Raw genomic sequence first — 460,210 nt, forward strand, 5'->3', positions numbered from 1 at the left:
CGACCATGACGCCCGTCAGCAGCGCCGTGACAACAAACAGCATGAAGCGGAATTGCGAGACGGCAATGCCGAGCGTCGCTGCCGTCTCATCGCCCATGGCAAGCGCGTTGAGCTCCCGTGATTTCAGCATCAGCACGGCAAGGCAGACAAGCAGCACGCCGGCCGGATAGATCAGATGCTGCCACTGCGCCAGCCCCAAACCACCGAGCATCCAGAAGACAACGGTATTGGCCGCCCTGGGGTCGCCGAGAAAAATCAGGAGATTGCCGAGCGCGGTAAAGACAAAGGCGACGGCGACGCCAGACAGCATCAGCCGGTCGGCTGATTGCGAGCGCGTCAGCCGGGTCACCAGCGCTACGGCGGCGATCGCGAGTAGCGCGCCGGCGAAGGAGAATAAGGGTACGGTCAGTAGCCCAAGGATGAGCCCGGTGTGCAGTAGCGCCAGGATAGCACCGAAAGCGGCACCTGAGGAAACGCCGAGAAGATGCGGATCGGCCAGCGGATTTCGCGTCAAAGCCTGCAGCACAGCTCCGGTGACCGCAAGCCCGGCACCCACGAGCAACGCGAGAATGACGCGCGGAAAACGGACGTCCCAAACGATGCTTTCCTGTCCGCCCGACCAGGTGATTGGAAACAAGCTGGCATGCAGCTTGTTGCCGACGATCGACCAGACGGTCGCAAACGGGATCGGTGCCGCACCGAAGGAAACGCCCGCCGTGATCGACATGGCGAGGAGAGCGACCAGGAGAGGGATTAGAATGGGAAGGCCAATACGCATGCGAAAATCCAGGAAGCGATCCGATCCGCTCAGTGATCGACTGGACGGATCGGCATTGTCGTTCGTTACATCGCTTCCGGGTGGAAAGCCTTCGCCAGCGTTGCGATCGCCTCGATATTGCGCGGTCCCGGCGTGGCCTCGACATAGGGAAGCACGACGAAACGGTCGTTCTTCACCGCGTCGATGGTCTTGAAAGCCGGATTGTTCTTCAGAAATGCGATCTTCTGGGCCGCCGTGACTTCGCCGTAGTCAACGATGACGATGACCTCGGGGTTTTTCTCGATCACAGGCTCCCAGGAGACCTCCGTCCAGCTCTTTTCGACATTGTCCATGACGTTGGTGCCGCCGGCCGCTTCGATCATTGCCGTCGGGATGCCATAGCGGCCCGAGGTGAAGGGCTTTTCCTCACCGGAATCATAGACGAAAACACGGGTCGGCTTCTCGGCACGGCTGATCTTCGCCTGGATACCGCCAAGCTGCTTGCGATAATCCGCCACTAGGGCCTCCGCCCTATCCTCGACACGGAAAATCCTGCCGAGATTGAGCAGGTCGACGAACATGTCGTCCATGGTCGGCTTGTTCTTCTGCATGACGAAGATGCAGGATTCGGTGAGCTCATAGACCTTGATGCCGAAGGGCGCCAAAGTCTCCGGCGTCACTTCGCCGCCCACTTTCATGCCGTAGTTCCAGCCGGCGAAATAAAAGTCGGCATTGGCTCCGAGCAACACTTCCTTGGTTGGATATTTCGGCGACAGCTCCGGCATTTCCTTGATGCCGTCCCGCAGCTTCTCATCCAGCGTCTTCCAGCCGGAAACCCCGGTGTAGCCGACCATGCGATCCCTTAGCTTCAGCGCCAGCATCATTTCCGTGAGGTTGACATCGTTGGAAACGGCGCGCTCCGGCGCCTTGTCGAAAGTGACATCGCGATTGCAGCTACGCACGGTGACGGGCTCGGCCAAAGCACCGCCGGCAAAGAACGTGCCGAGCAGCAAGGCGGTAGCGGACAAGGACATGCGGAAAGACATGGATGGCTCCAAATTATCGAAGAGAAAACGTAAAACGATGGGATGTGTCGCCCACGACCTGACGGCTCGCTTCGACACGGAATGCGGATGAGATGCGCTCGGCGGTCAGAACCTCGATTGCCAAGCCATGGCCGCTCAGACGGCCGAAATCGAGCACTGCGACATGCGTGGCGAAATCGGCGGCGAGATTGATGTCGTGCAAGGTCGTGATGATCGTCCGACCAAGGCCTTTCAGCAGCTCCAGTATTTCGAGCTGATGGCGGATATCGAGATGGTTGGTTGGCTCGTCGAGGATAATCAGCTCCGGCTCTTGCGCCAGCGCGCGGGCAATCAATACCCGCTGCTTTTCGCCGCCCGAAAGCGACGCGAATTGCCGGAGCGCCAGATCCTTGAGCTCCAGGCGGACAAGTGCTGCCGCGGTCGCCGCATGATCCTCCTCGCTCCAACGCGCCATGCCCTTGCGATGGGGAATGCGGCCCATCATCACCACATCGCGGACGCTAAAGGGAAAATCGCCCGGCGTCTCCTGCAGGACGACGGCGATACGCTGCGCCGCCTCGCGCGGGCCGATCGACCAGAGATCGATGCCGTCGAGACGCACGCAACCCCGTTGCGGCCGGATACCACGATAGAGGCAGCGCAGCAGGGTCGATTTACCCGCCCCGTTCGGGCCGATGATTGCCAGCCGATCACCAGCTTTGACGGACAGGCTGATGTCCCGGATGATCGGTTTACCCTTATGCGGGCCCCAGGTGACGCCGTCAGCTTCCAGTCGCAAGCATTTTTCCAGCATGACCCCGCTCCTACTGCAAGAGCGTTGCTTGGCGTTCGGCCGAAACGATCGCAGCCGGAATGCGCGCCAATGTCTTGCCGCCCAGCATTTTCGGGCGTTCGCCTTCCCGTGTCAGGCCATCGGGCCGATCGCGGTAAAGCTCGGCGAAGGAGACGAGTGCCCCGATATCCGCCTCGCCCGCGATGTCGCCGAAGAGGTAGGTCGCCTTTGCCGTTGCCTGGAAGGCGACGGTGCATGGCCGATCGCAGCCGGCCATGCAAACGCTGCCCTCCAGACTGAAATCGTCGGAAAGTGCCGCGCCAGCCTGGGTAATGGCGGCCTGTAGATGCTTCAGCAAATCAAGACCGGGACGGCATGGCGCGCCGACGTGACGGCAATTCGTGCATACGGTGATCCGATGCGTCTGCTCTCTCGCTGTATCCATGAAAAGCCTCCCGGAGATCTCGCCGGAGGCAAAGTCAAGATAGGGCCTGCGGACACAAACGCGCCCTCGCCCAACCACTGAATTTCCATCGGAACACCCCGTCCGTTGCGGTTGACGTCATCGATGGCAGGTCTCCTGGCTCGCGGGTCACAGCCCGTTCGCACCTTCCCGGCATGAAGCCAGTGGCATGTCGCGAACGCGCTCTCCGCTTACAGTTGCGGGGGCAGCCACGGTTTTGGCCCCTGATGGGTAATCCGCACCGTGTTCCCTTTTCAGCCGCCCTCCGGATGATTCCGGCGGCAGCACCATCGGTATGGTTCATCTCACAGAAAATCGAAGCGAGCAATGGTAGTGTCATTGAGGTCTGCACTTGTCCCCGAATTCCGGCTGGCGTGAATGGCAAGCGCATTTGTTATGTTATTACGTTACTAATTTCAATCAAAAAATAAGGCATGGCGATGAGGCCGAAGCTCGTATTCATAAGGGCTGTTGAACATGGCAAATGACCTCGCCTCCGAGTTTAGGCGAGCGACAAAAATCCCAATCACACCGCCTTGCACTGCGGATAGAACCGGGCCGCCACGCCTTCGGCGGCCGCATAGGCCTGCGTGACGATCTCGGGCACGAGATCGATGTCCGGCAGGCTGCCGAGCCCCAGCGGGCCGATGGCGAAAAGTCCCTCGATTATGCGGCCATCTGTGGAAAGCGCGCCCGTTGCTTCGACAGCAAGGCCAAGACCGAGTTCATCCTGTGTGGCGAGGCCCGCGTTGATCAGGCTCCGCATCAATGGCGTATCGAGATCGGGCTCCCGGCAGCGGCAATCGATCACCTCGTCGGCATAGATCTGCTCCACGCCCTGCTGACCGGCCGGCTTCAGCATCAATCCGGTCGGCGTGCGCCGTAGAAATTGCCCGCAACGCGACAGCGTATTACCCTCCGCCAGCTCCTGCCTCAGCCGGACATACAGAGCCTCCGGCAGACGGTTTCTATGGCTGTCGTAAAGGGCGCGCAGATGGCGGTTGAATTGCTGCTTCTGTCCGGCCGGCAGCGAGCGCCAAAGGGAGCGCGCATGTTTGCGCAGGCCGTTCATGACGGATTGCCAGCTTTGCCCGCTCGCCTCCGCATTCTCGCAAGCCCGCCGAATAAAACGCACAATCTCGCTGAGACTGCCGGGCATTGCTTCTGCAGGAAAGACCGGATCGGCATTGCTGCGGGTGTGGCTCTGCGGCAGAAAGCCGTGTCTCGAAACGATGGTGATCTGCCCATCATAGCCGTTGTCGCGCATCTGCAGCAGCCGGTCCACGACGCGCAGACCGCTACCGAGCAAGACCGTATGCGGGCGCGACACTAGGCGGCGGGCGCGGACCGTCGTCGGCGTCGCCACCGGTTCGCCGCTCTGCGGCTCGTGATCGGCAATGCCGTAACCAGTCGCCAGGACCACGGTGTCGAACGGGGGATAGACGGCGCCGGCGCTCTCCACCAAAAAGCGGTCGCCATGGCTGCGGCGAAGGCCGATCACCGTCTCGCCGCTGACCTGCACCGCAATATCCCGCCGCGAGGACAATGCCTCGGAAAAGCGCTGGTACACATAGTCGCTGAAAATGCTTTTGGGGACGAATATCTGCAAAAAGCCCGGTATGGCCGCCGGCACGGCACTGCGGAACGCGGCATTGCTACAGAGCCAATCGTTGAAATCATCGGGATCGCCAGCGGAAACCGAGAGATCGCGCACACGGCTGTTCAGGATTTCGCTGCTATGGCCGGAAGCCAACGCCTGACCGCCGCTGACGCTGGAATTGGGGTCGAAGAGCTGCAGATGAAAAGGCGTCCGCACCGTCTTCATCAAGGCGATCGCCGTCATCATGCCGGAAAAGCCGCGGCCGATGACAGCGATGCGCGGCATCGCATAGGCCTGCGCCGAGGCATTTGCCCTGGCAGAAAAAAGTCCCTGAACCGTCATATCAACTCCTGGGGCAAGAGGTGGTCGATCATGCTTTTCTGAGGGCACGCTGATACTTTGCCTGTGACCCGCACACAGCTCGCGGCCATCAAACGCTCGGCCGCTAGAGCGCCGCGCGTCGTAAACGCATTGGACGCTCTGGTTCTTGAATCCAGGGCATCCCTCTACCTGACGGGATGCTCTGGGCGGGCTCCCATTCAAGCTAGGAAGCCCGTTGCCTTCGTCAACCTGGACACACATCGAGCCATTGACGGCTCGACAAATGTCATTGTCGCTATTGTCTACTTATTTAGTCGTATATGAAAGCGCGAAAATGCGCCGGTAGCAAGCGCTTTCTTGCGACCGCATTTTTCATGGAAGACGACGCTTATGGCATGGCCCCGCACAGGACGTCGTGCAACGGTGGTCTTGCCCGCCTGAATTGCCGATCCTCGACCCCCTTCGTGAACGCGGAAAAGAGTTGGAAGCCCTGCTCCCATCGGCCAAAACCGCTGGCGATATTGATGTGGCCGGCATGGCCGAGATCATGAAGCTCACTATCCCATCGCGCGGCATGATGCCGAAGCTCGACGAAATCCATGTACGGATCATCGCGGCTGCCAACGACAAAGCTCGGAAATGGCAGAGCTTTAGTCGGCATTGTGCCGAAATCGATGGCGCCGGGATGCAGCCTCTCCGTCCGGTCGAGATCACAGGGAGCCACAAGAAAAGCGCCTTTCACATGCCGGGCGGCGGGGCGATCTGCGAGATTTGCGGCAAGCAGGCATCCGAGACTATGCGTGACGAGCCAGGCTTCTTCCACCCGCTCCAACTCTCTCTCCAGCGCCGCCAACCAGTGTTCCAGCACCGGCCTCGACCATGAAGCCTGACGGACGATGGCCGCAGAGGTCTTATCACGCGCCCAATGGCGCTGCCAATGCCCCTCGGCGGAGCCGTTTAAACCCGGAAGAATCAGTGTCGCGACCACGGCGCTCTCCTGGATGCGAGCGATGGCTGCATTGAGCCGCCCGCTTACAATTTCTCCATTCGGTGCCTATTATGGCGGATAGCGAAATCTGCATAAGCAAAGAAAATCTATTGTATAGTAGATCTATAGAAATTACGATCATAGCGCTTTCGCATAGCTAAGTCACTGATATGCCATCGTTGATGGGGTTATGAATGGGAACTGTTTCACAGTTGCACGAGCGCACCAGACCGCTCGCACACCGCATTCAAAGCGACGAGGAAGCGCTGGAAATCGCGCGATCGCTGGCCATCCAATTTGCACGGCAGGCAAGCGACCGCGACATCAACCGGGTGTTGCCCTACGAGGAGCTGGAGGCCCTGTCGCAATCCGGCCTGCTCGGCATCACCACTCCGTCCGAATATGACGGCATCGATATTTCCAACTCCGTTCTTGCCGAAATCATAGCCATTCTGGCCGAAGCCGATCCTTCGATCGCCCAGATTCCGCAGAGCCATTTCTACATTCTGGAAGCGCTTCGCGTCGATGGCAGCGAGGAACAGAAGAATTTCTTCTTTACCAGGGCGCTGGCCGGTGACCGCTTCGGCAATGCATTTTCCGAAGTCGGCACCGGAACGGCCGGTCAATACAACACGCGCCTGACATCGGACGGGTTGGGCTATCGCGTCAACGGCCGCAAATTCTATTCCACCGGCGTACTTTTCGCCGACTGGATCGGTATTTTTGCGCTGAACGCAGACGACGAACTCACCCTGGCACTTGTCCCGCGTGGCGCTGAAGGCATCCAGATCATGGATGATTGGGACGGTTTCGGTCAGCGCACATCCGGCAGCGGCACCACCATTCTGCATAATGTCTACGTTAACGCCGACGCTGTCGTCGCGCATCACAAGGGCTTCGAGCGGGCGACGACCATCGGTTCGGTCGGCCAAATTATCCATGCCGGCATCGATCTCGGCATTGCCCGCGCCGCTTTCACCGAGACCGTGGAGTTTGTGAAAACGCACGCACGCCCCTGGATGGACAGCGGCGTCGAGCGAGCGGCCGATGATCCGCTGACCATCGCCAGGATCGGCCAGATCGCCATTCGCATCGAGGCAGCCGCAGCCATGCTAGAACGCGCCGGCAGGAAGATCGATGTTGCTCAGATCAATCCAACGGAAGATGATGTGATCGAGGCCACACTTGCTGTGGCTGCCGCGAAAACCCTGACGACGGAAATAGCCATCGAAGCCTCGAATACACTGTTTGAGCTCGCTGGCACCTCTTCGACCCGCATCGGCCTCAATCTCGACCGTCATTGGCGCAACGCCCGCACCCACACGCTGCACGACCCGGTTCGCTGGAAATATCACATCGTCGGCAACTATCATCTCAACGGCGTAACACCGCCGAAGAACTGGACGCTCTGACGAATTTTGTATCGGAAGGTGGAGAGAGACCGTGACTGCAAATCGCCGTGCCAGTTTGGAAGAGATACGGGCCTTTCACGCGAAAATGATGGCTGCCGCCAGCAATTCCCATGATGAAAGGCTTGAGCGGATTTTCGAGCTTGTACCGCGCGAAGCGTTCCTGGGTCCTGGGCCTTGGCAGATAAAGGTCAATCGGCGCTACATTGAAACGCCCGGCGCCGATCCCTCCATTCTTTATCAGAATGCGCTCGTCGCTTTGGACAGAACCAAAGGCATCAATAATGGGGAGCCGTTCCTGCATGCGGCCTGGATCGGGGTTGCCGCCCCGAAGTCCGGCGACACCGTAATCCATATTGGCGCGGGGACGGGGTACTATACGGCGCTCCTGTCGATGCTGGTGCTGCCAAATGGCCATGTTCATGCGTTCGAAATCGAAGAGGATTTGGCCAACCGTGCACGCGCAAATCTGGAGCCATTCGAGGGAATTTCCCTCGTCCATGGCGATGCGACCACTCTGGCGCTGCCGAATGCCGATCTCATCTACGTAAATGCCGGCGTAATCGCCCCACCGGCATCGTGGCTTAAAGCATTGCGGCCCGCAGGCCGGATCATCTTTCCGTGGCAAGCCAGCAAGAAGGCAGGGCTTGCTGTCCTGATCACCCGCACGGAAACTGGCTACGCAGCGCGGCCTTTGATGCCGTCATGGTTCATTCCCTGCGTCGGCGCCTCGGATGTGGACCAATGCAGCAAGTCTCCGAGCCGTGACGACGCCTGGTCGATCCGGAAGGTTTGGCTGACCGAGGATCGCGCGCCCGATGAATCCGCCGCCGCGATCTACAGGGATCTTTGGTTCTCAAAAGCCGGTGACGGCGAACAATAAGCTTGTTCGGGAACCCAATGGGTTAGCCGATATTCGAAGCGCGATAATCTTCCTGCTCTTCGATTTCGATTCCAGGCCCGCCGCCGGCGACGAACTGTTCGAGCGTCATATTGTCGAGAATCGCCGCGATCGCGTCGCGGACTTCCGTCATGGAACGGCGCACATGACAGCGCTCCGGATCGGCGCAATCGTCGCAGGCTTCATAGGCCGTGCGGCTGGCGCAGCGGATCGGCGCGAGCGGACCGTCGAGCGTGCGGATGACATGGCCGATGCGGATATCGGAGGCAGGGCGCGATAGCGAATAGCCGCCGCCTGGCCCCTTCTTCGAGCGCAGCACGCCGGCATTGCGCAGTTCCAACAGGATGGTGTCAAGGAATTTCTTCGGGATATTATTGCGGGACGCGATGTCGTTGATAAACGCAGTTTCGCCCGGCCCGAGGCGTGCCAGGTCCACCAGCGCCTTCAACCCGTATTTTCCTTTTTTCGTGAGCATCGCTATCCACTTACTGCAAAGTCGATTGTTGTAAGCCCGGCACGATTCGATCGAGACTCAACCGGCTTGTCCTGTTCGTCATTGACCTCGGAAGTAACGCCGCCGCCCCGTGCGAACAAGATAATAACTCACAAATTGTATAGTTTATATGAGTAAATTTGGGCAAATGTATCGCTCAAGCAACGTTTTTGCACTTTTTTCTACCTTTACGCGGCGCTGCTATCGACTTTTGGCTTGTTATGCTTGCGCTGGGTGTGTTCGGGGGCATTTTGGGCAATCGCCGACGCCACCTGTTCGGCGACAAAAACGGCATGCTCGACCACTTCGGGCAGGCCCATAAGTTCGCCGAAAGTGCCCCGCGCCAAAGGTCCGGAAATGAGCAGCGACGGTGCCGTCTTACCATCAGCGCCGAGCGCCAGCGATGCCGTATTGCAGGCAAGGCCGAGCCCTGTGGCATCGATGGCGAGATAGCCCGCATCCGCAAGGGCGCCGATCCAGCCTTGCGAGCCCAGAATGCCGCGATGGCCCGGCCCGGTCGTCACGACGACCGCATCGAATTGGCGATCGAGGCTCCTGCCCGAGCGGCTGAGCCGAAGCGTACAGTCGATCACCTCGCCCTTCGCCTCTACGGACGCGACGGAAGCCGCGAGTACATCGAGCCTGCCGGTGCTGATCGCCTCCTCACTGACGGCCTCGACCTGCGGCGCGACACGGAAGCGATGCACATCCCAAAAGGGCCGCAAATGCCGCACCACACGACGACGCTCGCTGAGCGGCATTGCCTGCCATAAATCTCCTCCCTGCGCGCGCACCTGATCGATCACCGCATGCCAAGTCCATCCCTCGCCTTCTGCCTTACGAATAGCGGCGCGCACGCGCCTCAGAAGATCAAGCGCTGTCCGTGACGGCTGACTGACGAAATCGCCGAACAACTCCTGCTTCACCGGCGCATGCCCGCGCGATCGCAGCCCGCGTCGGGAAATTGCGGTGATCGGTCCTTTATGACCACGCAGCTCCAGCGAGGCGATGACGTCGGCGGAGGTCAGGCCGTTACCGACCACCAACACCCGATCGCCGGGGCGGATGGCATCGAGCGCATCCGGCCGCGTCGGGTCCGCGACGAAACGCGGATGACCGGCAAGCGCATTTTGCAATGACCGCGGCGGCAGAGGCGACGGATGGCTTGTGGCGATGACGAGAATATCCGCCTCCAAGCGCCGCCCTGCCTCGCCCGTGATCACCCATCGGTCATCCAGCCGCCGGACATCCGCAACCCTTTCCGCGACATGGGTGATGGCACCGCCATCGATAAAAGGCTGCACCATGGCATTGATATAACGACCAAAAAGCCCGCGCCGCGGAAACAGGCTGCCATTCGCCGCGACCGCCGTCTGGTCGCCTTCCAGCGCATTATTCTCTTGAAGCCAGCGCTGGAAATGTTCGAGATCGTCAGGAAACAGGCTCATCTTAGCTGCCGGCACATTGATGCGATGCGCGGGGTCGCGGGTATCATAGGCAAGCCCCGCCCCGAGCCTGGCGCGCGGTTCGAAAATGAAGAGTTGACCGGGCTGCAGCGCTTCCGATTGCAGCAAGTGAAAAGCAACCGCCGCCCCCGAAATGCCGCCGCCGATGATTGCGATGACGGGCCGATCACGCGATTGATCGTCAGAACAAGTGGTCATCGCCAAATCCTTCCAGATCGATCGATTGCGCCGAACACTTCGCCGGCGGCAACCGAAAATGCCTACGGCATAGGAATATACTCTATAAATTTTATTGACAATAGAATGCCGATGGCAGCGCGATGGTTCCAACCGGCTGCTGACCATCCGTGACCGCCGACACATCCATGCAAATAAGGACTTCTTTGTGCCTCGCACAACAGCGTTATCGCACCGCAGGATGTGAAAACCTTGGCATACACGGAACAAAGGCACATACTACCGATTGTTCTAATACATGTTCTCTGGGAGGAGAAACATCATGGAACTGCTGCACCTGCTCACCCCCTTCGACTATATGCTGGTTCTGGTTCTCGCAGCCATTTTCGTATTCAGCGTTATGGAAGGCGGCGGGCATAAGAGGCATTAGTTTGCCCCGGCCGAATAGCAGAATTTCTCCAAAGCCCAGCAGTGGCGAATTGAAGGTTTGGCGTGTGTTTTCGCCGTCTATCCTTCTGCAAAATTTATGATTTTGATCCCGCTTCGAATGAAAGCGATCTGTAGATCGCGTCAGGAGTAGAACGCGGTCGAAGGAACAGTTCCGTTTTTCCGCAGTTACCTTTTTGTAAAAGGAGAACGCGATGCCAAAATTGAATGCAGGTTTCACGGGAACGCCGGTCGAGCAGCCCGAAGGAGTGAAAAGGGCGGTAAAGTCGGCAACATCCATGGCCAAGCGCGAGGCGCAAGCCGTTGCTATAGGCGCTCAGGAACACCAAACAACGACCGCAACGATCGTCGCAATTGGCGCAATTATTTTTGGATTGGGCTACCTGATGGGAAGAAACGCCGCGGAAAGCGAGCGCTCACATCACTGGTGGTAATCCCCAAATGCTGCCGCAGTCGTCAGGACGGCATTTCTTGAGTCATTCGGCAGCAGGCAAAGCGAGATCACAGTAAATTCCAATCATGGGAACTTACCTGAACGCCAACGGTTAGATTCAGAGAACTTTGGGTTTGGCATGGCCATGCAAAGTCACCTTGCGTTCATTCTTTATGCAGGCACCGTAGTCGCGATGGGATGCATCCTGATTCTCGCAACGCTGATTGCGCCGGATCCCGATTACTCGAACCGCCTTCCCGCATCACCTTATGCAATCAATCATGCGCAATGAAGTCGCGCGCCCATGTCGCCGCATGATGCGTGCATAGCGACCTTGTGGCCACACTGGCCACGCCGGGCTCTGGAAACAGAAAACCGCAACAACCTTTATTTTCAAGGCTTTGCGGTAATTCTCAGAAGAAATTTTGGTGGGTGATGTAGGGCTCGAACCTACGACCCGCTGATTAAGAGTCAGCAGGTCTCGCATTTCTCATTGTCCATGATTTCATGCGTTGTCAACAAAGTCGGCGGATCAAGGCCTTAGAAACAAGGATAAATTTGTTGACGGCCGCTCAGTCCACCTATTTTGCGTCAATATTCTTTGATGTGATTTGGCGCCGTGTTTCCAAACCACAGGTGATTTGGCTGCTGACATGTCCTGCTTTTGGGTCTAGCTCTTGCCAAGCGATTCCTCCCGGGTCACCATTTCCATCAAACAGAGAGAAAGAGACCCATCGGATGCCATCAGAACACTTTTCAGGTCACACGCTTACGAAGGTCAAAAACCAGATTAAGAAGGGCGTATCCGCGGCGGTGGTCTATCGAGACCAGGACACCACTGGTCTCGCGATAAAGATCACGAAGACTGGCGCGAGCTGGTACTACAGCACGCGCGACACGAACCTTCAGATCGCTCCCTTCTCACATTTCGGCCTAGACGATCTTCCGATGCTTCGAGAGCTGGTCGTAAAGATTAAGAAAGCCGCCAAGGCGGGGCAGCCGATCGAGATACTGGTGAAGTCGTTTGCAGCCGGACACTCCGTTCAGGACGCTAAGCACTTGCATGATGTCGCGACTGGGCAGGGCGTGACGTGGGAGGTCGGCCGCGATCTGTATCTTGAATGGTGTGGACGAAACCGGAACCCCGACACCGCCCGGGGCTATAAGTCGGCTCTTGGAGCAACGCCTGGCTTGCACGACGACTTTGCCCCGATTCACGGAAAGCCGCTTGCGGCGATCCTGACGCGAGACCTCGCGCAGGTGCGCGACAACATCGTCTCCCGATGCACGGAAAGAGCCATCGAGCAGCATCAAGCTCGGGACACCAGCAGGAAGGATGTCGTCAGCGGGATCCGTCAGGCCGACCTGACGGTGTCTGCGTTGAAGGCCGCATTCAAGCACTTCGTGAACAAGAAGCAATTCAACCTCGATCGCAACCCTGCGGCCGATCTCTCGAAATGCTTGGAGCGACCAACCGAGATCGCAGGGAAGGATAAGTTCCGTGCGCTCACACAGATCGAAATCGGGGCATTGTGGGAAGCTCTGGAAGCATGCCCGAATGAGACGGTGCGTGGAGTGCTCAAGCTTCAGCTTCTAACCGGACAGCGCCGAACGACGCCTACGATTGCACTGCAGTCTGCATTCCAGTTCGACTCTGGCGCTTACGACTGCATCTGGGGTCTGGAAGACAAAAGCCACCACTGGCGGAAACTCGCGTTGCCGCCCCTCGCCGCGAACATCGTCAGGCATGCCCTTCGTATGGCGACCAACAATCCTGACTCAAATCATCTGTTTCCGAAGCAGCGACCGAAGAAACAGGGCGACACGATGGAAGGGCACATCAACGTCCGCACAGTTTCAGACGGCATTGAGGACATGAGAAAACCCGGAGGCGTCTTCGAGCTGATGCCATTCAATGTGTCGACGCACGATCTCCGCAAGGCGTTCGTCTCCATTGCCGGACCTAAGATGTCGCAGTTCATCCTTCGTGGTCGTCCGATGGACGCTGAAGAAGTTGAAATGATCACCCACAAAAACGAGGGTCGCGAGAGCGTCGCACAGCTCGTCTACGACAAAAACAGTTATCTCGACGTGAAGCTTGAAATTCTGACATGGTGGCAAGAATACGTGCTCGAGGGTCACCGTATGTACGTTGCATCGCTGAAGATGAAGGAGGTGGCCTGATAGTCGCCCTCTTGTCACCATCTGGTGATCCTTACGCTATGCCAGTGCCCGAGGAACTGAATCAGTTAGGCACCGGGCTTCAGTGTCAGATTTCCACGACCAGCTCGGGATCGAAATCAGGGTTTTCGTTCTCGTAGCCTTTGGGATTGGCGATGATCCGCATCCGGCCGACCATGTAGTCAAACGACGAATGGACATGGCCGTGGATCCAGAGAGCCGGCTGGTGCCTCTCGATCAGGTCGCTCAGATCCGAGACGAATGCCGCCGTCAGGATGTCGCCTGCATAACGCGGATGGATCGATCCCTTGTGCGGGCCGTGATGCGTGACCACGACCGTCTTGCCGTCGAACGGCTCCGACAGGGCTTTATCGAGGAAGACCTTCGAGGCCGCATGTATATTCGAGAGATGGTTCGGCCGAAGCGGAACAGGCTCCCAATGTCGACCGGGCGTTCCCATCGCATAGCGAATAAGGTTGAAGTCGTTCATCCGTCGCCAAGCAATCTCTTTTGCGCCCTCTACAGTGTCCTCACCGTAGAGCGCGTAATCGGTCCAGAGCGTGCAGCCGATGAAGCGAACGCCGCCGATAGTAACAGTGCTGTCTTCGAGCAGATGGACGTTCTCATGCTTTGCATCCTCGGCCGCGCCTTGATTCCGCCACGTGGTGTAGGTGCCGCGATAGTACTCGTGGTTCCCGGCGACGTAGATCGACGGATACGGAACCTGGTCGGCCAGCCATCTGATGCCCGCGGCAGGCTCACGCATAAGGTCGCCCGCGCAAACGAAGACGTCCGCCTCGAGCGGCGAGATCGTCTTCGGGGCGCCATAGATTTCGTAATGCTGGGCAGACTGAATCCAAAGCTTCATTGCCACCGCGTGCTCCTTAGTGACCGTCATCGCATATCCCCGGATGCGATCCAGATATGCGCCGCGTAGCCACTCTTGTCTTGCGTGATCGATTATGTTGCAAACCTCCTGCCCAACTTCATCCATCCCCTATCGGTGAACGCCATCCTCTTCTCGCGGTGCAGGTAAAGAAGCTTGAACCACTCGGTGATGCAGTCCCATTTGGGATGATACACGATGCCAGAGAGCTGCCATTCCGCCGGCCGCTCGCCGGACTGGAATAGGACGAGGCTCCACGGCTGCAGCATAGGGGCGTGATATTCCTCTTCGAGCGTCGGCTCCTTCTCTCGGCACATCTGGAATTCGAGCGGCGGCATGAGATAGCCATCGGGTGATGTAAGTTCGAGAAGCCGTCGTCCGAGCTGGAAATCGATACCCGGAAACTTGACGAGCAGCCACCCGACGCGACGGCAGGTCTGATCGTCAGTCATCCAATCCGTCGGGATCATACCCTCGAGCTCCGAACACCGGTGGATCGCTTCGACGATGAGGGTTTCCCGATCCATGGCCTGGATATTGATCGATCCCCAACGACGGCGCCGGAATGCATGCTGCATTGCTGTCAGTCCCATTTGGGCGCCTCACATGCTACAAAACAATCAAGGTCAGGGTCATATCGGCGCCAGCTTTTGCCCCCGTTCGCGCCGATAAAGAGATCTGCAGGCGGATCGAGCGGCACCGCCATCCGGCCTTCGTAGAGCGCATGCTCTTCGCATGTTGTCGTGTAGTAGCCCTGACGGGTTCCGAAGGATGCCGGGCTGACCGCAATGCTCACATGTGTAAAGCGATCTCGCTTCGGCCAACTCGCGCGCGTCTTCAATGACTTTTCCGATCTCCGAAGCGGCACCGCTCACGCTGTCGTAGATGCGCAAGGTGCCCATCTTTTCTTTGATCTGCCGGACCTCATACGTGCCGTTGGGCGGCAGGATATGATCGATGACGGCAAAGTATGCGTCGAGGATGTCTGCCCACCCATCACGATGCTCAAACCATGCGCTGCGCAGCAGGCGGGCATATTTCGACTTCAACTCATCCAACGTCATCAATCTCTCCATCGCGCAGGCGGCTCGCGCGGTACCATCGCGTCCGATCGGTTACCCAGTCTTCCACGTCCATCTCCTTAGACTGCCAACGAGAGCTGGACAGGGCGGTTGTGTCTGTTGACCGCATCGGTCACGTATTCGCCGGACAGCTCTCCCTTGTCGGCCAGTTCCCCCGCGAGACGCTCGAACAGATCGCGATGCTGCTCCACGATCTGCGAAGCCCTCAGGAACTGCTCGTGGAGGATGTCATCGATCTCGCGGTCGATGCCATAGTTCCGGGCACGCTGATACACGAGATCCGCCCTCGGTCCTTCGGACGACAAAGAGCGTCCCATGCCAGCCACCGCAGTCATGTGCGTTGCGGCATTGGTCGCCTGCTGAAGGTCATGAGACACGCCGTCGGCATGAGCGCCGTATACCATGGTCTCTGCTGCGACAGACCCTACCAGGACGCAGATCTCGCGCTTCCACCAGTCGCTGTCCTTCGTCGCGAAGATGTCGATCGACAGGCGAGTGTAACCGCCCGACTGAATCATCGCCGTCGGGAACATCGCACTGTTGACAACGACCTTCTCCAGAACAGTGTGGCGCAGAGCTACAGCGACGACAGCGTGTCCAAGTTCGTGGATCGCAATCCGCTTCCTCCTCTCGAAGCTGATCGGAACCATCTCGGGCAGCGCGTCGACGACCATTTCGAGAGTGACCACGCCTCCGTTGCGCCGTGCCGCACGGCGGGCATCCTTGGCGACACCCTCAAGATCGGCACCCGACATACCTTCGGTCCGGCCGATGATCGGCGATACATCAAGATTGCTCTGCAGGTGGTACTGCAGGATTTTCTTGCGGGCCCCCGCATCCGGCAGGGGGATCTCGATGTGTCGATTCAGACGGCCCGGGCGACGGATCGCGGAGTCGATATTGGTGGCGTCGTTGGTAGCTCCGACGACAATGACACCCTCGCGCTCGACCGCGCCGTCGAGGCATTCGAGCAGCCCATTGACAACGCCACGATTCCAGTCGTCGCCGCGCCCGCCGTCGATGGAGCCGCGCTGCGGGAAATTGTCGATCTCATCAATCAACAGGACGGCCGGCGCATTCTTGCGGGCATCGTCGAAAGCGCGCCGCATCGCTTTGAGCATCGTGCCCTGGTGGCCTTCGCCCTGGCCGAGCCAGACAGAGTACGAACCGACGACAAGCTGCGCGCCGAGAGACTTCGCCAGTGCGGCCGCGAAGGTTGTCTTCCCGCAGCCGGGAGGGCCGCTCAGGAGAACGCCGTTGTCGACATCGGCCCACGGGATCCGGCCAGCCTCATAGTCCGCCATGTCGCGCTGCAACTCCATGGCCCATTCCATGGCCGGGCCGTAGCCGTGCAGTTCTTCCAGACGCGGGCCGTCATCGGACTTCCGCGGCGGAGCGTCGACCTCCTCGGGCTTGACGGCGGCGAATTCGCGGATGCGCTGCAGCACAGACTGGATACCGCGCCCGGTCTTACGCAAAGACGTGCGGATGTCAGGCGGTAGCGTCAGGAGTTCAGCGGCTTCTTCGCGGGTGATATCCGAATCCGTCGCGTCCTTTACGGCTCTCTGCACGAGAGCAAGGTCAAATTCTCGGATGTCGGCTACCACATCGGCGAGAGCGGATGTCCTCGATTCGAGCACCGCCTGGGCATCCGGGCGCTTGCAGATGAGCACGGTGCGTTTGTTGCCGAAGGAGACGGTCAGCCAGGGATCTTTTGCCTTTTTCTTGTCGTCCTTATCGACGCCGAAGGTGTCAGCGGCGAAATCGCCGCGGACGGCAGCTCGCCAGTTATATTCCTCGTCCTCTCCGCTCTTTTCGATATCGGCCACGGGCATATGCTTCAACAGCTCGTAGGCAGCAGTCTGCCAATAGCTTGCGCCGTCGTCATTGGGAAGGATGACGACCATGACAAGAGCAGTCGCCCGCTCGCGATACGGCCGCAGTTCACGGATCAGATGCATCCGTGCGATCTGTGCGTCGATAGTGGTTTCTTTGTCAGACATGTGACCCCGCATTGAAGAAATGGAAAATCGGTTTCGCGGGTCAGGTGGTCAGTTGTTGGAGTCGATCCGTTGGCGGCAGTAATCGCAGATCGGGAAGACGTGGTCGGGCCTCCTTTCGGCATGATGGCGGCAGCACTCGGCACAGATATTCAATGACATCGACGAGTATCCTTCGCCAAGCTTGAGCGCGCGCCAGTGCTGCTCGACGCTGACACTGTGCTTGTCGATCTCGACATTCAGCCAGCCGCCAGGATGCGCGGAGATATCCACGAAGACGAGACTGCGGAATTCACTGGCCGCCCGCTGCTTCAGATCGTCGACGAGCGGCAGCCAGCCTGCGGGAATCGGGAGTTTGTTAGTCATCGCGCGCTCCAGGACTCGTAGCACTCACGGCACAGGAAGCGATCGCCAAGGATCGCATTAGGGTCATCAAGCAGTGCCTCCATGCCAGTCTTCGCGACGACCTCACCGTATCGGCCGCAATGCTCGCAAGCTTCGATAAGTCTGCCCCGTGTCCCTTCGAGTGCGAAATCGGCAGCGTCGCGGAAGATCCCGACAAGCTCGGGCTTGTAGCGAGCGTCGATGAGTGTGAACCCGGCATTGCGCGTCTTGATACCGAGGATATCGACGGACCGGAGAACACCGAGATCGGAGAGCTGCGTGAACAGGTCATAGACGATAGGCTGCAGCCCGCGCCGGAACTGAAGCCGCTCGATGGATGGCACGGCGTCGCGGAAACGGTGGGCAAGGTCGCGGTACCAATTCTCGTCCGGGCGCAGGGGAAAGGATTCAGACATCACTTCATCATCTCCGTCAGTTCCGAAAAAGTGCATGGCGTGTAGCGGACATCGGGCATATCGACACCGACATCGCGGCTCCCGCCGATGCCGAGCAAGCGGCCGTGTGAGTGGCCGTAGAAATGGTAGCCGCCCTTGTGCATCCACTGCCACTCGCGCTGCGCGTAGTGCGCCAGGACCAGCTTGTTGTCTTCGTCCTCAGCGAAACTGAATCCTTCGGGGCGCGCGGCCCAAGGAAGTCCGGCGATCGTGGGATGGAGTTCGCCGTGGCGCAAATCATGGTTGCCGATAACGAGGTACTTCCGGCCGTTCAATCGGCTGAAAATCCATCGGATCTTGTCGGCACATTCGTTCAAGCCAAATGCAAAATCGCCGAGATGGTAGATTGTGTCGGTGGGGCCGACGACGGCGTTCCACTGCTGAATGAGATGCTCGTCATGCTCCTCAATCGTGCGGAACGGTCGGCGAGAAAGCGAGAGGATGTTGCTGTGCAGGAAGTGAGTGTCAGCGACATAGAACTTGCGGATGAAAGACATGAGAAGACTCCGTAAATAGACAATCGAAAGCGGCTCCGCGGGGTGCGGGTCAGGCTATTCGTGCTATTCGGAGTGCCTTCGTCATGGGTGAGTGTTCCTTCGTTCTCGGCTTGTCGTAGCAGGACCCGGGAAGGTTGTGAGCCCCCGACCGAAACAATATTCCCGGGAGCGTAAATTTAGTGCGATCGTGCCGCGGCGGCATCTCGGCGTCGATGCCGAAGAACATCTCGTCTGGTCTCCTCCGCTCTAATCAGCTCCAGAACCGTCGTCTTCCTCGGCCGCCAGGCGACCTTCTTTCTCTCCTTCCCGACCTCATCATCCTTTGCCGTCGCGCCAACTGTATCCACGAATGGAGAGCCACTCCGTCTGCAATCGTCGGAACTGGCCCATACAGCGCGATCGGGCCCCTCACCGGTGTTTGGACTCGTTGCAATAACGAAGACACGCTCATTGGCCACATCAGGCGTATTTTCTAGCGAGGCCACCAGCGAGCTTGCTTTGAAAGTACCCCCGCGCGCCGGGTTCGCGCCCTCCGGTTTACGTCTCAATCGGTCAAAGCGACGGTTTGATCTCGCGGTCTTCACTCCGACCACTGAATGACTAGGTGTTGTGTCGGCGTTTCCTTCCAAGTCGACGGCTTGACGAACCGGTTCACGATCCTTCGGGCGGTTCCGGAGGGATTCAGCGTTTGCCGAATCTCCGCGGCGAGAGGCAGGCAGTGCGGAGGGCAGGATAGATCCCTTATGTAGCGGACTCTGAACAGATTCCTTTGATTTTACACACGAATCCAGGATGCGCGATACGCCATCTATGTGATCGTTGTAGTGACGCTCCATAGCGTCGACGATCATCTCCTTGTAACTGTTCTGGACGATGAATGAGTCGTGTACCGAGAGCACGGTGATGCCCTTCTTGACCGTCAACTCATTCAGGATGCCGGTGCAGATCGAACTGTCGATGCGCTGCAGGCGGATACCAGCATCGCTGTGGAAGTAGTGCGCGATCCCCCGATGCTTCTCGCGGATTGCCTCAATCATGTCGTCGGCTTCGAAGTATCCTCCGCTAACGTGCTCAGTTAGCGCATGGACGGCATCGGAACGGCTGTTGGCGTTGATCAGGATGTTCAGACCACGCTTGCATGCCTCGCGCTGGTCCCGATAGCCAGGAATGTCGTACGCGTCGCCATCGAGGCGTAGTCCGGCGGCACGGTAGAGCATTCTCGGGTGCAACGTTGCATAGTCTGCCTCGAACACTGCCTCGCCGTTGATGACAATCTGCTGGCGGGCATCCTTGCCGAGTGCCTGCCATGCTGCGCCGTAGTAGCGACCGCCCAGTGTCCACACATCCGAGAATACGCGGTGGCATGCCCTGTTTGACAGGTCCACGCCATATTCGTGGCCGCGCTTCGAGACGTGAAAAACGATCTCTCCGTCACGGCGGCCGCCACGGAATTCGATGTCAGCCTCGGCATAGTGAGCGTTTAGCTTCGTTAGCATGCCGCGCATGCGACCGATGTTTTCCGTCTCCGTGTAAGCAACGAGACGCTTGTCGTCACGGCGGCGCAGGCGGATGCTCTGTGCAAGTTCCTTGCCCATCTTCGGGAGAGTGATCTTCGATGCGCCGGCGGCCGGCAGGATCCTCGACTGAAGTGTCAGTCCGTTTACGTCTCTCCGAAGATGGTCACCAGGGCGCGCCTTAATGTGACCCTCAATCAAAGGGCCGTCCGACAACCTTTCAATAGCACCAACGACCGTGCTGTAACCAAAAGCGTCACCGTAATACATCTCCTGCCCTGGGTACCATGACTCCGAGCGGCTGTAAGACATCCACCTACCCGGCCTCGTCCGCGCGGATGAAATGATCCCGGATGCGATCGATGCAATGGCTTGGCGATCGCGCTTGGTCCTGCCGGCGGGCAACGGAACGCCTGCTTCGATCATGCGCTCATAATCGGCATGCATATGCCATTGGAGAGCAAGATCTCTCTCTACCTCTATGCTGCTTGCTATGCGCATTCTGTCGTCCCGGATTGTCTGAAAATCATCGATCAGGGATCGTTCGCCGGTCCCCTGGGATCGATGGTTTGGGACATCCGGGCGTACCGCAAGCGGCAACCGGCAGTCAGGACGAGCAAGAAAGTGGACGCGCGGAACAATCCGCTGATGGTGTCAACAAACTTTTTTTGCGCATAGCGTCAGTGCACCACGAAGCATACGGCACCGGCAGTTAAGTTAAAAAGAGATGGTCACTCCGAGGGTATCAAGTCCTACGTTGCCCCCCTTTTGCGTCTACCCAATCCTCCGCCCCTATCGGTGGTTCGGAAGGCAGAATGTCATCGTCATCATAATAGCTCCCGAGGGTCGCTGCGTTGAGATTCACCAAAACAGATTTCCCGGAAGCGCGGCTTCGATCGCGCGGTTTAAGCAGCAGGTCGCTGTAGGACCAGCGCCGCGATGAGCGGCTATTCATTCGGCGAAGTTGAGACCAACGCTGTCGAGGACTTAATTGCTTGGCTTCAGGTTGACTTTCAGCCGGAGCAGTGAAACCCCCTCGATTTTTCTCCAGGAACGTTGCGTAGTCCATCAAAGCATTGCGGAGTTCGCTTCGCGTGTTTGGAGGCAGGTTCTGATATGCATCATTCTTCTCGAGAGCCGCCACCTCATCTTGTCCCGTTGGGAAAGTGCGTCCGCCAAGAAGTTCTCTGGCGCGGTTGACCCGCGATACAATATTGTTGGCGCTCGCCTGCTCTATACCTCGATGGCGCTTTATCCATTTTTTGAACTCGTCGGGTAGCTTCGGGATATTCCTGCCCTCATGGCGATCAATAATCGCCTTGCCCACATTATAGGCCAGCGCCGGAGGCACCTCCGATACAATAACGCGCCCGAGCTCGTTCTCATCGATCCAGAAGTCAAAATCGAACAATTCCGTCCAATTGAAATCCCTGGGGAACGATTGAAGCAACGAAAGGTGATGAAGCTCCAGGCCCGCCTCGCTGACGTCTGCCGGTGCCTTCCAAATGCTTTCGTAGAGGTCGGGGGCGGGACGACGGATCTTGTGTGTGGTGTGATCGTCGCTGTTCCATGGCCTTATATAGTACGAATTGCGCTCGATCAGATTGGCATCTTTCGGATCGTGAGGATCCAAGACTGCACTGACGAGCTTCTGTTTCGGAGACGCTCGGCGGTCGATCGACTGTTCAAGAAACCCGTCCCTCTCGCCGATCCTCCCGATGACCATCAGGCGTCTCCGCTGCTGCGCAACACCGTACAAAGATGCATCGAGAAGCAGTTCCGTCAGGCCATATCCATATCTTTTCCAGAGCAACCGAGCGTCCTGGTAAGCCTGAGAAGATCGTGCGTTTTCGAAACCCTCGTAAAGGAACCATTCTGGTCGAACGGCGCCGACCAGCAACGTAAATGACAAAGTGAGATCCGCACGTTCCCGGTCCCCTTCCGATCCATTCTCAAGAAAATGCCGAGTGTAGGGCGCACCCGCTATGAGATCGACGCCGGCACGCACGAAATGCGCCGGCAATCTGTTCAAGTCTGTCGGATCCCAGGAATATCCGTATAGCCGGTTCGCCGACCTGATCGCTTGGATAAGTTGCGACGTCGCATGGCCGGTGACGACATCCATACCTGCCGCCGCGAGGCCGATCGAGAGGCCTCCTACCCCGGCGTAAACTTCGACGGCCCTCATTTTACCCATCGCACACCTCGATTTGGACTGAAGGCGAGAAAATAGCGGGACGATATTGACCAGTCGTGAATCTGCTCACCCGCTTCCCAGGAAATTCGGGCGATGATCAGTCGCCGTGATGGTTTCCATGGCCCCAACAAGTTCCAATTTTCGATAAGCTCCGCATCGCGGTTAAGCCGCACCGACGAGCATGCCCCACCCGCATGAATAACCGATAATTCAGTGATAAAAATAACTGGATTTTCAGTTATAATTACTCACTGATTTTCCCGTGATTTTAACACCAATTTATTGATTTTTCACGTTTTTTCTGTTGATTACCATTCCAACAATGTGATTACATTTCGCCGCATCCAACGCCAAAGAGGTTACGAGTATGGCGACCACCACCTTCACATCCAATGCATGGAAGCGGCACTCCCGCTTCCTGCGCTCCGCGCTTGAAATTGCCCACAGCGCAGCCGAGCAGACCGCTGAATTGGCCTTCCATCTGGAGGCCAAGTACGATCCCAAATTCATGCTCCCCGACGATCTCGCGCTCGTTTATCATTGCGTCGTGTCCGACGTCGCTGTCGAAGCGCACCTGTTTCTCGATGTTGGCCAGAAACCCGGAGGCCTGCTCGGGGTATGGAGACCGTTCAACGGGTCGCCTCAGTGGGACGGCACGGTGAAGAGCACGATTGCGGTGCTCCGCAGCGACGACGTGTCGGACATTGTCTGCAATGTGCAATTGGCGCACTTCATCTCACAGGCTGCCATCCTTGTCGGCAATACCTCCCTGCAGGGAGACGCAGCATGATCATGCTCTCTCGCAACGCACCCTATCCGTTTCCCTTTCATGCAAAGGATGGGGCAACCGCGAACTTCCTGACCTTATCCGGACATACTCTCCAAATCACCATGGCGAACGCCGCCCGATCAGAAATCATGTCCGTCCGCAACGATCCGGTGAAGGCAGGCTTCATCCACGACGGATCGCTGATCCTGTGGGTGTTCGTCATCGGCCCCCTGATCTTCGACTGCCCATTCGACGCGCGCCTCATTCGGCCGAATATCCGGGACCTTCCCAACATCGAGAACGACCGGCAAAGGCTTGGCATCGACATACACCTGGTGGACACAGCCACGACGATGCTCAAGGCAATCCGGTTCATCACGCTTTCACCCTCACTGACCCAGCACTTCCTCACAGCCGCACAGGACCAGCTTGCAGATCCCCGCAACATGTCCGCGTACCTGGCGAAGTACAACCGCGTCCCGATTACAGGCATGCCCCACCTCGCCAACGTCGAACCGTGCGGCCGCTGAGAGGACGAATGGCTCACCTCATCCCCGACTGCGAGCCGGGGGATATGGGACGGCATTTCACCCGGTATCGCGAATGACGGGCGAGCCCCAATGTACCGATCATCTGACCTTTGTTTGGAGTAGTCATGCAGAAATTCCCCCCTCGCCTTCTTACGAAGCGCATCAAGAACGAGATTCTGGCACATGCCGCGAAACTCTCCGATCAGACGCTTCCGGACACCCTTCCGCCCGAGGAAGCGTTGCGCCCTCTCCCGCGCGGAAGAATGCTGGCGCTCAGATTTGCCCCTCAGATCAAAGGGCAGGACCGGATGCGCGTCGCATTCGAGGATCGGAGCGAGCCTCTGGCCGATTCCACGTTCAGGATCGGTTATGATGCCGCGAGCTGCATGTTGCCCGTGACACCACTCGTGCTGGCCTATTCCATCTCGCCGCGAATTAGTCCCCAGTTCGGGGCCATGGTGAAATCCGGTCTTCGCCAGAAAGAGATGGAGCTCTGGTGCCTTCAGGTCGCGAAGCTCGCCGACTATTGTCAGACTTCCGGCCTTCGCTTTTTGACTCTGGTGCAAAACGAGAATTCGGCTGAGGCTCTGTTTGCCGAATTTGCCCGTTTCACGATGCACTGAGGCCGGCCGCATATGACGATCATGCGAAAGAAAGAGGAGCTCGCGGACCCGATCGTGTCCGGCGTGTCTAAAATCCGCTACTCGGCAAGACTCGGCACACACAACAGCTTCGGCAGCTCCCCTCCTGAGCGCGTTTTCTTGTCCGCGTTCCTCACCGGCAAACCTCATGGCTGGCGTTCCCCGAACATCCCTCCGGCTGACACGCCTCAATCGCCTACCACTTCGTAAGCGAGGATCGATCACACGAGCTGACGCACCTAATCGCGTCCTCACCCACAATCTGTAGATGTTTTTATCACGGCAACAATCGGAGACTGAAGATGCCTCTATGGCTTGAGGAAACGATCAAACGTTACCATTCCAACGTCGATTTGAAGCACGTACCGTTCAAGGAACGGATGGCTCTGCTCAAGAAGGGCCGTAACGCCGAGCAGGTGAAACGCGAATTGCTCGAGCGGATGTTTCGCAAGGACGCCGCCTGCGAGAACTGGATCGAACCTCACCGCGATTTCTCGCCTCCGGAGTTTGAGGCAGGTGTAGCCGACCTTCGCCGACGCATGGCGCCGTTCATTCTGCCGGAACTGGCGCATCTCCCCATCGCGTTCGACGTCGACCAGATGACGGTTCGCGAATTCGCCGGCGCGGAGATCAAGCCGTCGGTGACGGACTTTTCCCAGACGCTGCTGCGCGAGTGGCGCTCTACCTATCTCGACTTTCCGCACGCCGCGGCGAGGCTGGATGACGGCTGGTACACGCGCGCGGTCTTTGTCACGCAAGAAACGTCCGACACGACGAAATGGTCGGCCATTCTGGAGGACGGTCGTGACCACCCGTCGATGATCCTCACCTGGTACGTACGGGAGAACGTCGGATTCTTTCCGGGCAGCCTTCTTGGATGTGATGACGATTTTTCGCTCTTCTCATCCTGTGGCCAATGGTCGGTATTCATTGCCAACCTGGTATATCTCTGTGTCGCCTGGTTCGGCACTATGAACGTACCGGACAAAAGCCGCCGTTCACCGGACGAGCAACGCGATGCTCTTCTCGAACAGGATCGGCTGGCCACCATTTCCGCGCCGGCCGATCCCTCTCGCTTCCGCCTCGTAAAGCTCACGCCACCTCGCGCGCAACGCTCGTGGCTGGCATGTGATGAGCCGAACGCGGCCACGCGTTCCAGGCACATCATGGTCAGGGGGCATTTCAAGCTCGTCCGCTACGGCGAACGGTGGCGGTACGCCCGCCTGAAATGGGTCAGATCCTACGAGAGAGGCCCCAAGGACAAACCACTGGAGACACGCGTCGCGCTCTTCGAGATTGAAACCAGCGAGAAAGAAAGGAACCAGGATCATGGTAATGGATATCTGGCTTAGGATGCCAGTGAAAGAATGGCTGCCGACCTGCTGGTATGGCGGCTATCTGGAGCAACTTCCCGACTTGTTGGTCGGGAAGTTTCCTGCCGCGATGGGTCTCTCCGGCATCGACCGGTGGAAGGTTTGGATCGTCGAAACCCCGGCCGAAAGAGTGGCCTTGCTCAATGCTCTCTCAAAGCCTGTTCCGATGCGCGGCAATATGTTGGATTTCGCGTCGGGACCTGATGCAGCGGCCAGTAAGATCGACAGGAGCAAGCACTATGGAGCTCCGGTTGCCGCGCTCTACGAACCGCCGGAACCGGACTGGCCGTGGATCACCCTCTTCAAGCTGCCGTCAGTGGCCACCGCAGGACCGCTTTCCCGGGAACTCGGTCGCGGTGTCTACTCGTATGAGGTCGATCCGAACGAGGCGGCCGCACACGAACGCCTCGCCCAGATGGGAGCCATCATGGCCATAACAGGAAACTATCCCGAAATGATTATCCGGACCGGCGGAGCGCGTCATGAAGAGACGTGTGAGGCCAGGCGGCCAACCTGAAGCTCACCCCTTCCCCGAACAATCCCAGACCAGACCCAGGAAAACCCCATGGTACAAACCCGCATCGAACGACTTGCCCGTTTCTTTTCTTATGCATCTGATCCGTCGAAGATCGACCTCACCGACGACCTGGCTCTCGACCAGGCCTACGAGGTTGCTCTTGATCAGTTCCGCGCTTTCGCGCGGAAGGGCGCCGGCTTGCAGGAGCTGATCGCTATGGAAAAGCTGATTAGCGAGCTTGCCGACCTGCTGCAGAAGGCATCGGGCGAGAAGGTCGAGCATGCCGGGCGCGTTGATCGCGCATTGTCAGGAACAAGATTCGGATATGCCAACGGGCGGCTGGGACCGCGACGGGAAAACGGTTTCGCCTGGATTTTCTCGATGCACCGACCTGCAAAGTAGCAGCGTTCGGTAGGCGGTTGCCGGTCGTGGTCGGATATGAGCGGTAACGCGACCTAAATCGTCAGCGCAAGCCAGAGAGCAACATCCGCGAGAAGATCGGAATCGTCCTCGCCGGGTCGTGCTGGACGCTGGATGGTGACACGCCGATTTGCCTGCAATCCTCAGCCGCCCGATAGCCAGGCACACACTGTCTATTCGTTCGGGAACCGCATAGCGGACGGCATCGAGCTTCAACTCAAAAGACTGGAAATGAAAATGACAAATTTCTTTTTCGCCATCGTGGACGCCGACGGCAACTACCTCGAACGCGGCCTTGAATACCGCCAAGCAGCGGAAAGGCTGCTCAGGTTAGACGACAACAGCTTCCGTTTCGAGAGCCAGCCCGACGGCTTGATTGAGCTGCAATGGGGTAAATGGGGCCAGGAGCGTCCAACGGGAATTCAGGGCGGCACCGAATCTGATATTTTCTGGCAAGTTATATCCCGAGACGAGCCGTGGTGTGGTCGACAAGCCTTCATGGAGCAGTTCGGTGACGAGTCATGGTGGCGCATAGCACAGCCTGGTAGGCCACCATTTTACGGCTACGGGAGCGCAGCGGAGGCCTATGCCTACTGCAACTATCTGAATCAGGGTCATAGAAGTTGTGAGAAAAAAAGGCTTGCCTTCCAGGTCCATCACCCGGATTCACGAGACGTTTTCGAAGGAGGATATCGCAGCGGCTCGGGAAACGTGAAGCTGGCCGATGCTCTGCGCGAGTTTCGGAGCGTTTTTGCCATCGACCGTCTCCTCCCGGTGGTGCTTCGCGATCTGCACTACCCCGACCGCCTGTTCGAACTGACATCGAAGATCTTCGTGCGCCTGAAACTCAGGACGGAAAACGGGCTGGTTTCAGGAAGTGCACACCTGCGTGTCCATATTGGCGAGACCTACATCGGGTGGGACGAAGAGGATTGGCGCGCAGTCATCGAATCCGCGCTCCGCCGCACAGAGGACACTGATCTGGGCTGGCACTTCGATCTGGCGAATCCGGCCACCGCCATTGAAGTCTCACTCGGTACCACGTGGGGACAGGATATCCTGCTTTACCGGCGGAAGTCGGGCGCCGTCCAGGATATTCCGGCGATCGACCTGAACCGCCTGCGGGGGGAAATCTATCACAAGATCGCATCCGTGCCGGACTCGGGACGAACAGACATCTGCCGCCAAGCTGCCCTTTCCGCCGATGGCAAAGTCGAAATCAAATGCAAAAGGCGAGGACTCCATTTGCTTTCGCGGCGCGATTCTTCGCAGCACTGATCCCGTTGTGGCGCTTCCGCGAAGGTTCATGCGACCGGGAGCGGCTTCCCTCGCCATGTCGCAGGATCGCCGAAGCGGCCGACGATCCTGTTTCCAATCCGCCTGACGGCGCGGTCCTCATCATCGTTCAGGAGCGGCTCCGGCCCGTGTTTGGGAGGCCAGCCGTCGCAGAGCGAACCCCGGAACGCACCGAAACGATCATTCCGCGCCATCATCAGCAATTCCCGGCAGCCGGCCGTGAGGCTCCTCAACAGCGACGCATCCAGAAAAACGCCGGTTTCCGGAATTCCGTCCAGGACAATCTGGCCGATACAGGCGGCGGGCAACCGCCCCTGCCGGTGCAGCACGAGATCCGACAGCAGGTACAGCGCGTCGGCATTATCGAAAAGCTCGATCCGCCGGAAGCGATCGAACGCGATCAATATGGGCCGCCACTCCGAGGCTTTCCCGATATACCGACGACCGGAAACAGTCCCATAGGCCAGATGCGGATCGTATAAGGGGCGTTTGCTATCATCCGTCATGTCTGGCTTCAGCTCCGCTTCCATCATCAGGAGAATGATCTGGTCGCCGGCTGCACGGAACAAGCCCGCAAATACGGGAAACTGCCCAGCTCCGGTTTTTGAAGGGAACAGCAGCATCCTTTCCCGCTTATGGATCCGGGCAATGATGACACCATTATCGTGGTCTGCCTGCCAGGCCCAGCCTAGACATCGCACAAAGCATCGCGCCAGAAGCCATGACCGACCGCTGCAGCCTGCGCCGCACCGGAAACCTGCTCGATATGCGCAAGATCCGAACGCCGGGTCAGCCTCCTCTCGAGCTCGGATCGGACCTCAAATCGATCGAATCCTTTGCTCAGCAGGATACGTTCTGCCCCGAGCACAATCATATCGATATCGGCCGGCCGGTCATCTGCATCGAGGCCCGAATTGAAGAAGGCGGCGACGGATGCCGCGATAGCCCGATCGACCGCGGACGATTCCGGCCGTCCCCGGCGATGTCTCTCGTTGCGCCACGTCTCGGTGCGGCGGCGGGTGTTTTCGTTAGTCAGATTGCGTTGGCGCGGCATAACTATCTCCTCTGGACCACGAGAATTTCGCGTAGTGATGCAAGCGACAATCACAACGAGAGCGTCACTACCCGAAAAAACGTGAAACAAATCACCGGCAACTTTTCTTGCGTTGCGGATCACAGCAGCTCGAGCTGTTTTGGCGCCAATGCCTGTCGCCGATATTTTGCAGCCATTTTCAGCACGTCGGACAACAGCGTGGGGTCACGCAACGCTGCGTCTATCGACAGCTTAGCCAGCAGGTGTCCGCGGCGGCTGTCGGCCCTGGAAAAACCCTCGCCGTTCCGCTTGCGAGCATGATCAGCATCCCGGGAGGCAACGATGCCAAGGATTTCGAGGGCGGCCCGCCCCTCCTCACGCCTCGGATCCAGTCTTGGCGAGATGCGAAATGGAAACCGGAAACGAAGTGCGGGACCGGCACAGCCTTCACTATGTGAAACCTTGGAGTTCCGATTCTTTTCAGGGAAGTAACGGGGGGAGCTTCGTGAGCCTGTTGAGGTCATGAGGATGGTCCTGAGCGCTTCCGCGTGGCGGCGTCCAGCGGCTCCAGATCGTCACGATACAGCAGACGCGACATGAGCTTCCTCACGGCCTCGTTCGGCGCGTAACCGGCATCAATCAGGAGCGCCTTCGAATCCGCGATGATGGTCTCCAAAGCGGCACTCCGCTCTCCCGTGCCACGCACCCGGGCAAGGGCGACCGCGAACGCGGCGGCAACCGCGCCGTCGACGCGTGGCGCCTCGGGCCGGCGGATATCACGCAGCCGTGCGCGATACCGCTCCTGCGCAGCTCGTTGTTTCTCGTTCACTGGATTTCGCCGCCTGGGCATCGTCGTCGTCCCTTTACTTTCATCACTACGAGATGGCGAAACCGCATCCGCCATCACTACGCGATGCAAATCTTCGCCGCCGGCGCGCAACACACAAAGCCTTTGAAAAATAAAGCTTGTTGACGTGAGAAGGGCTGTCTCGGCCCGTCATACTTGTCGTTTCCGCCATCGCACGGCTGCTTTGCTCTCGCCAACGCATTCAATGATGCGATCTCGACATGCAAGACGCTCCAGGGCGCGCGAAGTGTACTTCGCGATTATTCCGCGTTGAGCTACGGTCGGCCCATGCCTGACCAGACTTCGTTCGCATCACTATGCGGCAACGGTTGGATGAACGTCAGCTCTATCGGCGCCTGGCAACTTCGACGCCTCTGACAATGATTTGACCATCGCGAGAACGGATTGCCTGATGGCCGGATCAACAATCTTCATGAAGGCCTTGTTCAGGCTTGCGCCTTCCGTCGACATCAGAAATGCCGAGAGGTCTTCAAGATCGGGGATAGCGACGGCGTTCTCGGCTGGCTGCGCCCGAGTGCTTCCGTCCAGGAAGAAGTAGGCGACCGGAACTGCCAGAGCATCTGCAATCATCTGCAGGCGGCTTGACCCGATCCTGTTCGCGCCAGTTTCATACTTCTGAACCTGTTGGAAAGTGACACCGATCCGCTGCGCCAAACGCTGTTGACTCCAACCTAGCATCAGTCGCTGCAACCGTACGCGGGCACCAACACTCGCATCTACAGGATTTACGTGTTTCTTCATTCTGCCCTCAATCGGATCCGGCCGCCAACCGAACTACCTCTGCCAGATTGCCAGTCCGCGGACAAGTTGCGCCATCGGCTCAGGTGGCCCGCCATGCGGTGGGATGGGAGGGACTGGCCATGCCGTTCACGGAACGCGTCTAAGGCCTCCAGGAATTGCTTAGCGGTCATTTCTGCTTCCATCCAACCAGCCTCGCACAATTTGTGGTTGGTGACCCGAATAAACAAAAGAAGTAAAAAGGCCTGTCGGCGAATCCTGAAGACAATATCCGGTCGAGCGGTGGTTATCAGGATTTAAATCCGAGCGCCGTGAAAAGGCGGAACATCCGGGAGGAGCGGTCCTTCGCGCTTGTACCAGGAGTCCTTGCGGCCGGCCATTCGACGATCGTCGATCCCGACCGCAACGTAGCCGGTGATGTTTAAGAGCGCGATTGCCTCAGGACTGACCCAGCGGATCAAGGTAGTCAAGGTTCTCGAAGAATTTCGCCGCCTGCTTGTCCATGATCGCATTTTCAAGAGTCTTCGCGATCTCCTCGAACAAACCGCCAAGCTTCTCCAGATAGTCACGCGTGATGTCGGTGTGCGCGATGCCGTTTTTATCGGCGCCGTTCCGATGGACGCAGTCGTGCCTCTTATCTACGGACTTAATGACTAACGTTCTGTCGTCTTTGTCACGTGACAAAATCGGCTTCCCAAATGCGGACTCGCACACACCGTTGATCGGCCCCAGCTTGTGGTACGACAACCCTTGAAGCGTGGTCTTCACCATCTCTCTAACAATATCCGGCCGATCGAGGATCGTTTCCAAACTGATCTGCTTGTCCTTCAGCCCCTCCAACTTCAGCATCTTCCGCTGCACTCCCACGTCGTCCATCGCCGCTCCGATGATCGCGTCTGATAGGTACGCTTCGAGAATCGAATACAGCATGACGAACAGCAATCGGTTCTTGCTGCCCGCGCCGCCCACCGTGCTCAGCTCGCTGACGTTAGCTTTCCAGTCCTGCATTGCCCCGACACAGCAATCGGTTCTTGCTGCCCGCGCCGCCCACCGTGCTCAGCTCGCTGACGTTAGCTTTCCAGTCCTGCATTGCCCCGACAAAGATACCGTAAGCACCAGGTTCCGGCTCCGGATCGTCCCAATCATCATAGGTGTCATCGACCTTGATCGTGACATCGACGTCCGAGGCGTCTTCAAGCTCTGCCGACCAGCCGTTCTCGTCATGACGAATGATGACAGTCCAGCCTTCTTCGTCATCGTCGAACAGGCAGGGGACTTCCTCGAAATGCTCTTCTTGGTCTCCCGGGACTTTGAGCCACGCAGCCGTCGGGTTTTTACAGTGAGGACACGTGAAGCTGACTTCGACGTCGACCTGCGACCAGACTTCATGCAGGTATTCCTTGACCGAACTCATGTGCACTCTTCCTGCCGGGTCAATGGCTCTGCGTTCTTCTCGAAGTTGCACTCATAGCACTCGGCCCGAATATTCGAAATGTCGTCCGTCCCGCCGTGATAGATCGGGATCTTGTGACCCTTGGTCCAGACATGCTTGTAGCGGGGATCTGGCCGCTTCGGAATCACATCCCAAGGACGTCCGCATTCTACGCAGGTCGGGCTGGCGGCTAGAAGCGCTCTCCATTCAGCGGCGGTGTGCTTCCCGCCGTTCGCCTTCATCCTCGCCTGACGTAAACGGCCGCGGGCGTTCCGGCAGTCCATGCAGCGATCCCAAGAGTTGAAGCGGGTGCCGCCGCACTTGGTGCACATCCTGCTGGTTATCACGTCCATTCCTGCCTCACCGAATCATAGAGACCGAAAGCATACGATTTCTGCCGGCGTTTGCGTCAGGCACATCGGCCGCACAGCATGATTCTGCAACCGCACGAGGGTTTCGTGCTTGGACTGATGACCGAACTCAAAGCCAACGAGCTGCTCGTCAACTCACTTTTTTCGAGAAGTCCGCCGGCGGATGGAGCAGTTGTCCGTTTCGACCGACGGCAGCACGCTCGTTTTCGGAAACGAAAGGAGATGGATATGCTGAAATTTTTCAATCCGTTATGGTGGCTCGAGGGCCTCACAAGCATCCTTCACGAATTCTTCGGACCTATCCTGCGTGCGCTGGGCTTAATGAAGTCTCCGCCGCCCATTCCACACGACAACGCGCAGATCGAAGATGTTCGAGACGCGGCACGACTGGCTGAACAGCAGCAGGCGGCAGTCGAGGCGCTGCAGGCAAAAATGTCAGCGGCGGAAGTCGTTCGTGCCTATGCGCGGGCGACCGAGGACACCCGCAAGGCTATGGATCTGGTCGCTCTCAGCGAAGAGCAGCAAGACTGGCTCCTTCGGCTCAGCGATGTCGACCTGATTTTCCTTGGAAATGAGTCCGTGGCCGGGTGCGAGCGCAGCCTGAATGCCTTGCAGGTGTTCCGTTTCAAGGCTCGTCGTCAAGCGCAGGAGCCGGAACGCTCTCCGATCCTGTCGACGTCGTGCATGACGGAAGAAGAGAAGCGCGCCTTCATCAAGGCGCGCTACGCCGAACTTTACTTACCGGACGGAAGTGCCAATCCGGAGCCGAAATACAGAGGGTGACCGATCAACCGATACCCTGTCAGCCTTCATCCTGAAACCGCCCGAGGTAACGTGCGGGCGGTTTTTGATTTCAAAAAGCCGCAGTGCTTCATACAACTCCGGCATTTCGTTCATCACATCCCCGAAACGCGCGACGAGGGCTTTGTCAGAGAGTTCCATAGTGCCGTCCACGCTACGAATTACGCACGCGATCGATGAATGCCTGCCGCTGATCGAGAGCCTTCCTCAGACTCCGGACTTCCGCTTCCAGTGCGGCAATGCGCTGCGCGCCTACGATGGCAATACGTCCGAGATCATCCGCGCGGCCACGCGCCTCCGCGAGTTTGTCGGCGTGGCGGCGGCGGACGTCTGCTTCACGAACACGATCGGCGTTCGCGAGGCCGCGGCGAAGGCCATCGTGAAGCGCCACGGATCCGACCGCCGTCAGGATGCCAAGTTCCAGGCCTGCCCGCATTGCCGGATCGCGGGAGTCAAAAAGAGAAAGGCTCATGACTGCATCTCCGTTATCAATTGGAGGCCGACCCTAGATGGACCCGGAGTCGCTGAGAGCCCCGCGTTCTCAAAAATCTGAAGCCACGGTAAAGGAACTACGATCGAACCCACGGACTTCTCCGTTATCGCCCGAGCTTTCGCCGTCGTACAGGTGTTGTTGCCTCTGTTTCCGTACGACGTACAGCGCAATCTCGACATCAGCGCTGCGATGAGCGCGTGCTTACCACTGCCATCAACGAAACGGGTAGTTTCCCCCTGCGATTTTGCCGTGTTCGTTAACCCTGCCACCGCATGTTCGGGCGGCGGGGTTGCCGCATCCGGTACATGACGATGCCGATTCAAACCGATCCATTTTCAACGGTATGGTCATGACGGGCATTTTGACAAATACAAGTGCGATGTCTGCGGCCGCGCTCATGAAGACGTTGAGCAACGATCTGACGCGCTACCAGAACCAGGCATCCAGCGGGCTGCGCATCGGCTCCGCCTCCGACAACGCCGCCTACTGGTCCATCTCGACGACGATGAGGTCGGACGCCATGGCGGTTAACGCCGCAAAGGATGGCATGGCACTCGGCGCCGCGAAGACTGACACGGCCTATGACGGGATCGAATCGGCAATTTCCGTCGTCAACCAGTTCAAGGCCAAGCTCGTGGCGGCCATGGAGAAGGGCGTCGACAAGACCAAGATCCAGGACGAACTCGAACAGCTCAAGCAGCAGGCCGTCTCTATCTCCAGCTCGGCAAGCTTCAACGGCCAGAACTTGCTATCGACCAACATCGAGGACATCTACGACTCCTCACAGAATACAGCGAGCCTCACATCGGGCTTCGTGCGCACAGGTTCGGGCGTGCAGGTGACGACCACCCCGGTCGATCTCTCGAAGATTTCTCTCTTCAACACGACTGGCGGCGGCATTCTGCAGAAGGATGACCGGAGCACGGGCACCATCGGCGGACTGCGCAACACCGACACGTTCACGCATGGCGGCGGCGCGATCCAAATGTTCACCTTCAATGGACCGCTGGTCTTCACCGACGACACGACGGCGATCACCTTCGACATGGTGCTCGACGCCGACGATCCGTCCAACACGGCGTCTCCCGGACCTGGAACGTCAGTCAGCGTCACGATCAATCGCTCTCTGGTCGATCAGGTCTACCCGACGCTGAACGGTGTCATCTCGACCCGTGACCAGTTCGCGTGGGTGATGCGGAAGGCACTCACCCCGGTTGGCGCACAGTTCTCAACGGTGAGCGGCACGACGAACGGATACGCTCTTCTTTCGGCCGAGACTTCGGGCCTCTCAGGATCGTCGATCCAGGTCACAAGCGTGAATTCGCCTCTCGCAAGCGGGAGTACGGGCGGTCTCACCACGACCGGAACTGACTACGGTAGCCGACCACAGCTCGTCAGCTTCTTCGACGGCCCCTTCAACGTCCACAGCTCGGCCGTTCTCTATCTTCCGATCAGCGTCGACGGAACGACGACGACAGTCTCAATCAACCGCCAGGACGTCGACAATGCGCTCGGAACCAGCGATGGCGCCATCTCATCGGCCGACGATCTCGTGACGGTGCTGAATGCCGCAATGACCGCTCAGAACGTCGGCGTGAAAGCCTCGAACCAGGGAACCTACATTCTCTACAAGATCGATGACACCGTTCACCCTGCGTCGGGCAGCAAGACATCCTTCGGCATCGGCCCGGCATCCGACAATTTGGGCAACTTGCCCGACTTCAATCTTGTCGACGTCGACATCACCTCGGGTTCCGCAAACCTCAGCAACTATCTGAGTGGCATCGAGGCGATGCTGCACAAGCTGACTGCCGCAGGATCCACGCTAGGATCGCTTCAGAAGCGCAATAGTCTTCAGAGCGAATTCGCCACAAAGCTGTCCGACAGCATTTCCTCGGGGGTTTCGAAACTTGTCGACGCCGACATGGAAGAGGTGTCGGCAAAGCTCGCGGCCGAGCAGACGCAGCAGCAGCTTGTCATCCAGAGTTTGCAGATCGCCAATTCCGAGCCACAAACCATCCTCAGCCTGTTCCGGTAGATTCGCACCAAGAACCCGCCATCATGCTGGCTCTATCTTATCCGACGCATGCGTCGTTCGGCCAGCACCTGTGATCAAGATGGCCAACTACAACTGCGCCGGCAACTTGCCGCAAACCCGCATGATGCAGCGCCTCAGCGTTCGCGGGTGAACATTGAAATATGATGCCACGTCAGCCCATGGTTTGCCGCCACCAATGTCTTTAAAAGCCTCAATGCATTGTTGGTCGGTCAACGATCTTTTTCGACCGTGTTGTTGTCCCCTCGCCCGCGCCGCGGCGATGCCGGCGAGTGTCCGCTCACGAATAATCGACCGCTCGAATTCCGCCATCGCGGCGAGAACATGAAAAACCATCCTTCCGCCGGCTGACTCTGTTTCGATATTCTCGGTCAAGGACTGAAAACCGATCCTCCGCTTCTGCAGCCGAGTGATCAGATCAACGAGATGACCGACCGAACGGCCCAATCGGTCGAGCCGCCAGACGACGAGCACGTCCCCTTTTCGGAGCGCCCTCAATACAGAGGACAGCCCACACCTCTTGCTCTTTGCGCCGGAGACGCCGTGATCCTCGAATATGCGGGTGCATCCTGCCGCGCGGAGGGCGTCTCTTTGCAGATCAAGATGCTGGTCTGTCGTCGAAACCCGTGCATATCCAATTCTCGCCATGCTGTCGCCTCTCCAGTCTCAGCCCGCGCGTCCGAGTGCCTTGACAGAAAGGAAGGTTTTCGCTGGCAGGGGTCTTGGCTACGCGTCGAATTCATTAGCGCAATGATGGCAAGGCCTTAAGCAAGGGACAAAAGTGTGGAAGACGTGGTGACAAAAACCTTCGTTTCGGTCTTTTGATTCCGACTGCGCTTGCGCATGCATCGGACGTCGGGAATGAAACAGCCGGCGACATTCAATCAGATTTCCCAGTTGCTCATGGATGCCTGGATTTCCAGTCCCGACGACCTCGGCAGCCCGGAGGACATCTACGGCGCGGTTCACGGGATGCTGCGGCCAAGCATGATCCTTGTCGCGGTGGACGCAAGTTCAAGGGATACTTGGGACTTCCGCATCGACTTCGTCCAAAGCTACCGGCTGCCCTCCGGGTTCGCCGACATCGGGCTTTTGCAGCAGTCCAGTTCCTTCGCCGATTTTCCGGATCAGAAATATCTCCACGAAGTCGTGGGCTCCGACCTATGTCACCGCCGTCGAGCGACAACGCCCGGCCATGGGACATGTCGTGGCTCGAATCCTCGGCATGCATGCAGCCTATGAGCGGATCATCCTGCCGCAGAAGAACTCGTCGGGTCGGAGTGCATGGTGCATCGGACTGCTGGACGTACACTTCTTGTTGCGGGCAGGACCACGGGCCGCGGGAACGGACGATACAGACCTCGGCATCCTTCAATTGCTGGCCGAAGGGGCGTCCACGAGGGAAATCGCCGATGCCGTGAGCTTGTCGCCGCGCACGGTCGAGCACAGAATCGAACGGTTGAAGTCAGCCTTCGGCGCCAGGAATATCGCCCACCTCGTCGCATTGTCGATCGGGTCGGGCATCGCTGGTGTCAGCAGGCGGGATGATCGACCCCAGCAGCAGACTACTTCAGATCATTCCGAAAACGATATAAGCAATGGAGAGGATTGATCCGACCGCCACGTAGAGGAGTGGCACAACTACCGTGGCCACCAAGGCGGCACCGACAACAAGGTTGATGGCCCTCTTTCTTTTGTGAGATGCCTCGTCGATACGCATCAGAACACCTTCATTTCCCGGCTGTTGTACATTTCCTCACCGATCGTCGTGTTCTTCAGCGTCTTATGAATCAACTGCGTCGAGCTGCGAACACGGCCGGGGCTGGACATGCTGAATACACCGATGGCCGTCAGAACAGCGGGGATTAGCGCGATCTTCGCGCATGCCCAGAACGGATAATGCGTCCAAATGAGCGGCGACGCGAGTGTCGCGGTCACGAAGCTGACGACATAAGCCGCCCCAATTGCAAAAAGACGATACAGGTTCACGAAGGCGGACATGGTGAACGACAGCGGCGAGTACGTGTGTGTTCCGCGAGCCTGACTTTGCGTTGCCACCAAGAAGTTGTCGTTGCCAGAGCCATTCCATCGCGAAACGAAGAAGAACTTGCATCTGTTACCGATTGTAATCTCGGAACGAACTGCATCGTTCGTTACGACATGCTCCACCTTGAAGATGTCCTTGTCCGTCTCGATGATGATGTATGCGTATTTTACGAGATTTTCGTGTTTCTCGCTCGGCCCCTGCACTGCTGGGGTTCCGGTTTCCTTGAGCGTTCCCTCAACGATCCGGACATTCTCCGGGAAATCCTCGGGCTTCGACGGAGCTTCTCGTCCCGAGGGAGCTTTTGAAGCGAGCCTGAGTCTGTCCGAATCCTCCTTGAACTTCCTAAGGTTCATTGCGCTCTCCGTCAGATAGGACGTCGGCGCTGGCTTCATTCCGCGGTAGCCAGGACGTTCCGGCCGACCATGAATTCCAATCGTGTTGAATAGGCATTTTACCCCCTGCTGTTCTGCAGAGGGACGCTGGCATCAGCCGGTTAATAGGAGCGTCAATATCGCAAGGGGAAACTACCCTATTTCGAATAGCGCATGCAGATTTTGACCCGTGCCGCCGCATCCATCAGCGGTGCCGATATTGCAATGGCGGCGTGGTCTCCTTCATATCCCCTGCATCCGCGATAATTTGGTCAAGGTAGTCGAGTGAAGCACGGTCGCATTTAAAAGGCCCCTGCCCGCACGCATGACAACGATCCGCTCCCGCGTTCTCCAGTCTGGACGTTCGATCACAACATGTCGATTAAACCGGCGGCTAATCACTTCGTAGCACTCCGATAATGAACAATCGCTAGTTGCGCCATCCAGGGCGATGACATAACTTGATGACAATTTCTCCTGGCAATAAGCATAAAATGTCTCCCACTCACTGCGGTGACGGCAGACAGATCAGTTCTTGCGAAGAACTGGACCAGACGACGGCCGAGCCTCAAGCCGCAGTCTGATCTCCATCGTATTAACACAACACACTTCGGCGGATCGGGAACGCGCCATGAAAAAAATCGCCTTGCTTACGCTGTTGTGCTCGGGTGTCACCGCGTGTACGCACGATCAAGCTGGAAAAGGAGCGCCCGGAGATATCGGCTCTACAATAACGACGTTGGGATATCAAACGGTCCTGCTGCCATCGACGGCCTACGGCCCCGGAGCGCTAGTGACCACCGTAAAAGGCTCTGGCTTCTCCTCCCCTCTGAACTTAACATATCTGTGTCGGCCGGACTTCGCGCACGCACCGGCCCCAATTCTCGACGTGGCACAGACTAGGATCGCGTCACAGTCATTGGACAGCTCGTTCAAGCTTGATCCCGCCTCTCTGACACGCATCGGACTTGGTGCCAACCTCAGTCACATCCAATCAGTTTCGTTAAAGCTCACGAATGTCAGCGTAGAACAACTGGGCTTCGATGACCTTGAGCAAGTCCGGTCGAGTCTCGGTCCCGTCTGCAAACGGATTATCGACACATTTTCCAAGGATGCGCTCGCCTACCAGACAAAGCAGGCCATCCGCGCCGATGTCGAGTATTCGTTCGAGCTGAAGCAAGGCGCCTCGGCGGATGTCAAAGGCGCCGTAATCAAGGCTCTGGTGGCAGCCTTCGGTGGATCGGTCAAGACGGACAACGGCCTGACCGCGAGCGGCAAGGGGCTGTATTACGGTTTGATCCTAACGAAGGTGTAGTTTGTGGCCGGGACGTCAGAATTCATTGAGTTCAAGCCCTTTTATATTCATTTTAACTAAATGACTCTTTGGTTGCATTTCCATGGATTTCCGTTATCGTCATGATGGTTGGGGAAATCACTCTTTAGGTTGTAGCGAAGCTCGCATTCAAAGTGGGAGATTCTTGATGCGTATGCCGATCTATATGGCTGCCGTAGTCGCTTTCGTTTCCGTTGCGAACGCCCATGCCCAGGAAGCGACTGAAGAGAAGCTTAGCATCGACTGGGACTCGGCCAAGGCTGCGGCCGTTGCCGACGCACAAAGAGACCAATCCGGCGTCGAGAAGTTCCGTGCCGCTGTTCCGTCAGGTCTCGAGAAGGTTCGAGTTCCCGTGTTGGTCACCGGTACGGGCCCCGTGCGTGCGGCACCTCAAGTGAAAGCCCAGGATACGTCATATGCAGCGATATACCTATTGGACCGGGACGCCACTTTGAGCATCATGGGTACTGCTCTTAGCATCGTCGTCACAGGCGGCGATGCAACGCCCGCCGACGTGCCCGACTACCAGGCTGGAGATTTCACTATCCTTGATGATGACGCGGACGCAAAAAGCGCTTCGCAACCGATGGAGGCGGACTATAGCTTCTTCAAATTCGGTGCTGCTTACACGCTCCGGCTGAGCTGCAAACAACAAGGCGATAAGCGGTGTCTGGAACCCGATTTCGCCAAAAGCGTCGCTAGTAGTCTTGTCCAGGTCGGAGGATCACCGGAATGATACGCGCCTTTGTGCATGGGCTGTATTTGACAGCGTTGTTAATGGGCATCGCGAATGCGGGGAACTACAGCGACCCTGGTGATCTTGAGCCCAACAGCGGCCAAGGTTACAAGAGCAAGCTTATCTTTCGGCCTGGCATGCGCTTTCCGATCGAGGACGGACTTGGATTTGCGAACTCGCAGGTCTATCGGCCAGGCGGGATGTACGGACCGGCCGGCGATCAGTGCGATAAACAGAACTACAGTTATCCCTGGCGCGACACGTTCTGTGAGAAGAGAAGCCGGCCTACGCCGATGTGCCCGACTGGTCAGGGCCACCAGGGCCAGGACATCCGGCCCGGGACATGTCGGGCCGGACTGCATTGGGCGGTGGCCGCCGAGGACGGCGTGGTAACCAACATTGGGAGCTACAGCGTTACCCTACAAGGCAAGAGCGGAGCGATCTTCAGATACCTGCACATCGACATGACGAACCTGCGAGTCAAAACGCTCGATTCGGTCAAGCGCGGCGCTCGAATTGGAGAGGTTTCGAATTTCTTTGGCGGCACACCGACGACGATCCATCTCCATTTCGAAATCAAGCAGGCCGTCGTCATCAACGGCAAGAAGTTAGTTACGTTCGTCCCCCCCTACTCAAGCCTAGTCGCGGCCCAGATTGCGTACATAGCCGGAAATCCATAGGTTAACCATGTCTGCAGCACGCCCCGTTATCTATCTCGTCCTTTTGTTGTTTTGCTGCGGTGATGCGTTCTGCTCACCCACGAACGTTCCATCCGACAAGGGGCCGTATCTGATGTATTCGGACAGTCGTGCCCTGGTCATAGGTGCGGCACATTATGCCTATGGTGCAGCGTGGCCTGCGCTCGAGAAAGTTGACGCGCAGGTCGACAAGGTGACGGCTGTTTTGCAGCAGCAGGGGTTCACAGTTAAGACCCTCTTGGATCCCAAATACGATGACTTGACGCGTGCGATCAAAACTTTTCTCCTACAGAAACTCGATCCCAACGCGAGGCTGGTCATATACTACGCCGGTCACGGTTACTCCGACGATGGTTTGATGGGCTACATAGTCCCGACCGACGCGCTCCCGCCAACTCAAGACGATTTCATCCCCTCGCTAGTTAGTATGGATGAAATTGTGGGATGGGGCCGTGGATCGTCTGCGAAACATGTACTTGTTGTCTTCGATAGCTGTTTTTCCGGGTCTGTCTTTCTTGTTAGAAAGAATCTCACCGCCTCGACATCCGCAATCTATCTTAACGATATCGACAGGAAGGGTCGGGAATATCTCACTGCGGGGGGCTACCGGGAAAGCGTCCCGGATGGCGATGACTTTTCAACCGCGTTCATGACAGGTCTAGGCGGAGATGCCGACTACAACCATGATGGCCTCGTCACGGCGAGTGAGCTCGGGTCATTTATCCGCGATTCGCTAATACCCTTGGGAATTCAGCATCCCCAGTTTGGCACAGATCCCCGGTTTGATATGAAGTTAGGAGACATGGTGTTCGTTCCCACACGCACCGATATCAAAATTGCGCTCGCCTCGGAGTCGCCGGGGCCACGGAATTCCGCTCTACGGGGGCTTGGAGATCCTCGCTCCGATACCTCGGACATCTTCAGGGGAGTCGAGGTCCTGTACTATCAAAAAACACAGGACGGCAAGACCGTCACAAAGCCTCTTGATGAGCAGAAGATCCCGTACGTGGTAACAAGAGCCCAGCTTCCGGAGACTTTCACCGTCAATACAATCGCGTGTGCTCCAGACGTGCCAATCGAGGCGTTGAAGAAGACAACGCTGGCGCTCATCGACAGTGGCGTGGCGGTTCGCCGGATCACCACTTTTCTTAAGCCTGCAGAGAAGCCTCATCGAATTGAGATACTTTCGATGACGAAGGACGCTGCGGGCAAGACGCCGCTCGACACACCTCCAGTTACCAGGGCACAGGTAGAGCAATTGACTGCATGTCCGCATTTACTGGAAAATACTCTCTGATAGGGTGATAGCAGATAATGCCCGATCAAAATCCGCACGAAAACGAAACTTAGGTTCAGTTTTGTAGCGCGGTAGCCGAGCCGTGGTTATGCTTAACACTAGCTGGCTCATGAGCCCGGTCGATGTGGTTTCGCATCTGCTCGACGTCGTTAGTCGTCGGTGAAGTACGCGTAACGTATTGAATCGGCGTTCTTATCCAGAGTTTTGAAGTATTGGTCTTTGCAAGTTTGGACGGTTCTCGTTTGGAGAAACTTGCAAATTGCGCTGCAAGAAAAAACGTGATTCTCTCTGTTGAGAGGGTGATTTCATGGAGCGTTGGAATGCTTCCGAAGGAGCGGCGGGACAGCGGGCAGAATGATCTTTTCCGGGCAAGGCTCGATCAGATCGTCGATTTGAAACACGCACTGGCGCGGCTCGGTCGGGCGATCGATTGGCGGTTTTTGGAAGAGCGCTGCGGGGCGGTCTATACAGATGCCCCCGGCCATCCACCGCTGTCCGACGAGGCCTTGTGCGAGCGGTGGGTGGAAAATCCCTATTACCAACTGTTCTGCGGCGAGGAGTTCTTCCGTCATGACTTGCCGTTCGACCGTTCGTCGATGACGCGTTGGCGGCAAAGGATGGGCGAGGAGAAACTGAACGCCTTGCTTCAGGAAAGTCTTGCCTCGGCAGTTCGCACAGGCGCGGCCAAGCCCGTAGACTTCACGTCGGCGATTGTCGATACGACCGTGCAGCCAAAGGCCGTGGCCTATCCGACCGATGCCCGGTTGATGCATCGCTCGCGCGAGCGGCTGGTGCGGTTGGCCAACACGCTTGGGATCGAACTTCGCCAATCCTATGCACGGGTCGGTAAGATCGCCCTCATCAAACACCAGAGATACGCGCATGCCAAGCAGTTCAAGCGGGCAGGTAAAGCGCTGAGAACGCTCAAGACCTATCTCGGCCGGGTCATTCGCGATATGGTGCGCAAGGCAAAGGGCGACGCAGAACTTGAGGCGGCGGTTGCCCACGAACTGATGCTGGCCAGACGGGTCCATGCTGGAAACCGCAATCTCAACCGCGTCAAGGGCCTGCCCAAGGACGCCGATCTTCGCGTCTTCAGCCTGCACGCCCCCGAGGTCGAATGCATTGGCAAGGGTAAGGCCCACAAGCCTTACGAGTTCGGCGTCACGGTCTCCGTCGCAACGACAATCAACCGATCGAAAGGCGGCCAGTTCGTCACTCACATTCAGGCGCTGCCCGGCAAACCCTACGACGGCCACACGCTCGAAACCGTCATACCGGCGATCGAGGCCCAGGTCGGCGCAACGCTTTCCCGCATCATCGCCGATGCCGGTTACAAAGGCCACAACGCTCCGCAGACCCACCGCTTCAAGGTTTATACCGCAGGCCAAAAACGCGGGATGACCGAACACATCAAGCGCCAGATGCGAAGACGTTCCGCCATCGAACCCGTCATTGGACACTTAAAGGAAGACCACCGCATGGGCCGCAATCATCTCGCTGGAATCACCGGCGACGCCGTCAACGCCGTCCTTGCAGCCGTGGGCTATAACTTCCGCCGCATCCTCGCATGGATCAGGTTTTGCGTGGCTATCATCTGGGCAGCTCTGGCTCTATCCAAACGGTTAGACCCAATATTCGAAGCTTCAAACTGTTGATTTGCACTGAGAAGTGACCCGGCATTACCGGATATTGTCATCGAGAATTGACCCATGTTTTGAACCTTGCTCCGCGTGTTTTCAGCGGGAGCTATGGAGTGATCGACATGGCGTTATTGAGCGTGATCCGACGCTGGCATTTTAGAGAGCATTTATCGATCCGGGAGATATGCCGCAGGACTGGCCTGTCCCGGAATACCATTCGCAAGTACCTGCGGTTGGGTGGCGTCGAGCCGAAGTTCAAGGTTCCGGAGCGGCCGAGCAAGCTTGACCCTTTTGCCGACCGGCTATCGGCCTGGCTGAAGACGGAGGCCAACAAATCCCGCAAGCAGAAGCGGACCCTTAAACAACTCCATGCCGACCTGCTGAGCTTGGGCTACGAGGGTTCCTATTGCCGTGTCGCCGCTTTCGCTCGAGAGTGGAGAGCCGATCGACAGAGAGAGCTTCAGACGTCGGGACGCGGAACATTCGTGCCTTTGGCATTCGAGCCCGGTGAAGCATTCCAGTTCGACTGGTCGGAAGACTGGGCGATCATCGGCAATGAGCGCACCAAGCTACAGGTTGCCCATACGAAGCTGAGCTATTCCAGGGCCTTTTTCGTTCGGGCCTATCTCCTCCAGACACACGAGATGTTGTTCGACGCCCACAATCACGCATTCCGCGTCTTCGGTGGCATTCCCCGGCGCGGCATCTACGACAACATGAAGACGGCGATCGACAAGGTCGGCCGCGGTAAGGAGCGCGACGTGAATGTTCGCTTCCTGGCGATGGCCAGCCACTACCTGTTCGAACCGGAGTTCTGCAATCCGGCGTCCGGTTGGGAAAAGGGTCAGGTCGAGAAGAACGTCCAGGACGCGCGTCATCGGCTATGGCAACCCATGCCACGCTTTCCATCTCTGGAGGCCCTCAACGAGTGGCTAGAGCAACGCTGCAAAGAGTTTTGGGCACAGACGTCTCACGGCCAGATGCGCGGCACCATCGCCGATATCTGGGCGGAGGAAGCACGGGCTCTTATGCCGGTTTCCCGTCCGTTCGATGGTTTTGTCGAATACACCAAGCGGGTCTCTCCCACCTGCCTCGTGCATCTGGAGCGCAACCGCTACAGCGTTCCGGCATCCTTCGCCAATCGACCGGTGAGCCTGCGGGTCTATCCGGATCGTGTCGTTGTCGCCGCCGAAGGCCTGATCATCTGCGAGCACCAGCGCATTATCGACCGTTCCCATGATCGGCCGGGACAGACGGTTTATGACTGGCGGCACTATCTCGCGGTCGTGCAACGCAAACCCGGCGCTCTCCGCAACGGTGCTCCATTCACCGAGCTTCCCGAGGCCTTCAAAGCCTTGCAACAACACCTGCTCAAGAAACCTGGCGGAGACCGCGAGATGGTCGATATCCTGGCGCTCGTCCTGCAGCACGATGAACAGGCCGTGCTATCGGCCGTCGACATGGCGCTGAAGTCCGGCGTTCCGACCAAGACGCATGTGTTGAACCTGCTGCATCGCCTCGTCGATGGCAAATCCTTCACGCCGCCGACGATAGATGCGCCCCAGGCACTGACACTCACCAATGAACCAAAGGCCAACGTCGAACGCTACGACACCCTGAGAAAGACGGAGATTCGCCATGCGTCATAACCCAGCAAGCGGCGCGATCGTGATCATGCTGCGGCAATTGAAGATGCACGGTATGGCCCAAGCCGTCGGTGAACTGACCGAACAGGGAGCGCCGGCGTTCGAGGCCGCCATTCCGATCCTGTCGCAGCTCCTCAAAGCGGAGACGGCGGAACGGGAGGTGCGATCGACAGCCTATCAGCTCAAGACGGCACGCTTTCCCGCTTACCGTGATCTGAACGGCTTCGACTTCGCAAGCAGCGAGATCAACGAGGCGCTCGTGCGTCAGCTTCATCGCTGCGACTTCCTCGACGAGGCCAACAACATCGTCCTGGTCGGCGGGCCCGGCACAGGCAAAACGCATGTCGCCACGGCAATCGGTGTTCAAGCCATCGAGCATCATCATAAGCGGGTTCGCTTCTTCTCGACCGTCGAACTGGTCAACGCTCTCGAGCAGGAGAAAGCTCAAGGACGGTCCGGTCAGATCGCCAACCGGCTCATACACTCCGATCTCGTTATCCTTGACGAGCTTGGATACCTGCCATTCAGCGCATCAGGCGGTGCACTGCTCTTCCATCTGCTGAGCAAACTATACGAGCGGACCAGCGTCATCATCACCACCAACCTGAGCTTCAGCGAATGGGCCAGCGTCTTCGGCGACGCCAAGATGACCACCGCATTGCTCGACCGGCTTACCCATCACTGCCACATCCTCGAAACCGGAAACGACAGCTTCCGGTTCAAGAACAGCTCAGCGCATGAACCCAAAACAGCAAAGGAGAAAAGTAGGAACTTGACCACCACCACCGACCCGAAACATACCTAAGAGGCGGGTCAATTCTCGGCGCAAATGCCGGGTCACTTCTCAGTGCAAATCAACACTTCAAACCCAACTCCGGCATTCGGCTAATCGTTGTTCTTCACGGGCGACTCGTTACCTAGATCGGCAGCCTCTGCGGTGGACAGCCAGCGCTGAGGCAAGGAATGAAATTCGCCCGATCAGGCTACCGCTAACGCCGGCCGCGGCAGAAGCAAGGACCTCGACCGCCATTGACCCGCCACTGAACTTTCATCCGACGGCGATTAGAGCCGCTCACAAGCCGCTGCGAGACAGAGGAGCTTTTGTTGAGTAAGCGACCCGTCGACTTATCGCCCCTCCAGTCGCAAGAGTTCACCACTCGCGCCCTTGTATTCCATAAAGGTGGTCGGGCAGGACAAGAGGGCAGCGTTGAACTTCTGGCGTGCGTCATCGGTCTCTTTGCGCAAATAGTGCCATTCGCCAATGTAGAAGATTGCCTCACAGAGGCTATCGCCGGTGGTCGCCTTGGCAGCAACTTCGCTGGGGGTCAGTTGCCCAAGGAAAAGCTCATAGACCGGATAAGGCCATTGGGCTCGATCCAGATTGCTCGCGGCAGCCCGAAGGTCAGCTTCAGCCCGGTCGTCGTTACCACGCGATTGAGCGATGAACCGCCACAGGTAATAATAGGGAGCAGCATGTTCATCCAGCTTTGCCTTCTCAGCGAAGTCCTCCCCTGCCTTTTGGTACTGCCCCTGAAAATATTGCACGAACGGGTTGGCTAAGTAACTGGCCCGAAGCTCACCGATACGCCAGATTGAACCAGCGGCGACGGCTGCAAACGCAATGCCGCCGATAAGCGCCGCAACCTCAAAGCGAGGATGGATCTGCTTACTTGACCAGGCCTTCAATAAGACAAAAGAGAGCGCAGCCCCAGCGATTGCACCACCCAGATGAGCTGCATAGTCGATATGGACCCCGTCGGCTGTGCGACCGACAAGCGGAAGCACCGACGGAACAAGGATTTGAATTGCTCCCATTCTCAATAGTTGTGGCAATGGACCAGATGGAAAGTGAAAGCTGGCGACTATAACCGCGGCAAACAGGCCAATAATGCCGCCGGATGCTCCAACTCCAACCATATTGGCTGGGTTCATCAATAGAGATCCAACAGAGCCACCGAGCGCACTAATGCAAAAGATGGCGGCAAACCAGCGCCAGCCAATCAATCGCTCCAGCAGTATACCGGCCCGCCATAGAGCGAGGCAATTGAACGTGAGGTGGATGACACTGCCATGCAGCATGGCGGCTGTCACAAGCCGCCACCATTCTCCGTCGGACAATATCCTTTCACGGAAGATTCCGCCGAGCACCAATAAGGTCTGCGTGCTTGGTGTGTAGTCCTTCGCGGGAACAACCCCGAAATTTAGCTCCCCGATGTAGATGGCTATCAGAATCGCGATGAGCGCGTAGCTAAAGATCGGATGCCCCTTGATGTTGAAGACCGGATCGGCACTAACTTCGTTCTGGTCGGCTAGGATCAGCCCACCAGTTGTCAAAGTTTGCTCTCGATCTTTTGCGAGAAATTCCAAGCATTGATCGTATATCCAGCCGTATCTTCTCGCCCGCGGAGAGGCCTCGGCATCCAGCCCGTGAGGCCTCGTCTGGTAAATGTTCGCGCCACCATCGGATCCAAATCGACGTTCATCAGGTCAACATTTCTGCGATGATATCTGCGAACGCCCCGAACAGCTCGCCAGGGTATCGTTTCGTCGAAGTAGCTCTCAATGTGGATGCCAGCTTGCGATATGATAAGGCCTGGTTTTCCCTTGAAGATCTTGAGCAACAAGCTGGCCGCGAGAAGCACAATAAGGAAAGCGAAGGGCCAACATACTGCTGCGTTCAGATGAGGGTGCCCTGGTCTATCAGGAAGAAACGGGCCGCCGGCAACGGCCGCCGCGATGACTGTCACTAAAAAGGAGAGCCACAGAGTTCTGCCCTTGTCATAAGTGAATTCAATTCTGTGCGGAACCTTTAAATCCATAGACAAACTCTAAAATGATATTCGGTTTTGGTTCATAGCTCTGGCAGAATTGCCCTTTTCTTCCGACCGTGTGCATCTCGGATGAAAATCGCGATAGCAACGGTCGGAAGAAATGCGTGCCTCTCTGGACTAACCGACACGGGCCACCGCATCTTACTTGACGACTTTGATACTGATCCGGGTGATCTTGGAGCCAAGACGAAGTGTCACGTGATCCGCGCCGATAAAACCTGGATCAGAGCGATAGTAGACGAAGGCAACTCCGCCCCTTTGCCGCTGCAAGCACGACGTGGGCCATCCTTAATCGGCCCAACTATTACGTCCTTCCATTCGAAACTCACTTGGCCATGTTTCGGATAATCGATGGTGTCGGGATAGATGCTCAAGATTTCTCTGCATCCTGGCGTGATGGCACTTATGGTTCCCAGCTCGGTCCTGAGCCCTGACTTCACGGTGCTGGCTTCTGGCTTTTGATCAGCCACGCTCGTACAGCCCGAAAGCGTCACTGCGAGCGCCGACAGAAATCCAATACATCGAAGACGCCATCCGATTGTCATACTTAAACATCCTTCTTGAATTGGTTCTCGGACTGCCAGGCGATCATTTACCTGTTTCACCGCTCCTGCATGGCCTCTGACGCCACCTCCGCCAGCGGCGAGAACAGATACTCAAGGATTCGCCGTTTGCCCGTCTTGATCTCGACCGTCGCCGCCATACCCGGTGACAGCGGCTGCATCACACCGTCGACATTGATCACGTCGGTGTCCGGTCTGACGGTGACCGGGAAAACCAGGTTCTGCACCCGCTGCACGTTGCCAATCGGAATGAGGCTCTGAAGCTGCTTGGCCGGCTCGCCCTCCATCTGCTGCGCATCCGGCTCCGGAACAGCGTCGGTGGCGACGGATGTCACATGGCCGTGGACCACGCCGTAGCGCGTGAACGGGAAGGCCTGCACTTTGATCACCGCTTCCTGCCCGGCGGCGACGAAGCCGATGTCGCTGTTCGGCAGGAAGGCTTCGATTTCGAGTGCGGTGTCCGCCGGCACGACGCGCATCAGTTCAGAACCGGGATTGACCACCTGACCGATGGTGGTGATAGCAGAGGCGGTGACGACGCCATCGATCGGACTTTCGATGGTCATCGACTGGCGGCGCGTCTGCGCCTTGATGAGTTGCTTATCCAGCTCGTCCGCCTGCTTTGAGGCATCGCCCAGTTTCTCGGCGTTGTCGGCGATGAAGGCGCGCAGTGCCTTTTCGCCTTCGCTCGTCGCAACAGCCAGCGCGGCTCTGGCTTCAGCGAGTTGCCCGACCTCTTCGGCGAGATCGGTTTCCTCCTTCTGCTGTATCTCCAGCGCGTCGATAACGCCGGATTTCGAGCCGGCCGCCTCATCGACCAGTGTAGAGCGCATCGCAACCCTTTCTGCCAGGGTTCCGATCAATCGCTTGTGGGCATCGATCTTGGCGCTCAGCCGCTCGATCGTCGCCTGCTGCTGGGTGCGCTGGGCAGCGAGATTGTCGAGATTGGCATCGAGTTGCGCTAGATCGGCCGCGAAGATCGTCTGCTCGCGCGTGCGAATATTGTCGGGCGTGTCGGCAGGAAGGGACAACAGGGTTGCAGGTATGGTGCGATCGCAGGTCCAAATGTCTCCTGCAAGCCAGCTTCTCACCAGTGCCAGGGCGATGTTGCGCCGGGCGATCTCAGCGCGCAAGGCATGCAGATTGACGGTCAGTGCTTCTTCATCAGATTTGAGTTCGGTGTCGTCGAGCTCAACGACGACGTCGCCGGCTTTCACCTTCGAGCCGTTGACCACCGGAATGGACCGCGTCTTGCCGACCTCCAGGGACTGGATCACCTTGACGCGGCCCGTTGGCTGCAGCTTTCCCTGCGCCGTCGAGACGATGTCGAAGGTGCCAAGATAGCTCCACAGTAGGGTGCTGCCGACAACGACAGCGATGAACCAGATGAAGACGGTGCGGATCGGAGACGCAGGCGTCTCGAGAATCTCCAGCGCTGCCGGCAGAAACTCGTTTTCGATCCTGGTGCGGCGTGGCCGCCTTGGCCGCTTGGGGGGCTTGATGAACTGGTTCATGCCTGATTGAGCCCCGTCTGCAACTGCCAGAGATGGGCATAGAGACCATTAGGTTTGTTCAACAGGCTATCGTGGTTGCCTTCCTCGACGATGCGCCCATCCTTCATGCCGATGATGCGGTCGCAATGCCGGACGGTCGCCAGGCGATGGGCGATGATGATCACCGTCCTGCCTTTGACGATCTCGCGCATGTTGGCGAGGATGATGCGCTCACTCTCATAATCGAGCGCGCTGGTCGCCTCATCGAGAATGAGGATGGGTGGATTGGTCGCCAGTGCTCGCGCGATCGCCAGCCGCTGCCGCTGGCCTCCGGAAAGATTGGCACCGCGTTCCTCGATCAAGGTGTCGTAGCCCTTCGGCAGCTTTGCAATGAACTCGTCGGCACCCGACAGGCGCGCCATCTGCATTGCCGCTGCCCGCGACATCGAAGGATTCACCAGACAGATGTTGTCATGGATCGTCCGGTTGAACAGCATGTTCTCCTGCAGAACGACGCCGATGTTCGAGCGCAGCCACGCGGGGTCGACCTGGGCGATGTCCTGGCCGTCGACGAAGACCTGACCGCGGTTTGGGATATAGAAGCGCTGCACCAGCTTGGTGAGCGTCGACTTGCCGGATCCGGACGGACCGACGATGCCGATCACTTCGCCAGGTCGCACCGCAAAGGTGATGTCTTTCAGAACATCCTGGCCATCGGCGGAGTAACGGAAGTTTACGCCCTTGAAGGCGATTGCCCCTCTCGGCTTCGGAAGGCTAACGGAAACCTCCGGCCGCGGCTCCGGCGGCGCATTGAGGATGTCGGCGAGTCTTGCCACCGATACCTGCACCTGCTGGAAATCCTGCCAGAGCTGCGACAGACGCAGGATCGGCTGCGAGACCTGCCCGGCAATCATGTTGAACGCCACCAGTCCACCGACCGTCAACTCGCCATTGATGACCGCCTGCGCCCCGAACAACAAGAGCGCAGCAGAAGTGATCTTGTTGACGTATTGGATGGCGTTCTGGCCCTTGGCGGCCAGCATCGTTGTTCCGAACGACGACTGGACGTAGCCGGCAAGCCGCTCTTCCCATTGCGCCGAAACCACGGGCTCGACGGCGGCTGCCTTCAAGGTCTGCACGCCGACGACCGTCTCGACGAGAAGCTGCTGGCTATAGGCGCCGCGCTCGAACTTCTCGTCGATCTTCTCCTTCAAGAACGGCCGCACAAGGAAGCCGATCGCCAGATAGAAGGGGATTGAGGCAATAACGATCCAGGCAAGCTTGGACGAATAGGAAAACAGCACGAAGATGAAGACGACGGTGAAGATCAGGTCGAGGCCGGAGAACAGCCCCTGCCCGGTCAGGAAATTCCGGATCGTCTCCAGCTCCCGGACACGCGCGATCGTCTGGCCGGTCGCCCGTGTCTCGAAATAGGAGAGCGGCAGGTTCAATAGATGCCGGAACAAGCGGCGGCCAAGTTCGACGTCGATGCGATTGGTCGTATGTGAGAGCGCATAGGTTCGAAGATACTGCAGGACGACGTCGAACAACCCAACCGCCGCCAAGCCGACGACGAGCACGATCAGCGTCGAATAGCTGCGATGAGCAAGGACCTTGTCAACGACCACTTGAAAGAACAGGGGCGTCACGAGCGCGAAGATCTGCACGATCAGCGAGGCCAGCAGGACATGGCCGAAGGCATGGCGGTAGCGCCAGATCGACGGCAGAAACCAGCGGAACCCGAAATTGCCGCGCGAAGACCCTGGCCCGGCCAAGCGCCGCTGCAGCAGGATGAAATGCCCGGCTGTCTCGGCCAAGACTTCGTGCGATCCGAGATTGCGACTGGAAAAATCGACGGGATCGATGATCCGATAGGTGCCGTCCGGCGTTACACCGCCGAAGACACCAAAGCGGCCGTCGGTCAGACAGACGATGGCAGGCGTCGGAAGGGTGCCAAGGCGGGCATCCGTGTGGATCTCGACATGCTTTGCCTTCAGACCGACCAGCTTTGCGGCACGCAGAAGATCGCTCCGTGCGGCCGCACTCGACAGCGCCAGGTCACGTGCGAGGACATTGGGGTTGGAGGCGATGCGATAATAGCCGGCGATCGCCGCAATAGCCGCTAGGCCACTGTCGGGGCGTTCTTTCTCGGCGGGACTTGCCGGAGCCTGTTCCGGCTCGGCGAGGGTAGTGTTATCCATTGGGAACAGTGCTCACGCAATACTGGAGAAGATGCCGGGCGGTTGAGCGGCCCGGCATCTCGTTCTAGTGATTGATCCTCAGGCGGCGTTCTGCAGCGGAATTGTCGCTTGGTAGGCAAGCGTCGCATCGCCGACCAGATAGCGCGTCGTGCCATCGGCGGTCTGGTAGGAGCTCGTGCCAGTGATCGCCGATCCGTCGGAGAACGACTGGCTACCATCGGTCGTCGGCAGAAGATTGATGAGCTTGATGCCGGCGTCCGACATGGTCAACAATTCGCCGTCATCGGCAACACCATTCTGGTTGGCATCACGCCAAACGCGGAACTCGCTCCAGCGATCGTCGTTCGCATCGAGAACATTGTCGTGGTTGGTATCGAAGACCAGGCGCAGGCCGTCGAGGTCCGACACCGATCCACCATTGGCCGCAACCTGATCATCGCTGGCCCACGCCGAGAAGGAGAGTTCTTTCGCCTGGTCGATGACACCATCCGGACCAGCTTGTCCGTCTTCCCCGAGGTCGACGGCCAGGAAGCCGTCATGAGGTCCGACCCACGCCGTTCCATCGCGCGCGCCGTCGGCGTTCCAGTCGTAGGTGACGGCCGCGCCGGTGGCTAGAGCGTCGGTGTCGAGTGGCCGCAAGTCGATATGGTCCTCGCCCACTGTGTCTTGGAAATCTCCAAGCAATATGACCGGCGCGGATGAGCGTACAGTAGCCGCTGTCGCAGTCTGGAGCAGTGCGTTAGTCACCGTAGATCCGATGTCATTACGACCGATGGAGGATCCATCTGCGAATTCAATCTCCTCGATGCCGAAGCCTGCATCCGGGTTGAGGAATTGATTGTCGATGGTGATGATGTCACCGGTGGAGTTGATCGTGACCTTGAGATTGTCGCCGTCGCGCTGCAGCCTAATGTCGGACTGGTTGAGATCGGTCAGCTTCAGGACATCAACATTGCCGTCGTCGAGGAAGCCGACATCGTCGTCGATCTCGTCGGAACCATCACCGGAGGCATAGAGATAGGTGTCGCTACCGGCGGTACCGTCGAGGAAGTCGTTGCCCTTGCCGCCGTCAAAGATCTCGGCCGAACCCCACATCGGGCTGGTGAAATGATCGTCGCCAGCCGTGCCGTTAATCTGCCAGACGACATTGCCATGTTTGAGGTCCATCGTGATGCCATTGGCAAACAGGATCTTCTCCAGACCCCAGCCGGCTGAGGCATCCAGAAATTGCCAATAAATCGAAACGACATCGCCCGTCGGATTGATCGTGGCCACCAGGTCGTTCTGCGAAAGTGAGAAATTCACGTCGGCGAAGTTGATGTCAACAAACTTCAGCGTATCGACGTTCGTCGTCGAGGCCGACTGGTCGCCGATCCCGTCCGAGCCGTCACCCAGGCGATAGAGATAGGTGTCGCTTCCATCCCCGCCATTCATGGAGTCGTTACCGAGGCCACCGTCGAAGATGTCGTCACCGGACGTGCCCGTCAGATCGTCGCCACCAGATGTACCCGTGATGGTCTGCCCACCGGAATTGCCCGGATCGCCAGAATTGCCGCCATCGCCAACGCTCGCCAAAATATCCGCCCTACCGATCGACGACCCGTCGGAGAAATCAATCTCTTCGATACCGAAGCCGGCATCGGGGTTGAGAAATTGATTGTCGATGGTGATGACGTTACCGGTGGTGGCAATCGTGACCCTCAGGTTGCTGCCGTCCCGTGAGAGAGCGATGTCTGAACGGTTGAGGTCGGTCAGCTTCAGGACATCGACATTGCCGTCGTCGAGGAAGCCGACATCGTCATTGATCTCGTCGGAACCATCACCGGAGGCATAAAGATAGGTATCGCTGCCGGCGGTACCGTCGAGGAAGTCGTTACCCTTGCCGCCGTTAAACACCTCGGCGGAGCCCCACATCGGGCTGGTGATGTGATCGTCGCCAGCCGTGCCGTTAATCTGCCAGACGACATTGCCATGCTTGAGGTCCATCGTGATGCCGTCGGCAAACAGCATCTTCTCCAGGCCCCAGCCGGCTGAGGCATCCAGAAATTGCCAATAAATCGAAACGACATCGCCCGTCGGATTGATCGTGGCCACCAGGTCGTTCTGCGAAAGTGAGAAATTCACGTCGGCGAAGTTGATGTCAACAAACTTCAGCGTATCGACGTTCGTCGTCGAGGCCGACTGGTCGCCGATCCCGTCCGAGCCGTCACCCAGGCGATAGAGATAGGTGTCGCTTCCATCCCCGCCATTCATGGAGTCGTTACCGAGGCCACCGTCGAAGATGTCGTCACCGGACGTGCCCGCCAGATCGTCGTCACCAGATGTGCCGGTGATGATCTGACCACCCGAATTGCTATCATCGCTGACGCTTGCAAGGATGTTGGCCCTATTTATCGATGCCCCATCTGCAAACGTGATGGTTTCGATGCCGAAGCCGGCATCGGGGTTGAGGAACTGGTTGTCGATGGTAATGACGGCGCCGGTGGAATTGATCGTGACCTTCAGATTGTCGCCGTCGCGCGAAAGCGCAACATCGGAACGGCTGAGATTGGTCAGCTTCAGCACGTCGACATTACCCGCGTCGAGGAAGCTGACATCGTCGTCGATCACGTCGGAACCGTCGCCCGAGGCATAGAGATAGGTGTCGCTGCCCACGCCCCCTTTGAGATCGTCGTTGCCTAGTCCGCCATCAATTAGGTCATCGCCGGAGCCCGCATCGACTGTATCGCCTCCGTCAGAAGCAAAGATCGCGTCCGCTCCCGTGCTTCCAACCAAAACGTCGGTGCCTGCGCTTCCCTCAATCAGGTTTTTGCCTTCGCTCGCCAGAAGGTGATCAACATTCACCAAACCGATCTGCGTGCCCGATTCATCCTCGAACCTGATCCATTCTACGTTGGTCGCAATGATCGATGTCCCAGCCTGATTTTCGATTGAAATCAACTGATCCGTCTCTGCGCTGAGGGTATAATCGCTGCGAGCCCCGGACACCACAAGGACGTCGTCACCAGCGCCACCATCAACTATTTGCTCGCCCACGGCGGTATAGATCGTGTCATTCCCTGCACCTCCGTCAAGGTAATCGTTACCCCCGCCGCTTCGGATTTCATCGTCGCCTCCGCCACCACTCAGAGAATTGTCGCTGCTGTTGCCGATAATAATATCGGCAAACTGCGACCCGGAGGCGTTTTCGATTGAGACAAAGGTATCGCCTTCTGCGGAGGCGCCGGACCCCGTGCTCGATGCCAAGTCGATTCGAACCGAGCCACTCGAACTCGAATAGTCGACAGAATCGTTGCCGGCGCCCCCAGTGAAAAGTTCCGACGAAGATGATCCTTGAAAATTCCGATCCTGCACGTCCGAACCGATAGACGGCCGCGCGCGGACGTAATTTTCCAGGTTGATGCCAAAATCGCCTTGGTAAAAATTCTTGACGGCTAAGACCGGGCTCTGCGGATAACCACCCATAACAAACAGATAAGGAACGGACGATCCGTCGATGTTCACGTTACGAACCGCTACGACTTTTGGAACTGAAGGATCGGAATAAAATGAAGTTCCAAACTCGTCCGTATATCGGAACTCGTAGTTCCCTGCTGGGTCCAATGCTGTATATTGCTGATCCGGATCAGCAGAGGGGTCGTATTGTTGTATGCGGATTGTGCCGACGCCGTCTCCGTCGGTCTCATCCACGGTATCGATAATTTTAAGAAGGGAGCCCATCTTTACGTCATTGATATCGTAAAGCCCTGCCCAATCCCATGTGTCACCGACTGTCGTAGATGATAGATAGGTGTCATTCCCCATCCCGCCGTCCAGAATATCTCCAGCGTGATCATTCCAATCCCTGTGATCGGCAGTAAGATCGATCGTATCACCAATGGCGATGTTTGACTCGTTTCCGCCAACTAGGATGTCATTTCCAGCGCCGCCAAAGATGTGATCGATTTCAGCTCCTCCGATGACGACATCATTGCCAAGCCCGCCGATGAGCGTGTCAGGGCTAGTGTTGCCGGCAATCTCATCATCACCCGCACCGCCATTGATGAACCATGCTTCGCCGTCGTCGTCGGCACCTAAGTTGTCTTGCCCGACATTTGTACCCAATTTGACCGTATATTCCGAGACGATCGTCGCCGCGTACGAACCTGTTTCCTTTTTTATCAGAAGGTCAGATTCATGCATGTCCTTCAAAACGAGTGATGTAGTACCGAGAAGCCCCAGCCCGTTGGTTTGCATCGTTTTGATCACGTTTACCGCCAAATCACTCAGGCTTTTCACCGGACCTAACGCGTCAATGCTGCTTTTCACAAAGGTCATAAAGTCATAGCTGTCACCAGCCAGTGGATCATTCTGATTGGTTAGATGAAGAATGGTGTTGCGGTAGAAGGAATCGTCACCAAGAAAGAGGAAGAGTGGATTGCCTGACCAGCCACTCTGATCGCCATTGAAATATTGCGAGATGGAAGCACTTGCGTCTTCAACGCCAATTGTATGGAGATCCGGCATCTTCTCTGTTGCAAGGATCGTATCCGCCACCGCCTTCGCGACACCGTCCGACACGCTTTGGAGGCTGGTCTGCGATGGCGTTCCAAAACGATATTCATACTGCGCCGAAGAATAGGTTCGGATGAACGCCGAATAGTCTCCTGAGCCGACATTGACAGCGTACGCCCCGTTCACCCAAACCCACGCCGCCGGATCAACCCCCGCTTTAGGTTCGCCGCCGTCCGTGATGGCGGACGCGATGGTCGCGTAGACCGTGGCCCACGTTCCCGCTCCGGTCGTTGCGTTGTCATAAGCCGTCTTGATTGCGAAAAGTTCGGATGAAGAAAACTCATACGCCATGTAAATTCCTCTACGTCATCGTTCTATTGAGGGACTGATATGTAAAATTTGACTATATCTGGAGCAACCTTGCGAAACGTCGATAGTTCATCCTCGTTCCGGTAACGCTCATGAATAATGAATTCAGCGACAACCTTGCTGTCGATCGAAAGTCTGTATTTGCAATTCCGTGGGAAAATTTCGTTTAAGCAATATACTTCCTCGCCCTTGGAGTTGCTTAGTGCGTAAAGCCTAAATTTATCGGAAATTAGCTCGTCGGTTTCACGCCTATGCGCGAACCAGTCCAGAACTGACGAACGCTCCATAGCGCCTTCGCTCCGATATGTAACAGGGGCGAAAATATGAAGTTTGTCGACGAAGATGCTTGGCTGATAGCCAACCATAGAGAATGCACACCAGGGATAGTGGTTGTCGGGTCGCGACTGGCAGTCAGATGCGATTTCAAAGATGATATTGTCGAGTTCGACGGATCCCCTGCTGGAGGCCAGAAGATCGCGTGCAGCTTTTGCGTCCCGATCATTCGCCGCACGACCGGCGAATAACTCAAAGGACTGTGGATTCCCGCGGTCGGCACGCGACAGAAGAAGTGTGCCGTCCGCTCTGAAGCGCAACGTCAGTCCATTGATTGTGGCGTCCAAGAAGGACTTGCCGAGAACTTTGAGCGTATCGGCCGCGGCGTCCAAGGAATAAACGCTCACAACTGTCGCAATTGCCGCCGCCACAATTTGCGGAATGAAATAGCGTGTTTTTGACATTTCAATACAGTTGTTTGGGTTGCGGTGAGGTGGACGCCCATCCGGCAATGCAGAAGTTTGCCACCGCCAAGTCAGCCGAAATTCATCTTATGCGTGCACTGAACCAATAATCGAGAATAATTCAACTCTGCTTTTTCAGGGGGATTCGAAATAATGAAAGCCGCTGCCTAACTTGGTTATCGGCTTGGAAGTCAGAAGATGCCGGGCGGTTGAACGGCTCGGCATCTCGAAAACGAATGCTCTATCCTCAGGCGGCGTTTTGCTGCGGGATCGCAGCCTGATAGGCAAGCGTCGCATCGCCGACGAGATAGCGTGACGCGCCATCAGTCGTCTGGTACGAGCTCGTGCCAGTGATCGCGGATCCGTCGGAGAACGACTGACTGCCGTCGGTGGTCGGTAGAAGATTGATCAGCTTGATCCCGGCGTCCGACATGGTCAGCAACTCGCCGTCATCGGCAACGCCGTTCTGGTTGGCATCGCGCCAGACTCGGAACTCGCTCCAGCGATCGTCGTTGGCGTCGAGGACATTGTCGTGGTTGCTGTCGAAGACCAACCTTAGGCCTTCTAGGTCGGAGACCGATCCGCCGTTGGCCGCGACCTGGTCGTCGCTTGCCCACGCAGAGAAGGAGAGTTCCTTCGCCTGGTCGATGACTCCGTCCGGACCAGCCTGGCCGCCCTCGCCGAGATCGATCGCTAGGAAACCGTCCTGGGGACCAACCCATGCGGTTCCATCACGTGCGCCATCGGCATTCCAGTCGAAGGTGACGGAGGAACCGGTGGCAAGCGCGTCGGTGTCGAGCGGCCGCAGGTCGATGTGGCCGTCGCCGTTGAGGTCAAGCAACACCGGCCGGTTGCCACCGGAGCTCGGCTGGGGCCATTGATCAATCATCTTCCAACCAGTGCTACCGCCACCGCCGCCGCCGCTCACATAGGCATAGCGCTGCCACCCGGTCAGCACGTGCGAGGCGTTGTATTGGTAGTTAGTGTAGCTGCCATCGTCGTTGTAGGTCGTGGCAGTACGCTCAACGTTGTTGATGATGTTTTGAACCAACCGCGTCCAGGGTTGATTGCCGTATACGTCGTAATTCGTCGCCGTAATTGAACCTGGCGTATCGCTATAGACATTGTCGGCGATCAACTGACCGCTCGGCACATAGACATCCGCGATATAAGACCAGCCTTGCGAGTTGGCGACGTCATACGCGTATAGAACCTTGCTTCCGTCATCATTGTTGACGTTCTGGTTCGTCATTTGCCCGGCAGTGTTAAATGCCTGATTGATCGTTGACCACCCTTGCGTGTTTGCCAAGTCCCAGAAGTTCACAGCTCGGGTACCATTGTCCCAGTAGATCGTTTGGGAGCCAACCTGACCGCTCGGTGCGTCAATATTGTTATCGATCCGACTCCACGACTGTGAATTGGTCACGTCGAAATCGATGGTGCCGGTGCGCTGCCCCGCAGTATTGTAGTAGTCGATGTGCTGCTGCGCCGCTGTCGGCGTGTAAAACCAAGTGATCGATTTGGTGCCGTCGTCGTTGTCCTGTTCGGCCTCGGTACGCTGGCCGGCTCCGTTGAATATCTGAATGTAGCGCGACCATCCTTGAGTGTTTGCGACATCCCAGTCGTTGACACCGCTGGTTCCGTCATCCATGTAGTCGACCTCGTGGGTCAATCGGCCGGCGGCATCGAAGTGATGGGTCACTTGCGACCATGGCTGTGAATTGGTTGGGTCAAAGACGGCCTCGTCGCGCGAGCCATCGTCATTGTATTGTTCCTGCGTTGTCAATTGCCCGGCGGCATTGAAGGATTGCTCTATCCGTGCCCAGGGCTGCGCGTTGACTGGACCATCGTTGGTGACACGCAGTGTCAAACCGCCTACAGCCGAGACAGTATCGACGACGGTCTGGGTGACCGCACCGCTTGCATTAAGGTCGATCTTTGTCAGCGTTATCGAGCCGTCATTGTGGGTAACCGAGGTTTCCGTGTGATCGATGACGCCGTCGTTGTTGGAATCCTTGCTTAGAACCGAGATCAGGCCGTCCGCGGTGGTCGTGATCGTGCCCTTGGCGGCAACGGCACCGCTGGTATTGGTCTCGGTTACTGTTGCGACCGTGGAGCCATCGACCTGAAGTTGCGACTGCATGACGACCTCGAAGGTGCCATTGCCGTCATAGTCGTATTGGACCGTCTTCGTGTGCCCATCTGCGGAACCGTCAGTTTCCGCCTTAGCTGCGATTGCCTGTTTCCAGTAGACCTTGCCAGCCAGGAGATAGTCCGTCTTCTGTGCCGTGGCATTGTTCGTGGTAATCGAGACGGTGGCGCCTGTCGTGTTGGCTGTCAGTGTTTCCACCTGGTCGACCGCGCCGTCGCCGTCGACATCCTTAGAGGTCGTGCGCACCATGCCGTCAGACGATTGTTGGATCGTCGTCTTCGTCGCCAGCTTGCCGGTCGTCAGATCAGTGTCAGAGATGACAGTCGTTTTGCTACCGTCGGCATTGTTCGTGTCTATTGCTACCCTCTGGCGATCATTCGTACCGTTGCCATCGAGATCCCAGTTGATCGTGGTCTGCAAGCCATTCGCCGTTGTTGAGCTGACCGAACCATCCGTCTTGACTCCAGCGGCCTTGTAGTCCGTCACGCTCGACGTAACGACACCGGTATCTGCAGTTACCGACTGCTGATGCTGATCGATGACACCATCGCCATTGGGATCGCGGTCGATCGTCACAGTTTTCTTGTCGGTGCTAGTCAGCGTGATCGTCTTGTCGATCAGTTTGCCGGACGCGTCGGTGGTCGCGACCGTCTCGCGCGTTGCGCCATCGGCAAGGACCTCGATCGTGTCGCTGACGGTCTGGGTCGCAAACCCCGAGCGTTGCTCGTTGGTCGATACGATCTCACCATTGGCATTGGTGGTAGTGACGAACTTGGAGATCAGCGAACCGTCGGCCTTGGTGCTGGACACGGTACGCGTCTTGGTGCCATCGGCGTTGATTGCCGTGACATCGGTCGAGGTCTGGCCATAGGTGCCCGAGCCCGTCAGATCCGATTGCGTCGTGACCGACAGACCGTTGGCGCTGGTGGTCGCCAGATAGCGGCTGGTGAGCGCCGTGCCAGTGAAATAGCTGACCGTCTCGGTGCGGGAGCCGTCGGCATTGAGGACCGTCACATCGGTCCGGCTCTTAGTGAAGGTACCGGAACCGGTCTGATCCCATTTCGTGGTGACGGTCAGGCCATCGGCGGACGTATCGGTCTGCGTGACGGCGCTCAGTACCAACGTGCCGCTGCTGTTGACGGTGTAGGTCTTTTCCGTCGTCGTCTTGCTACCGTTGGCGTTCAGCGTCGTCACATCGGTTACGCTCTTATTGGCAACGCCGTTGCCATCCGTGTCGTAGCTGACCGTCTGGGTCAGGCCATCGGCACTGGTGGTGATTGTCTTGGTATGCGCAGTTGCGCCTGCCGAGGTCAGGTCGGACAGCGTCTGCATGACGCTGCCATCGGCGTTCTTCGTGGTCACGGACTTCTGGTCGACGACGCCATTGCCATCGATGTCATAGGTAACCGTAACCGTTTTGCCGTCGGCGCTTATCGTGGTCGTCGTCTTATTCGCAACGAGCCCGGTATTGGTGACCACCTCGGTCGTCGATCCGTCTGAGTTGAGTGTCGTGACATCCGTCGTGGTGCGGACCGCGGACAGCACGACGGCCGGATTGTTGAGTGCCCAAGCTTGGGCACCAGCCGCCGTGTGCGCTTGTCCTTCGGCAGAATCAGCAATCTGCTGGGCAACGGACGCGCGCGAGGTTCCAGCATTGAGTGTGCTGACCCAGCCATTGAGACCTGCCGCCTCCGGCGCCCGTCCCAAGGCATTTTGATAGAGCATTGTCACGAACTGCGTATTGTCGAGCGTGCCAATTCTTTGCGCGTACTCGGCGGAGTTGAGCATGACACCAGCAAGCTGAACCGCCGTAGTGCCCGAATTATAGGCCACCGCGAAGTCGGATATGCCACCGGCATCGGGATCACGGCCCAAAACCGCATGATAGAGACGATACATCTCGTTGCGCGCCGTCATTCCCACCACGTCATTCGACACGACTGTCGTCTTGCTCAGGCCATTGGCGGACGTCGTCACACGCTTTAGCTCAATCGGGATCGTATTGCTCTCGCGCGCGAAAGCCTCCGTGCGCGAGCCATCGGCGTTCAGCGTCGTAACATCACTGAGGACTTGCTCGAAAGTACCGTCACCGTCCAAATCGGATTTGGTCGTCACGGACAGTCCGTTGGCGGAGGTCATCGTGACCGCGCGGCTGCTGAGCGTCGTCGTGCCAGTCTTGTAGGTCTCGACCGTCTTCGTGGTCAGGCCGGTGGCATCAATAACGGCAGTTGTCTTCACATCGATCTTGCCGTCGCCATCGAGGTCGACCTGGCTGGTAACGGTTTTGCCATCCGACGTCGCCGTGTTCGTCGTCTTCGCCAGAAGCGTGCCGCTCACGGTGGTAATGGCATCGACCAGCGAGGTCGAGCCGTCGGCATTCAAGGTCTTGGTGGCAGTATCGGTGCGATCGACCGTGGCGTTGCCGTCGTAGTTATAGTCGGTCTTCGTCACCAGGCCATTGGCGCTGGTCGTCACCTTCGCCTGGTCAATCAAGGAGGTGCCTGCATAATCCGAGGTCGTAGTTGCCTTCGATCCATCGCTGTTGAGCACGGTCGCAGCAACCGTCTTGGCGTCGATAACGCCATCACCGTTGACATCCTTCTGGACAGTGATCGTCAGGCCGTTGCCGGAGGTTGTCGTCGTTACCTTGTCGAGGAGCACCCCGGTGTTGCTCTTGTTGGTCACCGTTTCGGTGCGGCTGCCATCGGCTTTGATGACCGTCTGATCGACCGTCGTTAGATCAGTTGTGCTGTCGCCGTTCGCGTCCGTGACGGTGGTGATGGTCAGGCCATCGGCACTGACTGTTACCGTGCTCCTGCCATGGAGCGCACCATCGGCGCTCGTAATGGTCGTTGTCGTGGTCTGGCTGCCGTCGGTCGCGATAGTCTGGGTTGAGGTGCTGTCGACATGACCGTCGCCGTCGACGTCCTTGGTTACCGAGTTTGTCTTACGGTCGGCGCTAACGGTTGTCACCATCTGGCTCAGCAGTGTGCCATTACCGCTCTTTGCCGCAACCGTTTCCGTACGGGCGCCGGCGTTCAAGACGATCACGTCGGAAACCGTCTCGTCGAACGTGCCGTCGCCGTTGACATCGGATTGCATGGTTTGCATCAAGCTGTCAGCCGACGTCGTCGTCACTGTCTTGGCGGTGACCGTGGCGTTCGCACTCTTCATCGTTACCGTCTCGACGCGCGCACCGCCGGTGCCGGCCGAGATCACGTCCGTCGTCACTGCGTCGTATGTGCCGTCCCCGTTGGCGTCCGTACTCATGGTCTTCGACAGGCCATCGGCACTCGTGGTCGTCAGCACCCTGGCGACGAGCGTTCCATTTGGATTGAGGGAACTGTCGGTTTCGGTGATGGTCCCATCGCTCGCCACCGTGATGACGGTGGTGGTATCGGCTGCTCCATCGCCGTTGGCATCGACTGAGATGTTCTTGCTCTTGCCATCCGCGCTGGTCGTCGTAACGCTGCTCGACAGCAGGACACCGCTGGCGCTCTTGACCTGCACGGTTTCCGTGCGCGAGCTATCGGAGGCGACGGTCGTCACGTCCGAATGAACGAGATCGGCAACGCCATCACCGGTGATATCGGTCGATACCGTGGAGGAAAGACCATTCGCGGCGGCGACCGTCGTCACCTTGCCTCTGGCCGAATTGTCGCCATTCGTGGTCGTCACCACGGTGGTCACGTCGCCATTCGAGACGATCGTGGTTTGGGTTAAGTCGTGCTCATCGACCGTGCCATTGCCGTCGAGATCGCTTGTGACGGTCTTCGTATGCCGGTCGGCGCTGGTGACAGTCGTGACGCTCGACAACAACGTGCCGTTGGTGCTGCTATCATTCACCGTACGAGTGCGCGAGCCATCGCTGGCAACAACCGTGATGTCGGACACGACATCGTCGTAGGTACCGTCACCGTTGACATCCGTCTTCGTTGTCTCGGTCAGACCATCGGAGCTCGACTGCACCAGCACCTGCTGCAATGTCGCTCCGGACACGCTCAACGTCTTGGTCGTGGTCGTTGTCGAGCCGTCAGCATTGGTGACAAATGTCTGGCTCTGGTCTGGCTTTCCGTCGCCATCCTGATCGAGGGTGGTCGTGATCGTCGTGTGATCGGCGCTGGTGACTGTCGTCGTGCTGTCGACGACCGAGCCATCCGCATTGAAGTCCGTCACCACTCGCGTACGCACGCCGGAAGCAACCGTAGTGACATCGGTCTGCGAGCGGTCGTAAGTGCCGTTGCCGTCATCGTCGAACTTGGTTGACACGCTATTGCCGTCGACGCTGGTGGTCACCACATCCTGGAAAGCCAAACTGCCATCGGCATTATAGGCCTGGATGGTGTTCGTCTTAGGCTGGTCGGCATTGGTGACAACAGTCGATTTGACGATGTAACCATTGGAATCGCTGGCAAGAGCGGCGTCGCCCACCGTCCCAGTCGAGCCGTCGGATTTGGTATAGGTGGTGGTACCGGTGATTGCCGAGCCATCGCTGAAGGTCTGGCCACTGCCCTTCGGGGTCAGGTCGATCGAGGTGATGCCAAGCGAGGACAGCGTGACTAGCTGACCATTGACCATGACCTTGAACTTCGACCATTGGGCATCGCCGGCATCGAGCTTACCGTTTCCGTTGGTATCAAATACGTCCTTGATTGCCTCGAGATCGCCTGTTGCCGTCGGATCCCACTGCGTGAACTCGAATTCCTTTGAGCTACTGATTTTGCCATCACCATCGGCGTCAAGCACGAGCACGCCAGTACCACTGCCCGCCCAAGCCATGCGATGTTGATAGCCGTCACCGTTCACATTCACGAACTGCGATGACGTCCCGAGCATGTTCACATTGAGTCCATTACCGGAAAGATCGAGTAGAACCGGTACACCGGCACTATTGCCCTCGTTGTCGTCTTCGGATTTGCCCGCATGATCTTCGGTTGCGCTATGGGATGACGAATAGCCCCCGATGTTGTCATCCGCGGACTTGCCCGCATGATCTTCAGTCGCGCTGTGGGATGACGAATAGCCCCCGATGTTGTCATCCGCGGACTTGCCCGCATGATCTTCAGTTGCACTATGGGATGAAGAATAACCTCCGATGTGATCATCCGCTGACTTACCCGCGTGATCTTCGGTCGCACTGTGGGAAAGACCGCCATCAGACGAACCGTTATACCCACGGTCGCCAAGAAGTCCCCCCCAAAATGGCTCAAAGTTCATTGTCGATGGCGGCGTGGGCGCAACCGGAGCGTCCGGAACGTTCGCCATGAACCCGAAATTCCATGATGCACCATCGACCGGCGTCACCGGCGTCGGCGCAACGGGAGCAGCTGGAGTAAACGAGATAGCGCTAATATTATCCGGTGTCGGGGGAGTGATCGCCAAATCGAGATTGAAGGGACCAGAGTAAGACAGCGACGGGGTGACAGACGTAGAATCAACTTCCATCGCAAAACCGGGCGGCGTGTCCAGGGGTGGCGAAATCGCCGTTGGCGTTGGATCTGGCTCGTAGCTTGCAAGCGTCACAGCGGGTGATGGCTGATCGATTTCTGAAAGAGGAATACTGGGCTGCGGCGAGGGGGTGTCAAAAACGGAACCTAGAAGGTTGCCGAATCCGTATCCCATAACGTCGCCGTAGTAGGCGCCAAATGCTGCCCCGGCAGCTGCGCCAGGAACATTACCTAAGAGTCCCCCTCCTATCCCGCCGAGGAAGCCTCCGACACCCGCTCCGACCAACCCACCCCAATATCCTCCTTCTTTTGCATCAGGCCCCTGTCCATACAAACTCCCACGATCGTCCTGCAATGATTGATTTGCGCGATCTCCCAGAGCTGTGCCCGCAATCCCCCCACCCAATCCGGCGGCGCCGCCTGGCGTTATACTATAGTCACTCATATTGAATCCTTTAACTATCTTGCGTAGAGATCGAAATATGTATTCACTATTTGTCTTTGATGCGCTTATACATCTCGTAGAAAATTAGTATATATATCCCAACAAACGCCAATCTTATTACTTCACTCGCTATATATCCGCTTAATAGTATAACATATGAGCCAGCTATAGCTGACACTACAGCACATATGAATAATATCACCAATTTAGTGTTTGTTTCCATTTAAATATCTCATTTTACAGTATAAAATCGATTGTGGTCTTGGACCAAGGGAGGATAAGCCAAGGCCCCCTTGACGGGTTGACGCCACGGCGCGACTGAACTGTTGATCGCGTCGTCACCTTCCGCGTCGAACATCACTTCGCCAACGCCGCCCCTCAGAACCCATGAGATCTTTGGTCGCCGGCCAAGATCTAGCATCGCCACTTCAGGATTCTTATTACCTTGAGCTTTCCGCATATACCTGCCACAAAATGGAACTAATCCCACCCCCGGGGAACGGCACCGAACAATCAATACACGCGTTTCATGACGATTAATACGCGCATCTCGCGCATTTGCAATAAGAGGCACCTGAATTGTGAGCGAAATATGCAAAAACTATGGATCGGCATTCGAGACCCGCATAGACGGCACTGACGGAGAAGCCGCTCTCGCCGCACAATGCATTGCGGCGCTGCTTACGCGGCATGATATTCCGAAGTATCGTTTTGCCGTCACCATTTCCGAAATCCTCGGGCTTTCCTATTCCGCTGGAAATCGCCGCCTGACAACGAACGCCTCATGGTCGTTGGAAGAGCTTAAGCGCGTGGCCGAACATTTCGGCGAGACGCTGCAAGAGCTCGTCACACTCGACAAGTCGGATGCCTTGCTGGAAGCATCGATTGTCATCAACAACCACATCGTGCCCTGCCGGATTCGATTGGGCAATGTCGTTGGACAGGTGTCACCGGGAACATTAATTGCCGCGGAGATCGATGGCTCCTGGCGCGTCATGCCTGCGGATGCCAGATCGATCATACCGGCACACGCTGTCACGCGACTATTGATCGAACCGACCGCTTCTCGGCGCCGGGTCGCCATTCTCGATGACCACGCCGACACCGCGCAAACGATCGTTCACTACATGGAAATGGCAGGCCTTGAGGCCATAGCCTTTAACGATCCCCAAGCCCTTTATGATCAGGCCGACTTCGACGCCTATGTGCTCGATTGGATCATAGAGCGTGATGCGCGGCGCCAGACCGCACTGGAGTTGGTCGAGAACATTCGTGCGCGCAATGCGCTTTGCCCGATCATCATCTTGACCGGACAAATCAGGACGGGCAATGCGGATGAGGAGAATATCGCAGCGGCTCTGGCGCGGCACAATTTGAAGTTCTTCACGAAGCCGGCGAGCATGCCAATCCTTATTGCCGCTTTGAACGCGAGTTTCAAAACTGCATGATCGTTCGCAGTTGCTGCTGGCGTATCGGCTTGCTCAGCGTCGCGTCGAAGGATGACAAGTCGTGCCTGGCTCCATAATTGGCGGCTGACAGCGCGACAAGTTTTGGCTTGTAGCCCAATTCCGTCTTGCGGATCTGCGCTGCCAGCTCAGGCCCCGTCATGATCGGCATGTCGAGATCAATGAAGATCACCGAATAGGTATGTGCGGCCGCGTAGTTCAGCGCCGCCATGCCGGAGGGCGCAAGGTCGGTCGCGAAGCCAAGCTCTCCGATCACCGCGGAGAAACCTTTCAGAAGATCAGGATGATCGTCGACGACAAGCACCCGCTTCTGAGCATCGTTCGCCCCGTGTGAGGGTCCCTCCGCAAGGACGGCGGGGATCGCAAGGTCAAAGACGCTGCCACCATCGGACGGCCTGCTGACGGTCATGCGCGCACCGAGCTGCCGTATCAGGGATTGGACGACCGACAAACCAATGCCTCGTCCACTGCCAAGGCTGAGCAGTCCCGTCGCATCGGCGCTGCTTTCAAGGATCCGCGGCGGCAAGCCAGGCCCGGTGTCCACCACCCGTAGAACCAATTCGCTCGCCTTCTCATCAAACGGCGCAAGATCAACCTGAACACAGCCGTGCGGCGTATATTTAATCGCATTCGAAACGAGATTGTGCAGAAGTTGCGCGATACGCTCACCATCCGCGACCAGGAAAACGGCCTCATCGGGACCTGTGTGCCGCAGCTCCAAATGCTTGGCGTCCGCGGCGGCTCTATAATTTCCCACCACTTCTCGAACCAGTTCCCCTGCCTCGAACACACCGGGTTGTAGCTCGATATACCCGCTTTGCGCTCGAGCTAGGGTCAGCATATCGCGAAGCTGGACGGCCAGGCTGTTAGCCGCCCGGCGGATGCGTGCGGTCAACTCATTCCGGGTCCCCACGTCTTGAGGACGCTCCAGAATATCCAGCGCCGAAACGATGACCTGAAGCGGCGTCCGCAGTTCATGGCTGACCATGGCGAGGAAACTGATCTTGTCCGCAACGGCCGCTTCTGCAGCAGCTACGGCGCGCGTTCTCGCCGCCATAGCCCACCAATAAAATATTGAAATGATGACAAAGGATATTATCGCGCAAATCAGCAGTCCTGCGATCACAAGAATGATGACGTGCCCTGCCTGGATGGTTTCAAAGGACTTTTCCTTTAGGCTACTATCCTGATCCATGGCGGCTTTGGATATTCTGTCCAGTGCAAAGGACATATCTTCAAACTGAGGCAATAGCGCCTGAGCATCGGCCGACGAGATATCCGGTTTGATTTCCGGTAGGACATCCGCCGCGAATTTGGCCAAAGCGGCCCCATCCTCCGAAAAGCCGGGAAGCGTCCTGTAGCCGTCATTCAGCTCCGAGGGCCGCACGATAATATTGATGCCGGATATCAAGACATCGATGTGAAACGAAAGCGTATCCGGCTCGACCGCAGATCCGTCGGCAATGGTCTTCAAATCCAATCTGACGGTCTCGAGCTCTCTAAGCACCTGCGCGGTCGGCCAGTAGAAATAGGATGGATTCCGGCCGTTGGCGGAATCCCAAAGGACATATTCCGCTCTTATGGCAGCCCAATTATACACGACGACGCCAAGGCATATCGCGACGATTGCTGCGGGAATGCAGAACCATGCAAGATGGAATAACCTCATTCCACCTCGATCCCGCATAGCTGCCAAACGAGATATGACGCTGCCGCTGGAGTGTCCAATTCGTTTTTGAAGCTGTCTCGAGGATACATGACAAAGACCGGTCCAAAATCTCTGATCGTCAGCCGGATCCCGCTTTTGCTGGTCGCAAGAATGGTGCCGTACTTCTCAAGATAGTCGGCGTCCACCTTTACGCTAAAGTCATCGAGTGCAACAAGACGCAGCTTCTTGCCTTTCGCATCAACTTCGCCCAGCACTCTACTCAGCAATGGACCAACGAAGTCGCTTCTAGGAGTCCATGGCGTGGATGTCGTCACCGTGGATGTCGGCAAAGCGAGAAATTCGCGTTCAGACATCTCATAGGCGTTTTTGGCACCGTTCGTCGTCTTACCAATGTTGCCAGAAATCGTCAGAAAAACATTCTGCCTACATCCATTCGGAATGCGCGTAGCTGCGTCCGCCACGACCCCGTTGAAGAAAATGCTAACTAATGGCAACCCAAGTGCCAGCATTCTACTTTTGAACATGCTAATCGATCCCCCAATCATTTGCAGTCACGCGTACTTTAAAATTGTTTCGAAAGAAATTCACGCTTACGTTGCTGTATTGGTGAAACACAAAGTAGACTGGAGTGAGGAAGGCAACGCCACTTCCTCGGATCAAGGTAAGGGCAGCTCATCCCCTGGAACGAGGGACTCAGAGCCGCAAGCGATCATCCAATGATGCCCGCACCTGCGATGGTCTTGCCCCTCCCTCAGGAGGGACCGTCCCTAAGACGGCTGGCGAACAGGGCATTTGAAGACTCCGCGAAGCTCTTTTCAACCAAGATCGATATGATTGTGTCCTATGATCGACAGGGCACCAAAATTTCGATGCGGCCGATGACTCCTGCAATAATGATCCCATATCCTCTACCAATCGGCGAATCTTCTTCGACGATGCAGATTTATCAATCGAGGCTGGTAGAAGGTGACTTCCGTTTTTTGTGTCCTGCGATCCGGCGGCGAATACAGGGCCGACCATGTACGACGATTGCGTACTCAGGTGATGCATCATCTGCCCAACGCTGACTTTTGGTGCCTTTCCGATATTGAAGCCGACAACGTCCGGACTCGGCCGTTGATGTATGACTGGCCGGGGTGGTGGTCGAAGATGGAGCTTTTTCGGCCGGGGATATCTGGTGACATTCTCTTCATGGATCTCGACACCTCGATTGTCGGAAGCCTTGCCGATATCGCATCCGTCAAACAACTCGCCCTGATGCGCGACATCTATCGCCCCGAAGGCTTGCAATCATCGATCATGTATCTGCCGGAAGCGGTTCGGGAGCAGATCTGGGCCGAATGGATTGAGCAGCCACAGCACTGGATGGACATCTATCACAAGGGCGGCGACCAGGCCTTTCTGGAGCACTTCTGGCTTGAGCGCGCCAGCAGATGGCAGAACTTATTGCCTGGCCAGATTGTCTCCTGGAAGTCCCATGTGCGCCAAGCGCTCCATGACGATGAAAGTGGAAACGGCTCAATTCCGCCCGGCGCCCGCGTGGTGATCTTTCATGGCAAGCCTCGGCCCTGGGATATCGGTTGGTAAGCCTCGAATTCCGGTTAACGGCTAACGCACGTTCGCTGGTTGATCAAATATCGACCAGATCTGCCGCGACCAAATCCGGGTCCGATGCCAGTTCGTCGCAGACCGACGAGCGAGCTCTCTTCCATGACTTCATCAGGCTGGTCAAACATCGATCCGATAGACCGCCGCATTGTCCTGCTTTTCCCGCAAGCCTTTATAGGACGAATGCCGCAGCTTTCCGTCGTCCGTCCAACCGCGATTTTCGATCTCGGCGATAAGCGTCGGTTGTACCCATATAGTGCCCTTCCGCTTCAGGGCCACTGCGGGTTTTGACGTCTTGAGAGTGTCGAGATCCTTACGCAGCTTCGTGGCCTCGTGCCGCTTGAATCCGGTCCCTACCCCGCCGACATAAACAAGGCCCTCGCCTTTGCGCGCCGCCAATAGAAGTCGACCGATACCACCGAGCGCGGCCGTCGACGGCTCGTATCCGATGATGAAAAAGCTCTCGCTCTGAACACATTTGATCTTGACCCAATCACCGCGGCGATCCGAATGATATGGCGCATCCAGCTTTTTGGCGATGAGGCCTTCAAGACCATGTTCGCAAGCGGCGGCAAAGAGCACGTCGCCATCGCCTTCGATCGCCTGTAATAGCCGAATAGCGCCGAAAGCGTCGACCGGAATGATGCTCCCGAGCATCTGCCGACGTTCAGCGAGAGCCATTCCCCGGAGATCATGCCCATCGAGGTACAGCAGATCGAAGGCAAGGAAAATCGCTTCACTGGCACTTCGCTTACCGCCGCGGCCTCCGAGCGCCTGCTGCAAGGCGCCGAAATCGGCGCGGCCCTGTTCATCGAGCACGACGGCTTCGCCATCGAGGATCATTGTGCCGCCGAGCCATGACGCTGCCTGTGCGATCGAAGGGAACCGATGCGTCCAATCGTGGCCGCCTCGCGTGATGACGCGAATCCTCGTCGGCTCGATGTGGAGTGCTAGGCGATATCCGTCCCATTTGATTTCAAAAAGCCAGTTGTCACCCTTCGGCGGCTTGGGAACGAGCTGCGCCAGGCAGGGCTCGATGCGTTCCGGCATGGGATCAAATGGAAGGCGTGGCTGCTCAGGATCACGCGGCTTGCGTGGCCTGCTGCGAAGTGGTGGCTCTGTCTCGCGAAGAAGCGGGCGAGATGGCTTACGAGGAGCCTTTGTCATGCCCGATAGTCCAGCAGACAAAGCCGGAAGAGTCGAGTCATCCCGATGGAGTAGCAAGAGGGCGCTCCCTTGACGCAGACGGAAATAATCACGACATTCCAGCAATGACTGATATTCAACCTCCCCGCTGTGACAATCCCGATCCGGATCGGCATCTTTGGTGTCAATACGCGATGCATTTGTCCTTCGCTGAACTTGTCAGCAAGGCGGTCGACGCTGGCTGGGGCGAACGGGAGGTTGCGGCGGCCCTCGTCGACCTGGCCGATCACCACATGCTCGGCCTCATTACATCCGGTGAAATCGACGAAGTGCTCGGCGCCATCAAAAAGCGTTCTTGACTTATCTCGAATGTAGGAACATAACAGGAACACATTGACGGCGGAATGACCCGCCCACCCTTGATGTCCTGATTATGATGAGACTCCCTGGCGACAGTGGAGAGGGTGTTGATTTGCACTGAGAAGTGACCCGGCATTTGCGCCGAGAATTGACCCGCCTCTTAGGTATGTTTCGGGTCGGTGGTGGTGGTCAAGTTCCTACTTTTCTCCTTTGCTGTTTTGGGTTCATGCGCTGAGCTGTTCTTGAACCGGAAGCTGTCGTTTCCGGTTTCGAGGATGTGGCAGTGATGGGTAAGCCGGTCGAGCAATGCGGTGGTCATCTTGGCGTCGCCGAAGACGCTGGCCCATTCGCTGAAGCTCAGGTTGGTGGTGATGATGACGCTGGTCCGCTCGTATAGTTTGCTCAGCAGATGGAAGAGCAGTGCACCGCCTGATGCGCTGAATGGCAGGTATCCAAGCTCGTCAAGGATAACGAGATCGGAGTGTATGAGCCGGTTGGCGATCTGACCGGACCGTCCTTGAGCTTTCTCCTGCTCGAGAGCGTTGACCAGTTCGACGGTCGAGAAGAAGCGAACCCGCTTATGATGATGCTCGATGGCTTGAACACCGATTGCCGTGGCGACATGCGTTTTGCCTGTGCCGGGCCCGCCGACCAGGACGATGTTGTTGGCCTCGTCGAGGAAGTCGCAGCGATGAAGCTGACGCACGAGCGCCTCGTTGATCTCGCTGCTTGCGAAGTCGAAGCCGTTCAGATCACGGTAAGCGGGAAAGCGTGCCGTCTTGAGCTGATAGGCTGTCGATCGAACCTCCCGTTCCGCCGTCTCCGCTTTGAGGAGCTGCGACAGGATCGGAATGGCGGCCTCGAACGCCGGCGCTCCCTGTTCGGTCAGTTCACCGACGGCTTGGGCCATACCGTGCATCTTCAATTGCCGCAGCATGATCACGATCGCGCCGCTTGCTGGGTTATGACGCATGGCGAATCTCCGTCTTTCTCAGGGTGTCGTAGCGTTCGACGTTGGCCTTTGGTTCATTGGTGAGTGTCAGTGCCTGGGGGCGCATCTATCGTCGGCGGCGTGAAGGATTTGCCATCGACGAGGCGATGCAGCAGGTTCAACACATGCGTCTTGGTCGGAACGCCGGACTTCAGCGCCATGTCGACGGCCGATAGCACGGCCTGTTCATCGTGCTGCAGGACGAGCGCCAGGATATCGACCATCTCGCGGTCTCCGCCAGGTTTCTTGAGCAGGTGTTGTTGCAAGGCTTTGAAGGCCTCGGGAAGCTCGGTGAATGGAGCACCGTTGCGGAGAGCGCCGGGTTTGCGTTGCACGACCGCGAGATAGTGCCGCCAGTCATAAACCGTCTGTCCCGGCCGATCATGGGAACGGTCGATAATGCGCTGGTGCTCGCAGATGATCAAGCCTTCGGCGGCGACAACGACACGATCCGGATAATCGCTCTTCGCGATCCGTGGCAGGCATCTCGATGTCGAACTTGCTGCTCGCGGCGGCGATCTGAACCGGAATAAACGCAGATGTCGAAGACGGCGATAATGGATGGGCCTGTGTGTGTTTCCTGATCCATTTCCAAACGAGGTTCGCGTTGACCCCGTGTTCTCGCGCAAGTTTCGATACCGATGCGCCGGGTTCAAGGCAGGCCGCAACAAGGCGATCTTTCGAACTTTGATCGAAACGGCGTCGCCCATTCCGACCAACCAGCCGCACGGCAAGTTTTTGACCTTCATCCATGATTTGGTGTCCACCTCTTTTAGGTGGACACCTCATGCCAAAGCTCACTCAACTAAAGAAGGTGCGGAGAAATTCGCGCTTACGATCTGCCCGTCTCCCGCTTGCACGAACTGCTCCCATGGGAGTGGAAAAGGCTGCGCCAGGCCGAAAAAGCCTCTGCTCAGATCATCGCCTGAATCTTATCCGCAGCATACATCAGCAATGACGTATCCATCCGAGGTAGGCCGCAGGGATCTTTGGGGTCGCGCGTGGTAAGCTTGCGGAATGGAGATCGACGAGGACAAAATTGACGACGCGGTGCTGGCGTTGCTATGGCTGACGCTTCACAACGAGCGTTGCGCCTGGAAGGGGTTTGAGTGGGCGACGACTGATCGCTTGTATCAGAAAGGCCTGATCGGCGATCCGGTGAACAAGTCGAAGTCACTGGTGCTGACGGACGAGGGTCTGCGCCGGTCGGAAGAGCTGTTTCGGAAACTGTTTACGCGGCAGCCGGGATTTCCATCGCCTTGATCACCTTCCACTCCCAAGGCAAGAGCTCATGCAGGCGGGAGACGGGAAGCTCGGCGATGCGGGCCAGCACGTCGGCAAGCCAGACCTTTGGATCGATGTCGTTGAGGCGAGCCGTCGTAATCAGGGTCAGCATGATGGCGGCCCGGTCGGCGCCGCGATCGGAACCGGCGAAGCTCCAATTTTTTCTGCCGCAAGCCACGCCGCGCAGGGCTCTTTCCGCCGCGTTATTCGTCATGCAAATCCTGCCGTCATCGGCGTATCTGGCAAAATCGACCCAGCGCGACAGCATGTAGTTGATCGGTTCGATGACCGGTGAGGAGCGTGAGAGGCCCTCCTGTTCCTGGCGCAACCAGGCCTCCAACTCGATGAGCAGCGGCTTGCTCTTTTCCTGGCGCACGGCAAGCCGCTCCTCGGCGCTTGTGCCGTTGATATCGCGCTCGATGGCAAACAACGCGTCGATGCGTTTAACCGCTTCCAACGCCGTCGCCGAGACAGGCCGTGCGCCTTTACCGCGGCGCGCACTGCGAGAGACGTCGGCCAGCTCGAAGAACTTCCGGCGCGCGTGGGCAAAACAGAAAGCCGGCGTCACCGGTATTTGTTTCTTCGTACGATCAAAGAGCGGATTGAAGCCATTATAGCAGTCAGCTTGCAGAATGCCTTTGAACTCGGCCAGATGTCGTTGTGGATGTTCGCCACGCCGGTCGCTGGAGGCGTAGAAGACGGCGGCCGGTGGCGACTGTCCCCCAAAGGGCCTATCGTCGCAAACGTAGGTCCAGATCCGGCCGGTGATGCACTGCCCTTTGGCGAGAATCGGGATAGTGGTGTCGTCGCCATGCAATCGCTCGGCCGCAAACACGTGCGTCTCGATGAGATCGAAGAGCGGCTTGACGGCGGCGCTGACGTAGCCAACCTGGTCGGCAAGCGTCTGGGTGGACAGATCAATTCCCTCGCTGCGGAAACGCCGGCTCTGGCGGTTGAGCGGCTGATGCTCGGAGAATTTGTCGAAGACTATAGTGGCGAGAAGGTTGGGGCCGAGAAAGCCGCGCGGTGTGGCATGGAACGGCGCCGGCGCCTGGCTGATGCAGCCGCACTCCCGGCAAGTAAACTTATCCCGGACGGTCTCGACCACCTTGAAGCGGCGTGGGATCTCCTCCAGCGTCTCGGTAGTATCCTCGCCCAGCTTCGACAGCCGTTCGCTACCGCAATGGATGCAGGCGCCAGGAGCTTCGATGACGACACGTTCCCGCTCGATATTGTCCGGCCAGGGTTTGCGCACCGGCCGCTTGCGAGTGAAGGCCCGAACGGTCTGGCTTTTGGCAGAGGCCGCTTCGGACGCAAGCTCGTCCTCGGTCGCGTCGGCGACCAGCTCTTCGAGCTGCAATTCCATCTGGTCGATCAGCCGCTGGGTGCGCTCCCGGCTCGGACCGTGTTTGTCGCGTTCCAACTTGGCGATCAGCAATTGCAGATGGGCGTTGAGCGCCTCGATGCTGGAAAGCTCTGCCTTGGCTTTGGTCGCTTCGGCCTCCGCCTGCAACCGCGCCTCGCGTTCCGCCAGCAGCGCGGCGTGGGCGCTGGCAAGATCGTCCGGAAGGGAAAGCGGTGGCAATGACATGCAAATTTTAGAGCATATTTCCTGAACAAATTCAATGAAGAAGGCGCTCAAACCCGTGTCGGACGCCAGGTTTCCTGCGGCGCCCGCCAGTCAATTCCCGACAGCAAATAAGAAAGCTGTGCGGCCGAGATCGCGACGGCGCCGCCTTCAACATTGGGCCAGATAAACCGCCCGCGCTCCAATTTTTTCGTGAACAGGCAGGCGCCTTGGCCGTCATGCCAAATTAATTTTACCAGATCACCTCGTCGACCCCTGAAGCAGAACAGATGACCGCCCAGAGGGTCATGTTTCAACACCTCCTGCACCCGAAGGGCCAGCGAAGGAAAGCCGCACCGCATGTCTGTATGTCCCGTCGCCAGCCACACCTTGACCCCCGTTCCCATCGGAAACGGGTTCATCGCAACGTCTCCAGACCACAAATGAGCCGCAGCAGGACGTCCACGTCGACATCCCGACCGACGATCACACGCCGGCCGTTCGCACTCACCACCTCCATGCGACCGGGCGCGGTGACAGAAGGCGGCACAGCGACAGTCGCCGCAGGTGGCGTATTCGCAACATTAGGCTCGGTAACAACGATCGCTGGAACAAATCCGTTCGCCGAGCGGGGGACAAGCCGTCCTTCCCGCGCGGCCCTGCGCCAGGCATTCAACTGCCAGCGCGTGATCCCATGACGCTGCGCCGTGGCCGTCACCTGTCGCGGGCCGTTATAACTCTCAGCCACGATCGCCAGCTTCGCTTCATCCGTGAAACGCCGGCGACGCCCGCTATCGACAATCTCCATCCGGCTGAAATGCCCGGTGAGATCATTCCTCAAGTCCATGTGTGAAGCACCGTCTATATTGCCGTCTATATAGACAGAGCATCCACACTCTCACTCACTGCACAATGCGGCCCAACTCGGATGCGTACGCAATGACCCGCGCACACGACCCAGTTCCGCGGTTCCTGGCGTATGGATACAGTCGAATGGTGGACGTTTAAAGAAAGCGGCGATAGTTGCCCTGGCGCGCAAGCTCCTTATCGCGCTGTGGAAGTTTGTCACTGCGGGTGTTGTCATCGAAGGGGCTGTTATGAAGACCGCCTGACGACCGTAAAATGGCCGAACACACAAATCTTCCAGGACTGATCAATCCTGGCGGATCCAGGTGAACGAACCGCCTCTAAGTCGGGCTTCAAATGCCGCGCTTTAGATTGGTCCCGTTCTCCTGAGCCTTGCCGCAACGCAAGCGGGATAGTGGTGCTGCCGGACAAAACGGCGACCGTATGTGAGTTTGAACCGGCGACGGAAATGTGCCGCGTCATGCAAGGTGGCTCAGCCATGGATTCGATACAAATCGAAAGGAGCACGCTGTGAAACAGTGATTGATCTTGACGGCGAAATCCTCATGTGAGCTTGGAGTTACTACTTCTGTCCTTACCCGCGAACGGTTGAGTAAAGCCAGCCTATGGAACGGTCCGCCACAAAGGTTCATTTTCAACATACACATTCACGATGGCGTCCCCTCCGTAATGTATTCTCTGAGCCTCGAGAAACGGACCAAGGGTCATGAACGTACCCTCCTCACCATTCTCACTATAACGTTCGGCTTTAAGTTCTTTCACGTCCTGCCGCCAAACCGCATCGCATTCCAAGCAAAACTGAATAATTTGGCCAGTCTTCATCACTTTGACTGGTACAACCCAACCTTGGTCACATCGCGGGCACCATTTCTTATGTAACAAGTCTCTTCTCCGTTATGGAACCGGGTACGCGGTTATGATCTCGTTGCTGCCTGGTGACTTTACCACAATCTTAATGCTCGTCTCACCTGCTGTACCCACAACTTTCTGTCCCATGGGAACCACGAAACTTTGCGGGTCATTTGCTAATGGCGATCCGCGTTGCGTCCAGGCTTGATCAACGAGCGTTAGAGCGTCTTCGCCCTGGACGTTGAATACCGAATGAACCTGCTTGGTAGGATCAGCTTGAGTGTGAGCCAGAACATGATCAATTCTATTAACGAACTTCGGGTCGGTTCCGTAAACAAGCCCCGCCGGTGATACATGAACAATGTCGCCATCGGACGTTATATATGTGGCGAACCCTCGAGGTGTACTAACTTGAGATCCCACACCGCTGACCCGTCGCCAATCGCTCGGGATGGTGCTTGCGCTCGCCGTACCATCGGCCGACGTAGCACTTCCTGTATCGATGTCCTTGGCAGTGATATTGACTTTTTCGCCGCTCGATTTCAGCGCGTCGACTTTAGCGACCATCGCCGCCAAGAAAACGTCAAGCTTGGGGGCATAGATGCCATTACCGAGATATTGAGCCATCAATTGAGCAATGTCGCCGGCGGACTTTTGGCCAGACGTGTACTGCTCAATCATAATTTCTTTGGCGGCCATAAAGGCATAGAGGTTGTAGAACTCGGTGCCCGAGCCAGTGTCTATTTTCGCTCCATCCCAAAAGACACTGTCGAAAATGTCAGCGGCGTTGGAGGTGGGGTCGAGAGAAAGCAAAGCATCATCTCTAATGCCCGCGGTGTTGTCCGAATTGACCGCCTTCATAACAGCCGCGAGATCGCGGCGGTTAATTGCGTCCAGAAGGTCTTTGTTATTCTGATTGCTCAGAGCCCTGTATTGCTCGCCAACACTTTCTTCGCACGCCGCTTTGCCATTGCAATCCTTCAAATCGGACGCAAACTTCTTAAGTTCCGGATGCGTTAGGTAGTTGTGTTGATATTCAGCAACTGCATAAGCGACGGCATCAACGCCACCGACGGCGCCGCTGACAGCCGCCGTAAGAGCTGAGCCAAGCAGTGCGGCGACTTGTGCACCTTTTTCGGTGCCGTCGAGGCTGGTTCCTTTCAACATGCCTTTGACGAGCTGTTCGATGGCAGGTGCAATCATAGCAGAAGTTGCGCCGCCGAGCGCACCCTTGAGCGCTCCCTCCCAACCATTGACACCGCCGAGCAGGCCCCCGCCTATCGCGTGGAGCAAGGCACGTCCGGCCCCTCCCGGAGCCCAGAATTTCGCATCGTTAAGATCACGATCGGCAAGTGCTTTTTCTGCAAGCCTGTCCGCGATGTCGCCAACCAGCGTAGCCATGGTCTTCTGCGCTTCCTGCAGATCGGCCTGGGTCTTATACTGGTCGCGCAGAGTATTCTGCAGGTCTGGCAAATTGGGCAACGACGTATTGGTATTTTCCGTATCGCGCCGGATCGTGGCGATATCCTGCGTTTGGTGTGCCGGATCGGTGATCGTGATGCCAATATTGCCACCGATGGCCGAAAGCGCCTTGCCGGTCTCGCTCTCACTCGCTTTGACTGGAGCAAAGGTTAGACCACTGGTTCCGATGGAACCGCCATAGGTGTCGGCTTTCCAGGTCGAATGCGTATCGATATTGGCGACCGCCAGGGTACCAGTGGAGAAACTATTGAGCTCCGCGCCAGCCTCACTGGTGATCAGGCCACCGACAAGGCTGGTCTGGCCGCTGATATTGATATCGAGGCCACCAGTCCCCGCATGGATGCCAGACTGTTCGGTGACGAGCGCCGCATCGCCCTTGGCGTTCTGGGTGACGCCGGAAACACTGGTGGAGCCGAAGCCGGTCTGGACTGAGAGGCTCAGCTGGTCAGCCTTGGCCTTGGCCGTATCCACCTGACTTTCGATCGTCAGTGAGCGGGCGTCAACCGAGACCGAGTTTCCGGTGACAGTGGCACCGCGCAACGCCAGATCGTTGGTGACTATGGTGATACTGCCGGTGCCGTTGACATGGGTGTTGGTATGGGTGAGGCTTTCCGTATCAGAGCTTCCCTTGCCATAGCTGGCATTGGCGACCAGCCCTAGATCTGCGGTGCCCTTGCCCCCGCCCCCAAAGGTCGCGCCGACACCGACACCAACGCTCCAGGAGGAGTTGGCGCTGGTCGAGTCCGAGGTGCCGGTGGCGGCGTTCAGGTTGATATTGCCGCTCTCAGCTGACAGAAAGATGCGGCCGGTCAACGGATCGGGTGAGAGAACAGGCAGGCCGAACTTGTCATAGCCGGCTAGGATTTGCGCACCATCGCTGGTGATGGAACCATTCTCCGCCTCCATGGAAATGGAGCGGCCAGCGCGGATATCGGTGACCACCGGGGTCGAGGACGAGGAGGACCAGCTATCTTCCTGGTGGCTGGCGCCGACCGTCAGAGAGACGTTGACACCGATATCGCCGGACTTCTGGTATTGCTGGTAGACGTTATTCAGGTCCTTGTAGGCCTGATAGAATCCGAGACCGGCAATCGCCGTATTGGTGACGGCATTGACCCCGCCGCTGTCCGACAGGCGTTCGGCCGAGTTCATGATGCTCTCGGCCGCCTTGCCGACCTGGCTCGACACGGTGAGCGTCACGCCAGCAAAGCTCTTCTCATGGGCCTCCTGATAATTGGTGACATCATTGGCCGAGAGAAGATTGATATCGTTCTTGGCAAAGAGATTGACATCACGCTCGGCGGACGCGCTAGTCGCCTGCAGGTTGACGTCATGACCCGCCGAGATGTTGAGATCACGTCCAGCCGAAAGCGTCGATATGGCATTGGTGTCGGACTGCTGCGCCTTGCTGTCCTTTGTGGACTGTGCGCCAATGCCGATCGAGAAGCCGCCACCGCCTGTGGACAAGGCCAGACCAAAGCCCGACTTCTTCCGCGTCTCTGATTCCGACGAGCTTTCCGCACCCGGCGTAACATTGACGTCACGCGCCGCCGACAGGTTGATGTCCTGATCGGCGCTGATCGACGAGCCCATGATATTCACGTCGGTTGCTTTTGCCGTCAGGTTGACATCCTGACCGGCCGAAAGCGTCGACCCGACATTGTCTGTGGAGGATTGCTGGCCCTGCTTTTCGTTCTTACCGTAGAGCGAGATGAAGCCGCCGCCGGAGCCGACGAAGAGGCCTGAATCCTTGCGCTGGGTGTCAAATTGGTGGTTCTCCTGCGCGCCGATGATCGAGACGCTTTCGCCGGAGACATTTACCGAACCATCGGCATTGACCTTCGAGCCGACGATGGCCGCTGCCTTGCCGGCATCGAGATTGACATCGCGAGACGCGGAAAGCCGCGAACCGACCGTCGTTTCATTGTAGGCGTCATAACTTGAGCTGCCGCTACGCAGGAAACCCTTGCGCTTTGATTTGTCGTGTTCGGTCTCGGTGTCCTTGCCAGCGGTGACGATCAGATTGCCGCCGGTCTGGATATTGAGATCGGATGTGTGCGTCGCGTCACCCGCCGCCACCTTGGAGGCCGAGATGGTGGTGTCGCCCCCCGAAATGATGGTGACATCGCCCTTGCCAGAAACAGACGATCCAACGGCGGTGGTGGTTTCGAGATGGCCGGAGGCGTTTTCCTTGGTCGAGCCGAAGAATCCACTCTTCTTGCTGGAACTCTTGACGTCGAGCGTGGCACTGTCGGTCGCCTCGGCAATGGTGAGGTTTTTATCGGCCTGCAGGCCGAGCTTCCCGTCGGCCGCCATGGTCGAGCCGATGACGTTGATGTCGTTGTTGGACTTGGCAACCAGATCGCCGCCGGCCGTGATGGTGGAGCCATTATGGGTGAGCGACGAGGAGGAATTCTTGCCGAAGGTCGAGCTGGACTGGTTCTGCGACGTTGTGACGTTGATGTCGCCGTTCGCAGCCAGGCCGACGTCGCCCTTGGCGGACAGATCCGAACCGGAGATCAGGACGCCAGTATTGGCAGTGATCTGCAGATGGCCGCCCGCCGTTAGCTGGGAAGCCTGCTGGTCGGTGCCGGCCGTCTTGGTGTAGCCGTCATTCGTGCGGCGCGCGACATCGGTCGAAACGACATTAACCGCACCGTTGGTGGCCGTGAGGTTGAGATTGCCACCGGCCTTGGCGGAAGAGCCGATGACATTGACATCGTTGTTGGCGGTGATGCTGAGATTGCCGCCGGCGGTGACACGCGCACCCGTGGCATTCTGCTGGCCGCCATTGTCAACCGTGACCGCACTGAGGTTGACATTATTGCCCGACAGTTGGGCCGCGCCGCCCGCCTTGACGCTGGCACCCTGGAGATTGAGATCGCTGCCATTGGCGGCGAGCACGACATTGCCGCCGGCCGACACGCCCGAATTCGGGTTGACGACGTTCTGACCGCCGATGGTCATCGTCTGGGCAGCGAGCGTAATGCCGTTCGAGGCGGTGAGGTTCAGGTTGCCGCCGGCATAGAAAGTGCCGGTCGACTTGATCGTACTTGCAGCCACGTTGATACCGCCGGCCGCTGCGACTGCGCCGGAATTGTTCAGGTTTCCGACATTGAGATCGACCGTGTTGCCAGCCAGCATCGCGCCGGCCGATGTCCCCGCCTTGGCGCGGTCGGCGGCCGACAGGTAGACGACTGGTGCCATCACCTGCACGCCGTTGATGGTCTGGGCCTGGTAGATGACCATCGACTGCTTGAGATTGGCCACCTGTTCAGGCGTCGGCGCCTCGCCGAAGGCAAGGCCGTTGGCTTCTGCGTAAGCAGCGCCATTATCGAGCAGGGTCTTCATCTGTTCGATGGCACTGTTGCCGGGAATGAAGGAGCCTTTTCCGAGCCCGTCGCCGACCAGTTGCCGCAGTTGCGTGTCGACCAACTGGTTGTCGAAATAGGCATCGCCGAGGAACGGAATATTCGTCTCGGGGTCGTAGCCGGCACGATTCAGGAAATAGGCCGAGCCGTAGAACTTCGAGACGTCGAGGAAGGCGGCACGGGTCTCGAAGATAAAGGCCTGGCCCGGAATGGTGCCACCGACACCGCCGGACTGCGGTTTGGCGAGTGCCGCCAGTTGCGCGACGTTCGCCGCGGAGATCTGGGTAAGATTGCCGAGCGCAGCGGTCAGACCGCCGCTTGTGGTTAGTGCGCTATTACCGGCCACGCTGCTGAGTGCGCTGTTGACCGTGAACAAGGCACCGCCCGCGGTCATGCCGCTCAGGGCCGACAGCGGATTGCTCGATGTCGACGCAGCACTGACTGCTGCGCCGCCACTGGTTGTTCCGAGAGACGAGTTGTTGACCGTGCCAAAGTTGAGGGTCAATGCGCCGGCCGCCTTGAGGGTACCGGCCGCGCCGCCGATCGCCTGCGTTCCCGAGACGATCGACGTGCCATTGGCGATATCGCGCGACGGATCGGCCGTGCCATCCGCATTAAAGGCCGTGCAGGCACCCTGGGCATTACAGGTCAGCGTCGTGGTGCGGTTAAGGACGACACCCTGGTTGGTAAGCGTCGATCCGCTGAGCGTCGCATTGCCGCCCGCTTCGATCCGGCTATAGGAGTTGGTGAGATTGGTGGCATCGACGGTGAGATTGCCGCCGGCGCGGATCACTGCTTCCGGGCTCAACGCACTGGTGAACTGGTCCTCGTAGATCGACTGCCTGATATTGGCGCTGCCGTCCCAGGTGTAGGTCGTGCTGGTATCGGAGCCGCCGTTGATCACTTCGTCGACAATGAAGTATCGGGATGGATTGTTCGCATCGAGGACAGGATTGCCATTGGCATCCTTCGGCACTCTTGCCAGGATCCAATTATAGATCGGCCCAACTTCCGTTGGCCCGTTGCCGGAGATCCAGGTCCAGGCGTGATAGCTCGTGCCGTCAGCGAGCGTTGCCTGCGACCAGAGTAGCGGCTGGTAATCGGAAAACAGTCCCGGATCGATCCCAGCGTAAAGCTGGAACATATTCTGGTCGGTCGATTCCAGATAGGCGAAGGGCTGGCCAGCGACGGCCGGATTAAGGACGAAGGTACCGACAACGGAACCGGACGAGACGAGTACGCCCGTCGTCCAGGTCGGCGTGGTCAGCCGCTGGTTGGTCAGATTGGATGTCAGGATCGACATGTCGCCGCCAGCCTGGATCAGGCCGGAGATGTTGGTCGTCGCGCCGTTGCGTTGGCTGAGTGTGCTGCCCGCGATCGTCAGGTCATTGCCGGCGAGAATGGCGCCCTGGTTGTTGGTCAGCGTTCCGGCGACCAGCAGGGACGCGTCGTTCCCGGCATAGAGAAGACCAGTCGCCGTATTGGTGAGATCGCCGCTGGTATTGATGGTCAGGTTGTTTGCGGCGGCAATCTGCCCGCTGTTGGAGAGCGTCGTCGCGACAATCGCAGGCGATTGCGCTGACAGGGTCAGCGTCAGGTCATGGGCGGCCAGCAGCGTCGTGGCACTGCTTGTGGTCAGGCCGCCTGCGGCAATCGCGATATCGCCGGAGCCACCGGCATTCGTGACCGTATTCACCTCAGCGCCGGTCAGATCGGCCTGACCGCTGAGATCGAGCGTCAAGCCGCCAAGGACCAGGCTGCTTCCGGCTAGGTTCGCGGACGTCGCCGTGACGGCCAGGGTGCCGCCGACAGCGAGATTGGCGCCGCGCGTCCCGGAGAGATCGATCGTGCCGGTATCGATCGTCAGATTGCCGGTGACATTGCTGTTGTTGGTATAGCTGATGCTGCCCGGCGCGGTCAGCGAGGCGTTGGCAAGGCTCTGCAGCAATGCGTAGCTGATGCCGCCGCTTGCCGTGGCGGTGAGATCGCCACTGGATAGCAGTGCATTGCTGGCGGCGACATCGCCATTCGTCGCGGTGAGCGTCATGGTGCCGGACTGGCTGCTGCCCTGCGCGAGCATCAGCGCCCCGCTCGTCGATGCACTGGTGGCGGTGAAATCGACACCAGACACCAGGCTTGCGACTGAGATCGACTGGCCCTGCAGGGTGACATTGCCCGCCGCCATCGACTGGCCGGCAAGGGCAATCGTACCGCCAGCCGTCATCGTCAGGTTTTGGTGCGCAACTGCATTCGTGGCGACGCTATTGCCGATGCTGCCGCTGGCGGTCAGCGTGATACCTTCGGCCGAGAGCAGGCTGGCGGCATTGATATTGCCGGCCGTCGCGTTGAGCGTCAGCGCGCCGGCCGAGCCAAGCACAACGCTACCGCTCGGATCGGCACTGGTGGCGGCGAAGTCGACGCCGGAGACGAGCGTGTCTGCGGTAATGCTCGCGCCGGTGATATCGACATTGCCGGCGGCTAGGAGCGTACCGGTAATGGTCGCAGCGGCGTTGACCGTGACATCGCCGTGATCCGTAACTTCCGAGGCTGTGAACGAACCACCTGTCACGTCGAGATCGCCAGCAACAAGTAGTGGTCCTGTGCTTGCACTCGTGGCGTTGATGACCAGGTCACCAGCCGAGCCGATGACGATAGCGCCAGTCGAGGATTGCGCCATGGCGGCAAAATCAACACCAGTCACCACCTCGCCGGTCGTGACCGTGCCGCCTGAAAGGTTGATGCTGGTGGCACCAAGGATCTGACCGGTCGCTGTCAGGCTGGAGCTGCCGGTAAGGGCGACAGACGTGTGGCCGGTGACGCTGCCAAGAGTGAGATCTGCGGCGGTGGCGGTGATGGTGCCGGCTGCAATCAGGGCATTGGCCGTGAGACTGCCGGAGGCTTGCAGCGTCAGATCACCGGTATTGCCAAGAACAATGCCGCCGCTACTGGCTTCGGTTGCCGCAAAGTCGAGACCGCCGACAATCTCATTGGCCGTAACCGTGCCGCCCGTGAGCGAGACATTGCCCGCCCCGAGAACCTGGCCGGTCGCGGTCAGGCTCGAACTGCCGGAGAGCGCGATGGCCTGATGGCCGGTCACATCGCCGACGCTGAGGTCGGCTGCCGTGGCGGAAATGGTTCCGGCTGCAAGCAGCGTATTGGCCGCCAGGCTGCCGGAGGCTTGCAGGGTCATGTCACCAGCATTGCCAAGAACGAGGCTGCCACCGTTCGCGGCTGTTTGCGCAAAGTCGACGCCTGAGACAATGGCGTCGGCATCAATCGCTGCACCTGAAATCAAGACGTTGCCCGCGCCAAGGATCTGGCCAGATACATTCGTGGCGGCCTCGATGTTTAGCGCGCCATGAGCGGTAACGCCGCTGGCTGTCAGCGACGTTGCGGTCACCGTCAAATCGGCATTAGACTGGATGCTTCCAGCGGTCATGTTGCCGGTCGCCGCGCTCGTGAGAGCGCCGGCCGACAGCAGATTGCCCGTGGTGACGTTGCCGCCGGTTGCCGTCAGGCTGAGATCGCCGGCGGAGCCGAGCACCACATTGCCACTTGGATCAGCGCTGGTAGCGGCAATATCGATGCCCGAAACGACCAAGCCGGCGGAGATTGACCGGCCCGTGGCGGTGACGTTGCCCTGCGCCAGCACGTTGCCAGCAACGGCAATGTCGAGACCGGCGTTCAGCGCGATATTCTGGTTGCTCAGCAGCGAAGCAGCCGAGATCGAACCGGCCGTCGCCGTAAGATTGAGGTCACCGGCACTGTTGGCGGCACCGGCAATCATCACATCCCCGGATGTCGCCGAAAGGATTGCGCCACCACCCGCCGTCACACTGCCAGCGGCAATACCGCCGTCCGAGGTCATCTGCACGGTGGTGCCGCTGTTTACGTCGCCGGAAACGCTGAGCAGGCCCGTGCCGCTCGACAGCACGATATCGCTGTCGGCCGCCACCGACTGCAGCGTGATGCCCTGGTCGGCCTGGACCGCGACCTTCTGCTGCGACGTAACCTTGGCCGCCGTCACCTTGTTCTTCGAAGTGATGGAGACACCCTGGCTGCCCGAGGCATTGCCGATCGAGATCTTGCCATCGGCCGACAGCGACAACTCACCGGCATTGGCGGCCATGTCGCCACTCATGTTGACGCCGGCGCCCTTCTCGGTGACGACGATTTTGATGCGGTCGGCCTGCATGGCGCCAAGCGCGGTGCCGTCGATGGAGTATTCCGGTGTGCCGGAGGTGGCCGTCAGCGCCGTCGCCTCACCGGTCGCATAGTTGTACTGACTGGCGCCGCCCGTCAGCCGGACGGTCTTGCCATAGATCGGCGCATTGACGTGGATGTTGCGCGCAACGACATCGAACAGGTCGACGGAACCGGGGCTGGCTGCGAAGTTGCCCCCTGCCCCTTCGAAGGTGACATCGCCGCCGTTGACGGTGAAGCCGGTCAGGCTGCCGTCGGCACCGATATTCGGAACCCCAGTGGTCAGTGTGGCATGTGGCGTGTTGATGAAACCGCAGCCCGCGCACGAGATTCCGTTAGGGTTTGCTACTATGACGTCAGCTTTTGTACCGAACACTTCCACCGGACCATTCAGCGCCGAACGATTGCTGCTGGTTACCTCATTCAAAATGACCGAGGCCGGGCCGGAAGTCTTCAGATTGGGGTTACCGGGGGTGACACCGCCGAGATTTGATGTACCGACTTCGCCATTGAAATTGTTCAGGATCAGGCCCGGCGTGCCGACGTTAAAGTCAGAAAATTTGTTATGAGACAGGCCCGTGCCGTTCGGCGTGACAATATCGATGAGGGGCACGCCATTGGGCGCAGCGCCGACGCTCGGCTGATTGGCCGCTGGTGCCGTCGTACTGGCGGAGACGGACTGGGCATTCGCCAGCATTGGCTGGAAGACAAGCAGGCTGCTCAGCATAAGGGCGAGCGATTGCCGGGCGATCTGATCCAAATGCCGCAAAGCGGTGACCGAAGACTTTGATTTTGCCGACATGCCGATGCGATTTCTCATGATCACCATCTCACTGATGTGCTGACAAACAGAAGCCCGGTATCGCGCCGGCTGACCGTGCCGCCGAGGACATCCGAATAGCCCATGTCGAAATTGACGTGACCGCCGGCGAGCTTGGCGCCCGCCGTCCAGCCGAACATGTCGCCGCCCTCGATGTGATAGCGGGCCTGCGAGGCGATGCGCCCGTAGTCGAGACCGACATAGGGCCGGAACTCTCCGAGAATCTTGGCAAGTTCGCCATTGCCGGCGAAAGGCTGCGTACGCCAGACCAGATCGTTGCGGACAAAGAAACCGTTGTTGCCGAACAGCATGGTTTCTCTCGTGCCACGCACGGTGGAATAGCCGCCGACCGAAATCTGCTCCGCCCCGAACAGGTTGTCGGGGGAATATTGGCCGGTCACGAGCGAATCGATCTCGAAGTGCTGACCAGCCACTTCGATGGGCTTCGTCGCGGTAATCGTGCCGGTAAACTTCGAAAAGCGAGGATCGGCATTGCCGGCTCCGGCATCACCGGGGTCGACGGCGTCGAAGAGGTTCAGTCCCTGGCTATAGGAAAGATCGAAGACCCAGAGCCCGCCGAGCATGCGGCGCGAATGCGAGATGCCGAGATCGCCCACCGTATATTTGCGGCTGCCAACCTCGATCTTGCTGCCGAGCAGGAAATTGTTGGTTTCCTTATAGGTCAGACCGCTGTTGAAAGTGGTGATCGAATCCTTGTCGCGGAAGATGACGCGGTCGGCACCGACGCCGAGTTGCTTGCTATCGCCCGATGTCTGCAGCGTGCCGAAATTCCCTGGTACGGAGCTATTGTATTCATACCAGGAGCCGTTGACCGAAAACGTCCAGTAGCCATAGGGCACGCTGGCATTGCCGGAATAGCTGTTGCTCCTTCCCTGGCCATCGTCTCGCCATGGGTAGTCCGGCCCGGTTCGCTCGTAGGCCAAGTTCCATTGATCGTTGATGCCGAAGAGGTCGTCATAGCCGACCGAGGCCGCACTCTTGGAATATCCCGTCTGTGCCTCGCCGAGATTGCTGTTGCCGACCGAGAGGTGCCAGGGATGATCCGGCTTGTTCTCGATATTGAGGATCGACGTTCCATCCGTCTTGCCCGGCAGCATGGCCGTCTTGGCATTGTTGGAGGTCAGACGATTGATCTGGTCGAGACCCTGCTCGATGTCGCGCAGATTGACGATATGGTCCTTCAGTCTAGGGAAGGCCGTGGCAATCACGCCGGAACCCGGCGCCGGCTTGCCGTTGATGTAGATGTCGGCAAGCGTGCCTTCGACAGCGACCAGGCGCAGCAGCCTCGTTCCGGCAATATCCTGCGCCGGCACGTAGACGCGCGAACTCACGAACCCCTTGTCGAGATAGAGATGCGTCAGGTCGCGCAGCAGCCCGTTGATCTCACTGACGCCGACGCAGCGATTTGTATAGGGCGCAGTGACCTTGTCGATGGCGCTCGCCGGGAATTGCTTGACGCCTTCGACCTCGACATGAGTGATTTGGAAACAGGGACCGGCCTTCTTGCCACCGGCCGCTGCGGGCTGCTGGGCTTCGGCTGGAGTTGGTTTTGGCGTCATCTCGCCAAGGGCCTTCAGCCGCCGCTGCTCGGCTTCCTGCGCCTGTCGGCGGGCAAAGTCGTCATTGGGTGTCTGGGCCTTAACGGGCGAGACAGCAAAACTTGCCGCCAGCAAGGCGCTGGCGGTCAAAGCGAGACTGTACCGAGCGGAAGCGGGTCGCCGGGTTGCCTTCATAAGTGCGTCTACCCGGTCAGTTGGAAGCGGCCTTCTGCAACGCATCGAGCGCCGCCGGCAATCCCTTCAGCGAGAACTTGATGTTGACCTTCTGGCCATTCATCATCTGTACGTGGCCGGTGCCATCGGAAACCTTGGTCAGCGCCGCAACCATCTTGCCGTCCAGTTTCTGCTGCGACCAGCAGCCGGCCTGATTGCAGTTGCGGTAGGCGAGCTGCACGACGGGCTTATCACCAGCATCAATGCCAAGGCCCGCAGGGATGTACATGTTGAGCGGCACGAGCGCCGTCAGCACGAGATCGCCCGCCGGCAGCTTCGTGCTCTGCTGCTTCGGCGCATCGGGAGCATCTGCCTTGGCGATGGCGAGCGTCAGGATATTGACGTCCTGATCGCCCTGCTTGACCGTGGCGATCTGCGCAACTTCGCAATGCGTGGCCGCCGAGCCATCGGCAGCCTTGCCATCGACGCAGCGGTAGTACCAGTCGTCGAACTTCTGCACCCGCGCCTGCGGAGCCGGCTGCTGCGAGTTGTTTGCAGCTTCGGCGGGCTTCTGCTGGGCATCCGTAGGGGCGGCCGTCGGCTGCTCCTGAGCAAGACCGGACGACGCGCAAAACACCGAGACGAAAAGCGCCGATGCGAGGATTTTGACGGAAAATGTCTGAGCCAAAGCCGAAATCGTCATGCAAACCTTCCTGAAAGCAATAATTCCAAACAGGCAAGGAAGACCCTGCCCTTCGATCGGTCATCAAATTTTTGAAACAGCACTCAATACTCTGTGCGGCTGATCATCAGCTTGGCCGGTGAATAGCAGAATTCTAAATCTATGCATCAGGAAGTAGTTGGCGCAGCGCAGCAATTCGCGCTCGTTTTCGGCGAGGCGTGCTGATCATGCAACAGTATGAGTTGCTATTCGCGAGCGCCGTGTAGATTTGCGGCGGAATATCTACAACCAGTTCGCGATTTTCGATTGCAAGCCACGCGGCTCGTCGACAACATCGATGACCTCGTTAGGTTCTCCAGAAGGGGAGTCTTTCGACTTCATTCTTGCTAACTTTGAAGCCCATTAGGACGCCTTCTCGCGCCCCCTTTCATCTTCGATCCAAAGCTCCAGGCGTCGGAATTCGTCCTTCGCCCAGACGGCGAGCGGCCGCACCGGATGTTCGAACCATGATCGTAGCGGCCCGAGATAGACTTCGAGGTACCGCACGATCGATCCGGACCACGAATTGGGCCGCATCCGACGGGACAGCGCCGTCCTAAACGATTTGGACTTGCCATATCTTTTCGCGATCTCCTCGAACGCCGAATGCCAGACGAATCCTTGCTCTTCTTCCTGCAGCAGCGGGAAGAAGTCGAGCGGGACATCGTGACGCTCTTCGGAGCCGTCCGCCCATCCGAGGACGAGATCGGTTGGCCCTCCAAACAGCGGGCCGACGACCGACGTCGCTTCGCCGTCGAAGCGTTCCGCTGGTCCGATGATCCTTTTGAGACGTCCCCGCTCGATCGGAGTTGCGATCTCGAAGAACCGAGAGACATGCGACCAGAGATTCTCGGGCGCATCCGTGCGGAGCATGGCAACAAGATTGCGCATTGCCTCGTTGAGCGTCGTCAATATCCCGTAGCCCTGGCACTGCGCGAGGCGTATGACCTGCGCCGCCAGGCCATCGGCAATCCTCGCGTCGAAGCCAATCGCCCTGCGAGCGAGATCATCGAGAAGATGGGCGTCCCGCGCTCGGATCGCGTGACCGGAGAACAGCTCGGAGGATATCGGTGAGCCGCGACCGCCCTTCGTGACATCGATCCCTTTGCGGCGCCTCTTGGCGTTCGCATTTTGTTCTTACCGAGGGAGGAGCCAAGAGAGTAGCAGCCCCGTCTCATCATTGGTCACAGCGAGTCATTCAGCTGCGACTAGGTTCTCAACTGAACGCAGTTCTTGCGCCTTTAAGGCTGCCATAAGACGGTGACCCACCCACTCGGCGACTGGTGGAGTTACCGAGTTTCCAACCGCATGGTAGCGCAGACTATCGATCTTATCGGCCTGCCGCTCATCGAAATGTCGTGGGCGTGTCCATTCGGGGGGAAAACCCTGAGCAAGCTCGGTTTCAACTGGCAGGAACCGACGTACCCTGCCTTCCGGATACCAGACGTAATTGCGCGACCAATCCGTCCCAGTATGTCGAGCAGATTCGGCATAGATGCAGTGAGCGATTGACTTTACGAGGGGTCCCCGCTCAGAATCTCCAATGATCGTCTGAAAGAGGGAGGGAGATTTCTTCCCATCCGATCGACCCGTCGGAGTATCCCCGTCGCTGCGTTCTGGCTCAAAAAGTATTTCTCCGGGACTTCCCCAGCCTCGATGGACCCCAACAATGTAGACTCGACGACGTTGTTGGGGGACTCCGAAATATTTAGAGTCAAGCACACGCCACGCGACGTCATACCCGCACTCGTCCAGCGCCTGGAGAACGATTGCGAAGTCTCTACCTCCGTGGGAACTAAGAAGGCCGTGGACGTTTTCGAGGATAATTGCCCTTGGCTTACGCGCTCGAACGAGGCGCATAAAGTCGTGAAAGAGTCCAGATTGGGCCCCTCGAAGCCCAGACCTTGGCCCCATTCGCGCAAGGCTGAGGTCCTGGCAGGGGAATCCTGCTGCCCAGATATCAGATTCAGGGATTTTTGCGTCATCGAGAACTCTAATGTCTTTATCGAGGGGGAGGCCAGGCCAGTGCTGCTCGAGAATCTCTCGGCAGAACGGTTTCACTTCACACTGGAAAACCACCTTGAAGCCCGCTCGCTCCAGGCCGAGGTCCAAGCCCCCGATTCCGCTGAAGAATGACGCGACTTTATAGCTCAAGGAAGCACTCCAAGGTGTAGAACATTCCGGGAACCTTTAGAGGTTTCGCTTGATTCCGTCAACCACGTGATAAGACACGTAAAATGTGGCAGTGTCCATGTTCGCTAGGCGAATCAGGTGGGGAGAAGTGCAATCAATGGCGACGTGTTCGGTGACATGGCGTCCCTCTGGCGGCGATTCCAAAACGGGTGGTCGCGGCGAGTTCGAATACGTCCCAGCGAGTAGCCTCGAAGGTCGTCAGATCAACGTCTTTATCGAAGACCTGAACTTGACCATTCCGGCTGAGGTGTACGGTGCCAGGAGAAACGGAAAGCCGCGGCTTCGAAAGGTCGAAAGCAACAACAGGCGAAAGCTCCATCTTCCTGGTCTCGTGATGGCGGCTGCCCGTCTTCCTCTTCCGGCAAGAGAAGACCTCACCCACACCGTGACGTTCCCACTTCGATCCGGTTCGTTCGTTATGGACAGCATGGATTTCGATATCATCGACGATGACGGCGACATTGCGACGTTGGCACCGCTACGGGTATCGATCAGAAACCATCCGACGTACCAAATCGATCTCCAAGATCGGTTTGCGGCGATAGCGTCCGACTTGGCCAGCATCTCGGATATTCGTTCGAACCATCCCGATCTCGCAGCCGCCATAGAGCGGCACTGGAAAGCCTTGGTAGCAGAAGAAAACTCAGCGGAAATGCAGCGCGCATCTGACGAAGTAAATCAGATACAAGAGCGTATTTTCGGCCTTACGAATGCGGCGTCGGCGACGAAGCTGGAAGAGGCTGAAGCCAAGCCACCTGTCGAGGAGGAAGAAATCTTCGGTGTAGAAGGCCGGCTTTTGGCGCGCATTCACGTCTATAAGGAGCGTGACAAGGGACTTCCGGCGCGGGTGAAGAGCTTCTACAAGACCAAGAATAAGGGCAAGTTAGTGTGCGAAGCCTGCGACCTCGATCCCGTGGCACTTTACGGCGCGAATGGCGAACGCTGCTTGGAAGCCCATCACCGTATTCCAATCGAACAGCTACAGCCGGACAGTATCACCCGGGTAGAAGAGATGGCGGTCGTGTGCGCGTCGTGCCATCGTATCATCCATTCGCAGAAACCATGCATCCCAGTTGAGGATTTGGCTTCCGCCTTGAAATCGGTCACAAAGGCATCTTGAACGGGCGTCTCGAATTTCGGAGTAAGATTGCATCTATTCATCCCAGGAATTGGCGAATCTTCGTTTCAATTGCCGCAGCGTCCTTCAGTTCGCATTCCCACAAAACCATGACCTCGAAGCCGAGGTTCTGTAGTTCGCGGAGATTGCGTTCGTCGCGGGCGACGTTCCGCTCCAGCTTCGGCCCCCAGTAATGGTTGTTCGATTTGGGTGGACGCCCGCGCTTGCATGCGGGATCATATCGAAGATGGGCGTGCCAGTAGCACCCGCGTACCTCGATAACTTTCTTTCTCGGACCGAATACCAGGTCAGGTTTGCCCGGCAGGTCTCTCCCGTGGAGGCGATATCGATAGCCCATGGAATGAACCAGCCGTCGGACGGTCATCTCGGGACCGGTGTCCGTTGAACGAACGCGAGACATATTCCAGCTACGGTGTTCAGGTCCTTTGTCCATCAGGGGCCGTCACCCGCCGTTGGCTCTGAAGGTCGCCACATCGTTGGATCATTTTGCCTGATTACAGTGAACGACTTGAAAGCGAGTCTGGCCTTGATCATCTCGATCTTTCCGAGGCCGTCTCCAATCACTGCGTGCAGTTCCTCTTTGCCAAGCTGACACCTCGCTCCGACGATAACCTCCTTGAGCTTTATGTGGTCGGTGAAAGGCTGGAAATACAGGATTTGCGGGACTTCTTTGATGACGGCTTCTTCTGGCTGCGCTTCGGCGAGCTTGATGATCAGGCGGCGTTCCCGCTCGTATTTCCAGTCTGTCGACTTTACAAACCCCATCTCCATCCGCTGCTTGTCGGTCATCTCCTCGAGGGATGAATAGCCTAGAGCGGTTGGATCGGGCAGATCACGGATATATCTTATTGCCGTCGGCTGCGCAGCATCTGCGATTTCGAACCCGAGGCAGATGCCGCGGTGGCGGTCAGCATAGTGCGACCACATCAAAGGGTCGCACCAGCGATCTGAAAAGCAAATGATGCCGTAGTTCTGATCAATCTCGTCCCGGCGACGTCGTAGCGCCTGACGTTGCACTTTGGCTCCCAGTTTTAGCGCAATGAACTCGAAAGGGTCGTTGAGGTCGAGGATGCGCGCCACCTTCAGTCGCCGCTTCTCGAGGTTCTGAAGCCCGTATTCCTTCGTGGTGAAGTAGTAGAGCCTCATTAGTCGTTCCACTCTGCAAGAAAGTTCACGTCGGGCCGATATCCGAAGTTGGCGGTATCGCAAGAGCAATCTTTCAATGGCAGGATTGAGGCTTCCTCGATCTGGATCGTCTTGCCGTCGCGCTGCCCGCAAACTGGGCAATTCATATTAAGAACATCGTATTTGACGCCTTTGAATATCTTCGGCCCCACCAAATCCGATGCCTTGAACGACTGTAGTGCCCTGTAGCGGTTACATGAACCGAGGCTGGGCGGTCACTTTAGCGGTCGGCGGTAAAGGAGCGCCAATAGCATTTCGGGCAAGCTTACCGATTGCGATTGCCTCCCCTTCAGAGGCCGCCAGCACAAGTGAATGCCAAATGGGCCTCTCGCCCTGCCCATTCCAGTTCCCGTGAAATAGATCGATCGTCACTGTATATTCCGAGTGTATGGCGATTCCTCTTTCTGCAACCTAACTGAGCTGGTGACGGCGAACCCAAAAAACAAGTGTCACGCTACCTTTCACGCGACATCCTGCTCTCGCTACGGTAGGCAGCTCCAAAAATTCGGTTTGAGGAGCGATATAATGTCGACTTCGGTTTTGACTGCTTTGACCGTGTGCTCAGGCGCAATCGCGCTGGCGCTTATGGCGGTTGCTTCATTGACATGGCCGTCCTGCAACACCCGCATTCCTGTAACCGATAGGCGAATTCTCGCCCTCGACATTCGCGGACATCTTGAGATGATGTCCTCAAATTGGAGGGCATCATGGTAAGCCTAAAGGACATTTTTGAAAGACCATTTGCTGGGCCTGAGACAAAGGTCGCCTACGAAGCTGCGCTTGGGAAATTTCTGGTCACATTCAACAGCGTTGAAAACTATATGCGTTGGATCGTGGAACTGGCTCTGAAGGAGCATGGGCGAGAAGATCTTTGGAAAATGATCAGTGAAGACATGTTCGATCGGCAGATCAAAAACCTACGGCTGGTCAGTGTGTCTGTTCCAAACGTCTCAGAGATTCCATTCGATCGACTAGCCGCCCTTAACAAGCTCCGCAACAAATTCGCCCATGGCCACTATGACCAGGACCTGTTCAGCGACGAGTTTCGCTTGGTTGGAAAGAAGGAGGTCGGCATAAAAACCACCCTTGAAGAAGTGCGAGCCGCGACCAACGAGGCCGACGATCTGTGGCAGGAGCTAACCTCCGTTATTTCACATCTGCTTCCTCCCGAGGAAGACGATCTCAAATAACTGTTGCCCACCGACGACAGCCGCAAAAGCTATCTCCGTAAATAACTGCATGGCAACGGCACAAGAGGAGCCAAATGAAAGCCTTTACAAATACCGCTCTTCACAAATGGGGTGTGCAATAAGGATGACGCGCCCAACAGGATCCAAGACACCGAAAGCGCGCGGCAAACCTCACAAAAAGAACGCGGTACGCCAAGCACCGATCACCTGGATAGATTTCTTTCCACTTATTGTTGCGGGCATGGTGGCATTATTCGTAATTCAAAGCGATTGGGCACGTAATCAGTCTTTACCCTGGGTGATCGGCCCCGCAGCCTGGTTGGCGACCATCATAGGAACAATTGCCTTCCTGCGCGCACTACGTACGAGCTCTATTGGGAGGGCGATATGCTGTGGCTCGGCCCCACGCTCGTCGCCTTTTTTGTATGGCTCTTTTTCATCGCCTCGAATGCGATAAAGTTGCGTTGGCGGCGGATGTTGTCAGTTCTGGTCGCGCCATTTCTTGGCGCTATGCCAGTAATCGCTTTTGCTTATCTTGGCGTCACCCCTGACCGCCTACGCTTTGAATATCACAAGTCCGATTTTCTTAAGGATGTAGAAGACAGCGCTGCCGCTCACGGCCATCCAGTGCTTATCAACTGGAGCTGGGGAGAAATTGCCGGCGGCTTCGGTGGATCAACCTTGGGATTCGACTTGATCTACGATGAGACTGATCAGATTGCGTCCCCGCCAACGACTTGGTCCGCGTCATTCCGAAGCCGATCGTTCAATCGGCAACCGCGTGAGCCCGGAAAGGGCTACGGTCAAGGCAGTAGTCTGTTTCCGAGCGATGAGAACATCTCGGAGCCGACCATCGAGAGCATGGGCGGCCACTTCTATCTCGCATCGCAGTTGTTCGAGTAGATTGCCTCCGTCGGGCTTATCTGCCGGTGCGGGAACGGACGGGGACGTGGGCGGGAACGCCTAGACGCGCAGATCATCAGCCAGCGGAACATCGCAACGCCCCAACGCTTCGATCATTGCCGACAGAACCTGAGCATCTTCAAGCTCAAGCTGCACACCGTTCGGTAGCCTCGCCTTCAACCGCACCCCTGTCGATGTCGGACGAGCCGCCGCGGCCCGACAGCGGCCTCGCAGTCGGCGCTGCCGCAATCACCGGAACGAAGGCCGACGGTGCGTAAGGCATAACCGTCAACGCTCTCTTCGCCTGCCGGCGCTGACGCAGCTTGATCCAGTTGCGCAACTGATTGCTTTCACCCGGTACTTCAGCGCAAGCCCTGCAACCGATACCCCGGCTCAAGGCATGCGTCGATCAAGCGCTCCTGCTCGACCGGATCAAACCGCCGTTTGCCGCTGCGAAGAACCTTGACGACCAGACGCTCTCCTGAAATTCCCGCGCCATCCAATCTCATTGTCCACAGTCTCCGTTGTGGACACAGATTCGAGGTCGCACCGTTCCTCAATTTTGAACCGGACCATCTAGCTACAGCAACACGATGTCGGAATCGGATTCGGTTATCCACAATTCTGTTGACGCAAGAACGAAAATAGAACGCAAAACCAGATACTTAGGCCTGCGTGATCCAACGGTGATCTAGATGGGTCCCCGTGTTTCATTTGCTGACCATAAAATCAGCGTAACACTTTGATATCATTAGATAAAAATGGTGGGTGATGTAGGGCTCGAACCTACGACCCGCTGATTAAGAGTCAGCTGCTCTACCAACTGAGCTAATCACCCGTAACCGCTCGCTCGCGGTGTGACCGGGCATATAAATAGGATCGGTTTGATTGTCCAGCGGCCAGATGAATTTTCTTTGGTTAATCGTCAAAAAAATTTCGAAGAGCCGCAAAAACCTTACAAAATCAAAGCTCAAGAATTCCCGTCGCCACGCATATTGCCTGACCGCCAATGCGGGCGTTGACGATATCGCCGCCGTCGATGTCGATGTGAAGGTGGATGAAGGATGGGCGGCCCATCTCGACACCCTGCTCGACGATGACGGGATGGTGGCCATCCGGCAGCCTGTCGAAATAGTTTATCGCGCCGGAAAGCGCAGCCACCGCCGCGCCCGTGGCCGGATCCTCGACAATGCCCATCCCGACGGGGAATACCCGGGCATGGAACTTGGCCGTGTGATTGAGCGCGCCGCGGCAATAGATGAAGGCCGAGGCGAGCGCACCGTCGACGAAGGGTACGGTCTTCTCCCAGAGCTGCGGATCGAATTCCATCCGTTCGGCGGCCCCGACATCGTGCACCGGCACCAGCAGGAACGGCACGCCGGCGCTCCAGATCGACGGCACGTGATTCTCGAAACCGATCTCGGTGATCTTCAGGCTGAGCGCATTGGCGATATCGGCACGGTCGAGCGGCAACATGATTTGCTGTGATTTCCGCGGCAGGTCGAATTCGGCAAAACCCGCCCTTTCCTGCCTGAGCCGGACGGCGCAGCGCACCGGCCCCACCCGCTCGTCCAGCACCGAAACGAGATCGACGTCGCCGCCATGGCGGGCATGCGCCCGCTCAGCCAGAGCGATCGCCGTGCCAACGGTCGGGTGGCCGGCGAAAGGCAGCTCGCGGGCGGGCGTGAAGATGCGCAAGCTTGCGGTATGCGCCGGGTTCTGCGGCGGCAGAACGAACACCGTCTCGGAGAGATTCATCTCCTTCGCGATCGCCTGCATCGCCTCGTCGTCCAATCCCTCGGCATCGAAGATGACGGCTAGCGGGTTGCCCGCGAGTTTTCTGTCGGTGAATACATCATAGACACTGAAGCTGCGGGCCACCCCTGCCTCCATTACATGATTCTAGACTGTAGACGCCTGCTCAACCATACATAACGGCAACACATTTGAGCGCAAGCTAAAGCTATTCCCGACGACCGAAGAACCACGCGAGAATAGGCGGCATCGCCGAACTATAATGATGCGCAGCAGGGTTGGCCGAGCGAATGGCAACCGCGTCGTCGATCTCCTTTTCGTGGTCTACCAGCATATGCGCCCGGATCCGCTCCAGCATCTCCTCGGCTGTCCAGGGGAAGCGGAAGATGCGGAACAGGGTAACGGAAAGGTTCGAATGCGTGGCGTAATAGCCCGGCTCCGCGACCGCATCCCATAGGTCGAGGCCTGTTTCCTCCATGACTTCGCGGCGCATGTTGCCCTCGACATCGCAGCGCCCGTCGACGATATCGTTTTCATCCATCGAACCCGCGGCACAATAGACCTGGCCGGGATTGGCGGTGTGCTCAGCCATGCGAATGGAAATGATCGCGCCATCGGAGGAAACCGCGACCGGAAAGGCAAAGACATGAAAGCCGCCGCCGCGCTCCCTCTGTTTGCGCCACCACATGAATGTGGAGAACGGCGTCACATATGCCTCACCCTCCACCGCCTGCTCGCTGACCGACAAGCGATGCTGAAAGATCATCCGTCCATCGAAAAGTGCCGGATTGGCGGCAATCTCCTTCTTCCAGTTTTCCTGCGCTGCCTCGGCGTTGCTGAGATGAAAAGGGTGATCGCCGGCAATAACCGCAAGATCGATGCGGGCCACCGGGAACACGGTATTTTCCGGCGGCCAGGCGGCCATGTCGTTTCGCAGTTTGAAAGCGTGAGTCATAATAGATCCAATGTCATGACGACGGGGCAATGATCGGAGGCCTTCGGCCTGTCCCAACCGGTACGTGGATAACGTTCTACTTCCTGTCCGGGCGGAAATATGGTGCGAAAGGGCTGACCGGAGCGGACGACGTCGGGCATCCGCTGCGCATTGGCGCGCGCCAAGGCCGGAGACAGCCAGATATAGTCGAGCTGGCAAAGCCACTGCTCCTGCGGCCCGCGAGCGTGATACAACGTCCAGCGGTCCAGCACATCGCGCCGGCGCATAACGTTTTCAACGAAACCGTCCTTGCTGAAGACATCGAGCACGCTGCTCTCTTCATCCCGATGTTTGAAACGATAGCCGGTGTGGCGCGTGCCGATGACATCGACGCGCTCCTGATAGTCGTTCATATCGCCGCAAATAGCGAAATTCTTCGTCGCCGTATGACCGGCGCCAAAACGGTCCTCGATGAGGCGGCGCACGGCAAGCGTCTCGGCGCGGCGGACCGGCATGGTCGAATCTCGGCCACCGACGCCTTCCCGCACTGGCCCCATCGATTTCAGATGCACGACATACAGCGAGAACGGCACGCCGCCGATGGTCAAATCAAGCTCCAGGCAATCACGCTTGAAGATCTTGTCGTCCAGATGAAGATCAAGTGCGGCCAGTTCATCGTTGAAAAGACCGAAATCGCGATAAGTCACCATGGCGTGACTTCTGATGTCCTTCAACACGATCGGCTGCCCGTCACGCGTCTCCTCGCGCATCATCACGGCAACATCGATACCCCTGCCATCATTGCCCTCGATCAGGAACTTCTGCCGGTAGCCATTGCCGACCATGCGGTAGAGATAGCCGTACTCGAAAGCCTGCAATGCCGCCATGCTGTCGACTTCCTGCAGGCAAATGATGTCGGCATCTGCATCGGCGATCGCAAGCGCCGTCATCTGCCTGGTGTCATCGGTGGCAGCGACCACGCGCGCCGCTTCGAGCTGCTTGTAGATGGCTTCGTTCTGCACGTCGAACAGCTTCAACACACGGTCCTGGCGCAACTGATTGCGGAAACCGGTGTAATCGAAACGGGTCAGCAGGTTTTCGACATTGAAGGTGGCAAGGCGCAGGGACATCTGGCATTCCGGTTTGTGGAGATATGGGCCGGCTCGCCCAAATCAATTGGGCTTGGCTGTTACGGTCGATTTGAACTTGCCCATGAGATAGGGGCCGGAGAGAACAGGGGCATATTTCGGCTCCTCGCCCCGCGAAAGACAGGACGGCAGGCAGGCGATCTCGGCAAACCAGTTCGGCTGGTGAAAGAACGCCAGCGACTGCCGTCGTTGCATCCCTCCCTCTTCCGGTGGCGGATTGACGACACGGTGCACCGTCGAGACCCAGCGATCATTGGTCCAAAGCGCCATCAGGTCACCGATATTGATGACGAAGGCGCCGGGTACCGGCGGCACAGGCGTCCATTGGCCGTCGGGCGCTATGATCTCCAGTCCCTTGGAGCCCGGCTGCGGCAGCAGGATCGTCAGGCTGCCATAATCGGTATGCGCGCCGGCGCGCAACTGGCCCGGCTGCGGCGCGACACGCTGCTCGGGATAATTCAGCGCCCGAAGCGCGCTGATCGGTGCGTCGACGTAGCTGTCGAAAAAATGCTCGTCGAGACCGAGCGCGGTGGCAAAGACGCGCATGATCCGCGCCGCCAAATCCTCCATCGAACGGTAATAGGCCTTCCAAGCATCCGCAAAGCCTTCCGGACCATCCGGCCAGATGGTGGCGGCATAGCAGAAGCCGAGCGCTTCCGGATCGGTCATGCCAGCCGGCACGGCAAGCGGCCCGCCGTTGAAACTTTCCTTGAGGTCGGGCGGTGTGTCGATGTTGCGCGATTTCGACAGCGCCTCGGTGCCCGGGCCAAGATAGCCATAGGGATAGCCGGGATACGGCGCTTTTGCCCGTTGCTTGACATCGGCGGGCCGATCAAAAAAAGCGTGCGTCTTTGCCCATACGGCTTGGATTACAGCCTCATCGACACCATGGTTGGCAATCGCCAGAAAGCCGGTCGAACGGCAGATTTCGTCGACCTCAGCACCAAGCCGCCTCTTCTCCCCTTCGCCGGCCGCCTCGAAGGCGCCGAGATCGAAAATCGGGAAGTTTTGATCGGACATGGCGCGACTCCCATTCGTGACATCGGGCAACTCAAGCACAGGTGGGGACCGTGAACAACCGTCTTGTCTCCCCGCCCGCCGCATCGATCACAGCCGCCACGCCGAGCGAACGGCGACCGCGTAGACATCGCCCGTTTTCACCGCTTCGCGGCTATAGGCTCTCAATATCTGACCATCCGGCAGCGATAGCCGCAAGGCGTAGCGCTCGCCCTCGTAAAGGACGGTGTCCACCCTGCAAGAGATACCATCGGCATCGGCGACCACGTCCTCGGGTCGAACGAGGATATCAGCGCGCGGGTTCCCGTCCCCCTGCTCTCTCCAAATCGTCTTCAGCGCCGACCAATCGATAAGCCGCGGCTTACCATCCGGAATGGCGAGCGACAGGATCGCGCCCTGCCCCACCAATCCGCCGACCAGCCGTCCCTCCGGTCGCGCATAGATTTCCGCCGGCGCCGCCACCTGCAATAGCCGTCCCTCGGACATGACTGCGACATCGGTCGCGAGCGCCATGGCCTCGCTCTGGTCGTGGGTGACATAAACCATGGTGGCGCCCGAGCGCTGATGGAATTCGCGGAAGGTCTCCTCCATCTCCTTCTTGAGATGACGATCGAGATTGGCGAGAGGCTCGTCCAGCAGCACGACATCGGGCGATGTCACAAGGCAGCGCGCCAGCGCCACACGCTGACGCTGGCCGCCGGAAAGATCCGCAGGCCGCCGTTCCGCATAGTCTTCCAGCCGCACGGTCGACAGCGCCTCTCGCACCTTCTGACGGTAACGCTCGCCGGAAATGCCGCGCACTTTGAGTGGGTAGCCGACATTGCCGGCAACGTTCATATGCGGCCAGAGCGCATAGGACTGGAACACCATCGCCATGTTGCGCCGCTCCGGCGGCAAGGTATGAGCGGCATCGGCAAACAGACGTTCGCCGAGATGGATCGAACCATCCGTCGGCTGCTCGAAGCCGGCTATCATTCTCAGCACCGTCGTCTTGCCGCAGCCGGAGGGGCCGAGCAACGCCAGGAAACCACCTTCGCGGACCTCCAGCGACAGCGCCTTGCCCGTGCCGAAATCCTTGCTGACGTGATTGAGGATCAGCTTCGCCACGGCACCACTCCCTTCGGCAGGTGCTTGGCTAAAATTTCCAGCAGCAACATCATGGTCACCACCATGGCGACGACGATGACGGACATGGCGGAGGCGAGATCGGCGCTGCCGCCATCATCGAGATTGTAGATGACGACGCCGAGCGTTTGCGTGCCCGCCGCCCAGAGCAAAGCGGAAACGGTGAGCTCGTTGCAGGCGATGAGAAAAACCAGGATCACCGAAGCGCCCGCTGCCGGCGCGATCAGTGGCACAATGATATCGGCAAGACGACGGAAGAAACCGGCGCCCGAGAGACGAGCCGCCTCCTCCAGCGCCGGATCGAGCTGCAGAAAGGCGCTCATCACCGGCTTGAGGCTGACAGCGAAATAGGCCGAGAAATAGGCGAGCAGAATGATCCAGATCGTGCCGTAAAGCGTGATATTGAGGACGGGCAATGGTGCCGCGAAAACCAGGATGAAAGAGACGGCGACGATGATCCCCGGCAGCGAATAGGGAATCTCGATCAATCCGCCGACGATCCGGCTCAGCATATCCTTGCGTCGCGTCAGGGAGTAAGCGGCCAGGACAGTCACCACCAGGAGACCAAGTGCCGTCATCCCGGAGAGGAATAGGGAATTGGAAAAAGCGACGCGCGTCACCGTCTGCCGAAACAGAATTTCGGTGAAGGCGTGCAACGACGCCGTCTTGAAGGTCAACGGCACGCCATAGGCCGGCACCAGCGCGCCGGCGACCAGAGCGAAGAACGGTGCGACGAGCATAATGAACAGGATCATCCACAGCAGCGGCACCGCCCCAAGACGCCAACGGCCGAGCGCCAGGGCGGCAGAGGCGCCGGAAAGGCCGATGACGCGATAATCCCGCCCTTTCAGCGCTTTGCCCTGTACCGCGAGGCCGGCAACCGAAATCACCGCGATCATCGCCGACAGCACGGCGATGTCACCGAAGGTGCGTGGGCCAAAGGTGGAGAATTTGGTGAAGATCAACGTCGACAAGGTGAAGATCGAAGCAGGAATGCCGAGTATAGCCGGGATGCCGAAATTGCCGATCGAAGAGACGAAGGCGATGGCGGCACCGGCGATGACACCGGGCAGTGACAGCGGTAGGATGATGTCGCGGAACACCCGAAATCCCGAAGCACCCGAAAGCCTTGCCGCCTCGACGCCGTCACGCGGCAGTGCCATCAGACCGGCCCGGAGTGCCAGATAAACCAACGGCGCGTGCTGCACGCCATAGAGCAGCGCAATGCCGCCGACAGAATAAAGCGGCTGCGGCGAGCCGAGCGGCGGCGCGATGTGCAGCGCCTTCAACAGGGGGCTCGATGGGCCGGACATCTGCACCCAGGCGAGCGCGGTGACCTGCGGCGGGATCATCATCGGCAGGACGAAAAGAAAACTAAGGGGTCCCCGGCCCGGAATGTCGGTCAAGGTGAGCAGGAAGGCAAAGAGGCTGCCGAGCAACACGGAAATAACCGTGCCAAACACGGCGGTCTCAATCGTATACCAGGCCGAACGCCAGAGGGCGGGATCGGTGATCAGTTCGTAGGCTCCGCCACGCAGCAGCGCCTCGATGCCAGCCTCCGCCAGCCGCGCCAGTGGCAGCACGCTGAGCAGCATCACGATGGTAACGACAAAAGGAAACAGCCAGGTTGGCTGGCTGTTTCCTTTACGCACATATCCGTACATCGACCGTCCAGATTGGATCACTTCGATCCGTAGTAGGAAGAGAAGGTCTTCAGATCCTGGTCGGTGTTCTTCAGAGCTTCGGCCGCATTCAACGGCAAAACCTTGATGCTGTCACGCGCCGGGAAACCGGCGGGCAGCGGCATGCCGTTGCGGGCAGGGATATAGCCGAGGTTCAGGAAGCCTTGCTGGCCCTTTTCCGACAGAGCGTAGTCGACGAATTTCTTGGCGGCGTCGACATGCTTGGTGCTGGCGAGAATGCCGACCGGCTCGGTCACGGCCGAAACGCCTTCGGTCGGGAAAACGAATTCCAGCGGCGCACCCTTGGCCTTTTCGCGGATCGGCATGTAATCGACGATCATGCCGTAGGCCTTTTCGCCGGAAGCAACCGCCTTCAGCACCGCACCATTGCCGCCGGAAGCGATTGCGCCGTTAGCGGCGAGATTCTTGTAGAAATCCCAGCCGAGGCTGCCGACGCCGGCAAGCGTCTGCGCGTGAATGAGAGCGGCACCCGAAGCAAGCGGGCTCGGCATGGCGACGAGCCCCTTGGCTTCCGGCTTGGTCAGGTCCTGCCAGCTCGTGGGCTTCATCGCAGCGGCGGTGTTATAGACGATGCCGGTGGTGATCAGCTTGGTGGAATAGTAGTAGCCGTCGGCGTCATAGAGCGCCGGATCGTAGTTTGCGGCTTCCGCCGACTTATAGGCCAATAGTTTGCCGGCTTCCTTCAGGCGCTCCAGCGTAACCGTATCGGCGATCAGCAGAACGTCGGCAACGGGAGCGCCGGCCTGGATTTCCGCCTGCAGCTTGGCGATGATCTGCGGCGTGCCGTCGCGAACCCAGTCGACCTTGATGCCGGGATTGGCAGCCATGAAGCCATCGACGGTTGCCTGCGCATCGGCATTCGGTTGGCTGGTGTAGAGGACGAGATCGGCGGCGGCGGCAGAACCAGAGAAAAGAGCAATGGCCAGCAGGCCGGCGAGAGCGGAAACAAACGTCTTCATGAAGCGTCCTCGGCTGGGTGATGAGAAGGGTTCCTTAGCGGCGGCGGTTAACATGATTGTGACAATCTGCAACCGCAGACCGGCCGTTCATACTATCATTCGACCTTGACCATAAACGCCCTGCACTATCTCCTAGCGCGCGAGTTTCAGCTTTGGTTTTGGAGGATAATCTATGGAATACCGTCTGCTTGGCCGCTCCGGCCTCAAAGTTTCGACCATCACCATGGGCACGATGACCTTCGGTGGCGTCGGCTGGGCGAAGACCGTCGGTGATCTCGGCGTCAGCGAGGCGAAACGACTTGTCGATATGTGCCTCGATGCCGGCGTCAACTTGATCGACACGGCCGATGTCTACTCGCAGGGGGCTTCCGAAGAAATTCTCGGCGAGATCATCGGCGGCCCGCGCAAGAACGGCGTATTGATCGCCACCAAGGCCCGTTTCCCGATGGGCCAGGGCGTCAACGACGCCGGCTCCTCACGCCAGCACCTGATCCAGGCTTGCGAAGCCAGCCTGAAGCGCATGAAGACTAATGTCATCGATCTCTATCAGTTGCATGAATGGGACGGCCAGACGCCGCTCGAAGAAACGATGGAAGCGCTCGATACGCTCATCCGTCAAGGCAAGGTGCGCTACATCGGCTGCTCGAATTTTTCCGGCTGGCACATCATGAAAGCACTCGGCGTCAGCGAGCGCGACAAGCGCGAACGTTTCGTCAGCCAGCAGGTCCACTATACGCTGGAAGCGCGAGATGCCGAATATGAGCTGCTGCCAGTCAGCATCGACCAGGGCCTCGGCGTCCTCGTCTGGAGCCCGATCGCCGGCGGTCTCCTCTCCGGCAAACATCGCCGCAACCAAGCGACGCCGGAAGGCACCCGCCAGTTTGCCGGCTGGACCGAGCCGCCGATCCGCGACGAGAACCGCCTGTGGAACATCGTCGATACGCTGGTGGAGATCGCCGATGGTCGTGGCGTCTCAGCCGCACAGGTCGCACTCGCCTGGCTGATCGGCCGCAAGGGCGTAACGTCTGTCATCATCGGCGGTCGCACGGACGCGCAATTCAAGGACAATCTCGCCAGCGCCGAGCTGAAGCTGACGGAAGAAGAGCGCAAGCGCCTCGACGACGTCAGTCTGTTGCCTTTACTGTATCCCTACTGGCACCACCGCAATACAGCAACCGACAGGCTGAGCGATGCCGACCTCTCGCTGATTGCACCGCATCTGGCGAACTGATGGAAAGCCAAAAACCTTCTCTCCCCGGAGAGAAGGTGGACAAGAACTGCTGAACGCAGTGAAGCAGTGATTGGCCGGTTGAGGGGGGAACCCGTCGCATTGCGGCGAGCGCCTTCAGCGGCAAGCGAAAGGCAATCCTTACGGTGCAACGCCCCCCTCAACCTGCGCTAAAGCGCATCCTTCTCCCAGCTGGGGAGAAGGTAAGAACTAGGCCGCCATCGCCCCGATTTCGCTGGCGATCAACTTGCCGAGCCGCGAGATCCCCTCATCGATCATCTGCTCGTTGGCGCAGGAGAAGCTGACGCGGAAGGTGTTCGGGCCGGAGCCATCGGCGAAGAAGGCCTGGCCGGGCACGAAGGCCACTTTCGCAGTCTCCAGCGATTTTGCCAGCAGCTTGGCCCCATCCATGCCCTTCGGCAGGGTAACCCAGACGAACATCCCGCCCTCGGGTTTCGTCCAGCTCGTACCCTCAGGCATATATTTCGCAAGCGCCGCCAGCATGCAGTCGCGTCGGTGGCTATAAGTCTTGCGGACCTTGGCGACCTGCGCATCGAAGCCGCGTTCGGCGACTTGATGGATGGCAATCTGGTTGATGGTCGAGGAATGCAGATCAGCCGCCTGCTTCATCAGCACCAATTTGCGAATGACTGGCGCGTTGGCAACGACGAAACCAACGCGAAGACCCGGCGCCAAGGTCTTGGAAAAGCTGCCGCAATAGATCGTCCGCGTATCGTTGATATTGCCTTTGCGGGCTATCTCCAGCGCCAGGATTGGCGGGATCGCCTCGCCGTCATAACGCAGCGACTGATAGGCGGCATCTTCGATGATGGCGATATCCAGTTCGTCGCCGAGATCGATCAGCTTTTCGCGGGAAGCGAGATCGACCGTTTCGCCGGTCGGATTGGCAAAATCGGCGGAGAGATAGGCGAACTTTACCTTTCCACCCGCCTGCTCGGCAGTCGCGCGGTAGGAAGCCGGCGTGCGATTGCCGTTCGGCGTGAGCTGATCGTAAGTCGGCTCATAGGCATTGAATGCCTGCAACGCACCGAGATAGGTCGGCGCGGTGACCAATGCCGTATCCTTCGGCGACAGGAACAGCTTACCCAGGTAATCGAGACCCTGTTGCGAACCGGAAACGATAAAGACGTTTTCAAGCTCGCAGGGAACCCCAAGCGCCACCATCTGGCCGACCAGCCATTCGCGCAGCGGCTTGTAGCCTTCGCTGACCGAATATTGCAGCGCCGCGTTGACAGCCGGACCGGAAAAGATGTCCGCATAAGCCTGCTTGAATTCCTGATCCGGAAACAGCGCCGGATCGGGAATGCCGCCCGCAAACGAGATGATGTCCGGACGCTCCAGCAGCTTCAGCAACTCGCGGATTTCGGAGGCGCGCATACGGCTTGAGCGCGTCGCAAAGATATTTTCCCAATTCAGCATGGGGCTTCCTCGTAATTTTTTGTCTTTGCGCCACAAGATCACGCAACAAACGATAAGTCAATAATACTGACCTATTTTGTTTGTGACGGTGACATTCTCAAGGAGATTTGTAGTCAAAGGGGTTGAGAACAGCAGCGGGAAAGGCCGAAAAATCGACGATATCGCGCGTAACGATCGTGAGATTATGAACGGATGCAGTCGCCGCTATCATCGCATCGGCAATCAGCGTCGGCGATTTGCGATGCATGAATTGCGCCCATCGGATCATGCACTCCGCATCCAGGGGAATGACCCGAATCCCAAGCTGCAAACTGTCCAGCCAACGCATAAGCTCTTTTGCCTTTTGCGGATCGGTTTCTCCAGTCAACTCTATACCGCGCTGGATCTCGCCGATCGTGATGGCCGAAATCGCAAGGTCGTCACTCCTGACACTATGTATCCAGGCCAGTACCGCGCCATGCGGCTTTATCCCGCGCAATTCCGATACCACATTCGTATCAAGCAAATACAAGCGTCAATCCTCACTCAGATTGACGTCCCGCCAGACCCATTCCTTACGAGACGGGATATCGAGATCGAATCTTGGCTCCGGCGCGAGAAGCACGTCCTTGGCGGACGGCTTGGCCCGCTTGTTCAGCGCTTCCCACTCAGACACGGAAACAAGCACGGCTTTAGGTTCGCCTCTTTTTGAAACAAGCTGCGGCCCTTCCTCCAGCGAGGCATCAAGCATTTCACTAAATTTCGCTTTGGCGTCCTGAACAGGCCATTGGCGCATGACACCCTCCATCTGACTAGTTAAAAGACTAGTTACTTCTCGCCCGCAATTCAAGATCAAACTTGCGAAACAGCGATCCCGCTCCGATACTCAAGTTGATGACCGAATGGGAACACGCATGACAAACGACAACCCCACCTCCTCCTTCTACGACGACAACGCCGCCGTCTATGTCAGGCGCGATCGCAGCCTGCCGCAGCGGCGACTCGATGCCTTCCTGAATACCCTTCCCGCCGGTGCATCGATTCTGGAATTAGGCTGCGGCGGCGGCCAAGACGCAGCCTACATGATCTCGCGCGGCTTCAACGTCACGCCCACAGACGGTTCGCCGGAAATAGCCGAGCAGGCCGAAAAGTTGATCGGAAAGCCGGTCGTCGTTCTGAGGTTCGAGGAGCTGGAGGACGACCAGCTCTATGACGGCATCTGGGCCGAAGCATCCCTATTGCATGTGCGGCGACCCGATCTTCCAGGGATTTTCAACCGCATCCACAAGGCCCTGAAGAACGGCGGCATATTTCACGCCAGTTTCAAAGCGGGAGAAGCCGAGGGCTATGACGGCTTCGGCCGATATTACAATTATATCTCCGCCGACTGGCTTAACGATCTGCTCATCTCGACCGGCTGGAAGGACATTTCCCTCAACGAAACCGATGGCGGCGGCTACGATGGCAAACCGACGAGGTGGCTGCGGATGAGAGCCCGGAAAAATATTTGATCGGCTATGTAAGCCGTAAACCCGTCTTGAAACGGTCAGGGCCGGGGAAGTCTCCCTCCCCGGCCCTTTTCATTGCGGTGTAAAGCTGAAGAAGCTTAGTTGACGCTCTTGTCGACCAGCTTGTTCTTGCCGATCCAGGGCATCATGCCGCGCAGCTTGGCGCCGACTTCTTCGATCTGGTGGCTGTCGTTGTTGCGGCGGATGCCCTTGAAGCGGGCAGCGCCGGAACGGTATTCCTGCATCCACTCGGAGGTGAACTTGCCGGTCTGGATGTCCTTCAGGACACGCTTCATCTCAGCCTTGGTCTCTTCGGTGATGATGCGCGGACCGGTGACGTATTCGCCCCACTCGGCCGTGTTCGAGATCGAGTAGTTCATGTTGGCGATACCGCCTTCATAGATCAGGTCGACGATCAGCTTCACTTCATGCAGGCACTCGAAATAGGCCATCTCCGAAGCGTAGCCAGCTTCAACCAGCGTTTCGAAGCCGGCGCGGATGAGCTCGACGAGACCGCCGCAAAGAACGACCTGTTCGCCGAAGAGATCGGTTTCGCACTCTTCGCGGAAGTTGGTTTCGATGATGCCGGAACGGCCGCCGCCGACGCCGCAAGCGTAGGAGAGAGCGAGTTCAAGCGCATTGCCGGAAGCGTTCTGATGAACGGCAACGAGGCAGGGAACGCCGCCGCCCTTCTGGTATTCGCCGCGAACCGTGTGGCCCGGTCCCTTCGGAGCGATCATGACGACGTCGACCGAAGCCTTCGGCTCGATGAGGCCGAAGTGGACGTTGAGGCCATGTGCGAAAGCGATCGCAGCGCCATCACGGATGTTCGGAGCGATTTCGGACTTGTAGATGTCGGCCTGCAGTTCGTCCGGGGTCGCCATCATCATCAGGTCGGCCCAGGCAGCAGCTTCGGCAACGGTCATGACCTTGAAGCCGTCGGCTTCAGCCTTCTTGGCGGTTGCCGAGCCGGCCTTGAGCGCGATCGCAAGGTTCTGCGCACCGCTGTCCTTCAGGTTCAGCGCATGGGCGCGGCCCTGGGAACCGTAGCCAATGACGGCGACCTTCTTCGACTTGATGAGGTTGAGATCGGCATCACGATCGTAATAGACGCGCATTGTTTGTCCTTCCCTTTGCTTGTCTGGGTGCAGATTTTAAATTGTCAGACGGTCGCTGCCGCTTCCGCCAATACTTTTTCCGTGCCGTAAAGCCGGAGGAAGGCGCTGACCGCCTTCTCCGCCTGACGGCTGGTGTCCCTCAAACCGGGCTCGCCGAGCAGCATGCGCACATGCAGATCGGAAACGATAAGCCCGTAAAACGTATGATAAGCCTCGTCGGCGTCCATGAAGCGCAGCAGCCCTGCCCGCTTGCCGGCATCGATCAGCCCGCTGGCGCGCCGGTCGATCTGGCGGCGCCCGCGCTCCAGCAGAAGCTTGCCGAGCTTGGAGCCGTCGCGGTTCGATTGACCGATCGCCAGACGGTTCAATGCGAGCGAAACGTCGCCCGCCAGGACTTCCAGCAGATCGCGGGCGAAAATGACGAGATGGTCATGCAGGCTCGCCACGGTCAGCCGTTCGCCGTTGCGCTCGAAGGTGCGCACCTTGCTCGCCTGATAGGCGATCATCGCCGACAGCAGACCGTCGCGATCGCCGAACCATTTATAGAGACTTTCCTTGGAGCAATTGGCAGCGCGCGCGACGCCCGAGGTCGTCAGCGCCTTTTCGCCGCCGTCGACGAGCAGACGCAACGCCTGTTCCAGAACAGCGTTCTGGCGCGGCGAAAACTCGCTCGACTGTCCTGCTTCGCTCAGCACGATGGCCACTCCCAAATACGTACCGTACGGTACGGTTCGCCGTCGTTATGACTGAGGGAGAAGCCAGCGTCAAGCGCAAATCGTTGCTGCAATGCGTCAAAAACGAAGGAAATTATTCCGCGGCAACCGGGCTCCGCATGGCCTCGACATCCTTCAGCGGCGGAAGCCCATAGAGGCGGCTATATTCGCGGCTGAACTGCGAAGGGCTTTGATAGCCGACGCGGTGGCCGGCCGATCCGACATCGAGCTGCTCGACGATCATCAGCCGCCGCGCTTCGTGGAGCCGGAGCTGCTTCTGATATTGCATCGGCGACATCGCAGTCACCGCCTTGAAATGATGGTGCAGCGAGGAGACGCTCATGCCGACGCGTTCCGCCAGTTCCTCGATGCGCAGCGGCTGGACGAAATTGCCGCGAATCCAGGCAACCGCGCGCGCCACTCTGTTGCTCTGGCTCTCCGCCATGGCGACTTGCAGCAGCCGAGGACCGTTCGGGCCCGTCAACAGACGGTAGAGGATTTCCTGTTCGATCAATGGCGCCATGGCAGGAATATCCTCCGGCCGGTCGAGCAATCTAAGTAGCCGCAACGAGGCGTCGAGCAGTTCCGGCGATGCCGCATTGACCGCAAGCCCACGCATGGGTTCCGATATAATCGCTTGGCGCGGAATGTTGACGCGCGATAACAGCTCATTCAGCCGTTCGCTGTCGAGCACCATGGCAAAACAGAGGTAGGGAGTTTCACTGTGGACATTGGTTACCTGTGTCGACACAGGCAGATCGAGAGCGGTCAGAATATACTCGCCGACACCGTAATGGTACGTGTCGGCACCGACCGTCAGGCTTTTGCGTCCCTGGACAACGACGGCATAGGAAGGTCGATAGGCCCCATGCTGCCACACGGTCACCGCCGACTGCCGGTATAGATTGAGACCGTCGATCGGTGTGCGATGTTCTCCATCCCCCGTGGCGAAACGGGCAACGATGGAGGCGAGTTCCTGGTTGGGATTGAATGGCAGTGTCATGCGCAACCAACTGTTTTCGAGGGCTTGTCGCAGCTTATCTAGGTGACCCCTCGTCGCTGAAAAAGAGCCGCTGCCAATTTAGATTCGCAGGATCGTACATAAAGCTTGCAGGATCGCTCTAACGCTCTCACCCGGTTCCGGTCCATAAGTCGGCCACCCCAAAGCCAATCCTAACAAAAGGAAGTCTTCCATGGCAATTGCAAAGGGTTATGCCGCCACCGACGCGTCCAAGCCGCTTACTCCCTTCACCTTCGAACGTCGCGAGCCGAACGAAGACGACGTCGTCATCTCCGTTAAATATTGTGGCGTTTGCCATTCCGACATCCACCAGGCCCGCAACGAATGGGGCGGCTCGAAGTATCCGATGGTGCCTGGCCACGAAGTTGCCGGCCTCGTCACGGCCGTCGGTTCGAAGGTGACGAAGTTCAAGGTCGGTGACCGCGTCGGCGTCGGCTGCTTTGTCAATTCCTGCACGACCTGCGCGACGCGCGATTTGGACTACGAACACTTCCTGCCGGGCCTGGTCCAGACCTACAACGACGTGGAAGCAGACGGCGAGACGCCGACCTACGGCGGCTATTCCGACTCGATCGTCGTCAAGGAGGGCTATGTCCTCTCCTTCCCCGACAATATTCCGCTGGATTCGGGCGCGCCGCTGCTGTGCGCCGGCATCACGCTCTACTCGCCGCTGCGCCACTGGAAGGCAGGCCCGGGTAAGAAAGTCGCCATCGTCGGCATGGGCGGTCTCGGCCACATGGGCGTCAAGCTGGCGCATGCCATGGGCGCCGACGTGACGGTTCTCAGCCAGACGCTGTCGAAGAAGGAAGACGGCTTCAAGCTGGGCGCCAAGGATTATTACGCCACCAGCGATGCCGAGACCTTCACCAAGCTCGCAGGCACGTTTGACCTGATTATCAACACGGTCGGCACCGCCATCGACTGGAATGCCTATCTCAACCTGCTGAAGTATGACGGCAGCATGGTGCTGGTCGGCGTTCCGGAACATGCCGTTCCGGTTCACGCCTTCTCGCTCATCCCCGGCCGCCGCAGCCTTTCCGGCTCCATGATCGGCTCCATCAAGGAAACCCAGGAAATGCTCGACTTCTGCGGCGAGCACAACATCGTCGCCGAGATCGAGAAGATCAACATCCAGGAGATCAACGAAGCCTATGAGCGCGTTCTGAAGAGCGACGTTCGCTATCGCTTCGTCATCGATATCGCTTCGCTGGCCTAAGAAAAACGGCGGCGTCCGAAACGGGCGCCGCCTTCTTTAATCTTCGCGCATGGTTTCCCTTTGCGTGATCAGCCGGGCGCTGTGCTGCCGGCTGATATAGATCCACAGCCAGCTCCAGGCGACCGCAATGCGCCAGCGCACGCCGATCAGGAAGTAGATGTGGGCAAGGCCCCAGACCCACCAGGCGATCCATCCCCTGAGCTTGATCCAGCCGAAATCGATGATCGCAGCACTTTTGCCGATCGTCGCGAGACTTCCCTGATGATGATAGTGAAATGGCCCTGGTGCCGGCTGGCCCGATAACTTGGCCCGTATCATCTTGGCGACGTAAGAGCCCTGCTGCTTGGCGGCCGGCGCGATGCCCGGCACGGGACTGCCATCCCCGCGCATGACCGCCGCCGTGTCGCCGATGACAAAGATATCCGCCTCGCCAGACGCTCTCAGTTCCTTGTCAACCACGACGCGGCCGGCGCGGTCGACCGAAACGGCGAGCCATTTCGCCGCCGGCGAAGCCTGCACGCCAGCGGCCCAGACGATCGTCCGGCTCGGCACGAAGGTCTCCCCGATCGTGACACCCTCCGCGGTGCACGATGTAACGGGTTTTCCCGTGCGAACTTCGACGCCCGACTTTTCCAGCGCCTTGTGGGCATAAGAAGACAGCCCCTCGTCAAAACTTGGGAGAACGCGCGGCCCGGCTTCGACAAGAATGATCCTGGCCTTGGTGGTGTCTATGTTGCGGAATTCCTTCGGGAGTGTCGTTCTGGCCAGCTCGGCAATAATGCCGGCAAGCTCGACGCCGGTCGGCCCGGCGCCGACGATGGTAAAAGTCAGCAAAGCGTCGCAGACGGCAGGATCGGTTTCCAGCTCCGCCTGCTCGAAGGCCAAAAGAACGCGGCGGCGGATCGTCGTCGCATCCTCCAGCGTCTTAAGGCCCGGCGCCACCGGTTCCCATTCGTCATGTCCGAAATAGGCATGCGTCGCACCCGTCGCCAGCACAAGCGTATCATAGGCGATCGTGGTGCCACCCTTCAGCGTCACCACATGTGCCTTGCTGTCGACGCCGACGACCTCCGCCAGCAATGTCGTCACTTCCGGCCGATCGCGGAAAAAGCTTCGGATTGGCCAGGCGATCTCGGACGTGGCGAGCAACGTAGTGGCGACTTGATAGAGCAGCGGCTGGAACAGATGATGGTTGCGCCGGTCGATCAGCGTGATCCGGACCGGAGCTCCCTTGAGATCGTTGACGAGCTGCAAGCCGCCAAATCCACCCCCGACGACGACAACGTGATGATCCTGCATGACGACACCCCGCACCCTGTTTTGTCTTCGCAAACGTAGGGTTGAGGATGATGGCCAGCAACCGCCTTTTACGCATGGCACCCCTGCATCTGCCACCTTGCCATAGCGGCTAAGATGCTTTCGCCGATTGCGCACGCAAGATCAGATTGAATACGTCGCGGACGTCCTTGATACCGAGAAATTGTGGAACGTTGGAAAGCGCTGGAGTCCAGGCCCCCATACCGCCGAAACGGCCATAGCCGACTTGGGTATCGGTTCCGAAGCTGATCGTCCCTGTTCCATCACCGCGCTGATCCAGATCCAGAGCCGGCAACCGTTCCAGCGATACGGTAAGAATCTTGGAAAACCAGCCGTCGCGTAAAATTATGATGCGCTGGTCACTGACCGCATACTGTGTCCTTGCGCGAACGAACGCATCGACCGCAAAACGACCAACGATAAGATAGAGACCGATCAATACGAAAGGCACGCCCCATAACCTGAAAACGACTGGCGCATTGATCTGGCGTATCACCGAACTTTCCCAGAAGATCGCAAAGCCGCCCCACAACAACGAAAAAGGCACTTGCAGTAGATCTTTCTTATTAAACATGAGCCCTTGCTTCGGCTGGCCCAGCCACAATAATTTTTCACCAGGCAGGAAGTAGTTTTGAATGTCAGAATTGCGCATGGCATATTGCCCCTAAAGCGATAATTGCGACAGCGACTCTACAACTTAAAAACTGGTGATTTTCATGACAGCTTTGCTGAGGTGATATGCAGAATCAGCACGCGACCGTAGTGAGCTCAATGTGCATAGCCGACGGGGATGGATGTGCCGCTTTTCAACTCCTCCATGGAAATGGAGGCCGAGACATCGAAGAGCTCGATCTTGCGTACGAGCATCTTGTAGATGACATCATAGTGCTCGACACGCGGCAGCACGATTTTCAGGATGTAGTCGTGATTGCCGGTCAGCCGGTGCGCCTCGACAATCTCCGGAATGTCGCTGATCGCCTTGCGAAAGGTCTCGATCCATTCGTCGGCATGATGTGCGGTCTTGATCAGCGCGTAGAGCGTGGTGGGCACACCCATCTTCTCGCGGTCGAGCACGACAATACGTCTGGCGATGTGGCCACTCTCCTCCAGCCGCTGAATGCGACGGGAACAGGCGGAGACCGACAGCGCCACGCGGTCGGCAAGATCGGTCACCGAAATGCCGGCATCGGTCTGCAAAAGATCGAGAATCTTTCTGTCTCGCCCGTCGAGCATATGCAACGATCTCCCTAATGGCGCTGTAATTTTGCGCATAATATCATTCTTGCGCAAAATCTTGCAGTGAAGATCGCATAGACGACAAAGATTGCAAACACGAGGCGCGTGAAATGTCTCAATATTCTGCTATTCACATTCGAGAACGGAGAGCGGCAGTATGCGCACTATCGGCCTGATCGGCGGCATGAGTTTCGAGAGTTCGGCAGTTTATTATCGTCTTATCAATGAGATGGTTCGCGACAGACTAGGCGGCCTCGCCTCTGCCGAGGTGCTGATGTATTCCGTCAATTTCGAAGAGATCGTCGCCATGCAGAAGGCCGGGCGTTGGGACGATGCCGCTGCCCGTCTCGGGGATGCCGCGCTTCGCCTGCAGATCGCCGGTGCCGAATGCGTGTTGATCTGCACCAACACCATGCATCTGATCGCCCCGGAAGTTGCCGCGCGTATCTCGATCCCCCTGATCCATATCATCGACGAGACCGCTGCCACGCTGAAGGCCGCCGGCCGCGTTAAGCCGCTACTGCTTGCCACGCGCTACACGATGGAACACGGCTTCTATGCCGACCGCATGGCCCGCAATGGCGTTTCCGTCATGGTCCCCGGCGCTGAAGATCGCACCACGACCCACGACATCATCTTCAATGAACTCTGCGCCGGCGTCGTCAAGGACGAGTCGCGCCGGAAGCTGATGGCCATCATCGAGCGCGCCAAAGCCGAAGGCGCCGATAGCGTCATTCTTGGCTGCACCGAGATCTGCCTGATCCTGGATCCGAACGCGCTTACTCTGCCGGGCTTCGACACCACGGCGATTCACGCACAGAAAGCTGTCGATTTCGCTGTCGGCAATGAAAAGGCAAGAGCAAGCCAGGCCGCGTAAATCAAGCCAAATTTACTTGACTGAGTCAAATAAATGATGGACATCGTCTCCTATGCTATAGGGAGACGATGTCCATGCTTGTGACTACGGAACTCGCGACCATCGATGCGGCGCGCGACTTCAATCGCTTCTATACCAGTTTCCTTGGCGTTCTGAACAAAGCCTATCTCGACAGCCCCTATGCGCTGACTGACGTCCGCGTGCTGTTCGAAGTCGGCTCGCGTGGCGGCGTCGCCGCTTCGACATTGACACGGGATCTGCATCTCGATCCCGCCTATCTCAGCCGCATTCTGAAACGCTTTCGCGAAGACGGCTTGATCGAAACCAAGCCAGATCCGGACGATCTGCGCAGCCAGATCATTACAGTCACCGACAAGGGACAAGCGCAGTTCCACGAGTTTGTCCGCCGCTCCCGCGCCGAGATCGCCGGGCATTTCGATGCGCTGGCCATCGGTGAGCCCGAACGTGTCGTGGACGCGATGCGAACGATCCAGACCGTCCTCAACTCAAGTGCCAATGTCACGCCTCCCGCCGTCATCCGCACTCACCGCGCCGGCGATATCGGCTGGATCGTCCAGAGCCAGGCCCGCTTCTATTGCGAGGAATTCGGCTGGGATCTGCGTTTCGAAGGCCTGATCGCCGAGGTCGCCGGAAAATTCCTCTCCAACTTCAATCCGCAGAAGGACCAATGCTGGATCGTCGAGCGGGGCGGACTGAACATCGGTTCCGTCATGGTCGCCGATGGCGGCGACGGCTTCGCAAAGCTCCGGCTGCTCTATGTCGACAAGACGGCACGAGGCCTCGGCCTCGGCAAGCTGCTGGTCGGTGAATGCATCCGTTTTGCCCGCAACGCCGGCTATCGTCAGCTTTCGCTCTGGACAAACGACATCCTCGATACTGCCCGAGCCATCTATGTCCAGGCTGGATTCCGACTCGTCTCGGAAGAAAAACACCGTATGTTCGGCCCCGAATTGAACGGCCAGACATGGGTGCTGGACCTCTAATCAAATAACGCGCCATCACGATTATGTTGCGCCGCAAAATTCCGCTTGATTTGGAAACGATCATTTCCTAAACAGTCTGCATGACGACAGACACACAAGACTTCTCCCCGAAGCTTCGCGGTCGCCCGCGGGAATTCGATATGGACGCAGCGCTCGACGAGGCACTGCGGGTCTTTTCCGAGCGCGGCTACTATGCCGCCTCGATTAGCGAACTGACCGAGGCCATGGGGCTGACCGCGGGCAGCGTCTACAAGGCGTTCGGCGACAAGCGGGGCGTGTTCCTGGCCGCTTTCGATCGCTATCGCCGTATGCGCCAGCAACTGATCGATGAGGCTCTTGCGAAGGGCCCGAACGCATATGAGAAACTGCGTATTTTGGTGGCGTTCTTCGCCGAAGCTTCGTGCGGTGAGATCGGCCGCAGAGGCTGTCTCGTGGTCGGCAGCGCGACCGAGCTTGCGCTTTTCGACAAGGAGGTCGCCAGCCGTGTCAGCGTGGCTTTCGATTTCGACGAGCGGCGCATTCGCGACCTCGTCCTTCTGGGTCAGGCGGATGGATCCGTGGCAAAGCATATCGACCCTGAAAGCACCGCCTGCGCCTTGCTTGCCCTAACGAAAGGCATGCGCGTGATCGGAAAGACCGGCCGCAAAACCGAACATATGCTCGCCGTCGCCGAGACGGCCATGAAACTGCTGAACTGATTTTTTCACACGAATTTTCGGGGAGCACGCTCCCTCGCCCGCATCGAGGATAAAACATGCCCGCAACTTCCGCTGCCAGACGGGAGAGCACACCGCTCCCCGAGAAGACCATTTCACCGCTGTTGACATTCATGTTCGCTGCCGCCTGCGGGCTGGTGGCCGCCAATCTCTATTACGGCCAGCCGCTGGCCGGTCCGATCAGCCAGGCGCTGGGATTCACGCCGGCGGCAACCGGTTTGATCGTGACACTAACGCAGATCGGTTACGGCCTCGGCCTGCTGCTGATCGTGCCGCTCGGCGATCTCCTGGAAAACCGCAGGCTGGTACTGACGCTGATCGGTCTTTCGGCACTGGCGCTCGTCGGCGCCGCCTTTGCGTGGTCGCCGTCGCTCTTCCTGCTCGCCTCGCTCTGCATCGGCCTCGCCTCCGTCGCTGTCCAGGTGCTGGTGCCTTTCGCCGCCCATATGGCGCCGGATGCCAGCCGCGGCGCGGTTGTGGGCAATGTCATGAGTGGCCTGCTTTGCGGCATCATGCTCGCGCGGCCCGCGGCAAGCTTCCTGTCGGAACTCTTCTCCTGGCATGCGGTCTATATCCTCTCCGCCGGCGTCATGATCGGACTTGCCATCATCCTTCGCGTCGTCCTGCCGACCCGTGTTCCGCATACCAAGCTGCATTACGGCCAACTGCTTTATTCGATGGGCCATCTCGCGCTGCATACGCCGGTGCTACAGCGCCGCGCGCTCTATCAGGCCTGCATGTTCGGCGCCTTCAGCCTGTTCTGGACGACGACGCCGCTGCTGCTTGCAAGCCCTGCCTTCGGCCTGACGCAGAACGGTATTGCGCTCTTCGCGCTGGCTGGAGCTGCGGGCGCGGTCGCTTCGCCGATTGCCGGCCGTGTCGCTGATCGCGGCTGGACGAAGCTTGCCACCACCTTCGCCCTAGTGCTCGCCATCATCGCGCTCCTTATTGGCCATGCGTCCGGCAGCGGTTCGCTACTGGCGCTGGCGACATTGACGCTCTCCGGCATCCTGCTCGATTTCGGCGTACAGACCAATCTCGTGCTCGGCCAGCGCGCCATCTTTGCGCTGAGCGCCGAACATCGCAGCCGCCTGAACGGTCTCTACATGGCGACATTCTTTGCCGGCGGCGCCCTCGGCTCGGCGATCGGCGGCTGGGCCTATGCCACCGGCGGCTGGAACCTCGCCTCTTGGATCGGCGTCTGCTTCCCGGTCGTGGCGCTGCTCATTTTCCTGACCGAGCGGCAGAAATGATCAAGACGGCTGCGGAACGATGGTCCGCAGCCAGTCGCATTCACTGAGGCCGGCAGCGGCAAATGGGTCGATCAAGGTGCCGGAGACAATAGACGCCAAGATCTGCGGCCCCGGCGGTACCCTGGCGATCATGGCAACCAGTCGATCCCGGATCCAGGCCAATGCTGCCGAATCCGACTGGTAGAACGGCGTAAACGTCAGCGATAGCAACTGGAACAGCCGCACATGCATGCGCCGCGCTTTGGCGTAAGCCGCAAGCGCCGCGCTGATATCGTCGTTGCCCGCCAATGCATGCGCAAGCGCCGCTACATCCAGCAGCGCCATATTGGCGCCCTGCCCGAGTTGCGGGCTGGTCGAATGGGCGGAGTCGCCGACGAAAACCGTGCGGCCGCTATAGGGAATGGCCACGGTTCGATGGGCGTAGCGCGCCAGCGTCAACTGTTCCCAATCGATAATTTGATCAAGCAACGGCTGGCATTCCGGCCAATAGCCGCGGATCGCCGACTTCCAGCGCTCAAGCCCCTGCCGGCGCACCTCGTCTGCATCCGCTATCTTCAAGCTCCAGAACAACGCCGCCTGCTTCGGCAGATCCGGCTTACGCTGTCCGATCGGCAACACGCCGATCATCACTTTCGCTTGGTCGTAGCGCTGCGTCAGTGCCCTCTCATCCACCAATCCATCGGGACAATCCAGCGTCGCCCAGAAGGCGCCATAGGCGAGATTGCGCACCCGTGGTGCGACCGGGCAGGCAGCGACCAACTCAGAACGCGCGCCGCTCGCGTCGACGACAAGATCATACGGCCCCAACCGCTCTCCGCCCTCGGTAATGAGATGGGTGTGACTGCCCTCTTCCAGCACGCCAGTTACCCGCCGTCCGGTGAGGACAAGGTGTCGCCGCGCAGAGACTTCGTCATAGAGCGTGTCGAACAGTGCGGCGCGATGAACCGCCAGCCCATAGCGCCCGCCGGCCAGCGTGTCATAGCGCACGTCAAGAACGATGCAGCCACGTTTCGCCTCGGTGCCGAACAGCCGATCGATGCGATTGCCGGCGGTGTGAATGGCAGGACCGAGGCCGAGCGATTCCAGCACGGTCAGGCCGGTTGGCTGCAGCATCAGCGCGGATCCGACCGGCGAAGGACTATCGAACCGCTCGATAATTTCCGTCGTATGACCGGCACGTGATAGAAACAGGGCAGCCGCAAGGCCCGCAGGTCCGGCACCGACGATCGCAATTTTCAGGGATTTCACTGGCCGCGCTCAGTCCTGCGATTGATCGAAACGGACGCGTGCAGCGCGCACAGCATCATGGTTGGCCTCGGCCCAATTCAAGAGTTGCGCCAAAGGCACATACAGCGAGCGGCCGAGATCGGTCATGCGATATTCGACACTCGGCGGCTTGGTTGGAAACACCTCGCGGCCGATATAGCCATCGCGCTGGAGGTCCCGCAGCGTCTGGGTCAACATGCGCTGTGAAATATCCGGCACCATGCGCCGCAGCTCGCCGAAACGATACGGCCGCTGCGCCAAGGCTTCCAGCAGCAACACCGACCACTTGCCGCCGATCTGCGAGATCAGGTCCCGCACCGGGCAATTCGTAAAATCGAGTTTGCTGACATCGAAGACACGCAGCGGTTCCTCTGTGCTGCGCAAGTTGACGACGGTGCTGGCGCTCATATCGGGCTGGTTCCCTTTTGGTAACGTAGGGCTGAAAAACTGCCTCCTTTACAGCCCGAAGTCAATTCCTATTCTAGTGCTAGTCTCTTTTTGAGAGCGGAAAACCTCTGCAAGTCCGCGGCGGTCAAACAAGGAAAAACATATGAGCAGCACTCTTCTCGTCACCGGCGCCGCGGGTCAGCTTGGTCAGCGCGTCATTCATCACCTGCTGGAGACATACAGGGTCGCGCCCAGCCGCATCATTGCCGCCACCCGCAGCCCGGAGAAGCTTGCCGACCTCGCCGCCAAGGGCGTCGTCACCCGCAAGGCCGATTTTGATGATGCCGCCAGCCTGTCCGCCGCCTTTGCCGGCGTCGACCGCCTGCTTATCATCAGCACCGACTCGCTCGCCGTTCCCGGTCAGCGCCTGAAGCAGCATACGGCTGCCGTTGAAGCCGCGAAGGCCGCTGGCGTGAAGCACATTCTCTACACCTCCATGCCGGCCCCGGAAGGTTCGCTCGTCAGCTTCGCGCCTGACCATCTCGGCACGGAAAACGCCATCAAGGCAAGCGGCATCGGCTACACCATCCTGCGCGACGCCTGGTATTTCGACAACTATCTGATGGGTCTGCCGCATAGCCTCGAAACCGGCAAGTGGTACACCGCGACCGGCGGCGGCCGCGTCAGCAACATCAGCCGCGAAGATTGCGCGCTCGCCATCGCCGCCGCCTTGGCGTCCGATGCGACGGAAGATGCTACCTACACTCTGACGGGCTCGACTGCCGTCACCATCGATGAGATTGCGAGCGTCGTCAGCAGGATCACCGACCGTCCGCTGGAAGTCGTACAGGTCAACGACGAACAACTCGCCGCTGGCCTCAACGGCGCCGGCCTGCCGAAATTCGTGGTCGACATGCTCGTCTCCTTCGACGCTAACATCCGCGCCGGCAATTTCAACATCCTCACGAACGACTTCAACAAGCTGACCGGCAAGGAGCCGCAGACACTGCGCAGCTTCGTCGAGGAACACAAGGCCGCGTTGCTCGGCTAAGGCTTTGGAGAAGGTCAGGCTGGGCCGCCACGGCGGCAAGGGCCTGCCTGACCGCCTACTCCAAACTAGTCCGCGTCGACGGGGAACAACCAAAGACAACATCCGCTGATCGTTAAGAACTGCGCAAATCTGCGCTTGCGTATTAGGAGCCTCAGTTGACTATACGCTGAGTGTGGACGGTACGGTGTGAGATGGCGACGAAATCTTTCGCATGACCGCGCGAAGAGAGAAGACGCACGTCGCTACGCTTACGGGCAAAACCATCGAGCAAATCACCAGAGTCGTGATTGCTCTGTCACAATGATTTCCGTCAGGGCATTGCTCTAAGCCGTCCGAAAGAGCCGCGAATCCAACAAAGCTGATAACAAAGCTGTCGATCAATCCCAGCACCAACAATACAATAAGAATTGTCAGCTTTGCGGCCTTCATTACACAAACTCACGATCACTGGGGTCGAGCTAGTTGCTGCAACTAACTCTCTTTGACAGGAGGGTTCGCAGCTTAGCCTCAGAATTGAAAAGCCATTCTGCACCCGTTTTGCGTGCAGAATGGCTGAAAAGAACAATGCTAGCAAGAGGCACGCCCGCGATATTCAGATCGCAAGCGGAAACAACAGCTATACGAGTTGATTTCTCGGTACGTGAAGGATTTTTAGCTCAAACCGCCTGACCACAAGCCCGGCGGAAGCGCCGCACCGTTTCGGCCATGCCATATTCCAGCGCATCGGCAGTCAGCCCATGGCCGATCGAAGTCTCTGCAAGCTTCGGAATACGCTTAAGCAACGCTGGCAGATTGGCGACCGTCAAATCGTGACCGGCATTGACGTCAAGGCCGTTGGCGAATGCAGCATCAGCCGTCTTGCCAAGCGCTTCGAGAATGACGGCAGCGCGCTCCGGTGCGTCATAGCAGCCACCATAGGGGCCGGTGTAAAGCTCGATGCGGTCGGCACCGACCTCCTTGGCGATCTTCACCGCGTCGGCATCGCCGTCGCCGTCGGCAAACAGCGAAACGCGGCAGCCGATCTTCTTGTATTTGGCGACGACATCGACCAGCAAATCGCGGTTCTTACGGAAATCCCAGCCGTGGTCGGATGTCGCCTGTGAGGGATCGTCGGGTACCAGCGTCACCTGCTCCGGCTCTACGGATGCACAGAGATCGAAGAACTCGTCTGTCGGATAGCCTTCGATATTGAACTCCGCTTCCGGAAATTCATCGTCGATCAGCGCCCGGATTTCGGGCAGATCAGAGAAGCGGATGTGCCGCTGATCGGGCCGCGGATGCACGGTCAGACCGCTGGCGCCGGCGGCAAGCGCGATGCGTCCCAAGCCCGTGACACTTGGCCAGGGAAGATCGCGCCGGTTACGCAGCATCGCGATGGCGTTGAGGTTCACGGAGAGCTTGGCGGGCATGATCGAAATCCATGATTTATAAAGAGGATAATACATCCGTTTTATGCGATTGCACGCCGCAAGACCAACGAGATTCGAACATCGACTCATGCAAAAGATTGATGGTCTTCCCCTCTTTTGCCGTCTCGCCCGTCCGACGATACCCCCTTCGGGCAACTTATAATTTCGCCGAAACCCGATAGCGTCGTTGTATCGGGCGCCTGATTTGATTCGTCCGGGAACGAGGGAGCTCAAGCTCACCCACAGTAAATTTGTCCTTATGAAACCTAAGAATTTTCATCGGCGACATATCTGCGTTTGTTAGTCGCGTCATTGTGAAAGCGAGTTGGGCGTAGCTGCGGCCTCCTCCGTCAGACAAAAAAATAGGCACTCAATCGTGGCGTGGGGCGCCGCGACAAAAGGGGATGGAAATATGGAGGTACTCATGTCTGACGGTTCCAAACGTCCGTTTGCTGCCGCCAACCTTGTTTCGCGGGCGCGTGCCAAGTACCGGTTCCTGCCTGAGACCGCACTTCCTTCTGACCTGCCGGAGGGGGCAGTCGCCATTGCCGATATGGCCAGCGCTTTCGGGGTGACACACAGGACGCTGCATTTTTACGAGGAAAAGCGGCTGATCTCAGCCGATCGCCACGGGCTGATGCGCATCTACGGCACCGACGATGTGCTGCGCATGGCCGTCATTACAGTCTGCCGCGAAATCGGCATGTCGATCGCCGCCATTCAGGAGATCATGGAAAAGCTCGATGATGCGGAAACATCAGACGATGCCGAGACCATCTTCCGCACGGCCCTCAACCACCGCAAGCGCGAACTCATCATCGAGATGTCCGAATTGAATCGGCAGATGCAGAAAGTCACCGATCTCCTTGATTATGATAGCACTGCAGAGCGCCCTCATTCTCATGGTGGGGACATCTGATAGACCGTTTCAGCATGGGGTTGAGGCCACCTGATCGGCGTCGTAAGGCGAGCAAGTAAACTTCAGCGGACGATCGTCAGCGTCTCGGCGGCACGCGTAATCGCCGTATAAAGCCAGCGCTCGCGCGTATCGCGAAACGCCCAGCTTTCATCGAACAACACCACATTGTTCCACTGCGAACCCTGCGCTTTATGCACGGTCAGCGCGTAGCCATAGTCGAATTCGTCATAGCGCTTGCGGGTCGACCAGGGGATCTCGCCCTCGACATCCTCGAAGGCCTGCTTCAGCAGCTTGATCTTCGCGGCACCCCGATCCATGTCGTCATCTTCCGGCCGAACAAGCAGATTGATGCCGGGCTTCGTGGTTTCCCTGGAAGATGTCATCACCTGCCAGAGCGAACCGTTGAGCAGGCCCTTGGCGGGGTCGTTGCGCAGGCAGACCAGCTTGTCCCCGGATTGCGGATATTCGGCCGTAAAACCCTTGAGCTCGCGCAGTCGCTGATTGTACCGCCGGCGGGTCCGGTTGGTGCCCACCAACACCTGATCCGCCTCGAGCACCAGCGGCTGCGTCACTTCATTCTTCGAAATCACCTGCGCGGTGCCGTAATCGCCGTGCATGATCTCCCTGCCCTCGCGCACATGCATGGCGAGTTGGATGATCGGATTGTCACGGGCCTGACGGTGAATGTCCGTCAGAAGATAGTCCGGCTCTTCGTTGGTGAAGAACCCGCCGCCCGAAACCGGCGGCAACTGCCCGGGGTCGCCGAGGACGAGGATCGGCGTGCCGAAACTCATCAGGTCCTTGCCGAGTGCTTCATCCACCATCGAACATTCGTCGACGATGATCAGCGCGGCCTTGGCGACCGGGCTCTGCCGGTTGATGGTGAACATCGGGGCGATCGACGTCTTGCCGGTTTCTTCGTCCTCGACGGCCTCTTCACCGCGCGGGCGATAGATCAGCGAATGGATGGTCTTGGCGTTGCTGGCGCCGCGTGAGCGCAGCACCTGCGCCGCCTTGCCGGTAAAGGCGGCAAACAGGACTTCGCCATCGACATGCTCGGCAAAATGCCGGGCAAGCGTCGTCTTGCCCGTACCGGCATAACCGAACAGGCGAAACAGCGGCGAGCGCCGTTCCTTCAGCCATTTGGCAACGGCCTTGAGCGCTTCGTCTTGTTGTGGTGCGAATTGCATGGGCCGACTTGGCAGGATTCGCCCGGCAGAAGCAAGCAGTAAAAAACCCAGAATTGTTGGGAATAAAATCGTGGCAATTCGCGTCTCATGTCCGGCAACGCAAAACGTGGGGCCTAGACCATAGGTCTACCATTCCGAGGAGAAACATCATGAAAGCCGCGAAATTCTTGCCGATCCTGGTCATGGCATCGGCCGTAGCGACGTCGGCCTTTGCCGCCGCCCCGGTAAAAACCGGCGAAAGCGCCAAGGGCAAGGTTCTCACAGGCGAAAACGGCATGACACTCTACACCTTCAAGAATGACAAGAAGGGTGTCTCCAATTGCAACGACGATTGCGCCAAGGCATGGCCGCCGCTAATGGCCGATAGCAAAGCCAAGGCAGAAGGCGCATATTCGATCATCACCCGCAAAGACGGGAAGAAGCAATGGGCGAAGGACGGCATGCCGCTCTATTTCTTTATGAAGGATACCAAGGCCGGTGAAGTTGCCGGCGATGGCTTCAAGGGTGTCTGGGATGCCGCACGGCCCTGATCGGACCGGCCGGGATGCGGGGGGAGCCTCCCCCGCACCCGACAGCTTCGAGGCGGAGGTGCTGGCGCTCCTCCCCTCGTTACGGCGCTATTCGCGCAGCCTCACCCGATCCGACGCCGATGGCGAAGACCTTCTGCAGGATTGCGTGGAAAAGGTGCTGGTGCGGCGCAGCCAGTGGCGCGGGCTGAACCTGCGCGGCTGGGTGCTCACCATCATGACCAATCTCTACCGCAACGGCCTGCGCCAGCAAGGTCGTCGCAATTTCGTCGATCTTGACGACAACACCGATCTGCCGGCCACTGAGACCAGCAGTGACCCTTTGGAGCGCTCGCGATTGGAAGCGGCGCTGAACAGCCTCGGGGAGGATTACCGCGCAGTGCTGATGCTGGTGGTGGTCGAAGGCTACAGCTATCAGGACGTCGCCACCACACTGGATATTCCGATCGGCACCGTCATGTCGCGCCTGTCTCGAGCGCGCCGGAAAATGACCAATCTGATGAGTGCCGAGAATGTCATTACGCTTCGGAGACCGAAATGAGCGAACGTAACCCGACCGTGACCGAAGCGGATCTCCACGCCTTTGCGGACGGATTGCTGCCGGCGGACGATCACGCCCGATTGAAAGCCTGGCTTGTCGAAAACTCCGAACAAGCGGACCAGATCTCCGCATGGCAGGCGCAAAACGCCAGCATCAAGGCGCTGTTTGCGCCGTATGAAACGTCGAAGGAAGGCGACCGTGAGCTGGTATTGCGCATCCCGGCGTCGTCTGTGCCTGCCGCAGCGTCACGTCGGCTTCGCTGGCTGCCGATGGCCGCGGCCTCCCTAGCGATCTTCCTGGTCGGCGCTGCCGCCGGCCATTTCGGCCCACCGCTTCTGACGCAGCCGGACCTTCGCCTGGCGGGTATCGAAGCGCTGCCGCGGCAGGCGCAATCGGCCTTCGTCGTCTATGCGAGCGATGTCCGCCACCCGGTCGAGGTCGGCGCGGATCAGGAAGCACATCTTGCCACCTGGCTCGGCAAGCGCATGAATGTCGCCGGCCTCAAGGTGCCGAGCCTCAGCGCGCTCGGCTTCCAGCTCGTCGGCGGCCGTCTGCTGCCGATCAACGGCACGCCCGGTGCACTCTTCATGTATGAGAACGCCAGCGGCCAACGCTTGACCGTGCTCGTCGGCAGCAACAAGGACAATACGACGACCAGCTTCCGCTTCACCAGTGCCGGTACGGTCGAGACCTTCTACTGGATCGACGGCAAGCTCGGCTATGCCGTTACCGGCGAAATCTCGCGCGACATGCTGAGGCGGGTGGCGGATGAATGCTATAAGCAGTTCTCATCGTAAGACGCTCAGCGTTCGGGATCGTTCTCCAGCAAGATCGGCTTGCCGTGCGGCGTCGCTTCCGCCGCGCGCTGCCAGCTTTTCTGCAGGTCGAGGATCGCGCTCGCATCGGCGATGCCGCGGCTGATCAACATGCTGGAGAGTGCGGCCACCCAACAGTCGAAATAATCGCTGCCGTCTTTGGCCCGGCCAGGCTTGTACAATTCGGCAGAAAGCTGCTCTGCCCACTCGCCCCAGCTAAACAGTCTCTTCTCATGCAGATGCACGGTCATTGCAAAAGCCTCCGCCGCCCAGGGCTCGGGGAAGACCGGCTCACCATCGGCGGATTTTGGCAGTTGCGGCGATTGCGCCAGGAGCGACGAGGTCTCAGACGCGCTCAAGATAGTTCTCCCAGGCGTCGATGGAGACGGTTAGCGACGGATCGGCGCCCTCACCCCAGATTTCCGGCGCATCGAAAACGACGGTGTAAATCCATTGCGGATTCTCGCCCTTGCCATGAGCATTGTCGTCGGGGAAAACGAACGAGCCCTGAACGGCTTCCACCACACCCGTCTTGGCTCGCGCATAGCGGGGCAAACGCGTATGTCCCGTCGGATTGATGTTCTTCGTCCGCACGTGATCGCCGACTGCAAAAAGCGGCGCCGTATTGACCGGCCGATCGCAGGGGCCGCCCTTGGCAAGAGCGCCGGTGACCATATCGGCCTTCAAGATACGCTTCGGCACCACACCTTGCTGCGACGAATGGCCGGTTCGCAACTCGTCGTGCGTTACAAAACCATGCCGTTGCAGCAGCACTTCGACCCCACGCGTCCAGATCTCATAATAACTGGCGGCTAGGTATGCAGCCGGAGGGATATTTTCACGCGCATGCCGGCTTTCATCGATGCTCCAGGCGCCGAACGCGCCGCAGGAGAGCGTGAGGCCGAGCGCCCGCTTTTCCCATTCCGCATGGAAGACCGGTTCGTTCGGCTCCGGCGCGACCGGACCAAAACCCATCTGCCCGCCAAGATCGTGCGGCCCGTTCATATCGTCACCTCCGGAGCCTTGGCGACCGCCGTACCGATCATGGCGTCACGGCTGACGAGATCGGCAAGGGCCGCTTCATTCATGCCCTCGGTGCCATCAGGACGTTCCGGGATAACGAGATAGCGCAGCTCGGCCGTCGAATCCCAGACGCGAATCTTCTGCCCATCAGGCAGCGTCAGACCGAATTCGGCCAACACGCCGCGTGGATCGATGACAGCGCGAGAGCGATAAGCCGGCGCCTTGTACCAGACCGGCGGCAGGCCGAGCACTGACCAGGGATAGCAGGAGCAGAGCGTGCAAACGATGAGATTATGCGTTTCTGGCGTATTGAACACCGCCCGCATATGCTCGCCCTGCCGACCGCTAAAACCAAGGCTGGCAATCGCCGCCGTTGCGTCGCGCTTCAACCATTCGGCAAATTCCGGATCGCTCCAGGCTTTCGCCACCACCTGCGCTCCGTTGCGCGGCCCGACCTTCGTCTCGTAGGTCTCGACGATGATGTCGATCGCCGCCGGATCGATCAGCCCCTTTTCCGTCAGCAGCGTCTCCAGCGCCTTCACGCGCGCCTGCATATCGGAATAGTGGTTGTCATGATCATGGTGATGATGGTCGTCATGATCGTGCATAATAAATCTCCCCGTCGAACAAGCCTCAGTTCTAAGCCTTTGCCATACGGCCGCCAAGCGCCTTCTTCATAGGTTGCAACCGCGATCAGATGCCGCAACCCCTCGCATTGTTAGCGCGTTTAGCTAGTCTGCCCAGCATGAAGATTTTGATTCTTGGCGCAACTGGTTTCATCGGCTCTGTAATCGCGGCGCGATTGCGCAAGGACGGGCATATGATCACCGGTCTTGCCCGTAATCCTGGCCGGGCGCGGATAAAACACCCTTCGATTACCTGGATCAAAGCCGATCTGGCCAAGATGACCAATCCATCAGACTGGCATGCCGTGCTGAACGACCATCAGCTCGTCATCAACTGCGCCGGCGCCCTTCAGGACGGGCCTTCCGATGATCTCGCCGCCACGCAGGAAAAGGCAATGCTGGCGCTCTATGCCGCAGCAGCACAATCGGCAATCGAGCTCGTCGTGCAGATTTCCGCCCGCACGGAAGGTGGAGGCCAAGAGCAGCCGTTCCTGGCGACAAAGCGCAATGCCGACAAGGCGCTGGCGGCAAGTGGTCTCAACCACATTATTCTGAGGCCAGCGCTCGTCCTTGGCCGCAACGCCCATGGCGGTACGGCATTGCTGCGCGCGCTTGCGGCCATACCTTTTGTCCTGCCTCTCACCCATGCGCAAAGCCCGGTCGAGACGGTCTCGGTCGATGATGTCGCCGCGATCGTCTCGGCGGCGGTTGCCGGCGAATTCGAATCCGGCGCCGACATCGATCTTGCTGCCGGCGAAGCATTGACACTGCGCGAACTCGTCATCCTTCATCGAAACTGGCTCGGCCTGCCGCCGACACGGGTCATGCCGATACCGGCCGGCTTGGCAAAGGTGGTAAGCTCGGCGGCCGACATCGCCGGCAGGTTTGGATGGCGCTCGCCGCTCCGGTCGACTGCGATGGCGGTGATGTCCGAAGGAGTTCTCAGCCGAAGGAATGCGGGGCACCTCCCAACTCAACGTTTGGCGACGGCCATCGAAACGCTGAATGCCAATCCCTCCGGCGTTCAGGATTTGTGGTTTGCCCGCCTCTACCTGTTAAAGCCGTTGATGATCGGCGGGCTGGCGCTCTTCTGGATGCTGTCGGGCATCATTCCGATGCTAGCCCCGACAGCGGCAAGCCGGCACTTCCTACCCTTCATGCCGGACGGCATGGCAATGGCTTTGACGCTGACTACCTGTCTGCTTGACATAGCCCTTGGCGCCTTTGTCCTTGTGCGGCCCTTTGCGCGATCGGCCTTGTTCGGAATGCTCGCCGTCACGCTCGGCTATCTTGCCGGCGGCACGTTGCTCGAACCGTCGCTTTGGTTCGATCCACTCGGGCCATTTGTCAAAGCACTGCCGGCGATCCTCCTGACGCTTGCCACATTTGCGGTATTGGAGGAGCGCTGATGCTGACAGAGGAGCTTCTTCGGCTTGTTCATGTCGTCGGCGCCACAGTGCTTTTCGGCACCGGTGCGGGTATCGCCTTCTTCATGGTCATGGCGCATCGTACCGGCGACCCCAAGCTGATCGCACATGTCGCCGCAACGGTCGTCATCGCCGATACCATCTTTACGGCAACGGCCGTCGTCTTTCAGCCGGTGACCGGCTATCTGCTCGCACAATCGATCGGCTGGCCGCTCGAAGAAGGATGGATCGCCCTGTCCTTACTGCTCTATGTGCTGACCGGAGTTTTCTGGCTGCCGGTGGTTTGGATACAAATCCGCCTGCGCGATCTCGCCCGAAGGGCATCCGCGACCGGAACGCCGCTGCCGGCAGCCTATCACCGTCTTTATCGCATCTGGTTTGCTTGCGGCTTCCCCGCCTTTTTCGCGGTCATCAGCATTCTTTGGCTGATGCTCAACAAGCCATCCATATCGCTACTTTAGCATCGGCCAGAGGCTGAGCACCAGCAGGACCGCCATGGTGATGTTGAACCATTTGAGGCGAACGGGGTCCGAAAGCCAGTCGCGCAGGGCCGAGCCGAAACCGGCCCAGGTCGAAACGCTGGGAACATTGACCGCCGCAAAGGCAAGGCCGACGAGTAATACGCTGATCAAATAGAGCTGCGGATTGGTGTAGGTCGCCATGGCCGTGACAGCCATGACCCAGGCCTTGGGATTGACCCACTGAAAGGCGGCAGCGCTCAGGAAACTCATCGGCTCCACGCCGCTTTCCTTCTCGCTGAGGCTGCGTGACGTCGCAATTTTCCAGGCGATCCAGACGAGATAGGCTCCACCGGCGAATTTCAGGGCAGTGTAGAGCAGCGGTACGGTATGCAGCAATGCCCCAAGCCCCAGCCCGACGCCCAGCAGCAACGACAGAAAGCCGGCGCCGATGCCGAGCATGTGCGGGATCGTGCGACGAAAACCGAAATTCACGCCCGATGCGAACAGCATCATATTGTTAGGTCCGGGCGTGATCGATGTCGTGAACGCAAACAACAGAAGAGCCAAAAATGTATCCGGCGCCATAAAGCCTCCCCGGACGCAGCTCTCTTGGTCAACGGAAGCGTCCATTCCTCGCGATGCGCGTCTGTCACAGCGGCGCCGCGCAACCCTAATTCGCCTTGGAATCGAATGCCATGAGATGATTGTCACGGTGACATGAATGGCCTCGATTGAAATCCCGATGAATGCACTTATCCTTCGCTTCTCAAGCAGCGAGGACAGGCCATGCGCGACCCCATTCCTACCGTCACCCTTCCCTCCGGCATCACGGTTCCCGCTCTTGGCCAGGGGACATGGAACATGGGCGAAACGATCGCTCGGGCTGAGGACGAGATCGCCAGCCTAAAGGCCGGGCTTGATCTCGGCATGACGCTGATCGACACCGCCGAAATGTATGGCGACGGCGGCGCGGAGGAAATCGTCGGCAAGGCGATCAAGGGGCAGCGCGACAAGGTATTCATCGTCAGCAAGGTCTATCCCATGAACGCGAGTCGCAAGGGCGCGATCGAGGCATGCGAACGCAGCCTGAAACGGATGAAAATCGACCGCATCGACCTCTATCTGCTGCATTGGCGCGGAGAGTATCCGCTGGCTGAAACAGTGGCGGCCTTCGAAGCCCTGAAAGCCGCAGGCAAGATCGGCGCCTGGGGTGTCTCGAACTTCGATGTTGACGACATGGAGGAACTGCTGGCCGTTCCCGATGGCGGCAATGTCGCCGCCAATCAAGTGCTCTACAATCTCGGCCGACGCGGCATCGAATATGATCTGCTGCCGTGGTGCCAGGAGCGCAACATTCCGATCATGGCCTATTCGCCGATCGAGCAGGGCCGCCTCGCCCATCATCCGGACCTGATCCACATCGCGAAGACCTATCAGGCAACGCCGGCTCAGGTGGCGCTTGCCTTTCTGCTGGAGCGCGACGGCGTGATCGCCATTCCCAAGACCTCCAATCCGCAACGGGTTGCGGAAAACCGCGACGCCGTCTCGCTCGACATCACCGACGAGGATTGGGCCACCCTCGACGCCGCCTTTCCGCCACCGGCGCGAAAGAAGCCGCTGGAGATGCTCTAATTGCGGGCCTCCGCGCGCTGCTGCGTGACGATCAGCTCGATTGCCTGGAAAACATCGATCTGCCGCCAGTCGGCCGGATCGCGATAGGTCGGATAAAGCGAAAAGGCAGCCGCGGCGATCTGGTCGACGGTACACCGCCTTGTTCGTCTGTCGGCAAGGACTGCTTTCGTGTAGACGCCGAATTGATCTTCCGTCACACCCCATCCGGCATAAAACGGCGCGGCATAGCAGCGTACCGGAATGCCGCGCAGCAGCGCGTCGAAGCCGAACTGGCTGGAGACCGTCCAGACCTCATCCACAACGTCCAGGACCGATGCTACCGACACCGCATCGTTGAGTAATATCCCGTCGCTCTTGCCGGCAATTTCTGTAGTCAGATATCCCTTGCGGTGGCCGGCCATGACATCCGGATGCGTCCGGATCACGCACTGCGCGCCGCTGGCCTGCGCATCGGCAAGCATCCGTTCGAACGAGGCGCGTGAACCGAGTGCCTTGCCAATGGAGATATCGCCGACGACCTGATCGACCAGCAGGATACGGCGTTTCGTTGTCCGCTCGATCGTGGGCGCCTTGTGCGGCAGATGATTGTATTTGGAGAGCTTGTTCCGAACGATCTGTTCGCGGATTGCCTTGCCAAGTTCGCCAATCTGCACCCCATCAGCCCCTTGGATCAGCCGCTCGAGACGCGACGGCCGGTTCGCATCCACCGGCAGACCGAGATCATCGACGACGATGGAGAGCGGCACTGCGCCAGCCTTTCCAAGGCCGACCGAGCGCAGAAAACCGTCTTCAAGGTTCCAATTCGGCAATCCCCGCAACCGCGAGATCGCCGCTGCCGTCTTTGCCGGCATGCGCCCGCCCCAGGATACGATACCACCGATGGCCGGCGAGAGGGTCGACGCGATCTTCTGCGACCCGAAATACTGGCCAAGCCAGGGGAAAGCCTGCCGCACATAGAAGGTAGCGCCGAGACGCATTCCTGCCGGAGGATGCCAGCTTTTCTCGCCGATATCGGGCGTATACTTTTCGGTCGAAAGCCCCAATTATGCCACCTGCGTAAGTTGGGGCCTACCTTGCACGCCCAAGCGCCGCGCAAGCTACGCGACGCCGATAAGCCGGTCAACGACAGGCGTTCTTCACATTCCCTGCGGGCCGCGGTTCATCGCGGCGATGCCGGTGCGGCAGACTTCGATCAGGCCGAGCGGCTTGATGATGGCGATGAACTGATCGATCTTCGAGGACTTGCCGGTGATTTCGAGAATGAAATGCTCGACGGTCGCGTCCACCACCTTGGCATGGAAGGCATCGGCCAGCCGCAGCGTTTCAGCGCGGGTCTCGCCGCTTCCGATCACCTTCAGCAGCGCCACTTCGCGCTCGATCGGCCGCTCCTGGCCGAGATCGCGGGCGCGTACCGTCAGGTCGACGACACGATGGACCGGCACAATGCGCTCAAGCTGCGCCTTGATCTGCTCCAGCACCTGCGGCGTGCCGCGCGTGACGATGGTGATGCGCGACAGATGCGCCTGATGCTCGGTCTCGGAAACGGTAAGGCTTTCGATGTTGTAACCCCGGCCGGAGAAGAGGCCGATGACGCGGGCGAGAACGCCGGGCTCGTTGTCGACCAGCACCGAAAGCGTATGGCTCTCGGAAGCCGCGGTTTCCGGCGAGATGAAATAGGCGGAGCCCGTGGGTTGAAGGTGTGCGGTCATTGTCCTTGTTCCGTTTCCTCGGTTCTTATGGTCAGGATGCCAGCTCGATCCTGATTTGAATGGTGATTGGTCCAGCGGCCGGGGGACACGGCAAGCCTACCGTGTCCCGGCTTTCCGATCAAACGAGCTGCCGGCCCTTGGCGTCGATGGCGTTGGCGACGGCCTCGTCGGTGGCTTCGTCCGGCAGCAGCATCTCGTTATGTGCCTTGCCCGAGGGAATCATCGGGAAGCAGTTGGCGAGATTGGCAACTCGGCAATCGAAAATAACGGGCTTCTTGACGTCGATCATTTCCTGGATCGCGGCATCGAGATCGCCGGGCTTTTCGCAGCGCAGGCCGACGGCACCGTAGGCTTCCGCCAGCTTGACGAAATCGGGCATCGCCTCTGTATAGGAGTGCGACAGGCGGTTGCCGTGCAGCAACTGCTGCCATTGGCGCACCATGCCCATATATTGGTTGTTCAGGATGAAGATCTTGATCGGCGCATCGTGCTGGATGGCCGCCGACATTTCCTGAATGCACATCTGGATCGAGGCATCGCCGGCAATATCGATGACCAGGCTTTCCGGATGGGCGATCTGTACGCCAAGGGCAGCCGGCAGGCCGTAACCCATGGTGCCGAGGCCGCCGGAGGTCATCCAGCGGTTCGGTTGCTCGAAGCCATAGAACTGTGCCGCCCACATCTGGTGCTGGCCGACTTCGGTGGTGATGTAGGTGTCGCGATCCTTGGTCAGCTCATAGAGACGCTGGATCGCATATTGCGGCATGATGACATCGTCGTGCGGCTTGTAGGCGAAGGAATTGCGCGCACGCCAGCGTGTGATATTCGCCCACCAATCGCCGAGGCGATCTGCTGCCGGCTTATGCGGCAGTGCGCGCCACAGGCGAACCATATCTTCCAGAACATTGCCGACATCGCCAAGGATGCCGATATCGACGCGAACGTTCTTGTTGATCGACGACGGATCGATGTCGATGTGGATCTTCTTCGAATTCGGCGAAAAGGCGTTCAGACGGCCGGTAATGCGGTCGTCGAAACGCGCGCCGATACAGACCATGACGTCGCAATCATGCATCGCCATGTTGGCTTCGTAGGAACCATGCATGCCGAGCATTCCGAGCCAGTTCTTGCCGGATGCCGGATAGGCACCGAGGCCCATCAGCGTGGAAGTGATCGGGAAGCCCGTCAGCTCGACGAGTTCGCGCAACAGCTTCGAGGCTTCCGGACCGGAATTGACGACGCCGCCACCGGAATAGATGATCGGCCGGCGCGCGCTCGCCATCAGCTCGATAGCCTGCGTGATCCTGTTGAGATCGCCCTGAACCTTGGGCTGGTAGCTCTTCTGGACATCATGCGCTTCCGGCGGTGTATAAGTGCCGGTGGCGAACTGAACATCCTTCGGAATGTCGACGACGACGGGACCCGGACGGCCGGACTGGGCGATGCGGAAAGCTTCGTGGATGACCGCGGCGAGCTTGTTGACATCCTTGACCAGCCAATTGTGCTTGGTGCAGGGACGCGTAATGCCGACCGTGTCGCATTCCTGGAACGCGTCCGAGCCGATCAGTGACGTGGGAACCTGGCCGCTCAGGCAAACCAGCGGGATCGAATCCATCAAGGCGTCCTGCAGCGGCGTGACGGCATTCGTCGCGCCCGGACCGGAGGTGACCAGCATGACGCCGACTTTGCCGGTCGAGCGGGCATAACCTTCCGCCGCATGGCCTGCGCCCTGCTCATGGCGCACGAGGATATGCTGGATATCGTCCTGTTGGAAAATTTCGTCATAGATCGGCAAAACCGCGCCGCCCGGATAACCGAAGATGTGTTCGACGCCATTGTCCTTGAGCGCCTGCAACACGATCTCCGCGCCTGTCATCTGATTGCCGCTCGTCTGATTATCTTTGCCGGTCATACGTTTGTTCCGCTATCTGCTGAGGGTTTGGAAAGTGAAATCTCGATTTCGGGCATAAAAAAAGGCTCCTGTGGAGCCTGTCGTCTAGCGCATGGGTGGCTATCGCCGGATGGTTACACCATCCTGCCCATGCGCTTTCCCACCACGATAAGAGCCGTCGAGTTTTTCATGGGCGGAATTGATAGACAGAAAATTTCCAAGCGTCAACGCATTCAGCAATAAAAAATCGCGACCTTTACCGATCCTCTTAAAATGTCGAGCGGCGCTAAGGGTTTTGTTAAGCCACCTTCCTTATGTTCCATGTCTTAACGCTGGGAGTAGCCGTTTGCTCAATAATGATTTGCAGACGTCCGGCAAAGCTGGGGACCTTGATCGCCGCGACAATCTGAAGCCGGGAAATCGCTTCCTCGGCCGTGTCGTCGCGTGCACCGGTTCCAGGGCAACCATCGCCGCAGTCGCCGAGGATGGCGGTACCGATCTGACCGAGCTTTGGTCCGTCGGCAAACTGATCTCGATCAGCGTAGGCTCCAATCGCGTCGCAGCTCTCGTCTACGCCATGAACACCGGCAATACCGGCTGGGGCGAAGGACAGGACAATCTTTTCCGCATCGAAGTGGAATTGCTGGGCGAAGTCCGCGTCGGATCAAACGGCCGCGAGGAGTTTTCCAGCGGCATTTCCGCCTATCCCCATCTCGGCGCCATCGCTCACCGTATCCGCGCAGCCGATCTCATGCGCATTTTCGATGCCGGCAAGGACAGCAGTTGCGTCATCGGCAAGCTGACGCAGGATGAAAGCATCGACGCCGCCATTCATATCCCTTCGATGCTGGCCAAGCATTTCGCCGTGGTCGGCTCCACCGGCGTCGGCAAATCGACCGCTGTCTCCTTGCTGCTGCACAAGGCAATCGTCTCCGATCCCAAACTGCGCGTGCTGATCCTCGATCCGCACAACGAATTCGCCGCCGCCTTTCCCAAGCATTCTGTCGTCGTCGATACGGATACGCTCGACCTGCCCTTCTGGCTGATGCGGCTCGACGAGTTTGCCGAGGTTGTCTTCCGGGGCCGGCCGCCGATCCCCGACGAACTGGATATGCTGCGCGATATTATTCCCGAAGCGAAGCGCGCCTTTCGCGGCAGTGACTCGCCGCTGATGCGCCGTCAGACGGAAAAAAGCTCGGTGACAGCAGATACACCGGTTCCCTATCGCATGGCCGATCTGCTGGCCCTGATCGACGAGCGCATCGGCCGCCTCGAAGGCCGGCAGGAAAAACCGCATTTGCGCTCTCTGAAGATGCGCGTCATCTCGGCGATCAACGATCCGCGTTATCATTTCATGTTCTCCAACAATACGATCAGCGACACGATCATGGAGACGATCGCGCAGATCTTTCGTATTCCCGGTGATGACAAGCCGATCTGTACCTTCCAGCTCGCCGGCATTCCCTCCGAAGTAGTCAATTCCGTCGCCTCCGTTCTCTGCCGCATGGCCTTCGAGCTTGCGCTTTGGAGCGAAGGGGCGATCCATATGCTGGTCGTCTGCGAAGAAGCGCATCGCTATATCCCCGCCGACCCGAACCTCGGCTTCTTCCCAACGCGGCAGGCGATTGCCCGCATCGCCAAGGAGGGCCGCAAATACGGTGTGTCGCTCGGCATCATCACCCAGCGTCCGGGCGAACTTGATCAGACGATCCTGTCGCAATGCTCGACGCTGTTCGCCATGCGCCTCGCAAACGATCGCGACCAGGACATCATACGGTCGGCAATCCCGAACTCCTCAATTTCGACGACGAGCTTCCTGTCTTCGATCGGCAACGGCGAAGCCATCGCCTTCGGCGAAGCCATTGCAGTCCCCATGCGCATGCGCTTTTCCCGCGTCGAAGAAAACCTACTGCCGAAGGCCAGCGGTAGCATCGCAAGAACGAGCGAGGAATCACCCGATACCGTCGACTTGCGCACCATCGTCGGCCGCATGCGCTCGATCTCCGGTCCCGACATCTCTGCCTTTCAGCAGAGCTATAAGGCCTCAAGCGAGCCGGCCGCTTATATGGACGAGGACATTGGCGATGACGATTTCGATCAGCCTGCCGCAATATCCGAGCCCCAGCCGGTGCGAATTGATCCGCCACCGATAGAGCCTTATCGGCCCGACATGCTGCCGCGCGCCACGGCGGCTTCGGCTTTTAGCGCAGCTCCCCAGACGTCGATCGATAGCAGACTTGCCGAGCTGCGCCGAGAGTTCCGAGGCGGCGACAACACAAGCAGTCCATCCCCTTCGGAGAAGGAGCCCGCTCCGTCTGTGCGGCGCGAAGGCGGCCTCTCGTTGCGCGACAGTATCCTGAAGAAGCCGCTGAGCAGCCTCTATAACAAGGACTGACGCGGACTACGGACTAATCCGCTCCCAGCTTTCATTCATCTGATTGCGAAACCAGGTCATCTGCCGCTTGGCATATTGCCGCGTCGCGGCAGCACCGGTTTCAAGAACCTCCTCACGCGTCATCTCGCCGCGTAGCATCGCAGCAATCTGCGTGACGCCGATCGCCTTCATGACGGGCATCTCGTCCGGCAGTTTCAATGCCAGCAAGGCCCGCACCTCATCTTCAGCACCCATGGCGAGCATCTTTTCGAAACGGCCGTTGATGCGCTGATGCAAGACCGCGCGATCCGGCAGCACGATGATCTTTCGCGCACGATCGGCATCGACGATAACGGGACCGGTCTTGCCCTGAAAAGCGGCGATGGATTGTCCCGTCGCCTCGATCACTTCCAGGGCACGCACGATGCGCTGGCCATCCTGAGGATTGAGACTTTCCGCTACGGCTGGATCGCGAATAACAAGCTCCCGATGCAGCGCCTCGGCTCCCTCCATCAACAACCGCTCCCGCAGGTGGTTGCGAATCTCCGCGGGGATCTCGGGCATGTCGGAAAGCCCGCCGGTCAGAGCCTTGAAATAGAGCCCGGTGCCGCCGACAAAAACGGGCAGCCGTTTCTCATCGCGCAATTGCGCCACCAACGCGGCAGCCTCGCGCAGCCAGGCGCCGGTGGAATAGGCTTGCCTTGCCGGCACATGGCCATAAAGATGATGAGGAATGCCTTGCATCTCCGCTTCGGATGGCCGAGCCGTCAGCACGCGCAATGTGTCGTAGACCTGCATGCTGTCGGCATTGACGACCACGCCGTCATGCGCGCGCGCCAATTCCACGGCAAGCGCGGACTTGCCGCTGGCGGTCGGCCCGGTTATCAGGATCGCGTCGATATCGCTTATAAGGTTTCTGCTCATGGCCTTCGTTGCCACGCTTATTGCCAATCCGTCAAACCCCGTTCTCGTTCCGGCAATCGCCGAGCCGGCGGCGGACGCCGTCAAGGCGCTGGGACTTTATTGGCTGGCTGACGGCATCGCCTGCGATATTGCGCTGCGCGACGACGCCGACCTGCGGGCAGCGGAAGCCAACATTCTCGCCATCATTGCCGGAGCGCCGATCGATCTGGTCATCCAGGAAGCAGAGACGCGCCGGAAGAAATTGCTGATCGCCGACATGGACTCCACCATGATTGGCCAGGAATGCATCGACGAACTGGCCGCCGAAGTCGGATTGAAGGAAAAGGTCGCCGACATCACCGCGCGCGCCATGAATGGTGAGATCGCCTTCGAGCCGGCTTTGCGTGAGCGCGTGGCCCTGCTGAAGGGCCTGCCGCTGTCCGTCGTTGATGACGTCATCGCCAAACGCATCACCCTCACTCCCGGCGGGGCGGAACTGATCGCCACCATGAAAGCCAAGGGCTATTACAGCGCCCTCGTCTCCGGTGGCTTCACCCTCTTTACGAGCCGCATCGCGGCCACCTTGGATTTCGACGAGAACCACGCCAACATCCTGCTGGAAGACAACGGCGTGCTGACCGGCCTTGTCGCCGAACCCATTCTCGGCATGCAAGCCAAGGTCGACGCACTCAACACTATTGCCGAAAAGCTCGGCATCTCCACCGATGACGCGATTGCCGTCGGCGACGGCGCCAACGATCTCGGCATGCTGCAACTCGCCGGCTCCGGTGTCGCCCTGCACGCCAAACCGACCGTGGCTGCCCAGGCCAAGATGCGCATCGACCACGGCGACCTGACCGCCCTGCTCTACATCCAGGGCTACCGGAAAACGGATTTCATCAAACCATAGAACGGCGCAATCGCCGGGATCGGGGCTCAGATGATCATCACCGAAACCGACCGACTCATCATCCGGAACTGGCGCGAGGCGGATCGCGAACTCGCCTACGAGATCAACTCCGACGAGGCCGTCATGGAGTTCTTTCCATTCCGCCGCAATCGTGAGGAAGCCAACGCCTTTTTCGAGCGCGTCCAATCCATGATCGCTGAGACCGGGCTTGGCTTCTATGCCCTGGAGCTCAAGGCAAGTGGTGAGGCGCTTGGCTTTTGTGGACTGGCACAGACAAACCATCTGGAACCGTTTGTACCAGCAGGTACCGTCGAGATCGGCTGGCGGCTTGCGGCGCGATATTGGGGCAAGGGATTTGTCAGCGAGGCGGCGCGGGCATTGCTTGCCCACGGCTTCGAAACGCTTGATTTCGACCAGATCGTATCCTTCGCGGTTCATAATAATATCCGCTCGACATCGGTAATGGAGCGGATCGGCATGCATCGGGTCGAAGGCGGGGATTTCGACCACCCCGGCGTTCCCGATACCTACCCTCACCTGCAGCGTCACGTGCTCTATCGCCTCACCGCAGCCGAGTGGCGCGCCCTGCAATGACGATCATCGAGACGCCGCGGTTCATCCTGCGCCCGTGCCGGGAAAGCGACCGCGAACTCTTCTATGAACTGAGTTCCGATCCCGATGTCCTCGAATTCTTTCCCTTCCGCCGCAGCCGTGAAGACGCTGATGCCGTCTTCGACATGATCAGCGGACAGACGCCGGAAGACGGTTTCGATCTTCTCGTGCTGACGTTGAAGCAGAGCGGCAAGCCGATCGGCCTCAGCGGACTTTCAGGGCCGAAACTTGAACCGTTCCTTCCCGAAAACGCCGTCGAAATCGGCTGGCGACTTTCAGCAGGGAATTGGCGTCAGGGCTATGCTAGCGAGGCAGGCGCGGCCCTGTTGCGCCATGGTTTCGAGACGCTGAAACTCGATGAAATCGTGTCCATCGCCGTGCACAATAATCACCGCGCCTTGGCCGTCATGCAAAGGATTGGCATGCGTCCGGATCCGGCCGGCGCGTTCGACCACCCCGATATTCCCGCCACTCATCCGCAATTGAAGCGCCATGCGCTCTATCGCCTCAGCGCTGCAGAATGGCGCCAGCGGCAGATGCAGGCTACGGAACGTTGAAGCAGCCTATTCCAGCGCTACCGCGATGAAACGCAAATCGCCATTCGGAGAGGCGATCATCATCTGTGCATTGCGGCGACCTTCCCGCTTCAACGCTGCGACCTTTTCCGAGGCAGCCGTCGGCGTCTGCACGAATTCCTGCGCCACTTCGACGACGACTTCGCCGGGCTTCAGCCCCTTGTCCGCTGCGGCCGAACCCGGAGTGACCTGGGTGATCACCACGCCGTCGACGCTGTCGGCAATGCCGAAGCTCTTGCGGTTTTCGGCATTGAGGGTCGCAAGCCTCATGCCGAGCACGTCCTGGGTAGCCTGCGGCTGCGGCGCTTGCTGCTGCTGATCGTTGTCCTGGTCCTGGCCGTCCGCTCCCTCATCATCTTCATCCCCCTCGTCGGGATTGATGACGCCGTCGCGACCGCCATGATCATTGGGCGCAAGCTGGGGTGCCTTGTCGCCGCCGCCCTTGTCGCCCTGATTGCTGTCGCCGGCGCTGGCTGCGGCTGCCTGGTCGCTGTCCTCGAGCCGGCCAAGCGTAACCTTGACGGTCTGCTGCTTGCCGTCGCGTATGATGACGACATCGACTTCTTTGCCGACGGGGCTTTCGGCGACAACGCGCGGCAGGTCGCGCATCTCGTCAACATCCTTGCCATCGAACTTCAGGATGACATCGCCGGCCTTGATCGAGCCGTTATCGACCGGTCCGCCCTTGATGACGCCAGCCACCAGCGCGCCTTTGGCGCTGTCGAGCCCGAGGCTGTTGGCAACATCGTCGGTTACCGGCTGGATGCGCACGCCGAGCCAGCCGCGACGGGTTTCGCCGAAATCCATGAGCTGCTTGACGACACCTTCGGCCAGTTCGGACGGCACGGCGAAGCCGATGCCGATCGAGCCGCCGCTCGGCGAAATGATCGCCGTGTTGATGCCGATCACCTCACCCTTCATGTTGAAGAGCGGCCCGCCGGAATTGCCCTTGTTGATCGCCGCATCCGTCTGGATGAAATTATCATAGGGACCGGCATTGATATTGCGGCCACGGGCCGACACGATACCCACGGTCACCGAGCCGCCCAGGCCGAATGGATTGCCGATCGCCATCACCCAGTCGCCGATCCGCATCTTGCTGGAATCGCCGAATTTCACTGCTATCAGCGGATGCTTCGGTTCCACCTTGAGCACGGAAAGATCGGTCTTGGTGTCGGTGCCGATCAACCTCGCCTTCAGCTTGGTGCCGTTCGGGAAGATCGCTTCGATATCGTCGGCGCCCTCGATGACGTGGTTGTTGGTGACGATATAGCCGGATGGATCAATGACGAAGCCGGAACCGAGAGAGCTGACCTTGCGGTTGCTGTTTTCGTTGTTCCGGTTCTTGAAGAAGTCGTTGAAGAATTCCTGGAATGGCGAGTTGTCCGGCACCTTGGGTGTCGCCGGGCCATCGCCCTCATCCTTGACCTTTTGGGAGGTGGAAATGTTGACCACTGCGTCCAGCAGACCGGATGCCAGATCCGCAACCGAAGCCGGGCCGGCATTCATTGCCGGATTGCCCGTGACCGGCGGCGGCGTGTTGGGCACGACGGCTGGATTTTCGGTCGTCGTTGCCGTCGAGCCGCCCATCGGAGCCTGCGCCGGATTGGTCGCCGTGGCTGGGGTCTGGCCGTTGGAGGTCGCGGGCGGCTGCGTGCCGGACACGGCATTGCCGTTGGGTGCGCTGGCAGAGCCCGTGGCTAGAGCCTGACCCGTCTCGCCGGTTGTTGCCGGCGCTGTCGTCCCGGAATTGGCTGGCGCCTGCGTTTCGGTCTTCGTCTCGCCGCTTGGCGCAGCCGACGAACCGGTCGCCGGCGCCGTAGCCGAGCCTGACGCGGGCGCGTCCGTCGCGGAATTGGCGGGAACCTGTGCGCCTGGAGCCGCGCCGCTATTCGGCGTCGTCGTATCCGTCGAAGGCGTCTGTGTCGTCTGCGCATACGCCCGATCGACGCCTGCAAGGGTGGGACCGGTAATCAGCGCCACACTGGCCAGAAGAGCGAACGAACGTCTGAAAGGCAGGCGATTGGTCAAAGCCATCAGGCATCCTCATCGAGAAAGGGAAGTCTTGTATAAGCATCAACATAAGGCGGAATGATGAAGCGTGAAATCACCTTTTTGCGAAATCTCCGAACGTCCATCCGGCCTTTTTATTCAAGGTAAGATTGATGCCATCAAACATAAGACAAGGGGCCGCCGACAGGCAGCCCCTTGGATTTCGTGAGGTTGCCTCACATCATTTCGCAGGCGTCGTCATGGACGGCGCAGCCAGCGCCGGGGCACCCGCTGCAGGAGCCGAACCGACCGAACTATCGAAATACTTGAAGAATTCCGACTGGTTCGGCGGCAGCACCAACGTCTTGCCGCCTGAAGCAAGCGATGTGCGATAGGCGGCCATCGAGCGATAGAACTCGTAGAAGCTCGGATCGCGCGAGGAGGCGTCGGCGAAGATGCCGTTGCGCTCGGCCTCGCCCTGACCGCGCAGGACCTCCGAATCCTTCTGTGCATCCGCCACGATCTCGACCACCTGACGATCGGCAATGGCGCGGCGGCGCTGACCTTCTTCGTTACCTCTGGCGCGGATCAGCTCCGCTTCCGCCAGACGTTCGGCCTTCATGCGGTCGTAGGTCTGCTGCGACACCTCTTGGGTCAGGTCGGTACGGCGGATGCGCACATCCTCGATATTCAGCCCGAGGGACTCTGCATCGCGGTGCAGGTCGTCGCGCACTTCCGTCATCATCGAAGCGCGTTCGTTCGATAGGGCAGCTTCGAAACCGCGCAGACCGTAGACCCGGCGCAGCGATGCATCGAGGCGGGTCCTGAGGCGCGATTCCGCCGCATCGCGATCACCCGACACCGTCTCGCGGAACTTCCGCGCATCGGTGATCCTGTAGACGACAAAAGCATCGACCTCATAGAACTTGCCGCCCGAAACCTGGACACGGATATTGTCCAGATCGAAGCGCAGCTCCTGGTCCTGTATATACTGCACCCGATCGGCATCCATGAAGGCGAAGGGCAGCTTGAAGTAGAGGCCCGGCTCCGTCTTGACGGCACGGATCTGGCCGAAGCGCAGAACGATCGCCTGTTCGCGGGCATTGACCACGAAAACCGAGGAATAAACGATCAGCAGCACCACCGCGAGCGCGATGAGAATGGCTGGCAAACGGCTGGACGTCATTATTTGGCCTCCGGCTGAGGTGCGGTCGCGGGCTTACCCGACTGCGTCGTGGATTGCTTGCCGAGGTCGTTCAGCGGCAGGTAGGGCACGACGCCCTGCTTGTCGTCGATGATGATGCTGTTGGAATTGCCGATAACGGACTCCATGGTTTCGAGGAACAGCCGCTTGCGGGTCACTTCCGGCGCTTTCACGTATTCGTCATAGATGGAGACGAAGCGCTGCGCTTCACCCTGGGCTTCCTTGACGACACGGTCCTTGTAAGCAGCCGCGTCTTCACGGATTTGCGCCGCACGACCACGAGCCTGACCGAGCTTCTGATTGGCGTATTGATTGGCCTCTTGAACTTGCTGGTCTTCGTTCTGCTCGGCGCGCTGCACCTCGTCGAAGGCATCGGCCACTTCGCGCGGCGGCGACACATCCTCGATCGGTATGGCGTTGATGGAAATGCCCGAGCCATATCGGTCCATCGTATCCTGAATGATGTTTCTTACCTCGATCGCGATTTGCTGGCGATTGTCGCGATAGATATCCTGGGCCGGACGGCGGCCAACCACCTCGCGCATGGCGCTTTCGGCAACCTGCTGCAGCGTCTCGTCGGGAGTTTCGAGGTTGAAGAGGTAGGATTGCGGGTTCGTGACTGTGTAGAGCACCGAGAACTGCACGTTGACGATGTTCTGATCGCCCGTCAGCATCAGGCCGGCATTCGAACTCGAGCTCGAACGGCCGCCGATATTGCGCTGCTGTTCGGTAACCTTGACGATCTCGATACGATCCATCGGCCAGAAATGGAAATGCAGGCCGGGCATGGACACTTCCGGGCGCGGCTCGCCAAATCGCAATTCGACGCCGCGCTCGTCCGGCTGAACCGTATAGACGCACTGGATAAGCCAGAAAACGACGATGACCGCCGCGACGATGACAAAGGCGCCGCCGTTGAAGCCGCCGGGGACAAGTCCCTTCAGACGGTCCTGACCACGGCGGATGATGTCTTCAAGATCCGGCGGGCCACCGCTGCCGCTTCCCCGCGGCCGGTTCGGTCCCTGCCCCCAAGGCCCCTGATTGTTTCCGCCGCCACCGGCCGCCGCCGCCATTCTGATTGCTCCAGGGCATCAAAACCTCTTTGTTTGTGGACTCCCAGTATCGCGCAGACTTTGAAATTCGCAGGCGGCGGCGATTGTCTCCCGTTATAGGTATCGGCGCATCTGCTTTCAACGCAACTTCAGGAAGTTCGTCGGATTTATTGGAAAATAGTTGATTTTCGCGGGCAGCTTTTATGCTTTTCGCCTGAAATAGCTGACGAAACGCGTCGGATAATTGTCCTTTTCGCCGGCCGGCACGGCAAGCTCGCTCTCGACCTGCCATAGGGCCGGATCGATCGCCGGAAAGGACGTGTCGCCATCCACCTCGGCTTCCACATGCGTGATCAGCAACCGATCGGCAAGGCCGATCCCCTGCCGGTAGATCTCACCGCCGCCGATGACGCAGATCTCGTCAACTCCGCTCTCTGCCGCAAGGCGGCTCGCAATATCGATGGCTTCGCCGAGCGAATGCGCCATCTGTACGCCTTCGGCGGAAAAACCGGGATCGCGGCTGATCACCACGTTGGGCCTGCCCGGCAGCGGCTTGCCGATGGACTGAAACGTCTTGCGTCCCATGATGACGGGCTTGCCGAGCGTCATGGCCTTGAACCGCTTGAGATCGGACGACAGCCGCCACGGCATATCCCCGTCGCGGCCGATGATGCCGTTGCGCGAGACGGCGACGAGAATGGTTTTTACCGGTTCGGCCATCCCTACCCCCTCAGACGGCGATCGGCGCCTTGATATTGGCGTCGGCCTCATAGCCTTCCAACGTGAAATCCTCGAACTTGAAATCGAAGATGTTCTTCACCGCCGGATTAAGGCGCATGGTCGGCAGTTTTTTCGGGGTGCGGGTCAGTTGCAGCCTGGCTTGCTCGAAATGGTCGGAATAGATGTGCGTATCACCCAGCGTGTGCACGAAGTCGCCAGGCTTCAGCCCCGTGACCTGCGCTACCATCAACGTCAGCAGCGCGTATGAGGCGATGTTGAAGGGCACGCCGAGGAAGGTGTCACCGGAGCGCTGGTAAAGCTGGCAGGAAAGCTTGCCGTCGGCGACGTAGAACTGGAAGAGGCAATGGCACGGCGGCAGCGCCATTTCGTCCACCTCAGCCGGATTCCAGGCCGAAACGATATGGCGGCGGGAGTTCGGGTTGGTCTTCAGCCCTTCGATCAGATTGGCGATCTGATCGATATGGCCGCCGTCGGGAGCCGGCCAGGAACGCCATTGATGGCCGTAGACCGGGCCGAGATCGCCGTTTTCGTCGGCCCACTCATCCCAGATAGAAACGCCGTTTTCCTTGAGATAACGAATGTTCGTTTCGCCCTTCAGGAACCATAGCAGCTCGTGGATGATCGAGCGCAGATGCAGCTTCTTGGTGGTGAGCACCGGAAAACCTTCGGAAAGGTCAAAGCGCATCTGGTAACCGAAGACCGAGCGCGTACCTTTGCCGGTGCGGTCGCCGCGATCGATGCCGGTGTCCATCACATGCTTCAAAAGATCGAGATATTGCTTCATCGCACCCGCCGCCGATTCCATTCCTCCTCAATTTAATGGCAAGTCGGCACGAAACCAACTGCGGGCAAGCATAATCCCTGGAATTCTCCCATCCGGCCGTCGTTTGTTATGGCAAACCTGTGTTTCGGCGAAGCATTTATGACAAATCCCCTTCCATTCGCCTGAGGAAAACACTATATCAGCCATGCCGGTCTTCGGGCCGGCTATGGCGATAAATGAGCGGTGTAATAAACCTATTGGACCCGGGGGCGGTACCCGGCGCCTCCACCAAAAACTGGTCGGGCAAGACCGGCTTTTGATGGGGGCGAAACAGGATCGACAAGGGTGTAAAGATCGACTTTTCGCTCGGCATTGTACCACCGTTATCGGGCTAAAATTGTAGTTGCAAACGACAACTATGCGGAAGCTCGTCTCGCTGCTTAATCGCAGTGTGGCACTTCAAATAAAGTCCTAAGGGGTCGCACTCTTAGGCGGGGTTCGAAGGCACCTGGCAACAGAAGCCTTCACCTTCTCCCTCTCTTCGATATTATGTATGATCAGGCGTTGACTCGCGCACGGGGGTTTCCCGTCGGCGCAGGGCGTGGCATAAGCCTTAGAAAAAACATGGCCAACGAAAGACAGGAAAGTATGGGGCAGGATCATATCCGCTACGACATTTTGGCACAGGACGCCCTGCGTGGGGTCATCCGCAAGGTGTTGACCGAGGTCGGCACCACCGGCCGTCTGCCCGGTGACCATCATTTCTTCATCACCTTTCTGACGGGTGCGGCCGGCGTGCGCATTTCGCAGCACCTGAAGTCGAAATATCCCGAGCAGATGACCATCGTCATCCAGCATCAGTTCTGGGACCTGAAGGTTACCGAGAGCCAGTTCGAGATTGGTCTTTCGTTCTCCGACGTTCCGGAAAAGCTGGTCATCCCGTTCAATGCCATTCGGGGTTTCTACGATCCGTCCGTGAATTTCGAGCTGGAATTCGACGTGCCGCTCGCCGAGGACGAGGAAATGCCGTCCGGCGAGATCACCGCCTATCCGGTATCGGCCGAGGGCAGCGAGGAGCCCGCGGTCGCCAAGGACGGCGAGGAGAAGAAGCCGGGATCGGTCGTCTCCCTCGACGCATTCCGCAAGAAGCAATAGCATCCGGGGAAGCAGGCGCTTCCCCTTTTCACATCGGCCGTGAGGAACCATCGATGAGTGCCGAAATCGTCAATCTGCGCCAGTTCCGTAAGAAACAGACACGCTTGGAAAAAGAAAAGCAGGCGGAGCAGAACCGTGTTACCTTTGGCCGCACCAAGGCGGAGAAGCAGTTGACCAAGGCGCTCAATGAAAAGACCGCGAAAACACACGAGGCCGGCCATATCGAGTCATCCAAAACAGACGATTGAAATACCGAGCTGAAAGTCTATAGCCCTCCGAAATCAATCGCTTACCCCAGCATTTTGAATCATTTTTAGAATTACCTCTTCCGTTTCCGAACTTTTGATCGATCCGCCGATGATCCGCAAACATTCCGCCACGCTGCATGGCCATCGCACCAGCTTTTCCCTCGAAGACGCCTTCTGGGCCGAACTGAAGGTGATCGCCAATGCGCGCGGGACGTCGCTTGCGGCTCTGATCTCAGAGATCGACGACGGCCGCGATCCGGCAAGCAACCTTTCCTCGGCGCTTCGGCTCTATGTTCTGAAATGGCTGAAGGATCGCACCTGAAACGCCCCGCCTTGAACGAGGGCGCTTAGTCACTTCATTCTCTACTCAATAGCATCCCCGCTCCCAGCGACGAAAGCGGCGGATTTCGTATGGTCGATGGAGAATGATCTATCGGGCGATGCCGGGAAGATTGTTAAAGTTCAGCGGCGCGCCTGTCTGCGGCACCTGTCCGTTGAGAGCAGGTAATTGCTGCGCTTCCGCCTTCGCTCGGGCTTCCGCACTCGCCTTCGCCCTGGCTGCGGCTTCCGCCTGCTTTTCTGCCTCGGCCTTGCGCGCCAGTTCCCTCAAGCGCTTCTCTTCGGCGCTACGCTGCTGCTCGATTGCCGCATCGCGCTGACGCTGGGCTTCGCGTGCGACGGCAGTGTACTTGTAGAGCGCCACCTCGCGCCGCAGCCGCTGCTTTTCCAATACGCTTGCCTGAAGCCGCTCGACGCGCTGGCGCTCACGTTCGAAGGCGCGCAGCGACAGGAAGCTGGTAATGTCGGTAACGTCCATCGTCCGACCCGGCGTCGCCAACGGACCGGCGAAATCGAGGCGCAATGCCGGCTCGGCGCCGCTCAGCGCCTCGTTGCCGGCATCGAAATCGATGCCCATGGAGCCACGGATGCGCTCATCCGGCAGGCTGATCTCGGCATTGCCCGAAAGCTTCGCCAGGTCATTGCCGGCACTGATATTGGCAGCACGGATGACGCCGGTCGAAATATTGAACGGTATGTTGATGGCCGGCAATGCCGCCTCGCCATTGTTGAGCAATGTCTGGACGATCGGCAGCACCTTATCGGCTGTGATCTCACCTTGGATCTGGTCCGTCGCCGACAACAGCGGCGGCAAAACGGAGAGGTTGAGGCCGCGGACATGCGTGTCGCCAAGCTTGATCTCGCCCGAGCCGCTGGCGTTGGCAGCCAGTTCCCCCAGGCTCTTGCCGCTCGCTTCCATGCTCAGTCCCAAACCGAAGCGGCCATTGGCGAGCGGCGCGCCATCGCGCTGCCAGGCAACCGCGGCAAGGTCGCCATTGGCGAGGTTGAGTTTCGTTTGCATCAGCCCGGTGCCGTCCGAGTTCGCAAACATCAAATTGCCGCTAAGCGTACCGCCGTTCCAAGCGCCGGCGATGTCGTTCAGCCGCAGCTCCTCGCCCTTATAGGCAGCGTTCGTACTGAAATCCGAGATCGGGCCGAAGATGCCCGGCCACAACTGCTTGGCCGAAAGCTTGACGTTGAGATCAAGCCCGCTGAACATCGGCAACCCCAGCTTGGCCTTGGTGAGGTTGCCCGTCATCGCATCCGTCACCGGCCCGTAGATTGCTTCGCCCAGCCAGCCGAGATCGGCCTTGTCGAGCGTCAATTGGCCGGTAGCCTTGATATTCGGCGCCTTGCGGTCGAAGGTGAGCGCGCCCGAAACATTGTTGTCGGCAAGCAGGCCCTTCATATCGGAGAATACGATCTTGCCGGCATCGAGCGCGGCATTCGCCTGGAATTTGACCGGCAGGCCCGTGCCCATCTGCGGTACGCCGATGCCGTTCATGACGAAATAGGGATCAAGATCGGCACTCTCGAGCGATAGCGCGATTTTGCCGTTGAGGAAGGTTGCGGGACGCACATCGACCTTGCCGTTTGCGGTGAACGAGGTCTTGTCGGTGGCAAAGGTCAGCGCCGCATCCGCCGGATCGGTGCCGTTTGCTGTCACCTTCAGCGTCAGGCGGCCATTGGCATCCGCTTCGACGGGCAGCGGATCGAGGCCCGCCTGCCCGAACAGGATCGAGGTCACGGAATTTTCGAGCGTTGCTTCAAGCGTCGTCGTCCCTTTGCCGGTCAGCGCCAACAGGTCGGACATGCGGTAATCGAGATTGACGCGGCTGCCGTTGGAGACGCCGGCAAGCGTTACCGCCAGCCCATCGCCCTGGTCGCCGCCCAGCGTCAGCGCGCCGCGAAGCGCGGTATTTCCATACCATGCAGCGTTTCGCACCAGCCGGTCCATCGCCGGATGATGCGGCAGATGCTGGCTCAGCATATCGAAGAAGGGACCGGGATCGGCCGCCTTGAAGGTGATTTCGCCCGACCCCTTGTAGTCCAGCAGCGAACCATTGGCACGGCCGGTTGCGGTAAGCTCGGCACCGGCGACATCGCGCACGGCAAGCTTGTCGAGCGTGAGTGCGCCATCGGCGATCGAAAACGACGTTTCGACATTGTCGGCCTGCACGCCGAACGCGGCGAATTTGTCCGCTTTCAGATGGGCCGTAATCCGGTGATCGAGCAAGATCTCGCCGGCATCCTGACCGGTGAACAGCCCTGTCAGCGCCCTCAGCGCATCGAGATCGAGCGCATCGCCGCTGAGATCGACGGCAAGCCTCGGCGCCTGGTCGTTTGCCGGCGCCTGCCGGTCGAGCTGGCCCTTGAGCGTCGCCGAGCCGACGGCGATTTCAAGATTCTCGAAGCGCTGCTCCTCGTGACGCAGGCTGACATCGGCGGAAAAACCGGCCTGTCGCAACTGCCGGATCGCCGGATCGACCGAACCCACCAGCCAGGATGCCAGACCGGATGGCTGATTGGAGGCGACCACGAGATTACCGATGAAATTCGGATCGCCCTGCAGCATCAAATTGCCCTTGGCCTCCACCTGGGTGCGGCCAGGGAGCATGCCGATGGCGTGATCGATCTTCCAGCCGGTTCCGGCAGGCTCCAGATCGAGCTGTACGTCGCGGATGGTCGTGTCGCCGGCAACGATCGCCGGCAGGCGGAAAGTCGCCTTGCCGGGCACCTGCGGCACCGGAATTTCGGCGGCAATGGCAATCAGGCTGTTTAGTCGCTGGCGCGCCGAAATGGTGGGATTGCGGTTGGTCTTGCCGCTCGTGCCCTGCGTGTTGCCGAGGCGGTTGACGTCGATCTGCTGGCCGTCGGCCGTCAGCAGGAATTCCGGCTTGGTGCCGGTGTCCAGCGTCGCCTCCCCCGTCACCACATAGGGATCGTCCGCGGTACCCACTTCGAGACGATATTCCGAAACCCGTATGCGCTCGTTGGTAAGCTCGAATCGACCTTTGACACGGGGCTGAACCTGTTCGTCGGCAGGTTTATGTGTCTGCTTGTCCTCAATCCCCGCCGTAAACATGCCGATATAATCCGGCTTGCTGTTGACCAGCTTCAATTCGCCGTCGAGGTCGACATTGAGCGGATGGCGGTCCGGCAAGAGCCGGGTGCGGACGCGCAAGACGCCATTATCGTCAGGCTGGCTGCTGGAAATGCTGAAATTGCCGTGCTCGCCGTCGAGCGCCGCATCGCCATCGATTCGCCAGGGTCCCGCCAGCGACCGGGCGGACATTTGCGCGTTGAGACCGGTTATGTGCCGGGTGCGGCCAGATTGCTCGTCGATGAACTGGATATCGCCGCCATCGACATGCACGCCCTCGAGCACCACCGACTTGGCAGGGATTTCCGGCTGGCTGCCGCGCATCCAGTCGAGCGTCCCGTCCTTCAACAGCCGCAGACGCACTTTCGGCTCGGAAACGCGCATGTCGAAAATCAGCGCTTCGCCGGACAGGAACGGCGCCAGCTCGGCGTCCATGGAGAATTGGGCGATCTGCACCAATGGCGTCCCGTCGGCTTCCTGTCCGACGCGGACGTCATGCAATGTCACGGAAGGAAAAGGCAAAAGGCGGGCGTCAACGGTGCCGTGAACGGTCACCTTCTTTCCGATGATCCGACTCGCCTGATCCTCGAAATTCTTGCGAAAATCGGTCCAGTCTATGAAGAGCGGAGCGAGCAGCGCCACGAACAGCACCACTACGAGCACTCCCCCCAGAAAAACCAGGACCTTACCTAACAATGCACACCGTCTCCATTCTGCATTCCAATTACGATATCAAGCGTCACATAGCGAAGCGGACATGCAAAAGACATCCCAGATCTTCGGCTTAAGCCTGCTTTCCTATCCAGAACCGCATCGCAATTCTTGGACCATGCTGCAAATCTAGGGCATCTCCACCGCTTTCCATGACGCCATATGAAAACGGGATGGTCTAGCCTAACGCCATTCACGCCGGGGGCAAGCCAAGATCTTGGCAATATTCCATTTTTCAATGACTGTGGAATATCTTGCCGGGATTGAAAATCGCATCAGGATCGAGCGCCTGCTTGACTTGGCGCATCAGATCGACGGCGCCGCCAAGCTCCTGTTCGAGAAACGACATCTTGCCCTGCCCTATACCATGTTCGCCGGTGCAGGTACCCTCCATCGCGAGCGCCCGCCCGTTCAGCCGGGCAACGAAGGCCTCGACGACGGCGATACCTTCCGGCGTCTTGTCATCGAACAGCACCAGGACGTGGAAATTGCCATCGCCGGCGTGACCGACGATCGGCGCCAGCAATCCGTGTTCCTCGATATCGGCCTGGGTCGCTGCAACGCATTCGGCAAGTTTCGAGATCGGCACGCAGACATCCGTCGACAAGGCCGCCAGTTCCGGCGCCAGAGCCCGCGATGCCCAATAGGCATCGTGACGCGCTTTCCAGAGTTTGTTGCGCTCTTCGAGATTGCTGGTCCAGAGGAATTCCCCGCCGCCGCATTCGCTCGCGATCTCTGCGAATTGCGCCGATTGCAGCGCGACCGTCTCGTCCGTACCGTGAAATTCCAGGAACAAGGTTGGCCGCTCGTCATAGGTCAAGCCGGAATAGCGATTGCAGGCCCGCATCTGGACGGCGTCCAGCAGTTCGATGCGAGCAACCGGAACGCCCATCTGGATGGTCATGATGACCGCGTCGCAAGCTGCCTTCACGTTCGGAAAGGCGCAGGTGCCGCCGGCGATCTTCTGCGGAATGCCTTGCAGCCGCAGCGTCACCGACGTCAGGACGCCGAGCGTTCCCTCAGCACCGACGAAGAGCCGGGTCAGGTCATAGCCGGCGGACGATTTCCTGGCGCGGCGGGCGGTGCGGATCTCCTCGCCATTGGCGGTGACTGCGGTTACGGCGAGCACATTGTCCTTCATCGTCCCGTAGCGCACCGCATTGGTGCCGGAAGCACGCGTCGAAGCCATGCCGCCGATCGAGGCATTGGCGCCAGGATCGATTGGGAAGAACAGGCCGGTATCGCGCAGATATGTGTTGAGCTGTTCGCGGGTGACGCCAGGCTCGACCGTGCAGTCGAGATCCTCGGCATTCACTTCAAGCACCCGATTCATCCGGCTGAAATCGATCGATATTCCGCCCTGCGGCGCATTCACCTGCCCTTCCAGAGAAGAACCTGTGCCGAAGGCGATAACCGGAACCTTGTGCTCGGCGCAGGCTTTGACGACCGTTTGCACGTCCGCGCTCGTCTCGGCAAAAACCACCCCGTCCGGAAGTTGCGCCGGGATATAGGTGGTCGTGTGGGCATGCTGGGCCCGAAAGCTCTCGCCGGTTTGGAAACGCTCGCCGAAGGCCTGCTTCAGGATGCCGAGAACGGCAGCAATGCCCGCCTCGTTGCGTATCCCCGCCTTCGTATCAGTCAGAGCCATCGTTCCGATCTCCCATCACAATCAAAAAAGGAAATGTTAACCCTTTTCGCGGTTCTATGAGACATCAGCGCGACGCTGTCCAGTCACGAAAATAGCCTGTGGTTTGCCTGCGCGAGACACGGTGACGGCAAGCATTCGGCGCGGCCGCGAACCGGCACGAAAAATCATTGGTACGATAGCGGCCACACGCCCCTGCCCGCCATAGCACCCATCAAAGCCATCGGACCGATCTCCCTCGCCTGCATGGGTTGTATGGGCAATAGGAACCGGCCTGTCCAGCCAGCGCTATCGAAGGAAACCAATACGGCCGCACGTTGTCGTTCATAAGCGATGGCAAACGACGCGAAATGCAAAATCTGCAATTTTTTTGGGCAGAATTCGATTTACACCGCACAAAGCTCTCGCAAAAAGCACGCGCTTGACGGGAAACTATGCCGTCCCGCGACTGGCACATGTCTTGCGTTTTACCCCGCAGCTTTGACATAGCCACGATTGGAAGGACATTCGATGAAGCGTAGACAATTGCTCATGGCACTCGGTATGGCGATGCTGACGATGGGGGCGCTTTCGAGCCCACACGCAGCCCGGGCGGACGCCTTGAGCGATATTACCGCGAAGGGCACGCTCCGCGTCGCCGTTCCCCAGGACTTTCCTCCCTTCGGCAGCGTCGGGGCGGACATGGCACCCATGGGCTATGATATCGACATGGCAAACCTGATCGCCGAAAAGCTCGGCGTGAAGACCGAGCTGGTGCCGGTGACCAGCGCCAACCGCATCCCCTATCTCCAGACGAACAAGGTCGACCTGGTGATTTCGAGCCTGGGCAAAAATGCCGAGCGCCAGGCCGTCATCGACTTCACCGACGCCTACGCACCCTTCTTCAACGGCGTCTTCGGTTCTGCCGATGTTGCGGCCGCCAAGCCCGAGGATCTTTCCGGCAAGACGATCGGTGTAACCCGCGGCGCCATCGAGGATCTCGCGCTGACGAAGGTCGCGCCGCAGGACGCGACGATCAAGCGCTATGAAGACAACAACGGCACCATCTCCGCCTTCCTCTCGGGTCAGGTCGATCTCATCGCCACTGGCAACGTGGTTGCAGCGGCCATTCTCGCCAAGAACCCGCCGAAGAAGCCGGAGATGAAGTTCCTCATCACCAATTCGCCCTGCTTCATAGGCCTGAACAAGAACGAGCCCGCCCTGCAGAAAAAGGTCAACGACATTATCGCCGCCGCCAAGGCCGATGGAACGCTGACCAAGATATCGCAGAAATGGCTGGGCGCGGCCCTCCCCGCCGGCTTCTGATCAACAGAGCATCGGCCGTGCCATCGTCCGATGGCGCGGTCCGGGCCGAGCGAGGCACCTTCTCATGCGCTATCACTTCGATTTCGGCTGGCTTGCCGATTATTATCCCGTTCTGATCAAGGGGATTCTCGTCACCATGGAGCTGACTTTCGTTGGCTCTGCGGTCGGTATCGCTCTTGGTATTGCCTGCGCCTGGGCGCGGGCGCTGGGTCCTCGCTGGCTCAAGCCTTTTGTCGCGGCCTATGTCGAGTTGATCCGCAATACGCCGTTCCTGATCCAGCTTTTCTTCATCTTCTTCGGTCTGCCCGCCGCCGGCATTCACATGAACGAGATCGCTGCCGCCAACCTTGCCATGGTCATCAATCTCGGCGCCTATAGCTGCGAGATCATTCGTGCCGGCATCCAGGCGACGCCACGCGGCCAGTTCGAGGCCGGCGCCAGCCTCGCAATGACGCCGTTCGAGACCTTCCGCCACGTCATCCTAGTGCCCTCACTCCAGCGCATCTGGCCCGCATTGTCGTCGCAGGTCGTCATTGTCATGCTCGGCTCCTCGGTCGTCTCGCAGATCGCCGCGGAGGACCTGACTTTTGCGGCGAATTTCATCCAGTCGCGCTCCTTCCGCGCTTTCGAGGCCTATTTCGTTTCCACCGCAATCTATCTGGGTCTGGCCGTCATCCTGCGGCAGTTACTTACCGTTGTGGGCGGCCTGATTTTCCCGCGCAGGGTTCGCCGATGATTCAATTCTCCACCTGGGACATTCTGCGCGGTCTGCTTCTGGCCACACGCTGGACCGTTCTGCTCTCGCTCATTTCTTTCGCCGGCGGCGGTGCTGTCGGCGCAATCTTGCTATTTCTGCGCATTGGCAAAAACCGGGCCGCGCGCACTATGGTCAAATATTTCGTCGAGCTCTTTCAAGGCACGCCGCTGCTGATGCAGCTTTTCCTGGCCTTCTTCGGCCTTGGGCTCTTCGGCATCGACGTACCGGCATGGCTGGCGGCCGGCGTTGCTCTGATCCTTTGGTCAGCCGCTTTTCTCACCGAAATCTGGCGTGGCTGCGTCGAGGCCGTGGCAAAGGGCCAATGGGAAGCCTCTGCCAGCCTTGGCATGGGCTACCTCCAGCAGATGCGCTACGTCATCCTGCCGCAGGCGCTTCGCATCGCCGTGCCGCCCACAGTCGGTTTCTCCGTGCAGGTGGTCAAGGGCACGGCTCTGACCTCGATCATCGGCTTTGTAGAGCTCTCGAAGGCCGGCACTGTCATCACCAACGCGACGTTCCAGCCGTTCACCGTCTACGGCTTCGTCGCCCTCATCTATTTCGCCCTGTGCTGGCCGCTGTCGAAGAGCAGCCAGATCCTGGAGAGGAAGCTCAATGTCGCTCATCGAGGTCACTGAAGTCCGCAAGAGTTTCGGTGCAAACGAAGTGCTGAAAGGCATCAACCTCGATGTCGCGCCCGGCGAAGTGATCGCCATCATCGGCAAGAGCGGCTCGGGCAAATCGACGCTGCTGCGCTGCATCAACGGGCTGGAAACGATCGATGACGGCGCAATCTCGGTCGCCGGCGCACAGCTCCTGCCCGATGATCTGCATTTGAAGGCCTTGCGGCTAAAGGTCGGCATGATCTTCCAGCAGTTCAATCTCTTTCCGCATCTGAGCGCCGGGCGGAACGTCATGCTGTCGCAGATGGTCGTCAAGAAGGCCTCCAAGGCCGATGCCGAGGCAATGGCGCGGCGCATGCTCGATCGCGTCGGCCTCGGGCACAAATTCGACGCCTATCCCGACGAACTTTCCGGCGGACAGCAGCAGCGCGTTGCCATTGCCCGGGCGCTTGCCATGCAGCCGATCGCGCTCCTTTGCGATGAGATCACCTCCGCGCTCGATCCCGAACTCGTGTCCGAGGTTCTCGCAGTCGTCCGCGAACTTGCCAGCGAAGGCATGACGCTGCTGATGGTGACACACGAAATGAAGTTCGCTCGTGACGTCTGCTCGCGCGTCGTCTTCATGCACCAGGGTCGCGTCCACGAAATCGGTCCGCCGGGCGATGTATTCGCCAATCCGCAGACCCCGGAACTCAAACAGTTTCTCGGCCTGCACTGAGAGCTCTCAGCCGCCGGTTAACCTCGAACCGGTGCCCCAGCAGTTCCCAGCATGCCGACCCAGGCGCCCGGCGCCATGCCGAACGCCTTCTTGAAATGCCGTGTCAGATGGCTTTGATCCGCAAACCCAGTGGCCGCAGCGACTTCGGCGATCGGCTCGCCATCGGCGATCATTCCTTTCGCCCGTTGCAGCCGCCGCATCAGCAGGAAGCGATGCGGGCTGGTGGCAAAAGCGGCGCGGAAATGCCGTGAGAGCGCAAAGCGATCGAGGCCGGTGATTCGTTCCAGCTCCTGCGAGCGGACGCCGCGCATGGCATGCGCCTCTAGATAATCGCGCGCCGTCTTCACCTGGCCCCAGGCCACGCTGCCCAGCGGCTTCTGCGGCAGATGTGCATGCGAAGCGAGCCCCGCAGCCACCCGTGAGACAAAATCATCGACAAAGAGTTCATCCAGCTCGCGGTCGAGCTCGCCGAGGGCGGCCAGCAGCAAGCCGGCCAGACGATCGTCCTCGACCACCGGGTCCTCGACAAAGGGCAGGCCAATGCGCGCGGCTTCCAGGCACTGCATCAGCATCGACGGTTCGAGATAAAGCATGCGGTAGAGCAAGCCGTCGTCGGTCGCAGCGCCGCCGTCGTGCAGCTCGTCCGGATGGAGGACGATCACCCTTCCCGGCAGGCTGTAGCGCCGTTCGCCGCGATAGCTGAAGGTCTGCACGCCGCGGATGGTGACGCCGAGCGCATAGGTATCGTGCCGGTGCGGCTCGAACGCATCACCATGGAATTGCGCCTGAATACGCTCGATACCGGGGTAAGCGGGTGCGGAGACGATGCGGTTTGCTTCCGGCATCGTGCACGAACGTTCAAGACCTTCGAAGATATGGCCGGCAACATCCTCGCGCAAAGGCTCATTCCCAGACTGCATAAGAGAGATCACCCATGTTCAATACCAAAATCGCGATCGTTCTGCGAAGCAATCTTGAATCCTGGCAGAAACTGAACGTGACTGCTTTCCTGGCGACCGGCATTGCCGGGCAATTTCCTGACATGATCGGCGAACCCTATCGCGATCGCGCCGGCAACCTCTACAACGCGCTATCGATCCAGCCGATGATCGTATTGTCGGCCAACGAAGAAACCATGAGCACGATTCATCGCCGCTCGCTGGAGCGCAACGTCACCTCCTCGATCTTCATCGAGGAAATGTTCTCAACCGGCCACGATGTCGCCAATCGCGCCGTCTTCTCCGAATTTACGCCTGAGGACGCCAAGGTGGTTGGCATCGCGCTGCGCGCGGACAAGAAGATCGTCGACAAGATCACCAAAGGCGCGACGATGCACTCGTGAACGGGCAGCGGTCAAACAAAACGGCCGGGTCGCAAAACCCGGCCGTCCTTGTTTGAAGGTCTACGTCAGATCAGCCGTTTTGGGTAATGGGCGCGATCTGGATTTCGACGCGACGGTTCTGCGCACGGCCGGCTTCGCTGGCGTTGGTGGCGACCGGCTGGCTCGGGCCGAAGCCGACGGCAGACATGCGGCGCTGGTCGATGCCCTGGCTGCCGAGATAGCTGGCAACCGAATCGGCGCGGCGTTCGGACAGTTCCTGGTTATGCTGCAGGCTGCCGGTCGAATCCGTATGGCCGTTGACGTCGATCAGCGTGCGGTTGAACTTGCGAAGCACGATCGCGACCGAATTCAGCGTCGGATCGAATTCCGGCTTGATCGCATCCTGGTCGATGTCGAAGGTAATGGCCGACGGCATATTGAGGATGATGCGGTCGCCGACGCGCGTTACGGAGACGCCAGTACCCTGCAACTGCGCGCGCAGCTCGGATTCCTGCTGGTCCATGTAATTGCCGATGCCGGCACCCGCAAGCGCACCGACGCCGGCGCCGATCAGCGCAGCATTGCGGCGCGATGCCGGCGAGTGGCCGATGAGAAGACCGGCAACCGCACCAACGCCGGCACCGATCGCGGCGCCTCCCGCCGTGTTGGATACTTTCTGCTCTCCCGTATAGGGATCGGTTGTCGTACATGCATTGAGAAAGGCTGCCGAGACGGCAAGGATGGCAAATTTCTTGATCATAGAATCGTCGCTCTCCGGTTCGATGGTCCGCAGCAGATATGAAGCATTGCGGCAATATGATGAAATATAATTTTCGTCCACCCGCGGCCGGGCTGCCCGGCCACTATTCTGGAGCGTTTTCTTCCAAACTAACCAGTTCAAGGAGATTGGATCCGCTCCGCCGATCTATTCCCCTTGAAATCCAGGCTTCCGCCGTCAGAGGTTTTGGAAGAGTTGTCTCACCGTATCGTAGCTGGCATTGGCAATCGACAATGATTGCAATCCCAGTTGCTGCTGCGTCTGCAGCGCCAATACCCTGCTTGATTGCCTCTCCATGTCGGCATCGACCAGCTTGCCGACGCCACTCGTCAGCGAATCGCTGAGATTGCTGGCAAATTGGTTTTGCAGACTGACGCGCGTTTCCAACGAGCCGAAGGCCGATCCTATCGTGTTCAGTTGGTGCAGCATGGCGGTGACGGTGTTGACCATGTCGGTCACGGCGCCCTGTGTCGTATTGGCGTCGAGCGAGATTTCCACCTGCCCGCTGGTATCGCCATTTTTACTGCCGATCAGCACATAGTTCTCGGCTGCCCCCGCTTCCGTTGCAAAAGCCGTGGAGGTGAGCACGCCATAGCCGCCCGTGCCGCTTGACTGATCGTCGATCAGATATCGTGCATCCGTCGATACGATGGGGCCGCTGGTCGAGCCGACACCCTCATAGTTCAGCATGCCGATCGAAACCGTGCCATCGGTGTGGCGGATGAGGGAGCCCGGGATCTCGTGTGGCTCGGTCGGATCGTCACCGTTCTGCAGCACGACCCAGTTGACGCCGTTGAAGCTCGTCGACTCGCCGACGCTGCGAAGCTGGTCCTTAAGTTCGGAGATTTCGTCGTTGAGCTTGGTCTTATCGACACTGCCCTCATAGCCAGTCACCAGCTTCGATCGGATCTGAGTGACGATATCGATTGCGCTGGTGATGCCCGTGGAGGCGGTGCTGACCGTGGCAGCAGCAAGCCCCAGCGCATCCTGCACGGCCGAGACGGCGCCAATATCGGTGCGCGTCAATGTCGAGATCGTCCAGTAAGTGGCGTTGTCCTTAGCGGTCTGCACACGCAGACCGGATGACATCTGACGCTGTGCGACATTCAGATCCGCCTGTGTGTTTCGAAGGACTTCAAGGGCTGTTTTGACAGGGGAACTTACCCTTATGAAGGTCGAAAAAATACTCACGACACAGGACTCCGGACGCAACGATACACAACAGATACATGAAGACATTGGAACCATGCCGCGGGCGCTCATGCGCGCGGGCCAACCGAAGTCGGCGAAGGTGGAGTCCGGCAAAAAAACAGCGCCTGAAACTCGAGCGGTTACAGGCGCTATGATTAGCAATCATGCTTAAGAAAGCGATAATGGAAACTGGCAATTTACCATAAATCGCCCTCGATCAGAAAATCGTTATCGCGTTCAGGTTGCGATCATTCCGCCGCCCGGAGCCTGGCCGCCTTCGCACGCAATGCCGCTTCCTACATCTCTTCATGCAGCCGCCGCTCCGTTGAACAACAAGCCGCAGGAACTGCGAGACAGTCCCTTGAAAGGCTAACAACCCAAGAAATGTGCACTTTTTGTTCTATTTCCCGGCCGTTTCTTTTGCCTTTCAGGGCAGAATCATTACATTGAGCCGCATGACCATCGGACATGACGACATTCCCTTCTTTGACGAGGAGCCGGAGCACGCGGCGCCGCGTCGGCCTGCCCCTGCCCCCAGCGCCGGTGGCGGTATTGCGGCCCGCGCCATGGCGGCGCGCGACAGCGGCCGCCGCCCTGACTATCTCGCTGGCCTCAATCCGGAACAGGCGGAAGCGGTCGAGACGCTGGATGGGCCCGTGCTGGTGCTCGCCGGCGCCGGCACCGGCAAGACGCGGGTGCTGACGACCCGCATCGCCCATATCCTTTCCACCAACCGTGCCTTCCCCTCTCAGATCCTCGCCGTTACCTTCACCAACAAGGCCGCGCGCGAGATGAAGGAGCGTATCGCCCTCCTCGTCGGCGGCGCGGTCGAAGGCATGCCCTGGCTCGGCACTTTCCATTCGATAGGCGTCAAGCTGCTGCGCCGTCATTCCGAGCTGGTCGGCCTCTCCTCGAGCTTCACCATTCTCGACACTGACGATGTCGTGCGCCTGATCAAGCAATTGATCCAGGCGGAGGGGCTGGACGACAAGCGTTGGCCCGCCAAGCAATTTGCCGGGATGATCGACACCTGGAAGAACAAGGGCCTTGGCCCGGCCGATATTCCGGAAGGCGATGCGCGCGCCTTTGCCAATGGCAAGGGACGCGACCTCTATACCGCGTATCAGGCCCGCTTGAAGACGCTGAACGCCTGCGACTTCGGCGACCTTTTGCTGCATCCGATCAATATGTTCCGTCAGAATCCTGATATATTGAAGGATTATCACCAGCGGTTCCGCTACATCCTCGTCGACGAATATCAGGACACCAACACCGCTCAATATATGTGGCTGCGTTTACTGGCGCAGCGGCAAAAGGGCGAGCTGCAGAATGTCTGCTGCGTCGGTGACGACGACCAGTCGATCTACGGCTGGCGCGGCGCTGAGGTGGACAACATCCTGCGTTTCGAAAAGGATTTTCCCGGCGCCAAGGTCATCAAACTGGAGCGCAATTACCGCTCTACCGAGCATATTCTCGGCGCGGCCGCACATCTCATCGCCCATAATGAGGGCCGACTTGGCAAGACACTATTCACTGACCGCTCCGATCCCGACGACATCAAGGTGCAGGTGCACGCCTCCTGGGATTCCGAGGAGGAAGCCCGCGCGATCGGCGAGGAGATCGAGCAGCTTCAGCGCAACAAGCACAATCTCAACGACATGGCGATCCTCGTGCGCGCCTCATTCCAGATGCGTGAATTCGAAGACCGCTTCGTTACGCTCGGCCTGAACTACCGCGTCGTTGGCGGCCCTCGCTTCTACGAACGCCTCGAAATCCGCGATGCCATGGCCTATTTCCGCCTCGTCTGCCAGCCGGCCGACGACCTCGCCTTCGAACGCATCATCAATACGCCGAAGCGCGGCCTCGGCGACACCACCGTGCGCGCGCTGCACGATTACGCCCGTGTCCGCGACATTCCGATGCTGGCGGCAGCGGCCGATATCATCGAAACGGACGAAATGAAGCCGAAGGCGCGCAAGGCGCTGTTCGACGTCGTGCAATCCTTCCGCCGCTGGCAGGGACTGCTTGAAAACACCCCGCATACCGAGCTTGCCGAGCAGATTCTCGAAGAGTCCGGCTATACCGACATGTGGAAGAATGACAAATCGGCGGAAGCACCCGGACGGCTGGAAAACCTGAAGGAACTCATCCGCTCGATGGAAAGCTTCGAATCCATGCGCGGCTTCCTCGAACACGTAGCCCTCGTCATGGACGCCGAGCAGAACGAGGATCTGGACGCAGTCTCGATCATGACGCTGCACTCCGCCAAGGGCTTGGAATTCGACACCGTCTTCCTGCCTGGCTGGGAGGAAGGCCTGTTTCCACACCAGCGCTCGCTCGACGAAAGCGGCCGCGCCGGCCTGGAGGAAGAACGCCGCCTCGCCTATGTCGGCCTCACCCGCGCCAAGCGCCGCTGCCACATTTGGTTCGTCTCCAACCGCCGCATCCACGGCCTCTGGCAATCGACCATCCCTTCCCGCTTTCTCGACGAACTGCCGGAAACCCATGTCGAAGTGGCCGAGATGGAGCAATCTTACGGCGGTTACGGCCGCGGCGGCTATGGCCAGTCGCGCTTCGACAAGGCCGACCCTTTCGCCAACTCCTATTCCACTCCCGGCTGGAAACGCGCCCAGGCCAACAAGACCGACGCCACCCGCGACAATTGGGGCTCCCGCTCCGGCCACGCCGTCGAACGCATCGGCTACGGCGAAAGCGGCCCCAAAACCCGCACCATCGACGGCGAACTCGTCGCCAAATCCACCTCCACCGAACCCTCTAAATTTGCGATCGGCGACCGCGTCTTCCACATAAAGTTTGGGAACGGCAATGTTTCCGAGATCGAAGGGAACAAGCTGACGATCGATTTCGATCGGGCTGGGCAGAAAAGGGTGCTGGATGGGTTTGTGGAGAGGGTTTGACGGTTGCGGTGGGCATCTGCCGCATCGATCATCTGCTTTGCCAACGCAATGCCCTTTGCCCCGGAGCTAGGGCACATGCTCCATCATGATTTGCGTGTGCAGCATCGGCGCTTCGCTTCCGAAGTAAGTCTTCAGTAGCGGCAGAAAATCGTCCGATAGATAAAAATCCGTGAGCGCGCGGTCGACCACTAGGCGGAAGTCGGCATCGTCGCGCCTCAGGGCGATTGCATATGGTTCATGCGTGAACAGGCGATCGCCGACTTCAAGCAAGGACGGATCGTGCGCGCGCTGGGCCAAGCTCATGAGTAGCACCCGATCGGCAAAATAGGCGTCGATCTTATGTTCCTCCAGCGCCTTAAGTCCGTCTTCGTGCGTGTCGAAATCGGCGATCCGGGTTTTCGACGTCTCGATGCTGCGCGCCTCGCGCAATATTGCGTCCGTCGTGGTGTTTGCGCGCACGCCGATGACGCTGGTGGATGGAGCACGCTGGCTAACGGAACGAACGGCGGGCGTGTCGAGAAAAAGCGCGTGCAGATAGTCGGGCGAATCCTTGCGCAGCAGGGCGCTCGCTCCGGTCAGGAAGATCGGCTGTGAGAAATCGACAAGTTTCCGCCTCTCCAGATTGACGGTGATAGCCCCACAAAGCAGGTCGATCTGACCGTTCTTGACAGCGTCGAAACCATTGGCCAGCGTCATTTCTACATATTCGCGCTTCAACTGCGGAACCGCATGCTCGATTTCGTCCGCGACCTTCCCGCAGAGGTCGATGGCATATCCCGTCGGTTTTTCATTCGGCTTGCTGGATGAAAACGGTGCCTCGTCGGCGATGTAGCCGATGCGCAGGGTTGTATGCTGGTGAAGCGTGTCGAGCGTCCCGGCGCTCGCTCCGCAGATCGAAAAGAAAACGGCAAGGCCCGTCAGCAGCAACCGTCTCATGCGCTTGGCCAGACCTGTATGCGGGGCAACGGCACCAGCATTATCCTCGTCTCCGAAAAACGGATGATCGCAAGGGCTGAAAAGCAGATTATGGCTTCGCGTTCATTTGTCAATCGCGGACACCTCGGCGACGCTGGTTGGCAAGACACCTCAGTTTCCTGAGATTCACCAGGTATCTTCAATGTCCGGCACGTCACCGCGACCCGTCAGCAATCTCAACAGCGTGCGTTGCCACATGCCGCCCCAATTGTCCGGTGCACTTCAAGCATTCCCTGGCCCCCAAGCCACAAGCCCGCATAGCCCCTCGAAAACCATCGCGCTCCACCTTATATTCAGTCTGAGCATTAAAAGCTTGATCCAACGCGCAACGCTTGGCATCGTGCAGTGCAACAGAGATGAAGGACAAGCCATGAAAGCGCTGCTGCTGATCGATATCCAGAATGGCTTCTGCCCCGGCGGCAATCTGCCGGTGCCGGATGGGGATCAGGTGGCGCCTGTCGCCAACAGGCTGATCGACAGTGGCAAATACGATCTGGTTCTTGCCTCCCAGGATTGGCATCCCCCCGGCCACGGCAGCTTCGCTTCCGCCCATCCCGGCAAGAAGCCCTTCGAAATGGGCATGCTCTCCGGCAAGCCGCAGATGATGTGGCCGGATCATTGCGTGCAGAATACCGAAGACGCCATGCTTCACCCTGAACTGAACCTCGACGGTATCGATTTCATCCAGCAGAAGGGTCAGAATCCGACTGTCGACAGCTATTCCGCCTTCCGCGACAATGATCATGCAGCCCTTACCGGTCTTGCCGAGCATTTGCGCGCCGAGGGTATTACCCAACTCGACCTCTGCGGGCTGGCGACGGATTACTGCGTGAAATTCTCGGCTCTGGACGCCGTGGAGATGCTGCCGGGTGTAAAGGTCCGCTTCATCGAGGACGCCAGCCGCGGCATCGATCCGAACGGCGTCGAGGCCGCGATCAACGAAATGCGGGCGCGTGGCGTCGCCATTATCGACAGCAAAGAAGCGCTTGCCTAAAATTCCTCCTATCAGGCTAAACCTTCCCTAAAGAAAATAGCGCAAGCTGTTCCCGGTATTGAAGATATTGGGACATTTCGCGTGCAGTCGATCACCATCAACGGCCGTTTCCTCAGCCAGCCTTTGTCGGGCGTGCAACGTTTCGCCCGCGAACTGACGCTGGCGCTAGACCGCAAGATCGCCGCAGGCGCCGTGCCAGCGGCCTTGAAGGGCATCAACTGGCGGCTGGCCGTGCCGCGCGATACGCCGGTTGATATCGGCCTCTCGGCCATATCGGTCAATGCCTTCAGCTCCGGTCCGGGCCATGTCTGGGAACAGACGGCGCTGCTTGCCCATTCCCGCGGCGGCCGGCTGATCGGCTTCGGCGGCAGCGGTCCCCTATTGCATCGCCGCCAGGCCGTGGTCATCCATGACGTGACGATCTTCCGTCATCCCCAATCCTTCAAGCGCAGCTATCGCCTGCTGCACGGCGCGCTCGGCTCGGTGCTGACCCGCACCGCGAAGATCGGCACCGTATCGGAATTCTCGCGCAAGGAACTGGCCTCCGTCTTCCATGTCCCCTCCGACAATATCGACGTCGTCTACAACGCCGTCGATCATTTCGCCGCCATCGAGCCGGATGAGACGATCATTGAGCGCCTGGACCTCAAAACGAACGGATTCTTCCTGCTGGTCGGCACGATGAAGCCGAACAAGAACCTCGATTTCGCCATCCGGGCTTTCGAAGCTCTGGGCGATCCCGATCAAAAGCTGGTGGTCGTCGGCGGCACCGCGCCGACAGTGTTCAAGTCGGATGGTCCCGAATCAAACGATCACATGCTCTTTCCCGGCCGGCTGAGCGATGCGGAAGTTGCCGCTCTCGAACGTCACGCCACCGCTTTCGTCTTCCCGAGCCTCTACGAAGGTTTCGGCATTCCGCCCCTGGAAGCGATGACGCAGGGCTGCCCGGTGCTCGCCGCCGATATCCCCGCGGTACGCGAAGCCTCCGGCACCGCCGCGATCTATTTCGATCCAACAAGGCAGGATGAATTGGTTGCCGCCATGCGCCGGATTGCCGGCGATGAAACATTGCGCGCGGACCTGCGCCAAAGGGGCCGCGAGAATGTCGCCCGTTTCTCCTGGGACCGCAGCGCCGATCGGGTGCTGACCATGCTGGAAGATCTCTGATCTAAAGCGCGTCGCGATCTTTCAGATTCGCTTCTTGCGCTTTAGCCCTCGATTTTGCGCGTGTCGTTATCGCAAAACCGCAGCGCACTTTTGCGCGACATGCTTTAGGATATAGCCTGCCGGCGGATCATCTTGACGAAATAACTGTAGAGACCCAGCAGACAGAAGGCCGCGCCGCCGGCCATTCCTGTGCCGACCGATATCCAGAGCGAATAGTCGAATCCGGCCGTCGCCAGCACCGGCACCGTAAGCCCGGCAGCGGAGAGCACCACCGGCTGCCATACGAAATCGAAGGGCAGCGCCATCAGCACTTTCACGCCGATCACCATCGCGATCAGCGCCCCGACCATGGCTCCGGCCATCAGCGCGCCGTCGCTGAAGGAAGCGAGATAGCCGCCCGCCAAAGCTCCTGCATTGAGCAGGGCGCAATCTACGACCGCCAGCAAAAAGATCGCCAGCAGCCGATGGCGCAGATGCGCCGGCGTCGGCAGCATGTTGAGCGTCAAGGCACGGCAGACCGACAGGCCGGTGACGAACGGCGCCGCACTCAAAAAGCCATCGCGCAGGCCCTGAGCGATGACGAAATGGCCGACCGGTTGCAGCAGCGCAAAAATCCCTGCCGCCGTCATCAAGGTGAAACCCGTGAGCAGCGAATAATAGCCGCCGAGCTGCCGCCGGAATGCTGCGGTGGCGCCCTCGCGGTCATATGTTGCGACCACATCGGGATATTGAATGGCCTGAAGAGCCGAGACAATCAGCACGAAAGGCCGCTGCAGCAGGTCGAGTGCCAGTAGCGCGCCCGCGGCCCCGCCTGCCCCCAATGCCGCCGTCAGGATCGATTTCAACCCAAGCGGTGCCAAAAGCCCGATGACCGAGGCACCCGCCGCGACGCTGCCATAGATAAAATGCTTTCGCACCAGCGGCAGTTGGAGACCGGCGGCCTCCCGCAGGCTGTTGCGGGTCAGGAACATTGCCAGCGCACTATAGGCGACGTAACCGGCAAGCAGACCGGCGACCGTATACGCGAAGCTCGGCATCATCGCCGCGCCGCCCAGCGTGCCGACCGCCAGAATGGTGGCCCGCGAACCCTGCAGCCGCGAGAAGGCGCGGAACTCCTGGCGGAAGCGCAGCATCGTCAGATGCAGATCGCTGCCTCCCTGAAAAATCGCCACCAGACCGCCAAGCACCGCGATCTCCTTCGGCACGGCGAAGAAGGTCGACGCAACCGCGGCCAGAATGCAGATCACGGAGCAGGCGGCGAATTCGACGCTCAATGCCGTACGCTCCGCTGCCTCGCTGCCTGGCACCTGCCCCGGATAGAAGCGGCTGCACGCAAAGCGCACCCATTCGAAGCAGAAGATCGCCGCGAACTGGCTGATGGAGATGAACAGCGAATAGGCCGCATAATCCGCCGGCGACAGCAGATGCGCGACCGCGATCAGCAGCCCGAAAGCCACCGCCGCCTGATAGAAATATGCAGCCAATGCTATGATCTTTGCCATGGCGGCAGCTAACAGCAAAAAGCTGAGAAAAGCGCTAATTCGGACCGAGCAATTCTGTACGTAAATCGAGCCTATCGCGATGCACTTTGCTATCAGACTGCATCAAAACCAGCGACAGCATCTTCGCAGGCGCGTCGGGAGACGCTTCCGGCCGTGCCAGGGCGGTGTATGAGACTAGCTCCGGTTCAAGCCACGCTGACCAAAACTGGTCCTACCCGTCGTAGGATTGTTCGGAGCAACATAGGCGACCGGTGCTGGTCGTCCATTTTGATCCGTGTCTTCGGGATCGGGCGACATCCAATGTGAGAGGCATCCACTAGGAGCGAATAGAAGCAGGGCAGAATAGACCACTCCAATGCCGCGATACAGTATATTGAATATCTTCTCTATCGACCCATCATGCATAAAAATCGAGACAGCGGTCGTGACAAGAAAAATCAAAACAAACGCCAGAAAGACACGGAGCGGCGGCACTCCTATGTCGCGCATTCTTGCCGACTGGATACTCAAATCCATCCAGATAAACGGAGCAAGGAAGAGTCCGAAGGGCAGCAATGCCCAGGGACTAAGGATCGTTGGTTTGCCGTTGCCGGTGAAAGCCATAACGTCGAGCAGGAGAGCAAGTAAGATACCAGCCAGGCAACCGACGCCAAAATGCCACCAAAAATACTGCCGTCTCCCCAAGGTTCCCCGGAAGCCGAAAAGAATATCAATCACGCGATCCCCCACGAAGCGTTGACCGACGGCAATACAGCACGGAGATCCTTCGCCTCCCTGAAAGATACTTCTCAAATTTTAGCGGACGAACGCCCTCCGGATTGCAACAGACCAATCTCGTTGAATTGCTTTTTTGCACTGCACACGTTAGAAGACCCCGCAATTTTAGGGATGGAAGCAGGCGACGTGGGAAGGCGTTGTCAGCGGAGGAGCGCCATTATGGAAACCATCACCACGATTGCCACCCTGCGTGTGCAGCTCGGCGAACATCGCAAGGCTGGCAAAAGCATCGGCCTGGTGCCGACCATGGGTTATCTGCACGCCGGCCACATGGAACTAATTGCCCGCGCCAGGGCGGAAAACGATATCGTTGTCGTGTCGATCTTCGTCAATCCGCTGCAATTCGGCGCCAACGAGGACCTTGCGAAGTATCCGCGCGATCTCGAGCGCGACAGCGCCATGCTGCACGATGGCAAGGTTGATATCCTCTTCGCGCCCGGTGTCGCCGACATGTATCCGCGGCCGATGGAGACGCTCGTCGACGTGCCGAAGCTCGCGATGGAGCTGGAGGGCGCGGTTCGCCCCGGCCATTTCTCTGGTGTTGCCACCGTCGTCACCAAGCTTTTCAACATCGTCCAGCCCGACAGCGCCTATTTCGGCGAAAAAGACTATCAGCAGGTGGCGATCATCCGCCGCATGGTGGACGATCTGGCCCAGCCCGTTCGCGTCGTGCCGGTGCCGACCGTACGCGATGCCGATGGCCTGGCGCTGTCGTCGCGCAATGTCTACCTCTCGAAAGAAGAACGCGCCGCCGCAATCATCGTACCGAAGGCACTGGCCGAAGCCGAACGGCTCTATGCAGAGGGCGCCGACGATCCCGCCACTTTCGAGGCGGCACTGCGCGCATTCATCGCCAACGAGCCGCTGGCAACGCCCGAAGTCGCCGCTGTTCGCCATCCCGACACCTTGGAGCCGCTGACGAAACTGCAGGGCCAGCCTATCCTCGTCGCCCTTTTTGTCCGCATCGGCACCACCCGCCTGCTCGACAACCGCGTCATTGGCCTCAAGCAGGCCACCAATAACAAGGCCGCCTGAGATGAGCACGATCGGACAAATCAAACGCACCACGCCCGCCCAGATCGAGGCGATGAAGGGCACGCGCCCGATCGTCAGCCTGACGGCCTATACGACGCCGATCGCCCGCCTGCTCGATCCGCATTGCGACCTGCTTCTGGTCGGCGACTCCCTCGGCATGGTGCTCTACGGTATGGAATCGACGGTTGGCGTGACGCTGGAAATGATGATCGCCCATGGCCAAGGCGTCATGCGCGGTGCCCAAAAGGCCTGCGTCATCGTCGACCTGCCCTTCGGCTCCTATCAGGAATCGAAGGAACAGGCCTTCCGCAATGCGGCCCGCATTTTGAAAGAAACTGGCTGTAACGGCGTCAAGCTGGAGGGCGGCGAGGAGATGGCCGAGACCGTCGCATTCCTGACCAATCGCGGCGTCCCGGTCTTCGGACATGTCGGCCTGATGCCGCAAAAGATCAACACGAGTGGCGGCTATCGCTCGCTCGGCCGCTCTGACAAGGAAGCGGAAAAGATCCGGCACGACGCCAGGGTGATCACCGAAGCCGGTGCTTTCGCGCTTCTCATAGAGGGCACGGTCGAACCGCTCGCCCGCGAAATTACCGCCTCGATCAGCATCCCGACCATCGGCATCGGCGCCTCGCCAGCCTGCGATGGCCAGATCCTCGTCTCCGACGATATGTTTGGCCTCTTCAGCGACTTCAAGCCTCGCTTCGTAAAGCATTTTGCGGAGCTGGCGCCAGTGGTTTCAAAGGCGGCGGAAGCCTATGCGGAAGAGGTGAAGGCACGGACATTCCCGGGGCAGGAACATACATTCCAAGTGAAAAAGTAGCGGACGATGGTTTGCTGCGAATGACTGAAGGTAAAGCGCTTGATTGCGCCGATGTCGCTTAGCGCTTCGCCTGACGTGAATGGTTTTCCGCTTCCCTCTCCAGCAGATAGATCGCCTCGCCAAAATCCTCCATCTTGGTCATCAGCGCCGCATGGGCGTCGCGCAGGCCCTGATTGTAGAAATGCGGACCGATTTCCGTGGCGAAGAAATCCAGCAGGAATTCTGCCGGCAATGCGCCGATCGTCTGGTCGAGCTCATCGGCGAAATATTGCTGAAGGCGGGCGACGATCGCGGCTTTTTCCTCTTTCGGGAAGGTAATCTTTTTCATTCATTGCGCTCCGGCGTTTTAGAAGCAAATCCAATCGGCTAGTTCAAAGAAATCAATTGTCCCATCAAGGAAATTGAATTGCCGAGGCTCCCCCCGCAGCTTACAGCTCGAAAAGTTTTCCATAAAGGACAAAGCGGGCGATGGGTCGCGCGGATTTTTTTGAGGGGTTGAAGGGTGGTATTCCCATCGGCCTTGCTGCGGCGCCGTTCGGCGCGTTGTTCGGGGCCTTGGCGCGCGATCAGGGCATGTCGCTCGGTGAACTCACCCTGATGAGCGGCACCGTCTATGCCGGCGCCAGCCAGATGGTGGGCATTGAGCTATTCGGCCACAATGTCCAGGCGTGGCTGATCGTTCTGTCGATCCTGGCGGTCAATTTCCGCCATGTGCTCTACTCGGCCGCGATCGCCCGTTACATCAGGCGTTTCTCGCCAATTGAAAAATTCTTAACTTTCTTCCTGCTGGTCGATCCGCAATTTGCCGAAACGATCAAGCGCGCCGAGAGCGGCAAGCCGGTCACCTTTGCCTGGTACTTCGGTTTCGCAGCGATGATCTACGTTCCCTGGGTGGTGATCAGCCTCATCGGCGGCATGCTTGGCAGCCTCGTCGGCGATCCCAAGACGATCGGCCTCGATATTTTGCTGCCGATCTATTTCCTCGGCATCGTCATCGGTTTCCGCAAACGCGACAATTTCCTGCCCGTGGTGATTGCAAGCACCGCCGCCTCGGCCATCGCCTATCGCTATGTCGGTTCGCCCTGGCACGTCAGCATCGGCGCCTTTGCCGGCGTGGCCCTAGCAGCCATGCTTCCGCCGGTCCGGTCGAACCGCAAGCCCGACCTCGCGACTGAAAATCACGAGGTTTGACCATGACCGATTTCGATCCGCATATGGTTCTGCTGATCCTCGCCGCCGCCGTCGTGACCTACCTCACACGCATCGGCGGCTACATCCTCATTACCAAGATGACCCGCATTCCTCCGCGCGTCGAGGCGGCGTTAAATGCAGTGCCGGCCGCCGTCCTCACCACGCTTGTTGCACCAGCCTTCTTCATCGGCGGCTGGGATACGAAGGTGGCGATGGCAGCGGCGCTCGTGGTGGGCTTGCGCTTCTCGCCGACGTTCATGCTGATCGCCGGCTGGATCGTCGTGATGATTTGGAGACATCTCGCCGGCGTCTAGCACCGACAAATGCGATGCCTGCCCTGCCCTTGACGGGCGGAATAGGCCACCCCTCAGTGACTTAGAGCCAAAGTCGCTTTCTCCAGCCAGACGCGGATATCCTTGTCATGGATCAGCGGCATCAGCGCTTCACGGGTTCTGGCGTGATAGTCGTTCAGCCAGTGCAATTCATCGCGAGTCAGCAGTTCCGGCAGAACGAGGCTGCGGTCGATCGGGCAGAAGGTCAGCGTTTCAAAGCCGAGCATCGGCATGTCACCGCCCTCGATCTCCTCGGAATCGCGAATATAGATAAGGTTTTCGATGCGGATGCCGAAATGGCCGGGACGGTAGTAACCGGGCTCGTTTGACAGGATCATGCCGGGCAGCAGCTCCTGCGTCGATAGCCGCGAGATACGCTGCGGTCCCTCGTGCACGGAAAGATACGAGCCGACGCCATGGCCGGTACCGTGAGCGAAATCCACGCCCGCCTTCCAGAGAGCAATGCGCGCCAGCGGATCGAGATCGCAGCCGCGCGAGCCTTTGGGGAAGCGCGCCGTGCTGATGGCGATCATACCTTTCAACACCAGCGTAAACAGACGCTTCTGCTCCTCGGAAACGGTACCGATGCCCACCGTACGGGTGATGTCGGTTGTGCCATTGATATATTGCGCGCCGGAATCAATCAGAAACAGCTCGCCGGCCTGGATCAGCCGATCGCTAGCCGTCGTAACGCGATAATGCATGATCGCCGCGTGTTCGCCCGCACCGGCAATAGTGTCGAAGGAGATATCCTTCAGCGGGTTCTGCATGCTCTGGCCGACGCGCGCACGGCTTGCCTCCAGCCGCTCGGCGGCGGCGATTTCCGTCACCGTGCCGGGCTTGCTATTGTCCAGCCAATAAAGGAATTCCACCATGGCGGCCCCGTCCTGCAGATGAGCAGCGGCCGAGCCGTTGATTTCCGCGGAATTCTTGCGCGCTCGCGGCAGCCGGGCCGGATCGGTGCCTTCCACCACCTCGCCGCCCTCACGGCGGATGATGTCGGTCAGCGCATAGGAGGCGAGATCGGGATCGACGAGAATGCGGCGGCCATTAGCAGAGGCGGCAGCCAGATGCTCGACGAGATCGGCCGGCGGCAATTGTTTGCAGATCTGCGCTAGATAGGCCTCTGCCTCGACCTTAGTCTTGCGCTTGTCGAGGAAAAGCTCCGCTTCACCCTCGGCATAGATGATGGCGCGGGCCAAAGGGTGCGGCGTATGCGGCACGTCGTTGCCGCGAATATTGAAGATCCAGGCGACCGAAGACGGATCGGTGATAAGCGCCGCCTTGAGATTCTTGGCCTTCAGATCGGCCGCAATGGCCGTCAGCTTGTCTTTGGCAAGGACACCAGCCTGCGCGATATCCTGGATAATGACGCCGCCGAGCGGCTCGGCCGGCCGGTCGCTCCAAAGCTTGTCGAGCGGATTATGCGGCAGGAAGACAAGCTTGCCTCCTATCCCCGCCAGCGCCTTTTCCAGCCGCCGAACCTCCGCGCCGGTGTGCAGCCACGGATCGACGCCGAGCCGGAAACCCTTCGGCGCGTTGCGGGGCAGCCAGACATGCGGCGGCTCGTCCACCAGATCGCCGCCGGTGAAGACCGATCTGTCCACCTGCTCGGCAAGCTGCGTCACATAGCGGCCGTCGACGAAAACCACGGCCTGTGACTGTGTCACCAGCGCAACACCCGCCGAGCCAGTGAAGCCCGTCAGCCAGGCCAGACGCTCTGAACATCTGGGCACATACTCACCCTGATACTCATCGGCACGGGGTACGAGGAAGCCGTCAATACCAAGATCGCTGAAGGCGGCCCGCAGACCGGTGACGCGCTCGCGGCCGAATTGCGGGGTGGAGGTGACGTCGAAAGACTGGAACATGGCTTAATCCGAAATTGATCGAGAATCCGCGAAACTGAGTGGTGCCAGCATGTTAGAGCATGATCCCAGGAAGTGCGAAACGATTTTCGGGCCAGATCGCGTGCTGTTGAACAGGCAGAAACTCCCGACTGATGGACACTCAAACAAGGGAAGTCGTGCGTTAACGAATCCGCCCATTTCGTGAGCAAAGCGAATAGATTGTGACATCATCGCGACGAGCAATATGCAGAGACTGCATAGCTCCCATGAAGGACCCCCACTGCCGCGCGAAAGGGCGAGTCATTATATGGAGCGCATCAAACGGGGTTCACGAGGAACCCACTCAAACAAGGACTATGAAAATGCCAATCTCTCGCTCCGTATATGTTAGCCCGGCGCTGGCAGGCGAGCGTCGCACCGTACGCCACTCCATCGGCGCGCTTCGTCAGCTCGAAGTCGAAACGTCGAAGGCAATCGGCGCAAACCGTGGCGGTCGCCACTAACAGTTATAAGACTACGCGTTCGTATTTGGATCGCGGTCCGGAACTCCTCCTCCCTACTCGGATCGAGACCAGAACGGTAGAGCCTGCTTGAGCACTCCTCCACACGCTCGCGGGCAAGATCGGTCAAATACCGATCTGCAAGGCGGTGCCTCGGCACCGCCTTTTGCATTTTAGCTCCACGGTAAGGTCCCACTCCCCGCGCGGGAATGGATTTGGGCAAGGGGCGAAGGATTCTAAGGCCGGTCGAGATGGATGGTGACCCAGCCGTTGCGCCAGATCGTGCGCACATGGCGCATCCTTGCCCCGTTGTAGGCGGCCAGTACCTTCCAGCGTTGCTCGGCAAGGATACCCGAAAGAATCACCGAACCGCCGGGCGCAAGATGGGCAACCAGTTGCGGCGCCATTCTGATCAGCGGCCGCGCGAGAATATTGGCGATGATCAGGTCGAAAGGCCCATGGCGGGAAAAGGCCGTGGAATGAAAGCCCGGCGCCGTCTCCAGCGCGATACCGGAGGCTATACCGTTGCGGCGAACGTTTTCGCGGGCAACACGAACCGCAACCGGATCAATATCGGTGGCGAGAACCGGAATATTGCGCAGCTTGCGCACGCCGATCGCCAGCACCCCGCTGCCCGTGCCGAGATCGAGCGCATTGCGCACCCGCCGGCTGGCGAGCACTTTTTCGATCGTCTCCAGACAGCCGGCTGTCGTGCCGTGATGCCCCGTACCAAAGGCCTGGCCGGCATCGATCTCGATGGCGATATCGCCTGACCCCACCTTGTCGCGATCATGCGAACCGTGCACTAGGAAGCGCCCTGCCCGAACCGGCTTAAGCCCCTCCAGCGACTTTGCGATCCAATCGACATCGGGAATGACTTCCCTTTCAATGACGAGTTCCGGAAACGCCGGCTTCAGCACGCTCGCAAAACGGGCGTGGACCTCTTCTTCGTCGTCTGCATAGAGATAGATCGAAGCTTCCCAAATATCCTTTTTCTCATCGATCTCGGTGGTGGCGATCGGCAATTCTTCGTCTTCGAATACCGGCGTCATCAGATCGAGAATCTGTTCGGCCTTTTTTTCGGTCGTCGTTACGTAAAGGCGGATTTCACTCAAGTCTTCGTTCTCTCTTGCTCTTATTCGGCCCAGTCGATCCACGGCGGCTTCGGCGTGTCATAGCCGGCCACACTATGAAGCAGTCCACGCCGCGCCGGTCCGAAACGCAGAAGCAGCGGCGCGAGCAGATTGCGTGCGGCAATCGCCAGCGGATTTTTCATAGTGATCAGGCGGGTCAGACCATAAGTCTGCTTCAGCACCTGTTTCACGGCTGGAATTCTGAGCGCCGAATACTCCTCTTCGCGGCCTTCCGCAATGAGCCAGGCAAGCCAGCAGGCATCCTCTATGCCGAGATTCATACCGCGAGCGCCAGCGGGCGAGTGAATATGGGCAGCATCGCCCGCCAGGAACACGTTACCCTTGGCCATCGGCTCGACATGGCGGAAATTGATACGGAATTGCGAGACCCAGGTCTTTTCGGCAACCGCCTCGGGATGAACGATGCGGCTTTCGAAATCCTCCAATGTCGAGATGTAGCGCAGCACATCGGCGGAGACGGGCAAACGCCCGACCATGCCGGGATCGCAAAGCGTGATCTCGGCGAAATGCGCATCCACCGGTCTCGCATACCGAAAATCGGCGAGATAGAAATAAGCCTCCAGCGCCTCGCCAGGAAAGCCCGCGCCAAGCGCCTTGCGAACGGCCGAATGCGCGCCGTCGGCACCAATCAGGATGTCGGGACGAACCGTCTCCGTGGCCCCATCCGCGTGCCGCAGCGTCACCTCCGGCTTCTGAAGATCGGCGATCTTTCCCGCCACGACCGCCGTTTGCCACTCCGGCGCAATGCCGTGCGCAGCCAGCGCCTCGATCAGCAACCGCTCGGTCACCCCTTGCGCCAGAGCATGAACCGCACCGAAACGACCCGGCAAGCGCCTGGTATCGACATCGGCAAGGATCTTGGCTCCAGAGCGGATACGGAAATGCGCAATGTGCTGCGCGGTCGCAAGGATGCGTTCGGTGAGGCCGGAGGGCGAAAGCAGTGTCAGCGTGCGGGCATTGATGCCGAGAGCCCGGCTCTCTTCCAGAGGCGCCGGCCCTTGGCCGTCATCGATGATGCGCGGGACGAAGCCGCGGCGGGCAAGCTCCAGGGCCGCAGTCAGGCCGACCGGACCTGCGCCCGCAATCAGGACGGATCTGGATTTCCTGTCTCCCCCGGCTCCGTCCGCCATCGGCGCTCCTACCCTTTCTTGATCAGGTTCTGCAGCTTCTTGACGGCTATATCCGCGTTTTCGTTATAGGAGATCGTGCCTGCAAAGCGGCCGGCGGAATCGAGCAGGAAGACCGAAGCGGTATGATCCATGGTATAATCGCCATTTGGATCTTTCGCGTCGAGCGGCACTTTCTTGGCAAAGACCCTGAAGCCCTTGACCATGTCCATCACCTTGTCGGCGTCACCCGAGATGCCGGTGATGCGGGTCGAGACGTTGGACACATACTGGTTCATGATCGCCGGCGTATCGCGCTCTGGATCAACGGTCACGAAATAGGCGTTGAGCTTCGTCCCATCCGGATCGACCTGCTTCATCCAACCATCCAGCTCGAACAAGGTTGTCGGGCAGACATCGGGGCAATGCGTATAGCCGAAGAAAAGCGCCGTCGGCTTTCCGCGAAACGCCTGATCGCTGATCGATTGACCATTCTGCGCAACCAGCGTGAACGGCACCCCGTACGGCCCCTCACCCGCAGCTTCCGGGGACTTGGTGATGCCAAAGCTCAACCAGCCCAAAAGCCCGGCCACAATCACCACGGCTACCCAGACAACAATCCGCATCGTCTTCATCGCTGTTTTCCTCACCACGCCATCCGCGGCTCGATATGTGGGACGCGCAGGCGATCATTTCGAGGGTTTAGCGGGTTGAAGTGGAGGACGCAATTCAACAAGATGTTTTCGGGCGTTCGGAGATCAAGGCCTCACGGCCTTACAGTTCTGTATCGGCGCAAAGATGCAGAATCCACCCTGCCGTTAAACCAATTCTAACCACTCCGCGCCAACATCGAAAAAGAGGCGAAGTCCGACTCGCCAGCCGCCGGATACGCGGCAAACCGATCTTCTTTTAGAAGGGCATGACGCCCGCCGGAGCAGCCAAGCGTTTTTTAAGCGCCAAAGCCACCGGATGCTGCCGCAGCCTTCAGCCGCTCCAGCCGATCCCTTTTCAATCGCTACCGCCGCCTGCCGCCGGCGCAAAACGGGAAGTTCTCAACCATGACGAATGCCATCAAACAATCGGGCGCCTATCTGGAGATCGTCTCCTTCCACCTCGGCGATCAGGAATTCTGCATTGACATCATGGCCATCCGCGAAATCCGCGGCTGGGCGCCGGTGACGCCGATGCCACACACGCCACCCTATGTACTTGGCCTGATCAACTTGCGTGGCGCAGTGATCCCGGTCATCGACATGGCCTGCCGCCTCGGCATGAAGATGACGGAACCGTCAGAACGCTCCGCCATCATCGTCACCGATATCGCCGGCAAGCTCGTCGGCCTGCTCGTCGAACAGGTCTCCGACATGATGAGCATCAAGAGCGAAGATCTGCAGCCGGCGCCGGAAATCATTCCGGAAATGCAGCGCGCCTTCTGCCGCGGCATCGTCGCGCTGGAAAAGACCATGGTCTGCTTCCTGAACCTCGACACGGTGATTGCCGACGAGCTGGCCCAGGCCGCTTAATTTCCAGACAAAACCGCAAAAGAAAATCGCCCTGGAGCAAAAGCTTCAGGGCGATTGTGTTTGTGGGACCGTCGTCGGCAGGGGTGTTGCCGGTGCGCCGGTCGCGCAGGCCGTGAACAGATGGAAGTGGCACTTCCACGTTCGCCCTAGAACTGCACCAAAACGGCGCAATCCGAAAGCGACCGAGACGTCCTCAGTGACCAAAGAGCAGGACTTTTTTTGGTACAAACCCCTTGACGGTTGTTTATGCGGTATCCCGGTAATCTTACTAGCCGTGAACTTTCAACAGCTTGCTCATTCCGTCGCCGCGCGAAACGCTGAGCTTATCGATATTTCAGTGATTCTTGGGATGCCGAATGGGCATCACTAAGAAAGCTCGCCCGATGCAAACCGGTCTCTCCCTGGCAGCCCTATACCACATGAAAACGGGATGCTTTAGGGTTTGCCGTTCTTCCAGGTGACATTCTGGCCGAACAGCGGAATGGTCGAGATCGCCATTTTCGCCGACCCGTTGGTCAATTCGCGCGAATGGACGAGATAGATCAGCGTGTCGTTCTTCTTGTCGTAGATCCGGTCGACCACTAGCTTCTTCCAGATCAGCGACAAGCCGGCGCGAAAGACCTCCTCGCCGCCCTCCGACAGGCTGATGTTGCCGATCTCGATCGGCCCCGTCTGGCGGCAGGCGATGGAGTTGTTGGAAGGATCCTCAAACCAATTGCCCTTCCTCAGCCGGTCGATGACGCTGCGGTCGAAATAGGTGACGTGGCAGGTGACGCCGGACACTTCCGGATCCGGCACGGCATCGACCAGAATGTCATTGCCGGTCCAATCCACCCCAACCTTGCCGACAATTTCAGCCGAAGCGGAAACGGGCGCCAGAGCCAGGAACGACGCGGCAATAGCGGCATGCAATTTCAGTGACGTCATCGAACATCCTCCAACATCGCCGCCGGTCGAACCGCGGCCCCGCTAAGGTAAGGTGGCGGTCTGTGGATGCAAGGGACGCCGGGCGCCATAGAAGCGCCTGTTGTTCCTCATTTTTCTTTCAACACGACCTCGCCGGTCTCCAGAAGCGATTTGAGGTTGGAGAGAATCTTCGGCCAACCGCCGGAAACGGCGCCGATGAACTTGGCGTTTTCCAGTTCCATCGTATGGGTGACGGTGAACTTGACCGAATCCCCCATGGGCTCGATGTCCATCACGCATAGCGACCAGCCTTCGGCCTTCAATTCGGGCATGAATTCGTTTCGCCATTTGATGGCCAGTCGCTTCGGCGGATCGAAGGCCTCGATCTCGCCGGTGTCGGTGACCCGCCCGTCGGGGTAAGTCATCTTCCATGGCGAGCCGACCTTCCAATCGGTCTCATGCTGGATGTTGAACCAATATTTCTTGATGAACTCCGGCGTCGTCAGCGCCGTCCAGAGCTTGTCGGGCGTGGTGCGGATGTAGGTGACATAAACGAAGCTGCTTCCGGTCATGACATTTCTCCTCGCGTAAGGTGATTTGCTGCGCACGGTGATCTGGCGGCAACTATTGGCCGCCATCGCCCTCCAAAGCCTTCTTGAGAGCGGAAAGAGCGCTCAATTGGCGGCGCTCGAATTTGTTTATCCAACGTTCGGCGATGTGATTGATCGGAACGGGATTGATGAAATGCAGCTTCTCCCGGCCCTGCCGCTGTGCGGATACCAGGTTCGCCTCTTCCAGGATGGCAAGGTGTTTCGCCACCGCCTGGCGCGTCATCTCCAGCCCCTGGCAGAGTTCGCCGAGCGTCTGGCCGTTCTGCTCATATAGACGGTCCAGCAATTGCCGCCGGCTTGCGTCCGCCAGAGCTCGAAAAACCGCATCGTCGTTCATACCAAACACGGAACCATTTAGTTGCCTATTAATGATCTTATAGGCAACTATTTGGTTGCATGTCAAGTGACATGAGCGGAGGGTACGGCAGAAAGTCCGAGGAAGGGAAAACGTCGCGCGTCAGATGGCGATGGCGTATTGCTCCTGCTCCATGCGCAGATGATCGAGCATCCGCGCAATTCCCTCCTCCAGGCTGATGTGCGGTGCAAGCCCGTAGGAGCGCTGAAGGGCCGTATCGCCGCAGCGATAAAAAACGCCTTCAGGGCGATCGCAGAGGCCTTTTACGACAGGATTCCAGCCGATTTGCCGGGCGATGGTTTCCGCCAGCTCCATAAAGGAGGTAGCCCTGCCGGTCGAAAGGTTGAGGCTGGCGCCATCCGGCAATAATTCCTTGGTTTGCCAGATGAAATCGACGCAATCATCAATATGGATGAAGTCCCGGCATTGCCGGCCGGAACCCCAGACGAAAACTTCCGCAGCGCCTCTTTCGTCAAGCAGGCGCCGGCAGATGGCAGGGAACGGATAGGCAAGATCCTGATCCTCGCCGTAGCCGCTGAACGGCCGGTAAGCGACCGCGCGGCTGCCGTAACGCTCGACATAGAGCTTCATCAGATATTCGCCGGTCAGTTTCGCCCAACCATAGCTGAGATCGGGCACGCCGATGGCGGCCTCGAAGGAAATCATATCCTCCGAAAGCAGCCGATGGTTGGCGGCCGTCTGCAGCGAGACGGGATAAGCTGCGCTGGAGCTAAAGAACACGACACAGCCGGGTTTGGCGCGTGCCGCCCATTTCCACAATTCCGTATCCACCGCCAAATCCTCGGCAACGTCGAGCGAGCGCGCCTCCAGCGTCACGCGGCCGCCAACCAATGCGGCCAGGTGGAAAACATAGTCGAAGCGTTCCAGCGGACGGAAAAAGAAGGTCCGGCAATCCTCCTCGAAAAAGGTAAAGCGCGATCCGGGAAAGCGCTGCCAGAGATCGGGATGCCGTGCCCCAGTCCCTTCCACCAGTTGATCGACGCAGACGACATCCAACCCTTCGGCCAAAAGCCGCCTGATGAGATGCCTTCCGACAAAACCACAGCCTCCCGTTACCAAAGCCCGCGTCATGTGACTGATCCTTTTTTATTGAGCGAAGAAGCCGCTCCTGCCTGTATAAATATCGACCATGCGCCGTCCCCATTCCGCCTTGCTGGGCGCAATCCGCTGGCCAAGCGCACGCGCGCCTTCGCAAAGGCTCCGCATCAGCCGGTCGTCATCGGTGCTCGCCAAGCGTTCCGCCAGTGAACCGGCATCGCCGCTTTTGAAGACCAGCCCCGCGCCGTTCCGCTCTACCTCGGCGGCTATCAGCGCATTGCTGCTGACGATGACAGGAATGCCGGACATCAGCGCCTCGGCGGCTACTAGTCCATAGGGTTCGGGCATGCGGGAGGGCATGATGAAGACGCGCGCCTCACCCGCGAGCGCCGTCACCTCCTCGTCGGCCAGCCAGCCCGGAACCCAACAATGCGGCAATGCCCGTTGCATCTCATCGAGCAGCGGTCCGCGGCCAATCAGCGTCGCCGTTCGCCCGGTCTTGTTCAACGCGTCGGCGAGCGTTCGGACGCCCTTTTCCCAACACATCCGTCCCAAGAAGACGGTGCGGTGATTGCGCCAAGCCTCCACGGGCGTCGGCGTCAACGGCTCGGTCGGCGTGCGCAAGGTCAGAAAATGCTGCAGCGGCCCCGAGTGCAGATAGGCCTCCATGCTTTCATGCGCCAGTACGATGCCGACGCGGCTCCAGAACTCCTCGCCGACGCCGCGTTGTGTCAGCGTGCGGCGAAAGCGCCAGAGCTTGTGGAGATAGTTTCGCTTGTCGCAATTGGTCGCAAGACATGCTGCCGACAGCGGGCGGACATCGCAGACCGTTCCGCTCTGGAAATTGATCAACCCTCCGTTGGGACAACTCAGAAAGAAATCATGCGCTGTGATGATGACCTTGGCCTTGTGTTTGGCGAGCGCGTAGAAGATCGACGGCGAGAGAATCTGCGACCAGCCATGCACATGCACGACGGTCTCCTCGTCCGTTTCCTTCAACAGACCGTCCAACGCCTCGTAGGCCCGCTTGTTATAATGCTTTTCGAAGACGTCGGTGAACGTGGGGCCGTCGCGAAGGGGGCGTTCGCCAAGCGCAACCGTGCGGATGCCCGCAAAGCGCGGCTTCAGTCCTTCGCCGTCATCGCCGACCAGGATGGCGCAATTCAGCCCTGCTTGCCTGCTCGCATCGACGCATTGCAGCGCCACTTTAGTCGCACCGCCGCGAATGATTGAGACGTCATTGACAAGTATGAGACGCATGGAACCCGGCACTCACCCCACCCATATTGATTGGGACCGGACGAAAGGGATTCGCCTTTTACATCATGCCCCCGACGGTATTCAGCGGCCTGTTCCGTGGTTAGTTCAATTCATCCTTTGGTACTAAGGCGAGTGGCCGCACGGTATGCGCGAGTAAATTTAACAACGCGGTTGCTTTTGCTGGGGGAGTTGACTTCTGGAAAAAACCGCTGGAAGCTGCGCGCATGATCGCAAATCGCACAACCGTGATGCATATTCTCACCACCTCACCCCTTGCAGGGAGAGTGGGAGCAGCGTTGCGTTAAGCTGACTGCGATCCCTTTCAACCCTGCCGAGGCGAGCAGGGTTCGAAAGCTTTGCTCCCTCTTGAACCTCAAGGAGAGCAACATGAATTCCGGACAGCAAGATCCAGACGAGCGACGACGCCGAGAACCAGGCGGAGTGGAAATCCGCGCCGCGCGGCCATCCGACGCCGAAGCCGTAGCCTTCATCGCCAATCTGCCCGGCTATCGCGCCGGTACGCTACGCCTGCCCTTTCAGAGCGTGGAAGAAACGCGGCAATGGCTGGAAAAGCCCGCGCCCGCATCGATCAATCTCGTCGCCGTGCTCGACGGGCAGGTCGTCGGCAACGCCGGCATGCGCCGCCATTCCGGCCGGCAGATTCACACCGGCCATCTCGGCATGGGCGTCCATGACGATTTTACCGGCCGGGGCATCGGTTCGGCGCTGCTCGCCGCCCTCGTCGACGCCGCCGATAATTGGCTGGCGATCAAACGCCTGGAATTAACGGTCTATATCGACAACGGACCGGCTATTCGGCTTTACGAGAAATTCGGTTTCGAGACCGAGGGGCGGCTCAGGGCCTTTGCGTTTCGTAACGGCGAATATGTGGATGCATTCACGATGGCGCGTGTGAGGATATAGATGGCGACGGGCGGCGATCCTTTGATCCGCCGCCGTCGATCACCCCCCGATCAACCCCAGCCACTCATCCTCGGTCATGACCTGCACATTGAATTCTCGCGCCTTGTCCAGCTTCGAACCAGCGCCCGGTCCGGCGACGACGATGTCGGTCTTTTTCGAAACCGAGCCGGAAACCTTGGCGCCGAGACTTTCAGCCTTGGCCTTGGCTTCGTCGCGGGTGAACTTCTCGAGAGAACCGGTAAAGACCACCGTCTTGCCGACGACGGGGCTGCCCGATGTGGTCGGCCGTTCCGCCTCTTGCGGCCGCACCTCTTCAAGCAGCCGCGATATCACCGCGATGTTGCGCGGTTCCTTGTAGAATTCGACGATGGCGCGGGCCAAAACTTCGCCGATCCCCTCGATATTGTTGAGGTCGTTCCAGGCGTCTCCCGCAAGGGGCGCCGCCTCCTTCATCGCCACCTCGAAGGCTTCGTAGGTGCCATAGGAGCGTGCCAGAAGCTTCGCCGTCGTTTCGCCGACATGGCGAATGCCGAGCGCGAAGATGAAGCGGTGCAGAGCGATATCCCGCCGCTCGTTGATGGCTGCATAGAGCTTGGAAACGCTGACCTTACCGAAGCCTTCGATATTCTCCAGCTTGGCAAGCGAAGACTGCTGGCGCTTTTCCAAGGTGAAGATATCGGGCGCAGTGCGCACCTGCAGCGCCGGATCCTCGTTCTCGAAGAAGAAATCGATCTGCTTCGAACCCAAGCCCTCGATGTCGAAGGCATTGCGCGACACGAAATGCTTCAAATGCTCCGTGGCCTGAGCCCGGCAGATGAAGCCGCCGGTGCAGCGCGTCACCGCATCGACCTTGCCGGTTTTCTCATTGATGTCGCGCACCGCATGGCTGCCGCAGACCGGACACACTTTGGGAAATTCGTAAGGAGCGCTCGACGCTTCCCGCTTCTCCATCACGACGTCGACGATCTGCGGAATGACATCGCCGGCGCGCTGCACGATCACCATGTCGCCGACGCGGATGTCGCGGCCATCGCGAATCGGCTCGCCCTTGTTGCCGATGCCCTTGATGTAATCGGCATTGTGCAGCGTCGCATTGGTCACCACGACGCCGCCGACGGTGATGGGCTCCAGTCGCGCAACTGGCGTCAATGCTCCCGTGCGGCCGACCTGTATGTCGATGCCCATCAGTCGGGTGAAGGCCTGCTCCGCCGGGAACTTATGCGCCGTCGCCCAACGTGGCGAGCGCGAGCGGAATCCGAGGCGAGCCTGCAACTCCAGGCTGTCAACCTTATAGACAACGCCGTCAATATCATAATCGAGGTCCGGACGCTGAAGGCCGATCTCATCATAATGCATGAGGATATCGGCGACCGAATTCAGCCGCTTCATCAGCGGATTGACCGGAAAACCCCATTTCGCGAATGTCTGCACCATGCCGAATTGCGTATCGGCCGGCATGTCCGATATCTCTCCCCAGGCATAGGCGAAGAATTTCAGCTTGCGGCTGGCCGTGATCTTCGGGTCGAGCTGGCGCAGCGAGCCGGCGGCGGTATTGCGCGGATTGACATAGGTCTGTTTCCCCTCCGCTTCCATCTGCGCGTTCAGCGCCAGGAAATCGCTCTTGGCCATATAGACTTCGCCGCGCACTTCGACGATCGCGGGCGAGCCGGCCGGCAAGGTTTGCGGGATTTCCTTGATGGTGCGGATATTGGCGGTGACATTTTCGCCGGTCGTCCCGTCGCCACGCGTCGCAGCGTTCACCATCCGGCCGTTCTCATAGCGAATCGACATGGAAAGCCCGTCGATCTTCGGCTCGGCGGTAAAGGCGATCGACTGATCGGGCAGCCTGCCGAGGAAGCGATAGACGCCGGCGACGAAATCCTGCACGTCTTCCTGAGAGAAGGTGTTGTCGAGCGAGAGCATCGGTCTTGCATGCACGACAGGCGCAAAGGTTTCCGATGGCGCAGCACCCACCCGCCGCGATGGGCTGTCAGCGCGAATTAGTGCTGGGAAACGTATTTCGATGGCATCGTTGCGCCGCTTCAGCCCATCATATTCCGCATCCGAAATCTCCGGCGCATCCTGGCCGTGGTAAAGCGCGTCATTGCGCGCTATTTCGGCAGCCAGATAGGCAAGCGCAGCGGCCGCCTCTTCTTCGGTCAAATCTTCGACGGGCTTTTGTTCGCTGCTCATGGATTCGCACTCCCCGATTTCGGAGATGTTTTAGAGCACTTCCCGGAAAAGTGCGAAGCGGTTTTCCGTTCGGAACACGTAAGAACAAAGAGAAAAATCTGGAAGCCGACAACCGCGAAAGTGGCGTTCACGACAACTTTCCGCGACAAGCGGTCATTCGCGGTGTTACAAATTCCCTATTTCCGGCTTTGCCAGACAAAGATTCTGAAAATATCAGTGTCCGACAGCCGTAACGGAAATCTGCGCCGAATTATTGAGGTAAGTGGTTCTTCCGCGTCTGTCGCAGGCGATTTAAGGTAAGGAATTATGAGAGCCAGATCTTCGGAAATGATGGGCTCGTTAGCAAATATTCGGAATCACGCGTGAACCTTCGTCCTGTCGCTCTCTCTATTTCTCTCATTATCGCAGTCATCATCATGAGCTCATTCGTCAGCCGCTCTGCTTTGGGGTTGGTCGTTAGAGCCTGCGAAGTTAACTCCGTCCTGACAGGATCGCCGTATCCGTGCCTTAAAATAGTCCAGGCGCAGGATCCGCTATCTTCCTACGCCGTTCTTCGCGAGCCGACCGAAAAAGAGCGAACCATTCTTGCGCCCCTCGCCGATGTGCCCGGCATCGAAGACCCCCGCCTTCTGACCGCGGGAGCGCCGAACTATTTCGACGCGGCATGGAGAGAGCGATCAGCCGCGATCGGCCTGCGCACATCAAAGGTTTCGCCACAGGATTTTGCGCTAGCGATAAACGCTGCCAGTTGGCGCACGCAAGATCGGTTTCATATCCACATGGGGTGCGAGACACCGCGCTTTCGTGCCCTGCTGAAGACCCACACCGCAGAGATTGGAAGCGGCCGGTTTACAAAATTGAGGACCAACGCCGGTTGGTGGGCAACGTTCCATACGGCCGATGACCTCTCAAATTTGAACCCGTTGAAGCTTGTCGCAGACGGTGTTGAGGGAGCCCGCTCGAATATGAAAAATGTGGTCGTTGGCGTCTTTGGCGCCACATTACCGGACGGGCAACATGGCTTCTATATTCTGGCGAGAATAATCGGAGCAAACAAATCCCTCGGATCCGCAGAGGATATGATTGATCCTAAATGCCAAGTCCCGCTTTTGCGCAATGGCACGGGCTAGCTGATTGAGCCTCGTGCTCCCCATCGTTCGCTTCAGGCCAAAAAGGGCATCCCGGGCATCTGATAGATAAGACCGGAAAACCCGACGACGGTTTGCGTTCAGCGATCAGCCATTGCCCGCCAACAACCGCTTGGCGGCCGCCCTCGCCTCCTCCGTCACCGAAGCGCCGGCGAGCATACGGGCGATTTCCTCGGTGCGGTCCTTGGGAGCCATGGTGGCGACACGGGTGGAGATCTTCTCCGAACCGTCGGAGACCGGCCCCTTGGAGATCAGCAGATGCGTTGCGGCGCGCGCCGCGACCTGAGGCGCATGGGTGACGGAGAGCACCTGCACACGCTCGGAAAGGCGCTTCAGCCGCTGACCGATGGCATCCGCCACTGCGCCGCCGACACCGGTGTCGATTTCGTCGAAGACTAGGGTCGGCGCCGAGCCGCGATCGGCAAGCGCCACCTTCAGCGCGAGCAGAAAACGAGAAAGCTCGCCACCGGAGGCCACCTTCATGATCGGTCCCGGCCGCGTCCCCGGATTGGTCTGCACATGGAATTCGATGATATCGATGCCCTCGGCCGTCGCCTCATCGGCATCGGTGGTGATTTCCACCATGAAGCGCGCCCGCTCCAGCTTGAGCGCCGGCAGCTCAGCCATGACAGCCGCGGCAAGCGCCTCGCCGGCGTGATGGCGCCTGGCCGAAAGGCTGAGCGCGGCAGCATCATAATCAGCCTTGGCAGCGGCAAGCTCCGCATCCAGCCGCGCCAGTCTCTCTTCGCCGGCATCAAGATCGGCAAGCTCGGCGATCATCTTCTCAGCCAGCGCCGGCAAGCCGGTCACCGGCACGGAATATTTGCGCGAGGCAGCACGCAGCGCAAACAGCCGCTCTTCGACGCGCTCCAGCTCCCTTGGATCGTACTCGGTCTTGCGGAGTGCTGCTTCCACTTCCATCTGCGCATTGGAGAGCTGATCCAGCGCCGCGTCGAGCAGCGCCACCGTGTCTTCCAACAAGCCTGGCGCCTCGTGGCTCTTGCGTTCCAACCGTCGCACCAGCGAGGCGATATGCGGCACGGGTGAGGCATTGCCGTTCAGGAACTCGGAAGCTTCCGAAATGTCGCCGGCGATGCGCTCCGCCTTCATCATCCGCGAGCGACGCTCAGCCAGCTCGTCCTCTTCACCATCCTGAGGCGCCAGCTTCTCCAGCTCCTCGACGGAAGCACGCAGATAATCGGCTTCGCGTGCCGCATTTTCCACCTGCTCCCGCTGTTTCCTCAGCGTCCGCTCGGTATCGCGCCAGATCTTGTAGAGCCGCCCCACAGCTTGGGTTTCCTCGGCAATGCCCGCGAAGGCGTCGAGCAGCATGCGATGCGCGTCGGTATCGACCAGAGCGCGATCGTCATGCTGTCCATGAATTTCGACAAGAAGCTGACCCACTTGGCGCATCAACTGAACGCTAAGCGCCTGGTCGTTGACGAAGGCCTTGGTGCGGCCGTCGGCGGACTGGACACGGCGGAAAATCAGGTCGCCATCATCGTCGATGCCATTTTCGCGCAAAAGCTTGCGGGCAGCGTGCTGCATGCCGACGTCGAATACCGCAGTCACCTGGCCGCGATCCTCGCCATGACGCACGAGATCGCCATCGCCGCGCCCGCCAAGGGCCAGCGACAGACTGTCAAGCAGAATGGATTTGCCCGCGCCCGTCTCGCCGGTTAACACCGAAAGCCCGGTCTCGAAGGCGAGATCCAGCCGCTCGATCAGAACGATATCGCGGATCGAAAGCTGGACCAGCATGTGCGCTCAATCTCACGTCCCAAGAAGAAGTTTCTTGCCGGCCCTTGAAATCCAGGAGCCTTCGCTTTCACGCGGCTCGACGCCACTGGTCTTCAGAAGCTTGTAGGAATCTGCGTACCAGCGGCTGTCCGGATAGTTGTGGCCGAGAACGGCGGCTGCTGTCTGCGCTTCCGGAACGATGCCCATGGCGTAGTAGGCTTCGACCAGGCGCGCCAACGCCTCTTCGATCTGGTTCGTCGTCGGATATTGCTCAACGACGATACGGAAGCGCGCGATGGCTGCGAGGTAGTCCTTACGCTCGAGATAGTAGCGGCCGACCTGCATTTCCTTGCCGGCGAGCTGGTCACGGGCAAAGCGGATCTTCGCCTGTGCGTCGCTGACATATTGCGAGTTGGGATAGGTGCTGACGAGCTTGGACATCGCCTCGATCGTCTGCTGCGCGGCGCGCTGATCCTGCGTCACGTCGACGATCTGCTTGGCATAGGACGCACCGACGAGATACTGAACATAGTCGGCATCCTCGGAGCCGGGATACTGCTTTAGGTAGCTGTTGCCCGTCTGGACGGCGTCATCATATTGGCCGGTGCGATATTTGACGAAGGTGCTCATTACCAGCGCCTTGCGCGCCCATTCGGAGAAGGGCTGCTGCTTGTTGATGGCGTCGAATTTCTTGCCGGCTTCCGTCATATTGCCGGCTTTGATATTGGCCAGGCCCTGATTGTAGAGAGCTTCCGGCGGATCGCTCTCGACACCGAGCTTGGTGATGTCGATGTCCTTGTCCGTGTTACAACCCGTTACCACCGCACCGGTACCGGCCAGGAGAAGCGATACGAGCAGAGCCCGTGCTGTAATCTTCATGCTTTCAGACCCTGCAAAACCCATCGGATGACTGTCCCACTAGCCGTTGTTGCGGAAACGGCGTTCTCTCTCGCTGGCGTTTCTAGCCGCAAAAGCACCATCAGGGCAACGCAATGATGATGCATTAACGCATTTTTGTGGCAAAGACTGCGCGATGGCAGGCTTTAACTGCTGTATTGACAAGAGATTCCGCTTTCTGATTGTCCGAACGCAACGCTTTGACCGGCTTTGAAAGCATCCCTGACGAATCTCGCGTCAAAAAAAGAGCCGCCCCCTTTCGGGAGCGGCGACTCTGCCACCTGGGTTCCTGGAGGTCACGCAGACCAGGGGGCGAATTCGGGAGCATTGACGGCGACGAACTCGCGGCTATGCGCGCGCTGGCGCGGTGCGGAAGTCTCGACGACATCGTAAGCCGTGGGATCGCTGAGCAATGCCTTCAGCGCATTGGCATTCATGCGATGGCCGCCGCGATAGGAGCGGTAGCAGCCGATGAACTGCGCGCCAGCCAGCGCCAGATCGCCGACGGCATCCAGCGCCTTGTGACGGACGAATTCGTCCTTGGCATAGCGCAAGCCTTCGACATTGATCACCGTGTTGTCGTCGGAGATGACGACAGAATTTTCCAGCGAGGAGCCGAGCGCATGGCCCGAAGCCCAGAGACGCTCGACATCGCGCATGAAGCCGAAGGTGCGCGCACGCGACAGCTCGGCCTTGAAGGTCTTGGCTGTCAGATCGCCTTCCCACTTCTGCCGGCCGATCAACGGGCATTCGAAATCGATCTCGACTTCGAAGCGCGTGCCGTCATAAGGCCGGAACTCGCACCAGGAACCGCCGGCTTCGATTCGCACCGGCTTGGTCACACGAATATAGCGGCGCTTGACGCCGAGCGAGACGATACCAACCTGCTCGATCGCTTCGATGAAGGGATAGGAGCTGCCATCCATGATCGGCATTTCCGCACCGGAAACTTCGACGATGACATTGTCGAGGCCGATCGCATAGATCGCCGCCATGACGTGCTCGACCGTCGCGACGGAACGCGCCGGCGAGAAGCCGAGAACTGTGCAAAGATCGGTGTTGCCAACCTGCGAGGAAACGGCGCGCAGCTCTGTCACATCGCCATTGTCATGCATGCGCTGGAAGATGACGCCGGTACCGGCTTCGGCTGGATAGAGCGTAATCGACACATTGGCGCCAGAATGAACGCCGATACCCGAAAGTGTCACAGGGCTTGCAATGGTGGTCTGAAAACCCAGCAATCCGATTGCCATATAAAATCTGCCTTCGTCTATCTGTCCCAGACCGGGCGGTCATCTTTGGATCCTGCCCTCATCGCTGGTTCAGTCTGTTACCTATTCCGCGAATTCACATGCAATCATTGCTGGATGCGATTCCGCTGGCTCGCTTGCTACCTAAATACGCGCGAGGGCACCGCATTCCAAATCACTGTTTCTTTCGCTTTGTTACGAAACCAGACGATTGAATTTGCTAGGTAATTTTAGAATTAAAGAGAGGCCGAAAATAAAGAAATCCGGGGCTCGTGAGCCCCGGATTCGATAAACATGGTTAGTATCCTATTAAAAGGATGCCCTACACCGGATCAGTTCGATTGCCGGCGCAGGAAGGCCGGGATTTCGAGCTGGTCGTCTTCCTGGCTTGCCATCCGCGCCTGCGGAACCTGGCGGCCCTGTTCGTCGAGCTGGCCACGGCGCGGAGCATAGAGGCTTGCTTCCGGCGACAGAGGACGGCGCTGCTGCGAAGCGGCACTCGGAGCCGAAGCCGTCATATCGTTGAAAGCCGGGTCCTCGTCGCGGCGGCCGAGCGAATTGGTGATTCGCTTCAGCAAGCCCATCGGGCCGCGCTCCTCGGTAGCCTGAGCGGCGACCGGCTGAGCACGATGCTCCATCTCGGCCTTAACGACCGGAGGGAAATCCTCGACTTTCGGCATGCGGACCTGCTCCGGAGCCTGCCGGATGATCGGCTCCTGGCGTACCGGCTGCTGCATCTGCATGGGGGCCGGCTGATGCTGCATCGCAGGCTGCTGATGCATGGCCGGGGCCGGCTGCTGCTGAAGCGGAGCCTGACGGACGGGCTGTGCCTCCGGTGCTGCGAAGATGCGGCTCTGAGGACGGAAGCTCTCCTCCTGAGCGACCGGCTGCTGCTGCATTACCGGCTGCTGCTGGCGGCTCATCTGGATTTCCAGTTCACGCTCCATTTCGGCTTCCGCCATACGGATGGTCTGCGCGATCGGATCGACGGCGGCCTTCGGTGCCTGCGCGACATGGGCAGGCTGAGCTGCGGCCGCTGCCGGAGCAACGGCCGCGGAGGGACGGACAGCCGGCTTTGCGACCGGACGGAATTCCATGGCCTTGTCGGCGGCTTCGTTCATCGCGCGATCGATGCCGGTCGCAACGACGGAAACGCGGATGATGCCTTCCAGCGATTCATCGAACGTGGCGCCGAGGATGATGTTGGCGTCCGGATCGACTTCTTCGCGGATGCGGGTCGCAGCTTCGTCGACTTCGAACAGGGTAAGGTCGCGGCCGCCAGTGATGGAGATCAGCAGGCCCTGCGCACCCTTCATCGAGGTTTCGTCGAGCAGCGGGTTGGCAATGGCAGCTTCTGCAGCCTGCATTGCGCGGCCCTGGCCGGAAGCCTCGCCGGTGCCCATCATGGCGCGGCCCATTTCGCGCATGACCGAACGGACGTCAGCGAAGTCGAGGTTGATGAGACCTTCCTTCACCATCAGGTCGGTGATGCAGGCAACGCCCGAATAGAGAACCTGGTCGGCCATCGAGAACGCGTCCGCGAAGGTCGTCTTGTCGTTGGCGATACGGAACAGGTTCTGGTTCGGAATGACGATCAGCGTGTCGACCGACTTCTGCAGTTCCTGGATGCCCATTTCAGCAAGCCGCATGCGGCGGCCGCCTTCGAAATGGAACGGCTTGGTGACGACGCCGACGGTCAGAATGCCCTTGTTGCGGGCGGCCTGTGCGACGACCGGCGCAGCACCCGTGCCAGTGCCGCCGCCCATGCCGGCGGTGACGAAGCACATGTGGGTACCGTTCAGGTGATCGATGATCTCGTCGATGCACTCTTCAGCAGCCGCGCGGCCAACTTCCGGCTGCGAACCGGCGCCGAGGCCTTCGGTGACATTGACGCCGAGCTGGATGATCCGCTCCGCCTTCGTCATCGTCAAAGCCTGCGCGTCCGTATTGGCGACGACGAAATCGACGCCCTGCAAACCTGCCGTGATCATGTTGTTGACGGCATTGCCGCCACCACCACCGACACCGAACACGGTGATCCGCGGCTTCAGCTCGGTGATATCTGGCTTATGCAGCTTGATAGTCATGGTACCCGTTCCTTCTCTTTATGGCCGCATCGCCACGCCGGCCAATTCACTATATTTCACTTGCCTGACCCCTGCCCGGAAAGCGCTTGCCGCGATCCGGGATCAGGCACTCAAAAACTCTCCTTCAGCCATTGGCCAACGCGGCCGATACGGCTGTTGTTACCCCCAAGCGACGAGAGCAGACCGCTGCCCGCCGCATGTGTCTCCATGTCCGCAACCTGCGGATAGATCATCAGTCCGACCGCCGTCGAAAAGGCAGGCCCCTTGGCCGCTGTCGGCAAGCCGGATACGCCCATCGGGCGGCCGATGCGGACATTGCGGGCAAGAATGCGGCGCGCCACATCCGGCAAGCCGGTCAACTGGCTGGCTCCGCCCGTGAGTACGACACGCTTGCCAACGATCGGGCTGAAACCGGAGCGCTGGATACGATCGCGGATCAGTTCCAGCGTCTCCTCGATGCGCGCCTTGACGATGCGCGACACCAGCGCCTTCGGCACCTGCGTCGGCTGGTCGCGTTCATCCTCGCCGATCGGCGGGATGGAAATCAGTTCGCGCTCTTCCGAAGAATTCGCGAGCGCGGAAGCATGAACCACCTTCAGCCGCTCGGCATCCTCGATACGGGTCGAAAGACCGCGGGCAAGGTCGGTGGTGACATGATGGCCGCCGAGGCTGACGGCGTCGGTGTGCACCAGCTTGCCTTCGGCAAAGACCGAGATCGTCGTCGTGCCGCCGCCCATGTCGATCGCGGCGCAACCGAGCTCGACTTCATCATCGACGAGAGCGGCAAGACCGCTGGCATAGGGTGTTGCCACCATGCCCTCGACAGAAAGATGCGCCCGGTTGATGCAGAGTTCGAGGTTGCGAAGCGCAGCGCGCTCCGCCGTGACCACATGCATGTCGACACCCAAGGCATCACCGAACATTGCGAGCGGATCGCGGATACCGCGTTCGCCGTCGAGCGAGTAGCCGGTTGCCAGCGAATGCAGCACGGCGCGTTCCTGACGGAGCGACTGCTGGCAGGCGGCGGCAAGCACCTTCTTCAGATCGTTTGCTTCGACTTCCTGGCCGCCCAGATCGATGGTGGCGGTGTAGATGTCGCTGCCAAGGCGACCGGCCGAAACATTGACGATCAGGCTGTCTACGGTTAGCCCGGCCATGCGTTCGGCGGCGTCGACCGAGAGACGGACGACATTTTCCAGCGCATCGAGATCGGCGATGACACCGGTCTTGATGCCGCGCGAACGCTGATGGCCGATGCCAATGATCTCGATATTATGCGTGCGGTTCGGCAGAACCTGGCTTTCCTCACGCGGCGTCAGCCGGCCGATCATGCAGACGACCTTCGTCGAGCCGATGTCGAGGACGGATACGATGTGCGACCGCTTGGAGGACAGCGGCTTCAGGCGCGGCAGACCGAAATGGGACGAACTGAATAAGCTCATGTATCCTGCCCTGCTTTCTTCAAAGCCTTGGTTCTGACATCCAACGCCGCCTGGCGGCGAAGTGCTGCGTCCGGGGTCAATTCAATGGCGGTACGGTCGTCAAGGCGAAGGTCGACGGCTGCGATATCACGCTGCAGAAGGCTTTCGTCCTTGTCGAGCTTGGTGAGCCGAGCGAGCGCACCATCGATATTGTCTTCCGGCAATTTGATGATCACGCCATTGTCGAGGTAGAGATCCCAACGGCGACCGGCGACGCGCACGAATGCCTTCACATGGCTGCGAACATCCGGCCAGTTGGCAAACTCGTCATCGATGGACGCCGCAGCCGTTTCGGCATCGCGACCGACGAAAAGCGGTAGCTTGGCGAACTTGTTGTCGCGCAACGGGGCAATCACGCTGCCGTCCTTCTGGATCAGCGAGAGTTCGGAGCCGTGCTGCCAGATGGCATAAGCCTTGCGCTCCGTGAGCTTCACTTCGACCGTCTTCGGATAGACCTTACGGACTTCGACGCCCTGCACCCAAGGCAGGCTCGCAATCTTCTGACGAGCCGCATCGACATTGAGCGCCACCAGCGACGTCGTGCCGTCGAGACCGAGAAGCTGCAGGATTTCGATTTCCGAAGTCTGATCGTTGCCGGAAACCTTCACATCTTCGATGGCAAAGCCAGCAGCCGACGTCGTCGCCTGGGCAACATCCTGCGTATGGCCACCGATCGACATGCCATAGAGGCCGGTCGCAGCGAACAGAGCGAGAGCGGAAACCGTGCCCGTATGAGCCGGAATATTGACGCGTCCGGAACCAAGGCTCACGAGGAAACGCACGGCACGACGCAGCGGGCGCGGCAACACAAACGCATCCTCGACATCGTCGATCGCGAGCGGGACGCGATGGCGGGACCGCCTCATATTTTTGACCGTCAGCGCAAACAAGACGCGTCCTCCACCATCCACCGGAGAAATTCACCAAAAGAGTAGCCGGCGTGAGCGGCCATTTCGGGCACCAGCGAGGTAGGCGTCATGCCCGGCTGGGTATTGATTTCCAGCCAGATAAGCTCGCCCTCTTCGGAAAAGCGATCGTCATAACGGAAGTCAGATCGACTGACGCCACGGCAGCCGATAGCTTGATGCGCCCTTAACGATAATGTTTGTATCTTTTGGTAAAGATTCGGTGAAATTCTGGCGGGGATGACGTGTTTTGATCCACCCTCCGCATACTTGGAATCGTAGTCGTAGAAGCTATGGCCCTGCGGCACGATCTCAGTGACGCCGAGCGCCGTATCGCCCATGACGCCGCACGTCAGCTCCCGGCCGTAGATGTAGCGCTCGACCAACACTTCGTCGCCGTAACGCCACTCGGAAGAGGTAATGATCTGCGGTGGATGCGTTTGATCTTCCTTGACGATCACGACACCGAAGCTCGAACCTTCACGCACCGGCTTCACAACGTAGGGCGGCCTCATCGGATGCTCGCCGGTAATGGCGAAACGGTTCATCACACGCGAATCGGCCACAGGAATGCCGGCGCCATCAGCCACCTTCTTGGCGCGCGACTTGTCCATGGCGAGCGCCGAGGCCAGCACGCCGGAATGCGTGTAAGGGATCTGCAGATATTCAAGGATACCCTGAATGGTGCCGTCCTCGCCGAACGGGCCATGCAAAGCATTGAAAACGACATCGGGCTTCAGATCTGCAAGGCGCGCGGACACATCGCGCTCCACATCGACACGCGTGATTTGAAAGCCTTCCAACTCGAGGGCGTCAGCACATGCTTTTCCCGAAGACAGGCTAACCGGCCTCTCCGAGGAAAATCCGCCCAAAAGGACAGCCACATGCTTGCCACCCATCAATACCCCCAATTCACACCTTCAATCGACGTTTGCTCGATGCGCCGAGCAGCGATTCTCGCGACGTCTTTGCATGCTCCATTAGAACAACATTAAGGTTAATGAAGCGTTTACTTTCGTTAACTTTCGACCGCTTTCGCCGAAGTCAATTTTTCCGAATCAAATCGAGTTGAAGAATTCTGCCATTAGAATCATGGAGTTGCTATGTTTGAATATCCACTTTTAGAAATTTTTAAACAAATAGGCCCGCGCCGAGGTCTCCGGCGCGGGCCTTCATAAGGCTTATTGCAACCCTGAATCAGTCACGATCGTCGATCAGTTTCCAGATGAGTCCGCCCAGCGCGCCACCGACGATCGGGGCCACCCAGAACAGCCAAAGCTGCTGCAGCGCCCAGCCGCCGACGAACAGAGCCTGACCGGTGGAACGGGCCGGATTGACCGACGTATTGGTGATCGGGATCGAGATCAGATGGATCAGCGTCAGTGCAAGGCCAATGGCAATCGGTGCGAACCCAGCCGGCACCCTGCTGCTGGTCGAACCGAGAATCACGATCAGGAAGAAGAGAGTCAGCACGATTTCGGCAACCAGCGCCGATACCAGCGAATAGCCGCCCGGAGAATGCTCGCCATAACCATTGGCCGCAAAACCGCCGAGCTGGAAATCAACCTTGCCGCTTGCGATCAGGTAAAGCACAGCCGCGGCAGCGATCGCGCCGACGACCTGAGCGATGATGTAGGGAATGAGCTGCGAACCGGGCAAGCGGCCGGCAACGGTAAGACCGACCGACACCGCCGGATTGAAATGGCCGCCCGATATACCGCCGACCGCAAAGGCCATGGTGAGCACGGTCAACCCAAAGGCGAAAGAAACACCGAGAAAGCCAATACCGAGGCTCGGAAAAGCTGCCGCAAAGATTGCGCTTCCGCAGCCACCAAACACCAGCCAAAATGTTCCAAGAAACTCCGCAATTAATTTTTTCTGCATGAAATCTATTCTCCCCAGCCCTCAACCAGAGCGAAAGTAAGACATTTACGAGAACGAGATTCTGGTCAAGACTTTGCTGGATAAACGCTAGCTTAAATTGCAAATGCGACCTCATTCGCCCTCAAATCAGCGATTGCGGCAGGGTTGCCGGTTTCTTGCGTCTTAGACGTTTGCGCTGAACAAAAATTGCGCTAAGGACACGTCTTACCGCTAAGATAACCTTAGCATCATCTAAATTGGTGGGACCATGACAGACGCGATATCTCCTTTATCGCCGACCCCCTCGTCATCGAACAGCGTTGTTGCGAATTCCAAGGCACGCGTTCTGATCGCGAGTCTTATCGGCACGACGATAGAATTTTTCGACTTTTACGTTTATGCGACGGCGGCGGTAATCGTCTTCCCAAAGCTGTTTTTCCCGGCTGCCGATCCGACTGCGGCGACTTTACAGTCTTTCGCAACATTCTCGATCGCCTTCTTCGCCCGTCCGATCGGCGCGATGATCTTCGGGCATTTTGGTGACAGGGTCGGCCGCAAGGCGACGCTTGTCGCAGCGCTGATGACCATGGGCCTCTCGACAGTTGTGATCGGTATGCTGCCGACCTATGAGTCGATCGGCGTTCTCGCGCCGGTACTGCTGGCGCTTTGCCGCCTCGGCCAGGGCCTCGGCCTCGGCGGCGAATGGGGCGGCGCGGTGTTGCTCGCAACCGAAAACGCTCCGGAAGGCAAGCGGAGCTGGTACGCGATGTTCCCGCAACTCGGTGCTCCCATCGGCTTCATCTTCTCGGCCGGCCTTTTTCTCATCCTGCGCGAAAGCATGAGTGATGTGGACTTCCTGAATTATGGCTGGCGCATTCCGTTCCTCATCAGCCTGGCGCTTGTTGCAGTCGGCCTCTATGTGCGCCTGAAGATCACTGAAACCCCGGAATTCCAGCGCGCAATCGATAAGGAAGAGCGCGTTTCCGTTCCGATCGCCGTTATTTTCCGTTCGCATCTGCGCAGTCTCATCCTCGGCACGATCATCGCGGTCGCGACTTTCGTGCTGTTCTATCTGATGACGGCATTCACGCTGAGCTGGGGTACCAGGCCGCTCACGGCCACACCGGCAGGTCTCGGTTATTCGCAGCAGCAGTTCTTGGTCGTCCAGCTCGTCGGCGTGGTCTTCTTCGGCCTGATGATCCCGCTTTCTGGCCTGTTGTCCGATCGCTATTCGCGCCGGCTAGTTCTGATCCTGACGACGATCGGCATCCTGATCTTCGGCCTGTTCTACTCGACGCTTCTGACCGCCGGTCTCGGCGGCGCATTCGCTTGCTCGATCATCGGTCTCGGCTTGATGGGCTTCACTTACGGCCCGATCGGTGCTGCGCTTGCTGCTCCGTTCCCGACAGCCGTTCGCTACACCGGCGCGTCGATGACCTTCAATCTTGGCGGCATTATTGGCGCCTCGCTGGCGCCCTTCATCGCCACCTGGCTGGCCTCGAATTACAGCCTCGCCTATGTCGGTTACTATCTGACGATTGCAGCCGTTCTTTCGCTGATCGGCATTCTGCTGTCAGGCAACGACGAAGTCTGAGAACTTCGCCATAACCAATTGAAAAGGCCGGGCAAAAACCCGGCCTTTTTATTGAATCAGTTTATGAACTGCAGACAGATCTGAGCCCGTTATTCCGTCGTCACACCCTGGAACGGCCGGACCTCGCGGCCGGGCATGAAGCAGCCGAGACGCTTGATTTCCCATTCCAGCTTGATACCGGAATTTTCGAAGACCTCGCGACGGACCTGCTCACCGAGATATTCGAGGTCATAGCCGGTCGCCTGCCCCATGTTGATCATGAAATTGCAGTGCAGCGATGACATCTGCGCGCCGCCGATGACGAGGCCACGGCAGCCGGCTTCGTCGATCAGCTTCCAGGCAGAATGTCCCTCCGGGTTCTTGAATGTCGAGCCACCCGTCTTTTCCCGAATCGGCTGCACGGTCTCGCGATGCGCCCGCACAGCATCCATCTCGGCTCGAATCTTGGCCCGATCCTCGGGATACCCCTCGAAAAGAACATGCGTAAAGATCAGATCGTCCGATGCCGTCGAATGGCGATAGGTGTAGCCCATCTCGGCATTGGTTAGCACATGCTTCTTGCCCTTGCGGTCAACTGCATGCACCTCGACGACGCGATCGCGCGTCTCGGAGCCGTTGGCGCCGGCATTCATACGCGCTGCGCCACCGATGCCGCCTGGAATGCCGTAATAGAAATGAAAGCCGCCGATACCGTTGTCCATGGCCATGGCGGCAACGTGCTTATCCGGGCAAATAGCGCCGGCCAGGATGCGGTTCTCACCGGCGAGCTCGACCGAACCGAAGCCCTTCGCCGAGAGGCGCAGAACGACACCCGGTATACCCCCGTCGCGCACCAGGATGTTCGAACCGACGCCGACCACCGTCAACGGCACTTCGGCCGGCAGCACCTTCAGGAAAGCGATCAGATCGTCCGTATCATGCGGCTGGAACATTAGCTCCGCCAGCCCGCCGGCGCGAAACCATGTGACGCGATCCATCGGCGCGTCCGGCGTCAACCGGCCGCGAATATCCTTTACGCTGTCGCCGAGCGACGCCAGAAGCTTTTCCCCATTTACCTGTTTCATGCGGACTTACCCGAGAGGCCTTCCAATTCCTTTGGCAATGAAGCTGCCCAATAAGTGATGCTACCAGCCCCCAAGAGAACCACAAAATCACCCGGTCGCGCAATCTCCGCGACCATGCGGGCAAGCTCTTCCTGGGACGGCAGATAGCGCGCATCGCGATGGCCGCCTGCCTTGATGCGCGACACCAGAGCTTGCGAATCCGCACCTTCGATCAGGTCTTCGCCGGCGGCATAGACGGGTGCCAGGAAAATGCTGTCAGCATCGTTGAAACAGGCGGCAAACTCTTCGAACAGGCTCGACAGGCGCGTATAGCGATGCGGCTGGTGAACAGCGATGATGCGGCCCTTGCAGGCTTCGCGCGCCGCCTTCAGCACGGCCTTGATCTCGACCGGATGATGGCCGTAATCGTCGAAAATCTTCACGCCGTTCCATTCGCCCGTCAGCGTGAAGCGACGCTTGACGCCGCCGAAGGAGGCCAGCCCCTTGGCGATCGCCACATTGGAGATGCCGAGCCGGTTGGCGACTGCGATCGCCGCGGTGGCATTGGAAATGTTGTGACGGCCGGGCATCGGCATGACGAGATCCTTGATCTCGATGACCTTCCCCGTGCGGCGCCGGCGAATTTCGATGTCGAACAGCGAGCGCGTCCCGTCGATGCGCACATTCATGAAGCGCACATCGGCCTGAGGATTTTCGCCGTAGGTGATGACCTTGCGGTCCTCGATGCGGCCGACCAGCGACTGCACTTCCGGATGGTCGAGACACATGACGCCGAAGCCGTAGAACGGCACATTCTCGACGAACTGCCGGAACGCGGCACGCACGGCGTCGAAATTGCCGTAGTGATCCAGATGCTCCGGATCGATATTGGTGACGACGGCGACATCGGCCGGCAGCTTCAGGAAGGTTCCATCCGATTCATCGGCCTCCACCACCATCCATTCGCCCTCGCCCATGCGAGCATTGGTGCCATAGGCATTGATGATGCCGCCATTGATGACCGTCGGGTCAAGTCCGCCGGCTTCGAGCAGGGTCGCGACCAGCGAGGTGGTCGTCGTCTTGCCGTGCGTGCCGCCGATGGCGATGGAGTTGCGGAAGCGCATCAGCTCGGCCAGCATCTCAGCGCGGCGCACGACCGGCAGCAACTTTTCGCGCGCGGCGGTGAGTTCGGGATTGCTCTTCTTGATGGCGGTGGAGACGACCACGACTTCCGCGTCGCCGAGATTCTCCGCCTTGTGACCGATATGGACCGTGATGCCCTTGTCGCGCAGCCGCTGCACGTTGGCGCTTTCCGACTGGTCTGACCCCTGCACGCGATGGCCGAGATTATGCAGCACTTCCGCAATCCCGCTCATCCCGATACCGCCGATACCGATAAAATGCACAAGGCCGATAGCCTTCGGCAGCTTCATACGCCCGCCCCCTTGAATTCCTGAATTGAACGTTTTGCGGCAATAGCCTCAACCATATCGGCGAGCAAGCTCGCCGCAGCCGGTTTGCCGGCCTGTTTGGCCGCAGCCGCCATCTTCGCAAGTTTCTCCGGCATCGTCATCGCGCCGCGCAGGATCGTCGAGAGCTTCTCCGGCGTCAGCTCGGCTTGCGCAATGACCTTCACGCCACCCGTGGCCGCAAGCGCAGCCGCATTGGCTGCCTGGTCGTGGTCCAGAGCATAGGGATAGGGCACAAGGATCGCCGGACGACCGATGACGGCGAGTTCCGATACAGTGGAAGCGCCGGACCGGCAGATGACGAGATGGGCGGCGCCGATGCGCTCAGCCATATCGGTGAAGAACGGCGCGACTTCGGCGCCCATCTCCAGCCGCCTGGTGCAGCTATTGACCGTCTCCATATCCTCGGGACGCACCTGCTGCGTGATGCGCAGGCGCTTGCGCAGCGGCTCCTCCAACAGGCTGATCGCCGTCGGCATTGCCTTGGAGAAGTATTGCGCACCCTGGCTGCCGCCGAAGACGACCAGATTGAAAGGATCATCCGGGCCGGACGGCACATAGGGCTGCTTCGCCGCTTCGATCACGGCCGGCCGCACGGGATTGCCTGTCGTCACCGTCTTCTCCGGAAACGCGCCGCCCTTTTCCGGCAGGAAGCCGCCAGCAATCGCCTGGACACGGGCGGCGAGCGCCTTGTTCGCGCGTCCCATCACAGCGTTTTGCTCATGAATCATCGCCGGCACGCCCATGCGGGTCGCAGCAAGCAACGGCGGTATGGTCGGATAACCGCCGAAGCCGACAACGCAGAGCGGCCTGATATTGCGGATCAGCTTGCGTGCGGCGCGCATGCCGGTCCACAGCGTCCAAAGCGACTTTGCGACCTTGATGGGATTCTTCGAACCGATCGTTGCCGACGGCACCACATGAATCTCATCAGCCGGAAACTTGCCGGCATAGCGTTCCGCGCGACTGTCGGTGACGAGGTGCACGGAATAACCGCGCTCCTTCAGCTTGTGGGCCAATGCCTCGGCCGGAAAGACGTGGCCGCCGGTTCCGCCGGCGGCAAGCAGGATAATACCTTTACTCATGATCTTCGCTCCCGCGAATACCCCCTGCGCGAGGGCATCTCCCTAATATAGGAAGCCGCCATGCCCGCGTCACTGAAGCGCTTCAAACCTCCTTCATAGACTCCCATCTTCGCGAAAGCGACCGAAGAATAGGCGTTGTCCGGGAGATGGGGATAAAGCGCAGATGGGGCCAATGCGATCACTCCGCCGGCAATCCATGCGTCACACGAAAGAGGCTGCGATCCTGCGCCCTCTTTTCCGGCCGATGGCGCGTCAGGGCCAGGATGAAGCCCGCCGTCACACAGATGGCGGTCATCGACGAGCCGCCATAGGAGATCAGCGGCAGGGTCATGCCCTTGGCGGGCAGCAATTGCAGGTTCACGCCGACATTGATGATAGACTGGATACCGATCTGCAGCACCAGGCCTGCAACGGCAAAGCGGTTGAAATCATTCTTTTCCTTATAAGCATGCGACAGGCCGCGCAGCACCAGAAAGGCGAAGATGCAGACGAGCACCATGCAGAAGACGACACCGAATTCCTCGGCAGCCACCGAGAAGATGAAGTCGGTATGGGCGTCCGGAATGATGCGCTTGACGATGCCTTCACCCGGCCCGACGCCGAACCAATTGCCGTGAATGATTGCTTCCTTGGCGGTATCGACCTGGAACGTATCGCCCTCGCCGGTCATGAACTTGTCGACGCGGAGCGCCACGTGGGGAAAGACATAATAGGCCGCCACGAAGCCACCGACGCCGAGGCCGCCGAGCACTCCGATCCACAGCCAGGGCATGCCGGCCATGAAAAACATGCCGCCCCAGACGGCGGTAGTGAGAATCGTCTGCCCAAGGTCGGGCTGGGCAACTAGGAGTGCAGCAACGATGCCGAAGAGGATGATGGCGAAGAGATTGCCCGGAATTTCCGGCTGGCGCGCATGCTCCGCAAACAGCCAGGCACAGACGACGACGAAGGCCGGCTTCATGAATTCTGATGGCTGGATGGAGAGCGCCGCGATGTTGACCCAGCGCCGCGATCCCTTGACCTCGATACCGAAGAACAAGGCGAACAGCATCATCGCCAGCGAGACGATCAGCAGAATGACCGCCGTACGGCGCACCTGCCGGGGCGTCATGAAGGAGATGCCAATCATCGTCGCGATCGCCGGAACCAGAAACAAGGCGTGACGCTTGACGAAATGGAAGGGTTCGAGCCCGATGCGCTCGGCGACGGCGGGCGACGCCGCGAACGAGAGCATGAAGCCGATGCCGATCAGCAGGATGAACAATGCCAGGAAAATACGGTCGATGGTCCAGAACCATTCGGCCAAGGCCCCACGCTCAACGCGGCTTACCATATCAATCGCCTCCTGTTGCTGACCCGACCAGCATGGTGACACCTTCGACCGCAGCCACGTGGCTGACGAAGGCATCACCCCTGACCTCGAAATTCTTGTACTGATCGAAGCTTGCGCAAGCCGGTGACAACATCACCGCCGCCGTCTCGTGTTCGTCCCTGTCGGCGTCGGCTGCGGCATGGGCGACAGCGCGCTCCAAAGTGCCGGATATTTCGTAGGGCACCTGCTCGCCGAGCGTCGCCGCGAAGGCCGGTGCCGCTTCACCGATCAGGTAGGCCTTGGCTATGCGCGGGAAGAGCGGCGCCAGCGTCGTGATACCGCCTTCTTTCGGCAGGCCGCCGGCGATCCAGTAGATATGATCGTAGCTCGAGAGCGCAGGTGCGGCGGCATCCGCATTGGTCGCCTTGGAATCATTGACGAACACGACGCGGCCACGCCGGCCGACCGGCTGCATGCGATGCTTGAGGCCAGGAAAGGATTTGAGCCCGGCGCGGATATCGTCAGCGGAAACACCGACAGCCAGACATGCGGCTATCGCCGCCGCGGCATTCTGCGCATTGTGACCGCCGCGCAGCGTCTGGATGCCGTCGAGATCGGCAATGTCCGAGGTTGCCCCAGTCGATGCCTGGACGATGCGGCTGCCTTCGGCATAAAGCCCGTCAGCCAACGCATGCCGGCGCGAGATGCGGGTAACCTTGCCGCCCGCCCGTTCGACGCGATCGGCAATCAGCGAAGAATAGCTGTCGTCGACGCCGATGACGGCAACGCCGCTGCCGGCCACCAGCCGTTCCTTGATATCGGCATAATGCTGCATCGTGCCGTGCCGGTCGAGATGATCGGGCGTCAGATTGAGTAGAATGCCGGCGGAAGGATTGAGGGTCGGGGCGAGATCGATCTGATAGGAAGAGCATTCGACGACGTAGTAGCGCTCCGCCTTCGGCGGCTCCAACGTCAGGATGGCCGTACCGATATTGCCACCGAGCTGCGTATCGCGGCCGCTCGAGTGCAGGATATGGGCAATCAATGCCGTCGTGGTCGACTTGCCGTTGGTGCCGGTGATGGCGATGAAGGGGCACTCCGGCGCATGCGCCCGCCGCTCGCGGACGAAGAGCTCGACATCGCCGATGATCTCGACACCGGCTGCGTGAGCGAGATCGACGGTCCAGTGCGGCCTCGGATGCGTCAGCGGCACGCCGGGCGACAGCACGAATGCCGAGAGGCCGCTCCAGTCGATCGTTCTGAGATCGGCGGCCGGGATACCTTCGGCCGCAGCCTTCGCCACGCTGTCGGGATTGTCGTCCCAGGCAGTCACCTCGGCACCACCGGCGACAAGCGCCCGCGCGGTGGCAAAACCCGAGCCACCGAGGCCGAACAATGCGACCTTTTTCCCCTTGAGCGTGGTGACAGGGATCATCGCCGCCTCACCGAAGCTTCAAGGTCGAGAGGCCGATCATCGCCAGGATGACCGCAACGATCCAGAAGCGCACGACCACTTGGCTTTCCGTCCAGCCCTTCTTCTCGAAGTGATGGTGGATCGGCGCCATCAGGAAGACGCGCCGGCCGGTCATCTTGAAGAAACCGACCTGGATGATGACCGAAAGCGCCTCCAGCACGAAGAGACCGCCGATGATCGCCATGACGATCTCATGCTTGGTAGCAACTGCCACCGAACCGATCATGCCGCCCAGCGCAAGAGAACCGGTGTCGCCCATGAAAATGGCCGCCGGCGGCGCATTGAACCAGAGAAAGCCGAGGCCGGCGCCGATAACAGCGCCCAACACCACGGCCAATTCGCCGGTACCGGGCACGAAGTTGATCGCCAGATAGTCGGCGAAGACATAGTTGCCGGCGAGATAGGCGATAACGCCGAAGGAGGCGGCGGCAATCATGACCGGCACGATGGCAAGCCCGTCGAGACCGTCGGTCAGGTTGACAGCGTTACCGGCGGAAACGATGACGAAAGCACCGAACAGCACGAAGAACATGCCGAGATTGAGCATGAAATTCTTGAAGAACGGGAACGCGATCGACGAACCGAAGGTCGAACCGGCGGTACCGGAGGACAATGCCGTACTCATCATAAAATAGACGGCAATGGCGGCGATGACGAATTCGATGCCGAGGCGGGCGCGGCCGGAAAAGCCCTTATCGCTCTGCTTCGTTACCTTGAGATAATCGTCATAGAAGCCGATGGCACCGAAGCCCAATGTCACCAGCAGCGTCGCGACCACATAGACGTTGGCAAGATCGGCCCAAAGCATTGACGACACGACGATGCCGGCCAAAATCATCAGCCCGCCCATGGTCGGCGTACCTGCCTTCTTGAAATGAGTCTGCGGACCGTCGGCGCGAATCGGCTGGCCCTTACCCTGGCGTACACGCAGGGAAGAGATGATTCGCGGCCCGAAGAGGAAGACGATCAACGCCGAAGTGAACAAAGCGCCGCCGGTGCGGAACGTGATGTATCTGAACAGATTGAGAAATCTGAAATGAGTACTGAAAAAATGAACGTGGTCCGACAGTTCGGCAAGCCAGATCAGCATAAGAGCCCTTTCTAAAGCCCCTGATGGGAGTGGGGCTCCGTGTCGGCAAATGCTGGAAACTTGTCAAGCAAAGCTGCCACGATCTTCCCGAATCCTATCCCCAGCGACGATTTCACCATCAAAACGTCGCCAGGGGCGACCGAGTTGATCACGAATTCCGAGAGCTCCTCCGTCGTCTCACGATATTCGACATGAACACTTTCCGGCAGCGCATCCCTCAACGCCGCCATCTCCGGACCTGCCAGCCAGACATGCTCGATGCCTGCCGCCAGCAGCGGACCGGCAAGATTGGCATGCACTCTCTGGGCATAATCCCCCATTTCCAGCATATCGCCGAGGATGGCGATCCGCCTGCCCGCTCTAGCGCCGACATTGGCATCCGGCGAAGATGTCGCCAGCAGCGCGATGGCCGCGCGCATGGATGCAGGGTTGGCGTTGTAGCTTTCATCAATCAGCGTGAAGTAGCCATTGGCGATTGCGCGCTTATGGCGCTGCCCCCTGCCCTTTTCCGCCTGCAGCGTCGCCAGCGCATCGACCGCCTTGTCGAGATCGGCCTCGACGAGCATCACTGCACCGAGGACAGCCAGCGCGTTTTCCGCGATATGCCGGCCTGGCGCTCCGATCGCCACTTCCATCGTCTCGCCGCCAATTGTCAGCCACAGCGTCGAATTCTCTTCCGAGGCGTTAAATTCCGCGAGCCGCACATCCGCCTTGGCATGCTGGCCGAAACTGTGCACATGCTCGACGCCGGCGGCCAACGCAGCGCGCTCCAGGAAATCGAACTGATCGTTGTCCCGGTTGAGGATGACGTGACCGCCCGGCACGACGCCGTCGAAAATCTCCGCCTTGGCAGCGGCAATCTCGGTGATGTTCTTGAAATTGCCGAGATGGGCCGGCGCAATCGTGGTGATGATCGCCACATGCGGCTGCACCATTCTCGTCAGCGGCCGGATCTCCTCCGGATGGTTCATGCCGATCTCGAAAACACCGAAATCCGTATCTTGAGGCATGCGCGCCAAACTCAGCGGCACGCCCCAATGATTGTTGAAGGAGGCGACGGAGGCATGCACCTTGCCCGAGGGCGACAATGTCCGGCGCAGCATCTCCTTTGTGGTGGTTTTGCCGACCGAGCCAGTCACAGCGATGATGCTCGCCTGCGTACGCTGACGGGCGGCAACGCCAAGCCTGGCGAGCCCAGCCAATACGTCGTCGACAACGATCTTTGGCACGGTCAGCCGGCCCATCGCCGGCAACCGCGCCTCGCTGATCACGATCAACGCCGCGCCGTTCGCCATCGCCAAGTTGGCGTAGTCATGGCCATCGACGCGATCGCCCTTGATGGCGAAGAAAGCTTCGCCCGGCTTGATCGAACGGCTGTCGATGGAAATCCCCGTAACGCCCTCAGGCAGCACTCCGAAGGAGCGGCCCGCAATGGCGGCGATCATGTCTTCAGTTGTCCATAGCCAGCTCAAGACTTTACCTCCTCCAGTGCTTTGCGCAGTTCGGCATGGTCGGAGAAAGGCAGCGTCACGCTGCCGATCGTCTGACCTTCCTCATGCCCCTTGCCCGCGACGATCAGCGTATCGCCGGATTTCAGCATGCCGACTGCCTCGCGGATCGCCTTGGCGCGATCGCCGATCTCGGTGGCGCAGGGTGCCGCGGCCATGATCTCGGCGCGGATCGCCGCCGGCTCTTCGGAGCGCGGATTGTCGTCGGTGACCACAACCACATCGGCTAGACGGCAGGCGATTTCGCCCATGATCGGCCGCTTGCCGCGATCGCGGTCGCCGCCGCAGCCGAAGACGACGATGACACGGCCGGTGGTGAACGGCCGCACCGAATTCAGCACATTTTCCAAGGCATCCGGCTTGTGCGCATAGTCAACATAGGCAAGTGCGCCATCATGGGTATGACCGACAAGCTCCAATCGCCCGGAAGCGCCGGAGAGCTTTTCCAGCGCCGCCATGGCAACCGGCGCGGCAACGCCGGTGGAAATGGCAAGACCGGCGGCAACGAGCGTATTGGCCACTTGGAAATCGCCGGCAAGCGGGATGTGAACCTCGAAAATATCGTCACCCAGATGCACTTCCGCGATCTGCTTATGACGGAAATGCTCGACACGCTTCAACGCCAGGAAATCGCCCTTGCGGCCGACAGTGCGTATATCCTGCCCCGCGTTGCGCGCAGCGGCAATCGCCTGTTCCGACCACGCATCGTCGGCAAAGATCACGGCCGGCGAGCCTTTCGGCAGCAGATCCCTGAACAGCCGCATCTTGGCGGCCAGGTAATCCTCGACGGTCGGGTGATAGTCCATATGGTCGCGGCCGAGATTGGTGAAGGCGGCAGCAGCAAGCCTGACGCCATCGAGGCGGAATTGGTCGAGGCCATGGCTGGAGGCTTCCATCGCCGCATGGGTGACGCCCTCATCCGAAAGCTCGGCAAGCAACTGATGCAGCGACACCGGATCGGGTGTCGTCAGCGAACCGTAATCGTTACGCGTCGGTGATATAACACCGGTCGTTCCAATCATTGCCGCCGGATGGCCCGCATGCGCCCATATCTGCCGAGTGAAAGAAGCGACGGAGGTCTTGCCGGCGGTGCCGGTAACGGCGACCATCGTCTCCGGTTGCCTGTCGTAAAAGCGGGAAGCAGCAACGGCGAGGAAACGCCGCGGCTCCGCAACGGTCAACAGCGGCGCACCAGCGGCGACCGCACCCTGGCCGGCAACAATGACAGATGCACCACGCAAAACGGCATCAGCAATGAAACTTGCGCCATCGGCCTTCGTGCCGGCGACAGCTATGAAAGCCATGCCGGGCGCAACCTTACGGCTATCGGCGGAAAGGCCTGTTATCTCAAGATCGCCAAGTGTCCCGCCAATTTGTTCATTGAGTTCCGGAAACGCATTTCCGGCAATATCCCGCAAGTTCATCGAATATACTTTTCGTTCTTGATCAGTCCGCCCCTCGCGAATCGACCCGTTTATTCTTTCACGCTTAATAAGACACCAGCAAGGCGGAGTTACCGTTTCCGAAACTCGGTTGGATTCCGAGGATCGGCGCTGCCCGGGCGATGATATCGCGAGCGATCGGCGCCGCCGTGTATGCCGAGATCGTGCCGCCATGTTCACCGGTCTTCGGCTCGTCGCAGAAGGTCATGATGACATATTGCGGATTGTCGATCGGGAAGGCAGCCAGGAAGGTGTTGAAGTTCAGCGTATGCGAATAGTGGCCGTTGACGACCTTGTCGGCCGTGCCGGTTTTACTGCCAACATCGTAGCCGGGCACGCGAGCGGCGCGGCCGGAACCCTTGGAGCCGTTGAAATCGAGCAGGAAGCGGATGTCGTCGCTCGTGCTCTTCTTGACGACAGTCTTGGCGATCGCGTCGGCCTGTTCGCGGGTCCGCGGCAGGAAGGTCGGCTCGATCAGCTTGCCGCCATTGACGAGAGCCGCACCGGCAACCGCTGTCTGCAGCGGCGTGGTGGAGACGCCGTGGCCGAAGGAGATGGTAATCGAGTTGATCTTCTTCCACACGCGCGGCTGCGTCGGCATCTTCACTTCCGGCAGCTCGGTGTTCAACTTGGTGAGCAGCCCCATCCGCGTCAGGAATTCCTTGTGCGCGTCGATACCGACTATGTCGGCAATCTTTGCCGTGCCGATGTTGGACGAATACTGGAAGATTTCCGGAACCGTCAGCACACGATGCTGACCGTGGAAGTCGTGAATGGTGAAGCCGCCGATGCGGATCGGATTGGTGGCGTCGAAGGCATCGCGCAGCGTCACCTTGCCAGCATCAAGCGCCATCGCCATGGTGAAGGTCTTGAACGTCGATCCCATTTCGAACGTGCCGTTCGTCATACGGTTCAGCCAGCCTTCTGCAGCGCCTTCGTTCGGATAATTCGGATCGAAATCGGGTGCCGACGCCATGGCCAGCACTTCGCCGGTGCGGGCGTCGAGCACCGCGGCACCGGCACCCTTTGCCTGGAAATTATTGACGGCATTGACGACGGCGTCATGCACGATGTCCTGCACGCGAAGATCGATCGACAGCTTCACCGGCTGCAGCGGCTGGTCGGTGGTCATGCCGGCAGCCGCGAGATCGGCAAGCCCCTGGTCGTCGATATATTTCTCCATACCGGTGACGCCGCGGTTGTCGATATTGACGTAGCCGAGAATATGGGCAGCGGTCGAACCGCCGGGATAGAAGCGGCGTTTTTCCGGACGGAAACCGATGCCGGGAATGCCGAGCGCCAGGATCTGGCTCTGCTGTTTCGGCGTCAACTGGCGGCGAAGCCAGGCGAAATGCGAGGTTTTGACGGCCAGCTTTTTATAGGTGCCCTTGGTGTCGAGATCGGGCAGCACGGTGCGCAATTGCTCGACCGCTTCATCGGGATCGATGATCTTGTTCGGTTCGGCAAACAGCGACACCGTGCGGATATCGGTCGCAAGCAGTGCGCCGTTGCGGTCGACGATATCGGGGCGCGATGCCATCAGCCGGTCCGGCGGCAGGATGCTCGACGTCGTATCCGGCGGCGTCATGGCGAACTGAGCAAGACGACCGCCGATGATGCAGTAGACAACGGCAAAGCTCGCAACCAACAGAATGACGCGGCTTTTGGCCTGATTAGACTTGCGCTTACGGGCACCTTCGAAGGTCGAACGGCCAAAGCCGTCATTCGGGCGGTTATTGCCGTCGGTGGAGAAATGTGCCTTGCTTTTCAAGACCATGATGCGCGAAAGAAAAGACATCACTCGTCCACCGATCCCGTTGCGATATTGTCGACTTCTTGTTTTTTGCGCTTCAGCAGCGACGGCGCCTTGGCGACCGGACGCGGCGCGGGAGCGGCGGCGACATCGGCGATCGCCTTCCTGATCTCGGCATCCGTCGTGTCGCCACTCTTCGATGCCGCGCTGGCGCTCGAGTGGGGTTTCGCATTTCCGGCCTTGGTCGTCTTGTCAGGCGTGGCGGCATCCTTGGCATCGGCGACGGTTTCCGGCGGAACCTGCGAGCGGAGCATCGGCAATTCGCTCGGCTGAACAATCGCCGTCGACAGCGTCGGCTGCAATTTGAGTTCGCTGCTGTAGTTGTTGACCAATCGCTCCAGGCGGTTTGGCTGCACGACCAGCGCCCAATCCGCCTTCAGAAGCTCGATCGTGTCCTTCTCCAGCTTGATTTCCGATTCGAGGCGGTGAACCTCTTCGAGCTTCAGTTCGGCACGATGCTTGATCGTGTAGGTCACGGTGGCCATCGCTGTCATGACGCCAATCAGGACGATGTCAAAAGTCTTCAGCATATCAACCTCCGAGCTTTCCGAGACTGGCGAGATTGGGCAGATCGAAGATCGAGAGATCGGCAGCCTCGGCGGGCGCAGCGGTGCGAAGACCCGCGCGCAGCTTGGCCGAACGCGCCCGCGGATTGGCCTCCGCTTCCGCATCGCTTGCCGAAACCATCGACTTGCCGATCGGATCGAAGGTCGCGAGCCGCTCATGAACCATGGGCATATGACGAGAACCGGTGGCACGGCCGGAGCGATCGGCGAAGAACTTCTTGACGATCCGGTCTTCCAGTGAATGAAAGGTAACGACAACCAGACGCCCGCCGGGCTTCAGCACGCGCTCGGCCGCAAACAGCGCCTGCGCCAATTCGCCAAGCTCGTCGTTGACGAAAATGCGCAGCGCCTGGAAAACACGGGTCGCCGGATGGATCTTGTCCTTGGCCTTTCGCGGCGTGACGATCTCGATCAGACCAGCGAGATCGCGGGTCGTAACGAACGGCGCTTCCGCCCGACGCTTTTCGATCGCATGGGCAATGCGCGGCGCCTGCTTTTCTTCCCCGAGGAAGGCGAAGATACGGATGAGATCGGCGAGCTTGGCGCGGTTGACGACATCGGCGGCCGATACGCCACTTGCCGACATGCGCATGTCGAGCGGGCCGTTCTTATTGAACGAGAAACCGCGCTCGGCCTCGTCGAGTTGCATGGAAGAGACACCGATATCGAGCACGACACCATCGAGCCCACCCTGCGGCGCATGATCGGCAAGCTGCGAAAACTGCGAACGAATAAGTGAAAGATGACCCGCATGAGCGGCAACCATCGCCTGCCCCGCCGCGATCGCCGTCGGATCACGATCGAGCGCGATCACATCGGCACCACCAGACAGAATAGCAGAGGTATAGCCACCAGCACCGAACGTGCCGTCGAGAATGACCTTGCCGGCGGCCGGTGCCAGCGCCTCAAGCACCCCAGCAAGAAGAACCGGAATGTGACGAACCGGTCCGCCACCAGCATCAGTCGAGCCTCCGCCAGGATTCGCCGCCATTCCGTTTCCCCGTTCTATTCTGAGCGCCTGCCCGCCAGCTTGCGCTCCTCTCGTGCCTGCGCCTGCAAGACCTGAAAAGCCTCCGGCTGCCACAGTTGAAAATGATCCGCCCGACCAACGAAGGTCACCTCGTTGGCGATACCGGTGAAACCGCGGATAAAATCCGTGACCATCAGCCGCCCTTCCGCATCGAGCCTCATAAAGACCCCGCCCCCGTGAATGAGGAGCGACATCTGGTTCGCCGCCGGCGAAAAAGGATCGTCCGCCGCAATCTGCCGCTCGAACCGATCGAGCAGATCGAGACCGCCGACGCTGATCGCCGGAAACACAAAATCCTGGAAACAATACAGCTCCTGGATATTGCGCTCCGCCAGCACGGAACGAAATGCCGCCGGCACGGATACCCGGCCCTTGGCATCGATCCTGTTGGTCGCATTCGATAGGAAGCGGTTCATGACGCGAAACACCCGTTTCCCATGACTTACGGGCGATCATTCGCCCGCAGACATAGCCAAAATCGGACACAGCTTCGCAAGCCGAAAGAGAGAATACTCTTCCGACACCCCCAAGAAAGGAGGGATCATGGCTTTGCGATGAATGGGCGATGATTTGCCCTTGTGCAGTGTGCTTTTGGGATACCATGGGACCATATGGGCGTCAATGGGATGAAGCCACAGAGACGTGGCCACAGCCTGAATATTCATAACCCGTTAAGTTTAACGAAAGGTTATGATCGCCCTGAACCGCCGATCCAAAACGGATTGTTTTCACAGACGAAAACCCCTCCGCCGACACGGTCGGAAGACCGAAAAACCAAGGCTTTTGGCGGTCTGAGAAATTGTTTCCACAGGGCAATGACGAGCATCGACGCCGGTCGAAAATATGATTTGCCAGTTGGCCTGTAAGCCGGGTTCTGTGTGGCTCCGGCCGAGGCCGGAACGTGGCAGCCATTCATCTGGGACGACGCTTGCGCGCCGCCTCTTGCAACCCACCCGGATGACCGGCCCGGAAACGGGCTGGACCGCTTTCGCGATCCGCGTCATCCCTATTCGGTTTTGCTCCCGGTGGGGTTTACCGTGCCGCCGCTGTTGCCAGAGACGCGGTGGGCTCTTACCCCACCCTTTCACCCTTACCCGATCCGAAGACCAGGCGGTTTGCTTTCTGTGGCACTTTCCCTGAGGTTGCCCCCGCCGGACGTTATCCGGCACCGTGTTTCCGTGGAGCCCGGACTTTCCTCACCCCACCGCCTTTCGGCATTGGTGAGGCGCGGCTGCCCGGCCAACTGGCAGGGCTCCATTAGCCGAGAGCGCCGGCAATTGCCATCGAAATATGCAGCTTTATTTCCGTTCGGACCTAAGTACGGAAATGTGCAGAGAAATCCGTGCGGTAGCCGTCGTCCTTGATTCGGCCTTCGAGCAGCAGTTCGGCGCCGAGCCTGCCGATCTCGTCCGAACTCTTCGCCGCCGTGCCGCAGCCACCCGTTAGCACCGCTACGCGTGGTGACGACGTGTAACCGATCATGGGATAGCCAGTCGGCGAATAGGAAACGGCACAGGAATTGGTGAACGTCGATGGCCCTGTCAGGCTCGGAACCAGGTCGTGGATGATCCGCGTCAGGTGATCGCGTGCCTTGTCGCGACCGGCGGTTCGAAACCACTTACGCAAATCCGGCTCGTTTTCGAACTGGAGATCGTCTGGATCGCCGCCGATCTTGATGTAGTATTTCCCGTCAGGATAGCGGATCGGCGGCAGCAGGTAGATGCTGTCGGTATGGTCAGGCCTCGAAGATATCAGCGACGGCATGGCCGAGAGCGCCTCGGCCTCCGCCTCGCCCACCTCGAAGAAAGCCACAGTGCGACCATAAACCTTCACTTCAACCGGCTGCGGCAACAGATTCTCGGCAATGGAGAAACTGCCGGCGGCAAGCAGGACTCTCTCCGCCGGGAACGTCTCGCCTTCCGCCGTTGTGACGACCGCCAGACGGTCCTCGTCGCGGATCGAGACAACCGTCTGCTTGATGACGCGAGCCCCCGCCTTCTCCGCCAGCAACGACTGTGCCTTCACCAGCCGCCGCGGGCTGATATGTCCCGCGCCTTTCGGCTCGTAGACGCCCTCGCTGCCTTCAGCAAAGGAGAAGAAGGGGAATTTCGCCTTCAGCGCAGCGTCGTCCAGAAGCTCCGTCCGGACACCGAGCCGAGCTGCCGCATCGACGACATTGCTGACGTAGTCATGGGCGCCGCCACGCTTGGACCCGACCACAAGGCAGCCGACCGGGGCGTAGAATTGAATGCCGCTGTCGCGCTCGATCTCCGCATAGCGGCCGATCGAACGGTTGGCGAGCCGCGCCCAGTCGGCGTCGGGATCGATGGTGCGGGTGATCCGGCCTTCGTCATAGTGACTGCCGAAAACGCCCTGGTGGTTCACACGGTCTTCGGGCTCGTCCGGGCCGATGACGGCTATGCCGTCTGTCTGTTTGGCCAGATGGCGCGCGGCAGCAGCCCCCATCATTTCTCGACCGACGACGATGAACCTGAAATCCGCTGCCATGTTATGTCCCTCGCAAATGATCGCAAATTCGATAACATGGAAAGCGAGTCCGCCCCACCCGCAATCCTCTTAAAAGCGGCGATTAATCGAGGAGCGCCAGCACCTTACCGCAATATTTCTGCGAGACCGGATTCATGCGCGTTGCTGCATGACCGGCATTGTATTTGAGGATGGTGTTGCAGGTTGGTCCACCGCCAAGTTGCTGTGCCGCGGCGAGGTATTTCATGCCGAACTTGATGTTCGTCTCGGGATCGTAAAGTCCCTTGGCACTGCCCGAATAGCCCATCAGCTTTGCGGTCGTGGGCTTGATCTGCATCAGGCCGATCTCGCCGGCACTACCGCGCCGTTTTGGATTGAAATTGCTTTCGATCTGAATGACCGCGGTCGCCAATTCGACCGGCACGCCGTTCTGCTTAGCGTATTTGGTAATCAGCGCCGAATAGGGATTTTGCGTCGTGAAGGAGTTTTCCGCATCTCTCAATTCGGCGGGGACACTCGGCATTGGATAGCCGACCGTACGCGTAATGATCTGCAGGGGGACGGTCTGGGTTTTCTCGCCGTGGGGGTCGGCATAGGCGCAATCATATCCTGTCAGCAGTACGCTCACGCACGCTGCCGCCGCAACAATCAGATTTTTCATTTAGTCTTTTGTCTCCGAGCGCGGAACCGTGGACAGCACAAGCCATCAGTCCGGCGGGAGGCAAAAAGAGCCGCCGGAGTTCACGGTCCCCGTTATTCTTTACGGCCGCGCGACACACAAACTAACTTGCGCGACCGCCGTTCAAGCGGGCGCCGTTAGACCAGCCCAATGCGGAGATAATAGGGAAATGATGTGGCGCTGAAGCACGTTACGCATTTTGAGCGTTACGGCGTCTATTCCACCGTAAAAACGAGGCCCACCTACCCTTAGGAGAAGCGAGGCAGCGCGGACAGCAAACGATGAAGTGTATCGATGGTCGAAAAATCGGCGATCCCATCCACTCGCTCCTGGCGAAAATGGCGCTGGAAAGCCTCGACGTCTCCCGCCAGTTTTGTGGAGAATTCGCCTGTAATTTCCGTTTCATAACCATAGAGCGAGAGCATGGATTGCAAAGCCTCGATCGGCTGCCCGACATCGCCCCTCTGAAAGAACCGCCCGCCGGTGATCGGCGTCGGTTCGACCCAGTGGCCGACGCCCGCTTCGGCCAGTCGCGCCCACGGAAATTTTTCGCCCGGATCGACCTTGCGAACAGGAGCGACATCGGAGTGTGCAAGCACACGCTCAGGTGAAATCGCCCAGCGATGGCCGCAATCACGACACAGTTCGATGACCGCCTCGATCTGTGCATCGGGAAAATCCGGCAGCCCGCCGGGATGACCGGCATTGGCGATTTCGATGCCGATCGACAGCGAATTGATGTCGGCCTCGTTATGCCAGACGCTCTTGCCGGCATGCCAGGCACGACGTTCCTCCGGTACGAGCTGGATCACCCGCCCATCCTCGAAGACGAAGTAATGGCTCGACACCTGGCTCTCGTCGCGACAGAGCCAATCAAGCGCGCCTTCGGCCGTGCCCATGCCGGTATAGTGCAGCAGGATCATGTCTGGCTTGCGCCCGTCCCGCCGCTCGCCATGGTTCGGCGACGGCTGCACGCTGGCACCGGAAAAATCTGCCGCAAAGGAACTCATGCAGCGCGGCGTTCTTTCTCGATTTCCGCGTAGGCTGCATTGAGCGCCGCCATGCGCTCATTGGCGATGAGGTGGAATTCCTCCGGCACACCGCGCGAGACGAGGCGGTCAGGGTGATTCTCATAGACCAGGCCATGATAGCGGCGACGGATGGTCGTGAAATCGTCCTGGGGCGATACGCCGAGCACCTTGTAGGGATCGCGGCCGCCGGCGCTGACATGGCGCGCCATGATCTGTTCGAAACGCTGCTCGCTCATATGGAAGATCTGAGCAATATGCTGCAGGAAGGCCATTTCCTTCTCGTGGATCAGACCATCAGCCTTGGCGATATGGAAGAGACCATCGAGCACGTCTTCCAGCACCGGGCAATTCTTCGCGCAGGTGACGCAGAGCGACGACAGCTTTTCTGCATAGGCCTCGTAGCCCGCAACGTCCTGGCGTGCCAGATTATAAAGACGTGCGACGTTCTTCGCCTGATCCGGCGGAAATTCGAAAATCTCACGGAAGGCGTTGACCTCGTTTTCGGTCACCACGCCATCGGCCTTCGCCATCTTGGCGGAAAGCGCGATGATAGCGACGGAAAAGGCCACCTTGCGGCGGGTCTCCGGATCGCCTTCGAACAGCGTACGAATGGCTTCGACCACTGCCGACAGGGCATTGCCAGCGGTGCCACCAACAGCATTCAGCAATTTTTCCCAAAACGACATGATGGTCTCAATTACCCCTTCTGAATAGAAACACGTTGATCAAATAATGGTTGCGATTGCAAGGAGTCCATTGGTCGCACAGACGAAAACACTTTTCACAATTCGGTAATGATGGCGTGTTCGAAGCTGTGATTTGCGATTCCGCCGGATCGGGCAACTCATTGCCCGGATGAAAAAGCAAGCACGCATTTCTTAAATTCTTTACTTTACAGCCATGCCCGCCTGTCGCATCCATTCCGAGGCAATCACCGAAATGAGGCAGCCCGGCTGCGAGGAGGATACCCATGGCCAAACAGAAAGTCGCAATGCTCACCGCCGGCGGATTGGCGCCCTGTCTCTCCTCTGCGGTCGGCGGCCTGATCCAGCGCTACAGCGACGTTGCGCCCGATCTCGACATTATAGCCTATCGCTCCGGCTATCAGGGCGTTCTGCTGGGTGACCGCATCGAGGTGACGCCTGGCATGCGCGAGCGTGCACATCTATTGCACCGCTACGGCGGCTCGCCGATCGGCAACAGCCGCGTCAAGCTCACCAACGCCGCCGACTGCGTCAAACGCGGTCTCGTCAAGGAAGGCGAAAATCCGCTGCGCGTGGCCGCCGAGCGCCTCGCCTCCGACGGCGTCACCATTCTCCATACAATTGGCGGTGACGACACCAACACGACCGCAGCCGATCTTGCCGCCTACCTCGGCGCCAACGGCTATAACTTGACCGTGGTCGGCCTGCCGAAGACGGTCGACAACGATGTCGTGCCGATCCGCCAGTCCCTCGGCGCCTGGACGGCGGCCGAAGTCGGCGCGCATTTCTTCGACAATGTCAGCAACGAACAGACCGCCGCTCCGCGCACCCTCGTCATCCATGAAGTCATGGGCAGAAGCTGCGGCTGGCTGACGGCGGCGACAGCCCGCGCCTATATTCAGAAGACCAGTGCCAATGAATATGTGGATGGCTTCATGATGAATGCCGCCATGAAGAGCATCGACGGCCTCTATCTCCCGGAAATGGCCTTCGACATCGAAGCAGAAGCCGAGCGCCTGAAGGCCGTTATGGACAAGACTGGCCAGGTGACGCTGTTCGTTTCGGAAGGCGCCGGCCTCGAGGCCATCGTGGCCGAGCGGGAAGCTGCCGGTGAAACCATCAAGCGCGATGCCTTCGGTCATGTGAAGATCGACACTATCAATGTCGGCAACTGGTTCCAGAAGCAATTCGCCACCCTGCTCGGCGCAGAGCGCTCCCTGGTGCAAAAGTCGGGCTATTTTGCCCGCTCGGCGCCCGCTAACGGCGACGACCTGCGCCTGATCCAGGGCATGGTCGACCTCGCGGTCGAAAGCGCATTGAATAAGATCTCGGGCGTCACCGGCCATGACGAAGGCCAGGGCGGCAAGCTGCGCACCATCGAATTCCCGCGCATCAAGGGCGGCAAGCCCTTTGATCTGTCCCTGCCGTGGTTCGCCGAAGTCATGGATCACATCGGGCAAAAATACGCGCAATCCTAATTGACGGATCGCAAATCCAATGTCTTTGCTGGCGGCGAATAGGAATAGAGGAGGATTCCATGTCCATCGAAACCTGGCTCGCGTTCGCCGCCGCATCCTGCATTATGCTGGCAATACCCGGTCCGACCATTCTCCTTGTGATCTCATATGCACTCGGCCACGGTCGTAAGACGGCGCTGGCAACGGTGACCGGCGTAACGCTTGGCGATTTCACGGCGATGACTGCCTCGCTCGCTGGTCTCGGCGCCCTTCTCGCCACCTCGGCCACTCTGTTCACGATTCTCAAGCTGATCGGCGCAGCCTACCTGATGTTTCTGGGAATCAAGCTCTGGCGCGCCCCGATTGTGACCGGCCCGATGGGCGACAATGACAATCTTCCCGAGGAAAAGCCGCTCAAGATTTTACTGCACGCTTACGTTGTGACCGCCTTGAACCCGAAGAGCATTGTCTTCTTCATCGCCTTCGTGCCGCAGTTTCTCGACCTGTCGAAGCCCTTCCTTCAGCAAACCGTTATTTTGGAGGCGACATTCCTCACTCTGGCAGCACTGAACTCCCTGCTCTACGTTTTCATCGCCGATATGGCGCGCGGTTTTATTCGCAAGGCAAGCGTGCAACGCGCCGTTAACCGGACGGGCGGAACCCTGTTGATAGCCGCCGGCGCAGTGACCGCCGGATATCGCCGGTTGGCCGCTTGATGCTGTCCAGGGTTGCGGGGCGATCACGGATAGGTTAATGGGGGATTCATAAATTTATCAACCCTGTGGCTGATTTGCACCGCAGGGCGGTTTGGTTTTTTCGAAAGTGACAGAATGGTAGCGATCGGATTTCCCAGCCTAAAGCGCAGCGTTGCCTTTTCGGCAATGATGTGCGGCGTCCTCGCAGGGTGTGCAAGCACTCAGCAGCAGACGTCCCAGGCAGAACTCCCGTCGGCACAAACCAACGTGCCGCATCCGAATACAAACCCGGCTCCGGTCGGTGCTGCGTCGACCACAGGCGGCGTAGCGGTGGCTTCCACCACACCAGCTACAGGCCAGCAGATTCAGCCTCAGCAGCAGGCAGCATTGATGAAGTCGGACCGGGTTGGCGCCGGTTCGGTGGCTCCGAATCAGATTCAGGCAGCCCAGGACCGCATGGTTGGTCCGGTGGCAAATGCACCGAATGCAGCGAACCAGGGTACTGTCGCGATAGCGGCCGTAACCGGCGCGCCCGCAGCGGGCACATCCGCAGCCGCCGCTTATGCGGCCTCCGACGAACCCGTGGTTCCCACCGTCGTCGCCATCCCGATCCCGAACCCGGCACGTCCAGGCGATACCGCGCTGCTGCCGGTGTCAGGTTCCGCGACCCAGGGTCAGGCGACCATTCCGATGACGTCGGACGTGGCGGCCATTCAGTCCGTCGTTCCGACGCCCCGCCCGGGCGAAGATGCACCGATCATGGCGCCTGCCGAAGTCGCCTATGCCGCGCCGATGCAGATCGCCGGCATGGGTTATGCGGACACCCGCATGCATTATGATTTCAACTTCGATGCCAGCGGCCCGACGGTCGTTTCGGCGGTACTGACCCCTCAGAATTACGATTCCGACGTGCCGGCGGAGGAGAAGAGCTACGTTTCGAAGCTCATCCAGAAATATGCCAAGCTTTATGAAATTCCGGAATCTTTGATCCATCGCGTCGTTCATCGCGAGAGCCGCTACAATCCGAAGGCATATAACCGCGGCGGTTACTTTGGCCTGATGCAGATTAGATACAACACGGCCAAGTCCATGGGCTACGACGGTCCGCCTGCAGGCCTACTCGATGCCGAGACCAACATCAAATATGCCGCGAAATATCTGCGCGGCGCATGGATGGTGGCCGACAACAAGGCCGAGGCCAAAGAAGCCAATGCCGTTCAGCTCTATGCGCGCGGCTATTATTATGATGCCAAGCGCAAGGGCCTGCCGGACGTCGCGCAAGGCAATTACTGATTATCCCGGATCATTTCGCCAGCGCCGGTTGGGCCATGTCCTGACCGGCGTTGATTATATCCAGTATCCTCTTCAGTAGAATTTGCGGCTTATAGTCCAGCCAGCCCGGCGTCAGCCCCATGCGCACCAGCACGAGATTGGCTGACGGCACAATGGCGACGCTCTGGCCATCATGTCCGAGCATCCAGAACGTATCCGTCGGCAGGCCGAACTGCGCATCCGAACCACCGGGACCGGCAAGCCAGGCTTGAACCTGCGTATAGATGCCTTCGGATGCCGTCGTCGGAGTGCGCATCGCGCCAACAAAGCCTTCCGGCAACAGGCGCTGGCCCTTCCAGACACCATCCTGCAGCAGGAATTGGCCAAAGCGCGCCCAGTCGCGCGGCGTCGCATAAAGATAGGAACTGCCGACATAAGTACCGCGCTCATCGGCTTCCAACACAGCGCTGAACATGCCGAGCGGCGCAAACAACGCTTCACGCGGATAGGTGATCGCCGCACTCTCATTGGGAAGCTTGTTCATCCAAATCCGAGAGAGCAGCGTCGCCGTGCCGCTGGAATAGCTGAATCGTTCGCCTGCCGCCGCCTCTTGAGGCGCACTCGAGGCAACCCTGGTCGAATCCGGATCGAGATAGAGCATGCGCGTCACGTCTGAGACTGCGCCATATCCCTCATTGAAGGCCAAACCGCTCTCCATGCTAAGGAGATCGCTGAGCTTGATGTTCTTGCGCGCGTCGGCACTCCATTGCGGCAAAAGATTCTGATCGTCGAAGGACATGCGGCCGGAAAGCATGAGGCGGCCGATGATGGCGGCATTGACGGTCTTCGTCATCGACCAGCCGATCAAAGGCGTGCCCTTGTCGAATCCCTCGCCATAGGTCTCCGCGATGATGCGGCCGTTCTTGACGACGACGATGGCGCGCATGGCGGGACCGGCAAAGTCCGGATTGGCAAGGAGCTTGGAGAGCGCGAGGCCGGTGTCGTCTTGGCCCAGCACGGCCTTATCGCCATCCGGCCAAGGAGAATCGCTTTTGGCCGCTTTGATCTTATTGAGGAACGCCGCGCTGCGCGCCGCCGGCAGATCGCCGTCCGGCACCGTCGTGCAGCCGAGCGCGCCGCGGTAGAGCGCATAGTTTGGTGCAAACATGCCGAGAAAGCGGGCGGTTACCACGCCTTCCTCTCGATTGACCGAAACCCGAACGAGCTTCAGCGCCGGATTGCCCGGCGCCTGCACGTCATCCGCCAATATCCGCTCGGGATCGCGCTTGGCGATAAAGGTATTCGAGCAGACGATCTTGGCGGCATAGCCGTCCCCGACCCTCAACAATTCCGGTGGCCAGACCGAAAGCCAGACCGCACCGCCCGCGACAATGATCAGCAGCAAAAAAACAAGAGCCCCGACCACTCTCGATATTAAACGCATATCACACACCCTCCGAAGGAATGCGGAGACAATCAGGAAATGCAGGAATGTGAAAGACCTATCGTCGCCACAGCCTTGCAAATATCACCGTGACGGCCCTACCGGCCGGGTCTGCCAACAGTCCACGTCATCAGACTGTAGCATTGCCGGGTTACACGCGCTGAACCTGACAAATCGGTGACAAGACTCAGATGACGGAATTTGCCCCGGATGCCGGTCTCCACAAGAATCGGAAACTCAAGGACGCTCTGCTGCAACACAAGGCTCTGTCGAAGGCCGGCTTTTCGGAGCGCCTGTTCGGCATGTTGTTTTCCGGCCTTGTCTATCCGCAGATCTGGGAGGATCCGGATATCGACATGGAGGCGATGGAGCTGCAGCCGCACCACCGCATCGTCACAATCGGCTCGGGCGGCTGCAACATGCTCGCCTATCTTTCGCAGAACCCGGCTTCCATCGATGTCGTCGACCTCAATCGTCACCACATCGCGCTGAACAAGCTCAAGCTCGCCGCCTTCCGGCTGCTACCCGGACATGCCGATCTCGTGCGCTTCTTCGGCACGCCGGACGTTAGCGCCAATAGCCAGGCATACGATCAGTTCATCGCGCCGCGTCTCGATCCGGCGACCGCCGCTCACTGGGATGGCCGCGACATGTATGGCCGCCGCCGCGTCACGGTGTTCAACCGCAACATCTATAAGACCGGCCTGCTCGGCCGCTTCATCGGCGCCGCCCATGTGCTGGCCCGCCTGCACGGCGTCCGCCTCGGCAAGATGACGGAAGCCCGCACGGTCCGCGAACAGCGGCAGTTCTTCGACAACGAAATTGCGCCGATCTTCGACAAGCCGATGGTCCGCTGGCTACTCGGCCGTAAGAGCTCGCTTTTCGGCCTCGGCATCCCGCCGCAACAATATGACGAACTTGCGAGCCTCGCAGGTGACGATTCCATATCTGGCGTCCTGAAGCACCGCCTGGAAAAGCTGGCCTGCCACTTCCCGATGCGGGACAATTATTTCGCCTGGCAGGCCTTTGCGCGGCGCTATGCCTCCCAACACCAAGGCCCGTTGCCGACCTATCTGCGGCCTGAGCACTACGCCGCAATCCGCGCCAATGCCGACCGCGTCGATGTGCATCATGCCAACTTCACGGAGCTTCTGGCCTCCAAGCCCGCCGCTTCGCGCGACCGCTATATCCTGCTCGACGCCCAGGACTGGATGACCGACGAACAGCTCAACGACCTCTGGGCTGAAATTACCCGCACGGCCCGCGAAGGCGCCCGCGTCATTTTCCGCACCGCCGCCGAAAAGAGCATCATCGAAGGTCGCCTCTCCCCCGCCATTCGCGATCAGTGGGTCTATTTCGAAGAGCGCTCGCAGGAGCTTAACGTCCGCGACCGCTCGGCGATCTACGGCGGCTTCCACATCTACGGGAAAAAAGCGTGAGCCAGGCGGATACAGGTCTTCAGACAAGCTCGAAGAACCATGCCGGACTGATGGACGGCATGTACCGTTACCAGCGGCACATCTACGACCTGACCCGCAAATATTACCTCTTCGGCCGCGATCGCACCATTGCGCACCTCAACGTGCCTTTGAGCGGCTCCCTACTGGAAGTGGGTTGCGGCACCGGCCGCAACATGTTGCTGGCTCATCGTCGCTTTCCCTCGGCGAGACTCTATGGCCTCGACATCTCCCAAGAGATGCTGATTTCGGCCCGCAATAATTTTCGCGGGCTGAAACAAGTACCGGATTTCCGCGTCGCCGACGCCACTGCCTTCTCGGCTGGTGATTTCGGTGTCGACGGTTTCGATCGTGTCATGATTTCCTACGCACTCTCGATGATCCCGGACTGGAAGAGCGCGATCGATGCTTCGCTGAACGCGGTCATTCCCGGCGGCGAACTGCACATCGTCGATTTCGGCCAACAGGAGCGCCTGCCTGGTTGGTTCCGCACCATGCTGAAAGGCTGGCTGACAAAGTTCCACGTCACCCCCCGCGCCGACCTCCGCGCCGTGCTCGAAGAGCGAGTCGCGGCGCGCGGCGCGAAGCTGGTATTCGAAGAAATCGGCCGGGGTTATGCATGGAGAGCTGTCGTCATTAAGCCGGCCGCCTAGCAAAAAAAGTGGAATTCGGCACGAAATCCGCTCATGCGGCATTCCAAGTATAAGAATTTACTTGAAGATAACGCATTTTTTACGTTGATATGGTGAAAAAGTGGCAAGGGCCGGCTGACAAACAGCTTGGTCCTTTGCCTCTTTTGGATTTTGGGGACCACACATCACGGAAGCCAAGTCTTGGGGCAGCAAGATTACTCGCGCCATAACGGGATATCCATGCGCAGGCTTCTGTCATGCTTACTGCCGCTCGCCCTCCTGCTGAATAGCTGCACCATGGGTTATGACAGCTTCCAGACCGCGTCGATACCGAAGACGCGTTTCAAGGATACGAAGCCGCAGGATTTCGGTCGCGACCATCCGGAGCGCCACCCCATTCACGGCATCGACATCTCGAAATGGCAAGGCGATATCGACTGGCGGACGGTGAAGAGTTCCGGCGTCGCCTTCGCCTTCATCAAGGCGACCGAAGGCAAGGATAGGGTCGATCCCCGCTTCAACGAATATTGGCAGGAAGCCAATAGCGCCGGCATTCCGTACGCCCCCTATCACTTCTACTATTTCTGCTCGACAGCGGACGACCAGGCCGACTGGTTCATCAACAATGTGCCGAAGAATGCAATGATGCTGCCGCCGGTGCTCGACGTCGAGTGGAACGCCGAATCCAAGACCTGCCGCACCCGGCCGGATCCGCAGACGGTGCGCACAGAGATCAAGCGGTTCATGGACCGCCTGGAGGCTTATTACGGCAAGCGCCCGATCATCTATACGTCGGTCGACTTCCATCGCGACAATCTTGCCGGCTATTTCAAGGATTATCACTTCTGGGTCCGCTCGGTCGCAAAGCATCCGACGGCGACCTATGCCGATCGCTCCTGGGCATTCTGGCAATACACGTCGACAGGCGTAATTCCAGGCATCAAGGGGCCAACGGACATCAATGTTTTTGCCGGTTCCGAACAGAATTGGCACAACTGGGTGGCGGCAGTAGAGAAGCAAGGAAATTCTTGAGACTACCTGAATTTCTCTCTTGCTTCTGTCACAATCTTCTGTGAAAGCGACCCTATTCTATCAGCAAAGAGGATCGCCTATGGACCCCTATACCATTCGACGCAGCGCACTCGCGTTTGTCTTCGCTTCAGCCATGGCAAGTGTGGCAATGGCGCAGAACGCGACCCCGACCGCGGCGGCGAATGCAGGTGGAACCAATGCCCCGCAGGTGGCTTGCGGCGGTGATCTCTCTTCCTTCCTGGCCGGCGTCAAGGCCGAGGCCACCGCGGCTGGCGCGGATGCTGCGGCCGCGGACAAGACACTGGCCGGCGCGCAGATCGACCAGAAGGTCCTCGCTATGGATCGTAGCCAGGGCGTATTCCGCCAGACCTTCCTCGAATTCTCGCAGCGCACTGTCAGCCAGGCCCGCCTCGACATCGGCCGCCAGAAGATAAAGCAGTATGCCGACGTCTTCGCCAAGGCCGAGCAGGACTACGGCGTGCCGCCCGGCGTCATCACCGCCTATTGGGCGATGGAAACCGATTTTGGCGCCGTTCAGGGCAATTTCAACACCCGCAACGCGCTCGTTACTCTCTCGCACGACTGCCGGCGCCCCGAGTTTTTCCGCCCTCGTCTGATCGCATTCATTGAAATGGTGCAGCATGGCGATGCCGATCCGGAAACCACGACCGGTGCATGGGCTGGCGAAATCGGCCAGACGCAGATGCTGCCGCCCTCGATCATTGCTTTCGGTGTTGATGGCGATGGCGACGGCCACGTCAATTTGAAGACAAGCGCGCCCGACGTCATTCTGACGACGGCCCGATACATCCAAAGCCTGGGCTTCCAGCGCGGCCAACCCTGGCTGCAGGAAGTCACGGTGCCGGATAATCTGCCTTGGGAGAAATCCGGCCTGGGCGGCCCACTCACGGCCGCCGACTGGTTCCAGCTAGGCGTCAAGCCGCGCGACGGTAACACCAATTTCGGTTCCCTGGCGGCCGCCCTCATCCTGCCGCAGGGCCGCAAAGGCCCGGCTTTCCTGACCTATCCGAACTACAACGCCTATCTGGAATGGAACCAGTCGTTCATCTACACGACGTCCGCAGCCTATTTCGCCACACGTTTTGCTGGCGCTCCAACCTATAACAAAGGCACACCGGAAGCGGGGCTGAACGATGTCGATATGAAAGCGCTTCAAACCAAGCTTTCGGCACGCGGCTACGATGTCGGCAAGATAGACGGTATTCTCGGCTCGGGCACGCGCGTCGCCGTTCAAAAAGAACAGTTTCGCCTCGGCCTTCCCGCTGACGGCTGGGCGACACAATCATTGCTGAACGCGCTTTAAGGGCGATTGCCTTGCCATGGAAGGCGGCCGCTGGCCGCCTTTTTCGTTTTTGCACCTGCAACTATCAGATGATTTTCCGGGTATCCGATCGAGGCTCGGCAAGAAACGGGTGGAAAGCGCCTCTGATTTCGTCAAAATAAACTCAAAATGGCGGAGGTGCAGCGGATGAACACCAGCAATGGCATGAACGCACTGACCTGGAGCCTGCTGTTGGCGCTCGGCTTGATCTGGGGCGGTTCATTCTTCTTCGCCCGCATCGCCGTCCATTATGTGCCGCCGTTTACGCTGGTCTTCCTTCGCTTGTCGCTCGCGGCAATAGCGCTGCATGCCTACATTGCCGGTCGTTTCGCAATCTATGATTTGCTGCGAACCCATTGGCGGCAGTTCCTATTGCTGGGCTTGATCAACAACGCCGTGCCGCATGCGCTGATCTTCGTCGGTCAAACCCAGATGGGTGCGGGGCTCGCATCCATTCTGAACGCAACGACGCCGATCTGGACCGTATTGATCGGCAATCACTTCACCACCGACGAGCGGCTGACCTCCGCCAAGCTCGCCGGCTGCTTGACAGGGCTCGCCGGCACGATCGTGCTGCTCGGCCCAAGCGTGGCGAGTGGAGCCGAAGTTCCGCTCTGGGCGCTGCTGCTGCCAATCCTTGCCGCGATCTCCTACGGTTTCGCCGCGATCTATGCCAAGCGTTTCAAAGGCATGGCGCCGCCCGTTATCGCAGCAGGTCAACTGACCTGCTCCGCGGCGCTCATACTGCCGATGGCTCTTTTGCTGGATCAACCTTGGACATTGGCCACGCCACCAGCCAGCGCCCTCGCCGCCATTCTCGGCATGGCGCTGTTGTCGACGGCCTTCGCCTATATCCTCTATTTCCGCATCATGGCGCTCGCCGGCGCCACCAACGCCTCGCTGGTGACCCTGCTCGTACCGCCAAGCGCCATTCTCCTCGGCTTTCTCTTCCTCGGCGAACGCCTGGGACTGACGGAAATTGCCGGCATGCTGCTGATCGGCACAGGCCTGCTCATTCTCGACGGGCGGCTTTTCGCACGCCTGCGACCGAACGCGGGAACGGGTGACCTATAATTCGGCCGCAACGGCCCGCCGGACCAATCTGCCAAGCACTGACGGCACGATCAGGAAAAACGCGAAATAAAGGGTGGTCAGCACCGGCACCAAATAGACGACGGCACTCTCGTCTGGAGAAAGACTGCCGAGATAGCCGAGGGCGGCCCAGATGATGGCCAGAGCCAGACAAGCGAACAGCCAGAGACGCCACAGATGCCCCTGTCGCAGCCTTTCGGCGCGCATGAAGGGCGCGATTGCCGGAGCGAGCATGGCGCCAAACATCAACAGCAAACCACCAAGCTTATTCTCCGTCGCGCGCAACAACGCATAGAACGGGAGAAGATACCAGGGCGACACGATCTGAAACGTATCTTCCGTCGGCAAATCGGGAAGGCTGAACAGACGGTTCATCGTCAGACCGAAAGCAATGCCGGAGACCACCGCCGCGACGCCAACCACGGCAAGGAAAATCATGATCCGACGCCAGGAGTGCCTTTGCCAGGTCGCATGATGCATGACGCCCAGATCGACGATCAGGAGCGCAAGCGACAGCACGATCTTGCAATCATAGCCCGTCACGGACCAGGCAGCCATGATGTTGCCAATCAACGGGAATTGCGCCAGCCAGAACTCCAACTGTCCCCAAGGCACCAGAAAGGAGAGGAAGGGTACCAGTTCCGACATCACCCAAACGCCGATCAGCAGGACCCACGGCACTTTCCGCCAGGCTGAGAAATCGCCGATATAGATCGAAAAACCGATATGGATGAACAGCGCCAGATAAAATGTGCCGGTCAAGCTCAGCGCGCCGTTTCGCGCCGGAAGAAGCAAGCCGGCCAATACGACAAGAACGAGGAAAAGACCGATATCGTGCGCTCGCGACCGATTTATCTCATCGCTCATGACGCACTTCACCCACCCTTTCCACTGCCGGCGAATATCCCAGATTAACCGATTCATGCCTCAGCAAAAGACATCCGCCTTAATCTTGTTCACAGCTAAATTAACGATGCATTAAATTTCGTGAACGCCACACCTTTATAGTTTTCGCATTAAAAACAATCACTTGCCACGATATCTCGATTCAAAACCTGCGCAACCTACCGCGTCGCAGCATCGAATTCGCTTTCCAAGCGACACATTTTTGACATAGGCTCTAACAGTTGACTAAGGAGGAAGACATGGGATTGACGCGATCCATCAACGTCCTAGTGGTCAGTGCAGCGTTCCTATTCGTTTTGACGATGCTTTTCATCTGACGAAATAGCGACAGTGCAGGAAACCGAACTCCTGAAAGCGAACAAAACACCTATTCCATTTAAAAAGCGCATGCCGGAAACCGACATGCGCTTTTTCATGTTCACACCCCAGATCTTGTCAGGCGGCGGCGCCGGCACGCGCATCTGCCCTGCGCTGTATGCCCAATCGCTCAAGAACGGCCGAGACCAGCGGCGAGCGGTTCATCGTATAGAGATGAAACTCATGAATGCCGCGACGAACCAGGTCCTCGATCTGCTCCGCGGCGACATCCGCAGCGACATTGGCCCGCTTGTCGGCCTGCTCGTCCAAGCCGTCAAAACGCTCGTCCAGCCAGGAAGGAATGTTGGTGCCGCAGGCGCCGGCAAACCGCTTTAATTGCGTCAAGTTCTGGATCGGCATGATACCCGGCACGACGGGAATCTTGATACCGGCGGCACGGACGCGGTCGTGATAACGTTCAAACGCGTCATTGTCGAAGAAGAACTGGGTCAGCGCCCTGTTGGCGCCGTTATCGGCCTTGCGCTTCAGCATGTCGATATCGGCTGCTGTATCACGGCTCTCCGGATGTTTCTCCGGATAGGCGGAGACGGAAATATCGAAATCGCCGCGCTCGCGTAGTGCCAATACCAGCTCGGCCGCATTGGCGTAGCCGCCCGGATGCGGCTGGTAGGCGGAGCCGACCCCGCCCGGCGGGTCGCCACGCAACGCCACGAAACGGCGGGTGCCGGCGGCGAGCAAATCGTCGATGACACGATGCGTTTCCTCGCGCGTTGCCCCCACGCAGGTCAGATGCGAAGCAGTCGAGAACGGCGTCTCGTGGATCATCCGACGCACGGCAGACAATGTCGGCGCCTTGGTCGAACCACCCGCGCCATAGGTAACCGAGACAAAATCCGCGTCCCATTCGGCCAGATCAGCCACCGTGTTCCACAATTGCGTCTCGGCTTCGTCCGATTTCGGCGGGAAGAATTCGAAGGAAATACGAATGCCACGCTGGCCGTTTTCAGTCTTTGAAGGCATATCAAGCTCTCCCGGCAAGAATGGGGGACGATTGGCGATCCTGCCCGGCGGCGATCAGCAGCCGCGGGTCGCGCGCCAGCCAGATCGTGACCGTCAGCGCTTGACCGCCTTCCTTCCCCGAATGAAGGTCCTGCACCTGTTCGACATCAAGCCCTGCCATTTTCAACCATTCCGATATGGTCTGATGCGAGAAACCGAGTCTCAGATGCGCATGTTCGTCGCGTAGATATTCCAGCCCGTGCGGCGCAAGATCGATGATCACCAGCCGGCCGCCGGGCCTGAGCATTCGCGCCGCCTCGTTAATGGCAATCTCCGGCTGGTCGAGGAAATGCAGCACCTGATGGATGGTAATCAGGTCGAAATCCTGCGCCTCGAGCGGCAGGTTGAAAATGTCGCCATGCCGCACGGAAGCGGCGGTGATGTTTGAGCGGTCGAGATTGGCGCGCGCCACGGCCAACATGTCACGGCTGGCGTCGATGCCGACCGCGCGGCGATAATGACCCGCCAACAATTGCAGCATACGGCCCGTGCCGGTGCCTAGATCCAGGAAAGAGTCGATCTGCTGCGGACCAATCAAGTCGATCAGCGCCTTGTCGACATCCTCGTCGGCCACATGCAGTCGGCGAAGCTCGTCCCATTCCGCAGCGTTGCGGCTGAAATAGGCCTGTGCCCGTTCCGCACGGACACGCTTGACGGCAGAAAGCCGCTCGCCATCCCGCAGCAACACCGGATCGTTTTCAGCCGTGTGGCGGAGAAGCGTGCGCACGAGGACGACCGCCTTGCCTTCCTGCTTCAGACGGAAATAGGCCCAGGCACCCTCCTGATAGCGGTCGATCAGGCCGGCCTCGCCGAGCAGCTTCAGATGGCGGGAAATGCGGGGCTGCGACTGGCCGAGAATTTCGGTAAGATCCGTCACGGTGAGATCGCCAGCCGCAAGAAGCGCCAGCAGACGTAACCGCGTCGGCTCGCCGGCCGCCTTCAGTATGTCCACCAGATCATCCAAACCGAATTTCACGAGATCCGTCATCCAGCACCCAATCAAGATATAAAGATATCTTTATGTGATTTGCATTCGATCTGCAAGACCCAATTGCTGGCTGGGAGAATTCGACGTCGGAAATCTGTTAGGTTTTGTCGACCGGGGAATATGCGCTTCCTGACCTACGGCAAAGAAAAACCCCGGACTTGCCGGGGCTCTCCATGACAGAAAGACAGCAAACTTATCGTGTCAGGCGCTTGTGCGCCTGGCTGCCCGGATTGAGAGCATCGGGGCCGAGGCGGCGGATCTTGTCTTGCTCGTAATCTTCGAAATTGCCTTCGAACCATTCAACATGGCCTTCGCCTTCAAAGGCCAGAATATGCGTGGCCAGGCGGTCGAGGAACATGCGATCATGGCTGATGATGATGGCGCAGCCAGCGAAGTTTTCGAGCGCGCTTTCCAGCGCCCCCAGCGTTTCCGTATCGAGGTCGTTGGTCGGTTCGTCGAGCAGAAGCACGTTGCCGCCAGCCTTCAGCATCTTGGCCAAGTGAACGCGGTTGCGCTGACCGCCGGAGAGATTGCCGACCTTCTGCTGCTGGTCGCCGCCCTTGAAGTTGAAGGCACCGCAATAGGCGCGCGAGTTCATGTCGAACTTGCCGAGCTTGATGATTTCGGCGCCGCCGGAGATTTCCTCCCATACGGTCTTATTGCCGTCAAGCGCGTCGCGGCTCTGGTCGACATAGCTGAGATGCACTGTCTCGCCGATGCGGATCGAGCCGGAATCCGGCTTTTCCTGCCCGGTAATCATCTTGAACAGGGTCGTCTTGCCGGCGCCGTTCGGGCCGATGATGCCGACGATGCCGCCCGGCGGCAGCTTGATCGACAGATCGTTGACCAGCGTGCGACCTTCGAAGCCCTTGGTGATGCCCTCCATCTCGATCACCACCTGGCCGAGACGCTCGCTGACCGGAATGATGATCTGCGCATCACCGGGGCGCTGATTTTCGGCAGCATCGACTAGCTGTTCGTAAGCGTTGATACGCGCCTTGGACTTGGCTTGACGGGCCTTGGGGCTGGAGGCGATCCATTCCTGTTCGCGGCTGATTGCCTTCTGACGGCCAGCTTCTTCCCGGGCTTCCTGCAGCATGCGCTTGGCTTTGGCCTGCAGATAAGCGGAATAATTGCCTTCGTAGGGAATGCCACGACCGCGGTCGAGTTCGAGAATCCAGCCGGTAACATTGTCGAGGAAGTAACGGTCGTGGGTGATCATCATCACGGCACCCGGATAGTCGCGCAGGTGCTTTTCCAGCCAGGCGATGGTCTCGGCGTCGAGATGGTTGGTCGGTTCGTCGAGCAGCAGCAGGTCCGGCTGCGAGAGAAGCAAGCGGCAAAGCGCGATACGGCGGCGCTCACCGCCGGAAAGGCTGGTGACTTCGGCATCGCGCGGCGGGCAGCACAATGCTTCCATCGCCATCTCGACCTGGCTTTCCAGATCCCAGAGATTCTGGCTGTCGATGATATCCTGGAGTTTGGCGCCCTCGTCCGCCGTCTCGTCGGAATAGTTCATCATCAATTCGTTGTAGCGATTGAGGATTTCGGTTTTCTTGGCAACGCCTTCCATGACGTTTTCGAACACCGTCTTGTTGGGATCGAGCTGAGGCTCCTGCGCCAGGTAGCCGATAGTGGCGCCTTCGGCCAACCAGGCTTCGCCAGTATATTCCTTGTCGAGGCCGGCCATGATGCGCAGCACGGTCGACTTACCGGCACCGTTCGGGCCGAGAATGCCGATCTTGGCGTCGGGATAAAAAGAGAGATGAATATTTTCGAGGATCTTCTTGGCGCCATAGGCCTTATTTAGACCGGCCATATGATAGATGAACTGACGTGCCATAGCTTGGGTTACTCCACGGGCGGATACATTGCGAATTGTGCCGCTATGTAGGCGAAACCCCGCCCTCGGGCAACGGAGAAACCTTGTCCGAGGGCATTTATCGCGCCGAGCCGCCTGCTGGGTGTCAGAAACCCGCTGCGTCCACCACGCCCTGATCGCAGCCGAACGATGTGCTGCCGGCGCCCTGGATCAATTGCTCGAGTCGCGGCTCGTTTCCTTCCGACGGCTGAATAGCGTCTTCCGACAAGCCGATCGTCAGTTCCGAGATCACCCGCACCTTGCCGACTTGGCGGCAGCTCATCTTCACGCGGCCACTGGCGCCCTCGCCAAAACTTTTGTCGAAAGCAGCCTTGATGGTTTCGGCATCGAGCGTCTTGCCGATATTCTGCGCGAAAAGATCGCGCACAGCGGACGCATTGAGTTCATTGATCAACCCCACCGCAGTCCCGAAATAATCATCGGCGCTGAGCTTGGTGCAACTGCCGTGTTTGATCCACTCATGCCGCTCCAGACCGGATTGCGTGCCGGGCATGACTTTGTCCAGCGCGGCCTTGGTTTCCGCCGAGAGTTGAACAGCCGGCAGGTCTTTCCAGTCCCGGCCGCGATCGGACTGCTTCAGATCATCGGAAACGTCGCAATATTCCTGCCGCATCGGCCAGAGGCCGTGTAGTGAAAAGTTCTTGGCGTCAAAATTATTCGCTGATTGATTTCGGCATTCCGCCTTCTTTTGGTTCGTCGCGCAGAACGCGGGTTCCCAACTCGCCGCCAGAATAAAGCGCGTCCGTCCATGGCTATTCTCCTCAGCCACGGCACTCGTCGCCATCACCACCGCAGTCAGAACCGCAACTGCAAACCTTTGAAGCCAAGGCTTCATTTCATACCTCCAAAATAGAACAATATGAGAACAAATAAGCAGTTTGATTTGCCGCACGCAACCCTGAATCGCAAAAACCACGAAGATTTATTTCTGTGAGCTTCCCTCGCCGTCCATTGCAATCCCGCCGGCGATGACCTTTCGTCCCACATGGGGAGGAAACACGCATGATGTTTGCCGAAACGAGGCATTTGGATAGTCCGACGGGCGCGACGCTCGCCTATCATCATGCGCCGGCAGATGGCGCCGCGCGTGGCATGCTTCTCGTCAGCCACGGTCTTGCCGAACATTCCCGTCGCTATGAACGCTTCGCCGCAGCGATGGCAGCGCGCGGCTTTCATGTCTATGCTCACGATCATCGCGGCCACGGCGAGACAAAAGCTGTCGATGCGCCACTCGGCCGCTTCGCAAGGCGCAATGGTGTCGATGCGGTCATTGCCGATGTGCTGGCGATGCGCGAGCTTGCCGCAACCGCCCATCCCGGCCTGCCGATCATTCTCTTCGGCCACTCCATGGGCGGGCTGATCAGCCTCAACGTAGCCGTGACGCATCCCGACAAGTTCGATGCCGTCACCGTTTGGAACTCGAATTTCAACCCTGGTCTCGCCGGGCGCGCGGCGCAGATCATCCTGAAGGCAGAACGCATGCTGAAGGGGTCCGATGTCCCGAGCGGGCTGTTGCCGAAGCTGACCTTCGGCGCCTGGGGCCAATCGATCGCCAACCGCCGCACCGAATTCGATTGGCTATCCCGTATTCCCGAAGAGGTGGATAAGTACATTGCCGACCCGCTCTGCGGCTTCGATGCCTCGGTGTCGCTGTGGCTGGATATTTTCGAACTGACCTTCCGTGCACCACAAAGGGATCACCTCGATCGGCTTCGGCGCGACATGCCGATCCATCTTATCGGCGGCAGGCATGACCCGGCGACGAACAATGGAAAAGCAATTTCCTGGCTGTCAGATCATTTGAAAAAGGCCGGCTTCTCGCATACCACCATGACCATCTATCAGGACATGCGGCATGAGACTCTGAACGAGATCGGTGCGGCCACAACCATTTCGGATTTTGCCGACTGGTGTCAGCAAGTGACGGCAAAGGACTGATTCCCAAAGGAATGTTTGAATAAATGCCACCGGCGGTTCCCTGCCCCGTTTGCATCAACCGAAGCCTCCATATTCTCTGGCGCGAGCGGCGCTTTGCTTCCGGGCCGGTATCCGATACATCTGAGAACACTTTCGTGCCGTAGCCGCCCATCGGGACCGATATGACCGATAATAAAACCAAGAAACCACCCCTTTCCGGCATTCGTGTCATCGAACTCGCCCGCGTTCTTGCCGGCCCCTGGGCAGGGCAGATGCTGGCCGATCTCGGCGCCGATGTCATTAAGGTCGAGAACCCGGATGGAGGCGACGATACGCGCCAATGGGGTCCGCCTTTCGTCGAAGGCAAGGATGGGAAAAACCTGTCCGCCGCCTATTACCACTCCGCCAATCGCGGCAAACGTTCCGTTGTCGCTGATCTGAAGACCGAAGAGGGCCAGGCCCTTGTTCGGCGGCTGGTCATAACCGCCGATGTGCTGATCGAGAATTTCAAGCTGGGCGGCCTCGTCAAATATGGACTCGACTACGGGAGCCTGCGGAAGATCAATCCAAAACTGGTCTATTGCTCGATCACCGGCTTCGGCCAGACCGGTCCCTATGCCGGTCTCGCAGGCTATGACTATATCGTCCAGGGCATGTCCGGCTTCATGTCGATTACCGGCGAGCCAGATGGGCAGCCGATGAAGGCGGGTGTCGCGATCGCCGATATCTTTACCGGAATCTATGCCGTCTCCGCGATCGAAGCAGCCCTCATCCATGCGCTGAAGACCGGCGAAGGTCAGCTTGTCGACATGGCGCTGCTCGACGTGCAATCCGCCGTGCTTGCCAATCAGAACATGAACTACCTGATCTCCGGCAAGGCTCCCACTCGCCTTGGCAATGCGCATCCCAATATCTCGCCCTATGAGGTCGTGCCGACGGCCGATGGCTACCTGATCCTTGCTGTCGGCAATGACGGGCAGTTCCGCCGCCTCTGCACGATTCTCGGCATCGACGAGCAGGCAAATGATGAGCGCTACGCAACCAACAAGGCGCGCGTCGCCCATCGCCACGACGTCCGCGCTTTCATCTCGGCGAAAACGCTTTCCTGGAAAAAGGCGGATCTGCTGAAAGCCTGCGAGGACAATGCCGTGCCGGCCGGCGCGATCAATACGATCGAAGACATGTTCGCCGACCCGCAGATTGAGGCTCGCGGCCTGCGGATCGACCTCGAGGATGCCGCAGGCACCGTCATCCCGAGCGTACGGACGCCGGTCGTCTTGTCGGAAACGCCGCTGACCTATACGCGGCCAAGCCCGCGCCTTGGTGAACATCAGGAGGAGGTTCTCGCCGAATTGGCGGAACTGGAAGGAAGGGCGAAACCATGAAACGCACCGGCGGCCAGCTTATCGTCGAAGCCCTCAAGGCAAATGGCGTGCAGCGCATCTCCTGCGTTCCCGGCGAAAGCTTTCTGGCCGTGCTCGATGCGCTGCATGACAGCGACATCGATGTGCTGGTCTGCCGCCAGGAGGGCGGCGCGGCGATGATGGCGGACGCCTGGGGTCGGCTGACGGGTGAGCCCGGCATCTGCATGGTCACCCGCGGGCCGGGGGCGACCAATGCCTCGGCCGGCCTGCATATTGCCCGACAGGATTCGATCCCGCTAATCCTCTTCATCGGCCAGGTACAGCGCGATGCCCGCGAGCGCGAGGCCTTCCAGGAGGTGGAGTTCCGCCGCGCCTTCACCGAATTCGCCAAATGGGTCGGCGAGATCGACGATGCCGCCCGCATTCCGGAATTCGTCACCCGCGCCTTCGCGGTGGCCACTTCGGGCCGGCCCGGCCCCGTCGTGCTGACACTACCCGAGGACATGCTGCGCGACGAGGTCGAAGCCCCACATGCCAAGCGCTACATGCCGGTCGCTGCCCATCCCGGCCGCAGCCAGATCGATGATCTCCATTTGCGCCTGATCGCAGCGGAACGGCCAATGGTTATCCTCGGCGGCACGCGCTGGGACGAGGACGCGGTCGCTAACCTCCGGAGCTTCGCCGAACGCTTCAAGCTGCCCGTCGGCTGCTCCTTCCGTCGGCAAATGCTGTTCGATCATCTGCATCCGAATTATGCCGGCGATGTCGGTATCGGTATCAACCCCGCGCTGGCGAAGGAGATCAAGGAAGCCGACCTGCTGATCCTTCTCGGCGGACGCCTTTCCGAGATGCCATCGTCCGGCTACACACTGGTCGATATCCCCTACCCGCACCAACAACTCGTCCACATCCATCCCGATCCGTCGGAGCTCGGCCGGGTCTATCGTCCGGATCTGGCGATCTGCGCAAGCCCCGCCGACTTCGTGGTGGCAATCGCCGATCTCGAAGCACCGGCGGAACCGCGTTGGGCAGAGCGGACGGAGCGCATGCACGCGGCCTATCTCGCCTGGTCGAAAACGCCGGAAAAGAGCCCTGGTGCCGTGCATATGGGCCGGATCATGGATTGGATCGAGGCCAATACCGCGCCCGATACGGTCTTCACCAATGGTGCCGGCAATTACGCCACCTGGCTGCACCGCTTCCATCGTTTTCGCCGCTTCAACACTCAGGCGGCCCCGACTTCGGGCTCGATGGGTTATGGCTTGCCGGCCGCGGTTGCCGCCAAGCAGCTCTTTCCTGAGCGCGAGGTGATCTGCTTTGCAGGTGACGGCTGCTTCATGATGCACGGACAGGAATTCGCAACCGCCGTGCAATATCATCTGCCTTTGATTGCGCTGGTCATCAACAACGGCATGTATGGCACCATCCGCATGCACCAGGAGCGGGAATATCCCGGCCGCGTCAGCGCTACAGCATTGAACAATCCGGATTTCGCAGCCTTTGCCCGCGCCTACGGCGGCCATGGCGAAACGGTGAAGACTACCGAGGAATTCGGCCCAGCCTTTGAACGCGCCCGCGCCAGCGGCAGGCCGGCGATCATCGAAATCGTCCTCGATCCCGAGGCCATCACGCCCTCACGGACCCTGACGGAAATTTCGCAATCGAAAAGCCGATGAGTGCGAACTCACCGGCTTTTCAAAAATGCATCGAAGCTCAGATCAGTCGATCGCAGCGGTGACGATGAACTCGACCTTGTATTTCGGCGCAGCGAGCTTAGCTTCGCTGGTGGCGCGGGCTGGCGTGTTTGCCGGATCGACCCAGGCTTCCCAGGCGGCGTTCATTTCGGCGAAATAGGCGATGTCGGAGAGGTAGATGATCGTCTGCAGAATCTTCGACTTGTTGCTTCCGGCGGCGGCCAGCAGGCGGTCGACTTCGGCCAGCGCCGACTTGCACTGATCCGTGACGCTTTCGCCTTCACCAACCTGGCCGGCGAGGTAAACGGTGTTGCCGTGAATAACAGCGCCGCTCATGCGGGCTCCGGCGTCGATACGCTTGATGCTCATGCTTCTCTCCTGATGTTGTTCAGTGACGGGTAACAAACCGGGCGCCACCCATCGGCAGCGCCCTCAATCTCTTGCGTGTTTGGCGGTAGTCGCTCAGCCGCGGATATGATGCGTCTTCTGATAGATCGCGGTCGAGCGCGCGCCGGAACGGCAATAGCCGAGCATCGGCCGCGGGAATTCGTCGAGCGCGTCGACCATGCCCTGCACGGCTTCTTCGGTTACACCCATCGGCCCAACGGGCACATGCGCGATTTCAAGGCCAAGCTCCTTGGCGCGGGCTTCAATGACAGAAAACGGCGTCTGATCCGGGCTCTCATTGTCCGGACGATGGCAGACGATTGAGTTGAAACCCATGGCCTTGATCTGATCGAGATCCTCCAGGGTGATCTGGCCGGAAACCGAGTATTCGTCATCGATCGGGCGGATATCCATGGTTCATTTCCTCTGTGAAACCGAGGGCCATGGTCTACGCCGCCATAGGGCAAGCGTCAACCGCTCAAGCCCTTCAGACGAAGGCAAAGTTGAGTGCGAAACTCCTGGCTTCCCCGGGCTGAAGAATATTGAATTCACCCGCCTCCTCCAGCTCGCCGCGCGATGCCAGGCGATGCGAAACGGGCTCTATTCCGAGGACGTGCGCCGGCGCGCGCTGGTTGCGCCAGACCTGCAGGAACGGCAGCGTATCCGTGCCGAATCGAACCCGCAGCGATTTGCCGCCAATGGCGGCGATCGGCCCGAGGCACACTTCGGACCAATCCTCGCCCTTCGCCGTTGCCGGCACGCAGAAAAGACCGCCCTTTTCCTCGCCGAAGGTCCAAGGGAAACCGCCGTTCTCAAGCATCTGGCCGGAGAGCCGCACGCCGTCATCGAACCATTTGCCGCCGATATTCATGTGATACATCAGGAAGACCGGCATCGCCTCGATGCTGGTGTTGACGACACGGTCGTTAAGCGAAACCTCGCCTGTCGCGCCGTCGATGCGCCAATGACGCTCCAGCCGTGCCGTGCGGCGTTCGGCGGTGACGATATCGATATCGGCGCGGCACTCCGCGTTGCCGTTCTCGGATCGGGTCCACAGGATCTTGGCGGCATGCGAGGCAACGGAGCCGTGCAGCGGATAGCGCTTGCCCTCGAAAGCGTCAGACATCGGCTCCGGATGGCGGATATGATCCGGACCGCAGGTAAAGACAAAGCCTTCCAGCGAATGATCGATGCGCGGGTCGCCATCATCCGGAATGGCGCGGCCGGGCGCAAGATTGTTGCCGTCGACGATGCAGGCGCCGATGTCCAGCACGGAGTTCTCATCCAGCGTCAGCTTCGGTCCCTTGGCTGCGGCGAAATCCATCATCTCCTGCAATCCTCCCTAGCGGCTCCCCGGCCATCCCATCAAAAAATGGCTCCAAAATGGGACAAATCCAGATTTAGTGGTGGTTTGTCTTACCGAACGTTAACTTGACGCCTTGATCACACAAATTTTTATCTTTTATTCAGCATGATAATCTTAAATTCCACACTGGCGTCAAAATTGCCATGTGTGTGTCGGCTCAGCCATCACCCGAGGATTCGACAGACGTGAACCGGTTCCTGAAATTCAGCCTTACTTTGGCTCTGACTGCCGCGACCTCTGCCCTCGCGCTGAACAATGCGCAGGCACAATATTATCACGGCGGGAACGACGTGGTTCTTGTGACCCCTGACGGACGAATCCTTGATCAATATCCGAACCAAGGCAGCGTAACCGTCGCCCGCGACGGGCGCGGCCATCGCGTGCTGATCGATCGCTACGGCAACGTCGTCGCTACCGAGATGCGCGCCAGCACTTATTACCCCCGCGCGCCTCGCCGCGACGCCTACAATGACGATGGCTATGGCGACGGCAACCGATATGGCGACACGCAGCTTTCCAACAATGGCGGCTACCGCGACTATCGCCAATATCGCGGCGATGATGGTGGCTATGTCGACAATGGCTATGATCAGCAGGATCGCGGTGTCGTCACCAGCGGCATTCCGCGCGACGGCGAAATCCAGAGCGAGCCGCTCGACAATCAATCGCTGCCGGGCGGACAAGCCACACAGAATCCGAATGGCGCCGACTACGCGTCGATCGATCCGCAGGAACAGGCACCTGCTATCGAACGCAAGCCGCCTGCTGAGCCCGTCATCACGCTGAAGGGCAAGTCGAAGATGGAGATCACCGCGCTGGAGGTCTTCCTCTCTCGCCAGGGCATTTCGCCGGGCGCGATCGATGGCCGCATGGGCGCCAATGTCACCAAGGCGGTCTACGCCTACCAGCAGATGACCGGCCAGACGCTGAACCCGAACGACACGGATTCGATCCTCGAACAACTGCGCTTATCGGGCGGCATGCCGATCATCAACTATACGATCACGCCTGCCGATGCCGCTGGCCCCTATGTCGCATCGATCCCTGAGGACTATGCCGCGAAGTCGCAGATGCAGTCGCTCGGCTATACGTCGACCACGGAAATGCTGGCCGAACGTTTCCATATGGATGAAGGCTATCTGAAGGAACTCAATCCCGGCGTCGACTTCACGGTTCCCGGCACCACGATCAAAGTCGTCAACACCGGCCCGGGCAAGACCGGCACCGTTGCCAAGATTCTGGCCGACAAGGGCCGCAAGCAGGTTTTCGCCTATGACGCCAGCGGCGCTCTGATTGCCGCCTACCCCGCCAGCATTGGCTCGACCGACACGCCGTCGCCCTCCGGCACGGTCACGGTCGAGCGCGTCGCTTTCAATCCGGGCTACACGTACAATCCGAAGATCAACTTCAAGCAGGGCGCCAACGACAAGATCCTCGACATTCCGCCCGGCCCGAACGGCCCGGTCGGTCTTGTTTGGATGGCGCTATCGAAACCGACCTACGGCATTCACGGCACTCCGGACCCTTCCAAGATCGGTAAGTCGCAAAGCCACGGCTGCGTGCGCCTGACCAATTGGGATGCGACCGAACTTGCCAAGATGGTCAAGCCCGGCGTAGTCGTCGAATTCGTCGATTGATCGCATTTGAGCAAATGATAAGGCCACCGGATGAGCCATCCGGCGGCCTTTCTATTGTGAAAGCTTGCTAGGCCGCAGTGCGGATCGCCTCGTGGACCGCGCTGCGGGCCGAAGCCGTCAGCCGCGTCGGCAAGAGCCGCATCATTTCCTCGGCGAAGGCGCGGGCATTTTCCTGAGCCTTGTCGAGATTGCTGACCCGGTTCGGATCCATGGTGTAGAGCGTGCCGCCGCAATCGAAGATATCGCGGAAAGCGGAGCGTTCGATGATCGGCGTTTCTAAAACCGTAACACTGCGCTGAGACAACAACGCTTTCACCACCTGCAGCGCTCTGGTCGTCACCATCGAATTCACGCGGGTCAGAACGACCGAATGATTGATGTGAATGCCGGCTTTCTGTTCCAGATATTGCAGTAGCTCCAGCACCTGGGCGCCGCCCCGCGCATCCATCGCACAGCCTTGGATCGGAATGAGCACATGATCAGAGAGACCGAGCGCCGTTGCCAACAGCGGCGTGCGGGCACCCGGCAGATCCAGGATGAAGTAATCCGTCGCACTGTTCTCGGAAAGATGTATCGGCAGGGACGCGCTCGTCACGAAATCGATGACGGAAATATTGGGAACACGGCCGGAGATTTCGTACCAGTGCGAAATCCAATGCTGCGGGTCAGCGTCGAGAATGGTGACGCGATAACCGCGTCGCGCCAGTTCCGTGGACAACAGCAAGACCGCCGTCGTCTTCCCTGCGCCACCCTTCGTATTTGCAAATGTGATAACTGGCATTGTCGGTCTCCGGCAAGATGGCGGTGAGCACGAACATCGCTCTTTTCAGCACCGTCTGAGTCATTGGTGCGATTAACGTATTGTTTCGAAATATGGTTAACAAAACCCTAATGGCACTGGTCGCGCATTAAGATATCGCGTCGGCGAGGGCCTAGCAGGCTACACCATCGGCACGCCACTTGCCGGTGAATATTGCGATCGTCAACCTGCCAGATAGGCACAAAAAATCGTGCCGCAATCATCTCGCGGCACGACTGAAAATTGAAGCGATACTGCCTTAGAAGCAGTCGTGGAACAGCGCCTTGGTGTTCTCCAGCGTCATCGGCACCGGATTGCCGCCGGCGCTTGGATCTTCGATCGCCATGGCCGAAAGCTCGTCGATGCGATCGGGCGCAATGCCCATAGCCGAGAGGCTTTCCGGAACGCCGAGTTCGGCCCGCAGCTTCAACACATAGTCATAGAAACCGTCGAAACCACCGGAAATACCGAGATAGGCGGCAGCACGGGCGATCTTTTCTTCGATTGCCTTGCGGTTAAAGCGCAGGACGGCCGGCATGACGACGGCATTGGTCATGCCGTGATGCGTGTTGTAGACGGCGCCGATCGGATGCGACAGCGCGTGAATGGCGCCCAGCCCTTTCTGGAAGGCGACAGCACCCATGGCGGCGGCGCTCATCATATTGGCGCGGGCTTCGAGGTCGGTACCTTCCCGATAGGCGCGCGGCAGGAATTCCTTGACGAGCCGCATGCCTTCCAGCGCGATGCCGGCCGACATCGGATGATAGAACGGCGAGGAATAGGCTTCCAGGCAATGGGCGAAGGCATCCATGCCGGTGCCGGCGGTGATGATCTTCGGCATGCCGACGGTCAGTTCAGGATCGGAGATCACGACGCCCGGCAGGAACTTCGGATGGAAGATGATCTTCTTCACATGCGTTACAGAATTGGTGATGACGCTGGCGCGGCCGACCTCGGAGCCGGTGCCGGCGGTCGTTGGAACAGCGACGATCGGAGCAATGCCCTCGACATTGGCGCGAGTCCACCAGTCGCCGATGTCCTCAAAATCCCAGACCGGTCGTGTCTGGCCAGCCATGAAGGCAACGCATTTGCCGAGATCGAGGCCCGAGCCGCCACCGAAGGCGACGACGCCGTCATGACCGCCATCCTTGAAGGCCTTGACGCCGGCCTCGAGGTTCTTCTCGTTCGGGTTCGGATCGACGTCGGCGAAGATGGCACGGCCGAGGCCGGCGTCTTCGAGAATATCCAGCGCCGTCTTGGTGATCGCCATCGAGGCGAGCCCTCGGTCGGTGATCAGGAGCGGCTTCTTGATCCCCAGGCTTTTGCAGGCATCCGCCAGTTCCGTGATCCGGCCGCGGCCGAGCTTGACGGCGGTGGGATAGCTCCAATTGGCTGAGATATTGCTCATGCTGTTACCTTCTTCAAATGGTAGGATTTCGGGCGCGTCAGGTTATGGAAACCGAACACGGAAAGCGAGCCGCCACGACCTGTTTCCTTGACGCCGGTCCAGCACAGTGCCGGATCGAGATAGTCGGCGCGGTTCATGAAGACGGTGCCGGTTTCGATGTCGCGGCCGATGCGCGAAGCGCGCTCGACATCCTTGGTCCAGAGCGACGCTGTCAAGCCGTAAGGGCTGTCGTTCATCAATTCCAGCGCTTCCGCATCGCTCTTCACCTTCATGATGCCGACGGCGGGGCCGAAGGTCTCTTCGCGCATAAAGGCCATGGAATGATTGACATCGACGAGTATCTGCGGCGCGAGATAGGCGCCGCCGTCATCGGCCGGGAAAAGCTTGGGGTCGACCAGCGCCCTGGCGCCCTTGGCGACGGCATCGGCGATCTGCTCGCGGACCACCTTGGCGAAACGCTTGTTAGCCATCGGGCCAAGCGTAGTTTCCGGCTCCAGCGGATTGCCGAGCTTGTAGTTCGACACCCAGGCGACCGACTTCTCGACGAAGGCGTCGTAAAGCGATTCATGCACATAGATTCGCTCGATGCCGCAGCAGCATTGGCCGGAATTGTAGGTGGCACCATCCATCAGCGTGTCGACGGCCGCCTCGAGGTCGGCATCTTCCATGACATAGCCCGGATCCTTGCCGCCAAGTTCGAGGCCAAGGCTGGTGAAGGTGCCGGCGGCAGCGCGTTCGATCGACCGCCCGCCTTCGACCGAACCGGTGAAGTTGACGAAGTTGAAGCTGCCGGCGGCGATCAGCGCCGACGTCGTTTCATGATCAAGGAAGACGTTCTGGAAGACATCGGCTGGAATGCCCGCTTCGACGAAAGCCTGAACCAGCCGCTCGCCGACCAGAAGCGTCTGGCTGGCATGCTTCAGAACAACGGTATTGCCGGCCATCAGCGCTGGGGCGATCGTGTTGATCGCGGTCATGTAGGGATAGTTCCATGGCGCGATGACGAACACGACGCCATGCGGTTCGCGCTCGATACGACGGGCGAAATTCGCGCTGTCTTCCACCACCATCGGCGACAGCGCATCGGCTGCGATCGACGCCACATAATTCGAGCGCTCGTTGAAGCCGCGATATTCGCCGCCGTATTTGATCGGGCGGCCCATCTGCCATGCGAGCTCCGGCACGACGACATCGGCCATTTCGTTGAGGCGCGCAGCACCCTTCAGCACCAGTTGAACGCGGTCTTCCAGCGGGCGGCGCGCCCAGTCCTTCTGAGCCTTGCGGGCGCGGGCGACCGCTTCCTTGGCCGCATCCAGCGACAGCGCCGGACGCTCCGCATAAATCTCCCCATTTACCGGGGACACGCATGTGATCATGGTCATGATCGAAATCCTGTTTCTATAGTCACGAATATGATCTCGGCTGATCGCCGAGAAACTACCCCAAGAGCTTACATCGCCGAAAGAAGCGATTTACCGCAGCCACCTTCCCTGCCCGCGCCTGACGACGAAAATCGGGCGGAAATCAAAAATCACAGGAAGGCTTACGCTCTTTCGAATCCTCTCGCCACCTCCCAGTCGGTGATGCGGCGATCATATTCCTCCTGCTCCCATTCGGCAGCCCGGGTGTAGTGATCGATGACATCGTCGCCGAAAGCGGCGCGCAGCATCTGAGAGCTGCTCAGCGCCACCGCAGCGTCTCGCAGCGTGCGCGGAATTTCGCGAACCTCGCGGGCACCATAGGCGTCCCCCACGAAGGGTGCCTCCAGTTCAAGCTTGTTCTCGATGCCATCCAGGCCGGCGGCGATCAGCGCGGCAAAGGCGAGATAGGGATTGAGGTCGGAGCCGCCGACGCGGCATTCGATGCGGATTCCCTTGGTCTCGGCGCCGCAAAGACGATAGCCCGCGGTACGGTTGTCGGTGCTCCAGATCGCCTTGGTCGGCGCAAAGGTGCCGGCGACAAAACGCTTGTAGGAATTGATATAGGGCGCGAGGAAATAGGTGATCTCGCTGGCATGCGTCAAAAGACCGGCGACATAATGCTTCATCAGCGGCGTCATGCCATGTTCTTGTTCCTTGTCGAAGAACAGCGGCGTCTTGCCGTCAGCGCTCCATAGCGACTGATGAATATGCGACGAGCTGCCGGCGGAATTGTAGTTCCACTTCGCCAGGAAGGTGATGGCCTTGCCCTTCGACCAGGCGATCTCCTTGCAGCCATTTTTGATGATTGCATGGCGATCCGCCATGGTCAGCGCATCGGCATAGCGGACGTTGATTTCCTCCTGCCCCGCCGAAGCCTCCCCCTTGGAATTTTCGACCGGAATGTCGGCTCCCTGCAGGCCAGTGCGGATCGCCCGCATCACCTCTTCTTCCTTGGTGGTCTGGAAGATGTGATAGTCTTCATTATAGCCACTGGCGAGATGCAGGTTGCGATAGCCGGATTCACGGGCGCTGTCATAGCTCTGGTCGAACAGGAAGAATTCCAGTTCGGAGGCCATGAAGGCCTTCATGCCCATTGCTTCAAGCCGCCTGACCTGCTTCTTCAGGATGGCGCGCGGCGAATGCGCCACCTCTTCATGGGTGTGATGGTCGAGCACGTCGCAAAGCACCAGCGCCGTGCCCTCGAGCCAGGGAATGCGGCGAAGCGTGGCGAGATCGGGCTTCATCGTATAGTCGCCGTAGCCCTTTTCCCAGCTCGTCGACTTGTAACCCGAGACGGTCTCCATCTCGAGGTCGGTCGCCTGGAGGTAGTTGCAGCTATGCGTTTCCTTCCAGGCGCTCTCCACGAAGAATTCCGCCTGGAAACGTTTGCCCATCAAGCGACCCTGCATGTCCACCTGACATGCCAAAACCGTATCGATGCGCCCCTCGGCCACATCTTTCTTGAGGTCGTCGAACGTATAGCTAGTGCTCATGAGTGATCCGCCTGAACAATGAATTGGGGTGTCGGACAACAAAACGGCGGCTCGTAGCTGGGAGCAACCCGGCGCCGTGCGTTTCGTTTATACCGGTGAAGGGGCCGCACGCAGGCGGCCCCGCCGTTCGAGAAATGCAGCTCCGATGCTTAGCTTTCGCCGACGGCCGCTTCTGCCGCTGCGATTTCGGCCTTGCGCTTGGCGATCGCGTCGCCGATCGGCGGTCCCTTGAAGCGCCGCCGCTCGAAGCCGAACCAGACGATCGCAGTCAGGACAAAGAAGCCGACGGTGATGATGCCTGCCCAGTCATTCGGCGGCTGAATGCCGAGAACAAAGATCACGATCATCGCGATGATCGACAGCACGGCAAAAAGCTTGAACAACCCTTCACCGAGGTTCCACGGGCCCATCTTGTCCCACTTCGACGTACCCCAGGCAAACAGACCGAGCGTGATCGGGATCGCGAAGGAGAAGAAGAGGAAGATGACGGTGCACGAAACGACGATGGTGTAAACCGGTGTATCGCCGATCGACACCAGCGACGAACCCCAGACGAACAGCACCGAAAGAATCGAGCCGGTCCAGATCGCGGAAACCGGCGTGCGGTGTGTCGGGCTGACCTTGGAAAGTGCCTTCGATGCAGGAAGACCGCCGTCACGCGAGAACGCAAAGATCATGCGCGATACAGAGGTGACCGTTGCAAGGCCGCACAGCCACTGGCTGATGAAGATCAGGAGATACAGGATATCCTTGACGATGGGGTTCACTTGAGCATCCATCGCCCAGAAGAACACGTTCCAGCCCTGCTTTGCGGCGTCGTCCATATTCGGGATCATCAGAACGAATGCACACAGCATGATATAGCCGAACAAGGCCGACCAAAGCACGGAGGCTACCATGCCGCGCGGAACGGAATGCGCTGCCTTGACCGTTTCCTCCGATGTATGCGCCGAGGCGTCGTAGCCGGTGATCGTGTAGATCGGCAGCAGGAGGCCGAGCGCAAAGACCCAGAAGGTGGAAACCTGCGGCCAGACCGGTGCTCCGGTTGCCGAACCATCGGCGGCAATCGTTGCCACACCCGAGTAGTTCGTGAAGGTGAACAGCCGCGCGAAATCATAGGATGGTGCGGCGATCAGGCACACGACCGCAAGTGCGATCGAGGTTGCGAAGATCAGATAGCCGGAGAAGTCGGTGAGCTTCGCGGTCAGCCCGATACCCATATGGTTCACGAGCGCCTGAAGGCCGGTGATGACCACCAGGAACACGATACGGACCAATGTCGTATCGACCATGCCGAAATAGCCGCCGAAAGCACCGATGAAGAAATAATAGGTGCCGACATTGATCGCGCCGAGAACGGTGACGAGGCCGAGCAGGTTAAACCATGCAGTCAGCCAGCCGGTGAAACGGTTGCCGAGGATCGAGCCCCAGTGATAGAGCCCGCCCGCAGTCGGATAAGCGGAGCTGATCTGCGCCATCGCCACGGCAAAGACCAGCGAAATGAAGCATCCGACCGGCCAGCCGATGCCGATCGCGGCACCGCCTGCGCCAGAAGTCGCCTGGGCGAGCGAATTGATGCCGCCCGAAAGAATGCAAATGATGGAAAAGGATACGGCAAAGTTCGAGAACGAACTCATGCGCCGTTCCAACTCCTGGGCATAGCCCATGGAGTGCAGAATATGCACGTCCTGCTTCTTGTCCAACTCTGTGTAATCAGACATGTATGTCATTCCCCCTAAAACCCGGTCGCCCACGGAATTGCGGGCCACCATTGTGCCACTTGCGCCGCTGGCTTTTTGCCATACGGCCCGATCGCAGTTGAACTGCTCCCCGGGGTCTTTTCTTCTATGCTCAGGCTTCCAGACTGCTCTGGATAAGCCCTGTTAGATAGTCGGCCACGACCCCTTGGCCGACGTCATCTCGGATGAGGTCGTTGCGGACCTCGATCATAACGTTATGCAAACCGTTGGCGAGCCCATGCAGTTTAAGCGTATGGGTGACGCCATCTTCTGGCCCGTAAGGCTCGTTGCGCTCGGTGCGGTAGAGCGGCGCCTCTGCAGCAGCATCGAGCATGCGATCCGCCAGCCAGCGGTCTTCATCGTGCAGAATGCCGAGCTCCACCGCCCGCTGCCTGCCATTGTAAACAGGCGTGAAGCTGTGAACCGTGACGATCACGGTGTTTTGTTCCCTCGCCGCCCTCTCTTTCAGGAGCGCGCGAATGCGGTCATGGAACGGTATATAAAGAGCGTTCGTGCGCGCTTGCCGGTCGGAGGTTTGCAGGTCCTGGTTACCGGGGATCGTGTAGATCTCGCTAACCTCCGGCATCGCGCCCGCGCTTTCGGGCGGACGGTTGCAGTCGTAAATCAGCCGCGAGAAGCGTTGATAAACCAGCGTAGCATCGAGGCTGCCGGACATCTTCGTGGCGACCGCTAGCGCACCCGGATCCCAGGCGATGTGGCTGGACAGCGCTTCGGTCGAAAGGCCCAGATCGCCGAAATATTTGGGCAACGTGCGTGAAGCATGTTCGCAGATGATGAAAACCGCGCTTTTTCCGTCCGGCCGTTCGACCGCGACGCAATCGCCATCCGCTTCCGTCAGAATGCCTTGCGCGGCATGCATCAAAGGCGCCCTACCCTCTTAATAAAATCTTTATAAGAAAAGAATTCTTCAGGTTTCGGCGACTGTCAACTGGAAACTGAAATTATTTCTTCATTTGTGACATTGACTCGAAATGTGACAGCGTAGTTATATTCCTTCCAGGAGACCGGCATAAGACCGTCCCGGGGAGCAAAAATAGAGTGAGCAATGCGTCGAAAACAGTTTCGGACGTAATCAATGCCCAATTCGACGCGCTGACGCGCGCCGAAAAGCAGCTCGCCAAGAGCCTGCTCGACAACTACCCGGTTTCGGGGTTGGGCAGCATTACGACAGTTGCCGAAAATGCGCGGGTTTCCACGCCGACAGTGGCGCGCATGGTGCAGAAACTCGGCTTCAAGGGTTACCCGGACTTTCAGTCCCGCCTCCATCAGGAAGTCGAGGCGACCATCTCGAATCCGCTCACCAAACACGACCGCTGGGCGTCCAATGCTCCCGGCACGCACATCCTTAACCGCTTTGCTGACGCCATTATGGGCAATCTCCGCCAGACCCTGACGGATATCGATGCAGCCACCTTCGATAACGTCGCTGCGCTGCTGTCAGAGCACAAACGCGGGCTTTATTTCGTCGGTGGACGCATCACCGGCGCGCTTGCCGAATATTTCTTTACCCATATGCAGGTCATCCGCCCGAACACGACCTTGCTCTCCTCCAACTCCAGTTCCTGGCCGCAATATGTTTTGAACATGAATCCCGGCGATCTGCTGGTGATCTTCGATATCAGACGTTACGAGCAGGAAATAGTCAGCCTCGCCGCCGCCGCCCGGCGTTGCGGAGCCGAGATCATCGTCTTCACCGACCAATGGGCGACCCCTGCCGTCAAATATGCAAAGCACACATTCCGCGTGCAGATCGAAGCGCCTTCGGCCTGGGATTCCTCCGTCGTCACCCTTTTCATCGTCGAAGCGCTGATCGAAGCCATACAAAGCTCGACCTGGGACGAGACGAGTGAGCGCATGAAAACGCTTGAAGGCCTGTTCGAACAAACAAGGCTGTTCCGCAAGCTAGGTTAGCAGGGAGGAAAGTATAAAGTTACAACCTAAGGATCGGCTAGCAAGACAGGCCTGTCATCGTTAGCGAATAAAAGTAAATCTCCGATGTTCAGGAAGCGCAACCCATTGAAATCCGTCACACAACCTTCATGCAACGTCATTAACAGCAACGCCAGACACTGAAAACCCAAAAGGAGGAATACCAGTGACCTCGAAAATTCATCGTCTTCTGACGCTCTCCACTGCAATGCTCGTCGCCACGACCGCCATTGCTGCTGCTGAACCGAGCGCAGACCTTATCGCTGCCGCCAAGAAGGAAGGCACGCTGACCACCATCGCCCTGCCCCACAACTGGTGCGGTTATGGCGACCTCATCGCTGCTTTCAAGGCGAAGTACAGCATCGATGTCAACGAACTGAACCCGGACGCCGGGTCGGGCGATGAAGTTGAAGCAATCCGCGCCAACAAGGGCAACACCGGCCCGCAGGCTCCCGACGTAATCGACGTTGGTCTCTCCTTCGGCCCGACCGCCAAGAAGGACGGCCTGCTGCAGCCTTACAAGGTCTCCACCTGGGACTCGATTCCGGACAGCGCCAAGGATGCCGACGGCTTCTGGTATGGCGACTACTACGGCGTTCTCTCCTTCGTCACCAACAAAGACGTCGTGAAGAACCCGCCGAAGGACTGGGCTGACCTGCAGAAGCCGGAATACGCCAACACCGTATCGCTCGCTGGCGACCCGCGCACCTCCAACCAGGCCGTACAGGCCGTTTACGCCGCTGGCCTGGCTGCCGGCGAAAAGGATGCCGCCAAGGTCGGCGCTGCTGGTCTCGACTACTTCGCAAAGCTGAACAAGGCTGGCAACTTCGTTCCGGTCATCGGCAAGTCCGCTTCGCTCGCTCAGGGCGCAACCCCGATCGTCGTCGCCTGGGACTACAACGGCCTCGCATGGCGCGACAGCCTGAACGGCAACCCGCCGGTTGACGTTACAGTTCCGGCTTCGGGCGTTGTCGCTGGCGTTTACGTTCAGGCGATCTCGGCTTTCGCTCCGCACCCGAACGCTGCCAAGCTCTGGATGGAATTCCTCTATTCCGACGAAGGCCAGATCGGCTGGCTGAAGGGCTATTGCCACCCGATCCGCTTCAACGACCTGGCGAAGAACAAGAAGGTTCCGCAGGAACTTCTCGACAAGCTGCCGCCGGCAGCAGCCTATGAAAAGGCCGTTTTCCCGACGCTCGATGAACAGGCTGCCGGCAAGACCGCCATCACTACCAAGTGGGATTCTGTCGTCGGTTCGAACGTACAGTAATTTCAGCTAATATGACCTCCCCGCTTCGGCGGGGAGGTTTTCCTTTTTTGACGCCGCGGAATGGGCCAATCATGAGCATCGTCACGACATCAACGATCAGTACCGCCCCCATGATCAATAAGCGCGTGGTTGTCGATTGGCTGGGCATTGCGCCCTTCCTGATCTTCGCGCTTCTGTTTCTCATACTCCCAACGATCTATCTGGTCGCAGGTGCGTTTCTGACGCCCGACGGCAGCCTAACGTTGAAGAACATCGGCGATCTTTTCACAAAATCCATCTTGGACTCGTACTGGATCAGCATCAGAGTGTCTGTCGCCTCGGCGCTCGGCGGCGCACTAATCGGCTTTTATCTGGCCTGGGCCCTGGTCATGGGTGGACTTCCGGCCTGGGTGCGCCATGCCTTCCTGACTTTTTCCGGCGTCGCTTCAAATTTCGCCGGTGTGCCTCTGGCTTTTGCATTCATCGCCACGATCGGTCGCCTGGGCCTCGTCACGCTGCTGCTGAAAAACTGGCTTGGCTTCGACATTTTTCATGCAGGCTTCAATCTCTACAGCTTCGTCGGCCTGACGATCACCTACATGTACTTCCAGATTCCGCTGATGGTTCTGATCATCACGCCAGCCCTGGACGGTATGAAGAAGGAATGGCGCGAGGCGGCCTCGATCCTTGGGGCGACCAATGGGCAGTATTGGCTGATGGTGGCACTCCCCATCCTGTGGCCGAGCCTGCTTGGCACGACGCTGCTGCTGTTCGCCAATGCCTTCGGCGCCATTGCGACCGCAATCGCCCTGACTGGCAGCTCGCTGAACATCATACCGATCCAGCTCTATGCCCAGATCCGCGGCGACGTGCTGCACAACGCCAACCTCGGCTATGCGATGGCTCTCGGCATGATCGTCATCACCGGCATTTCCAACGTCATCTACATCATCATGCGCATGCGCGCAGAACGGTGGCAGAAATGAAGCTGCAAAAATTCTTCGCCTGGATCGCGGTCGTCATCGGCGCCTTCTATTTCATCGTTCCGCTTATCGGCACGCTGGAATTCTCGCTGCGCATGCGCCGCGATGCCTATAGTTTCGATGCCTATGCATCGGTCTTTTCCGATGCGCACTTCCTTTATGCGTTCGGCTATTCCATGCTCATGGCCGCGCTGACCATTGTCGTCGGCATGCTGCTCGTTGTCCCGACGGCCTATTGGGTGCGGCTTCGCTTGCCACAGTTACGCCCGGTCGTCGAATTCATTACGCTGATGCCGCTGGTCATTCCTGCGATCGTGATCGTCTTCGGCTACCTGCGTCTCTACAATTCATCGTCGATCCTGCCGCTGACGGGCTTCGAGCAATCGACGAACTTTCTGCTCGTCTGCTCCTATATTGTCTTGGCGCTCCCCTATATGTATCGTTCGGTGGATACGGCGATGCGCACGATCGATGTAGGTACCCTGACGGAAGCCGCAGAAAGCCTCGGCGCGAAGTGGACCACCATCATGTTCCGCTGCATTTTTCCCAATGTCATGAGCGGCGTTCTGTCTGGCGCCTTCATCACGCTGGCGATCGTCATGGGCGAATTCACCATGGCTTCGCTGCTCAATCGTCCGGCCTTCGGCCCCTATATGCAGCTCGTCGGCGCCAATCAGGCCTATCAGTCTTCGGCGCTGGCGATCATCGCACTCGCTGTGACCTGGCTCAGCATGGGCCTTCTCCAGCTCGTTTCCCGTTTCTCCAGATCCGCTCCGATTAAGGCGTGAGGCTTCACACCATGGCTTTTCTCGAACTTACCAACATCAAGAAGTCCTTCGGCGAAACCAAGGTCGTTCATGACTTCACCATGCATATCGAGAAAGGAGAATTCGTCTCCTTCCTCGGACCGTCCGGCTGCGGCAAGACGACCGTTCTGCGCATGATCGCCGGTTTCGAAACGCCGACCGCCGGCATGCTGACGATCAACGGCAAAGATCAGCGTCCCCTGAAGCCGAACCAGCGCAACATCGGCATGGTGTTCCAGGCTTACGCACTGTTTCCGAACATGACCGTGCATGACAACGTCGCCTTCGGCCTCAAGGTCGCCGGCGTTGCCAAGCCTGACATCGACAAGCGCGTCAAGGAAATGCTCGGCCTGATCAAGCTTGATCATCTTGCCGGTCGTTATCCGTTCCAAATGTCCGGCGGCCAGCAGCAGCGCGTGGCGCTCGCCCGCGCCATCGCCGTGAAGCCGCAGGTCCTCCTGCTCGACGAACCGCTCTCGGCGCTTGATGCCAAGATCCGCGTATCGCTGCGTGAAGAAATTCGCGCCATCCAGCAGCAGCTCGGCATCACCACCGTTTTCGTGACGCATGACCAGGAAGAAGCTCTGTCGATCTCCGATCGCATCGTCGTCATGAACGCCGGCCGCGCCGACCAGATCGGCACGCCCTTCGAAATCTACAACACGCCGGCCACCCGCTTCGTCGCCTCCTTCGTCGGCACGCTGAACCTCATCGAAGGCAAGGTCGTCGATCCGGACAGCAACCGCATCATGATCGGCGATCAGGGTGTGACACTGAAGCAGTCGGTCACCGCCTACAAGCCCGGCGACACCGTATCGCTGGCGCTGCGCCCAGAAGCCGGCTCGCTGGCAGAATCGGCGAAGGGCGACACTGCTCTGACCGGCGAAGTCTCCTCGGCCCACTTCCTGGGTTCGGTCATCCGCACGCGCATGAATGTCGGCGGCAACACCATTTCCTTCGACATGTTCAACAGCCCCGGAATGATGCCTCCGAGCGTCGGCGAGAAAGTCACGCTACGCTTCGCCTCCTCCGATCTGCTGGTCATCCAGGATTGATAAGCAGCGCAATTGGACAGATTTTTCGCACGCGCCGGGCAAATCGCCCGGCGTTTTTCTTTGATTTCTGTTGCACCGCAATTATAGTCCAGGCGTTCTCAGGGCGGGGTGCAATTCCCCACCGGCGGTATGGAGGCTGATCTCCGAGCCCGCGAGCGCCTTCCGGTTCGCTGGAAGGGTCAGCAGATCCGGTGAGAGGCCGGAGCCGACGGTATAGTCCGGATGGAAGAGAGCAAGCCGGGTCGACGGCTCCTTCGCGCAAGGGGCTTCTGCGGCCTTGCGTGTTCGCCCAAGGGATATTGAGTTAAACCCTTGAAAGGCAGAGTTCATGACCATTTCCATTTCTACGCAGCCGGGCCGCATAGCGTTGATCCGGGCACGCTGGCATGCCGATATCGTCGATCAGTGCGTCGATGCCTTCATCGCCGAATGGCAGAAGACCGAAGGCGCCTCCCCCATCGACATTTTCGATGTACCCGGCGCCCTGGAAATCCCGTTGCATGCGCAGACGCTCGCCCGCAACGGCCGCTATAGCGCCATCATCGCGACCGCTTTCGTCGTCGACGGCGGCATCTATCGCCACGACTTCGTTGCCGACACCGTTCTCGATGCAATGATGCGCGTGCAATTGGATACCGGCGTTCCGATTCTTTCGACCGTGCTGACGCCGCATCATTTCCAGGAGACGGAAGCGCATATTCATTTCTTCAAGCAGCATTTCGTCATCAAGGGTCAGGAAGTGGCAAATGCCTGCCGGCAGATCCTCAGCGAACGCGCCAAGCTGCTGCCATCGGTGACTGTCTGAGTTAAGATGGTGGAGGCGGCAAAGGCCCGCCTCCAATCCTCCGGCAAGGAGCATCGCATGACCGTCCTGCGAATTGTCCCCAATCTGCATGCGGCCGATCCCGCCAGCGCTCGCGCCTTCTATGGCGACCTGCTCGGCTTGGATATCGTTATGGACCACGGCTGGATCATCACCTTTGCCTCGAAGGCGCAGACTGTGCCGCAGATCAGCATAGCCAGCGAAGGCGGCTCAGGCGCGACCGTGCCCGATCTTTCGATTGAGGTCGACGATGTCGATCAGGTCTATCAGCGCGCCCGGTCGATGCAGCTCGACATCGTCTACGATCTGAACGACGAACCCTGGGGAGTCCGGCGTTTCTACGTCCGCGATCCCTTCGGCAAGATCGTGAATATTCTGTCCCATCGATAGGCCGTTCATCCCAAATCGACGTTGAAGGTCACCCGCTCCGCCGACCATAAAGTCTCGGAATAGGTAATGGGCGCACCATCGTTATCGACATCCACTTTGAGAACGACCAATACCGGTGTTGACTTCGGCTGCCGCAACAACCGCGCCTCCTCGGCATTCGGCATGCGCGCCTCAATCTCGGTCGATAGGCGCACATAGTCGTGGACGCCGTAGCTCGCGAGTGCTGCGGTAATGGTCTGATATTGCAGCCTCGCCTTGTCGAAATCCGGAAATCGGTCAGCCGGATAGTAGGTGTCGCCAAGTTCGACGGGCACTCCATCCGCCGTCATGACACCGCGGCGATGGATGACCGGCGCGCCAAGCGCAAGCCTCAGCCGCGCCGCGACAAGCTCGGATGCCGGGACGACCTCGTGGATCAATAATTCGCCGCCAGGCTCGAAACCTTGCTCGATCAAATTCTGGGAGAACCGCGTCTTCTTCGAGAGCCTATAGTCGAGAGCCCCTCTGTGAACGAAGGTCCCTCGCCCCTGCTCCGCGCGCACCAATCCCCGCTGCTCCAAATGGCCGAGCGCCTGGCGGACAGTGAAACGGCTAACACCGAAACGTTGCATGAGTTCAGGTTCGGTCGGCAATTTGGCGCCCGGAGCAAAGGTCCCGGTGGCGATATCCGCCGCCAGGATTTCGCCGATCTGATGCCAGAGAGCACTGCCGCTCTTGCGATCGATCGTTTCCATATCAGATGCGCTTTTCGAGCCGGAACAGGAGCTTGTATTCAGCAGGATAGCTCAGCGCGTCGAGAATGCTCGGATAATATTTGCGATCCTTCGATCCGCTGACGAAGCCGCTATAGCCGAAACGCCGAACGGAAACATCGAAGCCGGCGGCTGCGAAGGCATCGATATAGTCCTGCGGAGAGCGATCCTGCACCGGCGCATTGCTGTTGCCGCCGATCAATTCGCGCCACTTCGGCCAAAGCGGCATTTCGTTGTGGCAACCGGTGACGGCGTAATAGACACCGCCATTGCGCATGACCTCGAACATCTGCTCGGCATGCCGCTTCAACTCCGGCAGCAGGTAAACGACCTCATAGCTGAATGCGACATCGAAGCTATCGGCAAAAGGCGAAAGATCGGTGGTGACTTGAAACTGCAGCGGCATGTTGCCCTTGGCCGCCACAGCCGCCGCAACCGATTCCGAAGCAATGTCGATGCCGACGCCGCGACGGAACGGCCGCATCGCATGAAGCAGCCGCAGAAAGCCGCCGCGATTGCAGCCAAAATCCAGCACCGTTTTCGACGAAAAATCCCGCTCTGGCACGCTCTCGATGAAATGCCGCCAATAGGGGCTGTGCGATTCCGCCATCGCAATGTCACCATTCGGTTCGGTATGCCAAGTTGCATAAGTGGTTGCTGCATTTGTCATGATGCGCTCGCTGTTGGTGTTGACTGAGCGAGTGATAGCGCACCTCTGTGACAGGCACATGAATTCGTCCGGACGACTGGATCACTTTAGGGCCAATCGCTGGACAAATAAAAAGAAGGCCCTGCCAAAGCAGAGCCCTCTTCAATATGCCAAATGCCGACGCCTAAGCGCGAATGGCCTGATCGTTTGCGTCGAAGCGATGCATATGTCTGGTCTCCGGCGTCGCATAGACCGTTTCGTCCGGCTCGTATTTGTGTTCGCCGAAGAGGCGCGCGGTCAGAAGGCCGGTTTGCTCGGATTCGAGATAGATGATCGTATCGGCGCCGAGATGTTCGACATGGATGACCTTGGCGGCCCAGGTGCCGTGGTCGCGCGACAAAGTGATATGCTCCGGACGGATGCCGATGGTCTTGGCACCGCTCTGCTCGAGCTTCTCCGCCGGAATGAAGTTCATCTGCGGCGAACCGATGAAGCCGGCGACGAAGATGTTCGCGGGCCGGTTATAGAGCTCCATCGGCGAACCGATCTGCTCGATCGCGCCGGCGTTCATCACGACGATCTTGTCGGCCAGCGTCATGGCTTCGACCTGATCGTGGGTGACATAGATCATCGTTGCCTTCAGGCTGCGATGCAGGCGGGCGATTTCAAGCCGGGTCTGAACGCGCAATGCCGCATCGAGGTTCGACAGCGGCTCGTCGAATAGAAAAAGCTCCGGTTCGCGCACGATGGCGCGGCCAATGGCGACGCGCTGACGTTGGCCGCCGGAGAGTTCGGCGGGACGACGGGCGAGATAGGGGGCGAGAGAAAGCATGCTCGACGCCTTCTCCACACGACCTTCGATCTCATCCTTGGCGGTGCCAGCCTGCTTCAGGCCGAGGCCCATATTATCTTTCACCGTCAGATGCGGATAGAGCGCATAGGACTGGAACACCATGGAAATGCCGCGCTTGGCGGGCGGCGTAACCGTCACATCCTTGCCATTGATCAAAACCGCGCCCGAGGTTACGTCCTCCAGGCCGGCGATGCTGCGCAGAAGAGTCGACTTACCGCAACCGGAAGGGCCGACGAAAATGACGAACTCGCCATCCTTCACCTCGAGGTCGATGCCCTTCAGCACATCATGCGTACCATAGGCCTTGCGAATGGATTTCAGTTGAAGCGATCCCACAGTCTCTTATCCCTTACAAATAAACGGGCTTGCCGGTGCGCACGCTCTCGTCGGCGGCGAGGCAGATGCGTAGCGATTGAACAGCGTCGGCCATATGGCGGCTAAGGTCGATATCCTCGCGGATGGCCTTCAGCATGAAGGCCTGTTCGCGATCGCACAGCTCCTGGTGACCCGGCTCTCCGTCCATGCGCAGATCCTGATCGGGACGGATGAACTTGCCGTTCGGACCGGTCTCGGCCGTATGCAGCCGGATGACGGAGGTCTTGGTGTGCGTGTCGATGTCGTCCGACTTGGCGTTGGGGTCCATGACGATCGAGACCGCGCCATTCGGCGACATCACATCCTTCACGAAGAAAGCCGTTTCGGAAATCATCGGCCCCCAGCCGGCCTCGTACCAACCGACCGAACCGTCTTCGTAGATCACCTGCAGATGGCCGTAATTGTACATATCCGGCGCGATCTCGTCCGACATGCGCAGACCCATGCCGCGCACCTCGACCGGCTTGGCGTCCGTGATCTGGCACATGACGTCGACATAATGCACGCCGCAGTCGACGATCGGCGACGTGGTGCGCATCAGCGCCTTATGCGTCTCCCAGGTCGGTCCGCTCGACTGTTGGTTCAGGTTCATGCGGAAGACATAAGGACCGCCGAGCTTGCGCGCCTCGGCAATCAATCGCATCCAGGACGGATGGTGACGCAGGATATAGCCGATCACCAACTTGCGGCCGGCTTTCTCGGCTGCGGCCACAACGCGCTCCGCATCCTCAACGGTCGTCGCCAGCGGCTTTTCCACGAATACGTCGCAGCCCGCCTCGAAAGCCATGACGGCATAATCCGCGTGGCTGTCGGAATAGGTATTGATCGAGCAAAGATCGGGCTTCAACGCCTTCAGCGCCGTCTCGAAATCCGGATGGATCGTGTAACCCTGCAGCTCATCAGCCAGCTTCGGCTTCGAGCGATTGACGAGGCCAACAATCTCGAAACCGGGATTGTTGTGGTAGGCAAGCGCATGGCTGCGGCCCATATTGCCAAGGCCGGCGACCAACACGCGGATCGGCTTATGAGATGAGCTCACTTGACTGCTCCGGATGTAATGCCGCGAATGAGTTGGCGTGAGAAGAGGACGTAGAGGATGAGGATGGGCAGGATGGCGAGCGTCAGCGCCGCCAGGACCGCGTTCCAGTTGGTAACGAATTGGCCGATGAAGATCTGCGAGCCCAGCGTCACCGTCTTGGTCGCCTCGCTCGGCGCCAGGATCAGCGGGAACCACAGGTCATTCCAGATCGGGATCATGGTGAAGACGGCGACCGTCGCCATGGCCGGACGAACCAGCGGCAGCACAAGGCGGAAGAAGATCGCATATTCGCTGAGCCCATCGATGCGGCCCGCATTCTTCAAGTCATCCGAGACGGTTCGCATGAATTCGGACAGGATGAAGATAGCGAGCGGCAGGCCCTGCGCCGTGTAGACGAGGATCAGTGAAGTCAGCGTATTGACCAAGCCGGCTGCGACCATACCCTGCAGGATGGCGACCGTGCCGAGGCGGATCGGGATCATGATGCCGATCGCGAGATAAAGCCCCATGATGGTATTGCCGCGGAAGCGGTATTCCGACAGCGCGAAGGCGGCCATGGCGCCGAACAGCAGGGTCAAGACGATCGAGACGATCGTCACGATGAAGCTGTTCTCGAAATAGGTCAGGAAATCCCCCTGCTTTAGAACGGTCTGATAACCGATCAGACTAAAGCTGGATGGCGTTGGGATGCTCAGGGGCGCGCGGAAGATCGAGGCGCGGTCCTTGAAGGAATTGATGATGGTCAGAAACACCGGAAAGATGGCAAGCAACGTGTAGGCGATCAACGCCAGATGCACGAGGCCGGAGCGGACAAGGGAAGTGCGTGCCTTGGACATCGTCGCCTCTCCTCAGAACTGGTAGCGGCGGATGCGCCGCTGGACGATGAAAAGATAGAATGAGACGCCGGCGAGAATGATCAGGAACATTACCGTCGCGATGGTCGCGCCCATCGAGCGGTCGCCGAGCTGTAGCTGGAAGCCGAAGAAGACGCGGTAGAGCAACGTGCCAAGAATATCGGTGGAACCATCCGGCCCCGCCAGCGCGCCCTGCACGGTGTAGACAAGGTCGAAAGCGTTGAAATTGCCGACGAAGGTCAGGATCGAGATAATGCCGATCGCCGGCAGCACCAGTGGCAGCTTGATCTTCCAGAACTGGCTCCAACCGGTGATGCCATCGCACTCGGCCGCCTCGATCACCTCTTCAGGGATGTTCAGTAGCGCGGCATAGATCAGCATCATCGGGATGCCGACATATTGCCAGACCGAGATCAGCGCGACGGTGACGAGAGCCGTGCCCGGCTTGCCGAGCCAGGGAGCAAAGAACGACTTAAGGCCGACCATGCCCATCAAATCGGGCGCCACACCCCAGAGCGGCGACAGAATGAGCTTCCAGATGAAACCGACGATGACGAAGGAAAGCAGCGTCGGCAGAAACATGGCGGTGCGATAGAAGGCGACGAACCGCAGCTTCGGCAGCGACAGCAGCGCCGCGAGCGCGACACCGATCGGGTTCTGCACGCACATGTGGATGGCAAAGAAGATCAAATTGTTGCGCAGCGCATTCCAGAAATCATGCGACCAGCGATCATCCCCGAACAACACTTTGAAATTGTTGAGACCCACGAAGGTCGATTGGTTGTCGACGACGTTGTACAGCGACAGCCGCAATGTCTCGATCAGAGGCAGGATCATCACCGCCGTGTAGACGATGAAGGCCGGAAGAAGGAAAACGAAGATATGCCAACGCTTCTGGCGCTTGATCGGGACCGCATCAAAAGCGGCTGATATACTGGCTTTGCTCATGGCTTTCTGCCTGCTTTTATTGGCTACGCATCGGGACGGCAGCGCAAACGTTCAATTCGCCCGCTGTTCCGGCTCTCCGGCCAAACATGGAGAAACAATATCGGGCGCGGCTCGATGTGGTGTCGCGACAGCCGCGGGTCCGGCGGCTCATATCGGCATACAAGATAATGAAGGCGCGTCATGCACTTACCCATCAAAAGCGGGAAAGCAGCAACCGATGACCTCTGTCCTTCTATCCGCATGCACCGGCGGTAGAACAAGGTGAGGAGCACGAGGCCCCTCACCCGACTTACGTCAAAGCAGGCTTACTTGGCCGGCTTGTACCACTTGTCGAGGCCGGCTTGCAGCTTCTTGGCAGCAGCGTCCGGCGCGTCCGTGCCGTTGATCACGTTGGCGGATTCCGTCCAGGTTTCGTTTTCCAGGTTCGGCGTGCCGCGCGACAGGATCTGGTACGTCGAACGAACCGTCGACTTGTGATTGTCACGCCAGGAAACGAATTCCTGAGCGAGCGGATCGGTCATCTTCACCGGATGCGAGTTCAGGCTGAAGAAGCCCGGCAGCGCGTTGGCGTAGATGTTGGCGAACTCGTCCGAGGCGACCCAGCTCAGGAACTTCTTGGCCTCTTCCGCATGCTTGCTCTTGGCATTCAGACCGACGCCGATATCCGGATGGTCGGAGATGTAAGCCGTGTCGCCAGCCTTTGCGACCGGCGGCGGGAAGGCACCCATCTTGAACTGAGCCTGCGTGTTGAACAGCGCGATTTCCCACGAACCGGCCGGGTAGATGGCAGCCTTGCCGAGCGTAAAGAGGTTCTGGCTGTCAGAATAGCTCTGGGCTTCGAAGCCGTCGCCGAGGTAAGGTTTCCACTTGGCGAGTTCCTTGTAAGGATCGACCCACGGAGCATCCGTCAGTTTTTCCTTACCAGAGATCAGAGCCAGGCGACCGTCTTCACCCTTCCAGTAGTTCGGGCCGATGTTCTGGTAGCCCATGGTTGCAGCTTCCCACAGATCCTTTGTGCCCATGGCCATCGGAATGTAGGTGCCGTCGGCCTTGAGCTTGTCCAGCACTGCGAAGAATTCGTCGCGAGTCGCCGGAACCTTGAGGCCGAGCTTGTCGAAGGCATCCTTGTTGTAGATGAAGCCGTGGATGACCGAAGCCATCGGCACGCAGAAGGTCGACTTGCCGTCGTCCGTGGTCCAGGCAGCCTTGGCGACCGGCGAGAAGTTATCCATACCCTTCAGCGATGTCAGGTCGGACAACTGCTTCTTGTTGAAGAGGTCCAGCGAAGCGTCGAACGGACGGCAAGTGATGATGTCGCCGGCGGAACCAGCTTCAAGCTTGGCGTTCAGCGATGCGTTGTACTCGGTCGGAGCCGTCGGCGAGAAGACGATCTTGATGCCAGGGTTCTTGGCTTCGAATGCCGGGATGATCTTTTCCTGCCAAATCTGCAGGTCGTCGTTGCGCCAGCTTTCAACCGTCAGCGTCACGTCCGCCGCATGCGCGAAGCCGACCGAGGTCAGCAGGCTGGATGCGAGGAGTAAGCCTTTCAGAACATTGTTTTTCATTTCCCTCTCCTGTTTAAGCGCCCGGAAAAAGGCACCGTTCTCGATCTGAAAATCCGTTGGCATATCCGAGGAAACAGCCAACGCTCCACAAGGACCGCCAACATTGCCGGCCCCAAATGCACAAGGGCGCAAGGCACTGTGCCTGATCGGCCCGATCAATCGTGACCCGCCGGACGACCGGACAAGGACACCAGAAACTCAACACACGGGAATTTCATGACGAATGCTGTCGCGCAGACCCTGTTTGATCTACGCGGCTCCTGACAACGGCAGAGGTCCGTCACCTTCTGCTTGGCGTTCCGGCTATTGTTATCTTGCCGGTTCTGCCGATGCCTGTTCGAACTGTTCCCTTGGAAGAATTAAGGCCAAAAAAATACCAATTGTCCAGCCGAAATTTAACTTTTCTGAGTCGGAAAAACAGATAAAAAATTTTATTGATATTTTTCAATATGATACAGAAACGCAAAAAGCGACGCATTGCCTATTGGTAAATGGTATTTTTTTGGTATTGTAGGAAAAATGGGGAACGGGTGGTTATCCGGAGGGTGTGATGACGGAGTTTGCGATCGGTATCGACGGCGGGGGAACAAGCTGCCGCGCTGCTGTGACAGACAGGCTGGGTAAAGTCCTTGGTAACGGCAAGGCGGGGGCAGCCAATATCCTTTCCGATCTCGAAAACTCTTTGGTCAACATCGTCGCATCCGCCCAAGAAGCCCTCAGCGACGCCGGACTCGATCCGGAGTTGGTCCATACACTGCCCGCCGTTGTCGGCACGGCCGGCGCCAACGTCGGTGACTATGGCAAGCGCATCGAAAAAGCGCTGCCCTTTGCAAACAGCCATGTCGTCACCGACGCGACGATAGCGCTTCAGGGTGCGCTCGGCGATGCCGATGGGATAATCGGCGCATTCGGCACCGGTTCCGTCTACAATGCTCGACGCGACGGCAAGATTTGGGGCATCGGTGGTTGGGGCTTTGTCATTGGCGACCAAGCAAGTGGTGCGCGTCTCGGCCGCGATCTGCTGGAGCGCTCACTTCTGGCGCACGACAAGGTGCAGCCACCCTCGCCAATCACCGAAAAGATCATGGCTGAATTCGACGGCGATCCCGAACGCATCGTCGAATTCGCCCATGCTTCCAAACCGAAAGATTTTGCGCGTTACGCGCCGATGGTCTTCGAACATGCCGAAAGGGACGATGTGGTCGCTGTCGGCATCGTCAAGACAGCGGTGAACGCTATCGCCGAAAGCCTCGACACGCTGCTTTGGCCCGAATGCCCGGCGGTCTGCCTACTGGGCGGTCTCTCGAAGGCATATCATCCCTGGCTCGCTTCGCGACACAAGGCGCTTCTCGCGGAACCGAAAGGCGACGTATTGCGCGGCGCGGTCGAACTGGCGGCAAAGCTCCTGCAAAAAGACATGGGGAGCACGCCATGACCGAGGATTTGAGCCATATCTTCTCGCCGGAACGCCTGCTCGCCGGCGGCACCGGCCCGCTTTATGTCAAGCTGCGCCGCACGCTCGAAGACGCCGTCAAGGTTGGCACGCTGAAACATGGTGATGCCTTGCCGCCGGAACGCGACATAGCCGAATATGCAGCCGTCAGCCGCGTGACGGTACGCAAGGCGATCGACGATCTCGTGGCAGAGGGCATCCTTGTCCGTCGCCATGGCTCCGGCACTTTCGTCGCCAAGCCGGTCTCCAAGGTCGAACAGCGCCTATCGCAGCTAACGTCCTTCACTGAAGACATGGCACGGCGGGGCATGACAGCACGCTCCGAATGGCTGCATAAGGGCGTGCACACCCCCTCGCCCGATGAAATGATGATCCTCGGCCTTGCCGCCGGCACCAAGGTTTCCCGCCTCAGCCGTCTGCGCATCGCCGACGACCAGCCGCTGGCCATCGAACATGCCAGCGTCTCCGGCGAGTTCCTGCCGGACCCATCCACAGTGACCGCGTCGCTTTATGCCGAGCTCGAAAAGCGCCAGGTCCGCCCGGTCCGTGCCGTCCAACGCATCTCTGCGACCAACATGAAAGAGGCCGACGCCGGCCTGCTAGGCGTCCCCGTCGGGGCTGCGGGCCTATCGATCGAACGCATCTCCTACCTCGGCTCCGGTCGCGCCGTGGAATTTACCCGCTCGCTCTATCGAGGGGACGCTTATGACTTTGTTGCGGAGCTGACGATTGGAGCGACTTAGGGTTGAGTTAACGAGCATCCCTCACTCGCTTTTTCCACACCGTCAAATCAGATCATCATGCCGCGTCATCCACTGCGGTATCGCGGCTTTCCGGCACATAGTTGAGCACCGGTCCCAGCCAGCGCTCCACCTCCGCAACGGGCATGCCCTTGCGGGCCGCATAGTCTTCCACCTGATCTCGCTCGACCTTTGCTACACCGAAATAATAGGAGTCGGGATGGCCGATATAGAGTCCGGAGACGGAGGAACCGGGCCACATGGCGTAGTTTTCGGTGAGCTTCACCCCGGTCGCCGCTTCCGCATCGAGCAGACGGAACAGGGTCTCTTTTTCGGTGTGGTCGGGCTGGGCAGGATAGCCCGGCGCCGGGCGGATGCCGGCATAGGCCTCCGCCAGCAACTCGTCGCCATCGAGGTTTTCGTCCTTGGCATAGCCCCAGAACTCGCGCCGCACCCGCTCATGCATCCGCTCGGCAAAAGCCTCGGCGAAGCGATCGGCGAGCGCCTTGACGAGGATCGAAGAGTAATCGTCATTGGCGCGCTCAAAACGCTCGGCGATGGCAATTTCCTCTATACCGGCCGTGACGACAAAACCGCCGACATAGTCGCCGACGCCACTCGAAACGGGCGCTACGAAATCTGATAACGCCACGTTCGGGCGGCCATCCCGCTTCGACAATTGCTGGCGCAGTGTATAGAAGGTCGCGAGTTCGTCGGTGCGGCCCTCATCGGTGAACAATCTGATATCATCGCCGACCGTGCCTGCCGGCCAGAAGCCTACAACGGCGCGCGGGCGGAACCAGTTCTCCGCGATGATCTTTTCGAGCATGGCCTGTGCATCGGCATAAAGCTGCCGCGCCGCCTCACCCTGTTTCTCGTCTTCGAGGATGGCCGGGAAACGGCCCTTCAACTCCCAGGTCTGGAAGAACGGCGTCCAGTCAATGTATGTGGCAAGCTCTGCCAGATCGTAATTCTCGAACACCTTCGTTCCAAAGAACTGCGGCGTCACAGGCTTGTAATTCGCCCAATCAACCTTCTCGGCATTCTCGCGCGCCCTTGCGAGCGGCAGCCGTACCTTCTCCGCCTCGCTGCGGGCATGTGCCGCGGCGACCTTGGCATATTCCGTGCGAACCGTATCGACATAGCCCTGCTTAGCCTCCGGCGACAACAGCGCCGAGACGACACCTACGGCACGGCTGGCATCGGTGACATAGACCGTTTGGCCCTTCTCATAGCGTGGATGGATCTTCACGGCAGTGTGCACGCGGCTGGTGGTTGCACCGCCGATCAGCAGTGGAATATCGAACCCCTGCCGCTCCATTTCCGAAGCAACATGCACCATCTCGTCCAGGGACGGGGTGATCAGGCCGGAGAGGCCGATGATATCGACCTTCTCGGCGATTGCCGTTTCCAGGATCTTCGTCGCCGGCACCATGACGCCGAGATCGATGATTTCGTAATTGTTGCAGGCAAGCACGACGCCGACGATGTTCTTGCCGATATCATGCACATCGCCCTTGACGGTCGCCATCAGCACCTTGCCTGCCGCCTGGCGTTCGCCGTTGCCGCCATTGGCGAGCTTTTCCGCCTCCATATAAGGCAGCAGCACGGCAACGGCCTGCTTCATGACACGGGCCGACTTTACTACCTGCGGCAGGAACATCTTACCTGAACCGAAGAGGTCGCCGACGACATTCATGCCAGCCATTAACGGACCTTCGATGACGTGCAGCGGTCGCTCGGCCTTTTGCCGCGCCTCTTCGGTATCCGCTTCGATATATTCGGTGATGCCGTTGACCAATGCGTGCTCGAGCCGCTTCTCGACTGACCAGTCCCGCCAGGCGAGATCCTGTACCTTGGCTTCCCGGTTACCGGCACCACGAAAACGCTCGGCTATTTCGAGCAGCCGCTCTGTGCCGTCGGGCCGGCGGTTAAGAACGACATCCTCGCAGGCCTCGCGCAGCTCGGGATCGATGTTGTCATAAACTGCGAGCTGGCCGGCATTGACGATGCCCATGTCCATGCCGGCCTGAATGGCATGGTAGAGAAATACGGCATGCATCGCCTCGCGCACCGGCTCGTTGCCGCGGAAGGAGAAGGAAAGATTCGAAACGCCGCCTGAGATATGGACCAAAGGCATGGTCTGGCGGATTGTTCGCGTCGCCTCGATGAAATCGACGCCGTAATTGTTGTGCTCCTCGATGCCGGTCGCGACCGCGAAGATATTCGGATCGAAGATAATGTCTTCCGGCGGCAACCCCGCCTCTTCAGTCAGAAGCTTGTAGGCGCGCGCGCAGATCTCGACCTTGCGCTGATAGCTGTCGGCCTGCCCCTGCTCGTCGAACGCCATGACGACGACGGCAGCGCCATAATTGCGCAGCAGCCGGGCTTGTTTGAGGAAATTCTCCTCGCCCTCTTTCAAGGAGATAGAGTTGACGATCGGTTTGCCCTGCACACATTTCAGACCGGCTTCGATGATCGAGAATTTCGAGCTGTCGATCATGACGGGCACGCGGGCGATATCCGGCTCGGCGGCGATCAGGTTGAGGAACTCGACCATCGCCTTTTCGGAATCGATCAAGCCCTCGTCCATATTGATGTCGATGACCTGCGCACCGTTTTCGACCTGGTCGCGAGCAACGGCCAACGCTGCCGTGTAGTCGGCATTGGTGATCAGTTTGCGGAATTTTGCCGAGCCGGTAACGTTGGTCCGCTCGCCGACATTGACGAACGGAATGTCTTTGGTCAGCTCGAAGGGCTCCAGGCCGGAGAGCGACATGAAGGGTCGGTGCACCGCAAGCTGGCGCGGCGGGTATTTCGAAACTGCCTGAGCGATTGCGGCGATATGTTCCGGCGTCGAGCCGCAGCAGCCGCCGACGATGTTGACGAGGCCGTCGTGTGCAAAAGCTTCGACCTGCGCCGCCATCATCTCAGGCGTTTCGTCATATTGGCCGAATTCGTTCGGCAGGCCGGCATTGGGATAGGCGCAGACGAAGGTATCGGCAATGGCCGAAAGTTCCTGCAGATGCGGCCGCATGGCATTCGCGCCAAGTGCACAATTGAGGCCGATGGTGAAGGGGCTGGCATGGCGCACCGAATTCCAGAAGGCCGACGGCGTCTGGCCGGAGAGCGTCCGGCCGGAAAGATCGGTGATCGTCCCCGAGATCATCACCGGCAAGCGGACGCCCTTAGCCTCGAACCGCTCCTCGCAGGCAAAAATCGCCGCCTTGGCGTTCAGCGTATCGAAGATTGTTTCGATCAGGATGATATCGGCGCCGCCATCGATTAGGCCGTCGATCTGCTCGCCATACGCCAGTCGCAGATCGTCGAAGCTCACCGCGCGATAGCCGGGATTGTTGACATCGGGGGAAATCGAAGCGGTGCGGTTGGTCGGGCCGATAGCGCCAGCGACAAAACGGCGCCTGCCATCCTCGCGTTCGGCGCGGACCGCCGCCCGGCGGGCAACTGCCGCACCCTCCTTGTTGAGATCGTAAACCGCACCTTCCATCTGATAATCGGCCTGGGCAATGCGGGTCGAAGAGAATGTGTTGGTCTCCAGAATATCCGCGCCGGCCTTGGCATAGCGGTAATGGATTTCCTCGATGGCGTCAGGCTGAGTGAGAATCAGAAGGTCGTTATTGCCCTTTTGATGACAGGCGCAGCCGATGAAGCGATCGCCGCAGAAATGATCCTCTTCAAAGCCGAGCCCTTGGATTTGTGTCCCCATGGCGCCGTCAAGCACAAGGATTCGCTCGCTCGCTGCCTGCTTCAGGGCCGAGAAGACTTCACTGCCATCGCGTTTCGCTGTTTCCGAGCCAAAAAGATTGTCAAACATATGCGAACTCCACTGGCCTGATTGCGACGCATCCAGATCACATAAAGATATCTTTATGTCAACATATCTATGCCTTGGAGAAGCGCGGCGCAAGAATAATGCTGCTCTAGTTTGCCGCGTGTCCAAAAAATATCGATGCGATCGCCCGCCAACCCCTATAGGCATGGACAACGCGAGGCAGCCGACACAGTTTCATTGGTTAAAGCCATGACAGTGCTTTCAGGCAGCGCTATACGGCTTGTGGCAAAAGAGTCTTGGGAGGATAGCATGGGCATACAGCGTGAAACGGCAGCACTCGGCAATTGGAGCTCGCGGGCCTATCACCGCCGTTGGTTGCTTGATCAGGCAAGCGGGCTTTTCGATTTCTTCCAATATCGCTGCATCAATCCTAAGGGTGGATTCTACGATATGGATGATGCCGGCAGGCCGCTCGATGCAGCCAACCCTGTGCGGGGCATTCATTCGACCGCGCGTATGGTTCATTGCTTTTCGATCGGTTCGCTGCTCGGCCGCCCCGGCTCCGAGGATATTGTCGATCACGGCATGAACTATCTCTGGAAGCATCACCGTGATGCCACCCATGGCGGATATGTTTGGTCGCTCAACAATGATGGCCCCGTCGATGCCAGCAAGCAAGGCTATGGCCACGCTTTTGTGCTGCTCGCCGCCTCCTCCGCCAAGACCATCGGTCATCCGCTTGCTGACGGCATGCTTGCCGATGTCACCGAAATTCTGAACACGAAATTCTGGGAGGAAAAACACGGCGCCATCGCCGAGGAGTTCAACCAGGATTGGTCGCCGATCGATGGTGGCGCCTATCGCGGCCAGAATTCCAATATGCACCTGACGGAAGCGCTGATGGCAGCCTTCGAAGCGACCGAAAATAAAACATACCTCGACAAAGCCGAAAGCATCGCCGATCTCGTCATTCGCCGCTCCGCCGGTTCCGTCGGCTGGCGCGTCGCCGAACATTTCAATACCGACTGGGAACTCGACAAGGATTATCGCGGCAACGAAATGTTCCGCCCCTCGGGCACGACGCCCGGCCATTGGTTGGAATGGGCGCGCCTCGTCCTGCAGCTCTGGTCTCTCGGCGGCAAGCAGCACGACTGGATGCCGGATGCCGCCAAGGGTCTGTTCTCTCAATCAATGTCACTGGGTTGGGACAGCAACAAAGGCGGCTTCTTCTATACGCTCGATTGGGCTGATACGCCGGCCAAACGCAACAAGCTCTGGTGGCCGGCATGCGAAGGCGCCGGTGCCGCGCACTATCTCAACGAACATGTGCCGAGCGATTTCCACGAGGAGAGCTATCGAAAGATCTGGGGCACCATCGGCCGCTTCTTCATCGACAATAAGAATGGTGGGTGGCATGAGGAACTCACGGAAGACTTGGTTCCCGCCCATACGATTTTCCCCGGCAAGGGCGATATTTATCACGCCCTCCAGGCCTGCCTCATCCCCCTCTTCCCGGCAACAGGCAGCCTGACCAAAGTCATCGCCGAGGCTGGCGGCAAAATCTGAGATGAAGGGCGGCGTCCGCTAAGTCGGACGCCGCTATCCTCTTTTATGACAGGCTGAGATTATGCAGTTCGTGGCCAAGCGTGAGCGCCAGAGCCTCAACGACGAGATTGTGGTCTTCACGCTGCGGAAGTCCCGATACGGTGACTGCGCCGATGCAACCCGTGCCGAGAACGAAGATCGGAAAGCTGCCGCCGGATGCAGCATAGTCGGCGCTTGAAAGCCCGTTGTGCTCGATCGTCTTGCCCTGCTGCTCCAGTCGCAGAGTGCTGGCATAACTGCTGCGGAAATAGCGCAACACCATATTGCGCTTACGGCGGATCCAGTTGGAATTGTCCGGCGTCGAGCCAGGCAGCGCGATGTAGAAGACCGGCATGGAATGCAATGTGATATCGATCGCGACACCCAAATTGCGTTCGCTGGCAAGGTCATGCAGCAACTTGCCAAGCACCCATGCGGTCGAAAGATCGAAAGCATCGAAGCGCAGCGTCTCCTCTTGCAGGGCGATGCGGCTGAGGTCGTGTTCGATCGTCATGGAAAATCCTTCCTCCAGAATTGGCCGGCTTATCAAACGCGAACGAGATGATTTGTCTACTTATCTCTTCGGTATGTCGAAACCGAGCCGCCACTTCTGGCCGAGCACAAGATCGACATCTGCCGCTGATCACTTACCCAAAGTCGCCTCCTCTTGCCCCTCGAAGACGAACAGGTCATTGATAGTATTCCACGATCATCCGCTGAAGGAGCCTGCTGTCATGAACGCAAAATATGCACTGCCCGCTATCCTGGCCTGCACTTGCACCTGCGCCATGACTCCCGCTATGGCCGAGAATCCAGCTCAATTGGTTCTGCGCGATGGTTTCGATGGTACCGACTTCTCCCCTTCAGGCCATCTCTATTATCGTGACAATTCCGAACAGAAAGCTGGCAAGATCGAATTCCAATCGGAAGTAAAGCGCACCGGCACCGGCGCGCTGAAGCTCAGCGTCAAGCCGCTCTGCCAACCGGACAAGACGAACTGCAGTGAACGAGCAGAAATCTGGGAACGCACCAAATATCGCGTCCCCTATAACCAAGGCGTCTGGTATGGCTTTGCGGTCAAATTCGCCGACCCTATTCCCTCCGGTGATCATCGCTATCTCATTGCGCAGTGGAAGCGCGAGATCGGACCGAAGGCAAAGGGAGATTTCAGCCCTTTCCTGGCGCTGCGACTGAACAACGGCAAGCTCTTCGCCACAGTCGAGACCAACTATGTCGCTCCACCGACAACCGAGGTCAGCGACGCAACAAAGAAGTGTGCTGACAATCAGACGCCGGTCTGGTTCCGCTCGGACACCAATCAGATGCGAGCCCTTGTCGCCACCGACAGCAGTTGGGGTAAGGAGGATGGCAAGGAATTCACCGGCTGCACCAGTGCCATCACCATCACCGACCATGGCAATAAATTACCGACACCGGAATCCGGCTGGATCGACTTTGCGATCTACAGCAAGCCTGGCCCTGACGGTACCGGCCATATCGAGATCTTCGCCAACGATAAATGGATTGTCACCGTCAAGGGACATATCGGTCATGCCGACAAGGGTTTAGGCAAAAATCAGTATTTCAAGTTCGGCCCCTATCGCGCCGCCGACACGACGGAATGGACACTCTATTACGACGATTTTCGCCGCTCGCCTCGCTGCGCCGATGTCCTGTCGGATGCGAACCTCTGCCCTATGAAATGACCCGTTTCCGTACGCCTTCCCGGCAATGACATCGCGGCGAAAAGCCAGTTGCCACCGGCCCAGATTTTCGTAAAATCTCAGTGAACCTTTTTGCCTCTCATTGGTTATCTGCCTCAGCAGAGGAGACCACTGAAATGCTCACCACTCATCGCGATTGCAAACACCATGTGGAGAAAAACGCCATTCCTTCGCTTGGCGAAATCGAGGGACGTGTCGCAGTACTCGAAGTCGTAGCCCAATCTGCTCTGACTCATGTTTTCTTCGAGGGGCATGTCGATGTCGACGCGACCCTGCTTGCAGACATTCGCAGGGCCATGCACCGCAAATGCCGGGAACTGAAACTCGATGGCGAGGACACAGCCTCTGCCCTATCTTATGCCGAGGAATTGATCGAAGCAGCGGTCGAGGCGTCGCAGCCGGTTCATCAATGATGCCTTCGCGGCCGAGACTTATCCTTTTGATCATGGTGGCACTCGCCCTTGCGCTGGGTGTCCTGCTGTTCGTTGTACCGCATAACGGCAGGGAACAGATCGAAAATCCAGCACCGCACGCGCCGGACCAGACACCGCAATAGTCTCCTTCGAGCAAGCACCTGTGCCGATACGAAACTGTATCTGTATCAAATCAGGCAGGCGTTAACGCCGGCAAGAGAAGCCGATTGCAAACTTTTGGAATCAAAGCAGTCTTTGCTCCGCTTCCGCTCAAGTTCGAGCTTCCAACCACGGTGTAGCGAATGTCTATGATGGTCAACTCGCCCCTATATCCCGATGATGTCGATATCCTTGCTGGCGCGCTCTACGCCTGGTGTGCCGAACGCAGCATCAAACTGCAAAGCCAGGAAGGCCTGTCCGCGGCCAACGTCGCGATCAGCCTCTATGACGCTGGCTATCAGACACAGGATCGACTGCTCGGCGCCCTTCACGATTACGAATTTCACTGAAATTCATAGCGCCTGTGCTGCGGCCTCATCGGCAGAAGGCGCGCCTCGCCGCAATTCGTGGATAAATCGGAAGCGCGGGATTTGCCCATGCGCGAAGCATAATCGCGGCAGAGCTGGATCTCCGCAGCAATCATGGCGCCGTCATGCCGCCGTTGTGGCCTTCCGCAACACGCCCGCGATACAATCCCGCTCCTCCAAAATCCCCGACCATTCGTCCCCATAAAACGAGGAGTCGTAGATCAGCGTGAACGGGCCTTTGTAGCCCGCAGCATTGGAGAGTTCGACGCAGCGAACATAATCCTCGGTATCGAGGCCTGTTTCCGAATAATGCGCTTTGGCATGGCAGAGTTCGGCGCGACCGATGATCTTGGCGAGATCGCCATATTTGCCCGCGCCGCTCCAATTGCCGAAATCGCCGTTGAGACCAAGCTTGCCGTCAAGCGCGTCAAGCACACGGTTGACCTCGACCGGCCCCGGCAGCAGCGAGAACCAGTTTTCGATAACAAGTCGGATACCGGTTCCGGCAATCCGCTCGGCCAGCCAACGAAGATGTTTTTCTGCCCGGCTCAGCGCTTCGTCAGTCGGCTGCGCCTTACCGGCAATCACGCGCATATTCTCGGCGCCGAGCGCCATGGCGACCTCGATCCAGCTCGCCATCCATTCAGCGTCACGCTCCGCCGTCTCAGGATTACTGAGATCGCCGTCTTCAACCAACAGCGTCTGCACTTTGACGCCTGCCTTGTCGAAGGCATTCCGCAGATCGGCGATGTAAGCAGTCAAACGGCTCGGCAAATGAAACGAGCAGATTTCCATCCGGAAGATGCCGCGTTCGGCAAACTGTCTCGGGAGATCGATCAGAGCGATCGAGCCTTCCCCATAAGTCGGTTGCCGCGCTGGGGCATCCGTGCCGCCGGGCTTGTAAGGATAAGTGCTGCCGAGCGCGCGGTGCAGCGACCATGTAGAAACGGCAAAACGATCTGCCAGATCAGCCGAGAAAGCCATTGATATCTCCCCCTCTTTTGCCCGCGACGAGCAAAAGCGCGCCCAGCGAGTTTAGCGGCCAGCCTTATTTACTTGGTTAGCCACGCCCTGCCAACCGTCTCATAACGGTGATCGCATCATTCGCCAAAACCGCGGTTAACTCAGCCGACGGGAGTGACTGCGCCAGTTTGGCGGCTTGGCCGGACCAAAGATTGGTGAAATCACCGGAACCAGCCGCTTCGGCCTTGGCGCGCAGTGGCGCCAAGGCACCGCCGGCCGTCGGAAACGCGGGCACCAGATGAGAGAGTGGCCCCACCTCTCGCATGATGCGGTTCATCACACCCCTCGCCGGCCGTCCGGTGAAGACATTGGTCAACGCCGTATTATCGTCGCCTGCATGCTCCAGTGCCGCGCGATGGACCGCGGGAATTTTCGCCTCGGGCGTAAACAGATAGCTCGTGCCGATCTGCGCGGCGGAGGCGCCAAGTGCGAAAGCTGCCGCAATCCCCCGCCCATCTGCAATTCCGCCGGCGGCAATGACGGGGACCGTGACAGCATCGGCAATCTGCGGCACCAGCGCCATCGTGCCGACCTGCGTCGCCATATCTTGCGTCAGGAAATTGCCGCGATGGCCGCCAGCCTCGAAACCCATGGCGATGATGGCGTCGACATCACGTTCGGCAAGCCACCGCGCCTCCGCTACCGTAGTCGCTGACGAAATTATCTTTACTCCGGTTGCCCGCACTCGTCGGACCAGATCCGCATCCGGTAGTCCAAAATGAAAGCTGACGACCTCAGGCCGGTAGGCCTCTACGATTTCACAGAAGGAGGTATCGAATGGCGCGCGTCCGCCAGCCGGAACCGGTGCGGCAGGATCAAGCCCTGCTTCGACATAGTAGAGGGCAAGCCGTGCTCGCCATGCCATGTGCCGCGCAGGATCGTCTTCAGGCATGGTGTGAGCGAAGAAGTTCACATTGATTGGCTTTTTCGTTGCCGCTCTTATCATATCCAGAGCCGCGCGGAGTTGCTCCGGATTGTATTGAGCGCTTGGCAGGGATCCGAGACCGCCAGCCTCGCTTACTGCAATTACCATTTCTGGCGTCGTCGCGCCTGCCATGGGAGCCTGGATAATGGGAATGTCGATATCGAATAGGTCAAGGATCCGGGTATCTGGCCATTGGCTCATCACAAGCGCCTTTCATCTCCAAAGTCCGCCTGCCATCATTATCAGCCTAGTAACGGTGGCGGTAATGATTAGTGCAGATGTATCCATAGCGGTTGTCGATGGAATGAAGATCTCATGCTGACGACCGGAATAAACTTGCCTCAGCAAAAGCAATGCCTGGAACGATTACAAAAACCACAAACGCAAAAGGGGGCCTCTCCCGTTAAGGAGAGGGCGAGATAGGGAAATGGTCGGCACAGTAAAACCGACGAATGCATTGGAGAAAACTGAAATCAACGCGACAATACGGCATATAGCGGTGGCAGTCAGGGTGCGGCCCTTCCACCTCCTATCCATCGGGAAATCGAATCGAAAATCAGGTCAGCGATCCACATGGCGCAGACACCAACCACGAACGCCGTCGCATTCATGGCCGCGGCGTCCTTTTCCGGTAGCGGCCAATTGATGGCGCGCAGATAATAAAGCGCTGGCTCTGTCAGATAAGCCGCCGCCAGCGCCCCGCAAATGGGCGACGCGACAATTTCTCGGGTGGTATAGCGCCGGCGGGATAAGCCACGCAAAATGCCCCCGGAGAGGCCAGCGATGACGACGCCGACCTTGATGCCTAACGCATCGAGAAATTCGTTCACCGTCATGATCTATCTCCGCAAAACCCTTGCAACAAGAATCTACCGCGTCCCGCCAAAATAACTAAAAAGGGCTGTTATTTACCGACAGGCGGCTGGGGCTTGATCAAACCGGAAAGCCCGTCGCGGGTAATATTGACCACGATCTTAAGTGCGCCGAGACCCGCGATAGCGTAGGCTGTGTAGCTCGGTCCGATAAAGGATCGTGAACATTCTAGCGTGCCATCGCCTAGCTGTGTGCAGCCCGTCGCCAGAAGAATGGCAACCAACAGCGCGGACAGCGTGATTAGTATGTTCAAAACATTGTGCAGAGCATTGGTATTCAACATAAGGCTCCTTTGTGAAGGCATGAAATTACCGCGCTTGTCGGGCGATATTGAGAGCGGTATCGATTGTTGCGTAGGCCTGCACTACCTGTGCCAAAACATCGGCGGCCGTCTCGCGCTCGAGGTCGACGCAAAGGCTCCGCACGCCGATATAAGCAGCCGCTTCCTTGTTGATCACCGATCGCTTGACCGTACCAATCGCGACAATGGACATGAAAGCGGCATGTGCAGTTTCCAACGCTTGACAAGCCTTCGGGAGATTTTTCTGGATCGCGATATCGAGCGACGCCGTTTGACAACCGGACAAAGCAAATCCGACTGCCGCCGCTAAAAGCGGAGCACGCATGTAGCAATCCTTTTCTGGGGGAAAAATGATTGTGTTGAGCCGCCACAGTCTTGTGACGCAGACTACCGCGCCACTTCGATCGCAGCGGCAAAGGACTTGGCATAGTCCGCAACGCCTGCGGCTCGATCGGTGCCGTTGATGACTTTGCGGGCACCGATCCAGTCGGTAACCTCAGCGCTGAAGTAATCGGCCAGCTTCTTGCCTGTAAACCGGCCGTTGATCATGCCGTCGAACAAGATTTCGACAGCCTTGGCAGGATCGAGTGCTTTGTCGGGCTCATCAGAAATACTGTATTTCACGTAATTTTCGTAACCAGTAATCTGTACCAAACCTCGTCCACGATAGCGCCATCCGTCGCCACTCGTTTCGTCGCCATTGCCCATGCGGCTCGCATATGCGCGATTGGCGATACGTTGTGGCTGTCGGGCATAGATCGCCGCTTGCGCTGCCGTAAAGTATTTCGGAAATGTAGCCTTGAGACCCGCGGCCGAGTAATTGAGGTTTTCCACAATGGCGCACATCGTATTGTCACTTTCGTGATAAGCCGTCGCTAGCATGTAGGAGAGCCAGCGTACGTCGAACGGGCTCGTCTCCCAGGCATCGAGGATGGCCTCCGTGCCGTTCACCTGATTTTGCGACAGCCGCCCGCTGAACAGCGATGTGCGCACCGCCGCGAAGAATTTCGCACGATGCATGAATGATCCTTTGACTAATATTAAATTTGGCGTCGAACCTTGAAGATCGCTAGAATTTGCTTCCAGGCGGCCAATTTAGCCGCCCATTTTTCTTCATAGCTGACCAGAAATTTTTACGCTCGCAAGGGCCTCTCTCTGCGAGCGGCAAAGTTCTTCCTATGCGGTTTCATCGGGCGGCGCGATCATCGTCGTGTCATCGGCAGGTTCCATTTCTGACCTTTCAGACGCTACTCCAACTCGCTGTTTTGCTTCCAACTGCGCTCGCGCCTGTGCGAGCTGTCCGGCGAGATCGTCTACGGCGCTGGCAAAACGCTCCACCTCACCTTGTAGAAACTCATTCTGCTTCTTGAGAGAGTTCACGAAGGTAGACATCAAGTCCTCCTTTTACGCCGCTATTGCCGGCCAAGCGAAGGCGTCGACATCCGCCGTTGTCTTGATCGTGCCTGCAGCGATGGCCTGAGCTACCGCGTCCTCAGCCGCAAAGCTGGCCTGCACGTGAGCACCGACTGCATTGGCGATCGCCGTCACCTGCTCGACGGTCAGAATGACGAAGCCATTTGCAGTCTTGAAATTTACGGTGACCGTGGGGTTAGCCTGCACATAAGCATAGGCTCCGGTGATGAGTGCCTGGCTCTGCCGATCCGTAGCAATCTTCGTGCCGTTAAAGACGATGCCGCCCGTTTCGATGGCATACCGCTTGGTCGCAGCATAGACGTAAAGATCGACCGGAGCCGGCTCCGGAGACCAGCCGGCGACGACCGCCGCGAGGCCTTCTGGCATTTCCGGCCAATCGCCGGCAGAGCTGACCAAGTTAGCTTCCTTGTTGCTCAGTTGATCGAGGATCGCATTCTTGTCGGTAGCATCCAGTCCGGACGTGATCTTGGCAGCGAGCGCTAGCCAATAATCGGGCACGTTGTAGATCTGCTGCCGGCCGAGCCAGAAGGCAACGCAAGCCATCCAGCGATCGGCCTTGTTTTCCGATCGAGCGGCAAGCAGCGCCTCGACCATCGGTTCATACATGCTGTCTATGCGGTACATGGCAGTCCTTTCTGCTGTTTAGGCTTGGGCATAGGCGCGCACGGCCTGCCAATCGATCTCGTAGGCGGTGCGGATTTCGGGAGCCGTTTTAGCGGCGGCAAGTGCGGCGTTTGCCGATCGGCGGACGGCTTCGATCATCTGGGAGCCGACAGCCCAATGTTGGTCACGCGTTAGGATTTCGACGGCCTTTTCGAAGCGGCTAACGCCATGTTCGGCGGCCTCGGCCGAGATATGTGGCGTTTCGCTTTCGGCAACATTTGCACCTTGCTGGCGATCGGCGGCGATCAACTGCGCCTCGCGAAGCTTCAGCGCATAGACCGCCTCCTGACCGGGTGTGAGCGTGATGAACAGAGCGCGCGCATGGCCGATCTGTTTGTCAATGTAAGCTTGCGCCTGGACGCGCTCCGAAGTGAGATCGGCGGTCACGTTAAGCAGCATGAATCGTCACCTCGAAGTGATGGAAGGCGGCGGGTGCGATAAAGGAAAATCGATGGTCGCCAAGAACGTCGGTGGTGAATTCAAAGGCATTGTCCTCGATCGCGACGATCTCGCCGGCATGAAGAACCGACGTGCCGGCCGGCACGGCAAAGCGCACCGCGTCCACGCCGTCAGCGTTGACTGTGTATTCGCTGACATCGAGCGCTGTGCCCTTGGCAGTGATGACGCCATCCAGCACATAGCAGTGCGCATCGATATCACGACGGTATTGGTCGGCCGGCACTTCGATCGCCTTGAAGCCCTGGCCATAGATCGGCGCATAGTGCGGCAGCAGGCTCAAGGCACAGTCGCCGCTCTGCCGAATGGCTCCATCAGGACCATAGACGATGTAGTGGATCGTTCTATCTTCTAACGCAGTCACGGAGCTACCTCTTGAGAGCTGTTGCGGTGATGTTGCTTTCGTTCCAGCCGATGGTGTTGCCGGGGCAATAGATCTGCAGGATGTAGGTGTGGTTGCCAGCGCCGGGGGCGTCATAGAGGCCCGAGACAGCCACAAGACCGGCCGTATAGGTCGTCTGTGTGGTGCTGCCATTGCTGCCGCCTGTGCCGGAGACGACGGTCTGAACGACACCGAGATAGTAGGTCTGGCTAAAGATCGCTGTCCCGTCACGGAAGATGTTGACGCCGATCGGCTGAGAGTTCTGGCTGCCGCCATTCTGGTTGTACTGACCGAGCGTCATGGCGTCGATCACGACGCGACCGTCGCCGGCAACATTGACGACGCAGCTCACCAGATTGACCGTGGCGTTAGCCGCGATGTTCTGGGTGCCGGCGATACGTCCAACGCCAACCCCGGTGACCGCACCTGCGGAGATGTTGGACGTGCCAACCTGCAGCGTGCCGATAACGGCCGAGCTGATATTGACCGCACCGAGATTGGCGGTCAGCGCATCCAGGCTGTTGACCGAGATTTTGTTGGCGGTAACGGCGCCATCCACGATCAGTTCGGCCGACATGGCACGCCGCATAACGGGCTTGGACCAGAAGCAGGAGCTGCCGGTGCCGGCCGTCCTGTTCACCTGCAAATCCATGGCAAGAGCGGTTATTCCGGAAGGAACAGTGTATTTTCCTTGCAGACGAACCCATGCATTCTTTGTGCTCGTGCCGGTGATCACTACAGGCGAGATCGTCCCCGAAGGCGCGCGCGGGAAGGCATATATATTGGCCTGATTCGGATCAGTGTTGTTGACCCAAACGTCAAACGCATAGGTTTCTCCGGCTGAGACCGCGACGAAGTTAGAATAGGCACAATCTCGCCCGAGCGACTGGAGGAAATAGCCGGCCGCATCTCCACCGCTATTGTCATTGTAAAAATTCTGCAGGTTCTGCGTCGTCCAGCCGGTGATGCTGCCCGCCTGCCAGCCGTTGTCCGCCATGTTGGAGAAGTCGGTCAGCACGAGCTGCTTGGCAGTGATCGCGCCTGCCGCTATCTGAGATGCGCCGATCGTGTTCGCGGCAAGCTTGTCGCCGGTGATCGTGCCGGCAACGATCGTCGTGGCAGTGACTGCACCGGCCGCGATCTTGCCGGCTGTGACCGCATTGGCCGCGATCGCGTCTGCGGTTACGGCATTGGTGGCGATCTTGTCAGCTGTCACGGCGCTGGCGACGATACCGCCGTTCATGATCATCACCACGCCGCCATCACTCCAAGGCGTAAACTCTGCTGCATTCGGGGGGCAGCGGCACAGCATTGGCTTGTTGAGGAACATATAGCTGTCGGTTTGGCCGGCGCTCGTTTCATATTTGCGGATATAAATTGATACCGCGACCGTATTAGCGGGAGCCGCACCGACACACCTGAGACGTGTCCAGAGGTCCGGATTGGTCGCACTTCCCGCGATACCGTTGTTCTGATCGGTCGTAGTATAGCCAACAGCTACGCCATCTGAAGCAATCCACTGTATCCGCAGCTCAACCAAGCAGCGATGGGCAGAGACATAGGCTGATACCTCGAACCAGTCACCGGGAGCGCAGGGCACGCCATATTTGAGGTTGTTCGGCAACGTCGGCGCGTCGGGCCGCCCCCAACGAATGTCACTCCAGTAGTTGTTTCCGGTATTAGCGCCGTTCTGCCACAACATCAAAGTCGGGCAGTTCGGCCCAGCCCATGATTCGGTGACAGCACGGATGCGGAAGGTTTGATTGGGGATCGTGCCGTTCGGCAAATAGGTCCAGCAATCCATACCCATAGAGAAACTTGCGTTCTGCAGTAGATTTTTGCCGGAGCCAACCGCAAGCGCATCCGTGGTGACGGCATTGGAAGCGATCTTGTCTGCGGTCACCGCATCGGCTGCGATTTGCGAGGCCGAGACTGCGCCGGCCGCGATGGTGCCCGCCGTGACCGCATTCGCGGCAATGGTCCCGGCCGTCACTGCCCCAGCGGCGATCTTGCCGGTAACCACAGAGCCATCGACCAGCAGATTAGCCGACGCCTTGCGCAAGAAGCTAACACCCCCGAACGAGATGTTGCCGTCTGTGAAATCCCGCTGAACGTAGATACGGAATATAGCTCCAAAAGCGTTCACGGGTGGGGTCATCGTAACCGTATAGGCCTGAAGCCCGGAAACTGTCGTGCCTCCCGAGGTGTCGAAAATGGCGGGATAAACATCAGGGTTCAGGAGCTGACCTGTGGTGTCTGTCCAGTGAACGCGCGCCCACACTCCCATCTTCGTACCGGACGTTCGGATCGCTTGGCACGACACAAGATACTGCTGCCCCGCGACGATCGGAAACGCATCCGACTGGACGATTAGTTGGTAGCCGGGACCCACAACATAGGTGTAATCAAGCGAACCCTTGCTGTTGAATGGCTGTGTCGCCACCGGGTTGATGACCGCATTGGCGGGTCTGGAGAACCAAGAATCGGAACTTTGCATCTGGTTATCAGGAATGAGGTTTTCCCAATCCTGTAGAACGAGACTGCGCGCTGTGATGGCATTCGCCGCGATCTTGTCGGCCGTGATGGCGTTGGCGGCAACCTTAGAGGCCGTCACCGCGCCATCTTCGATCATGACCGCGCCGGTGGCCTTGCGCAAAACCGGCTTAGCGATGTCGTAGGACCCACTGTTGTCGGCCGTGCCGGGGCGCGCGGTGAGCTGAAGGTTGAACCTTGCCGGGATACCATTGTTCGCCACGGTGGCGGGGATGTTCACCAGCGCCTGCACCTTCGTCCAAACCGTGGGAACGTTGGCAGCGAGAGCAAAATACACCTGTGGCCATACAGTGTTCGCGCTCGTGCGATCAGAGACCGACAGGTACGAGCCGAATGACGCTGTGGGTGCACCGTTTTTCCGGATATAGAACTCGACATAGTAACTGTCCCCGGCCGAGCAGGGCATTGAACCCGTAGTGGCCTGTCCAGGGTCGAAGATGGCGTAGTCAATCCCGCCATTCGCGTCCGGAATGCGGATATAATTTGGCGCGGGATCTCCGGATGCTCCCACAATCCGGCTGGGTGCGATCGTGCCGCCCAGCAGCCAACCGTCCGTGCCCGCCGCTCCCTGGTCAAAGAACGGGTTGGTGATCATGTTGGCGAAGTCACCGATTGCGACCGACTTGGCCGTCACCGCGCTTGCGGCGAGTTGCATCGCCCCGATCGCGCCGGCAGCAATCTGTCCGGCCGTGATGCTGTTGGCGGCGATCTTGTCGGCAGTGACGGCGCCGGCGGCGAGCGCATTGGCCGTGACCGAACCGGCCGCGAGCTTCGGCGTGGAGACAGCGCCGTCGGAAATCTGTGTTCCGACGATCTGACCAGCGATGTCAGCAGCCGCTGTCGCTGCCGTCCAGGCACTGCCGGTATGCCGGTAGAGCTTGTCATCCGTCGTCAGATAGACTGTTCGGCCCTCGACATTGCCCGTCGTCGGTAAGCTCGAAACAATTTCCACCGGCCGAATATCGGAAGCGAACTTGGTCGTATCGACCGCATTTGCCGCAAGCTTTGCGGCACTCACTGAACCATCGGCAAGTTTACTCGCATCGACCGCCAGAGCCGCCAGCTTATTATTCGTGATCGCGCCATCCGCGATTTGTGAAGCGTTCAGCGTCCCGTTGACATCGCCAGCCGCGACGGCGGCCGTCCATGTGCCGCCGTAGTAGCGATAAAGCTTCCCATCTGTCGTCAGAAAAACCTGCCGGCCTTCGACATTGTCGGTGGTTGGAAGGGAAGAGACGACCTCAACAGCCTTGATGCTACTCGCGAGGCTGGTCGCATCAACCGCACTCTGCGCAAGCTTTGCAGCGGTCACGGCACCGTCTGCGAGCTTGGCGGAGATCACCGCGCCGCTCGCCAACACGTCGGCCGTAACAGCAGCCACCTGCAGCTTCGCCGTCGAAACCGCCTCGTCGGCGAGCTTCAGATTGGTAACCGCCTCGTCCATGATCTTGGCGGCGGTCACAGCCGCATCGGCGATCTTAGAGGCGATGATCGCGCCATCGAGAACGTCGCCCGTTTGAATCAGGACATTCGGCGTCTTCACGCTCAGCCAGGCCGACCAATCCGTGGCGCGATTGGATTTGGGAATATAACGGCCCCTCGCCTCGTAGTCGGTGTTCGACAGCATCCACTGGCCCGAAATCACCCAGGAGAATGGCGAAGCGTAGCGAGTGCTGTCGCTGTCGAAGACGATATCGCCGGTGTCCTTTAGCCGGACTTGCACCCACACGCGCTCAACATCGTCCATGTCCGCCGCGCAACTGATCTTGATCGCCGGCCGACGATCGATGCCGCCGGCGTCTTTCACAGTTGCCGGCTCGACGGTCCAGCCGACCATTGGCTGGGACGGCGGTGTAATCGGGCCGATCCAGCCGGTGGCGGAGGGCAATTGCAAACCGCTGTGCCAATCGTAGTCGGCAGGATCGACTTCCTTCAGCGTGACGACGATCAGGAAATTCGGCTGCGGCTCGACCTTGACGACAAGGAATTTCTTTTCGTCATAGCCGTTGCGTGCCGAGGTCCAGGAAACGACATCGTTCGGCTCCAGCGGATAGGCGTCGGGCGGTAGCGATATCTGGTGCACGCGGAAGCGCCGGTAGTCCTGGATCATCGCCAGGCCGACACGCTGCACCTGATTGGCAAAGGGAACGGCCGGCAACTGGATCTGCGCCGGCAGGCGGCGATTGCCGTCCTGAGCTTCCAGATCGGCATTGTAGCGGCCCGGCGCATCCTTCGTCGCCCACTTCTCGCTGGGTTCTGGATAGGTCGCTTCAATGGCGTTGTAGGTGTCGGAAAGCGAGGGAAACGGCTGGAAATCCTGTTCCTCCGTAACGACGATATCGTCGTCGGAGAAGGAATAGACAGCGCCGCCGGGCGTGCTGATCAGCACCTTGAAGATGCCGCCAACTTCGGCCATTCGGCCGTTGCAGCCCTTCAAGAGCTCGGAGACCACGTCGAGCGGTTGTTGATCGCACTGCACTTCGTAGCCGGCGCGGAAGGCTGGTTCGCTGCCGCCGCCATCGAGCGCAACAGCGGCGTCGCAAGCGTTTGCCGCCGCCATCCAGTTTGCGGCGGGTAGGCAGAAAGCAGCGATATTCTGGCCGCCATAGACCCATTCCGACCCACGGTAGACGCCACGCGCCAGATTGTAGATCATCGTGGCCGGGTTGCTCGTCGGCTCCCAGGTGGCGGGATTGTCCCAGCGATGGGCGCCATTGCCGCCAACAGACGAATCCTTGCGGATATCGTAAAGAGGCACCGGATGCGGCTGGTAGAGGCCGGCGGGGATGCCGGAGAACAGATCGGTATTGTAGCGTGCCGTCAAAATGACGACCTGACAGCCAAGGCCGATCATCGTCGTCTTCCAAGGGCGATCAGGATTGGCGCCGAATTTCGCGGACAGGAATGCGTCGGTGCCCGACTGGGTGCCGTCGAGAAATTTTATCCAGAGATAATCCTTGCCTTTCACACGATATTGCAGCACCGGGAAGCCGCGCCCATCAGGATGCGGCTCTTCCCAGAGCACGCCGACCTGCTGATCGTCGATCCAGACGCTGGTGAGGCCGCGCTCGCCGGCATAGTTGGGCAGGCTGCCGACTTCGATGACATCGGTGAAATAGGCGTTCGGCGTCTTGCCGTCTTCGCCCCAGGAGCCGGCATATTTGCGCCGGCCAGCCGTGGCGTAGCTGCCGATGATGAACGACATGGGGTGGTCGTCCCCCATGCTGATTTCGAGCTTGGCGCCTGCCTGCTGCGGCTGGTCCTTCTTCGCCAGCGCCTTTTCGACCAGCGACAGGCCGACGTTAATCGCAACGGTCAGTACCAGCTTGCCGATGACGCCGATCGAGCCGATGAATTGGGAAATCGCGGCGATCGCCGCAGTGATCGGATCGGCATGCGCGGCATCCGCCATCAGCCAGAAGCCGACAACGTTCAGGAGCAAAATCAGAATTTTCATGGATCTGGCAACCTCGAATGGCGCATGGAAAAAGGTGCGCCGCCGACTGGAGCGGCAGCAACAAGTCACCGACAGGTGATAACAAAAACGGGATGTCCTGGCCGGCTCAGCCGACCTTGAAGGCCCGTGTAGCGTCGAGCAGATCGACCGTGCCAAGCCCGGTCTCGCGCAGCACGAAGATGCGCTCGCCATTGACGACACCGAGGGCGTAGCCAAAGGGACCTTCATGCGGAATGGCGGCGATATCGCCGATATGGGCCTGGCTCGGATGGATCTCCGGCAGCATGGTGGCGACGAGATCGGCGAGATTGTCGAAGCCGGCCGCCTTCATGGTCTTCAGCGCGCCGGCCGCAGTGGAATACTCGCCGCGAAACTGCGCGGCGCAATCGACGCCGGTGATCGCCAGCACCAGATTGCCGGCAAGGCCCGGCCCGCAATCATGGCTGCCCCAGACAAAGGGCGTGCGCTTCAACCTATCGATCTCGGCGACGAAACGCGCGCGCCAGTTCTTGACCCTCACAAGCTCGGTCATGACTTCTGCCCCCAGGGAATCTGCCAGTTGGCGACGGTGCTGGAATAGAGACCAAATTCATCGCCGCTGCGGCGCTTCTGGCCTTCATAGGAGGATTTGGCCGGATTGGTCCGCTCCAGCATGGCGATGGCGGCGGAGATGGCGGAAATCTCGATATCGCCGTCCTGACCGACCGCCGGCGTCTTCATCGGCGCGCCATCGGCAATGCCGAGAAAGGCTATCTCCGGCGCCGCGCTCGGCAGGCGCGTGCCGGTATCGAACGACATGTCGTGGATTTCGATCGGCGCCAGCCGCAGATCGTAGCCGCGCACGAGCTGCTGCACGGCGGGCGCGATCTGGCCGATGGTGATGGTCACGGTCTGGATCGTCAGATCCGCCGTGCGCGGGATCGGGCTGACCGTGAGATTGAGGCCGCCATAATAGGTCCGCGCCTCCGGCAGACCGGTGACGCCGGAGGTGACGGTGATGTTGATGTCGTCGTCGCCGGTCCAAAGACCGATCGAAGCGGGTGCGCCGCTGGCGAGGTCCTTGCCGGTGATCCATACGAAACGACGGGGCACAAGCCCCTTGTCGCGCGCGCCGGTCAGCGCCGCGAAGAAGGCGGAGGTGATGTTCTTCATCGTCTATTTCTTCTGAATGACCTTGAAGGTGGCGCCGGAGGTGATCGGGCCGCTCGCGGTGCCGGGATTATGGCTACCGGGCGCGATCAGGCATTTGCAGGCCGGGCGCAGCAGCGCCACACCGAGACCGGCGGCAAAGCCCGCCGGCAGATGCGGGAAGACGCCGAAGACGGGGGTTGCGCCCGCGCCATTCGCCGTCACCGTCTCCGACACTTCGAGAAAGGCATAGCGGTCGCCATAGGCAACCTGCATCTTGTCGCCGACAGTCAGCCGATAGCCTCCCGGCAGACCGTTGAGACTGACCGACGCATTGTCGGCGCCGAGTGCCGCCACGCTAACGCTCGCGGCGCCGAGTTTCGTCCCGTCGGGGTCGGCCTGCGGATATTTCGACAGCGGATCATAAAGAAAAAGCGCCTCCTGGGCGCCGTGAAGTTTGCGGATGCGGGCGGCGATCTGTTTCGCCTCCGCATTGTACATGTCGGCCAGCGTCACCGTTCCGATCCAGAGCGGCGGCGCCAGCTCCGCCTGCCAGACCCGGCCATCGCCGGAGCCGGAAAGCTCGTCATTGCGCTGGATGTCCCAAACGACGCTGGAGATCTTCAGGAGATCGGCGAAATCCGGCAGGCTGTAGGGATAGGAAACGGCCATCAACGCCTCCGGGGATTGCGGTTGATCTGCGCGACGCGATCGGGAAGCTGCTGATTGAAATCATTCAGCCCCTGCCGTGTCGAAGTCTGCGCTTCGCTCTGGGCGACATTCTTCACATAGGCCTTCAGATTGCCGTTCTCATCGACGGAAACTCCGACCGTGACATGCACATCGGAATTGGCGCCCGAGGCACTGTTCTGATTGACGGCCTTGAGGCGGCGATTGGGAACGGCGGCATCCGGCTGCGCTCTCACAAATTGCGGCCCGCCCTCGCCGACGACGCCGCCATCGGCATAGCCGCGCCGGCCAAGCCGCATCGCCTCGACAACGCCGACGCCGCCCGCCCGGGCGATATCCTTCTGGCTCCAGACGACCTCGCCGGCATGAACGATGCCGGCCGGCTCATGCTTGCCGCCAGAGCCGGTATAGCCGCCATCGGCCCATCCAGCGGGTAGAACGCTGAAGGGATCGAAGCCGGAGATGGGCACGGTTGCATTCGAGCCGATGTTGAAACCGCCGCCGCCGCCAAATCCGAGCAGGCTTGAGAAGAAGCCGCCAATACCACCGCCGCCACTCGCGGCACTGTTGACCTTGAAGAGGCTGTCCAGAACATCGTTAAGAAGCTTATCTGATATCTTGTTGAGCACATTTACTGCCGCATTGCCGAAGGATTTCCAGAAGGATTCACCATTCTGCAACCCGGTTTTGAGATCGGTGATGAAGCCCTTGGTTAAATCCTTAGCGAAGCTCATCGCCTCTTGGGCCCTTTTTGTAGCCTCAGTCTGACGATTCTGTTCCGCCACGGCATTGGCATACGCAGCAGCAGTTTCGTTAATCTGTGCGTTGAGGGCTGGCGTTATTGCCAGTTTCTGCTTTTCCGCCGCGGCAAGAAGATCGGCTGCTGCTTTAGCCTTGGTCTGTGCGTTACCATAGTCATCAAGCACTGGATTCAAATTCGCTTGCACAGCAGTTTCAGATTTGATTGCGTTTGTCCGCTCTACGATTGATCGAAGTTCACTTTGATAGTCGTTGCTTTTTTCAACGCCACCAGTTCGAGCAAATGCGCTTCGACCGGAATGTTCTCCCGGCAAGCGCTCAGCCTCAACGTTTGGACGCTTCTCGGGCAATGGCACAGGAACGTAAACACTACTGCTAAGAACCCGCGGATTTTGCCTGTCGAATTCCTCAGCTCGATAATTTTGCTGTTCATTCGCATCAGTTATGAAACGACCATCACCAGAAATAATTGGATTTAACTGACCCAGAGGCGGCAAGTTAGGTATTAGTTTTGTCAAAACTGCTGCCTCTTGTCGAAAAGCGGAGGCTTTATCTGATGCCTCAGCAATTTGACTTGATAGCGTACTAAATTGTTCGGCGAAGGCAGCGACCGCCGGAATACCCGTTGCCAATGCTAAATCAGCAAGTTCGCGTTGTACGCGTTTTGCATTCTCTGCTGTCGCTGTTCCCTTCTCAATTCCTTCGGCCAGCTCGTTAAAGGAACGCTGGAGCGCAGAAATATCCTCGACTTCCGCTCCAGCAGCCTGCAATAGAGATACGAGGTCGGCGAAGTTGATTCTTAGATCGCCTGCAGTTGCGCGCAGGCTCGACCACTGAGCTTCTGCGGCGGCGGCAGAGGCACTTACTATATCTTTGTCGCTCGCAATTCGCTCGCGCTCATCTGCGTACCTCTTTAATTGAGGAAGCGCGTCCCCCCATTTTTCAGCTATACTTTGGATAAGACGCACTTCGTTTTGTAGCTGCTCATTCGCCTTTTTACCGCTATCTGCAGCACTTGCGAAATACTGGATGAGCGCCGCTGCGCCCCCCACCAAACCTGAAACCAATAGCGTTGTCGGGTTTAGCATACTTCCTATTGCGTTGCTTAGTACGTCGAACGCACCTTTCAGGCCACCGCCCGAGGCGCCGAGCAACGCTCCCAGTTCTCTACCTTGCTGAAGAGCGACAAGGAATGGTGACTGCCCACTTGCAATTTGAGTAGCAATATCCACGAGGGACTTGCCGACGTTTTTGTTTGCTGCCGCAAGCGCATCTGCAGAGACTATGCTAGAAGCATTCTGAGAATCTGCCGCACCAGCAGAACTTTTGCTTTTGTCGATAGCAGCAGCGAGCCCACGGTAGCTGTCACCCAGCATGGCAACGCGGGCGCGAGAACTGGAAAGAGGCCCAAGAGAGCCTGCTGCTTTACCAGTCATCACTTCCAACGCACGCCCTGCCGCCCCTATCGCTGTTCCGGCCCGGTCTGAAGCTGAACCTATACGCGTCATCTCGGCGGCGGCTTCATCACCGCCAAGAAAAATAACTTTTAAGCCAAGAGTTGCAATATCGATCACTGGTAAACCTTTCGAAAAGGTGCAAGAGATACGCATAACGAATTCGCGGAGAACGTGTTATGGCTAGTGGGTTGAAGGGTCTAATCGCAGCCACGTGTATAGTGATCATCGCGGGAGGCGCTTACTTCGGATGGAACGCTTTCGAAAAAAATCAGGCGACAAACAGAACTGCGGCCTCGACAGAAGAAGCCAGAAAAGAGCTTTTTGATCTTGCCTCAGCAAATGACAATGAGCCTGAGCGAGTGCGAACCTATTGCAGCCTTATCAATGATGAACTTGGTAAACGTATCACCGATAACGATTATTCTCGCAATATTCTAAGAAACTGCCGAGCACTAGGTTATCTCTAAGGGGCTACGTCTAGAATTACGGTGACATAGAATTACGGTGACAGTGCACTCAAATAAGATTTCATATCTGATCAACACAACCAATGGCCCGTCTCGCTCGTATCGTTGTCCCTGATATTCCACATCACGTCACCCAACGCGGCAACGGGCGGGCGCAAACCTTCTTCTGCGATGATGACTATGCGCTCTATCGCGATCTGCTGGCTCATCATTGCCGTGCCGCCGACGTCGAGGTCTGGGGCTGGGTGTTGATGCCGAACCATGTTCACCTCATTCTCGTGCCGGCGGATGCCGACGGCATTCGCCGGGCTCTATCTCGCGTACATCGCGCCTATGCCGGCCATATCCATGCAAGACTGCGCCGGACCGGCCATTTCTGGCAGGGCCGCTTCGGTTGTGTCCCCATGGATGAAGAACATCTGGCAGCAGCGCTCCGCTACGTCGCCCTCAATCCCGTGCGTGCACGCCTTGTCGAACGGGCTGCCGATTGGCGATGGTCGAGTGTCGCGGCCCAACTTGGACTGATTGAGGATGACGGCGTCACGACCACAACACCGGTTCGCGCTCGCTTTCCCGATTTCGCCGCCCTCCTCACTGCGGGAGAGGAAGAGATGGCGTTTGCCGCGCTTCGCCATGCCGAAAGCATCGGTCGCCCCATCGGCAATACCGACTTTTTCGATCGGCTCGAAGACCTCACCGACGCCACCCTCAAGCCGGCTCGTCGTGGCCGCAAACCCAAAGCCGTCATTGGAGAGAATTAATGCACTGTCACCGTAATTCCCTTGCCGATGGCTCCTGTACTTGCGGCCGCCTTGCCGCCTAGCGTACCAATCGCGCGCGCCGCAGCCCCAACTTCCGACTCCACTTTGTTTGCCGCAACGGCAACACGATTCATCCCCGTGGCGACCTGATCGGCACCAACGATTGTGAATTTCACGCCCAAAGTTGCAATATCTGTCACTGGCATACCTTTTCAAAACATGCGAAATACAACCCTGCGCTTTGAATGGGGGATTTCGTGATTAGATTGTGGAGATTAGTCAGCGTGGCTTTTTTGCTGCCAGCCATTGGCGGCTGTAGCTCTTCTGATTCGAAATTAGTGACCGTGTGCGAAGAAGTTTTGAAATTGAGACTTTTAGCACCGGCAGGATACAAGCGGGTCGAAATCAAAGAATCCAACGAGCCTCTCAACCGCGCCGACTACAAACGCTATTTGGCGGGAGACGAATATGGGCCGCTCATCCAGGGAGCCAGGATGAAGGATTTTGACCAAGGCCGGGTAAAACCTCTGATGTTTGAGGTTCTTATAACTTACGATGCTCCTAACGCTTATGGCACACCAATTCGCGGCACCTCCAGATGTCAATATCCAACTGACAATGAAGACACCTCCAGAGCGGACCGTCTCTACGTAATGGTCGACGGCAAAACGAACGCGGACTGGTTAGAGACGCAACGCTAAGAAAAGCGGGCGACTATGAGGCTTCAACTACTTCTGGCTGCATTCTCCGCGTGCGCTTCCTTATACGGGATGGATTCGCGACACATTCAGGCGGCTGTTCAGCTGAAGTCACGGCATCCGCACTTGTACTCCTTAAAATTTCTGAGAGACACTTATGGACGTTTGGCTAAAGGCTTTGATCGCAACCGCATGCGCAGTGGTAATCGCGAGCGCCGCGATTGTCGGCGGTATTGCTGGTTGGCAATACTACCAGGCATGGCAGGAGGAGAAGGCTGCCAAGCTTGCCGAACGAAAATTCAAATGCACCGATGCACTAAGAGAAGAAGTCCGTGCGAAAGCAGGAGAAAAGACATATGGTTCATTAGCTCTCATGGTTGCCGAAGCGGATGATTGCCGAGCGGAGTTTCCTGATATTCGAGCCTCGTTCTGCTTTCGTCTCTGGAAAGACGTGAAGCTATTCAACGCAGGAGAAACTACCGACTTCTTCGACAAAATGACCTCTGCAGCGGTCAAAGAGGTTGACGCGTGCAACCAAGAGTTTGGCTATACTGAGCCAGAAAAGAGGCCTCTCCCTCAAAACACGAGTGAGTGGAAAGCGGCCACACCATCAAAACCTGCGGCGGCGCTGACAATGGTGGCAACCTGCGAAGCTGCACTGAAATTCCGCCTCGGTTCATCAGCTACCTATACGCAAGTTGACCATTCCAAAGCCCAATTTCCAATGGGTCGCAGTGCGTTCGCAAGCTACCTTGAAAAGACCGACGACAGCATTTCGATGCGGGAAGAGAAGCTGAAGCAATTCGATCAAGGCGTTCTGAAGCCGGTAGAATTTTATGTCTACTTGAGCACAAACGCCATCGTCCAAAGCCGATATCAGCGGATTGAAGCGGCCTGCAGCTACGTCGGCATACAAGGTACTGACGCCGGCGCTGCTGTAGACAATGTGAGACTCACCTACTGAAATTCTATAGCGAGACCCTCTACCCCGCCTCCCGCGCCCTGATCGCCTCCGTCTCCTCCTCCACCGCCTGGCAATAGCGCCCGTCCATGGCCTTCAGCACGGCGATGTCCTCGCGGCGCAGGAGGTTGCCGGTCAGATGCAGCCAGGCGAGCATTTCCTGATGGGAGAGCGGCGCCGGGCCGGAAAAGCCGGGGGCCCGCGCCGAGCGCAGGTCCCAGAACCAGTCCCAGAGCGCATGGCCGGCCTCCGGCACCTCGGCCTCCGGGCTTAAAAGCTCGAAGGCCTCGTTGCGCTCGCGCCGGGTCTCACCGTTTGTATCGCGCACGCAATCATAGCGTGCAACGACCCTTACGGCTTCTGAAAGCCCTTCGGCAAGCTCTTCATAAAATTTGCGCGGTCCTCCGAGGCGCCGGCCACCTGATCGTAGATCCAGCCGGCTTCCTCGACGACTTCACGGGCCCTCTCGAAGGAGAGTATCGGCTGCTCGCCCTTCCACTGCTGCTCGCCCCAGCTCCAGGAGGCGATGGCGGCGGCTGCCTTGTCGAGATATTCGGCCTCGACCTTGCTGGTGGTCAGCTTCTTCTTGCGGCTGGCGAGGAAGCGGTCGCTATGCTGGCGAACGATCTTCTTCACCTCGTTGCTCTCGGCCGAGCGGATCATGAAGGAGATGCCGAGCGGCTCCTCGGTTGCCGGATGCAGGAGCTGCAGCTCGAAGAGATCTTCGGAATTGACGAGACTGGAGATATCCAAGGAAACACCTTATCGGTTGGGACATTTGAAAGTGGCCGCGCGCCGCAGGAGAGCGACGCGCGCAAGGTTCCGTAAGATCGCGCTTACGGCGTGGTGACGGGATCGACGCGGATCGGCAACTGGTTGAGGCCGACCTTGAACTTCTCCAGATCGAAATCGTCGGAGCCGCCGCCGGGATAGAGCGGGCCGGAAACGACGCCGCGCGAATAGAACACCGTGTTGGTCTTGCCCTGCGGCGCGTCGTTGCGCTCGACCTTGATCGCCATGTTGTTGACGTTGAGGGGGTCGCCGAAGGTGCGCAGAATGTCCTGGCCGGGATCGTCGGCGATGGAGGCGACTTCGAGCTCCGGATCGCCGGCGTTGGAAACGCCCTTCTGCTTCTGCTGCACCGGCTCATCCAGCGTGTTGTAGTTGTTGATGGTGGATTCCGAGCCGAAATCGCCGACCTTGCCAACCTTGCCCACCTGCACCCAGGTCAGCGCGGCATAGGCGGTGGCCGTGAGATCGGTATTCTGGGGCGTCTCGCATACGTAGACTTTCGAGCCCTTCTTCGTGCTTTTGTTCGCCATGGATCATGTCTCCGGTTCAAAGGCGGTGTAGGGAATGGTGACCGGTATCTGCACGCGGTCATCCTCTTGGATCGGGCCTGCGGCCCACGGCTCGCCGCTAATCGTGATCTTCACGCCAGAGGCGAACAGCGTCTTGTTGTTGAAATGGTCGATGACTTGGCCGGCAGCATCGAGTGGCTTGATCAGCCCGCCGCCGGCCTTCCAATAGACGGAAACCTGCAAAAGCCCGAGCTTCTGCTGCGGATCGTCGCCAAGCGTCACCTGCCGGGGGCGGTTGGGCAGAAAGCTGACGGCCAAATAATTATCCGGCTTAGCTTGCCCCGCCGGCGGAAAGGCAATGCCCGGCTGCGCCACCGGCAGCGGCGGGCTGAAGCTCAGCACCGCCAGATAGTCCAGCAGCGCAGCCAGAATGAGTGCGTCCGTTCCAGTCGCCATCAGTCACCCGTCTCTATGATGTTGAAATTTCGAAAGGATCAGTCCGTCTCGCGAACGGCGCGCTCGACAATGTCTTGCCATTCCTGCGCCGCAAGCCGCACCATGCCGGCGCCTGCCTTGCCGTCACGGCCATATTCGATCTCGGCCGCATAGGGTGCGGTGAAGCCCATATAGATCTTGCCGCCCAGCGGTGCGCTGAGAGCAGCCAGATTGACCGGCTCGGCATTGGAACCATCAGGCGCATCGGCGGCAGATACTCCGGCATGCATGACCGGCATCGCCGAACCGGAAACCTGGAATGAATTCACCAGCGCCCCGCCGGTATCCGGCGTCCTCTCCACAACAGCCTCCGCCAGCAGCCGGACGGAGGTTTCGACGACATCCTCCATGCGCTGCTTGGTCTTTTCAGCCCAGGCGGCGATGGTGGCGGAGAAATCGGAAGAAGCCATTTCAAGGAACCTTTTGACATGATTGCAAGGCCGCCGCTGTCAGGAGTCCGCTCCGCGAGCCGACCGCTCGAAGTTCAGCAAGGTCGAAGTCCCGTAGCGTGCGCGAACCCTGGACATGCCGCGCGTATCGTCCGCCCTCGCCGTCGATGACGGCTCGACCTTTTGCGGCAGCGACAGCCGATCCAGAATCAACAACAACCGCACCAACAGCCATAGAGCCAACGCGGCCCCGAAGCGGGCAAAGGCGCTCACTGCCGCACCTGCAACTGCCAGAGCACGGTGGTCCCACCCGGCGATAGGGGCGCGATATCGACGATCGCATGCTCGACGCCGGCAATCACCAGCCTGTCGGCAAGCGTCGGCGCGATCGAAAGGCCCGCCGTCGAGAGATAGACCATCCGGTCGCCACGCTGGATCAGCGTATCGCCGATATGCGCCTGCGTATGGTCGAGATCGACCAGCATGCAGGCAAAGTCTTGGCTCGTCTGCGCCGGGTCGTAATCAGGGCCGGTGCTGGTGATACGCCGAAGCTGAGCTTGCTGGCCGAACTTGGCAATCAGCCGCTCGGCCGTGGCACGAGTTTTGGCATAGTCAAAACCTGTCATCACACCACCAGAATGCCCGGCAGAACCGGGCGCAGGAATGGATAAAGCAGACCGTCCAGTATCGTCAGCACCGGCCTTGCAGCGGCAACGGTGTCGTCAAGGGAACCGGCGGCGATATATTCCGTCTCCAACGGCCCCACCTTTTCGCGTCTGACAGTCTGTGCAACGGTGACCATGGGGCTCAAGCTACCGGGGGCAGCGAGTTCGGCAGCCGCCGCCTCATAGGCCGCACAAGTTATCGGCAACGGCACTGCATCCTCGGGAATGACCTCGCCATTGGCCGTCGCCGCCGCCCTGCGCGGCCAGGATAGAGCCTGGTCATAGCCCCCGGCACGAAGCCCGGGAAAACGCGGCTCGTAAAGGCCGTCGACGACCTGCGACCCGCGCACCAGCGCCGCCGCGCGATCATCTTCGCCGGCTACGGCCCAGGCCGCATTGCCCCGATCGGCAAAATAGGTATTGGCAGCATCGAGCGTGCCGTAAAAAGCTGCGGACATGAGAACTCCGGCAGTGAAGGAAGATGGCGCGGGGCCCTCTCCCCGCCAAGGCGGAGAGAGGGAAGTCAGGCTCAGGCTGCCGTGATCTCGTCGCCATAGGCCATGGCGGCCGGCAGGCGGACTTCCGTGCCGCCGGTGCGGGCGATGATCCCCGTTTCGAAGCTCATGATCGATTTCTGACGCGGCTGCAGCGCGCGCCGCGGCATCGGCAGGTGGAAGCGCAGCACTTCCGGATCGCGGCGATAGACGACCATGCGGCCGCCGCCATCCTGGGATGCGGTCGCAAGCTCGCGCAGCGGCTGGATATCCAGCGGCTGGCCGGTTTCGGCGGTATAAACGTTGCCCTGGCGCAGGAATTCCAACACGGTGATGTAGCCGTCGCCGTCGGCAAGCCGCTTGGTGGCAATCAGCCGGAAGGCTTCCGGCGGCAGGCGCAGACTGTCCACCCACTCGACTTCGCCGGTGCTTTCGCGCACGCCGCCGATGAGATCGTTGACATCGCGCAGGATCTGATCGGCGGTCTTGGCGGACCAGAAGGTCGATGAGCCCGTGCCATCCGCGGCGACATCGACGCGCGAGACATTGGGATCGTTGACGAAGCCGGTCCAGCCCTTTTCCGCCGAGCCGATCATGGCGACGGAATTCAGCAGACGCTCGATCTTGTCCGCGGCAAAGATGGCGTTGGAGGCGTTGAGATCGAGATTGTAGAGCGCCGCCTGATTGACCTCCTCCAGATTCCATTCCCAGCCGGAGCCGACCATCGCGAAATCATGGCTGGCGCTGTCGCGCGTCGATTGGTTGAAAGGCATGTCCGTGCCGGCGCCGGAGAGGAATTTCGCCTCGCCCGCGCTGTCGACCGTGAAGAAGGTCGTACCGGCTGCCCATTCGTTGCCTTCAGTAACGACAGGCACATGCAGGCCGTAATTGAAAGTCGGATAGCGGCGCTGATAGATGCGCGTCTCGATGTTGCGGCCCTGCGCGATGACGAAGGAATAGGCTGCCTGGGCGTCGGCGAAATGCTGTCGAACGAATTGATTCATGGATTAGGCGCTCCTGTGCTTGAGCGAGATTTCGACGATATCGCCGTTGCCGCCGCTCGTGTCGAAGAAACAATCGGGAATGGGGCCGACGATGCCGGTGCCGGCCGCGTTGACATAGGCGTTGGCGGCCGGGTTGTAGTAGACGGCGTCGCCGTCGGCGACCGTGCCGCCTGCTCGCACATACATCTGGCCCGAGGTCAGAAAGGCGCCGGTGATGAACTGCGCATAACCGTCCACCTGCGTGGCGCTGGGCAGCACGGTCGGCGTCAGCGCGGCGATGCCGAGAAACTTGCCGCCGGCGGCATAGGGCGTAACGCCGTGATCGGCGAGACCGCGTTGGGCAGGCTGGCCGAACTTGATACCGGCGGCATTTTCCACCGTGCGGCTGATCTTGTTGGATTTTTCCTCCGAAGCGATCTGCCCGTGCAGGCCCTTCTGAGGAGCGTTTCCATAGGTGGTCTGATAAGTCGCCATTGAAGCGTCTCCTTTTCGTTGACCTGGTTAAATGGGATTGGCCGGCAGGTGGGCGGACTGCAGGTCGCGCACCATGGCGGCATAGGCAGTGAACGCCGAAGCCATCGACGTCTGCTCTGTGTTAATGCCGTCCTTGACCGCCGCGGCAAAAAGATCCGGTGTCTCGCTAGCGGCCTCGGCCAGCATGTCGAAGCGCGCGTCGATATAAGCCTCCGACCGCCCCTCAACCGCCCCTTCGCCGACCTTCGCGACGACGACCGCTTTGCGGATCGCAGCATCGGAAAGACCTGCTGTTTTCACATTGCCCGTGATCGCCTTGGCGAGCCCGATGAGGTCGGCGCGGGCCTCGGCTCGCCGCTCGATCTCGACATCGGACAGGAGTCTTGTCTTGACGGCATCCAGCTCTGCATCGCGAACGGCGATCGCCTTCTGGTAAGCGACGTCAGCGTCGGCGAGCCGTTGCTGCAATGTCGCGATAATTTCGGCAGCCTGGTCGCTGACTTCGATCCCGACCCCATCGACGGTAACTGTCTTCGTGAGCATCGTTCCTTCCTTATTTTGATGGTCATCGGAAATGGAGCGTGGGGCTGCGAGAGGAGCGCAGCCCCACGGTGCTGCAACATCGCCGATGCGGACTTTCGGTCCCGCACGGCCACGGCGCACAATGGCGATATGATTGATGCGAATATTCTTCTGGACGGCGTCATAGGCTTCGCCGGCAGGCGTCACGCCTGCAGTGAAATCGAGATCGCAGACATAGCCGGCGGATAGCTCCTGCTTGCCGCTCTCGATGTCCTGAATGGTCGCCTCGTCGCTGACCATCAGCGGCACCCGAATGAAGATGCCCTCGCCGGCGATCTCATCGCCGGTCTGGCCGACGGAATACGTCTTCCAGTTTGCCGACGTGACCATTTCCGGCGGATGCTCATTTGTCACCGGCCGGTGAGCGGCACTCTTCAGCGTATCTTCGGAAAAGACTTCCGCCCCCGGCCGATAGACCCGCACGGTGCGCATTTCCGGCCTGCCGATCTCCGCGCCGAGATAGTTCTGAATGCCTGTACGAGCGATCCGGGCGTCGGCCACAAGATAGCCGTCTGCAGTCCGTCGCGTTCCGGCGACGGTGACAGTGTCTGTAAAATTCATGATTGGATGTTCCTTGGTCGGAAGTCGACTTTAGCGGATGGTGCCGCCGCTATGACGAGGCGGTATTCGCTGCAGATGCGGCAAATGCCGGGCTTTATTCTTCGCTCTGACGCGTGGTTTCCTCGGGGACACCTTCGTGCAGGCCGATTTGATCTACGTCACCAAATGCCCCGATCGCCGCTTCCAACCCCGGCAATGAACCGTCTTCGACGAAGGTGTTCACCAGTGCCTCCGACAAGGCCTGCCGCGAGATGATTTCTTGGCCGGAAGACGAGCCAAACAAGGCCCGAGCCGCATCGGCCTTGGTCTTGAAGATATCGGCCTTCTCCTTCTCGCTCATCTGCTCCAGCGGCGCCCAGGTGGCATAGACGTCCGGATCGCGAGCGCCAGTGGCGGAGCGAATGAGGCATTCGTCCAGCCGCGACATGGCGGGCGTGAAGTCAAGTTCCTGAATTGCCTGGATGCGATCGTGATAGTTCCTCATGTCACTGTCGCCGGTGGCGTTGAGGCCGGCGGGAGATTGGCCGAGCAATCGGGTGACCGGAATATCGGCGGCCCCGGAGACGATCTGCATGAAGGCCATGAGGATGTCCGTCAGTCCTGCCAGCGGCGCACTCTTGCTGTCGTACTCTTCCTCACTGTCGAGGATCAGCGTTCCGTTGACGCCTTTGATGGTGTTGGCCAGCGTATAGCGGCGCAGCACAGCATCCTCGTAGGCTTGATTGCCGATATTGGCGGAGAATTGCGGCACCTTGATAATGTCGATCTTCGCCTCGAAAACGAGGCTGGCGATATTGGCCGCCGTGCTGTCGGCATTCTTGATGGCATCGAAGGTCGCCGTGAGCACACTTTCGCCCCAGCCGTGACCGGCCTGCCCCAGCGTCCCGCCAAAATCCTCGTCCGGCGCCATCGCGCCGTTGAAGATCACCAGCCGCGACGGATGGATGACGACTTGCGCTCCGTTTGTGCCGGTCAGCGTGTAGAGTTTCGGCCTGCCATACCATTCCGACGCCGGGTCGCGATCGATCTCGCCCGCGGCAAGTTGACGACGCGTCAATACGGTCAGATGTTTCAGCCCGCCTTTGCCGATACGCTCGAAATCGAGCGGCCGAGACGGATCGGCATCACCATTGCCGATGAACAAAGCCGCACCGCCGAAGAGCCGCCCCTTCTTAGACGCTTCCAGCACTTTGCCGCGCAGGTTCAGCCGGCGCTCTTCGGCCTCGATCGCCCCGATCTGATCGCTCTCGGCCTGCCAGTTGCGCCATTTGCGGCAACTATCCAGGGCCGGGATATCGGCGATCTTGCGCGGCAGCCAAGAGCCGCGATAGGCGGCAATGATCTGTTCGTCGGTCAGGATCGGCTGGGCATAGAAGACCGATGCCGCCTTGTCCCGCTCCGTCCCCATGCGAGACGCAAGGCTCATCAGCCCGTCGCGAACCATCGAGAGTACGTGTCCCATGGATTATCCTTTGGCATCTGTGTGAGGGAGAGGCCCTTGTTCCGAAGGGCTTAGAAGTTCTTGAAGCTGAAGGAAGAGCCCAATGCCAACTCGTTCAGCGCATCGGCAAAGGCATCCACCTGATCGTCGAACTGCGCATTCGGAAATGCGCAGACCTCATCGAGAAACGCCTCATTCCAATCGCCGCGCAGCAATTTGACATTTCCAGCCTCCGCCTGCGCGGAAGCCGGCTTGGCGCGCGTCGCCTTGTCACCAGTTATAGACAAGACTTTTATCGGAAAGCCGGCCAGCAGCTTGATCTTGGTCTCCGCGTCGGCTTTGCCGGCAGCACCAGGATCCTGCGGCATGCGGATCGTCACCGTCGGCCCATCCTGGGTCGCCATGTTCTTCAGGTTGCGCTCGACCTCCGCCGGCGACCAGCGGCCCCGTGCAACAGCCTCGACATAGAAAATGCCGTTGGCTAGCGCCATGCGTAGGCCGACAGTCCAATCCGGCTGGCGACCGGGGCGGTCCTTCGAGGCGGCAAAATCCCAGGCGCGGCAGCGCTTCGCACCCGCCGGCACCGCATCGACGATTTCGAAATCGCCACGCTGGAACAAGCCGCCCGAGCGCGGCGACGGCCGCTGCTGAAACTGGCCGGCAACAGCATAGGAGCCGAGCGGCACCTTGTCCCGTTCGACCACCGCACGCGGAAACCGCTCGGGAAAGAGCAACTCGCCCTCCTCCGTTCGCGGATCTTCGAAACCGATCGATGTTTGGCAGCGACGCTCCGGCTCGAACTCCATAGGCAGCATCAGATGCTCGTAACCAAGCCCGAGCGCCAGGATCGTGCCCGAGACATCCGCCTCGTGCAGTCGCTGCATGATCACGACAATCGCCGAGCGCTGCGGATCGTTGAGCCGCGTCGGCACGGATTCGCGGAACGTACGGATTGTCGACAATCGTTCCGCTTCGGATTCCGCGCCATCGACCGAATGCGGATCGTCGATGATCACCCGGTCGCCGCGTCCACCGGTCAGCCTTGAAAACGGCACACCCTGGCGAAAACCGGTGCGCGTATTGGCAAAGGCCATCTCGCCCGTTCGCGTCAGCTTCACCCGGTCACCCCAGAGGGTCCGATACCATTCCGAGGCGACGAGATCGCGCATACGCCTGTTGTCGCGTTTGGCGTAGTGTTCCGAGTAGGACGAGCCGAGATAGCGCATCTCCGGCATGTTCTTCGGCCCCCATTCCCAGGCGGGCCAAAAGACGCCGCAGAGCAGCGACTTCATCGTCCCAGGCGGCACGTTGATCAACAGCCGTGTGATCTCGCCTGATGTCACCGCCTCGAGATGCCGGCAGATGGCGTCGATATGCCAACCGTGAACGTAATCAACGGAAGGCTCGACCGCATGCCAGGCCTCACGGACGAAACCGACAAGCGACTGACACCGTGCCCGAATATCCTCCGCATCTGCAGCAATCTGCCGGGCGATTTCCGCCCGCTCCGCCTCAGCCTTCCGTCTCGTCCTCTCCTCGCGGATCGCGGCCATCATCGCCGCCGGATCCGGCAAGCGGACCGAAGAGGGACTCGAGTGTCGCAAGCTGCTCATCCGTGGCATTGGTTAAGTCGATCGTAAAACTCTGGCCGCCCTTGGCCCCGCCACTCTGGCGTTCACTCGGTTTCTGATGAACGTAGGATGCGGCGATCTTCGCCATTTCATCCCGCCGTTTCTGATCCGCCCCGTCGTCGCGCATGACTTTCAGCATATAGTCGAGCGGCGTATCGCCGGCGGACGCGGTTTTTCGCCGGCGTGTACGCGGCTTGCGCGGCACGACAGGCTTGTCGGCAGTGGACATGCTTTGGAATTTCCGATGGAACGTTGAAAGGAAACAAGCGGCTGATAATGAGCCGCTTGCGGTCAACAGTGCGTCGCTGCAACTGTTCTCATCATGCCAAAATCAATACCCCAATTCGGCGCAGTTGGCGACACCCTTGATCGACGAAACAGCGGCAAGGATTGCGAAATCTTTGACGGTGCCGCAGATAATCATTTGAAATCACATTAAAATATCGCACTCTGTCGTCCGACGATCAGAGCAGGACTGCTCCCATTTTCCCTTCAAATGGCTTCAGCGCCAGATAAAGCGAATGACCAACGAACAAGATCGACATCTGCCCGATCAAAATCTCTCGCAGGTCCACACGATGCCTATGAGCGAATTGGATTCGAAGATCGGCGTGGCGCGGAATTTCATCTATGCCAATCTCCCCATCTTGCCTGTTCCTTCGATCCCAGAGATCAGCCTGCATAAGGCCGGCCCGCAAAGCGGCCTATGGCGGCTTGCCGAGCAGGATCAGGAGTTTGGTTCACCTTATTGGGCACATTACTGGGGTGGAGGCTTGGTGCTGGCGCGGTATCTTCTCGATCGGCCTGACGCCGTCGCGGGCCGGCGCGTACTCGATCTCGGCGCGGGCTCCGGCATCGTCGGCATCGCAGCGGCAAAGGCGGGCGCGGCAGAGGTGATCGCAGCCGACGTGGACCCCTATGCCGTCGCCGCGATAGGGCTGAATGCCACCATCAATGGGGTGACAATTCTAACTGTTCTCACCGATCTGACGAAAGGAGAACCTCCCGCGGCTGACATTGTCTGCGTCGGCGATCTCTTCTACGAGGCCGCGCTTGCCGAGCGCGTCACTGCATTTCTTGACCGTTGCCTGGCGCGAGGCATCGAAGTGCTGATCGGCGATCCCTGGCGCGCCCATCTGCCGCATTCGCGGCTGCGATTGCTGGCTGAATACGTTGTATCGGATTTTGGTGCCACCGGTGCAGGCTCAAAGCCGAGCGGGGTCTTTGCGTTTGAAATACAAAACGCCCCAGCAAAGCCGGGGCGCTGAACAGTAATCCTTAGACAAAAGCCTTGGGTTTGGACCAGGGCCGATAGTGCGAATTTAAGCTCTTATTTTCGCACGCCGTCGATTCTCTCGTTCCAGCCGTTTCGCCAATGCCGCCAATTCCGGGCTCGCCGCATCGAATACCGGCTTTGAATCTTCCGGCAGCCAATGCGTCTCATGCTTTACAGGCGGGGTCTTCACCCGCTCGATACCGCCAGCCGAATTGGGCATCATCGGCGATATGCGTGACCAATCGGGCTCCTGCAATGACGGCGAAATCGCAAGCAGCGCATTGGCGACGTTTTGAAATTCGCTCTGGATGCGCCGTTCCGCTGTTCGCCTCACCCGGCCGGTCCTCCCACAGAAATCACGGAAGGAGCCGACAATGTGGGGCGCAGCAAGGCAGACCGACCATCGCGAAAGCAGGATGCGACGCTCCTCGCCTCTGACATGGGTCAGCAACCAGTCCTGCAGCACTTCTTCGGCACGGCTGATAGCCGCTGCATTTGGACGATAGCGAACGCGGATATCGGCGTGGTCAGTGGGCTCAGGAAGAACCTCCGGCCAAAGCGTGCGCATCCGATCCGGGCGAACACCGCGCACGTCGAGATGGATCATCGTGTCGGCAGCCTCGACGAAACGGGCACGAACGATGAGGCTCAGATCGGCGAGCTCGGCGGCGCGGTCGGAAAGATCGTCAAACTGCAAGGCGTTGTGGTGCATCAAGTCGCTTCTCCAATTCCCGATAGATCAAAATCCGAAGCGTGGCGCGCACCGGCCATGGCCGTCGCGCCACGGCGTCAGCGCGCAAAGTGCCAAGCGCGATATCATCGAAGGCGGCCAGCAGATCGCCAGGCCGTTGCAACGCCCAATCCTGGCGCTGAACGAGGATGTCGGAGACGGCTCCGATCGTGTCCGACCATAATTCATCGCGGTTGTTGCCGGTCTGGCGAATACAGCGCAAGACGAAGACCAGATGCCCATCGCCATGCTGCCCCCGAATTTCCTGCATGGTGCCACGCGCATGGCTTTGCGCCGGCGCGCGACGGCGATGGACGGGCACGAGCTTGATGCCGAGGCCGTCAAGAAGAATATCAAGCCTGCCTTTGCTCATGGGCATATCGCCTCCCTTCCGGAAGAAAAAATGAATGCAATCAACGGCAACCTCTCGGTCATGCCACCTTCCCGTTTCCAGCTCCGGCGTCGGCAAAAGGATGCTTCGGCTTGAACAGGGCTTCCGCCTTTGAGATCGCCTCTACCCTTGCGCCATCACGCAGCATCGGCGTGTTGAGATAGGCAACCATCGCCTCACCAGCGGCCGCCTTTGCCGCATCCTCGGTCGAGAAGACTATGGGCTCGCCGCGCTTGTCCTTGAGGACCTCGTTCGTGGCGCGGTGGACCTTGCGGATCCAGCCGAGATGACCGCCGGCAACAGCTTCAGTTCCGATTTGAAATTCATTCATGGAAACCTCCTCTGGTCGCCTAGACCAGGTCTTCGAATTAAGTTTTGAAAGTGGTTCAAATGCCGAGCGGCAGGCTGTCAGCGCCATGTCATCGGGGGCGGATTCTGGAGCGCCACCAGAGTGACCAAAGCCCTCGAAGCTCGCTTCGATTGGCCTCTGACTGAAACTCATCATCAATCATGCGAAAATGGACCAGATCTCCCTCCGGCGCGCCGCTGGCATCATCCTGACCAGCAGACCTCGAAGACGAAACAATCGGCTCCAGAGCGGCAAGAACACAAAGGAAGAAAAGAGCAGCGCCGACGCAGGCGAGAAAACCCTGAATGATCTCGCTCATATCGCTTTCTCCGTAGCCGGCTCGCTCCCGACCGAACCGGGATCAGACATTTCCGTTGGCTCGACATGCTCGTCGCAAGTTTCACAGTGCCGCTCGATCACCTCCGCGATCGACAATGCCCGGCCACAGCCAGGGCAACCCCAGAAGAAGTCGAAATAGCGTGAGCTCGAACCCACCTTTGTGTCCCTCCTAATTGAGATCATCCGATCACTCCCCAAAACCATCCTCCGCTAGGCGCCGTTCGCCTCAGCACTTCGGCCTGCAGCGAATTTAACCGCCGGCATCTTGATGGACACAAAATATGTTGTTATTAATGTCGATGTCAACATTATTTATGTTAATTATTTTGCGAGTGTTGGATCATGCAAAAATCCATGGGCGAACGACTAAAGGCGGCGCGCGAAGCCGCAAACTATCCCTCGGCGACGAAGGCGGCGGAGGCGCTCGGCATTGGCCTCTCGACCTATCGAGCGCATGAAAACGGCCAGAACGAATTCGGCCCCGAGATCGCCGATCGCTACGCCAAGAAGTTCGGCACCACCGCCGGCTATCTTTTGACGGGCGAAGGGCCAAGGAAGGTGGAGCGGCCAGGACCACGCATGGTGGTCACCTCCTTCGATCCCGATGAGCAATACAATGAAGGATTTGCCGAAGGCGGCGATGACCTCAGTTACAGTCGGGAACATTGGCAGCCGAAGATCGAAGGCGCGACGCCGGAGGTGGACGTCAAACTCGGCGCCGGCAGCGGCACTGTCGGCGAGGTTATCAATCTGCCGGTCGGCGCAGGCAATGTCGCCGGCCATAAGATCGTGGCGGAATGGCTGATTCCCTCAGGCTATTTGCGCAACGAGGCAAAGGCATCGCCGAACCACACCATCATCATGGAAGTGATCGGCGATTCCATGCAGCCCACCTACATGCCCGGCGACCGCGTCGTCGTTGATCTCTCGCAGAATCAGATGGCAACCGATACGGTCTATGCCATCAGCGACGGCTATTCCGAACCGCAGATCAAACGCCTCCAGCGCGTTCCTTTCACCCAGCCAAGCCAGGTGAAGATCATCTCCGACAATCCCGCACTGGAAACCTTTACGGTGGAATTGGCGCGGCTGACGATCATCGGGCGCATCTGCGGACATATTGCCAGGAAGTAGGTCGTAACCGATTCTCCCCTGCCCCATCAGTCATCCGCTTCCGACTAACTAGAAGCGGAGCCGGACGCTTATTCCTAGATAAGCCATAAACATCTATCGTGTTTTTTGCAGTCAATAGACACAAAATATGTTGACACATATCGTGCCATATGAAAGTTTGCCTTTCACGAGCCGGTAGGCCGAGACGGAATGAGCCCGCGCAAGTCCAGAGATCTTGCGTGAAGCCAGCGAAACCGGATCGGCAATCGGCTGAATGCAGCCCGCCGGATGCAGAAGGGAAAACGCCATCCATGCATGCAAGATCCGAAGTCATGACCACCGCTTGGACGCTTTATCGCCGTGACACGCGGCTGCGCCGGCCTTCGACCGCGGCCGCCAGGCGCCAATGGTTCGCCCGTGCACTCTCGACGGCTTGGACATGGGCACGCCAGCAAGCAACCGATGCGACCAAAACCGAAGACCAGAGCCGCGCCGAGCGAATTGCAAATCTGAGACTGGAATTGCTGCGCATCGATGCCCGGCCATTCGGAATGTCGATTGCCAGGGATCGGGCAATGTTGATGGAAGAGATCCATCACCTGTCAACCACATCGCTCGTGTCGGTTGCACAAATGGCCGCGTGATGATGCCCAGCGAAGTTTTCTCCTGCGAATATTCCTTCGATGAACTCGCCATAAGCCTCTGCGACCGTTGGGAAACGGGCCTGCTGCTCTACGGCCGCGCCGAACTGACATCGGCAGGAGATGGTTATGACGGCGAATTTTACGTCTCGGCGATCAAACTGGATGGGGGATCGCGATTGGTACGGCCGAACACGATCAGCAGCATAGGCAGCTTTGAGGCCGAACTGTTCCGCCGCATTGCCGCCGTGATCGAAAACGACAGGACGTCGGCCGGCCGCCACGCCGCCGAGCTGTTCGCCATCGAGTATGAACAGTCTAAGGAGACCGATTACGACTTATTTCGCGAAATCGAACGGGAAACGATATTGGGGGCCGGTGGCGTGATTATCCTCCAGCATCAGATTGCGACAGACTGAGGCTATGGCCGATCCGATCTACACGTCTTTCCACTTCGAAAAAGTCGCCGCCTGCCCACGCCGATTTCCGTCGCGGTCGATGAGTTGCCAGACGATGCCGTCTTCCATCCAGAAGCGCCGTCCCGACTTCGTGATCCGCAACCCGCGATAACCCGAGATAAAGCCGTCGCGTGTAACCGCATCCAACAATTGCTGACGTTCGGCACGGTTCGGAAGCTCCGCCGAGAGACGCGACGGCAAAGTGATGAATTCGTCCCAGGGATATTCGAAACAAGCCTGGCCAGCCTTGTTGGCATAAATAAAGCGCGGATCGGCGTCTGTATTATGCGCGACGACCACGAACGGAGCATCGTTATAGAGCCAACTCGGTCCGGGCCCCTCGTCGACAAGAGGCGTTCCGACGATACGGGCATAACTTCCGGTGAGCAGATCGAAAAACTCGCGATCAACCGACAAATCGGAGCTGTTGCGTTCTGAACTAATGGCCATGGATATCTTTCCTGCGAGCATCTCCGGTTTTTTCTTTAAGGCCGGAAATGCCGGAAACCAAATAGAACATCTCGCTGGCACTTGTAATTAGTCCTGCGCATAAATTCAAAGGTGGCGTGCCGGGAGGGCAAGCCATAGCCACCAAAAATCAATGATTTAGACCAAAGCGGGATCGGAAAACCTTCCACAATCAATCCCGATCGCCCATTCGGCTATTGATCATCATCGTCGTAACGCGACGAGGACCGCCGCCCCTCAAGCCTGTCCAGAATTTGGTTTAGCTCGTCCGCACATGCCTTCATGGGTTCGTCTTCGGCACATTTGATGTCTATTTTGACATCGCCGTTCTCGATGCGGAAACGAGCCGCCTTGGAAAAGAACGGACGACGGTTCATTGAACCCCTATGCCAACCGCCTCGCATTGCATCGTCATCAGGTCGGTGCAGGCCCATTGCTGGTGGTTGCGGCGAGTTTGCCGGCGGCGCTGTTTCTGTCTGGGTGGGCTGTTGGGCCGGCGGCGTCGGCGCCGTTGTATTCGGAGCTTGCTGGGCGAAACTGACGCCAGCAGAAAGCGATAGGGTCAGCGCGGCGATAGATAGAATCGTTTTCATTCCCTGGTCCTCCTCGAGACTGTGTAAAGAACACGCGAACTTGAGGATGGTTGCCAGGATGTACGAAAATTTGAGCTCACATAGCTAGATACTCCGAAGATCACCGTGATGTGCAAAGCGGTATAGCTCATTGTTGAACCGACCAGGGTTCTCCAGAAAAGGTGCGTGCCCTGTTGCGGCATACCACGATGCGGTCGCTCCCGGGCACAATGCTAGAAGATGCCGCCCCATCGCCGGCAGGACCACAGTGTCCTCTTGGCCGTGGGTTACAAGGACAGGCACAGCAAGTGCTGTCAGTACGTCGTCGGAATCGATCTCACGGGCCAGCAACGCAGCCCGGACCTTCGCTGGCACGGTCATATTCCAGCAAATGGCCGTTTCGAATATCTCGGAAGGTAGCTGCGAATAAGTGCAAGCGCGCACGAAATTGCGGATCGCTGCGATGTTCCCAGGCAAATCGTCGCTCGTGGCGCCAATGACATGGTCGAGGAAGCCCGGGCCAATCAAAGTGCCGAGCGCCGCCTTGTTTAGCGTGGTCGCCGCGCCCACAAAGTTGATGCCCGCAACATGGGCAGTTCCATGGGCGCGCAGATAGTCGCAAATAATGAAGCCGGCATAGGACCAGCCCACAAGAACCGGCTTGCCGAGGTTCAGTTGATCTATTACGGCGGCGATATCGTCTGCCCAAAGCTGCGGTTCATTGTAATACTCCGCTTCAAGGGGAGCGTCCGACATGCCGTGACCGCGCAGGTCCAGGGCCACAAGACGAAAATCCTCCGCAAGCGTGCTTTCATACTGGTTTTTCCAGCAGAGATGGTTCTGTGACCACCCATGGATGAAGAGGATCGACGGCGCGTCTTCTCTTCCCCACTCGCGAACATGCAATCGCAATCCCGCGCCGCCAGTTACGGTGTGAACCTTCATCGCCGTGCCTCCTTGTCATCCTCCAAAACCGCAGCAGGCATTCTATTCCGCGCGCATGAGAAAGAATGTAGGAGAAACCGTTGAAAGTGCCGGGCCAATCGTTGAAAATTGCCGCCGCAGTCGAGGCGCGAGCACATCCCGCTCAGTTGATGGCTTCTCTAAGGCGGTCAGGTCCGCGTCAAGGCGCGATAACTCGAGGCTGCGTTGTTTCGGCGACGAAGCGCGTGACTTCACGAACGAACTGCTCAAAGGCGGGTTCGTCGGCGAGGAGAATGTGATTGGCGCTGTCGAGATCGACAAATCGAGCCCCGGGGATGCCGGCTGCAAACTCTCTTCCGGACTGAAAGGGAACGACTGCATCTTTTCTTGCGTGCAAGACGAGGGTCGGAATCGTCACCTGCGACAGGGCATCCGAAACGTCGATCTCTCCGAATGCTTCGTGCAGGCGACCCGCGTTGCTGGGCGACACAGAAATGCGCTGCAGTTCGTCAAACCAATCCATTTGCACGTGGTCTGCCCCTGGAATGAACATCGCAGTGAACAGATGCCGAAAAACCGGATTGTTCTGGCCCCACCCTTCCCGGATCAATGCGGTCATCGCCTCATGCGTGGCGACCTCATGGCTGTCACCTCGCTTGCGCCAGCCTTTTACAAATCCGCCATATAGGATGAGCCCCGAAACCCGTTCAGGGTGTCGGACGGCATAGGCAACGGAGACGGCGCAGCTTTGCGATACACCCAGAAGCGTGAACCGGTCGAGGCTTGCCGCGTCGACCACACTCTCCAGGTCCGCAATCATCGCCGCAAACGAAATATCCTCGGCAATCCAGTCCGAAAGGCCATTGCCGCGTTCGTCATAGCGTATCAGCTTCGCCTTCTCCGAAAGGGCATCGATCCAATGCCTCCACACCGGACTTTCCCAATCATACTGGAGATGCGACATCCAATGTGCGGCTCGCACGATCGGCGATCCCTGTCCACACACCGCGTAAGCAATTGTTACCCCGTCTGCGGTTTTGCAGAAGCGAATGTCCTGCGATCTCTTGCTCGGTGTTACCGGTGGCGACGGAACATCCGTTTCAAAAGTCCGGGAGACGAGACCTGATCCAGGCCGTGAAAGTCGCGGTGATTGGTTAAGGGCATCGCGAGCCCCCTTGCCCAGCCCAGCCCCGGAGACTGAAAGCTCCGACCATTGCTCGGGGAGATCGACAGTGGCAATCTCTTTGGTAAGACGGTCAAGCACCAGAGAATAAACGTTTACTCGCTCAGGACTGTCTTGAAGGCGTCGAAGGAGGACGCGCAGAATTGCCATGTGCAACCGAAGCGCCATATCCCGGTGACATAGCCGCCACGCTTCAAAGTTTGGGCAGTGCGGCAGGCAGAGGTCTTCAAGAAATTCGCCGCGAAACGTTGTGGCAAGCAACTCCAATGTCTCCGTATCCAAGGCGTCGACGTCAGCAGGTCGGAGAGACGACATGCGCTTGAAATCCACGTCGATCATCTGCGGGCTGAGGAGAACGGAATTGTGGTCAGCATGCAAACGCACATGACCGTCAGTATTCACGATCGGCCTGAGTTTATGGAGGCTCCACCTCAACGAAGCCCGAGGGTCGTCTGGAACTTCCCAGAACATCTTGCAAAGATGATCGCGACGCTGGGGTCTTCCAATGACGGCCAAATAGGCAAGAAGAGCGCGGGTTTTCTTCGACTGCGGCAGAGACAGAAGTATTCCCTGCTGCTTGACCTCGAGTTCGCCCAATAGCTTGATGGTTAGCTGGCCGACCATGGCACACTGACTCGCGGAAGTGTTCAGCCGACAGCTTAAAGCAATGTAGCCCAAGATGAAATCGGCTGCGGTTACCGTGAGGCTAACACCTTGGGTGATCGGCCCATTCGCTTGGCTAGCGACCCTTCGTTGCGTTGACCCATGCAAGAAGGTGGATGAATGGCGAAATGATGAGGGAGTATATGGCCCGTTTTTAACGTCTACTACGCCTGTTACTTCGGATTTTGGCTTTTGCCGTTCCCATGTAGGGGGCCTTTAGGATACTGCACAATGAGGCAAGCCATCCGGAGGACAAGGTGATATGCCGCAATGATCGTCGATCACTGTGGGTAGGCAAATTTGCCCACCCACAGTGATGCAGTACGCCCGGGGGTGTCGAGCGCTAGTCGCAAACGGTCCTGTATAGCTTCACCCGATGGTGATAGCTGTACCTGTAGTATTTTTCTGTCCAGCACCGGCGACCATAGTCATATCTCGGGCCGTCATAGTAGCCATCGTATGCATAGCGTGGCCGGTGATAGTATCGCGGTGGTGGCCGATCATCGTAGTAGCGAGGACCGGTCCCGTACTCAAAGTAGATCTGAGAGAATGCCGGCGACGCTGGTAACGCCGTTGCAAACGCCAGTGCTGCGATTGCGATCATTTTCATGTGTTCTTCCCATCCCGATTTGCACACCCTCATTTGCAAGGCTGTGTCTCACAACTGGGATGTTAATACGTCATGAGCGCTGCTTCTGAACACGGACCTAAGTCCCGATCAAATCCGGACTTTGGCCTGATGAAGCGCAAAAGGTTGGTTCGACGTTTGCTCAATTCCTTTATTGGTGTGAAGGCGGCGGACGCCCCGGACCTTACGAGGTGATTGCCGATCCCAGACGGGGGGAACTGCCGAGCTTTTCGGAAAGGAAGTCGATCAAAGCCCGCGCAGCCGTCGGGAGATGCTTGCGGGAAACGTAGAGAGCATGAATGCCGAGAGACCGCGGCTTCCAGTCCGGCAGGACGACCGCGAGTTTCCCGGCGCGGACTTCTTCATCCGCCGCGAAGCACGGCAGCATGGCGATGCCGAGACCTGAAAGAGCGGCACGTTGCAAAGCCAGAGCGTCGTTCGTCTGAAACCCTCCTGACACAGCTACTGTAACCTCACCCTCGTCCTTGTTCAGCACCCATTCTGAGCCACCCAGATGTGCATAGGTCAGGCACCGATGGGCTATTAGGTTTTCCGGTGAAGCAGGCTCGCCGCACGCTGCCAGGTAGTCCTTGGAGGCATACAGGCGCGATGGGCAATGCCCCAGACGTTTCGCCGTCAGGGATGGATCGAGATGGTTCGCGATACGGATTGCAATATCGATACGGTCCTGAACGAGGTCGACAGATCTGTCCGAGATCTGCAGATCGATCTTGATTCTGGGATATCTTGTCGCGAATTCCGAGAAGTGAGGTATGAGCTGCGCCTCAGCGAGGATACTTGGGGCGGTTACTCTCAGAAGACCATGTGGAGTATCGGAATGAACCGCCACCTCGGTCACGGCGTCTGCGACGCGAACCATCTCCCTACACAGCTCCAGAACGCGCTCGCCGGCTGAAGTCAGACTGAGCCGCCGTGTCGTGCGATGAAGAAGCCTTGTTCCCGACCATTCCTCGATCGACGCAATATACCGCGAGGCCATCGCACGCGACATCCCGAGTTCTTCAGCGGCAGCCGACGCACTGCCACGTTCGACTGTTTTCAACAGGACTACCGCCGCGGTGATGCGATCCATTATTTGCTCGATCCATGCAACATTCTGTATCGCATAGTGCTGTATATCTTTGATTTTTGCAACACTACATTGTCTCCCAACAAAGGAGATCGACGTGACCGCCGACATCGAACTTCAATACTTCTTCGACCCACTCTGCGGCTGGTGCTATGCAAGTGCGCCGGCGCTGGCGGGCCTGGCCGACAAATACGGCGACAAGCTCAAGATGCTGCCCTCCGGCCTTTTCGTAGGCGGACGGCCGATCTCGTCCATCGCTGACCATGCCTGGCGCAACGACCAGCGTATCCAGAGCCTGACGGGCCAGCCATTTTCGGAAGCCTACCGCCAAAACGTCCTGCTGGCGCCGAACGGCGTCTTCGATTCCCGGTCGGCAACGCTGGCCCTGACCGCTCTTGGCGAGCAGGATGCCCGCCTTGAACCCCACTTCCTACATGCCGTGCAGATCGCCCGGTATGTCGAGGGGCGCGACACATCCAGCATCGACGAGGTGACCGAGGTTGCCGTCCGGGTGGCCGCCGACCACGGCTCCGAACTGGCGATCGAGGCTTTCGCCGACCGACTCCGGAATGATGTGGATCTGCGTGAGCGGACTATGGAGCGAATGGAAGAAACACATGTTCGGATGAACACCCTCGGCATTCGCGGCGTTCCGCAGCTCGTCGCAGTCGTCAACGGGACGTCGCACGTTCTGAGCGGCGAAGCCCTCTACCGCGGCCCGCAGCATCTCGTCGCAGCACTCTCCAGGCTGCCAGTAGCAGCCTGAAAACCACACCCAAAAGGAAGATCATCATGAAAATCGCACTCATCGGCGCTTCCGGCCAAGCCGGTTCTCGCATTCTCGCCGAACTGTCCTCACGCGGCCATATCGTTACCGCCATCGCCCGCGACCCCTCTAAGGTCGACACCCTGCCGAACGTCACCGCCGCGGCGGGTGACATTGACGTTCCGGACGCTCTAGCAAACGTCCTGGCCGGACATGACGCCGTCATCAGCTCGGTCCATTTTTCCGCCGCCAATCCCGACAAGCTGATCGGCGCCGTCAAGGCCTCAGGCGTTCGCCGCTACTATGTGGTCGGCGGCGCCGGCAGCCTTGAAGTCGCACCGGGCGTCCTTCTCGTCAACACACCCGAATTCCCGGCGATGTACAAGGCCGAAGCCCAGGGTGGCGTTGACTATCTCAAACAGCTCAAGGCCGAGGACGGCCTCGACTGGACCTTCCTGTCGCCCTCCGCTGCCTTCGTGCCGGGCGAGCGTACAGGTAACTTCCGCCTCGGCAAGGACCGGCTCCTGGCCAACGAAAACGGCAGCAGCATTTCGTTTGAAGACTTCGCCGTCGCGCTCGTCAACGAAATCGAAGCACCAACGCACGTGAAGCAGCGCTTCACCGTCGGCTACTAACCGCCAGTTTTCAGCACCATTCGCCTTTAGCGCAGCCGCTCATCAATGGGGTGGCGGCTGCGCCCGGATCCGCTTGCCTCCTTGGTAGGCTCCGGATCTCTCTTCCACCTCCATCAGGAACTAAATCAATGCCCAACCGTCGCAATACCCTCAAGTCGATCGCGGCCGCCGCCGCTGTAATGATCGCTATCGCCTCGTTCGCAACCGCGCAGGAGCAGCCTGCTCTGTCGTGGAAGGCTTTCAAGACCACCGAAGCCGGCTTTCTGCGCGCCCCGGTTCTCATCACCGGAAAGAGCGAAGCAGTTCTTATCGACTCGAGCTTCAGCTTCTCGGACGGCAAGGCCGTTGCGGATGCCATCAAGGCTAGCGGCAAGCGCCTGACCACGATCTACATCACGACCAACGATCCCGACTACTACTTCGGCCTCGCACCTGTTCACCAGGCGTTTCCGGACGCCCGCATTCTTGCTGCCGCTGATACCGTAGCCTTGATGCGCAAGAAGGCTGAAGGCAAGATTAAGGCATGGTCGCCGGTTCTGGGTGATAATGGTCCTAAGGCCGTTGCGGACCTCATCTTCCCTGAGGTCAGCGACATCACCTCCCTGTCGGTCGACGGCGAAAAGCTGGAAATCGTCACTGCGCCGGGCGTCAAAGACCGTGGCCGCTACATCTGGGTTCCCTCGCTGAGCGCCGTGTTCGGGGGCGTGACGGTGTTCGGGGGCATGTACCCCTGGGTCGCGGACATGCCGACTGCCGAAGAACGCACGGCATGGAAGGCCGCGCTTGAAGGCATCCTCGCCCGCCACCCCAAGATCGTCGTGCCTGGTCACACCACTCAAGCGTGGCCGACTGATGCTTCCAGCGTGACCTACACCCGCGACTACCTCGTCGCGTTCGAGGCCGAAGCCGCGAAGGCCAAGGATTCCAAGGCACTCATCGAGGTGATGAAGAAGCTCTATCCGAACGATGCGATACCGATTTCGCTGGAAATTGGAGCGAAGGTCGCGAAGGGCGAAATGACCTGGGGAAACTGAAGAGGCTGAGCGCGGCGTATTCGCCGCGCCCTTCCATGCGCATAGATAATTGCAAGCGGACAAGATCTTTCATCGCGTTATCGAGATTCACTGATCATCCGAACGCCCACCAATGGCGCGAAGTTGCCGTCCCCGTTATGACGGCAGCCTTCGAAACTGCATGAAGGATCTTGGTCAAAGTGCCACCAGGACATCGCGGACGACAAAGCAGTAGACCACAGTCTACACGGCGAGAGCCAATCATAGGCGCCCCGCGGAGGCAGGCATCAAGCACCTCGTTCTGGAACAGAAACAGGACAAGATTGTCCCACCGCATTCGGTGGTCGGAAAAAAGTGGGCCAATTATCGCGAAATAAGTCAATCTTTTCAATGATCGTTGAATGCACGACCTGAGAGATAGGTGACGTATTGTATCGGAGACATGGGTAACACTTTCCGCTTTGGCGGGAGGTGTTGATGCTGTGGAGAGAGACGTCGGCGATGGAGGAGCGTCTTCGATTTGCCGCCAGTCTGCTTGAGGGGGAAGGCATGAGATTCGAACTACAAACTATTCACCGTTCCATTTCAGCCGAAGCTGGGACCGAGAATAGACGAGAGGCGTTGGCTAATCATCATTTGTCAGCCGTCCACTTTTCCGCCTCAGTAGCGTTCTCACCGCTCCTCGGGTTTTAAAACTTTTCTCTCGGGTTCCAACATCGCTCTGGCGTCGACAAAGCGCTCTATGCGCCGATCGGTTCTATATCTATCGCGCATCAGGAGGTAGACGGCGAGGACCCATAGCGCGGCTATCGCGCGCGAGACCCAAGCGAAGGCGGTAGGACCCAATAAGTCATATAACCCCTGCATGCGGAGAGGCCGATGTCCGCTATCGAAAACAGCCGCATAGACAATCATTGCGGTTACCAAGGATACCAATTTATTTTCTTTGACAAATTTTAGCGCCGCACGTGCCCGCGATGGCCGTTCGACCTTCCAAGCTTCGTCGTGTCGTTGTTGGTCTCGCATCTGCAGGTCGTCCAAATATCGTTTCGGGTTCCGAGCAACCTAAACTGCCGCCGCTAATATTATAAAACTTATTCGAAACGGTTGCCGCAGCCGTTAAATTTACTGATATCCCTCACGACCCGTCCGCGATGGGGCGAAAGCGGACCCGACTCTATCGGCGTCGGCATTGTGGCTGCCCATGGACTGGTACATAAAACCAGCAGCTAAGTTATTGGAATACAAAAAATTGGTGGGCCCGGAGGGACTCGAACCCCCAACCAAGCGGTTATGAGCCGCCGGCTCTAACCATTGAGCTACAGGCCCGGCACGACTAAAAAATCAGCGTGCACGCAGCGCCGGGGCAATGGTTCCCCGGGAGCCGATTTGGCTCTAGCCCAATTCGTCTTTTCCCACAAGGGACTGCCGCAATACCTTCACAATCAATCCGCAAAAGCGAATCCCAAGGAAACACCAACCAAGGAATGAGCCATGCCACAGATGAAAACCAGAGATTTTGTTTTTGCTACTCTTCTCGGCGCGACTCTTCTCGTGCCCGCCACCCATAGTTTCGCCGAGGATGCAAAACCGCGCGAGGCGATCATCACGGTCACTGGAGAGGGACATTCCGCAATCGCGCCGGATATGGCGGTTGTCACGCTCTCGGTCGTCAAGCAGGCAAAAGCCGCGCAAGACGCGCTCGATCAGAACAATAAGGCGATGGGCGCGGTGCTGGCGACGCTAAAGGACAGAGGCATTGCGGAGCGCGATCTTCAGACGTCCGGCTTTTCTATCCAGCCGCAATATGACTATCAGAACGACAAAGATGGCCATCCGGTGCCGCCGACCCTCACCGGCTATCAGGTGACCAACGGGCTGACGGTGCGCGTGCGGGATCTCTCCAAGCTCGGCGTCCTCCTCGATCAGGCGGTCAATCTCGGCATCAACCAGGGTGGCGATATTCAGTTTACCAACGACAAGCCGGATGCCGCGCTGGAAGAGGCCCGAAAGAACGCCGTCGCCGATGCTGCGGCAAAAGCAAAAACCTTGACCGATGCGGCGGGCGTCAAGCTTGGCCATGTCATTTCGATCAACGAGGGCGCCATCGTCACGCCGCCGCAGCCATATATGCGTCAATCCATGGCCATGGCTGCCGACAAGGCGGTACCGGTGGCGAGCGGCGAAAACACCTATAACGCCTCGGTCAGCATCACCTACGCGATCCAGCAATAGCCACAAAACAAAACCGCCCTTCGCTCAAGTCCGGTAGGACCGAGCAAAGGGCGGTTCATGGCCCCCGCCATAAAGCGAAAGCGGCAAGCGGTGGCCATCGGACGCAATGCGCGTCCGCAGATGATATTAGCGGCCGATCAACGGGCAACCGCGAACATTGGCAAACATCATCGTATCCGGACCACGGCGGCCGAAACCATCGACGATAACGCGGCGCGGCGTCACGTCGACCACGCGAGCGCGGTGCAGGCCGTAGCCGCGAGCAACATCCATGGCCTCGCGCGGATCACAGCCACGACGTTCGTAGCGCGGCGGCGGGATATCGTAATCCGGCGGTGGCGGCCGATGCCGGCCCGGGCCAATATAAATGTCGACGCCCTGGGCGGAAGCATATTCCGCGGTGCCCGACAGCGCAGTAACGGTGATCGCGGCTGCGATCCCCAACTTTGCCAGTAATGCTCTCATCTGTCCTCCATGGAGCGAAAGGCTTCTCTCATGTGCTTACCGCATCTCCTGATGCGAATGCCTCGGGAGTAACGGCGCGATACTGAACAAGTCCAGAATCAACCGTTCATACGCCATTCAGGTACAATGAAAGCAAAAGCGAGACCAGAGGCGGACTCACTGCACAGCAGAAAATAAAAGCCGCCCTCCTTTATGAGGACGACTTCACTCATCTTAAAACATCGCTGCGGCAGCGCGATCATGGCCATAAACGGCCACGCGATATCAGCGGCGGATCAACGGGCAACCCGGCACGTTGGCGAAAACGACACGATCCGGACCGTGCCGGCCAAAGCCTTCAACGACGACACGGCGCGGCGTGATATTCTGGATTCGAGCGCGGCGCAGGCCCATGGCGCGAGCCTTCTGAACGGCTGTTATCGGCGAGCAGATGCTGCCGCGATGGGATCGTGGCGCACCTGATGAATGCTCGGTGAAAGGTCGTTGGCCGAGGCGGCAGAAACGGTGGCGGAAGCGGCGCCGAGCGTGATGAGAGCTGCAATGCCAGCCTTGGCGAAAATGCCGATCATGGGTATTTCTCCTTCAAGTCCTGCTACGGATCGTTGCAATCCTGATTTGGCCAAATGCCTCAGGATTGAAGCAACATTAGGCCAGCCAAGCTGAACTGAAGACGAATTACTCATTCAGATTGTATTCAGCGCAATGGACGATCGGTTGACGCGAATTTTCCTGAATCAGACCGAAAGATGCAGCACGATTTCGCGCCGGTGCGGGCGGTCGCGGTGCTCGAAAAGATAGATGCCCTGCCATGTGCCAAGTGTCAGGCGTCCGCGCATCACGGGGATGCCGATCGACACCTGCGTGAGCGCTGTCTTGATATGCGCCGGCATATCGTCCGGCCCCTCGGTCGTATGGACGATCCAGCGCATCGAAGGGTCGGAAGACGGTGGCACGAGCCGGCGGAAGAAGGCGTTGAGATCCGTCTGCACGTCAGGATCGGCGTTCTCCTGGATCAGCAGCGAACAGGAGGTATGGCGGACGAAGATCGTCAGCAGCCCGTCGCTCGATGTGGAGCCTGCCGAAGTCCCTGCACGGACGAATTCCGCTGCCTGGTCTGTGAACTCATAAAGTCCTTGGCCATGGGTCGACAGTGTGATGACGGTCTGCGGCATGGCATCTCCGGTATTGATCGCAGCGATCCGCTTGAGGTCGGTCGCAACGGGCGGAAAGTCAAGCCCAGCCGCTGCCGCCAAGGCCGATCAGAGCTGCAAGAAAATCTCGAAGCCGCCATAGATCATGCGTTTGCCATCAAAAGGCATATTTGCCATCTCGTCTTTCAGCCGCGGATCGGCCATGACCTTTTCCATCACGGTATCGCGATGCTGGCGAGATTCGTAAGTGATCCAGGAAAAGATCACCACCTCGTCTTCCTTCGCCTGAACGGAGCGCGGAAAGGACGTCAACTGGCCATAGGGCACATCGTCCCCAACAGACTCCACGTAGCTAAGCGCACCATATTCCTTCCAGATATCGCCGGACTTCCCCGCCAACGTCTTGTAAATCTCCAGCTTGTCTTTCGGAACGGCAATAACAAAACCATCCACATAGGCCATAACAACCTCCTCTGTTCTGTTTCCACACGCAAAGGAAGATCGATCATAGCGCGATCCGAGATGGGATGCACTTTTCCATTCCAATCGCCTTGATATCGGCCTGCCCTACGCGCCCGTTGCATCCATTCTCCCTGCGGATAAGCTTGCCATTGCGGTTTCATCAATGACGAGATGATGGTCATGACGATCGAATTCAGGATCGATCCCTATCCTGACAACCAAGCACTCAACGCCCTGTGGGCAACGGCTTGGAACGAGAGTACCCCACGCGATTTCTCATCTATCCTGCCGAGAAGCCTCGCCCATATCGGCGCCTTCCATGGAGTGCGCCTGATAGGATTCGTCAACATTGCCTGGGATGGTGGCATACATGCCTTTATCCTTGATACCACCGTCGCACCCGAATTCCGTCGACAGGGAATAGCAACCAAGCTTGTCGAAATGGCAACGAACGTTGCGCGCGAACGCGGCGCAGAGTGGCTGCATGTCGATTTCGAACCTCATCTCGCCGGCCTCTATCGGAACCTGGGCTTTGCGGCGACAGAGGCCGGCTTGATCAGGCTGGGCGATTGACAGCGAGCCTGATCAAGCAACGGCATTGACCCGAGATATCAACCAGGTGCGGAACAACGCAGCCGATGGGTTTTGCAAGGCATTCGACGGATAGATCAGATTGTAACTGACGGCTGCCGGCTGAACTTCGACGAAACAACGCACCAACTGCCCCTCCGCGAGATCCTTCGCGACAAGGGAGCTGCGAACCAGCGCAAAGCCGAGACCGTCCCGACATGCTCCGAGCATGTCGGCAAAGGATTCGAATAGAGGTCCGTTCTCCGCCGCCTGGCCAATATTGAAATCGGCCATTCCGCCGTCATTGCCATGGCCAATCACCTGTTCGTACCAGCGCTGCCAATCCAGTACGGTATGGCGCATGCCGGTGTAACGCAGCAGCGGCGCTTCCTTTATGGCATTGCGCTTCGGCAACCGCTCGGACAGCGTCGGTGAACTGACGACAAACTCCTCGTCCGTCAGCAACTCTTCCTGGACGAGGCCGGCTTCGGCTCGCCCGAGCCAGATTGCAAGATCGACGCCCTCAGGCCCGAAATCGGGTCGCTGATAGCCGACAATCATCTTCAGCTCGATGTCGGGGTGGCGCTGGCAGAAATCACCAAGTCGAGACGCCAGCCATTGGCTGGAAAATTCCGGCGTCACCGACAGCGTCAGCGTGCGAACCGACACACTCGCCCGCGCGTGATACAACGCCGTCTCCAATTGAGAAATCGTCTCCACAATCGCCGGGTGGAGCCGCGCGCCGAGCGGCGTCAATCTTGCGCCCGACCGGCCGCGATCGAAAAGCCTGCCGCCGATCCAGCCTTCAAGCTGCGAAAGCTGATGACTGACGGCAGTCTGCGTCAGCCCCATCCTCTCAGCCGCACGGCCAAAACCGCCGGTTTCGACGATAGCGCAAAATGCTTGCAAGACGGCCAGTGGTGGAAGCGGTCTTTTCCCCATGAAAATCCTTCATGCATAGGCGATGAAAGCTTCATTATACATGAGAAGTATACGGGCGCATTCCTCTAAGTCATAAGACCATCAGGCTTATGACAGATGAGAAACATTCATGGATTCATTCTGCGGCGTAGCATCGAAAAGCGGATCAACCGGCTGCTCCGTGCGTTTGCTTGCGTCCAAAAACAGCGTGCCGAAAAGAAGGCGAGACGCGAAAATATCTTCTCAGTCAACGGCCACCTTAGGCGAGATGCCGGGCTGGACAATATTCCGCACCATCCATGAGCCTACAGCGCGAAGCCATGTGCTGGATCGTTTTGCCGGTCTGGCCGAGGCCACCTTATCCCCTGAGCGTCTTGACCTTGGTCAAATCCGGAAAGATCCGCATCCAAAGCAGCACGACGGCGATGGTGCCGACGCCGCCGACGATGCCGGTGAGAACCGGGCCAAGCGCGCTGGCGAGCATGCCGGATTCGAATTCGCCGAGCTGGTTGGACGTGCCTATGAACAGCGAGTTCACGGCATTGACGCGGCCGCGCATGTTGTCCGGTGTCAAGAGCTGCACCAACGAACTGCGCACGACAACGCTGACCGTATCCGACGCCCCGACGACAAGCAGTGCCGTAACGGAGAGGATGATGTTGCTCGAGAGCGCGAAGACGACTGTGGCGATGCCGAACACGAAAACGGCAAGCAGCATCTTCTTGCCAACGCCGGTCTGCAGGGGCCGCCGCGCCAGCCAGATCGACATGACCAAAGCACCGATTGCGGGCGCAGCGCGCAGCAGTCCGAGGCCCCAGGGGCCGGCATGCAGGATATCGCGCGCGAACATCGGCAGCAGCGCGGTGGCGCCGCCGAGCAGCACGGCAAAGAGATCGAGCGAGCTCGTCCCCATCATCACCGGTCTGCTCCTGATGAAGGAGACGCCGGCAAAGACCGAGCTCAGAGTCACCGGCTCCCGCGACGACGGCCGCTGTCGCTCGACGCGGATCGAAATGACATTGAGGCTCGCGATGACATACAGCACGGCAGACACCGCGAAAGGCGCAATCGGACTGACGCCATAGAGCAGGCCGCCGAGCGACGGACCGATGATGAAAGCGGTCTGCATCATCGATGTGGAGGTAGCGATCGCTATCTGCAACATCGACGGCGGCACGATATTCGGTAACAGCGCGGCCATGGTAGGACGCTCGAAGGCAGTGGCCGCCCCCATGACGGCGACTGCGGCGAGGATGCCGGCCGGGCCGATCCAGTGCTGCCAGACTGCGACGGCAAGGGCTAGCGCTGTCAAGGCTTCGATCAACTGGCAGACCAGGCCGATGCGCCGGCGATCGAATTGGTCGGCAACATGACCGACAATGAAGGTCAGGATCACCATCGGCAGGAACTGGCAGAAGCCGACTAGGCCAAGGAAGAAGGCGCTATGGGTCTGATCGTAGATCATCCAGCCCATGGCAACGGTGACCGACTGGAAACCGATGGAGGAAAAGACGCGGGAGGCGGCGAAGGAACGATATCCGGGATGACCGAGCGCGCTGACCCGATCGTGACTGTGCAGGGTGTCCATATGTCTTTCTTCTGTCCGCGCGCCGTGCACGGAACAAACTTTATGAGCAATATGAAATATTTATCTAAGTCCCCTGCTCTGCCCGAACGCCGCACTTGTCAACTGCATTTTTTGGATAGATCGGCAAATTGCCGCCAAAGCGCGAACCTAGAGATCAAATCGTGGTGAAGAGCGACTGAGCATCCCAGTCTTTGTGTCGACCGACCACACGCCGGCAAGTTCAGCGGCAAGGGTTGCGATCAATCTCGGCACATCATTTCCGGCCGCCTCATGCATGGCCTCGGCGACGATCAGCAGCGATCGCGTATCCTCGCGAACGGCGGAAAGGCCGCTTTGACGATTGGTCCAGCGCCGCGCATGCGCCCGGTCGGCACTATCGGCAAAGATCACTTCGCGCGGCTCCGGATGCTCCGTTTCGCCAGCGAAGGTGAGATAGCTCTCTCTGCCGGTCGCGTGCCTGACTTCGAGATCGCCGGAAATCTTCGCAAGATCGAAGACGGCGACGGGAATGGCGAAGGCGATCGAGATGGCGTTGCACAGATCGACGAGCGGATGCAGTTGCGGCAGCGATTTTTCCTGGCGGAATCGTCTGAGCAAAGCCTCGGAAGCGCAGCGATATTGCGTCGGCTTCAGCCCCATTTTCGAAAAGGTCCGCCGCCAGGCCTGGATCTCCGGCATCTCGCCTTCCGCACTACCCGCCAGCCGCTCCTCGGCGATTGCATGGAACTTCGCGAGACGATCGCTGACGGCCACATCGGCGGTGATTCCTTCCACGAAGAGGACGCCGGGGACCAGATCGGGGAATTCGCTCCACATCTCATTCGAATGGCGGAAATACATGGCTTTTCCTTCTGCGCGGTTCTGACTTGGAACAGCAGAAAACCTTGATGCAGGCAGCCGGTCTTGAATGAAATTGCAGATGCCTCAGCGCGTCGTGTCGGCATAGATGCGCGGCGACACACCAAAATTGCGCACGAAAATCCGAGTCATATGGCTTTGATCGGCAAAGCCGCTGGCAAAAGCCGCCTCGGCCAGCGGCATGCCGCCGGCAATCAGCCGCCGCGCTCGCTGGATGCGACGCTGAAGCAGATAGGCGTGCGGTGTCAATCCGGTCACCTTGGCGAAACCGCGTAGGAGCTGGAAACGGCTGAGCCCGCTCACTCCGGCGAGATCGGCGAGCGTCACCGATGCTGCCGGATCATCATCGATGAGATCGCGAGCACGCATGATCGCGGCGGGCGCATTGGTGCCCTCATCCGCCTGCCCCTGCTCACGCATCACGTCCGCAACAAGTGATAACAACAGTCCGTCTCGCCGCAGCGCAGCGTCCTGACCATCCTGACGAGTTACCGTCGAAAACAGTGTTCTGAATCGCGCGGCGATCTGTCCGTTTCGAATGACGGGAGAAGGAAGTTCCCCCTCGCCGGCGCCGCCCTCACCGATATCGCCCAGAAGATCCGTCATCAGCCGTGGATCGAAATAGAGCATCGACCAAACACGGCTCTCCCCAATTGGCATACCATCATGCACTTCGTTCGGATTGAGAGTGATGACGTCGCCGGTCTCAGCCCGCACCACGCCACGCCCGCTCAGCGACACCTGCGCGCCGCGCTCGATGACGCCGATGCCGAACTGATCATGGGTATGCTTGGGAAAGCTATATCCGGTTTCCGCCGCCACGGCTTCGACGCCGGCAATGGAGGAGCGAAACATCCTGAACTGGCCTGGCTTCATGCGCCCGGCTCTTCCAGTTTGCTGAAAGCCGTCATCTCGACACTTGGCCGGGCTGCAATACGCGACCACCACGACGCAAGCTTGGGATGATGCTCGATCATCTCCCGCCCCTCCGGCGCCATGAGAAAGTAGTCAAACATCGGCGCGACGTAGAGATCGGCCAGGGTCAGGTCCGGACTGCAGAGCCACTGCGTATCTTCCATAAGATCTGAAAGAGCGGCAAGGCCGATTGCGGCCTTGGAAAGGCTCGTGGCTATTCGTTCCTCGTCGGCGGCAATGCCCTCTGCCGGCTTTGAGACCCGCTCCACGTAGATACCCCACACCAGATGCGGATAGAGATATCCGTCGGCAATGCTGACGATCTGGTTCATCCGCGCGCGCTGCCGAGGCGCCACAGGCTGCAGGCGCGGCCCCTCGAATGCCTCGTCGACATAGCGCGTGATCGCAGCCGTCTCGTAGAGCCGAAAATCGCCGTGTTCGAAAGCCGGAATCCGGCCGAATGGATGCCGCTCCAGATAGGATGCCGGCGGCCCGCCCTCAGCGAAAATGTCGATCGGCACCCTCTGGTGCTCGACGCCTTTCTCGATGAGCGCAAGGCGCGCAATTCGCACGTAGACGCTATAGTCCGCGCCAAAAAGGCAAGGCTGTTCCATATCTCAACGCCATTTCGTTCATCCGACATCTTTTCGAAGTCGGCCGTTGCGGTCAATGGTGAGCTTCATCGCCTGAGCTTCCCGCGCCCACATCATGGCGTTCCATCTCCCGGCCAAGCGCCACTGGCCGGGGAATCAACAGTCAACGTAGCAAGGTCGCCCCAATATTATCCCAGGGAGGCGATGATCTCGCGATAAGCGGCCTCGGGGAAGGCCTTCAGCGTGCGCGAGCGCACATTGCCGTTCGAACCAAGCGCCAAGGCAAAGCGAGCCATCACCGCATCATCGGGTGCCTCGCAGACAGCGACCATGTCGTGTTCGCCCATAGTCAGGAAAAATTGTTTGAAGGAACCGCCCATCTCTTCCAACTGCTTCTTGGCGACATCCAGCCGCCGCGGAGACTCCTTTACGCTACGCACACCCTGGTCGGTCCAATTGAGCAGAACGATATAAGTGGTCATCTCACACCTCCTCCGCTGCGCCGCACGCCCGTTGAGACGGGCAGGCAGATGACGCAGTAACGGTTGATCCACGCGTAAGCCCCTCGAAAACCATCATGGTTTTCGGAACTACGCGCCGCCATCCAGTGCTTGGGGTCCCTTCCCGTGAAGATGGGTTCGCCCCGAGTAACACAATAGGCTTGTCACCTTGCGGCGACAATAAACCTAATCCCCATTCATTCGGGTGACGAGATAAAGGGACCGCCGGCGAAGCATTTCACCGATTTGGTGTCTTGGCCTGCGTCTCCTGCGCTGTCGCGAACGATGCCCGTGTGTCCGCAGCCACAACCGCCGCCGGCAAGGGTGTGCCGCGTTTGCGCTCGCGTGCCAGCGTCAGCAGGCCGGAAAAGACAATAAGGACGATGCCGAGCGCCATCGGCAGATCTATGCTGTCATTGAACAGCAGATAGCCGAAACCGATCGCCCAAATCATTTGGCTATATTGCGGTGGCGCAACGAGATTGGCGGGCGCCAACTTCGCTGCGCTCATCAAGAGGACGGTGCCGGCAGCGCCGAGAAGACCGTAGCTGGCGAGGAACATCCATTGCCAAGCCGTCGGCCATGTCATCTCCGGCAGCATCAGCAAACCGCTGACGATCAGCGTGCCGAACAACACCGCACCATAAAGCGAGATGCGCTTCTCCTTCGAGCCAAGTGCGCGATTGATGACGATCGAGACGGCCCCGCTTAAGCCGCCTATCGCCGCGCAGAGGTGGCCGATCGAAAGCTCACGAAATCCCGGCCGCAGCACGACCAGCACGCCGACGAAACCGACGATCACCGCCGTCCAACGCTGCCAGCGCACGTCCTCCTTGAGGAACACGACGGACAGAATGGTGACGAAGGATGGCAGCAGAAAGAGCAGCGCGAAAGCCTCTGCCATCGTCAGCTCGGTGAAAGCCACGATCGAACAGATGGCGCCGATCGCGCCACAGGCGAAACGCAGCATCCACAGCGGCCGGTTCGTCGTCCTGACGATATCCAGCCACCCATCTCCGCGCGTCTTCAGAAACGGGATCGCCGCAAAACCGAACAGCGAGCCGACGAAGGCCACCTGATAGGACGGCAGCGTCCCATGCAATATCTTGATTGACGCGTCACTGAACGCGAAGACGGCATAGGATGTGAATGCCAAGAGGACGCCACGAAGCGTGGAATGGCCGGCGGCCATCGAATTGGAATCGGCTGTGATCGATGTCATTGGAATTGGGCGATGCGAAGGGAGGGAATTGAATCAGACGTTGTCAGCCGCAATCGTATGATGAAATGGGCAGAATTTCTATCGGGCGTCGGAATAAACTATTGTTTCAAGCTGATGAGACGAGTGCTGTCCGTCAATTGCCAGCAGCGCCGATCCTCTCCAACTGTTTTGCGGAGACGTGACCTCTAACCGAATAGGAGAAGGCAACCACCTTCAAGGCCGCATCGTCAACGTTACATTTAAATGCCACCCTTACCCAACCTTTCGGTGTGAGCACGCCAGCTCCATCGCCGACGAGATCAATATCCGACAGCATGGCCGGTGTAATCAGTGAGTTATAAAAGCCGCTCGCTTTTAGTTCATACCCGAACTGCAGCTTTTCCTCGCTATTGCAAAGCTGCTGCACTCGTGTACGTCGCGGCAACTTTTTCCAGGCGTCCAATTCGTCCTTCGACATACGCGCCATCTCTGTACCGGAGTAGAAGCGCTTGGCCTGGATGAATTTTCCCTGCTGGCCGCCGGACTTTTGCTGAGCCTGCGACGGATCGGTTTTCGATGCGTCTTGCGTGCTGTCCGCTGACGCCTGCTGCTGCGGCCGAGGTTGAGGCGCGGGGACGAAGGTGGTTCCGGCCGTCGGGTCACTAGGGTCGCCGGAGACCGGCTGATCCTGCGATTGTTGCTGTGGCTGCGCTCCTCCGGTCGTCGGCACGGCAACATCCGGCACGACCTTGGGATCAGCCGCGGCCTGCTGCTGATCTACCTGCCCTTCGGCAGTCTTCGCTAGTCCCGCTATGGGATCGGACGCCGCTCCGTCCTTTTGATCCGCCTGCGTGCCTGCTGCATCCATAGACGGCGTGTTCGGCTCGACGATCTGGGTGTCAGACGGCTGGTCCGTCGCCAGCTCTTCCGGCGTCGGCGTCGATGCGGGATCACTGGAATTCGGATCGGTTGCAGACGCTGCGGCGTCCGGCTTGGCGGCCTTGGCTTCCGCGTCGGTCTTCGCTGCCTCCTCCGCCTTCGCCTGTTGCTGCTGCGCAGTGTCATCGCTTGCCGGCGGCGTCGGGTTCGCCTGCGGCTGCGTGTGGGCCTCTGCCGCAGCCTGCTGGGCGGATGTCTGTTGTGGTGGATTATCGGCAGATGGCGTCGATTGATCCGCAGTTTGCTGCTGCGGCTGTGTCGCCGGATCGGAACTAGGTGGCTGGTCCTGCTTTGCTTGTGCCGGATCGTCGGTCGTCGGCGTCTGATCTTGCGGCTTGGCTTGATCATCGGCCGGCGTCGGCGACGGCGCATCACCCGGCTGCGGCTGCGCGTCGGCCTGCTCGGTGGTCGGTGCTGGCTGATCGGCCTTCACATCGGCAGGCTTATCGGCCTGCGCGGGTTCCTGCGATTTCGCATCCTGATCCTTAGAGTTCGGGTCAGGCCCCTTCTCAGCCTTCGTCTTGCTCTCGTCGCTCAGCTTGTCAGCGGTCTGCTCGCCCTCAGTCTTGTCGGTGGACGCCGCCTTCGGTTCCTTCGAAGGCTGCTTTTCATCGGGCCTGGGTGTCGGCGTCGGCACGCGGCCGGCGCGCTCCGACGGCTTTGCGGCGTTCTTTGCCTCCTCCTTGGGCTGCGGCACCATCTCGACATTGATGCTGTCTTCCGGCTGCGGTATCGGCATAGCCACCACCGGCAGCAGGAAAAGCGCAGCGAAAAACAGGATGTGCACCAGAATGGAAGGGATCAGTCCCCATCGACGCTCATCCGGTTTCCGCTGTTCGGCGACGCGCTCCATCGGTCAGCGGCCGCAAGGCTGACGACGCAGGACAGACGGAAAAGCGCTCAACAATTTCATCCAAACCTTACCGACAAACGACATCCGACGACGCCTAGATTCCCGACATATGGTGTTAAACATCAAGGCCAGAAAGAGGCAGCCGGAAAATTGCAGACTGTTAGTCTGATCACAGCTCCGCGGTGCGCGGAAAACCCTCACCAACACCGTAGCACATAACGTTGCACCGTTAGAAGGACCTGTCGCGAAGCGTGCAGTGCAGGCACATCTGACAAAACGAAAAACCCGGCTCGCTTGTACGAACCGGGTTCTAATTTCATAGCAACAAAGCAACCTGCTCAGCTATCGAGGAACGAGCGCAGCTTTCTGGAGCGGCTCGGATGCTTCAGCTTGCGCAATGCCTTGGCTTCGATCTGACGGATACGTTCGCGGGTAACCGAGAACTGCTGGCCGACTTCTTCGAGCGTGTGGTCGGTGTTCATGCCGATGCCGAAGCGCATGCGCAGCACGCGCTCTTCGCGCGGCGTCAGCGATGCCAAAACGCGGGTCGTCGTCTCGCGCAGGTTGGCCTGAATGGCGGCATCGATCGGCAGCAGCGCATTCTTGTCCTCGATGAAATCGCCGAGATGCGAATCCTCTTCGTCACCCACCGGGGTTTCCAGCGAGATCGGCTCCTTGGCGATCTTCAGCACCTTGCGCACTTTTTCGAGCGGCATGGCGAGCTTTTCGGCCAATTCTTCCGGCGTCGGCTCACGGCCGATTTCATGCAGCATCTGGCGCGACGTACGAACGATCTTGTTGATCGTTTCGATCATGTGCACCGGAATGCGGATGGTGCGGGCCTGGTCGGCGATCGAACGGGTGATCGCCTGCCGGATCCACCATGTAGCGTAAGTCGAGAACTTGTAGCCGCGGCGATATTCGAACTTATCGACCGCCTTCATCAGGCCGATATTGCCTTCCTGAATGAGATCGAGGAACTGCAGGCCGCGATTGGTGTATTTCTTGGCGATGGAGATGACGAGGCGCAGGTTCGCTTCGACCATTTCCTTCTTGGCGATACGCGCTTCGCGCTCGCCCTTCTGCACCATATGAACGATGCGGCGGAATTCCGAGATCGAAATGCCGGTTTCGGTCGCAAGGTTCTGAATTTCCTGGCGGATGTCGCGGATCGTGGTGTTTTCGCTCTTGGCGAATTCCTTCCAGCCGCGGGCGGCGAGGTTGCCGATCGACTTCATCCAGTTCGGATCGAGCTCAGCGCCCTGATACTGTTCCAGGAAGCTATCGCGCTTGACGCCATAGGATTCGGCAAGACGCAGCAGGCGGCCTTCGTTCTGCACGAGGCGCTTGTTGATGTCGTAGAGCTGCTCGACCAGAGCGTCGATGCGGTTCTGGTTCAGCGACAGCGACTTGACCGACTTGACCAGCTCGTCCTTCAGCTCCTTGTAGCGGCGCTCCTGTGCGGACGACAGCGTACCCGAAGCCGACAGGCGCTGCTCGACCTGCTGGTCCTGCAGCTTGCGCAGCTTCTTGTAGGTTTCGGCGATCGTGTCGAGCGTCAGCATGACCTGCGGGCGAAGCTCTGCTTCCATCGCGGCGAGCGAGAGGCTGGATTCGTCCTCGTCCTCTTCCTCCTCCTCGATCGGCATGCCTTCGCCGCCGACGTCGGTGATGTCGTCATCGCCGGAGGAACGGCGGCCGCGGGCCTTTTCCTTCTCTTCGGCCGCTTTGCGGTCGGCCTCGATCTTTTCCGGGCTCTGGAACTGCGGCGCAGCCTTGGCCTCTGGACCGGAATAGGTCGTTTCGAGATCGATGATCTCGCGCAGCAGCGTGGTGCCTTCGTTGAGTTCGTCGCGCCAGATGATCAACGCCTGGAACGTCAACGGGCTCTCACAGAGGCCACCGATCATGGTTTCGCGGCCGGCCTCGATGCGCTTGGCGATCGCGATTTCGCCTTCGCGCGACAGCAGCTCGACAGAGCCCATTTCGCGCAGATACATGCGCACCGGATCGTCGGTGCGATCGGTCGGCTCTTTCTTCTTGGTGGTTGCAAGCGCCGAGCCGCCGGAAGGCGCAAGCTCGCCGCCTTCACCATCCTCGTCGCCGCTGGAATCGTCGTCGTCGCCGCCACTGGCTGCCGCGCCCGCCTCTTCGACATCCTCGTCTTCAATGACGTTGATGCCCATATCGGAGAGCATAGCCATCGTATCTTCGATCTGCTCGGACGTCACTTCTTCGGACGGCAGAACGGCGTTGAGCTCGTCCATCGTCACGTAGCCGCGTTTTTTCGCGGCCTTGATCATCTTCTTGACCGCGTCGTCGGAAAGATCGAGAAGCGGGCCATCCGAGGCGCCGTCGCGTTCGACTTCAGCTTCTTCGTTCTCTTTGACCTTGGTTGCCATCTCTATATCGTCGCTTTCCCTGACGCTTGAAACTTACACGCGGTGACTGACCGCTCTGGCCCGGCACGCCTCGCGCCAGCCCCGAATCACCGACAAACACCTAACGGAATGACCTTTAATGCCTGATTAACCACGATCACCGGCTCCCAACAGCAAAGCTGGATTGCGTTTGGAATTCCGGCCATGGTATACGTGATCCGCCTGACCCACTTCACCGTTTTTCCGAGGACAAACGGTGATTCCTACAATTTTTGCTCTCGTCAAGCTTTTCCAGCAAAAAAGCCTGTTAAAATCGTGAAAAAGCCTTATCCACAGGCCCAACACGCCCAGAAACAATTGCTTCCCGTATTTAGGAAGTCCCCGCGCGTTGACAAGGGCAGGCCCATGAAACCACCCGCATTTCCGCAGTTCGCGGCAATGCTGATGCGGCCGGGCCACGAATTTGGTCAAATCCAGTCCATTACCACCTTGCCGGAATTACCAGAACGCATGGCTTCAAAGCCATCGCGGAAATCATCGATGTGGATGCGATGGGTAATGACCGGCGAGACGTCGAGCCCGCCTTGAACGAAGGCGATCATCTTGTACCAGGTCTCGAACATCTCGCGGCCATAGATGCCCTTCAGATTGAGCATCTTGAAAATCACCTTGTTCCAGTCGATCTCGAAGCCGGCCGGCGCGATGCCGAGAATAGCGATCTTGCCGCCATTGTTCATCTTGTCGATCATGTCGCGGAAAGCGGGCGCGGCACCCGACATTTCCAGACCGACATCGAAACCTTCGGTCATACCGATAGACTTCATTACATCGGCCAAGTTTTCCTTCGAGGCGTCGACGACATGCTCGATACCGAGCTTGCGGGCGAGCGCCAGCCGATTCGGATTGATATCGGTGATGACCACCTTGCGTGCGCCCGAACGCCTGGCGACCATGGCGCCCATGATGCCGATCGGCCCCGCGCCGGTAACCAGCACATCCTCGCCCACCAGATCGAAGGAAAGCGCGGTGTGCACGGCATTGCCGAAGGGATCGAAGATCGCCGCCACTTCATCCGGGATATCGTCAGGGATCGGGACAACGTTGCTTTCCGGAATGCAGACGAATTCGCCGAACGAGCCCGGGCGGTTGACGCCGACGCCCAGCGTATTGCGGCAAAGATGTCCCCTGCCCGCCCGGCAGTTGCGGCACTTGCCGCAAACGATATGTCCTTCGCCGGAGACACGCTCGCCGACATGATATTTGGTGACCGCCGAGCCGATCTCCGCGATCTCGCCGCAGAATTCGTGACCGACGACCATCGGCACCGGAATGGTCTTCTGCGCCCACTGGTCCCAGTTCCAAATATGCACATCCGTGCCGCAGATCGCCGATTTCCTGACCCGGATCAGCACATCGTTCGGCCCAACCTCGGGAACCGGAACTTGCTCCATCCACAGCCCGACTTCCGGCTTCGATTTGACCAATGCCTTCATCATGTTCGACATGAGCTGCCGTCTCCATCCGATTCAAATGATTCCGAGTTCGCGTCCCGCCTCGGCAAAAGCTGCAATCGCGCGCTCGACATCGGCCTTCGAATGCGCCGCCGACATTTGCGTGCGGATGCGCGCCTGACCCTTCGGCACCACCGGGAAGGAGAAGCCGATGACGTAGACGCCCTTTTTCAGCATCAGCGCTGCCATCTCCTGCGCTAGCTTGGCATCGCCGAGCATGACGGGGATGATCGGATGATCGGCGCCGGCCAGCGTGAAACCGAGCTTGGTCATTTCGCTGCGGAAGAACTCGGCATTGCCACGGAGCCGGTCGCGCAGATCGCTGCCGTTTTCGATCAGATCAAAGACTTTCAGCGAAGCAGCCGCGATGACCGGAGCCAGCGTGTTTGAGAAGAGATAGGGGCGCGAGCGCTGCCGCAGCCAATCAACGATCTCGGCTTTGGCCGAAGTATAGCCGCCCGATGCCCCACCGAGCGCCTTGCCAAGCGTACCGGTGATGATGTCGACCCTGCCCTCGACGCCGCAATGTTCCGGCGAGCCGCGGCCATGATCGCCGACAAAACCGACGGCATGGCTGTCATCGACCATCACCATCGCACCATATTGTTCGGCAAGATCGCAGACGCCCTCGAGATTGGCGATGATGCCATCCATGGAGAAAACGCCGTCGGTGGCAATCAGCTTGAAACGGCTGCCCTCGGCCTTCTTCAGCTCCTCTTCTAGGGCCGCCATGTCGTTATTGGCGTAGCGGAAGCGCTTCGCCTTGGAGAGACGCACACCGTCGATGATCGAGGCGTGGTTGAGCGCATCGGAGATGATCGCATCCTCCTCCGACAGCAGCGTCTCGAACAACCCGCCATTGGCATCGAAACAGGAGGAATAAAGGATCGTGTCCTCCATGCCGAGAAAGGCCGATATCCGCGCCTCAAGCTGCTTGTGCTCTTCCTGAGTCCCGCAGATGAAGCGCACCGAGGCCATGCCGTAGCCATAGCGATCGAGCGCTTTCTTTGCCGCTTCTGCCAGTTCCTCATTATCGGCGAGGCCGAGATAGTTGTTGGCGCAGAAATTCAGAACTCGCTCGCCGCCCACGACGGCAATCTCGCCCGCCTGCTTGGAGGTGATGACGCGCTCGGATTTATAGAGGCCTGCATCCTTCAGACCGGCAAGTTCTGTACGCAAATGGGATATGAATTCAGAGGTCATCGTCGCATTCCGATGCTGGTCGTGGGCGGAGACGGCCCGAGAAATAGCACAGGATTTGGTTTCTTGCTGCATTCAGCAGCGGCAAAAATACGCGAGGCATTGACGCTCATACGATATAGCAGTGAACGACACCGTATTGCTCGTAACTATTGCAAAAATTATTTGACTGAGTCCACTATCTGCCTGCAAACATAATACGGTTCCCGTATGGTGAGGATGTGATGAGCATATTCCATAGATTTTCGCTCGAGGGTCGGGTCGCGCTCGTCACCGGCAGTGGTCGCGGCCTGGGTCTGGAGATGGCGAAGGCGCTTGCCGGCGCAGGAGCGCATGTCGTCATCAACGGACGTACGGCTGCGACGCTAGACAGCGCCGTGGAAACCATCCGCGCGGCAGGCGGTACCGCCGAAGCCGCCGCTTTCGACATCGCCGATCATGAGGCGCAGCGTGCGACAATGGCGGATATCGAAAGGAACCACGGCCGGCTCGACATACTGATCAGCAATGTCGGCGCCCGTGACAGACGCCCGCTGGCCGACTTCGACGACGAAGCGATCCTTGCTCTCCTCAACACGGATCTGGCTGCCTCGATCACGCTCTCGCGCAACGCTGCACGCCTGATGAAACGTCATGGTCATGGACGGTTGATCTCGGTAACCTCGATCAGCGGCCATGTCGCCATGCCGGGAGACTGCGTCTACCCTGCGGCCAAACAGGGGCTCACTGGCCTTATGCGCGGCATGGCCGTGGAATTTGGCCCGCACGGCATCACAAGCAATGCCATCGCACCGGGTTGGTTCGCGACGGAAACGAACGCCGCGATGGCGGCAAACGAAGAGCTTATGCCCTTCGTGCGCCAGCGCATTCCCGTTCAACGCTGGGGCCGTCCTGACGAGATCGCCGGCGCGGCACTATTTCTCGCCAGCGACGCCGCCTCCTTTGTCAACGGTCATGTGCTGACCGTCGACGGCGGCATGACCGTCAGGATGTGAGTGCGCCTGGCGAGAAGGTGTCACCGATCGGTGAAATTCTCTATCGCCTTCAAGAACGCATCTCCATAGCGCTCCAACTTCGCCTGCCCCACGCCCGAAATGCCCAGGAGCGCATCGCGGCTCGTCGGTCGCTCCATGGCAAAAGCAATCAGTGTCGTATCCGGGAACACGACATAGGGCGGCACGCCGAGTGCCTTAGCGATGCTCGCGCGCTCGCTTCTCAACGCTTCGAACAATGGCTGCGCCTCGCTCGACAGGCTTGACTGCCGCTTCTCGATCCGCCCTGCCTTCTTGGTGCGCCGGCCCGTCTCCGGCCGATCCTTGCGGAAGAAAACCTGACGCTCGCGTTTGAAGACCGCCCGCGCCTCCGGCTCCAGCTTCATCGCGCCGAAAGCAGTATGATCGATGCTGACGAAGCCGCTCGCCAGCAGTTGTCGAAAGACGGACTGCCAGGTACGCGAAGGAATATCCTTACCCACCCCGAAGACCGGCATGTTCACATGGCCGAAACGCTCGGTCTTCTCATTGACCGCCCCCATCAACACATCGATGACATGGCCGGTGCCGAAACGTTCGCCGGTGCGGTAGACGGCAGCGAGTGCCTTGATCGCCGCCTCGGTGCCGTCCCAGGTTTCGACCGGTTTCAGGCAGGTATCACAATTGCCGCAGCCGCCGGCATGAGGCTCGCCGAAATGCGCAAGAATCGCCTGGCGTCGGCAGCCGGCCGTCTCGCAGATCGCGAGCAATGCGTTCAGCTTCGCGCGCTCGACACGCTTAATCTCTTCCGCTGCATTGCCCTCGTCGATCATCCGCCGCCGCTGGATCACGTCGGCCATGCCATAGGCCATCCAGACTTCGGACGGTAAGCTGTCGCGTCCCGCGCGTCCCGTCTCCTGATAATAGGCCTCGACGGAGCCGGGAAGATCGAGATGGGCGACATAGCGGACATTCGGCTTGTCGATGCCCATGCCGAAGGCGACCGTCGCCACCAGGCAAAGATCCTCTTCCTTCAGGAAGGCATCCTGGTTGGCGTCGCGGACCGATCGATCCATGCCGGCGTGATAGGCAAGCGCGCGAATGCCCTGCCCGTTCAGCCACTCCGCGGTATCCTCGACCTTGGCCCGCGACAGGCAATAGACAATCCCGCTATCGCCACGATGACCATCGAGGAAACGCAGCAATTGTTGGCGCGGCTGATCGCGCTCGACGATCTCATAGGTGATGTTCGGCCGGTCGAAGCTGGTGGTGAAAACCTTGGCATTATCGAGCGCCAGCCTCTCGATGATGTCGTCGCGCGTATGCGGATCGGCCGTCGCCGTCAACGCGATGCGCGGCACATCGGGAAAGAGCTCCGCAAGCCTGCCGAGATCACGGTATTCCGGGCGAAAATCATGTCCCCATTGCGAGACGCAATGCGCCTCGTCGATGGCGAACAAGGCAATCTTCGCCTTGGCGATCATCTGGCTGAAGCCATCCGTCAAAATGCGTTCCGGTGTGACGTAGAGCAGATCGAGCGTTCCGCTGGAGATAGCGCGATAGACATCGCTTGCCTCTTCCCGCGACAAGGACGAGTTCAACGCCGCCGCGCGGATACCGAGCTGCTTCATCGCCTCGACCTGGTCGCGCATCAGGGCGATCAATGGCGAAACGACGATGCCGACGCCTTGGCGGCACAAGGCCGGAATCTGGAAACACAGCGATTTGCCGGCGCCAGTCGGAAACAGCACGACCGCATCGCCGCCGGAAACCACATGGTCGACCACCTGCTGCTGCTTGCCGCGAAAGGCGGAATAGCCATAGACCCGCTTGAGGATATCGAGCGGCGCGGCTCCGGAGCTACGGTCACCGAACAACGCATCGTCAGCGGAAAATCGCGGCTCCTGTCGATCTGGCTGTGACATCTATCCCCTATTTCCCCGCGGACCCTTTGATGCGACCGGAAAGCACGCCAAACCCATCGATGATTGCTTCCTGGTTTTCCAGGCGCAAAGCTTCGAGCTGCACTTCCTGCAAAGCGCGCATGAGCTGTTCGATGAGGTCGCCATCGCCGTCTTCCGTTGCCTCGGCGATTGCGCTTTGCAGCTCGATCTTGTGCCAACGCAATGCTTTCGAGCGCTTGTGAAGCGCAAGCGCCTGACGATAGCCCTCCCGCGCATCTTCCGTCGCGGCTTCCTCAGTCGCCGTCCAGAGGCGAGCATTGCGCACCTGCTGGTCGAGGCTCTTCAGCAATGCCGCAAAACCCTGCTCTTCCAACTGTTCGAGCAGCCGTTCGCGATTGAGCTGCGGGCCGGCCATGGCTGCTGCCGTACCCAACAAGGCGGACCACAGACGCTGCAATTCGCGACTTTCGTAGTCGATCGCGGCGATCTCATCATATTCGTCCTGCAGCAGCAGCGGATGATTGACGATGGTCAACGCCAATACGCTCTCGCGCAGCCCTGGTATGTCCTGATGACCCTTGATCATGCCCGAACGCGTCAAGCGATCAGACGCCGTCACATTGTTGGCCGGCTGCCGATCCCGGCCCGGCCCGCCGCGACCGCCGAAATTGCGGCCATTGCCGTCGCGGGAAAAGCCGCGTCCCTGCTGATTGCCGCCGCGCTGAAACTGCGGCTGAAACAGGCCGTTCAGCCGATCGCGCATGTCCTGCTGATAGTGCCGGCGGACGTTCTCGTCTGATATGACCGAAACCATCTGTTTCAGTCGCGCCTCAAGTTCGGCGCGCGCCTCCGGCGTATCGAAGGCGCCGCTGCCTGCTTCGCGGCTCCAGATCATTTCCGCCAGCGGCTTTGCCTGCGCCATCACCTTGTCGAAAGGCGCGCGGCCTTCATGGCGGACAAGATCATCCGGGTCCTTTCCATCCGGCAAAAGCGCGAAACGGACGGTGCGGCCTGGTTTGATATGCGGCAGCGCCAGATCGGCAGCGCGATTGGCGGCGCGAATGCCGGCTCCGTCTCCATCGAAGCAGAGCACCGGCTGGGGCGTCATCTTCCATAGAAGTTCGAGCTGGTTTTCCGTCAGCGCCGTGCCGAGTGGGGCGACTGCATTTTCAACGCCAGCCTGATGTAGCGCAATGACGTCCATATAGCCTTCGACGGCGATGATCGTACCCGCGCCGTCATTCCCCTGGGCGGCACGGCGCGCGCGCGTAAAATTGTAGAGTACATTGCCCTTGTGAAAGAGTTCCGTCTCATTGGAATTGAGATATTTCGCCGGCGCATCCGGCGACATGGCGCGGCCGCCGAAGGCGATCACCTTTTCGCGCGAAGATAGGATCGGGAACATGATGCGATCGCGAAAACGGTCGTAGGAGACCGGCACATTCTCATGCACGACCAAGCCACAGGCTTCCATCTGTTCTTTCAATACGCCTTTGCCGGCTAAAAACTCCTTGAGTGCATTACGGCTGTCCGGCGAGTAGCCAAGGCGGAAGGTCTCAATGGTGCGACCGGTCAGGCCGCGGTCGCGCAGATAGGCGCGTGCCCTGGCACCGTTTGCCGTCTGGAGCTGATCCTGAAAGAACTGTGTCGCCATTTCCATGACGTCGAGCAGCGACGTGCGTTCCTTTTCGCGCTTTGCTTCCATGGGATCGGCGACCGGCATGGCAACGCCTGCCATGTCGGCGATCAGCTGCACCGCTTCGGGAAAACTAAGCCCCTCGAGTTCGGTCAGGAAACGGAAATGATCGCCCGTGACGCCGCAGCCGAAGCAATGGTAACGGCCCTTGCGGTCTTCACAGTGGAAGCTCGGTGATTTTTCGCCATGGAACGGGCAGCAGGCCCAATAGTCACCCCGCGGCACATTGGTCTTGCGCCGGTCCCAGGTCACACGTCGACCGATCACGTCCGAAATGGGAACGCGGTCGCGAATCTCATCGAGAAACGTATTGGAAAATCGCATGACTACCTCTGGCCTGCCCCCATATAATCAGGAACCGAGCGCATTGCCACGAGAACCCTCCGCCACGCCCGCTATTCACAGCCCTCTTCATGCGGCGGTCGAATTCAACCTTTCCGATCACAACTCCGTGAAAACCTCGGCTCAATTCATGTTCGCGCGCTTGCTTGGATGGCGGTTTTGGCATCGTCTGAGGCAGGGCCCAAGGAAAGCTTTGCAGCTTGTATGTGCATCACGGAAACGCGGCTACACAGCCTGGCCGCGCAAAAAAATCTGAAAAAGCAAAGAGTTACTGATTATCAGGGTGAATAACCAAGAGCGTACGACGACGCAGGCGCAATCATTATCGAAGATCGAAAGGCGCGCGATCCTGCGCGCTGGTGGCGCATTTGGGGCATAGTTCGTAAGCCAAACATTATTTTTTTGTAATTTGATTGTTGGTGTGCGCCGCAATAGCGTTCTTCTCACGGGGCGAGACAAGCCGGCGAAGAAAATGCTTCGCGACGCGACATGCCTAGACGTCCCGCTGGACTGGAAACCTAAGGTACAGGTTTTCTGTTTAGGAGAATTCAAATGCGCGTTTTGCTCGTACCCTTTGCTGCCGCCGCCCTCTTCGCCACGGCCACCTATGGCTCGGCTACGATGACGGACGGTGTGGCTCCTGCGGCTACTGGCAACGTGCTTTATACCGATACCGGCTACCAGCTGCCTGTTGATATGAAAGTTCCGGCTCTCAAGGCCGGCATCAAAATTCAAGTATCCTGGCTGGAGTCGCAAGGCATGGATTTGCCCCAGCAAGTCAGGATCATCAGGTAAAGTTCACCCCATACCCAGGTGAGGCACCATCCCTACCCCCGGCGCCGCCTCACCTGGGTGCCTTTGCAATAGACGTTTGATTTTTGGGCCCCACCCTGCGTCATCAAACGGCTGCAAAGCGCAAGAAGGCAGGAGCTCCCCCAGCTCCTGCCTTCTTTATTTGCGGTCAAGGCTGATGAGAGACGCGCAAAGCTTGGTGTCGCTTTCGTCCACCGCTGTCAACTCGTCAAATCTGTAGCCGCCGCAAGTATATTAGAAACTTTCAATTTTACGCAGCAGCATCCAGATTCAATTGACAATTGATACTGCGATGCCAATGAATTCCCTAATTCATCGGAAATCACTATATGTCGTTCGCTGCGGAAGAGCTTACCTCTGACCTTGGTTTCTTCACGGCTGTTCTCGGCTGCGCGCGGGAGATGGTTGCCGCCTACGCTGACAATCCACGTGCAAGCTCGATTTTTGCTTCGCAGCAGCGCTGGCTGATGGCCCAAGCTGGCCTCGGACTGTATTACGGCGGAATCGATGGAGAGCAGCCGGGCTTGTATGCCCGCCGCTTTGTCGATTACGTTCTCAAACATGAGATCGCCAGCCACAATACGGCGCTGAGCTTCATCCAGGAAATGCTGACCTACCGCTTTTTGCGTTATCTGGCCGATCCACCAATCAAGCGTCTGCGACCAATAGAGCCGACCGAAGCGGCGGTGGAACATCTATCGAAATGGATTTATATCCATCTGATGGTGCTCGACAGCCTGGATGGCGGCAGGCGGATAGCAACTTTTGTCGAGCGACCGGAGATCATTGCGGCGCTGCAGCCGGCAATCGCAGCAAGAATCATTGCCAACGACCGAGTGCGTCATCCCGGCGAGACCTTCGATCTCTTCACTTGGGCAAATTCCGGCGGCGTGGTGATGGACTACCTGATGTCCCGCATCGCAACGATCGATCCGACAGCGGCAAGAATGGTCATCGGCCCGATTTCGTTCACCGAAATCTGCGACCGATTCCTAATCTCAAGAACGCATGTGAAGCGGCTGATGAGCAAGGCATCGAGTATGGGAAGCGTGGGCTGGACCGGTAGTCCGGGCAAGAGCCACTTCTGGCTCTCGCGCGGCTTCATTCAGGAATATTGGGATTACCAGACGGAAAAATTCGCCATCATCGGCGCCGTCTGGGAAGAGGCCTTCGGCGCGCAGCCCGAGCCAGCGCCGACGGAGCCACCAATACTTACTTCAGCAGCTCTTTGAGAATCCCCGAAGCCTTGGCGAAATCCATCTGCCCGGCATAGCGCTCGCGCAGGGCAGCGACGCACTTGCCCATGTCCTTCAGGCCTTGCGCACCGAGCTCGGCGACGACAGCGACGCAGATCTCGCGCACCTTCTCGTCGGAAAGCTGCTCGGGCATGAAGCCCTGGATAACAGCGATTTCCTCGCGCTCCTTGTCGGCCAGTTCCGGGCGGCCACCATCGATGTAGATCTTCACCGACTCTTCGCGCTGCTTGATCATCTTGGCGAGCAACTGCAAAATCTCGTCGTCACTCGCCTGTTCCTTGCCGAGACCACGATTGGCGATGTCCTTGTCCTTGATCGCGGCGAGGATGAGGCGCACGGTCGAAAGCCTCGCCGCGTCCTTGGCCCTCATGGCATCCTTCTGGGCGGTGGAAAGCGTTTCGCGGATCATGTCTTAAACTCCCTAAGCAGGCCGGCGACGATCGCCCAGCCTCTCATTTCATGTTGCCAGTCTCATAGACCATGAGCGGCGATCAATGCAATTACGTCCGGGCGATCGAAAGCTGGCGAATTCCTTGGCAGGAAACGAACGGGGCGCATTGACCGACACGCCTTGTTTGGCTATGTCCAGCACCTGCACATTAGATCGATATGAAGGTCTCAAGCCGCGACGCACGTCGCCGGCTGCAATCTGCACAAACATGGCGGAAGCCCCCGGTCTTTTCAAGGCCGCGCACGACGCCGGAAACGGGATGAGAATGACCGCGACAGCCCCATGGACAACTGAAAAGCCGAGTGCCCTGCTCGTCCTCGCCGACGGCACCGTAATCGAAGGCAAGGGTATCGGCGCGACCGGCAAGGTCCAGGCCGAAGTCTGCTTCAACACGGCGCTGACCGGCTACGAGGAAATCCTGACCGATCCCTCCTATCTCGGTCAGATCGTTACCTTCACCTTCCCCCACATCGGCAATGTCGGCACCAACGACGAAGACATCGAAGACTTGACGCCTGCCGCCCGCCACGGCGCCGTCGGCGTCATCTTCAAGGCCGATATCACCGATCCTTCGAACTATCGCGCCGCAAAGCATCTCGACCAGTGGCTGAAGGCTCGCGGTATCATCGGCATGTGCGGCATCGACACCCGCGCGCTGACCGCCTGGATCCGCGAAAACGGCATGCCGAACGGCGTCATCGCCCATGACCCGAACGGCGTCTTCGACATCGAGCAGTTGAAGGCGGATGCGAAGGCTTGGAGCGGCTTGGAAGGCCTAGATCTCGCAAAGGTCGCCACTTCAGGCCAATCGTCGCAATGGGCGCAGACGCCCTGGATCTGGAACGAAGGCTATGGCGCACTCAATGCCGACGACGCCAAATATCACGTCGTCTGCCTCGACTACGGCGTCAAGCGCAACATCCTGCGCCTCTTCTCCGGCCTCGACTGCAAGGTCACCGTATTGCCGGCAACCGCATCCACCGATGACGTGCTGGCGCTGAAGCCCGACGGCATTTTCCTGTCGAACGGTCCCGGCGACCCCGCGGCAACCGGCGAATATGCCGTGCCTGTCATCAAGGACCTGCTGAAGACGGAAATCCCGTTGTTCGGCATCTGCCTCGGTCACCAGATGCTCGGCCTCGCGCTCGGCGCCAAGACGGCGAAGATGCATCAGGGCCATCATGGCGCCAACCACCCGGTCAAGGATCACACCACGGGCAAGGTCGAGATCGTCTCGATGAATCACGGCTTCGCAGTCGACTCGAACAGCCTTCCGGAAGGCGTTGAAGAGACTCACATTTCTCTTTTCGACGGCAGCAATTGCGGCCTGCGCGTTGCCGGCAAGCCGGTCTTCTCCGTGCAGCACCACCCGGAAGCTTCCCCGGGCCCGCAGGACAGCCATTACCTCTTCCGCCGCTTCGTCAATCTCGTGCGCGAGAAGAAGGGCGAACCGGCTTTGGCCGAGCGCGCCTGAGCACACCGACTGCCCGAATCCATAAAAAGAAGCCTCGGATTGGCAAACAATCCGAGGCTTTTTTTGTGTGTCGACTTGGGAGGAATATGTCTTCACATCGGCTTACGCCTGCAGGCGACGCTGCTTCACGACTTCCAACTCGCTCGTCATGATCTCCTGCAGGAATTCAAAATCGGACGCGCCAAAGGCAACAAGCCCGAACCTCAGTTTGTAGCCCCAGTTCTTGTCTTGGGTAAAATCCAGCCAGCCCAGCAATGGACGGAGCGGCTGTTCGGGCGCATCGAGCCAGTCGACATCGCGGCGATAGGCCTTTCCACAATCCATCTGCGCCGGATACGGCTCGCCCTCACGGACATAGCCAATGGCCGTGAAGCTCTGGAAACCGTCCTTGCCTCCCATCGTTATCGATGGAGAATAATAGATGATACCGTCACCGGGCTTGATGCGCTTCAGCGGCCCCGGTTTGCCGTGGCAAACCTGCATGAAGCCCTGCTCTTTCCCATGGCGAACATGTTCCGCGCTGGCAACGGCCAGCCAATAGGATTTCTGCACAGGCTCGGGCCGCCGGCCGGACGCATTGGCGTGCGGGAAGAGGCGAACCATCTTGCCCTGATCAGAGGAATCTTCCCGCGGGAAAAGCGCGGCATCAATATGATCGCTTGCTTTGAATGTCATGGTCATCTCCCGTCGTTGGTATGAGATGACTATAGACGAACATGCTGTCAATTTTTGTCAGCAGTCTCGTCGCCAGATATCAAAATTGGCCGGGCTTCAGCCGGCCAATTTCTCGGAGCGCATCAGGATATAGAATCGCGCGCAGAGCATGGTCGCGGCCGAGCCAAGGCCGAGCAAAAAGCCGATCCAGATGCCGATCCCGCCGAAGCCAAGCGGGAAGGCCAGCAGCCAGGCCAGGAAGAAACCGATCGGCCAATAGGCGATCAGCGCCATGATCATCGGCACGCGCGCATCCTTCAGGCCACGCAGCAGACCACTGGCGACCACCTGCAGGCCGTCGACGAGTTGGAACAGGCCAGCCACGACGATCAGCGGCGCCGCATAGGCAAGCACCTGCGGCGCATCGACCGACTTGACGTCAAGGAACCAGCTTCCGAGCCAGGATGGCGCTGTCGCGAACAGGATGCTGCCGCAGAACGCAATACAACTCGAAACGATGAGCACCACGATGGCTGCCCGCTTCAGCCCGAAGTGATCGCCCTGTCCATGCGCGACACCGACCCGCACGGTCGCCGCCTGGCTGAGGCCGAGCGGGATCATGAAGGCGATCGACGCCCATTGCAGTGCGATACCATGCGCGGCAAGCTCGATCGTGCCGATTTGACCCATCAGCAGCGAAGCGGCCGTGAACAGGCTGACTTCAGCCAAAACCGTGATGCTGATCGGAAAACCAAGGCGAACGACTTCCCACAACGCATGCCAATCCGGCCGCCAAAGACGGACGAAGATTTCATAGCGTCGTGTGTCCTGGCGGCTCTGCACATAGCCGACGATGAACAGAAAGCCCGCCGTCTGCACTGCAACGGATACCATGGCAGCACCACGCAGCCCGAGCGCCGGCATGCCGAAATGGCCGAGCACCAGGCAATAGGCAAGCACGGCGTTCATCACCAGCATAGTGAGGGTGACATAAAGGATGACGCCTGCCCGACCCATGGCGCTGACCAGGGCCCGGATGACGTTGTAGAGCAAGCCCGGCAGCACCGCGAAATGGCCGATGGCGATATAATCGCTGGCAAGCTTCGCCACGTCGGGCTTCTGTCCGGCGGCCAATAGGATCTGTTCGGAATAAAGAAAGGCCGGCTGCGCAATCAGCCAATAGACGGTAACGGCCCAGAGGCCCATGCGCAGCGCCCGCCGAACCGAGGTGACATCACCCTGACCATAGGCCTGCGCCACCAACGGCACGACGGCAATGGCAAAACCGGAACCGAAAAGCAGAATCGTAAACAGGAACTGGCCGGCAAGAACCATGGCGGCCAATTGCTCGGCACCGAGACGACCGATGATCATCACATCCGTCGTATTGATGCCAAGCTGCGCCAGTTGCGCGCCGATCAGCGGGATGCCGAGCGCCAGGGTGGCGCGGAGATGCGCAAACCACGAATTATTGTTGTCGTGCGCGAAGGGGCGCGCAGCTACCGGCATATCCATCTCGAAAACTCGGTTTAAGAACGCGCAGACCACCTACCCAAGGGTGCGCAAGATCGTCGGCTTAGCGCAACTTTGCGTGAAAAGCCAGCCGGCAGGGCCTCGATGCTGAAGAATTCATCGTATCATCAAAATATCTGATGAATATTTAGGCCACTTCCTGAACAGCCGGCTCTGCCGCGGCTTTCGGTTCACTCTTCTGCACCTTGGCGACAAAGACGATCACCGCAGCTGCAATCAGGATCGCCGACATGATGAACGGGGCGCCGGCGAAAACGACGGGCGCGGACGGGTCGGTAAAATAACGGAACAGGTAGGGAAACAGCACCGGCCCTATGATGGCGGTGATGCTGGTCAAGCTGCCGAGAGCGCCTTGCAGTTCGCCCTGCGCCGATGGTGGCACCTTGCTTGCCGCAATGGAGCGCAGCGGCGCGTCCGAGACGTTTTCGATCACGGTGACGACGATCACGGCATAGACCATCCAGCCCTGCCAGGCGAAAGCATATCCCAGCAAGCCGATGCCGGAAAAGGTAAGCCCGAACACCACAGTCTTCCATTCGCCGAGCACCGAAACGATGCGAGGCAGAGCCAGCCCCATCACCAGCGCCATGCCGATGCCGTAGGTGCCGAGCGAAAGGCCGATTTCCAACGAGGTCCATTCATAACGATAGGAGCTGACGAAGGACCAGACCGCCGGAAACACGCCATGCGCCAGCCAGTTGAAGAACATGACAACGAAGACCCAGCCAAGGCCCTGATAGCGGCCCACTTGCCGCAATGCGCCGAGCGGACTGGCGCGCCAAAATTCGAAACGGCGGCGGTTCCTCGCTTCCAGCGTTTCCGGCAGGAGGAAATAGGCACCGATAAAGTTTATGAAGGCCACCGCCGCTGCACCGTAAAAGGGCGCGCGCGGGCCGAATTCCCCAAGGAAACCGCCGATCACAGGTCCAAGGACAAAACCCACGCCGAAGGCCATGCCGATCAGGCCGAAATTCTTAGCCCGGTTCTCGTCATTGCTGATGTCGGCGATATAGGCGGAGCATGTCGAGAAACTCGCTCCGCTGACACCGGCCAGGATGCGACCGGCGAACAATATCCAGTAGCTGCCGGCAATGGCGCAGATGAAATTGTCGATCGCGAAGGTCAACACGGAGGCAAGCAAGATCGGGCGGCGACCGAAACGATCGCTCAAATTGCCGATCAGCGGCGAAAACAGGAATTGCATGGCCGCATAGGCAAGCAATAGCCAGCCGCCATCGGTTGCCGCCTCGCTGACTGAAGCGCCCGTCAGTTCCTCCAGATATTTCGGCATGACCGGCATGATGATGGCGATGCCGATGACGTCGAGGAAGAGGGTGACGAAGACGAGGAAAAGGCCGCGACGGACGAATTTCTGATCGATCATGGAGTTTGCCTATTGGTGGCCCCATCTCCATGAAGAGACAGAACGTGAACGAAAAACCGCAGCGTCCCCCTTACCTAAAGATTTTGCCGGAAACAATGCGTGAACGCTTCAATCTTCCTGATTCACCGACCGATTTTTTTGATCTTTGACATGAGGATGACGCCCTACCCCTCGTTCATCCGCCGCTGCTCCAATTTGAGAAAATCGACGAAGGCTCGAAGCGGTGCCGGCATATGGCGGCGGCTGGCATAATAGAGAAATGGCCCGGGAAAAGCAGTATCCCAGTCTTCGAGAATCGGTATGAGGTCACCGCTTGCAATCTGCGGCGCGACGAACTCCCTGAAGGTTCGGATGATACCAAGTCCCTCCAAGGCGGCGTTGCGCTCGATATCGACGGAATTGGTGGCGAGAACCATGGGCGGCGAAATGACGATCCTCTCGTCCTTCCTTTCAAACTCCCAGGGAAAGGCAGAGCTGCCGAGGAAACGGTGGCGGATACAGCGATGGTCGAGAATGTCGCGCGGGTGCTGGGGCGTACCATTTGCCGCAAGGTAGGCCGGCGACGCGGCGGTGACATAGCATTGCTCCCGTGGCCCGATCGGAACGGCGATCATGTCGCGCTCCAGCCGCTCATCGTAACGAATACCGGCATCATAGCCCGCCGCCAGCACGTCGATAAAACTGTCCTCGGCGACGATTTCTACCGAGATACCCGGATAGGCTTTCAGGAAACGGTTGATGATGCCCGGCATGATGACCATGGCTGCCACGGTCGGCACATTGAGCCGCAGAGTGCCGCCAGGACTGTCACGAAATGTGTTGATATCGTCAAGCGCGGTGGCGATCTCGCCCATCGCCGGTCCCAGCCGCTCGATGAGCCGTTCGCCGGCCTCTGTTGGTGTGACGCTGCGGGTGGTACGGTTGAGCAGACGCACGCCGAGCCGCTCCTCGAGCCGCCGCAGCGCCTCGCTCAATGATGATGCGGAGACACGGCGTTTCCGCGCCGCCTCACGAAAACTGCGTTCGCGCGTGACAGCGGCAAAGGCATCGAGATCGGCAAGCGGCAAATCGTTCATTATGCAAAATTCCAAACAACCTGTTTCGATTTACACGGATTATCGCACAACAGCCAATGCAGTAAAACCAATCTCGAAGACGCCCTTGGAGCGCCGCTGATGAAGGAGACCTGAAATGCAGATGCGTCAATTGGGTAAGACCGGCCCCGAAGTGTCCGCCATCGGCCTCGGCTGCATGGGCATGTACGGCATGTACGGACCATCCGATCGCGCCGAGAGCATTGCCACCATCCACGCCGCCCTCGACGCCGGCATCAACCTACTCGATACCGGCGATTTCTATGGGATGGGCCACAATGAAATGTTGATCGGCGAAGCGATCAAAGGTCTGAAGCGCGACAATTTCCTGCTCAGCGTCAAGTTCGGCGCCTTGCGCGATCCCGCCGGTGCCTGGTTGGGTTATGATGCCCGTCCGGCCGCAATCCGCAACTTTCTCGCCTATACGCTGCAGCGCCTCGGCGTTGACCATATCGATATCTACCGCCCTGCCCGCCTCGATCCGAACGTCCCGATCGAAGAGCAGGTCGGCGCCATGGCCGATCTGATCAAGGCCGGTTATATCAGGCATATCGGCCTCTCCGAGGTCGGCGCCGATACGATCCGCCGTGCTGCGGCCGTGCATCCGATCGCAGATCTGCAAATCGAATATTCGCTGATCTCGCGCGGCATCGAGGATCAGATCCTGCCCACCTGCCGCGAACTCGGCATCGGCATCACCGCCTACGGCGTCCTCTCCCGCGGCCTGATCAGCGGTCACTGGCAGAAGGATGCGGTGCAGAAAGGCGACTTCCGCGCCTTGAGCCCGCGCTTCCAGGCGGGCAATGTCGATAAGAACCTGGAATTGGTGGAAGCACTGCGCCAGATCGCAGATGCCAAGGGCGTTAGCGTCGCCCAGATCGCCATCGCCTGGGTCGACGCCCAAGGCGCGGACATCATCCCGCTCATTGGTGCCCGCCGCCGCGATCGCCTGACCGAGGCTCTCGGCTCGTTATCCGTCCAATTGTCCGAAGCGGATTTCTCAGCGATCGAACGCGCAGTCCCGAAGGACGCCGCCGCCGGCGGTCGCTATCCGGAAGCGCAGTTGGCGCATATGGATAGCGAGAAGTAGGAAACGTCACCTTCTCCCCGCCGGGAGAAGGTATTTCCGTTTAAACCGGATTGTTCAGCGTATCGCAGTTGCTGAGCTTGCCGGAGTCGAAGCCCTGCTTGAACCATTTCACACGCTGGGCCGAGGTGCCGTGGTTGAAACTATCCGGAACAACATAACCCTGGCTGCGCTTCTGCAGCGTATCGTCGCCGATCTGCTGCGCGGCATTCAGCGCCTCTTCGAGGTCGCCTTCCTGCAGAATGCCTTTCTGCTGCGTGAACTTGCCCCAGATGCCGGCAAGGCAATCGGCTTGAAGCTCGATCCGCACTGACAACTTGTTGGCATCTGCCTCGCTCATGGTTTGGCGGGCCTGATTGAACTTCGGCAGAATGCCGAGCTGGTCCTGAACATGATGGCCGACTTCATGCGCAATGACATAGGCCTGGGCGAAATCGCCGGCTGCGCCGAACTGGTCCTTCATCTGCTTGAAGAAGGCCATGTCGAGATAGACCTTCTGATCGCTCGGGCAATAGAAGGGGCCGGTGGCCGCCGAAGCTTGCCCGCAAGCCGAGGGGAAACTGCCGGAGAACAGCACCAGCTTCGGATCCGTATAGGTCTGGCCCATCGACTTGAAGATGCCGGTCCAGGTGTCTTCTGTGTCGGCGAGCACCGTTGCGACGAACTGCTTCATCTCGTCATTGGCGGGCGGAGCATTGCCGCCACGGGAATCGCTCTGCTCGTAACCAGATCCACCACCTTCCAACATGCCGCTTTGCTGTAGCAGGCCGATAACGTCGACGCCCATCGCCCTCAGGATCAGGAAAATCACGACGAGTACGATAATGGTGCGGAAACTCAAACCGCCGCCGCCGATACCTCCGCCGGGGAATCGGAAGCCGCCGCCACCCGTGCCGCCGCTCATCGGCGATGAGCCACGCTCATCCTCGATATTGTCGGATTGCCGACGCCCCTTCCAATCCATATTGCACCTCCCGGCGATGCAGGTCCCTAACAAAAGACTCTAACGCATTCTGAGATATATCGTGCCACTTTAAATTATGAAAAGCGGAAAGAAAATTTTCACCATCGTGTCTTTCGGGCCTTAGACAGCAACAAAAACTGGGCGGATATTCTTTAAATATCTCAGGCGCCCACCTACGTCTTTGGACGCGCCAATATTCTTTACGTTGCATTTTATAACCATGTGGACAACCGCAATTCCGCGTTTCGCGGTACATTGCGGTTGAGTAAGTACATGCACGTCATAATTGAAGTGTAAAGGCGCGTGAACATATGCGCTATGCGCCGAGGGTTTGATGAAACGATCGATGAGTGTGTCACTGCTGCTGATGGGAACGGCGGCGCTGACGGGCTGTGGCCAGAAGGACAGTAACACCGCCAAGATTTACAAGGACGTCGATGCCTGCATCGCCGACGACATCTTTACGGCGGAGAGATGTCGATCCGATTTTGCCGCAGCGGAAAAAGAGCGTCTTCAGAATGCGCCGGCCTACGAGACGGCCGCCGCATGTGAAAAGGACTATGGCGTCAACGATTGCCAGCCTACGACAGACGCTCACCGTGCCGGCTTGGGCCATTTTATTCCTTTCATGGCCGGCTACGTCGTCGGCAACACCGCACAGACCTACAATGCCAATGCACTATACCAACCGCGCGGCAGTAGCGATTTCAGAACCGCCGCCGGGCGAAGCCTCGCCAACAGCACGCCGATCACAAATCGCGATTATGCGCCGAGAAAGAAGGATGACGACACCCAGCCCTCCTATTCTTCGTCATCCGGCGGTGGCGGGGGCGGCGGCGGTGGATCCGGACGCTGGTTTTCTGAACGTTCGGCCAGTTCGACGACAACGGCGGAACGCGGCGGCTGGGGCTTCCGCGGTTTTCACCTTTCGAGTTGAGGAAATCCGTCAATGAAACGTGTGGTCGTCAGCGAAAGACCAGATTGGCAGGCCGATGCCGAGGCCTGCGGCTTTTCCATCCACTCCATGTACGGCGAGCGCTATTGGGACGAGCGCCATGCCTACGTCTTCACACTGGACGAGATCGAAACCAGGCTCGAGGACCCGTCCGCCACGCTCTTGCAAATGTGCTACGGCGCGGTCGACCGGATCGTTGCCGATGCCGGTCTGATGTCCCGCATGGCGATCCCGCCGGAATATCACGACGCAGTCGTCCGGTCGTGGCGCAACCGGGAGCACGATCTCTATGGCCGCTTCGACCTCGCTTACGGCGGCGACGGACCAGCGAAACTTTTGGAATTCAATGCCGATACCCCCACGAGCCTGTTCGAAAGCGCCGTCTTCCAGTGGCAATGGCTGGAGGACATGAAGGCGCGCGGGGAAATCCCGCGGACCGCCGACCAATTCAACTCGATCCATGAGCGACTGATCGATGCCCTGCGGTTTCTCGCCGGCCCATCCAGACGAATGCATTTCGCCGGCGTTCTGGAATCGGAAGAGGATTTGGTGACACTGAACTACCTCGTCGACTGCGCCGCCCAGGCAGGGTGCGAGACGACGCTGCTCGGCATGGCCGATATCGGCGTCGATGCCAAACATTGGCTGACCGACTTGCAGGATCGGCGCGTCGATTGCCTGTTCAAGCTTTATCCGCTGGAAGACATGGTGCGCGAGCCCTTCGGTCGCCATCTGCCGGCGACGCCGACCAGGGTGATCGAGCCCCTGTGGAAATTGACGCTTTCGAACAAGGGACTGTTGCCGGTTCTATGGGACATGTTCCCCAATCATGAAAATCTGCTTCCCGCCTATTTCGATGACGATCCCCGCGCCGAAACCCTTGGCGAGACATATGTCCGCAAGCCGCTGCTCTCCCGCGAGGGCGCGAATGTAACGCTGGTCAACCATCAGGCGGATGGAGGCAATTATCGGGTCGACGGCCCCTATGGCGCGGAAGGCTATATCAGGCAGGCGCTGCGGCTCCTTCCCCGCTTCGGCGACGACTGGACCGTCATCGGCTCCTGGATCATCGCCGGACAACCGGCCGGCATCGGCATCCGCGAAGACGACACGCCGGTCACACGCGACACCTCGCGCTTTGTGCCACACTATATATTGGATTGATGGATATTCGCGAGGGCGACGGAGTTCCGGCGGTTAAGACCCGCATCGATAGCGCCAAACACTGCAACGACCCTCTCCTCGCGATTCCTGTCGATTCCGCGATTTATGGGGTTCCGTTTACAAATACATTTGCCTATAAGCCGCTTCTAGCCTGAAAAGACATGCCCATGCGCCCCGGCCGGTGATCTCCCACCCTGGCCGGTTTTTCGCGCAACAAAAAAACGGATGTGAGCCCATGCCGAAGCGCCAAGATATCAAATCGATCCTCATTATCGGCGCAGGACCGATTGTCATTGGCCAGGCTTGTGAGTTCGATTATTCCGGCACACAGGCCTGCAAGGCGCTTAGGGAGGAAGGCTACCGCGTCATCCTCGTCAACTCCAACCCGGCAACGATCATGACCGATCCGGGCCTGGCGGACGCGACCTATGTCGAGCCGATCACGCCGGAAGTGGTTGCCAAGATCATCGCCAAGGAGCGCCCGGATGCGCTGCTGCCGACCATGGGCGGCCAGACGGCGCTCAATACGGCGCTTTCGCTGAAGCGCATGGGCGTGCTCGACCGCTACAATGTCGAGATGATCGGCGCCAAGCCCGCCGCCATCGATATGGCCGAAGACCGCGCCCTCTTCCGCGAAGCCATGGCCCGCATCGGCCTCGAAACCCCGCGCTCGATGCTGGCGAATGCCACCGACATCAAGGATGCTGACCGCAAGACGCATGAGGCTGAGCGCACCAAGCTGAAGGCGCAGCTTTCCGGCGGTGAGCTCGACAAAGCGCTGGACGAGCTGGAAAACCAGTGGAACCTCGGCGAAAGCGACCGCAAGCAGCGCTATATGAACCACGCCATGGCGGTCGCCGCCCAGGCGCTTGATCATGTCGGCCTGCCCGCCATCATCCGCCCTTCCTTCACCCTCGGCGGCACCGGCGGCGGCATTGCCTATAACCGCTCGGAATTCTTCGAGATCGTCGGCGGTGGTCTCGATGCTTCGCCGACCACGGAAGTGCTGATCGAAGAATCGGTGCTCGGATGGAAAGAATTCGAGATGGAAGTGGTCCGCGACAAGGCGGACAACTGCATCATCATCTGCTCGATCGAAAACATCGACCCGATGGGCGTTCATACCGGCGATTCGATCACCGTCGCTCCGGCACTGACGCTGACGGACAAAGAATACCAGATCATGCGCAACGCCTCGATCGCGGTGCTGCGCGAGATCGGCGTCGAGACCGGCGGCTCGAACGTGCAGTTCGCAGTCAATCCGAAGGATGGCCGCCTCGTCGTCATCGAAATGAACCCGCGCGTGTCGCGCTCCTCCGCCCTCGCCTCGAAAGCCACCGGTTTCCCGATCGCCAAGGTCGCGGCCAAGCTGGCGATCGGCTATACGCTGGACGAACTTGAAAACGACATCACCGGCGGCGCGACGCCGGCATCCTTCGAACCCTCGATCGATTACGTCGTCACGAAAATTCCGCGCTTCGCCTTCGAGAAATTCCCCGGTGCCTCGCCGGTGCTGACCACCGCGATGAAATCGGTCGGCGAAGTCATGGCGATCGGCCGCACCTTCGCGGAATCGCTGCAGAAGGCGCTTCGCGGCCTGGAAACAGGCCTCACCGGTCTCGATGAGATCGAAATTCCCGGCACCGAAGAGGGCGAAGGCAGCCAGAACGCCATCCGCGCCGCCATCGGCACCCCCACTCCCGACCGCCTTCGCATGGTCGCCCAGGCACTGCGCCTCGGCATGTCGCCCGAAGAGGTGCATGAAGGTTGCAAGATCGACCCGTGGTTCATCGCCCAATTCAAGGCGATCGTCGACATGGAAGCCCGCATCCGCGAACATGGCCTGCCGGAAGATGCTGCCAACCTGCGCATGCTGAAGGCCATGGGCTTCTCGGATGCGCGCCTCGCCACGCTGACAGGCAAACGCCCGAAGGAAGTTGCCGAACTGCGCAACGGCTTGAACGTCCGTCCGGTCTTCAAGCGCATCGACACCTGCGCCGCCGAGTTCGCCTCGCCGACCGCTTATATGTATTCGACCTATGAGACGCCCTTCGTCGGTGCTGCCCGCACGGAAGCGCAGGTTTCCGATCGCAAGAAGGTCGTCATCCTCGGCGGCGGTCCGAACCGCATCGGCCAGGGGATCGAATTCGACTATTGCTGCTGCCACGCCGCCTTCGCCCTGAAGGATGCCGGCTATGAAGCGATCATGATCAATTGCAACCCGGAAACCGTCTCGACCGACTACGATACTTCGGACCGGCTCTATTTCGAGCCGCTGACCGCCGAAGACGTGATCGAGATCCTCAAGGCGGAACAGGAGAATGGCGAGCTGGTCGGCGTCATCGTCCAGTTCGGCGGCCAGACGCCGCTGAAGCTCGCCGAAGCGCTGGAAAAGAACGGCATCCCGATCCTCGGCACCGCGCCGGACGCGATCGACCTTGCCGAAGACCGCGACCGCTTCCAGAAGCTGCTGATGAAGCTCGATCTCAACCAGCCGAACAATGGCATAGCCTATTCCGTCGAGCAGGCTCGCCTCGTTGCCGGCGAAATCGGCTTCCCGCTCGTTGTGCGCCCGTCCTACGTGCTCGGCGGCCGCGCCATGCAGATCATTCATTCCGAAAGCATGCTGCAGACCTATCTTCTCGACACCGTGCCGGAACTGGTGCCGGAAGATATCAAGGCGCGCTATCCGAACGACAAGACCGGCCAGATCAACACCCTGCTTGGCAAGAACCCGCTGCTGTTCGACAGTTATCTCACCAACGCCATCGAAGTCGACGTCGACTGCCTCTCCGACGGCACCGACGCCTACATTGCCGGGATCATGGAGCATATCGAAGAGGCCGGCATTCACTCCGGCGACTCGGCCTGCTCGCTGCCGCCGCGCACACTGTCACCCGCCATGATTGATGAGCTGGAGCGCCAGGCGAAGGCCATGGCCAAGGCGCTGAACGTCGGCGGCTTGATGAACGTGCAGTTCGCCATCAAGGACGACACCGTCTACGTACTCGAAGTCAACCCGCGCGCTTCGCGCACCGTGCCTTTCGTCGCCAAGACCATCGGCGCGCCGATCGCCAAGATCGCCGCCCGCGTCATGGCCGGCGAAAAGCTGGATGCGACCTTCGCCGCCTATGGCGAAAAGCCCGATCCGCGCAAGCTGAAGCACATCGCCGTCAAGGAAGCCGTCTTCCCCTTTGCCCGCTTCCCGGGCGTCGACACCCTGCTGGGCCCGGAAATGCGCTCGACCGGCGAAGTCATCGGCCTGGATACGGATTTCGCGCTGGCTTTCGCCAAGTCGCAGCTTGGCGCCGGTGTCGAGTTGCCGCGCGACGGAACGGTCTTCGTTTCTGTCCGCGACGACGACAAGCCGCGTGTCCTGCCAGCCATCCGCATGTTGACCGAGCTGGGCTTCAAGGTGCTCGCAACCGGCGGCACGCAGCGTTACCTGGCCGAAAACGGCATCGAGGCGACGAAGATCAACAAGGTTCTGGAAGGCCGTCCGCATATCGAGGATGCCATCCGCAACCGCCAGGTCCAGCTCGTCATCAACACGACCGACAGCAACAAGGCGATCTCGGACTCGAAGTCGCTTCGCCGCGCGACGCTGATGCAGAAGGTGCCCTATTACACCACCATGGCCGGTGCGGAAGCCGCCGCCATGGCGATCAAGGCACTGAAGGCCGGCAACCTCGAAGTCCGGCCTCTGCAGAATTATTTCTGAGAACTGCTCGGGATGACGGAGCCAGAATAACGGCTTCGTCATCTTTGTTTAACGCACGCTCCCCTCGTCAGTGAGGAGACGCACGCTATGGCTTTAGCTTCAAGAAAGACTGCCGCGCCGAGCCAGGCGTTGGGACAACCGCCTATTATTTCCAACGGTACAACCTAAATCCACGGCTGCGGTTGGCGTCGTCCGTCGCCGCCAAACTGCCGGTCGATGGGTGCCTGAAATCAGGCTTCCGCAAGTATCGGCCAAGACCAGCCTTGCCATAAGTCACCGAATTTTCTGGAAATCGGCCTTCGCAATCTGCTATAGATGACAGAATAATGGCTCTGTATGGTTCCGAAGTACCGCTTCGGGACCTGTTTTCTTTTTGTGTCTGCGACAGAGCAACGCAGGGAGTGAAGGACAAGAAAAATGGTTGAAAAGGTACCGATGACGCAGAACGGGTTCGTCAAGCTGCAGGAAGAACTGCGCTGGCGTCAGCAGGAAGAGCGCCCGCGAATCATCGAGGCAATTTCGGAAGCCCGCGCCCATGGCGACCTCTCCGAAAATGCCGAGTACCATGCCGCCAAGGAGGCCCAAAGCCACAACGAGGGCCGCATCACCGAGCTTGAAGACCTGACGGCGCGCGCCGAAGTCATCGACCTCACCAAGATGTCCGGTTCGAAGATCAAGTTCGGCGCCAAGGTGAAGCTCGTCGACGAGGACACCGAAGAAGAGAAGATCTACCAGATCGTCGGCGACCAGGAAGCCGATGTGAAGGCCGGCCGCATCTCCATCTCCTCCCCGATCGCCCGTGCGCTGATCGGTAAGGAGGTTGGCGATTCGATCGAGGTTAACGCGCCCGGCGGCGCCAAGGCCTACGAAATCCTCTCCGTCTCCTGGGGTTGATCGCCCGTGCGCGATCGCGACGCATCGCATTCAAGCGATCTCAGCGAAATCGAGGTCATCGCGACGAACTTCAAACGCCGGCTCTCCGGCGTTACCTCGACGATCGTGCAATTGATCCCGAAACAGCTCGAACTCGGCTGCCATATCGCCACGCTCGGGCCAGGGCTGCCGGAAGACCTGCCGAAGCTTGGCTGGGCGCGGATACCCGGCCTCTGGATGAAGCCGCGCCGCCACCGTGTTCGTGTCTGGCATGCCCGCCGCAACAACGAGATGCTGGTCGGGCTGTTGTTGCGCTCCGTGCTGCGCATGCCGCTGAAGCTGGTCTTCACCTCGGCAGCTCAGCGCCGGCACACTGCCTACACGCGCTGGCTGATCCGCCGCATGGACGCCGTGATCGCCACCAGCGCGCGCTCCGGCAGCTTTTTGCAGGTGCCGCACACGGTCATCCAGCACGGCATCGACCTGAAGATGTTTCATCCGCCGGAAGTGCCGCATGATCGCATGGCCTCCACCGGTCTGCCCGGCACCTATCTGATCGGCTGCTTCGGCCGCGTTCGCCACCAGAAGGGGACGGATCTCTTCGTCAAGGCGATGATCGAGCTTCTGCCGCGCTATCCGGACTGGACCGCCGTCGTCTGTGGCCGGGTAACTGCGGAGCATCGCGGCTTCGGCGACGAATTGGTGAAGATGGTAGCCGCCGCCGGCCTCACCGATCGCATCCGCTTTCTCGGTGAAGTCGACGATATCAGGCCCTGGTATCGACGCGCGACGCTGTATGTCGCCCCTTCCCGCAATGAAGGCTTCGGCCTGACGCCGCTGGAGGCCATGGCCTCACGCACCGCCGTCGTCGCCTCCGACGCGGGCGCTTATGCCGAATTGATCGTACCCGGAGAAACCGGCGCGATCGTACCCGCCGGCGATGGCGAAGCGCTGACGAAAGCGATCGACTTCTATCTCGCCAATCCCGAAGAAGCGCTCAGCCAAGGGGAAAACGCAGTGCGTCACGTACGTAGCGAGTTCGCCTTGGAAAAGGAAGCGACAGCGATCGGCGACATCTATCGGCAATTGCTCGGCGGCGCCCGCTGAAGCGAGGGCCTATTGGCCGAGATCGATGCGGTTGCGCTCGACGAAATCGATCATCGCCCGGTCCTCGACCAGATCTTTCTCAATGCTTTTGACGATCGACAAGACCTTGTCCCGGTACTTGGTCGGCGAGGCATCGTAGGTCCATCCGCGCGCCAGCTTGGCCATCAGCTCTTCACGGGATTTGGTGTAGTAGTGATTGAGTTGCAGGAACCGGTTCGAATAGAAATCCGGCGATTTCCGTGCGCGGCGCGTGAAACGCTTTCCGGCATCATTCGCCGTCAGATCGCCGAATGATCGCGTCTGAAACTGATGCACCGTGACTTCCGTCACCTCGCAGGGATCAACGATGCATTTGAAATTGCTGACATTTTCCTTGTTCGTCATCGGATCGGCACCGCGCATCGTGTAGTTCAGCGCCAGCGGACCGTCGGGCCGCTTCTCGTGACCGCTCGTCGCGAACATATGCCATGGCAACGAGACATTTGGAAAATCGCCGACTGCCGCTAGCGCCTCCTCGACCGTTCGCCCTTCCTTCGGCAACAGGAATTCGTCGACATCGATGAAGGCCATCCAGCGATATGCGCCGCCGAAATTGAGGATGGCGTGGGCGAAGACGATGACCTGACCGTTCAGGGGCGCCCCCGTGGTTGCATCGGTCATACGTCCGATCCAAGGGATGATCGTCAGCGTGTCGGCATCGAGGAGGCCACGTAGAATAGCGAGGGTCTCGTCCGTCGAGCCATTGTCATAGATATAGAAGTGACGAATGCCGACAGCTTGGTGGAAGCGTATCCATTCCTCGATATAGCGCGCCTCATCCTTGACGCAAACGGCAATCGCGATGCCGTGTCGGCCCGCCTGCGGCTTCGGCGGATCGATTGTAAGCCGCTTCGCATCCGATATCTTGGGCTTCAACCAACCCATGCGTCCGTTCCCCGCAACTCAGATCGTCGATACCGCGGCAAACCGCGCATCGTAGCCAAATCCGTGCTTCAATAGCGCCGAAACCGGCGAATAATTGACAAACGTCACGCCTCGCTCCGACGCGATTTCCTTTGCCAGAACAAAATGCTCAAGAATGCGGTCTTCGGCCTGGGCAATGCCAGAAAAGGCGGTCTCGTCGCTGGTCTCATAAAACCGGGGCTCACCGGCATTGGAAATATCGATACCGAGAAAGCCGATCGTTCGGGGCGAGCAATAAAGCGCGAACTGCAGCGCCGATACCGCGACCGAGCCACCCTGGAAAACACCGCGATCCGGCGCGAAGGAAAATCCGGCGGAGCCCGTTGCGTTGAGCCGCACGAAATCGAGCCTTCTGATGTCATCGATGGAGCGGCGGCGCACGCCGTAAGGCTTGCGGATATCGTCGATCAGGATGATCGTCTTATCCGCCAGCCAACGGCTGTCAAATTCCGAGATCGCCCGCAGCACGGCGACCGAAAACAGGCAAATCGTATCGGACGTGATCCTGCGCCGCATCATCTCGGAATGCCGCCAGACGAAACGCTCGTCCTCAACGGCGATGGCAAGCGGCGCGGCAATCTGCTCATCGATCAACCCGATAGCGCCGTTCAGCAGGATCGCGCTGCCCTTCTCAAGTCCGGTCAGATCGCAGTCGCGGATCGATGGGCCGGAGCCGACGATATGGATGATTTGACCGGACTGTTTGCGCAGCCGGTCGATGGGAGAAAGGGCCGCGACCTTGGCACGTCGGTAATAGACCTCGCCTACCCCGTTTGCCCGCACGATGTTGAGCCCTGGAAACCAGTCCTGCGCATGGGCGCGCGAACCGCCGAGCAGCAAGCGCGCACCCGTCTTGATCAACGATCGGTGCCAGGGGCGGTCCGCCATATCCTAGAGCTCCACCAGCCCGAGTTTCTTCACCTGCCGGATGGTCAGCATGGTGCGCACCGTATCGACATGCTCGTTCGCCGTCAGCACCTCGATGACGAAATCCTGGAACCGGGTGAGGTTTTCGGCGACGCAATGCAGCAGGAAATCGCTGTCGCCGGAAACCATCCATGCCTGCCGCACGAGCGGCCACTCGGCTGTCACAGCGGCGAAGGCTTTGAGATTGGCCTCCGACTGATGCTTGAGACCGACCATGCAGAAGGCAACGAGATCGAAGCCGAGCTTTGGGCTGTTCAGCATCGCATGGTAGCCCTCGATGACGCCGGCCTCCTCCAGCTTGCGCACCCGGCGCAGACAGGGCGGCGCGGAGATGCCGACGCGATCGGCGAGTTCGACATTGGTCATGCGCCCGTCGCGCTGGAGTTCCCGCAAGATCTTGATATCGATGGCGTCGAGTTCAGCCCGCAGCACTTTTCTTGCCTTTCTTTAATTCCCAACCGGCAGCTTCTATATAAAGCGCGAAAATACGCAAGAAAGTTTCCCGCGCGTGACCGAATCTTACACAAAGCAGATTTGCTCTGTTAGTAATGCAAGGCTGCCCTTGAATAAATGCATGCGACAATCATAAATGAGGCGGCGGATCGTGAAATCGCCTGCTTTTGCCCGTTTGAAGCCGCGGCTTCCCGAAGCGCTTAGATTGAAAGGACTACACATGCCTGCCCGCCATACCAAGGTGCTCATCATCGGTTCCGGCCCCGCCGGCTATACGGCCGCCGTTTATGCCGCGAGAGCCATGCTGAAGCCGGTTCTGATCGCCGGCCTCGAACAGGGCGGCCAGCTTATGATCACCACGGATGTCGAAAACTATCCGGGCTTTGCCGATCCGATCCAGGGCCCGTGGCTGATGGAACAGATGCTGCTGCAGGCCCAGCATGTCGGCGCGGAAATCGTCAACGATCTCGTCACCGAAGTCGATACCACCAAGCGCCCCTTTGTCGCGCGCACCGACAGCGGTCAGGTCTGGACCGCCGACACGCTGATCATCGCGACCGGCGCCAAGGCCAAATGGCTGGGCATCGAGAGCGAACAGCATTTCCAGGGCTTTGGCGTTTCCGCCTGCGCCACCTGCGACGGCTTCTTCTATCGTAATAAGGATGTGATCGTGGTCGGCGGCGGCAACAGCGCCGTCGAGGAAGCGCTCTATCTCTCCAATATCGCCAAGTCGGTCACCGTCGTGCATCGCCGCGATTCGTTCCGCGCCGAAAAGATCCTGCAGGAGCGCCTGTTCGCCAAGGCAAACGTCAAGGTTCTCTGGAATACCGAGGTTGCCGAAATCACCGGCACGCCGGCCAAGCCGCCGATGCCGCCGTCGGTTTCCGGCGCACGCCTGCGCGACACCCGCACGGGCGTCGTCACCGACGTAACGATAGACGGCGTGTTTGTCGCCATCGGCCACGCACCGGCAACGGAACTCTTCAAGGGCAAATTGAAGCTCAAGGACAATGGCTATCTCTGGACTGCACCCGATTCGACTGCGACCAACGTCGAAGGCATCTATGCCGCCGGTGATGTGACCGACGATACGTTCCGGCAGGCGATCACGGCAGCAGGGATGGGCTGCATGGCGGCGCTTGAGGCGGAACGCTACTTGACCGGGCATATGCCCGTCGCCGTAGCTGCGGAGTGATGCAGCCGATGAGGGGAAACGGCATGCCATTGGATTGGGACAAGCTGCGTATCTTTCACGCGGCTGCCGAAGCGGGCTCGTTCACGCACGCGGCGGATAAATTGCATCTGTCCCAATCCGCCATCAGCCGCCAGGTCAGCGCGCTCGAGCAGGACGTCGGCATCAAGCTGTTCCACCGCCACGCACGCGGCCTGATCCTGACCGAACAGGGCGAATTGCTGTATCGCACCGCGCATGACGTTCTCTTGAAGCTCGAAACGGTCAAGATGCAATTGACCGAAACGACCGATAAGCCGAGCGGCAAGCTGCGCGTGACGACGACCGTCGGCCTCGGCCAGGGCTGGCTGACCGACAAGATCCAGGAATTCCTACAGCTTTATCCCGACATGTCGATCCAGCTCATCCTCGACAATGAGGAGCTGGACGTGAACATGCGCCATGCGGACTGCGCCATCCGACTGCGCCAGCCGCAGCAATCGGACTTGATCCAGCGCAAGCTCTTCACCGTCCATATGCATGTCTACGCCGCCCCCTCCTACATCAACCGCTATGGCGAACCGCAGTCGGTGGAGGCTCTGGACGAGCATCGCATCATCAGTTTCGGCGAACCGGCGCCGAACTATTTGCTCGACGTCAATTGGCTGGAGATTGCCGGCCGCTCGTCGGACAACAAGCGCGTTCCACATCTGCAGATCAACAGCCAGACGTCGATCAAGCGCGCCTGCCTGCTCGGTATCGGCATCGCCGTACTGCCGGACTACATCGTCGGCCGCGATCCGGGCCTTATTCAGCTTGCGATCAATGCCGACGTGCCGTCCTTCGACACCTATTTCTGCTATCCCGACGAAATGAAAAACGCCGCCAAGCTCAAGGTTTTTCGGGATTTCATCGTCGCCAAGGCACGGAACTGGAACTTTTAGTTGAGCTAAGACTCTGTGTTACAAGCGTTTTTTGCCGTAATATATCTGTCACGCGTATGACGCATGGCTGATATGCACAAAACAGAGTTGAAGCCTGCCCAATTAACTACCATATCGCACATAGCTGATGCATATGGTGGCTTTTCCTCCCAGTTCCACCGCATTGGCTGTTCCCCTCTGGAGGTTTTTAACCTTCATACCTATAGGGCCCTGGTTGTTACCGGTGGCCCTTTTTTTTGCCCTTTTTCAGCAGAGGCCGCAAACGCATAACTGCCATGCACAAAAAAGCATTGCGCACTGCACAAATTAGCATCATACCGCACATAGCTGATGCACATGGTGGCTTTTCCTCCCAGTTCCACCGCAGCAGCTGTTCCCCTCTGGAGGTTTTTGACCTTCACACCTATAGGGCCCTGGTTATTCCGGTGGCCCTCTTTTTTTGCCCAAATTCTAAGCATGCCCACGAAGCGCATTGCATAAAATAATTTGCTGCGCCGCATCTTGATATATCGAAAATCGACGATACATGAATCGTTAATTTTCGATATTCAGCCGGTGACGTCATGGATAGAACTGAGATACTAAAGGCCTTGGCCCATCCCGCCAGGCTCGAAATCCTCAATCAGCTCAAAGATCCGCACGCCCATTTTCCGACCCAGGAACATCCGCTGGAGCTGGGTGTCTGCGCCAGCCAGTTCGAGCGCTGCGGCCTATCGCAATCCACCGTTTCCGCCCATCTCGGCACATTGCATCGCGCTGGCTTGGTGACCACCAAGCGCCTCGGCCAGTGGATTTTTTATAAGCGCAACGAAGAAACCATCGCCGAATTCCTTGCCACTCTTCAGAAGGAACTTTGAGATGCCGCTCGCCCTCCTTGTCCTGGCGTTGAGCTCCTTTGCCATCGGAACGACTGAATTCGTCATCATGGGCCTGCTGCCCGAAGTTGCCACTGATCTGTCCATCAGCATCCCGCAAGCCGGCTGGCTGGTGACCGGCTATGCGCTGGCGGTGGCGATCGGTGCGCCGATCATGGCCATCGCCACGGCGCATCTGCGCCGCCGCTCAACGTTGATCATGTTGATGGGCTTCTTCATCCTCGGCAACCTGCTCTGTGCCATCGCACCCGGCTATTGGGTCCTGATGATCGCCCGCATCGTCACCGCGCTTTGTCATGGTGCCTTCTTCGGCATCGGTTCGGTTGTCGCCGCAAGCCTCGTCACTGAGGACCGCAAGGCTCGCGCCCTCGCATTGATGTTCACCGGTCTGACGCTTGCCAATGTGCTCGGTGTGCCGCTCGGCACCGCATTGGGCCACGCTTTCGGCTGGCATGCGCCCTTCTGGATAATCACCCTGCTGGGCGTCGCCTCGCTTATCGGCCTGGTGCTTGTCCTGCCAAAAGGAGAAGAAGTCCGCCAGGACAGTCTTGCCCGCGAACTCTTGGCGCTACGCGGTCTCGGCCTATGGCTGTCGCTGCTGACAACGGTGTTTTTCGCCGCAGCCATGTTCACCCTGTTCACGTATATTGCGCCGCTGCTGCGCCAAATCACCGGCGTTTCGCCGCGATGGGTATCTTTGACGCTGCTATGGATGGGCATCGGCCTGACCATCGGCAATCTCATCGGCGGCAAGCTTGCGGACTGGCGTCTGGGCACCACGCTTGCCAGCACCTTCGCGGCAATCGCGCTGACCTCGGCCATATTCAGCATCACCAGCCATTCCTTCGTCCCAGCCGAGATCACCCTCTTCCTCTGGGCTGCGGCAAACTTCGCCGCAGTGCCGGCGCTGCAGATCAACGTCGTCGGTTTCGGCAAGGATGCGCCGAACCTGGTGTCGACCATCAATATCGGCGCCTTCAATACCGGCAATGCACTCGGGGCTTGGGTCGGTGGCGTCGTCATCGATACCGGCTTCTCGCTGTCGCATGTGCCGCTGGCCGGTGCCGCGATGGCTCTCCTCGGCCTTGCCACCGTGGCGTTGATCTTCGCGACGGTCAGAGCGAAGAGCGCCGCACCCGCCTCCTCCTAAGCTTTTCTTTCAACACTTCACCCCGGACAACAAGAAAGGACCTCCCATGGCCAAACTCTTTGAACCGACTAAGCTTGGCGATATCTCCCTCGCCAACCGCATCGTCATGGCGCCGCTAACGCGCAATCGTTCTCCGAATGCGGTGCCGAACGATTTGAACGTCAAATACTACGCCCAGCGCGCCACAGCCGGCCTCATCATCACCGAAGCGACCGCCATCACCCATCAGGGCCAGGGTTATGCCGACGTGCCCGGTCTCTACACCCGGGAAGCCCTCGACGGCTGGAAGAAAGTGACCGACGCCGTGCATGCAAACGGCGGCAAGATCGTCGTGCAGATGTGGCACGTCGGCCGTATCTCCCATACGACGCTGCAGCCGAACGGCGGCAAGCCCGTCTCCTCCACCTCCAAGCGCGCCAACAATGCCAAGACCTATCTGGTCAACAGCGACGGTAGCGACGGATTTACCGATGTCTCCGAACCCCGCGCCCTTGAGACCTCGGAAATTCCGGGAATCATCGAGGATTATCGCAAGGCCGCCCGCGCCGCGATCGAAGCCGGTTTTGACGGTGTCGAAATCCACGGCGCCAACGGCTATCTCATCGACCAGTTCCTGCGCGCCGATGTGAACGATCGTACCGACCAGTATGGCGGCTCGATCGAAAACCGCGCCCGTTTCCTCTTCGAAGTCGTGGATGCCGTGACCAAGGAAGTCGGCGCCGGACGCACTGCGATCCGCGTCTCGCCGGTAACGCCGTCGGGCGATTCCAGCGATCCTCACCCGCAGGCCCTCTTTACCTACGTCGTCGAAGGTCTGGCGAAATATGGTCTCGCCTATGTCCACATCGTCGAAGGCCAGACCGGCGGCGCGCGCGACTTCCTGCCCTTCGACTATGACGCGCTGCACGCTGCCTATAAGGCTGCAGGCGGCAAGTCTGCCTGGATGCTCAACAACGGCTACAATCGCGACATGGCGATCGAAGCGGTCGAAAGCGGCAAGGCCGACGTCGTTGCCTTCGGCAAGCCGTTCATCTCCAACCCGGACCTCGTTCGCCGGCTGAAGGAAAACGCCTCCCTCACCGCGCTGAACCAGGCAACGCTCTATGGCGGCGGCGCAAACGGCTACGCCGACTACCCGACGCTGGACGAAGTGGCTTAACTTCCGCCGCTCCGATCATGACGGAAAATCCCGCTGCGAGGCGGGATTTTCTTTTTGGCGACAGCCGTTAGAGTACCCGTATGTTTGATCCCTATCTCAACCGTTGGTCGCTCACGCCGGATGGCAACGCGATCATCACCCGTTCCAGCCATCTCCTGCCGGTCCTCTGGCGCGGCCTGCCCGCCATGCTGAAGGTCGCCCTCGATATTGACGAGAAGCTCGGCAGCCAGGTCCTGCGCTGGTGGGACGGCGACGGCGCCGCGCATGTCTATGAACACGACAGCGACGCTGCGCTTTTGGAACGGTCGACCGGACCGGGCTCGCTGCTGACGATGGCAATGGAAGGCGGTGATGACGAAGCAAGCCGGATCATCTGCCGCACGGCCGCAAAGCTTCACGCACCGCGCGCGACACCGTTGCCGGATCTTGTCCCGCTGGATCTCTGGTTCCGCGAGTTGGAGCCGGCGGCCCGTGCCCATGGCGGTCTTCTTGCCACCTGCGCCGAGATTGCCCGTCACCTGCTTGCCGATCAACGCGATCTCACCGTGCTGCACGGCGACATCCACCACGAGAATATCATGGATTTCGGTCCTCGCGGCTGGCTCGCCATCGACCCGAAGCGTGTTCATGGCGAACGCGGTTACGATTTCGCCAATACCTTCTGCAATCCGGAACTCCCCATCGTCACCGCTCCCGGTCGCCTGCAGCGGCAATTGCCGATCGTCTGCACCGAAGCAAGACTGGAACCGAAGCGGATGCTGCAATGGATCGTCGCCTATGCCGGCCTCTCCGCCGCCTGGTTCCTCAGCGACGGCGATAGCAGGAATGCCGAGTCGGATTTTATCGTCGCCAGGATAGCGTTGGCCGAACTCCGGACCTGACAACGTTTCTCATCGTGCCGGCAGACAGCCGAGTGCCATGAGGCTCGTCTTCACCGCCTCGTCGATCGGAGTATGCGGCTCCTCGCCGAGCACAGCCAGCAGCCTGTCATTCCTCATCTGCAGCGGCACTTTCCAGAGATAGCGCATTTCACGCAACTCCTTCATCAGCGGCACGAAAGGAGCGGCAAGCGGCAGTATCCACCAAGGAAAGGATTTCGCTTTCACTTTATGTCCGACTGCCCGCTCGACCGAGCCGATCATCTGCCGGCCGTCACCATCCCAATGGCCGCGCATGTGATAGACAGCGAAGGCCGGAAGCGCATCGCCTCTCTCGATCAGGCGGATCATCGTTTCCGCGACATCGGGCAGATAGGCCCATTGATGGCCGATGCCCGCCCTTCCCGGGTTGGTCACCGATGTCACTGGTTTGCCGGGTTTGACAATGCCCTGCGAGAACCAGCTATTGGTGCCATGCCCACCGAAGAAATCCCCGGCGCGGAGAATGATGATCGGCGTGCCGGCCTCCGCCGCGACCTTCAGCCGCCGCTCCATTTCGACGCGGATCGCACCCTTGCGTGTCTGCGGATGCTGCGGGCTGTCCTCGGTCACATCGGGAAGGACATCCGGCCCAAAATTGTAGACCGTGCCCGGCAGGACGATCCGCGCGCCGACTGCCTTCGCCGCTGCGATCGTGCCATCGAGCATCGGCAGGACCAGTTGCCCCCAATTGCGATAGCCGGGCGGGTTGACGGCATGCACGATCAGCTCGACACCCGTCGCCGCCTTCAACACATCGCTCGCCTGCATCGCATCGCCTTGCACCCAATCGAAGCCGGGCTCCCGGCGTGCAGCCGCGGCTGCGTTGCGGTTCAGCGCCCGGATGCGCCAGCCGCGGGCGGCAAGGCCGCGGGCAACGGCGCCGCCGATGCCGCCAGTGGCACCCAATATCAGAGCCGTCTTTCCATTGTTCATCTGCTCGGTCATCGTCATCTCCATCGATTTGATGGTGTGACTATGCCGCGCAACTTCGATAAACGAAATTGCCGAAAAATCTGGATATGATATACAAAAATATATGACGACATCGGAACCAAGCTGGGATTTCTATCGCACCTTCCTCGCCGTACTCCGCCACGGCTCGCTTTCGGCTGCCGCCCGGGATCTCGGTCTGACCCAGCCGACCATCGGCCGTCATATCGACGCGCTGGAAGAAACCGTCGGCGCCGAGCTTTTCACGCGCTCGCAACAAGGCCTTCTTCCGACGGACGCTGCCCTCGCCCTCCGACCCTATGCGGAAACGTTGGCCAGCACGACCGCCGCCCTACTCCGCGTCGCTTCCGGTGCACACGATAGGGTCAGCGGCACCGTGCGCATCAGCGCCAGCGAGGTCATCGGCGTGGAAGTATTGCCGCCGATCCTGGCTGGGCTGCAGGCCGCGCATCCCGATCTTGTCATCGAACTCTCCGCCTCGGATGCGGTGGAGGACTTGTTGCTGCGAGAAGCGGATATCGCGGTGCGCATGGTCGCGCCCACGCAGGATGCCCTGTTGGCCCGCCGTATCGGCACCATCTCCCTCGGCTTGTTCGCCCATCGCAATTATCTGGAGCTATACGGCGAGCCCAAAAGCATCGGTGAGTTGCGCCATCACAAGCTGATCGGTTTCGACCGACAGACCGCTTACATCCGCACGATGTTGAAGCGCTATCCCATGCTGGACGGCATCTCTTTTGCCTTCAAGTCGGATAACAGCATCGCTCTGCACAACGCGTTGCGCGCTGGCATCGGCATCAGCTTCTACCAAATGCCGCTTGCGAAAAGGGATGAGGATCTTGTCCGGCTGCTGCCCGAAATCGAGTTACCGCTCGACACCTGGGTCGCCATGCATGAGAATCTGAAGGCGTCACCGCGCTGCCGCGTGACGTTCGATGCACTGGTGAGCGGATTGCTGGACTACGTCAAAACCGACACAGAGCAGAAAAGATCATGACGACGAGCAATCCGGTTGAACTCGTGCTGTGTGATCCCGATTGGCCGGCAGCTTTACGCAGGCCATAACGTTTAGGCGCCGGGAGCCGTATCGACAGGCGGGAAACGGACCTTACCGTCGACAACCTCAGTTTCCGGTCGGTCGCCGCCATCGGTATATTCTTCGTGCCATTTTCCACGCTCGTCCTGCCAACTGATCTCGGCCGAATCGCCGCCGACCTGCTGCTCGGCCGCCACGATCCTGGCCGCCTCCACTGCTTCGGAATGAGTCGGAAATGCCTCGGAATAGACGTCGCCGAAACGATATGCCCATCCTCCATCATGTGGCACAATTTCGTAAGTGACCTTGACCATTCACAGCCTCCTTCTCATCTGCCAAGACCTTCGGATCCGAGTACTACCCGGCAGGACCGCGGTCCATCTGAGACGATTTGCAAGGATGCCGCGATATTGGGTTGGGCAGACCGATCGAGATAGTATTCCATTAAACGGCGCGGACTGCAAATCTTGTCATCTCCGCGCATGCTTGATGTGCGAAATCATTGATTTAGACTGAGAAAGTGAATCCGTGCGAAAGGTGAGGACTTGGCAATATCGAGCTGGCTGAAGCAGGAAAAGTTCCTGATCATCGCGTTTGCAATCGCTGTAATCGCCTATCTCGGTGAGCATACGTTGCTAGAAATGGGGCGGATCGCATCCCTGTTGGCCGCCGTCGCATTGATTGCAACCATCGTACTTGTCTCGATGCGCGTTGCCCACCACGCCGAGATTCTGGCGACGAAAGTCGGCGATCCTTATGGCACGATGATCCTGACGCTGTCGGCCGTCGCCGTCGAAGTGATCATGCTGGCAATCCTGATGGGCGGCGAAAGCTCGCCGACGCTGGTGCGCGATACGATCTATTCCGCCGTCATGCTCGACATCAACGGCATCCTTGGCCTTGCGGCGCTGATCGGCGGCCTGAAGCACGGCGAGCAGCCCTATAACGACGATTCCGGCAAGACTTACGGTGTCATGATCCTAACGGCCATGGGCATTTCGATGATCGTGCCGGAGTTCATCCCCGATGTGAAATGGCACTATTACTCCGCCTTCACCATCGTGGCGATGATCGCGCTCTACGGCCTCTTCCTGCGCATGCAGGTCGGTCAGCACAGCTATTTCTTCAGCTACAGCTATCCGCGCGCCGAGAAGAAACATGGCGCGCATGAGGATCATCATGGCGAAGATGCCACTGCGATCTCCATCGTCACGATCCTGATCGGCGTCGTGCTGATCGGCGGGCTTGCCGAGTTCATGTCAGCCTTCATGGATGTCGGTCTAAGGGATAGCGGCGCGCCGCCCGCGATCGCGGCCATTGTGGTCGCCGCCATTTCCGCCGCCCCCGAAATCCTGACCGCACTGCGCGCGGCACTACGAAACCGCATGCAGGCGACTATCAACATCGCCATGGGCGCCTCGCTCTCGACTGTCATCCTGACCGTGCCGGTCATGGAGGCGATCGCGCTCTATACCGGCCAGCCCTTCATCATGGCCATGTCGCCGGTACAGACCGTGATGATCATGATCACCTTGATTGCCGCCGCGATCAATCTCAACGACGGCGAGACCAATGCCATTGAAGGGATGACCCACTTCATCCTCTTCGCCACCTTCATCATGCTGACGGGATTGGGGCTTTGAGCCTGATTTCAATGACTTGCACCGACAGGCGGACTCAAATTGCGAAGCGCTTGAATCAGTTGATGAACCCGAAGCCATCGGCCTGAACGCAAAAAGCCCGCCATCTCTGGCGGGCTTTCATTTGACTTATCTTCGACTGCTTACTTGCAAGCCGCGCAGAAGCGCTGGATGCGGCGGCAAGCTTCCTCGAGAAGATCTTCCGAAGTCGCGTAGGAAATGCGGAAGTTCGGGCCGAGGCCGAAGGCCGAACCGTGGACGACGGCGACGCCTTCCGATTCCAGGAGTTCCGAGACGAAGTCTTCGTCGGTTTCCATGACCTTGCCGGTCGGCGCGGTCTTGCCGATCAGGCCGGCGCAGGACGGATAGACGTAGAATGCGCCTTCCGGAACCGGGCACGAAATGCCCTTCGCCTGGTTCAGCATCGACACGACGAGATCGCGGCGGCCTTCGAAGATCTTCTTGTTGCGCGGAATGAAATCCTGCGGACCGTTCAGCGCTTCGACGGCAGCCCACTGCGCAATCGAGGTCGCACCCGAGGTCTGCTGACCCTGGATCATGTCCATCGCCTTGATGAGCTGCAGCGGGCCGGCAGCATAGCCGATACGCCAGCCGGTCATCGCATAGGCCTTCGAGACGCCGTTCATCGTCAGCGTGCGGTCGTAGAGGCTGGGTTCGACCTCGACCGGCGTGGCGAACTTGAACTCGCCATAGGTCAGGTGCTCATACATGTCGTCGGTCAGAATCCAGACATGCGGATGCTTGACCAGCACGTCCGTCAGCGCCTTCAGCTCGGCATGCGTATAGGCAGCACCCGACGGGTTGGACGGTGAGTTGAACATGAACCACTTGGTCTTCGGCGTGATCGCCTTCTCAAGGTCGGCAGGCTGAAGCTTGAAGTTGTTCGCCTGCGTCGTTGCGACGAAAACCGGAGTGCCGCCGCAAAGCGCCACCATTTCCGGGTAGGATACCCAGTAAGGCGTCGGGATGATGACCTCATCGCCGGCGTTCAGCGTCGCCATGAAGGCGTTGAACAGGATCTGCTTGCCGCCGGTGCCGACGATCGTCTGCTCCCAGGTATAGTCGAGATTGTTCTCGCGCTTGAACTTGGCGGCGATCGCCTTGCGCAGCTCGGGGATGCCGGAGACCGGCGTGTACTTCGTCTCGCCGCGGTTGATCGCGTCGATGGCGGCTTTCTTGATATTGTCCGGCGTATCAAAATCCGGCTCGCCGGCGCCGAGGCCGATCACGTCGCGGCCTTTTGCTTTCAGCTCGCGCGCTTTTTGGGAAACGGCGATGGTGGCAGAAGGCTTTACACGGGAAAGAGCGTCGGCAAGAAAGGCCATGATGATCGGTCCTAATCGGTTGAAGTGGGCAGAAAGCCTGTGGACCAGATTTCTGCGCTAAGCTCTATGTCGAATGTAGCCCGCTGTTTCAAGCACAAAGGCGTCACAGTGACGTTATTTCGAAAGCCGTAGACGGCGCGCCACACGTCATCGTTGGGCTGCCATACGCCCGCCATTTTCCGAAACGAAGCTCACCCACACGCTCCGGCTGAATGGAGCGAATGAAAGGCGGACAGATGCGAACGCTCTGCCCGACGGTTGAATCATTTTGTGAGGCGGCTGATTCAAGCTCTCAAGTCACCGGAAATTCTTCACGAAAATCATATAGATCGTCATACATCTTGATTGCCACAAATTAGCCTTAACAAATGCTTTACGGCGCCGCAATTCGGTCCTGAAGGAGCCCACCTCTCACACTTTTATCGTGCAATCGGAACCAGTAACGCAGGGGGTAGCCATGTTTCTGGGTGACGAATGCACAACCGAGCGCCTTAGGGCGCACAATCTCATCTCTTCCTTCTCGATCGCAATAACAACATTGGCCGCATTGGCGGTCATGATGCTGAGTCTCATCACCACCGCACGCGCCGAAATCGCCGACCAGGCCGGCCAATCCGGCCGGCAGCTCGCCGGCCTCGTTCGCCCGAACGACGTCAACAGCGGCTCGCTGCTCTTCCCATCCAAGGAGCCTGGCTATTATGTCGAGGCACCGCGCCTGAAGACGGATGTCGAAATCGACGTCACCGGCCCGGTTTCCCGCGTCAAGGTTACGCAGCGGTTCCAGAACCCGAGCAAGGGCTGGGTCGAAGGCACCTATGTTTTCCCGCTGCCGGACAATGCAGCCGTCGACACGCTGCGCATGCAGATCGGCGACCGCTTCATCGAAGGCCAGATCAAGCCGCGCCAGGAGGCCCGGCAGATTTATGAGGATGCCAAAGCCCAGGGCAAGAAGACGGCCCTGCTCGAACAGCAGCGGCCGAACATCTTCACCAATCAGGTTGCCAATATCGGCCCCGGCGAAACCGTCGTCATGCAGATCGAGTACCAACAGAGCGTCCATCAGTCGTCCGGCGAATTCTCGCTGCGCTTCCCGATGGTCGTCGCGCCGCGCTATAACCCGCAGCCGATCGTTCAGAGCGTCGAGTTCAACAATGGCACCGGCTTTGCCGTGCCGCAGGACCCGGTGCCGAACAGAGAGAAGATCGAAGCTCCAGTTCTCGATCCGCGTGAAAATGCCAAGATCAATCCGGTATCGCTGACCGTCAACCTCAAGGCCGGCTTCCCGCTCGGCGAGGTAAAGTCCGCCTTCCACGAGATCAATATCACTGAGAACGGCGAACAGAACCGTGCGATTTCGCTGAAAGGCGACTCCGTGCCTGCCGATCGCGATTTCGAGCTGAGCTGGAAGGCGGCTCCAGGCAAGACGCCGAGCGCCGGCCTCTTCCGGGAAATGAAGGACGGCAAGACCTATCTGCTCGCCTTCGTCACGCCCCCGACGGCACCGGATGCGACGACGGAGCAGCCGAAACGCGAGATAGTCTTCGTCATCGACAATTCAGGCTCCATGTCCGGCCAGTCGATCGAACAAGCCCGCGCCAGCCTGGCGCTTGCGATCTCCAAGCTGCAACCCGGCGACCGCTTCAATGTCATCCGCTTCGACGATACGATGACCGACTATTTCCACGGTCTCGTCGCCGCCATACCGGATAACCGGGAAAAGGCGATCGCCTATGTCGATGGCCTGACCGCCGCTGGTGGCACGGAAATGCTCCCGGCCCTGTCGGATGCACTCCGCAATCAGGGACCGATCGCCAATGGCGCGCTCCGCCAGGTCGTCTTTCTGACCGATGGCGCGATCGGCAACGAGCAGCAACTCTTTCAGGAGATCAGCCAGAACCGCGCCGAAGCCCGCGTCTTCACCGTCGGCATCGGCTCCGCACCGAACACCTACTTCATGACCAAGGCCGCCGAAGTCGGTCGCGGCACCTATACCGCAATCGGTTCGCAGGATCAGGTGGCCGAGCGCATGGGCGCATTGTTCACCAAGCTCGAAAATCCGGCGATGACCGACATTGCTGCCAGCTTCGACAATGCCAAGGCTGACGATATCACACCCAATCCGATGCCCGACCTCTATACCGGTGAACCGGTGGTGCTGACAGCCGAGCTCTCCGACGCACAGCCGAACGGCAAGCTGCAGATATCAGGCAAGACCGGCGCCCAGCCCTGGCGCGTCGAAATGGACATCGCCAATGCCGCCGAAGGCAAAGGCATTTCGCAGCTTTGGGCGCGCCGCAAGATCGACGATATCGAGGCTCGCGCCTATGAGATTCAGGATCAAGGAGCGCTGGACAAGCAGGTCGAAGCGGTGGCACTCGCCCACCACCTCGTCTCACGCGTCACCAGCTTGGTCGCCGTCGACGTCACGCCCTCCCGCCCCACCGACCAGCCGCTTGGTTCCGCCAAGCTGCCGCTCAACTTGCCCGCCGGCTGGGATTTCGACAAGGTCTTCGGCGAAGGCGAAGCTCCGGTCACTGCGCCCAGCGGCGAACGCAAGGCCTCGGTCGAGCCGATCGGCACGACCGATGAACAGGCTGAAGCAGATCAGGCCGATATTAACGGCGCCATGCTTCCCAAGAACGGCTCAGCAAGGCGACAGTCCGCGCTGGCAAGCCAGATTGCCGCCGCGCCGACACCCGCAACCGCCGGCATGATCGCCCGCCAGGCCACATCGAGTGTCAACCTGCCGCAAACTGCGACACCGGCCGAGCGGAACATCCTGATCGGCCTGACCTTACTTGTTTTCGCGGCGATCGCGGCGGGGCTGATGCTGCTGCGCCGCCGAGTCTTTGGATGGTGATGTGATGGGAGGGGAAAGCACTGCATTTTCCCCTTCTTCTCCCCTCGGGAAGAAGGCATTTACACGCCTCGAAAAGCTCGCCCTCGCCTGCATCGCCGCCCTTGCCGTGACAGGCCTGACCTTCCTCGGCAACGGCCTCTATATGAAAGCCAAGGCCGAGCTTGCGCAGATCCTGCTGAAACGCGCCTTCGCCGCCGAGCCTCGTGGCGAGGATGCAAAGCCGTGGCCCTGGGCGGATTTCACCACCGAGGCCGAGGTCCGCGCACCCCGGATCGGTGCGGAAGCGATCGTGCTTGCCGGCGCCAGCGGCCAAGCGCTGGCTTTCGGGCCTGGATGGCTGACGAATACGCCACAGCCGGGCGAAGAAGGCACCGCCGTCATTGCCGCCCATCGCGATACACATTTCCGCTGGCTGCAGGATATCAAACCGGGCGATCTGATCGAAGTCACCCGCCGCGACGGTAGGATACTCACCTTCCGGGCCGGTCAGGGCCGTGTCGCACCATGGGACCGGAACGGCATCGATCCCGCCACGCCCGGTCGTCACCTGGCACTCGCCACCTGCTGGCCATTCGGCGCCGTCACGCGCGGGCCGCTGCGTTATATCCTTGATGCCGAGTTAGTGGACACCGCCAAACAAACGGCTTTACTGGACACAAAGACGTTACCCTCGCCGTAACGCGCCTTGAACAGCAATCCGCTCGTCCCACGTTGCATAAACAGTTCATCGAAGGGAGGAGACGGATTGAAGCGCCTTCACAGAACGGGATATTGCACTGTCCTTGCGGCTTCCGCGCTGCTGATGGCGAACGCCGCCCTTGCCGATCCGGTCAAGACGATCGGCACGCAGAAGGTCAAGGTGAAGATCGAGACGATCGCGAGCGGCCTCGACCATCCTTGGGCCGTCGAAGTGCTGCCGGATGGCGCCTACCTCGTGACGGAGCGACCGGGCCGGATGCGCGTCATCCGTGATGGCCAGACGTCGGCTCCGATCGCCGGTGTGCCGGATGTCTATGCCCGCGGCCAAGGCGGCTTGCTTGACGTCGCCCTCGATCCAAAATTCGCCGGCAACCGTACCATCTATTTCACCGCTTCCATCGCCGCCGGTGGCGGCAGCGGCACGGCAGTCTTCCGCGCGGTCTTATCGCCGGACGAACGGCGCCTGACCGACGTGAAACGCATTTTCGTGATGAACAAGATGTCGCGCGGCAGCATCCAATATGGCTCGCGTATTGCGGTCGCTAAGGATGGCAGCCTGTTCGTCAGCCTCGGCGACCGCGGTGAACAGGACCGAGCCCAGGATTTCCAAGACGATGCCGGTTCGATCATCCATATCGGGACTGACGGCAGCATTCCCGCCGACAATCCGTTCAAGGATGGCGCAAAGGCCCTGCCGGAAATCTGGTCCAAGGGGCATCGCAATCCCGAAGGCATTACCTTCGACGCTGCTGACGGCAAGCTCTATACGGCTGAACACGGCGCCAGAGGCGGCGATGAAATCAACACACCGGAGGCGGGCAAGAATTATGGCTGGCCGGTCATCTCCTATGGACGCAACTATACCGGCACCAAGATCGGCGTCGGTACGGCAAAGAAAGGCATGGAACAGCCGCTTTTCTATTGGGACCCGTCGATCGCGCCCGGCGCCATCGCCGTTTACCGCGGCAAAATGTTCCCGGAATGGAAAGGCGATTTCCTCGTCGCCGCGCTGAAATTCGAGCTGTTATCGCGCCTCGATCGCAACGATAGCGGCAAGGTGACCGAACGCGAGCGCATGTTCGATGGAGAATTCGGTCGGTTGCGCGATGTCGTGGTCGCGCCGGACGGAGCGCTGTTGCTCACGACGGACGAAGACGATGGCGCGTTGCTGCGTGTTTCCAGGGCCGCGGAATAATGCAGGCCGCCGCTAATGGCCTTCGCGCTTGCCCTGAGGAAAAGCAACTGCTAACGGTCGGTCTCCCCTTTCCTCCCCCTCCCGTAGGATGCAGATGACTCGCATACAGGCGAATTTGGTGTTGTTGTTGGCTGCCGCCATCTGGGGCGGCGGCTTCGTCGCGCAGTCGACGGCGATGAAAGCCATCGGGCCGTTCTGGTTCATCGGCCTGCGCTTCGCCGTTGCCACCATCGTTGTCCTGCCCTTTGTCTGGATGGAAAACCGCAAGGCCAAAAAACCGCTGACGCGCCGGAACTGGCTTTCCTTCTTCCTCATCGGCGTTGCGCTCTTCGGCGGAGCGGCAACGCAGCAGATCGGGCTTTTGACGACGACCGTCACCAATTCCAGCTTCATCACCGGCCTCTACGTCGTTTTCGTGCCGCTGATCGCCGTCGTCTTCCTGCGCCGGCCGCCGCATTGGATCGTCTGGCCGGCGGCGCTGACAGCGCTCGGCGGGATATATCTGTTGTCCGGCGGCTCCTTTTCACGGCTGACGGTCGGCGATTTCCTGACCGTCATCTGCGCCCTCTTCTGGGCAGCGCAGATCACCCTCGCCGGCTCCTCCGTCAGCGAAACCGGCCGCCCGCTCGGAATCTCCGCCATGCAATTTGCGGTTACCGCGATCGCAGCCCTTGCGGTCGCCGTGATTGCCGAGCCGATCAGCTTCGCCGCCATCCAAGCAGCACTGGGCGAAATCCTCTATGTCGGCATCTTCTCGTCCGGTCTTGCCTTCGTGCTTCAGGTTATCGGCCAGCGTTATACAACCGCGCCCCAGGCTGCGATCTTCCTCTCCTCCGAGGCTCTGTTCGGCGCCTCGCTGGGCAGCCTGCTGCTCGGTGAAACCATGGGCCCCCCGGGCTATGCCGGCTGCACCCTGATGTTCATCGCCATGCTTGCGGTGGAGTTGGTGCCGGAACTCGTCCGGCGGCGTAGCATCGCAGCGTGAAAATTGTTGAAAATACGCGTTATGGCTGTTCTACGCCGGCCTTAATGAATTTTTTTCGAATGATCCGAAAGATGGATTTTGGCTATATCATTTGGGAAAATTTCGCCAAAATTATATCGCAAACGATACAAAAACCTTAGAAACTAGTTGTCGGCGTGGGAAAATTTGCGATTCGCGCTAACACACTTGCATTACGGCAGTGTGCTCTCCGGAACACGTTAAAAAACTTTTGCTTGCCAATTCCCGATAAACACAGCACTCTCAGCGCTGTTCGGGCATTTTTAGAGCATGGGAAGTCCTTAATAAAGTTGCGCGCCGGAAACGCTAAATTATTCCGGTCAGCTTGGTTGAGAAACGATGCGCGAATTCGCTTCGAAACCACGCCGAGGTATAGGGGACCTTTTCCTTCAAATTGCGAGAACTGCCTGCAAGCGCCCGCAAGGGCAATACAGCAATGCTGCCCGTGTGGATGGTGGGCAGAGAGAAAAGGACCTGAGGCATGGCCGAGACTGGCACTGTAAAGTTTTTCAATACCGATAAGGGCTTCGGTTTCATTAAACCGGACAAGGGTGGCGCGGACATCTTTGTGCACATTTCCGCAGTACAGGCTTCTGGTCTGGCAGGACTGTCAGAAAACCAGAAGGTAAGCTTCGACACGGAACCGGATCGCCGCGGCAAGGGACCGAAGGCTGTCAATCTTCAGATTGCCGGCTGAGAGCGCCTTACGGCTGTCATTCGAGTTGAAGCCCGGCAGTGATGCCGGGTTTTATCATTCAGTCTGCATTCAGCTTGCCGTGTCTAGTGTGTCCTCCATAAAGATTGGGAACTACGGTCTTCCGGTTCCCCTTAGAGGACAGACTCATGAACATGCTCGGCAAATCCCTCCTTATGTCCGCCATGGCTGCAGCCCTGACGCTGACATCCATGTCTACCGCTTCGGCCGATGACCGTTGGCATCATCACAACGGGGAAGGTTGGGCAATTGGCGCGGCAGGCCTCGCCACCGGCCTCATCGTCGGCTCCGCAATTGCCAGCCAACCACGTTATGTCGAACCTGATCCGGTCTACGTCGATCCCGACTATGCGGCGCCCGCGCCTTATTACTATCGCGCGCCACCGCGCCGCGTCTATGTCGAGCGTGATGTCGGCTATTACGCACCGCAGCCCGTCGGCCTGCGCCCCTGGTCGTCCCAATGGATGCGTTATTGCTACGACCGCTACAGCAGCTTCGACGGCCGCAGCGGTACCTATCTCGGCTATGACGGCATGCGCCATTTCTGCACAGCCAATTAATCCCTGTGCAAGCTGATGTCTCGAAAGGAAGCGCCGCCATCGAGCGGCGCTTTTGTTTTGGCGTCAAAGCCCCCGCAGGAAGGGATTGGTGCGCCGCTCTTCGCCGATCTGGCCGCCGGGGCCATGGCCGCAGATGAAGCCAACATCGTCACCCAGCGGAAACACTTTGTCGCGGATCGACTCCAAGAGCTGCTGGTGATTGCCGCCCGGCAAGTCGGTACGGCCGATCGAGCCGTGAAACAGCACGTCGCCGACATGGGCGAATTTCTGCGTTCTGTTGAAATAGATGACATGACCCGGGGCATGGCCGGGACAATGGAAGACCTCAAACTCATGTTCGCCGAAGGAAACCTTGTCACCGTCCTTCAGGAAACGATCCGGCACGACGTTGCGAACGCCCTCGATGTTGAACATCTTGCTCTTCGCCTCGATATCCTGCAGCAGCGGGCGATCATCCTCATGCGGGCCGATGACCTCCAGACCCAGCGCTTCCCGAAGTTCGTCGGCGCCGCCGGCGTGGTCGATGTGACCATGCGTCAGCCAGATCGCCTTCAGCACGATGCCATTTTCGCGCACCGTCTGCAGGATAACATCGACGTCACCGCCGGGATCCACCACGACTCCCTCCTTCGTTTCCGGATCGAACAAGATGGTGCAGTTCTGTTCGAAGGGTGTCACCGGAATGATGCCGGCCTGGAGCATGCCCATGGGAAGCGCCTCGTCTGTTGAATGCATATCCCGCCGATATAATCCCAAACACCGGGCAAAACAGCCCCTCCTCCCCGGAAAATGCCGAGACTGCGAAACAGCGCAGCGGAACCCTCCGCCCCTGCGAGCGTTTGCACAGGTAGGCTGCCAAAGCAGAGGAGAAAACCAATGTTCGCAAAGAGAAACTTGCTGCTGACGGGCCTTGTGCTCCTGGGCAGTGCCGGGCTCGCGCAAGCGCAGATGTCGGCGACAACTGCGACCGATCTCAACGTCCGCACCGGCCCTGGTCCGCAGTACCCGAGTGTCGGCATGGCAACCCGCGGCTCTGAAGCGACCCTCGACGGCTGCATCCAAGGCAGTAGCTGGTGCCGCATCGATGTCAATGGCATGCGCGGCTGGGTGGATGCTGAGGCCCTGAGCGTTGAGCAGAACGGCAATCCGGTGGTGGTAGAGGAGCATTACAGCCAGCTCGGCGTACCGACGATTACCTATACCGAAACCGATCAGGGGACGACGGGCAGTGTTTCCCCCTCACCGGACGACGAGCTGATCGGCCCGGTCAGTGAGGTCGATGCCGTCGCCCCGCCGGCGGAAGTCCGCACCTACATTACCCAGAACCGGGTCAACACCGTGCGCCTGCGCGGCAACGTCGTGGTCGGCGCCACCTTGCCGCAAAGCGTCGTCATCCACCGTATCCCGGATTATCAATACAGCTACGTGGAAGTGAACCGCCAGCCAGTGCTGGTCGATCCGAATACCCGCCGCATCGTCTACGTGTATCAATGATTCACGGCCACTAATCGACATTCCTCAAAATCGCCGGCGGCCAAAGGGCCGCCGCTCTTTTTGCGCGGACTTTCCCGCCGATTATTGCAGAATTCTCCCGTATGAGTTGCCTTCCTGTTTTCACCGGCCGATACATGATGTATTCCTAATATCGACGAGGATTACCGCCACTCCCCAGGCATGAGCAGGGATGTGGCAGAGGGCATTCCGGAAAGGGCTTCCGGAACAAGGGGGAGAAGGTAATCATGGAAAGTCTGGGGCCAATCATCACACAACTGATCGCCGGCGCAATCGGCGGTAACGCGGCCAGCGCCGCCCTGAAGCAGGAAGGGATCAATCTCGTCGCCAGGACGATTGCCGGCGCCGTCGGCGGTCTGGGCGGCGGCCTCATCCTCAACCTGATCGGCAGCGAAGCGCTGACGGGCATTATCGCACAGGGCATCTCCGCGCTCATCGCCGGTGGTGTGCTCTCGGCGATCGTCGGCGCAGTTCTCGGCCGGAAATAAGACGAGGTGTCGGATAGAATAAGAGCCGGGGGGACCAACCCCGCCCGGCTTTTATGGGCTATTCTGAGGTCTTATGCGGCGGCAGCCGCAGTCGGATACACTTCCTTCATATAATCGTTCATCAGCGTTTCGCTGATCGATGCCGGCGTGAAGCGATAGGGGCCGATTTCCGAGACCGGCGTCACTTCCGCTGCCGAGCCTGTCAGGAAACATTCGCTGAAATCAGGCAATTCTTCCGGCATGATCGCCCTTTCGATAACCTGCAATCCACGACGTTTGGCAAGTTCGATCACCGTCTGGCGCGTAATGCCGTTCAGGAAGCAATCCGGCGTCGGCGTATGGATTACACCGTCCTTGACGAAGAAGATATTGGCGCCCGTCGCTTCCGCCACTTGGCCGCGGTAATCGAGCATCATCGCGTCGGCATAACCCTTGGCTTCGGCCGCATGTTTGGAGATGGTGCAGATCATGTAGAGGCCGGCGGCCTTGGAAGCGCAAGGTGCTGTCTTCGGATCGGGGCGGCGATACTCGGCGATGTCGAGGCGGATACCCTTCAGCTTTTCGGCCGGATTGAAATAGCTGCCCCACTGCCAGATCGCGATCGCGACATTGATGCGGTTGTTCTGGGCGGACACGCCCATCATCTCGCTGCCGCGCCAGGCGATCGGCCGCACATAGGCCTCGGAAAAGCCCTGGCGTTTCAGCAGTTCGATTGTCGCCGCATCCAGCTCGGCGACGCTGTAGGGAATTTTGAAACCGAGAATGTCGGCGGACTTGTGAAGACGCTGATTGTGCTCCGTCAGCTTGAAGACCCGGCCGCCATAGGCGCGCTCGCCTTCGAAAACTGCGCTCGCATAATGCAGACCATGGGTCAGCACATGAATCTTAGCGTCCTTCCAGGGCACGAATGCGCCGTTGAACCAGATCTCCCCATCCAGTTGATCAAAAGGAACCGATGCCATCTTGCTTCTCCTCCGGCGCCCGGACGCCATGACTGTTGATTGTTGTCCCCATTACGCATTATCCACGATGGAAGTGGGGAAAATATGAGACGTGTTGGAGTTTTGCGCAGCCGGGCTTAGTTTCCAAATATGGCCATATCCGTCCGGGCGGCGCAAGATCGGCGAAAACTAGCAGCGGCGCAAAAATACGTCAATAAAGCTGACATATTTTTGCATAAGTTTCCCGATTGCCCCAAAATAGGAAAGGAAATGCCAAGGTGCCACGACTGACGAGCCCAAAAGCAGTAAAACCGGAGCTGCTGGCGACGCCGATGGAGAATGCGGGGATCATCGATTTCGAGATTATCGAGCTGCTTTTCTTTGCCTATCGGGACTTCGTGTCCGATCCCGACCAAATTCTGGACAAGAGCGGATTCGGCCGCGCCCATCACCGCGTCGTCCATTTCGTTAACCGCGAACCCGGTATGACGGTTGCGGACCTGTTGGAAACATTGAAGATCACCAAACAGAGTTTGGCGCGGGTTCTCAAACAATTGATCGATTCAGGGTATATTCATCAGGTGGCCGGACCTGAGGATCGTCGGCAGCGCAAGCTCTATCCGACACAAGCCGGCCGAGATTTGGCACTGGCGCTGGCCGAGCCGCAATCGCGCCGTATTGAACGGGCATTCGAAGGCGCGTCCGATGCGACGCGCGAAAGCGTCAAAAGGTTCCTGAGGGGAATGCAGGACTGAGCCATGGTCTCGAACCGAAGAGCCGCAAAGCGGGGTTTTGGACAAGACCATCTCAATCAAACGGATAGAACAAGATCGAGACGGATTGAATGACAACAAAAACAGCAATTTCGGACGATGCAGCGCACCTCCTGGTCGTGGATGACGACACGCGTATCCGCGCCCTTCTCAACCGTTATCTCATGGAAAAGGGATTCCGGGTGACGGCCGCCGCCGATGGCGCCGAGGCCCGCCGTAAGCTCGAAGGGCTCGATTTCGACCTGATCATCATGGACGTGATGATGCCCGGCGAATCCGGAATCTCGCTGACGGCAAGCCTGCGCGCCATCAAGAGCATTCCGATCATCATGCTCACCGCCCTTGCCGAGTCCGAAGCCCGGATCGCCGGACTGGAAGCCGGCGCCGACGATTATCTGCCGAAGCCTTTCGATCCGCGCGAACTCGTGCTGCGCATCAACAATATCCTGCGCCGCAACGCGCCGGCCGACGCGCCGAAGATCGAACAGGTAATGTTCGGCCCCTATACCTTCTCGCTGACCCGCAAGGAGCTGAAGAAGGCCTCCGAGCTCATCCGCCTGACCGACCGGGAGCAGGAAATCATGCTGCTTTTTGCCAAGCGCGCCGGCGACACGATTCCCCGCCACGAACTGATCGGCAGCGACGCCGAAGTCGGCGAGCGCACCATAGACGTGCAGATCAACCGCCTGCGCCGCAAGATCGAGGACGATCCGGCCAACCCCATCTGGCTGCAGACGGTGCGCGGCATCGGCTATCGGCTGAGCATAGATTAATTTCAATTCCCTGGGATCAGCGGCGATGGTGACATTCGACTCGATCAGACGCGATCAGGAGCACATGCCCTCCAATGGCATGCGCTGGCTTTCGCGCTGGTGGCGGCGACGGCTGCCGACCGGCCTTTATGCGCGTACGCTGCTGATCTTCATCCTGCCCATGATCATCCTGCAGGCGGTCGTCACCATCGTCTTCATGGAGCGCCACTGGCAGATGGTGACGCAACGCCTGTCGATGGCCACCACCCGCGACATCGCCGCCGTCATCGACATCATTCAAACCTATCCGCAGGATGCCGACTATTCCCAGGTCGCGCAGATGGCTCGGCAAAAGCTCGACCTCGCCATCTCCATCGAGCCGGGCGGCGAACTGCCACCGCCGCGCGAGAAGCCGTTCTTTTCGATTCTCGATGGCATCTTGAGCGACGAAATCCGCGACCAGATCAATCTCCCCTACTGGGTCGACACGGTCGGAAATTCGAGCCTCGTCGAAATCCGCATCAAACTGCCGGACAAGGTGCTGCGCGTCTTTGCCAAGCGGAGCCAGACCTACGCCTCGAATACACATATCTTCATTCTTTGGATGGTCGGCACATCGCTGGTGCTGATCGGCATTGCCGTCTTGTTCCTGCGCGGCCAGATACGGCCGATCCTGGCGCTGACGCAGGCCGCCGAGAGTTTCGGCAAGGGCCAGCGGCTGGAGAACTATTCGCCGCGCGGCGCCGACGAAGTGCGCCGCGCCGGTCTCGCTTTCATCCTGATGCGCGAGCGCATCGAACGGCAGATCGAACAGCGCACCGCGATGCTTTCCGGCGTCAGCCATGACCTGCGCACCGTGCTCACGCGCTTCAAACTGCAGCTCGCCCTTGTCGGTGATAATCCCGATCTTGTCGGCCTCAGCGAGGACGTCGAGGACATGCAGAGCATGCTGGAGGGCTATATGGCCTTCGCCCGGGGCGAGGCGGAAGAGGATGTCGGCAAGCTGCGGCTCAGCGATATCCTCGACAAGGTCGAACAGGACTTCTCGCTGCACGGCAAATCCATGAGCTTTTCCATCGATGGCGACAATGAAATCTCCGTCCGTCCGAATGCCTTCACACGGCTGGTGACAAACCTCGCCTCCAATGCGCGTCGCTATGCACATACGCTACGTATCGAAGCTAAGCACAGCCCCAAATGGCTGACGATTAATTTCGACGACGACGGCCCCGGCATTCCCGTCAATGCGCGAGAGGATGTGTTCAAGCCGTTCTTCCGGCTGGACGAGGCGCGCAATCTCGACAATTCCGGCACCGGCCTCGGCCTTGCCATTGCCCGCGATATCGCTCGCAGCCACGGCGGCAATGTCACGCTCGGCGACAGCCCGTTGGGTGGCCTGCGCGCCACCATCCGCATTCCCGCTTGAGGACCCAAGAGAGGACATTGCATGCCGATCGACATCAACGACATGCATTGGCTCAATCTGCCGCCGGCCTGGGAAATGAATAACGGCCGGCTCATCGTCCGCTCCGGCGACAAGACGGATTTCTGGCAGGGAACCTATTACGGCTTCCACCGCGACGACGGCCATTTCCTCGGTCGACATTGGCATGGCGACTTCACCGCCGAGATCACTTTCATCGGTCACTATCGCGAACTCTATGACCAGGCCGGCCTCATGGTCCGCCATGACGACATGCACTGGATGAAATGCGGGATCGAATATACCGACGACGCCAAGCATTTCAGCGTTGTGGTCACAGACGGCAATTCCGATTGGTCTGCCTTCCGGCTCGATCATGAGTTTGACGCCATGTCGGCGCGGGTGACGCGCAACGGCGACGCGCTTTTCGTTCAATACCGCACCGACAAGATGAACGAGTGGCGCATGGCCCGCCTCGCCTGGTTCGACCCTACGCTGGAAGACGTCGCCATCGGCCCCGTCTTCTGCTCACCGCAACGCGATGGTTTCGAAGCGGAGTTTCTGGATTTCATTGTATCGGAGCCGGTGTCGCGGGATATTCATTAACGTAAGACCTTCTCCGGGGGAGAAGGTAAAACTCACATCATCTTCCTGCCATTCGGCACAGGCTGGGTCACGGCAGCAAGCACGATCGCGCCGGATTCGTCCTCGAAGCCGAGGGTCAGCACTTCGGAGCGGACGGGACCGATCTGGCGCGGCGGAAAGTTGACGACGCCGAGGACCTGGCGGCCGATGAGGGATTCCGGCGTGTAATGCACGGTGATCTGCGCCGAGGAGCGCTTGATGCCGATCTCCGGTCCGAAATCGATCTTCAATTTGAAGGCGGGCTTGCGTGCTTCTGGAAAAGGCTCCGCCTCGATGATCGTCCCGACACGGATATCCACCCGCTCGAAATCGCCATAGGTGATCTCTTCCGCCATAGGCACACCCTCTGGAAATTTAACCGGCCAGTTCCTGCGCGCGCTTACGCGCTGCCTCCAGCGCCTCATCGAACAGAGGCTGCATGCCATCTTCCGCCATCAGAACGGCAAGGGCTGCGGCAGTCGTTCCGCCGGGAGACGTCACGTTCTGACGCAGTCGCGAAGCGTCATCGGGGGACTGATGCAACAATTCACCAGCCCCCGCGACAGTTTCCCGTGCGAGACGCATGGCGAGGTCCGCCTGCAGGCCGAGCTTCCGGCCCGCCTCCGCCATGCACTCGACGAGATAAAAGACATAAGCCGGTCCGCTGCCGGAAACGGCCGTTACCGAATCGATATCGGCCTCCGCTGGCACCCACTCGACCGGACCGGACACCTTCAAGAGATTTTGCACCAACTGGCGCTGGCGCTCGCCGACTTTGGCATTGGCAAACGCACCGGTAACGCCGCGGCCGACCATGGCCGGCGTGTTCGGCATTGCGCGCACCATCGCCGCTTCACCGAGATGATTTTCAAGAAAAGCCAATGTCTTACCGGCAGCAATCGACACCACCACCGTATTCGGCCCGATCGACGCCTTGAATGGCGGCAATACATCTTCCATGACCTGCGGCTTGACGGCGATGAAGAGAACGCCGGCGGTCACACCTGCGGGAACGCTGGTAACATGGCTCGCACCGGCATCGGCGATCAACTTCAGCATCGCCTCGGACGGCTTGGGATCCACGACGGTCACCGAGGAACCCGGCACGCCGTTCTTCAGCCAACCCGTCAACAGGGCGCCGCCCATGTTGCCGGCCCCGATCAGGATGATCGGATCGGAGGATGCGAAAGCGCTCGAGGATGCCTCAGTTGCCATATCAGGCTTCGCCCACGGTTTCGAAAAGTACGGCTTCCATGGCGCGGTTTGCGTCAAGGCCGGACCACACTACAAATTGGAAAGCCTGATAGTAAGCTTCGCAGGTGTCAAGAGCATTGGACAGCAACACTTCCACCTGCCTGTTGGTCGGCTCGGCGCCGCCGGAAAGCAGCAGCGACTGCCGGAAGATCACGATATCTTCCTGCCGCCACAGATCGAAATGCCCCATCAGCACCTGACCATTGATGCAGGACAGCAGCTTGATGACCTCGTTGACACGCGGATCAGGAACTTTGATGTCGAAGGCGCAGGCGATGTGCAGCGCCTCGAACTCCTCCATCCAGGAGAAGGAGACATGATAATCGGTCCACCGGCCTTCGACGGTCATGGCGATTTCATCCTCGCCGGACCGCTCGAACGACCAGTCATTATTGGCGGCCACGAATTCGATCATGTCGACCGGATTCGACTGTCGTTCGACTTCCATTTCCATAAGGCTCATGCAGCACCTTCTTGACCGGAATGAATGCAGTTTCCCCGTGCTCGAACACTGAAAAAACGCAAACAGTTTTACTCCGGAAACATACTCGGGATGATGTTGAACGGCCGCCAGACTAACGCATCCACCCTGCCCGGAGCTTACCAAGTCCGTTTCGAATCATCATTTAAAATCAGTGTATAACGGCATGCCCGGCATGCCAGCCCCTCATCGGAGATTTTGGCGAAGGGTGCTGTGGACAGCTCTTCCGATGTCTATTCAGAAGGGAGTCATAACTGACTCTGACGATTGGCTTTTTTGCCTGTGTCCACAGGTGGAAAAACTGTCGAAAATTTTAGAGGAAAAATGCGCGGCAGACGCGTGCCGCGCCGATTTCTCGCAAAATTAATTGCGATTACTTGCCTTCGGAGGAAAGACGCGCTTCCAGCGCTTCGATTCTTGCAAGCAGCGCTTCGTTTTCGTCGCGCGCCTTGATCGCCATTTCGCGAACGGCTTCGAACTCCTCGCGCTTGACGATATCCAGGCTGTTCAACCAGCGTTCGGCCTGGGCATTGAACGCCGTTTCGATCTCGCGGCGCACGCCCTGGGCAGCACCGGCGGCATCGGTCATCAGCTTGGCGAATTCATCCAAGATACGGTTCGGTCCAGTGCTCATAGTGATCTCCTTACGGCCGTCGGCCCCGAAAATGGACGGCATCATAGATGGGGCCAGATAGATCTGAGGTAAGATTTCCGAGGGTTCGATGCAAGCAAATTGAGATAGAGCGGGACAACCGGTGCCGTGGTGCGGGACACACGAATAATCGACTTGACCGTTTCATTAGCGAACGCCATGTTCCGCGCACATTGGATTTAGCATGCTCTTATCCAATAGCTGCGTCATAGCTTTGGGAATCATGCTCTAACGGACCCGACAATCTTGCTGACATCCGCCTACCTCGCCGCCATCCTGCCGTTTCCGGATATCGATCCGATCGCTTTTTCGCTCGGGCCGCTGTCGATCCACTGGTACGGCCTCGCCTATGTCGCTGGCATCCTGCTCGGCTGGTTTTATGCGAGACGGCTGGTCGACAACGGCAAACTCTGGCTGAACGACACAGCGCCGATGACGCGTGCGCATCTGGACGACTTCATCCTGTGGGTCGCCTTCGGCATCGTGCTCGGCGGACGCATCGGCTATATCCTGTTCTACGACCTCGATCCGGTGCTCGCCAATCCGATCCGCGCCATCGAGGTCTGGAATGGCGGCATGTCTTTCCACGGTGGATTGATTGGCACGACCATCGCCATGATTTTGTTTGCCAATCGCAACAAGATTCCGGTTTGGAGCCTGTTCGATATCGTCGCCGCCGTTGCCCCGATCGGTCTTTTCTTCGGCCGTATCGCCAATTTCATCAACGGCGAGCTCTGGGGCCGGACCACCGATGTGCCCTGGGCGATGGTTTTCTGCAGCCCGCATATCATAGCCGCTCACCAGGGCGTCTGCCCTGCCGGCCCTGATCCGCGCCACCCCAGCCAGCTCTATGAAGCCGGCATCGAGGGCATCGTGCTCTTCACCGTCCTCTTCATCCTCACGCGCTGGGTGTTGGCGCTGAAGAAGCCCGGCACCGTCAGCGGCGTCTTCGTCATCGGTTACGCCTTCTCGCGCATTTTCGTCGAATTCTTCCGCCAGCCTGATGAGCAGCTCGGCTATCTGCTTGGCACGAACTGGCTGACCATGGGCATGGTGCTCTCCCTGCCAATGGTCGCGATCGGCCTGTGGGCCGTTATCCGCGCCCGCCACGTTGCAGCCAGGCAGACGGCTTGAACTCTGGGTTTAATGTCGCATGATCCGCCCGAAAGCCGCTTCATATTTTTCGGGACCATGCTTTTGCGAGACCAAACGATGACGACCGCGCTCGGGGAAAAAATCAAGGCCATTATCCGTGCCAACGGACCGGTCAGCATCACCGACTATTTCTCGCTTTGCCTCGCTGACCCGCAGCACGGCTACTATAAGACGCGCGAGCCCTTCGGCCGCATCGGCGATTTCGTCACGGCACCCGAGGTCAGCCAGCTCTTCGGCGAGATGATCGGCGTCTTCATGGTGCACGCCTGGCAGCGCCACGGCACGCCGGCCAATGTCCGCCTCGTCGAAATTGGCCCTGGCCGCGGCACGATGATGGCCGACATGCTGCGCGTCATCGCCAAGCTTGCGCCGCCGCTCTTCGATGCGATGAGCGTGCATCTGGTCGAAACCAGCGAGCGGCTGCAGGGGTTTCAGCGCCAGACGCTCGACGCTCATGGTGACAAGGTTTCCTGGCATTCGGACTTTGACGAGGTGCCGGCGGGTTTCACCCTTCTAGCCGCCAACGAACTGTTCGACGCCATTCCCATTCGCCAGTTCGTCCGCACCGCCAACGGTTTTCGTGAGCGCACGGTCGGGCTCGACGTCAATGACGAGCTGAGTTTCACGGCCGGCGTCGCCAGCCTCGACCCCGCGCTTCTTCCCGCGGGGCCGCTTCCGCCGGTCGGCACGATCTTCGAAATCGCCCCTGCCCGCCAAGCGGTTATGACGACGATCTGCGACCGGCTCGCCGCCCATGGCGGCACTGCGCTCGCCATCGATTACGGCCATATGGCGACGGGCTTCGGCGATACGCTGCAGGCCGTGCGCATGCATGAATACGACCCGCCGCTGGATCATCCCGGCGAAGCGGACCTCACCAGCCATGTCGATTTCCAACATCTGGCCGAAACCGCTCTTGCTTCCGGCCTGCATATCAATGGATGCTGCCATCAGGGTGATTTTCTCATCGGCCTTGGGCTTTTGGAGCGGGCTGCGGCGCTTGGCCGCGACCACGATGCCGCGACGCAAGACAATATCCGTACCGCCGTGGAACGGCTCGCCGGCGCCGGCGAAGGCAAGATGGGCGAGCTTTTCAAGGTACTGGCCGTCTCCAGTCCGGCGATCGATCTTTTGCCCTTTCGTCCAGTCCGCTGATCAACGCTAGTGATCTCTGCGGATTGACAGAACGCGCATCGCTGGGCCAACATCCCGCTCAAATCGAACCGCTTCGCCACGGAAGCGTTATTTCCAGCACGAAAGAACATATCAAGGGACGCCGCATTGCCGACTCCGATCGAAAGCACGCTGCTGAGCGCCGCCAAGAGCGCCGGCATCCGCCACGGCTATTTCACCCGTGACGGCGGCGTTTCTGAGGGCCTTTATCGCGGATTGAATGTCGGCCTCGGCTCCAACGACAATCGGGAGCATGTCCAGGAAAATCGCCGTCGCGTCGCTGCCTGGTTCGGCCTGCCGCTGGAACGGCTCGCGACCGTTCATCAGATCCATTCGCCCGACGTGATCGCCGTCGACGCAAACTACGACGGCACGCGCCCGCAAGCCGATGCCATGGTGACGGCGACGCCAGGGATCGTGCTCGGCGTGCTCGCCGCCGATTGCGGCCCAATCCTCTTCGCTGATCCTGAAAACCGGGTGATTGGAGCTGCCCATGCCGGCTGGAAGGGCGCACTGACCGGCGTTCTGGAAAACACCATCGAAGCCATGGTCGCGCTCGGCGCCAAGCGGGGGATGATCACCGCCTGCCTCGGCCCCTCGATCAGCCAGGCAAGCTACGAAGTCGGCCCGGAATTCGTGGATCGCTTCATCGCTTACGACCCGGGCTATGCCAAATACTTCATTCCGTCCGAGCAGGCCGGTCACGCGATGTTCGACCTGCCGGGTCTGACGATCGACCGCCTGCGCAAGGCCGGCGTGACCGCCGAAAACCTCAATCTCTGCACCTATCCCGATCCCGACCGCTTCTTCTCCTATCGCCGCACCACGCATGCGAAGGAACCGGATTACGGTCGACAGATTTCCGCTATTGCCATCGAGGAGACGTTCTAAAATGGCCCTGCATTTCGAACGCAGTGAATTCGACGCCCGCCGTGCCCGCCTTCTCGCGAAAATGCAGGAAGAGAAGATCGACGCCATGCTGCTCTTCGCGCAAGAGAGCATGTTCTGGCTGACGGGTTACGACACCTTCGGCTACTGCTTCTTCCAGACGCTGGTGGTCAAGGCTGATGGTACGATGGTGCTGCTCACCCGCTCGGCCGATCTTCGCCAGGCGCAGCTCACATCGGTCATCTCCGACATCCGCATCTGGGTCGACCGCGTGAACGCCGATCCGACTCTCGATCTCAAGGAATTGCTGGTGGAGCTCGATCTCCTCGGCGCCCGTATCGGCGTGGAATACGATACCCATGGCATGACCGGCCGCGTCGCGCGCCTGCTCGACAACCAGATAGCCACCTTCGGCCAGATCATCGACGCTTCCTATCTCGTCAGTCGTCTGCGCCTCGTCAAAAGCCCGACGGAAATCGCCTATGTCGAGCGCGCCGCTGCGCTTGCCGACGATGCGCTGGACGCAGCACTTGCCCTGATCAAGCCCGGTGCCGACGAAGCTGACATCCTTGCCGCCATGCAGGGCGCGATCTTTTCCGGCGGCGGCGATTATCCCGCCAATGAGTTCATCATCGGCTCCGGCGCCGAGGCCCTGCTTTGCCGCTACAAGGCTGGCCGCCGCAAGCTGGATGCCAACGACCAATTGACCCTCGAATGGGCCGGCACCTATGCGCATTACCACGCCGCCATGATGCGTACGGTCGTCATCGGCGATCCGACTCATCGCCACCGCGAACTCTACAATGCGTGCCTCGAGACCATCCAGGCGATCGAAACCGTGCTGAAGCCCGGCCACACCTTTGGCGACGTCTTCGACATGCATGCCAAGATCATGGACGAGCGCGGCCTTGCCCGACACCGGCTGAACGCCTGCGGCTACTCGCTCGGCGCCCGCTTCTCGCCCTCTTGGATGGAGCATCAGATGTTCCATATCGGCAATCCGCAGGAGATCGAAGAAGGCATGTCGCTCTTCGTGCACATGATCATCATGGACTCCGACACCGGCACCGCGATGACGCTCGGCCAGACCTATCTGACGACCTCTCAGGCTCCAAAATCTTTGTCGCGTCACCAGCTCGAATTTCTTAACCGTTAGCAGCGTAAAATAGCGATCCTGAACGGGGTGACCGTCGAGGGAAAGGATCGCGCAAATGGGACTGGTCAGGACAGCGTTTATTTCCGTTGGCTTCTGCTTCGCGCTCGCCGCCTGCAACACGACGGATGCCCTGACCCCGCCCGAAAGCATCGGCGATGCCGGCTCCAGCCCCGTCACCCAACGCGACGTCGAGCGCATGGCTTCCGCGCCGCAACGCCAGCAGAATTATGAGACCGCGCAGGACAGCTACAGCTACCAGCGGCAGGGCTATCAGCAGCAGGGATATCAGTCGCAAAACTATGGCGGTGGTGGCTCGCTCGACGATCAGGCGGCCGCGCTAAGAAGTGGCGGTCGCAATCCCTATGCCTCCCGCCCGCTCGACGGCTCGCGGACCGCCTCCATCCAGTCACAGGATTCGCAGGCTTCGGACGCAGACGAGCAGCGCGAGGCCGATCGCCGCCTCTCCGACGATCCACAACCGCAGCCGCAGCGGCAACAAGCGGCTGAAGACCCGCAGGATGATCAGCAGCAGCCTGAACAACAGCAACAACAGCAAGCCTCCCTTCCCCCTGCCGTAGCCACGGATAGAAACAGCGTCCGCTTCCTGCCGATCATTGGCGCGCCGGTTCAGGCCGTAACACCACTGTCGCGTCAACTCGGGGCCGAGGCCCGCGCGCTCGGCCTGACGATCAAGAGCTCCAGCGATTCCAGTGCCAGCTATATCCTGAAGGGCTATCTATCCGCCTTCGAGGACGGACCGCAGATTTCCGTCACCTATGTCTGGGATGTTCTCGACAACAGCGGCGCCCGCCTGCACCGAATCCAGGGATCGGAAAGTGCGCCACTGAAACGCGGTGATCCGTGGGCCGCCATCCCGCCCTCCGTCATGCAAAAAATCGCCACGGAAACCATGTCGGATTTCAATTCCTGGCGCGACTCCCGCGGTGGATAGCCACAAGCTTTTCAGAAATATGAAAGCTATTGCGCTGTAGCCCCTTGCATTCGAGAGCGAGGCGGTTAAAAGCGCGGCTATCAGGTTGGTAACAGGCGGGCCACAATGAAGGTTTTCGCAGGCAATTCGAACCGGCATCTCGCCGAAGCGATCTGCAATTATCTCAACGTTCCCTTGGGCAAGGCCAGCGTCCGGCGTTTCGCGGACCAGGAAATCTTCGTTGAAATCCAGGAAAACGTGCGCGGCGAGGATGTTTTCGTCGTCCAGCCTACCTCGTTTCCGACAAACGATCATCTGATGGAACTGCTGATCATGATCGATGCGATGCGCCGCTCGTCGGCGCGGCGCATCACGGCCGTTCTTCCCTATTTCGGCTATGCCCGCCAGGATCGTCGCGCCTCCGGGCGCACGCCGATCTCGGCCAAGTTGGTGGCAAATCTGATCACCGAGTCTGGCGCAGACCGCGTTCTCACGCTCGATCTCCATGCCGGCCAGATCCAGGGTTTCTTCGATATACCCACAGACAATCTCTATGCACTGCCGATCCTGACGCGCGATATCAAGGCGAACTATGATATCGGCAACGTCATGGTCGTCTCCCCCGACGTCGGTGGTGTCGTGCGCGCCCGTGCACTCGCTAAACGTCTCGACTGTCTGCTGGCGATCGTGGACAAGCGCCGTGATCGCCCAGGTGAGTCCGAAGTGATGAACATCATCGGCGACGTGGAAGGAAAAGACTGCCTGCTGATCGACGATATCGTCGATTCCGGCGGCACGCTCTGCAATGCGGCCGATGCCCTGCTCGCACGCGGAGCGGCAAGCGTCACCGCCTATATCACCCATGGTGTCCTCTCCGGCGGCGCCGTCACCCGCATCACCTCGTCGAAACTGCGCGAGCTTGTCATCACCGACTCGATCCAGCCGACGACGGCCGTTCTCTCGGCCCACAATATCCGCGTGGTCTCCACGGCGGGCCTCATCGGCGAAGCGATCAATCGCACCAGCCAGGAAGAATCGGTTTCGAGCCTGTTCGACTAGCGCATCCCGCTTTCAGGTGGAATCACCTTGGGGCGGATAGGATGCTCTGGATTCAAAAGACTAGAGCGACCTTTGTGCGCTCAAATGAACGCACGCCGGTCTAAGGCCGGCCGGCTCTTCTCATGCGGGTTTCGCATCGACCGGATGGCTTTGCCTCCAGACAAGCAGCCCTATGCCAACAAGCCCGGCGACAAAGACAGCCGCACCGGCGCCCATGATCGATGGGCCGATGCCGAACCAGGCAAATAGGCTGGGCGACATGAGATAGGCCAGGAAAAGACCGAGGAAGATCGCGCACATCAGCAAGCGGTAGGCCTGCGCCAGGCGATGGGGTTCGCTGCGCGTCTGCATCAGGTGCAGCATGGCAAGATTCTCGAAGGGGCCGTTGATGGCAGCGAGGCATGCGACGACCATGAGCCATAGACGATCATGCATCAGCGGCAGCAGGAACACACCGGCGCCAAAAATCAGCTTTGCCGCGATGATCCAAACGACCGGTCTGCGCGGCTTTATGTTGCTGAGGATGAGATTGGTCGTCACGTTGCCGACGCCGTAGGCCGTCATCATCAGGCTGTAATCAGTCAAGGGATCGGCGCTGGTCTCGCGCAGATGCAGGATCATTCCGAGCAGAATGCCCATCGCCCAGGCGATATTGCCCATCAGGTTCGTGAACAGGCCATAGAGTATGGCGGCATGGCCGCGCGCCATCCGCCACCCGCCCAAGACGCCGTCGATGACCGCCGCCGCCCCCGAGAATTCGCGCCGCCGCGGCGCCGCCGGTAATTTGGCGACGGCCATCCAAACGGCGAAAGCCGAAAGCAGGAAGGTCGCCGCCGTCACCGTGAAGAACTGCGATTTCGGCAGAAAACCATTGACCAACGCAATCATGCTGGGTCCGAGGATCCGGGCCATGCGCCTCGTCGCGTCGAACAATCCGTTGGTCGCATGACGAATATCCGGATCGACCGCGATGGTCGGAAGCGTTGCCTGCAACGACGGATCGAAGGCGGAGGTCAGCAAGGCAATGCATCCGGCGAGCACCATTAACAACGGCAGGCTCATGAAATGCATGAGACCGGCAACGGACAGCACCAACAAGAGAACCGCACGCAGGACGTCGGCCGAGATCATCGTCGTGCTGTGCCGCCAGCGATCCGTCAGAATGCCACCAAACAGGCTGCCGAAGAGAAGCGCGCCTGACTGCAAGGCAGAAACATAACCCGCGTCACGACCGATGAAATCCGCCGCAATCCAGACGATGGCAACCATGTAGAACTCGGAGCCGGTTGCCGCCAACACCTGACCGGCCCACAGAAGCGAAATCGAGCGTTGGGCCAGCGGCTTTAAGACAAACATGGTCGCATTCTGAAATTCGGGCGGCTTATTTGATGACTTGTCCGTTGATCGTCACGGACTCGTCTTCGGCGATGTTGACCTCCCAACGCGAGCGACCGTCGGGATCGGTCTTTGCAAACCCCTTGGCCATCATCAGACCGAAGGACAATTGATTGAGGTCCGGTTCCGTCTTCGCGGCGTCTTGAACGGCAGAAATGGTCTTGTCGAGATCGCGGGCAAGCACCGTCATCTTCAAGGCGACACGGTCCTTTTCGTTCAACCAACCGCGCATGCTGCCGGAAGCCTCAATGTCGTAAAGGCCCGAAGCCGCGCTGATTTTCGGAAAATTGATCGTCATCGTTCCGTCCGGGAACATGGCCTGCTGCAACTTTTCATCCACGGAGGGCGTGCCCTCGGGATTGCTGAAATCGGCCTGCTGCAGGACATCCAACAGGGCGGTAAAATTCAGGTTGGGAAGTTGCATCTGCAGTTCGGCGGCATCGGGAATGAAGGCGATATAGTCCTCAGGCACCAGGCCGGAGGCCAGGGTCAGCTTTTCGGCACGCATGCCGAAATCGGCATTCACTGCGTTGGCCGGCCCGGCCATCTTGAATGAGTAACCCACCTGCTGCAGCCCGCCATTGCCGAGCGGAGTCGTCACGGAAATATCCTTGGCGGAGACCGACTCTTCGAACGAGTCGGCAATCGGCATCGCGTTCCGCAGCAATGCCTTGAGCGCCGCGCTTTCGCTGTCGGACAGGGTTTTTGTGTCCTTGTGGTCGGAGACGAAGCGCAAAATCTCGTTCAGCGCCTTCAGCGGCAGCTTGGTCGCACTGGCCTTGAAATCGATCGCTCCGATTTTGAATTCGCCAAGCGTCGCAGAATCGGAAGAAACCTTGTCTTGGAAGGATTGCAGGCCTCCGATCATCTGGAGGTCGAGCTTATCCGGCTCGCCGCTGCTGGATGACGAGAGCGCGTAGTTGATACCATCGATCGTGATATCGTTTTTCTCCACACCATTGTCAGTCATCTTGGTGGCGAGCGTGATGCCGTTGCCTTTCACGTCCATCGAGCGAACATAGTGGATAGCAGGGTCGAAGACGCCCGTGAAACTGGACGATGCCACCCCATAACGGAATTCTGCATCCGGGCTGCTGCCCGGCTTCGAACGCGCCGTCACGTCGATCGCATTGTTCCCCTCGATGTTCCACAGGCCGCTGTCCAGCGGTGTCGCAAGGGCGATCAACGGCTTCAGCCCGGTAATGTCGAAACCGGTGACGTTCAATTTGTCGAAGAATTTCTGCAGGTCATAGGTGATTTCATAGTGACCGCTCGTCGGCGTCACAGCAATAAAGCCGCTCTTAACGAGATCGTCGGGCAGGAAATGCGTCAGGTTGCCGAGCAGGTCCTTTGCTCCCTGCTCATTGACGTCGGCTGCCTGCGAGGCGCCGGCCAGACCAACGGCGAAAACTGCCGCAGCGGCAACTGTTTTAAAACGCATAATTCACCCCCGTGATGCTAGGAAAAACAATTTGAAAGCGGGAAAACCCTAAACGTGATTCTCAATTGAATGATGACGCTGCCCGCCCCCCGGCTTGCAAGCTGGACGTGGCCTCAGGGAGCCTTCATCACCTGCCCGTTCACCGTGACGGTCCGATTTTCATCCATCGTGACGTCCCAGCGCAGACGGCCATCCGGATCGGTCTTGGCAAAGCCCTTGGCGGCCAGCAGGCTGAAGGAAACGCTGTTTAGTTGCGGGTCCGTCTTTGCAGCATTTTGAATGGCGGCAACGGTCCCGTCGAAATTGCGTGCAAGAATGGTCGCCTGCAGCGAATAGCTTGCATGGTGCTTCGTGGAACCCTTCAACGCGCCGGAAACCTCAACGTCATAAACACTGGAAGTCGCGCTGATCCTCGGGAATTCGAGGGTCCCATAGCCGCTCGGGAACATGGTGCGCTTCAATGCTTCGCCCGAGATCGGCGTGGCGCGTTCCGCCACGGCTTCCAGAACCGTGTCGACGAGACCATCGAAGTTGATGTTGGGAATTCCGAGCTGCACATCGACCGTCTCGGGCAGGAAAGCCGCATAAGCTGGCGGAATAAGATCGGCGTCCGGCGTGAAATGTTCCGCCCGCACACCGAAATTGATGTTGGAGGCCTTTGTCAGACCATCCATCTTGAAACTATAGTCTAAGCTCTTAACGCCGACCTTCCCTTTATCGGTCGCAAACAGCGCATTGTTCAGCGTCACCGTCTCATTCAGCGAGCCGAATACCGGCAAGGCGCGGCGCACCAGTTCCTCGAACTTCTTGCTGCCGCTCTCCGATAACTGTTTCGCCTTGATGTGCTGGACGAAGAAGCGAATGAGCTCACGCAACTCCTTCACCGGCAAGCTCGTCGCGGTCACTTTGACGTCGATGCTGTCAGCGCTGAGGTTAACGGATGGCGCGCCGGGTGCAGCAGTTTGTTCGCTGAAATGCTGCAGCATACCCTGCGATTGCAGGTCCACTTTGCCGGCCTCGGTACTGTCGGTCACCGCATGGGTGAAGGATGCGCTCTCGATGGTGGCATCCACCTTACGTCCGGCATCTTTGCCGCTGCCGATACTGGAGAACTTGGCGCCGCTGCTCTTCACCTGCATCGAGCGCATCATCTCGATCGCCGGATCGAAAATGCCTTCGACGGAGCTGGATGCGACCGAATAGGTGAGGTCGGACGCAGGCGAATGAACCGAGATATCAACGCTGTTGTCGCCCTTCAGATGCCATCTGCCCTGATCGAGCGACTGCGCGAACAGCGAGAGCGGCTTCAAGCCGGTGACGGAAAACGCGCTGGAATTGACCTTGTCGAAGAATTTCGCGAGATCGTAGGTAATCTCGTATTGATCGCCGGCCGGTTTGACCGCGACAAAACCGCTGCGGGCGAGATCGCGCGAGAGCGAATGCGTCAGGATATTGCGCAGCTCCTTCGCGCCCTGCTCATTGACGTCGGCCGCCTGCGAAACGGCCGCGAGACCGATGGAAAAAACTGCGGCGGCGGCGATAGCCTTGGGGCGCATAACCCGACCTTTCCCTTTGACGCTGATCGATTGGATTCGACTGTTGAAGAGGCCGAGGGTATATGTCAAGCCATTGATAGAAATAGCATCGTCGGCTCTTTATCATGAGTTGCAATGTCATCACAGATGCGCTTTCTCCAGAGATGCTTGCACCGCCGGCCTCTTTGTATTATACGCCACGCGTCCGCGTAGACACCCTTGGAGGCAACGCGGATGAGGCAGGGCTCGCCCTCCTCCAGTTCACCCGATTCCGATGAACGGATGAACTCTCCAAATAACCTCGAAAGGAATAGCCATGAGCCAGGAAAGCTACGAGCTCAAGGCCGAGGCGCGCGAACGGGTTGGTAAGGGGTCCGCCCGTGAACTTCGCCGCAACGGTTTCATTCCCGCTGTCATCTATGGTGACAAGCAGGCCCCCATTTCGATCGCTCTCAACACCAATGAGGTGACGAAGCGCATTCATGCCGGTGGTTTCCTCACCACGATCGCGACGATCGACGTCGACGGCAAGAAGATCAAGGTTCTGCCGAAGGACTACCAGCTCGATCCGGTCCGCGACTTCACGATCCACGTCGATTTCCTGCGCGTCTCCGGCAACACCCAGGTGACCGTTGAAATCCCGGTTCACTTCGAAAACCACGAAAAGTCCCCGGGCCTCAAGGCTGGCGGCGTGCTGAACATCGTTCGCCACGAAGTCGAAGTCCACTGCCCGGCCGATGCGATCCCGGAATTCTTCACTGTTGATCTGTCCGGTCACAAGGCTGGTGCCAGCATCCACATCTCGGATATCACCCTGCCGAAGAATGTATCCCCGGTCATCACCGACCGCGACTTCACGATCGCAACGATCGCCGCTCCGGCTGCCGGTCTTGCCGACGAAGAAGAAGGCGGCGAAGAAGAAGCCAACGCTTAATCGGCCTCTTTATCGCGACACATTCAGACCCGCCTCCCCTTCAGGGGACGGCGGGTTTTTCATGTATAGATTCTAATAAAAGAAATAAGAAATCTAATAATTTTTGAAATCAATACTCTATTTAAATCCATTAACCCCGCGGTTTCAGCAACATTTAACAAATTCGTGAAAGTTTACGCGAAAGAGTTGTAGAGAAAGGCCCAGCCCTAAGATCAGCCGGTCTACGACTGGGGAGCAAGCGGAACTATGAGCCATTCCGTCGAGAACAGGTTTTTCGCGATCGTCTGCGGCGCGCTGCTGGTTTTCGTCGCGCCGCTCTTCGTGTTGTTCCTTTTCCTTTCGTCCGAACGCGCCGAAAAGGAAATCAAAGACCATATTTCCGTCCTGCTCGTCGCCAATGCCCAGGCGCTGGCCAAGCCACTATGGGACCTCGATGAAGACAGCGTGACCCAGATCAGCGCGACGACGGTCGCCGAGGGCGCGGTCGTCAAGGTCAATGTCCGCGACGTCTCCGGCCAGCTCGATGTTACCCAATCCACCATCCCGAGGTCCTACAAGGGCCTCTTGGAATCCATCGCCCGCCCGATCATCTACAACGGCGTGGACGGCGCGAAAAATCTCGGCACCATCACCGTCTACTACCCAGCTCTCGGTCTCTTCGACGGCTTGAAGAACGAGGAGATCGTTTTCATCTCGATCTTCATCTTCGCCGTCCTGACCGTCTTCGGCGCCGCCCTCATCGGCAACCGCATCTTCATCATCCAGCCGCTGATGCGGCTGACCCACGCGGTCGAGGCGACCCGGCGACTCGGCTCGCGCCATCACGTAGATTGGCAGTCTAACGACGAGATGGGACGCCTCGCCCGCAGCTTCAACGACATGCAGAGCAAGCTGGAGCGCGAAGAAACCGAACTGAAGCTTGCCCACCGCCGCGCCACCGACACCTACAATCTGACGCCGGCCATGCTGTTTTCGCTCGACGATGACGATTGCATTGCCGCCGTCAGCGATTATTGGCTCGCCGCCACAGGCTATGGTCGGGCCGATGTGCTGGGACGTAAATTTGCGAGCCTGGTCCTGCCGGAATCGCGCGAGGAATACACCGAACGCAAGAGCAGCCGTCTCGACAGCGCTGCCCGTCTCGACGTCACGGTGAAGTTCCAGTGCCGGGATGACCGGGTCATGGACGTGCTGATCCTCGAAACGACGGCCATCCAGGATGGCCTTACGCTTTCGGTCATGACCGACGTCACCGACCTCAAGCAGTCCGAAGACCGCAACCTGCGCCAGGCAATCACCGACCATCTGACCGGCCTTTTGAACCGTCAAGGTTTCGAGACGGCACTCGATGCGAAGATCAACGAGGCGGATCTGCGCAAGCGCGAGCTCGCCTGCCTCTTCGTCGATCTCGACCGCTTCAAATGGATCAACGACAACATGGGCCATGCCGCCGGTGACGCGGCGCTGCGCGAACTGGTTTCGCGCATGCAGGCACGATTGACCCCAGGCGACATCGCCGCCCGTCTCGGCGGCGATGAATTCGCCATCCTGCTGCTTGCCGAAGATGCCGAGAAAAGAGCATTCGATATGGCGGCCCGCATCGCCGAAGTCTTCGAGACGCCTTTCGGCGGCGATGCCCGCCTCAGCGCCAGCATCGGGATTGCCATCTACCCACGCCAGGCCGCCAACGCCGCAGAACTGCTGTTGAAATCCGATATAGCAATGTATGCCAAAAAGCGCGACGGCAAGAACGGCGCGCAGATCTTCGATAACAGCATGCTGGACGATTCCCGCCGCCGGGCTGAGCTGGAGAGCCATATCGAAAGTGGCCTGAGCGACGACTGGTTCGAAGCGCACCTGCAGCCGATCGTCAATATCGATGACCGCTCCATCGCTGGCTTCGAGGCGCTGATGCGGCTGCATCATCCGCAGAAGGGTATCCTGCCGCCGGCCCGGATCATCGACGTTGCCGAGGAGACCGGCTCGATCATACGCATCGGCAACCGCATCATGGAAAAGGCAATTTCCCACTTCGCCCGTCTCTCACGCCTCGACGGCATGCAGAATACCTACCTCGCCATCAATTTCTCGCCGCTGCAATTCGAGTCTGGCCTGCCGATGCGCATCGCGGCCCTGCTCTCCCGCCACGATATCCGCCCGGAACGTATCGTCGTCGAAATCACCGAAGCCGTGCTGATGGACGACAATCCGGAGACACGCACGGTCATCAACGAGATCTGCCGTTATGGCTGCCGCATCGCTCTCGACGACTTCGGCACTGGCTACTCGTCGCTGAGCTATATCAACCGCTTCCCGGTCGACATCATCAAGATTGACCAATCCTTCGTCCGCGCAATCAACGATACTGCCTCCGATGTCAGCCTTAAGAGCCGCATGCTGGTCGAAAGCATCACGACGTTGTCGCACAAGATGAACTGCACCGTTATTGCGGAAGGCATCGAGACCGAGGAAGAGTGCGCAACCCTGCGCGCCATGGGGCTCGACTATGGCCAGGGCTACCTGTTCCACCGGCCGCAGCATCCGAACGATCTCATGAAGGCGCTTGCGGGACCGCAGGCTGACTACCTCACCCCCGTAGCGCAAGCATCATAGAGAAAGAGGAACTACATGCGAAAACTGCTTCTTCTGGTATTTTTCAGCCTGTCCTCTCTCAGCCTTCATCACACGGCTAAAGCCGCAACCGTCAATTTTACCACCGAGGAATATCCGCCTTTCAACTATCGCGAAGGCAAGACTCCCATGGGCGCGGCCGTCGAGCAGGTGGAGAAGATTATGACCGACATCGGCGTCGACTATTCGATCGATGTGTTGCCCTGGGCGCGCGCCTACAATCAGGCACTGACCGTACCGATGACCTGCGTTTTTGTCACCGCTCACAATGACGCGCGCGACAAGCTGTTCAAATGGGTTCAACCGTTGCTGATCGATCGCAATGTTCTGATCAAGCATACCGGGTCCCCCGTAACCGCCGACACGCTCGACGAAGCTCGGAACTATCTCGTCGGCACATGGCGGGGCGATTATACCGAGACTGTGTTGCGGCAAGCCAACTTTCCGCGGATCGATGTCGGCGCCGATTTCCGGGCGACGCTGAAAAAGCTGATGAGTGACCGTATCGACCTCATGCCGATCTCGGTCCTCTATTTTGACAAGCTGAAAAAGGAAGGCGATGCCGTCGAACAGGTCACCGTCCTCTCCGAACAGGCGATGGGCATCGCCTGCCAGAAGGATTTCCCGGACGATATTCTGAAGAAGATGCAGGCTGCGCTCGACAAGCTGATCGCCGGCGGAACGCAGAAGCAGATATTCCTGAAGTACGGCCTGAACCTCGGCAACTGACGAGGTTGCCGCCTTGACTTTGCCGCTAATTCCCTGTGGTGAAGGGCATCAGCATTTTCCAAGGGGTGAAGCGCAATGCTTCTTATCGCGGGTCTCGGCAATCCCGGCGCCAAATATCAAGGCAATCGTCACAATATCGGCTTCATGGCCGTGGACGCGATCCACCGCCGCCACAGCTTTTCGCCCTGGTCGAAAAAATTCAGGGCTGAGATTTCGGAAGGCGAGCTCGGCGGCCAGAAAGTTCTGCTGATCAAGCCGCAGACCTTCATGAACCTTTCCGGCGAATCCGTCGGCGAGGCCATGCGCTTCTACAAGCTGGAGCCTTCCGACCTAGTGGCGATCTATGACGAACTCGATCTGCCGGCCGGCAAGGCGCGGCTGAAGACCGGCGGCGGCCATGGCGGCCATAACGGCATCAAATCGATCGATGCCCATTGCGGCCGGGAATACCGGCGGCTGCGTCTCGGCATCGGTCATCCCGGCATCAAGGAGCTGGTGCACAATCATGTGCTCGGCGATTTCGCCAAGGCGGACCGGAGCTGGCTGGAACCTCTATTCGACGCGCTCGCCGACAATGCCGACATGCTCGTGCGCGGCGAAGATTCGCAGCTTATGAACAAGATCGCTCTTGCCCTCGGCGGTAAGGCGGAAGAAGAGACGCCGAAGCCGGAAAAGAAGGCCGTGGCCAAATCGCACATCCATCAGGCCCGCAGTCACAACCAGCCACGAATGCCTGAGAGCGGCCCGATGGCCGAGATGCTGAAGAGAATGTTCGGCAAGAAGGACGATTGAAATGGCTGAGGCAGCGGGAGACGGGGCCGCGGGTATTGTCATCCGCCCGGCCACAGCCGGCGACCTGCCGCCGCTGCTAGCTCTCTACCGCCATCTCAACCACGACGATCCCGATATGGATTCCGGATTTGCGGAGGATCGGTTCGCCGCGATCTCTGCCCATCCGGGCATGACAATTTTCGTCGGCTTCGAAGGCGAACTCGCCATTTCCTCGGTCACCCTGGTCGTTATCCCCAACCTGACGCGTAGCGGCGCTTCCTATGCGCTGATCGAAAACGTCGTCACCCATGCCGATCACCGCCAACGCGGCCATGCTCGGGCGTTGATCGAAACGGCGGTCGCGACGGCCTGGGAGAAGAATTGCTATAAGGTAATGTTGCTCACGGGCTCCAAGGATCCGGCGACGCTGCGCTTCTACGCCAATTGCGGCTTTTCACAGGACAAGACAGGCTTCCAGATCCGGCGTTCTGCCGCCGGCTGATATATCGCCGCCCGCGCCTATTCTTCCGGTTCGGTGGTGAACATCAATGGGAAGCCGGCGCTTTTCGCCAGATCGATCGCTTCCTGCGCCTTTGTCTCAGCAATATCCCTGGCGCAGACCATGACGACGCAGGTGCCAAGCTTATGCGCGGTCATCATGACGCGATAGCCGGTCTCCTCGCTCATACGGAACACGGCCTTCAGCACCATGATGACGAATTCACGCGGGGTGTAGTCGTCATTGACGAGAATGATCTTATAAAGCTTCGGCCGATCGAGCTTCGGCTTCGTCTTAGTCTTGGGTTTTAGGATGACATCATTGTCACTCATCGGGCTCACCGTTGATGACAGGGAAAAGAAATTTGTGGCTGATGGGCAATTTATACTGCACCGCAACCAAGCATTCAAGGAAAACAACGTTTTCGGAAGGGCGGTCAGATCAATCGACCGTGAACAGCAGCTTCGCTCACCGCCCGCAACATCATGACTCCATCACAATCGCTGGATTCCTCCGACCATCCTTCTCTACAGAAAAACGGCGCATCCGCCGTGCAAGGCTTGACCCGCAACGGCCCTTCGCCCATACGCACAGCAAAGTTTTTCAAGATATGGACAAGGTGCCATGGGTTTCAAATGCGGTATCGTCGGATTGCCAAATGTCGGCAAGTCCACTCTGTTCAATGCGCTGACCAAGACCGCGGCGGCGCAGGCAGCGAATTATCCCTTCTGCACGATCGAACCGAACACGGGTGAAGTGGCGGTTCCCGATCCGCGCATGCGCAAGCTTGCCGACATTGCCAAGTCGAAAGAGCTGATCCCGACGCGCATCTCTTTCGTCGACATCGCCGGCCTGGTGCGTGGTGCGTCGAAAGGCGAAGGCCTGGGCAACCAGTTCCTCGCCAATATCCGCGAAGTTGACGCCATCGTGCACGTGCTGCGCTGCTTCGAAGACAGCGACATCACCCACGTCGAAGGCCGCATCAATCCGGTCGCCGACGCCGAGACGATCGAGACGGAGCTGATGCTTGCCGACCTCGATAGCCTGGAGCGCCGCACCGAGCAAACGCGCAAGCGCGCCACCGGCAAGGACAAGGAATCCATGGCGATGCTGCCGATCATGGAAGCCTCGCTCCAACTGCTGAACGAAGGCAAGCCGGTGCGCACCCTGCTGTCGAAGCTCGACGCTGAAGAAACCCGCATCCTCAAGGGCTTGAACCTTCTGACCTCTCACCCGGTCCTCTATGTCTGCAATGTCGCAGAGGCCGATGCAGCGACCGGCAACGAGCATACGGCTGCCGTCGCCGCCATGGCGAAGGAACAGAATTCCGAAGTGGTGATCATTTCCGCCGCCATCGAAGCGGAAGTCGCGCAGTTGCCGGAAGACGAATCCAAGGAATTCCTCTCCGCCCTCGGCCTCGACGAAGCCGGCCTCGACCGGCTGATCCGCGCCGGCTACAAGCTGCTGCACCTCATCACCTATTTCACTGTCGGCCCCAAGGAAACGCGCGCCTGGACGATCGAAGTGGGCACCAAGGCTCCACAGGCCGCCGGCGTTATCCATTCGGATTTCGAACGCGGCTTCATCCGTGCCAATACCATCGCCTTTGACGACTACATCGCCTACAACGGCGAAACAGGCGCCAAGGAAGCCGGCAAGGCGCGCGACGAAGGCAAGGAATACGTCGTCCAGGACGGCGACGTCATCCATTTCCGCTTCAACACGTAAGGCATGACGGGATTGCCGGCCTCACCGGAGCGCCGGCAATTTTCCCTGGACCGATGCCGGCAGCAGCCGGACGACAGCGCGGCGCAGATGCGGCCAGCCGACGCCGATCACCAGCACGATCAAGCCGACGATCATCAGCACGATGAAGCTGACCTTGTCGAGCCCGGCATTATTCTGCCGCAGAATGGCGCCGATCGCGACGCCGAGTGACATCAACCCTGCGGTCACGAAAGCACGTCTATCGATGATCAGGCCGATCAGCATCATGACCACCACAATGGCGACGATGGTCAGCGCCTGCACGTAGGTACCATGCTCGGTGCCGGCAAAGAACGCGCCGCTCCTGTCTGCCTCAAGCTGAAATACCAGCAAGAACGCCGTGTAAAGCAGAGCTGGTGCCGTCACGAGATGCAGCCAGAAAGCCACATCCGAGCGACGCGTCCTGCGGTCGGGATCGCTAAGATCGAAGCGCATCGCCACGGCAAATGCCCCGAGCGCAGCCGTAAACATGATGACGAACGACTGCAGCGGATAACTCAAGACGACATTCGATGCGCCGGAGGCAAGACCGATCAGATAGAAGACGCCGGCGAGCATGAGCACGAACAGCGAGAAGAGCAGCATCGCCAGCGACAGCGGTACGCGATAGCGCCAATAATACAGCGCCAGCAGCGGCGGCAATGGCAAGGCCATCATGATCCAAGAGGTCATGAGGCCCGGGCTGGCGGCATTTCGGGTGCCGAAATACGTCACGGCTGCCCAGAAGGTCAAGCAAACCAGCGCGATCGTCAGCACGACGGCGGGAAGCGCCAGACGCTGGCGACGGACCAGGATTTCGGCCAGGATGATGATGGCCGGCAGCGTCGCGTAGTAGCCGGCGAGCCCCCACAAGCCGGAAAGCAGGACGATGATGCCGATGGTGATCAGCACGTCATGAAAGCCGCGGATGAAACGCGGCGCTTCGCTGTCCTCCAGCGGATTCGCAATATCGTCCTCGCGAGGCTGCGAAAGATCGTTCCTGACGGCAGCCGCTTTGATGCCGATATTTCGCTCGGCCAGATAAGGCAAAAGCCTGCTGGCCTGATCCGAGGAGATGATCCCCTCGCCGGCGGCGCCTTCCAGCGCGGTCTTGAGATCGCTCATGTCTGTTCCTGCGTGGTGTTGCGGTCGCCAAGCCTCACCACATCGTCGCTGCACAATCAAGGGCTGCGAAGCACACCATTCGCCGCACCCCTTTTCCTGTCGCGACCATGAAAATGCTTGCGCCATTGCCGGTTGCCGTGCGATTGCGCACGGACGGAATGAAGAAGTCGGTGACGAATATGGCAAAACTGACATATGAGGATTTTCAGGCCGGACAAATGTTTCCGCTCGGCCCGAAACATGTGACTGCCGAAGAGATCGTCGAGTTTGCGCGCGAATTCGATCCGCAACCGATGCATCTCGACGAAGCTGCCGGCCGCGCCAGCATCCTGGGCGGGCTCGCCGCCTCCGGCTGGCACACCTCGGCAATGTTCATGCGCATGATGACCGACAGCTATCTGCTCAACACCGAGGCCGAAGGCGCGCCGGGTATCGACTTCATGGACTGGAAGAAGCCGGTGCTGGCGGGCGATACGCTGTCGGGCCGGTCGATCGTGCTCGAATCCCGCGCCATGCGTTCTCGCCCCGGCATCGGCATCGTCAAGTTCCGCCATGAGGTAGAAAACCAGCGCGGTGAGCTGGTTTGCCTCGGCGAAAATGCGACGATGATCCGCATGCGCTTGCCCGCGGAGGCTTCAGCATGAAGATGACGGAGCTTTATCCGATCGGTGCGCGCGCCGAGATCGGCAGCCATACGTTCACGGTCGAAAATATCGTCCGTTTCGCCTCGCGCTTCGATCCGCAGATTTTCCACATGGATGCAGAAGCGGCCAGACACACGCTGTTCGGCGGGCTTTGCGCATCCGGTTGGCACACCTGCTCGGTCTGGATGCGCACCTTCGTCGACTATTGGAAAAGCGAAACCGCCCGCCTCCACGCCGAAGGCAGAAAACCGCCGAATCTCGGCCCTTCGCCCGGTTTCCAGAAGCTGCAATGGCTTCGCCCGGTCTTTGCCGGCGACACTGTCACCTACGGAGTGACCTTGCTCGCCAGCCGCCCACTGAGCTCACGCCCCGGCTGGACGCTCAACACCATCCTTTGCGACGGAACCAACCAGCACGGCACGGCGGTGTTACGGTTCGAGAGCACCGTGCTGGAGTTCGAATAAATGCCCTCGCCCTCTTTTAGAGGCGAAGGCATGCTGTTCCTCAATGTCCGGCGAATTCCACCAGGGTGTGAACTGGCACATCGAGCGCTTCCAGCTTCTTGCGGCCACCGAGATCCGGGAGGTCGATGACGAAGCAGGCGGCAACGACCTGGGCGCCGATCTGGCGCAACAATTGGGTGGCGCCGACGGCGGTGCCGCCAGTGGCGATGAGGTCGTCGACCAGGATCACCTTCTCGCCGGGATTGACCGCATCGCGGTGCATCTCCATCTCGTCGACCCCATATTCGAGGCTATAGGCGATGCGCACGATATCGTGCGGCAGCTTGCCCTTCTTGCGGATCGGCACGAAGCCGGCCGACAACTGATGCGCCACCGCGCCGCCCAGAATGAAACCGCGTGCTTCCATGCCGGCGACCTTGTCGATCTTGGTGCCGGCATAGGGATGCACGAGAGCATCCACGGCACGGCGAAACGCCCTGGCATCGCCGAGCATCGTGGTGATGTCACGGAAGATGATGCCGGGTTTTGGATAATCCGGAATGGAGCGGATGCTGGCGGCAAGCTCCGAAGCGATAGTGTTCATGAAATATGTACTCTCAGGCTATGATGGGGCCGGCCGCACCCTATCAAGACCCGTGCACGATACCAACAAAAAAGGCGGCCTCTGACGACCGCCCTTCTCTGATTATACGGCCGAGCCGCTTAGTGGGCGCCGGCCTTGGCGTAGACCGACCGCTTGGTGAGATAGATCAGCACCGAGAAGATCAGCAGGAATACGATGACCATGAAGCCGGTTTGCTTGCGGGCTTCGAGATGCGGTTCCGAAGCCCACATCAGGAACGATGAGACGTCCCTTGCATATTGATCGACCGTCTGCGGCGAGCCATCGTCATAGGTGACCTGGCCGTCGGAGAGCGGCTTCGGCATGGCGAAGGTCGCGGCAGCATCGAAATACGGGTTGTAGTGCGAGTTCTGCGGAACCGTGAAGCCAGCCGGAGGCTCTTCATAACCCGTCAGCAGCGAGTAGATATAATCCGGCCCGCCTTCCTGATACTGCGTGAAGATATCGAAGATGAACTGCGGGAAACCGCGTTCGACTTCACGCGCCTTGGCAAGCAGCGACATGTCCGGCGGCACCGCGCCATTGTTCGAGGCCGCAGCCGCTTCATCGTTCGGGAACGGCGGCGGGAAGTGGTCAGATGGAACCGCCTTGCGGGTAAACATCTCACCCTGGGCGTTCGGACCGTCCTGTACTTCATAATTGGCCGCGAAGGTTTTGACCTGCGCTTCCGAATAGCCGAGTTCTTCCAGCGTGCGGAAAGGAACCAGCTTCATCGAATGACAGGCGGAGCAGACTTCCGTATAGACCTTCAGGCCGCGCTGAAGCTGCCCCTTGTCGTAGTAGCCGAAGGGACCGGAGAAGGTCCAGTGCTGCTCCCTCGGCTCCTTGAGCGGATAGTGCGGCGTCGCAGCTTCGGCGGCGGGCTTGGTCTCCGCGGCAACGGCGGCAACGGTCGCGAAGCCACCGATGAGGGCGATCGACAGAAGGCCGGCAACAAGCTTTTTCATTGTTCTCTTCCTCTATCGTCGCCGGTTATGCTTCAACCGGAGCGGCTGTTTTGCCGTTCTGCTTTTCAAGAACCGCTTCCGTAATCGAATTCGGAATGCGTCTCGGTGTTTCCACCAGGCCGAGGACCGGCATGGCGACGAGGAAGAACAGGAAGTAGAACAGCGTCGCGAACTGCGCAGCCGTCGTGTAGATGCCTTCCGCCGGCTGCGAGCCGAGCCAGCCGAGCAGGATGGCATCAGCGATGAACAGCCAGAAGAACAGCTTGTACCAAGGACGATAGACCGCCGAGCGAATCTTGGAGGTATCGAGCCAAGGCAGAAAGAACAGCACGATGATCGCGCCGAACATCGTCAGAACGCCGCCCAGCTTGGAGTCGATCGGGCCGATGTTGAAGGTGATCGAACGCAGCATCGCGTAGAACGGCAGGAAGTACCACTCCGGAACGATGTGGGCCGGCGTCTTCAGCGGATTGGCCGGAATGTAGTTGTCGGCATGGCCGAGGAAGTTCGGCAGGTAGAAGACGAAATAGGCGAACACCAGCAGGAAGATAGACACGCCGAGCGCATCCTTCAGCGTCGCATAGGGTGTGAAGGCCACGGTGTCGGTCTTCGACTTGACTTCGACGCCGGTCGGGTTCGTCTGGCCGGTCACATGCAGCGCCCAGATGTGCAGGACAACCACGCCCGCGATCATGAACGGCAGCAGGTAGTGCAGCGAGAAGAAGCGGTTGAGCGTCGGATCGTCAACGGCGAAGCCGCCGAGCAGGAAGGTCTGGATCCAGTCGCCGACCCAGGGAAAGGCCGAGAAGAAGCCGGTGATAACGGTCGCGCCCCAGAAGGACATCTGACCCCAGGGCAGAACGTAGCCCATGAAAGCCGTCGCCATCATCAGGAGATAGATGATCACGCCGAGGATCCAGAGGATTTCGCGAGGCGCCTTATAGGAACCGTAGTAAAGGCCGCGGGCAATGTGGAGATAGACCGCCACGAAGAAGAAGGACGCGCCGTTGGCATGCATGTAGCGCAGCAGCCAGCCATGATTGACGTCGCGAACGATCTTTTCGACCGAATTGAAGGCGATTGTCGTATCCGCCGCATAGTGCATGGCAAGAACGACGCCGGTCAGGATTTGCAGAACGAGCATGACGGCCAGCATGGCGCCGAACGTGTAGGCATAGTTCAGATTGCGCGGGACCGGATAGGCGATGAAACTGTCATAGACCATACGCGGCAGCGGCAGCCGCGCGTCGACCCATTTTTCGAGCCCCGTTGATGGCTCGTAAGACGAATGACCACTCATGATTCAGCTCCCCCTCAACCGACCTTGATCTTTTTTTCTGCGGTAAACGCATATACCGGAATAGCGAGGTTCTGCGGCGCGGGCCCATGGCGGATGCGACCAGCGGTATCATAGACCGAACCATGGCAGGGACAGAACCAACCGCCGTATTCTCCCGCCTGACCAAGCGGTATGCAGCCGAGATGCGTGCAGACGCCGATCATGACAAGCCAGTTTTCCTTCCCATCACCGGCCGAACGCGCGACATCGGTCGCTTGCGCATCCGCCGGCAAATTGGCATTGCGGGCGTTCGGATCCTTCAGATCGGAGATCTGCGCACCCTTCGCGTCATCGATTTCCTTCTGCGTGCGGTTGCGGATGAAAACCGGCTTACCACGCCATTTCACCGTCATCGACATGCCGGGCTCCAGGCTCGAGACATCGACTTCGATAGAAGCAAGAGCGAGCGCCGAGGCATCCGGCCGCATCTGATCGATAAACGGCCAGGCAACGGCGACTGCGCCCACTGCGCCGGCCATGCCCGTCGTCAGATAAAGGAAATCTCGGCGAGTAGGCTCGCCCGTAGTTTCATTCGTCGTAATGTGCTCGCTCAAGGCTGGACCATCCTCATCCGCAAAACCCGCAGCTTGACGCTGCGGTACCCCCTCACTGCCGGCGAATCAACGCGACCATAATTCCGCCATAGATTCCTCCGTAACCCGCCGCGTTCTAAGCTTGATCGCAAATTATGTCCAGTCTTGGCAAGGGGTGCGGGCACAATGTCGCGGGAAAACTGCGCTATTTGGCCGTGAGTGCCGAGCTTAAAATCCCCACCGCCGGTCAAATAGACGTAAGCGCATGAAAAATCGCGAGATTCGCCCTATAGATTTTCGTATCGCAGCGCAAAATAAACAGTGATTTTAATGCTGCAATGCACCCCGGTCAGCATGAGGCTGACCGCCGATCTATACTAAGCTCTACTTCCTACTCCTTAAATCCGAATGGATTTAAGGAGCGACTTATGCGCCTTTATGCTGCGCCGCCGCTCTATGAGCCATTGGAGATATGGCTGAGGACATGACCATGAGACACACGATCTACTGCGTTCTATGCGTCCTTGCTACACTGGCACTGGCCATCCTTGCGGCGCGTTATGTTACCGATGTATGGCTGCTCGCCTTTTTCGAAAGCCTTCAGACCCATATCAGCCTTTTCGGCATCGGGCTCGCCCTCCTCGCCCTCCTCTTCAAGCGGCATTGGTATGCGGTTTTCCTGGTGGCTGTCGGTGCCGGGCTTGCGGTTCATTCAGTGGTGATGCTGCGCGAATATGCTGCCTCCCCTCCGCTCAACCCGCCGGCAGCGGCCGATGCGAGCAAGAGCTTCACCCTGCTCTCCTTCAACATCGAAGACAGCAATTTCGAAAACGGCACACGGATCGCTGACCTCATTGTCAATTCGAAGGCTGATGTCGTGGAGATTTTCGAAGCAGGCCCGATCCAATCGGAGATGAAGCGAATAACCGCCGTCTATCCCAACCGCATCGGCTGCGGCATCATGACGAGCGATTGCGATTCCCTGCTGCTATCGAAGCGCCCATTCCAGACGCAGGTCATGCACAGCCTCGGCAGCCTTTGGGACAATCGCTTCGTTCTCGCGACCATCGACATGGATGGTCAGCCGGTTAACTTTGTCTCAGCCCACCTCAGCAAACCCTATTTCGACGAGTTTCATGGAATAGAGTTGGATATACTCGGCCCGATCCTGAAAGATATTCAAGGGCCGTTGATCGTCGCCGGCGATTTCAACGCTTCGGTCATTGCGCCCGATATGCGAGGCTTCCTGAACGACACCGGTCTGCGTCACACCTTTCCAGAACCCGCCACCTGGCCGATCATGGCCGGCGCCTATGGCATTTCCATCGACCATGTCTTCGCGCGCCCGCCGCTGCGGCTGAAATCCGTGCAACAGATAACAGACGCCATGGGATCGAACCATTTCGGTTTGATGACGGAGTTCAGCGTTTCAAAATAGCTCTTTGATTTTGCTCAAGCTTATCCGGAAAGCTGTCTGACATTTTGGTGACAGCCTACTCGGCCTCGGCTGCTATGAAGCCGCCCGACTGGCGCGCCCAGAGTTCGGAATAGAGGCCGCCGCGGGCAATCAGCTCGTCATGGGTACCCTCTTCGATGATCCTGCCTTTGTCGACGACGATCAGCCGGTCGAGCTTGGCAATGGTGGACAGGCGATGCGCGATCGCAAGCACCGTCTTGCCTTCCATCAATGCTTCCAGATTGGACTGCAGCGCGGCCTCGACCTCGGAATCCAGCGCCGAGGTCGCCTCATCCAACACCAGGATCGGCGCGTCCTTCAGCATGACGCGGGCAATCGCGATACGCTGGCGCTGGCCGCCTGACAATTTGACGCCGCGCTCACCGACATGGGCGGCATAGCCCGTGCGGCCCTTCTGGTCCTCCAGCGTCGCGATGAACGTATCCGCCTCCGCCCGCCGTGTCGCCTGCGCCATCTGCTCCTCGCTCGCCTCCGGACGACCAAAGAGGATATTGTCGCGGATGGAACGATTGAGCAGCGCGGTATCCTGCGTCACCATGCCAATCTCGCCGCGCAGCGATTCCTGCCGGACCGCGGCGATGTCCTGTCCATCGATCAGGATGCGTCCGCCTTCGAGATCGTAGAAGCGCAGCAGCAGATTGACGAGTGTCGTCTTGCCGGCACCGGAGCGACCAACGATGCCGACTTTCTCGCCGGCACGAACGGTCAATGAAAAATTGTCTATGACGCCACTGCCGCGACCGTAGTGGAAGGTCACGTGCTCGAAGCGAATTTCCGGATGGACGATCTGCAGATCCCTGGCGCCCGGCCGATCGACCAGGCCGATCGGCTCCGAGACCATCTCGGCGGAATTCTGGATCGTGCCGAGATTGCGCATGATCGCATTGAACTGCGCCATCATGCGGCCGAAGAGCATGTTGAGCCGCAATACCATGCTGAGCGTGAAGGCGACGCCGCCGGTGGAAATCTCGCCCGCAAGCCAAAGATGGATGGCAAGCGCCGCGATCGTCGTGATCATCACGCCTGACAGGAGGGCCAGCGACGAGCGCACGCCGGTCAGAAGCCGCGTGAAAGGCATGACGGCGGCCAGGAAGCGATCGAAGCCGTTGCGAATATAATCATCGTTCTGCTCTTCGCGGCCGAAGAGCTTCAACGTCTGGATATTGGCATAGGCATCGACCATGCGGCCGTTCAGCATCGAAGATGCCTCGGCAGCGTTGCGCGCGTGTCGCCGGATGCGCGGCACGAAATAGCGGGCAAGCAGCGAAAATATGCAGATCCAGATCGCGATCACCAGCGCCAGGCGCCAATCAAGCCCGCCGACCAGCGCTATGGTCGAGGCGGCATAGATGATGATGAACCAGACCACCTGCAGCAGCGAGACGACGAGATCGCCGGTCGATTGCCCCGCCGACCAGACCTTGGTGACGATGCGGCCGGAAAAATCATTCTGGAAGAAACTCACCGACTGGCGCGCGACATGCACATAGGCCTGCCAGCGCACGAGATTGAGGAAGCCGGGTACGACGACCTGCTCCTCGACCAGCGCCCCGAGGCTGACCACCACGAAGCGGACGACCAGCACGACGAAAACCATGCCAAGCAGCGCGCCGCCATGGCCGGAAAGCAACCCTGCCCAGCCCGCTCCCGGCTGCACCTTGTCTAGGATATCGACCAGATGGCCAACGAACCAGAACAGCGCCGCCTCCAGCACCGCCACTGCACCACCGAGCGCCGCCATCGCCAGAAACGGCCCCTTCGCCTGACCGACATAGTACCAGATGAAAGCCCAAAGCGACCGCGGCGGACGCAGGTCGCCAGTGCGGTAATAGGGATCAATCCAGGTTTCGAACAGGCGATAGACGGAACGGATCAGCATCCCAGCGATATAGGTGGTTTCGCCTGGGGTGCAAAGGAAAGTAGGCGTGATGGAATCTTATATTTTTGTCATGTTTGACGTAGGGAAAGCGCTACGATTCACGGCGCCCTGTCGTCGACATCCAGAATGCTTTGCAAGTCACGCCGCCCATTCAAGACGCGTACGACGACGAGGGTTTCACCTCGGACAAGGTAATAAACGCGAATTGTCTCGAAACCCAATACTGTACGCGATCTCAGACCATCGATATCCGGGTTGTCGAAATGGCGAGGCGATCCAGTCAATGGCGATTGTGCAGCAACTGATAAGCATTCGCGGACCGCTGGATAAGGCCATCATAACCTCCTAATTGTTCTCAATAGATAAGAAACAACAAAGATCGAATAAGGCAGTTCCACGCAGCGACATGAGCTAGCCGAAACAAAAAGGGCGAGCCCGAAGCCCGCCCTCTTTTCATTCCGCCGCCGCCTCGGCCTCTTCGTGGTCCGCCAGGAACCCACCGGACTGCCGGCTCCAGAGGTCAGCGTAGATGCCGCCGTGCTGGACCAGATCGTGATGCGTGCCCGTCTCGATGATGCGGCCCTTGTCGAGGACGATGAGGCGGTCCATCTCGGTCAATGTCGACAGACGGTGCGCGATGGCGATCACCGTCTTGCCCTGCATCAGCGCGAAGAGGTTTTCCTGGATCGCCGCTTCCACTTCGGAATCGAGCGCCGAGGTCGCTTCGTCCAACACCAGGATCGGCGCGTCCTTCAGGAAGACGCGGGCAATCGCGATGCGCTGCCGCTGGCCGCCGGAGAGCTTGACGCCGCGCTCACCGACCTGAGCGTCGAGCCCCTTGCGACCCTGCATATCCGTCAGCCCTTCGATGAACTCCCAGGCATTGGCGCGCTTGGCCGCCTCGATCACCTCCGCATCGGTCGCCTCCGGTTGACCATAGGCGATGTTGTCGCGGATCGAGCGGTGCAGCAGCGACGTATCCTGCGTCACCACACCGATCAGCGAACGCAGGCTGTCCTGGCTCACCTTGGCGATATCCTGGCCATCGATGGTGATGCGCCCGCTTTCGAGATCGTAGAAACGAAGCAGCAGGTTCATCAGCGTCGTCTTGCCGGCGCCGGAGCGGCCGACGAGACCCACCTTCTCACCCGCATGGATATCGAAGGTCAGGTTTTCGATGACACCATTGGCCTTGCCGTAGTGGAAGCGGACATGATCGAAATGGATCGCGCCCTGCTTGGCCGTGATCGCGGGTGCGGCCGGCACGTCGACGATGTCATGCGGCTTCGTCAGCATCTCGATGCCGTCATAGATCGTGCCGATGTTCTCAAACAGTGCCGAGACTTCCCACATGATCCATTGCGACATGCCGTTGACGCGCATGGCAAGCCCGATGGCGATGGCGATCGCGCCGATCGAGATCGAGCCGCTCAGCCAGAACCAGATCGACAGCGCCGAAATGACGAACAAGGCCACGCAGTTGTTGACGTAGACCGCGATGTAGAACAGCGTCACCTTGCGCATCTGCCCGTAGACGGTCTGCAGGAATTCGCTCATGCCTGCTTTGGCGTAGCCCTCTTCGCGGCCTGCATGCGAAAACAGCTTCACCGTCGCGATGTTCGTATAGCTGTCGACCACCCGTCCTGTCATCGTCGAGCGTGCATCCGCCTGAGCGGCTGCGATCTTGCGCAGTCGCGGCACGAAATAGCTGACGATGCCGATATAGATCAGGAGCCATGCGAGGATCGGCAGCATCAGCCGCCAATCCGCCGCAGCGATGACCAGGATCATCGACAGGAAATAGGTGACGACATAGACGAAGACATCGAGGATCTTCATCACCGCTTCACGCACGGCAAGCGAGGTCTGCATCACTTTGGTGGCGACGCGGCCGGCGAACTCGTTGGCGAAGAAGGTCATGCTGTGGCGCAGCAGGAAGCGATGCATCTGCCAGCGGGCAATCATCGGATAGTTTCCGAGCAGCACCTGATGCATGATGATGGAGTCGAGCACCGCCGCGAGCGGCAGACCGACCAGCACCATCGCGCCCATCCAGAAGAGCTTATGCCATTCCGTCTGCAGGAATGTCGCCTTGTCCGCATGCGACAGCCAGTCGACGATATCGCCCAGGAACTGGAACAAAGCCACTTCCCCGACCGCGATCAGCATGGTGAGAATGGCCATGGCAATGAGCCAGGGCGCGGCCGGCTTGGTATAATGCCAGCAGAAGGCAAAGAGACCCCGCGGCGGAACATGCGGCACTTCGCTTGGAAAAGGGTTTAGTCGCTGTTCGAACCAGCCAAACATGAAATGCTCCAAAGACTCAGGCCCTTCGGCCACCGCTTCCGCGTCTAAAGGGGATCGCGGACTGATATGGTGGCCGGGTGATGAAAGAACGAGGCCATATCGGCCGCGCAATGAATCAAAAAAGGGGAAACTTGCAAAAACGCGCTTTAAAGCGCCCGCATCATGGCCGCGCGGCCACGGCTCGGAGGCGCATCATCACAAACAAAATATTCATCTGAGCCTCCTATGTCGCAAGTTGTAGAGCGGTTCTCTTTTACCGTGCATTAATCGCTTTGGAAAGCGAAATGTGCCCAAAAACGCGCCTGAAATCTTCAATTCTGCTGATGAAGACATCACAGAAACAAGGGATTCGACAAAAGGCGAAGACAACGCCCGGCAATTTCGTTAGTTGCAGATTATGACTTCGCTGCGCATCGCCCTCTACCAGCCCGACATTCCCGGCAACACCGGCACGATCCTTCGACTCGCCGCTTGCCTCGGCCTTGGCGTCGACATCATCGAGCCAGCCGGTTTCGACATATCGGATCGCAATCTCAAGCGCGCCGGCATGGATTACCTCGCCACCGTCACGCTGACGCGACATGTCAATTGGGAACGTTTCGAGGATTGGCGGGCGGAAAGCGGGCGGCGTCTGGTGCTCGCCTCCACCAAGGCGGCCGAACGCTATACGGATTTCACCTTTCGGGAAGACGACATCCTGCTCTTCGGCCGCGAGAGCGCCGGTGTGCCCGATCATGTGCACGAAAAGGCCGATGGTCGCATCCTGATCCCGATGGTCGCTGGACAGCGCTCCATCAATGTCGCCATGTCTGCAGCGATGATTTCGGGCGAGGCACTGCGGCAGACAAACTGGTCATAAATGTCGCGGCAAATCTGAACGCTGCAGTGGCCAATTGCCGTTGGCACGTCGGGTAAAGTGTGAGAAGCTTTCTCCTGGAAGTGCTTTACCTAACGGCAGCTCTGGCGAGGTGACCCATGTTCCAGACGGCATTCACCCTCACCCTTACCCAATTCGCGCGCACTCTCAGTCTCCCTGAACGGCTGCAGCGCTCGCCGCTACGCAATCTCACTCTGGAAGCCTTGCGCCAGCGCAACACTGCGCTCGATGCCCTGTTTTATGACGTCAAGGTCATCACCCCGGAAGAGGCCTTCTACATCAGCGGTTCGCTTGCAGCCGAAGGCTCGATCATGATCGTGCCGCCGAGCGGCGGTGCTGCGATAACTCTCTGCGAAACGCTTGAGGAGTTCGCACTTCGCGGCGGTGGCGATGCCCAGGCGCTGGCCGTCGCGGGCATCGGCGGCTCCGCCCTTGGTGCTGCTGCCTTCGCCCGCAATGTCGCCGACGCCATCGGCGCGCCGGTCGCCATCGTCGTTTCAGGATATGGTCTGGCTGACATCGTCACAGAGGCCTTTGGCGGCCACTTCTTCTTTGGCCATATGAAAGGTCTGCGGCCCGTCTTCCAAATGCTGGATGATTTTGCCGGACGACCCAAATTCGGGGTCGCCGACAAGAATGACGACGAAACAGCCTCGCGCACCAGCCTCGACACCCGGACCGTGCGGGCGCTTCTTGCCGATCCTCGATTCTCCTTCCGCCTCCTGGCCGGCCATTCGAAAGGCAATCTGGTCATTTCGGCCGCCCTTCACGATCTCTGCAAGCAGGATGAGGCCAGGGCCGCGACATTGGCGAAGATATTGAAGATCGTCACCATCGGCGCCCGCATCGCCATGCCGCCGATCTTTTCCGACGTCGTCGATATCATCGGCGAATGGGACTGGTTCGGCGAGATGAACTCCAGGCCATTCATTCCGGCCGATCAGCGCATTCCGCATGCCTGGCACCACACCAACACGGATCTGGCCGGCCATTTGCCTGTCACCACAGTGCTCAAAGAGATTTTAGCCACGACCGCGATTTCGGAAGAGGCTCAAGCGGCGCCGGCCCTACATGTCGTGGCCGAGCGGGAGGCATCGAATGCCTCGACAACGGAAACCGCCGTCCCGCAGTCCTCGGAGCGCCCGGCGCGTCGCCCCGCAACGATCAAGAAGGTGAAAGAAGCCTTCTCTGAAAGAACGTTGCCTGACATCCCGCCGAGGCAAGCCGACCGATCCGGTGAAATGCAGCCGCCCAAGCCGCATTAAAATCAGGCGCCCCGCAAATATTGTCAGATATGTCGTTCGCAGTGTTGAACCGCGAGCCACCGGAGACATATAATCATTAGCCGGCGAGCAAAATTGCTGCTGCTCACCAGTCGTTCCCAGGCACTGAAATTCATGCCTTTTCAGTAGCTTCCGTCCGACTTCCGACAATCATTGAAAACATGACGGCATGAGAAAGACATAAAAAGGCGAAATGGAATCCACCGTCGTGATGATCAATTTGTTCGGGGCCGTTGCTTTGCTGCTGTTCGGCCTCGCACAGGTGAAGGATGGTGTTTCACGCGCCTTTGGCGCCAAGCTCAGAACCGGCCTTGCCAGCAGCACGCGCGGCGGGCTTCGTTCCTTCACCGCCGGCTTCGTGGCAACGGTCGCGCTGCAGAGCTCGACCGCAACGGCGCTGATGATTGCCTCTTTCGTTGAGCGCGAACTCGTCTTGCCGAGCATGGCGCAGATCGTGCTGCTCGGCGCCAATGTCGGTACCGCGGTGACGGCCTGGATCGTCGCGACCGGCATCGAATGGCTGTCGCCGCTGATCATTCTCATCGGCATCGTGCTTTATCGCCGCTCGTCCACCACCAAACAGGGCGCGGGTGCGGCACTGATCGGCATCGGCTTGATGCTTCTGTCGCTGCAATTGCTGAGCCTCGCCACGGCACCGATGCGGCAATCGCCGGCGCTTGGCGCCTTTATCGGCCTGCTGGACGGCGCTCTGCCCGTGGCATTGATCTTTTCGGCCGTGCTCGCCTTCCTCTCGTCGTCTAGTCTTGCCGTGGTCGTGCTGATCCTGTCTCTCGCTTCGACCGGCATTCTCTCCCCAGCCCTGACCGTCGCGCTCGTACTCGGCGCCAATCTCGGCGGCGCGGTTCCACCGGTCATTGCTACCCTCTCCGGCCCCGCCACTGCGCGGCGGGTGACGCTCGGCAATCTGATCGTGCGCACCATCGGCTGCCTCATCGTCTTGCCCTTTGCTGGCTATATCGGCGCGTGGATGCAGGCCCTGCATTTTTCGCCTGCCAAGCTACCGGTCGACATTCACCTGCTCTTCAACATCGCCCTCGCGATCTGCGCTTGGCCTTTCTCGTCCTTCTTGTCGAAGATGATGCGGCGGATTGTGGCCGACGATCCGCGAGCCGACGACGGCCCGAAATTTCTCGATCAGCACGCCCTGAACACGCCAGTCATCGCGCTCGCCAGCGCAACGCGCGAGGTTCTGGGTGTCGGCGACCTCATCGAACGCATGCTGATCCGCACCGAAAACGCGCTCAACAACAACGATCTTGCTCCCCTGAAGGAAATCGCGGTTCTGGAAAAGCGCGTCGACCGAATCCAGCAAGAGGTAAAGATCTACCTCTCCAAGCTCGGGCGCGAGGGATTGGACGACGAAAACGGCCGCCGCTCGATCGTCATCATCGACTATGCCATCAACCTCGAACATATCGGCGACATCATCGAGAAGGGTCTCGCCGAACAGGTTGCCAAGAAGATCGGCAAGGGCCTGACCTTCTCTGGCGATGGCTATCAGGAGCTGCAGAGCCTCCTCAACCTGACGATCGATAACCTGCGTATCGCCCAGACGATCTTCGTCACCCGCGATTTCAACCTCGCTCGCCAGCTCATGGAGGTGAAGGTCGACGTCCGCCGGCTGGAGAAACAATCCTCCGAGCGGCATCTCGAACGCCTGCGCGACGGCCGCGTTGACAGCCTGCAGACCAGCTCGCTGCATCTCGACATGCTGCGCGACCTGAAGCGCATCAATGCTCACATCGTCTCGGTAGCGCATCCGATCCTGGATGAAAGCGGGCTGCTGATCGAGAGCCGGTTGCGAAATACGCAGTAGCCGGTTGCGGCGAACGCGAAGATCGAAAACGGAAGAAAAATCCGTCCCTTATGCTTTGATTTCGTTCAACAATACAGAAAATTTCTCGTCATTGCATTATCGCCACTTTAGAAGCCTATGCTGTAGAACATTCGCAAATGACACATGGAGGAAACGTCATGCGTCTGGATGCCTATCTGATCTTTGACGGCGATTGCCGGCAAGCTCTCGAATTCTACCATCGATGCCTTGGCGGCGAGCTCACCGTCATGGACTACAGCCATCCGAATGTGGCGAGCCAAACGCCGGAGCACTAGCGCGATAAAGTCATGCATGCGCGGCTGACGGTCGGCGACGCTGTCTTGATGGCTTCGGACGGCAGGCCAGGTGAAACCGGCAGGAAATGCGGTTTCTCGGTCTCCGTTCAAATCGACAGGCCGGAAGAAGCGGAGAAGCTGTTTGCGGCTTTGCAGGAGGGCGGCACGGTTACCATGCCGATCGATGAAACCTTCTGGGCGGAGCGTTTCGGCATGCTGGTCGACAAGTTCGGCGTGCCGTGGATGATCAATTGCCAGCGTTCGACTGCCTGATATCAATCGGCTGACGGGAGGCGCCGCATGGTGAATTCGATGCGATCGCCTTCCACCTGCCGCCAGCTTTCGACTTCGGTCCAATAGGCGGCTTTCGGAAATTCATCGAACCACTCGCGGGCCTTGGCCCGCGCTTCCGGGCGACTGAGACAAAAAGTCTCGCGGACAAAATCACCTTTTCCGCCGGTAGGCTTTTCCTGCCGGTAACGTGAAATCCTGCGTCTCAACCCGTCAAGGGGCGGCGGTCCGGGTATTTTCATCGTGAAACCTCGCCTTTGAGAGGGAAGATAATACCGCATTTGGCAATTTGCGAGTCGATTCTCCGGCGAGCCCAGCGCGCTGGTGACGATGCGATGATGCTGATATTCAGACCGGGAATCGACATTACGTGAATCGCGGGCTCCTGGCGGCCCGCCCCGCCGGAGAGCATACATGGAACGACCGGAACTTCCCAAAGGACTACCCGAAGACATCGAAGACAAGAAAGAAGCGGCCAAGGGCTGGTTTGAAAGCCTGCGGGACGCGATCTGCGCGCAATTCGAACAGTTGGAGGACGAGCTTGCCGGCCCCCTCTCGGACCAGGAGCCGGGGCGTTTCGTCGCCAAGGACTGGCTGAGAGAGAACGGCGAAGGCGGCGGCGGACGTATGTCGATCATGGAGGGCCGCGTCTTCGAAAAGGTCGGCGTTCATACGTCCACCGTCTATGGCGATTTCTCGCCCGATTTCCGCAGCCAGATTCCGGGTGCAGAGGAAGATCCGCGCTTCTGGGCCTCCGGCCTGTCGCTGATCGCTCACCCCGTCAACCCGAACGTACCGACCGTGCACATGAACACGCGCATGGTGGTGACGACCAGCCATTGGTTCGGCGGCGGCGCCGACCTGACGCCCGTGCTCAACCGGCGGCGCACGCAGGAAGACCCCGACAGCGTCCTCTTCCATCGTGCCATGCAGATTGTTTGCGACCGTCATACGGTTGCAGACTACCCGCGATACAAGACTTGGTGCGACGACTATTTCTATTTGAAGCATCGCAATGAACCGCGCGGCATCGGCGGCATTTTCTTTGACTGGCTGCATTCTGGGGAGGAGGCAGGCGGTTGGGACGCGGATTTCGCCTTCACGCGTGATGTCGGGCGCGCATTTTCCATGGTCTACCCGCGGATCGTGCGCTCGAATTTCAATGACGTCTGGTCCGAAGAAGATCGTGACGAACAATTAATTCGTCGCGGGCGCTATGTGGAGTTCAATTTACTTTACGATAGGGGTACAATATTCGGGCTAAAGACAGGAGGCAACGTGGAGTCGATCTTATCGTCCTTGCCACCCGTCGTGCGCTGGCCATAGAATGGCAAATGCTAAATCAGAAAAATCTTGAATTAGTTCGGAGGAGTACCGAGGTTAGGTAATGCTCGTTTCAATCGGAGGAGGTTGTAATGGCAGTACAGAATCAAGTGGCAGAAGCCGCGAAGGAACAAAAGCTTTCGCGCACAGTCGATACGCCGGATTTCGTCGTCCGGCTGGCTGAGGACATGAGGGTTAGAAGCGGGTCGGATCTGCCACTCTCCTGCTTCATCGAGCAGGTCAGAATGCAGTTGGCTGGCAAGTCGCCGAGCGATGTGGCACGCATCGTATCCGACCGCCCGGCAAAGCAAGCGCCCGTTCCGAAGTATCAATCTTCGGATTGCTTCAAATCCTGGGCCATGCCGGATTGATATCCGGGAAGTAATCGTCCGGCAGGGTGGAGGCCCTGCCGGACGTCCGAAACCTTTCCCCACCTTTTGCGTTTTGACCTTCAAGCCGCCGTTCGGCTGGAAGTCTTTCATGGCGTCAAAATATCAGGAGGCAGATATGCGACTGTTCGAATGTGGTACACTTGTACCTGGATGCGACTGGCACACGCGCGCCAATGACGATGCCGAAGTGGTTCGTCGCGCTGTCGAGCACATGCGCAACGCCCATGGCGAGACGATCATCCGCGAAAATATGGTCGACAACATCAAGGCCCGCATTCGCGACGAGGCGAGCGCCGCCTGATCAACGGACATCAGGACTCGGTCAATTCCTTGAGCCGGGCGAGAAGATCCGCTCGGTTCATGGCGAAATTGCCGTCGAGCCATTGTTGCTCAAGTTTACCCAGGATCTCGCCGACCCGAGGCCCTGCGCTCACGCCTACGGCTAGCGCATCCCCGCCATTGACCGGAAAGACCGGCTTCTTCCACCGGGCCGTCCGCTCCAGCAACTTGCCGATCCGCGCAGCGCGCGCCATCTCCTCGAAATCGCCTTCCGCCTTGCCCCGTGCAACTGCAAGCGCCAGCTTCAGCCGGGTGGCAATGCCGGATGCATCGTGGCGGTAGAGCAGGCGATCGAAGGCCGCTTCGGACACATCGTCCTTGATGCCGGGCGCATTCGCCCAGTCCTGCAAATAGGCCGCTTCCGCCTTCGACAGCCGCAGTCGTTCGCCAAGCTTTGCCAACCTCGCGGCATCCGGCGGCACGATGGCTGCCAACCGCAGCAGCGGATCAGGCGCCCAGCCGAGTGCCTGTTCCGTGGCGACAAGCGCGGGAATGGCGTCGATCCCCCACTTCTCGGTCTCCGGCAGCACCTCGGTCAACACCCCGACCTGCCGCATCCAGAGCAGCGCCCGGCCCGGATCCTTGGCCGCAAGCAGCTTTTTCATCTCTGACCAGACACGCTCGGCCGAAAGCGTCGCGATCTTCGACCGCGCGGCCGCACAGGCGCGCAGTCCGTCCGCATCCGGTCTTCCACTGCCGTAATGCGCGAAAAAGCGGAAGAAACGCAGGATCCGCAAATGATCCTCGGCAATCCGCGTCGCCGCATCACCGATGAAGCGGATATTGCGGCGCTCCAGATCGGCGAGCCCGCCGACCATATCGACGACTTCGCCATCGGCCGAAGCATAGAGCGCGTTGATCGTGAGATCGCGCCGCTCGGCATCGGCCTGCCAATCATCGCTGAATGCCACCAGGGCACGCCGGCCGTCGGTTTCAATATCGCGCCGCAAGGTCGTGGTTTCGAAAGGCTTTCCATCGACGACCAGCGTCACCGTCCCATGCGCGATGCCCGTCGGCACTGCCTTGATGCCGGCGGCAACGGCCCTCCCGACGACAGCCTCGGGCAGCAGCGTCGTGGCGATATCGATATCGGCAACAGGCAGCCCGAGCAGGCTGTTGCGCACTGCCCCACCGACGACACGCCCCTCGCCGCCATCGCCGTTCAACAACGCCAGCACCCGCTGCAGCGCTCCGTCCTGGAACCAGGCCTCGCCGGCAATGGAGGTCATGAATAAAGCCTTTCGTAAAGCGTGCGGACGATGCCGGCGGTAATGCCCCAGATCATGCGCGGACCATAGGGCATGCGATAGAAATGCCGCTCCATCCCCTGCCAGACCATGCTGTCGGTCACGTGATGGCCGGGATTCATGAGGAAGGAGAGCGGGACTTCGAAAGCGTCCTCCACCTCTGTAGGATTGAGCGCCAGTTCGAAGCCAGGCTTGACCACGGCGAGGATTGGCGTGATGCGGAAACCGGTCGCAGCCAGATAATGCGGCAATCGGGCGACGGGCTCGATGAAGACGTCCGCCAATCCGATCTCTTCACCTGCCTCACGAACCGCCGCCATTTCCGGCGACGCATCCTCCGGATCGATAGTACCACCGGGAAAGGCGATCTGACCGGAATGTTTGCGCAATGTCGAGGTGCGCAGCGTGAAGATGACGCTGGCGTCGTCGCCATCGTCCACCACGGGCACCAACACCGCAGCGTCGCGCAGCTTCAGGCCTTCGACTTGCAAGGTAGTATCCGGATTGAGGGCGTGGTCGCCATGGTCGCGCCAGGCAAGCTCGACCGGACCGCCGCTCTGATTGAGCGCGCGGCGGCGGAATTCGGCGGCGGAATAAAGCGGAAATTCGCTCATCGCGTTAAGGCATCCAGTTCGGCAACCGGCATGACCGGGAAGATCGTACCGCCCGAGCGCACGCAGAACATCTCGCGCCCGGCGATCACAACGGTCTCGCCGAGTTCGACGAGATCATACATCACCGCGCGCGTCACCAGCGCCTCCAGCCGCCCGCGGACGTGAAGATAGGGTTTCAACTCGTCGTTCTCGCCACGGATGACGAAACGGATTGGATGTTCCCTGCCCGCCTCGACAACGTCGCCGACATTGGTGCGGAATGTCAGTACCCGCTTGCCTTCGCGCTCGGTCACGCTCATTTCGACAGCGATGAACGGCGCATCGACGACGCGGATACCCACCTTTTCCACAGGTGTGACGAGATAGGTCTTTTCATCCGCATCCTTGCGCAACACTGTTGAAAACAGCCGGACCAGCGGTGCACGGCCGATCGGCGTTCCCATATAGAACCAGGTGCCGTCGCCACGGATTTCCATGTCGATATCGCCGCAAAACGGGGGCTCCCAGCGATCGACGGGCGGCAGGCTCTTCTTGCGTGCGCCGGCATCGCCGGCCGCGCGCGAAATCAGCGCAGCCAGACTTGCCGCATCGCTCGCCCCTCTGATTTCCTCGGTTGCCATTCTTCCGTCCCGGTTTGTGCTTAGTTACGAATACGGCCCTCTCTCACGAGATAGTCATTCGAAACGCGCTTGTCAGCCGTCTTCATAACGATAGGTTCTATTGATTATGGGGCAAATGTGTAAGGTCTGCGAATCGCGCGTACCGTTTTTCTGCCGTTGGAGATGCAAATGGGCATGATCAAATCGACCGAAACGAGCCTCGACGACCAGGCCATCATCGCATCCGCCGAACAGGCGCTGAAAGATATCGCCTCCATCCGTGCCGAAGTCTCCAAGGTCATCTTCGGCCAGGAGAGCGTTGTGGAGAATACGCTGCTTGCCGTGCTGGCCGGCGGCCATGCGCTGCTCGTCGGCGTGCCGGGCCTCGCCAAGACCAAGCTGGTGACCACGCTCGGTGCCGTTCTCGGCCTTGCCGCCAATCGCGTCCAGTTTACGCCGGACCTGATGCCATCGGATATTCTCGGTTCGGAAGTCATGGACCAGGATGAGACCGGCCGCCGCTCCTTCCGCTTCGTCAAGGGCCCGGTTTTCGCGCAATTGCTGATGGCTGACGAGATCAATCGCGCTTCGCCGCGCACGCAATCGGCGCTGCTGCAGTCGATGCAGGAGTATCATGTCACCATCGCCGGGCAGCGTTACGATTTGCCTGCGCCGTTCCACGTTCTCGCAACCCAGAACCCGCTGGAGCAGGAAGGCACCTATCCGCTGCCGGAAGCACAGCTCGACCGCTTCCTGCTGCAGGTCGATGTCGATTATCCGGAGCTTGCCGACGAACGCAAGATCCTGCTGGAAACCACCGGCCTCAGCGAAGCGACGCCGCGTGCCGTGATCGATGCCACGCGCTTGATGGAAATCCAGAAATTGATCCGCCAGATGCCGGTCAGCGACGGCGTCGTCGATGCCATCCTGTCGCTGGTGCGTTCCGCGCGCCCCGGCCAAGGCAATGAAACGACTGACAAGCACGTCGCCTGGGGCCCTGGCCCGCGCGCCGGCCAGGCAATGATGCTCTGCGCCCGCGCCCGCGCGCTGTATGAAGGCCGGCTTGCGCCGTCGCTCGACGACGTGCATGCCCTGGCCGAGCCTGTGCTGGAACATCGCATGGCTCTGACCTTCGCCGCCCGTGCGGAAGGCATGTCGGTGCGGGATGTGATTGCAGGCCTGGTCAAGCGGTCGAGATCGTAACCAGGGTGTCGAGGAGAGTATAGCGCGTGGCATCCATCGGACAGATCGTCAGCCCGACCCCAGGCAATGATGCCCTCTCCCGAGCCCGCAGCCGTGCTGCCCTCGTGCCGGATTGCCTTGTCGAAGCCAAGCGCATCGCCAATACCGTGATTGCCGGCTGGCATGGCCGGCGCAAGCGCGGCATCGGCGAAAATTTCTGGCAGTTCCGCCCCTATACCGAGGGCGAGAGCCTGTCTCGTATCGACTGGCGCCGCTCGGCCCGCGACGATCATACCTATATCCGCGATCATGAATGGGAGGCCGCTCACACGATCTGGCTCTGGGCCGATCTCTCGCCTTCCATGATGTATAAATCGACCTACGGCCATGTCTCGAAGGAAGGCCGTGCGCTCGTCCTCATGCTGGCGCTGGCGGAAATTCTTTCCCGTTCCGGCGAACGCATCGGCTGCCCCGGCATCATGGAGCCGGTTGCGACCCGCAACGCCGCCGAGCGCCTGGCAGCGGCCCTGATGCACACCCCGCTCGAAGGCGGTCTGCCGCAGACCAGCATGATCCGTGGCTGGAGCGATATCGTCCTGATCGGCGATTTTCTGGACGATGCCGACACCGTCATGGGCCGGATCGGGCCTCTGGCTCGCCGCGGATTGCGCGGCCATGTGGTCGAGGTCGCCGACCCGGCCGAAGAGGTCTTCCCCTATAGCGGCCGCACCGAATTCACCGACCCGGAAAACGGCACGAAGCTAGTGGCGGGCCGGGCGGAAAACCTGCGGGAAGATTACCAGCGCGCCTATCTCGCTCGCCGCGAAAATCTCGGCCAATCACTGCGCCATCTCGGTTGGACTTTCGTCAGCCACCGCACCGACCGACTGACATCGGAAGCGCTGGTCGCCGTGCATATGTATCTCTCCGGCATGCCCGCCAAGGCGACGCTTGGGGGGCAGCCATGAGCGCGCTCTCCTTTGCCTTTGCCTCCCCGGCTATCCTTGGCGCTTTGATCCTGCTTCCGGCGATCTGGTGGCTGCTGCGCCTGACGCCGCCGCATCCGAGAGCGGAAGTCTTTCCGCCGCTGCGTATTCTGGCAACGATCCTGAAGCGCGAGGAAACGCCGGCGCGTAGCCCCTGGTGGTTGACCCTGCTGCGTATGGTGCTTGCCACTCTGGTCATCCTCGCCATCGCCAATCCGATGTTCAATCCGCGCACCAATACGCTGTCGAGCGACGGACCGTTGGTATTGGTCATCGACAATAGCTGGGCGAGCGCTGCCGATTGGGAGCGCCGTGTGCAGACGGCCGACGCGTTGATCGACGACGCCGACGCCAAAGGCATCCCCGTCTCCATCGCCTTCACCGCAGACAAGAGCAACGACACGACGCCCGGCGCTGCTGGCGCCGCCCGTGACAAGCTGCACGCGGCCAATGCAAGGCCGCTGGTGCCGGATCGCCAACGCGTCGCCCAGGCGATCAAAGCCGCTTTGAACGGCACCAAGCCGGGCACGATCGCCTTCCTTTCCGACGGCGCCGAAAGCAAGAACAAGGACGATATTGTCAACCAGCTCGCCGCCCTGGAGCCCAGCGAATTGCGCCTCATCGAAGGCGATGGCAGCGAAGTGCTGGCCATCACCGGCGCCACCAACGCCGCCGACAATATGACCATCACCGCAACGCGGCTGAACGGCAGCAGCCCGCTCCGGCTGGGGCTCAGCGCACTCGACAATCAGGGACGGCCGATCGCGGCCGGTTCGCTGAATTTCGCCGGCGGCCAGACGGTCGCAACAGGCACCATCGCCGCCCCATTCGAAATGCGCAACGATTTTGCCCGTATTAGTATCGACCGCCACGCAAGCGCCGGCGCTGTGCATCTGCTCGACGATGGTTTCAAGCGCCGCCGCGTGGCGCTTCTGTCCGGGCAGGCCGCCGACGAATTCCAGCCGATCCTGTCGCCGCTTTATTACATCCAGCGCGCCCTGCAGCCCTATGCCGATCTGATCCAGCCGAACAGCGCGGATGTGGCAAAATCGATCCCCGAGCTGCTTGCCGGCAATCCCTCCGTCATGATCATGGCCGATGTCGGCCGCCTGCCTCAGGAAAGCTACGCGCCATTGCAGCGATGGATCCAGAATGGCGGCACGCTGGTGCGCTTCGCCGGACCGCGCCTTGCCGCCGCTCCCGCCGAGGACCCGCTGGTGCCGGTGACGTTGCGCCAGGGCGAACGCACCTTCGGCGGCGCACTCTCCTGGGCCGAACCGCAGCCGCTTGCCGACTTCCCCTCCTTCGGCCCCTTCGCCGGCATGCCGAAGCCGACCAACGTCCTCATCAAGCGGCAGGTGCTGGCCGAGCCGACACCCGATCTTGCCGAACGCACCTGGGCTAGCCTCGCCGACGGTACGCCGCTGGTGACCGAAAAGCAGATGCAGGCCGGCCGCGTCGTCCTCTTCCATGTCAGCGCCGAACCGCAATGGTCCGATCTGCCGATCTCCGGCGATTTCGTCGAGATGCTGCGTCGCATCGTGCAGCTTTCGCGCTCCGGCGGCGTCACCTCGACCGAAAGCGCGCCGAAGACCAGCGAAGCCCTGCCGCCATTCCGGCTGCTGACCGCCAAGGGCGTTCTGACCAGCGAGACCGGCAACGCCCGCCCGCTCGATCCGAACAACAAAGGCGCAATCGCTGCCAACTTCGACAACCCGCCCGGCCTCTACGGTTCGGAGGAAGGCTTTACCGCGCTCAACGTCCTGCCCGACGGCGCAGAACTCCGGCCGCTGGATGCCTCCGGCCCGAGCGTATCCGTGGCGCGTGAGGGGCTGATTGGCGGCGAGGCTTGGTCGGCCAAGCCGATCCTCTTCACCATCGCTTTCCTGGTGCTTCTGGCTGACAGCCTCATCGTGCTCTTCATGAACGGTGCCTTCCCGCGCCTTCGGAAATCACCGAAGACGATCGCCGGCGGTGCAGCAGTCCTATTGCTGGCAATCTCGACCGCCGCCTTCCTGCATCCGACGAATTCCTGGGCCGACGATTCCAAACCCGGGGACGACACCATCTATTCGCGGCTCGACAAGACCCATCTTGCCTATGTCGTCACGGGCGAATCCGACGTCGATCATACGTCCGAGCGCGGACTTGCCGGCCTCTCCGATTTCCTCACCTACCGCACGACTCTGGAGCCGGGACCGCCTGTCGGCCTGGATCTCGCCAAGGACGAGCTCGCCTTCTATCCCATCATCTATTGGCCGATTTCCGCCACCGCGCCGATGCCGTCCAACGATGCCATCAATCGTATCGACGCCTATATGCGCAATGGCGGCACCGTGCTTTTCGACACGCGCGACGCCATCGACACGATGGGCGACAACACGACGCCGAGCCCGAATGGCCAGCGGCTGCAGGCGATCCTCGCCAATCTCGACATTCCGGCGCTGGAGCCGGTGCCCGCAGGTCACGTGCTCACCAAATCCTTCTATCTGCTGTCCAGCTTTCCCGGCCGCTATGCCGACAGCCCGCTCTGGATCGAGGCGCGGCAGGATACGCGCGGCGACGGCAATGCGGTCTCCTCCTCGGACGGAGTGACCCCGATCATGATCACCGGCAACGACTTTGCCGGCGCCTGGGCGACCGACGACAACGGCATTCCATTGCTGCCGACCGTGCCGCCGGACGAGACACAGCGCGAATATGCCTACCGCACCGGCGTCAACATCATGATGTACATGCTGACCGGCAACTATAAGTCTGATCAGGTGCACATCCCGGACATTTTGGAACGGTTGGGGCAGTAAGATGAATATTGGTTTCGCCCCTTTCCTGCCCTGGCCCGTTCTCGCCGCCCTTGCGGTGCTGACGCTTGGCATCGCCGCACTCGCGATCTACCGGCGCATGCGCGGCAGTTGGATCCGTGCGCTGGCGGCATTCGCCTTGCTGGCCGCCCTTGCCAATCCCGTGCTGATGCAGGAGGATCGCGACCAGCTCTCCACCATCGTCCCCGTCATCGTGGACCGCAGTCCGAGCCAGGAAACGCCGGAACGCATCAAGATGACCGACGATGCTCTGGAGGCACTGAAAGACCGGCTGGCGCAATTCCCGCGCATCGAGCCTCGTATTGTCGAGGTGCGTGAACCGGCCGAATCCGAGTCACCTTCAACACGGCTCTTCGCGGCGCTCTCCTCGGCGATCGCCGATGTGCCACCCGCACGCGTGGGCGGCGCTATTTTCCTGACCGACGGTCAGATCCACGATATCCCCGGCGTCAATCAGGCACTCGGCTTCGACGCGCCGATCCACGGGCTGATCACCGGCAAGCCGGATGAGTTCGATCGGCGCATAGAGGTGGTGCGCGCGCCTCGCTTCGGCATCGTCAACGACGAGCAGCAGCTCGTGCTGCGTGTCGTCGATGATGGCAAGAGCCCCGGCGGCACCGCGGCCGTCACCGTGAGAATGAACGGCGACGAGATCGCCACGCTGCAGGCGACGCCCGGCCAGGACACGCCCTTTAGCTTCAAGGTGCCGCGCGCCGGTAACAACGTGCTCGAATTCGCTGTCGCCGAAGTGCCGGGCGAAGTGACGCCCATCAACAACCGCACCGTTCAACTGATCGAGGGCATCCGCCAGAACATGCGCGTGCTGCTCGTCTCCGGCGAACCGCATGCCGGCGAGCGCGCCTGGCGCAATCTTCTGAAGTCGGATGCCTCCGTCGACCTCGTCCATTTCACCATTCTGCGTCCGCCGGATAAGCAGGATGGCACGCCGATCAACGAGTTGTCGCTGATTGCTTTCCCGACGCGTGAACTCTTCGTCGACAAGATCACCTCTTTCGACCTGATCATCTTCGACCGTTACCAGGACCGCCCCAACGTCCTGCCGACGATCTATTACGACTACATGGCCCAATATGTCGAAAACGGCGGCGCGTTGCTGGTTGCTGCCGGCCCCGAGCACGCAGCCGGCAATTCGATCGCGCTCACACCGCTGTCCTCCGTGCTTCCGGCCGAGCCGACCGGCCAGATGATCGAGAAGCCTTTCTATCCGCGCCTGTCGGAACAGGGCCGCAAGCACCCGGTCACGCGCGGTCTGGATGGATCGGACACCGAGCCGCCGCATTGGGGACGCTGGTTCCGCAGCGTCGATGTCGAGAAGCCGCAGGGCCAGACCGTGATGGTCGGCGCCGATAACCATCCGCTGCTGGTTCTGAACCGCGTCGGCCAGGGCCGCGTCGCCATGCTGCTCTCCGATGAAGGCTGGCTCTGGGCCCGCGGCTACGAAGGTGGCGGACCGCATGTGTCGCTCTATCGCCGCATCGCCCATTGGCTGCTGAAAGAACCGGCTCTGGAGGAGGAGGCCCTGACGGCAAGCGCCGCCGGCCGCGCGCTGGAAGTTACCCGCCAGACGATCGGCGACGATCCCGGCCCCGTCACCGTCAAAGCACCCTCCGGCAAGACGCAGACCCTGCAGTTGAAACAGGCACAGCCGGGTCTTTACCAGGCCCAGAAGCACATGGACGAAATCGGCCTCTATCAGATCACCAGCGGCAATCTCTCCACGCTGGTGCATGTCGGCGCTGTCGACGCGCCGGAATTCAAGGCGATGATCTCGACCACGGAAACGTTGAAGCCCTTGGCGGAAAAGACCAAGGGGCTTGTCGCCCGGGTTGCGAGCACCGGAGGCGGCGTCACGGTGCCGCCGATTCTGCCGGTGCGCGGCGCCGTCCGCATCGCCGATAACCAACGCCTGACCATCCGCATGACCGATGAAACCGTCTTGAAGGGCGTCAATAACCTGCCGCTCTTTGCGGGCTTCGCTGGTCTTTCCGCCCTCCTCTTCGCCTTCTCCGCCATGTGGTGGCGCGAAGGACGGTGAATATAGATGCCGCAACTCGATGTGACCGATACCCCGTCAGAAAGCGAACTTGCGGCAATCGGCGAAGGATTGACGGCCTTCAACGCCGCCGATGTCGGCCCTTCCAGGCGCCGCGCGCTCGCCGTCCTGATCCGCGACGAAAGCGGCAAGACCATAGGCGGCATCTCGGGCTATACGGCCTGGGGCTGGCTGTTCACGGCCTGGCTGTTCGTGCCGGAAACGCTGCGCGGTCAAGGCATGGCGGGAAAGCTGCTGGAAGCAGCGGAGACGGAGGCGATCGCCCGCGGGTGCCAAGGCGCCTGGATCGACACCTTCAATCCGCAAGCGCTACGGGCTTATCAGCGGCAGGGCTACACCATCTTCGGCGAACTGCCGGAATTTCCTATCGGCCGCAGCCGTTACTTTTTGCAGAAAAAGCTATCGCCCCGCTGATGGAAACGAGGCGGTAGGCTTTGTTTTTGTAGAAGCTTAAACCGCGATTGCCGTCAGCGGCAAATCTTCGTCGTCATCCATCTCATCGGAGACAGCAACCGGGATATCCGCCTCACGCCAGGCGATCGTGCCCGCCAGTCGCGCATGCGTATCGGCGGCGATCGGCACGACGAGAACCCGGTTGGGATCGACCGGCCCCGGAAAGGCGAGCGCATTGTAAGCGACCTTCTCGAAGCCGAGCGGACCGTAATAGGGCGGATCGCCCACCAGGATCACGGCTTCCGACCCCTTGCGTTTGGCGGCTTCGACGGCGATCCGCACGAGTTCGCGGCCGATACCCTGGTTCTTGTGCGAGGGCCGGACGGCGAGCGGTCCGAGCAGATGCCCCTTGACCGAACCGGCCAGCACCGGCGTCATCCGGACGGAAGCGATCGTCTCGCCGTCATCGGCGCAGATGAAGGAGAGCGAGCGGTCATGCGGCCCCTGCTCGCGAATCCGCGCTGCGGCGCGGGTGAACCGGCCGGGGCCGAATGCTTCTTCGTTGATGTGTTCGATGACAGCGTCATGCGACGCGTCCTCAGTGAGGTAGACCAGTTCGTGCTTGTGCATTAGACCAAAGAAACCAGATGGACATACGGGATGGTTCTCGAAAACGCTTGTCGAGCGTTCGGGATCATCGGCGTCGTCGCAGGCTTCTGATTGCTTCCATGGCAAGTGGTCCTCAAAGTGTGACAAGCCCGATAGCAGGAAATGCCCGCCTCGTCCAATGCAAAATGCGAGCGCCTGGATATTGACGCATGATCTTATCCGAAAGCCGCTTCGCACTCTCCGCATCATGTCTGTAACGCACTGTTCATCGTTTGCCGTCTCGAAATTCCGCGGCCATACCGTATCTTCCGGATCAAGTTCTTCGACAGGATCTCCGAAAGGATAGAGTAAATGGGCATGTTGGTTGACGGCGTCTGGCATGACATCTGGTACGACACCAAGGAAACCAAGGGTCATTTCAAGCGCGCAGCTTCGCAGTTTCGCAACTGGGTCACCGCAGATGGCGCGCCCGGTCCGAGCGGCACGGGCGGCTTCAAGGCCGAAGCGAGCCGCTATCATCTCTATGTGTCGCTCGCCTGCCCATGGGCGCACCGCACCTTGATCTTCCGCAAGCTGAAGAAGCTCGAAAACCTGATCTCTGTTTCCATCGTCGACCCGCTAATGCTGGAAAACGGCTGGGAGTTCAAAGGCCGGGATGGTGGGACTGTCGATCACCTCCTCGGCGCAAAGGCGCTCTGGGAAGTCTACGTCAAGGCCGATCCGCATTATTCCGGCCGTGTTACCGTTCCCGTCCTTTGGGATAAGCAGACCGGCACGATCGTCAACAACGAATCCGCCGAAATCATCCGCATGTTCAACAGCGCCTTCGATGGATTGACGGGCTCGAAGAGTGATTTCTATCCGATGGATCTTCGCAGCGACATCGATGCTTTGAACGATATCGTCTACGACACGGTCAACAACGGCGTCTACAAATCTGGTTTCGCCACCACACAGGAAGCCTACGAGGAAAATGTCCGACGCCTGTTCGAAACCCTCGACATGCTCGACAAGCGCTTAGAAGGAAGCCGCTACCTCTTCGGCGACCGGCCGACCGAGGCCGACTGGCGGCTGTTCACCACGCTCGCCCGCTTCGACGCCGTCTATGTCGGCCACTTCAAATGCAATATTCGCCGCATCGAGGATTATCGCAATCTCTCGGGCTATCTGCGTGACCTCTACCAGGTCCCCGGCGTCGCCGAGACGACCAATCTTGCGCACATCAAGACCCACTATTATCGCAGCCACAGGGCGATCAACCCCACCGGAATCGTCCCCGTAGGTCCCGACCTCGATCTCGACCGCCCGCATGCACGCGAACGGCTGGCAAAGGCAGCTTGAGGCAAGGCTACCAATAGTTCGAGGGCGGCGCGTCGCCCTCCAGCTCCTTCAGCCGCCGATAGGTTGCCTTGGTCGTCCCCGGCGGCAAGGCGTCGAGCGAGAAGAAGCCGCTTTCGACGATCTCGAGATTCGGCTTGCGCGGCACGGTCTGCTCGACCTCTACACGGTAGAAGACGACGTGATCGCGCTTGCTGATGTGGTTGTTGAAATAGACGTGGAAGAGCTGGGGCCGGCCCGATATCACCAGATTGCCCTCTTCCCGCAATTCCTTCGCCAGCGCCTGCTCCACTGTCTCGTGGCGCTCGACACCGCCGCCCGGCATGTGCCAGCCGGCGACATAGGAATGCCGCACCAGGAAAATCCGTCCCTCCCTGTCGAAACAGGCCGCACGCACGCCCATGGTCATGCTGCGGGTGAGCACGAAATAGCTGTGCAGCATTCTGCCGAACAGCTTGGCCCGCCAATTGCGGGCTTCGTCGGGAGCATTGCTGTCCTTCATGCCCCGGCTCCGGCGTTGTGATCCACCACCGAAAAACCGATGTATTTGTTTTGACAATAGACTGAGCTATGTCTCATCTCATGTTCAAGCTCGCGCATATTTCCGACGTTCACCTGGGCCCCTTGCCACGGCTTTCGATCAGAGAACTGGCCTCCAAACGCATTACCGGATTTGTGAACTGGCACCGGAACCGGCGCAAGCATCTTTTTGGCGGGACGCTCGATCTTCTGCTCGAGGACATCAAGTCGAAGCAGGCCGATCATCTTGCCGTGACCGGCGATCTCGTCAATCTCGCCAGCGGCATCGAGATCCGCACCGCCGCGGAATGGCTGAAGACGCTTGGTGATCCTGCCTTCACCTCCGTCGTGCCCGGCAACCACGATGCCTATGTGCCCGGCTCCTACGAAAAGGCCATGCGCGCCTGGTATCCTTATGTCCAGGGCGACCATGCGCCTGCCGAATGGCAGGAAGACCGGCGCATTTTCCCCTATTTGCGTATTCGCGACCGTGTCGCGTTGATCGGCTGCTCGACGGCAGTGGCAACGCCTCCCTTTGCGGCCAGCGGCTTCTATTCGGCCCGGCAGGCGCGCGAAACGGTGAATATGCTGCGCGCCGCCGGCGAGGCCGGCCTTTTTCGCGTGGTGATGATCCACCACCCGCCGATCCGCGGCGCCACCAGCTTCTATAAGCGCATGATCGGCATACGCCGTTTTGCCGCCGTCGTCTCGACAGGCGGCGCCGAACTGGTCCTGCATGGCCACACGCATCTCAACACGCTGCATTGGCTGAGGGGGCAAACCGGCCCGGTGCCGGTCGTCGGTATTGCATCGGCCTCGCAAGGTCCCGGCGGGCTGAAGCCGGCCGCTGCCTACAATCTCTTCACCATTGATGGCCATCCTGGCGCCTGGGAGCTCAAGGCCGAGCGCTTCAGTCTCAATGGCCGGGGTGACGATGTAGAGGACCAAGGCGTCAATATCCTGGCGTGATAATCTGTGGCATTTTGTGAATGCCACTTTGTCGTTTCGGTGGCGTTTTCGAATATCCGGAGCTACAATTCTCTCATCGAATTTCGGGAGGGATATGATGGGCTTTGGTGTAGCGATGAAGAGTTCCGCCGTGACCGCGCTTGCCGTGGGATTTCTGTTTGGCGCCAGCCTGCAGGCCCTCGCCGCCGGCTCAGAGAGCGACGAGACAGCACCGCCGCCGAAGACCAAAACCACGACCAAATGCACGGATGGCAAAGTCTGGGACAAGGATAAAAAGGAATGCGTGAAACCGCAGAAAAGCGGTTTTAACGACGATCAGCTTTTCCAGGCAGCACGCGAGTTCGCCTATGCCGGCCAGTATGACAACGCCATCACCGTCCTGAAGCTTGCCAAGAACCAGGACGATCCCCGCATTCTCAACTATCTCGGTTATTCCAACCGCAAGGCCGGCCGCATGGAGCTCGGCATGACGTATTATCGCAAGGCCCTGCAGCGCGATGAGAATTACATCCTCGCGCGCTCCTACATGGGCCAGGCGCTGCTCGAGCAGGGCGATGTTCAGGCGGCGCGCGTGCAACTTGTTGAAATCCGCGATCGCGGCGGTGAGAACACCTGGGCCTATCGCTCGCTGCTGCAATCGCTGAATGGTCAAATCAGCTATTGAGAGGTGCGCGCACTCCATTCCTCAAGATCGCGTGAGAAGTGGAGATGAAGCGCACAACCACTTTTTGAAGACTTGCGAAACGGCACGAAAATGGTTCATACCAACACAGAACGATCCTTCGGCTCAGTTAGCTTTTTTCGAAAGAAAAGCCGTCTTTTGCCGGATGACGCCTGCAGCTCTCCAACCCCCAACGTCTCCGTGGAAAGACAATGCCTACGCCGGTAGCCGCCATCGACATCAGACGAGATCTGGTCGGCCTTCTGCCGAAGCTCCGGCGCTTCGCCTTGACACTGGCCGGCGATCTGACCGACGCCGACGAACTCGTGCAGAGCGTTTGCCAACGCGGCATTGCGAAATTCCATCTGTGGAACAATGACGGCCGGCTCGAAAGCTGGCTCTACACCATGGCCCGCCATCAATGGGTGGATGAGGCCCGACGCCATCGGCTGCGGTCTGCCACCAAGGGTGGCGCGCTGGAACAAGGCGAACTGGCAGCGCCGGGCATGCGCGCCAATCCGGTCGAAGCAAGCGAAGCGCATCAGATGGTCACATCTTTGCCCGAAGGACTTGCCAGTGTCTTCCTGCTCGTCGATGTCGAAGGGCATAGCTACAAGCAGACGGCCGACATTCTTGGCATTTCCGTGTCGACGGTAGCGTCCCGGCTTTCCGGTGCCCGCCTTCGCCTCGCTACTCAAGGTCACAGCCGCTCGCCGCGAAGGTTTTAGCATTGCAGGATATGAAAAAAATGCCGCTCGAAACTCGCCTGTCCGCCTTTATGGACGGCGAGACGAGTCGCGAGGAGAAGGAGGAGCTGGAACGGCTCATAGCCTCCGATCCGGAAGCGCGGCGGATTTTCGATGAGCTGAAGCACGGTTCCGATGTCGGCCGCAAGGCTTTTGACGAGGTGCTGAAGGAACCGGTGCCGCTGGCGCTGGTACGCTCCATCAAAAGCGCGCAGGCACCGAAGGCGCGTGAGCCCGCCCCTCGCCTTTCCCGGCCATCCCTGAAGCTTGCTCCGACCGGTCGCCAGGCGCTCGCCGCAGCCCTTATCCTCTTCGTGGTCGGCGGCGGCATCGGCTATCTCGTCGGCATGCAGCCGTCCGGCGCACCCGCTGCGGCCCCGGCCTCACCGGCGCCGAACCGCACATGGCTCGACGATATCGCCGCCTATCACCGCATCTATGCGCATCAACCCCGCCATATCGTCGAAGTACAGGCAACCGAGGTCGACGAGATCAGCAAATGGCTGACGGGCACTGTGGGCGTGAAATTCAATATACCGGATCTTGCCGCCGACGGGTTGGTCTTCCAAGGCGCACGCATGTTCATTGCCAACGGCAAACCGGTCGGCCAGTTGATCTATAAAGACCTCGACGGCGATGTCGTCGCCATCTGTTTCATGAAGGATGAAGGCGCCGCCGGCGACGGCAATTTTGACGAGACCATCGAGGATGACGTGAGCATCGTATCCTGGCATCGCAGCGGTACCGCTTATGCCGTCGTGAGCCCCTCCTCCGACGCGATGCTCGACCAGATCGCTGACCGGGTATCGTCGGAAATTTGAGCTGATCCGCTGGCGCTGCTTGCGACTTCCGTTCAGCCGGGAATACAATCCATCCGCCAATCGTACCCGGAGGCTTCGTCCGATGGGGCGCATTCTGGAGATCGATCATGTCCGACATTCTGCTGACCATCCCGGAGATTGACGAGCGCATCGCGGCAATAAGAGAAAATCTTCGCGAGTTGATCGAACAGGCCGCCGCATATTCCGGCGCAGCGGACGAGGAGCTCGCATCGGAGCGCATTGCCGAACAGGAAGAAGAACTCGAACGCCTGTTGAAGCGGCGCGAGGAGCTTTCCGGGCAAAAATCCTGATGGCAAAAAGACGGCGGTGCTGATTTCCCCTGCCGTCTCTCGTTCGCAAGATCAGCGAGACGACGCCGGCGAAATCGTCCTGGTGGCTTGCTCGCTTGAAAAGATGATGAAGGCGAACAACAGAACGCCAATGAAGATCACGATCGACGCTGCTGCAACGATCGGCTCCATCGCCATATTGCCGAGAAGCATGAGATACAGTGCCGGCACAAGGACTGCGACGCCGGCCGTGTAGATGTAATATTGGATCATCGCCAGCCGTCTTTCCGCCTTTTGCGGGTTCAGTGCGTGGTAGCCGCCGAAGAGCGCCATGGTCACCCAGCCGAGAAGGTTGGCATGCGCATGAGCGCCGATGACGCTGTGATCCTCGGTGATTGCCATTTTCAGGCCTATTCCAATTCCGATGATCAGAAAGATGATGGCTGTCTTGAAATAGAGATTGGCAAGACGTGGCATGACTTCCCCCCGATAGGATTGCCGGTCGTCTAAAATATCACGTCACTCAGCCTCCCCGAAATTCAGCTTAATGGACAATAGCGGGTCAACTGCTTCGCGAGTTTCACGGAGAGGCGCCCGTATGGATTTCTCCGCCATTTCTGCTGACATCAGCACCATCATGCGTTATAGAACCGCCAAGCGACTTCAAAGGAGAGCGTTTGATGAGAACTCACGGCACAGGAAACCACCGCTGAAAAGCAGTGCCGTGAAGGGCTGCTTATTCGGCCCATCCATCAAATTGTTGTCTCCCGCCCCTGGAGGGCACTCATGTTTCGTCGCTTTGAAAAGCTCGTCGATCCATTCCAGTATTATGATGATCTGAACCCGCCGTCGGATTCATGGCGGTATCTTAAAAGCAACCTGCGCCCGTTCCGCTTCGTCATGGGAATGAGCCTTGCCCTGACCGTCATCGGTGCGGCGATCGAGATCTGGCTCATCGGCTATACCAGCCAGCTCGTGGACATTCTCGCGGCCGCTCGCCCGGATCAACTTTGGGCGTCCCACGGCGCCGAATTGCTGGCCGCCGCCGCCCTTGTGCTGATCGGGCGGCCGCTCGCCGGCTATATCAGGGAAAGCCTCGACGACATCGCGTTTCGGCCGAATGCTGAGACCCTGTTCCGCTGGCGGGCTCATCGCCACGTCCTGCGGCAATCCGTCGGCTGGTTCCGCCAGGACTTTTCCGGACGCATCGCCAGCCAGGTGCGCGACATCGGCAATTCCGCGACCGGAGCAGCCTATGCGGTGCTGCACACGCTATCCTTCGTCACGATCTATGTCGCCGGCTCGCTATGGCTCATGGCTTCGATCGATCTGCGTCTCATCTGGCCGTTGCTCGTCTGGATCTGCTGCTACCTGGGTCTGATGGCATTTGTCATACCGCGGCTCCGCCGGGCGTCCGAGGAGTTTCAAGGCGCCTATGCCTCCCTGACGGGCATGCTGGTCGATACCTACGCCAATATCGATGTCATAAAGCTCTTTGCCAATGCGGCCGAAGAAGACCGTGAAGAGCGGGAGCGCTTCGCCGCTGCCCGCAGGAAGTTTGTGCGCGTGCAAAAGCTCGAAGTCATGGTGAATTCGAGCATGCTGTTCCTGGGCAGCTTTCTTATCGTCGGCCTGGTCGGCTATGCCGTCATCCTTTGGCAGGCCGGCAGCGCGCCGCTCGGCCTGATTGCTGCTTCGCTCGCCTTGAGCTTCCGCATCACCGGCATGGCGGAATGGATGCTCGACGCCGTCTCGTCGCTGTTCGGCCATCTCGGCGCTATGCGGCAATCGCTGCTGACTGTGGCACAGCCGCTCGCCATTACGGATGAACCCGATGCCCGCCAGCTCATAGTCAACGGCGGCGCCATCACCTTCAACTCCGTGACGCATCATTACGGCAAGGGCAATGGCGGTCTGGACGGCGTTTCGCTGCAGATCGCACCCGGCGAAAAGGTCGGCCTTGTTGGCCGCTCCGGCACCGGCAAGTCGACACTTGTCAATCTGCTGCTGCGGTTCTTCGATCCGGAAGCAGGCTCCATCGAGATCGACGGACAGAATATCCGCGGGATCGCCCAGGAGAGCCTGCGCAGACAGATCGGCATGGTGACCCAGGACGCTGCCCTGCTCCACCGCCCGGTTCGCGACAACATCACCCATGGCGACCCCCGCTTCTCCGACAGCGCGATCGCAGCGGCGGCGGACAAGGCAGCCGCAAGCGGCTTCATCGCAGCTCTCCGGGATCATGAAGGCCACACCGGCTACGACGCCCATGTCGGCGAGCGTGGCGTCCAGCTATCGGGCGGACAGAGGCAACGCATCGCGCTTGCCCGCGCCATCCTGAAGGACGCGCCGATCCTGGTGCTCGACGAGGCGACGTCGGCTCTCGACTCGGAGGTGGAGGCCGCCATCCAGGATACGCTCTATGGTGTCATGGATGGCAAAACTGTCATCGCGATCGCCCACCGCCTGTCGACCATCGCCCGCATGGATCGCATCGTCGTCCTCGATGAAGGGCGGATCGTCGAAGACGGTAGCCACGACGATCTGCTCGCGCAAAACGGCATCTATGCCGCATTGTGGGCACACCAATCCGGCGGCTTCATCGGCGACGATGTCTAATTGGATCATGCCGGGTAGCCGGTCGACGCACCGTAGCCTCCGTCCGGCACCCAGAATACGAAGGCGACCATCATCAATGGTCGCCTCACGCCAACTCCTCAGCACAATAAGGTGGCATTGGAGCTTCTCTCTGGTACCCGATGTCATTTCACGGGTATGACAGTCGGAGCATCCTTGTTCTTGAGCAGCACAACGATGAATTTTGCGGGTTTGGTCTTGCTTGCGTTGCGGCTGACCACGTGAATGTCGGACGGACCTTCATAGAAGGTCTCGCCAGGCGACAGGGTGACTTCTTTTTCCCCCTTGACCTGCATCACGATCGAGCCTTCCAGAACATAGACGAATGCATTTGCGTCATGTTTGTGAATAGGATCGGAACCTCCTGGCCCATACTCGACCGATATCATCAGCCCCTCCTTGCCAGGATAATTTGGAAGGTCCTTTTTCATGAGCGATGTGACGTGCGCAGTGTTGTCAGCGGCAACCGACATCGTGCCGAGGAGGCAAACCGTAGCCGACACAAATAGTCCTAGAAAAATTGACTTCATTGTCGTAATCCCCTTGGTTGTTGAAGCATAGATGCGCGTTGGCATGATTTCGTTTCGACTTCGAATGCTTCGGGCAAAAGCCTTCGCAGAGTGCGGGCATCGTTTCATACACCCAGCAATGCATCGTCTCGCACTGTTTGCGCCCATCGTTGCGAAGTCGAATCGACGAACGTGACGGTTTCATCGAGCGGCGCCCGGCCGGTGCGGGCGTAAGGCTCAGTGACGTCCTCGTACCCAATCGACATGCCGCAGAACAGGATGAGCCCTTCGCGCGGTGACAGGATCTCCGCGACGGTCTTGCGGTACACCGACCACGCCATTTGGGTGCAACTGTGCAACCCCTCGCCGCGCAGCAGCAGCATGACGGTCTGAAGGTACATGCCGACATCGGCCCATTGGGGTACACCCAAGTCGCGGTCGATATAGCAGAACAGGGCGGCGGGCGCGCCGAAACAATTCCAATTTGCGGAAGCAGCTCTCTGACTTGCCTCCCAGTCGCCGTCCGCAATGCCGAGCGCATGGTAGCGTTCATGGCCGAAGGCAGAGCGACGCTCGCGGTACGGAGACTTCAGTGTGTGCGGGTACATTTCGTATTCCCGCTCGTCCCAGGGGTCGCCTGCCGCCACGCGTTTCCCCGCGCGCTTCTTGAGCTCGGCAAGCGGCTCTCCGGTCATTACGTAGGTGTTCCATGGCTGGATGTTCGATCCGGAAGGGGCCCAAGCCGCGGCAAGCAGCACACGCTCCAGCACCGCCTTCGGGATATCCCGGTCGGTGAACTTGCGCACCGCCCGTCGACTCTTGACCGCCTCATATACGTCCATGATCGTTCACCTTCTAGTTGTCAGGTTCCCAATAACCAAGAGGTACCAATTCGAGATGAGCCGGCCAATTCTGCGCAGTGTTTGTCCGCGCACTGCATTTGGTTAGACGAAGCCATACCAATGGCTAGGCTAAGTCCTATCGACGCTCTGACTATTTCGTACTCAGTGGCTAGGTTCGGGCGCGCGCCTGGATAGCGGCCAGCTCGGCGTTTGCAGCGGCCAGCCCGCTGAACGACAAAACAAAAAATCCCCTCGACCATATCGAGGGGATTTTGTCTTCACGGCGCTTACTAACGGCTGAAAGTCAGCCCTTTTTCGCCTGAATATCGAGCACGCGGTTCGCCGCCGAGACGATCGCCTCGAGAGAAGCGGCGACGATGTTGGTATTGATCCCTGCACCGAAGAGCTTGCCGCCGGGATAGGAGGTCTCGACATAGGAGATTGCCGCGGCATTGGAGCCGTGCTGCAGCGAATGCTCGGAATAATCCTCGACCGACATCGGAATGCCGAGATAGATCGAGAGGGCATTGATGAAGCCGTCGATCGGGCCGTTGCCGCGGCCTTCGATGCGCTTCACCTCGCCATTGTCGGTGATCTCCGCCGCGACGATACGCTCGCCCTTATGCGCGGGATCGGCGAAGGTGTGGTGATCGACGAAGCGGATGCGAGCGTCGGACTGCGTCACGTAACGTTCGATGAAGTGATCGTAGATGCGCCTCGACGGCAGCTCCTTGCCCTCTTCATCGGTGATGCGCTGGATCTCCTCGCGATATTCCACCTGCAGATTGCGCGGCAGGTTGAGCCCGTAATCCTGTTGCAGGATATAGGCGATGCCGCCCTTGCCCGACTGCGAGTTGATGCGGATAATCGCCTCGTAGGTACGGCCGACATCCTGCGGATCAATCGGCAGATACGGCACTTCCCAAACCGGATGGTTGGCGACCTTCGCCGCCTTCATGCCCTTGTTGATCGCATCCTGGTGCGAGCCGGAAAAGGCGGTGTAGACCAGCTCGCCGACATAAGGGTGACGCTCGCTGATCGCCATCTGATTGGAATATTCGAAGACTTCCTTCATGCGCTCGATGTTCGAGCAATCGAGCTCGGGATCGACGCCCTGCGTGAACATGTTCAGCGCCATGGTGACGACATCGACATTGCCGGTGCGCTCGCCATTGCCGAACAGCGTACCTTCAACACGGTCGGCGCCGGCCATCAAGGCCAGTTCGGCAGCGGCAATACCGGTGCCGCGGTCATTGTGCGGATGCAGCGAAATGATCAGGTTTTCGCGATTGTCGAGATTGCGGCACATCCACTCGATCTGGTCGGCATAGATGTTCGGTGTTGCCATTTCGACGGTCGACGGCAGGTTGATAATCAGCTTGTTGTCCGGCGTCGGCTTCACCACCTCGATGACGGCGTTGCAAATTTCCAGCGCCACCTCCAGTTCGGTGCCGGTAAAGCTTTCCGGTGAATATTCGAAGCGATAGCCCCCGCCCGCTTTGGCCGCCATGTCGGTGATCATCTTGGCCGCGTCGACGGCGATCTCCTTGATGCCCTTCACATCCTTGGCGAACACCACGCGGCGCTGCAATTCGCTGGTAGAATTGTAGAAATGCACGATCGGCTTATTGGCGCCTTCCAGCGCCTCGAAGGTGCGGGTGATCAGCTCCGGGCGGCACTGCACGAGAACCTGCAGCGACACGTCGGCCGGCACATTGCCGTGCTCGATGCACCAGCGGGCGAAATCAAAATCGGTCTGCGATGCCGACGGGAAACCGATCTCGATTTCCTTGAATCCCATCTCCAGCAACAGATGGAACATGCGGGCCTTGCGGTCGTGGCCCATCGGGTCGACCAGCGCCTGGTTGCCGTCGCGCAAATCGACGGAGCACCAGATCGGCGCCTTGGTGATGGTTTTCGAAGGCCAGGTTCGGTCGGGAATATTGATCTGCGGGTAAGCGCGGTATTTCACCGCTGCCTCGGGCATGCCTTTGGGGGAATGGCTGTTCGCGTCCATGTTTCGTCTCTTCCTTTCCCGTCATTTGCCCCGCGTCTTAGCCGATCGTACGCGGCTTGGCGATGACAAATACGGACCCGCTACGGGGTATCCTGTCGATTTTGGGGATATGTCGCGAGGAGCGATGGCCGGGCGGGCTCTGCGGCCGCCGAGCGCTCCTCAAAGGACCCGGCAACCGCGCGTAAGGCCGAGAAGAAGAAGCGAAGTAAGGGCGCGCGTATTGTCACGCAGGGCAACGCGCCCACGTGCAATCTGTTCGGAAATCTTTGCGCCAGTCGTCTTCATGGTCGCGCTTATAGCCGCGCCATAAAAAAGAAGCAACCCCTTGCTCACCGTTTGAGCACTTGCACCCCATGCGACAGCGCCATCATCAATCCGCCGGCGATCAGCCCCCAGAAGGCGCCCGAGATGCCACCGAAGGAAACGCCTGATGCCGTGACGAGGAAGGTGATCGCGGCCGCCTCGCGCGATTCCGCCTTTTGAAAAGCATTCATGGCAGAGTTGGACAAAGCGCCGACCAGCGCCAGGCCGGCGACAGCTTCGATCAGGATCGGCGGCGCCAGTGCCACGAAGGCGGTAACGGCGCCTGCCAGCAATCCGAGGATGATGTAGACGACCCCCGCGGTGATTGCCGCCCAATAGCGCCGCTTTGGATCGGCATGGGCGTCCTGCCCGGCGCACATGGCGGCGGTGATCGCGGCAAGATTGACGGCATGGCCGCCGAAGGGTGCGCTCAACAGCGAAAACAGGCCGGTCACGGCAAAGAGCGGGCCGGGCTTCGGATCATAGTGGTGGACCTTCAGCACCGCGATGCCCGGAATATTCTGCGACGCCATGGTGACGATGAAAAGCGGCAGCGCGATGGAGACGAGGCCGGCGACCGTGAAGGTCGGCTTCACCAGTTCGAGGCTCGGCATCAGCGAATGCTCAAGCGATGCCAGCGCTCCATCGGGCACCTTCACGCCGAAAGCCAGCACCAGCGCAAAAGCGGCAAGCGCCGCCGGAACGGCCCAAAGCCGTTTGAAGGCCCCAACCACGATCCAGGCGATGATAATGGGCAGGCCAAGCAATGGATCGAAGGCGATGGCCTTCACAGGCGCAAAGCAAAGTCCGAGCAGCACGCCGGCCAGCATGGCGTTCGCCAGCGCCGCCGGAATAGCTGCGACGGCGCGTCCGAGCGGCCGGAACAGGCCAGCAATCACGATCAGCACCGCACAGATCAAAAAGGCGCCGACCGCTACCGGAAAGCCGCCCTCTACGGCGCCCGCGCTTGCCAGAAGTGCTGCTCCCGGCGTCGACCAGGCAATGCTGACCGGCAGCTTCGTCGCCAGGCTGAGCACGATCGCGCAAAGCCCCATCGCGATCGACAGGGCCGTCAATCCGGACGCGGCCTGCGCGTCCGTGGCGCCGACCGCCTGCAACCCATGCAGAACGACCGCGAAGGAGCTGGCAAAACCTACAAAGGCGGTAAGGCAGCCCATGAACAGGCTTTGGACGGAAAAATCTTTGAGCATGGCGGCGGCTGGAGACTCGTGGATGCGGTGAAAAGCGCATGGAGCATCACAAGCGGCGGTCGTGCAAGTGCAGTTTGACGAAAGAATGCAGCCGTGTCAGGCAACGCACGGGGGCAGCCGCATTTCGAGCGGACGGACTGCGGCGATTTTCGCCAGGGCAATCCGGGCCAGAGAGCGCCCCTCGATTGGCAGAAGAGCTTGAAAAGGGATTGCGCACCAAACATCAAACTTGTGTAGTCAAACGCATCTAGGTTTCTGAATTTCAGTCGGCTGAAATCGATAGATGCGTAAAGGGGGGAACGATTCATGTATTACGCTATCCTGGCCTATCACGAAGAGGGAGTGGTCGAATCCTGGACCAAGGAGGAGGATGCGGCGTTGATGACCGAACTCCTCCAGGTGAATGATCGCCTCGTTCAGGAAAAGTCTCTGGGACCGGCCGCGCGACTTGGCCCAACCGAACGCGCCGTGACGCTGCGGGGCAAGGGTTTCGGCATCGTCACAGACGGCCCTTTTGCTGAAACCAAGGAGCAATTGCTGGGCTTCTATGTCGTGGATTTTCCAACGCTTGAAGCAGCAGTCGCAGCCGCGCGCGACCTCCGACGCGTCAATCCGACGGCAGTCTACGAAATCAGACCGATTTCGCTTTATTTACCCGGTGCACCGCTGATATCGCGGGACGAGAAATAGCGCCAACACAAAAGCGCCCTCGCCTGCCTTTGGGCAAACGAGGGCGCTTTGACTGAGCAAAGAGCCGTCAGATCAAATCTCGGCCTGCGACGTCACGATCCGCGAAACCAGGCCATAAGCCTTGGCCTCTTCCGCAGACAGCCAGTAGTCGCGGTCCGTGTCCTTGGCGATGCGCTCGACCGGCTGGCCGGTGGCTTCCGAGAAGATCTTGTTCAGGCGCTCGTTCATCTTGATGATCTCGCGAGCCTGAATTTCGATATCGGAGGCCATGCCGCGGGTGCCGCCGGACGGTTGGTGCAGCAGGAAGCGGGTGTTCGGCAGGCAGATGCGGCGCTCCTTGGGGGCAGCGACGTATATCAGTGCACCCGCGGAAGCGACCCAGCCGGAACCGATCATCCAGACCTTCGGCTTGATGAACTTGATCATATCGTGAATGGAATCGCCGGATTCGACGTGGCCGCCGGGCGAATTCACGTAGATACGGATATCCTCATCGCTGGCAGCAGCGAGTGCCACGAGCTGCGAGCAGACCTTCTGCGCCAGTTCCTGCGTAATGCCGCCATAGATGAAGATCGAGCGCGATTTGAAAAGATTCGCCTCCGCGTCCTTGCCCAAGGGCAGCTCTTTCGTCTTTTCTTCCTGTTCGTCTTCGTCGTTCATTCGCAAGTCTCCAGCAGATGTATCCTACCGCACATAATGCGACTCCATGCGTAAAACAATGCCGGAAAAAGGCAAGGCGCGAATAGCCAGGGAAAGCATGGCGTTATGGTTGCGGATTACCGAATTGTAACTTGAAGAGGCTTTGAAAAAGCCGGAATTCCATCCTACGTCAGGTGGGCGCGAGGAGAATCGCGCCCGAAATTTGCAGCAACAGATCGCCAAGGAGGCCATCATGTCGCCTGAAGAACGTCAAATGCTCGCTTCCCTCTTTGATCGCGTCCGCACTACGGCGAGCACCCAGCGCGATGCCGATGCGGAAGCCTTCATCAATCAATCGGTTCGCGAGCAGCCCTATGCGCCCTATTTCCTTGCGCAAGCCGTGCTCATACAGGAGCAGGGCATGAAGGCAGCGGCCGACCGCATCCAGCAGCTCGAAGCACGCGTGCACGAGCTGGAACAGCAGGGCGCCGACACTCACCCGCAGGCCCAGAGCGGCAGCTTCCTCGGCGGCCTCGGCTCGCTGTTCGGCGGCAACCAGCAGCAGCGCGCCGCTGCCCCGCAAGCCCCGCAGCAGCAGGGCCGTCTTTATGACGATTATGCCCGCAACGCTCCGCAGCCGGGCCCATGGGGCGGCCAGCAACAGCCGACCGGTCCCTGGAACCCGCAGGCCGGCGCTCCCTCCGCGGGCGGCAGCTTCCTGCGCGGCGCCCTTGGCACGGCGGCAGGCGTTGCCGGCGGCGTGATGCTGGCGGAATCGCTCTCCAGCCTGTTCAGCCCGCATCTCGGCGGCACCACGGCAGGCTCGGGTCTTGGCGGCCTTTTCGGCGGGACTTCCGCCAACGCAGCCGAACAGCCGGTTCAGGAAACGATCATCAACAACAACTATTTCGGCAACGACGACAAGAACGATCAGAACGACAATGATCAGACCAATGTCGACTACGCCTCGAACGATCAGGACGACGACTACGATGATTCGTCGGACAATGGCGGCGACGACAGCTCGTTCGCGTAATACCGATCGCCTCTAATGACAAAAGCCGCCCTCCCTTCGGAGGGGGGCTTTTTCAATTTCAGCCACGCCCGCGATAGGGTTGCACGCCCTGATCCGGTAGCCACACGCCCTCGGGCGGCTTGCCCGTCTGCCAGAATACATCGATCGGGATACCGCCTCGGGGATACCAGTAGGCACCGATGCGCAGCCACTTCGGCTCCAGCAATTCGACCAGCCGCTTGGCGATGTAGATCGAGCAATCCTCATGGAAGGCGCCGTGGTTGCGGAAGGAATGCAGGAAGAGCTTCAGCGACTTCGATTCCACCAGCCATTCGTTGGGCACATAGTCGATGACGATATGAGCAAAATCCGGCTGTCCGGTCATCGGGCAGAGCGAGGTGAATTCCGGTGCGGTGAAACGCACGACATAGTCCGTGCCGGCATGGCCGGACGGCACTTTTTCGAGAACGGCAGCTTCGGGGTTCGCGGCCGTTTCGGTCTGGCTGCCGAGCATCGACAGGCCGGAAACATCCGTTGTAGGCATCTTAGGTCTCCTTGATCACTTTAACGCGGATGCCATGGGCCTTCTCGCCCTCGGGCTCCACGTGAATGGTTATTTCTGCGCCCGCATGGATCGCCCGTATGGCGTCTTCAAGGCGGTCGCAAATGCGATGGGCCTCGCGGACCGGCATCGCCGCTGGCACGACTAGGTGGAAGTCGACGAAAGTGACGGCACCCGCCCGGCGCGTCTTCAGATCATGCACGCCGAGAGAGCCGTTGGCATGCGTCGCGATCGCCTCCTTGATCACCGCTTCCTCTTCGGGCAGGACGGCCTTGTCCATCAGCCCGTCGATGGAATTGGAGATGACTTTCCAGCCTTGATAGAGAATGTTGACGGCGACGAGAATTGCAAGCACCGGGTCGAAGATCGGGTAGCCGGTGCCAAGCGCCAGCAGCAGGCCGATGAGCACACCAACCGACGTATAGACATCGGACATGATGTGCTGCCCATCCGCCGTCAGCGCCGGCGAGCGGTGTTCGTGCCCGGCGCGGATCAAAGTCAGTGCCCACAGGGCATTGATGATACCGGCGGCAAAGTTGATGGCAAGACCGAGGGCAGGCGCCTGCAGCGGTTGCGGATTGCTCAAATGCCCCACCGCCTCCTGTACGATCATCAGCGCAGCGACGACGATCATCGCACCCTCGGTGACGGCCGAGAGATATTCCGCCTTATGGTGGCCGAAGGGATGGTCATGATCCGCCGGCTTCTGCGCATAGCGGATGACGAAGAAAGCGATGAAAGCGGCCACGACATTGACGAAGGACTCCAGACCGTCCGACAACAGCGCGACGGAGCCCGTGACCCACCAAGCGACCATCTTCAGCGCCATGACGCCTAGCGATAGCGGAATGCCCCAGAGGGCCAGCCGCCGTATCGTCTGGTTGCCCTGTCCGTTCATGCGTTTCTCCAATGCGGATGCGCGCCTGCATATGCGAACGAATTGCAAGAACCGCGCCATTCAAATGCAAAACCGCCCGCGCGAAAATCGCGCAGGCGGCTTATTGAGGCTCATATGATGCAGAATACACCATTTGTCAAAGGACGGCTCGGGCCTAGCGCATCACAATTTATCCCAAATGGCCCGCTTAAACAAAGTCGAGCGGCAAGGGCGATTGCCGGCCGATCCTATGCTTGCCTGTGAAAATCATGATGGCACCTTCCCGTGCGAGCGCGCACTGAGCTATACAGCAACCCATTAAGCCCCAGCGAACGGCATTCCGCCACGAAACGTCGCCGCTCCCTCCAAATCCACGGTGGAACATGCCCGCTCTTGATGAACCCTCTCATTCGTACGACACCGCTTCGCTCGCCGATGTGTCGCCAAAGGAAGCGGATCATCTGATAGCAGCCTGTGCGTTTTCGGAGGAGGAACGCGCCGCCGTCTACCGCGCCATCGAAACCCGCCGCGACGTCCGCGATCAGTTCCGGTCTGATCCCCTGCCCGAAGATCTCGTGAGACGGCTGCTCGAGGCAGCCCATCGCGCGCCGTCCGTCGGTTTCATGCAGCCGTGGAACTTCATTCTGATCCGGCAACCGGAGACGCGGGACCGCGTGTGGCAGGCTTTCAACCAGGCGAACGAAGAAGCCTGCCGGATGTTCGAAGGCGATCGCCGCGCGCAATATCAGCGGCTGAAACTCGAAGGCATCCGCAAGGCGCCGCTCAGTATCTGCATCACCTGCGATACCCGGCGCGGCGGCCCTGTTGTGCTCGGGCGAACGCATAATCCGGCAACGGATGTCTATTCGACGGTCTGCGCCGTTCAAAATCTCTGGCTTGCCGCCCGCGCCGAAGGTGTCGGGGTCGGCTGGGTTAGCATTTTTCACGAGGACGCTATCAAAGGCATCCTGAACATACCGGAGCACGTCAAAATCGTCGCATGGCTGTGTATCGGTTACGTCGACGAACTCTACGACATGCCCGAGCTGGCAGTGAAAGGATGGCGCGACCGCCTGCCGCTCGACAAGCTGATTTTCGAGGAATGCTGGCGGGACGATCAGGACACTTCCGAGCAGCCTTGATCAGCGCTAATCCATCTTAGTGGACGCGAAACGATCGCGATCATTATGCAGGCTGAGCGACAGCCGCAACATCCAGGGCAGCGCCGTCCATAGGCCCGAGGTTAATCCCGCTTGCCTCAACCCCGCCGCCGTCCACGTATTGCACCCCATCAGCGCATTGAAATATCCCCGCGCCTCGAAGAATGCATCATTCTCGCTGTAGTTGCTACCCGGCAAGGACACCGGCCCGCTATCCGCCTGCACGAGACTGCCCAGGATGAATTGCTGCAATCGCTTAAGCCCGCCGTCATCGATGTTGAGCACGGTCACACCGGGCGCACTTTCGGGTATCTCACCGGCCAGTTCCGCATGAATGACAGACCGATCCAAGGTAAAGCTCTTCAGCACCGGCCCTGTCTTCAGATCCGCCCAGGTCCGCGTCTCGGTATAGAAACTCCTGCCGCCCCAGCCGAAAATGAGGTAGTGCAGGTTCGGGTTGTCGAGATCGAGCCCGGCTGTCCGCAGGAACGCAAAGCGGCTCAAGAGATCGGCATCGACGGGAATGGCGATATCCGTGTGGATGGGATTGCTGAGCACGAGGATGCGACGCGAGCGCTCCGGCACCGCCGGCCCATCATGCCAGAGCGGACGCGGCACCACGATGCCGAGGACGACGATCACGACAAGCGCAAGTATCGCGATCAGAACGCGTTTGAATATCTTTGAAATCACCGACCGTAAGCCCCTACCGACATTGAATGTCTTCAGGGCTTGTTGGCCTCTTTCAAGGCAAAAAACATCCCCATGCACTTTTTTCGTGTGCACGGGTTTGTTCAAGCATCAGTGACTACGATTTTGCGTCACGCAGCCTTGGTTTTTGCCCGCCGCGCCAGATGAGCGACGACGTTCTCGATCATCCGCATGCCGGCATCGCCGCCGAGCGTCATGATCGATTCCGGATGGAACTGCACGGCCGCGATCGGCTCCTTCACATGCTCGATGCCCATGATCGTGCCGTCCTCGCTTTCGGCCGTGATCATGAAGTCACGCGGCAAGCTGGACGGATCGGCAAAGATCGAATGATAGCGCCCGACGGTCACCTCACGGCCGAGGCCAGAGAAAACCAGACCGGGCTCCAACACGCGGATGCGTGAGGGCTTGCCATGCATCGGGATCGCCAGATGGCGTAGCTCGCCGCCATAGGCTTCGGCAAGCGCCTGCAAGCCCAGGCAGACGCCGAAGATCGGCAGATTGCGCGCCCTCGCCTTTTTGATGGTCGCCTTGCAATCGAAATCTTTCGGGTTGCCGGGACCTGGCGACAGCACGACCAAATCCGGATCCAGCCGGTCGAAAACCTCTTCCGGCACGGGCGTACGCACGGTCGAAACCGTCGCACCGGTCTGGCGGAAGTAATTCGCCAGCGTGTGCACGAAACTGTCTTCATGGTCTACGAGCAGAATCTTCACGCCCTTGCCGACCGAGGCGACGTCGCGCTGCTGCTTGCCGGAATTCGCAGCCTTGGCATCACGGATAGCGGACAACATGGCGGATGCCTTCAATTCGGTTTCTGCTTCTTCTTCTTCTGGGATGGAGTCGTTCAGCAATGTAGCGCCAGCACGAACCTCGGCAATGCCGTCCTTGATGCGCACGGTGCGCAGTGTCAGGCCGGTATTCATGTCGCCGTTGAAGCCGACCATGCCGATCGCGCCGCCATACCATGCGCGCGGGCTCTTTTCATGGTTCTCGATAAAGCGCATTGCCCATAGCTTCGGTGCGCCGGTGACGGTGACGGCCCAAGCGTGGCTGAGGAACCCGTCAAAAGCATCCATATCGTCGCGCAGGCGGCCCTCGATATGGTCGACCGTGTGGATCAACCGCGAATACATCTCGATCTGCCGGCGGCCGATGACCTTCACCGAGCCTGGCTCGCAGACGCGGCTCTTGTCGTTACGGTCGACGTCCGAGCACATGGTCAGCTCGGACTCGTCCTTCTTGGAATTCAAAAGCTTCAGGATCTGCTCGCTGTCGGCGATCGGATCGTCGCCGCGCTTGATCGTGCCGGAGATCGGGCAGGTTTCGATGCGGCGGCCCGAGACGCGAACGAACATTTCCGGCGAAGCGCCGACGAGATATTCCTGATTGCCGAGATTGATGAAGAAGGAATAGGGAGACGGATTGATCGCTTTCAGCCGCTTGGAGATATCGGAGGGCTTGCTCTCGCAGCGTTCCATGAACTTCTGGCCCGGAACGACTTCGAAGAGATCGCCCTTGCGGAAACTTTCCTTCGCCTTGACCACCAGCTCGGCATATTCGCCGGGGCGATGATCGCTCTTCGGGGGAATGGTGCTCGTCTGACGGAACGGCTCGGCAGCGATGTCGCCGGACTTGCCTTCGGTGGAGACGCCGCCCTTGGCGAAATCGTAACGATCGATCCAGGCCTTGGCGGAGTAGTTGTCGACCACCAGGATTTCGTCCGGCAGATAAAGCACCATGTCGCGCTGATCGTCGGGACGCTTGAGCTTCAGATCGATCGCATCAAACTGGAAAGCGAGATCGTAGCCGAAGGCGCCGTAGAAGCCGATGCTGGCGTCGGCCTGCGAGTAGAAGAGATCGGTCACGGCGCGCAGCACCGTGAAGACGGTCGGCATCTTCGAGCGCTCTTCCTCAGTGAAGACACGATCCGGCATCTTTACCGCCAGATCGAGCCGGCGCGGCGTTGAGGCACCAAGCACGACCTCGGAAACGGTCTTCAGCTTCTCCGCGATGAAGCCGAGAATGACCTCGCCACGCTCGTTATAAGCTTCGATCCAGACATTGCGCCCATTGCAGGAAAGACCAAGCGGCGGATCGACGATGGCGGTATCCCAACGGGTGTAGCGGCCGGGATATTCGTAGTTCGACGAAAACACCGCGCCGCGGCGCTCGTCGAGCTTGTCGATATAGGACGAAACCGCATCCGCATAAGGCGTCGGCCGGCGCTGCCGGGTGACGGTGATCCCGCCCTTCGTCTCGTAGATTTCCGCACCATCATCCCGAAGGATCGTTACCATTGTTCCTCACTCCGTTGTCGGGCCCGGATGACAGGCGGCCTTTATAACAAAAAAGCCGCCTCGAATTTTCGGGCGGCTCACTCGTCGTCTTTGAACACGATTGGTCGAGGCCGCTTCAGCGTGCCCACCACCAAACTGCAATGTTGTTCAAGGACATGTTCATGGCGGGAATTGTTAGCGTGAGATGAGGTGATGCGCAAGCCGCAATCTCAGGGAACGGGCAGAAACGATGTTCGCCTCTGCCCTCGCCTTTTAAATCTGCCGCCCAGCCGCTGCGAAAAACTCCTCCGGTCCATCGACTTCGATCAACCGTTTTCGGTCTATAAGCCAAAAGCGATTGCCGACGGCGCGCACGAAGCTGCGATCGTGAGAAACAAGCAGGCAACTTGCCTCCTGCGCCATCAGCTCACCTTCCAGCGCTTCCTGCCCATCGATATCGAGATGGTTGGTCGGCTCATCGAGCAGGTAGAAGTTCGGATTGGTTAGCCGGAGCACCAGTATGGACAAGCGCGCCTTCTGGCCGCCCGAAAGCCTGCCGATGGCACGGCCTTGCATGTCGACACCCATGCCCGCACCAGCGAGCAGCGTGCGCGCCCGCTGTTCGCCGAGTTCGAACAGCCGCGTAATGACCCCGAGCGGCATATCGTCCGGATCGAGATTGGAGAGCGCCTGATCGCTATAGCCTAGCGCCAGCGAAGGTGTTGCCTTGATCGCCCCCGGTGCGCTCTGATCGGCAATAGCCTTGCGGATCATCTCGATAAGCCGGGTCTTGCCCGCCCCATTATGGCCAAGCAGGACGATGCGATCGCCCTGGCAGATCCAGCGTTTGCCGGTCTTGAACAACAATGTGCCATCCGGCGTCTCGACGGACGCATCGTCCAGCGTCACCAATATCTTGGCCTGAATGCCGCGATTGGCGAGCTTGATTGCGCCGGACGAACGCTCTTGGTGGCCCGGCCGTGCCGCATCCTCCAGCCGCTCGGCGCGTGCCTTGAGCTGCTTCGTCTTCACCGTCAGCAGGTCGCTGCCGGAATTGATGCCGAGATTGTTAAGCTTGGCCGCCTGCTTGCGCAGTTGCTGCGCCGTCTTCATGTCCTTCTGGTAACGCCGCTCATCCGAGGCGTCGGCCTCGTCCAACACTGCCCGTGCCGGGCCATAGGGCAAGGCGTAGGCCGCCGATTGTTCCTGACGCAGGAACAGTGTGCGGTTGGTGACGGCATCGAGAAAGGCGCGGTCGTGGCTCGATATCAGAACCGGCACATCGCGTGGCAGAGCGTTCAACCAATCTTCGAGCAGCGCGATCTTGGCGAGATCGAGATGGTTGGTCGGCTCATCCAGCAGCAGGACGTCCGGCTCGGTTACCCAGACACGGGCGAGCATGGCAAGCCGCTGCCAACCACCGCTGAGATTGGCAAGCGCCCTCTCCCGCAGCGCCTGCGGGACGTCGAGCGAATCCAGAACGACGTCGACGCGCCAGCCCTCGCTCTCGGCTTGTTCGGCCGGCAGAGCGCGAAGTACCGCATCGTGGAAAGACATGTCAGCCAGAGCGGCGGGCACATTCTGTTCGACATATCCAACCCGAAGGCCGCGCGAACGGGTAATGTCGCCCACCGTTGGCTCCAGCCTGCCGGCGATGCAATTGAGCAGCGTGGATTTCCCCCGGCCATTTGCGGCAACGAGGCCGATGCGGTCGCCGGCGCTGACGGTGAAATTCAGATTGGAGATAAGCGGCACACCCAGGGTGATGCCGAAATTGCGGAGATTGATCAGAGTCATGGTTTTCTTCCGGTCTGACCCAAGCAAGCCAGCAACAGGCGCCTTATCGCCATGTGATGCTGAAGTTGCTCGGTAGATGTCATGATACGGCCGCTTGAACGCAAAAGTTCAGCGCCGCATTACCCAACAGGGGCAGACCAGGAGGAAATGAGTGAGAGACAGCCTCTGATCAGCCCTGCAAACGCATTTGCAGGGCATGAGTCGGACCGAACTGGCGATTACGCCAGACAAACGTCATCATGCGGTCCTCCTCTCTCAATAGGTTGCGCTGCCTTGATAGCATTGAACGCTGCGATAGACAATCGCGCGGCGTTTATAGGCAATCCGACGTTCGAGACGACGAAGCCGAGCATGTCCATGCGCCCGGCTTCGTCCAATTGCTCAGGCTGCGAAATATTCGTCGCGATCGATGTCCTGAAGGAGGCCGGGCTGCTCCGGCAGCCATCCCAGCAATTCCCGTGTCCGTTGGCTGGAGGCCGGGCAATCGAGCCCGGCAAAATGTGCGAACCAGCCGAAGTGCTCTGCGGCCTCCTCCTGCGTCTTGCTGACGACCGGCAGGTTCAGGCGGCGGCCGATCACGCCGGCGATCTCCCGGAACGGCACGCCCTCTTCGGCGACGCCGTGGTATCGGGCGGCCCCGGACTCCGTCTCGATCGCAAGCCGGTAGAGACGGGCGGCGTCGAAGCGATGAACAGCCGGCCAGAGGTTCTGCCCTTCGCCGATATAGGCGGAAACACCTTTCTCGCGGGCGATGCGGATGAGGATCGGAACGAAACCATGATCGCCGACACCGTGGACCGAGGGAGGAAGTCGCATCGCCAATGCGCGCACCCCTTTCGCGGCAATCGACAAAACCGCCTGCTCGGAAGCGACGCGAGGAAACGAAGCGGGACCGAATTCCGGAATCTGGTCTTCGGTCGCGAGACGACCCGGCGAAAGCAGCCCGGTCCCGGAGGTAACGATCAGGCGGCGGTCGGAACCCGCCAGCGCCGAGCCGAGTGCCTCGATGACGCGCCTGTCCATCTCGCAATTTTCCGCAATTTTCGAGAAGTCGTGATTGAAACCGGTATGGATCACGCCATCCGAAGCGGCCGCGCCGTTGCGCAGGCTCTCCAAAACTTCAAGATCGCCTCGATGCACTTCGGCACCTGCGGCGACAAGAGATTTGGCACCGGCCTCAGAGCGGGTGAGACCGAGCACCCGATGGCCGGCAGCGATCAATTCAGCAACAACAGCGGACCCTACGAAACCGGTCGCGCCGGTAACAAAAACACGCATGGGAAATTCTCCAGGTTCAAACTGAGAACACTATCCACGGATCAATTATCAGGGTAAAGTAGTGACCTTATACGGGTATAATGACTAATAGGACGAACATGCCGGCCGCAGACCACAACCCGCTTGGAACCTACCTCCGGGATCGCCGCACCAAGCTCGATCCGACCGCTTTTGGCCTTCCGCCGGGGCGCAGGCGAACGGCCGGGCTGCGGCGCGAGGAAGTGGCACAACGCGCCAATATCAGCGCGACATGGTACACATGGCTCGAACAGGGCCGCGGCGGCGCGCCCTCGGCCGATGTGCTGGACCGGATCACCCGCGCCCTGATGCTGACGAATGTCGAGCGCGAGCACCTCTTCCTGCTTGCCTTGGGCCGGCCGCCCGAGGTCCGTTACCAGCCGGCCGAGGGGGTGACACCACGGCTTCAACGCGTGCTGGACTCGCTGGAGCTCAGCCCGGCGCTTGTGAAGAATTCCACCTGGGACATCATCGCCTGGAACCGCGCCGCCTCGATCGTGCTTGCAAACTATGGCGATATCCCGCCGGAAGAACGCAACATTCTGCGTCTCGTTTTCTCCAGCTCCCGTGTGCGCAACGCCATGCCGGAATGGGAGGCCGATGCCCGCTTCATCGTGGCGGCGTTCCGCACTGAAGTGGCCCGGGCCGGAGCCGCCGAAAACGTCAAAGGCCTGGTCGAGGATCTCAGCCGCCGAAGCCCGGAATTCGAGGCGATGTGGCGCGACAACGACGTGCGCAGCTATGGCGAGGGCACCAAGCATCTGCATCATCCGACCGCCGGTCCGATCGCCCTCGAATATTCAAGTTTTACGGTCGACGGCAGGCCCGATCTCGGCATGGTGGTTTACAATCCCGCGACATCGTCGGATGTAGACAAGGTAAGAGCGCTGCTCGCGGATCAGGCCTGACCAGTCGACCGGCAATACGGACAGCACGAAGGCCAGAAAATAGGAAAAGGGCGATGCCGAAGCACCGCCCTTTCTGCCATCACGATGAGCTCGCTTAGAACTTCTGCGTCAGCGTCAGCTTGAAGGTCCGGCCCGGTTCCGAATAGAATTCGTGCGGCTGGGTCAGGCTGGTCGAAGCGACATTGAGTGCGTCGTAATAGGTCTTGTTGAAGATGTTGTAGACGCCGGCGCGCAGCGTCAGGCCCTTCACCTGCTCCGGCTCCCACCATCCCGTCAGATCGAAGATGCCGTAGCCCGGCGTGCGGAAGCTGTCGCCATCCTTCTTCGGTTCGCTCGTCGCCGTGATGAAGGTCAGGTCGGTTCCCCAGATCTCGGTGGCATAGCCGACGGTGAAGGCAGCCTTGGCCGGAGCGACGGAGTCGAGCCATTCGCCAGTGTCGGAGTCCTTGCCATTGGCATAGGCGAGCGCACCCTTGATATGGATGCCGTTGTCGAACTTCTTGTGCGCATTGACCTCGATGCCGAAGATACGGACATTGGCGCGGTTGAAGTACTCGGTGATCCCCAGCGGATAAGTGCCTGTCGGATCGACGGAGTTCTCGCTGTCGATGAAGTTCTTGTATTTGTTGTAGAACCCGCCGATATGGCCGCCGAAATCATCATCGCCGAGGTTCGCGCCGATTTCGACGCCATTGCTGGTCTCCGGCTTCAGATCGGGATTACCGTAGCTGACATAGCCGCCGGGGACGCCATAGTTCAGGTAGAGTTCGCTAACATTCGGCGCACGGAAACCCATGGCCCATTGCGCATAAAGCTCGACATTGTCTTGCGGCTGGTACGCCGCACGCAGCTTCGGCGAGAAGCGGGTATCGGACTGTCCGGATGGCAGGCTGGTATAGTTGGCGCTGTCGCGATAGGCGTCGGTATTCTTTGGCGAATAGTCGTACCAGTCGAAGCGCAGGCCCGGCGTCAAAGAGAAACCACTGGACCCGATCTCGATCTTGTCGTCGACGAAGGCGCCGACGCGCTTGCCGTCAACATCCGGCATATCAGACTGGTTGGTGTGCAGGAATGCGCAAGTAGCGCGCCAACGGGGAAGATTGCAGCTATCGCCACCGGCCGAATACTGATGCGTCTTGGTGAAGGCGACGTCGAGGCCGAAGGTGACGTTGTGATGCAGGCTGCCGGTGTCGAAAGCCTTCGAGGCATTGCCGTTGAAGCCGATGCTGCGATCCTCGACCTCGTTGCGGCGCCAATAATCGCCGATGACGGAGGTATAGCGATATCCTTCGGCGCCGTTTTCGCGCAGCAAATTCTGCCAGTAAAAAACCGCATTGGCGGTATCGATCAGAGAATCCTTGCTGTCAGCTTCGTATTTGTAGTCGAGCGAAACGCGGTTGCGTTCGATATTGTCGGTCTCATCATAGTTGCCGGGGCGGAAGTTGCCGGTCGGGCTCTGCTTGCTGCGCCAATCGGTGTCTGTGTCCTTATTGAAATGCTCCGCCGTGATGCCGAAGGTGCCGACATCGGTGTATTGGCGGATCTTGAAGAGGCCGTTGCGCTGGTTGTAGTCGGCCGGATCGGCTTCAGTGCGCTTGGTGGAATAGCCGCCAACGTCGCCGTTGTTTTCCAGCTCATGTCCGTGCGTATATCCGGCCTCGAAAAGGACAGCGGTATTGTCGATGCGCTTGGCAACGGCGGCTGACCCGCCGAGGCTGCGGTCGTCGCCATTATAGCCGAGTTTGAAGACGCCGCCCCAGGTGGCGTTGGCGCCGATCAGGTCTTCCGGCTCCAGCGTGCGCAGCACGAAAGCGCCGCCAAGGGCACCGGAACCAGCGCGGCTGGAATCGGAGCCCCGTACGATGTCGACTGTCGAAAGCGTGTTGAAGTCGAAACTGTTGACGCCGCCATCCGCATCACGCGCGCCGTCGAGCAGGAACGGGACTTCGATGCCGTCGA

Annotated in this window: 432 protein-coding genes, 2 tRNA genes, 2 other RNA genes, 4 pseudogenes and 2 riboswitches (2 of these 442 running past the window's edge); of the genes and pseudogenes, 181 read left to right on the forward strand and 259 right to left on the reverse strand. The window is 59.3% G+C overall.

What is annotated here, in order from left to right; genetic code table 11:
- The 6 genes from N2601_RS08595 to N2601_RS08620 all read right to left on the reverse strand — a co-directional run.
- Positions 1–778, reverse strand: the 5' portion of a protein-coding gene (locus N2601_RS08595; protein ID WP_104823412.1) for a FecCD family ABC transporter permease. Its footprint begins 233 nt before the window's first position; 778 of the gene's 1,011 nt are visible here — the first part of the coding sequence; it begins with the start codon at positions 776–778; its stop codon lies off the left edge, out of view.
- 65 nt (positions 779–843) lie between these two features.
- Positions 844–1,803, reverse strand: a complete 960-nt coding sequence (locus N2601_RS08600; RefSeq protein ID WP_445944996.1) for an ABC transporter substrate-binding protein — start codon at positions 1,801–1,803, stop codon at positions 844–846.
- A 13-nt stretch (positions 1,804–1,816) separates the two neighbouring features.
- Positions 1,817–2,596 (reverse strand): ABC transporter ATP-binding protein, encoded by a 780-nt coding sequence (locus tag N2601_RS08605; protein WP_104823414.1) that lies wholly within the window; start codon positions 2,594–2,596, stop codon positions 1,817–1,819.
- 10 nt (positions 2,597–2,606) lie between these two features.
- Positions 2,607–3,020, reverse strand: coding sequence for a DUF1636 family protein (locus N2601_RS08610; protein WP_104823415.1), 414 nt, complete (start codon positions 3,018–3,020; stop codon positions 2,607–2,609).
- A 108-nt stretch (positions 3,021–3,128) separates the two neighbouring features.
- A riboswitch (cobalamin riboswitch) is annotated at positions 3,129–3,345 on the reverse strand.
- A gap of 219 nt (positions 3,346–3,564) precedes the next feature.
- Positions 3,565–4,980, reverse strand: a complete 1,416-nt coding sequence (locus N2601_RS08615; protein ID WP_104823416.1) for an FAD/NAD(P)-binding protein — start codon at positions 4,978–4,980, stop codon at positions 3,565–3,567.
- A 367-nt stretch (positions 4,981–5,347) separates the two neighbouring features.
- On the reverse strand, positions 5,348–5,947 hold the full coding sequence (locus tag N2601_RS08620) for an RBBP9/YdeN family alpha/beta hydrolase (RefSeq protein WP_104823417.1): 600 nt from the start codon (positions 5,945–5,947) through the stop codon (positions 5,348–5,350).
- 194 nt (positions 5,948–6,141) lie between these two features.
- Between N2601_RS08620 and N2601_RS08625 the strand changes: the two genes are divergently transcribed.
- Both N2601_RS08625 and N2601_RS08630 read left to right on the forward strand, forming a co-directional pair.
- Positions 6,142–7,359: an SfnB family sulfur acquisition oxidoreductase gene (locus tag N2601_RS08625; protein ID WP_104823418.1), complete on the forward strand. Its 1,218-nt coding sequence runs from the start codon at positions 6,142–6,144 to the stop codon at positions 7,357–7,359.
- A 31-nt stretch (positions 7,360–7,390) separates the two neighbouring features.
- Entirely contained in the window at positions 7,391–8,239 is an 849-nt protein-coding gene (locus tag N2601_RS08630) for a protein-L-isoaspartate O-methyltransferase family protein (protein ID WP_245463843.1), read from the forward strand.
- A 22-nt stretch (positions 8,240–8,261) separates the two neighbouring features.
- Here N2601_RS08630 and N2601_RS08635 read toward each other — a convergent pair whose 3' ends face one another.
- Positions 8,262–8,732, reverse strand: coding sequence for an RrF2 family transcriptional regulator (locus N2601_RS08635; RefSeq protein ID WP_104823420.1), 471 nt, complete (start codon positions 8,730–8,732; stop codon positions 8,262–8,264).
- A gap of 206 nt (positions 8,733–8,938) precedes the next feature.
- Positions 8,939–10,414 carry an FAD/NAD(P)-binding protein gene (locus tag N2601_RS08640; protein WP_104823421.1) on the reverse strand — a complete coding sequence of 492 codons (1,476 nt, stop codon included), beginning with the start codon at positions 10,412–10,414 and terminating at the stop codon, positions 8,939–8,941.
- Positions 10,415–11,034: 620 nt separating this feature from the next.
- Between N2601_RS08640 and N2601_RS08645 the strand changes: the two genes are divergently transcribed.
- Together N2601_RS08645 and N2601_RS08650 are read left to right on the forward strand one after the other, a co-directional pair.
- Positions 11,035–11,274 (forward strand): hypothetical protein, encoded by a 240-nt coding sequence (locus tag N2601_RS08645; RefSeq protein ID WP_104823422.1) that lies wholly within the window; start codon positions 11,035–11,037, stop codon positions 11,272–11,274.
- 737 nt (positions 11,275–12,011) lie between these two features.
- Positions 12,012–13,457, forward strand: a complete 1,446-nt coding sequence (locus tag N2601_RS08650) for a hypothetical protein (protein ID WP_260303887.1) — start codon at positions 12,012–12,014, stop codon at positions 13,455–13,457.
- A gap of 85 nt (positions 13,458–13,542) precedes the next feature.
- Here N2601_RS08650 and N2601_RS08655 read toward each other — a convergent pair whose 3' ends face one another.
- The 9 genes from N2601_RS08655 to N2601_RS08695 form a co-directional block, all read right to left on the reverse strand.
- Positions 13,543–14,322 (reverse strand): metallophosphoesterase, encoded by a 780-nt coding sequence (locus tag N2601_RS08655; protein ID WP_260303888.1) that lies wholly within the window; start codon positions 14,320–14,322, stop codon positions 13,543–13,545.
- A 92-nt stretch (positions 14,323–14,414) separates the two neighbouring features.
- Positions 14,415–14,933 carry a hypothetical protein gene (locus N2601_RS08660; RefSeq protein ID WP_260303889.1) on the reverse strand — a complete coding sequence of 173 codons (519 nt, stop codon included), beginning with the start codon at positions 14,931–14,933 and terminating at the stop codon, positions 14,415–14,417.
- Between the two features lie 39 nt (positions 14,934–14,972).
- The gene (locus N2601_RS08665) at positions 14,973–15,404 is read right to left on the reverse strand and encodes a hypothetical protein (RefSeq protein ID WP_260303890.1); all 432 of its coding nucleotides are present in this window, start codon (positions 15,402–15,404) and stop codon (positions 14,973–14,975) included.
- A 77-nt stretch (positions 15,405–15,481) separates the two neighbouring features.
- Complete coding sequence (locus tag N2601_RS08670; protein ID WP_260303891.1) at positions 15,482–17,425, reverse strand: AAA family ATPase; 1,944 nt, start codon at positions 17,423–17,425, stop codon at positions 15,482–15,484.
- A 48-nt stretch (positions 17,426–17,473) separates the two neighbouring features.
- A complete protein-coding gene (locus tag N2601_RS08675) occupies positions 17,474–17,788 on the reverse strand; it encodes a hypothetical protein (protein ID WP_260303892.1) in 315 nt (104 codons plus the stop codon).
- Positions 17,785–18,222, reverse strand: a complete 438-nt coding sequence (locus tag N2601_RS08680) for a hypothetical protein (RefSeq protein WP_260303893.1) — start codon at positions 18,220–18,222, stop codon at positions 17,785–17,787. Before N2601_RS08680 ends, N2601_RS08675 begins: the two co-directional genes overlap by 4 nt.
- A complete protein-coding gene (locus N2601_RS08685) occupies positions 18,222–18,758 on the reverse strand; it encodes a hypothetical protein (protein WP_260303894.1) in 537 nt (178 codons plus the stop codon). Before N2601_RS08685 ends, N2601_RS08680 begins: the two co-directional genes overlap by 1 nt.
- Before the next feature lie 176 nt (positions 18,759–18,934).
- Positions 18,935–20,773 (reverse strand): hypothetical protein, encoded by a 1,839-nt coding sequence (locus N2601_RS08690; protein ID WP_260303895.1) that lies wholly within the window; start codon positions 20,771–20,773, stop codon positions 18,935–18,937.
- Positions 20,774–21,017: 244 nt separating this feature from the next.
- Positions 21,018–22,469 carry a DNA cytosine methyltransferase gene (locus tag N2601_RS08695; protein ID WP_260303896.1) on the reverse strand — a complete coding sequence of 484 codons (1,452 nt, stop codon included), beginning with the start codon at positions 22,467–22,469 and terminating at the stop codon, positions 21,018–21,020.
- 367 nt (positions 22,470–22,836) lie between these two features.
- Here N2601_RS08695 and N2601_RS08700 point away from each other — a divergent pair, with 367 nt between their 5' ends.
- From N2601_RS08700 to N2601_RS08730, 7 genes are all read left to right on the forward strand, one after another.
- Positions 22,837–23,259: a hypothetical protein gene (locus N2601_RS08700; RefSeq protein WP_260303897.1), complete on the forward strand. Its 423-nt coding sequence runs from the start codon at positions 22,837–22,839 to the stop codon at positions 23,257–23,259.
- A complete protein-coding gene (locus tag N2601_RS08705; RefSeq protein WP_260303898.1) occupies positions 23,256–23,768 on the forward strand; it encodes a hypothetical protein in 513 nt (170 codons plus the stop codon). The genes N2601_RS08700 and N2601_RS08705 overlap by 4 nt, the downstream gene beginning before the upstream one ends.
- Before the next feature lie 125 nt (positions 23,769–23,893).
- Entirely contained in the window at positions 23,894–24,391 is a 498-nt protein-coding gene (locus tag N2601_RS08710) for a hypothetical protein (protein ID WP_260303900.1), read from the forward strand.
- 398 nt (positions 24,392–24,789) lie between these two features.
- A complete protein-coding gene (locus N2601_RS08715; RefSeq protein ID WP_260303901.1) occupies positions 24,790–25,761 on the forward strand; it encodes a hypothetical protein in 972 nt (323 codons plus the stop codon).
- Positions 25,745–26,299, forward strand: a complete 555-nt coding sequence (locus N2601_RS08720; RefSeq protein ID WP_260303902.1) for a hypothetical protein — start codon at positions 25,745–25,747, stop codon at positions 26,297–26,299. The genes N2601_RS08715 and N2601_RS08720 overlap by 17 nt, the downstream gene beginning before the upstream one ends.
- A 48-nt stretch (positions 26,300–26,347) precedes the next feature.
- A complete protein-coding gene (locus N2601_RS08725; protein WP_260303903.1) occupies positions 26,348–26,701 on the forward strand; it encodes a hypothetical protein in 354 nt (117 codons plus the stop codon).
- A gap of 132 nt (positions 26,702–26,833) precedes the next feature.
- Complete coding sequence (locus N2601_RS08730; protein WP_260303904.1) at positions 26,834–27,997, forward strand: hypothetical protein; 1,164 nt, start codon at positions 26,834–26,836, stop codon at positions 27,995–27,997.
- Between the two features lie 26 nt (positions 27,998–28,023).
- Here N2601_RS08730 and N2601_RS08735 read toward each other — a convergent pair whose 3' ends face one another.
- Positions 28,024–28,638, reverse strand: coding sequence for a hypothetical protein (locus N2601_RS08735; RefSeq protein ID WP_260303905.1), 615 nt, complete (start codon positions 28,636–28,638; stop codon positions 28,024–28,026).
- Positions 28,639–28,736: 98 nt separating this feature from the next.
- Here N2601_RS08735 and N2601_RS08740 point away from each other — a divergent pair, with 98 nt between their 5' ends.
- Entirely contained in the window at positions 28,737–29,369 is a 633-nt protein-coding gene (locus tag N2601_RS08740; protein ID WP_260303906.1) for a hypothetical protein, read from the forward strand.
- A 199-nt stretch (positions 29,370–29,568) separates the two neighbouring features.
- Here N2601_RS08740 and N2601_RS08745 read toward each other — a convergent pair whose 3' ends face one another.
- The 5 genes from N2601_RS08745 to N2601_RS34205 form a co-directional block, all read right to left on the reverse strand.
- On the reverse strand, positions 29,569–29,898 hold the full coding sequence (locus N2601_RS08745) for a hypothetical protein (protein WP_260303907.1): 330 nt from the start codon (positions 29,896–29,898) through the stop codon (positions 29,569–29,571).
- Between the two features lie 312 nt (positions 29,899–30,210).
- A complete protein-coding gene (locus N2601_RS08750) occupies positions 30,211–30,657 on the reverse strand; it encodes a helix-turn-helix domain-containing protein (protein WP_260303908.1) in 447 nt (148 codons plus the stop codon).
- 435 nt (positions 30,658–31,092) lie between these two features.
- Positions 31,093–31,662 (reverse strand): hypothetical protein, encoded by a 570-nt coding sequence (locus tag N2601_RS08755; RefSeq protein WP_260303909.1) that lies wholly within the window; start codon positions 31,660–31,662, stop codon positions 31,093–31,095.
- Entirely contained in the window at positions 31,643–32,068 is a 426-nt protein-coding gene (locus N2601_RS08760; RefSeq protein WP_260303910.1) for a hypothetical protein, read from the reverse strand. The genes N2601_RS08755 and N2601_RS08760 overlap by 20 nt, the downstream gene beginning before the upstream one ends.
- Complete coding sequence (locus N2601_RS34205) at positions 32,065–32,439, reverse strand: HNH endonuclease (protein WP_445944997.1); 375 nt, start codon at positions 32,437–32,439, stop codon at positions 32,065–32,067. Before N2601_RS34205 ends, N2601_RS08760 begins: the two co-directional genes overlap by 4 nt.
- Before the next feature lie 117 nt (positions 32,440–32,556).
- Here N2601_RS34205 and N2601_RS08765 point away from each other — a divergent pair, with 117 nt between their 5' ends.
- On the forward strand, positions 32,557–33,240 hold the full coding sequence (locus N2601_RS08765) for a hypothetical protein (RefSeq protein WP_260303911.1): 684 nt from the start codon (positions 32,557–32,559) through the stop codon (positions 33,238–33,240).
- Between the two features lie 172 nt (positions 33,241–33,412).
- On the opposite strand, the gene N2601_RS08770 is transcribed toward N2601_RS08765, so the two are convergent.
- Positions 33,413–33,730: a hypothetical protein gene (locus N2601_RS08770; RefSeq protein WP_260303912.1), complete on the reverse strand. Its 318-nt coding sequence runs from the start codon at positions 33,728–33,730 to the stop codon at positions 33,413–33,415.
- A gap of 418 nt (positions 33,731–34,148) precedes the next feature.
- Between N2601_RS08770 and N2601_RS34150 the strand changes: the two genes are divergently transcribed.
- Positions 34,149–35,789, forward strand: coding sequence for a flagellin N-terminal helical domain-containing protein (locus N2601_RS34150; protein ID WP_311319441.1), 1,641 nt, complete (start codon positions 34,149–34,151; stop codon positions 35,787–35,789).
- Positions 35,790–35,876: 87 nt separating this feature from the next.
- On the opposite strand, the gene N2601_RS08785 is transcribed toward N2601_RS34150, so the two are convergent.
- Entirely contained in the window at positions 35,877–36,455 is a 579-nt protein-coding gene (locus N2601_RS08785; RefSeq protein WP_260303913.1) for a recombinase family protein, read from the reverse strand.
- A gap of 213 nt (positions 36,456–36,668) precedes the next feature.
- Here N2601_RS08785 and N2601_RS08790 point away from each other — a divergent pair, with 213 nt between their 5' ends.
- Entirely contained in the window at positions 36,669–37,049 is a 381-nt protein-coding gene (locus tag N2601_RS08790; protein ID WP_260303914.1) for a hypothetical protein, read from the forward strand.
- A complete protein-coding gene (locus N2601_RS08795; protein ID WP_260303915.1) occupies positions 37,015–37,419 on the forward strand; it encodes a helix-turn-helix transcriptional regulator in 405 nt (134 codons plus the stop codon). The genes N2601_RS08790 and N2601_RS08795 overlap by 35 nt, the downstream gene beginning before the upstream one ends.
- 107 nt (positions 37,420–37,526) lie before the next feature.
- Here N2601_RS08795 and N2601_RS08800 read toward each other — a convergent pair whose 3' ends face one another.
- Positions 37,527–38,207 (reverse strand): hypothetical protein, encoded by a 681-nt coding sequence (locus N2601_RS08800; RefSeq protein ID WP_260303916.1) that lies wholly within the window; start codon positions 38,205–38,207, stop codon positions 37,527–37,529.
- 649 nt (positions 38,208–38,856) lie between these two features.
- On the opposite strand from N2601_RS08800, the gene N2601_RS08805 reads away from it, so the two are divergent.
- The 7 genes from N2601_RS08805 (at position 38,857) to istB (N2601_RS08835) (ending at position 46,383) form a co-directional block, all read left to right on the forward strand.
- Positions 38,857–39,540, forward strand: coding sequence for a hypothetical protein (locus N2601_RS08805; protein ID WP_260303917.1), 684 nt, complete (start codon positions 38,857–38,859; stop codon positions 39,538–39,540).
- Between the two features lie 166 nt (positions 39,541–39,706).
- On the forward strand, positions 39,707–40,294 hold the full coding sequence (locus N2601_RS08810; RefSeq protein ID WP_260303918.1) for a hypothetical protein: 588 nt from the start codon (positions 39,707–39,709) through the stop codon (positions 40,292–40,294).
- Positions 40,291–40,974, forward strand: a complete 684-nt coding sequence (locus N2601_RS08815; protein WP_260303919.1) for a M23 family metallopeptidase — start codon at positions 40,291–40,293, stop codon at positions 40,972–40,974. The genes N2601_RS08810 and N2601_RS08815 overlap by 4 nt, the downstream gene beginning before the upstream one ends.
- A gap of 7 nt (positions 40,975–40,981) precedes the next feature.
- Positions 40,982–42,289 carry a caspase family protein gene (locus tag N2601_RS08820; protein ID WP_260303920.1) on the forward strand — a complete coding sequence of 436 codons (1,308 nt, stop codon included), beginning with the start codon at positions 40,982–40,984 and terminating at the stop codon, positions 42,287–42,289.
- Between the two features lie 320 nt (positions 42,290–42,609).
- Positions 42,610–43,947 carry an IS5 family transposase gene (locus N2601_RS08825; protein WP_260303921.1) on the forward strand — a complete coding sequence of 446 codons (1,338 nt, stop codon included), beginning with the start codon at positions 42,610–42,612 and terminating at the stop codon, positions 43,945–43,947.
- A gap of 107 nt (positions 43,948–44,054) precedes the next feature.
- A complete protein-coding gene (gene istA, locus N2601_RS08830) occupies positions 44,055–45,581 on the forward strand; it encodes an IS21 family transposase (protein WP_260303847.1) in 1,527 nt (508 codons plus the stop codon).
- On the forward strand, positions 45,571–46,383 hold the full coding sequence (gene istB, locus N2601_RS08835) for an IS21-like element helper ATPase IstB (protein WP_260303922.1): 813 nt from the start codon (positions 45,571–45,573) through the stop codon (positions 46,381–46,383). The genes istA and istB (N2601_RS08835) overlap by 11 nt, the downstream gene beginning before the upstream one ends.
- 320 nt (positions 46,384–46,703) lie before the next feature.
- On the opposite strand, the gene N2601_RS08840 is transcribed toward istB (N2601_RS08835), so the two are convergent.
- From N2601_RS08840 to N2601_RS08870, 7 genes are all read right to left on the reverse strand, one after another.
- Positions 46,704–47,945, reverse strand: coding sequence for a rhomboid family intramembrane serine protease (locus N2601_RS08840; protein WP_260303923.1), 1,242 nt, complete (start codon positions 47,943–47,945; stop codon positions 46,704–46,706).
- Positions 47,909–48,397 carry an STM3941 family protein gene (locus N2601_RS08845; RefSeq protein ID WP_260303924.1) on the reverse strand — a complete coding sequence of 163 codons (489 nt, stop codon included), beginning with the start codon at positions 48,395–48,397 and terminating at the stop codon, positions 47,909–47,911. Before N2601_RS08845 ends, N2601_RS08840 begins: the two co-directional genes overlap by 37 nt.
- A 613-nt stretch (positions 48,398–49,010) precedes the next feature.
- On the reverse strand, positions 49,011–50,486 hold the full coding sequence (locus N2601_RS08850; protein WP_260303925.1) for an HlyD family type I secretion periplasmic adaptor subunit: 1,476 nt from the start codon (positions 50,484–50,486) through the stop codon (positions 49,011–49,013).
- Positions 50,483–52,666 carry a type I secretion system permease/ATPase gene (locus N2601_RS08855; protein WP_260303926.1) on the reverse strand — a complete coding sequence of 728 codons (2,184 nt, stop codon included), beginning with the start codon at positions 52,664–52,666 and terminating at the stop codon, positions 50,483–50,485. Before N2601_RS08855 ends, N2601_RS08850 begins: the two co-directional genes overlap by 4 nt.
- A gap of 78 nt (positions 52,667–52,744) precedes the next feature.
- Positions 52,745–57,511 carry a beta strand repeat-containing protein gene (locus N2601_RS08860; protein ID WP_260303927.1) on the reverse strand — a complete coding sequence of 1,589 codons (4,767 nt, stop codon included), beginning with the start codon at positions 57,509–57,511 and terminating at the stop codon, positions 52,745–52,747.
- A 23-nt stretch (positions 57,512–57,534) separates the two neighbouring features.
- Positions 57,535–58,266 carry a hypothetical protein gene (locus N2601_RS08865; RefSeq protein WP_260303928.1) on the reverse strand — a complete coding sequence of 244 codons (732 nt, stop codon included), beginning with the start codon at positions 58,264–58,266 and terminating at the stop codon, positions 57,535–57,537.
- Positions 58,267–58,513: 247 nt separating this feature from the next.
- Positions 58,514–65,683 (reverse strand): DUF4214 domain-containing protein, encoded by a 7,170-nt coding sequence (locus N2601_RS08870; RefSeq protein ID WP_260303929.1) that lies wholly within the window; start codon positions 65,681–65,683, stop codon positions 58,514–58,516.
- A 1,208-nt stretch (positions 65,684–66,891) separates the two neighbouring features.
- On the opposite strand from N2601_RS08870, the gene N2601_RS08875 reads away from it, so the two are divergent.
- Positions 66,892–67,758: a helix-turn-helix domain-containing protein gene (locus tag N2601_RS08875; RefSeq protein WP_260303930.1), complete on the forward strand. Its 867-nt coding sequence runs from the start codon at positions 66,892–66,894 to the stop codon at positions 67,756–67,758.
- Here N2601_RS08875 and N2601_RS08880 read toward each other — a convergent pair.
- Together N2601_RS08880 and N2601_RS08885 are read right to left on the reverse strand one after the other, a co-directional pair.
- The gene (locus tag N2601_RS08880; RefSeq protein WP_260303931.1) at positions 67,745–69,256 is read right to left on the reverse strand and encodes a hybrid sensor histidine kinase/response regulator; all 1,512 of its coding nucleotides are present in this window, start codon (positions 69,254–69,256) and stop codon (positions 67,745–67,747) included. The genes N2601_RS08875 and N2601_RS08880 overlap by 14 nt on opposite strands.
- A gap of 185 nt (positions 69,257–69,441) precedes the next feature.
- Entirely contained in the window at positions 69,442–69,969 is a 528-nt protein-coding gene (locus N2601_RS08885; protein ID WP_260303932.1) for a hypothetical protein, read from the reverse strand.
- Positions 69,970–70,594: 625 nt separating this feature from the next.
- Here N2601_RS08885 and N2601_RS08890 point away from each other — a divergent pair.
- Entirely contained in the window at positions 70,595–71,032 is a 438-nt protein-coding gene (locus N2601_RS08890) for a hypothetical protein (RefSeq protein WP_260303933.1), read from the forward strand.
- 141 nt (positions 71,033–71,173) lie between these two features.
- On the opposite strand, the gene ligD is transcribed toward N2601_RS08890, so the two are convergent.
- The gene (gene ligD, locus N2601_RS08895) at positions 71,174–72,220 is read right to left on the reverse strand and encodes a non-homologous end-joining DNA ligase (RefSeq protein WP_260303934.1); all 1,047 of its coding nucleotides are present in this window, start codon (positions 72,218–72,220) and stop codon (positions 71,174–71,176) included.
- Between ligD and N2601_RS08900 the strand changes: the two genes are divergently transcribed.
- Positions 72,112–72,558: a hypothetical protein gene (locus N2601_RS08900; protein ID WP_260303996.1), complete on the forward strand. Its 447-nt coding sequence runs from the start codon at positions 72,112–72,114 to the stop codon at positions 72,556–72,558. The genes ligD and N2601_RS08900 overlap by 109 nt on opposite strands.
- A gap of 161 nt (positions 72,559–72,719) precedes the next feature.
- Here the strand turns inward: N2601_RS08900 and istB (N2601_RS08905) are convergent, their stop codons facing one another.
- The 3 genes and pseudogenes from istB (N2601_RS08905) to tnpA (N2601_RS08915) form a co-directional block, all read right to left on the reverse strand.
- Positions 72,720–73,532, reverse strand: coding sequence for an IS21-like element helper ATPase IstB (gene istB, locus N2601_RS08905; RefSeq protein ID WP_260303922.1), 813 nt, complete (start codon positions 73,530–73,532; stop codon positions 72,720–72,722).
- Positions 73,522–74,008, reverse strand: a pseudogene (locus N2601_RS08910) (IS21 family transposase); the annotation flags it as partial. The pseudogene N2601_RS08910 and the gene istB (N2601_RS08905), both read right to left, overlap by 11 nt.
- Entirely contained in the window at positions 73,932–74,339 is a 408-nt protein-coding gene (gene tnpA / locus N2601_RS08915) for an IS66-like element accessory protein TnpA (RefSeq protein ID WP_445944998.1), read from the reverse strand. The gene tnpA (N2601_RS08915) and the pseudogene N2601_RS08910, both read right to left, overlap by 77 nt.
- Positions 74,340–74,567: 228 nt before the next feature.
- On the opposite strand from tnpA (N2601_RS08915), the gene N2601_RS08920 reads away from it, so the two are divergent.
- Positions 74,568–74,813: a DUF6429 family protein gene (locus N2601_RS08920; protein ID WP_260303130.1), complete on the forward strand. Its 246-nt coding sequence runs from the start codon at positions 74,568–74,570 to the stop codon at positions 74,811–74,813.
- On the opposite strand, the gene tnpC is transcribed toward N2601_RS08920, so the two are convergent.
- Genes tnpC through tnpA (N2601_RS08935) form a run of 3 tightly spaced genes read right to left on the reverse strand, consistent with a single transcriptional unit; the run spans position 74,782 to position 77,248 of the window.
- Entirely contained in the window at positions 74,782–76,425 is a 1,644-nt protein-coding gene (tnpC, locus tag N2601_RS08925; RefSeq protein WP_104822826.1) for an IS66 family transposase, read from the reverse strand. The two genes, N2601_RS08920 and tnpC, sit on opposite strands and share 32 nt — an antisense overlap.
- A 47-nt stretch (positions 76,426–76,472) precedes the next feature.
- Positions 76,473–76,823 carry an IS66 family insertion sequence element accessory protein TnpB gene (tnpB, locus tag N2601_RS08930; RefSeq protein WP_104822825.1) on the reverse strand — a complete coding sequence of 117 codons (351 nt, stop codon included), beginning with the start codon at positions 76,821–76,823 and terminating at the stop codon, positions 76,473–76,475.
- On the reverse strand, positions 76,820–77,248 hold the full coding sequence (gene tnpA, locus N2601_RS08935; protein WP_104822824.1) for an IS66-like element accessory protein TnpA: 429 nt from the start codon (positions 77,246–77,248) through the stop codon (positions 76,820–76,822). The genes tnpB and tnpA (N2601_RS08935) overlap by 4 nt, the downstream gene beginning before the upstream one ends.
- Positions 77,249–77,348: 100 nt before the next feature.
- On the opposite strand from tnpA (N2601_RS08935), the pseudogene N2601_RS08940 reads away from it, so the two are divergent.
- A pseudogene (locus tag N2601_RS08940) lies at positions 77,349–77,513 on the forward strand (IS110 family transposase); the annotation flags it as partial.
- A gap of 649 nt (positions 77,514–78,162) precedes the next feature.
- Here N2601_RS08940 and N2601_RS08945 read toward each other — a convergent pair.
- The 4 genes from N2601_RS08945 to N2601_RS08960 all read right to left on the reverse strand — a co-directional run bounded on the left by N2601_RS08945 (position 78,163) and on the right by N2601_RS08960 (position 90,954).
- Positions 78,163–87,993, reverse strand: coding sequence for a beta strand repeat-containing protein (locus N2601_RS08945; protein WP_260303935.1), 9,831 nt, complete (start codon positions 87,991–87,993; stop codon positions 78,163–78,165).
- A gap of 2 nt (positions 87,994–87,995) precedes the next feature.
- Positions 87,996–89,747, reverse strand: a complete 1,752-nt coding sequence (locus tag N2601_RS08950) for a ShlB/FhaC/HecB family hemolysin secretion/activation protein (RefSeq protein WP_260303936.1) — start codon at positions 89,745–89,747, stop codon at positions 87,996–87,998.
- Between the two features lie 16 nt (positions 89,748–89,763).
- Entirely contained in the window at positions 89,764–90,429 is a 666-nt protein-coding gene (locus N2601_RS08955; RefSeq protein WP_260303937.1) for an invasion associated locus B family protein, read from the reverse strand.
- A 381-nt stretch (positions 90,430–90,810) separates the two neighbouring features.
- Complete coding sequence (locus N2601_RS08960) at positions 90,811–90,954, reverse strand: hypothetical protein (protein ID WP_260303938.1); 144 nt, start codon at positions 90,952–90,954, stop codon at positions 90,811–90,813.
- A gap of 99 nt (positions 90,955–91,053) precedes the next feature.
- On the opposite strand from N2601_RS08960, the gene N2601_RS08965 reads away from it, so the two are divergent.
- Positions 91,054–91,521 (forward strand): hypothetical protein, encoded by a 468-nt coding sequence (locus N2601_RS08965; RefSeq protein WP_260303939.1) that lies wholly within the window; start codon positions 91,054–91,056, stop codon positions 91,519–91,521.
- A 120-nt stretch (positions 91,522–91,641) separates the two neighbouring features.
- On the opposite strand, the gene N2601_RS34210 is transcribed toward N2601_RS08965, so the two are convergent.
- The gene (locus tag N2601_RS34210; protein ID WP_445944999.1) at positions 91,642–92,601 is read right to left on the reverse strand and encodes a DNA cytosine methyltransferase; all 960 of its coding nucleotides are present in this window, start codon (positions 92,599–92,601) and stop codon (positions 91,642–91,644) included.
- A 136-nt stretch (positions 92,602–92,737) separates the two neighbouring features.
- On the opposite strand from N2601_RS34210, the gene N2601_RS08970 reads away from it, so the two are divergent.
- Entirely contained in the window at positions 92,738–93,760 is a 1,023-nt protein-coding gene (locus N2601_RS08970) for an HNH endonuclease (protein WP_260303940.1), read from the forward strand.
- A gap of 37 nt (positions 93,761–93,797) precedes the next feature.
- On the opposite strand, the gene N2601_RS08975 is transcribed toward N2601_RS08970, so the two are convergent.
- Both N2601_RS08975 and N2601_RS08980 read right to left on the reverse strand, forming a co-directional pair.
- The gene (locus N2601_RS08975; protein ID WP_260303941.1) at positions 93,798–94,211 is read right to left on the reverse strand and encodes a very short patch repair endonuclease; all 414 of its coding nucleotides are present in this window, start codon (positions 94,209–94,211) and stop codon (positions 93,798–93,800) included.
- The gene (locus tag N2601_RS08980; RefSeq protein ID WP_260303942.1) at positions 94,211–94,924 is read right to left on the reverse strand and encodes a DUF2971 domain-containing protein; all 714 of its coding nucleotides are present in this window, start codon (positions 94,922–94,924) and stop codon (positions 94,211–94,213) included. The genes N2601_RS08975 and N2601_RS08980 overlap by 1 nt, the downstream gene beginning before the upstream one ends.
- A 746-nt stretch (positions 94,925–95,670) precedes the next feature.
- On the opposite strand from N2601_RS08980, the gene N2601_RS08985 reads away from it, so the two are divergent.
- Both N2601_RS08985 and N2601_RS08990 read left to right on the forward strand, forming a co-directional pair.
- Positions 95,671–96,153, forward strand: a complete 483-nt coding sequence (locus tag N2601_RS08985) for a hypothetical protein (protein ID WP_260303943.1) — start codon at positions 95,671–95,673, stop codon at positions 96,151–96,153.
- A 387-nt stretch (positions 96,154–96,540) separates the two neighbouring features.
- The gene (locus N2601_RS08990) at positions 96,541–97,056 is read left to right on the forward strand and encodes a hypothetical protein (protein WP_260303944.1); all 516 of its coding nucleotides are present in this window, start codon (positions 96,541–96,543) and stop codon (positions 97,054–97,056) included.
- A 145-nt stretch (positions 97,057–97,201) separates the two neighbouring features.
- Here the strand turns inward: N2601_RS08990 and N2601_RS08995 are convergent, their stop codons facing one another.
- The 10 genes from N2601_RS08995 to N2601_RS09040 all read right to left on the reverse strand — a co-directional run bounded on the left by N2601_RS08995 (position 97,202) and on the right by N2601_RS09040 (position 105,697).
- Complete coding sequence (locus N2601_RS08995) at positions 97,202–97,396, reverse strand: hypothetical protein (RefSeq protein WP_260303945.1); 195 nt, start codon at positions 97,394–97,396, stop codon at positions 97,202–97,204.
- 22 nt (positions 97,397–97,418) lie between these two features.
- Positions 97,419–97,565, reverse strand: coding sequence for a hypothetical protein (locus N2601_RS09000; protein ID WP_260303946.1), 147 nt, complete (start codon positions 97,563–97,565; stop codon positions 97,419–97,421).
- 253 nt (positions 97,566–97,818) lie between these two features.
- Positions 97,819–97,894 (reverse strand) — tRNA-Lys (locus N2601_RS09005).
- A 125-nt stretch (positions 97,895–98,019) separates the two neighbouring features.
- Positions 98,020–98,937: a PhzF family phenazine biosynthesis protein gene (locus tag N2601_RS09010; protein WP_104823475.1), complete on the reverse strand. Its 918-nt coding sequence runs from the start codon at positions 98,935–98,937 to the stop codon at positions 98,020–98,022.
- An 82-nt stretch (positions 98,938–99,019) separates the two neighbouring features.
- Positions 99,020–99,766, reverse strand: a complete 747-nt coding sequence (locus N2601_RS09015; protein WP_260303947.1) for an NUDIX hydrolase — start codon at positions 99,764–99,766, stop codon at positions 99,020–99,022.
- Entirely contained in the window at positions 99,763–100,875 is a 1,113-nt protein-coding gene (locus tag N2601_RS09020) for an endonuclease/exonuclease/phosphatase family protein (RefSeq protein WP_260303948.1), read from the reverse strand. The genes N2601_RS09015 and N2601_RS09020 overlap by 4 nt, the downstream gene beginning before the upstream one ends.
- Positions 100,876–100,917: 42 nt before the next feature.
- Positions 100,918–101,913: an isopenicillin N synthase family dioxygenase gene (locus N2601_RS09025; protein WP_104823478.1), complete on the reverse strand. Its 996-nt coding sequence runs from the start codon at positions 101,911–101,913 to the stop codon at positions 100,918–100,920.
- An 87-nt stretch (positions 101,914–102,000) separates the two neighbouring features.
- Complete coding sequence (locus N2601_RS09030) at positions 102,001–103,017, reverse strand: ABC transporter ATP-binding protein (RefSeq protein ID WP_260303949.1); 1,017 nt, start codon at positions 103,015–103,017, stop codon at positions 102,001–102,003.
- The gene (locus N2601_RS09035; protein WP_104823480.1) at positions 103,005–104,699 is read right to left on the reverse strand and encodes an ABC transporter permease; all 1,695 of its coding nucleotides are present in this window, start codon (positions 104,697–104,699) and stop codon (positions 103,005–103,007) included. Before N2601_RS09035 ends, N2601_RS09030 begins: the two co-directional genes overlap by 13 nt.
- 17 nt (positions 104,700–104,716) lie before the next feature.
- Complete coding sequence (locus N2601_RS09040; RefSeq protein WP_104823481.1) at positions 104,717–105,697, reverse strand: ABC transporter substrate-binding protein; 981 nt, start codon at positions 105,695–105,697, stop codon at positions 104,717–104,719.
- Between the two features lie 172 nt (positions 105,698–105,869).
- Here N2601_RS09040 and N2601_RS09045 point away from each other — a divergent pair, with 172 nt between their 5' ends.
- Positions 105,870–106,928 (forward strand): aldo/keto reductase, encoded by a 1,059-nt coding sequence (locus N2601_RS09045; protein ID WP_260303950.1) that lies wholly within the window; start codon positions 105,870–105,872, stop codon positions 106,926–106,928.
- 207 nt (positions 106,929–107,135) lie between these two features.
- Here the strand turns inward: N2601_RS09045 and N2601_RS09050 are convergent, their stop codons facing one another.
- The 3 genes from N2601_RS09050 to N2601_RS09060 form a co-directional block, all read right to left on the reverse strand.
- Positions 107,136–108,365, reverse strand: coding sequence for an aminotransferase-like domain-containing protein (locus N2601_RS09050; RefSeq protein ID WP_104823483.1), 1,230 nt, complete (start codon positions 108,363–108,365; stop codon positions 107,136–107,138).
- 97 nt (positions 108,366–108,462) lie between these two features.
- Positions 108,463–108,876 (reverse strand): type II toxin-antitoxin system VapC family toxin, encoded by a 414-nt coding sequence (locus N2601_RS09055; protein ID WP_104823484.1) that lies wholly within the window; start codon positions 108,874–108,876, stop codon positions 108,463–108,465.
- Positions 108,877–108,879: 3 nt separating this feature from the next.
- Complete coding sequence (locus tag N2601_RS09060; RefSeq protein ID WP_104823485.1) at positions 108,880–109,140, reverse strand: type II toxin-antitoxin system Phd/YefM family antitoxin; 261 nt, start codon at positions 109,138–109,140, stop codon at positions 108,880–108,882.
- A gap of 118 nt (positions 109,141–109,258) precedes the next feature.
- On the opposite strand from N2601_RS09060, the gene N2601_RS09065 reads away from it, so the two are divergent.
- Positions 109,259–109,855, forward strand: coding sequence for a class I SAM-dependent DNA methyltransferase (locus tag N2601_RS09065; protein WP_104823486.1), 597 nt, complete (start codon positions 109,259–109,261; stop codon positions 109,853–109,855).
- A 95-nt stretch (positions 109,856–109,950) separates the two neighbouring features.
- Here N2601_RS09065 and ilvC read toward each other — a convergent pair whose 3' ends face one another.
- The 3 genes from ilvC to N2601_RS09080 form a co-directional block, all read right to left on the reverse strand.
- Entirely contained in the window at positions 109,951–110,970 is a 1,020-nt protein-coding gene (ilvC, locus tag N2601_RS09070) for a ketol-acid reductoisomerase (RefSeq protein WP_260303951.1), read from the reverse strand.
- 44 nt (positions 110,971–111,014) lie between these two features.
- A complete protein-coding gene (locus N2601_RS09075) occupies positions 111,015–111,665 on the reverse strand; it encodes a TetR/AcrR family transcriptional regulator C-terminal domain-containing protein (RefSeq protein WP_104825129.1) in 651 nt (216 codons plus the stop codon).
- 112 nt (positions 111,666–111,777) lie between these two features.
- Entirely contained in the window at positions 111,778–112,686 is a 909-nt protein-coding gene (locus N2601_RS09080) for an AraC family transcriptional regulator (RefSeq protein ID WP_104823488.1), read from the reverse strand.
- A gap of 190 nt (positions 112,687–112,876) precedes the next feature.
- Between N2601_RS09080 and N2601_RS09085 the strand changes: the two genes are divergently transcribed.
- Positions 112,877–113,920, forward strand: coding sequence for an NAD(P)-dependent alcohol dehydrogenase (locus N2601_RS09085; RefSeq protein ID WP_104823489.1), 1,044 nt, complete (start codon positions 112,877–112,879; stop codon positions 113,918–113,920).
- 36 nt (positions 113,921–113,956) lie between these two features.
- Here N2601_RS09085 and N2601_RS09090 read toward each other — a convergent pair whose 3' ends face one another.
- The 3 genes from N2601_RS09090 to N2601_RS09100 form a co-directional block, all read right to left on the reverse strand.
- On the reverse strand, positions 113,957–115,219 hold the full coding sequence (locus tag N2601_RS09090) for an NAD(P)/FAD-dependent oxidoreductase (RefSeq protein WP_260303952.1): 1,263 nt from the start codon (positions 115,217–115,219) through the stop codon (positions 113,957–113,959).
- A gap of 109 nt (positions 115,220–115,328) precedes the next feature.
- Positions 115,329–115,889, reverse strand: a complete 561-nt coding sequence (locus tag N2601_RS09095; RefSeq protein ID WP_104823491.1) for a PH domain-containing protein — start codon at positions 115,887–115,889, stop codon at positions 115,329–115,331.
- Between the two features lie 116 nt (positions 115,890–116,005).
- Positions 116,006–116,470 (reverse strand): Lrp/AsnC family transcriptional regulator, encoded by a 465-nt coding sequence (locus N2601_RS09100; protein WP_104823492.1) that lies wholly within the window; start codon positions 116,468–116,470, stop codon positions 116,006–116,008.
- 160 nt (positions 116,471–116,630) lie between these two features.
- Between N2601_RS09100 and N2601_RS09105 the strand changes: the two genes are divergently transcribed.
- The 4 genes from N2601_RS09105 (at position 116,631) to N2601_RS09120 (ending at position 120,323) form a co-directional block, all read left to right on the forward strand.
- A complete protein-coding gene (locus tag N2601_RS09105) occupies positions 116,631–117,350 on the forward strand; it encodes an aspartate/glutamate racemase family protein (protein ID WP_104823493.1) in 720 nt (239 codons plus the stop codon).
- Between the two features lie 74 nt (positions 117,351–117,424).
- Positions 117,425–118,354: a bifunctional helix-turn-helix transcriptional regulator/GNAT family N-acetyltransferase gene (locus tag N2601_RS09110; protein ID WP_104823494.1), complete on the forward strand. Its 930-nt coding sequence runs from the start codon at positions 117,425–117,427 to the stop codon at positions 118,352–118,354.
- Between the two features lie 80 nt (positions 118,355–118,434).
- The gene (locus N2601_RS09115; RefSeq protein ID WP_104823495.1) at positions 118,435–119,052 is read left to right on the forward strand and encodes a TetR/AcrR family transcriptional regulator; all 618 of its coding nucleotides are present in this window, start codon (positions 118,435–118,437) and stop codon (positions 119,050–119,052) included.
- A gap of 56 nt (positions 119,053–119,108) precedes the next feature.
- Positions 119,109–120,323, forward strand: a complete 1,215-nt coding sequence (locus N2601_RS09120) for an MFS transporter (RefSeq protein ID WP_104823496.1) — start codon at positions 119,109–119,111, stop codon at positions 120,321–120,323.
- On the opposite strand, the gene N2601_RS09125 is transcribed toward N2601_RS09120, so the two are convergent.
- Together N2601_RS09125 and N2601_RS09130 are read right to left on the reverse strand one after the other, a co-directional pair.
- Entirely contained in the window at positions 120,324–121,571 is a 1,248-nt protein-coding gene (locus N2601_RS09125) for an FAD-dependent oxidoreductase (protein WP_104823497.1), read from the reverse strand.
- A gap of 9 nt (positions 121,572–121,580) precedes the next feature.
- On the reverse strand, positions 121,581–121,997 hold the full coding sequence (locus tag N2601_RS09130) for a winged helix-turn-helix transcriptional regulator (RefSeq protein ID WP_104823498.1): 417 nt from the start codon (positions 121,995–121,997) through the stop codon (positions 121,581–121,583).
- Positions 121,998–122,139: 142 nt separating this feature from the next.
- Here N2601_RS09130 and N2601_RS09135 point away from each other — a divergent pair, with 142 nt between their 5' ends.
- Positions 122,140–123,027: an SDR family oxidoreductase gene (locus N2601_RS09135; RefSeq protein WP_104823499.1), complete on the forward strand. Its 888-nt coding sequence runs from the start codon at positions 122,140–122,142 to the stop codon at positions 123,025–123,027.
- Positions 123,028–123,683: 656 nt separating this feature from the next.
- Here N2601_RS09135 and N2601_RS09140 read toward each other — a convergent pair.
- On the reverse strand, positions 123,684–124,436 hold the full coding sequence (locus N2601_RS09140) for a pyridoxine 5'-phosphate synthase (RefSeq protein ID WP_104825130.1): 753 nt from the start codon (positions 124,434–124,436) through the stop codon (positions 123,684–123,686).
- A 424-nt stretch (positions 124,437–124,860) separates the two neighbouring features.
- On the opposite strand from N2601_RS09140, the pseudogene N2601_RS09145 reads away from it, so the two are divergent.
- Positions 124,861–125,331, forward strand: a pseudogene (locus N2601_RS09145) (MerR family transcriptional regulator); the annotation flags it as partial.
- An 86-nt stretch (positions 125,332–125,417) separates the two neighbouring features.
- Here the strand turns inward: N2601_RS09145 and N2601_RS09150 are convergent.
- Complete coding sequence (locus N2601_RS09150; protein WP_104823501.1) at positions 125,418–126,545, reverse strand: ATP-dependent DNA helicase; 1,128 nt, start codon at positions 126,543–126,545, stop codon at positions 125,418–125,420.
- A 149-nt stretch (positions 126,546–126,694) separates the two neighbouring features.
- Here N2601_RS09150 and N2601_RS09155 point away from each other — a divergent pair, with 149 nt between their 5' ends.
- Genes N2601_RS09155 through N2601_RS09165 form a run of 3 tightly spaced genes read left to right on the forward strand, consistent with a single transcriptional unit; the run spans position 126,695 to position 128,410 of the window.
- Complete coding sequence (locus N2601_RS09155) at positions 126,695–127,075, forward strand: COG4315 family predicted lipoprotein (RefSeq protein ID WP_104823502.1); 381 nt, start codon at positions 126,695–126,697, stop codon at positions 127,073–127,075.
- Complete coding sequence (locus N2601_RS09160; protein WP_104823503.1) at positions 127,059–127,613, forward strand: RNA polymerase sigma factor; 555 nt, start codon at positions 127,059–127,061, stop codon at positions 127,611–127,613. The genes N2601_RS09155 and N2601_RS09160 overlap by 17 nt, the downstream gene beginning before the upstream one ends.
- Complete coding sequence (locus N2601_RS09165; protein WP_104823504.1) at positions 127,610–128,410, forward strand: anti-sigma factor family protein; 801 nt, start codon at positions 127,610–127,612, stop codon at positions 128,408–128,410. Before N2601_RS09160 ends, N2601_RS09165 begins: the two co-directional genes overlap by 4 nt.
- A gap of 5 nt (positions 128,411–128,415) precedes the next feature.
- Here N2601_RS09165 and N2601_RS09170 read toward each other — a convergent pair whose 3' ends face one another.
- Genes N2601_RS09170 through nthA form a run of 3 tightly spaced genes read right to left on the reverse strand, consistent with a single transcriptional unit; the run spans position 128,416 to position 130,059 of the window.
- Positions 128,416–128,787: a nitrile hydratase accessory protein gene (locus tag N2601_RS09170; RefSeq protein WP_104823505.1), complete on the reverse strand. Its 372-nt coding sequence runs from the start codon at positions 128,785–128,787 to the stop codon at positions 128,416–128,418.
- Positions 128,774–129,433: a nitrile hydratase subunit beta gene (gene nthB, locus N2601_RS09175; RefSeq protein WP_104823506.1), complete on the reverse strand. Its 660-nt coding sequence runs from the start codon at positions 129,431–129,433 to the stop codon at positions 128,774–128,776. Before nthB ends, N2601_RS09170 begins: the two co-directional genes overlap by 14 nt.
- The gene (nthA, locus tag N2601_RS09180) at positions 129,430–130,059 is read right to left on the reverse strand and encodes a nitrile hydratase subunit alpha (RefSeq protein WP_104823507.1); all 630 of its coding nucleotides are present in this window, start codon (positions 130,057–130,059) and stop codon (positions 129,430–129,432) included. The genes nthB and nthA overlap by 4 nt, the downstream gene beginning before the upstream one ends.
- Positions 130,060–130,196: 137 nt before the next feature.
- Here nthA and N2601_RS09185 point away from each other — a divergent pair, with 137 nt between their 5' ends.
- On the forward strand, positions 130,197–131,486 hold the full coding sequence (locus tag N2601_RS09185; protein ID WP_104823508.1) for an SDR family oxidoreductase: 1,290 nt from the start codon (positions 130,197–130,199) through the stop codon (positions 131,484–131,486).
- Positions 131,487–131,488: 2 nt separating this feature from the next.
- Positions 131,489–131,965 (forward strand): DUF2269 family protein, encoded by a 477-nt coding sequence (locus N2601_RS09190; protein ID WP_104825131.1) that lies wholly within the window; start codon positions 131,489–131,491, stop codon positions 131,963–131,965.
- Here N2601_RS09190 and N2601_RS09195 read toward each other — a convergent pair.
- Complete coding sequence (locus tag N2601_RS09195; protein WP_104823509.1) at positions 131,957–132,550, reverse strand: LysE family translocator; 594 nt, start codon at positions 132,548–132,550, stop codon at positions 131,957–131,959. The two genes, N2601_RS09190 and N2601_RS09195, sit on opposite strands and share 9 nt — an antisense overlap.
- A 201-nt stretch (positions 132,551–132,751) precedes the next feature.
- Between N2601_RS09195 and N2601_RS09200 the strand changes: the two genes are divergently transcribed.
- A complete protein-coding gene (locus N2601_RS09200; RefSeq protein WP_104823510.1) occupies positions 132,752–133,597 on the forward strand; it encodes an aldo/keto reductase in 846 nt (281 codons plus the stop codon).
- Here N2601_RS09200 and N2601_RS09205 read toward each other — a convergent pair.
- The 3 genes from N2601_RS09205 to N2601_RS09215 form a co-directional block, all read right to left on the reverse strand.
- The gene (locus tag N2601_RS09205; RefSeq protein ID WP_104825132.1) at positions 133,594–134,574 is read right to left on the reverse strand and encodes a capsular polysaccharide export protein, LipB/KpsS family; all 981 of its coding nucleotides are present in this window, start codon (positions 134,572–134,574) and stop codon (positions 133,594–133,596) included. The genes N2601_RS09200 and N2601_RS09205 overlap by 4 nt on opposite strands.
- 159 nt (positions 134,575–134,733) lie before the next feature.
- Complete coding sequence (gene ilvN / locus N2601_RS09210) at positions 134,734–135,306, reverse strand: acetolactate synthase small subunit (protein WP_104823511.1); 573 nt, start codon at positions 135,304–135,306, stop codon at positions 134,734–134,736.
- Positions 135,307–135,424: 118 nt separating this feature from the next.
- Entirely contained in the window at positions 135,425–137,218 is a 1,794-nt protein-coding gene (locus tag N2601_RS09215; protein WP_104823512.1) for an acetolactate synthase 3 large subunit, read from the reverse strand.
- A gap of 325 nt (positions 137,219–137,543) precedes the next feature.
- Here N2601_RS09215 and N2601_RS09220 point away from each other — a divergent pair, with 325 nt between their 5' ends.
- Positions 137,544–139,592: an ATP-binding protein gene (locus N2601_RS09220; protein WP_104823513.1), complete on the forward strand. Its 2,049-nt coding sequence runs from the start codon at positions 137,544–137,546 to the stop codon at positions 139,590–139,592.
- Positions 139,593–139,598: 6 nt separating this feature from the next.
- Here the strand turns inward: N2601_RS09220 and miaA are convergent, their stop codons facing one another.
- On the reverse strand, positions 139,599–140,495 hold the full coding sequence (gene miaA, locus N2601_RS09225) for a tRNA (adenosine(37)-N6)-dimethylallyltransferase MiaA (protein ID WP_104823514.1): 897 nt from the start codon (positions 140,493–140,495) through the stop codon (positions 139,599–139,601).
- Here miaA and serB point away from each other — a divergent pair.
- The 3 genes from serB to N2601_RS09240 are packed head-to-tail and all read left to right on the forward strand — an operon-like array spanning position 140,494 to position 142,553.
- Positions 140,494–141,384 (forward strand): phosphoserine phosphatase SerB, encoded by an 891-nt coding sequence (gene serB, locus N2601_RS09230; RefSeq protein ID WP_104823515.1) that lies wholly within the window; start codon positions 140,494–140,496, stop codon positions 141,382–141,384. The genes miaA and serB overlap by 2 nt on opposite strands.
- A gap of 30 nt (positions 141,385–141,414) precedes the next feature.
- On the forward strand, positions 141,415–141,978 hold the full coding sequence (locus tag N2601_RS09235; RefSeq protein ID WP_104823516.1) for a GNAT family N-acetyltransferase: 564 nt from the start codon (positions 141,415–141,417) through the stop codon (positions 141,976–141,978).
- Positions 141,975–142,553: a GNAT family N-acetyltransferase gene (locus tag N2601_RS09240; protein ID WP_104823517.1), complete on the forward strand. Its 579-nt coding sequence runs from the start codon at positions 141,975–141,977 to the stop codon at positions 142,551–142,553. The genes N2601_RS09235 and N2601_RS09240 overlap by 4 nt, the downstream gene beginning before the upstream one ends.
- A 6-nt stretch (positions 142,554–142,559) precedes the next feature.
- Here the strand turns inward: N2601_RS09240 and N2601_RS09245 are convergent, their stop codons facing one another.
- The 5 genes and pseudogenes from N2601_RS09245 to N2601_RS09265 all read right to left on the reverse strand — a co-directional run bounded on the left by N2601_RS09245 (position 142,560) and on the right by N2601_RS09265 (position 148,344).
- Positions 142,560–144,608 (reverse strand): DegQ family serine endoprotease, encoded by a 2,049-nt coding sequence (locus N2601_RS09245; protein WP_245463847.1) that lies wholly within the window; start codon positions 144,606–144,608, stop codon positions 142,560–142,562.
- Between the two features lie 196 nt (positions 144,609–144,804).
- Complete coding sequence (gene hflC / locus N2601_RS09250) at positions 144,805–145,749, reverse strand: protease modulator HflC (RefSeq protein ID WP_104823518.1); 945 nt, start codon at positions 145,747–145,749, stop codon at positions 144,805–144,807.
- Positions 145,749–146,859, reverse strand: a pseudogene (gene hflK / locus N2601_RS09255) (FtsH protease activity modulator HflK). Before hflK ends, hflC begins: the two are co-directional and overlap by 1 nt.
- A gap of 161 nt (positions 146,860–147,020) precedes the next feature.
- The gene (locus N2601_RS09260) at positions 147,021–147,539 is read right to left on the reverse strand and encodes a dihydrofolate reductase (RefSeq protein ID WP_104823520.1); all 519 of its coding nucleotides are present in this window, start codon (positions 147,537–147,539) and stop codon (positions 147,021–147,023) included.
- A gap of 10 nt (positions 147,540–147,549) precedes the next feature.
- Positions 147,550–148,344: a thymidylate synthase gene (locus tag N2601_RS09265; protein ID WP_104825134.1), complete on the reverse strand. Its 795-nt coding sequence runs from the start codon at positions 148,342–148,344 to the stop codon at positions 147,550–147,552.
- A gap of 147 nt (positions 148,345–148,491) precedes the next feature.
- On the opposite strand from N2601_RS09265, the gene ssrA reads away from it, so the two are divergent.
- The 4 genes from ssrA (at position 148,492) to N2601_RS09285 (ending at position 150,048) form a co-directional block, all read left to right on the forward strand.
- Positions 148,492–148,852: a transfer-messenger RNA gene (gene ssrA, locus N2601_RS09270) on the forward strand.
- 119 nt (positions 148,853–148,971) lie between these two features.
- Entirely contained in the window at positions 148,972–149,478 is a 507-nt protein-coding gene (locus tag N2601_RS09275; RefSeq protein WP_104823521.1) for an SspB family protein, read from the forward strand.
- A gap of 53 nt (positions 149,479–149,531) precedes the next feature.
- Positions 149,532–149,726 (forward strand): DUF4169 family protein, encoded by a 195-nt coding sequence (locus N2601_RS09280; RefSeq protein WP_104823522.1) that lies wholly within the window; start codon positions 149,532–149,534, stop codon positions 149,724–149,726.
- 109 nt (positions 149,727–149,835) lie between these two features.
- A complete protein-coding gene (locus N2601_RS09285; protein ID WP_104825135.1) occupies positions 149,836–150,048 on the forward strand; it encodes a ribbon-helix-helix domain-containing protein in 213 nt (70 codons plus the stop codon).
- Positions 150,049–150,156: 108 nt separating this feature from the next.
- Here the strand turns inward: N2601_RS09285 and N2601_RS09290 are convergent, their stop codons facing one another.
- Both N2601_RS09290 and N2601_RS09295 read right to left on the reverse strand, forming a co-directional pair.
- Positions 150,157–153,864 carry an AsmA family protein gene (locus N2601_RS09290; RefSeq protein WP_260303953.1) on the reverse strand — a complete coding sequence of 1,236 codons (3,708 nt, stop codon included), beginning with the start codon at positions 153,862–153,864 and terminating at the stop codon, positions 150,157–150,159.
- Between the two features lie 250 nt (positions 153,865–154,114).
- The gene (locus N2601_RS09295; protein ID WP_260303954.1) at positions 154,115–155,527 is read right to left on the reverse strand and encodes an FAD-binding oxidoreductase; all 1,413 of its coding nucleotides are present in this window, start codon (positions 155,525–155,527) and stop codon (positions 154,115–154,117) included.
- 528 nt (positions 155,528–156,055) lie between these two features.
- Here N2601_RS09295 and N2601_RS09300 point away from each other — a divergent pair.
- The 4 genes from N2601_RS09300 to N2601_RS09315 all read left to right on the forward strand — a co-directional run bounded on the left by N2601_RS09300 (position 156,056) and on the right by N2601_RS09315 (position 158,924).
- Positions 156,056–156,829, forward strand: coding sequence for a transporter substrate-binding domain-containing protein (locus N2601_RS09300; RefSeq protein WP_245463983.1), 774 nt, complete (start codon positions 156,056–156,058; stop codon positions 156,827–156,829).
- Positions 156,830–156,893: 64 nt separating this feature from the next.
- Positions 156,894–157,565, forward strand: a complete 672-nt coding sequence (locus N2601_RS09305) for an amino acid ABC transporter permease (protein WP_104823526.1) — start codon at positions 156,894–156,896, stop codon at positions 157,563–157,565.
- Positions 157,562–158,221, forward strand: coding sequence for an amino acid ABC transporter permease (locus N2601_RS09310; RefSeq protein ID WP_104823527.1), 660 nt, complete (start codon positions 157,562–157,564; stop codon positions 158,219–158,221). The genes N2601_RS09305 and N2601_RS09310 overlap by 4 nt, the downstream gene beginning before the upstream one ends.
- Positions 158,199–158,924 carry an amino acid ABC transporter ATP-binding protein gene (locus tag N2601_RS09315; RefSeq protein ID WP_104823528.1) on the forward strand — a complete coding sequence of 242 codons (726 nt, stop codon included), beginning with the start codon at positions 158,199–158,201 and terminating at the stop codon, positions 158,922–158,924. The genes N2601_RS09310 and N2601_RS09315 overlap by 23 nt, the downstream gene beginning before the upstream one ends.
- 17 nt (positions 158,925–158,941) lie before the next feature.
- Here the strand turns inward: N2601_RS09315 and N2601_RS09320 are convergent, their stop codons facing one another.
- The gene (locus tag N2601_RS09320) at positions 158,942–159,844 is read right to left on the reverse strand and encodes an AraC family transcriptional regulator (protein WP_445945000.1); all 903 of its coding nucleotides are present in this window, start codon (positions 159,842–159,844) and stop codon (positions 158,942–158,944) included.
- A 14-nt stretch (positions 159,845–159,858) separates the two neighbouring features.
- On the opposite strand from N2601_RS09320, the gene N2601_RS09325 reads away from it, so the two are divergent.
- Positions 159,859–160,266 (forward strand): DUF2000 family protein, encoded by a 408-nt coding sequence (locus tag N2601_RS09325; RefSeq protein WP_104823530.1) that lies wholly within the window; start codon positions 159,859–159,861, stop codon positions 160,264–160,266.
- Between the two features lie 70 nt (positions 160,267–160,336).
- Here N2601_RS09325 and N2601_RS09330 read toward each other — a convergent pair whose 3' ends face one another.
- The gene (locus tag N2601_RS09330) at positions 160,337–161,005 is read right to left on the reverse strand and encodes an OmpA family protein (protein ID WP_104825136.1); all 669 of its coding nucleotides are present in this window, start codon (positions 161,003–161,005) and stop codon (positions 160,337–160,339) included.
- A 195-nt stretch (positions 161,006–161,200) separates the two neighbouring features.
- The gene (locus N2601_RS09335; RefSeq protein ID WP_245463848.1) at positions 161,201–162,214 is read right to left on the reverse strand and encodes a flagellin N-terminal helical domain-containing protein; all 1,014 of its coding nucleotides are present in this window, start codon (positions 162,212–162,214) and stop codon (positions 161,201–161,203) included.
- 455 nt (positions 162,215–162,669) lie between these two features.
- Between N2601_RS09335 and N2601_RS09340 the strand changes: the two genes are divergently transcribed.
- Positions 162,670–165,132, forward strand: a complete 2,463-nt coding sequence (locus N2601_RS09340; protein ID WP_104825138.1) for an ATP-dependent helicase — start codon at positions 162,670–162,672, stop codon at positions 165,130–165,132.
- A 66-nt stretch (positions 165,133–165,198) separates the two neighbouring features.
- On the opposite strand, the gene N2601_RS09345 is transcribed toward N2601_RS09340, so the two are convergent.
- Positions 165,199–166,068: an amino acid ABC transporter substrate-binding protein gene (locus tag N2601_RS09345; RefSeq protein WP_260303955.1), complete on the reverse strand. Its 870-nt coding sequence runs from the start codon at positions 166,066–166,068 to the stop codon at positions 165,199–165,201.
- Between the two features lie 409 nt (positions 166,069–166,477).
- On the opposite strand from N2601_RS09345, the gene pncA reads away from it, so the two are divergent.
- Positions 166,478–167,101 (forward strand): bifunctional nicotinamidase/pyrazinamidase, encoded by a 624-nt coding sequence (gene pncA / locus N2601_RS09350; protein WP_104823532.1) that lies wholly within the window; start codon positions 166,478–166,480, stop codon positions 167,099–167,101.
- A gap of 81 nt (positions 167,102–167,182) precedes the next feature.
- Positions 167,183–168,268 (forward strand): glycosyltransferase family 4 protein, encoded by a 1,086-nt coding sequence (locus N2601_RS09355; RefSeq protein ID WP_104823533.1) that lies wholly within the window; start codon positions 167,183–167,185, stop codon positions 168,266–168,268.
- 104 nt (positions 168,269–168,372) lie between these two features.
- Here N2601_RS09355 and N2601_RS09360 read toward each other — a convergent pair whose 3' ends face one another.
- Together N2601_RS09360 and N2601_RS09365 are read right to left on the reverse strand one after the other, a co-directional pair.
- Entirely contained in the window at positions 168,373–169,770 is a 1,398-nt protein-coding gene (locus N2601_RS09360) for a hypothetical protein (RefSeq protein ID WP_104825139.1), read from the reverse strand.
- Between the two features lie 174 nt (positions 169,771–169,944).
- Positions 169,945–170,487 carry a DUF805 domain-containing protein gene (locus N2601_RS09365; protein ID WP_158704472.1) on the reverse strand — a complete coding sequence of 181 codons (543 nt, stop codon included), beginning with the start codon at positions 170,485–170,487 and terminating at the stop codon, positions 169,945–169,947.
- Positions 170,488–170,706: 219 nt separating this feature from the next.
- On the opposite strand from N2601_RS09365, the gene panC reads away from it, so the two are divergent.
- Both panC and panB read left to right on the forward strand, forming a co-directional pair.
- Complete coding sequence (panC, locus tag N2601_RS09370; protein ID WP_104823535.1) at positions 170,707–171,582, forward strand: pantoate--beta-alanine ligase; 876 nt, start codon at positions 170,707–170,709, stop codon at positions 171,580–171,582.
- A 1-nt stretch (position 171,583) separates the two neighbouring features.
- Entirely contained in the window at positions 171,584–172,405 is an 822-nt protein-coding gene (panB, locus tag N2601_RS09375; protein ID WP_104823536.1) for a 3-methyl-2-oxobutanoate hydroxymethyltransferase, read from the forward strand.
- 58 nt (positions 172,406–172,463) lie between these two features.
- On the opposite strand, the gene N2601_RS09380 is transcribed toward panB, so the two are convergent.
- Entirely contained in the window at positions 172,464–172,733 is a 270-nt protein-coding gene (locus tag N2601_RS09380) for a DUF2164 domain-containing protein (protein ID WP_104823537.1), read from the reverse strand.
- A gap of 140 nt (positions 172,734–172,873) precedes the next feature.
- Here N2601_RS09380 and N2601_RS09385 point away from each other — a divergent pair, with 140 nt between their 5' ends.
- Together N2601_RS09385 and N2601_RS09390 are read left to right on the forward strand one after the other, a co-directional pair.
- Positions 172,874–173,596, forward strand: a complete 723-nt coding sequence (locus N2601_RS09385) for an AzlC family ABC transporter permease (RefSeq protein ID WP_104823538.1) — start codon at positions 172,874–172,876, stop codon at positions 173,594–173,596.
- Between the two features lie 2 nt (positions 173,597–173,598).
- Positions 173,599–173,910, forward strand: coding sequence for an AzlD family protein (locus tag N2601_RS09390; protein WP_104823539.1), 312 nt, complete (start codon positions 173,599–173,601; stop codon positions 173,908–173,910).
- Positions 173,911–173,963: 53 nt separating this feature from the next.
- Here the strand turns inward: N2601_RS09390 and N2601_RS09395 are convergent, their stop codons facing one another.
- Positions 173,964–175,799: an aminopeptidase P family protein gene (locus N2601_RS09395; protein ID WP_260303956.1), complete on the reverse strand. Its 1,836-nt coding sequence runs from the start codon at positions 175,797–175,799 to the stop codon at positions 173,964–173,966.
- A gap of 341 nt (positions 175,800–176,140) precedes the next feature.
- On the opposite strand from N2601_RS09395, the gene N2601_RS09400 reads away from it, so the two are divergent.
- Positions 176,141–176,281, forward strand: a complete 141-nt coding sequence (locus tag N2601_RS09400) for a hypothetical protein (RefSeq protein ID WP_181316075.1) — start codon at positions 176,141–176,143, stop codon at positions 176,279–176,281.
- Between the two features lie 233 nt (positions 176,282–176,514).
- On the opposite strand, the gene N2601_RS09405 is transcribed toward N2601_RS09400, so the two are convergent.
- From N2601_RS09405 to N2601_RS09415, 3 genes are read right to left on the reverse strand one after another with little or no spacing between them, the layout of a single operon-like run.
- The gene (locus tag N2601_RS09405) at positions 176,515–177,393 is read right to left on the reverse strand and encodes a 50S ribosomal protein L11 methyltransferase (RefSeq protein WP_104823541.1); all 879 of its coding nucleotides are present in this window, start codon (positions 177,391–177,393) and stop codon (positions 176,515–176,517) included.
- A 20-nt stretch (positions 177,394–177,413) separates the two neighbouring features.
- Complete coding sequence (locus N2601_RS09410; RefSeq protein WP_104823542.1) at positions 177,414–178,562, reverse strand: FAD-dependent oxidoreductase; 1,149 nt, start codon at positions 178,560–178,562, stop codon at positions 177,414–177,416.
- 8 nt (positions 178,563–178,570) lie between these two features.
- Complete coding sequence (locus N2601_RS09415; RefSeq protein ID WP_104823543.1) at positions 178,571–179,173, reverse strand: SCO family protein; 603 nt, start codon at positions 179,171–179,173, stop codon at positions 178,571–178,573.
- A gap of 423 nt (positions 179,174–179,596) precedes the next feature.
- Here N2601_RS09415 and N2601_RS09420 point away from each other — a divergent pair, with 423 nt between their 5' ends.
- Positions 179,597–180,061, forward strand: coding sequence for a chemotaxis protein CheW (locus N2601_RS09420; protein ID WP_104823544.1), 465 nt, complete (start codon positions 179,597–179,599; stop codon positions 180,059–180,061).
- A 435-nt stretch (positions 180,062–180,496) separates the two neighbouring features.
- On the opposite strand, the gene N2601_RS09425 is transcribed toward N2601_RS09420, so the two are convergent.
- The 5 genes from N2601_RS09425 to N2601_RS09445 form a co-directional block, all read right to left on the reverse strand.
- Positions 180,497–180,988: a CreA family protein gene (locus N2601_RS09425; RefSeq protein ID WP_104823545.1), complete on the reverse strand. Its 492-nt coding sequence runs from the start codon at positions 180,986–180,988 to the stop codon at positions 180,497–180,499.
- Positions 180,989–181,095: 107 nt separating this feature from the next.
- Entirely contained in the window at positions 181,096–181,539 is a 444-nt protein-coding gene (locus N2601_RS09430; RefSeq protein ID WP_104823546.1) for an SRPBCC family protein, read from the reverse strand.
- Between the two features lie 52 nt (positions 181,540–181,591).
- The gene (locus tag N2601_RS09435; RefSeq protein WP_104823547.1) at positions 181,592–181,915 is read right to left on the reverse strand and encodes an ArsR/SmtB family transcription factor; all 324 of its coding nucleotides are present in this window, start codon (positions 181,913–181,915) and stop codon (positions 181,592–181,594) included.
- A 120-nt stretch (positions 181,916–182,035) separates the two neighbouring features.
- Positions 182,036–183,025, reverse strand: coding sequence for an NAD-dependent epimerase/dehydratase family protein (locus tag N2601_RS09440; protein ID WP_104823548.1), 990 nt, complete (start codon positions 183,023–183,025; stop codon positions 182,036–182,038).
- Between the two features lie 15 nt (positions 183,026–183,040).
- The gene (locus N2601_RS09445) at positions 183,041–184,252 is read right to left on the reverse strand and encodes a glycosyltransferase family 4 protein (protein ID WP_104823549.1); all 1,212 of its coding nucleotides are present in this window, start codon (positions 184,250–184,252) and stop codon (positions 183,041–183,043) included.
- Between the two features lie 387 nt (positions 184,253–184,639).
- Here N2601_RS09445 and N2601_RS09450 point away from each other — a divergent pair, with 387 nt between their 5' ends.
- Positions 184,640–185,176: a GNAT family N-acetyltransferase gene (locus N2601_RS09450; protein WP_104823550.1), complete on the forward strand. Its 537-nt coding sequence runs from the start codon at positions 184,640–184,642 to the stop codon at positions 185,174–185,176.
- Between the two features lie 39 nt (positions 185,177–185,215).
- Here N2601_RS09450 and ligA read toward each other — a convergent pair whose 3' ends face one another.
- Positions 185,216–187,369 carry an NAD-dependent DNA ligase LigA gene (gene ligA / locus N2601_RS09455; RefSeq protein ID WP_104823551.1) on the reverse strand — a complete coding sequence of 718 codons (2,154 nt, stop codon included), beginning with the start codon at positions 187,367–187,369 and terminating at the stop codon, positions 185,216–185,218.
- A 362-nt stretch (positions 187,370–187,731) separates the two neighbouring features.
- Between ligA and N2601_RS09460 the strand changes: the two genes are divergently transcribed.
- Positions 187,732–188,499, forward strand: coding sequence for a CDP-diacylglycerol diphosphatase (locus tag N2601_RS09460; protein ID WP_245463850.1), 768 nt, complete (start codon positions 187,732–187,734; stop codon positions 188,497–188,499).
- Between the two features lie 105 nt (positions 188,500–188,604).
- Here the strand turns inward: N2601_RS09460 and recN are convergent, their stop codons facing one another.
- From recN to aqpZ, 8 genes are all read right to left on the reverse strand, one after another.
- Positions 188,605–190,278, reverse strand: a complete 1,674-nt coding sequence (gene recN / locus N2601_RS09465) for a DNA repair protein RecN (RefSeq protein ID WP_104823552.1) — start codon at positions 190,276–190,278, stop codon at positions 188,605–188,607.
- Between the two features lie 12 nt (positions 190,279–190,290).
- Positions 190,291–191,160: an outer membrane protein assembly factor BamD gene (locus tag N2601_RS09470; RefSeq protein ID WP_199773476.1), complete on the reverse strand. Its 870-nt coding sequence runs from the start codon at positions 191,158–191,160 to the stop codon at positions 190,291–190,293.
- A gap of 290 nt (positions 191,161–191,450) precedes the next feature.
- Entirely contained in the window at positions 191,451–192,407 is a 957-nt protein-coding gene (gene lpxC / locus N2601_RS09475) for a UDP-3-O-acyl-N-acetylglucosamine deacetylase (protein WP_104823554.1), read from the reverse strand.
- Positions 192,408–192,736: 329 nt separating this feature from the next.
- A complete protein-coding gene (gene ftsZ / locus N2601_RS09480; RefSeq protein WP_104823555.1) occupies positions 192,737–194,491 on the reverse strand; it encodes a cell division protein FtsZ in 1,755 nt (584 codons plus the stop codon).
- Between the two features lie 110 nt (positions 194,492–194,601).
- Positions 194,602–195,933 (reverse strand): cell division protein FtsA, encoded by a 1,332-nt coding sequence (gene ftsA / locus N2601_RS09485; RefSeq protein ID WP_104823556.1) that lies wholly within the window; start codon positions 195,931–195,933, stop codon positions 194,602–194,604.
- Complete coding sequence (locus N2601_RS09490; protein ID WP_104823557.1) at positions 195,930–196,862, reverse strand: cell division protein FtsQ/DivIB; 933 nt, start codon at positions 196,860–196,862, stop codon at positions 195,930–195,932. The genes ftsA and N2601_RS09490 overlap by 4 nt, the downstream gene beginning before the upstream one ends.
- Positions 196,850–197,776 carry a D-alanine--D-alanine ligase gene (locus tag N2601_RS09495; protein ID WP_104823558.1) on the reverse strand — a complete coding sequence of 309 codons (927 nt, stop codon included), beginning with the start codon at positions 197,774–197,776 and terminating at the stop codon, positions 196,850–196,852. Before N2601_RS09495 ends, N2601_RS09490 begins: the two co-directional genes overlap by 13 nt.
- 298 nt (positions 197,777–198,074) lie before the next feature.
- A complete protein-coding gene (gene aqpZ, locus N2601_RS09500; RefSeq protein WP_104823559.1) occupies positions 198,075–198,761 on the reverse strand; it encodes an aquaporin Z in 687 nt (228 codons plus the stop codon).
- Between the two features lie 247 nt (positions 198,762–199,008).
- Between aqpZ and N2601_RS09505 the strand changes: the two genes are divergently transcribed.
- Complete coding sequence (locus N2601_RS09505; protein WP_104823560.1) at positions 199,009–200,334, forward strand: MFS transporter; 1,326 nt, start codon at positions 199,009–199,011, stop codon at positions 200,332–200,334.
- An 89-nt stretch (positions 200,335–200,423) separates the two neighbouring features.
- Here the strand turns inward: N2601_RS09505 and murB are convergent, their stop codons facing one another.
- The 17 genes from murB to N2601_RS09590 all read right to left on the reverse strand — a co-directional run bounded on the left by murB (position 200,424) and on the right by N2601_RS09590 (position 219,049).
- On the reverse strand, positions 200,424–201,398 hold the full coding sequence (murB, locus tag N2601_RS09510; protein WP_104823561.1) for a UDP-N-acetylmuramate dehydrogenase: 975 nt from the start codon (positions 201,396–201,398) through the stop codon (positions 200,424–200,426).
- Complete coding sequence (gene murC, locus N2601_RS09515; RefSeq protein WP_104823562.1) at positions 201,395–202,810, reverse strand: UDP-N-acetylmuramate--L-alanine ligase; 1,416 nt, start codon at positions 202,808–202,810, stop codon at positions 201,395–201,397. Before murC ends, murB begins: the two co-directional genes overlap by 4 nt.
- Positions 202,807–203,931 carry an undecaprenyldiphospho-muramoylpentapeptide beta-N-acetylglucosaminyltransferase gene (gene murG / locus N2601_RS09520; RefSeq protein ID WP_104823563.1) on the reverse strand — a complete coding sequence of 375 codons (1,125 nt, stop codon included), beginning with the start codon at positions 203,929–203,931 and terminating at the stop codon, positions 202,807–202,809. The genes murC and murG overlap by 4 nt, the downstream gene beginning before the upstream one ends.
- A 178-nt stretch (positions 203,932–204,109) precedes the next feature.
- On the reverse strand, positions 204,110–205,264 hold the full coding sequence (gene ftsW / locus N2601_RS09525; RefSeq protein ID WP_104823564.1) for a putative lipid II flippase FtsW: 1,155 nt from the start codon (positions 205,262–205,264) through the stop codon (positions 204,110–204,112).
- A 1-nt stretch (position 205,265) separates the two neighbouring features.
- Positions 205,266–206,678 carry a UDP-N-acetylmuramoyl-L-alanine--D-glutamate ligase gene (murD, locus tag N2601_RS09530; protein ID WP_104823565.1) on the reverse strand — a complete coding sequence of 471 codons (1,413 nt, stop codon included), beginning with the start codon at positions 206,676–206,678 and terminating at the stop codon, positions 205,266–205,268.
- A 7-nt stretch (positions 206,679–206,685) separates the two neighbouring features.
- A complete protein-coding gene (gene mraY / locus N2601_RS09535) occupies positions 206,686–207,807 on the reverse strand; it encodes a phospho-N-acetylmuramoyl-pentapeptide-transferase (RefSeq protein ID WP_104823566.1) in 1,122 nt (373 codons plus the stop codon).
- An 11-nt stretch (positions 207,808–207,818) separates the two neighbouring features.
- Complete coding sequence (locus N2601_RS09540) at positions 207,819–209,279, reverse strand: UDP-N-acetylmuramoylalanyl-D-glutamyl-2,6-diaminopimelate--D-alanyl-D-alanine ligase (protein WP_104823567.1); 1,461 nt, start codon at positions 209,277–209,279, stop codon at positions 207,819–207,821.
- The gene (locus tag N2601_RS09545) at positions 209,276–210,739 is read right to left on the reverse strand and encodes a UDP-N-acetylmuramoyl-L-alanyl-D-glutamate--2,6-diaminopimelate ligase (RefSeq protein ID WP_104823568.1); all 1,464 of its coding nucleotides are present in this window, start codon (positions 210,737–210,739) and stop codon (positions 209,276–209,278) included. Before N2601_RS09545 ends, N2601_RS09540 begins: the two co-directional genes overlap by 4 nt.
- Before the next feature lie 64 nt (positions 210,740–210,803).
- Positions 210,804–212,555, reverse strand: coding sequence for a peptidoglycan D,D-transpeptidase FtsI family protein (locus tag N2601_RS09550; protein WP_104823569.1), 1,752 nt, complete (start codon positions 212,553–212,555; stop codon positions 210,804–210,806).
- Positions 212,555–213,100 carry a cell division protein FtsL gene (gene ftsL / locus N2601_RS09555; RefSeq protein WP_104823570.1) on the reverse strand — a complete coding sequence of 182 codons (546 nt, stop codon included), beginning with the start codon at positions 213,098–213,100 and terminating at the stop codon, positions 212,555–212,557. Before ftsL ends, N2601_RS09550 begins: the two co-directional genes overlap by 1 nt.
- A gap of 1 nt (position 213,101) precedes the next feature.
- Positions 213,102–214,127 (reverse strand): 16S rRNA (cytosine(1402)-N(4))-methyltransferase RsmH, encoded by a 1,026-nt coding sequence (rsmH, locus tag N2601_RS09560; RefSeq protein ID WP_260303957.1) that lies wholly within the window; start codon positions 214,125–214,127, stop codon positions 213,102–213,104.
- A 14-nt stretch (positions 214,128–214,141) separates the two neighbouring features.
- On the reverse strand, positions 214,142–214,582 hold the full coding sequence (gene mraZ / locus N2601_RS09565) for a division/cell wall cluster transcriptional repressor MraZ (RefSeq protein ID WP_104823572.1): 441 nt from the start codon (positions 214,580–214,582) through the stop codon (positions 214,142–214,144).
- A gap of 431 nt (positions 214,583–215,013) precedes the next feature.
- Positions 215,014–215,413: RNase P RNA component class A (rnpB, locus tag N2601_RS09570), an RNA gene on the reverse strand.
- Between the two features lie 67 nt (positions 215,414–215,480).
- Positions 215,481–216,674 carry an NAD(P)/FAD-dependent oxidoreductase gene (locus N2601_RS09575; RefSeq protein ID WP_260303958.1) on the reverse strand — a complete coding sequence of 398 codons (1,194 nt, stop codon included), beginning with the start codon at positions 216,672–216,674 and terminating at the stop codon, positions 215,481–215,483.
- Between the two features lie 82 nt (positions 216,675–216,756).
- Positions 216,757–217,314 (reverse strand): lytic transglycosylase domain-containing protein, encoded by a 558-nt coding sequence (locus N2601_RS09580; protein ID WP_104823574.1) that lies wholly within the window; start codon positions 217,312–217,314, stop codon positions 216,757–216,759.
- A 266-nt stretch (positions 217,315–217,580) separates the two neighbouring features.
- Positions 217,581–218,342 carry an N-acetylmuramoyl-L-alanine amidase gene (locus N2601_RS09585; protein ID WP_104823575.1) on the reverse strand — a complete coding sequence of 254 codons (762 nt, stop codon included), beginning with the start codon at positions 218,340–218,342 and terminating at the stop codon, positions 217,581–217,583.
- Positions 218,339–219,049 (reverse strand): J domain-containing protein, encoded by a 711-nt coding sequence (locus N2601_RS09590; RefSeq protein WP_104823576.1) that lies wholly within the window; start codon positions 219,047–219,049, stop codon positions 218,339–218,341. Before N2601_RS09590 ends, N2601_RS09585 begins: the two co-directional genes overlap by 4 nt.
- A 284-nt stretch (positions 219,050–219,333) precedes the next feature.
- On the opposite strand from N2601_RS09590, the gene N2601_RS09595 reads away from it, so the two are divergent.
- The 3 genes from N2601_RS09595 (at position 219,334) to N2601_RS09605 (ending at position 222,512) form a co-directional block, all read left to right on the forward strand.
- Entirely contained in the window at positions 219,334–220,545 is a 1,212-nt protein-coding gene (locus tag N2601_RS09595; RefSeq protein ID WP_104823577.1) for a pyrophosphate--fructose-6-phosphate 1-phosphotransferase, read from the forward strand.
- A gap of 59 nt (positions 220,546–220,604) precedes the next feature.
- Entirely contained in the window at positions 220,605–221,240 is a 636-nt protein-coding gene (locus N2601_RS09600) for a LysE family translocator (RefSeq protein ID WP_104823578.1), read from the forward strand.
- Between the two features lie 114 nt (positions 221,241–221,354).
- Entirely contained in the window at positions 221,355–222,512 is a 1,158-nt protein-coding gene (locus tag N2601_RS09605; protein WP_104823579.1) for a transglycosylase SLT domain-containing protein, read from the forward strand.
- 10 nt (positions 222,513–222,522) lie between these two features.
- Here the strand turns inward: N2601_RS09605 and N2601_RS09610 are convergent, their stop codons facing one another.
- Positions 222,523–223,935, reverse strand: coding sequence for a serine hydrolase domain-containing protein (locus tag N2601_RS09610; RefSeq protein ID WP_104823580.1), 1,413 nt, complete (start codon positions 223,933–223,935; stop codon positions 222,523–222,525).
- Positions 223,936–224,126: 191 nt separating this feature from the next.
- On the opposite strand from N2601_RS09610, the gene N2601_RS09615 reads away from it, so the two are divergent.
- From N2601_RS09615 to N2601_RS09635, 5 genes are all read left to right on the forward strand, one after another.
- The gene (locus N2601_RS09615; protein ID WP_104823581.1) at positions 224,127–225,374 is read left to right on the forward strand and encodes a DUF3419 family protein; all 1,248 of its coding nucleotides are present in this window, start codon (positions 224,127–224,129) and stop codon (positions 225,372–225,374) included.
- Positions 225,371–226,045, forward strand: a complete 675-nt coding sequence (locus tag N2601_RS09620; protein WP_104823582.1) for a class I SAM-dependent methyltransferase — start codon at positions 225,371–225,373, stop codon at positions 226,043–226,045. The genes N2601_RS09615 and N2601_RS09620 overlap by 4 nt, the downstream gene beginning before the upstream one ends.
- Before the next feature lie 219 nt (positions 226,046–226,264).
- Complete coding sequence (locus tag N2601_RS09625; protein ID WP_104823583.1) at positions 226,265–227,056, forward strand: glycoside hydrolase family 25 protein; 792 nt, start codon at positions 226,265–226,267, stop codon at positions 227,054–227,056.
- A gap of 79 nt (positions 227,057–227,135) precedes the next feature.
- Positions 227,136–228,380 (forward strand): lytic murein transglycosylase, encoded by a 1,245-nt coding sequence (locus tag N2601_RS09630; protein ID WP_104823584.1) that lies wholly within the window; start codon positions 227,136–227,138, stop codon positions 228,378–228,380.
- Positions 228,381–228,545: 165 nt separating this feature from the next.
- A complete protein-coding gene (locus N2601_RS09635) occupies positions 228,546–229,472 on the forward strand; it encodes a DMT family transporter (RefSeq protein WP_104825141.1) in 927 nt (308 codons plus the stop codon).
- On the opposite strand, the gene N2601_RS09640 is transcribed toward N2601_RS09635, so the two are convergent.
- The 5 genes from N2601_RS09640 to N2601_RS09660 form a co-directional block, all read right to left on the reverse strand.
- Positions 229,467–230,357, reverse strand: a complete 891-nt coding sequence (locus N2601_RS09640) for a hypothetical protein (RefSeq protein ID WP_158704473.1) — start codon at positions 230,355–230,357, stop codon at positions 229,467–229,469. The two genes, N2601_RS09635 and N2601_RS09640, sit on opposite strands and share 6 nt — an antisense overlap.
- A 474-nt stretch (positions 230,358–230,831) precedes the next feature.
- On the reverse strand, positions 230,832–231,734 hold the full coding sequence (metF, locus tag N2601_RS09645) for a methylenetetrahydrofolate reductase [NAD(P)H] (protein ID WP_104823586.1): 903 nt from the start codon (positions 231,732–231,734) through the stop codon (positions 230,832–230,834).
- A 1-nt stretch (position 231,735) separates the two neighbouring features.
- Positions 231,736–232,761, reverse strand: a complete 1,026-nt coding sequence (locus N2601_RS09650; protein WP_104823587.1) for an ArsR/SmtB family transcription factor — start codon at positions 232,759–232,761, stop codon at positions 231,736–231,738.
- 193 nt (positions 232,762–232,954) lie between these two features.
- Positions 232,955–234,604 (reverse strand): energy-dependent translational throttle protein EttA, encoded by a 1,650-nt coding sequence (gene ettA, locus N2601_RS09655; RefSeq protein ID WP_104823588.1) that lies wholly within the window; start codon positions 234,602–234,604, stop codon positions 232,955–232,957.
- Between the two features lie 124 nt (positions 234,605–234,728).
- Entirely contained in the window at positions 234,729–235,478 is a 750-nt protein-coding gene (locus N2601_RS09660) for a ribonuclease T2 family protein (protein WP_104823589.1), read from the reverse strand.
- A 170-nt stretch (positions 235,479–235,648) separates the two neighbouring features.
- On the opposite strand from N2601_RS09660, the gene N2601_RS09665 reads away from it, so the two are divergent.
- The 3 genes from N2601_RS09665 to N2601_RS09675 all read left to right on the forward strand — a co-directional run bounded on the left by N2601_RS09665 (position 235,649) and on the right by N2601_RS09675 (position 239,600).
- Complete coding sequence (locus N2601_RS09665; RefSeq protein ID WP_104825142.1) at positions 235,649–236,581, forward strand: alpha/beta fold hydrolase; 933 nt, start codon at positions 235,649–235,651, stop codon at positions 236,579–236,581.
- 161 nt (positions 236,582–236,742) lie between these two features.
- The gene (locus N2601_RS09670) at positions 236,743–237,945 is read left to right on the forward strand and encodes a CaiB/BaiF CoA transferase family protein (protein WP_104823590.1); all 1,203 of its coding nucleotides are present in this window, start codon (positions 236,743–236,745) and stop codon (positions 237,943–237,945) included.
- Positions 237,942–239,600 (forward strand): thiamine pyrophosphate-binding protein, encoded by a 1,659-nt coding sequence (locus N2601_RS09675; RefSeq protein ID WP_104823591.1) that lies wholly within the window; start codon positions 237,942–237,944, stop codon positions 239,598–239,600. The genes N2601_RS09670 and N2601_RS09675 overlap by 4 nt, the downstream gene beginning before the upstream one ends.
- 42 nt (positions 239,601–239,642) lie before the next feature.
- Here the strand turns inward: N2601_RS09675 and N2601_RS09680 are convergent, their stop codons facing one another.
- From N2601_RS09680 to N2601_RS09690, 3 genes are all read right to left on the reverse strand, one after another.
- A complete protein-coding gene (locus tag N2601_RS09680; protein WP_104823592.1) occupies positions 239,643–239,987 on the reverse strand; it encodes a RidA family protein in 345 nt (114 codons plus the stop codon).
- Between the two features lie 93 nt (positions 239,988–240,080).
- Positions 240,081–240,419 (reverse strand): TIGR01244 family sulfur transferase, encoded by a 339-nt coding sequence (locus tag N2601_RS09685; RefSeq protein ID WP_028752425.1) that lies wholly within the window; start codon positions 240,417–240,419, stop codon positions 240,081–240,083.
- Between the two features lie 73 nt (positions 240,420–240,492).
- Entirely contained in the window at positions 240,493–241,332 is an 840-nt protein-coding gene (locus N2601_RS09690) for a DUF4432 family protein (RefSeq protein ID WP_260303959.1), read from the reverse strand.
- 224 nt (positions 241,333–241,556) lie between these two features.
- Here N2601_RS09690 and N2601_RS09695 point away from each other — a divergent pair, with 224 nt between their 5' ends.
- Positions 241,557–243,008 carry a L,D-transpeptidase gene (locus N2601_RS09695; protein ID WP_260303960.1) on the forward strand — a complete coding sequence of 484 codons (1,452 nt, stop codon included), beginning with the start codon at positions 241,557–241,559 and terminating at the stop codon, positions 243,006–243,008.
- 67 nt (positions 243,009–243,075) lie between these two features.
- Here N2601_RS09695 and N2601_RS09700 read toward each other — a convergent pair whose 3' ends face one another.
- The 6 genes from N2601_RS09700 to N2601_RS09725 form a co-directional block, all read right to left on the reverse strand.
- Positions 243,076–243,789, reverse strand: coding sequence for a ParA family protein (locus N2601_RS09700; RefSeq protein WP_260303961.1), 714 nt, complete (start codon positions 243,787–243,789; stop codon positions 243,076–243,078).
- Positions 243,790–244,066: 277 nt separating this feature from the next.
- Positions 244,067–245,215, reverse strand: coding sequence for an iron-containing alcohol dehydrogenase (locus N2601_RS09705; protein WP_104823596.1), 1,149 nt, complete (start codon positions 245,213–245,215; stop codon positions 244,067–244,069).
- A complete protein-coding gene (locus N2601_RS09710; RefSeq protein WP_260303962.1) occupies positions 245,212–246,597 on the reverse strand; it encodes an aldehyde dehydrogenase family protein in 1,386 nt (461 codons plus the stop codon). The genes N2601_RS09705 and N2601_RS09710 overlap by 4 nt, the downstream gene beginning before the upstream one ends.
- A gap of 161 nt (positions 246,598–246,758) precedes the next feature.
- On the reverse strand, positions 246,759–248,129 hold the full coding sequence (locus tag N2601_RS09715) for a glutamine synthetase family protein (protein ID WP_260303963.1): 1,371 nt from the start codon (positions 248,127–248,129) through the stop codon (positions 246,759–246,761).
- Positions 248,130–248,278: 149 nt separating this feature from the next.
- Complete coding sequence (locus tag N2601_RS09720; protein WP_104823599.1) at positions 248,279–249,850, reverse strand: amino acid permease; 1,572 nt, start codon at positions 249,848–249,850, stop codon at positions 248,279–248,281.
- A 130-nt stretch (positions 249,851–249,980) separates the two neighbouring features.
- Entirely contained in the window at positions 249,981–250,748 is a 768-nt protein-coding gene (locus N2601_RS09725) for an N-formylglutamate amidohydrolase (RefSeq protein ID WP_104823600.1), read from the reverse strand.
- A 179-nt stretch (positions 250,749–250,927) separates the two neighbouring features.
- Here N2601_RS09725 and N2601_RS09730 point away from each other — a divergent pair, with 179 nt between their 5' ends.
- The 7 genes from N2601_RS09730 to N2601_RS09760 all read left to right on the forward strand — a co-directional run bounded on the left by N2601_RS09730 (position 250,928) and on the right by N2601_RS09760 (position 257,124).
- Positions 250,928–251,800, forward strand: a complete 873-nt coding sequence (locus tag N2601_RS09730; RefSeq protein WP_104823601.1) for a MurR/RpiR family transcriptional regulator — start codon at positions 250,928–250,930, stop codon at positions 251,798–251,800.
- A gap of 184 nt (positions 251,801–251,984) precedes the next feature.
- The gene (locus N2601_RS09735) at positions 251,985–253,088 is read left to right on the forward strand and encodes an ABC transporter substrate-binding protein (protein WP_104823602.1); all 1,104 of its coding nucleotides are present in this window, start codon (positions 251,985–251,987) and stop codon (positions 253,086–253,088) included.
- 71 nt (positions 253,089–253,159) lie between these two features.
- The gene (locus tag N2601_RS09740) at positions 253,160–254,053 is read left to right on the forward strand and encodes an ABC transporter permease (RefSeq protein WP_104823603.1); all 894 of its coding nucleotides are present in this window, start codon (positions 253,160–253,162) and stop codon (positions 254,051–254,053) included.
- Positions 254,050–254,838: an ABC transporter permease gene (locus tag N2601_RS09745; RefSeq protein ID WP_104823604.1), complete on the forward strand. Its 789-nt coding sequence runs from the start codon at positions 254,050–254,052 to the stop codon at positions 254,836–254,838. The genes N2601_RS09740 and N2601_RS09745 overlap by 4 nt, the downstream gene beginning before the upstream one ends.
- Before the next feature lie 11 nt (positions 254,839–254,849).
- Positions 254,850–255,911 (forward strand): ABC transporter ATP-binding protein, encoded by a 1,062-nt coding sequence (locus tag N2601_RS09750; RefSeq protein WP_104823605.1) that lies wholly within the window; start codon positions 254,850–254,852, stop codon positions 255,909–255,911.
- Positions 255,912–256,001: 90 nt separating this feature from the next.
- A riboswitch (FMN riboswitch) is annotated at positions 256,002–256,149 on the forward strand.
- A 90-nt stretch (positions 256,150–256,239) separates the two neighbouring features.
- Positions 256,240–256,716 carry a 6,7-dimethyl-8-ribityllumazine synthase gene (locus N2601_RS09755; protein ID WP_104823606.1) on the forward strand — a complete coding sequence of 159 codons (477 nt, stop codon included), beginning with the start codon at positions 256,240–256,242 and terminating at the stop codon, positions 256,714–256,716.
- A 57-nt stretch (positions 256,717–256,773) separates the two neighbouring features.
- Positions 256,774–257,124 carry a VOC family protein gene (locus tag N2601_RS09760; protein WP_104825143.1) on the forward strand — a complete coding sequence of 117 codons (351 nt, stop codon included), beginning with the start codon at positions 256,774–256,776 and terminating at the stop codon, positions 257,122–257,124.
- A gap of 5 nt (positions 257,125–257,129) precedes the next feature.
- Here the strand turns inward: N2601_RS09760 and phnF are convergent, their stop codons facing one another.
- The 7 genes from phnF to N2601_RS09795 form a co-directional block, all read right to left on the reverse strand.
- Positions 257,130–257,858, reverse strand: coding sequence for a phosphonate metabolism transcriptional regulator PhnF (phnF, locus tag N2601_RS09765; RefSeq protein WP_104823607.1), 729 nt, complete (start codon positions 257,856–257,858; stop codon positions 257,130–257,132).
- Between the two features lies 1 nt (position 257,859).
- On the reverse strand, positions 257,860–258,546 hold the full coding sequence (locus N2601_RS09770; RefSeq protein ID WP_104823608.1) for a class I SAM-dependent methyltransferase: 687 nt from the start codon (positions 258,544–258,546) through the stop codon (positions 257,860–257,862).
- Positions 258,547–258,709: 163 nt separating this feature from the next.
- Positions 258,710–259,714: an ABC transporter ATP-binding protein gene (locus N2601_RS09775; protein ID WP_104823609.1), complete on the reverse strand. Its 1,005-nt coding sequence runs from the start codon at positions 259,712–259,714 to the stop codon at positions 258,710–258,712.
- Between the two features lie 13 nt (positions 259,715–259,727).
- A complete protein-coding gene (locus tag N2601_RS09780) occupies positions 259,728–260,741 on the reverse strand; it encodes a Gfo/Idh/MocA family protein (protein ID WP_245463984.1) in 1,014 nt (337 codons plus the stop codon).
- Between the two features lie 47 nt (positions 260,742–260,788).
- On the reverse strand, positions 260,789–261,628 hold the full coding sequence (locus tag N2601_RS09785) for a carbohydrate ABC transporter permease (protein WP_104823611.1): 840 nt from the start codon (positions 261,626–261,628) through the stop codon (positions 260,789–260,791).
- Positions 261,629–261,640: 12 nt separating this feature from the next.
- Positions 261,641–262,594: a carbohydrate ABC transporter permease gene (locus N2601_RS09790; RefSeq protein WP_104823612.1), complete on the reverse strand. Its 954-nt coding sequence runs from the start codon at positions 262,592–262,594 to the stop codon at positions 261,641–261,643.
- Positions 262,595–262,899: 305 nt separating this feature from the next.
- On the reverse strand, positions 262,900–264,159 hold the full coding sequence (locus N2601_RS09795; RefSeq protein ID WP_104823613.1) for an ABC transporter substrate-binding protein: 1,260 nt from the start codon (positions 264,157–264,159) through the stop codon (positions 262,900–262,902).
- Between the two features lie 223 nt (positions 264,160–264,382).
- Here N2601_RS09795 and N2601_RS09800 point away from each other — a divergent pair, with 223 nt between their 5' ends.
- Genes N2601_RS09800 through N2601_RS09810 form a run of 3 tightly spaced genes read left to right on the forward strand, consistent with a single transcriptional unit; the run spans position 264,383 to position 266,355 of the window.
- The gene (locus N2601_RS09800) at positions 264,383–264,673 is read left to right on the forward strand and encodes a hypothetical protein (RefSeq protein ID WP_158704474.1); all 291 of its coding nucleotides are present in this window, start codon (positions 264,383–264,385) and stop codon (positions 264,671–264,673) included.
- A gap of 36 nt (positions 264,674–264,709) precedes the next feature.
- On the forward strand, positions 264,710–265,594 hold the full coding sequence (locus N2601_RS09805) for a BadF/BadG/BcrA/BcrD ATPase family protein (protein ID WP_104823614.1): 885 nt from the start codon (positions 264,710–264,712) through the stop codon (positions 265,592–265,594).
- Positions 265,591–266,355 carry a GntR family transcriptional regulator gene (locus tag N2601_RS09810; RefSeq protein WP_104823615.1) on the forward strand — a complete coding sequence of 255 codons (765 nt, stop codon included), beginning with the start codon at positions 265,591–265,593 and terminating at the stop codon, positions 266,353–266,355. The genes N2601_RS09805 and N2601_RS09810 overlap by 4 nt, the downstream gene beginning before the upstream one ends.
- Before the next feature lie 55 nt (positions 266,356–266,410).
- On the opposite strand, the gene metH is transcribed toward N2601_RS09810, so the two are convergent.
- The gene (gene metH, locus N2601_RS09815) at positions 266,411–270,187 is read right to left on the reverse strand and encodes a methionine synthase (RefSeq protein ID WP_104823616.1); all 3,777 of its coding nucleotides are present in this window, start codon (positions 270,185–270,187) and stop codon (positions 266,411–266,413) included.
- A gap of 267 nt (positions 270,188–270,454) precedes the next feature.
- On the opposite strand from metH, the gene N2601_RS09820 reads away from it, so the two are divergent.
- Positions 270,455–271,711, forward strand: coding sequence for an AGE family epimerase/isomerase (locus N2601_RS09820; RefSeq protein ID WP_104823617.1), 1,257 nt, complete (start codon positions 270,455–270,457; stop codon positions 271,709–271,711).
- 43 nt (positions 271,712–271,754) lie between these two features.
- On the opposite strand, the gene N2601_RS09825 is transcribed toward N2601_RS09820, so the two are convergent.
- Complete coding sequence (locus N2601_RS09825) at positions 271,755–272,243, reverse strand: heme-degrading domain-containing protein (RefSeq protein ID WP_104823618.1); 489 nt, start codon at positions 272,241–272,243, stop codon at positions 271,755–271,757.
- Positions 272,244–272,463: 220 nt separating this feature from the next.
- Between N2601_RS09825 and N2601_RS09830 the strand changes: the two genes are divergently transcribed.
- The 3 genes from N2601_RS09830 to N2601_RS09840 all read left to right on the forward strand — a co-directional run bounded on the left by N2601_RS09830 (position 272,464) and on the right by N2601_RS09840 (position 274,375).
- Positions 272,464–273,435 carry a polysaccharide lyase gene (locus tag N2601_RS09830; protein WP_104823619.1) on the forward strand — a complete coding sequence of 324 codons (972 nt, stop codon included), beginning with the start codon at positions 272,464–272,466 and terminating at the stop codon, positions 273,433–273,435.
- A 134-nt stretch (positions 273,436–273,569) separates the two neighbouring features.
- Positions 273,570–273,866: a hypothetical protein gene (locus N2601_RS09835; RefSeq protein WP_104823620.1), complete on the forward strand. Its 297-nt coding sequence runs from the start codon at positions 273,570–273,572 to the stop codon at positions 273,864–273,866.
- Between the two features lie 302 nt (positions 273,867–274,168).
- Positions 274,169–274,375: a hypothetical protein gene (locus N2601_RS09840; protein WP_104823621.1), complete on the forward strand. Its 207-nt coding sequence runs from the start codon at positions 274,169–274,171 to the stop codon at positions 274,373–274,375.
- A gap of 141 nt (positions 274,376–274,516) precedes the next feature.
- Here N2601_RS09840 and N2601_RS09845 read toward each other — a convergent pair whose 3' ends face one another.
- From N2601_RS09845 to N2601_RS09915, 15 genes are all read right to left on the reverse strand, one after another.
- Positions 274,517–275,377, reverse strand: coding sequence for a sugar phosphate isomerase/epimerase family protein (locus tag N2601_RS09845; protein WP_104823622.1), 861 nt, complete (start codon positions 275,375–275,377; stop codon positions 274,517–274,519).
- Positions 275,378–275,453: 76 nt separating this feature from the next.
- Positions 275,454–276,542 (reverse strand): NAD(P)H-dependent flavin oxidoreductase, encoded by a 1,089-nt coding sequence (locus N2601_RS09850; RefSeq protein WP_104823623.1) that lies wholly within the window; start codon positions 276,540–276,542, stop codon positions 275,454–275,456.
- A gap of 305 nt (positions 276,543–276,847) precedes the next feature.
- Positions 276,848–277,177: a hypothetical protein gene (locus N2601_RS09855; protein ID WP_104823624.1), complete on the reverse strand. Its 330-nt coding sequence runs from the start codon at positions 277,175–277,177 to the stop codon at positions 276,848–276,850.
- Between the two features lie 68 nt (positions 277,178–277,245).
- Positions 277,246–277,497 (reverse strand): hypothetical protein, encoded by a 252-nt coding sequence (locus N2601_RS09860; protein WP_104823625.1) that lies wholly within the window; start codon positions 277,495–277,497, stop codon positions 277,246–277,248.
- Positions 277,498–277,522: 25 nt separating this feature from the next.
- A complete protein-coding gene (locus N2601_RS09865; RefSeq protein ID WP_104823626.1) occupies positions 277,523–277,840 on the reverse strand; it encodes a cell wall anchor protein in 318 nt (105 codons plus the stop codon).
- A gap of 62 nt (positions 277,841–277,902) precedes the next feature.
- Entirely contained in the window at positions 277,903–278,535 is a 633-nt protein-coding gene (locus N2601_RS09870) for a hypothetical protein (RefSeq protein ID WP_104823627.1), read from the reverse strand.
- A gap of 156 nt (positions 278,536–278,691) precedes the next feature.
- The gene (locus tag N2601_RS09875) at positions 278,692–278,907 is read right to left on the reverse strand and encodes a hypothetical protein (protein ID WP_104823628.1); all 216 of its coding nucleotides are present in this window, start codon (positions 278,905–278,907) and stop codon (positions 278,692–278,694) included.
- Between the two features lie 12 nt (positions 278,908–278,919).
- The gene (locus tag N2601_RS09880; protein ID WP_104823629.1) at positions 278,920–279,573 is read right to left on the reverse strand and encodes a DUF4376 domain-containing protein; all 654 of its coding nucleotides are present in this window, start codon (positions 279,571–279,573) and stop codon (positions 278,920–278,922) included.
- A gap of 18 nt (positions 279,574–279,591) precedes the next feature.
- Positions 279,592–280,011, reverse strand: a complete 420-nt coding sequence (locus N2601_RS09885) for a hypothetical protein (protein ID WP_104823630.1) — start codon at positions 280,009–280,011, stop codon at positions 279,592–279,594.
- On the reverse strand, positions 280,001–280,432 hold the full coding sequence (locus tag N2601_RS09890) for a hypothetical protein (RefSeq protein ID WP_158704475.1): 432 nt from the start codon (positions 280,430–280,432) through the stop codon (positions 280,001–280,003). Before N2601_RS09890 ends, N2601_RS09885 begins: the two co-directional genes overlap by 11 nt.
- 4 nt (positions 280,433–280,436) lie before the next feature.
- The gene (locus N2601_RS09895; RefSeq protein ID WP_260303050.1) at positions 280,437–286,460 is read right to left on the reverse strand and encodes a phage tail protein; all 6,024 of its coding nucleotides are present in this window, start codon (positions 286,458–286,460) and stop codon (positions 280,437–280,439) included.
- Positions 286,461–286,566: 106 nt separating this feature from the next.
- Positions 286,567–286,992, reverse strand: coding sequence for a DUF6950 family protein (locus N2601_RS09900; RefSeq protein WP_104823633.1), 426 nt, complete (start codon positions 286,990–286,992; stop codon positions 286,567–286,569).
- Positions 286,989–287,612: a hypothetical protein gene (locus N2601_RS09905; RefSeq protein ID WP_104823634.1), complete on the reverse strand. Its 624-nt coding sequence runs from the start codon at positions 287,610–287,612 to the stop codon at positions 286,989–286,991. The genes N2601_RS09900 and N2601_RS09905 overlap by 4 nt, the downstream gene beginning before the upstream one ends.
- A gap of 3 nt (positions 287,613–287,615) precedes the next feature.
- On the reverse strand, positions 287,616–288,260 hold the full coding sequence (locus tag N2601_RS09910) for a hypothetical protein (RefSeq protein WP_104823635.1): 645 nt from the start codon (positions 288,258–288,260) through the stop codon (positions 287,616–287,618).
- Positions 288,260–290,647, reverse strand: coding sequence for a phage tail length tape measure family protein (locus N2601_RS09915; RefSeq protein ID WP_104823636.1), 2,388 nt, complete (start codon positions 290,645–290,647; stop codon positions 288,260–288,262). The genes N2601_RS09910 and N2601_RS09915 overlap by 1 nt, the downstream gene beginning before the upstream one ends.
- Before the next feature lie 23 nt (positions 290,648–290,670).
- Between N2601_RS09915 and N2601_RS09920 the strand changes: the two genes are divergently transcribed.
- A complete protein-coding gene (locus N2601_RS09920; RefSeq protein WP_104823637.1) occupies positions 290,671–290,961 on the forward strand; it encodes a hypothetical protein in 291 nt (96 codons plus the stop codon).
- 83 nt (positions 290,962–291,044) lie between these two features.
- Positions 291,045–291,722 carry a transposase gene (locus N2601_RS09925; protein WP_104823638.1) on the forward strand — a complete coding sequence of 226 codons (678 nt, stop codon included), beginning with the start codon at positions 291,045–291,047 and terminating at the stop codon, positions 291,720–291,722.
- Here N2601_RS09925 and N2601_RS09930 read toward each other — a convergent pair.
- Positions 291,719–291,928 carry a hypothetical protein gene (locus N2601_RS09930; protein WP_104823639.1) on the reverse strand — a complete coding sequence of 70 codons (210 nt, stop codon included), beginning with the start codon at positions 291,926–291,928 and terminating at the stop codon, positions 291,719–291,721. The two genes, N2601_RS09925 and N2601_RS09930, sit on opposite strands and share 4 nt — an antisense overlap.
- Positions 291,929–292,006: 78 nt before the next feature.
- Between N2601_RS09930 and N2601_RS09935 the strand changes: the two genes are divergently transcribed.
- Together N2601_RS09935 and N2601_RS09940 are read left to right on the forward strand one after the other, a co-directional pair.
- Positions 292,007–292,423, forward strand: coding sequence for a hypothetical protein (locus N2601_RS09935; RefSeq protein WP_158704477.1), 417 nt, complete (start codon positions 292,007–292,009; stop codon positions 292,421–292,423).
- A gap of 154 nt (positions 292,424–292,577) precedes the next feature.
- On the forward strand, positions 292,578–293,384 hold the full coding sequence (locus N2601_RS09940; RefSeq protein ID WP_104823641.1) for a hypothetical protein: 807 nt from the start codon (positions 292,578–292,580) through the stop codon (positions 293,382–293,384).
- A gap of 19 nt (positions 293,385–293,403) precedes the next feature.
- On the opposite strand, the gene N2601_RS09945 is transcribed toward N2601_RS09940, so the two are convergent.
- From N2601_RS09945 to N2601_RS10005, 13 genes are all read right to left on the reverse strand, one after another.
- The gene (locus tag N2601_RS09945; RefSeq protein WP_104823642.1) at positions 293,404–293,709 is read right to left on the reverse strand and encodes a phage tail assembly chaperone; all 306 of its coding nucleotides are present in this window, start codon (positions 293,707–293,709) and stop codon (positions 293,404–293,406) included.
- A 23-nt stretch (positions 293,710–293,732) separates the two neighbouring features.
- Positions 293,733–294,134, reverse strand: coding sequence for a hypothetical protein (locus N2601_RS09950; protein ID WP_104823643.1), 402 nt, complete (start codon positions 294,132–294,134; stop codon positions 293,733–293,735).
- A gap of 83 nt (positions 294,135–294,217) precedes the next feature.
- Entirely contained in the window at positions 294,218–294,703 is a 486-nt protein-coding gene (locus N2601_RS09955) for a hypothetical protein (protein WP_104823644.1), read from the reverse strand.
- Between the two features lie 3 nt (positions 294,704–294,706).
- Positions 294,707–295,138, reverse strand: a complete 432-nt coding sequence (locus N2601_RS09960; protein WP_104823645.1) for a phage tail terminator-like protein — start codon at positions 295,136–295,138, stop codon at positions 294,707–294,709.
- Between the two features lie 38 nt (positions 295,139–295,176).
- Complete coding sequence (locus N2601_RS09965; RefSeq protein WP_104823646.1) at positions 295,177–295,587, reverse strand: hypothetical protein; 411 nt, start codon at positions 295,585–295,587, stop codon at positions 295,177–295,179.
- A gap of 248 nt (positions 295,588–295,835) precedes the next feature.
- Positions 295,836–296,192, reverse strand: a complete 357-nt coding sequence (locus tag N2601_RS09970) for a hypothetical protein (RefSeq protein WP_104823648.1) — start codon at positions 296,190–296,192, stop codon at positions 295,836–295,838.
- Positions 296,192–296,689: a DnaT-like ssDNA-binding protein gene (locus N2601_RS09975; RefSeq protein WP_104823649.1), complete on the reverse strand. Its 498-nt coding sequence runs from the start codon at positions 296,687–296,689 to the stop codon at positions 296,192–296,194. The genes N2601_RS09970 and N2601_RS09975 overlap by 1 nt, the downstream gene beginning before the upstream one ends.
- Positions 296,690–296,760: 71 nt before the next feature.
- On the reverse strand, positions 296,761–297,729 hold the full coding sequence (locus N2601_RS09980; RefSeq protein WP_260303051.1) for a DUF2184 domain-containing protein: 969 nt from the start codon (positions 297,727–297,729) through the stop codon (positions 296,761–296,763).
- A gap of 3 nt (positions 297,730–297,732) precedes the next feature.
- Positions 297,733–298,203, reverse strand: coding sequence for a structural cement protein Gp24 (locus N2601_RS09985; RefSeq protein WP_104823651.1), 471 nt, complete (start codon positions 298,201–298,203; stop codon positions 297,733–297,735).
- Positions 298,204–298,230: 27 nt separating this feature from the next.
- Positions 298,231–299,346: a DUF2213 domain-containing protein gene (locus N2601_RS09990; RefSeq protein WP_260303052.1), complete on the reverse strand. Its 1,116-nt coding sequence runs from the start codon at positions 299,344–299,346 to the stop codon at positions 298,231–298,233.
- A gap of 94 nt (positions 299,347–299,440) precedes the next feature.
- The gene (locus N2601_RS09995; protein WP_104823653.1) at positions 299,441–300,808 is read right to left on the reverse strand and encodes a DUF1073 domain-containing protein; all 1,368 of its coding nucleotides are present in this window, start codon (positions 300,806–300,808) and stop codon (positions 299,441–299,443) included.
- A 50-nt stretch (positions 300,809–300,858) separates the two neighbouring features.
- Positions 300,859–302,343, reverse strand: coding sequence for a phage terminase large subunit (gene terL, locus N2601_RS10000; protein ID WP_199773477.1), 1,485 nt, complete (start codon positions 302,341–302,343; stop codon positions 300,859–300,861).
- Entirely contained in the window at positions 302,300–302,647 is a 348-nt protein-coding gene (locus N2601_RS10005; protein WP_104823654.1) for a hypothetical protein, read from the reverse strand. Before N2601_RS10005 ends, terL begins: the two co-directional genes overlap by 44 nt.
- Here N2601_RS10005 and N2601_RS10010 point away from each other — a divergent pair.
- Together N2601_RS10010 and N2601_RS10015 are read left to right on the forward strand one after the other, a co-directional pair.
- Positions 302,646–302,846, forward strand: a complete 201-nt coding sequence (locus N2601_RS10010) for a hypothetical protein (protein WP_158704478.1) — start codon at positions 302,646–302,648, stop codon at positions 302,844–302,846. The genes N2601_RS10005 and N2601_RS10010 overlap by 2 nt on opposite strands.
- Before the next feature lie 150 nt (positions 302,847–302,996).
- Positions 302,997–303,686 carry a class I SAM-dependent methyltransferase gene (locus N2601_RS10015; protein ID WP_245463986.1) on the forward strand — a complete coding sequence of 230 codons (690 nt, stop codon included), beginning with the start codon at positions 302,997–302,999 and terminating at the stop codon, positions 303,684–303,686.
- A 54-nt stretch (positions 303,687–303,740) separates the two neighbouring features.
- On the opposite strand, the gene N2601_RS10020 is transcribed toward N2601_RS10015, so the two are convergent.
- The 5 genes from N2601_RS10020 to N2601_RS34155 form a co-directional block, all read right to left on the reverse strand.
- Positions 303,741–304,406: a DUF6362 family protein gene (locus tag N2601_RS10020; RefSeq protein WP_104823656.1), complete on the reverse strand. Its 666-nt coding sequence runs from the start codon at positions 304,404–304,406 to the stop codon at positions 303,741–303,743.
- Complete coding sequence (locus tag N2601_RS10025; protein ID WP_104825145.1) at positions 304,381–304,797, reverse strand: hypothetical protein; 417 nt, start codon at positions 304,795–304,797, stop codon at positions 304,381–304,383. The genes N2601_RS10020 and N2601_RS10025 overlap by 26 nt, the downstream gene beginning before the upstream one ends.
- Before the next feature lie 58 nt (positions 304,798–304,855).
- Positions 304,856–305,146, reverse strand: coding sequence for a hypothetical protein (locus N2601_RS10030; protein ID WP_104823657.1), 291 nt, complete (start codon positions 305,144–305,146; stop codon positions 304,856–304,858).
- A gap of 88 nt (positions 305,147–305,234) precedes the next feature.
- Entirely contained in the window at positions 305,235–305,483 is a 249-nt protein-coding gene (locus tag N2601_RS10035; protein WP_104823658.1) for a hypothetical protein, read from the reverse strand.
- Positions 305,480–305,686 (reverse strand): hypothetical protein, encoded by a 207-nt coding sequence (locus N2601_RS34155; protein WP_104823659.1) that lies wholly within the window; start codon positions 305,684–305,686, stop codon positions 305,480–305,482. The genes N2601_RS10035 and N2601_RS34155 overlap by 4 nt, the downstream gene beginning before the upstream one ends.
- A 159-nt stretch (positions 305,687–305,845) precedes the next feature.
- Here N2601_RS34155 and N2601_RS10040 point away from each other — a divergent pair, with 159 nt between their 5' ends.
- From N2601_RS10040 to N2601_RS10050, 3 genes are all read left to right on the forward strand, one after another.
- A complete protein-coding gene (locus tag N2601_RS10040) occupies positions 305,846–306,637 on the forward strand; it encodes a S24 family peptidase (protein WP_104823660.1) in 792 nt (263 codons plus the stop codon).
- Between the two features lie 290 nt (positions 306,638–306,927).
- A complete protein-coding gene (locus tag N2601_RS10045; protein ID WP_245463856.1) occupies positions 306,928–307,260 on the forward strand; it encodes a hypothetical protein in 333 nt (110 codons plus the stop codon).
- 2 nt (positions 307,261–307,262) lie between these two features.
- Complete coding sequence (locus N2601_RS10050; RefSeq protein WP_245463857.1) at positions 307,263–307,676, forward strand: hypothetical protein; 414 nt, start codon at positions 307,263–307,265, stop codon at positions 307,674–307,676.
- Positions 307,677–307,694: 18 nt separating this feature from the next.
- Here the strand turns inward: N2601_RS10050 and N2601_RS10055 are convergent, their stop codons facing one another.
- From N2601_RS10055 to N2601_RS10080, 5 genes are all read right to left on the reverse strand, one after another.
- Positions 307,695–308,165 carry an MEKHLA domain-containing protein gene (locus N2601_RS10055; RefSeq protein WP_104823663.1) on the reverse strand — a complete coding sequence of 157 codons (471 nt, stop codon included), beginning with the start codon at positions 308,163–308,165 and terminating at the stop codon, positions 307,695–307,697.
- A gap of 212 nt (positions 308,166–308,377) precedes the next feature.
- Positions 308,378–308,776 (reverse strand): hypothetical protein, encoded by a 399-nt coding sequence (locus N2601_RS10060; RefSeq protein WP_104823664.1) that lies wholly within the window; start codon positions 308,774–308,776, stop codon positions 308,378–308,380.
- A gap of 84 nt (positions 308,777–308,860) precedes the next feature.
- The gene (locus N2601_RS10065; RefSeq protein WP_104823665.1) at positions 308,861–309,700 is read right to left on the reverse strand and encodes an alpha/beta fold hydrolase; all 840 of its coding nucleotides are present in this window, start codon (positions 309,698–309,700) and stop codon (positions 308,861–308,863) included.
- 178 nt (positions 309,701–309,878) lie between these two features.
- Positions 309,879–311,486: an alpha/beta hydrolase gene (locus tag N2601_RS10070; RefSeq protein ID WP_245463859.1), complete on the reverse strand. Its 1,608-nt coding sequence runs from the start codon at positions 311,484–311,486 to the stop codon at positions 309,879–309,881.
- A gap of 851 nt (positions 311,487–312,337) precedes the next feature.
- Complete coding sequence (locus N2601_RS10080) at positions 312,338–313,246, reverse strand: LysR family transcriptional regulator (RefSeq protein WP_104825146.1); 909 nt, start codon at positions 313,244–313,246, stop codon at positions 312,338–312,340.
- A gap of 94 nt (positions 313,247–313,340) precedes the next feature.
- Here N2601_RS10080 and N2601_RS10085 point away from each other — a divergent pair, with 94 nt between their 5' ends.
- From N2601_RS10085 to N2601_RS10095, 3 genes are all read left to right on the forward strand, one after another.
- On the forward strand, positions 313,341–314,009 hold the full coding sequence (locus N2601_RS10085; protein ID WP_104823669.1) for a DsbA family protein: 669 nt from the start codon (positions 313,341–313,343) through the stop codon (positions 314,007–314,009).
- Positions 314,010–314,035: 26 nt separating this feature from the next.
- Positions 314,036–314,644 carry an NAD(P)-dependent oxidoreductase gene (locus N2601_RS10090; protein ID WP_104823670.1) on the forward strand — a complete coding sequence of 203 codons (609 nt, stop codon included), beginning with the start codon at positions 314,036–314,038 and terminating at the stop codon, positions 314,642–314,644.
- Positions 314,645–314,772: 128 nt separating this feature from the next.
- Complete coding sequence (locus N2601_RS10095) at positions 314,773–315,678, forward strand: MBL fold metallo-hydrolase (RefSeq protein ID WP_104823671.1); 906 nt, start codon at positions 314,773–314,775, stop codon at positions 315,676–315,678.
- Positions 315,679–316,910: 1,232 nt separating this feature from the next.
- On the opposite strand, the gene N2601_RS10100 is transcribed toward N2601_RS10095, so the two are convergent.
- Positions 316,911–316,986 (reverse strand) — tRNA-Ile (locus N2601_RS10100).
- Positions 316,987–317,151: 165 nt separating this feature from the next.
- On the opposite strand from N2601_RS10100, the gene N2601_RS10105 reads away from it, so the two are divergent.
- The gene (locus N2601_RS10105; RefSeq protein WP_104823674.1) at positions 317,152–317,892 is read left to right on the forward strand and encodes an SIMPL domain-containing protein; all 741 of its coding nucleotides are present in this window, start codon (positions 317,152–317,154) and stop codon (positions 317,890–317,892) included.
- A 126-nt stretch (positions 317,893–318,018) separates the two neighbouring features.
- Here N2601_RS10105 and N2601_RS10110 read toward each other — a convergent pair whose 3' ends face one another.
- The 5 genes from N2601_RS10110 to N2601_RS10125 all read right to left on the reverse strand — a co-directional run bounded on the left by N2601_RS10110 (position 318,019) and on the right by N2601_RS10125 (position 319,970).
- Entirely contained in the window at positions 318,019–318,357 is a 339-nt protein-coding gene (locus N2601_RS10110; RefSeq protein ID WP_104823675.1) for a hypothetical protein, read from the reverse strand.
- Between the two features lie 264 nt (positions 318,358–318,621).
- Positions 318,622–318,750, reverse strand: a complete 129-nt coding sequence (locus tag N2601_RS34215; RefSeq protein WP_445944957.1) for a hypothetical protein — start codon at positions 318,748–318,750, stop codon at positions 318,622–318,624.
- Between the two features lie 23 nt (positions 318,751–318,773).
- A complete protein-coding gene (locus N2601_RS34220) occupies positions 318,774–318,926 on the reverse strand; it encodes a hypothetical protein (RefSeq protein ID WP_445944958.1) in 153 nt (50 codons plus the stop codon).
- A 165-nt stretch (positions 318,927–319,091) separates the two neighbouring features.
- Positions 319,092–319,529, reverse strand: a complete 438-nt coding sequence (locus N2601_RS10120) for a secondary thiamine-phosphate synthase enzyme YjbQ (protein ID WP_104825147.1) — start codon at positions 319,527–319,529, stop codon at positions 319,092–319,094.
- A gap of 87 nt (positions 319,530–319,616) precedes the next feature.
- Entirely contained in the window at positions 319,617–319,970 is a 354-nt protein-coding gene (locus N2601_RS10125; protein WP_104823676.1) for a DUF1428 domain-containing protein, read from the reverse strand.
- Between the two features lie 180 nt (positions 319,971–320,150).
- Between N2601_RS10125 and N2601_RS10130 the strand changes: the two genes are divergently transcribed.
- The gene (locus N2601_RS10130; RefSeq protein ID WP_104825148.1) at positions 320,151–320,543 is read left to right on the forward strand and encodes a GNAT family N-acetyltransferase; all 393 of its coding nucleotides are present in this window, start codon (positions 320,151–320,153) and stop codon (positions 320,541–320,543) included.
- Positions 320,544–320,555: 12 nt separating this feature from the next.
- Here the strand turns inward: N2601_RS10130 and N2601_RS10135 are convergent, their stop codons facing one another.
- From N2601_RS10135 to N2601_RS10185, 11 genes are all read right to left on the reverse strand, one after another.
- On the reverse strand, positions 320,556–321,482 hold the full coding sequence (locus N2601_RS10135) for a LysR substrate-binding domain-containing protein (RefSeq protein WP_104823677.1): 927 nt from the start codon (positions 321,480–321,482) through the stop codon (positions 320,556–320,558).
- Between the two features lie 337 nt (positions 321,483–321,819).
- Positions 321,820–323,049 carry an MFS transporter gene (locus tag N2601_RS10140; protein WP_260303055.1) on the reverse strand — a complete coding sequence of 410 codons (1,230 nt, stop codon included), beginning with the start codon at positions 323,047–323,049 and terminating at the stop codon, positions 321,820–321,822.
- Positions 323,050–323,196: 147 nt separating this feature from the next.
- Positions 323,197–323,889, reverse strand: a complete 693-nt coding sequence (locus N2601_RS10145; RefSeq protein ID WP_104823680.1) for a B3/B4 domain-containing protein — start codon at positions 323,887–323,889, stop codon at positions 323,197–323,199.
- 84 nt (positions 323,890–323,973) lie between these two features.
- Positions 323,974–324,783, reverse strand: a complete 810-nt coding sequence (locus tag N2601_RS10150; RefSeq protein ID WP_104823681.1) for an AraC family transcriptional regulator — start codon at positions 324,781–324,783, stop codon at positions 323,974–323,976.
- Positions 324,780–325,436, reverse strand: a complete 657-nt coding sequence (locus N2601_RS10155; protein ID WP_104823682.1) for a glutathione S-transferase family protein — start codon at positions 325,434–325,436, stop codon at positions 324,780–324,782. Before N2601_RS10155 ends, N2601_RS10150 begins: the two co-directional genes overlap by 4 nt.
- A gap of 167 nt (positions 325,437–325,603) precedes the next feature.
- Positions 325,604–325,897, reverse strand: a complete 294-nt coding sequence (locus N2601_RS10160) for a GYD domain-containing protein (protein WP_104823683.1) — start codon at positions 325,895–325,897, stop codon at positions 325,604–325,606.
- Positions 325,898–326,153: 256 nt separating this feature from the next.
- Positions 326,154–327,137, reverse strand: coding sequence for a DMT family transporter (locus N2601_RS10165; protein ID WP_104823684.1), 984 nt, complete (start codon positions 327,135–327,137; stop codon positions 326,154–326,156).
- A gap of 133 nt (positions 327,138–327,270) precedes the next feature.
- The gene (locus N2601_RS10170) at positions 327,271–328,908 is read right to left on the reverse strand and encodes a DUF930 domain-containing protein (RefSeq protein ID WP_104823685.1); all 1,638 of its coding nucleotides are present in this window, start codon (positions 328,906–328,908) and stop codon (positions 327,271–327,273) included.
- 338 nt (positions 328,909–329,246) lie between these two features.
- Complete coding sequence (gene rpoD / locus N2601_RS10175) at positions 329,247–331,310, reverse strand: RNA polymerase sigma factor RpoD (protein ID WP_104823686.1); 2,064 nt, start codon at positions 331,308–331,310, stop codon at positions 329,247–329,249.
- Positions 331,311–331,756: 446 nt separating this feature from the next.
- The gene (gene tdh / locus N2601_RS10180; protein ID WP_104823687.1) at positions 331,757–332,794 is read right to left on the reverse strand and encodes an L-threonine 3-dehydrogenase; all 1,038 of its coding nucleotides are present in this window, start codon (positions 332,792–332,794) and stop codon (positions 331,757–331,759) included.
- Positions 332,795–332,815: 21 nt separating this feature from the next.
- The gene (locus N2601_RS10185) at positions 332,816–334,003 is read right to left on the reverse strand and encodes a glycine C-acetyltransferase (RefSeq protein WP_104823688.1); all 1,188 of its coding nucleotides are present in this window, start codon (positions 334,001–334,003) and stop codon (positions 332,816–332,818) included.
- A gap of 221 nt (positions 334,004–334,224) precedes the next feature.
- Between N2601_RS10185 and N2601_RS10190 the strand changes: the two genes are divergently transcribed.
- Positions 334,225–334,995 carry an SDR family oxidoreductase gene (locus tag N2601_RS10190; RefSeq protein WP_260303059.1) on the forward strand — a complete coding sequence of 257 codons (771 nt, stop codon included), beginning with the start codon at positions 334,225–334,227 and terminating at the stop codon, positions 334,993–334,995.
- 20 nt (positions 334,996–335,015) lie between these two features.
- On the opposite strand, the gene recQ is transcribed toward N2601_RS10190, so the two are convergent.
- Positions 335,016–336,896, reverse strand: coding sequence for a DNA helicase RecQ (gene recQ / locus N2601_RS10195; protein ID WP_260303060.1), 1,881 nt, complete (start codon positions 336,894–336,896; stop codon positions 335,016–335,018).
- A gap of 7 nt (positions 336,897–336,903) precedes the next feature.
- A complete protein-coding gene (dnaG, locus tag N2601_RS10200) occupies positions 336,904–338,895 on the reverse strand; it encodes a DNA primase (protein ID WP_260303061.1) in 1,992 nt (663 codons plus the stop codon).
- A 570-nt stretch (positions 338,896–339,465) separates the two neighbouring features.
- Between dnaG and N2601_RS10205 the strand changes: the two genes are divergently transcribed.
- Both N2601_RS10205 and N2601_RS10210 read left to right on the forward strand, forming a co-directional pair.
- On the forward strand, positions 339,466–339,708 hold the full coding sequence (locus N2601_RS10205; protein ID WP_104823692.1) for a hypothetical protein: 243 nt from the start codon (positions 339,466–339,468) through the stop codon (positions 339,706–339,708).
- 347 nt (positions 339,709–340,055) lie between these two features.
- Positions 340,056–340,958, forward strand: a complete 903-nt coding sequence (locus tag N2601_RS10210) for a hypothetical protein (RefSeq protein ID WP_260303062.1) — start codon at positions 340,056–340,058, stop codon at positions 340,956–340,958.
- Here the strand turns inward: N2601_RS10210 and N2601_RS10215 are convergent.
- The gene (locus tag N2601_RS10215) at positions 340,939–341,391 is read right to left on the reverse strand and encodes a GatB/YqeY domain-containing protein (RefSeq protein WP_260303063.1); all 453 of its coding nucleotides are present in this window, start codon (positions 341,389–341,391) and stop codon (positions 340,939–340,941) included. The genes N2601_RS10210 and N2601_RS10215 overlap by 20 nt on opposite strands.
- 307 nt (positions 341,392–341,698) lie before the next feature.
- Here N2601_RS10215 and carA point away from each other — a divergent pair, with 307 nt between their 5' ends.
- On the forward strand, positions 341,699–342,907 hold the full coding sequence (gene carA, locus N2601_RS10220) for a glutamine-hydrolyzing carbamoyl-phosphate synthase small subunit (protein ID WP_104825150.1): 1,209 nt from the start codon (positions 341,699–341,701) through the stop codon (positions 342,905–342,907).
- A 102-nt stretch (positions 342,908–343,009) separates the two neighbouring features.
- On the opposite strand, the gene N2601_RS10225 is transcribed toward carA, so the two are convergent.
- The 4 genes from N2601_RS10225 to N2601_RS10240 all read right to left on the reverse strand — a co-directional run bounded on the left by N2601_RS10225 (position 343,010) and on the right by N2601_RS10240 (position 347,554).
- Entirely contained in the window at positions 343,010–343,582 is a 573-nt protein-coding gene (locus N2601_RS10225) for an EVE domain-containing protein (protein WP_104823695.1), read from the reverse strand.
- Between the two features lie 96 nt (positions 343,583–343,678).
- Entirely contained in the window at positions 343,679–345,076 is a 1,398-nt protein-coding gene (locus N2601_RS10230; protein ID WP_104823696.1) for an MATE family efflux transporter, read from the reverse strand.
- Between the two features lie 145 nt (positions 345,077–345,221).
- A complete protein-coding gene (locus N2601_RS10235; protein WP_104823697.1) occupies positions 345,222–346,478 on the reverse strand; it encodes a TCR/Tet family MFS transporter in 1,257 nt (418 codons plus the stop codon).
- Positions 346,479–346,642: 164 nt separating this feature from the next.
- Positions 346,643–347,554, reverse strand: coding sequence for a LysR family transcriptional regulator (locus N2601_RS10240; protein ID WP_104823698.1), 912 nt, complete (start codon positions 347,552–347,554; stop codon positions 346,643–346,645).
- 115 nt (positions 347,555–347,669) lie between these two features.
- Between N2601_RS10240 and N2601_RS10245 the strand changes: the two genes are divergently transcribed.
- Complete coding sequence (locus N2601_RS10245) at positions 347,670–348,662, forward strand: aldo/keto reductase (RefSeq protein ID WP_104823699.1); 993 nt, start codon at positions 347,670–347,672, stop codon at positions 348,660–348,662.
- A 40-nt stretch (positions 348,663–348,702) separates the two neighbouring features.
- Here N2601_RS10245 and ypfJ read toward each other — a convergent pair whose 3' ends face one another.
- On the reverse strand, positions 348,703–349,623 hold the full coding sequence (ypfJ, locus tag N2601_RS10250) for a KPN_02809 family neutral zinc metallopeptidase (RefSeq protein WP_104823700.1): 921 nt from the start codon (positions 349,621–349,623) through the stop codon (positions 348,703–348,705).
- 346 nt (positions 349,624–349,969) lie between these two features.
- Here ypfJ and N2601_RS10255 point away from each other — a divergent pair, with 346 nt between their 5' ends.
- The 5 genes from N2601_RS10255 to N2601_RS10275 all read left to right on the forward strand — a co-directional run bounded on the left by N2601_RS10255 (position 349,970) and on the right by N2601_RS10275 (position 357,443).
- On the forward strand, positions 349,970–350,560 hold the full coding sequence (locus tag N2601_RS10255) for a DUF1190 domain-containing protein (RefSeq protein WP_158704479.1): 591 nt from the start codon (positions 349,970–349,972) through the stop codon (positions 350,558–350,560).
- Positions 350,561–350,572: 12 nt separating this feature from the next.
- Complete coding sequence (locus N2601_RS10260) at positions 350,573–351,742, forward strand: glutathionylspermidine synthase family protein (protein ID WP_104823702.1); 1,170 nt, start codon at positions 350,573–350,575, stop codon at positions 351,740–351,742.
- Between the two features lie 235 nt (positions 351,743–351,977).
- Positions 351,978–355,463, forward strand: a complete 3,486-nt coding sequence (carB, locus tag N2601_RS10265) for a carbamoyl-phosphate synthase large subunit (RefSeq protein ID WP_104823703.1) — start codon at positions 351,978–351,980, stop codon at positions 355,461–355,463.
- A 417-nt stretch (positions 355,464–355,880) separates the two neighbouring features.
- Positions 355,881–356,357 (forward strand): transcription elongation factor GreA, encoded by a 477-nt coding sequence (gene greA / locus N2601_RS10270; protein ID WP_028751624.1) that lies wholly within the window; start codon positions 355,881–355,883, stop codon positions 356,355–356,357.
- A 6-nt stretch (positions 356,358–356,363) separates the two neighbouring features.
- Positions 356,364–357,443, forward strand: a complete 1,080-nt coding sequence (locus N2601_RS10275) for a glycosyltransferase family 4 protein (RefSeq protein WP_104823704.1) — start codon at positions 356,364–356,366, stop codon at positions 357,441–357,443.
- A gap of 9 nt (positions 357,444–357,452) precedes the next feature.
- Here N2601_RS10275 and N2601_RS10280 read toward each other — a convergent pair whose 3' ends face one another.
- From N2601_RS10280 to N2601_RS10290, 3 genes are read right to left on the reverse strand one after another with little or no spacing between them, the layout of a single operon-like run.
- A complete protein-coding gene (locus N2601_RS10280; RefSeq protein WP_104823705.1) occupies positions 357,453–358,367 on the reverse strand; it encodes a glycosyltransferase family 92 protein in 915 nt (304 codons plus the stop codon).
- A gap of 18 nt (positions 358,368–358,385) precedes the next feature.
- Positions 358,386–359,294: a glycosyl transferase gene (locus N2601_RS10285; protein WP_104823706.1), complete on the reverse strand. Its 909-nt coding sequence runs from the start codon at positions 359,292–359,294 to the stop codon at positions 358,386–358,388.
- 3 nt (positions 359,295–359,297) lie between these two features.
- Positions 359,298–359,765 carry an Lrp/AsnC family transcriptional regulator gene (locus N2601_RS10290; RefSeq protein ID WP_104823707.1) on the reverse strand — a complete coding sequence of 156 codons (468 nt, stop codon included), beginning with the start codon at positions 359,763–359,765 and terminating at the stop codon, positions 359,298–359,300.
- A gap of 241 nt (positions 359,766–360,006) precedes the next feature.
- On the opposite strand from N2601_RS10290, the gene trxB reads away from it, so the two are divergent.
- The 6 genes from trxB to N2601_RS10320 all read left to right on the forward strand — a co-directional run bounded on the left by trxB (position 360,007) and on the right by N2601_RS10320 (position 365,966).
- Positions 360,007–360,981 (forward strand): thioredoxin-disulfide reductase, encoded by a 975-nt coding sequence (gene trxB / locus N2601_RS10295; protein WP_104823708.1) that lies wholly within the window; start codon positions 360,007–360,009, stop codon positions 360,979–360,981.
- A 23-nt stretch (positions 360,982–361,004) separates the two neighbouring features.
- Entirely contained in the window at positions 361,005–361,901 is an 897-nt protein-coding gene (locus N2601_RS10300; RefSeq protein ID WP_104823709.1) for a LysR family transcriptional regulator VtlR, read from the forward strand.
- Between the two features lie 563 nt (positions 361,902–362,464).
- On the forward strand, positions 362,465–362,758 hold the full coding sequence (locus tag N2601_RS10305) for an ArsR/SmtB family transcription factor (RefSeq protein WP_104823710.1): 294 nt from the start codon (positions 362,465–362,467) through the stop codon (positions 362,756–362,758).
- A 1-nt stretch (position 362,759) separates the two neighbouring features.
- The gene (locus N2601_RS10310) at positions 362,760–363,926 is read left to right on the forward strand and encodes an MFS transporter (protein ID WP_260303065.1); all 1,167 of its coding nucleotides are present in this window, start codon (positions 362,760–362,762) and stop codon (positions 363,924–363,926) included.
- Positions 363,927–363,972: 46 nt separating this feature from the next.
- Positions 363,973–365,085, forward strand: a complete 1,113-nt coding sequence (locus N2601_RS10315; RefSeq protein WP_104823712.1) for an alkene reductase — start codon at positions 363,973–363,975, stop codon at positions 365,083–365,085.
- 80 nt (positions 365,086–365,165) lie between these two features.
- Positions 365,166–365,966: an aminoglycoside phosphotransferase family protein gene (locus N2601_RS10320; RefSeq protein ID WP_104823713.1), complete on the forward strand. Its 801-nt coding sequence runs from the start codon at positions 365,166–365,168 to the stop codon at positions 365,964–365,966.
- Positions 365,967–365,975: 9 nt separating this feature from the next.
- On the opposite strand, the gene N2601_RS10325 is transcribed toward N2601_RS10320, so the two are convergent.
- Entirely contained in the window at positions 365,976–366,950 is a 975-nt protein-coding gene (locus tag N2601_RS10325) for an NAD-dependent epimerase/dehydratase family protein (RefSeq protein WP_104823714.1), read from the reverse strand.
- Positions 366,951–367,041: 91 nt separating this feature from the next.
- Between N2601_RS10325 and N2601_RS10330 the strand changes: the two genes are divergently transcribed.
- Positions 367,042–367,953 carry a LysR family transcriptional regulator gene (locus tag N2601_RS10330; protein ID WP_104823715.1) on the forward strand — a complete coding sequence of 304 codons (912 nt, stop codon included), beginning with the start codon at positions 367,042–367,044 and terminating at the stop codon, positions 367,951–367,953.
- A 71-nt stretch (positions 367,954–368,024) separates the two neighbouring features.
- Here N2601_RS10330 and N2601_RS10335 read toward each other — a convergent pair whose 3' ends face one another.
- The gene (locus N2601_RS10335) at positions 368,025–368,306 is read right to left on the reverse strand and encodes a DUF2188 domain-containing protein (RefSeq protein ID WP_104823716.1); all 282 of its coding nucleotides are present in this window, start codon (positions 368,304–368,306) and stop codon (positions 368,025–368,027) included.
- 231 nt (positions 368,307–368,537) lie between these two features.
- On the opposite strand from N2601_RS10335, the gene N2601_RS10340 reads away from it, so the two are divergent.
- On the forward strand, positions 368,538–369,635 hold the full coding sequence (locus tag N2601_RS10340) for a calcium:proton antiporter (RefSeq protein WP_104823717.1): 1,098 nt from the start codon (positions 368,538–368,540) through the stop codon (positions 369,633–369,635).
- Positions 369,636–369,775: 140 nt separating this feature from the next.
- Here the strand turns inward: N2601_RS10340 and N2601_RS10345 are convergent, their stop codons facing one another.
- Positions 369,776–370,978, reverse strand: a complete 1,203-nt coding sequence (locus N2601_RS10345) for a pyridoxal phosphate-dependent aminotransferase (RefSeq protein WP_104823718.1) — start codon at positions 370,976–370,978, stop codon at positions 369,776–369,778.
- A 457-nt stretch (positions 370,979–371,435) separates the two neighbouring features.
- On the opposite strand from N2601_RS10345, the gene N2601_RS10350 reads away from it, so the two are divergent.
- From N2601_RS10350 to N2601_RS10375, 6 genes are all read left to right on the forward strand, one after another.
- Positions 371,436–373,838: a marine proteobacterial sortase target protein gene (locus N2601_RS10350; RefSeq protein WP_104823719.1), complete on the forward strand. Its 2,403-nt coding sequence runs from the start codon at positions 371,436–371,438 to the stop codon at positions 373,836–373,838.
- A gap of 4 nt (positions 373,839–373,842) precedes the next feature.
- Positions 373,843–374,517 carry a class GN sortase gene (locus N2601_RS10355; protein WP_104823720.1) on the forward strand — a complete coding sequence of 225 codons (675 nt, stop codon included), beginning with the start codon at positions 373,843–373,845 and terminating at the stop codon, positions 374,515–374,517.
- Between the two features lie 123 nt (positions 374,518–374,640).
- Positions 374,641–375,732 (forward strand): PQQ-dependent sugar dehydrogenase, encoded by a 1,092-nt coding sequence (locus N2601_RS10360; protein ID WP_104825151.1) that lies wholly within the window; start codon positions 374,641–374,643, stop codon positions 375,730–375,732.
- 94 nt (positions 375,733–375,826) lie between these two features.
- On the forward strand, positions 375,827–376,717 hold the full coding sequence (locus tag N2601_RS10365) for a DMT family transporter (RefSeq protein WP_104823721.1): 891 nt from the start codon (positions 375,827–375,829) through the stop codon (positions 376,715–376,717).
- A 499-nt stretch (positions 376,718–377,216) separates the two neighbouring features.
- Complete coding sequence (locus N2601_RS10370) at positions 377,217–377,432, forward strand: cold-shock protein (protein ID WP_004116423.1); 216 nt, start codon at positions 377,217–377,219, stop codon at positions 377,430–377,432.
- A gap of 146 nt (positions 377,433–377,578) precedes the next feature.
- Positions 377,579–378,010, forward strand: coding sequence for a BA14K family protein (locus tag N2601_RS10375; RefSeq protein WP_104823722.1), 432 nt, complete (start codon positions 377,579–377,581; stop codon positions 378,008–378,010).
- A 63-nt stretch (positions 378,011–378,073) separates the two neighbouring features.
- Here N2601_RS10375 and N2601_RS10380 read toward each other — a convergent pair whose 3' ends face one another.
- The gene (locus N2601_RS10380; RefSeq protein WP_104825152.1) at positions 378,074–378,712 is read right to left on the reverse strand and encodes an MBL fold metallo-hydrolase; all 639 of its coding nucleotides are present in this window, start codon (positions 378,710–378,712) and stop codon (positions 378,074–378,076) included.
- A gap of 174 nt (positions 378,713–378,886) precedes the next feature.
- Between N2601_RS10380 and N2601_RS10385 the strand changes: the two genes are divergently transcribed.
- Entirely contained in the window at positions 378,887–379,504 is a 618-nt protein-coding gene (locus tag N2601_RS10385) for a DUF1236 domain-containing protein (RefSeq protein WP_104823723.1), read from the forward strand.
- A 245-nt stretch (positions 379,505–379,749) separates the two neighbouring features.
- Positions 379,750–380,010: a hypothetical protein gene (locus tag N2601_RS10390; RefSeq protein WP_104823724.1), complete on the forward strand. Its 261-nt coding sequence runs from the start codon at positions 379,750–379,752 to the stop codon at positions 380,008–380,010.
- Positions 380,011–380,081: 71 nt separating this feature from the next.
- Here N2601_RS10390 and N2601_RS10395 read toward each other — a convergent pair whose 3' ends face one another.
- Complete coding sequence (locus N2601_RS10395; protein ID WP_104823725.1) at positions 380,082–380,972, reverse strand: branched-chain amino acid aminotransferase; 891 nt, start codon at positions 380,970–380,972, stop codon at positions 380,082–380,084.
- Positions 380,973–381,229: 257 nt separating this feature from the next.
- On the opposite strand from N2601_RS10395, the gene N2601_RS10400 reads away from it, so the two are divergent.
- The 4 genes from N2601_RS10400 to N2601_RS10415 all read left to right on the forward strand — a co-directional run bounded on the left by N2601_RS10400 (position 381,230) and on the right by N2601_RS10415 (position 384,505).
- Positions 381,230–381,706, forward strand: a complete 477-nt coding sequence (locus N2601_RS10400) for a MarR family winged helix-turn-helix transcriptional regulator (protein WP_104823726.1) — start codon at positions 381,230–381,232, stop codon at positions 381,704–381,706.
- A gap of 89 nt (positions 381,707–381,795) precedes the next feature.
- Complete coding sequence (locus tag N2601_RS10405; protein WP_104823727.1) at positions 381,796–382,497, forward strand: response regulator; 702 nt, start codon at positions 381,796–381,798, stop codon at positions 382,495–382,497.
- Positions 382,498–382,522: 25 nt separating this feature from the next.
- Complete coding sequence (locus N2601_RS10410; protein ID WP_104823728.1) at positions 382,523–383,902, forward strand: ATP-binding protein; 1,380 nt, start codon at positions 382,523–382,525, stop codon at positions 383,900–383,902.
- 21 nt (positions 383,903–383,923) lie between these two features.
- On the forward strand, positions 383,924–384,505 hold the full coding sequence (locus N2601_RS10415; RefSeq protein ID WP_104823729.1) for a DUF1349 domain-containing protein: 582 nt from the start codon (positions 383,924–383,926) through the stop codon (positions 384,503–384,505).
- 32 nt (positions 384,506–384,537) lie between these two features.
- Here the strand turns inward: N2601_RS10415 and N2601_RS10420 are convergent, their stop codons facing one another.
- The 4 genes from N2601_RS10420 to N2601_RS10435 all read right to left on the reverse strand — a co-directional run bounded on the left by N2601_RS10420 (position 384,538) and on the right by N2601_RS10435 (position 386,892).
- Positions 384,538–384,879, reverse strand: coding sequence for a tRNA-binding protein (locus tag N2601_RS10420; protein ID WP_028751650.1), 342 nt, complete (start codon positions 384,877–384,879; stop codon positions 384,538–384,540).
- 19 nt (positions 384,880–384,898) lie between these two features.
- Positions 384,899–385,738 (reverse strand): pyrroline-5-carboxylate reductase, encoded by an 840-nt coding sequence (gene proC / locus N2601_RS10425; RefSeq protein WP_104823730.1) that lies wholly within the window; start codon positions 385,736–385,738, stop codon positions 384,899–384,901.
- A 1-nt stretch (position 385,739) separates the two neighbouring features.
- Positions 385,740–386,240 (reverse strand): YbjN domain-containing protein, encoded by a 501-nt coding sequence (locus tag N2601_RS10430; protein ID WP_104823731.1) that lies wholly within the window; start codon positions 386,238–386,240, stop codon positions 385,740–385,742.
- A gap of 391 nt (positions 386,241–386,631) precedes the next feature.
- Positions 386,632–386,892 (reverse strand): accessory factor UbiK family protein, encoded by a 261-nt coding sequence (locus N2601_RS10435; RefSeq protein WP_104825153.1) that lies wholly within the window; start codon positions 386,890–386,892, stop codon positions 386,632–386,634.
- Positions 386,893–387,156: 264 nt separating this feature from the next.
- Here N2601_RS10435 and lgt point away from each other — a divergent pair, with 264 nt between their 5' ends.
- The 6 genes from lgt (at position 387,157) to N2601_RS10465 (ending at position 393,272) form a co-directional block, all read left to right on the forward strand.
- A complete protein-coding gene (gene lgt / locus N2601_RS10440) occupies positions 387,157–388,044 on the forward strand; it encodes a prolipoprotein diacylglyceryl transferase (protein ID WP_104823732.1) in 888 nt (295 codons plus the stop codon).
- 78 nt (positions 388,045–388,122) lie between these two features.
- A complete protein-coding gene (locus tag N2601_RS10445) occupies positions 388,123–389,220 on the forward strand; it encodes a class I SAM-dependent methyltransferase (RefSeq protein WP_104825154.1) in 1,098 nt (365 codons plus the stop codon).
- Between the two features lie 126 nt (positions 389,221–389,346).
- Positions 389,347–390,129: a peptidoglycan editing factor PgeF gene (gene pgeF, locus N2601_RS10450; protein WP_199773478.1), complete on the forward strand. Its 783-nt coding sequence runs from the start codon at positions 389,347–389,349 to the stop codon at positions 390,127–390,129.
- 1 nt (position 390,130) lies between these two features.
- Complete coding sequence (locus tag N2601_RS10455; RefSeq protein ID WP_104823734.1) at positions 390,131–391,282, forward strand: M24 family metallopeptidase; 1,152 nt, start codon at positions 390,131–390,133, stop codon at positions 391,280–391,282.
- Between the two features lie 55 nt (positions 391,283–391,337).
- Positions 391,338–392,234: a hypothetical protein gene (locus N2601_RS10460; protein WP_104823735.1), complete on the forward strand. Its 897-nt coding sequence runs from the start codon at positions 391,338–391,340 to the stop codon at positions 392,232–392,234.
- 105 nt (positions 392,235–392,339) lie between these two features.
- The gene (locus N2601_RS10465; protein ID WP_104823736.1) at positions 392,340–393,272 is read left to right on the forward strand and encodes a ribose-phosphate pyrophosphokinase; all 933 of its coding nucleotides are present in this window, start codon (positions 392,340–392,342) and stop codon (positions 393,270–393,272) included.
- Between the two features lie 120 nt (positions 393,273–393,392).
- Here the strand turns inward: N2601_RS10465 and N2601_RS10470 are convergent, their stop codons facing one another.
- The 3 genes from N2601_RS10470 to N2601_RS10480 form a co-directional block, all read right to left on the reverse strand.
- Complete coding sequence (locus tag N2601_RS10470; RefSeq protein WP_104823737.1) at positions 393,393–394,628, reverse strand: MFS transporter; 1,236 nt, start codon at positions 394,626–394,628, stop codon at positions 393,393–393,395.
- A gap of 25 nt (positions 394,629–394,653) precedes the next feature.
- Positions 394,654–396,108, reverse strand: a complete 1,455-nt coding sequence (locus N2601_RS10475) for a hypothetical protein (RefSeq protein ID WP_104823738.1) — start codon at positions 396,106–396,108, stop codon at positions 394,654–394,656.
- A gap of 113 nt (positions 396,109–396,221) precedes the next feature.
- Positions 396,222–397,664, reverse strand: coding sequence for a hypothetical protein (locus N2601_RS10480; RefSeq protein ID WP_104823739.1), 1,443 nt, complete (start codon positions 397,662–397,664; stop codon positions 396,222–396,224).
- A gap of 295 nt (positions 397,665–397,959) precedes the next feature.
- Between N2601_RS10480 and N2601_RS10485 the strand changes: the two genes are divergently transcribed.
- The 5 genes from N2601_RS10485 (at position 397,960) to N2601_RS10505 (ending at position 403,210) form a co-directional block, all read left to right on the forward strand.
- Positions 397,960–398,577 carry a 50S ribosomal protein L25/general stress protein Ctc gene (locus N2601_RS10485; RefSeq protein ID WP_104823740.1) on the forward strand — a complete coding sequence of 206 codons (618 nt, stop codon included), beginning with the start codon at positions 397,960–397,962 and terminating at the stop codon, positions 398,575–398,577.
- 246 nt (positions 398,578–398,823) lie between these two features.
- A complete protein-coding gene (locus N2601_RS10490; RefSeq protein WP_104823741.1) occupies positions 398,824–401,190 on the forward strand; it encodes an EAL domain-containing protein in 2,367 nt (788 codons plus the stop codon).
- 15 nt (positions 401,191–401,205) lie between these two features.
- Positions 401,206–401,937: a substrate-binding periplasmic protein gene (locus N2601_RS10495; RefSeq protein WP_104823742.1), complete on the forward strand. Its 732-nt coding sequence runs from the start codon at positions 401,206–401,208 to the stop codon at positions 401,935–401,937.
- A gap of 75 nt (positions 401,938–402,012) precedes the next feature.
- Positions 402,013–402,729: an aminoacyl-tRNA hydrolase gene (pth, locus tag N2601_RS10500; protein WP_104823743.1), complete on the forward strand. Its 717-nt coding sequence runs from the start codon at positions 402,013–402,015 to the stop codon at positions 402,727–402,729.
- 1 nt (position 402,730) lies between these two features.
- Positions 402,731–403,210, forward strand: coding sequence for a GNAT family N-acetyltransferase (locus tag N2601_RS10505; protein ID WP_104823744.1), 480 nt, complete (start codon positions 402,731–402,733; stop codon positions 403,208–403,210).
- A gap of 17 nt (positions 403,211–403,227) precedes the next feature.
- Here the strand turns inward: N2601_RS10505 and clpS are convergent, their stop codons facing one another.
- On the reverse strand, positions 403,228–403,539 hold the full coding sequence (gene clpS, locus N2601_RS10510) for an ATP-dependent Clp protease adapter ClpS (protein WP_104823745.1): 312 nt from the start codon (positions 403,537–403,539) through the stop codon (positions 403,228–403,230).
- A gap of 292 nt (positions 403,540–403,831) precedes the next feature.
- On the opposite strand from clpS, the gene ychF reads away from it, so the two are divergent.
- Positions 403,832–404,935, forward strand: coding sequence for a redox-regulated ATPase YchF (gene ychF, locus N2601_RS10515; protein ID WP_104823746.1), 1,104 nt, complete (start codon positions 403,832–403,834; stop codon positions 404,933–404,935).
- Between the two features lie 21 nt (positions 404,936–404,956).
- Here the strand turns inward: ychF and N2601_RS10520 are convergent, their stop codons facing one another.
- Positions 404,957–406,078, reverse strand: coding sequence for a hypothetical protein (locus N2601_RS10520; RefSeq protein WP_104823747.1), 1,122 nt, complete (start codon positions 406,076–406,078; stop codon positions 404,957–404,959).
- Positions 406,079–406,257: 179 nt separating this feature from the next.
- On the opposite strand from N2601_RS10520, the gene N2601_RS10525 reads away from it, so the two are divergent.
- The gene (locus tag N2601_RS10525; protein WP_104825155.1) at positions 406,258–406,722 is read left to right on the forward strand and encodes a MaoC family dehydratase; all 465 of its coding nucleotides are present in this window, start codon (positions 406,258–406,260) and stop codon (positions 406,720–406,722) included.
- Positions 406,719–407,186 carry a MaoC family dehydratase gene (locus tag N2601_RS10530; RefSeq protein WP_104823748.1) on the forward strand — a complete coding sequence of 156 codons (468 nt, stop codon included), beginning with the start codon at positions 406,719–406,721 and terminating at the stop codon, positions 407,184–407,186. The genes N2601_RS10525 and N2601_RS10530 overlap by 4 nt, the downstream gene beginning before the upstream one ends.
- A gap of 40 nt (positions 407,187–407,226) precedes the next feature.
- Here N2601_RS10530 and N2601_RS10535 read toward each other — a convergent pair whose 3' ends face one another.
- The 4 genes from N2601_RS10535 to petA all read right to left on the reverse strand — a co-directional run bounded on the left by N2601_RS10535 (position 407,227) and on the right by petA (position 410,648).
- Entirely contained in the window at positions 407,227–407,769 is a 543-nt protein-coding gene (locus N2601_RS10535) for an adenine phosphoribosyltransferase (protein WP_104823749.1), read from the reverse strand.
- 119 nt (positions 407,770–407,888) lie between these two features.
- Complete coding sequence (locus tag N2601_RS10540; RefSeq protein ID WP_104823750.1) at positions 407,889–408,755, reverse strand: cytochrome c1; 867 nt, start codon at positions 408,753–408,755, stop codon at positions 407,889–407,891.
- A 25-nt stretch (positions 408,756–408,780) separates the two neighbouring features.
- Positions 408,781–410,055 (reverse strand): cytochrome b, encoded by a 1,275-nt coding sequence (locus N2601_RS10545; RefSeq protein ID WP_104823751.1) that lies wholly within the window; start codon positions 410,053–410,055, stop codon positions 408,781–408,783.
- Positions 410,056–410,069: 14 nt separating this feature from the next.
- The gene (gene petA, locus N2601_RS10550) at positions 410,070–410,648 is read right to left on the reverse strand and encodes a ubiquinol-cytochrome c reductase iron-sulfur subunit (RefSeq protein ID WP_104823752.1); all 579 of its coding nucleotides are present in this window, start codon (positions 410,646–410,648) and stop codon (positions 410,070–410,072) included.
- 469 nt (positions 410,649–411,117) lie between these two features.
- Between petA and N2601_RS10555 the strand changes: the two genes are divergently transcribed.
- Positions 411,118–412,065 carry an endonuclease/exonuclease/phosphatase family protein gene (locus N2601_RS10555; RefSeq protein ID WP_104825156.1) on the forward strand — a complete coding sequence of 316 codons (948 nt, stop codon included), beginning with the start codon at positions 411,118–411,120 and terminating at the stop codon, positions 412,063–412,065.
- A gap of 55 nt (positions 412,066–412,120) precedes the next feature.
- Here the strand turns inward: N2601_RS10555 and N2601_RS10560 are convergent, their stop codons facing one another.
- The gene (locus tag N2601_RS10560) at positions 412,121–413,983 is read right to left on the reverse strand and encodes an ABC transporter ATP-binding protein (RefSeq protein ID WP_104823753.1); all 1,863 of its coding nucleotides are present in this window, start codon (positions 413,981–413,983) and stop codon (positions 412,121–412,123) included.
- A 453-nt stretch (positions 413,984–414,436) separates the two neighbouring features.
- Positions 414,437–416,290 (reverse strand): ABC transporter ATP-binding protein, encoded by a 1,854-nt coding sequence (locus N2601_RS10565; protein ID WP_260303069.1) that lies wholly within the window; start codon positions 416,288–416,290, stop codon positions 414,437–414,439.
- A 397-nt stretch (positions 416,291–416,687) separates the two neighbouring features.
- On the opposite strand from N2601_RS10565, the gene N2601_RS10570 reads away from it, so the two are divergent.
- From N2601_RS10570 to N2601_RS10590, 5 genes are all read left to right on the forward strand, one after another.
- On the forward strand, positions 416,688–417,149 hold the full coding sequence (locus N2601_RS10570; protein ID WP_260303977.1) for a tRNA (cytidine(34)-2'-O)-methyltransferase: 462 nt from the start codon (positions 416,688–416,690) through the stop codon (positions 417,147–417,149).
- Between the two features lie 116 nt (positions 417,150–417,265).
- A complete protein-coding gene (locus N2601_RS10575) occupies positions 417,266–418,432 on the forward strand; it encodes a hypothetical protein (protein ID WP_260303070.1) in 1,167 nt (388 codons plus the stop codon).
- Between the two features lie 211 nt (positions 418,433–418,643).
- Positions 418,644–420,287, forward strand: coding sequence for a Na/Pi cotransporter family protein (locus N2601_RS10580; RefSeq protein WP_260303071.1), 1,644 nt, complete (start codon positions 418,644–418,646; stop codon positions 420,285–420,287).
- A gap of 158 nt (positions 420,288–420,445) precedes the next feature.
- Positions 420,446–420,583 (forward strand): VOC family protein, encoded by a 138-nt coding sequence (locus N2601_RS10585; RefSeq protein ID WP_260303072.1) that lies wholly within the window; start codon positions 420,446–420,448, stop codon positions 420,581–420,583.
- Positions 420,584–420,595: 12 nt separating this feature from the next.
- Positions 420,596–420,856: a VOC family protein gene (locus N2601_RS10590; RefSeq protein ID WP_260303073.1), complete on the forward strand. Its 261-nt coding sequence runs from the start codon at positions 420,596–420,598 to the stop codon at positions 420,854–420,856.
- A 2-nt stretch (positions 420,857–420,858) separates the two neighbouring features.
- Here N2601_RS10590 and N2601_RS10595 read toward each other — a convergent pair whose 3' ends face one another.
- On the reverse strand, positions 420,859–421,116 hold the full coding sequence (locus tag N2601_RS10595) for a hypothetical protein (RefSeq protein WP_104823759.1): 258 nt from the start codon (positions 421,114–421,116) through the stop codon (positions 420,859–420,861).
- Positions 421,117–421,288: 172 nt separating this feature from the next.
- On the opposite strand from N2601_RS10595, the gene hemF reads away from it, so the two are divergent.
- From hemF to N2601_RS10610, 3 genes are all read left to right on the forward strand, one after another.
- The gene (gene hemF / locus N2601_RS10600) at positions 421,289–422,200 is read left to right on the forward strand and encodes an oxygen-dependent coproporphyrinogen oxidase (RefSeq protein ID WP_260303074.1); all 912 of its coding nucleotides are present in this window, start codon (positions 421,289–421,291) and stop codon (positions 422,198–422,200) included.
- A gap of 89 nt (positions 422,201–422,289) precedes the next feature.
- The gene (locus N2601_RS10605) at positions 422,290–422,568 is read left to right on the forward strand and encodes a hypothetical protein (RefSeq protein WP_104823761.1); all 279 of its coding nucleotides are present in this window, start codon (positions 422,290–422,292) and stop codon (positions 422,566–422,568) included.
- A gap of 136 nt (positions 422,569–422,704) precedes the next feature.
- Positions 422,705–422,890: a DUF1059 domain-containing protein gene (locus N2601_RS10610; protein ID WP_104825157.1), complete on the forward strand. Its 186-nt coding sequence runs from the start codon at positions 422,705–422,707 to the stop codon at positions 422,888–422,890.
- 10 nt (positions 422,891–422,900) lie between these two features.
- Here the strand turns inward: N2601_RS10610 and N2601_RS10615 are convergent, their stop codons facing one another.
- The 3 genes from N2601_RS10615 to N2601_RS10625 are packed head-to-tail and all read right to left on the reverse strand — an operon-like array spanning position 422,901 to position 425,409.
- Positions 422,901–424,157, reverse strand: coding sequence for a CCA tRNA nucleotidyltransferase (locus N2601_RS10615; RefSeq protein WP_260303075.1), 1,257 nt, complete (start codon positions 424,155–424,157; stop codon positions 422,901–422,903).
- Positions 424,154–424,789, reverse strand: a complete 636-nt coding sequence (locus N2601_RS10620; protein ID WP_104823763.1) for an NUDIX hydrolase — start codon at positions 424,787–424,789, stop codon at positions 424,154–424,156. The genes N2601_RS10615 and N2601_RS10620 overlap by 4 nt, the downstream gene beginning before the upstream one ends.
- Entirely contained in the window at positions 424,786–425,409 is a 624-nt protein-coding gene (locus tag N2601_RS10625) for a DUF1285 domain-containing protein (protein ID WP_104823764.1), read from the reverse strand. The genes N2601_RS10620 and N2601_RS10625 overlap by 4 nt, the downstream gene beginning before the upstream one ends.
- Positions 425,410–425,577: 168 nt before the next feature.
- Here N2601_RS10625 and N2601_RS10630 point away from each other — a divergent pair, with 168 nt between their 5' ends.
- From N2601_RS10630 to N2601_RS10650, 5 genes are read left to right on the forward strand one after another with little or no spacing between them, the layout of a single operon-like run.
- Positions 425,578–426,591, forward strand: a complete 1,014-nt coding sequence (locus N2601_RS10630) for an AAA family ATPase (protein WP_104823765.1) — start codon at positions 425,578–425,580, stop codon at positions 426,589–426,591.
- Positions 426,592–426,617: 26 nt separating this feature from the next.
- Complete coding sequence (locus tag N2601_RS10635) at positions 426,618–427,538, forward strand: DUF58 domain-containing protein (protein WP_104823766.1); 921 nt, start codon at positions 426,618–426,620, stop codon at positions 427,536–427,538.
- Positions 427,535–430,360, forward strand: coding sequence for a DUF4159 domain-containing protein (locus N2601_RS10640; protein WP_104823767.1), 2,826 nt, complete (start codon positions 427,535–427,537; stop codon positions 430,358–430,360). Before N2601_RS10635 ends, N2601_RS10640 begins: the two co-directional genes overlap by 4 nt.
- A 1-nt stretch (position 430,361) precedes the next feature.
- The gene (locus N2601_RS10645; RefSeq protein WP_104823768.1) at positions 430,362–432,434 is read left to right on the forward strand and encodes a hypothetical protein; all 2,073 of its coding nucleotides are present in this window, start codon (positions 430,362–430,364) and stop codon (positions 432,432–432,434) included.
- Between the two features lie 6 nt (positions 432,435–432,440).
- On the forward strand, positions 432,441–432,866 hold the full coding sequence (locus tag N2601_RS10650; protein WP_104823769.1) for a GNAT family N-acetyltransferase: 426 nt from the start codon (positions 432,441–432,443) through the stop codon (positions 432,864–432,866).
- Positions 432,867–432,902: 36 nt separating this feature from the next.
- On the opposite strand, the gene N2601_RS10655 is transcribed toward N2601_RS10650, so the two are convergent.
- The gene (locus N2601_RS10655) at positions 432,903–433,475 is read right to left on the reverse strand and encodes a GNAT family N-acetyltransferase (protein WP_104825158.1); all 573 of its coding nucleotides are present in this window, start codon (positions 433,473–433,475) and stop codon (positions 432,903–432,905) included.
- Positions 433,476–433,805: 330 nt separating this feature from the next.
- Here N2601_RS10655 and N2601_RS10660 point away from each other — a divergent pair, with 330 nt between their 5' ends.
- Positions 433,806–434,795, forward strand: coding sequence for a glutathione S-transferase family protein (locus N2601_RS10660; RefSeq protein ID WP_104823770.1), 990 nt, complete (start codon positions 433,806–433,808; stop codon positions 434,793–434,795).
- Positions 434,796–434,802: 7 nt separating this feature from the next.
- On the opposite strand, the gene N2601_RS10665 is transcribed toward N2601_RS10660, so the two are convergent.
- Complete coding sequence (locus tag N2601_RS10665; protein WP_104823771.1) at positions 434,803–435,294, reverse strand: NUDIX domain-containing protein; 492 nt, start codon at positions 435,292–435,294, stop codon at positions 434,803–434,805.
- A 68-nt stretch (positions 435,295–435,362) separates the two neighbouring features.
- On the opposite strand from N2601_RS10665, the gene N2601_RS10670 reads away from it, so the two are divergent.
- The 5 genes from N2601_RS10670 to N2601_RS10690 all read left to right on the forward strand — a co-directional run bounded on the left by N2601_RS10670 (position 435,363) and on the right by N2601_RS10690 (position 438,819).
- Positions 435,363–436,280, forward strand: a complete 918-nt coding sequence (locus N2601_RS10670; RefSeq protein ID WP_245463868.1) for a metallophosphoesterase family protein — start codon at positions 435,363–435,365, stop codon at positions 436,278–436,280.
- Positions 436,281–436,377: 97 nt separating this feature from the next.
- Entirely contained in the window at positions 436,378–436,944 is a 567-nt protein-coding gene (locus N2601_RS10675; protein WP_104823772.1) for a tetratricopeptide repeat protein, read from the forward strand.
- A 209-nt stretch (positions 436,945–437,153) separates the two neighbouring features.
- Complete coding sequence (locus N2601_RS10680) at positions 437,154–437,669, forward strand: RNA polymerase sigma factor (protein ID WP_104823773.1); 516 nt, start codon at positions 437,154–437,156, stop codon at positions 437,667–437,669.
- A 20-nt stretch (positions 437,670–437,689) separates the two neighbouring features.
- Positions 437,690–438,508 carry an anti-sigma factor gene (locus N2601_RS10685; RefSeq protein WP_260303076.1) on the forward strand — a complete coding sequence of 273 codons (819 nt, stop codon included), beginning with the start codon at positions 437,690–437,692 and terminating at the stop codon, positions 438,506–438,508.
- 107 nt (positions 438,509–438,615) lie between these two features.
- The gene (locus tag N2601_RS10690; protein WP_104823775.1) at positions 438,616–438,819 is read left to right on the forward strand and encodes a hypothetical protein; all 204 of its coding nucleotides are present in this window, start codon (positions 438,616–438,618) and stop codon (positions 438,817–438,819) included.
- Positions 438,820–438,870: 51 nt separating this feature from the next.
- Here the strand turns inward: N2601_RS10690 and N2601_RS10695 are convergent, their stop codons facing one another.
- Entirely contained in the window at positions 438,871–439,275 is a 405-nt protein-coding gene (locus N2601_RS10695) for a hypothetical protein (protein ID WP_104823776.1), read from the reverse strand.
- A 309-nt stretch (positions 439,276–439,584) separates the two neighbouring features.
- Between N2601_RS10695 and N2601_RS10700 the strand changes: the two genes are divergently transcribed.
- Complete coding sequence (locus tag N2601_RS10700) at positions 439,585–441,417, forward strand: ABC transporter ATP-binding protein (protein WP_104823777.1); 1,833 nt, start codon at positions 439,585–439,587, stop codon at positions 441,415–441,417.
- Positions 441,418–441,560: 143 nt separating this feature from the next.
- Here the strand turns inward: N2601_RS10700 and N2601_RS10705 are convergent, their stop codons facing one another.
- From N2601_RS10705 to N2601_RS10720, 4 genes are all read right to left on the reverse strand, one after another.
- On the reverse strand, positions 441,561–441,965 hold the full coding sequence (locus N2601_RS10705; protein WP_199773578.1) for a cupin domain-containing protein: 405 nt from the start codon (positions 441,963–441,965) through the stop codon (positions 441,561–441,563).
- Positions 441,966–442,069: 104 nt separating this feature from the next.
- Positions 442,070–442,786 carry a nitroreductase gene (locus N2601_RS10710; protein WP_104823778.1) on the reverse strand — a complete coding sequence of 239 codons (717 nt, stop codon included), beginning with the start codon at positions 442,784–442,786 and terminating at the stop codon, positions 442,070–442,072.
- A gap of 304 nt (positions 442,787–443,090) precedes the next feature.
- Positions 443,091–444,803, reverse strand: a complete 1,713-nt coding sequence (gene leuA / locus N2601_RS10715; protein ID WP_104823779.1) for a 2-isopropylmalate synthase — start codon at positions 444,801–444,803, stop codon at positions 443,091–443,093.
- A 329-nt stretch (positions 444,804–445,132) separates the two neighbouring features.
- Complete coding sequence (locus N2601_RS10720; protein ID WP_260303077.1) at positions 445,133–446,317, reverse strand: benzoate/H(+) symporter BenE family transporter; 1,185 nt, start codon at positions 446,315–446,317, stop codon at positions 445,133–445,135.
- Between the two features lie 306 nt (positions 446,318–446,623).
- Between N2601_RS10720 and N2601_RS10725 the strand changes: the two genes are divergently transcribed.
- On the forward strand, positions 446,624–447,007 hold the full coding sequence (locus N2601_RS10725; protein WP_260303078.1) for a YciI family protein: 384 nt from the start codon (positions 446,624–446,626) through the stop codon (positions 447,005–447,007).
- A 72-nt stretch (positions 447,008–447,079) separates the two neighbouring features.
- Here the strand turns inward: N2601_RS10725 and N2601_RS10730 are convergent, their stop codons facing one another.
- Positions 447,080–447,667, reverse strand: a complete 588-nt coding sequence (locus N2601_RS10730) for an ATP-dependent Clp protease proteolytic subunit (RefSeq protein WP_104823783.1) — start codon at positions 447,665–447,667, stop codon at positions 447,080–447,082.
- A 232-nt stretch (positions 447,668–447,899) separates the two neighbouring features.
- On the opposite strand from N2601_RS10730, the gene N2601_RS10735 reads away from it, so the two are divergent.
- On the forward strand, positions 447,900–448,682 hold the full coding sequence (locus N2601_RS10735; protein ID WP_260303079.1) for a DUF2076 domain-containing protein: 783 nt from the start codon (positions 447,900–447,902) through the stop codon (positions 448,680–448,682).
- 58 nt (positions 448,683–448,740) lie between these two features.
- On the opposite strand, the gene queF is transcribed toward N2601_RS10735, so the two are convergent.
- Together queF and N2601_RS10745 are read right to left on the reverse strand one after the other, a co-directional pair.
- Positions 448,741–449,205 carry a preQ(1) synthase gene (gene queF, locus N2601_RS10740; protein ID WP_104823784.1) on the reverse strand — a complete coding sequence of 155 codons (465 nt, stop codon included), beginning with the start codon at positions 449,203–449,205 and terminating at the stop codon, positions 448,741–448,743.
- Position 449,206: 1 nt separating this feature from the next.
- Entirely contained in the window at positions 449,207–450,121 is a 915-nt protein-coding gene (locus N2601_RS10745) for a cation diffusion facilitator family transporter (protein ID WP_104823785.1), read from the reverse strand.
- Between the two features lie 362 nt (positions 450,122–450,483).
- On the opposite strand from N2601_RS10745, the gene bluB reads away from it, so the two are divergent.
- Positions 450,484–451,242, forward strand: coding sequence for a 5,6-dimethylbenzimidazole synthase (bluB, locus tag N2601_RS10750; protein ID WP_260303080.1), 759 nt, complete (start codon positions 450,484–450,486; stop codon positions 451,240–451,242).
- Positions 451,243–451,248: 6 nt separating this feature from the next.
- On the opposite strand, the gene N2601_RS10755 is transcribed toward bluB, so the two are convergent.
- From N2601_RS10755 to N2601_RS10770, 4 genes are all read right to left on the reverse strand, one after another.
- Positions 451,249–451,953, reverse strand: coding sequence for a TIGR02117 family protein (locus N2601_RS10755; protein WP_311319432.1), 705 nt, complete (start codon positions 451,951–451,953; stop codon positions 451,249–451,251).
- Positions 451,954–452,081: 128 nt separating this feature from the next.
- On the reverse strand, positions 452,082–454,271 hold the full coding sequence (locus tag N2601_RS10760; protein WP_260303081.1) for an anthranilate synthase: 2,190 nt from the start codon (positions 454,269–454,271) through the stop codon (positions 452,082–452,084).
- Between the two features lie 252 nt (positions 454,272–454,523).
- Positions 454,524–456,047, reverse strand: coding sequence for an ABC-F family ATP-binding cassette domain-containing protein (locus N2601_RS10765; protein WP_104823788.1), 1,524 nt, complete (start codon positions 456,045–456,047; stop codon positions 454,524–454,526).
- A 381-nt stretch (positions 456,048–456,428) separates the two neighbouring features.
- On the reverse strand, positions 456,429–457,325 hold the full coding sequence (locus N2601_RS10770) for an SDR family oxidoreductase (protein WP_260303082.1): 897 nt from the start codon (positions 457,323–457,325) through the stop codon (positions 456,429–456,431).
- A 98-nt stretch (positions 457,326–457,423) separates the two neighbouring features.
- On the opposite strand from N2601_RS10770, the gene N2601_RS10775 reads away from it, so the two are divergent.
- Positions 457,424–458,251, forward strand: coding sequence for a helix-turn-helix transcriptional regulator (locus N2601_RS10775; protein ID WP_260303083.1), 828 nt, complete (start codon positions 457,424–457,426; stop codon positions 458,249–458,251).
- 94 nt (positions 458,252–458,345) lie between these two features.
- On the opposite strand, the gene N2601_RS10780 is transcribed toward N2601_RS10775, so the two are convergent.
- Positions 458,346–460,210 carry the 3' portion of a TonB-dependent hemoglobin/transferrin/lactoferrin family receptor gene (locus tag N2601_RS10780; protein ID WP_260303084.1) on the reverse strand. It continues 358 nt past the right edge of the window, so 1,865 of the gene's 2,223 nt are visible here — the last part of the coding sequence; its start codon lies off the right edge, out of view; it ends in the stop codon at positions 458,346–458,348.

Source organism: Rhizobium sp. CB3060, assembly GCF_025200735.1.
In the GTDB taxonomy this organism is placed as follows: Bacteria; Pseudomonadota; Alphaproteobacteria; order Rhizobiales; family Rhizobiaceae; genus Rhizobium.

Coding starts and splice junctions, on each gene's coding strand:
- N2601_RS09900 (WP_104823633.1), bottom strand. CDS start 286,992: ATGACCGAGCTTGTGAGGGTCAAGAACTGGCGCGCGCGTTTCGTCGCC.
- N2601_RS10685 (WP_260303076.1), top strand. CDS start 437,690: ATGCCGCTCGAAACTCGCCTGTCCGCCTTTATGGACGGCGAGACGAGT.
- N2601_RS09750 (WP_104823605.1), top strand. CDS start 254,850: ATGGCTTTTCTCGAACTTACCAACATCAAGAAGTCCTTCGGCGAAACC.
- N2601_RS10375 (WP_104823722.1), top strand. CDS start 377,579: ATGAACATGCTCGGCAAATCCCTCCTTATGTCCGCCATGGCTGCAGCC.
- recQ (WP_260303060.1), bottom strand. CDS start 336,896: ATGTCACAGCCAGATCGACAGGAGCCGCGATTTTCCGCTGACGATGCG.
- N2601_RS08685 (WP_260303894.1), bottom strand. CDS start 18,758: ATGTCTTTCATCCGCAAGTTCTATGTCGCTGACACTCACTTCCTGCAC.
- N2601_RS09860 (WP_104823625.1), bottom strand. CDS start 277,497: ATGTTGAATACCAATGCTCTGCACAATGTTTTGAACATACTAATCACG.
- tnpC (WP_104822826.1), bottom strand. CDS start 76,425: ATGTCATTGCCACCGCTTTCCCTTCCGGACGATCTTGCCAGCGCCCAC.
- N2601_RS34205 (WP_445944997.1), bottom strand. CDS start 32,439: ATGGACGTGATAACCAGCAGGATGTGCACCAAGTGCGGCGGCACCCGC.
- N2601_RS09830 (WP_104823619.1), top strand. CDS start 272,464: ATGAACGCAAAATATGCACTGCCCGCTATCCTGGCCTGCACTTGCACC.
- N2601_RS10575 (WP_260303070.1), top strand. CDS start 417,266: ATGTTCCAGACGGCATTCACCCTCACCCTTACCCAATTCGCGCGCACT.
- istB (WP_260303922.1), top strand. CDS start 45,571: ATGCGTCATAACCCAGCAAGCGGCGCGATCGTGATCATGCTGCGGCAA.
- ftsA (WP_104823556.1), bottom strand. CDS start 195,933: ATGAGCTTATTCAGTTCGTCCCATTTCGGTCTGCCGCGCCTGAAGCCG.
- terL (WP_199773477.1), bottom strand. CDS start 302,343: ATGATGGCCGCGATCCGCGAGGAGAGGACGAGACGGAAGGCTGAGGCG.
- N2601_RS09690 (WP_260303959.1), bottom strand. CDS start 241,332: ATGATGGATTTCGCCGCAGCCAAGGGACCGAAGCTGACGCTGGATGAG.
- leuA (WP_104823779.1), bottom strand. CDS start 444,803: ATGGACGCGAACAGCCATTCCCCCAAAGGCATGCCCGAGGCAGCGGTG.
- N2601_RS10050 (WP_245463857.1), top strand. CDS start 307,263: ATGCCCAGCGAAGTTTTCTCCTGCGAATATTCCTTCGATGAACTCGCC.
- N2601_RS10215 (WP_260303063.1), bottom strand. CDS start 341,391: ATGATCCGCGAAACGCTTTCCACCGCCCAGAAGGATGCCATGAGGGCC.
- N2601_RS10530 (WP_104823748.1), top strand. CDS start 406,719: ATGAAGATGACGGAGCTTTATCCGATCGGTGCGCGCGCCGAGATCGGC.
- N2601_RS08710 (WP_260303900.1), top strand. CDS start 23,894: ATGCAGAAATTCCCCCCTCGCCTTCTTACGAAGCGCATCAAGAACGAG.
- murC (WP_104823562.1), bottom strand. CDS start 202,810: ATGAAGCTGCCGAAGGCTATCGGCCTTGTGCATTTTATCGGTATCGGC.
- N2601_RS09965 (WP_104823646.1), bottom strand. CDS start 295,587: ATGGCTTCTTCCGATTTCTCCGCCACCATCGCCGCCTGGGCTGAAAAG.
- N2601_RS10210 (WP_260303062.1), top strand. CDS start 340,056: ATGTCGTTCGCTGCGGAAGAGCTTACCTCTGACCTTGGTTTCTTCACG.
- N2601_RS09340 (WP_104825138.1), top strand. CDS start 162,670: ATGACCATCGGACATGACGACATTCCCTTCTTTGACGAGGAGCCGGAG.
- murG (WP_104823563.1), bottom strand. CDS start 203,931: ATGAGTAAAGGTATTATCCTGCTTGCCGCCGGCGGAACCGGCGGCCAC.
- N2601_RS10670 (WP_245463868.1), top strand. CDS start 435,363: ATGTCTCATCTCATGTTCAAGCTCGCGCATATTTCCGACGTTCACCTG.
- rsmH (WP_260303957.1), bottom strand. CDS start 214,127: ATGGCGGCGAATCCTGGCGGAGGCTCGACTGATGCTGGTGGCGGACCG.
- N2601_RS09675 (WP_104823591.1), top strand. CDS start 237,942: ATGAAACGCACCGGCGGCCAGCTTATCGTCGAAGCCCTCAAGGCAAAT.
- N2601_RS10120 (WP_104825147.1), bottom strand. CDS start 319,529: ATGCCGCAGACCGTCATCACACTGTCGACCCATGGCCAAGGACTTTAT.
- N2601_RS10630 (WP_104823765.1), top strand. CDS start 425,578: ATGGGCATGATCAAATCGACCGAAACGAGCCTCGACGACCAGGCCATC.
- N2601_RS09595 (WP_104823577.1), top strand. CDS start 219,334: ATGGCCAAACAGAAAGTCGCAATGCTCACCGCCGGCGGATTGGCGCCC.
- N2601_RS10585 (WP_260303072.1), top strand. CDS start 420,446: ATGCGTCTGGATGCCTATCTGATCTTTGACGGCGATTGCCGGCAAGCT.
- N2601_RS09810 (WP_104823615.1), top strand. CDS start 265,591: ATGACCGAGGATTTGAGCCATATCTTCTCGCCGGAACGCCTGCTCGCC.
- N2601_RS09790 (WP_104823612.1), bottom strand. CDS start 262,594: ATGAGCAAAGCCAGTATATCAGCCGCTTTTGATGCGGTCCCGATCAAG.
- N2601_RS09420 (WP_104823544.1), top strand. CDS start 179,597: ATGACGAATGCCATCAAACAATCGGGCGCCTATCTGGAGATCGTCTCC.
- N2601_RS09795 (WP_104823613.1), bottom strand. CDS start 264,159: ATGAAAAACAATGTTCTGAAAGGCTTACTCCTCGCATCCAGCCTGCTG.
- hflC (WP_104823518.1), bottom strand. CDS start 145,749: ATGACGTCCAGCCGTTTGCCAGCCATTCTCATCGCGCTCGCGGTGGTG.
- N2601_RS09060 (WP_104823485.1), bottom strand. CDS start 109,140: ATGCGCCAATGGCCTGTTCAGGACGCCAAAGCGAAATTTAGTGAAATG.
- phnF (WP_104823607.1), bottom strand. CDS start 257,858: ATGGAAACGATCGATCGCAAGAGCGGCAGTGCTCTCTGGCATCAGATC.
- N2601_RS09920 (WP_104823637.1), top strand. CDS start 290,671: ATGGCTAGTGGGTTGAAGGGTCTAATCGCAGCCACGTGTATAGTGATC.
- panC (WP_104823535.1), top strand. CDS start 170,707: ATGGAAACCATCACCACGATTGCCACCCTGCGTGTGCAGCTCGGCGAA.
- N2601_RS09665 (WP_104825142.1), top strand. CDS start 235,649: ATGTTTGCCGAAACGAGGCATTTGGATAGTCCGACGGGCGCGACGCTC.
- N2601_RS10485 (WP_104823740.1), top strand. CDS start 397,960: ATGAGCCAGGAAAGCTACGAGCTCAAGGCCGAGGCGCGCGAACGGGTT.
- N2601_RS09215 (WP_104823512.1), bottom strand. CDS start 137,218: ATGACCGGCAAAGATAATCAGACGAGCGGCAATCAGATGACAGGCGCG.
- N2601_RS09995 (WP_104823653.1), bottom strand. CDS start 300,808: ATGGGACACGTACTCTCGATGGTTCGCGACGGGCTGATGAGCCTTGCG.
- N2601_RS10610 (WP_104825157.1), top strand. CDS start 422,705: ATGCGACTGTTCGAATGTGGTACACTTGTACCTGGATGCGACTGGCAC.
- N2601_RS09305 (WP_104823526.1), top strand. CDS start 156,894: ATGCGCTATCACTTCGATTTCGGCTGGCTTGCCGATTATTATCCCGTT.
- N2601_RS10415 (WP_104823729.1), top strand. CDS start 383,924: ATGCCGATCGACATCAACGACATGCATTGGCTCAATCTGCCGCCGGCC.
- N2601_RS10770 (WP_260303082.1), bottom strand. CDS start 457,325: ATGCGTGTTTTTGTTACCGGCGCGACCGGTTTCGTAGGGTCCGCTGTT.
- N2601_RS10445 (WP_104825154.1), top strand. CDS start 388,123: ATGACGACCGCGCTCGGGGAAAAAATCAAGGCCATTATCCGTGCCAAC.
- N2601_RS09115 (WP_104823495.1), top strand. CDS start 118,435: ATGACGACAGACACACAAGACTTCTCCCCGAAGCTTCGCGGTCGCCCG.
- N2601_RS10385 (WP_104823723.1), top strand. CDS start 378,887: ATGTTCGCAAAGAGAAACTTGCTGCTGACGGGCCTTGTGCTCCTGGGC.
- N2601_RS09020 (WP_260303948.1), bottom strand. CDS start 100,875: ATGTCCCTGCGCCTTGCCACCTTCAATGTCGAAAACCTGCTGACCCGT.
- mraY (WP_104823566.1), bottom strand. CDS start 207,807: ATGCTGATCTGGCTTGCCGAACTGTCGGACCACGTTCATTTTTTCAGT.
- bluB (WP_260303080.1), top strand. CDS start 450,484: ATGCCCGCTCTTGATGAACCCTCTCATTCGTACGACACCGCTTCGCTC.
- N2601_RS10010 (WP_158704478.1), top strand. CDS start 302,646: ATGCTTTGGAATTTCCGATGGAACGTTGAAAGGAAACAAGCGGCTGAT.
- N2601_RS10535 (WP_104823749.1), bottom strand. CDS start 407,769: ATGAACACTATCGCTTCGGAGCTTGCCGCCAGCATCCGCTCCATTCCG.
- N2601_RS34220 (WP_445944958.1), bottom strand. CDS start 318,926: ATGATCGGCATTTTCGCCAAGGCTGGCATTGCAGCTCTCATCACGCTC.
- N2601_RS10135 (WP_104823677.1), bottom strand. CDS start 321,482: ATGGGGAAAAGACCGCTTCCACCACTGGCCGTCTTGCAAGCATTTTGC.
- N2601_RS10070 (WP_245463859.1), bottom strand. CDS start 311,486: ATGGTCGGCCAGCTAACCATCAAGCTATTGGGCGAACTCGAGGTCAAG.
- proC (WP_104823730.1), bottom strand. CDS start 385,738: ATGGCAACTGAGGCATCCTCGAGCGCTTTCGCATCCTCCGATCCGATC.
- ilvN (WP_104823511.1), bottom strand. CDS start 135,306: ATGACCGCACACCTTCAACCCACGGGCTCCGCCTATTTCATCTCGCCG.
- N2601_RS08850 (WP_260303925.1), bottom strand. CDS start 50,486: ATGAACCAGTTCATCAAGCCCCCCAAGCGGCCAAGGCGGCCACGCCGC.
- murB (WP_104823561.1), bottom strand. CDS start 201,398: ATGAAACAGGTAAATGGGGAAAAGCTTCTGGCGTCGCTCGGCGACAGC.
- N2601_RS09400 (WP_181316075.1), top strand. CDS start 176,141: ATGCCAATCTCTCGCTCCGTATATGTTAGCCCGGCGCTGGCAGGCGAG.
- N2601_RS09295 (WP_260303954.1), bottom strand. CDS start 155,527: ATGGCTCTGACTGATACGAAGGCGGGGATACGCAACGAGGCGGGCATT.
- N2601_RS10475 (WP_104823738.1), bottom strand. CDS start 396,108: ATGCGTTTTAAAACAGTTGCCGCTGCGGCAGTTTTCGCCGTTGGTCTG.
- N2601_RS10310 (WP_260303065.1), top strand. CDS start 362,760: ATGCCGCTCGCCCTCCTTGTCCTGGCGTTGAGCTCCTTTGCCATCGGA.
- N2601_RS09895 (WP_260303050.1), bottom strand. CDS start 286,460: ATGAAAATTCTGATTTTGCTCCTGAACGTTGTCGGCTTCTGGCTGATG.
- lpxC (WP_104823554.1), bottom strand. CDS start 192,407: ATGGCAATCGGATTGCTGGGTTTTCAGACCACCATTGCAAGCCCTGTG.
- hemF (WP_260303074.1), top strand. CDS start 421,289: ATGGAACGACCGGAACTTCCCAAAGGACTACCCGAAGACATCGAAGAC.
- trxB (WP_104823708.1), top strand. CDS start 360,007: ATGCCTGCCCGCCATACCAAGGTGCTCATCATCGGTTCCGGCCCCGCC.
- N2601_RS10335 (WP_104823716.1), bottom strand. CDS start 368,306: ATGGTCAAGGTCACTTACGAAATTGTGCCACATGATGGAGGATGGGCA.
- N2601_RS09025 (WP_104823478.1), bottom strand. CDS start 101,913: ATGTCCGATCAAAACTTCCCGATTTTCGATCTCGGCGCCTTCGAGGCG.
- N2601_RS10355 (WP_104823720.1), top strand. CDS start 373,843: ATGGGAGGGGAAAGCACTGCATTTTCCCCTTCTTCTCCCCTCGGGAAG.
- N2601_RS09545 (WP_104823568.1), bottom strand. CDS start 210,739: ATGAACTTGCGGGATATTGCCGGAAATGCGTTTCCGGAACTCAATGAA.
- metF (WP_104823586.1), bottom strand. CDS start 231,734: ATGCCTTCAAAGACTGAAAACGGCCAGCGTGGCATTCGTATTTCCTTC.
- N2601_RS08610 (WP_104823415.1), bottom strand. CDS start 3,020: ATGGATACAGCGAGAGAGCAGACGCATCGGATCACCGTATGCACGAAT.
- N2601_RS10465 (WP_104823736.1), top strand. CDS start 392,340: ATGAAGGTTTTCGCAGGCAATTCGAACCGGCATCTCGCCGAAGCGATC.
- N2601_RS09100 (WP_104823492.1), bottom strand. CDS start 116,470: ATGCTCGACGGGCGAGACAGAAAGATTCTCGATCTTTTGCAGACCGAT.
- N2601_RS09090 (WP_260303952.1), bottom strand. CDS start 115,219: ATGCAGGATCATCACGTTGTCGTCGTCGGGGGTGGATTTGGCGGCTTG.
- N2601_RS09235 (WP_104823516.1), top strand. CDS start 141,415: ATGATCATCACCGAAACCGACCGACTCATCATCCGGAACTGGCGCGAG.
- N2601_RS08730 (WP_260303904.1), top strand. CDS start 26,834: ATGGTGACACGCCGATTTGCCTGCAATCCTCAGCCGCCCGATAGCCAG.
- N2601_RS09870 (WP_104823627.1), bottom strand. CDS start 278,535: ATGCATCGTGCGAAATTCTTCGCGGCGGTGCGCACATCGCTGTTCAGC.
- N2601_RS09550 (WP_104823569.1), bottom strand. CDS start 212,555: ATGTCTTTTCTTTCGCGCATCATGGTCTTGAAAAGCAAGGCACATTTC.
- N2601_RS09725 (WP_104823600.1), bottom strand. CDS start 250,748: ATGCATGCCGCGCAAGGCATTCTGACGGAAGCGGATGGCGATTGCGTC.
- N2601_RS10590 (WP_260303073.1), top strand. CDS start 420,596: ATGCATGCGCGGCTGACGGTCGGCGACGCTGTCTTGATGGCTTCGGAC.
- N2601_RS10470 (WP_104823737.1), bottom strand. CDS start 394,628: ATGTTTGTCTTAAAGCCGCTGGCCCAACGCTCGATTTCGCTTCTGTGG.
- N2601_RS10665 (WP_104823771.1), bottom strand. CDS start 435,294: ATGAAGGACAGCAATGCTCCCGACGAAGCCCGCAATTGGCGGGCCAAG.
- N2601_RS09275 (WP_104823521.1), top strand. CDS start 148,972: ATGGGGCAGGATCATATCCGCTACGACATTTTGGCACAGGACGCCCTG.
- N2601_RS10605 (WP_104823761.1), top strand. CDS start 422,290: ATGGCAGTACAGAATCAAGTGGCAGAAGCCGCGAAGGAACAAAAGCTT.
- N2601_RS09130 (WP_104823498.1), bottom strand. CDS start 121,997: ATGAGCGCCAGCACCGTCGTCAACTTGCGCAGCACAGAGGAACCGCTG.
- N2601_RS10190 (WP_260303059.1), top strand. CDS start 334,225: ATGAGCATATTCCATAGATTTTCGCTCGAGGGTCGGGTCGCGCTCGTC.
- N2601_RS09910 (WP_104823635.1), bottom strand. CDS start 288,260: ATGGCCGTTTCCTATCCCTACAGCCTGCCGGATTTCGCCGATCTCCTG.
- N2601_RS08845 (WP_260303924.1), bottom strand. CDS start 48,397: ATGGATTTAAAGGTTCCGCACAGAATTGAATTCACTTATGACAAGGGC.
- N2601_RS09845 (WP_104823622.1), bottom strand. CDS start 275,377: ATGGCTTTCTCGGCTGATCTGGCAGATCGTTTTGCCGTTTCTACATGG.
- N2601_RS09445 (WP_104823549.1), bottom strand. CDS start 184,252: ATGCGTCTCATACTTGTCAATGACGTCTCAATCATTCGCGGCGGTGCG.
- N2601_RS10285 (WP_104823706.1), bottom strand. CDS start 359,294: ATGGCGGACCGCCCCTGGCACCGATCGTTGATCAAGACGGGTGCGCGC.
- N2601_RS10125 (WP_104823676.1), bottom strand. CDS start 319,970: ATGGCCTATGTGGATGGTTTTGTTATTGCCGTTCCGAAAGACAAGCTG.
- N2601_RS09760 (WP_104825143.1), top strand. CDS start 256,774: ATGACCGTCCTGCGAATTGTCCCCAATCTGCATGCGGCCGATCCCGCC.
- N2601_RS10710 (WP_104823778.1), bottom strand. CDS start 442,786: ATGGACGTATATGAGGCGGTCAAGAGTCGACGGGCGGTGCGCAAGTTC.
- N2601_RS10645 (WP_104823768.1), top strand. CDS start 430,362: ATGAATATTGGTTTCGCCCCTTTCCTGCCCTGGCCCGTTCTCGCCGCC.
- N2601_RS08785 (WP_260303913.1), bottom strand. CDS start 36,455: ATGGCGAGAATTGGATATGCACGGGTTTCGACGACAGACCAGCATCTT.
- N2601_RS10700 (WP_104823777.1), top strand. CDS start 439,585: ATGTTTCGTCGCTTTGAAAAGCTCGTCGATCCATTCCAGTATTATGAT.
- N2601_RS08640 (WP_104823421.1), bottom strand. CDS start 10,414: ATGACCACTTGTTCTGACGATCAATCGCGTGATCGGCCCGTCATCGCA.
- N2601_RS10160 (WP_104823683.1), bottom strand. CDS start 325,897: ATGACCACTTATATCGTTCTGCTCAATTGGACCGACCAGGGTGTGCGT.
- N2601_RS08675 (WP_260303892.1), bottom strand. CDS start 17,788: ATGACTAACAAACTCCCGATTCCCGCAGGCTGGCTGCCGCTCGTCGAC.
- N2601_RS10105 (WP_104823674.1), top strand. CDS start 317,152: ATGCCACAGATGAAAACCAGAGATTTTGTTTTTGCTACTCTTCTCGGC.
- N2601_RS09015 (WP_260303947.1), bottom strand. CDS start 99,766: ATGACTCACGCTTTCAAACTGCGAAACGACATGGCCGCCTGGCCGCCG.
- N2601_RS09705 (WP_104823596.1), bottom strand. CDS start 245,215: ATGAGCAATATCTCAGCCAATTGGAGCTATCCCACCGCCGTCAAGCTC.
- N2601_RS34215 (WP_445944957.1), bottom strand. CDS start 318,750: ATGGGCCTGCGCCGCGCTCGAATCCAGAATATCACGCCGCGCCGTGTC.
- N2601_RS10030 (WP_104823657.1), bottom strand. CDS start 305,146: ATGAATGAATTTCAAATCGGAACTGAAGCTGTTGCCGGCGGTCATCTC.
- N2601_RS09110 (WP_104823494.1), top strand. CDS start 117,425: ATGCTTGTGACTACGGAACTCGCGACCATCGATGCGGCGCGCGACTTC.
- N2601_RS08870 (WP_260303929.1), bottom strand. CDS start 65,683: ATGGCGAACGTTCCGGACGCTCCGGTTGCGCCCACGCCGCCATCGACA.
- N2601_RS08740 (WP_260303906.1), top strand. CDS start 28,737: ATGACCGACCGCTGCAGCCTGCGCCGCACCGGAAACCTGCTCGATATG.
- N2601_RS10525 (WP_104825155.1), top strand. CDS start 406,258: ATGGCAAAACTGACATATGAGGATTTTCAGGCCGGACAAATGTTTCCG.
- N2601_RS10640 (WP_104823767.1), top strand. CDS start 427,535: ATGAGCGCGCTCTCCTTTGCCTTTGCCTCCCCGGCTATCCTTGGCGCT.
- N2601_RS09955 (WP_104823644.1), bottom strand. CDS start 294,703: ATGGCGAACAAAAGCACGAAGAAGGGCTCGAAAGTCTACGTATGCGAG.
- N2601_RS09360 (WP_104825139.1), bottom strand. CDS start 169,770: ATGGCAAAGATCATAGCATTGGCTGCATATTTCTATCAGGCGGCGGTG.
- ftsZ (WP_104823555.1), bottom strand. CDS start 194,491: ATGACTATCAAGCTGCATAAGCCAGATATCACCGAGCTGAAGCCGCGG.
- N2601_RS10325 (WP_104823714.1), bottom strand. CDS start 366,950: ATGACCGAGCAGATGAACAATGGAAAGACGGCTCTGATATTGGGTGCC.
- N2601_RS09930 (WP_104823639.1), bottom strand. CDS start 291,928: ATGCCAGTGACAGATATTGCAACTTTGGGCGTGAAATTCACAATCGTT.
- N2601_RS08970 (WP_260303940.1), top strand. CDS start 92,738: ATGGCGACGTGTTCGGTGACATGGCGTCCCTCTGGCGGCGATTCCAAA.
- N2601_RS09200 (WP_104823510.1), top strand. CDS start 132,752: ATGCGCGACCCCATTCCTACCGTCACCCTTCCCTCCGGCATCACGGTT.
- N2601_RS10150 (WP_104823681.1), bottom strand. CDS start 324,783: ATGAAGCCAGGCCAGTTCAGGATGTTTCGCTCCTCCATTGCCGGCGTC.
- N2601_RS10170 (WP_104823685.1), bottom strand. CDS start 328,908: ATGGAGCGCGTCGCCGAACAGCGGAAACCGGATGAGCGTCGATGGGGA.
- ilvC (WP_260303951.1), bottom strand. CDS start 110,970: ATGCGCGTCTATTACGATCGTGATGCCGATCTCAACCTCATCAAGTCG.
- N2601_RS09940 (WP_104823641.1), top strand. CDS start 292,578: ATGGACGTTTGGCTAAAGGCTTTGATCGCAACCGCATGCGCAGTGGTA.
- N2601_RS34155 (WP_104823659.1), bottom strand. CDS start 305,686: ATGATCTCAATTAGGAGGGACACAAAGGTGGGTTCGAGCTCACGCTAT.
- N2601_RS10145 (WP_104823680.1), bottom strand. CDS start 323,889: ATGTATTTCCGCCATTCGAATGAGATGTGGAGCGAATTCCCCGATCTG.
- N2601_RS09700 (WP_260303961.1), bottom strand. CDS start 243,789: ATGCCAGTTATCACATTTGCAAATACGAAGGGTGGCGCAGGGAAGACG.
- N2601_RS09960 (WP_104823645.1), bottom strand. CDS start 295,138: ATGGCGACTGGAACGGACGCACTCATTCTGGCTGCGCTGCTGGACTAT.
- istB (WP_260303922.1), bottom strand. CDS start 73,532: ATGCGTCATAACCCAGCAAGCGGCGCGATCGTGATCATGCTGCGGCAA.
- N2601_RS08745 (WP_260303907.1), bottom strand. CDS start 29,898: ATGCCCAGGCGGCGAAATCCAGTGAACGAGAAACAACGAGCTGCGCAG.
- N2601_RS10760 (WP_260303081.1), bottom strand. CDS start 454,271: ATGGTAACGATCCTTCGGGATGATGGTGCGGAAATCTACGAGACGAAG.
- N2601_RS08690 (WP_260303895.1), bottom strand. CDS start 20,773: ATGCGCATAGCAAGCAGCATAGAGGTAGAGAGAGATCTTGCTCTCCAA.
- N2601_RS09435 (WP_104823547.1), bottom strand. CDS start 181,915: ATGAACGACGATGCGGTTTTTCGAGCTCTGGCGGACGCAAGCCGGCGG.
- N2601_RS08625 (WP_104823418.1), top strand. CDS start 6,142: ATGGGAACTGTTTCACAGTTGCACGAGCGCACCAGACCGCTCGCACAC.
- N2601_RS10695 (WP_104823776.1), bottom strand. CDS start 439,275: ATGCCACGTCTTGCCAATCTCTATTTCAAGACAGCCATCATCTTTCTG.
- N2601_RS09310 (WP_104823527.1), top strand. CDS start 157,562: ATGATTCAATTCTCCACCTGGGACATTCTGCGCGGTCTGCTTCTGGCC.
- N2601_RS10155 (WP_104823682.1), bottom strand. CDS start 325,436: ATGGAACAGCCTTGCCTTTTTGGCGCGGACTATAGCGTCTACGTGCGA.
- N2601_RS09470 (WP_199773476.1), bottom strand. CDS start 191,160: ATGGGTTTTGCAGGGTCTGAAAGCATGAAGATTACAGCACGGGCTCTG.
- N2601_RS10435 (WP_104825153.1), bottom strand. CDS start 386,892: ATGAGCACTGGACCGAACCGTATCTTGGATGAATTCGCCAAGCTGATG.
- N2601_RS09160 (WP_104823503.1), top strand. CDS start 127,059: ATGCCGCACGGCCCTGATCGGACCGGCCGGGATGCGGGGGGAGCCTCC.
- N2601_RS09625 (WP_104823583.1), top strand. CDS start 226,265: ATGCGCAGGCTTCTGTCATGCTTACTGCCGCTCGCCCTCCTGCTGAAT.
- ftsL (WP_104823570.1), bottom strand. CDS start 213,100: ATGCTGAAGACTTTTGACATCGTCCTGATTGGCGTCATGACAGCGATG.
- N2601_RS10565 (WP_260303069.1), bottom strand. CDS start 416,290: ATGTTTGGCTGGTTCGAACAGCGACTAAACCCTTTTCCAAGCGAAGTG.
- N2601_RS08920 (WP_260303130.1), top strand. CDS start 74,568: ATGGAGATCGACGAGGACAAAATTGACGACGCGGTGCTGGCGTTGCTA.
- N2601_RS10390 (WP_104823724.1), top strand. CDS start 379,750: ATGGAAAGTCTGGGGCCAATCATCACACAACTGATCGCCGGCGCAATC.
- N2601_RS09580 (WP_104823574.1), bottom strand. CDS start 217,314: ATGAAAAATCTGATTGTTGCGGCGGCAGCGTGCGTGAGCGTACTGCTG.
- dnaG (WP_260303061.1), bottom strand. CDS start 338,895: ATGCGATTTTCCAATACGTTTCTCGATGAGATTCGCGACCGCGTTCCC.
- N2601_RS08950 (WP_260303936.1), bottom strand. CDS start 89,747: ATGAAGGCAACCCGGCGACCCGCTTCCGCTCGGTACAGTCTCGCTTTG.
- N2601_RS09280 (WP_104823522.1), top strand. CDS start 149,532: ATGAGTGCCGAAATCGTCAATCTGCGCCAGTTCCGTAAGAAACAGACA.
- ettA (WP_104823588.1), bottom strand. CDS start 234,604: ATGGCACGTCAGTTCATCTATCATATGGCCGGTCTAAATAAGGCCTAT.
- N2601_RS09425 (WP_104823545.1), bottom strand. CDS start 180,988: ATGACGTCACTGAAATTGCATGCCGCTATTGCCGCGTCGTTCCTGGCT.
- N2601_RS10130 (WP_104825148.1), top strand. CDS start 320,151: ATGACGATCGAATTCAGGATCGATCCCTATCCTGACAACCAAGCACTC.
- greA (WP_028751624.1), top strand. CDS start 355,881: ATGGTTGAAAAGGTACCGATGACGCAGAACGGGTTCGTCAAGCTGCAG.
- N2601_RS09505 (WP_104823560.1), top strand. CDS start 199,009: ATGACAGACGCGATATCTCCTTTATCGCCGACCCCCTCGTCATCGAAC.
- N2601_RS08765 (WP_260303911.1), top strand. CDS start 32,557: ATGACCGAACTCAAAGCCAACGAGCTGCTCGTCAACTCACTTTTTTCG.
- N2601_RS08635 (WP_104823420.1), bottom strand. CDS start 8,732: ATGCTCACGAAAAAAGGAAAATACGGGTTGAAGGCGCTGGTGGACCTG.
- N2601_RS10060 (WP_104823664.1), bottom strand. CDS start 308,776: ATGAAAACGATTCTATCTATCGCCGCGCTGACCCTATCGCTTTCTGCT.
- N2601_RS09155 (WP_104823502.1), top strand. CDS start 126,695: ATGAAAGCCGCGAAATTCTTGCCGATCCTGGTCATGGCATCGGCCGTA.
- N2601_RS09265 (WP_104825134.1), bottom strand. CDS start 148,344: ATGAAGCAATATCTCGATCTTTTGAAGCATGTGATGGACACCGGCATC.
- N2601_RS10420 (WP_028751650.1), bottom strand. CDS start 384,879: ATGGCGGAAGAGATCACCTATGGCGATTTCGAGCGGGTGGATATCCGT.
- N2601_RS10330 (WP_104823715.1), top strand. CDS start 367,042: ATGACGACATCGGAACCAAGCTGGGATTTCTATCGCACCTTCCTCGCC.
- N2601_RS10025 (WP_104825145.1), bottom strand. CDS start 304,797: ATGAGCAAAGGCAGGCTTGATATTCTTCTTGACGGCCTCGGCATCAAG.
- N2601_RS09165 (WP_104823504.1), top strand. CDS start 127,610: ATGAGCGAACGTAACCCGACCGTGACCGAAGCGGATCTCCACGCCTTT.
- N2601_RS10065 (WP_104823665.1), bottom strand. CDS start 309,700: ATGAAGGTTCACACCGTAACTGGCGGCGCGGGATTGCGATTGCATGTT.
- mraZ (WP_104823572.1), bottom strand. CDS start 214,582: ATGAACCGCTTCCTATCGAATGCGACCAACAGGATCGATGCCAAGGGC.
- N2601_RS09850 (WP_104823623.1), bottom strand. CDS start 276,542: ATGAGCCAATGGCCAGATACCCGGATCCTTGACCTATTCGATATCGAC.
- N2601_RS08735 (WP_260303905.1), bottom strand. CDS start 28,638: ATGCTGCTGTTCCCTTCAAAAACCGGAGCTGGGCAGTTTCCCGTATTT.
- N2601_RS09740 (WP_104823603.1), top strand. CDS start 253,160: ATGAGCATCGTCACGACATCAACGATCAGTACCGCCCCCATGATCAAT.
- N2601_RS09915 (WP_104823636.1), bottom strand. CDS start 290,647: ATGCGTATCTCTTGCACCTTTTCGAAAGGTTTACCAGTGATCGATATT.
- N2601_RS08720 (WP_260303902.1), top strand. CDS start 25,745: ATGGATATCTGGCTTAGGATGCCAGTGAAAGAATGGCTGCCGACCTGC.
- N2601_RS09880 (WP_104823629.1), bottom strand. CDS start 279,573: ATGTACCGCATAGACAGCATGTATGAACCGATGGTCGAGGCGCTGCTT.
- N2601_RS09885 (WP_104823630.1), bottom strand. CDS start 280,011: ATGCTGCTTAACGTGACCGCCGATCTCACTTCGGAGCGCGTCCAGGCG.
- N2601_RS09415 (WP_104823543.1), bottom strand. CDS start 179,173: ATGAAGACGATGCGGATTGTTGTCTGGGTAGCCGTGGTGATTGTGGCC.
- N2601_RS08975 (WP_260303941.1), bottom strand. CDS start 94,211: ATGGACAAAGGACCTGAACACCGTAGCTGGAATATGTCTCGCGTTCGT.
- N2601_RS08655 (WP_260303888.1), bottom strand. CDS start 14,322: ATGAAGCTTTGGATTCAGTCTGCCCAGCATTACGAAATCTATGGCGCC.
- N2601_RS09085 (WP_104823489.1), top strand. CDS start 112,877: ATGGCAATTGCAAAGGGTTATGCCGCCACCGACGCGTCCAAGCCGCTT.
- ypfJ (WP_104823700.1), bottom strand. CDS start 349,623: ATGGATTGGAAGGGGCGTCGGCAATCCGACAATATCGAGGATGAGCGT.
- N2601_RS08885 (WP_260303932.1), bottom strand. CDS start 69,969: ATGTTCAAAAGTAGAATGCTGGCACTTGGGTTGCCATTAGTTAGCATT.
- N2601_RS09120 (WP_104823496.1), top strand. CDS start 119,109: ATGCCCGCAACTTCCGCTGCCAGACGGGAGAGCACACCGCTCCCCGAG.
- N2601_RS10205 (WP_104823692.1), top strand. CDS start 339,466: ATGCGCGTTTTGCTCGTACCCTTTGCTGCCGCCGCCCTCTTCGCCACG.
- N2601_RS09140 (WP_104825130.1), bottom strand. CDS start 124,436: ATGCCCGCCAAGCTCTCCGTGAACCTCAACGCCATCGCGATGCTGCGT.
- N2601_RS09320 (WP_445945000.1), bottom strand. CDS start 159,844: ATGCAGTCTGGGAATGAGCCTTTGCGCGAGGATGTTGCCGGCCATATC.
- N2601_RS09330 (WP_104825136.1), bottom strand. CDS start 161,005: ATGATCAAGAAATTTGCCATCCTTGCCGTCTCGGCAGCCTTTCTCAAT.
- N2601_RS10095 (WP_104823671.1), top strand. CDS start 314,773: ATGCCCAACCGTCGCAATACCCTCAAGTCGATCGCGGCCGCCGCCGCT.
- rpoD (WP_104823686.1), bottom strand. CDS start 331,310: ATGGCAACCAAGGTCAAAGAGAACGAAGAAGCTGAAGTCGAACGCGAC.
- N2601_RS08615 (WP_104823416.1), bottom strand. CDS start 4,980: ATGACGGTTCAGGGACTTTTTTCTGCCAGGGCAAATGCCTCGGCGCAG.
- N2601_RS08965 (WP_260303939.1), top strand. CDS start 91,054: ATGCCAGACGAATCCTTGCTCTTCTTCCTGCAGCAGCGGGAAGAAGTC.
- N2601_RS08770 (WP_260303912.1), bottom strand. CDS start 33,730: ATGAGCCTTTCTCTTTTTGACTCCCGCGATCCGGCAATGCGGGCAGGC.
- nthA (WP_104823507.1), bottom strand. CDS start 130,059: ATGCACGATCATGACGACCATCATCACCATGATCATGACAACCACTAT.
- N2601_RS10650 (WP_104823769.1), top strand. CDS start 432,441: ATGCCGCAACTCGATGTGACCGATACCCCGTCAGAAAGCGAACTTGCG.
- N2601_RS09345 (WP_260303955.1), bottom strand. CDS start 166,068: ATGAGACGGTTGCTGCTGACGGGCCTTGCCGTTTTCTTTTCGATCTGC.
- N2601_RS10255 (WP_158704479.1), top strand. CDS start 349,970: ATGAGTGTGTCACTGCTGCTGATGGGAACGGCGGCGCTGACGGGCTGT.
- N2601_RS10110 (WP_104823675.1), bottom strand. CDS start 318,357: ATGAGAGCATTACTGGCAAAGTTGGGGATCGCAGCCGCGATCACCGTT.
- N2601_RS10230 (WP_104823696.1), bottom strand. CDS start 345,076: ATGGATATGCCGGTAGCTGCGCGCCCCTTCGCGCACGACAACAATAAT.
- N2601_RS10555 (WP_104825156.1), top strand. CDS start 411,118: ATGAGACACACGATCTACTGCGTTCTATGCGTCCTTGCTACACTGGCA.
- N2601_RS09390 (WP_104823539.1), top strand. CDS start 173,599: ATGACCGATTTCGATCCGCATATGGTTCTGCTGATCCTCGCCGCCGCC.
- N2601_RS10225 (WP_104823695.1), bottom strand. CDS start 343,582: ATGACATTCAAAGCAAGCGATCATATTGATGCCGCGCTTTTCCCGCGG.
- N2601_RS09990 (WP_260303052.1), bottom strand. CDS start 299,346: ATGAATTTTACAGACACTGTCACCGTCGCCGGAACGCGACGGACTGCA.
- ychF (WP_104823746.1), top strand. CDS start 403,832: ATGGGTTTCAAATGCGGTATCGTCGGATTGCCAAATGTCGGCAAGTCC.
- N2601_RS08810 (WP_260303918.1), top strand. CDS start 39,707: ATGCGTATGCCGATCTATATGGCTGCCGTAGTCGCTTTCGTTTCCGTT.
- N2601_RS08985 (WP_260303943.1), top strand. CDS start 95,671: ATGGTAAGCCTAAAGGACATTTTTGAAAGACCATTTGCTGGGCCTGAG.
- N2601_RS08900 (WP_260303996.1), top strand. CDS start 72,112: ATGGAAGGCGTGGCTGCTCAGGATCACGCGGCTTGCGTGGCCTGCTGC.
- N2601_RS10300 (WP_104823709.1), top strand. CDS start 361,005: ATGCCATTGGATTGGGACAAGCTGCGTATCTTTCACGCGGCTGCCGAA.
- N2601_RS10680 (WP_104823773.1), top strand. CDS start 437,154: ATGCCTACGCCGGTAGCCGCCATCGACATCAGACGAGATCTGGTCGGC.
- serB (WP_104823515.1), top strand. CDS start 140,494: ATGGCCTTCGTTGCCACGCTTATTGCCAATCCGTCAAACCCCGTTCTC.
- N2601_RS10745 (WP_104823785.1), bottom strand. CDS start 450,121: ATGAACGGACAGGGCAACCAGACGATACGGCGGCTGGCCCTCTGGGGC.
- N2601_RS09585 (WP_104823575.1), bottom strand. CDS start 218,342: ATGAGTTCCTTTGCGGCAGATTTTTCCGGTGCCAGCGTGCAGCCGTCG.
- N2601_RS09610 (WP_104823580.1), bottom strand. CDS start 223,935: ATGCGTTTAATATCGAGAGTGGTCGGGGCTCTTGTTTTTTTGCTGCTG.
- N2601_RS10405 (WP_104823727.1), top strand. CDS start 381,796: ATGACAACAAAAACAGCAATTTCGGACGATGCAGCGCACCTCCTGGTC.
- N2601_RS09065 (WP_104823486.1), top strand. CDS start 109,259: ATGACAAACGACAACCCCACCTCCTCCTTCTACGACGACAACGCCGCC.
- N2601_RS10660 (WP_104823770.1), top strand. CDS start 433,806: ATGGGCATGTTGGTTGACGGCGTCTGGCATGACATCTGGTACGACACC.
- N2601_RS09300 (WP_245463983.1), top strand. CDS start 156,056: ATGGCACTCGGTATGGCGATGCTGACGATGGGGGCGCTTTCGAGCCCA.
- N2601_RS10735 (WP_260303079.1), top strand. CDS start 447,900: ATGTCGCCTGAAGAACGTCAAATGCTCGCTTCCCTCTTTGATCGCGTC.
- N2601_RS08955 (WP_260303937.1), bottom strand. CDS start 90,429: ATGACGATTTCGGCTTTGGCTCAGACATTTTCCGTCAAAATCCTCGCA.
- N2601_RS09800 (WP_158704474.1), top strand. CDS start 264,383: ATGCTGTCGCGCAGACCCTGTTTGATCTACGCGGCTCCTGACAACGGC.
- tnpA (WP_445944998.1), bottom strand. CDS start 74,339: ATGAGGTGTCCACCTAAAAGAGGTGGACACCAAATCATGGATGAAGGT.
- aqpZ (WP_104823559.1), bottom strand. CDS start 198,761: ATGCAGAAAAAATTAATTGCGGAGTTTCTTGGAACATTTTGGCTGGTG.
- N2601_RS10035 (WP_104823658.1), bottom strand. CDS start 305,483: ATGAGCGAGATCATTCAGGGTTTTCTCGCCTGCGTCGGCGCTGCTCTT.
- N2601_RS09325 (WP_104823530.1), top strand. CDS start 159,859: ATGTTCAATACCAAAATCGCGATCGTTCTGCGAAGCAATCTTGAATCC.
- N2601_RS09440 (WP_104823548.1), bottom strand. CDS start 183,025: ATGACGCGGGCTTTGGTAACGGGAGGCTGTGGTTTTGTCGGAAGGCAT.
- N2601_RS09855 (WP_104823624.1), bottom strand. CDS start 277,177: ATGACGGTGAACGAATTTCTCGATGCGTTAGGCATCAAGGTCGGCGTC.
- N2601_RS09135 (WP_104823499.1), top strand. CDS start 122,140: ATGAGCAGCACTCTTCTCGTCACCGGCGCCGCGGGTCAGCTTGGTCAG.
- N2601_RS09865 (WP_104823626.1), bottom strand. CDS start 277,840: ATGCGTGCTCCGCTTTTAGCGGCGGCAGTCGGATTTGCTTTGTCCGGT.
- N2601_RS09840 (WP_104823621.1), top strand. CDS start 274,169: ATGTCTATGATGGTCAACTCGCCCCTATATCCCGATGATGTCGATATC.
- pth (WP_104823743.1), top strand. CDS start 402,013: ATGCTTCTTATCGCGGGTCTCGGCAATCCCGGCGCCAAATATCAAGGC.
- ftsW (WP_104823564.1), bottom strand. CDS start 205,264: ATGGTAAGCCGCGTTGAGCGTGGGGCCTTGGCCGAATGGTTCTGGACC.
- N2601_RS08990 (WP_260303944.1), top strand. CDS start 96,541: ATGCTGTGGCTCGGCCCCACGCTCGTCGCCTTTTTTGTATGGCTCTTT.
- N2601_RS09315 (WP_104823528.1), top strand. CDS start 158,199: ATGTCGCTCATCGAGGTCACTGAAGTCCGCAAGAGTTTCGGTGCAAAC.
- N2601_RS09805 (WP_104823614.1), top strand. CDS start 264,710: ATGACGGAGTTTGCGATCGGTATCGACGGCGGGGGAACAAGCTGCCGC.
- N2601_RS09745 (WP_104823604.1), top strand. CDS start 254,050: ATGAAGCTGCAAAAATTCTTCGCCTGGATCGCGGTCGTCATCGGCGCC.
- N2601_RS08815 (WP_260303919.1), top strand. CDS start 40,291: ATGATACGCGCCTTTGTGCATGGGCTGTATTTGACAGCGTTGTTAATG.
- N2601_RS09040 (WP_104823481.1), bottom strand. CDS start 105,697: ATGAAGACGTTTGTTTCCGCTCTCGCCGGCCTGCTGGCCATTGCTCTT.
- N2601_RS10545 (WP_104823751.1), bottom strand. CDS start 410,055: ATGAGTGGTCATTCGTCTTACGAGCCATCAACGGGGCTCGAAAAATGG.
- N2601_RS08980 (WP_260303942.1), bottom strand. CDS start 94,924: ATGAGGCTCTACTACTTCACCACGAAGGAATACGGGCTTCAGAACCTC.
- N2601_RS09430 (WP_104823546.1), bottom strand. CDS start 181,539: ATGACCGGAAGCAGCTTCGTTTATGTCACCTACATCCGCACCACGCCC.
- N2601_RS10725 (WP_260303078.1), top strand. CDS start 446,624: ATGTATTACGCTATCCTGGCCTATCACGAAGAGGGAGTGGTCGAATCC.
- N2601_RS10280 (WP_104823705.1), bottom strand. CDS start 358,367: ATGGGTTGGTTGAAGCCCAAGATATCGGATGCGAAGCGGCTTACAATC.
- N2601_RS10015 (WP_245463986.1), top strand. CDS start 302,997: ATGCCTATGAGCGAATTGGATTCGAAGATCGGCGTGGCGCGGAATTTC.
- clpS (WP_104823745.1), bottom strand. CDS start 403,539: ATGAGTGACAATGATGTCATCCTAAAACCCAAGACTAAGACGAAGCCG.
- N2601_RS08860 (WP_260303927.1), bottom strand. CDS start 57,511: ATGGCGTATGAGTTTTCTTCATCCGAACTTTTCGCAATCAAGACGGCT.
- N2601_RS09450 (WP_104823550.1), top strand. CDS start 184,640: ATGAATTCCGGACAGCAAGATCCAGACGAGCGACGACGCCGAGAACCA.
- N2601_RS10490 (WP_104823741.1), top strand. CDS start 398,824: ATGAGCCATTCCGTCGAGAACAGGTTTTTCGCGATCGTCTGCGGCGCG.
- N2601_RS10040 (WP_104823660.1), top strand. CDS start 305,846: ATGCAAAAATCCATGGGCGAACGACTAAAGGCGGCGCGCGAAGCCGCA.
- N2601_RS09710 (WP_260303962.1), bottom strand. CDS start 246,597: ATGACCATGATCACATGCGTGTCCCCGGTAAATGGGGAGATTTATGCG.
- N2601_RS10580 (WP_260303071.1), top strand. CDS start 418,644: ATGGAATCCACCGTCGTGATGATCAATTTGTTCGGGGCCGTTGCTTTG.
- N2601_RS08680 (WP_260303893.1), bottom strand. CDS start 18,222: ATGTCTGAATCCTTTCCCCTGCGCCCGGACGAGAATTGGTACCGCGAC.
- N2601_RS09615 (WP_104823581.1), top strand. CDS start 224,127: ATGACGGAATTTGCCCCGGATGCCGGTCTCCACAAGAATCGGAAACTC.
- N2601_RS09770 (WP_104823608.1), bottom strand. CDS start 258,546: ATGACAAATGCAGCAACCACTTATGCAACTTGGCATACCGAACCGAAT.
- N2601_RS10730 (WP_104823783.1), bottom strand. CDS start 447,667: ATGAACGACGAAGACGAACAGGAAGAAAAGACGAAAGAGCTGCCCTTG.
- N2601_RS08825 (WP_260303921.1), top strand. CDS start 42,610: ATGCTTCCGAAGGAGCGGCGGGACAGCGGGCAGAATGATCTTTTCCGG.
- N2601_RS10350 (WP_104823719.1), top strand. CDS start 371,436: ATGTTTCTGGGTGACGAATGCACAACCGAGCGCCTTAGGGCGCACAAT.
- N2601_RS10505 (WP_104823744.1), top strand. CDS start 402,731: ATGGCTGAGGCAGCGGGAGACGGGGCCGCGGGTATTGTCATCCGCCCG.
- N2601_RS10410 (WP_104823728.1), top strand. CDS start 382,523: ATGGTGACATTCGACTCGATCAGACGCGATCAGGAGCACATGCCCTCC.
- N2601_RS09905 (WP_104823634.1), bottom strand. CDS start 287,612: ATGAAGAACATCACCTCCGCCTTCTTCGCGGCGCTGACCGGCGCGCGC.
- N2601_RS08755 (WP_260303909.1), bottom strand. CDS start 31,662: ATGCAGGACTGGAAAGCTAACGTCAGCGAGCTGAGCACGGTGGGCGGC.
- N2601_RS09685 (WP_028752425.1), bottom strand. CDS start 240,419: ATGGATATCCGCCCGATCGATGACGAATACTCGGTTTCCGGCCAGATC.
- N2601_RS09835 (WP_104823620.1), top strand. CDS start 273,570: ATGCTCACCACTCATCGCGATTGCAAACACCATGTGGAGAAAAACGCC.
- N2601_RS09095 (WP_104823491.1), bottom strand. CDS start 115,889: ATGCGCAATTCTGACATTCAAAACTACTTCCTGCCTGGTGAAAAATTA.
- N2601_RS09395 (WP_260303956.1), bottom strand. CDS start 175,799: ATGTTCCAGTCTTTCGACGTCACCTCCACCCCGCAATTCGGCCGCGAG.
- tnpB (WP_104822825.1), bottom strand. CDS start 76,823: ATGAACCCGTTTCCGATGGGAACGGGGGTCAAGGTGTGGCTGGCGACG.
- N2601_RS10595 (WP_104823759.1), bottom strand. CDS start 421,116: ATGAAAATACCCGGACCGCCGCCCCTTGACGGGTTGAGACGCAGGATT.
- N2601_RS09240 (WP_104823517.1), top strand. CDS start 141,975: ATGACGATCATCGAGACGCCGCGGTTCATCCTGCGCCCGTGCCGGGAA.
- N2601_RS10245 (WP_104823699.1), top strand. CDS start 347,670: ATGCAGATGCGTCAATTGGGTAAGACCGGCCCCGAAGTGTCCGCCATC.
- N2601_RS10560 (WP_104823753.1), bottom strand. CDS start 413,983: ATGCTGATCCGTTCCGTCTATCGCCTGTTCGAAACCTGGATTGATCCC.
- N2601_RS09720 (WP_104823599.1), bottom strand. CDS start 249,850: ATGTCTGATTACACAGAGTTGGACAAGAAGCAGGACGTGCATATTCTG.
- N2601_RS10520 (WP_104823747.1), bottom strand. CDS start 406,078: ATGAGCGATCTCAAGACCGCGCTGGAAGGCGCCGCCGGCGAGGGGATC.
- N2601_RS09605 (WP_104823579.1), top strand. CDS start 221,355: ATGGTAGCGATCGGATTTCCCAGCCTAAAGCGCAGCGTTGCCTTTTCG.
- N2601_RS09820 (WP_104823617.1), top strand. CDS start 270,455: ATGGGCATACAGCGTGAAACGGCAGCACTCGGCAATTGGAGCTCGCGG.
- carB (WP_104823703.1), top strand. CDS start 351,978: ATGCCGAAGCGCCAAGATATCAAATCGATCCTCATTATCGGCGCAGGA.
- tdh (WP_104823687.1), bottom strand. CDS start 332,794: ATGTCGAACATGATGAAGGCATTGGTCAAATCGAAGCCGGAAGTCGGG.
- N2601_RS10455 (WP_104823734.1), top strand. CDS start 390,131: ATGGCCCTGCATTTCGAACGCAGTGAATTCGACGCCCGCCGTGCCCGC.
- N2601_RS08760 (WP_260303910.1), bottom strand. CDS start 32,068: ATGAGTTCGGTCAAGGAATACCTGCATGAAGTCTGGTCGCAGGTCGAC.
- N2601_RS09600 (WP_104823578.1), top strand. CDS start 220,605: ATGTCCATCGAAACCTGGCTCGCGTTCGCCGCCGCATCCTGCATTATG.
- N2601_RS10020 (WP_104823656.1), bottom strand. CDS start 304,406: ATGCACCACAACGCCTTGCAGTTTGACGATCTTTCCGACCGCGCCGCC.
- N2601_RS10690 (WP_104823775.1), top strand. CDS start 438,616: ATGTCCGACATTCTGCTGACCATCCCGGAGATTGACGAGCGCATCGCG.
- N2601_RS10720 (WP_260303077.1), bottom strand. CDS start 446,317: ATGCTCAAAGATTTTTCCGTCCAAAGCCTGTTCATGGGCTGCCTTACC.
- N2601_RS08650 (WP_260303887.1), top strand. CDS start 12,012: ATGCCATCAGAACACTTTTCAGGTCACACGCTTACGAAGGTCAAAAAC.
- N2601_RS09825 (WP_104823618.1), bottom strand. CDS start 272,243: ATGACGATCGAACACGACCTCAGCCGCATCGCCCTGCAAGAGGAGACG.
- N2601_RS09245 (WP_245463847.1), bottom strand. CDS start 144,608: ATGGCTTTGACCAATCGCCTGCCTTTCAGACGTTCGTTCGCTCTTCTG.
- N2601_RS08820 (WP_260303920.1), top strand. CDS start 40,982: ATGTCTGCAGCACGCCCCGTTATCTATCTCGTCCTTTTGTTGTTTTGC.
- N2601_RS09640 (WP_158704473.1), bottom strand. CDS start 230,357: ATGAGCGATGAGATAAATCGGTCGCGAGCGCACGATATCGGTCTTTTC.
- istA (WP_260303847.1), top strand. CDS start 44,055: ATGGCGTTATTGAGCGTGATCCGACGCTGGCATTTTAGAGAGCATTTA.
- N2601_RS09970 (WP_104823648.1), bottom strand. CDS start 296,192: ATGACAGGTTTTGACTATGCCAAAACTCGTGCCACGGCCGAGCGGCTG.
- N2601_RS34150 (WP_311319441.1), top strand. CDS start 34,149: ATGAAGACGTTGAGCAACGATCTGACGCGCTACCAGAACCAGGCATCC.
- N2601_RS09680 (WP_104823592.1), bottom strand. CDS start 239,987: ATGAGCATCAAGCGTATCGACGCCGGAGCCCGCATGAGCGGCGCTGTT.
- N2601_RS10615 (WP_260303075.1), bottom strand. CDS start 424,157: ATGACCTCCATTGCCGGCGAGGCCTGGTTCCAGGACGGAGCGCTGCAG.
- N2601_RS08705 (WP_260303898.1), top strand. CDS start 23,256: ATGATCATGCTCTCTCGCAACGCACCCTATCCGTTTCCCTTTCATGCA.
- N2601_RS08855 (WP_260303926.1), bottom strand. CDS start 52,666: ATGGATAACACTACCCTCGCCGAGCCGGAACAGGCTCCGGCAAGTCCC.
- panB (WP_104823536.1), top strand. CDS start 171,584: ATGAGCACGATCGGACAAATCAAACGCACCACGCCCGCCCAGATCGAG.
- N2601_RS08890 (WP_260303933.1), top strand. CDS start 70,595: ATGGAGCTTTTTCGGCCGGGGATATCTGGTGACATTCTCTTCATGGAT.
- N2601_RS09670 (WP_104823590.1), top strand. CDS start 236,743: ATGACCGATAATAAAACCAAGAAACCACCCCTTTCCGGCATTCGTGTC.
- N2601_RS10185 (WP_104823688.1), bottom strand. CDS start 334,003: ATGACCTCTGAATTCATATCCCATTTGCGTACAGAACTTGCCGGTCTG.
- N2601_RS10655 (WP_104825158.1), bottom strand. CDS start 433,475: ATGCACAAGCACGAACTGGTCTACCTCACTGAGGACGCGTCGCATGAC.
- ligD (WP_260303934.1), bottom strand. CDS start 72,220: ATGACAAAGGCTCCTCGTAAGCCATCTCGCCCGCTTCTTCGCGAGACA.
- N2601_RS08790 (WP_260303914.1), top strand. CDS start 36,669: ATGAAACAGCCGGCGACATTCAATCAGATTTCCCAGTTGCTCATGGAT.
- N2601_RS10540 (WP_104823750.1), bottom strand. CDS start 408,755: ATGAAAAAGCTTGTTGCCGGCCTTCTGTCGATCGCCCTCATCGGTGGC.
- N2601_RS10305 (WP_104823710.1), top strand. CDS start 362,465: ATGGATAGAACTGAGATACTAAAGGCCTTGGCCCATCCCGCCAGGCTC.
- N2601_RS10345 (WP_104823718.1), bottom strand. CDS start 370,978: ATGGCCTTTCTTGCCGACGCTCTTTCCCGTGTAAAGCCTTCTGCCACC.
- N2601_RS10430 (WP_104823731.1), bottom strand. CDS start 386,240: ATGAGCCTTATGGAAATGGAAGTCGAACGACAGTCGAATCCGGTCGAC.
- N2601_RS08670 (WP_260303891.1), bottom strand. CDS start 17,425: ATGTCTGACAAAGAAACCACTATCGACGCACAGATCGCACGGATGCAT.
- N2601_RS10055 (WP_104823663.1), bottom strand. CDS start 308,165: ATGGCCATTAGTTCAGAACGCAACAGCTCCGATTTGTCGGTTGATCGC.
- N2601_RS08750 (WP_260303908.1), bottom strand. CDS start 30,657: ATGAAGAAACACGTAAATCCTGTAGATGCGAGTGTTGGTGCCCGCGTA.
- tnpA (WP_104822824.1), bottom strand. CDS start 77,248: ATGGACTTGAGGAATGATCTCACCGGGCATTTCAGCCGGATGGAGATT.
- N2601_RS10495 (WP_104823742.1), top strand. CDS start 401,206: ATGCGAAAACTGCTTCTTCTGGTATTTTTCAGCCTGTCCTCTCTCAGC.
- N2601_RS09660 (WP_104823589.1), bottom strand. CDS start 235,478: ATGAAGCCTTGGCTTCAAAGGTTTGCAGTTGCGGTTCTGACTGCGGTG.
- N2601_RS09780 (WP_245463984.1), bottom strand. CDS start 260,741: ATGGGCCGCAGCCATGCGCTTGCCTACCACAACAATCCCGGTTTCGAG.
- N2601_RS09925 (WP_104823638.1), top strand. CDS start 291,045: ATGGCCCGTCTCGCTCGTATCGTTGTCCCTGATATTCCACATCACGTC.
- N2601_RS10395 (WP_104823725.1), bottom strand. CDS start 380,972: ATGGCATCGGTTCCTTTTGATCAACTGGATGGGGAGATCTGGTTCAAC.
- N2601_RS10315 (WP_104823712.1), top strand. CDS start 363,973: ATGGCCAAACTCTTTGAACCGACTAAGCTTGGCGATATCTCCCTCGCC.
- N2601_RS09980 (WP_260303051.1), bottom strand. CDS start 297,729: ATGAATCAATTCGTTCGACAGCATTTCGCCGACGCCCAGGCAGCCTAT.
- N2601_RS09205 (WP_104825132.1), bottom strand. CDS start 134,574: ATGCGTCTCGGCGCTACCTTCTATGTGCGGCAGGCTTTCCCCTGGCTT.
- N2601_RS09080 (WP_104823488.1), bottom strand. CDS start 112,686: ATGACACTGCCATTCAATCCCAACCAGGAACTCGCCTCCATCGTTGCC.
- N2601_RS08715 (WP_260303901.1), top strand. CDS start 24,790: ATGGCTCTGCTCAAGAAGGGCCGTAACGCCGAGCAGGTGAAACGCGAA.
- N2601_RS10165 (WP_104823684.1), bottom strand. CDS start 327,137: ATGACATCGATCACAGCCGATTCCAATTCGATGGCCGCCGGCCATTCC.
- N2601_RS10080 (WP_104825146.1), bottom strand. CDS start 313,246: ATGGATCGCATCACCGCGGCGGTAGTCCTGTTGAAAACAGTCGAACGT.
- N2601_RS10705 (WP_199773578.1), bottom strand. CDS start 441,965: ATGAAGTCAATTTTTCTAGGACTATTTGTGTCGGCTACGGTTTGCCTC.
- N2601_RS08805 (WP_260303917.1), top strand. CDS start 38,857: ATGAAAAAAATCGCCTTGCTTACGCTGTTGTGCTCGGGTGTCACCGCG.
- N2601_RS08645 (WP_104823422.1), top strand. CDS start 11,035: ATGCCAAAATTGAATGCAGGTTTCACGGGAACGCCGGTCGAGCAGCCC.
- N2601_RS09035 (WP_104823480.1), bottom strand. CDS start 104,699: ATGTACGGATATGTGCGTAAAGGAAACAGCCAGCCAACCTGGCTGTTT.
- N2601_RS08665 (WP_260303890.1), bottom strand. CDS start 15,404: ATGACGTTGGATGAGTTGAAGTCGAAATATGCCCGCCTGCTGCGCAGC.
- N2601_RS10240 (WP_104823698.1), bottom strand. CDS start 347,554: ATGAACGATTTGCCGCTTGCCGATCTCGATGCCTTTGCCGCTGTCACG.
- N2601_RS10620 (WP_104823763.1), bottom strand. CDS start 424,789: ATGAGCGAATTTCCGCTTTATTCCGCCGCCGAATTCCGCCGCCGCGCG.
- N2601_RS10675 (WP_104823772.1), top strand. CDS start 436,378: ATGGGCTTTGGTGTAGCGATGAAGAGTTCCGCCGTGACCGCGCTTGCC.
- N2601_RS10480 (WP_104823739.1), bottom strand. CDS start 397,664: ATGCGCCCCAAGGCTATCGCCGCCGCCGCAGTTTTTTCCATCGGTCTC.
- N2601_RS10140 (WP_260303055.1), bottom strand. CDS start 323,049: ATGGACACCCTGCACAGTCACGATCGGGTCAGCGCGCTCGGTCATCCC.
- N2601_RS09000 (WP_260303946.1), bottom strand. CDS start 97,565: ATGAGATTGGATGGCGCGGGAATTTCAGGAGAGCGTCTGGTCGTCAAG.
- N2601_RS09755 (WP_104823606.1), top strand. CDS start 256,240: ATGACCATTTCCATTTCTACGCAGCCGGGCCGCATAGCGTTGATCCGG.
- N2601_RS09590 (WP_104823576.1), bottom strand. CDS start 219,049: ATGTCGTTTTGGGAAAAATTGCTGAATGCTGTTGGTGGCACCGCTGGC.
- nthB (WP_104823506.1), bottom strand. CDS start 129,433: ATGAACGGGCCGCACGATCTTGGCGGGCAGATGGGTTTTGGTCCGGTC.
- pncA (WP_104823532.1), top strand. CDS start 166,478: ATGAAAGCGCTGCTGCTGATCGATATCCAGAATGGCTTCTGCCCCGGC.
- N2601_RS08725 (WP_260303903.1), top strand. CDS start 26,348: ATGGTACAAACCCGCATCGAACGACTTGCCCGTTTCTTTTCTTATGCA.
- N2601_RS08600 (WP_445944996.1), bottom strand. CDS start 1,803: ATGTCTTTCCGCATGTCCTTGTCCGCTACCGCCTTGCTGCTCGGCACG.
- N2601_RS08695 (WP_260303896.1), bottom strand. CDS start 22,469: ATGGGTAAAATGAGGGCCGTCGAAGTTTACGCCGGGGTAGGAGGCCTC.
- N2601_RS09875 (WP_104823628.1), bottom strand. CDS start 278,907: ATGTCTACCTTCGTGAACTCTCTCAAGAAGCAGAATGAGTTTCTACAA.
- N2601_RS08865 (WP_260303928.1), bottom strand. CDS start 58,266: ATGTCAAAAACACGCTATTTCATTCCGCAAATTGTGGCGGCGGCAATT.
- ligA (WP_104823551.1), bottom strand. CDS start 187,369: ATGAGCAGCGAACAAAAGCCCGTCGAAGATTTGACCGAAGAAGAGGCG.
- N2601_RS10365 (WP_104823721.1), top strand. CDS start 375,827: ATGACTCGCATACAGGCGAATTTGGTGTTGTTGTTGGCTGCCGCCATC.
- N2601_RS08800 (WP_260303916.1), bottom strand. CDS start 38,207: ATGAACCTTAGGAAGTTCAAGGAGGATTCGGACAGACTCAGGCTCGCT.
- N2601_RS09260 (WP_104823520.1), bottom strand. CDS start 147,539: ATGGCCGAACCGGTAAAAACCATTCTCGTCGCCGTCTCGCGCAACGGC.
- N2601_RS10460 (WP_104823735.1), top strand. CDS start 391,338: ATGGGACTGGTCAGGACAGCGTTTATTTCCGTTGGCTTCTGCTTCGCG.
- N2601_RS10005 (WP_104823654.1), bottom strand. CDS start 302,647: ATGTCCACTGCCGACAAGCCTGTCGTGCCGCGCAAGCCGCGTACACGC.
- N2601_RS10090 (WP_104823670.1), top strand. CDS start 314,036: ATGAAAATCGCACTCATCGGCGCTTCCGGCCAAGCCGGTTCTCGCATT.
- N2601_RS10320 (WP_104823713.1), top strand. CDS start 365,166: ATGTTTGATCCCTATCTCAACCGTTGGTCGCTCACGCCGGATGGCAAC.
- N2601_RS09050 (WP_104823483.1), bottom strand. CDS start 108,365: ATGCTGAATTGGGAAAATATCTTTGCGACGCGCTCAAGCCGTATGCGC.
- carA (WP_104825150.1), top strand. CDS start 341,699: ATGACCGCGACAGCCCCATGGACAACTGAAAAGCCGAGTGCCCTGCTC.
- N2601_RS08945 (WP_260303935.1), bottom strand. CDS start 87,993: ATGAGAAATCGCATCGGCATGTCGGCAAAATCAAAGTCTTCGGTCACC.
- N2601_RS08700 (WP_260303897.1), top strand. CDS start 22,837: ATGGCGACCACCACCTTCACATCCAATGCATGGAAGCGGCACTCCCGC.
- N2601_RS09380 (WP_104823537.1), bottom strand. CDS start 172,733: ATGAAAAAGATTACCTTCCCGAAAGAGGAAAAAGCCGCGATCGTCGCC.
- N2601_RS09105 (WP_104823493.1), top strand. CDS start 116,631: ATGCGCACTATCGGCCTGATCGGCGGCATGAGTTTCGAGAGTTCGGCA.
- recN (WP_104823552.1), bottom strand. CDS start 190,278: ATGCTGGTCCAGCTTTCGATCCGCGATATCGTTCTGATCGAGCGGCTG.
- N2601_RS10260 (WP_104823702.1), top strand. CDS start 350,573: ATGAAACGTGTGGTCGTCAGCGAAAGACCAGATTGGCAGGCCGATGCC.
- N2601_RS09650 (WP_104823587.1), bottom strand. CDS start 232,761: ATGACGGATCTCGTGAAATTCGGTTTGGATGATCTGGTGGACATACTG.
- N2601_RS09285 (WP_104825135.1), top strand. CDS start 149,836: ATGATCCGCAAACATTCCGCCACGCTGCATGGCCATCGCACCAGCTTT.
- N2601_RS09185 (WP_104823508.1), top strand. CDS start 130,197: ATGAAGATTTTGATTCTTGGCGCAACTGGTTTCATCGGCTCTGTAATC.
- N2601_RS10370 (WP_004116423.1), top strand. CDS start 377,217: ATGGCCGAGACTGGCACTGTAAAGTTTTTCAATACCGATAAGGGCTTC.
- N2601_RS09195 (WP_104823509.1), bottom strand. CDS start 132,550: ATGGCGCCGGATACATTTTTGGCTCTTCTGTTGTTTGCGTTCACGACA.
- N2601_RS09985 (WP_104823651.1), bottom strand. CDS start 298,203: ATGGCGACTTATCAGACCACCTATGGAAACGCTCCTCAGAAGGGCCTG.
- N2601_RS10380 (WP_104825152.1), bottom strand. CDS start 378,712: ATGCTCCAGGCCGGCATCATTCCGGTGACACCCTTCGAACAGAACTGC.
- N2601_RS08660 (WP_260303889.1), bottom strand. CDS start 14,933: ATGGGACTGACAGCAATGCAGCATGCATTCCGGCGCCGTCGTTGGGGA.
- metH (WP_104823616.1), bottom strand. CDS start 270,187: ATGTTTGACAATCTTTTTGGCTCGGAAACAGCGAAACGCGATGGCAGT.
- N2601_RS10570 (WP_260303977.1), top strand. CDS start 416,688: ATGACTTCGCTGCGCATCGCCCTCTACCAGCCCGACATTCCCGGCAAC.
- queF (WP_104823784.1), bottom strand. CDS start 449,205: ATGCCTACAACGGATGTTTCCGGCCTGTCGATGCTCGGCAGCCAGACC.
- miaA (WP_104823514.1), bottom strand. CDS start 140,495: ATGAGCAGAAACCTTATAAGCGATATCGACGCGATCCTGATAACCGGG.
- N2601_RS10045 (WP_245463856.1), top strand. CDS start 306,928: ATGCATGCAAGATCCGAAGTCATGACCACCGCTTGGACGCTTTATCGC.
- N2601_RS09575 (WP_260303958.1), bottom strand. CDS start 216,674: ATGGCAGCGGATTTCAGGTTCATCGTCGTCGGTCGAGAAATGATGGGG.
- N2601_RS09785 (WP_104823611.1), bottom strand. CDS start 261,628: ATGTCCAAGGCACGCACTTCCCTTGTCCGCTCCGGCCTCGTGCATCTG.
- N2601_RS09630 (WP_104823584.1), top strand. CDS start 227,136: ATGGACCCCTATACCATTCGACGCAGCGCACTCGCGTTTGTCTTCGCT.
- N2601_RS10235 (WP_104823697.1), bottom strand. CDS start 346,478: ATGATCGATCAGAAATTCGTCCGTCGCGGCCTTTTCCTCGTCTTCGTC.
- N2601_RS10625 (WP_104823764.1), bottom strand. CDS start 425,409: ATGGCAACCGAGGAAATCAGAGGGGCGAGCGATGCGGCAAGTCTGGCT.
- N2601_RS09385 (WP_104823538.1), top strand. CDS start 172,874: ATGGGTCGCGCGGATTTTTTTGAGGGGTTGAAGGGTGGTATTCCCATC.
- N2601_RS10360 (WP_104825151.1), top strand. CDS start 374,641: ATGGCGAACGCCGCCCTTGCCGATCCGGTCAAGACGATCGGCACGCAG.
- N2601_RS09045 (WP_260303950.1), top strand. CDS start 105,870: ATGGAATACCGTCTGCTTGGCCGCTCCGGCCTCAAAGTTTCGACCATC.
- N2601_RS09495 (WP_104823558.1), bottom strand. CDS start 197,776: ATGGGTGGCAAGCATGTGGCTGTCCTTTTGGGCGGATTTTCCTCGGAG.
- N2601_RS10775 (WP_260303083.1), top strand. CDS start 457,424: ATGCCGGCCGCAGACCACAACCCGCTTGGAACCTACCTCCGGGATCGC.
- N2601_RS09635 (WP_104825141.1), top strand. CDS start 228,546: ATGAACACCAGCAATGGCATGAACGCACTGACCTGGAGCCTGCTGTTG.
- N2601_RS09410 (WP_104823542.1), bottom strand. CDS start 178,562: ATGGCGGACGGAGCCGGGGGAGACAGGAAATCCAGATCCGTCCTGATT.
- N2601_RS09715 (WP_260303963.1), bottom strand. CDS start 248,129: ATGAGCACTAGCTATACGTTCGACGACCTCAAGAAAGATGTGGCCGAG.
- N2601_RS09150 (WP_104823501.1), bottom strand. CDS start 126,545: ATGCAATTCGCACCACAACAAGACGAAGCGCTCAAGGCCGTTGCCAAA.
- N2601_RS08605 (WP_104823414.1), bottom strand. CDS start 2,596: ATGCTGGAAAAATGCTTGCGACTGGAAGCTGACGGCGTCACCTGGGGC.
- N2601_RS10765 (WP_104823788.1), bottom strand. CDS start 456,047: ATGACTCTGATCAATCTCCGCAATTTCGGCATCACCCTGGGTGTGCCG.
- murD (WP_104823565.1), bottom strand. CDS start 206,678: ATGATCCCTGTCACCACGCTCAAGGGGAAAAAGGTCGCATTGTTCGGC.
- N2601_RS09975 (WP_104823649.1), bottom strand. CDS start 296,689: ATGTCCGCAGCTTTTTACGGCACGCTCGATGCTGCCAATACCTATTTT.